A 428,189-nucleotide genomic window follows, 5' to 3' on the forward strand; every position below is an offset into this window, starting at 1 on the left:
GGTTGATAGGCCAGATATGGAAGCCCGGTAACGGGTGGAGTTGACTGGTACTAATAGGCCGAGGGCTTGTCCTCAGTTGCTCGCGTCCACTGTGTTTGTTCTGAAGTAACGAACTCGCCTTGTCGGCTGGAGTTCAACTTCATAGTGTTTCGGTGGTCATAGCGTTAGGGAAACGCCCGGTTACATTTCGAACCCGGAAGCTAAGCCTTTCAGCGCCGATGGTACTGCAGGGGGGACCCTGTGGGAGAGTAGGACGCCGCCGAACAAACTTTGAGGGAAAGCCCCGCACCGTATGGTGCGGGGCTTTTCTGCGTTTCGGGGCCGGTTCCGCCGGACGTCCTTCCTCGGACGCCCTTTAGGCTCGGGCTCATGCGATACGACCTGGTCATCTTCGACAACGACGGTGTGCTCGTCGACAGTGAGCCGATCTCCAACACGATCCTGGCCGGCTACCTCACCGAACTCGGGCACCCGACGACGTACGAGGAGTCCATCCGGGACTACATGGGATCCGCGATGCACCGGGTGCACGACCTCGTCGCGGAGCGGACCGGGCAGCCGCTGCCCGCGGATTTCGACAGCACCTTCCATGCGCGGGTCTTCGCCGCGTTCGAGCAGGAGCTGACGCCCATCGCCGGAGTACCGGAACTGCTGGCGGAACTGGCCGCGGCCGGCACCCCGTACTGCGTCGCGTCCTCCGGCAGCCACGAGCGGATCCGGGTCGGGCACCGGAAGACCGGGCTCGACCGGTGGTTCACCGACGAGCGCATCTTCAGCTCGGAGGACGTGGGCCGCGGCAAGCCGGCGCCCGACCTCTTCCTGTACGCCGCGGAGAAGATGGGCGTCGCCCCCGAGCGCTGTGCGGTCGTGGAGGACAGCCCGCTGGGCGTGCGTGCGGCGCGCGCGGCCGGCATGGACGTGTACGGCTTCACGGCCATGACCCCGGCCGAGCGGCTGTCGGACGCCACCGCCCTCTTCAGTGCGATGGACGGGCTTCCGGATCTTCTTGTGTGATTCATCTACCCATCGGTAGCGGGGAGTTCTACGCTGACCCGCCATGACCGCCGTTTCCGGGTTCAGCCCTGAGCCCCGCCTCCGGCGCGGCCGGGCCGCGCTCGCCCTGAGCTTCTTCGCCCAGGGCGCGGTCTTCGCGCTGCTCGTGACGCGGATCCCCGCGATCCAGGACCGGTACGGCATCTCCGACGGCCTGCTGCCCGCCTTCCTCGCCGCCGTGCCGATCCTGGCCGGCGTGGGCAGCGTGGCCACGGAACACCTGGTGAAACGGGTCAGGCCGGGGCTCGTCCTGCGGTGCGTGCAGCCGGTGGTCTGTCTGGCGCTCGTCGCCGTGGGGGCAGGCAGCGGCCTCGCCCAGGTGGCCGTCGCCATGGCGGTCTTCGGGCTGGCGGTCGGGGCGCTGGACGCCGCGATGAACATGCTGGGGGTGAGCCTGCAGCGCGCCTACGGGCGCAGCATCATGCTCGGCTTCCACGCGGCGTACAGCCTCGGCGGCATCGTGGGCGCCTCGCTGGCCTGGGCCGGCGCGCACTGGGAGCTGCCGCTGGCGGCGCTGTACGGGCCGGCCGCCGCGGTCGCGGTGCCGGCGGTGCTGATCGCCGGGCGCTGGTACGTGGACCAGGAGCGGCGCCCGGCGCACGCCGCGGGTACCGCCTCTACCTCCCTCTCCCTGCGGTTCCTTCTTCCCCTCTGCCTGGTCATGGCGTTCGCGTACATCGGGGACTCGACGGTCTCCAACTGGAGCGCGAAGTATCTGCAGGACGTCCTGGGCAGCTCGGAGCAGCTGGCGACGGTCCCGTACAACGTGTACATGGTCACCACGCTGCTGGGGCGGAGCGTGGGGGACCTGGGCGTGCGGCGGTTCGGGCCGGTGGCGGTGGTGCGCGCGGGCGCGGTGGTGGCCGCCGCCGGGTTCGCGGTCGTGGCGGTGGCTCCCGGCGCGTGGCCCGGCATGGCCGGCTTCACGCTGCTGGGGTTCGGGCTGAGCGTGATCGTGCCGCAGACGTTCGCGGCGGCCGGGCGCCAGGCGTACGAGGCGCACGGGGCGGCGCGCGGTCCGGAAGCGTCGGACGCGGCCGTCGCGCGACTCAATATCTTCAACTATGTGGGCTTTCTGATCGGTTCGCCGCTGGTGGGAGCGGTGGGGGACGCCTGGAGTTACCGCGGAGCAATGCTGATCCCGATGGTGCTCGTGCTGGTGACGCTGGTGTACGCCCCTTCCTTCGGCGGCGGGCGCGCCCGATACGGTGGCGGACATGAGCGGCCGCGCACAGCTGATGTGGGACGAGGCAGTAACGGGCTATGACTTCGGGCCCGGCCATCCGATGGACCCGGTACGGCTCGCACTGACGATGCGGCTGGTGGAGGCGTACGGCCTCCATCGCGCTCCGGTGCAGGTGGCGGCCGCGAAGGCGGCGGGCCTGTCCACGCTGCGGCTGGTGCACCGCCAGGACTACATCGAGGCCGTGCAGCGGGCCTCGGCCGACCCCAAGTCCGCCGACCCGGCGTACGGGCTCGGTACCGAGGACGACCCGGCGTTCGCGGGCATGCACGAGGCCTCGGCGCTGATCGCGGGGCAGTCGGTGGGCGCGGCGGAAGCGGTGTGGCGCGGGGACGCGCTGCACGCGGTGAACTTCGCCGGCGGGCTGCACCACGCGATGCCGGGCGGCGCGGCCGGATTCTGCATCTACAACGACGCGGCGCTGGCGGTCGCGCGACTGCTGGAGCTGGGCGCGCGCCGGGTGGTGTACGTGGATGTGGACGTGCACCACGGGGACGGCGTGCAGGCCGCGTTCTGGGAGGATCCCCGGGTCCTGACGATCTCGCTCCACGAGCATCCGCGCACCCTCTTCCCGCAGACCGGCTGGCCGGAGGAGACCGGTGCCGAGGGCGCCGAGGGCAGCGCGGCGAACGTGGCGCTGCCGGCCGGTACGGGTGACGAGGGCTGGCTGCGCGCTTTCCACGCCGTGGTGCCGGAGCTGGTGGCCGGTTTCCGGCCGGACGTGATCGTCACGCAGCACGGCGCCGACACGCACTTCGAGGACCCGCTGGCGCACCTGGCGGTGAGCGTGGACGCGCAGCGCACGGTGGCCGAGACCTGTCACCGGCTCGCGCACGAGCACTGCGAAGGCCGCTGGATCGCGCTCGGGGGCGGTGGGTACGCGGTGGTCGACGTGGTGCCGCGTACGTGGACGCACCTGGTCGCGATCGCGGCCGGGCAGCCGCTGGAGCCGAGGACGGACATCCCGGAGGAGTGGCAGCACGAGGTGTACCGGCTGACGCGGCAGCCGGGGCCGCGGCGGATGACGGACGGGCGGGATCCGGTGTTCCGGGAGTTCGCGGACAGCGGGTACGACCCGGCGGACCGGCTGGACCAGGCGATCCTGGCCACGCGCCGGGCGGTCTTCCCGGCGCACGGACTGCTGCCGTAGAGGCGGAGCGGGTCGGCCCACTTACGTACGCTTCGCGCCGCTCATCCCCCTCGAACGTGTGATTACCCATCAGTCAGGGCATGGGGTGGGAGTCCGGCGGCCAGCATGGGCGGCGTGTCGAGCACTGGCGCGCTGCGGGCGCATCTGGTCGGAGCACGGCTCGCGGGGATGATCGCGACCTCGCGGGAGAAGAGTCTGAACCGCTACCGCCTCTTTGCGGCGGGGGACCCGCGAGCGCTGATCGGGCTGGAGCCCGAAGGGGAGTGGTCCGTCGATGATCTGCTCGGGCTCATGGAAGCGCGATGCGGGGTTTCGGCCGATCCTGCGCATATTTCTGGCACAGATGTCATCGATCCGGACCGGACCGTGGCCGCGCTCGATGCGTTCGCCGACCGGCTCGGAGAAGCGGCCGGCAGCCGCTCGCCGGTACTGATCGGCACCGGCCATCCGGACCGTCTCACCGGCTTCTACAGCGGTCTCGCAGACGCTTTGTCGGCGGCTGGGTGCCCCGTCCTCACCCCTGCGTACGGCACAAGTATCGACATAATGACCCGCTTTGGGGTACGCACGTACAACCTTGGCTACGTACGAGGAGTCGCGCGGATGCGCGAACCGGGCGTGCGGGAGGGCCTCGGGGAGCCGGGAGTCCACACGCACTCCCCCCTCCCGGTTCGTAGTGCCCTTGGTGCTGCCGCAGACGCCGCCGGACCCCTTCCCGAGCTCGTGATCGGGGACCACGGATGGGTCTGCGGAGCAGGTCAGCTGGGCTTTGAGGCCATCGGCCTGGCGGATACGGACGATCCGGCACTGTTCGTCGGGCAGGCGGAGGGGCGGGTGTCCGTCGTAGTTCCGCTTGATGACGCTGTGCGGTCTGATTACTACCGACCGCTTACTCGCTATGTACTCAATCGAGCGTGTCTGTCACAGTAGGCGGCCGATGGCTACTCCTCTTCCCCACTCGCATCACCCGCCCCTAACCTGGGGAGTGAGCGCATAGCGACGAAGAGTCACCGGAGGGGAAGCCGGTGCCCGTCATGTGCGGAAGGACCAGGTGTGTCATGGCTGCAGACCAGAGGCCTCTGAATGAGGTCGTGTTCCTTACTGTGGCGGAAGTTGCCACAGTGATGCGAGTGTCGAAGATGACCGTGTACCGCTTGGTGCACAGCGGTCATCTGCCCGCGATCCGAGTGGGGAGGTCGTTCCGGGTGCCGGAGCAGGCGGTCCACGACTACCTCCGCGAGTCCTACGTGGGGGTGGAATCGGCCTGACGGGGGGCCTGACAGGCCCTTTCGGGGCCCGGTGAGGCCGTACGGAGGTCACGGAGACCCTCGGATTACGCCGTACGCTCGGCGCCAGGTAGGCTGGCCCGATGTAGGTAGTGTGGGCTCGGACGCCCCGCACCGAGTGATTCGAAGTGAGCGAGGGTAGTCGTGGGCTCTGTTATCAAGAAGCGGCGCAAGCGGATGGCCAAGAAGAAGCACCGCAAGCTGCTCAAGCGCACGCGTGTTCAGCGTCGCAACAAGAAGTAAGCGAAGCTGATCGCGACTCCGCAGCCCCCCACCGCACGGTGGGGGGCTGCGGTGCGTTCGGGGGCCGGCGAGTTGGGGGGCACGGTCGCCCGGAAGCGGGGTACCCGGCCCGGGCACGTGAGCGGCAGCCGGGGGCGGGGCGGCCGGGTGACGGGCTTGGCGAGGGCTCGGGTGACGGAGTTGTGCACAGGACCGGACCAGGCCGAAAGTCGCTCGGGGTTGTCCACAGGTCATCACAGCGCAACACCGACCGGATAGCGTGGGCCGCCACATCTCGGCACGTGCGGGGGCGGGCGGGGGACGATGGTGGGAAGGAAGGGCTGATCTTGGGCAAGGTCGTGCTCGTCACGGGAGTCGCACGTCAGCTGGGCGGCCGCTACGTCCGCCGGCTCCAGCGTGATCCCGACGTCGACCGGGTGATCGGCGTGGACGCCGTGCCGCCCGAGCACCACCTCGGTGGCGCGGAGTTCCTCAAAGCCGACATCAGACATCCGGCCATCGCCAAGGTCCTTGCCGAGACCGGCGTGGACACCGTCGTGCACATGGACATTCACGGGACACCGCTCGGTTCCCGCGGCAGCCGCTCGTCGGTCAAGGAGACCAACGTCATCGGCACGATGCAGCTGCTCGGCGCCTGTCAGAAGGCACCGCACGTCAAGCGGCTGGTCGTGAAGTCCTCCACGAGCGTGTACGGCTCCGCGCCCCGAGACCCCGCGGTCTTCACCGAGACCACCGGCGCCAAGTCGCTGCCCAGCGGCGGCTTCGCGAAGGACGTCATGGAGGTGGAGGGGTACGTACGCGGCTTCGCCCGCAGGCGCCCCGACGTCGCGGTCTGCGTGCTGCGGTTCGCCAACATCCTCGGGCCGTGCGCTGACTCCCCGCTCGCCGAGTACTTCTCGCTGCCCGTGCTGCCCACCGTCCTCGGATACGACCCGCGGCTGCAGTTCGTGCATGAGGAAGACGCGATCGAGGCGCTGCGCCTCGCGACCGCCGAGCCCCGCAGGGGCACGCTCAACAGCGGCACGTTCAACATCGCGGGCGACGGCGTGCTGCTGCTCTCGCAGTGCTCGCGGCGGCTGGGCCGGCCCACGCTGCCGCTGCTGCTGCCGACGGTCACCTGGGCGGGCTCGATGCTGCGCTCGCTCGGCATCACCGACTTCTCGCCGGAGCAGATCCGGATGCTCACGCACGGCCGGGTCGTCAGGACGACCCAGATGCGCGAGACACTGGGGTTCGACCCGGCGTACACCACGGCCGAGACCTTCGCGGAGTTCGTCCGCAGCCGCGGGCCCGGCCTGCTGCCGCCCGAGACCGTCTCCCGTACCGTCGACCGGCTCGCCGCGCTGCTGCCCGCAGCCAGTGCCCAGACCCAGTGAGGAGTTCACCCACGATGGCGGACGCCAAGGTCATTCCGTTCGGCGACGAGCCGCGCTCGCGGAGAAGGACCAAGCGGTCGGGGAGCGCGGGGCGGAACGGCGCGCTGGCGCCCGTACCGCCGCCGCGTCAGGAGGACCCGGAGGCCGCGGCCCCGCGGGAGGCCCCCGAGGAGCGGGGCGCGTCCTGGGAGCAGCGGATCGCCGGCGGGCTCAGCTTCCTGCGCAGACGACTCACCGGTGAGTACGAGGTCGACGACTTCGGGTACGACGAGGAACTCACCGACCAGGTCATGATGTCCGTGCTGCGGCCCCTGTACGACAAGTACTTCCGGGTCGAGGTCAAGGGCATCGAGAACATCCCCGACAAGGGCGGGGCGCTGATCGTCGCCAACCACTCCGGGACGCTGCCGCTGGACGGCCTGATGCTCCAGGTCGCGGTGCACGACCAGCACCCGGCGGGGCGCCATCTGCGGCTGCTGGCGGCCGACCTGGTGTTCATGCTGCCGGTGGTCAACGAGCTGGCGCGGAAGGCCGGCCACACCCTGGCCTGCACCGAGGACGCCGAGCGGCTGCTGGAGCGCGGCGAGGTGGTCGGCGTGATGCCGGAGGGCTTCAAGGGAGTCGGCAAGCCCTTCTCCGACCGGTACCGCCTGCAGCGCTTCGGGCGCGGCGGCTTCGTGTCGACGGCGCTGAAGTCCGGGGTGCCGATCGTGCCGTGCTCCATCGTGGGCGCGGAGGAGATCTACCCGATGATCGGGAATGCCCGGACGCTGGCCCGGCTGCTCGGCTTCCCGTACTTCCCGATCACGCCGACGTTCCCCTGGCTGGGGCCGCTGGGCGCAGTACCGCTGCCGACGAAGTGGACCATCCAGTTCGGCGAGCCGATCCCGACGGACGGCTATCCGGCCGAGGCGGCGGACGACCCGATGCTGATGTTCAACCTCACGGACCAGGTTCGCGAAACGATTCAGCACACCCTCTACAAGCTGCTGGTGCAACGGCGTTCGGTGTTCTTCTGACGCCCTCGCCCGGGCGGTGACGCGCCCGCCCGGACTGTGACGTGTGTGCCGGGGGTGCCCCGTGTTCCGGCCGGGCACCCCCGGGACAGACTTGGATCATGTCCAACACCCAGTACGTGAAGCTCGGATCCACCGGCCTGGACGTCTCCCGCCTCTGCCTCGGCTGCATGACCTACGGCGTGCCCGACCGCGGCCCGCACCCCTGGACCCTCGACGAGGAGCAGTCCCGCCCGCTCGTCTGGCAGGCCGTCGAGGCCGGGATCAACTTCTTCGACACCGCCAACGTCTACTCCGACGGCACCAGCGAGGAGATCGTCGGCAGGGCGCTCGCCGACTTCGCCCGGCGCGACGAGATCGTGCTGGCCACGAAGGTCAACGGCCGGATGCGGCCGGGCCCCAACGGCGCCGGGCTGTCCCGCAAGGCGATCATGACCGAGATCGACAACAGCCTGCGCCGGCTCGGCACCGACTACGTCGACCTCTACCAGATCCACCGCTGGGACCCCCGCACTCCGATCGAGGAGACGATGGAGGCCCTGCACGACGTGGTGAAGGCCGGCAAGGCCCGCCACATCGGCGCCAGCTCGATGTACGCGTGGCAGTTCGCCAAGGCCCAGTACACCGCCGAGCGGAACGGCTGGACCCGCTTCGCCACCATGCAGAACCACTACAACCTCCTCTACCGCGAGGAGGAGCGCGAGATGCTGCCGCTCTGCGCGGACCAGGGCGTGGGCGTCCTGCCCTGGAGCCCGCTGGCCCGCGGCCGGCTGACCCGGGACTGGGACACCACCAGCAACCGCGCGCAGACCGATGAGTTCGGCAAGACGCTGTACCAGGAGGGCGACCGGAAGATCGTCGAGGCGGTCGGTGCCATCGCCGCGGAGCGCGGTGTGCCGCGGGCGCGGGTGGCGCTCGCCTGGCTGCTGCACCAGGAGCAGGTGACCGCGCCGATCGTGGGCGCGTCGAAGGCGGGACACCTCGACGACGCGCTGGCCGCGCTGGAGCTGAAGCTCACCGCCGACGAGATCGAGCGGCTCGAAGGGCCGTACACGGCACGGCCGGTCAGCGGCCACTGAGAAGGGCCGCGCGGGGCAGGCGCGCGCGGGACGTACGGGCGCGGCCCTGCACCCGGTCCGTACGCCATGGCCGGGGGCCGCGCCCCTGCGCATGCGACGGCGCCGGACGTTCTTCTGGAGGGAAGGACCGGAAGAACACCCGGCGCCGCCGGGCCGCGGGCGGCGCGCTGCGCTCGCTGCGCGCCGCTACTCGTCCCGGCCGTCGACGCCGAGCCCCGGGAGCAGGTCCGGGAGCAGCGGCGGGATGGTGACATCCGGCTCGGCGGGCTCGTCGCTCTCGCGCTCACCCTTCGAGGGGGACGGGCTGTCCTGCTCCGGCGGGTCGAGCAGCCCGCCGGTGTTGCCGCCGAGCAGACCGTCGTCCTTCGAGGAGGACGACGAGGACGGCTCGGGCGAGGGCGAGTCGTGCTTCTCGCCGCCCGCCGACGGGCTGCCGGAGCGGGACGGCGTCGTCGACTGGTCCTGGTCCGTGGCGCCCGAGGCGGACGGGGTGCCGCGCCCGGTGCCCTCGTCGGCCTTCTTCGGCAGGAGCGGGCGCAGCGGCCCGACCTCCTCGTCTATGGCGTCGAAGACCGAGCTGACCTCGTGGGAGACGTCGGCGAGCTGGACCGGCAGCCGGTCGCGCAGCTGCACCCAGCCCTCGCGGTGCGAGGAGGTGAAGGAGTCCAGCGCCTGGATGGCGCCGAGCGAGCCGTCCCGCTCGTACGCGCCGTGCAGCAGCCGGTGGGCCGTGCCCGCGTCCTGGGTGACGCCCGAGAGGGACCTGCGTACCTCGTGGAGCGTCTCGTGCTCCAGCGGACCGGACTTCAGGCGCTCCACCAGCCGCCGGGCCTCGTGCATCCGGCTGGACGCCTGGTCGAGGTAGAGCCGGCCGCGGTCGGAGTCGTCCTCGGCCATGCCGAGCTTGAGGTCCTCCATGCCGCGCTTGAGGCCGTAGAGCGAATCGCCCGGCAGCGCGTCGGAACTGGCGGCGGCCACCCCGCTGAACGCGCCGGCCGCCACGCCGACCGTGAGCCCGCCGGCGGCGAGCCTCCGGGACAGCCGGGACCGTGGGCGCAGCCGCCCGAGTGACTTGGCGGCGCGGTGCGCGCCTCGCACGCCGCGCTGCTGGGGCACCTTCGCGCCGTCGGAGGGTGCGCCGCCTTCGGCGAAAGCGGCCTCCATCGCGGCGATGAGCTGTGCGCGTTGAATCGTGCGCGCTTCCGGGTCCATGGTCGGCTTGGGGAGCTCCCCCAGACCGCCGGCGACTGCCAGCAGCCGTGCCGTCTCGGGCTCAGCCGGCTCCGGCCCCGGTGTGTCGATCTGCTCATCGGCCGCGCCCCGGAGGTCCTGATCCTCCAGAGCCTGGGCGAAGGCGTTAGCCCGCCGGTGCGCCGATACGTTCGCGATCACGGGCGGCACCTCCTCTCATCATCCCGCTCGACTCCCCGGACTGGCTTGACGATCCAGCAGGGCCGGAAGGCTGCACACCCTGCACGCAACCACTCGATCGAGTGAGCGGCTGCGGGCATGGCATGTCCGCAGGGAGCCTGCATTCCGCACAACGAGCGGCGAGGTACTCGGGTTACGCCCTCACGATGATGTGACGGACCGGTACCGTGCGATGGCTGAAAGTGATGGCCTGGTCAAGGCTTGGCGGCACAATGGGAGTGCCGTGCGGGACGGATGTTCGGGCCGGGGGACGGCCGTTCGGGGGGTGAGGGGGACGAACGGGGACACGGAAGGGTGGGGGATGCTCAGCGTGCGTCGTCCGGCAGCAGGCGCGCGAGCGTCCGGACCGCGCGGTACTGGAGGGTCTTGATCGCTCCTTCGTTCTTGCCCATGACGCGGGCGGTCTCGGCGACCGACAGCCCCTGGAGGAACCGGAGCGTGACGCATTCCTGCTGTTGGGGGTTGAGTTTGCGGACGGCTTCGAGGAGGGCGGCATTGGACAGGGATTCGAGGACCGAGTCCTCGGGACTGCGCTCGACCTCGTTGGCGTCGAGCATCTCGCCCGTGGTCACCTCCAGACGGAAGCGCGAGGACTTGAAGTGGTCGGCGACGAGGTTGCGCGCGATGGTCACCAGCCAGGCTCCGAAGTCGCGGCCCTGCCAGGTGAAGGTGCCGATCCGGCGCAGGGCGCGCAGGAACGTCTCGCTGGTCAGGTCCTCGGCGGTCGCCCGGCCGCCGACGCGGTAGTAGATGTAGCGGTAAACCGTGTCGGCGTACTGGTCGTAGAGCCGGCCGAACGCGTCGGCCTCGCCCGCCTGGGCGCGCTCGACGAGGTCCATCATGCGACGGCTGTCGCTGTCGGCGGGGCGCCGGGCGGTGGTCGTGCCGCCGCGGCGGGTACGGCTGGTTGCGGACCTGGCGCCGACGGCGGTCCTGGCGTCCGCCAGGGCGTAGCAGGCGCTGGCGGGTCCGGCGGCAGGGGCTGGTGTGGCGAGGGCGGGGACGGCGTACGCGGTGGGGACAAAACTGCGCAGGTGGTCGACGAGCGTCGTACGCAGCGTAGCCAGGCCCGAGGCGTCAACCCCGACGTGTGGGTACACGGGACTCCCAGAGGCAGAGCTTCCATCACGTGCAGTGCGGGACCGTTCACCCGCGGTAGGGGCTTATGGGTTCCGGTTTGCGTCTGAGGAGAATAACGCTTCGTACAGGCAGCGCTACACCCAGTTGCTCAAATCGTCGATTCAGTCTGGTCTGTTACGTATTTCTGTTCGTTCAAGTATCGGATGTTGAACAGAAATTGATCAGAAAGTGTCGTGATCTGGCTGGTTGTAGGGCGTGTTGTGGCGCCGCGGGCGTCGCGCGGGTGCGTGGGGACCGGTGGGGTATGAAGAAGGTTTGCCCTGCACACAGCGGTACGCGTGTTCGTACGGGGCGCGCGGAGGCACCCTCAGGGGTGGCGCGGCGAAGGCCAGCGCGAAAAAAGTGACACGCGCCGTCCATCTGATCATCGACGGGCGACGCGCCCCCGGGCGTTTCGGTGACGGTGTGTAACGTCCATCCCCGCGCTGGAAGTTGGGCGGGCTTCCGGTTATAGGGCTCCGGTTGTGGAGCCCGCCCGGAGTGCGGGAGCTACCGGCGTCGGCGCTGCAGGGCCACCGCGGCCGCCGCGCCGCCCGCCACCGCGCCCACGCCGGCCGCCGCCGGAATGCCGATCTTGGCGGCCTTGCGGCCGGTGCGGTAGTCGCGCAGCCGCCAGCCGTGCTCGCGCGCGTGCTTGCGCAGCCGGGTGTCGGGGTTGATCGCGTACGGGTGGCCGACGAGCGAGAGCATCGGGATGTCGTTGGCGGAGTCGCTGTACGCGGCGCAGCGCTGGAGGTCCAGGCCCTCGGCCATGGCGAGCGCCCGCACCGCCTCGGCCTTAGCGGGGCCGTGCAGCGGTTCGCCGACGAGCTTGCCCGTGTAGACCCCGCCGACCGACTCGGCGACCGTGCCGAGCGCGCCGGTCAGGCCGAGCCGGCGGGCGATGATCGTGGCGGTCTCCACGGGGGCCGCGGTGACCAGCCACACCTTCTGGCCCGCGTCCAGATGGGCCTGGGCGAGCGCCCGGGTGCCGGGCCAGACCCGCTCGGCCATGTACTCGTCGTAGATCTCCTCGCCTATGGTCATCAGCTCGGAGACGCGGTGGCCCTGGACGATGGAGAGCGCGCTGTTGCGTACGTCCTCCATGTGCTCGGGGTTCTCCGAGCCGGCCAGCCGGAAGTACGCCTGCTGCCACACGAAGCGGGCGAGGTCGCGCTTGTGGAAGAAGTGCCGCTTGTAGAGGCCACGGCCGAAGTGGTAGATCGCGGCGCCCTGCATGACGGTGTTGTCCAGGTCGAAGAAGGCGGCGGCCTTGTCGTCGCCGACGACCGGGAAATCCGGCTCGGCGTCCTCGGCTTCGCTGTCGGCGGTCGCCGCGGCGGCCTCCGCCGCGGCCTGTGCCTCGGCCTCCAGGGAGCTCTTGCGGGCGGCCTCGGCCGCCGCCTCGCCGGCCAGCACGCTGCGTGCGGTGGCGGGGCGCCGGTGGCGGGTGAACCATCCCGTGACGAGGGACGGAATGCCCGTGATGAGGGACGCGCTGATGGGGCTCCTGCCGGGGCGGTGCTCGGGCGACGGGTGGGCCATACCGCGAGCATAGCCAGTTTGTTCGGTGCCCCTGGTTACGCACGCATGTCAGGCAGGCGCGGGGCTGCCGACGGTCGCGTTACGGCCACGCCGGGTATCCGCCGAGGGGGCGTGCGCGAACGGGCTCTCTGCGCCGCTTGTGCTCCCGCGCGCCGCGCGCGTACGCCCGTGCACCACGCCCCGCGCTTCCGTACGCCCCGCACGCACGCCCTTCAAGCGCCCGGCTCGGGTCCACCGGCAGGCGCCCGGCTTCAGGCCCCCAGGGCCTTGCGCAGCCGCTGCGGGTCCACGCGCCAGAAGTCGTGCTGTGCGCCGTCGACGAGGATGACCGGAATCTGCTCCCAGTATTTGCGGTACAGCTCCTCGTCCTCCGTGATGTCCTTCTTCTCCCAGGCGGCGCCGGTCTCCGCGCAGATCGTCTCGATCACTTGCTGGGCGTCGTCGCAGAGGTGGCAGCCGGGCTTGCCGATGAGCGTGACCGTCCGGTCGGCGGGGTTCTTGCGCTGGGTGCGGCGGAGAAGCGGGGCCATGTGCTCATTGTGCCTGGGCAGCGCCTTCCGCGTCGGTTTCCGGCGGCGGTATGACGGCCGTCACGAGCCTTCGGGCAGCGCGTTGGTTTCCCGTACCATCGATGGTCGATTTGTAGGTGTACGGGGGTAAAACAGCAAGGAGAGGCGCGGCGTGTTCCCGTTCACGGTCCTGCGTTATCCACGCGAAGAGTGTGAACGGAGTGGCGCAGGATGTGGTTCCGCGAATTGCCGCAATAAGTGCGTGACACCGGTCACGTTGACGGGACAAAGCGGACACCATCTTTGTGCACGCGTTCACAAAGACATAGCCTGCTATCGACAGGGCGGTCTTGAGACATTTGGCCGTCCAAAGCCCCGCTCTACCCGCAGGAGCACCGTGGCAACTGGCCGAACTCACCGACCGGCGACCCGAAGCCGAGGGATCCCCGAGGCCACCGTCGCCCGGCTTCCGCTGTATCTGCGTGCACTGACCGCGCTCTCGGAGCGTTCGGTCCCCACGGTCTCGTCCGAGGAGCTGGCCGCCGCGGCGGGGGTCAATTCCGCCAAGCTGCGGAAGGACTTCTCGTACCTGGGCTCGTACGGCACGCGTGGTGTGGGCTACGACGTGGAGTACCTCGTCTACCAGATCTCCCGGGAGCTCGGCCTCACGCAGGACTGGCCGGTTGTGATCGTCGGTATCGGTAACCTCGGCGCCGCGCTCGCCAACTACGGCGGCTTCGCCTCCCGCGGCTTCCGTGTCGCGGCCCTGATCGACGCCGACCCGGCCATGGCCGGCAAGCCCGTCGCGGGCATCGCCGTCCAGCACACGGACGAGCTCGAAAAGATCATTGATGACAACGGCGTCTCGATCGGCGTGATCGCGACTCCCGCGGGCGCGGCGCAGCAGGTCTGCGACCGCCTCGTGGCCGCCGGCGTCACCTCCATCCTGAACTTCGCGCCGACCGTGCTCTCCGTCCCCGAAGGGGTCGACGTGCGCAAGGTCGACCTCTCCATAGAGCTGCAGATCCTCGCCTTCCACGAGCAGCGCAAGGCCGGCGAGGAGGCCAGCAGCCAGGACGCCGCGCAGCCCGCCACGACACCGGTGCGCCCGGCGCCCGCCGACGACTCCGACCGCAAGGGACCCGACGGGGACGTACCCGCCGTGATGCCGGCATGAGCGAGCGCAGCATGGGGGTCCCCCCGGTCGGAGACTGGGGGAGAATCATCGAAAGGTGCGTCACAGGCGCAGGCTGTGCCTCGCGAAGCGAGGTGCAAGCATGAGCCTTCTTGTTGTCGGCCTTTCGCACCGCAGTGCGCCGGTCAGCATCCTGGAGAGGGCCGCGCTCGCGCCCGACTCCCGCGGCAAGCTGCTGCAGGACGTCGTGTCGGCCGAGCCGGCCGCCGAGTCGGCCGTGCTCTCCACCTGCAACCGCATCGAGCTCTACGCCGACGTGGACAAGTTCCACGCCGGTGTGGCCGAGCTGTCCACGCTGCTCGCCCAGCACAGCGGCGTCAGCCTCGACGAGCTCACGCCGTACCTCTACGTCCACTACGAGGACCGCGCCGTCCACCACCTGCTGTCGGTGGCCTGCGGCCTGGACTCCATGGTCGTCGGCGAGGGCCAGATCCTCGGCCAGATCAAGGACGCGCTCGCCCTCGCGCAGGACCAGCACACCGCCGGGCGGCTGCTGAACGACCTGTTCCAGCAGGCGCTGCGGGTCGGCAAGCGCGCGCACAGCGAGACCGGCATCGACAAGGCCGGCCAGTCCCTGGTCACCTTCGGCCTGGAGCAGCTCGCGGGCGCGGCCGGCGGTCACGAAGCGCACTGCATCCTGGTCGACGACGCCGTCCCCGACGCCACGGCCCCGCTCGGCACTCCGGGCGTGGACGCCTGGGCCCGCGGCAAGCGGGCCCTGGTCATCGGTGCGGGTTCGATGTCCTCGCTCGCGGCCGCCACCCTCGCGCGGGCCGGCGTCACCGAGCTGGCCGTCGCCAACCGCACCCTGGACCGGGCCGTACGGCTCACCGCCCTGCTCGAAGAGCAATATGGACACGGCCTCACCGAGCCGGGCAGCCCCGGCCGGGCCAACGGCCTTGTCGCGCGCGCCGTCCCGATGTCCGAGGTGCAGGCCGAGCTGGCCGCGGCGGACATCGCGATCTCGTGTACGGGGGCGACCGGACTCGTCCTCACCGGCGAGGCGGTCGCGGCGGCCGCCGAGGGCCGCGAGGACCGGGAACTGGCCCTGCTCGACCTGGCGATGCCGCGCGACATCGACGGCGCGGCCCACCGGATCGAGGGCGTGCACCTCGTCGACATCGAATCCCTGGCCGACGCGTCCGCCGACGCTCCCATGGCGTCCGATGTGGACCAGGTGCGCGGCATCGTCTCGGAGGAGGTCGCGGCCTTCGGCGCGGCCCAGCGCGCCGCGACGATCACCCCGACCGTGGTCGCCCTGCGCACCATGGCCGCCGACGTGGTCGCTGCCGAGATCGCGCGGCTGGACGGCCGCCTGCCCGACCTGGACGACAAGCAGCGCGCGGAGATCACCCAGACCGTCCGCCGGGTCGTCGACAAGCTTCTGCACGCGCCCACCGTGCGGGTCAAGCAGCTCGCCAGCGAGCCCGGCGGCGCCGGGTACGCCGACGCGCTGAGCAAGCTCTTCGACCTCGACCCCCAGACGGTCGCCGCCGTCAGCCGGGCCGACACGCGCGCGGACAGGCACGACACAGCACGGGAGCAGCGCTCATGAACGACCAGGCATTGCGACTCGGGACACGGCGCAGCAAGCTCGCCATGGCCCAGTCCGGACACGTCGCCGAGGCGGTGCGCCAGGTCACCGGGCGCCCCGTCGAGCTGGTGGAGATCACCACGTACGGCGATGTCTCGCGCGAGCAGTTGGCGCAGATCGGCGGTACCGGCGTCTTCGTCTCGGCCCTGCGCGACGCGCTGCTCAGCGGCGAGATCGACTTCGCCGTCCACTCGCTGAAGGACCTGCCGACCGCGCAGCCCGCCGAGCTGACGCTGGCTGCGATACCGGTCCGCGAGGACCCCCGGGACGCGCTGATCGCCCGCGACGGCCTGACGTTCGAGGAGCTGCCCGACGGGGCGCGGGTCGGTACCGGCTCGCCGCGCCGCATGGCGCAGCTGAACGCCTGGGCCCGGTCGCTGGGCCGGCGCATCGAGACCGTACCGATCCGCGGGAACATCGACACCCGTATCGGTTACGTCGAGAAGGGAGAGCTCGACGCGGTCGTACTGGCCGCCGCCGGGCTCAACCGGATCGGCCGCATCGGCGAGGCGACGGAGCTCCTCTCGCCGGACGCAGTTTTGCCTGCCCCCGGTCAGGGGGCGCTTGCGGTGGAGTGTGCTGCCACAAACGAGCATCTCGCCGCCCGGCTCGCAGAGCTCGACGACCCGGTGACCCGGGCCGCCGTGACCGCCGAGCGTTCCCTGCTCGCCGCTCTGGAGGCCGGCTGCTCCGCACCTGTGGGTGCGCTGGCCGATCTCCAGGACGGCGACCGGGCTGTCACCGAATTGCGCCTGCGTGGTGTCGTCGGCACGACCGACGGCAGCGCGCTGGTGCAACTGTCCACCACCGGACACGTACCCACCTCCCGCGACGACGTTTCCGTACCGGCGACCATGGGCCGTGAGCTCGCCGCCGAGATGCTCGCCAAGGGTGCTGCCGGTCTTATGGGGGAGCGAGCACTTTGAACCCCACCGCCCCGAACCACCCCGCCGCCGGCCAGGTCACCTTCCTCGGTGCCGGGCCGGGAGATCCCGGTCTGCTCACGCTGCGCGCCGTGGAGGCGCTGTCCCACGCGGACGTGCTGATTGCGGACCCGCAGGTGCTCGACGTCGTCCGCACGCATGCCCGTGCGAACGTGGACACACCGATGCAGGCCTCAGCTGACGAGGCGTCAATCCCCGCCGACGTCCCCACGCTTCGGGACACGACCAATCTTGTCATGGGGGCCGCGCGCACCGGCAAGCGGGTCGTGCGTGCCGTGTCCGGAGACCCCGGCCTGGACGCCGATGTGGCCGAGGAGATGCTGGCCTGCGCCTCCGAAGGCATCGGCTTCGAGGTCGTGCCGGGCGTCGCCGCCGCGGTCGGCGTGCCCGCGTACGCCGGCGTGCCGCTGCGTGACGCGCAGGGCACCGACGTCCGCTTCGTGGACGCCCGTACCGCCGACGACCGCTGCTGGTCCGAGGTCGGCACGAGCGACGCGACCGTGGTCGTCTCCACCACCCTCGACTCGGTGGCCGCGGCCGCCGGTGAGCTGGTCTCGGCGGGCCGGAAGCCCGACACGCCGCTGACCGTCACCATCGCCGGTACGACCACCCGCCAGCGCACCTGGACCGCCACCCTCGGCACCATCGCGCAGACGCTCAAGGCCGCCAAGGTGCTGCCGTCGCCGGACGGCGGCCAGCCGGTCATAGCCGTGGTCGGCGAGCGCAGCTCCGCCGCCCGGCGGGACCAGCTCTCCTGGTTCGAGTCCAAGCCGCTGTTCGGCTGGAAGGTGCTCGTACCGCGGACCAAGGAGCAGGCGGCCTCGCTCTCCGACCAGCTCGTCTCGTACGGTGCCGTACCCCACGAGGTGCCGACGATCGCCGTCGAGCCGCCGCGTACGCCCCAGCAGATGGAGCGCGCGGTCAAGGGCCTGGTCACCGGCCGCTACGAGTGGATCGCCTTCACCTCCGTCAACGCCGTGAAGGCCGTCCGCGAGAAGTTCGAGGAGTACGGCCTGGACGCGCGCGCCTTCGCGGGCATCAAGGTCGCGGCCGTCGGTGAGCAGACCGCCAAGGCGCTCGTCGCCTTCGGCGTGAAGCCGGACCTGGTCCCCTCCGGGGAGCAGTCGGCCGCCGGCCTCCTGGAGGACTGGCCGCCCTACGACCCGGTCTTCGACCCGATCGACCGCGTCTTCCTGCCGCGCGCCGACATCGCCACGGAGACCCTGGTCGCCGGGCTGATCGAGCTGGGCTGGGAGGTCGACGACGTCACCGCCTACCGGACGGTGCGCGCGTCGCCGCCGCCGGCCACCACCCGCGAGGCCATCAAGGGCGGCGGCTTCGACGCGGTACTTTTCACCTCGTCTTCGACGGTGCGGAACCTCGTCGGCATCGCGGGCAAGCCGCACAACGTGACCGTGATCGCCTGTATCGGCCCGGCCACCGCCAAGACCGCCGAGGAGCACGGGCTGCGCGTGGACGTGATGTCGCCCGAGCCCTCGGTGCACAAGTTGGCCGAAGCGCTCGCGGACTTCGGAGCGGCGCGGCGTGCTGCCGCGGTCGAGAACGGTGACCCGGTCACCCGTCCCAGCGAGCGCCGGCCCGGATCGCGTAGGAGGGCCCGCAGTTGAGCACCACGTACGGACGATTCCCCGGAGCACGGCCGCGTCGGCTGCGCACCACGCCGGCCATGCGCCGCATGGTGGCCGAGACCCGGCTCCACCCGGCCGACCTGATCCTCCCCGCGTTCGTCCGCGAGGGGATCTCCGAGCCGGTGCCGATCGGCTCGATGCCGGGCGTTGTCCAGCACACCCGTGACACCCTGCGGAAGGCCGCCGTCGACGCGGTCTCCGCGGGCGTCTCCGGGATCATGCTCTTCGGCGTCCCGGAGGAGTCGAAGAAGGACGCGAACGGCACGGTCGGCACGGACCCGGACGGCATCCTCCAGGTCGCCCTCCGCGACGTGCGGGAGGAGGTCGGCGACGATCTCGTCATCATGTCCGACCTCTGCCTGGACGAGTTCACCGACCACGGCCACTGCGGTGTCCTCACGCCGGACGGCCGGGTCGACAACGACGCCACGCTGGAGCGGTACGCGGAGATGGCCCGGGTCCAGGCCGAGGCGGGCGCCCACACGGTCGCGCCCAGCGGCATGATGGACGGCCAGGTCCGCGTGATCCGTGAGGCGCTGGACGGCATCGGCCACCAGGACGTCTCGATCCTGGCGTACACGGCGAAGTACGCCTCCGCGTTCTACGGCCCGTTCCGCGAGGCGGTCGGCTCGTCGCTCAAGGGCGACCGCAAGACCTACCAGCAGGACGGCGCGAACGCCCGTGAGGCGCTGCGCGAGCTGGCCCTCGACCTCGAAGAGGGCGCCGACATGGTCATGGTCAAGCCGGCCATGCCGTACCTGGACATCCTGCGGGATGTCGCGGAGTCGGTGGACGTGCCGGTCGCCGCGTACCAGATCTCCGGGGAGTACGCGATGATCGAGGCCGCCGCCGAGAAGGGCTGGATCGACCGTGACGCGGCGATCCTGGAGGCCCTGACCGGCATCAAGCGGGCCGGTGCGCAGAACATCCTGACGTACTGGGCGACGGAGGTCGCACGCCGCCTCTGACGGCTGCGCCGCCGGTCTTCCGGCTTTCCGGGCCCCTGCTGCCGTGACGGTGGCGGGGGCCCGGCTGCCGTTCGCGTACGGGTACGTGTCACCGGCCCGCCGCGGTGGCGAAGTGCGCGTCGATCGAGGAGATCCGCCCCTGCCCGTCGAAGCGGATGCTCACCGGCGTGCCGTCGGGCAGGACGACGGAGAACCCGTCCTCCGTCCGCTGGAGCTCCACGCCGTGGCGGCCGAAGTACCCGGTGACCACCTGGCTCTCCGCGCCCCCGAAGATGCCCGCGCCCGTCATCAGGATGCGGGGCAGCTTGACCGGGTCGGGCGAGGCCCGCGGCACCTGCGGATCGTTCGGTACGAAGTACACCCGCGCCTCCGGGCTGGCCTGCGCGCCGATGTACCCCGGCGCGCCCAGCACGCTCATCGCGCCGAAGGCGAGCGTCTCCGCCGCCATACGGGGGTCCGGCGCGCCGGACAGGTTCACGAGGTCGCTGGTGAACTCGGGGATCTGCTGCTCGTGCCCGAACCGCCGCACGGCGTGCGCGGCCCCGGCGACGGGCTTGTTCCCGAACCCCGGATTCGCCCACCCCCACAGCCACGACCCGTCTCTGACGTCCCACGTCCCGAGCACGGATATCTGCAGTTCCTGCCGTCCCTGGCGATAGGAACACTGATCGAGATCGGCGCTCCAGTCCCCTTCGGGCAGAAATGCGTTGAACGTTTCGAGCTGTTCCGCACCCCAAGCGGCATAAGGCTGAACCGTCCGGACAAAAGCCTCACTGAATGCTGAGCTGTTCATCCCCCGACCCTACGAAGGCCGCTGGCGCGGCGAGAGATCCGGGGCGACGGTGAGGGGCGTTTGCGCGCCTAGGCCGGGTATTCGCGCGTCGCGGCGAATGCGGTGAAATTTGCCCACGTGGCGGGAGTGACGGACAGGTGGGGCCCGTCGGAGTCCTTGGAGTCCCGGATGCGGACGGCGGTGGGCTGTACGGCGATCTCGACGCAGGTGCTGCCGGCCTCGCTGCCGCTGTAACTGGACTTGAACCACGACAGCCCCGGGTTCATCGCTGCTCCCGGGCGAACGCGGTGAAGTCTGCCCAAGTGCCCGAGGCGACGACCAGATGGGGCCCGTCGGTGTTTTTGGAGTCGCGAATGTGGACGGTGGCGGGCTGTACGGCGATCTCGACGCAGGTGCTGCCGCCTTCTTCGCCGCTGTAGCTGGACTTGAACCACTTCAGTGCGGCACTCATCGCTCTCCTAGCAGCCGGTCCAACAAGCCTTTGGTTTCTGCGGGGTTGAGGGCTTGCGTCCGCAGCATCGCATACTTCATTGCCAGTCTGCTCACGTCGTCCGGGGCGGAGATGAACTGGCTGCCACGGTGGGTGTCGGTGTAAGCGAGAAGCTGGTGGTCCTGGGTTTCCAGCAGCACGAAGGGGCCGCTGAGCCCGGCGTGCGTAGTCTGGCCGAAGGGCATGATCTGGAGCGATACGCCAGGCAGGCCGGCGCAAACGCGTAGCTGCTGCAGCTGTTCCGCGTACACCTCGTCGCCGCCGAGTCGGTCCATCAAGGCCGCCTGGGAAACGATGAAGTGCGCGGTGAGCGGGATTTCGCGACGAAGGATCGCCTGCCGCTCGATTCTTGCCGCGACCAGCTCTGCGATTTCCTGATCGGAGTACATCGGCAGCCGGGTGCGGAACACCGCGCGAGCATAGTTCTCGGTCTGGAGCAGGCCGGGGACGACTAGAACGTCGTACGAGTAGTGCGTGAAGCAGGCCCGCTCGTTGTCGACGAACTCGGCGCCCCACACCGGGTATTTCTCCGCTTCCGGCATGTACTCCACCGACACCGCCAGCACGCCTCTCGTGCCCAGTTCCAAATCCAGGCGTTCGGCCAGGTCCCCCTTCAGCGGGCGTCTGCCCTGCTCGATCGAGGCGATGGTCTCCTCGCCGATGTTCAGGCGGTCGGCCAGCTCCCGCTGGGTGTACCCAGCAAGGCGGCGGAACAGGGCCAGTTGGGCGCCGACGAGGCGTTGTGAGGACGCGTTCTTCCGGGGCTGCATGGTGACCCACTCCCACCATTTTCCGCGTCCTATCCGCGCCGTACCCGTACAGCGAATCTGTACGGGTACGGCGAGTGCCGCGGTCCGGACGCGCCACGCACGATGCGTACCGTGAGCGAACACGAGTGGTTGCGGGAGCGGTGCTACGCGCGGGCGCGCAGGTCCGTGCCGGAGGCGCGGGCATTTGCCGCGCGCGCCTTCGCGGAGTGGGGGCTCGGGCCCCGTACGGACGACGCGTTGCTGTGCGTGAGCGAGCTGGCGACCAACGCGCTGCGGCACGGCGTACCCCCGGGGCGGGCGTTCCGGCTCCGGCTGTACCAGTACGCCGACGACGGCGGCACCGTACGGATCGAGGTGCACGACTCCGGGCCGGGATGGCCACGTACCCCGTCACCGCCGCCCGGCGCGGACGCGGAGCGGGGCCGAGGGCTGCTGCTCGTCGCGGCGCTCGCCGACAAGTGGGGCGTCTACGAACGGGATCCCGGAAAGGTCGTCTGGGGCGAGTTCGCGGCGCACGAGAGTTAGCCTCGGTGGGATGCGGCGAGGCCTTCAGCCAAAGGTCTCAATGCCCTGATCAGCGTCAGTCTCGTGATCTACGCTGAACTCCCGTGCGGTACACGGCGGGAGGGGGAATGGTGTGAACGGCGGCGATCCCGGTACGGGTGGCAACGACGCCAGGGCCATTGGCCAGGGGCGGGTCTACCAGGCGTCCGGCGACCAGCACATCATCGAGCACCATCACCATGGCTCCGAGGGCGGCCCGGCCGGTGGCGCCGATGGGGCCGGTGGGGCGTGGTCCGGTCTGGACTCCGTCCGCTGGCCTTCCGTGGGCCGCGCCCCCGCGGTCCTGCGAGACCGCACCGACCTGATGGGCCGCCTCCGCGCCGGCGTCGCGCCGGGCGCGGGCGGCCAGGTGTACGTCCTGCACGGCCTCGGCGGCTGCGGGAAGACGGCCGTCGCGTACACCCTCTTCCAGCACGCGACGTCCGAGGCCGACCGCCTCGGGCTGTGGGTGAACGCCTCGGACACCGCGTCCTTACGGACAGGCATGCTGGCGGTGGCGGCCGACCGCGGTGCGGGTGACGGCGAACTGACCGCGGCCCGCAGCGGTCTACGGGCCGCGGCCGACCTGGTCTGGGACCACCTGGACCGCTCCGACCGCCCTTGGCTCCTGGTCCTGGACAACGCCGATGACCCTGCGGTCCTCCGTGATGGGGGCTGGCTCCGCACCAGCCCCCGCGGCACGGTCCTGGTGACCACCCGCCAGGCGGCCCGCCACTGGTGGCCCGGCGCGGAGCTATTGCAGGTCGGTGTGCTTCCCCGGGAGGACGCGGCTCAGGTCCTGTGCGACCTGGCCCCGGAGGCCGGCACGGTGGAGGAGGCCGCCGATGTCGCCGAGCGCCTGGGCCGCTTGCCTTTGGCCCTCACCCTCGCCGGCGGATTCCTCGCCCACCAACTCATCGATCCGTGGACGATGGCCCAGTACGGCGCCAACCTGGACGGTGGCCAGGGGCTGGACCCCATAGAACTCCTTGACCAGGGCGCGCTGACCGCCGGCGGCAGCGATGCCCGGCACCTGGTGAGCAGCACCTGGCAGTTCTCCCTGAACGCCCTCACCGCCCAGGGCCTCCCGGAATCCGTCACCCTCCTCCGCCTAGTCTCGTGTTGGTCGGGTGACCCACTGCCGCTGTCACTCCTCTCCGGCCTCTCCACCGGTGACGACTTCCCGGAGCGGCGCGTAGAGGCGGCCCTGCGAGGCCTTCTCGATCAGTCCTTGACGGAGATAGTCCCGGGCGGAGTGCGGTGCCTCCGTACCCACGGGGTGCTTTTGGACAGCGTGTGGCGGAGCACGCCGACGGAACAACGCGATTCACTGGCCACGACAGCGGCCCAACAGTTACTGGCAGCCCTCCCGGAGGTCCCTCATCGCGGCGACCGCGATCCCCGTACGAACCTCTTGGCGCCGCATGCCGTGGCGCTGCTGCGTCGGGTGGCGGAGGGGCCGGAAGCCGGCCGCCCAGCAGTTGAGGCCGCCGTCGAGGCCGCGCTGCGAGTGGTGATCGCGTTGCACCGGGGTGGGGACTACGCCCCTGCACTGACAGTGGCGGAAACTGCCGTCGAACTCGGAGAGCGACAGCTGGGCGCAGAACACCCGGCACTGTTGAGACTGCGCGAACGCGTGGGGCGGGCTCTGTACCGCCTCGGTCGGTTCGACGAGGCCGAAACGAATTACCGCCAGGGTCTCGCCGCCTGTGAGCGTGCACTTGGTTCCGACGCCCTAGCTACCTTGACGTGTTGCGAGGGACTGGCTCGCCTTTTGATGGCCGTCTACGACTCGTCGGCAGAGGCTGTTGGGCTTGTGCGGCGTGTCGTGGCGGGACGAACGTCAGTACTGGGGCCCGCCCACCCACTATCGCTGCTCGCGCGGGCCTACCTCCTAGAGGCTCCCAAAGGGCAGGAACTGGTCGAAGAGCTTCCGGCTGGACAGGACTTGATCGAGGAATGCCGTCGCGAACTCGGGCCGGAACACCCGATCACTCTGATCGCGCAGCAGAACTACGCTTACGCTCTGGTCGGCCTCGGCATGGTCGCCGAGGCGTTGCCCATGGTCCGGGAAACAGTTGCGGCATACGCAGAAAAGTTCGGCCCAGAGCATCCGGTTACGTTGACCGCGCGGACACTTCTCGGGCGGACACTCGCTGCTCTCGACGAGCGCACGGAGGCCGTCGAGCATGCCGAAGCCGTCGTGAACGGCCGGACGAGAGTCCTCGGGCCGGAACACCCGTGGACCGTGGCGGCCAAGCAACGGCTGGACCGATTCCGGGCCGACTGAGCAGGAGTGTTCCCCCGGCGGCCGTGGACGAAGCGCTGAGCGAGTACCGCGGTGAGGTGCTGGCAGATCATTAGCTGCCTGTTAGTGAGACGCCAACGTGATCTTCGAAGCTGATTGTCGTCCGGGAGAGACGAGCGAACCAGCTACGGGAGAAGCCGATGAACACCGCCACCACCAACCGTTTCCGCGGCCGCGCCGGCCGTCGCCTTGCCGCCGCCGTTGCTGTTGCCGCGGCGTTGGGTCTGGGGGTCACGGCCTGCGGGCAGGGGGACGATGCGGCGGCGGGTACCACCGGCTCCTCGGCCTCGGCCCAGCACGACGGAGGCTCCGCCAACAAGGGCAGCTCCGGCAGCGCGGCCGACATCGGCAGCAAGACGGCGCCCGAGGGGGGCGGCCTGGCCAACGCGGGAAACCATAAGATCGTCGAAGGCAAGCTGGAGTACATGGCTCCCGGCAAGCTGATCGTCAAGCGCCAGGACGGCGGCATGGACCAGGCGTTCTTCGTGGCCAACGCGACCAAGATCCTCGGTGCGGCCTCGATCTGCTCCGATGACCCCGATGGCGGCGTGACCATCGGCGACGACGGTTACGGCACCTCGGAGTGCACCGTGGAGCAGCTGGAGAAGGCCGCCAAGACCGAGGCCGTCACAGTCCGCGTCACTATGAGCACGAAGTCCGGTGCTGCCGAGACGGTCGAGGAGAAGTACCACCCGTAAGCCCCGCACGCCGGGCGCGTACGGAAGCAGGGAAGCCCTGCCGGACATGGTCCCGGCAGGGCTTCCCTGCGACTCCGCGCCAGTGGCGGCGGCTCAGGTGCTCAGAGCCGCTCGGGCGTCCGGATGCCCAGGAGGGACATGCCGCGGTGCAGCGTGCGGGCCGTGATGTCGCAGAGGAAGAGGCGGTTCTCGATCTGCTCGGTGGTGTCGGCCTTCAGGACCGGGCACTGGTCGTAGAAGGTCGTGTAGAGGGAGGCGAGCTGGTAGAGGTACGCCGTCAGCTTGTGCGGCGCGTACTCCTTGGCCGCCTCCGCGACCAGGTCGCCGAACGCGTCCAGGTGGAGGCCCAGCGCCCGCTCCGCCGGGGCCAGTTCGAGCTCCGGGTGCGGCACGGGGCCGGTCTCGCCCGCCTTGCGGAGGATGGACTTGATGCGGGCGTGCGCGTACTGGATGTACACGGATGTGTCGCCGTTCAGCGACACCATCTGGTCCAGGTCGAACTTGTAGTCGCGGTTGGCGGACGTGGAGAGGTCCGCGTACTTCACCGCGCCGATGCCGACCTGGGCGCCGCGCTCCTGGATCTCCTCCTCGGTGAGGTCGCGCGCCTTCTCGCGCACCACCTCGGCGGCGCGCTGCGCCGCCTCGTCGAGCAGGTCCTCCAGGCGGACGGTCTCGCCCGCACGCGTCTTGAACGGCTTGCCGTCCGCGCCGAGCACCGTGCCGTAGCCCATGTTGTGGGCCGTGACCTCGTCGTTCAGCCAGCCCATCCGGCGGGCCGTCTCGAAGACCATCTTGAAGTGCAGCGACTGGCGCACGTCCACGACGTACAGCAGGGTCGTCGCCTTCAGGCCGAGGGCGCGGTCGCGGATCGCGGAGAGGTCGGACGCCGCGTAGCCGAAGCCGCCGTCCGCCTTCTGCACGATCAGCGGGACCGGCTGGTCGTCCTTGCCCTTGATGTCGTCGAAGAAGACGACGAGGGCGCCCTCGGAGCGCACCGCGACGCCGGACTCCTCCAGCAGCCGGGCCGTCTCGGCCATCATGTCGTTGTACGCGGACTCGCCGACGATCTCGTCGTCCCGGATCTCCATGTCCAGCTTCTCGAAGACCGAGTAGAAGTAGACCTTCGACTCGTCCACGAACCGCTGCCAGAGCTCCAGGGTCTCCTTGTCGCCGGACTGGAGGGCCACGACCCGCTTCCGGGCCCGCTCCTTGAACTCCTCGTCCGCGTCGAAGACCTCACGCGACGCCTTGTAGACCCGGTTCAGGTTGCTCATCGCCTGCTCGCCGTCGACGTCGGCGGCCGGGGCCAGCTGGTCGGGGTTCTCGATCAGGTACTGGATGAGCATGCCGAACTGGGTGCCCCAGTCGCCGATGTGGTGGCGGCCGATCGTCTTCTCGCCCGTGAAGTCCAGCATGTGGCGCAGCGCGTCACCGATCACGGCGGACCGCAGGTGGCCGACGTGCATCTCCTTGGCGACGTTCGGCTGGGCGTAGTCGATCACCGTCGTGCCGGGGTTCGCCGCGTACGGCACGCCCAGCCGGTCGTCGTCGGCGCGCGCCGCCAGCGTCTTCACGATCGCCTCGTCGGTGATCGTGATGTTGAGGAAGCCGGGGCCGGAGACCTCGATGTCCTTGATCAGCTCGGGGGCCTCGATGCCCGCCACGACCTTGGACGCCAGCTCGCGCGGGTTGCCCTTGAGCTTCTTCGCGAGCGCCAGCATGCCGTTGGCCTGGAAATCGGCCCGGTCGCTACGTCGCAGCAGCGGGTCCGCGGCGCCGGCCTCCGGCAGGGCTGCCGAGAGGGCGTCGGAGACGCGCTGGTTGACCGTTGCGGCGAGAGAAGGGACCGAAGCCATGGAATGCTGCCGTTCCGTCGGAGGGGAGAGGTGGTCGGGGTTTGCCGCCAGTATTTCACGGCGGGGTCGGCAGCCCTTCCGGGTTTTTGCCGCCGCCGGGCCCCGGGCGCCGGGGGCATTGATCACGGGGGCGTCTGGGACAATGGAACGGCCAGGTGTGCGGCCTGGGCGGGCCCGCTGCCGGATCACGCACCGGCGCGGTACGACCGCCGGGGTGCCGGACCGGGCTCACGACCGTAAGCGACCACGTGATCCACCATGTGGTCGAGCGAACGCGCGAAGCAGAAAAGGAAGGGCCGACCGTGGCTCAGAGCACCGAGACAACCGACTGGGTCTCCCGTTACGCGGATGAGGTCATCACCGAGTCGGAGCGTCGCGCGCCTGGCAAACCGGTCGTCGTCGCTTCCGGCCTGTCCCCCTCCGGCCCGATCCACCTGGGCAACCTGCGTGAGGTCATGACCCCGCACCTGGTCGCGGATGAGGTCCGCCGCCGCGGGTACGAGGTCCGCCACGTGCTGTCCTGGGACGACTACGACCGGTACCGCAAGGTCCCGTTCGGCGTCGAGGGCGTGGACGACTCCTGGGCCGAGCACATCGGCAAGCCGCTGACCAGCGTCCCGGCCCCCAAGGGCTCCGCGTACCCGAACTGGGCGGAGCACTTCAAGGCCGCCATGGTCGACGCGCTCGCGCAGCTGGGCGTCGAGTACGACGGCATCAGCCAGACCGCGCAGTACACCTCGGGCGTCTACCGCGAGCAGGTCCTGCACGCGATGAAGCACCGCGGTGACATCGACGCGATCCTCGCCCAGTACCGCACGAAGAAGGCGCCGGCGAAGAAGTCGCAGAAGCCGGTCGACGAGGCCGAGCTGGAGGCCGCCGAGGGCTCCGGCGCGGCCGGTGAGGACGACGGCAGCGGCGGCGGCGCGGGCTACTTCCCGTACAAGCCGTACTGCACGGTCTGCGGCAAGGACTTCACCACCGTCACCGCCTACGACGACGCCACGACCGCCCTCACCTACACCTGCACCTGCGGGCACGGCGAGACGGTGCTGCTGAGCGAGTTCAACGGCGGCAAGCTGGTCTGGAAGGTCGACTGGCCCATGCGCTGGGCCTACGAGGGCGTGATCTTCGAGCCGAGCGGTGTCGACCACTCGTCTCCGGGGTCGTCGTTCCAGGTCGGCGGGCAGATCGTCGGGATCTTCGACGGCAAGCAGCCGATCGGCCCCATGTACGCCTTCGTGGGGATCTCGGGCATGGCGAAGATGTCGTCGTCCAAGGGCGGCGTGCCCACCCCGGCCGACGCCCTGGAGATCATGGAGCCGCAGCTGCTGCGCTGGCTGTACGCGCGGCGCCGCCCGAACCAGTCGTTCAAGATCGCCTTCGACCAGGAGATCCAGCGGCTGTACGACGAGTGGGACCGGCTGGACGCCAAGGTCGCCGACGGCTCCGTGCTGCCGGCCGACGCGGCGGCGTACGCCCGTGCCGTCGGGACGGCGGCGGGCGAACTGCCGAAGACGCCGCGCCCGCTCCCGTACCGCACGCTCGCCTCGGTCGCCGACATCACCGCCGGGCACGACGAGCAGACCCTGCGCATCCTCAGCGAGCTGGACCCGGAGAACCCGGTCGGCTCGCTGGACGAGGTCCGGCCCCGGCTGGACCGCGCCGAGCAGTGGATCACCAGCCAGGTCCCGGCCGACCAGCGGACCATCGTCCGCGAGGAGCCGGACACCGACCTGCTGGGCTCGTTGGACGACCAGGCGAAGGAATCGCTGCGGCTGCTGCTGGACGGCCTGGACACGCACTGGTCGCTCGACGGGCTGACGCACCTGGTCTACGGCGTGCCGAAGGTCCAGGCGGGCTTCTCCGCCGACGCCACCGCGAAGGAACTGCCGCCGGAGATCAAGACCGCCCAGCGGACCTTCTTCGCGCTGCTGTACCGCCTGCTGGTCAGCCGGGAGACCGGCCCGCGGCTGCCCACGCTGCTGCTCGCCGTGGGCGCGGACCGGGTGCGTACGCTGCTCGGCGCGTAGCCGTCGCGCGCCCGCCCTCGCGGAGGGCGCGCGGCTGCGACTTTCGGCGGATGCCGTGCACGACGGGCTCGGCCCCGGGAACGATGTTTCCCGGGGCCGTTTCCGTGACCGTGGACACATGAAGGGTTATCCGAAGGCTTTCCTCGGGCTCGTCGGCTGGCTCGCCCTCATCCAGGGCGCGATGGGCCTCGGCGGGCGGTTCTTCACCGACTCCGAGTGGGGCCTGCTGCACCGCTGGGTCGACACTCCCCCGCTGTGGGCGTACGCGACGATGCTGATCGTGGGCGGCGCGGTCGTGTGGTGGAGCGAGGCGGACCGCAAGAAGACGAGCGGGGCCGGGGCGAAGACCTGAGCCGTCCGGTCAGGCGATGTGCTCGGCCGGTCAGGCGATGTGCTCGGTCTCCATCTCCTGGCGGAAGCGGCCGCGGAAGTCGCGCACGTACGTCCGCAGATAGTTCTCGCTGAGCGGGCCGACGCCGTCCCTGCCGGTGACGCCGTAGTTGTTGAGCAGGTAGCGGGCGAACTGGTGCGGGTCCGGGAAGTCGTTCTTCTCGGCCACGTACGAGCGGAACGCCACGTAGAACTGCTCATCGCGGGAGAGGCCGTCGGGCAGCGACTCCATGGGCGGCTCGGGGACGTACTCCGGCTCGAAGCCCGGCTCGAACTGAGGCTGGTACTCCGGCTGGTACTCCGGCCCGGGTTCGGCTGCCATCCGTTGCTCGGGGACCGGGACCGGCGCGCCCGCGTTGCCGAGAGGCCGGCTGCGGCCGGGACCGACGGGGACGGTGATCCGGTCGGCGGTCCCGTCGGGGGCGGGGAGAGGCTCCTGGTGGGCGGGGGCGGGCTCGCTCGGAGCGGGAGCGGTCCCGCTCGGGGCGGGCGCGGGCGCCTCGGCCTGCTGGACCGGCCCGGCTGCTTGGAGCGACTCGGCTACCTGGACCGGCTCGGCCGGCTCGACCTGCGTCGGGTGCTCCCGCGGTGCGGCGTCGAGCCCCGCCGGGTCGAGCGCCGCCGCATCGCGCCCTGCCGCGTCGCGCCCCGCCGTCTCGCGACCCGCCGGGTCGAGTTCGGCGCGGCGCACCGGGTTCTGCGGCTCGCGTGCCGGTTCGAGCCCCGCCGCCGCGAGCCCCGCCGGGACCGTCTCGGCCAGCGGCACCCCGTACCGGGCCAGCCGCAGCGGCATCATCGCCTCCACGGGCGCCTTCCGCCGCCACGCGCGCCCGTACCGGGACCGCAGCCGCGCCTGGTACACCAGCCGGTCCTGCTCCAGTTTGATCACCTGCTCGTAGGAGCGCAGCTCCCAGAGCTTCATCCGGCGCCACAGCCGGAACGTCGAGGCGGGTGCCAGCAGCCAGCGGGAGAGCCGGACGCCCTCCATGTGCTTGTCGGCGGTGAGATCGGCGATCCGCCCGACCGCGTGCCGGGCCGCCTCGACCGCGACGACGAAGAGCACGGGGATCACCGCGTGCATCCCGACGCCGAGCGGGTCGGGCCAGGCCGCCGCGCCGTTGAAGGCGATCGTCGCGGCCGTCAGCAGCCAGGCGGTCTGCCGCAGCAGCGGGAACGGGATGCGGATCCAGGTCAGCAGCAGGTCGAGGGCGAGGAGAACGACGATCCCCGCATCGATGCCGATGGGGAAGACGTAGGAGAAGGCGCCGAAGCCCTTCTGTTCGGCCAGGGCACGGACCGCCGCGTACGAGCCGGCGAAGCCGATCGCGGCGATCACGAGCGCGCCCGCGACGACGACACCGATGAGTATTCGGTGCGTACGGCTCATCCGCATCGCGGCCACCCGCGATCCCTCCCCGCACTCGGCTGACTGGCGCGCCTAGCCTGGCACACCTCGCAGGCCGAGGGCGGGGAGGGCCTCAGGCGTTACCCGAGTGGTACGGCGGAGCCGGGGCCCATGGGGCGGGTATGCCCTACTTGTTCGCCTGGGCGATCGCGTTGACGGCCTGCTTCGCGGCCTCCTGCGAGTCCTTCACCATCTCGTCGCCGTCCGGCGCCTTGGCACCGGCCAGGCCCGCGCCGTTGAAGTTGATGGTGACCACGGCGTTGGCGGTACGGGCGACGAGCGTCTGGTTCTTGAAGTCGTTGCCGTCCTTCTTCAGGTCGTACGTGACCATGGTCGCCTGGTCGCCGATGCCCTCGGCGTTCTCGCTCTTGACGTTCTTGGCGTCCTTGGTGGTCTTGGCCGCGTCGACCTGCTTGTTGAAGAAGCCGTTGGCGCGCTTGTCACCGGAGCCCAGGGCCGGGTCGGAGTCGTAGCGCTGCAGGTTGACCGCGAGCCAGCGGAACTGGGTGCCGTTGATGCCGCCCTTGCCCTGCCGCTCCTCACTGCTCCAGGTGCAGGTGCCGTGCGCGGCGGTGTCGCTGCTCTTGCCCTCCTCGCCGCTCTCGTCCTTCACGGCGGGCAGCATCTTCTTGACGCGGTCCTTGGTGATGGCCTTGCAGGGGTCGGGGAGCTTCTTGAACTTGCCCGGCGCCACCTTCGGCGAGGAGCTCGGGGCCGCCGACTTCGAGGCGTCGCCGCCCGAGTCCTTGCCGGAGTCGTCGGAGCAGCCGGCGACGAGCATCACCGGTACGGCTGCGCAGGCGAGGTAGCTGGCGAGTCGCTTGGCTGAACGGTGCATGGTTCCTTCGCTTCATCGTCGTGCGAGCGGCCGTTCCGCGCGCAGGGCCCAGGTGGCCCCTGGGTCGCACGGTACGCGGCGGCCGGGCGCCGGTGGCCGATTCACGTCGTTACTCGCCGACGGTAACCGGTCGCAGCGACCGGTACCGCTCATCCGGTCCAGTGCGCGGCGAGCTCCGCGGCCAGCTTCTGGGCCTTTTCCTGCAGCTCACGACGGTCGGGGAGGACCGAGGTGTCGGTGGACCACTGGTCGTACTCAATGGTGACGATCACATTCGACGACCGGAAAACGACCGTGATGTCGCGGTGTACGCCGGAATCCGCCGTGACCAGCGCATCATCCAGGAAGGCGGCGTCGCCCAGGTCGTCGAGCGGGCGCGGCGCGAGGCTCGCGGCCGTGTCGGGGGACTCGTCGGAACCGGAAGAATCGGACGGGTCGCCTTCGCCCGTCCGGGTGTCGGACGGCTGCGTGGCGTCGCCGGAGCCCTTGCCGGGCGTCCTGCCGGCGGTCTCGTCGTCGCCCTTCTGGCGCGCCGACGGGCTGCCCGACGGGTCGGCGGCGGCGCCCTTGCCGCCGGAGGGGCGGTCGCCGCGCTCGTCAGCGGCCCCGGCTCCGGACCCGGACGACTGCGTGCCCTTCCCGGTCTCCCCGCCCTGCGTGCCGCTCTGCTTCTCGTCCTGCTCCCCGTCCTGTTTGCCGTTGGAGCCCTTCTCGCTCCCGGCCGAGCCCTTCTCGCTGCCGGTCGGGGTCGGGGTCCGGACCGGCGGGGTCTTCGCGGCGTCGCTGGGGATGTGGGCCGCCAGCTCCTTCTTCGCGTACAGCTCCTGGGCCTTGTCGTCGTCGCTGGCGGACCCGTCGTACGACACGACGCGCTGCAGGTCGACGGTGAGGTGGCGGCTGCCCTCGGACGTCTCGCGCTTCCAGCGGCAGCCGACCCGGCGGTCGGTGTCGAAGGTGATGTCGGCCTGGCCGCGGTAGACCTTGTCGGCCTCGGCGGACGTCTCCGAAGCGCCGTCGGTGGGCAGCAGGCTGCGCAGCGTGCTCCGGCCGGGCAGTCCGCAGGGCTCGGGCAGCGAGTCGAACCTGCCCGGTTCGGCGACCGGCGCCGACGAGGTGCTGTCGCCGCTCTTGGAGTCGTCGGCCCCCGCATCGGCGTCGGAGCCGCCGGAGCAGCTGGTGAGGAGGGTGGCCAGCGCCACGGCCGCCGCTACCGCGGCCCCTCGTACGGACGACCTTCGCTGCACCGTCACCGGCTCCTTCCGTACGAAATCCGGTTGCCGCCCAACGGCGGCTGATGGACACAATGTCTACCGCACGCATCGCCGCGCATGCCGGTCCGCCGTCGTTGATCGGGTGCTTTGTCCGCGATTTGCGTTTCTCTCTTTATTTGCGTTTTCTATCGTTTCGGGGGAATGAGGAAGTCATGTCGTACGTGGAAGTGCCTGGTGCGCAGGTACCCATCCGCATGTGGACGGACCCGGCCACGGTCGAGGGCGCCGCGCTGCAGCAGCTGCGCAATGTCGCGACCCTGCCGTGGATCAAGGGCCTCGCCGTGATGCCCGACGTGCACTACGGCAAGGGCGCCACGGTCGGCTCGGTCATCGCGATGCACGGCGCGGTCTGCCCGGCGGCGGTCGGCGTCGACATCGGCTGCGGAATGTCCGCGGTCAAGACCTCCCTCACGGCGAACGACCTGCCCGGCGACCTCTCCCGCCTGCGCTCGAAGATCGAGCAGGCCATTCCGGTGGGGCGCGGGATGCACGACGACGCGGTGGACCCGTCCCGCCTGCACGGCTACGCCACGGCCGGCTGGGACGACTTCTGGACCCGCTTCGACGGCATCGCCGACGCGGTCAAGTTCCGTCAGGACCGGGCGACGAAGCAGATGGGGACGCTCGGTTCGGGCAACCACTTCATCGAGTTCTGCCTGGACGAGAGCGACTCCGTCTGGCTGATGCTGCACTCCGGCTCCCGGAACATCGGCAAGGAGCTCGCCGACTTCCACATCGGCGAGGCCCAGAAGCTGCCGCACAACCAGGGCCTGGTCGACCGCGACCTCGCCGTCTTCATCGCGGACACCCCGCAGATGGCGGCGTACCGCAACGACCTGTTCTGGGCGCAGGAGTACGCCAAGCACAACCGCGCGATCATGATGGCGCTCTTCCAGGACGTCGTCCGCAAGGAGTTCAAGAAGGCCCGCCCGACCTTCGACCCGGTGATCTCCTGCCACCACAACTACGTGGCGGAGGAGCGGTACGAGGGGATGGATCTGCTGGTGACGCGGAAGGGGGCGATCCGGGCCGGGAGCGGGGACTACGGGATCATCCCGGGCTCGATGGGCACCGGCTCGTACATCGTGAAGGGACTCGGCAACGAGAAGTCCTTCAACTCCGCTTCGCACGGCGCCGGTCGGAAGATGAGCCGCAACGCCGCGAAGAAGCGTTTCTCCACGAAGGACCTGGAGGAGCAGACGCGGGGCGTGGAGTGCCGCAAGGACTCCGGTGTCGTGGACGAGATCCCCGGCGCGTACAAGCCCATCGAGAAGGTCATCGACCAGCAGCGCGACCTGGTCCAGGTCGTCGCCAAGCTCAAGCAGGTCATCTGCGTGAAGGGCTGAAGTCCAGGACCTCACGTACATGACGTTCCCTGTCAGTGGCAGCGTGATCTTCCAGCGTCTCAGTGTCCTCCCTCATACGAGCGGAGGACACTGAGCGTTTGTCGTGCCGCGTGGGGGGGCCGCGCGAAACTGCTTCCACTTGCTCACGCATCGTTCGGCGGTGCTGCGGCGCCGGTACCGGGCCTAGGGCTCCCAGGCTTTCCGCCGTGTGCATGGCTGGGCACAGGGCTCGCCGTTCCCTGCACGCATCGGTCTCATGACGTCATATCCGATCGCTTTCCCCTTCGCCGTCACGCCGCGTGGCGGGAGCCGTCAGGCTGTCCTGCATTTCCTGGTGGTTGGTGGTTTGAGGCTGAGAGGGCGATGTGACCGAGCGGAGCCAGCTTGCGGGGAGTCTGCCTGCGGAATCGACGGAACTGATCGGGCGGCGGACCGAGCTGGTGGAGATCCGTCGGCTGCTCGCGGAGGCGCGGCTGGTGACGCTGACGGGGGTCGGTGGGGTGGGCAAGACACGTATGGCGCTGCGGGCCGCTCACGAGGTGCAGCCGTTCTTCCGGGACGGGGCGTGGTGGGTGGAGCTTTCCCCGTTGCGGCACGGTGCCGTGCTGGCGCACGCCATCGCGGAGGCGCTGCCGCTGGCGGATCAGACGACGCGCCCGATGATCGATGTGCTGGTGGAGTATCTGGCCGACCGCGAGCTGCTGTTGGTGCTGGACACTTGTGAGCATCTGGTGGACGTGTGCGCGTTGGCGGCCGAGGCGATGCTGAGAGGGGCGCCGGGTCTGCGGATCCTGGTGACAAGCCGCTGCCAGCTCGACATGGTCGGGGAGCGGCTGCTGACCGTCGCGCCGTTGCCCGTGTCCGAAGACAGCGAGGACGAAGACACCGGTGAGGCGGGTGCGGTCGCCCTGTTGGCCGCCCGTGCGGCCGAAGTAATACCGGGCTTCACCGTCACCGACAGCAACCGGCCGGACTTGGTACGTCTGTGCCGGCGCCTGGACGGTCTGCCGCTCGCCATCGAGCTGGCCGCCGCCCGGCTGCGCGAGCTGTCCATGGCTGAACTGACCGAACGCCTGGAGGACCGTTACGCGGTCCTCGGCACCACTGACCACGTGGTGAGCGATGCCGAACCGCCCTGGCACCAGGCGCTGCGTACCGCGATCGGCTGGAGTCACGAACTGTGCACCCCGGCAGAACGGCTGATCTGGGCACGGCTGTCGGTCTTCGCAGGTGGTTTCGACGCCGAGACGGCCCGGCAGGTGTGCACCGACACCCACCTGTCGGAGGACGAGATCCCGGGTCTCCTGGCTTCGCTGGCCGACAAGTCCATCCTGAACCGGCAGCCGACAGGGGGCGGCGAGCGCTACCGGATGCTCGACACCATCCGCGAATACGGTGCCGGATGGCTGCGCGGCCTCGGCGAGGAGGACGTACTGCGCCGTCGGCATGTCGTCCACTACGCGTCGCGGCTGCGTCATTTCGCCGACCGCTTTCTCACCTCCGAGCAGGTGCCGCTGTACCGGGGCTCGGTGCCCGAGCGCGAGAACCTGCGCGCCGCCCTCGGTTATGCCCTTGACGGCGGCGGTGACAGCGCGGTGGCGTTTACGGCGGTGATGTGGTCGTACTGGACATGTGCCGGGCAGCCCCGCGAGGCGGGCCACTGGATGGATCTGGCGCTCGCGCGCGCCCCGGAGCCGTCCGCTGACCGGTTCGCGACCCTGGCGTGGAGTTGCACCTACGCGACGTACCGGGGTGAACACGCGGTGGCGCAGCGGTTCGCGGACGAGGCGCAGGAGGTGGCCGACCGGCTCGGCGACCTCCGTCTGGCCGGATATGCCGCCATGAGCCGCGGGATGGCCCTGGCCTACGGCGGCGAGACCGACACGGGCCTGGACCTGCTGTGCCGGGCGACCGGTATCTTCCGCGACGTCGGCGACGCCGTGGGCATGCGCTGGGTCGCATTTCGCCGCGGCCTCACCCACACCATCGCCGGCAACCTCGGCGCCGGACTCGCCGACTTCGCCGAGGCGCTCGACCTGCTCGGCGAGGGCAGCGAGGAGAGTTACCTCACGGCGTTCACTCTCATCTCCATGGGCATCGCCCACGTTCTCTCCGGGGATATCCCCGCCGCCGACCGGGCCGGGCGTCGCGCCCTTGAGTTGCAGTTCGCGCGCGATGACCTGCTCGGCTCAGCGGCCTCCCTCAGCCTGCTGGCCTGGGTCTCCGCACAGGACGGCCGGCATCCCCGCGCGGCCTGGCTGTTCGGCGCGGCCGGCGCGGTGTGGGCACTGGCGGGCGCGACGCCCTTCGTCGGCAACCCGAAGCTGGGAGCCCTGCACGCCCGGTTCGCGGCCGCCGCCCGGCAGGCGCTCGGCGACCATCGCTACGAGTCGCTGCACCACCAAGGCGCGAAACGGTCGCGATCGACCGCCGTGCAATTCGCCGTGAGCAACTGCGACGAGCCTCCTGCCGCCCGCGGCGAGGCTGCTGCGGCCTGGGCAGGCGCCGACGCGCTCACGCGCCGCGAGCGGGAGGTCGCCGCGCTGGTCGCGGCGGGCCTAACGGACCGCGAGATCGCCAAGCAGCTGGCCACCTCCAAGCGCACTGCCGCCGCTCACGTCGAGCACATCCTCGCCAAGCTGGGCCTTTTCTCCCGCTCCGAGGTCGCCGCGTGGCTGCGCGGAGAACGGGGCGAGCCGCGCCCTACGTAGGCGCTGCTCGGCGGGAACACCACCGTGACGTGCGACAACTCCACCGCGGACAACCATCGATCAAGGGGGCTTGGGGAAAGTGTGGAGTCCTTGGGGCGCTGCCACCACAACTACGTCGCCGAGGAGCGGTACGAGAGTGGACACAGCCCGTACCGCCGGGACCGGGCCAGTACGGAGTGGTGACGTCCGACAGCCAGTCCCGCAGCTCCTGGGCCTCCGTCCCCCGGAAGGCAGTGACGATCATGTGGTCGTCGGCCATCGTGTACGCCTGGGTGTCCTCCAGCGGGAACGGCGGCGTGAACCGCGTGTGGTGGTGCCGTACCCGGCCGAAGCCCCACTCGGCGGCCTGCTGCTCGATGACCTCCGGCTCCTTGTAGGCGAGTTGCGCCGCCCTGGCCATCGCGTAAGCGCGCTGCAGGCTGTATTCCGTGGAGCGGTGATCGAAGACGGGTGCAGGCATGGGCTGCTCCTTCGGTGACGCCGTCCGCTCGGCGGTTCGCCACGGCAGGCGGATGCGGCAGGCCGATATGGCAGGCAGTGTGGTGTCGCCGCTGTGCCGCGTACAGAAGGGTCCCGGCCGAACCGCGGGATGCTCCTCGGTGTCCGGTGGCGGGCCTGCTGCGGATGCAGCGCGTGGGCGCGGCCGGCCTTCACCTGTTCTTTCTGGTGCGTTGCCGGTTCATGCGGATGCGGATCGTGGTGCCCTGCGGGGTGGTGCGCATGTCGGCGGCGTCGCTGAGCCGGCGGATGATCCACAGGCCGCGGCCGTCGAGGCCGGCGGTGCTGGGCGGCAGGTAGCCGGCCAGGGCGGTGTTCAGCGTGCCGTGCGGGTCGGTCACCTCGCAGTAGATCTCGCCCGGCGTGGTCCAGATGCGGCAGCGGCCGAGGCCGGCGCCGTGGCGCACGGCGTTGGCGGCGGCCTCGTCCACGCACACCAGCAGGCTGTTGATCCGGTCGGCGGAGAGCCCTGCCCGGCGCGCCAGCCGGGCGGTGAAGTCCCGCAGTTCGGCGACCTGCTTCGGACCGTCGAAGCGGAACTGCCGTGCGTCCCGGGGCGGGGCGGGCAGCGGCACGCTGTCGCAGGCCGCGCTGAAGTCCTCCGGCGCGACGTGCGCGGGGTTGGGCCGGTGCTCCCCGCCGGTGGTCAGTGTGGGGTGGGTGAGCTGCGCGGTGTGCAGGAGCGCGGTCGGCAGCGCGCGGGTGTCGTACGGGCACAGATGCCAGGCGCCGGTCGAGGCGAGGGCCGGCGTGAGCAGCGCCTCGTACCGGGTCCATTCGCGGACCTGGGCGGACGAGAGGCCCGCCCAGGGCGTCTCGCCCAGGACCCGGGAGCGGCCACGGGCGGCGCGGGCCCTGTCATGGAAGTCGAGCAACGCCTGCGCGGGGGTGCGGTACCAGGCGAGGGCGAAGGTGGCCTCGTCGGCCCGCGCGGCCAGCTGTCGTCGCAGGAGGGCGGTGTTGTGCGGGGTGGTGGCGATGAACACCGGCTCTCGGGCATCCAGGCCGTCGCGGGCGAAGGGGACCGCGGCGGCCAGGAACTGTTCGTCGTTGCCGTAGAGCAGCAGGTGGTGCGCGTGGCGGGCTGGGCCCGGCCCCGCGGACGCACGTGACTCAGTCATCGCAGTCTTCCTCCAGGAGAGTCAGGGGAAGCTCGGGCCGGGTCCAGCCGCAGGCGGCCAGCATCTGCCCGATGATCGGTGTCCTGGTGCAGAGGATCAGGCGCCGGCCGGGTGCCAGCAGTTCGGCGTAGGACACCAGCGCGTACAGGGAGGCGAAGCTGAAGAACGTCACCCTGCACAGATCGATAGTGACCCTGTCGGGGGCTCCGTCGAGGGCGAGCAGGTGCGTGAGGAAGGCGTGCTGATTGGTCAGGTCGACCTGGCCCGACAGGCGGAGGCCCGGCGGGGAGGCGGTACGCCAGATTCGCAGTTGTTTGTCGGCGTAGGCGGGCGGCCGCACTGGGGGCCTCTTCCCTGCGCACACCGCGACGCTTCCCGAGGCGGGCCTGAACCGCGGCTGCCCGGCCCGGAGACCGGGGATGCCCCACGGTGCGGCGGCGGTAGGTAGCGGCCGATCACACGGGACCGGAGGAACGTCCGCCGGCGGCATGGCGCTTCTCCTGTCCGAGGCCGCCGAATGCCCGCAGCAGAAAGGCGCTCGATACCGGTGGAGGCATCCACGGATTTTCTCCGGGGCTACGCCGGTCCGCCGCGTCAAAGCGGGCACCGGAGGTGCACATTCCGTACCGTCCGGCACCACGTCACCGCTGGTCGCTTCCCGCCCCCGCTTCCCGCCCCTGAGTGAGGGGAAGGGCCCGCCGGCCGGGTCAGTCGTCCTGCGCGTCGGCGGGCGGGGTGTCGTTCCGGAGGTCGGCCACCGCCCGGCGGACGCGCTCCGCGCGGCGCCGGGCCTCGTCGGCCCGACGCGACGAGGCCGGGCCGAGCCGTTCGTACTCATCGGCCAAGGCGTCCTGGGCAGCGCCGAGCGCGGCGGCCGCCTCCGCGAACAGAGCCCCCAGGCGACCCACCCTGGCTTCCAGATCCTCGTGCGGGGCGGGCCCCTGAGTGGCCCGGAACGCTTCCGAGGCGGCGATCTCCCGCTCGACGGAGCGCTGTTCCCGTTCGTCGCGCGCGTCGGCGCGGTGCAGCGCGGCCTCACTGCGGTCCAGCCGGTCATGGCTGGCTTCCATCAGCCCCCGGGCCCGCATGATCGCCTCGTGCGAGCGCTGCCGTGGGCTGGGGGCCGACCCTCCCGTCGCACGGGCCCGCCGGTCCATCCGGTCCTCCCACGCAGCGAGCCGCTTCTCCCGCGCGTCCGCGTCGGCCTCCCGCGCGTCCGCGTCGGCCTCCCGCGCGTCCGCGGAGGCCTCCCGCGCGTCGGCCACGCGCTCGCGGTCGTCGGCCTTGCGCTCTCGCTTGTCGGCCCTGTTCTCGCGGTTGTCCGCCCTGCGCTCGCGCTCGCCGGCCGCCCGGTCCTGGCCGACGGCGGTGTCCCGCTCATCCGCACGGTGCGCGGGGTCGGCTGTGTCGTGCTCCTTGCCCGGCCGATCCCTACTCATAGTGGCAGTATGCCCGGCTGCCTCCGGGGGGGCCACACAATGTGACGGCCGAGAGGCGGCATGTGCCCCCGGCAGGGTGACGGTGTGCGGCGGGGCCCGCCCCCGGGCTGTGAAGGTTCAGCTTGTCCCGCCACCTTTCCGGACGGGACAAGCCTGACCGAGCGCCGGCCCCGGGTGCCCGCCCTCGACTTGAGCGGCAGGTACCCGCGAGCCGCTCTTCCACGCCCGCCGGGTGTCAGAAGAAGGTCGCGGCCCGGCCGCCGGTCACGGCAGCGGCCGCGGGCCGCCGGTCCTCAGCGCAGCTCCTGGATGCGGATCTGGTTGCCCGCGGGGTCGCGGAAGGCGCAGTCGCGGACCCCGTACGGCTGCTCGGTCGGCTCCTGGATCACCTCGGCGTCGCCGGCCTGGAGCCGCTCGAAGGTGCCGTCGAGGTCCTTGGTGGCGAGCATGATCCAGCCGTAGGTGCCCTTGGCCATCATCTCGGCGATCGTGCGGCGTTCGTCGTCGGTGATGCCGGGGTCGGCGGCGGGCGGCGCCAGGAGGATGCACGTGCCGGACCCGCCAGGAGGGCCGACCGTGATCCAGCGCATCGTGCCGGTGCCGACGTCGCTGCGGACCTCGAAGCCGAGGACGTCGCGGTAGAAGGCGAGGGAGGCGTCCGGGTCGTCGTGCGGAAGGACGCTGGTGTGAAGGGTGATGTCCATGTCTGTCACGCTAGCTACCGGTCCGTGGCGCCGCTTCTCGATTCCTGACCGGTCTGGTCACCTGTTTCGCCACGCACGCCGGCAGCTCCGCCGACCCGTCGGCCGCCAGGCGCCGGTACTCGCTGGGCGGCATGCCGACCAGCTCCTTGAAGCGGGTGCTGAAGGTGCCCAGCGACGAGCAGCCGACCGCGAAGCAGACCTCGGTGACGCCGAGGTCGCCGCGGCGCAGTAGTGCCATCGCGCGCTCGACCCGCCGCGTCATCAGATAGCTGTACGGCGACTCGCCGTAGGCCAGCCGGAACTGGCGGCTCAGGTGCCCCGCGGACATGTGCACGCCGCGCGCGAGCGCCTCGACGTCCAGCGGCTGCGCGTACTCCCGGTCGATCCGGTCGCGGACGCGGCGCAGCCGTGCGAGCTCGCGCAGATGCTGTGCCGCGGCGGGTCTGCTGGTCACGTGCACGATCGTGCCACGTCCCGCCGGAGTTCACCGGCGTCCGGCCGATCCGGAGGGCAGGGGTGCCGCCGGTACGGGAAGGCGGTTCGCTCTGCTCCGTACCGTGGACACGGCTCCGTCCGGCGGCGTATTTCCGGAAGGCGAGGGGCTCGCGGCAAGCGGAGCGGTGGCATCCTGAAAGCGTTCCTGTCCTGCCGCGGTTGCCGATTCCGCCGTGAGCGACAGGGGATCCGGCCGAGACCCCGCCCGCCGAGAACCACTCGTGCCATGGAGTCGGCCATGCCCACTGAACCCACGGAGCACGCCGGGGGACCCACCGCGCGTGAGGAAGAGCTCGCCGCCGCGTTCGTCGAACTCGCCGACACGCTGGTCGCGGACTTCGACATCATGGATTTTCTGCACCTCCTCACCGAGCGGGCGGTCGCCCTGCTGCCGGTGGATGCCGCCGGCGTCGTGCTGCTCGACGCCCGCGGCCGGCTGGTCGACGCCTCCGCCTCCGACGAACGGACGCGGCAGCTGGAGCTGGCGCAGATCGAGTGGGAGGAGGGCCCGTGCCGGGACTGCACCCGCACCGGCAGCGCGGTCCCGTACACGCTGCTGGACGCCCCCGAGGCCCGGGCCCGCTGGCCGCGGTTCACCGGCTGGGCGCTGGCGCGGGGGTTCGCCGGGGTGGCCGGCATGCCCCTGCGGCTGCGGGAGCGGAGCGTCGGCGCCCTGAACGTCTTCCGCTGCTGTCGCGAGGCCCCGAGCAGGACCGAACTGCGGCTGGGGCAGGCCCTGGCCGATGTGGCCACCATCGGCATCCTTCAGTACCGGACGCTGCGCGATCAGAGCCTGGTCGACGAGCGGCTGGAGGACGCCCTGGGCAGCCGCGTCGTCATCGAGCAGGCGAAAGGGGTGCTCGCGGAACGCCTGCACGTGAGCCTGGACGAGTCCTTCGAGCGCCTCCGCGCGCGTGCGCGCGACCGGCGGGTGCCGCTGACCGACCTCGCCCGAGCGGTGATCGACGGCCGCGCGGACGTCGCCGAGCCGGCTGATCCGTCACCACCCGGTTCCTGAATGCGCCGCTTCCGCACTCCTGATGCGGAGATCCGATGCCGATGAGCCCGGAGGACCCGGTCAGCCCCGAGATGGCGGCCGTCCTCGCCATGTTCGCCCCCGCCGCGCCGGGCCTGGCCCAGGTGCCGGCGGACCGGTGCGCCGAGACGCTAGGGCTCACCGGTGTCACCGTCTCGGCCCTGACCCGGGGCCGGAGCCTGGAGCTGATCTGGCACGCACCGGCCGACACCCTCGGGGCCGCCCTGGAGGACCTCCAGTACACCCTGGGCGAAGGGCCGTCGCTGGAGTGCGCCCACCACAACCGGGCCGTCCTCGAACCGGACCTCGCCCGCACGCCCGAGACCCGCTGGCCGGTGTTCCTGCCCGACGCGCTGCACGTGGGGGCCGGTGCCTTCTTCGCGTTCTCGCTGCGGATCGGCGCCATCCAGCTGGGCGTCTTCGCCGGTTACCGGACCCGCCCGGGGGCGCTCGGCCCCCAGCAGTACCGCGACGCGCTGGCCTTTACGGACTCGGCGACGTATCTGCTCCTGGGCGGCGTGCCCGCCGCCGGGGGCCGGCGCGACCCGCTGGCCGACCTCGCCGCGCTGCACCGCGCCGAGGTCCACCAGGCCACCGGGATGCTCTCCGTGCGCCTCCGGATCTCCCTGGACGAGGCGCTGCTGGCGATCCGTACCGAGGCGTTCAGCAGCGGCCGGCCCCTCCTGGAGGTGGCCCGCGATGTCATCGCCCGCCGGGAGACCCCGGACGTGCCGTCCGCCGACTGATACCCGGGCGGGACGGCGAGAGGGCCGGACCCCGGGTGGGATCCGGCCCTCTCGGACGTGGCGGGTGTGCGGTCAGACCGCCGGCTGGGCTTCCGGCTGTCCCGGGGACTGCACGGGGCCGGCCGGCAGGCCCGCCTTGTACAGGGCGTCCCAGGTCGTCGGGGAGACCACGCCGTCGGGGGCGAGGCCGTGGTCGGCCTGGAAGTGGGCCACGGCCGCCAGGGTGTTGGCGTCGAAGGTGCCGTTGAGGTTGTTCCAGCCCAGGTACTGGCGGTTGGCCAGCAGGCACTGGATCTGGGAGACCTGGTCGCCGGCCTCGCCGAGGGCCACGGCGCCGCGGTTCTCGGAGAAGGCGCACGCCGCCGGGCCGTGCACGACGTTGTCGCCCATGGCGGCGGAGGCGGGCGTGGCGAGCAGGCCGGTGGTCAACAGGCCCGCGCCCGCGGCCAGGACGGCCGCGCGCTTGAGGGCCCTGCCGGGCCTGCGGAAACGGGGGGTGGGGATACGGAAAGTGCTCACGCGGGTCCCGTGCCCCGCGGGTGGAAAATCATGTGGCGTGATCGTTGTGGATCTTGTGAAGGTCCGTCGCCGGTGGTGTGCCCTACGCGTCCACGGGGTACCAGCGCAGCTCGACGGTGTTGCCGTCCGGATCGCGCACGTAGAGGGACTCGGCCGTGCCGCGGGCGCCGAAGCGCTTGCCGGGGCCGTCGACGACGGTGAACACGCCGGAGTCGACGACCTGCTGCCAGTCCAGCGGCGCGACGACCAGGCAGAGGTGGTCGACGTTGGCGCGGGCCGGAGCGCCGTCCTCGCCGGCGGCGTCCGGGGCCGACACCAGGTCGATGATGGTCGTCGGGCTCACCCGTACCGAGGGGAACGGCACCTCGCCGGCCCGCCATTCGTCCACCCGGACCGGTTCGAGGCCCAGCGGCCCGCAGTAGAAGTCCAGCGCGCGTTCGACGTCGGCGACGTTGAGGACCAGGTGGTCGAAGGCGGTGACGGTCACGGGAGCGGGGACGGCGCGCATGGTGGCTCCTTCGCTGGGATGCGGACACCGGGACCGTATCCGCGGGCCGGCGGACCGCACATCGGCCGTTCGGCCTCCGTGCCGGACGGGCGGCCCGGGACGATGGTCCTAGGACCCGGGCATACGTCAGGCCTCGCGGTGGACCTTGGTGTTGGAGGCCTGCGCGCGGGGGCGGACGACGAGGAGGTCGATGTTGACGTGGGCGGGCCGGGTGACCGCCCACGCGATCGTGTCGGCCACGTCGTCCGCGGTCAGCGGCTCGGCGACGCCCTCGTACACCTTGGCGGCCTTCGCCTCGTCGCCGCGGAAGCGGGTGAGCGCGAACTCGTCGGTGCGGACCATGCCGGGCGCCACCTCGATGACGCGTACGGGCTGCCCGCACAGCTCCAGGCGGAGCGTCTCGGCGAGGACGTGCGCGCCGTGCTTGGCGGCCACGTAACCGCCGCCGCCCTCGTACGTGCCGTGGCCCGCGGTGGAGGAGAGGACCACGACCGTGCCGTCGCCGGAGGCGGTCAGCGCGGGCAGCAGCGCCTGGGTCACGTTCAGCACACCGAGGACGTTGACCTCGTACATCGTGCGCCAGTCGGCCGGGTCGGCGGTGGCCACCGGGTCGGTGCCGAGCGCGCCGCCCGCGTTGTCGACCAGGACGTCGCAGCGGTCCAGGGAGGCCGCGAAGGCGTCGACGGCGGCGCGGTCGGTGACGTCCAGGGCGTACGCCTCGGCGTGCGGCAGCTCGGCGGCCAGCGCTTCGAGGCGGTCCTTGCGGCGCGCGACGAGGATCACGCGGTATCCGGCCTCGGCGAGCTTCCGGGCGGTCGCGGCACCGATGCCGCTGCTCGCTCCGGTGACTACGGCGGTACGGGCGGCGGTCATACGTGCTCCTCGGCGTACGGACGTACGGGTGTACGAGTGGGCGGTACGCGATCAGAATATGCGCAGCCGGCCCGGGGCCGGGGAGGTCCGCCGGGCCGTCACCGCCCCCGCGGCGCGTACATGATCAGGGCCATGCCGGCCAGGCAGACCAGGGCGCCGGTGAGGTCCCAGCGGTCGGGCCGGTAGCCGTCCGCGACCATGCCCCAGACCAGCGACCCGGCGACGAAGACACCGCCGTACGCGGCCAGGATGCGGCCGAAGTCGGCGTCCGGCTGGAGCGTGGCGACGAACCCGTACGCGCCCAGGGCCAGTACGCCGGCGCCCGCCCACACCCAGCCGCGGTGCTCCCGCACGCCCTGCCAGACCAGCCAGGCGCCGCCGATCTCCAGGAACGCGGCGAGGACGAAGAGCACGGCGGAGCGGAAGATCGACATACCGGCAGCGTATGCGGGCCGCCCGGACCGGCACCGCCGCGGCGCCGGCCCTGGCGCTCACCCCCGGGCCGGTGCCGCCGCGGCCGGCTGCTGCTCGGCCGGGCCCGTCCAGCGCAGCAGGGCCGCCGCCAGGGCGTCCGCGCGGGCCGCGCGGTCCATGGTGTCCGTGGCCCAGGCGATGTAGCCGTCGGGGCGGACGAGCAGCGCGGTGCGCCGGTGGCCGCGCCACGTGCCGTGCGCGAGGCGGGTCTCGTCCCGGCCGCCCAGCTCCGGCGTCTCGTACGCCGGGGTGATGAGCACGAAGCGGTTGCCGCGCAGCACTTCGTAGAGGCGGCTGCCGTCGGCGAGCCGGATGTCGGGCGCGCGCCGGCCGGTGAGCGGGTGGTCGCCGCGGCCGCGCCGGTAGGCGATGCCGATGCCGGAGACCTGCGCGACGGCGCGGCGCGTCACCGGCGGCAGCCGCTTGACGACCTGGCCCACCAGCACGGCGGCGGCGCGCTGCGCGCGGGTCTGGAGCAGGGCGAAGCGGATGAGCGCGCCGCTGGAGCGCAGGACCGCGCGGCCCACCGGGTGGCGTTCGGCGTGGTACGTGTCCAGCAGCTCGTCCGTGGCCCGGCCGCGCAGCACCGCGATCAGCTTCCAGCTGAGGTTGGCGGCGTCCTGGAGGCCGGTGTTCATGCCCTGGCCGCCGGCCGGGGAGTGGACGTGGGCCGCGTCGCCCGCGAGGAAGGCCCGGCCGACGCGGTACTCGGGTACCTGCCGTTCGTCGCTGTGGAAGCGGGACATCCAGCGGGCCTCCTGGAGGCCGTAGTCGGTGCCGTGCGCGAGCCGGGTCAGCTCGCGGACCTCGGCCAGGTCCACCGGCGCGCGGTCGTCGGTCTGCCGGTGGCGGTGCCAGGCGATCACCCGGAACCAGCCGTCACCGAACCCCGCGACGAGCGCGAAGGCGTCGCCGTCCGCCTTGGCGACGAGCGGCTCGGCCGGCGGCTCGGCGAGCCGTACGTCGGCGAGCACGACCGACCGGATGACGGCCTTGCCGGGGAACGGCAGGCCGAGTGCCCGCCGCACGCCGCTGTGCACGCCGTCGGTGCCGGCCAGGTAGGACGCGCGGTACTCGCCGGTGGCGCCGTCCGTGGTGCGGACCGTGGCCGTGACGCTGTCCGCGTCCTGGCGGACCGCCGTGACCTCGTTGCCGTACGCGAAGGTCACGCCGGCCTTGCGGGCCCGCTCCTCCAGCACCCGCTCGACCTCGAACTGCGGTGTGACCAGGACGTACGGGTAGCGCGTGGGCAGCCCGGTCGGGTCCATCCGTACGTCGCCGAAGAGCTGGAGCGAGGTCACCGGATGCCCGGTGGCGATCACGTCATCGGCCAGGCCGCGGGAGTCGAACTGCTCCAGGGTGCGGGCGTGCACGACCAGGGAGCGGGTGAGGTTGCTGATCCCCGGGGCGCGGCGCTCCAGCAGGGTGACGTCGAGGCCGGCCTCGGCGAGGTCGCCGGCGAGCAGCAGGCCGGTGGGGCCGGCGCCGACGACAAGGACGTCGGAGGTGGGGTGCGGGGCTGTGGTGCGGGTCGTGGTGCCGGATTCGCGGGACATGGCCGCCTCCTGTGCCAACGGTCGTTGGTCAACGCTTGTTGGCAACGTACGACTGCAGCCCTGGCGTGTCAACAGCTGTTGGCCTACGCTTGTTGACATGGCTGACATCGAGCCCTCAGCGCGGCCCCGCCGCTCCGATGCGACCCGGGCGGCGATCCTCACCGCGGCGCGCGACCGCTTCGCCGCCGAGGGGTACGAACGCGCGACCATCCGGGCCATCGCCCGGGACGCCGCCATCGACCCGTCCATGGTCATGCGCTACTACGGCAACAAGGAGGGGCTGTTCCTCGCCGCCACCGAGATCGACCTGCGGATGCCGGACCTGTCCGCGGTGGACCGCTCCGAGCTGGGGGAGCGGCTGGTACGCCACTTCCTGGCCGTCTGGGAGAGCGACGAGCGGCTGACCGGGATGGTGCGGGTCGGCGTCACGGTGGACGCGGGCGCCGAGCGCCTGCGGTCGATCTTCCGGGACCAGCTGGGGCCGGTGATCGCGGCGGTCTGCCCGGTGCCGGACGAGGCGCCGGTCCGGGCCGTGCTGATCGGCTCGCAGATCGTGGGCATGGCGCTGGCCCGCTATGTCGTACGGGTCCCGCCCGCCGTCGGGCTCGGCCACGACGAGGTCGTCGCCTGGCTGGCGCCGACGGTGCAGCGGTACCTGACGGCGGAGCGGCCCTGAGGGCGGGCCGCATCCGTCGCGGCGCCGGGCGTGCTCACGGCAGCGGGGTGCGACCCGCGGCGGCGCCGGGCGTGCTCACAGCGGGGTGGCCGCCTGGAGGACGAGGAAGAGCGCGACCGTGGCGTTGACGGAGGAGAGGGCCGAGGCGAGGGTGCCGGCCGCCGCGACGAGGGTGGCCAGCCCGGCGGGGGTGAGCGCCGGAGGCAGGCTGCGGGCCGGCGGCCCGGGGCCGAGCAGTGCGGCCACCCGCCGCGGCACGGGGCCCGGCGCGGCGAACGACGCCAGCCCCGCGAGCGGGGAGCCGCCGGTGACCAGGGCGGCCTTGCCCACCGCGCGGGCCGTGGCCCGGCGGTCGCCGACCGCACGCGCCGCCTCCTCGTCCGCCCAGCGTTCGGTGCAGAACTCCGTCGCCGTACGCAGCGGCAGCAGGAACGGATTGGCCCGCGCCGCGAGCTGCACGGCCAGCAGATAACGGTGGTGACGTCCCGTCAGGTGCGCCCGCTCGTGCGCGAACAGGGCCCGCCGCTCGCGCGAGTCCAGCAGCGCCAGCATCGCCGTGGAGACCACGATCCGGCCGCGACCGGAACGCCGGGCCGGCAGCGCGTACGCGTACGCCGCGGTGTCCGGCAGCACCGCCACCGGCGAGCCGGGCAGTCCCGCCAGCGCGCGGGCAGCGCGGCGGCGTACGCGCAGATGGCGCCGGAGCGTGCGGCCGCCCGCCACGGCCACCGCGAGCAGCGCCGGGATCGCGGCCTTCCCCGCGACCTCGTCGTACGGGACGGCGGCGCGGACCTCCGGGTCGGACCAGCCGTCGGGCAGCGGGTTGCCGGGGAGCTGGGCGGTGCCGACGACCATGATCAGGGCGAGGCAGAGCGTGCTGCACACGGCCAGCACGGCGGCGACCCCGGCCAGCAGCCGGGTGGCGCTGCGGGGGTGCAGATGCTGCTCGGCCAGGCGCGCGACCGGCCAGGCGGTGAGGGGGAGGACCAGGGGCAGGAAGACGAACACGCCCACGGGTCAGCCCTCCGGCGTCTGTTCCGGCGCGCCGGTCCCGCCGGGCCCCGCGGGAGCGTCCGACGCCTCGTGGAGCAGGCCGCGCAGCAGGCGCTCGTCGTCGGGGGAGAGGGCCGTGACGAAGCTGGCCAGTACCGCTTCCCGGTCGGTCTCCCCGTCCAGCACCCGGCGCATGCGCAGCGCGGCGAGCCCGGCCTCGTCGGACGCGGCCTGCCACACGAAGGCGCGGCCCAGCCGCTCGCGGGTGACCGCCCCCTTGGCCAGCAGCCGGGAGAGGATGGTCATGACGGTGGTGTAGGCGAGGTCGCCGTCGAGACGTTCCTGCACCCAGGCCGCCGTCGCCGGGCCCGAGGACAGCCGCAGCACCGACAGGACCTGGGCCTCCAGCTCGCCCTGGCCGCGCCGGCGTCCGCGGGGGTCGCGCTCGTGCCGTCCCTCGCCCGCTCGCCTGCCCGCTCCGCGGTCCACTCCGCCGTCTCCCTCCGCCGCCCGCCCGCACGTGTGCTCGTACGTCCGTGGGGCGGCCATCGTACTGAGGGAAGCCCGCCGCGTACGCCCGGACCGCGCGCCTTGTTTCTACAGTGCTGTAGATTCAACGGTCAGGGCACGGGGTGAGAAGCGGGGGAAGTGATGGCGCGGTTACCGGGGGAAGGGCTGCGGGCACGGGACGCGGCGGACGTGGAACGGCTGGTGGACCGGGCGCTGAGCACCGGTGAGATCGCGCGGGCAGTGCGGGCGGACCGCACCGGAGAGCTCGGCAGGCGGCTGCGGACCGGCGCGCTCGCCGAGGCCGCCCTGCTCGCGGAGGCGGCCGCGCCGGAGTACCGGACCTACCTCGGCCTCCGCGAGGGCACCGCAGGAGATGCCGCGGGTGGCACCGCCGACGGCACGGCCGGTGGCGGCGCGGGCGGCGCCGGGAGCGGGGCCGGTGCGGGCGGTGCCGGGAAGTGGCGCGGGCTGCTGCCCCTGCTCGGTGTGCTGGTGCCGAGCCTGGCCGCCGTGGCGTCCGCCGTCTTCTTCCTGCTGGGCTACCTGCTGCGGCCGGCCGCTTCGCAACGGGCGCTCGCGGACGCCCTGATCACCGCCGGGCAGGTCTCCGTGGTGCTCACCGCGGCGTCCCTGGCCTGTGGCGTCGCCGGGCTCCTCGGCACCGCGGCCCGGCACCGGGCGTCCGGCGCCGACGCGCCCGGCGAGCGGCTGCGGCGGGCGCGCGAGGCCTGGCAACTGGCGCTGCTGGAGCGCGGGATCGTGCCGCACCTGGAGCGGCAGCTCAGGTCCGGCCCGCCGACCGCACCCGCCCGGGAGACCGGCTCCCGGACCCGGCCCGGCTACAGCAGCCCGGACTTCGCGGCGCCCGACTACGCGAGCGGGCGGTATGCGAGCGGGGATTACGCCAGCGGCGACTACGCGAGCCCGGATTACGCGGGGCCCGACTTCAGCGGGCCCGATTCCGGGCCGCGGCACTGACCAGTACGCTCGTGATGCCCTCCGTGCGGAGGGGGAAAAGAGGACCGGGGATGTTCGGGATCAGTGAGATCGCACTGCTCCTCATCGTTGTCATCGTGCTGCTCGCGGCCAAGCGGCTGCCCGACCTCGTACGGTCCGCCGGCAAGGCGACCCGCATCCTGAAGAGCGAGACCCGGGCGATGAAGGACGGCGTCCACCCGGACGACGACGGCCCGCCGCCGCGCACGATCCGCGCCCGGCCCGGCGACGTCATCGGCTCCCGCACGGACGACGAGGCGCCCCGTACGACCGGCGAGCCGGGCGCCCGCAGCTGACCGCCGCGGGCCGCGCCCGGCCGTCCGTCACAGGTCGAACTCGGCCGGCGGGATGTCCAGCGCGAAGCAGACGTCGCGCACGACGGCCTGCTCGGTCTTGTCGAAGTCACCGTCGGCGCCGCCGATGACGATGCCGATCTGGATGACGGCCCGGCCCTCGGTCGGCTTCTTCTTCACCTTGCCGATCTCCTGCATGACGCTCACCTTGCCGAAGTCGAAGTCGGCGATGAGCTTGTCGAGGTAGCCGTCGAAGCGGCGCTGGAGGTCGTCCGCCGCGAAGTTCTGCAGCACCTCGTTCGACATGATCAGCTGCGCCACCCGGCGGCGCTCGGACGGGTCGACGGTGCCGTCCGCCGCGGCCACCAGCGCACACATCGCCATGCTCGCGTCCCGGAAGGCGCCGCTCTTCAGGTCGTTCTTCTTCGCGACCAGCTGAGTCTGCATCGTCTGCGCGGAATCCTTGATCCGGTCCCACAGAGCCATGTGAATCTCCTCGTCATCCCTCGTCCGTTGCGCACGGCTGCGCAGAGCTGAAATCTACACGGGTGTAGAAGTTGACGGCATGGGCCGCCCCGGAGGGCCGGCGGTCCCCCGCCCCGAAGTCCGGAGCGGCGGTGTCCGTCGTGATGCTCAACGTGCTTGTGGGGCGAAAGGTGCCCGGGGGCGAGGAGCCTTCCGGAGCCCTCCCGGTCAGCGCCGCGGGGCCGCGGAGCCGTCCGGGCCGTCGCCGCCGAGCCGCAGGCGGCCCTCGACCACGTCGTGCGCGACATCGCTCAGTACCCGGCGGTGGGCGCGGGCATGACCGCGCAGCAGCGCGAAGGCAGCGTCCATGGAGAGCCCGCAGCTGTTGGCGAGCACCCCCTTGGCCTGCTCGATGATCACGCGGCTCACCAGCGCGTGCTCCAGCTGGCCGGTCAGCGCCCGGCTCTCCTGCAGCTCATGGCCGCGTATCAGCGCCAACGCGGTGAAGTCCGCCAGCGACTGGGCGAGCGCCCCGGTCTCCTCGGACATGGGGGCGTCCGCCGGGGAGCCGAGCAGGACCAGCGCACCCAGCGGCCGCTCACGGGACCGCAGCGGAAAGGCGGCGACCCGGGTGTACCCCAGCTCCAGCGCGCGCGGGGTGTACCGCGGCCAACGCCGCCTGGCCGCCTCGCTGTCCAGTGCCACGTCGAGGAGCGCCCGGCCGCTGCGGCGGGCCTCCGTGCCGGGGCCCTCGGACCACTTCACGGCCTCACGCTTCAGCAGCTGTGCACCGTCCTCGGAGCCGGCGATGTGCGGCTCGGCGCGCGCGTCCACGGTGGCGACCGTGCCGACCGCGTGCACACCGAGGAGGTCCGGGCCGCACCGTACGAGTGTGGCCAGCAACTCAGGGGCCTCCAAGGGCGTGCCCGCGCTTCCTCCGGACAATTCCACGAACACGTCGGCGATCTGCTGTGCCGGTGTCGTCATGACGCCCCCTTCAGGCGAGTCGCAGCGTTCTGCGAACTTTGCGCCATCCTTGCCCCTCAGGCAAGACGGAACTCCCCGCTCACGATCCGCTCCGCCATCACGTTGACGGGTATCCCGTCCGCGTAGGCCCTTGCCTTGATCAGCGCGAGGGCGTCCTTGACGGGACAGCGTTCCTGTACGGACACCATCCCCGCGGCCTGGTGCACGGCGTCCCGGTGGTCCGTCCCGCCGTAGAACTCCGGGTCGGCGTCCGGGCCGATGAGCATCGACCGCACCAGCGCCTCGGTGAGGTCGGCGACGGCCGTGGTCGTGGCGGTGCCGGGCCGGGGGTCGAAGACCGCCAGCGAGCCCAGGCACCCGCCGGGCGTCTTCAAGGGTACGGCGATCACCTCGCCGAAGCCGAGCGCCGTGACGGCCGGGCCGTAAACGGGCCAGAACCGCTCAAGGGACCGGCCCGCCGCGGAGATCCGGCGGCGGCCGGCCGCCGCGTCCGTGCCCGGCCCCTCGCCCAGGACGTACTCCAGGTCCTGGGCGGCGCGGGACCCCTCGTCGGAGGCGGCCACGGCGAGCTGGCTCTGGTCGGACCCGACCAGGGTGAGGGCGGCGCTGTCGGTGCCGCAGGCGTCCGCGACCACGCTCATGAAGAGCGGCTGGGTGTCCTGCGGGCCGGACCGGGCCATCAGCCGGCGGGCGAACTTCTCCTGGAGACGCGCCGAGGAACGGTGGCGGTTGGCCGTCCGGCGGTGGCTGTCGGCCAGTTCGGCGTGGCGTACCTGGCCGCTCTCCAGGAAGAGCCGTTCGTACTGCTCGGCGAACGCCTCAGCGCGCGCGGCGCTTTGCAGCGCCCTGGTCATGCGCCGCCAGGCGATCGCTGAGTCTCCCGACGGGCTGCCGGTGTCCATGGCGACAGCGTACGCCGTTCCGCGCGTCAAACGGCCGGATCGGGACTCTGTTCTTCCATCAACAGGACGACGCCGCCGTTGTATCCGTCGAAGGGGGAGCACACGACGGTGCAGTCGATGGACCGGCCGATGCGGTTCACGGCGGGCAGCTCGACGGGGCCGGTGCGGTACCCGGTCTGCAGGCACTTCTGGACCGCGTTCCGCAGCTGTTCCGCCGGCAGCCCGAAGTCGAGGGAGAAGAACTCCCTGTCCTCGACCTCGTCGGGGCGCAGCCCCCACAGCTCGGCGGCGCCGCGGTTCCAGCTCTTGACCCGCGCCTCGCTGTCCAGCACCACCACTCCGGCGGCGACGCTGGTCAGGACGCCTTCGAGGAAGGCGCGGGCCTCGTCGAGCTCCGCGGTGCGGATGCGCATCTCCTCATTCATGGTCTCCAGTTCCTCGTTGCCCGACTGGAGTTCTTCGTTGGTGGTCTCCAGTTCCTCGTTGGTGGACTGGAGTTCTTCGTTGGTGGTCTCCAGCTCCTCGATGCTCGACTGGAGTTCCTCGTTGGTGGTCTCCAGTTCCTCGTTGGTGGACTGGAGTTCTTCGTAGGCGGTCTCCAGCTCCTCGCGCACCCGCTTGACCTCGGACTTCAGCTGTGTGGAGACGGTGACGTCGGTGAAGGTGATGTGTGTGGCGGTGGGCAGGCCGTTGGGGGTGACCAGCGGCTGGATCAGGATGTCGAAGAACTGCGTCTCCTCGCCGACCCGGCGCTCGGCACTGTTGACGCGCAGCGTCCGCCGTTCGTGGACGGCCTGCTCGATCAGGGAGCGCAGCTCGACCGGGCGGTAGGAGATCTCCAGGTCCTGGAAGGGGCGGCCGATGTCGTTGGTGGTGAGCGCGAACTGCGCCCGCGCGTGGCTGTTGATCATTACGACGGTGCCGGCGAGGTCGACGGCGAGCGAGGAGGCCGGGGTCGCGTCCAGGATGAGGTCGCGCAGCTGGCGGTTGCGGGCGAGCGAGTTCAGCTCCTGGCCCGAGGCCGTCCCGATCCGCAGCGGTGTCGGCGAGTACGGCAGCCCCGTGTCGCCCGGCCGGCGCCGGAAGACCCGCTGCCGCATGCTCAGCACTTCGAACCGGTCGGCGTCGTTGAGCAGCATCTCGGCCTTGCCGAGGAAGAGGAAGCCGCCCTCCTTGAGAGCGAAGTGGAAGCGGTCGACGATCTGGGTCTGCGCCTCGACGTTGAAGTACATCAGCGTGTTGCGGCACACCAGCAGGCTCAGCCGGGAGATGGGGGCGTCGCGGGTGATGTCGTGCCGGCCGAAGATCACTCGGCGGCGCAGGTCGGAGCGGAGGCTGAACTGCGTGCCGTTCTCGACGAAGTACTTGTCGCGCAGCTCCGGCGACAGCGACTCCAGGGCCTTCGCCGGATACAGGCCGGCGCGCGCGTCCCGCAGCGCCTCCTCGTCGACGTCGGTCGCGTAGATCTTGACGCGTTCCAGGGCCTCGTCCACCCCCAGCGTCTCGGCGAGCATGATCGCGAGCGAGTACGCCTCCTCGCCGGTGGAGCAGCCCGCGCTCCACACCCGGATCTCGTCGCCGGGAGTGGCCTGGGACACCAGATCGGGCAGCACCTCGCGCTGGAGGTACGTCCAGGCGTCCGCGTCGCGGAAGAAGGAGGTGACGTTGATCAGGATGGTGTTGAAGAGGGCGTTGAATTCCTCGGCGCTGGTCTCCAGCATGTCCCGGTAGTCGGCGTAGGAGCCCACTTCCACGTCCGTCATCCGCTTGCGGATGCGCCGGGTCAGGGAAGACCGCTTGTACCCCGTGAAGTCAAAACCGCGCGCGTCTCTCAGGAAGGTGAGCAGCCCTTCCAGCTCCTCGTCGGTCTCCACTTCGCGCGTCTCGCCCATCACTGCCTCTTGACCTCGACCAAGCCACGGACCACCGTGGCGATTTCCTCCAGAGGTAGCACGAAATCCACCGCACCCGTTCCCACGGCCGCCTCCGGCATTCCGCTGAATTCTGCCGTGCCCGGGTCCTCACAGATGACGGTGCCACCGCACGACTTCACCGCGTCCACGCCCATGGCGCCGTCCCGGCCGGTGCCGGTCAGCACGCAGGCGATGGCGCGCGCGCCGTAGGCACCGGCCACCGACTCGAAGAGGAGGTCGGCCGAGGGCCGTACGAAGTGGACCATGCTGCTGCGGGAGAGCGACAGGACGCCGTCGGCGTTCACGAGGAGGTGGTGGTCGGGCGGGGCCACGTAGACGATGCCCGGCCGAATGCGCTCGTCGTCCTCCGCGAGCTTGACCTCGAGGCGCGTACGGCGGTTCAGCACCCCGGCGATGACGGTGCTGTGCCGGGGGTCGAGGTGCTGGACGACGAGCACGGGTACCGGCAGCTCGGCGTCCAGCTGTTCCACGAGGGTGGACAGGGCGTGGATGCCGCCGGCCGAGGAGGCGACCGCCACGACGGCGAAGTGGTCCGCTGCGGTCTCTTCTGCGGTCACACCAGTGAGCCTAATCCCGGGAGGCGGCGGTGGCGAGGAGCGAACGGCCTTCGTGTGCGGCCCGGACGGGGATCGCGCCGTCCGCGCCGTACCGTGCGGGCGGCGTGCGCGGTCCGTCCGTCAGGGCCACACCAGGCAGTACGCCTGATGTCCGGCCTCGTGCAGGCGGTGCGAGAAGTCCTGCCATTCGTGGAGGAGCCGGTAGACGGCGAAGGCGTCGCGCGGGCCGCCGCGGTCGGGGACCGTGGACCATATGAAGGCGGCGGCGCCCACCGACTCCTCGCCGACGCCGCGCAGCGGGTCGACGACCGTCATGGGGAGCTTGACCACGGCGTAGTCGGGGTGCAGGACGACCAGTTCCAGCGGGGGGACCTTGGAGAGGGGTATGCCCTCGATGCCGGTCAGCACCATCGCCGCCATGGTCTCCGGCTTGATCTTGGTGAACATCCCGCCCATGCCGAGCTCGTCGCCGCCCAGCTCCTCGGGGCGCATCGAGATGGGCACCCGGGCCGCCGTGGCGCCGTCGGGAGCGCCGAAGTACTTGTAGGTCACCCCCATGCGCCCGCCTCTGCCGCTGGTCCCGCTGTTGTTCTCCGCGCCGCTGGTAGGGGCGCCGCTCTGCTCCGCACGGTCCTGCTCGCCGCTGTACTCCGCTCGGCGGTGGCGGCCACGCCGGGCGCGCTCCGGGCCCCGGTCATCGGTCCCTTCGCCCAGTTCGCCACCGCGATGCATATCTCCACCCGACCACTCGCAGCCTCAGCCGCGCAACCCGATCATCGTCTCAGAGACCTCCCCCGTCACCGGCGTGTGAAACGCCCGGCCGCGCGCCCCCGTGCGCCTCTGAGACCATTGCTTGCGTGACTCACTCGTACGATGCCCCAGTTTCGCAGACGCTCTTCGACCGCGCGGCCGTCGTGACGCCCGGCGGCGTGAACTCTCCCGTGCGCGCGTTCGGCGCCGTGGGCGGTACGCCCCGGTTCATGGTGTCCGGTACCGGTCCGTACCTCACGGACGCCGACGGCCGTGAGTACGTCGACCTCGTGTGCTCGTGGGGGCCGATGATCCTCGGTCATTCGCACCCCCAGGTCGTCCGGGCCGTCCAGGACGCCGTCGCGCACGGCCTGTCGTTCGGTACGCCCGGTGCCGGTGAGGTCGAACTCGCCGAGGAGATCGTGGCCCGCATCGAGCCGGTCGAGCAGGTGCGCCTGGTCTCCTCCGGCACCGAGGCGACCATGTCGGCGATCCGGCTGGCCCGCGGCTTCACCGGCCGCCCCAAGGTGATCAAGTTCGCCGGCTGCTACCACGGGCACGTCGACGCGCTGCTGGCCGCGGCCGGCTCCGGCGTGGCGACCTTCGGGCTGCCCGACACGCCGGGCGTCACCGGCGCGCAGGCCGGCGACACGATCGTGCTCCCGTACAACGACATCGAGGCCGTGCGCGCCGCGTTCGCCGCGCACGAGGGCCAGATCGCCTGTGTGATCACCGAGGCGTCGGCCGGCAACATGGGCGTGGTCCCGCCGCTGCCCGGCTTCAACCAGGGCCTGAAGGACCTCTGCTCCGCCAACGGCGCGCTCTACATCTCCGACGAGGTCATGACCGGCTTCCGGGTGAGCAAGGCCGGCTGGTACGGCATCGACGGCGTGCGTCCGGACCTGATGACCTTCGGCAAGGTCATGGGCGGCGGCTTCCCGGCCGCGGCGTTCGGCGGCCGCGCCGACGTGATGGCCCACCTCGCCCCGGCCGGCCCGGTCTACCAGGCGGGCACCCTCTCCGGTAACCCGGTCGCCACCGCCGCCGGCGTCACGCAGCTGCGGCTGCTGGACGACGCCGCGTACGAGAAGGTCGACGCGGTCTCCGCCGAGCTGCGCGGGCTGGTCTCCGAGGCGCTGTCCAAGGAGGGCGTGGCGCACCGCGTGCAGGTCGCGGGCAACATGTTCTCGGTCTTCTTCTCCGACGTGGACGTCACCGACTACGAGAAGGCCAAGGCGCAGGAGTCCTTCCGCTACACGCCCTTCTTCCACTCGATGCTCTCCCAGGGCGTCTACCTCCCGCCGTCCGCCTTCGAGTCGTGGTTCGTCTCCACCGCCCACGACGCGCAGGCCGTCGAGCGGATCGCGGCGGCGCTGCCGGCCGCCGCCCGGGCCGCCGCCGAGGCCACCGCATGAGCGGCACGACCGGCGGCAAGGGCGGCGGCGACGAGATCACCGTCGTCCACCTGATGCGCCACGGCGAGGTGCACAACCCCGACGGCGTCCTCTACGGGCGGCGCCCCGGGTACCACCTCTCCGAGCTGGGCCGGCAGATGGCCGACCGGGTCGCCGAGCACCTCGCGGACCGCGACATCACGCATGTCGTCGCCTCCCCGCTGGAGCGGGCGCAGGAGACGGCCGCGCCGATCGGCAAGGCGCACGGGCTGGACGTCGACAGCGACCCGCGGCTCATCGAGGCCGGGAACATCTTCGAGGGCAAGACCTTCGGGGTCGGCGACGGCGCGCTCAAGCGGCCGGGCAACTGGAGGTACCTCACCAACCCGTTCCGGCCCTCCTGGGGCGAGCCGTACATCGAGCAGGTCGTACGGATGATGGCGGCGCTCGGCACGGCCCGGGACGCGGCCCGCGGCCACGAGGCGGTCGCGGTCAGCCACCAGCTGCCGATCTGGATCGTGCGCAGCTTCGCCGAGCGGCGCCGGCTGTGGCACGACCCGCGCAAGCGGCAGTGCACCCTCGCCTCGCTGACGTCCTTCACCTTCCACGGCGACCGGATCGTCTCGGTCGGCTACACCGAGCCCGCGCTCGACCTGGTGCCGGAGCATCTGCGCGCCGGGGCCCAGCCACGGTTCGGCAAGGGCTCCGTGAAGGGACAGGCCAAGGCCGCCGGCGCCTGAGCCCGGCCCCTGCGGCGGTACGTACGGACAGTTCTCCGTACGTACCGCCGTAGATATATGCGATTACCCCGGAACCCCGGAACCCGCTCCGCCCTCTTACCCGATGTCCGTATTTACGGGCGTTGAGTACGGCGAATCACGGCAAATGCGGACGGGAACGGTATGAGCGCGATCAGTCGGCGGAACCTGCTGGGCATCGGAGCGGGGGCGGCCGCCGCGATCGGACTCGCGGGCTGCGGCACCGAACGGCCCGGCGACGCCGCCAGGAAGAAGACCGTCCAGGCCCGCCCGAAGCCGATAGGCGACGGCTCCACCGCCGAGACCGGACCCCAGCCGCACCAGCCCCCGAAGCCCGAGCCGCTGGAGCCGGGGCAGACCCCGCCGCAGTTCGTTGTCTTCTCCTGGGACGGCGCCGGCGAGGTCGGCAACGGACTCTTCCCGCGCTTCCGCCGCCTCGCCGAGGACCACGGCGCGAAGATGACCTTCTTCCTCTCCGGCCTGTACTGCCTCCCGGAGTCCAAGAAGTCCCTGTACCGCCCGCCGAACAACCCGGTCGGCGCCTCCGACATCGGCTACCTCACCGACGCGCACATCAAGGAGACGCTGCGCAACGTCCGGGCCGCCTGGCTGGAGGGCCACGAGATAGGCACCCACTTCAACGGCCACTTCTGCGCCGGCTCCGGCTCGGTCGCCCGCTGGACGCCCGCGCAGTGGCGCTCCGAGATCGACCAGGCCGTCGACTTCGTCACGAAGTGGCGCACCCACACCGGCTTCACCGACGTCGAGCCGCTGCCCTTCGACTACAAGAAGGAGCTCGTCGGCGGCCGCACCCCCTGCCTGCTCGGCCAGGACAACCTGCTGCCCACCGCCCGCGGCCTCGGCTGGCGCTACGACGCCAGCTCGCCCGGCGGCCGCCAGACCTGGCCCACGAAGAAGCGTGGCATCTGGGATTTCCCGCTCCAGCAGATACCGTTCCCGGGCCACTCCTTCGAGGTCCTCTCGATGGACTACAACATGCTCGCGAATCAGTCCCGCAACTCCACCCGGGCCCCCAGCGCGAACTACCCCGGCTGGCGCCGGCAGGCCGCGGGCGCCTACATATCCGGCTTCCAGCGCGCCTACGAGTCCAACCGCGCCCCCTTCTTCATCGGCAACCACTTCGAGGAGTGGAACGGCGGGATCTACATGGACGCCGTCGAGGAGGCGCTGAAGCACATCGCGGACGACGGCCACCGGGACGTGCGGCTGGTGTCCTTCAAGCAGTTCACCGACTGGCTGGACGTCCAGGACCCGAAGGTGCTGGCCCGGCTCCAGCGGCTGGGCGTCGGCGAACAGCCGGCCGGCGGCTGGCGGCGGTACCTCACCGGGGCCTGAACCGCGCCGACGAGGGGGGTGCGGAAGATCCACAAAAGGCCCATGCGAAACTTTTCACATGAGTGCCTGCCGCGTCCCCCGCCGCGTCACCCGCCGCCGCCTGCTCCTGCCGGCCGCCGGCGCCGCGGCCGCCGCCGTGCTGCTCAGCGCCTGCGGATCAGGGGGTACCTCAGGCGGCTCGGAGCAGACCAAGTTCGTCCAGGGCAAGGGCGGCGTCGACACCGTCAAGCCGGCGGACCGGCAGCCGGCGCCCGACATCTCCGGCGAGTCCACCGAGGGCAAGCAGCTCGACGCCGCCGACTACAAGGGCAAGGTCGTCGTCCTCAACATCTGGGGATCATGGTGCGCGCCCTGCATCGCCGAGGCCCCGAACTTCGCCAAGGTCGCCAACGAGACCAAGGACAAGGGCGTGCAGTTCCTCGGGATCAACACCCGGGACTCCAAGAAGACCCAGGCGGTGAGCTTCGAGGAGCAGCACAGGATCCCGTACCCCAGCCTGTACGACCCGATGGGCAAGCTCATGCTGCGCTTCCCCAAGGGCAGCCTGAACCCGCAGGCCATCCCCAGCACCATCGCGATCGACCGCAAGGGCCGGATCGCGGCCCGCGCGCTCACCCCGCTCAGCGAGAGCGAGCTGCGCAAGATGATCGACCCGCTGATCGCGGAGAAGTGATCCCGTGAGCGTGCTCGCCGTAGCCGGCACCGCACCGAACCACACGGTGCTCACCGGTGCCCTGCTGGTCGCCCTGCCGGTCGCCCTCCTCGGCGGCCTGGTGTCCTTCTTCTCGCCGTGCGTGCTGCCGCTCGTACCCGGCTACATGTCGTACGTCACCGGCGTCACCGGCACCGACCTCGGTGAGGCCCGGCGCGGCCGGATGCTCACCGGCGCCTCCCTCTTCGTCCTCGGCTTCACCGTCGTCTTCGTCTCCGGCGGTGCCCTCTTCGGGTACTTCGGACAGACGCTCCAGGACTACAAGGACGTCATCTCGCGGGTGCTCGGCGCCCTGACCATCCTGCTCGGCCTCACCTTCATGGGAGTGCTGGGCCGCTTCGGGCAGCGCGAGTTCCGGATGCTGCACAAGCGGCCCGCGATGGGGCTGGTGGGCGCGCCCGTGCTCGGCGTGCTCTTCGGCGTCGGCTGGACGCCGTGCCTGGGCCCCACCCTGACCGCCGTGAACGCCCTGTCGTTCAACGAGGCCAGCGCGGGCCGCGGCGCGCTGCTGACCATCGCGTACTGCATCGGCCTCGGCCTGCCCTTCATCCTGGTCGCCCTGGCCTTCCGCAAGGCGCTCGGCGCGTTCGGCTGGGTCAAGCGCCACTATGTGTGGGTGATGCGGACCGGTGGCGGCCTGCTCGTCGTCATCGGCGTCCTGCTCGTCACAGGAATCTGGGACAGCATGATGTCCGCACTGCAGAGCTGGACCACAGGCTTCACCGTTGGGATCTGATCGATGACCGCCAAGACCGAGAACCGCGAGTCCGAGCCCGAACTGGGCGCGGCCGGGTCCCAGCTCTCCACCGCGCCCAAGGAAGAGATCAGCCTGCCGTCCCTCGGGCCGCTCGGCTGGGCCCGCTGGTTCTGGCGCCAGCTGACCTCGATGCGGGTGGCGCTGATCCTGCTGTTCCTGCTCTCGCTCGGCGCCGTCCCCGGCTCGCTGATCCCGCAGACCAGCATCAACCCGGTCAAGGTCGACGAGTTCAAGAAGCAGCACGACGTGCTCGGGCCGCTGTACGACAAGCTCGGGATGTTCCACGTCTACAGCTCGGTGTGGTTCTCCGCGATCTACCTGCTGCTGTTCATCTCGCTGATCGGCTGCATCATCCCGCGGACCTGGCAGTTCGTCGGCCAGCTGCGCGGCCGCCCGCCGGGCGCCCCGCGCCGCCTGACCCGGCTCCCCGCGTACGCCACCTGGCGCACCACCGCCGAGCCCGAGCAGGTCCTCGACGCCGCCAGGCGGACGCTCAAGAAGCGCCGCTTCCGTACCCAGATCGTGGGCACCGCGGTCGCCTCCGAGAAGGGTTACCTCCGCGAGGCCGGCAACCTGGTCTTCCACATCGCGCTGATCGTGATGCTGGTCGCCTTCGCCGTCGGCAACCTGTGGAAGTCCGAGGGCGGCAAGCTGATCGCCGAGGGCGACGGCTTCTCCAACAGCCTGACCCAGTTCGACGACTTCAAGTCCGGGTCGTTCTTCGACACCGACGACCTGGCGCCGTTCGGCTTCCAGCTCGACAAGTTCGTCGCCACGTACGAGCGCGGCGGACCGCAGAACGGCACCCCGCGCGTCTTCCGTGCCGACGTCACCTACTTCGACGGCGCCGACGGCAAGGAGCGCAAGACCTCGATCAAGGTCAACGAGCCGCTGGACATCGGCGGCGACCGGGTCTACCTGCTCTCGCACGGCTACGCCCCCGAGGTCACCGTCAAGGACGGCACCGGCAAGGTGGTCTACGAGGGCGCGGTCCCCTTCCTCCCGCAGGACCAGAAGAACTTCACCTCCAGCGGCGTGGTGAAGGTCCCCGGGGCCAAGACCAAGGACGGCAAGCGGAACCAGCTGGGCTTCCAGGGCTTCTTCGTCCCGACCTTCGGCGGCAAGGGCTCGGGCTCGATGTTCTCGGTCTTCCCGGCGCTGGACAATCCCCGGCTGACCCTCACCGCGTACCACGGTGACCTGGGCGTGGACTCCGGTCTGCCGCAGAACGTGTACCAGCTGGAGACCAAGAACCTGAAGCAGTACAAGCAGGACGGCCGGGCGGTCGCCCAGATGATGGCGCCGGGCCAGACGATGAAGCTGCCGAACGGTGACGGCAGCATCAAGTTCGACGGCGTCAAGCAGTGGGCCAGCTTCACCATCTCCCACCAGCCCGGCAACGAGATCGCGCTGGGCGGCGCCGTCGCGGCCCTGCTGGGCCTGGCCGGCTCGCTGTTCATCCAGCGCCGCCGGGTGTGGGTCCGTGCCGAGCCGGGTCCCGACGGCGTCACCGTCGTGGAGATCGCCGGGCTCGGCCGCAGCGAGTCCCCGAAGCTCCCCGAGGAGCTGGCCGATCTCGCGTACGCCCTCCAGCCGGAAGCGCCGCAGGCCCCCGAGCCCGCGGCCGAGGCCCCCGACCCCGAAGCAGAAGACTCCGCGGAGCCGTCCGACTCCGCCGGCAACGCTGATCCCTCCGAAGGAGCGCGCGCGTGAACCTCGCGGCCGCGGCCAACGAGAACCTGGCCAGTACCAGCAACACGCTGATCTATTCGGCGATGGCGATCTACACCCTGGCGTTCCTCGCGCACATGGCGGAATGGGTGTTCGGCAGCCGCAGCAAGGTGGCCCGTACGGCCGCCGCGCTCACCGCGGAGAAATCGGCGACGCCCGCCGTGACGGTGCAGGCCAAGGACCGGTCCGGCGGCACCGCCGTCCTGGACCGCCCCAAGGTCGTCACCCGCTCCGCGGCCGGCAGCCGGGACGTGCCCGACGGCCCCGGCGCGCACGGCGGCACCGAGAAGGGCGACCTGTACGGCCGGATCGCCATCTCGCTGACCACCCTCGCGTGGCTGATCCACGTGGGCGGCGTGATCTCCCGCGCCCTGTCGGTGGAGCGTGCCCCCTGGGGCAACATGTACGAGTTCTCCACCACCTTCGCCGCGGTCGCGGTGGCCGTGTACCTGATCCTGCTGGTCGCCAAGAAGAACGTCCGCTGGATCGGCCTGCCGCTGATCACCACGGTCCTGCTGGACCTCGGCCTCGCCGTCTCGGTCCTCTACACCGCCAGCGACCAGCTCGTCCCGGCGCTGCACTCGTACTGGCTGTGGATCCACGTCAGCTGCGCGATCATCTCCGGCGCGGTCCTCTACATGGGCGCGGTCGCCACGCTCCTGTACCTCTTCCGCGACCGGTACGAGGCCAAGCTCGCGGACCCCGCCGGCAAGCAGCCCGGCGCCTTCGCCAAGTCCGTGCTGGAGCGGCTGCCCGCGGCCGCCTCGCTGGACAAGTTCGCGTACCGCATCAACGCGACCGTCTTCCCGCTGTGGACCTTCACGATCATCGCGGGCGCGATCTGGGCCGAGGCAGCCTGGGGCCGCTACTGGGGCTGGGACCCCAAGGAGGTCTGGTCCTTCATCACCTGGGTCGCCTACGCCTGCTACCTGCACGCCCGCGCCACCGCCGGCTGGAAGGGCCGCAAGGCCGCCTACCTGGCCCTGATCGCCTTCGCCTGCTACCTCTTCAACTACTACGGCGTGAACATCTTCGTCACGGGTCTGCACTCGTACGCGGGGGTCTGACCGGCGGGTTCTGCTACCGGGACCGTGCGCGCTCCGGCGCCGCACGGTCCCGGTCCGCGTTTCGGGGGACCGGCCGGTGTCAGCGGGTCAGCGTGACGGTGGCGGTGGCGGTCGCCGCGGTGTGGTCACCGTCGCCCCGGTACGTGACGGTGTAGACCGCCTCGCCCGTGCCCTTGGGCCGGTCGGTGACGGCGAAGGTGCCGTCGGCGGCCACGGCGGCCTCGCCCAGGGACACCCGCTTCCCGCCGGGGCCCGCGCGCGTCACCCCGACCGTCGTGCCCTCGGGGAGGGCCAGCCGTGCGGTGAGCGTGCCCGACACGGTCAGCTGCTTATTGGGGGCCGAGGTGCCGGGAGCGGTGACCGTGAGGGACGGGACGGCCTTGGTGGCGTCCGTGAACACCTTGAGGGCGTAGGCCGCCTCGCCGTTGTCCGTGCCCTCCGTGACGGCGAAGAGCCGGTCGCCCTCGGGCGCCCAGGCCAGCCCGGCGGATCGCAGGTCGGGCGTGCCGGTGCCGCGGAAGTCGTACGTGCGGTACGCGGTCCCCCGGTCGGGCTTGAAGAGGGACAGCGCCGGATACCAGCTGGAGATGCCGGCCGCGACGGTGCCGTCCGGGGCGACGGCCACGGAGTTCGGGTAGGTGTTCGTGGCATAGCGGCCGTCCGCCGACAGGTCCTCCAGCCGGAACACCTGGTGGTAGTACGGGGAGCCGCTGGCCGTGACGACGTGCTCGCCGTCCGGGGTGATCGCCATGTCCTGCATGTTGGAGGTGGACCCGCCGGGGTCCCGGACCGAGGCCTGCTGCCGCGGGGTGCCGGAGGAGACGTCGTACACCGTGAGGGTCGCGGGGCTCGACCCCTCGACGGTCGCGACGATCCTGCCGGGCGCCGCGGGAGAGGAGACCAGGGTCGGCGCGGAGTAGAAGGGGCCGTACCCCACCTGCTTCAGCGAGACGACCGGCTCGGGGCCGGACAGGTCGAGGGAGCCGACGTCGCCGAAGGAGTCGGCGGCGTCGTACCCGAACCACACCGTGTCGCCGGTGACGGCCGGGCTCAGCGGGCGGTTGCCGGCGCCGAGACGGTAGCGGGCCTTCTCCGTCAGCGTGCCGGTGTCGACGGCGGAGATCGCGTCACCGTTCGGCAGGGCGACGTAGAGGGTGCCGGAGTCCTCGGACAGCGCGAGCCCGGCGGCGCCCGGCTCGCCCTCGATCCGCTTGACGAGCTTGCCGTCGTAGTCGGTCACCACGACGGCGCTGCCGGCCGGATCGCTGAGGAACACGCGGTCGTGGACGCCGTCCACGACGATGTCCCCGTGGCCCCCGGTGAGCGGCAGCGGAGCGGTGGAGTCGGCCGCCGCGGCGGCCCCGGCTCCTAAGAGGGAAGTGGCACCCACCACGGCCGCGAGGGCCGCGGCTCCGACGAGTCTTCGTATGCGCACGCTTCTTCATCCTCACTCTGGACGCGTTCGATCGACGGCCGGAGGGCCCGGCCGCGAGGAGGGCGAATGGGGGGACGGGCCCGCGTCGCCGTTACCGGGAGCGGGTCCGCTGCGCCGGTCAAAGATTAAGCGAGGTGACTGACGGACGGCGTGGATTCCGGTGCCGGGTACGGGAGTTCGTGCGGCAGCAGGGCCCGCGCCGCCGGCAGGTCACCGTCCTGTACGAGTGCGTGGACCCGGTGGGCGAGCGGGGTGACGTCGGTGATGGACGTGATCCACTCGTCCGCGTAGCTGCGGGCTGCGTCGGCGGAGAGGCCGAGCTGGAGGGAGCGGTGGGGGAGGGGGCGCAGGTGGAGGTCGCGTTCCGGGTCCCATTGGATGCGGACGGGGGAGTCGCGCAGTGCCCGCTTCCAGGCGGTGCGGTCGGCGTGCTCGGCCGGGTCGTAGTGCGAGAGGCAGGCCCGCTCCAGCGCCCGGTCGAAGCCGGTCCGGTCGATCTCCACGGCCAGTACGCACTCCTGGCCGGGCTTGGTGGCCCAGCCGCAGCGGTACATCATCCACAGGAACGACGGCTTGATCCACGTCATCCGGTCCCGCTTCCACGCGGCGGGGAAGCGCCCGGTGCGGGCGGCCGGGACGCCGAGCGCGGGGTCGTAGGCCTGGTAGACGGTGACGGTGGTGTCGGTGTAAGCGGCCCTGATCTGCCGGGGCGGCGGGGTCTGACGGTCGTTCATGAGGGATCAGCGTGCGCCATGCCGTCGCGGGGTGCCATCGATTTTCCCGTGGCTTCGAGGCCGTCGGGGCTCCGCTGCTGTCGCGGTCGGCCGGCGGCTCAGCGGCGTTTGCGGTGGCCGGGTTCCTGGCGGGGCGGGGACTGGTCCGCGCCCGGGAGGACGGGCTTGGGCAGGGTCGCGACCTGCTTCCTGGCCGCCGTCAGCCGGGCGGCGGTGTCCCGCGGCAGCCGCGGCGCACGTGCGGGTGTGAAGCCGAAGGCCGAGGTCAGGTCGCCGAAGGTAGCGCGGCGCCAGTCGGAGATGTTCGGTTCCTCGACGCCGGTGAAGCGCTCCAGGAACTGCAGGACGGAGGTGTGGTCGAAGGGCTCGCCCGCGGCCCAGCCGCCCACCGTCCACGGCGAGACGATCAGGCACGGGACGCGGAAGCCGGCGCCGAGGGGCAGCCCGTCGACGAACTCGTCCGCGGTCCCGGCAGGCGCCACCGGCGGCGGTACGTGGTCGAAGAGCCCGTCGTTCTCGTCGTAGTTCATGATGAACGCGGTCTTCCGCCACACCTTCGGGTTGGCGGCGACGGCCTCGACCGTCCGCGCGACGAAGGCGGCACCGGCGGCCGGCAGGAAGTCCGGGTGCTCCGACTCCGCCGCCGTCGGGATGATCCAGGAGACGGCCGGCAGCCGGTCGTTCCGGGCGTCGTCCTCGAAGGTGCCGGCGGGCCGCGGCCGCAGCCCGTGCTCGTACAGCGGGTCCCCGGGCCGGGCGTCCCGGAAGGTCTTGAAGTGCTCCAGCAGGTTGCAGCCGTAGTCGTCGTCCTGCTGGTAGACCCGCCAGCTCACCCCGGCCGCCTCCAGCCGCTCGGCGTAGGAGGTCCAGCGGTACGGCCGCGGGGCGGCGTTGCGCACGACCGGGCCGCCCCGGGCGCCGCCGGGGTCGATGGTGCCGGTCATCCAGTACAGCCGGTTCGGCCAGGTCGGCCCCAGCACCGAGCAGAAGTAGTGGTCGCAGAGGGTGAACGCCTCGGCGAGGGCGAAGTGGAAGGGGATGTCGGCGCGGGTGTGGTAGCCCATCACGTACGGGCCGTTCCGGCCGTCCGCCTTGCGGTGCGCGGGCAGCCAGCGGTCCATGCGGCCGCCGTGCCACGCCTCGTGCTGCACGGACCGGACGTGGCTGGTGGAGGGGATCGCCTGGGCGCTGGAGCTGCGGGTGTCCAGGTGGAAGGGCAGCAGGTAGCCGTCCGGGTTGGCCTCGTCCGGCTGGTGGAAGACCGAGCGCCCCGTGGACAGGGTGAGCGCGTCCGGGTCCGCGAAGCCGCGTACGCCCCGCAGCGTCCCGAAGTAATGGTCGAACGAACGGTTCTCCTGCATCAGCAGCACGACGTGCTCGATGTCGGCCGGCGAGCCGTACCGGGGCGGCCCGGCAGCGGCCGCCTTCCGCACGCTCGGCGGCAGCACCGACAGCGCGGCGGCGCCGCCCAGCGCACCCGCGGCGGAGCCGAGCAGCCTGCGCCGGGTCATGTGCCGGGGGCAACCTCCGGACCGGGACCGTCCACCGAAGTCGATCATCGTGGGCAGCCTAGGGCGGGGGCGCCGTTTCCTGACGGAGGCTCAGGGAAAGGTCACGCGGGCAGCGGCAGCGGGCAGGGCAGTAGGGCGGGGCAGCGGGCAGAAGGCAGTTGAGGGGCGGGGCAGCGGGGCGCGGTCAGTCCTCGCCGATGTCCTCGTGCCACAGCTCGGGCCGCTCGGCGATGAAGTCGCGCATCATCGCGACGCACTCCGGATCGTCCAGCACCACGATCTCCACGCCGTGCTCGGCCAGCCAGTCGTGGCCGCCGTGGAAGGTCTCCGCCTCGCCCACCACCACCCGGGAGATCCCGAACTGGCGCACCAGCCCGCTGCAGTACCAGCAGGGCGAGAGCGTGGTGACCATGGTCGTGCCCTTGTACGCCCGCCCGTCTCCCGCCACCACCCCTGATGGAGAGCGCTGCGCGCTCCAGCTACTCGGCCGTCCCGCGGCCTTGAACGCCGCGGTCTCCGCGTGCACCGACGGGTCGCCGTCCTGCACCCGGCGGTTGTGGCCGCGGCCGAGCAGGGCCCCGTCCGCGCCGTACAGCGCCGCGCCGATCGGGATGCCGCCCGAGGCGAGCCCGGCCCGGGCCTCGGCCACGGCGGTGGCCAGCATCGCGGACGCGTCGGGCGCGCCGGGCGCCTCGTGGCCGCTCATTCGTCCCGCTCCCCGGACTCGCGCCGGTCCCGGGCCTCGCGGGACTCCCCGGATTCCGGCTGCTCGCCGGTCTCGCGGCGGCGCAGCTCCTCCTCACGGCGCTTCAGGTCCGCCTCCCAGTCCTTGAGCAGCGCCTCGTCCTCGTCCCGCCGCTGCGGCCGCTCCTGCGTACCCAGCTTCTCCAGGAACTCGGGATTGTCGTCCGGCGCGACCCAGCCGCCCCGGCCGCCGCGCCGCGGGCCGCCTTCCTGGGCGGCGAGCGCGGCCCGGTCCTTCCCGGCGATCAGCCAGGAGACCGAACCGACCAGCGGAAAGAGCAGCACGAGGATCGCCCAGAGTGGTTTGGGCATGTGACGCACATGCTTCTCATCGGTGGTGACGCAGTCGATGAACGCATAGATGCTCAGTGCCAGCGGCACCAGGATCATCAGCACCCGCAGCATGTGTCGCTCCCCCTGGGAGTGGCCGGGCGGGCCGGTGAGCGCGGCCCCAGTGACCAGTCCAGGGTAGTGCGTACCGGATACTGGGATGCATGGCTTATGACGATCTTCGCTCGTTCCTGCGGGCGCTCGACCGCGAAGGCGACCTGAAGCGCATCAAGGCCGAGGTCGACCCGTACCTGGAAGTGGGGGAGATCGTCGACCGGGTGCAGAAGGCCGGCGGCCCCGCGCTCCTCTTCGAGAACGTCAAGGGCTCGGCGATGCCGCTGGCCATGAACGTCTACGGCACCGACCGCCGGCTGCTGAAGGCGCTCGGGCTGAAGTCCTACGACGAGATCAGCGGCAAGATCGGCGGACTGCTCAAGCCGGAGCTGCCGCAGGGCTTCGTCGGCGTCCGCGACGCCTTCGGGAAGCTCGCGAACATGACGCACGTCCCGCCGCGCAAGGTGAAGGCCGACGACGCGCCCGTGCAGGAGGTCGTCCTCCAGGGCGACGAGGTGGACCTGGACCGGCTGCCGGCCCTGTTCACCTGGCCCGAGGACGGCGGCTCGTTCTTCAACCTGGGCCTGACCCACACCAAGCACCCCGAGACCGGCGTCCGCAACCTCGGCCTGTACCGCCTCCAGCGCCACGACAAGCGCACCATCGGCATGCACTGGCAGATCCACAAGGACAGCCGGAACCACTACCAGGTCGCCGCCAAGCGGGGCGAGAAGCTGCCGGTCGCGATCGCCTTCGGCTGCCCGCCGGCCGTGACGTACGCCTCGACCGCGCCGCTGCCCGGTGACATTGACGAGTACCTCTTCGCGGGCTTCGTGCAGGGCAAGCGGATCGAGATGGTCGACTGCAAGACCGTGCCGCTCCAGGTCCCGGCCAACGCCGAGGTCGTCATCGAGGGCTGGCTGGAGCCGGGCGAGACGCTGCCCGAGGGCCCCTTCGGGGACCACACCGGCTTCTACACGCCGCAGGAGGAGTTCCCGGCGCTGAAGATCGACTGCGTGACGATGCGCAAGCGTCCGCTGCTGCAGTCGATCGTGGTCGGCCGGCCGCCGACGGAGGACGGGCCGCTGGGCCGGGCCACGGAGCGGTTCTTCCTCCCGCTGCTCAAGATCATCATTCCGGACATCGTGGACTACCATCTGCCGGAGTCCGGGGGCTTCCACAACTGTGCGATCGTCTCGATCGACAAGAAGTACCCCAAGCACGCGCAGAAGGTCATGCACGCCATCTGGGGCGCGCACATGATGTCCCTCACCAAGCTGATCGTGGTGGTGGACTCCGACTGCGACGTGCACAACTACCACGAGGTCGCCTGGCGGGCGCTGGGCAACACCGACTACGCCCGCGACCTGACCGTCGTCGAAGGCCCGGTCGACCACCTGGACCACGCCTCGTACCAGCAGTTCTGGGGCGGCAAGGCCGGCATCGACGCGACCGCGAAGTGGCCCGAGGAGGGGTACACGCGGGACGGCGGCTGGCCGGAGATGGTCGATTCGGACCCCGCGACCGCGGAGAAGGTGTCCCGCCGATGGAAGGAGTACGGCCTCTGAGGCCGGCCGGTAGCCACGTATGAGTGCAGATTCAGCAACCTCGGACCTCGTCGGGCCGGAGCCCGCGCCGCCCGGCAAGATCAAGGCGTTCCTGCGCCTCGTCATGATCGAGCACTCGGTCTTCGCGCTGCCCTTCGCCTACATCGCCGCCTTCACCGCGATGTACCAGCAGGACCGGAGCATCCACTGGTGGCCGCTGCTGCTGGTGACCGTCTGCATGGTCGGCCTGCGGACCTTCGCGATGGCCGCGAACCGCATCATCGACCGCGAGATCGACGCCCGTAACCCGCGCACCGCGAGCCGCGAGCTGGTCACCGGAGCGGTGTCCGTCCGCTCCGCCTGGACCGGCGCGCTGGTCGCCGTCGTCGTCTTCCTGGGCGCCGCCGCGCTGCTCAACCCGCTGTGCCTGGCGCTGGCGCCGGTCGCGGTGGTCCCGATGGTGGTCTATCCGTACGGCAAGCGGTTCACGAACTTCCCGCACGCCATCCTGGGCCTGGCCCAGGCCATCGGGCCGATCGGCGCCTGGCTCGCGATCACCGGCAGCTGGTCGTGGGACGCGGTGATCCTCGGTCTCGCGGTGGGCATCTGGATCGGCGGCTTCGACCTGATCTTCGCCTGCCAGGACGTGCGCGCCGACCGGGCGCACGGCGTGAAGTCGGTACCGGCCCGCTTCGGCATCCCCGCCGCGCTGCACGGCGCCCGGGCCTGCCACGCCGTCACGATGGCGCTGCTGGTCTGGTACGCGCTGGCCACCGGCGCCGGGGTGTTCTTCTGGGTCGGCCTGGTGATCGTCGCGGGCGCTTTCCTGTACGAGCACACGATCGTCCGGCCGCACGACCTGTCGCGCCTGAACCGGGCGTTCTTCAGCGTCAACGGCTTCATCGGCATGGCGCTGTTCGTCTGCGCGCTGCTCGACCTGGTCGTACGGGGGCTGACGTCCTGACCGCGGGGCTCACGCCCTGACCACGAGGCCGACGCCCCTGCGGGGCGAGCACGGCAGAGGGGCCGGTACCCGGGTGGGTACCGGCCCCTCTGTGCGTCGCGCGGGCCGTGCCCGGCGCCCGCGTGCGGGCTCAGTTCTTGACGAAGCGCCAGGCCACGAGCTTGGGGTAGGACCACAGCTGCCCGCTGTTGGCCTTCACCGTGCCGATGATCCCGTAGACCAGCGTGGTGATCCAGTACCCGCCGAAGATCACGAGGTAGGCGATCAGGGGGATGAAGAAGACCGCGCCGGGGTCGCCCGTGCCGGAGTCGGCGGTCACGGCGCCGCCGACCACGACGGCGAAGTACAGCACCGCGGTGATCACCGACATGATCGCCTGGGTGATGCCGTAGTTCATGCCCTGGGCGGTGTGGTGGCGGATGTACGGGTCGTGCTCGTTCTGGCCGTTGCCGCGGATGGAGAGCGGGGCGATCCAGCCGCAGAGCATGCCGATGCAGCACATGCCCGTGCCGACGAAGACGGTGAGCACCGCGCCGAGGTGCGCCCACATCGCGGGGGAGGTCGAGGGGCGCTGCGGGGCGTAGCCGTACCCGGGCTGGCCGCCCCAGCCGGGGCCGCCGGGCGCGCCGTACGGCTGCTGCTCCCCGCCGGGGACGTACGCGCCGTACTGCTGGCCACCGTACTGCTGACCGCCCTGCTGCGGGTAGCCGTACTGCGGGCCGCCGGGTGCGCCGTACTGCTGGCCGTACCCGGGCGCGGCACCGGGCGCGCCACCCTGCGGCTGCTGCGGCGGGGACTGCTGGCCGTACGGCTGGCCACCCTGCGGGGACTGCTGACCCTGCGGGGACTGCTGGCCGCCCTGCGGGGGCTGCTGCGGCTGCCCGCCCTGCTGCGGCTGTCCCTCGGCCGGCGGTTCGGACGCGGACTTGTCGAATTCGACCATGGGCTGATCCCCCCGATGACGTAACTCTCGCGCGCGAGGCGCTGGACACGGGCGGCGTGCGTCGTAGGACCGGCGCGTCCGCCTGCAGGCGAGACTACGGGACGCCGCCGGGCGAGCGGAGGGCCGGAGTCCGGACCCGGAAGACATAGGCGGCCAGCACGCCGCCGGCGAGTCCGAAGAGGTGCGCCTGCCAGCTGATGCCGTCGGCGGCCGGGAGCGCGCCCCACAGGAGCGAGCCGTAGAGCACCGCGACGAGCAGGCCGATGGCGATGTCCAGGGCCTTGCGCTCGATGAAGCCGCGCACGACGAGGTAGCCGAAGAGTCCGAAGATCACGCCGGAGACGCCCGCGGTGTTGCTCCCCGGTGGCGATATCAGCCAGACGCCCAAGCCGCTGACGACGGCGATGAGCAGCGCGACGCCGGCCAGTCTGCGGACCCCGGAGCGGAGCCCGGCCAGGAAGCCGAGCACGAGCAGCGGGAGGGTGTTGGCCATCAGATGGGCGAAGCCGAAGTGGACGGCGGTCGCGGGGACCACGTCGATCAGCTCGCTCAGCTCGCGCGGCCGGATGCCGAAGGTGTCCAGGGCGTGCCCGCTCGCGACGTCCACCACCTCCAGGACCCACAGCAGTCCGGCCCAGGCCAGCACCAGCAGCGCGGCGGGCTTGGCGCGTGCTCCCATGTCGGCCCTCCTCACCTGTGCACCGGGGTGTGCGCCGAGTCCGTGCGGCCGGCGTGGCCGCACGAGCTCACAAGCAACAACGGCTGTGACGGTGCTTCTGGTTCCGCCGGATAGGCTCGGTGCCGTGGAGCCGCCGCACAACGTCACCAGTCAGCACGCCGGCACCGGCCGCAGGCCGTGGGTCGTCGGGGTCTCCGGCGCGTCCGGGACCCCGTACGCCGCGTCGGTGGTGCGCGGGCTGCTGGCCGCCGGGGAGGCCGTGGACCTGGTGGTGAGCCGCGCCTCGCGGCTGACGCTGCTGGACGAGACCGGGATCTCCTTCCGGGACGCGCACTGGCGCACGGACCTGCGCGAGTGGCTGGCGCGGGGCGCCGACGGCAAGCCGGACACCTTTCCGGTCACCGAGGCCGACCTGGCGGACGTACGGCACTGGCCGGCCGGTGACCTGGCGGCGGGCCCGTCGTCGGGCTCGTACCCGGCCAAGGGCATGCTGATCGTGCCGGCCAGCACGGCGTGCGTGGCCGGGGTGGCGCTGGGGCTGTCGAAGGACCTGCTGCAGCGGACGGCGAGCGTGACGCTGAAGGAGCGCAGGAAGCTGGTCGTCGCGGTGCGCGAGACGCCGCTGAACGGGCAGACCCTCAAGCACCTGGTCGCCCTGGACGAGGCGGGCGCCGTGGTGCTGCCGGCCTCGCCCGCGTTCTACGCGGGGGCGACGCACATCCAGGACCTGGTGGACTTCGTGGCCGGCCGGGCGCTGGACGCGGCGGAGGTGCCGCACGGCCTGTACCGGCGCTGGGAGGGCGAGCTCGGCGGCGCGTCGCGCGGCGCCGGGGACGGTGGCGGGGCCACGCGCGACGAGGGCGGCGAAGCGAGCCGCCCGAGCAGAAATCGGTGATCGAACTCCGTTTGTTACCTGGGATTGCAGGCTAAATCGCCCTGCATGCCTTAGATTTCGTAATCAGTAGTGGCAGTGCGGAAAGATTGAAAGGTCGGGGACGCAATGGACGCGGTGGACAGGCAGCTCATTCAGGCACTGCGCGAGAACGGCAGGGCCTCGTACGCGGAGCTCGGCCGGCTCGTGGGTCTTTCCGGCCCCAGCGTCACGGACCGCATCAACCGGCTGGAGTCGGCCGGCGTGATCACCGGCTATCGCGCCACCGTCGACGCCGCCTCGCTGGGCCTGGGCGTCACGGCCCTGGTCGGCATCTCGCTGACGGACGCCACCGACCACGAGGAGCTCGCCCACCGGCTGCGCGACCTCGCCGAGATCGAGGACTGCTGGTTCATCGCGGGCGACGACTCGTACATGCTCAAGGTGCGGGTCGGCGACGTGGACGGCCTGGAGCGGACCATCCGCCGGCTGTCCGGCACGAAGGGCGTGTCCCGGACGCGCACCACCGTCGTGCTCTCCACCAAGTGGGAGAACCGCGTCGGGGAGCTTCCCGAGGAGGTCTAGCGGCCCGTTGCGGCCGCACACGGGGGCGCCGCCCGGGCGAGAACCGGGGGAGTAAGGTCGATGAGGCTTGTTATTCGGCAGAACAATGGAGGCGGACCGGAATGGACGCTGGGCTCAAGCGCGAGCTGGAGGAGAAGGTCCATGCCGGTGAGCGGCTGACCCGTGAGGACGGCATCGCCCTCTACGAGTCCGACGACCTGGCATGGCTCGGCGGGCTCGCGCACGAGGTGCGTACCCGTATGAACGGCGACCTGGTGCACTTCAACGTCAACCGTCACCTCAACATGACGAACGTGTGCACCGCCTCCTGCGCGTACTGCTCCTTCCAGCGCAAGCCGGGTGAGAAGGACGCCTACACGATGCGCATCGAGGAGGCCGTCCGCCTGGCCAAGGCCATGGAGAACGAGAACCTCACCGAGCTGCACATCGTCAACGGCCTGCACCCGAATCTGCCCTGGCGTTACTACCCCCGCTCCCTGAAGGCCCTCAAGGAGGCGCTGCCCGACGTCGGGCTGAAGGCCTTCACCGCGACCGAGATCCACCACTTCGAGTCGATCTCGGGCCTGGACGCCTCGGACATCCTCGACGAGCTGATCGACGCGGGCCTGGAGTCGCTGACCGGCGGCGGCGCCGAGATCTTCGACTGGGAGGTCCGGCAGCACATCGTGGACCACCGCACCCACTGGGAGGACTGGTCGCGGATCCACCGCCTGGCGCACCAGAAGGGCCTCAAGACGCCCTCCACGATGCTGTACGGGCACATCGAGGAGCCGCGCCACCGCGTCGACCACGTACTGCGCCTGCGTGAGCTGCAGGACGAGACCGGCGGCTTCCAGGTCTTCATCCCGCTGCGCTACCAGCACGACTTCGTGGACATGCAGGACGGCAAGATCCGCAACAAGCTCCAGGCGCGCACCACGATGGCCACCGGCGCCGAGGCGCTGAAGACCTTCGCGGTCTCCCGGCTGCTCTTCGACAACGTGCCGCACGTGAAGTGCTTCTGGGTCATGCACGGCCTGCAGACCACGCAGCTCGCGCTCCAGCACGGCGCGGACGACATGGACGGCTCGGTCGTCGAGTACAAGATCACGCACGACGCCGACAACTACGGCACGCCGAACAAGCTCACCCGTGAGGACCTGCTGGACCTCATCACGGACGCGGGCTTCACGCCGGTCGAGCGCAACACCCGGTACGAGATCATCCGCGAGTACCCGGGCCCGGACGCGAACCGCCGTGAGGCGCCGCAGCCGATGCGGGTGTGACGGAACGCGCTTTCCGGTCGCCGGAGTGACGGATTAGGGTCCAGGTCATGAGCGTGCGCTTCGACCTGGACCCTTCTGTCACCCCTGAACTGCGTGACGGGATCTGCACGCTGTGGGCCGATGTCTCCAACGCCGGCGGGGCGGTCGGCTTCGTGCCGCCCGTCACCCGCGAGGACATCCGACCCGAGCTGATCAAGCACCTGGCCGCGATGGCCGAGGGCCGGGCCCGGCTGGTCGTCGGCCGGGACGCGGCGGGCACCCCGCTGGCCACCGCCTTCGTGTACGCGAACACCCACCGGCTCATGAAGCACTGGCTGTGGGTCTACAGCGTGATGGTGCACCCCTCGCTCCAGGGGCAGGGCGTGGGGCGCGACCTGATGGCGGCCGTCGAGGACGCCGCGCGGGACGCCGAGGCGATACGCGGCCTCCGGCTCACCTGCCGCGGCGGCACCGGAGCCGACCGCTTCTACGCCTCCTGCGGGTACAAGGAGGTCGGCCGGGTCCCCGACGCGATCAAGGTCACCGACGACGACTACCGCGACGACATCACGATGTGGCGCGAAGTGGCCTGACGCCCCCGATGCCGGGGGCGCGAAAGATCGCCCGGGGCGCTGTGCTTGACTGGATGCAGACCCTTTCGGTTGTCGTTGAGAAGAAGGTCCGACCGTGAGCAGCCAGAAGCACGCCGCACTCCTGTACACCGCTTCCCGCGTGGGCATCTTCGTCGTGTGCTTCGCGGTCGTCTGGGCCCTCGCGTACTTCCGCGTCATCCCGCTGGCCGTGGGCGCCTCGAACACCGTCTGGATGCTGCTGCTCGCCATCGTGATCTCCGCGCCGCTCAGCTTCGTGCTGCTGCGCAAGCAGCGGGACGCCATGTCCCAGCAGATCGTGGCCAAGGTGGACCGCCAGAAGGCCCGGCTCGCCGCCAACCGCAGTCAGGAGGACGGCGTCTGAGGATGCCGCCCGGCCGGCCCCGCGGCCTGTAAGACAGCTCACACACCGTTCACGCCCGCCCGTGGAGTTTCCGCTCCACGGGCGGGCTTTGACGTTTACCGTCCGGCCCGGGGCCCACGGGTGCCAAAGATTTTCTTTGAGTACCCCAAAGTTCAAGTGTTAACGTAATGGACATGAAGACAGCAGTAGCGCACCAGTTCCCCATGAGCCTCACGCTCGTGGCGCGCCTGCACGTCGATCTTTGCCGCTGTGTGTCCGCGGCCTGTTGCCGCCGCTGACGTCCCCGCGACGCCCAGCCCAGCGGCCGGAGATCCCGCAAACGGACCTCCTGGCGCTCCACGCCCTCTTCCCGAAGCCTGTACGCACCCGGAGTGTGCCCGTTGTCCACGTCTTCCGAGACCTCTCCCAAGACCTCCCGCATACCGAGAGTCCCCTTCTGGGCGCAGATCCTGCTGGGTCTCGTCCTCGGTGTGCTCCTCGGCTGGATCGCCAAGAGCGGCGACATCGGCTGGCTGGTCACCACCCTCGGCAAGATCGGTGAGCTCTTCGTCCAGCTGCTGAAGCTGGCCGTGGCTCCGCTGGTCTTCTTCGCCATCGTGGTGTCGATCACCAACCTGCGGCAGGTCAACAACGCCGCCCGGCTCGCCACCCGCACCCTGCTGTGGTTCATGGTCACCTCGCTGATCGCGGTCGCGATCGGCATGGCCATCGGCCTGGTCACCAACCCCGGCGCCGGCACCGGCCTCACGCCCGCCGACGGCTCCAAGCCCGACCACGCCGGCACCTGGATCGACTTCCTGACCGGGATCATCCCGACCGACATCATCACGCCCTTCACCGAGCTGCAGGTCCTGCAGATCGTGTTCATGGCCGCCGTCGTCGGCATCGCCGCGCTCCAGCTGGGCGAGAAGGCGGAGCCAGTCCTCAAGCTCAGCCGCTCGGCGCTGGAGCTGCTGCAGAAGGCCCTGTGGTGGGTCATCCGGCTGGCCCCGCTGGGCACCGTCGGCCTCATCGGCAACGCGATCGCCACGTACGGCTGGAACCTCATCGGCAAGTACGCGACCTTCACCGTCGACATCTACGTCGGCTGCGCGCTGGTGATGTTCGGCGTCTACCCGCTGCTGCTCGCCACGGTCGCCAAGGTCAACCCGCTGCAGTTCTTCCGCGGCGCCTGGCCCGCGATCCAGCTGGCCTTCGTGTCCCGCTCCTCGGTCGGCACGATGCCGGTCACCCAGAAGGTCACCGAGCGCCTCGGCGTCCCGAGGGAGTACGCGTCCTTCGCCGTGCCCTTCGGCTCGACCACCAAGATGGACGGCTGCGCCTCCATCTACCCGGCGCTCGCCGCGATCTTCATCGCGCAGATCTTCGACGTGCACCTCGGCATCGCCGACTACGTCCTGATCGCGTTCGTCTCGGTCATCGGTTCGGCCGCCACCGCCGGCCTCACCGGCGCCACGGTCATGCTGACCCTGACGCTGTCCACGCTCGGCCTGCCGCTGGCCGGTGTCGGTCTCCTCATGGCGATCGACCCGATCCTGGACATGATGCGTACCGCCACCAATGTGGCCGGCCAGGTCGTCGTCCCGATCCTGGTCTCCGCCAAGGAGAAGATCCTGGACCGCGACGCGTACGACCGCGCCACCAGCACCGGCCTCGGCGAGGACACCGCGACGGCCGCGGCCGCCGAAGAGGCGGAGCAGAAGGTCACCGTCCCGGCGCCTGCCGCCGGCTGACCCCCTCGGGCCCACCCGGCCCCTCCCGTACGGGCACAGCGCCCCGGAGCCTCCTCGGCTCCGGGGCGTCCGTGCGTCAGGAGGCCGTACGCACGTGACGGGTGTGCTCCAGCACCGCGTCGGCCAGCGGCCCCAGCACCTCCCGGGGCAGCGCGTGCCCCATCCCCGGGATCTCCACGGTCCGGGTGGTGCCGCGACCGATGACCTGCGCCAGGTGCTCCGCGTGCGCCGGCGGGAACACCGGCTCGGCGCTCGCGCGCACGACCAGCGTGGGCACCTCCGTCCCGGCCAGCTCCGCCGTCCGCAGCATCCCCGAGTCGTCGGCGCGGGCGTGCGCGCTGTTGGTGTCGTACCGCCCCGTGTGTGCGATGATCCGCTGCTCCAGCGCGCGGAAGTACGCCGCGTCGAACGGGAGGGAGCCGCCGCTGAGCAGCCGCCAGTGCGCGACCCGCCGGTCCAGCTCGGCCTCCGCGCCGTGGTCCTCGACGGGCTGTGCCCATGCCGCCAGGATCTCCGGCGCGATGCCCGGCAGCTCCGCGACCGGCACCCGGGTGCCGTCCGCCCGTACGTGTTCCGTCGTACTGAGCGCGCACGTCCCGATCAGCGTCGCGCTGAGCAGCCGCTCCGGACGGTCGGCGATCAGCAGCTGCGCGAGCATCCCGCCCAGCGACATCCCGACGACGTGGGCCCGGGCCACGCCCAGCCCGTCGAGCACGCCGATCGCGTCCTCGGCCAGGTCGGTGATCCGGTACGGCCGCTCGTCGAAGGCCCAAGGGGACCGGCCGGTGTCGCGGTGGTCGTAGCGGATGACCCGGTGGCGGGCGGCGAGCGCGTCGACCAACTCGTCGGGCCAGCCCAGCCCGGACGCCTGCGCGCCCATGATCAGCAGCAGCGGTGGCGCGTCCGCCGAACCACGCTCCTCGACCCACAGCCGCACACCGGGTGCCACCTCCACGTACTGTCCGCCGTCCATGTCGGCCCCCTCCCTCTCCCCGCGAGACGCGACGTCTCGCGAACCGAACCGTATCGTCTCGCGTGCCCACCCGCCACGTCAACGCAATATCGCCCGCGAAGGACGGACCCCGTGCGGGCGGATCCGTAAACTTACTTAGCGGTAAGAGGGCGGGGCGGAAGGACGTTCGGTGTGGGTGACGTGAAAAGCAAGCGCGTGCCGCGGGCGGTGCGCGAGCAGCAGATGATGGACGCGGCCGTGCTGACCTTCGCGCGACGCGGCTACCGCGCCGCCTCCATGGACGAGATCGCCGAGGTCGCCGGCGTCTCCAAGCCGCTGGTCTACCTCTATCTGAACTCCAAGGAAGAGCTGTTCAGCGCGGTCATCCGGCGCGAGGCAGCGGCCCTGGTCGCCGCCGTACGGGCCGCCGTTGAGGCCGGTGCGCCGGCCGATCGGCAGCTGTGGAGCGGCGTACAGGGCTTCTTCGCGCACACCGCCGAGCACCCGGAAGGCTGGGCGGTACTGCACCAGCAGGCCCGCACGCACGGCGAGCCGTTCGCCCTCGAAGTGGCCGCGATGCGGACCGAGATCACCGAGTTCGTCACCGGCCTGATCGGCGCCGCCGCGCGGGAGGCGGGCTGCGACGAGAACCTGGCGGAACGCGAGGTCTCCGGCCTCTCCCACGCCCTCGTCGGCGCCGCCGAATCCCTCGCCGAATGGGCCAACGCCCGCCCCGCCGACTCCCGCCCCACCGCCAGGGAAACCGCCGCCACCCTCATGAACTTCGCCTGGACCGGCCTGGGCCCCCTGATGTCGGGAGTCCGGTGGTCACCGGGCGGGTGAGCCGTTCCGGACTCAGCTCCTGATCTCCGCCTCACCCGTCAGGTGCAGGCGGGCCTCGTGGGGCGGGCCTGCGCGGAGTTCGAAGGTGGGGCCTGTCGCGGCGTAGGTCACTGTTGTCGGGAGGAGTACCGGGGCGCGGAACTCCGAGGTGATGCGTACGGCGTGGGCGTCCTCGGGGACGGCCTCGGCTGCGCAGCGGGCGAAGGTCCACATGCCGTGGGCGATGGCGCGGGGGAAGCCGAGCGGGCGGGCCGTCAGCGGGTGCAGGTGGATGGGGTTGTAGTCGCCGGAGACGGCGGCGTGGCGGCGGCCGAGGTCACCGGCCAGCCGCCACTCGGCACGGGGCGGCAGCGGGGCGGTGGGTGAAGGGGCGGCCGGTGAAGGAGCGGTCGGTGAGGGAGTGGGGTGCGCGGACGGTGCTTCTGTGCGGTGGCGGGCCAGGTAGGTGCTGTGGTCCTCCCAGAGGAGCTCGCCGTCGCGGCGGGCCTCCGTGACCATGACGGCCTCGGTGCCCCGTCGGTGCGGGCGGAGTTCCGCTGCGTACACCGTCAGGTCCAGGGGTTCGTCGGCCGGGAGCGGTGCGTGCTGGACGATCTCGATCGTGGTGTGGACCAGGCCGAGCATCGGGAGCGGGAAGGCGCGGGCGCTCATCAGCCGCGCCGCCAGCGGGAAGCCGAGGATGTGCGGGTAGGTGACCGGCAGTACGGGGGCGTGCGCGGCGAAGCCGCAGACCTCGGCGTACGCGGCGGTACGCGCGGGGTCGGCCCGTACGCCGGGCAGGGTGAGCCGTACGGCCGGCAGCGGCGCGTCCGGGCGTGGCCGCTTGCCGATCCCGGTCAGTACCCCTTTGCCCAGCGCCGGCATCAGGCGCGGGGCGCGCGTCAGGGTCAGGTCCAGGTCCGTGCCCGTGTTCATGTCCGTCATCACGCCCCCAGCAGGCTCTGTCCGCAGACCCGTACGACCTGGCCGTTGACGCCGCCCGAGGCCGGGTCCGCGAGCCAGGCGATGGTCTCGGCGACGTCGGCCGGCAGGCCGCCCTGCCCGAGGGAGTTCATCCGGCGGCCGGCCTCCCGGATGAAGAGGGGGACGGCCGCGGTCATCTTTGTTTCGATGAAGCCGGGGGCGACCGCGTTGACGGTGACGCCGTGCTCGGCCGCCGCCCGCGGGGCCAGGGAGCGGACCAGGCCGATGATGCCGGCCTTGCTGGCCGCGTAGTTCGTCTGGCCGGTGTTCCCCGCGATCCCGGCGATCGAAGCGGTGGCGACGATCCGCCCCGTGCCGCGCCGCAGCGTGCCCGCGGCCAGCAGCTGGTCGGTCGTGCGGAGCACCGCGGCGAGGTTGACGTCCAGCACTGCGTCCCAGCGGTCGGCCGCCATGTTGGCCAGCCGCCGGTCGCGGGTGATGCCCGCGTTGTGGACGAGGACGTCCAGGCCGTCGGGCAGGGCCGCGGCGATCCGCTCGCCCGCGTCCGCCGCGGTGATGTCCAGCGCGAGGGCCTGCCCGCCCAGCCGCTCGGCGACCGCCCGTACGTCCGCCTCGGCCTGCGGCACGTCCAGGCAGACCACCCGCGCGCCGTACCGGGCCAGCGTCTCCGCGACCGCCTTGCCGATCCCGCGCGCGGCACCGGTCACCAGCGCCGTACGCCCGTCCAGTGGCCGGTCCCGGTCCTCGGGTTCGACGATCGCTTCGGCGGCCTCGATGCCGATGACCTGCCCGCTGACGTACGCGGAGCGCGGGGAGAGGAGGAAGCGGAGGGTGGACCCGGCCGCCTCGGCGGCGTCCGGGGCCAGGCGCAGCAGCTGGGCCGTGCGGCCGCGGCCCGCCTCCTTGCCCAGCGACCGTACGAACCCTTCGAGGGCCTGCTGCGCGGCGGCCTGGTGGTGGTCCGCCGGGTCGGGCGCCGAGCCGAGGACGATCAGCCGGGCGTCGTCCGTCAGCGACCGCATCACCGGGTGCAGCCCGTCGTACACCTCGCGCAGGGTGGCCACGTCCGCAGCGCCGGTGGCGTCGACGACGACGGCCGCGTAGCGCGCCCCCTCCTCGCGGGAGGTGTGCACGGGCAGTCCGGTGCGGGCCAGTACGGCCGCGGGGTCGGCCGTGCTCTTCCCGGCCGTGACGTGCAGGAGCGGGCCCTCCAGTACCGGCCGCTCCGCGCTCCAGCGGTGCAGCGGGGCCGGCTGCGGCAGCCCCAGCCGCCGGGTCACGAAGCGGCCCGGGCCGGATTGCGTGAAACGAAGGTAGCGATCGGGCATTGGCCGGCTCCTGGTTCTCGCGTAAATTTACTTCCGAGTAAGGTTACTCAAGGGTCAGGAGCTGGTCGAGGATGAGTACGCAGGAGAACACCGCGGGCATCCGGCGGGTCGCGGTGATCGGCGGCAGCCGCATCCCCTTCGCCCGCTCGGACGGCCCGTACGCCACCGCCTCCAACCAGGAGCTGCTGACCGCGGCGCTGGACGGCCTGGTCGGCCGGTTCGACCTGGAGGGCGAGCGGATCGGCGAGGTCGTCGCGGGTGCGGTGCTCAAGCACAGCCGCGACTTCAATCTCGCCCGCGAGACCGTGCTCGGCTCCGGGCTGGACCCGCGCACCCCCGCGTACGACATCCAGCAGGCGTGCGGCACCGGCCTCCAGGCCGTGATCGCCGCCGCCAACAAGATCGCCCTCGGCCAGCTCGACAGCGCGATAGCCGCCGGCTCCGACACCGCCAGCGACGCCCCGCTCGGCGTCAACGAAGAGCTGCGCAGGATCCTGCTCGCCACCCGCCGCGCGAAGTCGGCCGGTGCCCGCCTCAAGGAGCTGTCCCGCGTCCGGCCGCGCCACCTCGTCCCCGAGATCCCGCGCAACGCCGAGCCGCGCACCGGCCTCTCCATGGGCGAGCACGCGGCCCGTACGGCCAGGAAGTGGGGCATTCAGCGCGAGGACCAGGACGCGCTGGCGGCCACCAGCCACCAGCGGCTGGCCGCCGCGTACGACAGCGGCCTGCTCAAGGAACTCGTCGTGCCCTTCCGCGGCCTGGACCGGGACCAGAACCTCCGGCCGGACTCGACCGCGGAGAAGCTCGCCCGGCTCAAGCCGGTCTTCGGCGTCCGGGACGGCGACGCGACCATGACAGCGGGCAACTCCACCCCGCTGACGGACGGCGCGGCGACCGTGCTGCTGGCGAGCGAGGAGTGGGCGAGCGCGCGCGGCCTCAAGCCGCTGGCCTACCTCACCGCGTACGAGACGGCGGCGGTGGACTTCGTGGACGGCGACGACGGGCTGCTGATGGCGCCCGGGTACGCCGTGCCGCGGATGCTGGAGCGGGCCGGGCTCGGCATCGAGGACTTCGACCTGGTCGAGATCCACGAGGCGTTCGCCTCCCAGGTGCTGGCCACCCTCGCCGCCTGGGAGAAGCAGGGGCTGGCCCCCGTGGACCGCGACCGGCTCAACGTCGCCGGGTCCTCGCTCGCCACCGGCCACCCCTTCGCCGCGACCGGCGCCCGTATCGTCGCCACCCTCGCCGAGCTGCTGGCCACGCGTGAGCCCGCCGCCGAGGGCACCCCCGTACGCGGCCTGATCTCGATCTGCGCCGCGGGCGGCCTGGGCGTCACGGCGATCCTCGAACGCGCCTGACGGCCGCACCGGCCGGCCGCGGTACCCCGAAGCGCCGGCCCCCCGACGCACCACCGCAGCAGCGCCGCACCGCAGCACCCCAGCACCACGGAAGTTCCGCCGGACAGTCCAGGGCGCCCCGCCCCCTCGGGGCGCCCGCCCGCCTGAGGAGCCGCTCGTGTCCCGCCAGGAAGCCGCACCACCCACGAATCCCGTACTGATACCGCCGCACAGGACCGTCGAGGACGGCACCGTGCGCGAGGTCTCCGTCCCCCCGCTCGCCCCCGCCGTCCGTACCGGCTCCCTCGGCGACATCCCCTTCGACAACGCCGCCGAGGCCCCCACCGAGGCGGTCCTCGGCCGCAAGCAGCACGACGGCAGCTGGCGCGACGTGACCGCCGCCGAGTTCGCCGAGCAGGTGCTGGCCCTCGCCAAGGGCCTGATCGCGCACGGCCTGCGCCCCGGCGACCGCCTCGCCATCATGGCCAGGACCAGCTACGAGTGGACCCTGCTCGACTTCGCGTCCTGGGCGGCCGGCCTGGTCACCGTGCCCCTGTACCCGACCTCCTCGGCCCACCAGGCCCAGTGGATCCTGCACGACTCCGGCGCCCGGGCCTGCGTCGTGGAGCACGTCGAGCAGACCCGCATGATCAGCGGCGTACGCGGCGAACTCCCCGCCCTCGACCACCTCTGGCAGCTCGACGCCGGAGCCGTCTCGCACCTCACCTCGGCCGGCCGCGACCTGCTCCCCGACGAGGTGACCAAGCGCCGCGCCGGCCGCGGCCCGGCCGACCCCGCCACGCTGATCTACACCTCCGGCACCACCGGGCGCCCCAAGGGCTGCGTCCTGACGCACGGCAACTTCTTCGCCGAGGTCGACAACTCCATCGAGCTGCTGCACCCGGTCTTCCGGTCGGTCAGCAAGGACCCCGCCTCGACCCTGCTCTTCCTGCCGCTCTCGCACGTCTTCGGCCGGATGGTCGCGGTCGGCTGTCTGCGGGCGCGGGTGAAGCTCGGCCACGCGCCCAGCATCCAGACCGAGGACCTGCTCGCCGATCTGGCCGGCTTCCGCCCGACGTTCCTGCTGGCCATCCCGTACGTGCTGGAGAAGGTCTACAACACCGGCCGGGCCACCGCCGAGAAGATGGGCCGCGCTTCCTCCTTCGACCGCGCGGCACGCATCGCCCGCGCGTACGGCCAGGCCGTCGAGGCCGCCGAGCACGGCACCGGCGCCGGCCCCGGGATCGGCCTGAAGGCGGCGCGCGGCCTGTACGACCCGCTGGTCTACCGCCGCATACGGGCGGCGCTCGGCGGCCGGGTCCGGTACGCGATCTGCGGTGGCTCCCCGCTCGGCCGGCGGCTGGCCTCCTTCTACGAGGGCGCCGGCATCCAGGTCTTCGAGGGCTACGGCCTGACGGAGACCACCGCTGCCGCCACCGTCACCCCGCCGCTCAAGCCGCGTCTGGGCACCGTGGGCTGGCCGCTGCCCGGCAGCGCGGTCCGCATCGCCGACGACGGGGAGGTGCTGCTGCGCGGCGGACAGGTCTTCACCGGGTACTGGGACGCGGCGAGCGGGACCGCCGTGCCGGCCGTCGACGCGCAGGCGTGGTTCGCCACCGGCGATCTCGGCGCGCTGGACGCGGACGGGTATCTGTCCATCACCGGCCGCAAGAAGGAGATCATCGTGACCTCCGGCGGCAAGAACGTCGCGCCCGCGCCCCTGGAGGACCGGATGCGTGCGCATCCGCTGGTCGGCCAGTGCCTGGTGGTGGGGGAGAACCGCCCGTACGTCGCCGCGCTGATCACCCTGGAGCCGGACGGACTGGCGCACTGGCGACGGATGCAGAAGAAGCAGGACGTGCCCCTGGCGGAGCTGGTCCGCGACGAACGGCTCCTCGCCGATCTGCAGCGCGCGGTGGACGACGCCAATCGGCTGGTGTCCCGTGCCGAGTCCGTCCGGCGCTTCGCCGTGCTGCCCGGTGACTTCACCGAGGAGGCCGGCCACCTCACTCCTTCGTTGAAACTGAAGCGAGTGGCCATTGCACGGGACTATGCGAAAGACATCGAGGCGCTGTACGAAAGTAGTTGAGCGCGGAACCGACCCCCGCCCGTCGTACGTCCAACCGGGCGCGTCAGACTGGAGTCCCGTGTCGCCTCTGTGGGGGAGGCGGCGCGGGGCTCCACCCTTTGTGCCCTTTTTGTCGGGCCGGTCGACCCCGGTCGACCCCCGCCGGAGCGGTCCGGGTGCCGGGAAAGGTGCCGGAAAAGGCAGGAGCCCCGCTCGCCGCCGAAGCGGCGGAGCAGGGCTCCTTGGGTACTGCTACTTACGGCCGCGACCGGCCGACCCGGGCAACTAGGCCGGGGTGACGTTCTCCGCCTGCGGGCCCTTCGGGCCCTGGGTGACGTCGAAGGTCACGGTCTGGTTCTCCTCCAGGGAGCGGAAGCCAGACGCGTTGATCGCGGAGTAGTGGACGAAGACATCGGGGCCGCCGCCGTCCTGGGCGATGAAGCCGAAGCCCTTCTCGGCGTTGAACCACTTGACGGTTCCGGTAGCCATAAGCCCTCCTTGGGCCAAAGGGTTGCCCTGCTCCAGAACCTGCAAAGAAGTCTGAAAACTACAAATGCCTGCGGGTCACATGATCCGCAGGCTCTGTACTGCAAGGGAAACCAAACTGCAACTTGCGCTGAGCCTAGCACGGTGCGCTGAGAAGGCGGAAGAGCCAAAGATCACGTTTATCGCCGTGCCGGGGTTCCGGCCACTCCTGGAGCGGCTCATCCGAAGCGCCGGGAACCGCTGCGGATGCGCGCGTATGGCGGGTGCACGCCATACGGAGGCCCCCGCCGCCTTGTGACGCGTTCCGCGGGTCTAGCCTCCACATGTGGACAATTCAACCGTAGGAGACGCACCCGCACCGACCGCCGGCCACCGCCGGACCCGGCCGCGGGTGGGCCACATCCAGTTTCTGAACTGCCTGCCCCTCTATTGGGGCCTGGCCCGTACGGGCACCCTGCTCGATCTGGAGCTCACCAAGGACACCCCCGACCAGCTGAACGACAAGCTGGTCGCGGGCGAGCTGGACATGGGTCCGATCACCCTCGTCGAGTTCCTCAAGCACGCCGACCAGCTGGTCGCCTTCCCCGACATCGCGGTGGGCTGCGACGGTCCGGTGATGTCCTGCGTGATCGTCTCGCAGAAGCCGCTGGAGCAGCTGGACGGCGCCCGGGTCGCGCTCGGCTCGACCTCGCGGACCTCCGTACGGCTGGCGCAGCTGCTGCTCGCGGAGAAGGTCGGCGTCACGCCGGAGTACTACACCTGCCCGCCCGACCTGGGCGTGATGATGCAGGAGGCGGACGCGGCCGTCCTCATCGGCGACGCCGCGCTGCGCGCCAACCTGCACGAGGCGCCCCGGCTCGGCCTGGAGGTCCACGACCTCGGCCGGATGTGGAAGGACTGGACCGGCCTGCCGTTCGTCTTCGCGGTATGGGCGGCCCGGCGCGACTACCTGGAGCGCGAGCCGGTCGTCGTGCAGAAGGTGCACGAGGCGTTCCTGGCCTCCCGCGACCTGTCCCTGGAGGAGGTCGGCAAGGTCGCCGAGCAGGCGGCCCGCTGGGAGCACTTCGACGAGGACGTCCTCGCGAAGTACTTCACCACGCTGGACTTCCGCTTCGGCCCCGACCAGCTGCGCGGCGTCACCGAATTCGCCCGCCGCACGGGCCCGACCACCGGCTTCCCCGCGGACGTCCGGGTGGACCTGCTGGACGTGTGATCCGTCACCGGGCCGCGCGGGCCCGGTGGCCGGGCCGCTCGGTCCGGGATGCGGGGGCCGGTCGCCGGTGGGCGGCGCCGGCCCCTCGCATTTTTCATGCCCTATACACCTTTCTGCTGTTCTTCTCTCCCCGCGCCCTCTTCCTTCCGGCCCTTCCGATCCCGTCCTTCCGGCCCTTCCGATCCCGTCCTTCCGGCCCCTTCCGATCCCGCTTCCCGGCTCTCCCGCCGCCGGGAATTCTTCGTGAACTCTGCGCGAACGACACGGCGGCATTTCCCGGAATGGGTGACGCCCGGAATTGAGGGCCGATTTTCCGGTGGCCGTTCGCCCCGCCGGCGGCCGGAAAACATCCCCGCATTCCGGGCGGCCCGGTGCCGGCCCACCCCATTCCTCCGGTGGCCGGATCGCCGCCGTCCTAAGCTGAGGCGAACGGGTGGGATGCGAGGGGGAGGCGGGGGTCCATGCAGCCGCTGGCGGCGGAGGATCCGGCGGAGATCGGCACGTACAAGCTGCTCGCCCGGCTCGGCGCGGGCGGCATGGGCCGGGTCTACCTGGGGCGCAGCCCCGGCGGCCGGACGGTCGCGGTGAAGGCCGTCCACCCGCAGTTCGCGGCCGACGACGAGTTCCGGGCCCGGTTCCGGCGCGAGGTGGCATCCGCGCGCCGCGTCGGCGGCACCTGGACCGCGCCCGTCCTGGACGCCGACGCCGAAGCGGCCGTCCCCTGGGTCGCCACCGCGTACGTCGCGGCCCCCGCGCTGGACGCCGCCGTCGCCGGCCACGGCCCGCTGCCCGAGCACTCCGTACGGGTCCTGGGCGCCGGCCTGGCCGAGGCACTGGCCGCCGTGCACGGCCTGGGCCTGGTCCACCGGGACGTGAAGCCGTCCAACGTGCTGCTCACGCTGGACGGCCCGCTGCTCATCGACTTCGGGATCGCCCGCGCCACGGACGGCACCTCCTCGCTCACCGCCACCGGCGTCTCGGTCGGCTCGCCCGGCTACATGGCGCCGGAGCAGATCCTCGGCGACGGCGTCACCGCCGCCTCGGACGTCTTCTCGCTGGGCGCGGTCCTGGCGTACGCGGCGACCGGCGAGAGCCCGTTCCCCGGGGACAGCTCGGCCGCGCTGCTCTACAAGGTCGTGCACGAGGAGCCGCGGCTCGGCCCCGAGCTGACCGGCGACCTGCGCGCGCTGGTCTCGGACTGCCTGCTCAAGCGGGCCGGCGACCGGCCGTCGCCCGTCGCGCTGGCCCGGCGGCTGGCGGGGGAGCAGGGCGCGGCGGCCCTGGCGCGCGCGGGATGGCTGCCGCCGCGGGTGGTCGAACAGGTCAGCCGCCGCGCCGTCGAGGTACTGAACCTGGAGGCGGAGAACCGGGACGGCCCGCCGCCGGCCCCCGCCGCTCCCGTCGCCGGCTTCGGCCCGCCGGACCCCTCGTACGCGGCCGGCCCGCCGTACGCCGCCGGTCCCGCGTACGGCCCCGGGGCGTCCGGCGGGCCCGCCTCCGGGCCCGTGCCGTTCGACTCCCGGGCCGTGGTCCCGCCGCGCCCGGAGTGGCCGGCGCCCGCGGCCGGCGGTCCCGCAGCGGGCACCGGCTCCGCCCCCGCGCGTCCGTCCGGCGGGAAGGAACGCCGGCTCTCGCTGACCGGCATGGTCGGCGGCCGGGTGCGGCCCCGCCGGCTGAGCTGCACGCTGGTGCTGTCCGTCGCCGGGGCGCTGGCCGCCGCGACCACCGCCGCCTTCGTCTTCCAGCTGCTGCCGGGCGGCGGCGGGAAGGGCGGCGGGGACCAGGCCGGGCCGCCGCCCGCCGCGACCCCGTCCGGACCGGCGGGCGCCGTGTCCGAGGAGTTCCTCGGCACCTGGACCGGCACCGTCCGGCAGGACGACGGCTCGCCCAACGGCTCGGTCCTGGTGACCGTCGGCAAGGGGGCCGTGGGCGAGAAGGTGGCGAAGCTGACGTACGACGTGATGATCGCGAAGTGCCGCGCCAGCGGTGAGCTGCGCGCGGCCACCGCCCGCCGGCTCACTCTCAAGGAGACGGCGGACGCCGACGCGGGCGCGCTGTGCACGGGGCAGACCGCGACCGTCACCCTCACCCGGGACGGCGACGGCCTCGCCTACGCCTCCGACGACGAGCGCGGCGGCCGCCCGACCGCCCGCCTCTCCCGGGTCGGCTGACGCCCGGCCGGTGCGTACCGGACGAACCGGCCGACCGCCAACGGCCCCGTCGGACCCCTGGCGTACGCTGGATCGGGCGTGACGCATGCCCGCTCAAGAACCTCGAAGGGACGCCCGGTGACCGAGAACGCCGACCTCCAGTCCGTACTCGACCGCGCCGCGGAAGGCGGGCGGATCACCCCCGAGGAAGCCGTCGAGCTGTACCGGGACGCTCCGCTGCACGCCCTCGGCAAGGCCGCCGACGCCGTGCGACGCCGTCGCTACGCCGGCACGGAGCACATCGCGACGTACATCATCGAGCGGAACATCAACTACACGAACTCGTGCGTGACGGCGTGCAAGTTCTGCGCCTTCTTCGCCGCGCCGAAGAGCCCCGACGTGTGGACGCGGGACCTCGACGACATCCTGCGCCGCTGCGCGGAGACCGTGGAGCTGGGCGGCACCCAGATCATGTTCCAGGGCGGCCACCACCCGGACTACGGCGTCGAGTACTACGAAGAGCACTTCGCGGCGATCAAGAAGGCGTACCCGCAGCTGGTCATCCACTCCCTCGGCGCCTCCGAGGTCGAGCACATGGCCCGCATCTCCAAGGTCTCCACCAAGGAGGCCATCCAGCGCATCCACGCCGCCGGTCTCGACTCCTTCGCGGGCGCCGGCGCCGAGCTGCTCCCGGCCCGCCCCCGCAAGGCCATCGCCCCGCTGAAGGAGTCCGGCGAGCGCTGGCTGGAGATCATGGAGGAGGCCCACAACCTGGGCGTCGAGTCCACCTCCACCATGCTCATGGGCACGGGCGAGACCAACGCCGAGCGCATCGAGCACCTCCGCATGATCCGTGACGTACAGGACCGGACGGGCGGCTTCCGCGCGTTCATCCCGTACACCTACCAGCCGCAGAACAACGCGCTGAAGGGCCGCACCCAGGCCACGATCTTCGAGTACCTGCGGATGATCGCGATCGCCCGGATCTTCCTCGACAACGTCGCCCACATCCAGGGCTCCTGGCTGACCACGGGCAAGGAGGTCGGCCAGCTGTCGCTGCACTACGGCGCCGACGACCTCGGCTCGATCATGCTGGAGGAGAACGTCGTCTCCTCGGCCGGCGCCAAGCACCGCTCCAACCGCCAGGAGATCATCGACCTGATCCGCAAGGCGGGCCGCGTCCCGGCGCAGCGCGCCACGACGTACGAGCACCTCGTCGTCCACGACGACCCCGCGAACGACCCGGTCGACGACCGCGTCACCTCGCACATCTCCTCCACCGCCCTGGACGGCGGCACGGCCCACCCCGAGCTGAAGCTCGTCGAGGCGAACTGACGAGGTCCTCGCCGCCGTGCTGACGATCCACCGGGTGACCGGAGTACGCCGCACCGAGGACGGTGCCGTCGCCGCCGGGCACGCGGTGGTCGTCGAGGGTGCCCGCATCGCCGCCATCGGCCCGTACGACGAGCTGGCCGTCGAGTACGGCGACCGGGCCCGCGTACGGGAATGGGACGGCGTGCTGACCCCCGGCCGCCACGAGCCGGACGGCGCCGCGTACCTGGAGGCGGCGTACCACCCCGACCCGCGCGAGGCCGCCGAACTGGGCACGGAACCCCTGACGGGCGCGGCACTGTCCGCCCTCGACATGTCCGAAACCCGCTGGGGCGGCAGCGCCCGCCGCGGCCTCCAACGCCTCCTGTCCACCGGCACGACGTCCCTCACGGGCCCCTTCACCCGCCCCTCGGTCCGCACGGCCGTCACCCGCTCCGGCCTCCGCGACCGCCCGGCCGCCCTGACCCCGGGCGCCCCGGCCGACTTCGCGGTCATGGCGGAGGACGGCACCTGCCTGGCCACTGTCCTGGGCGGCCGCCTCGTTTTCCGACGGCGCTGACATCCCGCCCCACCCCTTTGAGTGACGGTACGGTCATATACGGGACCGCGACTCGCACCCGCGTCCACACTCGCGTCCATGGGAGCAGTGATGAGCACTGACCGGATGGAGAAGGCCACCCCTGAGACCTGGATGTTCCCGCCCATGGGGGGCTGGACCGTCGAGCAGGTCGAAGACCTGGACCTTCCCTTCGACTGGGAACTCATGGACGGAGCGATCGTGCCTCGGGGACATACCGTGTTCTGGCATGACTTGGTGAGGGACGAGCTGCGCGACCGTCTGAAGGGGGCCAGGACCGAGACGCACGCGGTCAATGTGGAGCGTTGTGTTCAGCTCGACGGACGAAGCGCGCCCAAGCCGGATGTCGTCGTCTTCGAGAAGCGAGGCCTCGGAATCGATATGAGGTGCACCCCGGCCACACACGTGAAACTTGTGGTCGAGGTGGTATCGGATGGTTCGCGCCTCCAGGATCGGGTCAGTAAGCCTGCTCTCTACGCCGAGGCCGGACTACCATTTTTCTGGCGAGTGGAGCGGGGCGAGGACGGCATCCCTGTGGTGCACGAGTTCTGGCTCAGCAGAGCCTCGGGCGAGTACGTCCCGGCCCCTGAGCACCCGGTGCACACCGGCAAGCTGGAAACCGACCGCCCCTTCCCGATCACTATCGACCTCGCGAGCCTGGTCGACTTCTGAGCGCCCTCCGGGCAGCCTGCCGCACCCCGTGGTGAACAATGGCTTTCGTGACCCGAGCATCCCTGGACAAGCAGCCGCACGAAGTCGCCTCGATGTTCGACGACGTGGCGGAACGGTACGACCTGACCAATGACGTGCTGTCCCTCGGGCAGGCGCGGCTGTGGCGCAAGGCGGTGGACAAGGCCGTGGGGGCGCGCCCCGCCGAGCGGGTGCTCGATCTCGCGGCCGGTACGGGCACCTCGTCCGTGCCGTTCGCCCGCACCGGCGCGTACGTCGTGCCGTGCGACTTCTCCACCGGGATGCTCCGCGAGGGCAAGAAGCGGCAGCCGTGGCTGCCCTTCACCGCCGGTGACGCGATGAAGCTGCCCTTCGCGGACGGCGTGTTCGACGCCGTCACGATCTCCTTCGGGCTGCGGAACGTCCAGGACACCGACGCCGCGCTGGCCGAGCTGTACCGCGTGACCAAGCCCGGCGGCCGGGTCGTCATCTGCGAGTTCAGCCACCCGACGTGGGCGCCCTTCCGGACCGTCTACACCGAGTACCTGATGCGCGCGCTGCCGCCGGTCGCGACCGCGGTCAGCTCCAACCCCGACGCGTACGTCTACCTCGCCGACTCCATCCGCGCCTGGCCCGACCAGCCCGCGCTGGCCGCCCGGCTGCAGCGCGCCGGCTGGTCGAAGGTCGCCTGGCGCAACCTCACGGGCGGCATCGTCGCGCTGCACCGGGGGACGAAGCCGGCGGTCTGACGGCGGATGCCGGCAGCCGCGCCCGGCGGCCGGCATCCGCCGTGGGTCAGAGGTCCAGGCGGTGGCAGAGGCCCGTCACCTTGGAGACCGGGGAGATGAACGTTTCGGCCTGCCGCATGCCGAGGCGCCGGGTCACCGCGATCGAGCGGGCGTTGCGCGCGTCCACCATCGCCACGACATGCCGTACCCCGGCCGCCCGTACCTCCGTCAGGGCGAGCCGGGCGGCGGCGGTGGCGTAGCCCTTGCCCCAGTACTTGCGGCCCAGCCGCCAGCCGATCTCTGTCTCGCCGACCGGGCCCCACTCCGTGCTCGGCCACGGCTGCGCGCCGGTGAAGCCGATCACCGCGCCGTCCGCCGGGTCGAGCATCGTGTAGAAGCAGTAGCCGCGTTCGGCGTGGTGGCGGCGCTGGCGCGCAGTCAGCTCCTCGTAGACCGACAGTTCGGCGGACGCGCCGCCATGGAACTCCATGACCTCCGGGTCGTCGAACACCCCGTGCCAGTTCCACGCGTCCTCCTCGGTGGGGACGCGCAGTTCGACAGGGGGAAGGGGCGGAAGCGGCTTCTGCATGGGCCAACCCTTCGGATTCGGATCACATCGGCCTGCATAGACTGCACGGGTCCAGTGCCGGTCGGCACCCAGATATCGAGTTCCGGGAGATTACGCCGTGACCGACGTGACCGAGGCCGACGCGCCCACCCAGGCGCGCTCCGAGCACACCGCCGATGTGATCGTCGTGGGGGCCGGTCCGGCCGGCTCGGCGACCGCGTACCACCTCGCCAAGTCGGGCCTGGACGTCCTCCTGCTGGAGAAGACGGCCTTCCCGCGCGAGAAGGTCTGCGGCGACGGGCTCACCCCGCGCGCCACCAAGCAGCTCGTGTCGATGGGCATCGACATCTCCGAAGAGGCCGGCTGGCTGCGCAACAAGGGCCTGCGGATCATCGGCGGCGGCGTGCGGCTGCAGCTGGACTGGCCGGACCTCGCCTCGTACCCGAACTACGGACTCGTCCGTAAGCGCGACGACTTCGACGAGCAGCTGGCCCGGCAGGCGCAGAAGGCCGGCGCCCGGCTGTACGAGCGCTGCAACGTCGGCGCCCCGATCATCAACGACCTCACCGGCCGCATCGAGGGCGTGACCGCCAAGCTCGGCGAGGAGAAGACCCCGGTCTCCTTCCACGCCCCGCTCGTGGTCGCCGCGGACGGCAACTCCACCCGGCTGTCGCTGGCCATGGGCCTGCACCGGCGCGAGGACCGCCCGATGGGCGTCGCGGTCCGTACGTACTTCGAGTCGCCGCGCCACGACGACGACTATCTGGAGTCCTGGCTGGAGCTGTGGGACCGCAGCGGCCCGCAGGACCGCCTGCTGCCCGGCTACGGCTGGATCTTCGGCATGGGCGACGGCACCTCCAACGTGGGCCTCGGCGTGCTGAACACCTCCAGCTCCTTCAAGGAGCTGGACTGGCGCGAGATCCTCAAGGCCTGGTGCGCCTCGATGCCGGAGGACTGGGGCTACACCCCGGACAACATGACGGGCCCGATCCGCGGCGCCGCGCTCCCCATGGCCTTCAACCGGCAGCCGCACTACACCAAGGGCCTGCTGCTCGTCGGTGACGCGGGCGGTCTGGTGAACCCGTTCAACGGCGAGGGCATCGCGTACGCCATGGAGTCCGGCCAGATCGCCGCCGACGTCATCGTGCAGGCGCACGCGCGCGCCACGTATGCGCAGCGCGAGCTGGCCCTCCAGCGGTACCCGAAGGTCCTCAAGGACACCTACGGCGGCTACTACTCCCTCGGCCGCGCCTTCGTGAAGCTCATCGGCAACCCCAAGGTGATGAAGATGGCCACCCAGCGCGGTCTGACCCACCCGATGCTGATGAAGTTCACCCTGAAGATGCTGGCCAACCTGACGGACCCCACCGGCGGCGACGCCATGGACCGCATCATCAACGGCCTGAGCAAGGTCGCCCCGAAGGCCTGACACCGGGCGCACCCCGCCCGACCTGCCGCCATCGGCTCCGCCGGTGGCGGCTTCGGCCTGTTCGCCTCCGTCGCCCTTCGCCTCCGCGCCCCTCCGCTCCGGGGCGCGCGGGGCGTACTCGCATCGAATGTTTGACCGAACGTGCGCCTTGACACGCCAAGTTGGCGAATTGCGCCTGCTGTCTTCGCGCCGTGCCTGCGGTCAGGCTGGTGGCACGGAAAGTCCCGAGCTGACCACGGAGCGTGAACCATGGGGATGCCGAGGGCATGGCGCCGGATGCTGAGGGGGGAGCCATGAGTGACGGCCGGGAGGGCGACGAACGGGGCGAGGCCATCGAGCGCACCGAACCGGCGGCACCGCCGGCGGACGCGAAGGGCGTGCCGGACCGGAAGGCGGAGCTGCGTGCGAGGGTGCGCGAGGCCAACCGGCAGAGCAGGCTCCGGCCGAGGTGAGGGATCCTGGAGGGACAGCAGCCGCCGTCCGGCACGTCCGAAGGGATCCGACATGTCCGCCGCACCCGTCAACGGACCCGATGCCGCCGGCGGTGCCGGCGCGGGCGGCGCCACCGGCGGACCGCTCTCCGTCGACCGGGCGCTGGACGTGCTCGACGCGGTGGCCGGGTCGGCGGGGCCGGTGACGGCCAAGGCACTGGCCCGCCGGCTGGGCTGTTCGCTGTCCACGGTCTACAACCTGCTGGCGCCGCTGACCGCGCGCGGCCATCTGACGCGCACGGGCGGCGGCTACGCGCTGGGCCCCCGGGTGCCCGCACTGCACCGGGCCTTCCAGCGGCAGACCGGCATCGAGGACGGCGCGCGCGAGCTGCTGCTCGGCGTACGGCGCGCCACGGGCACGCACGCGTACCTCAGCGCGGTGGGGCGCGGCCGGATCGCGGTCGTCGACAGCACGCTCCCGGTGTCGGCGGCCGGCGGTCCGTTCGCGGTGGGGCCCGACCACGGCGCGCACGCCACCGCGCACGGCAAGGTCCTGCTCGCCGCCCTGAAGCGGCCCGCGCGCCGCCGCTATGTCGCCGCGCACGGCCTGCCCCGGCTGACGGACCGTACGATCACCTCGCCCGAGCGCTTCGAGGCGGAGCTGGCGCGGGTGCGCCGGGACGGGATCGCCGTGTCGGTGGGGGAGACCGACCCGGCACACACCTGCCTCGCCGTACGCCTCCCGGGCGAGGGCCCCGACGGCTCCGTCCGCGCGCTGTCGGTGTCCCTGCCGACCGCCGACTACCCCGCGCGCCGGGGCGAGCTGGCGTCCGTGCTGCTTCGCGCGGCGGCCGGGGCCTGAGCGGCCGCACCGGTACGGGACGCGCGCCGGGCGGCGGGTTTTCCGGCATCGGTGGAAACGCGGCCGCGCCGGCTCGCGGCGGCGCCGCCTCCGGCGCACAGTGGTCGCATGATTTTCATCGCTGTGAAGTTCACCGTCCGGCCGGAGAAGAGCGACGAGTGGCTGTCGCTGACCGAGCCCTTCACGCTCGCCACCCGCGCGGAGCCGGGCAACATCTTCTTCGAGTGGTCCCGGAGCGTCGAGAACCCGCACCAGTTCGTGCTGCTGGAGGCGTTCGCCGGCCAGGAGGCGGGCGCCGCGCACGTGCAGTCCGACCACTTCAAGGACGCCATCGAGCTGATGTCCGGCCTCGTCGCGAGCACCCCGGAGATCATCAACGTCGAGACCGAGGGCACCGGCTGGGGCGAGATGGCCGAGGTCACGCCGCGCGCGTAGTGGCGCAAATCCGGCCGTAAGGTGCGGAGTACGGCGAAAGGGCCGTCGTTCCCGAGCGGGGGAACGACGGCCCTTCCGCCGTGTGTGCGGCCCTGGGAGGAGCCTGTGAGCCCGGAGGCCTCTAGCGGACGCGGACGGCGCCCGTCGGCTGGTCGTAGCTCATGTCGCGCTGCACGACGCCGGTGCTGGAGTTCTGCGCGCCGATGAACTGGCCGCCGCCGATGTAGACCCCGACGTGGTACGCGCTGCCCGCGCTGCCCCAGTAGAGGATGTCGCCCACCTGGAGGTTGTCCAGGCCCACCTGGGTGCCGGCGGTCGACTGGTCCTGGGAGACGCGCGGCAGGTCGATGCCGATCTGCCGGAACGCGGCCTGGGTGAGGCCGGAGCAGTCGTACGCGGACGGGCCGGTCGCGCCGCTCACGTACGCCTTGCCGACCTGGGCCTTGAGGAAGCTCACCAGGGACTCGGTGGAGCCGCTGAGCGAGCCGGTGTCCACCGAGGCGGAGGCGGACAGGAGGGGGCCACGGTCCGCGGAGCGCGAAGCGCGGGCCTGCTCGGCCTCCTTGGCCTTGCGGGCCGCGGCGGCCTTCTTCTCCGCCTCGGCCTTGCGCTTGGCCTCGACGGCCTTGTCCTTGGCCTTCTGGGCGGCCTTGTCGGCCTTGGAGAAGACCGAGTCCTGCGCTGCCTGCAGCTCGTACTGGTCCGCAACCTGCTGGGTGGTGTCCGCGGTCTTCGCCACGGACGTCGCGAGGTCAGCGGTGATGGTCGGCAGCTCCTGGGTCTCGGAGGCCGGCTTCTCAGCGGTGGCGTTCGCGGGGACGGCGGTACCGGTCACCGCCAGCGTGAGGATGCCACCGGTGAACCCTGCGCGCACGGCCCGCGAGGTCGCGGAACGGCGGGGCTTCCGGTGGCTGGGTATGAGTGCGTTCGGGGACATGGCACCACGGCTATCAGGCCCCACAGGTTGCTGCCAACAAAGGTGGTGTGCACCACTTTTGACGCGTACACGGTGAACAAAACGGGCCAATCGGCCAGCCGCGAGTCGGCCCGAGGCGTGTCCGAATTTCGTGATCATGTTCCTGCGCACGGCATTTACCGCTCGATGCGCGTCAGCACGGCACTTACCACCTTCGCAACCGACTCGCCAATGCTTCCCGGGCGTCAAGGTTTTAGAGATGTGAAACGCGTGGGATAGCTCACTCCTGAGTGACCGTTATGTCCTCGTGATGCGCGCTCGTGAAGGGATGCACGTTCCGACGATCACGACGAGGTCACGACTGGGTCACGCGGACGGGTGGGCGAGCGCTATCAGTTGACGGTGTCCAGCGCCAATTTGCTTGCGCTGCGTCACTCTTGATAGTGCAGCTACCTCCCTGACCAGCGGCAACCGCTGATTTTGTCACGTGAAGTGATCACTCGGACGCTTCCGGTGCGAAGATCACCGCTCATCCGACTTCATGATCCTTCGTCAGGTGGTGGAGATCACAAAGTCGTTGTCGCACCCCGTGTCGCAGATCACAGACTCGCGGGCATAAGATGCAGGCGGCCAGGGCTTGTGAACTGCCTCACATGGGCGCGATCTCTGTCGCGTCCCGTCGAGGAGTGAACGGGCCCCCGGCCGGACCGCCAACCAGTCATCGTCGACTGAAGGGAGCGAGGACGGTGAACGCCTATGCGCCCATCCTCGTACTGGGAGCCCTCGGGGCAGGCTTTGCGATCTTCTCCGTCGTCATGGCCACGCTCGTCGGACCCAGGCGCTACAACCGGGCCAAGCTCGAGGCGTACGAGTGCGGGATCGAGCCGACCCCACAGCCTTCAGGCGGCGGTCGCTTTCCGATCAAGTACTACCTGACGGCGATGCTCTTCATCGTCTTCGACATCGAGATCGTCTTCCTCTACCCCTGGGCCGTCACCTTCGACGCCCTGGGGCTGTTCGGGCTCGTCGAGATGCTGCTCTTCGCGCTCACCGTCTTCGTCGCCTACGCCTATGTCTGGCGCCGCGGCGGCCTGGAATGGGACTAGGGGTCACCCAATGGGACTTGAAGAGAAGCTGCCCAGCGGCTTTCTGCTGAGCACCGTCGAACAGGCCGCGGGATGGGTGCGCAAGTCATCGGTCTTCCCGGCCACCTTCGGGCTCGCGTGCTGCGCCATCGAGATGATGACCACCGGAGCCGGCCGCTACGACCTGGCCCGCTTCGGCATGGAGGTCTTCCGCGGCTCCCCGCGCCAGGCCGACCTGATGATCGTGGCCGGCCGGGTCAGCCAGAAGATGGCGCCCGTCCTCCGCCAGGTCTACGACCAGATGCCGAACCCGAAGTGGGTCATCTCCATGGGCGTGTGCGCCTCGTCGGGCGGCATGTTCAACAACTACGCCATCGTGCAGGGCGTCGACCACGTCGTCCCGGTCGACATCTACCTCCCGGGCTGCCCGCCGCGTCCGGAGATGCTCATGGACGCCATCCTCAAGCTCCACGAGAAGATCCAGGGCTCCAAGCTCGGGGTCAACGCCGAGGAAGCGGCCCGCGAGGCGGAGGAGGCGGCGCTCAAGGCACTCCCGACGATCGAGATGAAGGGGCTGCTGCGGTGAGCGACCCGAAAAACGGCGCGAAGGACGGTACGGGGCCCAACGGGGTCAACCCGGACAAGGACCTCAACGCGCAGAACCTCCCCGGCCAGCGCGGCGACCACGGCGAGGTCATCGGCGTCCGCCGCGGCATGTTCGGCGCGAACAACGGCGGCGACACCTCCGGCTACGGCGGCCTCGTACGGACCGTACGGCTGCCCGGCGCCGCCTCCCGGCCGTACGGGGGGTGGTTCGACGAGGTCGCGGACGAGCTCGAAGGCGCGCTGGACGAGCAGGGCCTGGTCCCCGAGAACGTCATCGAGAAGACCGTCGTCGACCGCGACGAGCTGACCTTCCACATCGCCCGCGAATTCCTGCCGACCGTCGCGAAGACCCTCCGCGACGACCCGGCCCTCCGCTTCGAGCTGTGCACCGGCGTCAGCGCCGTGCACTTCCCCGGCGACAAGGGCCGCGAGCTGCACGCCGTCTACCACCTGCGGTCGATCACCCACACCCGGCTGATCCGGCTGGAGGTCTCCGCGCCCGACGCCGACCCGCACATCCCGTCGGTCGTGAGCGTCTACCCGACCAACGACTGGCACGAGCGCGAGGTCTACGACTTCTTCGGGCTGATCTTCGACGGACACCCGGCGCTCACCCGGATCATGATGCCGGACGACTGGCAGGGCTTCCCGCAGCGCAAGGACTACCCGCTCGGCGGCATCCCCGTCGAGTACAAGGGCGCCCAGATCCCGGCTCCCGACCAGCGGAGGTCGTACACCTGATGTCCACTTCCCACGCGACTCCCCGTGAGACCACGGAAGGCACCGTCTACACGGTCACCGGCGGCGACTGGGACGAGGTCGTCGAGGCCGCGGCCAAGGCGGACGACGAGCGCATCGTCGTCAACATGGGCCCGCAGCACCCCTCCACGCACGGCGTGCTCCGGCTCATCCTGGAGATCGACGGCGAGACCGTCACCGAGGCCCGCTGCGGCATCGGCTACCTCCACACCGGCATCGAGAAGAACCTCGAATACCGCACGTGGACCCAGGGCACGACCTTCGTCACGCGGATGGACTACCTGACGCCGTTCTTCAACGAGACGGCGTACTGCCTGGCCGTGGAGAAGCTGCTCGGCATCACCGACGACATCCCGGACCGGGCGTCGGTCATCCGCGTGATGCTCATGGAGCTGAACCGGCTCTCCTCCCACCTGGTGTGCATCGCCACCGGCGGCATGGAGCTCGGCGCCACCACGATAATGATCTACGGCTTCCGCGACCGCGAACTGGTCCTGGACATCTACGAGCTGATCACCGGCCTGCGCATGAACCACGCGTACGTCCGGCCCGGCGGCCTCGCCCAGGACCTGCCGCCCGGCACCGTCGACCAGGTACGCGCCTTCGTGAAGAAGATGCGCAAGAACCTCCCGGAGTACGACAAGCTCGCCACCGGCAGCCCGGTCTTCAAGGGCCGGATGGAGGGCATCGGCTACCTGGACCTCGCCGGCTGCCTGGCCACCGGCGCCACCGGCCCGGTCCTGCGCTCCGCCGGCCTCCCGCACGACCTGCGCAAGACCGACCCGTACTGCGGCTACGAGACCTACGACTTCGAGGTCCCGACCACCGACACCTGCGACTCCTACGGCCGCTTCCTGCTCCGTCTGGAGGAGATGCGCCAGTCGCTGCGGATCATCGAGCAGTGCCTGGACCGGCTGGAGCCCGGCCCGGTCATGGTCGGGGACAAGAAGATCGCCTGGCCCGCGCAGCTCGCGCTCGGTCCGGACGGCCTCGGCAACTCCCTGGACCACATCAAGAAGATCATGGGCACCTCCATGGAGGCCCTGATCCACCACTTCAAGCTGGTGACGGAGGGCTTCCGGGTCCCGCCCGGCCAGGCCTACGCGGCCGTGGAGTCGCCCAAGGGCGAGCTGGGCGTGCACGCGGTCAGCGACGGCGGCACCCGCCCGTACCGCGTCCACTTCCGCGACCCCTCCTTCACCAACCTGCAGGCCATGGCGGCCATGTGCGAAGGCGGCCAGGTCGCCGACGTCATCGTCGCCGTCGCGTCCATCGACCCCGTGATGGGAGGCGTCGACCGGTGACAGACGTCAGTTTGGGGATGCCGCAGCTCCCCGCCCCCGATTACCCGGCCGATGTACGGGCCCGGCTCGAAGCGGAGGCGAAGGAGGTGATCGCCCGCTACCCCGGCTCGCGCTCGGCCCTGCTGCCGCTGCTGCACCTCGTCCAGTCCGAGGAAGGCCACGTCACGCGGACGGGCATCCGCTTCTGTGCCGAGCTGCTGGACCTCACCACCGCCGAGGTCACGGCCGTCTCGACCTTCTACACGATGTACCGCCGCAAGCCGAGCGGCGACTACCAGGTCGGGGTCTGCACCAACACGCTCTGCGCCGTCATGGGCGGCGACGCCATCTTCGACGAGCTGAAGGCGCACCTGGGCGTCGGCAACAACGAGACCACCGCCGACGGCAAGGTCACCCTCGAACACATCGAGTGCAACGCCGCCTGCGACTACGCGCCCGTCGTGATGGTCAACTGGGAGTTCTTCGACAACCAGACGCCGGAGAGCGCGAAGCAGCTGGTCGACGACCTGCGGGACGGACGGCCCGTCGCCCCGACCCGCGGCGCGCCCCTGTGCACGTACAAGGACACGGCGCGCATCCTCGCCGGCTTCCCCGACCGGCGGGAGGGCGCGGTCGAGGCGACCGGCGGCGCCGGGCACGCCTCGCTCGTCGGGCTCCGGCTGGCCAGGGGCGAGGAACTGCCGAGCGGCACGGACCACGTCGTCGCACCCCGCGACGGCGACCGCCCGACGGACGAGGCGCCTTCCGGGCGCGCTCCCGGCGAAGCCCCGGCGACCCACCCGAGCTCGCACGACGCACCGCAGCACACTTCGGCCTCCGACCCCCAGCACCCCGCTGGCCCGGCTGCTGAGGAGGGGGAGTGATGACCGTGTCCACGGAATACGGGGGCGCCTCCCGGCCGGAGGCCGGGGGAGAGACCAGCCCCGAGAAGCTGCTCGCACCCGTCCTGTCGGCCTTCTGGGACCAGCCCAACTCCTGGACCCTGGAGACCTACCGCCGGCACGAGGGCTACGAGGGCGCGCGCAAGGCGCTCGCGATGGCCCCGGACGACGTCATCGCGTACGTGAAGGACGCGGGGCTGCGCGGCCGCGGCGGCGCGGGCTTCCCCACCGGCATGAAGTGGCAGTTCATCCCGCAGGGCGACGGCAAGCCGCACTATCTTGTTGTCAACGCCGACGAGTCGGAGCCCGGGACCTGCAAGGACATCCCGCTCCTCTTCGCGAACCCGCATTCCCTCATCGAGGGGATCATCATTGCCTGTCACGCGATCCGGTCGCATCACGCGTTCATCTACCTGCGCGGGGAGACCGTCCCTGTCCTGCGGCGGCTGCACGAGGCCGTACGGGAGGCCTACGCGGCGGGCTACCTCGGCAAGGACGCCCTCGGCGCCGGTCTGGACCTCGAACTCACCGTGCACGCGGGCGCGGGCGCGTACATCTGCGGCGAGGAGACCGCGCTGCTGGACTCCCTGGAGGGCCGTCGCGGACAGCCCCGGCTGCGTCCCCCCTTCCCCGCCGTGGCCGGCCTCTACGCCTGCCCCACTGTCGTGAACAACGTCGAGTCCATCGCGTCGGTTCCCGCCATCATGAACCGGGGCAAGGAGTGGTTCCGCTCCATGGGCAGCGAGAAGTCCCCGGGCTTCACGCTCTACTCGCTGAGCGGCCACGTCGCCAACCCCGGTCAGTACGAAGCCCCGTTGGGGATCACGCTGCGCCAGCTCCTCGACATGAGCGGCGGCATGCGCCCCGGCCACCGGCTGAAGTTCTGGACACCGGGAGGTTCGTCCACGCCGATGTTCACCGACGAGCACCTGGACGTCGCGCTGGACTACGAAGGCGTCGGCGCGGCCGGCTCGATGCTCGGCACCAAGGCCCTGCAGTGCTTCGACGAGACGACGTGTGTCGTACGGGCCGTGACGCGGTGGACCGAGTTTTATGCGCATGAATCGTGCGGTAAGTGCACGCCGTGCCGCGAGGGCACGTACTGGCTCGTCCAGCTGCTCCGTGACATCGAGGCCGGCAAGGGCCGCATGGAGGACCTCGACAAGCTCAACGACATCGCCGACAACATCAACGGCAAGTCCTTCTGCGCCCTCGGCGACGGCGCCGCCTCGCCGATCTTCTCCTCGCTCAAGTACTTCCGCGCGGAGTACGAGCAGCACGTCACGGGCAAGGGCTGCCCCTTCGACCCGGCCAAGTCGACCGCTTGGGCCGACAAGCACCTGGAGGTGAACGGATGACAGTGACCACCACTGGGTCCAATAGCGGCTCCGCCGCGGGTCCCTCCGGGGGCGGCGAGGCGGCGGTCCCGCCCGAAGACCTCGTCTCGCTGACCATCGACGGCATCGAGATCAGCGTGCCCAAGGGCACCCTGGTCATCCGGGCCGCCGAAATGCTCGGCATCGAGATCCCGCGCTTCTGCGACCACCCGCTGCTGGACCCGGCGGGCGCCTGCCGCCAGTGCATCGTGGAGGTCGAGGGCCAGCGCAAGCCCATGGCGTCCTGCACGATCACCTGCACCGACGGCATGGTCGTGAAGTCCCAGCTCACCTCGCCGGTCGCCGACAAGGCCCAGCGCGGCGTGATGGAGCTGCTGCTCATCAACCACCCGCTGGACTGCCCGGTCTGCGACAAGGGCGGCGAGTGCCCGCTGCAGAACCAGGCCATGTCCGCCGGACAGGCCGACTCGCGTTTCGAGGGCAAGAAGCGCACCTACGAGAAGCCGGTGCCGATCTCCCAGCAGGTGCTGCTGGACCGCGAGCGCTGCGTCCTGTGCGCCCGCTGCACCCGTTTCTCCAACCAGGTCGCCGGCGACCCGATGATCGAGCTGATCGAGCGCGGCGCGCTCCAGCAGGTCGGCACGGGGGAGGGCGACCCGTTCGAGTCGTACTTCTCCGGCAACACCATCCAGATCTGCCCGGTCGGCGCGCTGACCTCGGCGGCGTACCGCTTCCGTTCCCGCCCCTTCGACCTGGTCTCCTCGCCGTCCGTGTGCGAGCACTGCGCGGGCGGCTGCGCGACGCGTACGGACCACCGGCGCGGCAAGGTCATGCGGCGGCTCGCGGCCGACGACCCCGAGGTCAACGAGGAGTGGATGTGCGACAAGGGGCGGTTCGCCTTCCGGTACGGGCAGCTGCCCGACCGGCTGGAGACGCCGCTCGTCCGGGACGCCGACTCGGGTGAACTGACCCCGGCGAGCTGGCCCGAGGCGCTGGAGGCCGCGGCGCGCGGGCTCGCCGCCGCACGCGGCCGGGCCGGGGTGCTGACCGGCGGCCGGCTCACCGTCGAGGACTCCTACGCGTACGCCAAGTTCGCCCGGACCGTCCTGGACACCGACGACATCGACTTCCGGGCCCGGGTGCACAGCTCCGAGGAGGCCGGCTTCCTCGCCGCACACGTGGCGGGCCACGGCCGCGACCTCGATGGGCAGGGAATCACCTACCGCTCCCTGGAGGCGGCGCCGGCCGTCCTGCTGGCCGGCATCGAGGCCGAGGAGGAGGCGCCCGGCGTCTTCCTGAGGCTGCGCAAGGCGCACCGCAAGAACGGCCAGCGGACCTTCGGGCTCGCTTCGTACGCCACCCGCGGCCTCATCAAGGCGGGCGGCACGCTGCTGCCGGCCGCCCCCGGCACGGAGACGGAGTGGCTGGACGCGCTGGCGGGCGGGGTCGGACTCGAAGGCGAGGGGCAGGCGGCTGCCGCGGCGCTGCGGGCCGAGGGCGCGGTGATCGTCGTCGGTGAGCGGCTGGCCGCCGTACCGGGGGCGCTCACCGCCGCCGTACGCGCCGCCTCGGCCACCGGCGCGCGGCTCGTGTGGATCCCGCGCCGGGCCGGCGAGCGGGGCGCCGTCGAGGCGGGCGCGCTGCCCGGGCTGCTGCCCGGCGGCCGGCCCGGCACGGACCCGCGCGCCCGCGACGAGGTCGCCCGCGCCTGGGGCGTCGCCGCGCTGCCGCACCGGCTCGGCCGGGACACCGGGCAGATCCTGGAGGCCGCGGCCACCGGAGAGCTGAACGCCCTGGTGGTGGCCGGCGTCGGGGTCGAGGACCTGCCCGACCCGCGGCGCGCCGTCGAGGCGCTGGAGGCGGTCGGCTTCCTGGTCAGCCTGGAGCAGCGGCCCGGTGAGGTCACCCGCCGGGCCGATGTGGTGCTGCCGGTCGCGGCCGTGGTGGAGAAGGCGGGCACGTTCCTCAACTGGGAGGGGCGGGCACGGCCCTTCGAGGCCGCGCTCAAGCCGGACCAGATGACGCGCCGCCACCTGCTCCCCGATGCGCGGGTGCTGCACATGCTCGCGGACGCGATGTCCGCCGTGGACGAGGCGGTGCCGGGCCTGGCGCTGCCGGACGTACGTGCCGTACGCGCGGAGCTGGACCGGCTCGGCGGCTGGGACGGGCCGCGCGCCACCGCCGACGCGCTCGCCGGTACCGAGACGCGGGCGCTGCCCCGGCCCGGCGCGGGCGAGGCGGTGCTCGCCGGTCACCGGCTGCTGCTGGACCTCGGGCGGCTGCAGGAGGGCGACGCGGCGCTGGCCGGCACCCGGCACGCCGCGGTGGCCCGGATGTCCGCCGCCACCGCCGCCGAGGCGGGCCTCAAGGACGGCGCGGAGGTCCTGGTCACGGGGCCGCACGGCGCGGTGGCGTTCCCCCTCCAGGTCAGCGAGATGCCCGACCGGGTGGTGTGGCTGCCGCTCAACTCCCAGGGGGGCGGCGTCCCGCACGACACGGGAGCGAACCCCGGTGACCTGGTGACGGTCGCCGCGATGACCGCGGGCCCGGCGGCCCCGGCGGACGGCACGGAGGTGGCGGAATGATGAACCTCGCCGCGGAACAGCTGGCGCTCGGCGCGGACCGCATCGCGCTGGCCGCCGAGGACCTGAGCGTCTTCGGGCGCGACCCGTGGTGGCTGGTGGTCATCAAGGCGGTCTTCTGCTTCGCGTTCCTGATGCTGACCGTGCTCTTCTCGATTGTCTGGGAGCGCAAGGTCGTCGCCTGGATGCAGCTGCGCATCGGGCCCAACCGGCACGGTCCCTGGGGCATGCTCCAGTCCCTCGCGGACGGCATCAAGCTGATGCTGAAAGAGGACCTGGTCGTCAAGCGGGCCGACAAGGCGGTGTACATCCTCGCCCCGATCGTCGCGGCCATCCCGGCGTTCATGGCGTTCGCGGTCATTCCGTTCGGCCCGGCCGACAACGAGATCTCGATCTTCGGTCACCGTACGCCGATGCAGCTGACCGACCTGCCGATCGGCGTCCTCTACATCCTGGCCACGGCCTCGGTCGGCATCTACGGCATCGTGCTCGCCGGCTGGTCCTCGGGCTCGACGTACCCGCTGCTCGGCGGGCTCCGCTCGTGCGCCCAGATGATCAGCTACGAGATCGCGATGGGCATGGCCTTCGCGTCGGTGTTCCTCTACTCCGGCTCGATGTCCACCTCGGCGATCGTCGACGGGCAGCACAGCACCTGGTACGTCGCGCTGCTGCCGGTCTCCTTCCTGATCTACATCGTCGCGATGGTCGGCGAGACCAACCGTGCGCCGTTCGACATGCCGGAGTCCGAGGGCGACCTGGTCGGCGGCTTCAACACGGAGTACTCCTCCATCAAGTTCGCGATGTTCATGCTCGCCGAGTACGTCAACATGGTCACCGTCTCGGCGGTCGCGATCACCCTCTTCCTCGGCGGCTGGCGCGCCCCCTGGCCGATCAGCACCTTCTGGGAGGGCGCGAACCACGGCTGGTGGCCGCTGCTCTGGTTCACCCTCAAGGTCCAGTTGCTGCTCTTCTTCTTCATCTGGCTGCGCGGCACGCTGCCACGCGTCCGCTACGACCAGTTCATGAAGCTGGGCTGGAAGGTCCTCATCCCGGTCTCCATGGTCTGGCTGATGCTGGTCGCGACCGTGCGGGCGCTGCGCAACGAGGGCTATGACTTCCAGCGGATCGTGCTGTACGTCGGCGGTGCCGCGGTCGCCCTGCTGCTGATCTCCCTCGTCGTGGACTTCTTCCGCAAGGGCGAGAAGGCCGAAGAGGCGCCGGCCGAGGAGCCGTTCGACGCGATGGCGGGCGGCTTCCCCGTACCACCGCTGCCCGGCCAGACCCTGCCGCCCGTGCCGCGCCGGCGCCCGCGCCACCAAGATCGCGAGCTGATTGTCAGTGGCGGAGTGAATACTGACAGTGACGAAAACGGGAAGGGGGACAACGGTGTCTGATTTCCAGAATCCGGTGGCCGGCTTCGGCGTGACCTTCAAGGCCATGTTCAAGAAGCGGCTCACCGAGCAGTACCCGGAGGAGAAGAAGCCGACCGCGCCTCGTTTCCACGGCCGGCACCAGCTCAACCGCCATCCGGACGGCCTGGAGAAGTGCGTGGGCTGCGAGCTGTGCGCCTGGGCATGTCCGGCCGACGCGATCTATGTGGAGGGCGCGGACAACACCGACGAGGAGCGGTACTCGCCCGGTGAGCGGTACGGCCGCGTCTACCAGATCAACTATCTCCGCTGCATCCTCTGCGGCCTGTGCGTCGAGGCGTGCCCCACCCGGGCGCTCACGATGACGAACGAGTACGAGCTCGCCGACCGCAGCCGCGAGTCCCTGATCTACACCAAGGAAGAGCTGCTCGCGGGCCTCGACGAGAACATGGTCGACTCCCCGCACGCGATCTTCCCCGGGATGACGGAGAAGGACTACTACAACGGCCTGGTGACCGAGGCAGCGCCGGGCACGGAGCGGCAGGTCGCGGTCAGCAAGGGCGAGTGCCCGGCGGGACTCCCCGAGACCCCCGCGCCCACCGCCGAACGCCCGGCGGGGACGGGGGTGGAGGCATGAGCCCCTCGGTCCTGGCCGCGGCCTCCGCCACCTCCACCGGCGAGGCGGTGCAGTTCTGGATCCTCGGCACGGTGGCCGTGATCGGCGCGCTGGCCACGGTCCTGATGAAGCGGGCGGTGCACAGCGCACTCTCGCTCGCCGGCACCATGATCATCCTGGCGGTCTTCTACCTCGCCAACGGCGCGTACTTCCTCGGCATCGTCCAGGTCGTCGTCTACACCGGCGCGATCATGATGCTCTTCCTCTTCGTCGTCATGCTGGTCGGCGTGACCGCGGCGGACTCCCTCAAGGAGACGCTCAAGGGCCAGCGCTGGCTGGCGGCCGGCGCCGGGCTCGGCTTCGGCATCCTGCTGATCGCCGGCCTCGGCAACGCCTCGGTGAAGCACTTCAACGGCCTGGCCGAGGCCAACGCCGGCGGCAACGTCCAGGGCCTGGCCGCCCTGATCTTCACCAAGTACGTGTTCGCCTTCGAGATCACCGGTGCGCTGCTGATCACCGCCGCGGTCGGCGCGATGGTGCTCACCCACAAGGAGCGCACCGAGCGGGCCAAGACCCAGCGCGAGCAGGCCGAGCGCCGCGTACGCGAAGGCACTCAAGTCACGCCGCTGCCGGCCCCGGGTGTGTACGCCCGGCACAACGCGGTCGACGTGCCCGGTCTGCTGCCCGACGGCACCCCCTCCGAGCTCACCGTCAATCCGACCCTGCGCAAGCGGGGCCAGATCCGGGACGTGTCGGGGGAGTCGCTGGCCGAACTGGCGGCGCTGGAGCAGCGCTCGGCGGAGTGGTTGGAGCGCGGCGAGACCGACCGGCGCGGCGAGCAGGCGCGGGAGCGCGGCGAGGAGGCCACGCGATGAATCCGATCAACTACCTCTACCTGGCTGCGCTGCTCTTCACCATCGGTGCGGCTGGGGTGCTGATCAGGCGGAACGCCATCGTGCTCTTCATGTGCGTGGAGCTGATGCTGAACGCCTGCAACCTCGCCTTCGTGGCCTTCTCGCGGCTGCACGGAAATCTGGACGGCCAGATCATCGCGTTCTTCACGATGGTCGTCGCGGCGGCCGAGGTCGTGGTCGGCTTGGCGATCATCGTCACGATCTTCCGCACCCGCCATACGGCCTCGGTCGACGACGCCAGCCTGATGAAGCTGTAAGGGGTCGCACTCGTGGAATCTCTGATCGCGCTGCTCGTCGGGGCACCACTGGTCGGTGCGGCCGTGCTGCTCTGCGGCGGCAAACGCCTGGACCGTGCGGGCCACTGGCTCGGCACCCTGCTCGCGGTGGTGTCGTTCGTCATCGGCCTGGTGCTGTTCACCGACATGCTGGGCAGGGGCGCCGAGGACCGTGCGCTGCACCAGCACCTCTTCAGCTGGATCCCGGTGGGCGGCTTCCAGGCCGACATCGCCTTCCAGCTCGACCAGTTGTCGATGACGTTCGTCCTGCTGATCACCGGTGTCGGATCGCTGATCCACATCTACTCGATCGGCTACATGGAGCACGACGAGCGGCGCCGCCGCTTCTTCGGCTATCTGAACCTCTTCCTCGCGGCGATGCTGCTGCTCGTCCTCGCCGACAACTACCTCCTGCTGTACGTCGGCTGGGAGGGCGTGGGCCTCGTCTCGTACCTGCTCATCGGGTTCTGGCAGCACAAGCCGAGCGCGGCGACGGCGGCCAAGAAGGCCTTCCTGGTCAACCGGGTCGGCGACATGGGCCTGTCCATCGCCATCATGCTGATGTTCACCACTTTCGGGACGTTCGCGTTCGGCCCCGTGCTGGGCGCGGCGAGCGAGACCAGCGAAGGCGTGCTCACCGCCATCGGGCTGATGCTGCTGCTGGCCGCCTGCGGCAAGTCGGCCCAGGTGCCGCTCCAGTCCTGGCTGGGTGACGCGATGGAGGGCCCGACCCCGGTCTCGGCCCTGATCCACGCCGCCACGATGGTCACCGCGGGGGTCTACCTGATCACCCGCTCCGGGGCGGTCTTCGACGCGGCGCCGGACGCGCAGACCGCCGTGGTCGCGGTCGGCGCGGTGACGCTCCTCTTCGGTGCGATCGTCGGTTGCGCGAAGGACGACATCAAGAAGGCGCTCGCGGGCTCGACCATGTCGCAGATCGGGTACATGATCCTCGCGGCCGGGCTCGGTCCGATCGGGTACGCCTTCGCGATCATGCACCTGGTCACCCACGGCTTCTTCAAGGCGGGCCTCTTCCTCGGCGCCGGTTCCGTGATGCACGGGATGAACGACGAGGTGGACATGCGCCGCTACGGCGGCCTGCGGAAACACATGCCGGTCACCTTCGTCACCTTCGGCCTCGGGTACCTGGCGATCATCGGCTTCCCGGGCCTGTCCGGCTTCTTCTCCAAGGACAAGATCATCGAAGCGGCGTTCGCCAGCGGCGGCACCCAGGGCTGGATCCTGGGCGCGGCCACCCTGCTGGGCGCCGGGATCACCGCGTTCTACATGACGCGCGTGATGCTGATGACGTTCTTCGGCGAGGAGCGCTGGCGCAAGGCGCCCACCCCCTCGCCCGAGGAGCCGAGCGCGGAGCCCGCCGCCGCGACCGAGGGCGAGTACACCCCGCCGCATCCGCACGAGTCGCCGAAGTCCATGACGACCCCCATGATCGTGTTGGCCTTCGGATCGGTCTTCGCGGGCGGTCTGTTCAGCATCAACGAGGCGTTCGTGCACTGGCTGGAGCCGGTCACCTCCTTCGAGCACGGCCACCCCCCGATCGGGGCGGCGGCCGTGACCGGGTCGACGATCGTGGTGCTGCTGATCGGCGTCGGCCTCGCCTGGCTGCAGTACGGCCGCAAGCCCGTTCCGGCCGTGGCGCCGCGCGGCTCGTTCCTCACCCGCGCCGCCCGGCGCGACCTGCTCCAGGACGACTTCAACCACGTCGTCCTGGTCCGCGGCGGCGAGGAGCTGACCCGGGCGCTGGTCCGGATCGACGACACCGTCGTCGACGGCGCGGTCAACGGCACCGCGGTGTCGGTAGGCGGCCTCTCCGGCCGGCTGCGCCGCCTGCAGACCGGTTACGTCCGCTCCTACGCCCTCCAGATGCTGGGCGGTGCCGCGGTGCTGGTCTTCGCGACCCTGTTGATGAGGGGTGTCTGAGTCATGTCGTTTCCCCTGCTGACGGCCGCCGCGGCGGTGCCGGCGATCGGCGCCGTCGCCACGGCCGCGGTGCCCGCCGCGAAGCGCACCGCCGCCAAGTGGCTGGCGCTGCTCTTCTCGCTGGCCACGCTGGCGCTGGCGCTGGTGATCGCGGTCCGCTTCGACCCCGGCGCCAAGGGCCCGTTCCAGCTCACCGAGTCCCACGCCTGGATCGCCGACTTCGGCGTCCGGTACGAACTGGGCGTGGACGGCATCGCGGTGGCGCTGATCGCGCTGACCGCCCTGCTGATCCCGTTCGTGATCCTCGCGGGCTGGCACGACGCCGACGCCCTGGAGGCGGACAATTCAAATCGGCGCTGGCGGCCCACCCAGGGCTTCTTCGCGCTGATCCTCGCCGTCGAGGCGATGGTGGTGATCTCCTTCGAGGCCACCGACGTGTTCGTCTTCTACATCTTCTTCGAAGCCATGCTCATCCCGATGTACTTCCTCATCGGCGGCTTCGGGGACCGGGCCGACGGCCGGGGCGCGACGGAGAGCGCGAGCCGCCGCTCGTCCGCCGCGGTGAAGTTCCTGCTGTACAACCTCGCCGGCGGTCTGATCATGCTGGCCGCGGTGATCGGCCTGTACGCCGTCACCGCCGACCAGCTGGGCACCGGCACCTTCTCGCTCCAGCAGATCGTCCAGGCCCGCGCGGCCGGCGACCTGACCATGGGCGCGGGCACGGAGCGGCTGCTCTTCCTCGGCTTCTTCTTCGCCTTCGCGGTGAAGGCGCCGCTGTGGCCGCTGCACACCTGGCTGCCGGGCGCCATGGGCGAGTCCACCGCGCCGGTCGCCGTGCTGATCACCGCGGTGGTCGACAAGGTCGGCACCTTCGCGATGCTCCGCTTCTGCCTCCAGCTCTTCCCCGAGGCCAGCAAGTGGGCCACGCCGGTGGTCCTGGTGCTGGCGCTGATCAGCATCCTGTACGGCGCGCTGCTCGCGGTCGCCCAGAAGGACATCAAGCGCCTGGTCGCGTACGCGTCCATCTCGCACTTCGGCTTCATCATCCTCGGCGTCTTCGCGATGACCAGCCAGGGCCAGAGCGGCGCGACGCTCTACATGGTCAACCACGGCATCTCCACCGCCGCGCTGATGCTGGTGGCCGGCTTCCTGATCACCCGCCGCGGCTCCCGCCTCATCGCGGACTACGGCGGCGTGCAGAAGGTGGCGCCGGTGCTGGCCGGCACCTTCCTGATCGGCGGTCTCGCCACTCTCTCGCTGCCCGGCCTCGCGCCGTTCGTCAGTGAGTTCCTGGTCCTGGTCGGCACGTTCAGCCGGTACCCGGTCATCGGCATCATCGCCACGGTGGGCATCGTGCTGGCCGCGCTGTACGTCCTCGTGCTGTACCAGCGCACGATGACCGGGCCGGTCAAGGCGGAGGTCCGGGCCATGCCCGACCTCAAGGCCCGCGAGCTGGTGGTGGTGGCGCCGCTGATCGCGCTGCTGCTCTTCCTCGGCGTCTACCCGAAGCCGCTGACCAATCTGGTGAACCCCGCGGTGGACCACACCCTGTCCGTCGTGGACCAGCAGGACCCCAAGCCCGACGTCCGGGTCAACGCCGTGCCGAACGAGCCCGGCACCGATCGAGATGCGGAGGCCGCGAAGTGACATCCGTGGCAGCGGTCCACAGTCTGTGGACGATGGCGGACGGGGCGGCCGGCTCCCCCTTCGCCCCCGACGGCCCGGGCCGGATCCCCGCGCCGCACATCGAGTACGCCCAGCTGGCGCCCACCCTCATCGTGCTCGGCGCGGCGGTGCTCGCCGTGCTGGTCGAGGCGTTCTGGCCGCGCCGCGGCCGGTACTACGCGCAGGTGCTGCTCTCCGTCGTCGCGCTGGCCGCCGCGTTCGCCGCGGTGATCGGCCTCGCGGCGGGCGGCTTCGGCACGACGAAAGCGCACATCGCCGCGATGGGCGCGCTCGCGGTGGACGGCCCGGCGCTCTTCCTCCAGGGCACGATCCTGCTGGTCTCGCTGATCGCCGTCTTCACCTTCGCCGAGCGCCGGCTGGACCCTGCGGCGCACGGCCGCCCGGTGGACTCCTTCGCACCCCAGGGCGCCGCGGTGCCCGGCGGCGAGGCCGAGAAGGCGGCGGTCAAGGCCGGGTTCACCACCACCGAGGTCTTCCCGCTGGCCCTCTTCGCGATCGGCGGCATGCTGGTCTTCCCGGCGGCCAACGACCTGCTGACGCTCTTCGTCGCGCTGGAGGTCTTCTCCCTCCCGCTCTACATCCTCTGCGCGCTCGCCCGCCGCCAGCGGCTCCTCTCGCAGGAGTCGGCGGTGAAGTACTTCCTGCTCGGCGCCTTCTCCTCGGCGTTCCTGCTGTTCGGCGTCGCGCTGCTGTACGGCTACGCCGGCACGGTCACGTACGCGGGCATCGCCGATGTGGTGAGCGACGGCGCCAAGCAGATCGACCCGGCGCTCGCCGACACCATGGGCAATGACGCGCTGCTGCTGATCGGCGGCGCGCTGGTGGTCATGGGCCTGCTGTTCAAGGTCGGTGCGGTCCCGTTCCACATGTGGACGCCGGACGTGTACCAGGGCGCGCCCACCCCCGTGACCGGCTTCATGGCGGCCGCGACCAAGGTCGCCGCGTTCGGCGCGCTGCTGCGCCTGCTGTACGTCGCGCTGCCGGGCCTGCGCTGGGACTGGCGTCCTGTCATGTGGGGCGTGGCGATCCTGACGATGCTGGCCGGCGCGGTCATCGCGGTCACCCAGACCGATGTGAAGCGGCTGCTGGCGTACTCCTCCATCGCGCACGCCGGGTTCATCCTGGCCGGCGTGATCGCCACCAGCGAGGACGGCATCTCCTCGGTGCTCTTCTACCTCCTCGCGTACTCCTTCGTGACGCTCGGCGCGTTCGCGGTGGTCACGCTGGTGCGGGACGCGGGCGGCGAGGCGACCCAGCTGGCGAAGTGGGCGGGGCTGGGGCGGCGTTCGCCGCTGGTGGCCGCGGTCTTCGCGGTGTTCCTGCTGGCCTTCGCCGGTATCCCGCTGACCTCCGGGTTCGCGGGCAAGTTCGCGGTGTTCAAGGCGGCGGCGGAGGGCGGCGCCGGCTGGCTGGTCGTGATCGGTGTGCTCTCGTCCGCGATCGCCGCGTTCTTCTACATCCGGGTGATCGTCCTGATGTTCTTCAACGAGCCGAAGGCCGACGGTCCGACGGTGGCGGTGCCCAGCCCGCTGACCATGACGGCCATCGCGGCCGGCGTGGTGGTGACCCTCGTCCTGGGGCTCGCGCCGCAGTACTTCCTCGACCTGGCGGGGCAGGCGGGCGTGTTCGTCCGCTGACCCCGGGGCCAGGTGCCCGTACGTACGCCGCTGCCCGGCACTCCGCGAGGAGGCCGGGCAGCGGCGTACGTATGCGGGACGGCCGAGTACGTCAGGCTTCCTGCTGGAAGCCGTCGAGTGACGAGGGATCGATGGACGGGAGGTCCGTCGTGCCCTCGGTGCGGGAGAAGACGTCCTCCTTGCCGGAGGCCCAGGTAATGGTGAGCTTCTTGCCCCGGAGGCTCTTCACCGTGCCCGCGGCGTGCTCGCTGTCGTCGTCGGTGCACTTGAAGGCGAGCTTGATCGGCGTGCCGTCGACGACCTTGCCGCCGCAGGACTTCTTGCCGATGAGCACGGCCCTGTCCTTCGAGACGGAGAGGATCAGCAGGCCCTTGTCGGCGTGGAGCGCGTCGGTGGTCCAGCCGCCCTCCAGGGCGGCCAGGGTGACCTTGCCGCCCCCGCCGCCCTCTTCGCCGGGCGTCGGGCCGGCCGACGAGGCGGACGGCGACGGCGAACCCTTCTCGCCACCGCCGGTGTCGCTGCCGCCGCCGCAGCCGGCGAGCAGGAGCGTGGCCGCGGCTGCCGCGGCGGCGAACGCAATGCCCTTGCGCACGATGTTCTCCTCGGGGAAGACGGTCAGTTGGCGGCGGTCGGCAGGTCGGGCTTCGGGATCTCCACCTTGCCCTTGGCCTTCTGGTATTCCTCGTTGAGGCCGTACTTCCAGTCGACGGAGAGCGTGTTGCCGATCCGCCGCACCTCGCCCATCGAGCGGGTGTCGTCGCCGTTGTTGCACTTCAGCGCCAGCATGGTGGTGCCCATGTCCTTGACCTTGCCCTGGCAGACGGTCTTGCCCGCGGCCAGGGTCGCGGACTCGCCGATGATGGCGAGGGTGACGGGCCCGTGCGCGCCCTCGGTCTGCCAGGCGCCGTCGATGCCGCCGGCGGCCTTGTCCCCGCCGCCCGTCGACGCCGACTCCGACGGGCTCGGCCTGCTCTCGTTGCCGCCCCCGCTGCTGCCGCAGCCACTGAGCAACAGCGCGGCGATGGCGGCCGCCCCGGCGATCTGCGCTGGCTTGCGCACGTACGTCTCCTCCGTTGTGGGACAGGTTTCGAGAGGCTAGCAGTCACGCGCATGACAACCGTCCCGATGACCCCGGAGGACACCTTCCGTCCGTCGGGTCGCACGCGCCCGTTTCGTACCGGCCTTCCGAGACGTACATAAAGTGTTGGCAATGTCCTGAAATGGATTGGCGAACGCCCCAGGAGGGTCCTAGCGTCCTTTCGGGGCGCGGCCGGGGTGGGGCTGTGGCCGTAGGGGGGACACGTGGCTCATGCCAGCACACGGTTCACGGTCGACCGGACCGTGCCCGGGCTGATTGTGAAAATTGGTGACTATCCGCTGCACCACGGCGGGGTGGGGGCGATCCGCAGCCTGGGACGGCTGGGCGTGCCCATGTACGCGATCACGGAGGACAGATACACGCCCGCCGCGGCGTCGCGGTACCTCCACGGGCGGTTCGTCTGGCCGACCACCGGACGTGAGGACCCGGAGCGGCTGGTCGACGGCCTGCTGCGGATCGGCCGCCGGATCGGCCGGCCGACGGTCCTCGTACCGACCGACGAGGAGGCCGCGGTACTGATCGCCGAGCACGCCGACGTGCTGGGCGACCGCTTCCTCTTCCCGCGCACGCCGCCCGGGCTCTCCCGCAGAGTGGCCAGCAAGCAGGGCCTGCACGAACTGTGCACCGAACACGGCATCCCGTCCCCCCGGGCGGCCTTCCCGCAGACGCAGGCGGACATCGAGGACTTCGCCGAGCACGCCTGCTTCCCGGTCGTCGCCAAGAACCGCGAGGCGTTCCAGCGCCGCAGCCGGCCCGCGGTGAACGGCACGACACGCATCGCGGACGCGGCGCACCTCCGGCATCTCGCCAAGGGCTGGGGCCCGCGCCCCGGCGTGATCCTCCAGGAGTACCTCCCGCGCGAGGAGGCCGAGGACTGGGTCGTGCACGCGTACTTCGACGCGGACAGCGCGGCGTCGGCGATGTTCACCGGGGTGAAGGTCCGTTCCTGGCCGCCGCACGCCGGCATGACCGCCTGCGCGTACGTCGTGCACAACCCCGAACTGGCCGACATGACCGCGCAGTTCATCAAGCGCATCGGCTTCAGCGGCATCATCGACCTGGACTGGCGCTACGACCGGCGGGACCGCCGCTACAAGCTGCTGGACTTCAACCCGCGGATGGGCGCGCAGTTCCGGCTCTTCGAGAACGAGGCCGGGGTGGACGTGGTCCGCGCCCAGCACCTGGACCTGACCGGGCGCGCGGTCCCGGAGGCCGAACAGCGCGACGGGCACCGCTTCGTCGTGGAGAACATCGACCTGCCCGCCTGGCTGGCCTACCGCCGCAGCGGCTACACCACGCCGCACGTCCCGGCCCGGCCGGCGAGCACGGAGCTGGCCTGGCTGGCCGCCGACGACATGAAGCCGTTCTTCACCATGCTCGCGCGGTTCGTCCGCCCGGGGGCCAAGCACCTCTGGCAGCTGTGGCGCGGCCGGGCGGGCCGGCACCACGACCGCTGACGCCCGCACGGTGCCCCGTACCGCTCCGCGCCATCCGCCGTTTTGACCCCGCGCACGGCTCCGGGCAGCGCGGCCCAGGGCCGTGTCCGGCACGCAGTACGCAGCACGACGATCAGCAGCACCCTGGGGAGGGAAACCCGAGTGAACACTCCGGTAGCAGTCATCGGCGCAGGCCCCTTCGGCCTGTCCACCGCCGCTCATCTCCGCGCGCGCGGCATACCCGTCCGCACCTTCGGCCGCCCGATGGTGAGCTGGAGCGACCACATGCCGGCCGGCATGCTCCTCAAGTCCACGCCGGCGGCGTCGAGCATCGACACCCCGCAGCCCGGCCACACCCTCGTCGACTACTGCGCGGCCGCGGGGGAGCGGCGGTACGAGTCGGACTGGGACATCATCCCGGTGGAGACCTTCGTCCGGTACGGGCAGTGGTTCCAGCAGCGGCTGGTGCCGGACCTGGAAGAGGTCCGGGTGGTCTCCGTCGACCGGCAGCACGACGGCTTCGAGCTGAAGCTGGACAGCGGCGAGCAGTTCCGCGCCCGCGCCGTGGTCGTGGCCACCGGGCTCACCGGCTTCGCGCACGTGCCCGCCGAACTGGCCGATGCCGCACCGGACGGGCCGTCCCCCACCGGGCCCGTCTCGCACAGCTCCCAGCACGCCGACCTGTCCGGGTTCGCCGGCCGGGAGGTCGTGGTCGTGGGGGCCGGGCAGTCGGCGCTGGAGAGCGCGGTGCTGCTCGCGGACGCCGGGGCTTCGGTACGGGTGGTGGCCCGGGGCCGGCAGGCGGTCGGCTTCGGCGCGCCGCCGGACCGGCAGCCCAAGCTGCGCCCCGAGACGCCGTTCGGCAACGCCTGGTCGCTGTACGCCTTCTCGTACCACGCGGGCGGCTTCCGCTACCTGCCCGCGCCGTCGCGGCAGTTCCTGGTCAAGCGGGTGCTGGGGCCGCTGGGCGCGTGGTGGCTGCGGGACCGGTTCGTGGGCCGCGTGCAGGTGACGGCGGGGCGCCGGATCGCCCGGGCCAGGGTCGAGGGCGGCCGCACGGTGCTGTCGTTGCGGGGCGACGACGGGTACGACGGCGAGCTGTCCGCCGACCATGTGCTGGCGGCCACCGGCTACCGGGTGGACCTGGGCGCGCTGGACTTCCTCGGCCAGGGGCTGCGGACCGAGCTGGCGGTGGGCGCGGGCGGGCCGCGGCTGGGCGCCGGGTTCGAGTCGTCGGTACCGGGGCTGTACTTCACGGGGCTGCCGGCGGCGGCCAGCTACGGCCCGGTGATGCGGTTCGTGTGCGGCACGGAGTTCGCCTCGCCGCGGTTGGCCAGGGCCATCGCTCAGACGCGCGGCTGACGCGAGAGCCGGGCCCCGTACGGCATCGACTGCCGTACGGGGCCCGCCCGTTCTCCGGTGCTCAGACCGCCGTGCGCGGGATGCGGCGCTCCCAGCTGCGGCGGAAGATCTCCTCCTCGCCGTCCCGGCACACGACCTCGTTCACCGTCACGAAGTCGCCGCCGTCCGTGGTGATCTCCGAGCGGGTCTCGATGCGGGCGTCCCAGCCCAGGTCGGGCCGGTGCAGCCGGATCGACCAGTCCGAGCGGGTCGCCGCGCTCTCCGGGTCGGCGCTGTCGATGCGGTACGTCTCCAGCGCGTCCTCGGTGAACTCCAGCCCGTCCGGATAGATCCGGGTGCCGCCGTACCGGGGGTCGACCTCCAGCGTCCAGGTGCCGGCCGCGACGTCCCGGATCACCTTGCGCTCGGGGCGCTGGTCACCGCCGCCGGGGAAGACCACGCCCAGCGGCTCGGACTGCTCCGGCTCCGCGAAGGTGATCTCCGGCTCGTCGGCCCGGGGCGTACGGACCGGCAGCTCGACGGAGCTGGCTGCCGGGTCGACCGTCCAGCCGGCCTCGCTGCCCGCGTGCGGCCAGACCCACGGCCAGTACGCGGAGGAGAGCGCGACGCGGATGCGGTGCCCGGCGGGGAAGGCGTGCCCGATGCCGTTCAGCTCGAACGTCACGTCCTCGGTCGTGCCCGGCATCCACTCGACGGCCCGGTCCCGGCCGTGCCGGGTGAGCAGGTTGAGCACCCCGCGGGTGACCAGCGTCGAGGAGCCGTCGGGCGCCACGTCGCAGATGCGGGCGATGACCTGGCCGCGCGGCACCTCGGACGTCAGGCGCAGGGTGACCCGGGGGCGGCCCAGGATCTCCACCCGCTCGGTCAGCTCCGGCAGGTCGAAGCAGACCGAGCGGCCGTCCTCCTCGCGCTGGTCCGGCGGCAGGTCCGCGTCGTTGCCGAACGGGAAGTAGCGGCCCGCGTCGACGCCGGTGTGCTGGGGCGAGCGGACGAGCAGCGGCCGGTCGCCGGGCAGCGTGTGCGCGGTCGGAGTGACGTGCGGGGAGGGCCAGGCGGGGTCGGCGACCCAGCGGCCCGGCAGCTCGTCGTAGACGGTGGCCGGGGGGTGCGACTCGCTGATCCAGGAACGCAGCAGCGGGTCGTCCTCGACACCGGTGTCCTCGCCCTTGAGCCAGTGGTCCCACCAGCGCAGGGTCTCCTGGAGGAAGCCGATCGCGGGGCCCGGCGGCAGGCCGCGGTCCGGGTACTGGTGCGACCAGGGCCCGATGAGGCCGCGTACGGGCGCGTCGAGGTGTTCGATCAGCCGCAGCACGGTGTCGCGGTACGGGTCGTGCCAGCCGCCGACGGCGAGCACCGCCGCCTTGATCGCGGAGTAGTCCTCGCAGGCGCTGCCGTGCTGCCAGTAGGCGTCCCGGGACTGGTGGCCGAGCCAGGTGTGGAGGAACGGGTCGACCGCTTCGAGGCGGTCGGTCCACTGCCTGCGCCAGCCGTCGCCGACCTGCGCGGGGTCCGGCGGCCGGGAGACGAAGGCGAGCATCGTGGCCGCCCAGGCGTGCATGTCGACGGCGAGCAGCGAGCCGCCGATGTAGTGCACGTCGTTGTCGAAGCGGTCGTCCGCCGAGCAGACCGTGACGATCGCCTTCAGCGCCTCGGGTGCGCGGGCCGCGAGCTGGAGGCTGTTGAAGCCGCCCCAGGAGATCCCGAACATGCCGACCTTGCCGGAGCACCAGGGCTGCGCGGCCAGCCACTCGATGACGGCGATGCCGTCGGACAGCTCGGTCTCGGAGTACTCGTCGGTCGGCAGCCCCTCGGAGTTGCCGTGCCCGCGGACGTCCACGCGGACCGAGGCGTAGCCGTGGCCCGCGTAGTAGGGGTGGCGCTGCGCGTCGCGCGGCGCGGTCCAGTCGCTGAGCCGGTAGGGCAGGTATTCGAGGAGGGCCGGCACGGGCTCCGTGCCGTACGGGCGCCAGACACGGGCGTAGAGCTGGGTGCCGTCCGGGAGGGGGATACGGACGTCCTCCTGGAACGTCCGGTGCGGGAAGTCGGTCCGGATGTGCATGGGGGCAGGTCCAATGAGCGTTAGTGGACGGGGTGCATGGTGCGGCGCAGCCACGGCCCTGCGGCGATCACCGCGAGGCCCACGACGACCGCGAAGGCGCCGTTGAGGCCGAAGTACAGCTCGTCGGAGATCTCACCGAAGAACTTCACGGCCTGTGCCTGGATGCCGTTGGCCAGGGCGAGCGAGAGGAACCACAGGGCCATCGTCTGGCTGGCGAAGGCGGCGGGCGCGAGCTTGGTCGTCGCGGACATGCCGGTGGTCTCCAGCAGGATGTCGCCGAGGCCGAGCAGCACGAAGGAGATCAGGATCCACCAGGCGGCCATCTTCCAGTCGCCGGTGCGCCCGTGCGTGGCGGGGACCATGACGAGGAAGGACAGCCCGCCCAGGATCACGCCGTACGCGATCTTGTGCGAGGCGTGCGGCTGGCGCCTGCCGAGCTTGACCCAGACGGCCGCGACGACCGGCGCGAGCAGCACCTCGGCGCCGCCGAGCACCGAGTTGTACCAGGTGGAGGGGAACTCCCAGCCGAGGATCTCGGTGTCGGCATGGTTCGCGGCCAGCAGCGTCATCGTCGAGTACGACTGGAAGAGGACGAAGTTGAAGACCACGGAGGCGGCGAAGAGCACCAGGTAGGGGCGGAGCCGGCCGCGCTCCTCGGTGCTGACCCGGGGGCTGCGGAACATCACCACGAAGTAGGCGACGGGCGCGAGCACCGAGATCACCGTCAGGACGTCCACGGTGCGGTCCATGGTGAGCCAGCCGGCCAGGGCCAGGCCCGTGGCGACGGCGGCGACCAGCACGCAGCCGCCGGCGATCAGCCAGGTCGCGCGGCGCATCGCCGACTGCGGGAGGGCGAACTCCGCGCTGTGCTTGCGGCCCGCGAGCCCCTTGCGGCCCGCGATGTACTGGACCAGGCCCAGCGTCATGCCGACTGCGGCGGCCGAGAAGCCCCAGTGCCAGCCCTGCTTCTGACCCAGCCAGCCGATGATCAGCGGGGCGAGGAAGGCACCGATGTTGATGCCCATGTAGTACAGCGCGAAGCCGGCGTCCCGGCGCTCGTCCTCGGTGGCGTAGAGCTTGCCGACCATGGTCGAGACGTTCGGCTTCAGCAGGCCCGTACCGGCGATGATCAGTCCCAGACCCACCCAGGTCATGGCGGCCGTGGGCACCGCCATGGAGTAGTGGCCGCAGGCGATGAGGGCGCCGCCCCACAGGACCGCGCGGTAGGAGCCGAGCATCCGGTCCGCGAGCCAGCCGCCGGCGACCGAGACGAGGTAGACCAGGGTGCCGTAGGCGGCGGTGACCGAGGCGGCGGTGTTCTCGGCCATGCCCAGTCCGCCGTGCGCGACCGTGTCGGCGAAGTACAGGACCAGGATGGCCTGCATGCCGAGGAAGGAGAACCGCTCCCAGACCTCCAGGCCCGAAAGGGTCAGCAGGCCTCGTGGGTGGCCGAGGAAGGAACGGTCGTCGCGAGGGTGCGGTGGTCCGGACACGGGTGTGGCTCCTGGGGCTGGCGGGCGATTAACTTGCTTCTGCTCTCCGTTCCTCCGCGGACAAAACCCACAACCTTGGGTGATCAAGAACATACCGGGCCCGGGGCCGCGCGGCCCGTCGGCCGCGGGGACCATGGAGACGGGCGGGCGCTCACGGTGATCGAACTGGGACCGGATACGCTGGCCAATGGTGGAGACAGCGACAGATCGACAATCAGTTTGATCGTCAGCAGACAGGAGTAACCCTCGTGACCGTCGTCGGGCCCTTCGGGCTGAGCGTGCGGGACCAGGCTCTTGAGGCCGATGTCCAGGCCGGGTTGGCGGCTGTCGAGGAGGGCCTGCTGGAGGCCACCAAGAGCGACGTGCCGTTCATCACCGATGCCGCGCAGCATCTCGTCCGCGCAGGTGGCAAGCGCTTCCGGCCGCTGCTGGGAATGCTCGCCGCGCAGTTCGGCGACCCGCACGCCCCGGGCGTGGTGCCCTCGGCCGTGGTCGTGGAGCTGACGCACCTCGCGACGCTGTACCACGACGACGTCATGGACGAGGCCGCCGTGCGCCGCGGTGTGCCCAGCGCCAACGCCCGCTGGGACAACTCCGTCGCGGTCCTCACCGGCGACTTCCTCTTCGCGCGCGCCTCGCACATGCTGGCGGACCTGGGCCCGGAGGCGGTCCGCATCCAGGCCGAGGCGTTCGAACGGCTGGTGACCGGCCAGATCCTGGAGACCGCGGGACCGCGCGACGGCCGCGACCCGGTCGACCACTACCTCGACGTCCTCGCCGGCAAGACCGGTTCGCTGATCGCCGTCGCCTGCCGCTTCGGCGCGATGATGGCCGGCTCCGCGGAGTCCACGGTCAACATCCTCACGCAGTACGGCGAGCGGCTGGGCACCGCCTTCCAGCTCGCCGACGACGTGCTGGACATCGCCAGTGACTCCCACGAGTCCGGCAAGACCCCCGGCACCGACCTGCGCGAGGGCATCCCGACGCTGCCGGTCCTGCACCTCCGGGCGCTCGCCGCCTCGGACCGGGCGACCGACGCCGACCGCGCGCTGGCCGCCCTGCTGGAGGAGGACCTCACCGACGACGCCCGGCACGCCGAGGCGCTGGCCGGACTGCGCGCCCACCCCGCCCTGGAGCAGGCCCGCCGCGACACCGTCCGGTACGCGCAGGAGGCCCGCGCGACGCTGGTGCCGCTGCCGGAGTGCCCGGCCAAGACGGCGCTCCAGGAGCTGTGCGACGCGGTGGTGCACCGGGCGGGCTGAGCCCGGCGGCCGGCCTCCCCTCTTCTCAGGGGTGGTCTCATCCTTCAGCAGTACACCGTTCCAGCCCCGGGGCTGACGCTTTGTGTTGGCGGATTTGGTGGCATTGACACCACCACGCCACGGCGGAGCGGGCCACAATGAGCCCGAGGTGTGGACGAGTGCATCGGGACGGGACCGCCGCCTACGACGGAGGTAGAGCACATGCCACGGAACGAACCGACACGGATCACCGGCGAATGGGACGACGGAGGGGACCGGCCGCGGCGGAGCAAGGTCGTCCGCTACGGCGTTCCGGTCGCGGTGGCGGGGGTGGCGGCGGCGACGATCGGGCTGGTCCCGGCGTTCGCCGGATCCCCCGACCTGCCGGAGATATCCGTTCAGGACCTCATCGCCAAGGCAGCGGCGTCGGACGTGCAGCAGCTGTCCGGCACCGTACGGATCAGCACCGACCTCGGCCTGCCGGAGCTGCCCGGCGGGATGAGCGCCGGTGCGTTCGGCGGCGCGGGAGGGGACGAGGACGGCAAAGCCGCCGACCCCAGGGACAAGCTGATGGAGCTGGCCTCCGGTACGCACACGCTGCGGGTGGCCGCCGACGGCGCCGACCGGCAGCGGGTGTCGCTCCTCGACAAGGCCGCCGAGTACAGCCTGGTCCGCAACGGCGACAAGGTATGGGCGTACGACAGCGGCAGCAACACCGCCTTCCGCGCCACCGGCCCGAAGGCCGAGAAGCACGCGGCGCCGCGGTCGATGGGGGACATGACCCCGCAGAAGCTCGCCGAGCAGGCGCTCGCGGCGGCCGGTGACACCACGTCGGTCACCGTCGACGGCACCGCCAAGGTCGCCGGCCGGGACGCCTACCAGCTGCTGATCAAGCCCAAGCAGTCCGGCTCGACCGTCGGCTCGATCCGCGTCGCGGTCGACGCGCAGAACGGCGTACCGCTGCGCTTCACGCTGGCCCCGAAGAGCGGCGGCGCACCGGTCGTCGAGGCGGGCTTCACCTCCGTGGACTTCGCCAAGCCCGAGGCGGGCACGTTCGCGTTCAAGCCGCCCAAGGACGCGAAGGTCATCGACGGCGACGAGGTCCGTACGCAGCACGACCGCAAGGCCGAGGGCCGTCCGAACAAGCTTCCCGGCGGCCTGCCGCACGGTCTGGGCGAGGCGGGCGGCCGGGACTCCGGCGGCATGGACGTCATCGGCCACGGCTGGACCGCGATCGCGAAGATCGACAGCGGCGGCAAGGGCCAGGGCGAGAAGGCGGCCCCCGGGGGCAAGCCGGGCGCGGCCGGCGACGCCGCCAAGTTCCTGGACTCGATGGGCGAGAAGGTGACCGGTTCGTTCGGCTCCGGGCACGTCTTCAGCACCCGCCTGGTGAACGCCCTGATGACGGACGACGGCACGGTCTACGTCGGCGCCGTCGACCGGCAGACCCTGGTCAAGGCGGCGAACGCGGCGAAGTGACCGCGGTGGTGGCACCCGGCCGCCACCCGGTGATCCCGGCGGACGGCCGGGGGCGCGCCCGCACTTCGTGCGCGGCGGCGCCCCCGGCCCCGGATCGCAGTGGGGGAGTGCATGGCGCCACCGTCGTCGGACGGGGACCGTGGAGCGGCACCGGAGGCCGGCCCGGATCGGGAGGCCTGCTCGGAACGGGAGGCCTGCTCGGAACCGGAGGGCGGCGGGGCCGGTCCGCCCGTCATCGAGACGCGCGGGCTGACCAAGACGTACGGGAGCGGGCGGCCGGCCGTCGAGGGACTCGATCTGTCCGTACCGCCCGGCAGCATCTTCGGCTTCCTCGGCCCCAACGGCTCCGGCAAGACCACCACCATCCGCATGCTGATGGGGCTCGTCCGGCCGACGGCGGGCAGCGCCCGGCTGCTCGGCGAGCCGATGCCGGCGGCCGCGCGGCGGGTGCTGCCCAGGGTCGGCGCGCTCATCGAGGGCCCGGCCCTCTACGGCTTCCTCACCGGCCGGGCCAATCTGCTGCGGTACGACGCCGCCGACCCGACGGCCGACCCCCGCACCCGTTCGGCGCGGGTGGCCGCGGCCCTGGAGCGGGTCGGTCTGGCCGCCGCGGCCGGCAAGCGGGCCCGCGCGTACTCGCTCGGCATGAAGCAGCGGCTCGGGCTCGCCGCCGCCCTGCTCCAGCCCCGCGAGCTGCTGATCCTGGACGAGCCGACCAACGGCCTGGACCCGCAGGGCATGCGCGAGATCCGCGGCCTGGTGCGCGAACTGGCCGCCGACGGCACGACCGTCTTCCTCTCCTCCCACCTCCTGGACGAGATCGAGCAGGTCTGCACGCACGCCGCGGTGATGTCCCGCGGCCGGCTGATCACCCAGGGCACGGTCGCCGGACTCGCGGCCGGGGCGCGCGGCCGGCTGGCCGTCACCACCCCGGACACCGCGGACGCCGTACGGGTCCTCAAGGAGCAGGGCCTCTCCGACCTCGTGGTCACCGGGGGCCGGGTGACCGGGGAGCTGCCGCCGGGGCCCGGCGGGGAGGAGCCGGATCCGGCCGAACTGAACGCCGCGCTCGTCGCGGCCGGGGTACGCGTCCGCGGCTTCGGGACCGAACGCGCCTCACTGGAGGACGTCTTCGTGGCACTGACGGGGGAGGGCTTCGATGTCGCGGGGTGACACGGCGGTGCGGGGGAAGGGGCGTGGCCGGGCGCGTACGCCGGATCGGGCGGCGGACGGGACGGCGGGCCGGGCGGCGGTCGGGGACCGGGGCGTGCCCGGTGTGCGTGCCCCGCGCCCGCTGTGGTCGCTCGGCCTGCTGCGCAACGAGCTCGGTACGACGTTCCGGCGGCGCCGCACGCTGATGCTGCTCGCCGTACTGGCCTGCGTACCGGTCCTGGTCGGGATCGCGGTACGGGTCCAGACCGCGGACGGCGGACGGGGCGGCCCGGCCTTCATCTCGCTGGTGACCAACAACGGCCTCTTCCTGGTCTTCACCTCGCTCGCGGCCACCCTCCCGGTGTTCCTGCCGATGGCGCTGGCGGTGGTCGCCGGGGACGCGGTCGCGGGCGAGGCCGGCGCCGGGACGCTGCGGTACCTGCTGGTCGCGCCGGCCGGGCGGACCCGCCTGCTGCTCGTCAAGTACGTCACCGCGCTGGTGTTCTCGCTGGCCGCGACCCTGGTGGTGGCGGCCTCCGCGCTGGCCGTCGGCGCGCTGCTGTTCCCGCTGGGGGAGGTCACGCTGCTGTCCGGTACGGCCGTGCCGTTCGCCGAGGGCCTGCTGCGGGCGCTCGCCGTCGCGGGCACGGTCGCGCTGTCGCTGACCGGGGTGGCGGCGCTGGGCCTGTTCGTCTCCACGCTCACCGGGAGCGGGATCGCGGCGATGGCGACGACGGTGGGGCTGGTGATCACCGTGCAGATCCTGGACACCCTCCCCCAGCTGGCGCCCGTACAGCCCTACCTCTTCCCGCACTACTGGCTGAGCTTCGCCGACCTGCTGCGCGACCCGGTCTACTGGGACGACATCCGCACCAACCTGGGCCTCCAGGCGGTCTACGTACTGATCTTCGGCTCGGCGGCGTGGGCCCGCTTCACCGCGCGGGACGTGACGGCCTGAGGGGGAGTCGGCGAGGGGCGTGGCCCCTGGCCCTGGCGCCTGGCCCCTGGCCGGTTACGGCTTGGCGGGGGACGGGGACGGGGACGGTTCGGTGGCGGCCGCCTCCGCCACGGCCTCCGGTCCGGCGCCCTCCGCCACCGCTTCGGCGGCCGAGGCGCGGGCGGTGGCCAGCGCGGCCCGGGACGAGCGGGCCGTGCGCAGCGCGTCCCAGGTCAGGACGGCCAGGGCCAGCCACACCAGGGCGAAGCCCGCCCAGCGCTCGGGCGGCATGGTCTCGTGGAAGACGGTGAGGCCCAGCACGAACTGGAAGGTCGGCGCGAGGTACTGGAGCATGCCGAGCACCGACAGCGGCAGCCGGACCGCGGCCATGCCGAAGGCGATCAGCGGCAGCGCGGTGGCGAGGCCGCTGCCCGCGAGCAGCAAGGCCTGGCCGATGCCGCCGCTGACGAGGCCGGACTCGCCGCGCACGCCGAGCAGCACGAGGCAGGCCAGCGCGGGCAGGAACTGGATCGCCGTCTCCGTGCTGAACCCCTCGATCCCGCCGAGCTTGATCCCCTTCTTCACCAGGCTGTACGTGGCGAAGGAGAACGCGAGCGCGAGCGCGATCCACGGCACCCGGCCGTACGCGATGGCCATGATCAAAACCGCCAGTGTGCCGACGCCCACCGCGGTCCACTGCAGCGGGCGCAGCCGCTCCCGCAGGAAGAGCACGCCGAAGGCGATGCTGACCAGCGGGTTGATGAAGTAGCCGAGGGACGCCTCCAGCACGTGGCCGGTGTTGACCGCCCAGATGTAGAGGTACCAGTTGACCGAGATGACGGCGGCCGCGATCACGATCAGGCCGAGCCGCTTCGGTTGCCGCAGCAGCGGGCGTATCCACGACCAGCGGCGCAGCGCGGCCAGCATGACGAGGACCACCGGCAGCGACCAGGCCATGCGGCTGGCCAGGATCTCCGTGGCGGAGGCGGCGGACAGCAGGTGCCAGTAGAGGGGGAGGAAGCCCCACAGGCCGTACGCGACGAAGCCGTAGGCCAGGCCGGTGCGCTGGTCGGACTGAGCGGACAAGGGTTCCTCCTGGACGGGACGGACGCGGTACGGCGCGGCTCTCCGAAAGGTAGCGCCGCTCGCCCCGCCTGTCATGCCCGTATCTCAAATACGGTCGTTACAGATCCGGATCCGGGCAGGGACGGACGGCGAGGGGCGGGACGGCGAGGGGCGGACGGCCAGGGTGGGCGCGGGGACACGTACGGTTGGGCCTCGGCCACACGCGGCCGCCCCCCGGCACGCGGCCGCCCCCTCCGGCCACACGCGGCGGCCCCCGGCCATACGCACCGCTGCCCGGGACCGGTACGCGTACCGGTCCCGGGCAGCCGGGAGAAGGCGGCGGCCGTGGCCGCCCCGTGGGACGTCAGCCGACGACCGTCCAGGTGTCGTTGCCGGCGAGCAGGGTGGCGAGGTCTCCCTTGCCCTTCTGCTCGATGGCGGCGTCCAGCTGGTCGCTCATCTCCGTGTCGTAGACGGGCCGGTCCACGCTGCGCAGCACGCCGATGGGCGTGTGGTGCAGGGTGTCCGCGTCGGCGAGCCGCGAGAGGGCGAAGGCCGTGGTGGGGGAGGGGTTGTGCGCGTCGTGCACCAGCACGCCCGCCGTGCCCTCCTGGGTGACGTCGACGACCCGCAGGTCGCCCGTGGCCGGGTCCCGCACGACGCCCTTGGAGCCCAGGCCGTCCTCGGCAGGGGAACCGAACCGGATCGGCTGCCCGTGCTCCAGCCGGATCACGGCCTCCTGCGCCTGCTCCTTGTCCTTCAGCGCCTCGAACGCGCCGTCGTTGAAGATGTTGCAGTTCTGGTAGATCTCCACCAGCGCCGTGCCCGGGTGTTCCGCGGCCTGGCGGAGCACCGAGGTGAGGTGCTTGCGGTCGGAGTCGACGGTGCGCGCGACGAAGGACGCCTCGGCGCCGATCGCCAGCGAGATCGGGTTGAAGGGCGCGTCCAGCGACCCCATCGGCGTCGACTTGGTGATCTTGCCGACCTCGGAGGTGGGCGAGTACTGCCCCTTGGTCAGCCCGTAGATCCGGTTGTTGAACAGCAGGATCTTGAGGTTGACGTTCCGCCGCAGGGCGTGGATGAGGTGGTTGCCGCCGATGGAGAGCGCGTCGCCGTCACCGGTGACCACCCACACCGACAGGTCGCGCCGGGACGAGGCGAGGCCCGTGGCGATGGCCGGGGCACGGCCGTGGATGGAGTGCACCCCGTAGGTGTTCATGTAGTACGGGAAGCGGGAGGAACAGCCGATGCCGGAGACGAAGACGATGTTCTCCTTCGCCAGCCCGAGCTCGGGCATGAAGCCCTGCACGGCGGCGAGGATGGCGTAGTCGCCACAGCCGGGGCACCAGCGCACTTCCTGATCGGACTTGAAGTCCTTCATGGACTGCTTGGCCTCGGCCTTGGGCACCAGGGAAAGCGCCTCGATCTGCGCCGCACCCTCCGCGATCGTCTCAGTCATTGATGGCCTCCTTCGGGCCCTGCTTCATTACCTCTTGGAGGTGGGCGGCGAGCTGCTCCGCCTTGAACGGCATCCCGCTCACCTGGGTGTGCGACTGGGCGTCCACGAGGAACTTCGCCCGCAGCAGCGTGGCGAGCTGGCCCAGGTTCATCTCGGGGACGACCACCTTGTCGTAACGCCCCAGCACCGCACCGAGATTCCCCGGGAAGGGGTTGAGGTGACGCAGGTGGGCCTGGGCGATCTCGCCGCCGGCGCGGCGCACCCGGCGTACGGCCGCGGTGATCGGCCCGTACGTCGAACCCCAGCCGATGACCAGGGTGTCGGCGGTGCCCGAGGGGTCGTCGACCTCCAGGTCGGGCACCTCGATGCCGTCGATCTTGGCCTGCCGGGTGCGGACCATGAAGTCGTGGTTGGCCGGGTCGTAGGAGATGTTGCCCGTACCGTCCTGCTTCTCGATGCCGCCGATGCGGTGCTCCAGGCCCGGAGTGCCCGGCACAGCCCACGGCCGGGCCATGGTCTGCGGGTCGCGCTTGTACGGCCAGAAGACCTCGGTGCCGTCCGCCAGCTCGTGGTTGGGCGAGGTGGCGAACTGCACGCGCAGGTCGGGCAGTTCGTCGACCTCCGGGATGCGCCACGGCTCGGAACCGTTGGCCAGGTAGCCGTCGGAGAGCAGGAAGACCGGCGTGCGGTACGTCAGCGCGATGCGGGCCGCGTCCAGCGTCGCGTCGAAGCAGTCCGCCGGGGTGCGCGGCGCCACGATCGGCACCGGCGCCTCGCCGTTGCGCCCGTACATCGCCTGGAGCAGGTCGGCCTGCTCGGTCTTGGTCGGCAGGCCCGTCGACGGCCCGCCGCGCTGGATGTCCACGATCAGCAGCGGCAGTTCGAGGGAGACGGCCAGGCCGATCGTCTCCGACTTCAGTGCCACACCCGGGCCCGAGGTGGTCGTCACGGCCAGCGCGCCGCCGAACGCCGCGCCCAGCGCCGCGCCGATGCCCGCGATCTCGTCCTCCGCCTGGAACGTCCGCACACCGAAGTTCTTGTGCTTGGACAGCTCGTGCAGGATGTCGGAGGCCGGGGTGATGGGGTACGAGCCGAGGTAGAGCGGCAGGTCCGCCTGGCGGCCCGCGGCGACCAGGCCGTAGGACAGCGCGAGGTTGCCGGAGATGTTGCGGTACGTACCCGTCGGGAACGCCTTCGTCGCCGGCGCGACCTCGTAGGAGACCGCGAAGTCCTCCGTGGTCTCACCGAAGTTCCAGCCCGCCCGGAACGCGGTGACGTTGGCCTCCGCGATCTCCGGCTTCTTGGCGAACTTCTGCCGCAGGAACGCCTCGGTGCTCTCCGTCGGGCGGTGGTACATCCACGACAGCAGGCCGAGCGCGAACATGTTCTTGGAGCGCTCGGCCTCCTTCCGGGAGAGGCCGAAGTCCTTGAGCGCCTCGATGGTCAGCGTCGTGAGCGGCACCGGGTGGACGTTCCACGCCTCCAGCGAGCCGTCCTCCAGCGGGCTGGTGGTGTAACCGACCTTCGCCATCGGGCGCTTGGTGAACTCGTCGGTGTTCACGATGATGTCCGCGCCGCGTGGCACGTCCGCGAGGTTGGCCTTCAGCGCCGCGGGGTTCATCGCGACCAGGACGTTGGGCGCGTCACCGGGCGTGAGGATGTCGTGGTCGGCGAAGTGCAGCTGGAAGCTGGAGACGCCGGGCAGCGTGCCGGCGGGGGCGCGGATCTCCGCGGGGAAGTTCGGCAGCGTGGACAGGTCGTTGCCGAACGAGGCCGTCTCGGAGGTGAACCGGTCACCCGTGAGCTGCATGCCGTCACCGGAGTCGCCCGCGAACCGGATGATGACCCGGTCCAGCCGGCGGACCTCCTTGCCGGCGCCGTTCTCCGTCGCGGGGGCGTGCGACCGCTCTCCCGCGAGTGCACCGTCGGTCTTGTCGGCTGGGCTACTGACCTGGCTGGTCACTGCTTCGGACCTCCCTCGGGGCCTTGGGTGTCCCCGCCGTGGGCAGGGCATCCGGGACGCATCGTGCGGACCTGTCGTCCCACGGCCATCGTACGTCTGTAAGGGTCGCCTTCCTGGAGGCGATCACATGGTGGACGTGAAAATGAGACGCCGTGCTCGCATCGTGGACGCGCGAGCGAGGTGCCGCTCTGTCGTACTTCGTCATGAATTATCCGCCCCCCGCGGCTTCTTCTGTAGACGCTCCGTGCTTCAACGCTGGTTCAGCGCTCCGTACTCCGTGTCGGAGTGACGCCCCCCGCACCGGCGCCATTGACTGACAGGGTGTCAGGCGATCAGGAATTGAGGTAGGTGAGTACCGCAAGCACACGGCGGTGATCCCCGTCACTCGGGGCCAGGCCGAGCTTGAGAAAGATGTTGCTGACGTGCTTCTCCACCGCGCCGTCGCTCACCACCAGCTGCCGGGCTATCGCGGAGTTCGTCCGCCCCTCGGCCATCAGTCCCAGCACCTCACGCTCCCGCGGCGTGAGACCGGCCAGTACGTCCTGCTTACGGCTGCGGCCCAGCAACTGGGCGACGACCTCGGGGTCGAGGGCCGTGCCGCCCTCCGCCACCCGCACCACCGCGTCGACGAACTCACGCACTTCTGCTACCCGGTCCTTGAGCAGATAGCCGATGCCCCGGCTCGAACCGGCCAGCAGCTCCGTCGCGTACTGCTCCTCGACGTACTGCGACAGCACCAGTACTCCCAGGTCGGGGTGGTCCCGACGGAGCCGGATCGCGGCGCGCACGCCCTCGTCCGTATGTGTCGGTGGCATACGGACGTCCGCAACGACCACGTCCGGCGACTCCCCGCCGTCCGCCAGCTCCCCGATGACCTTGATCAACGCATCGGCGTCCCCCACCCCCGCGACGACCTCGTGCCCCCGGTCCGTCAGCAGCCGCGTCAGCCCTTCTCTCAGCAGCACCGAGTCCTCGGCGATGACCACCCGCACGCTGTTCTCCACGATCTCGGCTCCCCCACCCCGTTCTGGTTCGACGTGCTTCAGCATCCCAGGATTCGGACGTGTGCGTCGGATCACCGTGCGGGTTGTGGATAACTCGGAATGGCCGGTTGTGGACGGCCGCGTGAGCGGGCGAAAAGCCGTACGATCACCGGCCCGCGGGCACGGTACGCCGAACGGCGGAGGCGGGTGTTCCCCCTCCGCCGCGCGAGGCGCTCCCGCCCCGGCCGGCCGACTTCCCCCGGGTGTCAGTCGCGCCAGGGCAGCTCCGCCGTGACCGCCGTCGGCCCGCCCGCCGGCGAGTCGACGACCAGCAGCCCGTCCACCGCGTCCAGCCGCTCGGCCAGTCCCGCCAGACCGCTGCCGGATCCGGTGTGCGCGCCGCCCCGGCCGTCGTCGGAGACCAGCACCATCAGCCGGTTCTCGGTCCGCCACACGTCGACCGACGCGCTGCCCGCGGCCGCGTGCTTGGAGACGTTCTGCAGCAGCTCGGAGACCGTGAAGTACGCGATGCCCTCGATCGCAGCGGCGGGCCGCGCCGCCAGGTCCACGCTCACCTCCACCGGCACGGTGCAGCGCGCGGCGAGCGCCGAGAGCGCCGGGCCCAGGCCGCGGTCGGTGAGGATCGCCGGGTGGATGCCGCGGGCCAGGTCGCGCAACTCCTGCAGCGCGATCTTCACCTCGCCGTGCGCCTCGTCCACCATGCGGGCCGCCGCCTCCGGATCCTCCTGCAACTTCTCCTTGGCCAGCCCCAGGTCCATGGCCAGGGCCACGAGGCGGGCCTGCGCGCCGTCGTGCAGGTCGCGTTCGATGCGCCGCAGGTCGGCCGCCGCGGTCTCGGACACCGCCGTACGGTCCGACTCCAGCTCCGTGACCCGGTCGGCCAGCCGCGAGGGGCCGAGCAGCCCGTGCACCAGCAGCCGGTCCACCTGGCTCAGGCCGCGCACCGTCCCGCCCCAGACCAGGACGAGGAGCAGTCCGACGACGCTGGTCACGGCGATCTCGCCGGGGGTGTCCAGGTAGGCGCCGTGCGTCCCGTCGCCGTAGAGCTGGATGCCGTCCTGGCCGAGGTACATCGGGAAGGCCCAGCGCCACAGCGGGTACGTGAGGAGGCTCCAGCCGGCCGTCCACAGCGTCACCGCGACGGAGAACGCGAAGACGGCCCACGGGAAGTGCAGCAGGCAGTAGAGGAAGTGCCGCCAGGACACCCCGCTCTTGAGGACGCCGCCCACCCGGCTCATGAGACCCGGCCGGGCGGTCCGCACGGGCTCCGGGGCGCGGACGTCCAGCCCGAGCAGGGCCCGCGCCCGTATCCGCTCCACGGCGCCGAGACCGCGGCAGCCGACGAGGCCGGCGGCCAGCACCGGTATCCCGAGGAAGGTGATCAGCAGCCCCGCGCCGAGCGAGAACATCGTGACCGCGTAGCTGAACATCACGACGGCGACCGGCAGGCTGAGCAGCAGGTACAGGAACTCCCGCCAGGTACGGCCGGAGAAGGGCGCGCGCAGTACGAAGGGGATGCGGCGCGTGCCGTGCCCTTCGGGGGCGTGCGGTGCCCGGGGTGTCGGGCCGTATGCGGTGTCCATGGCGTCTCGTCCCGTCCGTTCTGCCGGTATGCAGTGTTTGTGGTCGCCCCCGGGTGCCGGGTGGCGGGCGCTTCGGTGGTCGCGTACGTCCACCTTGTCCGTTCCGGGGCGGAGGGGACATGGAGCCGGTCGGCGTCTTGAACCTCGGGTTTTCCCCACCCCGCGCTACAGGCGGTCTTCAGGGCGCGCTGCGCCACGGCAGTTCGGCCGTGACCTGCGTCGGCCCGCCCGCCGGCGAGTCGAGGACGAACAGCCCGTCCACCGAGCCGAGCCGGTCGGCCAGGCCGGCCAGCCCGCTGCCCGCGGCCGGCCGCGCCCCGCCGCGCCCGTCGTCGCGCACCTGGAGCAGCAGCCGGTCCCCGGACCGCCACACCTCCACGGAGGCGCTGCGCGCGGCCGCGTGCTTGGAGACGTTCTGCAGCAGCTCGGAGACGGTGAAGTACGCGATGCCCTCGATGGCCGGCGCGGGCCGCGCCCCGATGTCCACCGTGACGGTGACCGGCACCGTGCAGCGCGTCGCGAGTGCCGACAGGGCCGGCCCGAGGCCGCGGTCGGTGAGGATCGCCGGGTGGATGCCGCGGGCCAGGTCGCGCAGCTCCTGAAGGGCCAGCTTCACCTCGCCGTGGGCCTCGTCCACCATGCGGGCCGCCGCGTCCGGGTCCTCCAGCAGCTTCTCCTTGGCCAGCCCGAGGCCCATGGCCAGTGCCACGAGGCGGGCCTGCGCACCGTCGTGCAGGTCGCGTTCGATGCGCCGCAGGTCGGCAGCCGCGGTGTCCACGACCGCGCCCCGCCCCGACTCCAGCTCCGCGATCCGCCGCTCCAGCTCGTCGGAGGGCGACAGCAGCCCCCGTACCAGCGCCCGGTCCACGTTCGACAGCCAGCGCGCCAGCCACGGCAGCGCCGGCCAGGCCACGAAGAGCGACACGAAGGTCAGCGTGAAGGTGAGGACGCCCCAGGGCAGCCGCACGAAGGCGTGCAGCGCGTGCCGCCAGCCGACCGGGTCCTTCAGATGCGCCCACAGCCAGGGGAAGAAGCCCGGCTCCCGGACGAGCGGCGGGCTCGGCCGGCCGACGCGCACCCCGAGGAGCACGCGGGCCCTGGCCCGCTCCAGCCTCCCGTACTGCCGGCAGCCCAGCAGCACCAGTACGAGCAGCGGCAGCCCGATGACCGTGACCGACATCCCCACGCTCGCCACGAGGCAGCCGACCAGCAGCCCGAAGGCCACCACCGCCACCGGCAGGTTGCACAGCAGATGCGCGACCTCCCGCCAGGTGGCGGCACTCAGGGCCGCGCGGGGCGGGGGCGGGGCCGGGGCCACGCCGTCGTCAACGCAGGCGTCGGCGTGCGTACCGGGGTCGGAGGTCACCGTCATGCCGGTCAGCTTGCCGGGCCGCGCGGCCCGGTGCCATGGGGTGGATAGGTGGGGCGAAGTGGGGATATCCCCACCTTCCCGCAGATGGGACTGCTCGGCTGGAGCCGCGCAGGGCCTAGACTCCCGTGCGTACAGATCGTCGAAAAATTTCGGCGAAAGCGGTTGCAGAGGGGTGGCCGGGCGCCTACGGGGCGTAAAAGGCGGCCCGCTGCACACGAGCAGTCAGGGAGCGAGGGGCGGACGTGCCGGACACGACCGTACGCACCATCAGCGCCGCGGACTACTTCCAGGGCTATTCGGCCGTCGGGCTCATCGCCGTGATCGGTGTGCTCTTCGTGGCCGTGGCCTTCGGGGCGGGCCGGCTGATGCGTCCAGTGGTGCCCACACCCGAGAAGCTGCTCACGTACGAGTGCGGCGTGGACCCCGTGGGGGAGGGCTGGGCGCACACCCAGGTCCGCTACTACGTCTACGCGTTCCTGTACGTCATCTTCGCCGTCGACTCGATCTTCCTTTTCCCCTGGGCGACGGTCTACGCCGCCCCTGGTTTCGGCGGCATCACGCTGGTGGAGATGTTCATCTTCCTCGGCTTCCTCGCCGTCGGCCTGCTCTACGCATGGAAGAAGGGCGTCCTGGAATGGACGTGACCCCCGCCTCCGCGGCCAACGGAGCCTCGCCGGGCCCCGAGCTCCTGCCCGAGCCGCGCCGCCTCGGCCCGCTGGCCCGTCTGGCCCCCGAACCGATGAAGGTGGTCCTGAACTGGGGCCGCCGCTACAGCCTGTGGGTCTTCAACTTCGGGCTCGCCTGCTGCGCGATCGAGTTCATCGCCGCCTCCATGGCGCGCCACGACTTCATCCGGCTCGGCGTGATCCCGTTCGCGCCCGGCCCGCGCCAGGCCGACCTGATGGTCGTGTCCGGCACCGTCACGGACAAGATGGCGCCCGCGGTGAAGCGGCTGTACGAGCAGATGCCCGAGCCGAAGTACGTGATCTCCTTCGGGGCCTGCTCCAACTGCGGCGGCCCGTACTGGGACTCGTACTCCGTCACCAAGGGCGTCGACCAGATCATCCCGGTGGACGTGTACGTACCGGGCTGCCCGCCGCGCCCCGAAGCGCTGCTCCAGGGCATCCTCAAGCTCCAGGAGAAGATCGCCCGCGAGTCGCTGGGCGAGCGCTACGGCCACGGCGGCAAGGCCGGTAAGGCCGGCAAGCGCGCCGGCCGGGCGTCCACCGATGCGCTGCGCAGCGGCCTGGTCGCCCCGCCGGCGCCGCCCGCCGGGACGGACCGGCCGTCGGCCGCACAGCCGGACGCCGGGCAGTCCGACGCCGCGCAGCCGGACGCCGGGCGACAGACCACCGAGCAGCCGCCGTCCGAGCAGACCGGGGAGGACACCCGATGACGGCCCAGCCGCCAGAGCCGGGCACGCCCGAGGAGCCGACGGGCGCGGCACCTGAGGGTGCGTCGGGCACGGCCTCCGAGAAGGCGAAGGACGCCGCACCCGAGAAGGCGACGGGCGCGGCCCCCGAAGGGGCGTCCGCCGAGGCAGCGGAGAACACCGAAGCGCCCGAGGGCGCCGAGACTGCCGAGGCCCCGCCCGCTCCTCCCGCGCCTCCCGTGGGGTGGCTGCCGGAGCCGGCCGAGCGGATCTTCGGTGCCGGGGCCACGGCCGAGGAGGCGTACGGCCTGCTCACCGTCGACGTACCGGCGGCCGCCTGGACCGGCGCGCTGACCGCCGCCCGGGACGCCCTGGGCTGCACGTACTTCGACTGGCTGAGCGCCGTCGACGAGCCCGGCACCGGCTTCCGCGTCTGCGCGCACGTCGCCGACGTGTCCCGCCCCGGCGGGGCCCGACGGCTCCTCGTACGGACGACCGTGCCGCACGAGAAGGCCGTACTGCCCACGGCGATCGACGTGTACGCCGGCGCGGGCTGGCACGAGCGCGAGACGCACGAGATGTTCGGCGTGGAGTTCGCCGGCCACCCGGGCCTCACGCCGCTGCTGCTGCCCGAGAACTTCGAAGGCCACCCGCTGCGCAAGGACTTCGTGCTCGCCGCGCGGGTCGCCAAGGCGTGGCCGGGTGCCAAGGAGCCGGGCGAGTCCGAGCACGGCGGCCCCAAGCGCCGCCAGATGCTGCCGCCGGGCGTCCCCGACCCGAACGAGTGGGGCCCGCTCAAGGGCCAGCTGCCGCCCGTTCCGGCGCGTCCGGCACGCGGGGCCGCCCGCGGCGCCCGAGCGGCCGGCGGTGCCGGTGCCGCGGGGCGTGCCGGGGCCGGCCGGGCGGCCGGTGCGGGCCGGGAGGCGGCGGCCGGTGCGGCCGGCGAGCGTCCGGCCCGCCGGACGCGCAGCGCGAGCGCCGGTTCGGCGAGCCAGCAGGCCGCGGCGGCCACCGAGAAGCCCGAGTCCAAGGGCGTCGAGCCGCCGAAGGACACGGAGGCCCCGAAGGCCGCCGAGGCCGCCAAGGAAGCGGCGGCCGACCCGGCCCGTACGTCGGAGACCGGTGCACCTGAGGCCGGTGCGCCGGAGACCGGTACGGCGGCGTCCGCCCCGCGGACCGCCCCGCGGACCGCTCCGCGCTCCTCGGACGCACCGTGGCACCATGCGCGTCCCGCGTTCGAGGCGAAGAGCCCGGGGGCCGAGTCCTCGGGGGCGGAATCCTCCGAGCCGGAGCCTCCCGAGGCGCAGCCCGCCAAGGAGTCCTCCGAGACCGAGGCCCCCAAGAAGGACGCCCCCGAGGGCGAGGACGCCCCCGAGGGCGAGGACGCCCCCAAGGACGAGACAGGAGGCGGCACCCCATGAGTGACACGCTCGCGATCGTGCTCCGCGTGCTCGCCGTCTTCGTGGTCTTCCTCGTCTTCCCGCTGGTCATCGGGCAGACCGAACACAAGGTCATGGCGCACATGCAGGGCCGTCTCGGCCCGATGTACGCCGGTGGCTTCCACGGGTGGGCGCAGCTGGTCGCCGACGGCGTGAAGTTCGCGCAGAAGGAAGACATCGTCCCGACGGGCGCCGACCGCAGGATCTTCCAGCTCGCGCCCGCCATCGCCCTGCTGCCGTATCTCCTCGTACTGATCGCCATCCCGGTCGGCCCGGGCAACGCGGTCGGACAGGCGCTCGACGCAGGCGTCTTCTTCGTGCTCGCGGTGATGGGCGTCGGCGTTCTCGGCTCCCTCATGGCGGGCTGGGCGTCGGCGAACAAGTTCTCGCTGCTCGGCGGTCTCCGTACGGCCGCGCAGCTGCTGGCGTACGAGCTGCCGATGCTGCTCGCCGCCGCGTCCGTCGCGATGGCCGCGGGCACGCTGTCGCTCCCCGGCATCCTCGACGCCTTCCACTGGTGGTGGGTGCCGTGGCAGATCGTCGGCGGCCTGGTGTTCTTCACGGCCGGGCTCGCGGAGCTGCAGCGCCCGCCGTTCGACATGCCGGTGGCCGACTCGGAGATCATCTTCGGCGCGTACACCGAGTACACCGGGCTCCGCTTCGCGCTCTTCCTGCTCGCGGAGTACGCCGGCATCGTCGTGCTCTGCGCGCTGACCGCGGTCCTCTTCCTGGGCGGCTGGCACGGTCCCTTCGGCGCCGACGGGCTCGGCTGGCTCTGGATGCTGCTGAAGACCGTCGTCCTGGCCTTCGGCGTCATCTGGCTCCGGGTCAGCTACCCGCGTCTGCGCGAGGACCAGCTGCAGAAGCTCGCCTGGACCTGCCTCATCCCGCTCGCTCTCGCCCAGATCGCCCTCACCGGCGTCATCAAGGTGGTGATCTCGTAATGGGCATCCCCGGCTCCGGCCTCGCCAAGGGCCTCGCCGTGACCCTCCGGACCATGACCAAGCGCACGGTCACCGAGCAGTACCCGGACGTCCAGCCCGAGCTGGCGCCCCGTACCCGTGGTGTCATCGGGCTGTTCGAGGAGAACTGCACGGTCTGCATGCTGTGCGCCCGTGAGTGCCCGGACTGGTGCATCTACATCGACTCCCACAAGGAGACGGTGCCGCCGGCCGCCCCCGGGGGCCGCGAGCGCAGCCGTAACGTGCTCGACCGCTTCGCCATCGACTTCTCGCTGTGCATGTACTGCGGGATCTGCATCGAGGTGTGTCCGTTCGACGCCCTCTTCTGGTCGCCGGAGTTCGAGTACGCCGAGACCGACATCCACGAACTGACCCACGAGCGCGACAAGCTGCGCGAGTGGATGTGGACGGTGCCCGAGCCGCCCGCGCTCGACCCGGGCGCGGAGCAGCCCAAGGAGATCACCGCCGCGCAGAAGGCCGCCGACAAGCTGGCCGCGCAGCAGGCCAAGGAGGCCGAGGAGGCCCGGCAGGCCGCCGAGCAGGCCGGCGGAGCCGGCCCGGCCGAGGGGGAGGAAGCGTGACGCTCGCCGCCGCAAGCCACGGTTTCCTGACGCCCAGCGGAGTGGAGATCGCGTTCCTCCTCGTCGGCCTGGTCACGCTCGGCGCGGCCGTGGTCACCGTCACCACCAAGCAGCTGGTGCACGCCGCCCTATGGCTGGTGGTCGCCCTCGGCGGGATCGCCGTGGAGTACCTCCTGCTCACCGCGGAGTTCATCGCGTGGGTGCAGGTGCTCATCTACGTCGGTTCCGTGGTCGTCCTCCTCCTCTTCGGACTGATGCTGACCAGGGCGCCCATCGGCCGTTCCCCGGACGCCGACTCCGGCAACCGCTGGGCCGCGCTCCTGGTGGCCGTGGCCTCCGCCGCGGTCCTCGTCTGGGTCGTCGTCGACGCCTTCCGGGCGTCCTGGATCGACCTCGACGCCGTCCAGGGCTCCACCGAGGTCTCCGGGCGCAGCCTCTTCCAGCACTGGGTGCTGCCCTTCGAGGCGCTGTCCGTGCTCCTGCTGGCCGCCCTCGTCGGCGCGATCGTCCTGTCCCGCAAGGACGGGACGGACACGCCGGACGGCCGGTCCGTACCGGGCGCCGCCGCGGCCACCGTGCCCGACACCGCACGCCGAGAGGGACAGCGCTGATGCATCTCGCCTACCCCGCCGTCCTCGCCGTCCTCCTGTTCTGCGTCGGCCTCTACGGCGTCCTCGCCCGGCGCAACGCGATCCTGGTCCTGATGTCCGTCGAGCTGATGCTCAACGCCGTCAACCTCAACCTCGTCGCCTTCGACGTCTGGCTGCGCGACGCCCTGCACGCCGGCCAGGCGCTCACCCTCTTCACGATCGCCGTCGCCGCCGCCGAGATCGGCATCGGCCTCGCGATCGTCCTGCTCGTGTACCGCAACCGCGGCAGCTCCGACGTCGACCGGCTCACCGACCTCGCCGAGCGCCCCGCCGGAGACACCGCGGACGAGCCTGCGCACCACCCGTCCGACCAGCAGGCGGAGGCCGCCGCGTGACGACCACGACCACCGCCGTCCTCGTCCCCCTTCTGCCGTTCCTCGGCGCCGCCTTCGGCCTCCTCCTGGGACGGCGCGCGCCCGGTTTCGTGCGGCCGCTGGCCGTCCTGCCGACCCTCGCCGCGGCCGTGCTGGCCGTCGTCGTGGCCGTACGGCAGGGCGGGGGAGCGGCCGTCGACGCGGCGACGGAGCTGACCCCGACCGGCTCGGTCCCCATCGAGCTGGCCCTGCACATCGACGGCTTCGCCGCTCTGGTGGCGGTGCTCGTCGGTGTCGTCGCCACGTGCGTGCACGTCTACTCCACCGGCTATCTGCGCGACGACCCGCGCTACGCGTCCTACGCCGCGCTGGTCTCCCTCTTCACCTCCGCGATGCTGCTCGTCGTCTACTCCGGCGACCTGATGGTGCTGCTGGTCGGCTGGGAGATCATGGGCATCTGCTCGTACTTCCTCGTCGGCCACTACTGGGAGACCGAGGCCGCCCGGTCCGCCTCCCTCAAGGCCTTCCTGGTCACCAAGCTCGGCGACGTCCCCTTCCTCTTCGGCCTCTTCGCGCTGGCCGCGGACGCCGGCACCTTCCGCATCACCGGCATCCTGAACGCCGTCGCCGGCGGCGAGCTGCACCACCCGACGCTGGTCGCGCTGCTGCTGCTCGCCGGTGTCGCGGGCAAGTCCGCGCAGTTCCCGCTGCACACCTGGCTGCCCGACGCGATGGCCGGCCCCACGCCGGTCTCCGCGCTGATCCACGCCGCCACGATGGTCGCGGCCGGTGTCTACTTCATCGCCCGGCTCCTCCCGGTCTTCGCGGCGTCCGCCGCCGCGCTGGTCGTGCTCGCCGTGATGGCCGCCGTGACCATGGTCGGCTCGGCGCTCGCGGCCCTGGCCCAGGACGACATCAAGCGCGTCCTCGCGTACTCCACGGTCGGCCAGCTCGGCTACATGACCGGCGCGCTGGCCGTCGGCGACCGCGGCGCGGCCGTCTTCCACCTCCTCTCGCACGGCGCCTTCAAGGCACTGCTCTTCTTGGGCGCCGGCGTGATCATCCACGCGGCCGGCACCAACTCGCTCGCCGCCATGTCGCGGATGCGCGGCCTGTCCAAGCGCATCCCCGACGCCTTCTGGACGGTGACCGTGGCGCTGCTCGCGCTCGCCGCGATCCCGCCCTTCGCGGGCTTCTTCTCCAAGGAGGCCGTTCTCGGCGCGGCCGAGCACGCCGCCGTCGGCGAGGCCCACCTCGCGTTCGGCGGTGCCGCCCAGGACCACCTCGGCTCCGTACCGACCGCCGCCGGCTGGACCGTCCTGATCGCCGGTCTGCTCACCGCCCTCCTCACGGCCGCCTACGCGACCCGCTTCTGGCTGCTCGCCTTCTTCGGCCGCGGCCCGCAGGAGGCCCCCGACCACGGGAAGCAGCCGCTGGTCATGAACGCCGTGCTGTGGGTGCTCTTCATTCCCACCGCCGCGTTCGGCATCGCCGCGCCCGTCCTCCCCGACTGGTTCGACGGCAACGAACTGACGCCGACCCTGGTCACCTCCGTCCTCGGCACCGGCCTCGCGCTGGCCGGCGCGCTGATCATGTACGGCGCCTGGCGGCACACGACCGCGGTCGCCGCCCGCGCACCCCTTGGCGCGGTCGCGGTGGACCCGGACGCCGCCCCCGCGGTCTCCGAGGAGGAGGCCATCGCCACGCACGCCGCGGCGTACGGCGACAACGCCGGAGCGCCGGACCCGGCCGACCCGGGCCGTCTCCTGCTCGGCCCGCTGCACGCCTCCGCCACCCGCGGCTTCCACCTCGACGCCGTCTACACCGCGCTCTTCGTCCGGCCCGTACGTGCCGCCGCCCGGCTCGTCCGCTTCCTCGACCGCGAGGTCGTCGACACGTACGTGCACGGCGCCGGCACCGGAGCCCGCTGGCTGGGCACGGCCGTCCGCCGGGCGCAGACCGGCAACGTGCAGACCTACCTCGGCGCGCTGCTCGCGGGCTCACTCGTGCTGGCCGTCGCCGCCGTCCTCGTCGCTACGGGCACGGGAGCCTGACACTGATGAATCACACCGTCATGCAGATCCTTCTCGCGGGCGTCGTCGTGCTCCCGCTGATCGGCGCGCTCGCGGCGCTGCTCCCCGCCCCGCCCGGCCTGAAGGGACGCAACCCGGACCAGGCCGTGCTGCGGCACGGCGTGACCGTCACCGGTGTCGTGCTGGCCGCGTCCGTCGCGCTCGCGGCCGGCTTCGACCACGGCGACCCCGCCCGCATGCAGGCTCAGACGGATATCGGCTGGATCCCGGCGCTGGGCATCCGTATCCACCTCGGCATCGACGGCATCTCGCTCCCCCTCCTGGTCCTGACCGCGCTGCTGACCTTCCTCTGCGCGCTCTACAGCTACTTCAAGATGCCGGCGGGCCCGTCCCCCAAGGCATTCGTCGCGCTGATCCTCGTGCTGGAGTCCGGCACCCTGGCGACCTTCGCCGTGCTGGACCTGATGCTCTTCTTCCTCGCCTTCGAGATGGTCCTCATCCCGATGTACTTCCTGATCAACCGCTGGGGCGGCGAGAACAGGACGTACGCGGCGTGGAAATTCATCCTCTACACGCTGCTCGGCTCCGTCGTGATGCTGCTGGGCCTCCTCCTCATCGGCCTGAAGTCCGGCACTTTCGACATGGTGGCACTCGCCACTGACAACGGCCCGAAGTCCCAGCTCAGCCACACCGTTCAGCTGCTCGCGGTGCTCGCGATCGGCATCGGCCTGGCGGTCAAGGCGCCGATGTGGCCGCTGCACAGCTGGCTGCCCGACGCCCACACCGCGGCGCCCACCGTCGGCTCGGTCCTGCTGGCCGGCGTCCTGCTGAAGATGGGCACGTACGGGTTCGTGCGCATCGCCCTGCCGATCGTGCCGGACGGCATGCACACCTTCGCGCCGTACCTCGCCGCCTTCGCCGCGATCGGGATCATCTACGGCTCGCTCGCCTGCCTGGCGCTGGCCCGCCGAGGCGCGAAGGGCGACCTCAAGCGCCTGATCGCGTACAGCTCGGTCGGCCACATGGGCTTCGTACTGCTCGGCATCGCCTCCATGACGCCCACCGGCATCAACGGCGCGCTCTTCGCCAACATCGCCCACGGCCTCATCACCGGCCTGCTCTTCTTCCTGGTCGGCGCGCTCAAGGACCGGTACGGGACCACCGACCTGGACCGGCTCGCGGGCCGCACCGGCGCCGCGCTCTACGGCCGCGCGCCCCGCTTCGGCGGCCTGCTCGCCTTCGCCGCGATCGCCTCGCTCGGCCTGCCCGGCCTGGCCGGCTTCTGGGGCGAGATGCTCGCGATGTTCGGCGCGTTCAAGCCCGCCGCGGGCCTCAGCCGCCCCGCCTTCCTGACCTTCATGGTCCTGGCGGGCATCGGCACCCTGCTCACCGCCGCGTACCTCCTGATCGTCGTCCGCCGGGTCTGCATGGGCAGCAAGGAGACCGCCGAGCAGGACGCGCCGGCCGCCGCCAGCGGCGAGGGCGCGACCGCCGGGGTGGCCCCCGGCCCGGCCGCCTCGACCACCGTCGCCACGGCCCCCACCGCAGTCAAGGAGCGGGCCCCCGCCGTCCCCGACGTCGCCCCCTACGAGTACGTGGCCTGGACCCCACTGGTCGCCCTCACCGTCCTCGCCGGTCTCTGGCCCGCGGCCCTGCTGGGCCTCACCGACCCGGCCGTGCAGAACCTCCTCGGAGGCGGTAGCTGATGATGACTGTCCTCGCCGCGGGCGCCGGGAGCGCAGCAGCCGACGGCACCGCCGCGCAGGCCGCGGGCGGTGTCGCGAGCCTCGTCCAGTCCGTCGACTGGCTCGCCATCGCCCCGCCGACCCTCGCCGCCCTCTTCGCGCTGATCGTGCTCGTCACCGATCTCTTCCTCCCCGAGCGCCGCAAGCCGGTCCTCGGCTGGATCAGCATCGCGGGGCTGGTCCTGGCCGGGCTGTCCCTGCTGCCGCTCCTCAGGGGCGACCGCACCACCTTCTGCCTGACCGCGCGCCCCGAGGTGTGCAGCTACGCCGCCGACCACTTCGCCGTGGTCGTCCAGCTGCTCGTCCTGGGCGGCGCGCTGCTCACCGCCCTGCTGTCGATCAATCCGATCAAGGACCAGAAGCTGCCCGGCGGCGAGTTCTGGTTCCTGCTGCTGTCCTCCGCGGCCGGCGCGGCCCTGCTCCCGGCCTCCCGGGACCTCGCCACGCTGGTCATCGCGCTCGAAGTGGCCTCGCTGCCCGCCTTCGCCCTCGTGGGCATCCGGCGCGGCGACAAGCTCTCCTCCGAGGCGGCGCTGAAGTTCTTCCTCTCCTCGGTCACCGCCACCGCGGTCATGCTGCTCGGCGTCAGCTTCGTGTACGCCGCCACCGGCAGCCTGCACCTGGCTCAGGTCGCCGAGGCCCTCACGCACCCGGACCCGCAGCTCGACATCCTGGCCAAGGCCGGCGTCGCCCTCACCCTCGTGGGCTTCGCCTTCAAGACCGCCGCCGCGCCCTTCCACTTCTGGGTGCCCGACACGTACGTGGGCGCGCCGCTCCCCGTGGCCGCGTACCTCTCCGTGGTCGGCAAGGCCGTCGGCTTCTCCGGCCTGATCGTCGTCACCGTCGAGGCGTTCCCCTCGTACGGCGACGTCTGGGGCCCCGTGCTCGCCGTACTGGCCGCGCTCACCATGACGGTCGGCAACGTCGCCGCGCTGCGCCAGCGCCCCGACCGTGCGCACAGCGCCGTACGCCTGCTCGCCTGGTCCTCCGTGGGCCAGGCCGGGTACCTGCTGGTGCCGATCGCGTCCGCCGCGTACGCCGACGACGCCGCACACGCCGTCGGCTCCACGGTGGCGTACGCCCTGATGTACGCGGCGGTGAACCTCGGGGCCTTCGCGGTGGCCGCCCTCGTGGCCCGTACGCACCCGGGGAACCGCATCGCCGACTACCGGGGCCTGTACGCCTCGCGCCCCCTGTACGCGCTCGCCCTCGGCTTCTTCCTGCTGTGCCTGGCGGGTCTGCCGCCGGGCATCATCGGCCTGTTCGCCAAGGTCACGGTCTTCTCCGCGGCCGTCGACGCGGGCCTGGCCTGGCTGGCCGTCGTGATGGCCGTGAACGTCGTGATCGCGCTCTACTACTACCTGCAGTGGACCGCGGTCCTCTTCCGCGCGCCGGAGGCCGCCCCCGAGGGCGCGGCCGCGCCCGCCGCCCGGCCGCGCATCCCGGCCGCGCTGGCCACCGCGGTCGGCCTCACCGCGCTCGTCGGCATCGTGCTCTCCGGGGCGCCGCAGCTCGTGCTGCGCTTCGCCTCCGGGGCACTGCTCTAGCGCCCCGAGGAGGCGCACCCGAACGGACGAACGCCCCTTCCAGGGGGCGCAGGGAACCACGCTCCGCCGTCTGGCGTTGACCAGAAACGGAGGGTCCACTGAAAAGTGGACACGTAATCGCAAAGGGTTCCCCTGCCGCACCACCTGGAGGGCGTACCGTGCACCGCCGGCACAACGGGCTCAGGACCGCGGTTCTCCTCGGAGGACTGTCCGCGCTCATCATCGTCATCGGCAGTATGCTCGGCCGTACGGGCCTGGTCGTCGCCGTCCTCGTCGCGCTGGGCACCAACGCGTACGCGTACTGGAACAGCGACAAGCTCGCCCTGCGCGCCATGCGGGCCCGCCCGGTCAGCGAATTCCAGGCGCCCCAGCTCTACCGCATGGTCCGCGAGCTCTCCACGGCCGCCCGCCAGCCCATGCCGCGCCTGTACATCTCGCCCACCCAGGCCCCCAACGCCTTCGCCACCGGGCGCAACCCGCGCAACGCCGCGGTCTGCTGCACCGAGGGCATCCTGCAGCTGCTGGACGAGCGCGAGCTGCGCGGCGTCATCGGGCACGAGCTCAGCCACGTCTACAACCGCGACATCCTGATCTCCTCGGTCGCGGGCGCGCTCGCCTCAGTGGTGATGTTCCTGGTGAACTTCGCCTGGCTGATCCCGATCGGCAGGTCGGACGACGACGAGGGCCCCGGGCTGTTCGGCATGCTGCTGATCATGATCCTCGGGCCGGTCGCCGCCTCCCTCATCCAACTGGCCGTCAGCCGCTCCCGGGAGTACGAGGCGGACGCCTCCGGAGCCCGGCTGACCGGTGACCCGCTCGCCCTGGCCTCGGCCCTGCGGAAGCTGGAGTACGGCACCCAGCAGCTCCCGCTGCCGCCCGAGCCGCGGCTGGAAACGGCGAGCCACATGATGATCGCCAACCCGTTCCGGGCCGGTGAGGGGCTCTCCCGGCTCTTCTCGACACACCCGCCCATGCGGGAGCGCATCAGCCGTCTGGAGGAACTGGCAGGGTACCGACCGTGAAAACCATCCTGAATGTCATCTGGCTCGTCCTCTCCGGCTTCTGGCTGTTCCTCGGGTACGCCCTGGCCGGCATGATCATGTGCATCCTGATCGTCACGATCCCCTGGGGCATAGCCTCCTTCCGGATCGGCGTGTACGCCCTCTGGCCGTTCGGCCGCACCACGGTCGACCGGCGCGACGCGGGCGCGGCCTCCTGCCTGGGCAACGGCATCTGGCTGCTGCTCGCGGGCTGGTGGCTGGCGATCGGGCACATCGTCACGGGCGTCGCCCTGTGCGTCACGATCATCGGCATCCCGTTCGGCATCGCCAACTTCAAGCTGATCCCGGTCTCGCTGATGCCCCTGGGCCGCGAGATCGTCCCCACGGACCAGCCCTTCGCGGCACGCTGAGGCGGCCCGGACGGCCCGCGGCGGGCCCCGTGCCCCCGCCCGGCCGCCCGTGCCCGCGTACGCCGACGGGGCGGCCCGCAGTGTGCGGTGCCGCCCCGTCCGGTGTGTCCGTGGCCCGTGGGCGCAGCGCCTACCGGTAGTTCACGAACTGGATGGCGAAGTCCAGGTCCTTGCCCTTCAGGAGCTGCTGGACGGACTGGAGGTCGTCGCGGCTCTTGGAGGAGACGCGCAGCTCGTCACCCTGGACCTGGGCCTTGACGCCCTTGGGGCCCTCATCGCGGATGATCTTGGCGACCTTCTTCGCGTTGTCCTGGGAGATGCCCTCCTCGATCGAAGCGAAGATCTTGTACTCCTTGCCGGAGGCCTGCGGCTCGCCCGCGTCCAGGGCCTTCAGCGAGATCCCGCGCTTGACCAGCTTGGACTGGAAGATGTCGAGGACAGCCTTCACCCGCTCCTCGGCGTTGGCACGCATCTCGATCTTCTCGCCGGACCACTCGATCGACGCGCCCACGCCCTTGAAGTCGTAGCGCTGCGAGATCTCCTTGGCGGCCTGGTTGAGGGCGTTGTCGACCTCCTGCCGCTCGACCTTCGAGACGATGTCGAAACTGGAGTCGGCCATGTTGAGTTGGCTCCTCGTGGGTAGATCCGTCAGGGACGCGGCCCGTCCCGGACCGCCCCGCAAGCCTAGCCACCCGCGCCGCGGCCCCGGTCATGATCAGGGCGCGCGGAACCGAGTGGCGGACCACCCCCCGCCATCAGGTATGGTTTACGTCGTTGCCACGGAGCACCGCCCAGGCGGGACTCCCGGCAGCAATCCCAGGCGGTGTGCCCGAGCGGCCAAAGGGAGCAGACTGTAAATCTGCCGGCTCAGCCTTCCCAGGTTCGAATCCTGGCGCCGCCACAGGAGAGCGAAAGGCCCCCACGAGAGTGGGGGCCTTTGGCGTTTCCGCCGCACAGTGCGGCGGTGGGCCCCGGCGGCTGCCCGCCGAAGGCCCGGTGCTCAGTCAGTCCGGGCCGCGTTCCGTACCGCGTCCTCGACCGGGGTGTCGCCGCCGATCAGCTCCAGCGTCCGGCCGCTCGTCCCCGGCTCCTGCAGCAGGGCCGCCAGCACCGCCGCCACGTCGTCCCGGGTGACGTCGTCCCGGCCCGTGGACTCGGCCAGCCGCACCGATCCGGTGCCCGGGTCGTCCGTCAGCCGGCCCGGCCGCAGAATCGTCCAGTCCAGGGCCGTCCTGGCCCGTACGTCCGCGTCCGCCGCGCCCTTCGCGCGCAGGTAGGCGGCGAACACCGGGTCCGTGCCCTCCGGCGGCTCGCGGTCCGCGCCCATGGCCGAGATCACCACGAACCGCCGTACGCCGACGGCCTCCGCCGCGTTCGCGAAGAGCTTGGCGGCGTCCCGGTCCACGGTCTCCTTGCGGTCCTCACCGCTGCCGGGGCCCGCGCCCGCGGCGAAGACCGCGGCGTCCGCGCCGTCCAGGTGCCGCGCGACCTCGTCGGCCGACGCCTTCTCCAGGTCGCACACGACCGGTTCGGCGCCCGCGGCCAGCAGATCCCCGGCCTGCTCGGGCCGCCGGATGATGCCCGCGACCTCGTCCCCGCGCGCGGCGAGCAGGCGCTCCAGCCGCAGCGCGATCTGACCATGTCCTCCTGCGATGACAATGCGCATGATCCCGACCGTACGCCCGCACGCGGCGGACCGGGCGCCGAAGCCCCGCACACGCCGTCGGGCGCGCGCGTTCCACGCCATCCGGCGCACAGCGCGCCCGCGGGACGTGGCCGAACACCCCTCGGACACCCGGGGCCCGCCGGGTGCTCCGCACGCCCCGTACGGCCGCTCAGCGCTGCGACTGGCGCGGCAGCTCCAGCGCCACCGTCGCCTCGGAGTCGCAGTACTCGCGGACCGCGCTCGTCCGGGCCACCACCCGCCCCCGGTGCACCACGATCCGGCTGTACGCCAGGGACAGCGCGGCCGCGACGCTGTTCCCGCGCAGGGCCAGCAGCTCGGCCGGGAAGCCCGCCTCCACACGCACCTCCGGGAGGCCCAGCGTCTCCCGCGCCGCCGCGCTCACCGCCTCGTACGCCTCCTCGGGGGTCGCCTCGCCGCGCGCCGCGAGCAGGTACGCGGCCTCCAGCGGGTCGCCCCGGCCGACCGGGTTCGCCGCGTCCCGGAGGGCGCCGCTGCCCGCCGTGACCCGCACTCCGGCCGCCCGCAGCAGCCGTACCGGCGCCGGGCCCGTCACCTGCGAGGACGGCCGCCCCAGGCCCGCGCAGTCGCCCTGCGGCAGGCAGACGACCGTGACCCCGGCCGCCGCCAGCTGCTCGGCGGCGCGCGCCGCCACCCGCCACGGCATCCGGCCCAGCCCCGCGCACGGCCCGATGGCCACGCCGGGCCGCAGCCCGCCGGCCATCGCGGCAAGCCGCCCCAGCCGGGCCGGGTCGTCGCCGTCGGTGTGCAGGTCCACGGCGCAGCCGTGCTCGGCGGCCAGCTCCAGGACCGTCTCCGCGTAGCCCGCCGGGTCGGGGTCCAGGTCGGGGCAGCCGCCGACGACCGTGGCGCCCATCTTCACCGCGTCCCGCAGCATCGCCAGCCCGTCCGCGCCCGCGGCACCGGTCAGCAGCCGCGGCACGGCCACGGCGGTCAGGTCGGCGAGGTCGTGCAGCGTCCGGCGGGCCTGGAGGACGGCCTCCAGCGACCGCAGCCCGGAGACATCACCGATCCGTACGTGTGTCCGCAGCGCCGTTGCGCCGTGCCCGAGGTGCAGCAGCGCCGACTCCGTGGTGCGGCGCTGCACGTCGTCCGGGGCGTCGGAGGCGGGCCCGGAGCAGTCGGCGGTCAGCGCCGTGTCGCAGTGCGCGTGCGGCTCGGCCGGGGCCGGCAGCAGCAGATAGCCGTGCAGGTCGATGCGGTGCCCCCGGGCGTCGAGCCGACCCGCTGTGCCGACCGCCTCGATGCGCCCGCCGCCGAGCCGGACGTCCACCGTCCGGCCGTCGGCCAGCCGGGCGCCGCACAGCGTCAGGGAGTTCGCCTCGGGCCGCTCGGACCGGCCGGCCCCGTGCGGCTTCCCCGGATTCGGCTGCTGACTGCTGTCGGCCATCGCGCTCCTAGGGCCTCTCGTCCGGATCATGCCGGGCTCGCGAGCCCTGGCACCGCACCTCGCCGCGTTGTCGTCGGTTGCCATGGCTCCGCCATGGCGCCCTCCTCCGCCTTGCGCTGCACGGCACCAGGCCCCGCTCTCTGATCCAGCCTGATCCAAACGAAAGACCCTAGGGGTGCAAGATCACGCAGCGTGGTCCGAGCCTAGGGCGCGGTACGGGCGCGTTCGAGCAGGCGCGGAATAGTCGTACCGGTGTGGTGCACGTGGCAGTTGGGGCGACGGGCCGATTCGGATTTCACGTTTGGCTGTCGGCCGTGTAATGTCTTCATCGCTCGCCCCAATAGCTCAGTCGGCAGAGCGTCTCCATGGTAAGGAGAAGGTCTACGGTTCGATTCCGTATTGGGGCTCTGGTGTGTGAGGTACTCACCTTCGGGTGAGTCCCACTCGCATCACAGCGGTGTAGCTCAGTCGGTAGAGCAAGCGGCTCATAATCGCTGTGTCACCGGTTCAAGTCCGGTCACCGCTACACACAGTAGCCGATTGTGGGGTCGGTCCTCCGATCGGCTACTCTTCATGCGTTAATCCGTCCATCTTGTTCGTCAAGGAGCACTCACGTGGCTGCCACCGACGTCCGCCCGAAGATCACGCTGGCCTGCGTGGAGTGCAAGGAGCGGAACTACATCACCAAGAAGAACCGGCGTAACAACCCGGACCGTCTTGAGATGAAGAAGCACTGCCCGCGTTGCAACTCGCACACTGCGCACCGCGAGACGCGATAACAAAGGCGCTGTACTGAAGCAGTAACCATGAGGCCGTCCCCACACGGGGGCGGCCTCGTGGCGTTGGAGCCTGCGTCACACCCCAGGAGGTTGCGAGCCATGGCGCTCGACCAGTCCTTTGTCGGACGGACGTATCCGCCCACCACTCCGTACGAAGTGGGCCGCGAGAAGATCCGGGAATTCGCCGAGGCGATCGGGGACACCAACCCGGTCTACACGGACACCGAAGCCGCCAAGGCGCTCGGTCACCCCGATGTGATCGCTCCGCCGACTTTTGTGTTCGCCATCACTTTCCGAGCCGCAGGCCAGGTGATCGAGGACCCGCAGCTGGGCCTGGATTACAGCCGGGTGGTGCACGGCGATCAGAAGTTCTCGTACACCCGTCCGGTGCGCTCCGGTGACCGGCTGACCGTCACCTCCACCATCGAGACGATCAAGTCCCTCGCGGGCAACGACATTCTCGACGTCCGCGGCGAGGTGTACGACGAGGCCGGCGAGCACGTGGTGACGGCCGTCACCAAGCTGGTGGCCCGCGCGGCCGACGAGGAGGCCTGACAGCGATGACGGCGAAGATCTCTTACGACGACGTCGAGGTCGGCACGGAACTGCCCGCGCAGACCTTCCCCGTGACGCGCGCCACGCTCGTCCGGTACGCGGGCGCGTCCGGCGACTTCAACCCGATCCACTGGAACGAGAAGTTCGCCAAGGAGGTGGGCCTGCCGGACGTCATCGCGCACGGCATGTTCACCATGGCCGAGGCGGCCCGGGTGATCACGGACTGGGCGGGCGACCCGGCGGCGGTGGCCGAGTACGGCGTGCGCTTCACCAAGCCGGTGGTCGTGCCCAACGACGACCGGGGCGCGGTGATCGAGGTCTCCGGGAAGGTCGCGGCGAAGCTCGACGACGACGCGCGGACGGTACGGGTCGACCTGACGGCCACCAGCGCCGGGCAGAAGGTGCTGGGGATGTCGCGCGCTGTCGTGCGGCTCGCCTGAGACGCCGGGTGCGCAGGGGGCGCTCCCGGCCCGGTGCCGGGGGCGCTTCCGTGCGCTGAGGGCACCGCTAGAGAGGTGCACGCGCAACCAACGGCATACCCTTGCGGGGTGCAGGAACTTCACGACGCCCCCCTCGCCCCCCTGACCACCTTCCGGCTCGGCGGGCCCGCCGCGCGGCTCGTCACGGCCACGACCGACGACGAGGTGATCGCGGCCGTCCGCGAGGCCGACGCGAGCGGCACCCCGCTGCTGCTCGTCGGCGGCGGCTCCAACCTCGTCATCGGTGACAAGGGTTTCGAGGGCACCGCGCTGCGCATCGCGACCCGCGGCTTCGCGCTGGACGGCACCGAACTGACCCTCGCGGCCGGTGAGAACTGGTCCGAGGCCGTGGCCCGCACGGTCGAGGCGGGGCTGGCGGGCGTCGAGTGCCTGGCCGGCATCCCCGGTTCGGCGGGCGCCACGCCGATCCAGAACGTGGGTGCGTACGGCCAGGAAGTGTCGTCCACCATCACCGAAGTGATCGCTTTCGACCGCCAGGCGGACGAGACGGTGACACTGACGAACGCCGAGTGCGACTTCTCGTACCGGCACAGCCGCTTCAAGGAGCACCCCGAGCGGTACGTCGTGCTGCGCGTCCGCTTCGCCCTGGAGAACGCCGACGGCCTGTCCGCGCCCATCAAGTACCCCGAGACCGCCCGCGTGCTGGGCGTCGAGGCGGGGGACCGGGTGCCCGCGGCGACCGCCCGCGAGACCGTGCTCAAGCTGCGCGCGGGCAAGGGCATGGTCCTGGACCCCGAGGACCACGACACCTGGTCGGCGGGTTCCTTCTTCACCAACCCGATCCTCACGGCCGACGAGTACCGGGAGTTCGTCGCCAAGGTGCACGCGCGGCTCGGCGACGACGTCATGCCGCCCGCCTTCCCCACCGGGGACGGGCGGACGAAGACCTCGGCCGCCTGGGTGATCGACAAGGCCGGCTTCACCAAGGGGTACGGCGACGGTCCGGCCCGGATCTCCACGAAGCACACGCTCGCGCTCACCAACAGGGGAGCGGCGACGACGGAGGACCTGCTCGCCCTGGCGCGCGAGGTGCGCGACGGCGTGCGCGCGGCCTTCGGGGTGACCCTGGTCAACGAGCCCGTGATGGTGGGCGTCGGGCTCTGAGGCGCGCGGGGCGCGGCGCCCAGCAGGCCACGCCCACGCTCTGCTAGTAGGCCACGCCCACGCCCTGCTTCACGGTCGCCGCGTCCGTGGCCATCGCGAGCATCGCGTGCGCCACGTCGGCGCGGGAGATCGTCCGGCCGCTGCGCGGCGTCCCGCCGACGGCCGTGCGGTACGTACCGGTCGCGGGCCCGTCGGTCAGCTTCGGCGGGCGCACGGCCGTCCAGTCCGTCGTGGAGCGGGCCAGCTCCGCCTCCATCGCGGTGAGGTCGGTGTAGATGTCCTTCAGGACCGTGCCGATCACCGCCCGCACCGCCCGGTCCAGGAACGGCTCGCCCGCCGGCACTGGACCCACGGGCGCCGCGCTCACCACCAGGAGGCGCCGTACCTGCTCCGCCTCCATGGCGCGCAGGACGGGCACGGTCACCCGGGTGGCGGTCCCCGCCTCCTTACGGGTGCGCGCGCCCAGCCCCGAGAGCACCGCGTCCCGCCCCGCCACCGCCGGGCGCAGCGCCTCCGGGTTCGCGAGCTCGGCCCGCACCACCTCCAGGCCCGGCCCCGAGGCCGTCAGCCGCGCGGGATCACGTACCACCGCCGTCACCTCGTGGCCCGCCGCGAGGCCCTGCTTGACGATCTCCTGTCCGATACCGCCGGTCGCGCCGAAGACCGTGAGCCGGAGCGCCATGATGTCCGCACCTCCCAGAGAAGGGTGAGCTAAGGGTGAGTGAGTGCCCACTCACCCTTAGGGTGAGTGAATGCCCACCCAGAAGTCAACGCCGGTACGGATCCTCGACGCGGCTCACGAACTGCTGCGCACCACCGGCCTCGCGCGGGCCACGACCAAGGAGATCGCGCGCGGCGCCGGCTGCTCCGAAGCCGCGCTCTACAAGCACTTCGCGAACAAGGAGGAGATCTTCGTACGGGTGCTCAAGGAGCGGCTGCCGAGCGTCGGCCCGCTGTTGGAGGAGCTCACCGCGGACCCGGGGGAGCGCACCGTGGAGGAGTGCCTGACGGCCGTCGCCCGCCGGGCCGTGGACCTGTACGCGCAGACCCTGCCGATCGCCGGCTCGCTCTTCGCCGAGCCCGCGCTGCTCCGGCGGCACCGGGAAGGGCTGGCGGAGCTGGGCACCGGGCCGCAGGAACCGCGCGACCAGCTCGCCCGCTATCTGCGCCGCGAACGGGACCGCGGCCGCATCCGCGCCGACGCCGACCCCGAGGCCGCCGCCGCGCTGCTGCTCGGCGCCTGCTTCCAGCACGTCTTCTTCACGGCCTTCGCGGCGCCGGACGCCGGGCAGGGCGGGGGAGCGGACGACTTCGCCGCGCGGCTGGCCCGTACGGTCCTCACGGGCATCGGCTGAGCCCTCTCGGAGCCCGCGCCGCTCAGCCCGCCAGCCAGGCGTCGATGTCCGCCACCAGCCGCCGCTGCTCGTCCAGCGGCGCGCGGGAGCCGCGTACCGACTGCCGGGCCAGCTCGGCCAGTTCGGCGTCCGAGAAGCCGTGGTGCTCGCGGGCGATCTCGTACTGCGCCGCCAGCCGGGATCCAAAGAGCAGCGGGTCGTCCGCGCCCAGCGCCATCGGCACCCCGGCGTCGAACAGCGTCCGCAGGGGCACGTCCTCGGGCTTCTCGTACACGCCCAGTGCCACGTTCGAGGCCGGGCACACCTCGCAGGTCACCCCGGAGTCCGCCAGCCGCCCGATCAGGCGCGGGTCCTCGGCGGCCCGTACGCCGTGCCCGACCCGGCCGGCGTGCAGGTCGTCCAGGCAGTCCCGGACGCTCGCGGGGCCCGACAGCTCGCCGCCGTGCGGGGCGGCGAGCAGCCCGCCGTCCCGGGCGATCGCGAACGCCCGGTCGAAGTCGCGTGCGAAACCCCGCCGTTCGTCGTTGGAGAGGCCGAAACCCACCACCCCGTGGTCGGCGTAGCGCACCGCCAAGCGGGCCAGCGTACGGGCGTCCAGCGGGTGCTTCATGCGGTTCGCGGCGACCAGGACGCGCATGCCGAGCCCGGTCTCGCGGGAGGCGGCGGCCACCGCGTCGAGGATGATCTCCAGCGCCGGGATCAGCCCGCCCAGCCGCGGTGCGTACGAGGTCGGGTCGACCTGGATCTCCAGCCAGCGGGAGCCGTCCCGGACGTCCTCCTCGGCCGCCTCGCGCACCAGCCGCTGGATGTCCTCGGGCGTTCTCAGGCAGGACCGCGCGATGTCGTAGAGCCGCTGGAATCTGAACCAGCCCCGCTCGTCGGTCGCCCGCAGCTTCGGCGGCTCGCCGCCGCTCAGCGCCTCCGGCAGGTGGACGCCGTACTTGTCGGCGAGCTCCAGCAGGGTCGAGGACCGCATCGAGCCGGTGAAGTGCAGATGCAGATGGGCCTTGGGCAGCAGACGGAGATCTCGGGCACGCTCCATTCCAGGATCTTGCCGCACACAACCGCCGATCCGGTAGGCCCCTTCCCGAACGGAGGGTTCCGCGAACAGACGAACGACGGATCCCGGACAACTTCCGGGACCCGCCGCCTCACGCGTCACATACGGATTTCCGTAGGTGGTCACCCACGGAAATCCGTATGGGGTGTCACTTCGCCTCGGCCAGCAGCTTCTGGATGCGCGACACGCCCTCGACGAGGTCCTCGTCGCCCAGCGCGTACGAGAGGCGCAGGTAGCCCGGCGTACCGAAGGCCTCGCCCGGGACGACCGCGACCTCGGCCTCCTCCAGGATGACCTCGGCCAGCTCCACGGAGGTCTCCGGACGCCTGCCGCGGATCTCCTTGCCGAGCAGGCCCTTCACCGACGGGTACGCGTAGAACGCGCCCTCCGGCTCGGGGCACACGATGCCGTCGATCTCGTTCAGCATCTGCACGATCTTCTTGCGGCGGCGGTCGAAGGCGACCTTCATCTCGTCGACGGCCTTGAGGTCGCCGGAGACGGCCGCGATGGCGGCGGCCTGTGCGACGTTGGAGACGTTCGACGTGGCGTGCGACTGCAGGTTGGTCGCGGCCTTGATGACGTCCTTGGGGCCGATGACCCAGCCCACCCGCCAGCCGGTCATCGCGTACGTCTTCGCCACGCCGTTGACGACGACGCACTTGTCGCGCAGCTCCGGCACCACGACGGGCAGCGAGGAGAACTCCGCGTCGCCGTAGACGAGGTGCTCGTAGATCTCGTCCGTCATGACCCACAGGCCGTGCTCGGCGGCCCAGCGGCCGATCGCCTCGACCTGCTCGCGGCTGTAGACCGCGCCGGTCGGGTTGGACGGCGACACGAAGAGCACGACCTTGGTGTTCTCCGTGCGGGCCGCCTCCAGCTGCTCCACGCTCACGCGGTAGCCGGTGGTCTCGTCGGCCACGACCGGGACCGGGACACCGCCCGCGAGCTGGATCGACTCGGGGTAGGTGGTCCAGTACGGGGCCGGGACGATGACCTCGTCGCCCGGGTCGAGGATCGCCGCGAACGCCTCGTAGATGGCCTGCTTGCCACCGTTGGTCACCAGGATGTTGGCGGCCTCGACCTCGTACCCCGAGTCGCGCAGCGTCTTCGCGGCGATAGCGGACTTCAGCTCCGGGAGGCCGCCGGCCGGCGTGTAGCGGTGGAACTTGGGGTTGCGGCAGGCCTCGACCGCGGCCTCGACGATGTAGTCCGGGGTCGGGAAGTCGGGCTCACCGGCGCCGAAGCCGATCACCGGGCGCCCGGCGGCCTTGAGGGCCTTGGCCTTGGCGTCCACGGCCAGCGTGGCGGACTCGGAGATCGCGCCGACACGGGCCGACACGCGACGCTCGGTAGGGGACTGTGCGGGAGGAGTAGCAGCACTCATACCTGCATCGTCCCAGACCGGCCGGGTGCCCGGCACAGGGGTTTGTCCCGGCCGTCCCGGAGGTTCCCGTTCGACGCCCGGCCGCTGACCACGTACACTCGACCACCGTTGGCTCCCGACGGGTCGTCATCGGCCGCGCACACACTGCGCCGGTCGCATGCTGTAGGTTGGGGGAACCACAAAGGGTCGTAGCTCAATTGGTAGAGCACTGGTCTCCAAAACCAGCGGTTGGGGGTTCAAGTCCCTCCGGCCCTGCTACACGCACTTGATTCACCAGGGTGCGTGCACGCGTACGTAAGGCAATGCACCGCCGTGCGGGCTCTACCGGGCGCGGCACGGCCACGACCCGGATTCAGGTGAGGACGAGTGACGGACGCCCTGGGCTCCATCGACATGCCTGAGCGTGGTCGCTCCGATGACGACGCCACCGAGTCCAAGAAGAAGCCCCGCCGCGGCGGCAAGCGCGGCAAGAAGGGCCCTCTCGCCCGGCTCGCACTGTTCTACCGCCAGATCATCGCGGAGCTCCGCAAGGTTGTCTGGCCGACGCGAAATCAGCTTTCGACGTACACCACCGTGGTGATCGTCTTCGTAGTCATCGTCATCGGTCTCGTAACCGTGATTGACTTGGGAATCAAAGAAGTCGTCGATTACGTCTTCGCCTGATCCCGCGATGGGCGCCTGAAGCGGGCGCCCGTTCGCATGTTCAACCCCTTGAAGCCAGGAAGAAGCAGCCACAGTGTCTGACCCGAACCTGAACGAGCCCGCCGAGCCCGTCGCGGCGGCAGCGGCCGACGTCGACGCGGCGGCCACGGCCGAGGTCGAGGGCGACGACACCCCGCAGGAGATCGTCGAGGGCGCCGACGCCGTCGACGAGCTCGACGCGGAGGACGCTGCCGCCGGCGAGCCCGCCGAAGAAGCGGCGGTGCACGTCGAGGACGAGGCCGAGGCCACCGAAGAGGTCGCCGAGGACGCAGAGGACGAGGAGCCCGTCGACCCGATCGCTGCGCTCCGCGACGAGCTGCGCGGTCTGCCCGGCGAGTGGTACGTCATCCACACCTACGCGGGCTACGAGAAGCGCGTGAAGGCCAACCTGGAGCAGCGCGCCGTCTCGCTCAACGTCGAGGACTTCATCTACCAGGCCGAGGTCCCCGAAGAAGAGATCGTCCAGATCAAGAACGGCGAGCGGAAGAACGTCCGTCAGAACAAGCTCCCGGGCTACGTGCTCGTGCGCATGGACCTGACGAACGAGTCCTGGGGCGTCGTCCGCAACACCCCGGGTGTCACCGGCTTCGTGGGCAACGCCTACGACCCGTACCCGCTCACGCTCGACGAGATCGTCAAGATGCTCGCCCCGGAGGCCGAGGAGAAGGCCGCCAAGGAGGCCGCCGAGGCCGAGGGCAAGCCGGCGCCGCAGCGCAAGGTCGAGGTCCAGGTGCTGGACTTCGAGGTGGGCGACTCGGTCACCGTCACCGACGGCCCGTTCGCCACGCTGCAGGCCACGATCAACGAGATCAACGCCGACTCGAAGAAGGTCAAGGGTCTCGTCGAGATCTTCGGCCGCGAGACCCCGGTCGAGCTGAGCTTCGACCAGATCCAGAAGAACTGACACCTTCTGGAACACGCACTTCCGAGCAGGTCAGGCGGGTCCTCGCGACCGGCCTGACCTGCTCGGTTTTTAGCCGCACCTCTATACCCGTTATCGTTGTGCGGTATGCCTCCATCCGGATGACCGGGTGGCGGCGAAACACCTCTCACATGCCGTGCGAGCCGAAGGGCGCGCCGGTGTCGAAGGGGAGAGCGCGCGGAGGGGCCGAGGCACGAGGGCCCGAGCACGGTCGACCGTCGACACCGGATTTGAGCGCCCGGAGGCGAGCGCGGGAAAACAGGACCCGGAGAGAGCATGCCTCCCAAGAAGAAGAAGGTCACGGGGCTCATCAAGCTCCAGATCCAGGCCGGTGCGGCCAACCCGGCTCCGCCGGTCGGCCCCGCGCTGGGTCAGCACGGCGTCAACATCATGGAGTTCTGCAAGGCCTACAACGCCGCGACCGAGTCGCAGCGCGGTTGGGTCGTGCCGGTGGAGATCACGGTCTACGAGGACCGCTCCTTCACCTTCATCACGAAGACCCCGCCGGCCGCCAAGATGATCCTGAAGGCCGCGGGCGTGGAGAAGGGCTCCGGCGAGCCCCACAAGACCAAGGTCGCCAAGGTCACCGAGGCGCAGATCCGCGAGATCGCGCAGACCAAGATGGAAGACCTGAACGCCAACGACCTGGACGCCGCGTCGAAGATCATCGCGGGTACCGCCCGGTCCATGGGCATCACGGTCGAGGGCTGACCGAGCCTCGTAGCACCAACGTGGCAGGGCCAGGCGCTGGCCCGGACCACGACTCCACCTGCCAGGCGGCACGAGCCGCATGGCGTAACTGCATTCAGGAGCAGCAGTGAAGCGCAGCAAGACTCTTCGCAACGCGGACGCGAAGATCGACCGGGAGCGTCTGTACGCCCCGCTCGAGGCCGTCCGTCTCGCCAAGGACACCTCGTCCGCCAAGTTCGACGCGACCGTCGAGGTTGCCATGCGTCTGGGTGTCGACCCGCGCAAGGCCGACCAGATGGTCCGTGGCACCGTGAACCTCCCGCACGGCACCGGTAAGACCGCCCGGGTCCTGGTCTTCGCGACCGGCGACCGTGCTGCGGCCGCGGAAGCCGCCGGCGCCGACATCGTCGGCGCGGACGAGCTCATCGACGAGGTCTCCAAGGGCCGCCTGGACTTCGACGCCGTCGTCGCCACCCCGGACCTCATGGGCAAGGTCGGCCGCCTCGGCCGCGTGCTCGGTCCCCGTGGTCTGATGCCGAACCCGAAGACCGGCACCGTCACCCCGGATGTCGCCAAGGCTGTCACCGACATCAAGGGCGGCAAGATCGAGTTCCGCGTGGACAAGCACGCGAACCTCCACTTCATCATCGGCAAGGTGTCCTTCGACGACACCAAGCTGGTGGAGAACTACGCCGCGGCGCTCGAGGAGATCAACCGCCTCAAGCCGTCCGCCGCCAAGGGCCGCTACATCAAGAAGGCCACCATCACCACCACGATGGGCCCCGGCGTTCCGCTGGACGCCAACCGCACCCGCAACCTCCTCGTCGAGGAGGACCCGGCCGCCGTCTGAGCCTGACGACAGCCGCGCGTACTGCGTGAGCCGGGCCCCGCACCTGTTCCTCAGGTGTGGGGCCCGGCCCCTTTGTACGGCGCCTGAGCGGCCCGTACGGGGCTCCGGGGCCGGCCGTGGCCCCGGGGAGCGGCCCGCGGGGATACGGCCGTACGGAGGTGATTTGCCTGCACGCGAGTGGTTCGCGTACCGTAACGGAGAAGCCAAAGACCGCTGGTTGTCTCTGTGCGCCCATCCGGGTGTGCGGTGGCCGAAGGATCCGCTAGCTGCGGACGGCCTGCGCAGGTGACGCTGGAAAGAATTCCCGGATACGTATGTCTCCGGTCGAGTCTGCCCCGTGCGCCTGCGCCGGGGCGTTTGTTTTGCCCAGCCCCTTCTGCGCGGTCCTCATCACCCGGAAGGAGGCCGAGGCTCATGGCAAGTCCTGACAAGGTCGATGCTGTCGAGGAGATCACGGACAAGTTCCGTAACTCCAACGCCGCTGTCGTCACTGCGTACACCGGACTTTCTGTTGCGCAGCTCAAGCAGCTGCGTCGTTCGCTCGGTGACAACGCTCAGTACCGTGTGGTGAAGAACACGCTGACCAAGATCGCGGCCCAGGAGGCCGGGATCTCCGTGCTGGACGAGCACCTTGTGGGCTCGACGGCCGTCGCCTTCGTCACCGGTGACCCGGTCGAGGCGGCGAAGGGTCTTCGTGACTTCGCCAAGGAGAACCAGAACCTCGTCATCAAGGGCGGTGTCTTCGAGGGGAAGGCACTCTCCGCTGACGACATCAAGAAGCTTGCGGACCTCGAGTCCCGCGAGGTTCTGCTCGCCAAGCTGGCGGGCGCCATGAAGGGATCCATGGCCAAGGCCGCGGCGACCTTCCAGGCCCCGCTCACGAAGTTCGCCCGCACCGCGGACGCGCTTCGCAGCAAGGCCGAGCAGGGCGGTGCCGAGTAATTCGGCTCGCACATTGGCATCCCCTGCCCAGGCAGCACGCCTGAGCGCGGGGAGGCCACAGCGGGCCAGACGTACGCCCGCCGACATGTACATCCGGCACCAGCCGATTTAGTGGAAGGACCGCCACCATGGCGAAGCTCAGCCAGGAAGACCTGCTCGCGCAGTTCGAGGAGATGACCCTCATCGAGCTCTCCGAGTTCGTGAAGGCCTTCGAGGAGAAGTTCGACGTCGAGGCTGCCGCCCCGGTCGCCGTTGCCGCCGCCGGTGCCCCGGGCGCCCCGGCCGCCGAGGCCGCTGAGGAGCAGGACGAGTTCGACGTCATCCTCACCGGTGCGGGCGACAAGAAGATCCAGGTCATTAAGGTCGTGCGTGAGCTGACCTCCCTGGGTCTGAAGGAGGCCAAGGACCTCGTCGACGGCACCCCGAAGCCGGTCCTCGAGAAGGTCGCCAAGGACGCCGCGGACAAGGCCAAGGAGGCCCTCGAGGGCGCCGGCGCCTCCGTCGAGGTCAAGTGACCTCTGTCAGTCGCTGACTGAACACCTCCGGGACCCCGGTCTCACCGGGTCCCGTGCCAAGGGCGATCACCCATGCGGGTGGTCGCCCTTCGGCGTTCCGATGTCCTTGCCGGGTTGCCGCGCACTCCCGTGCGAGTATGGTGATCTTCGTTGTCCGGCCCATGTGTCCCGTGACGATCTCGCAGGGGTGGGGGGCCTTGACGAACAGCACGCGGCGCGCAATTCTCAGGGACGCGACGTCGGAAGCGATCCGGAGTCCGAGGCATGGATCGCCGACGAAGAGGGCAGTATCGATGTGCGCCCAGGGGCGCACGGTATGCAACAGGCGCTGAGCGTGAAGAACTACAACGAGGGGTATCCCTCTTAGAGGGAGTCACCTTCCGGAGGAGAGATTGGGTGCAGAGCCGGTCTCCGAAAACCCGGGCTGGACATCAGTGTGCCGAGTGGCTACACTGACCCTTTGCGCTGCCTGTTAGCTGCTCCCTGCCCGTCACCAGGGGCATACCCACATCTCAGCACTGCGGTTCAGACATCCCTGACCAGGGATTTCTAGGCCGTTGAGCGGACGTGGGACCGGTACGCGCGTAGTGAGTCCGAGCCCTCGGAAGGACCCCCTCTTGGCCGCCTCGCGCAACGCCTCGACTGCCAATACGAACAACGGCGACAGCACCGCCCCGCTGCGCATCTCTTTTGCGAAGATCAAGGAGCCCCTCGGGGTTCCGAACCTCCTTGCGCTGCAGACCGAAAGCTTCGACTGGCTGCTCGGCAACGCCGCATGGAAGGGTCGCGTCGAGGCTGCGCTGGAGTCCGGTCAGGACGTCCCCACCAAGTCCGGTCTGGAAGAGATCTTCGAAGAGATCTCCCCGATCGAGGACTTCTCCGGGTCGATGTCGCTGACGTTCCGCGACCACCGCTTCGAGCCCCCGAAGAACAGCATCGACGAGTGCAAGGAGCGCGACTTCACGTACGCGGCTCCGCTCTTCGTCACCGCCGAGTTCACCAACAACGAGACCGGCGAGATCAAGTCCCAGACGGTCTTCATGGGCGACTTCCCGCTCATGACCAACAAGGGCACCTTCTGCATCAACGGCACCGAGCGTGTCGTCGTCTCGCAGCTGGTCCGCTCGCCGGGCGTCTACTTCGACAGCCAGATCGACAAGACGTCCGACAAGGACATCTTCTCCGCCAAGATCATCCCGTCCCGGGGTGCCTGGCTGGAGATGGAGATCGACAAGCGCGACATGGTCGGTGTCCGCATCGACCGCAAGCGCAAGCAGTCGGTCACCGTTCTGCTCAAGGCCCTCGGTTGGACGACCGAGCAGATCCTTGAGGAGTTCGGCGAGTACGAGTCCATGCGCGCCACCCTGGAGAAGGACCACACCCAGGGCCAGGACGACGCGCTGCTCGACATCTACCGCAAGCTGCGCCCGGGCGAGCCGCCGACGCGTGAGGCCGCGCAGACGCTGCTGGAGAACCTCTACTTCAACCCGAAGCGCTACGACCTCGCGAAGGTCGGCCGCTACAAGGTCAACAAGAAGCTGGGCGGGGACGAGCCGCTCGACGCCGGTGTGCTGACCACCGACGACATCATCGCCACGATCAAGTACCTCGTGAAGCTGCACGCCGGCGAGACCGAGACGATCGGCGAGAACGGCACGGAGATCGTCGTCGAGACCGACGACATCGACCACTTCGGCAACCGCCGCCTGCGCAACGTCGGCGAGCTGATCCAGAACCAGGTCCGTACGGGTCTCGCCCGTATGGAGCGCGTCGTGCGTGAGCGCATGACCACCCAGGACGTCGAGGCGATCACGCCGCAGACCCTGATCAACATCCGGCCGGTCGTCGCCTCCATCAAGGAGTTCTTCGGCACCAGCCAGCTGTCCCAGTTCATGGACCAGACCAACCCGCTGTCGGGTCTGACCCACAAGCGCCGTCTGTCGGCGCTGGGCCCGGGTGGTCTCTCCCGTGAGCGGGCCGGCCTGGACGTCCGTGACGTGCACCCGTCGCACTACGGCCGCATGTGCCCGATCGAGACCCCTGAGGGTCCCAACATTGGTCTGATCGGTTCGCTCGCCTCGTACGGCCGGGTGAACGTCTTCGGCTTCATCGAGACCCCGTACCGCCGGGTCGTCGACGGCCAGGTCACCGAAGAGGTCAAGTACCTCACGGCCGATGAGGAAGACCGCTTCATCATCGCCCAGGCGAACGCGCCGCTGACCGAGGACATGCGCTTCGCCGAGCAGCGTGTACTGGTCCGCCGTCGTGGCGGCGAGGCCGACCTCGTCACCGTCGACGAGGTGGACTTCATGGACGTCTCGCCGCGCCAGATGGTGTCGGCCGCGACCGCCATGATTCCGTTCCTCGAGCACGACGACGCCAACCGCGCGCTCATGGGCTCGAACATGATGCGCCAGGCCGTGCCGCTCATCAAGGCCGAGGCCCCGCTGGTCGGTACCGGCATGGAGTACCGCTGCGCGGTCGACGCCGGTGACGTCATCAAGGCCGAGAAGGACGGTGTGGTCCAGGAGGTCTCCGCGGACTACATCACCGTCGCCAACGACGACGGCACGTACACCACGTACCGCGTCGCCAAGTTCACCCGCTCCAACCAGGGCACCTCCTTCAACCAGAAGGTCGTCGTGGACGAGGGCGCGCGGGTCATCGAGGGCCAGGTCCTCGCCGACGGTCCGTCCACGGACGAAGGCGAGATGGCGCTCGGCAAGAACCTGCTCGTGGCGTTCATGCCGTGGGAGGGTCACAACTACGAGGACGCGATCATCCTGTCGCAGCGCCTCGTGCAGGACGACGTCCTCTCCTCGATCCACATCGAGGAGCACGAGGTCGACGCCCGTGACACCAAGCTGGGCCCCGAGGAGATCACCCGGGACATCCCGAACGTCTCCGAGGAGGTCCTCGCCGACCTCGACGAGCGCGGCATCATCCGCATCGGTGCCGAGGTCGTCGCCGGCGACATCCTGGTCGGTAAGGTCACCCCGAAGGGTGAGACCGAGCTGACCCCGGAGGAGCGCCTGCTCCGCGCGATCTTCGGTGAGAAGGCCCGTGAGGTCCGCGACACCTCGCTGAAGGTGCCGCACGGTGAGACCGGCAAGGTCATCGGCGTGCGCGTCTTCGACCGCGAGGAGGGCGACGAGCTGCCCCCGGGCGTGAACCAGCTGGTCCGCGTCTACGTCGCGCAGAAGCGCAAGATCACCGACGGTGACAAGCTCGCCGGCCGTCACGGCAACAAGGGCGTCATCTCGAAGATCCTGCCGGTCGAGGACATGCCGTTCCTGGAGGACGGCACCCCGGTCGACATCATCCTCAACCCGCTGGGTGTCCCGTCCCGAATGAACCCGGGACAGGTCCTGGAGATCCACCTCGGCTGGCTCGCCAGCCAGGGCTGGAAGGTCGAGGGTGCCGAGGAGTGGCAGCAGCGTCTGCAGTCCATCGGTGCCGACGACGTCGCGCCGCGGACCAACGTCGCCACGCCGGTCTTCGACGGTGCCCGCCAGGACGAGCTGCAGGGTCTCTTCGACTCCACGCTGCCGAACCGCGACGGCGAGCGCATGGTCAAGAGCTCCGGCAAGGCGCAGCTCTTCGACGGCCGCTCCGGCGAGCCGTTCCCGGACCCGATCTCGGTCGGGTACATGTACATCCTCAAGCTCCACCACCTGGTCGACGACAAGCTCCACGCCCGCTCGACCGGTCCGTACTCGATGATCACCCAGCAGCCGCTGGGTGGTAAGGCCCAGTTCGGTGGCCAGCGCTTCGGTGAGATGGAGGTGTGGGCGCTGGAGGCGTACGGCGCCGCTTACGCCCTCCAGGAGCTGCTGACGATCAAGTCCGACGACGTGACCGGCCGCGTGAAGGTCTACGAGGCCATCGTCAAGGGCGAGAACATCCCCGAGCCCGGCATTCCCGAGTCCTTCAAGGTGCTCATCAAGGAAATGCAGTCGCTGTGCCTGAACGTGGAGGTGCTGTCCTCGGACGGCATGTCCATCGAGATGCGCGACACCGACGAGGACGTCTTCCGCGCGGCGGAAGAGCTCGGTATCGACCTGTCCCGGCGCGAGCCGAGCAGCGTCGAAGAGGTCTGACGGGTCTGGCCGGGACCTCCCCGCGAGGTCCCGGCCCCACCCCGGACCCCCTCAGACCATGATTGAGACTCGACCCTGAAAGAGGGATTGACGACAGTGCTCGACGTCAACTTCTTCGACGAGCTGCGGATCGGCCTTGCCACCGCTGACGACATCCGTCAGTGGTCCCACGGCGAGGTCAAGAAGCCGGAGACCATCAACTACCGCACCCTCAAGCCCGAGAAGGACGGCCTCTTCTGCGAGAAGATCTTCGGCCCCACCCGGGACTGGGAGTGCTACTGCGGTAAGTACAAGCGCGTCCGTTTCAAGGGCATCATCTGCGAGCGCTGTGGCGTGGAGGTCACCCGCGCCAAGGTGCGCCGTGAGCGGATGGGCCACATCGAGCTGGCCGCCCCCGTCACGCACATCTGGTACTTCAAGGGCGTGCCGAGCCGGCTGGGCTACCTGCTGGACCTCGCCCCCAAGGACCTCGAGAAGGTCATCTACTTCGCCGCCTACATGATCACGTGGGTGGACGAGGAGCGCCGTACGCGCGACCTGCCCTCGCTGGAGGCCCACGTCTCCGTCGAGCGCCAGCAGATCGAGCAGCGCCGCGACGCGGACCTCGAGGCCCGCGCCAAGAAGCTGGAGACCGACCTCGCCGAGCTGGAGGCCGAGGGCGCCAAGGCCGACGTGCGCCGCAAGGTGCGCGAGGGTGCCGAGCGTGAGATGAAGCAGCTGCGCGACCGTGCGCAGCGCGAGATCGACCGCCTGGACGAGGTCTGGAACCGCTTCAAGAACCTCAAGGTCCAGGACCTGGAGGGCGACGAGCTCCTCTACCGCGAGCTGCGTGACCGCTTCGGCACGTACTTCGACGGCTCCATGGGTGCCGCTTCGCTGCAGAAGCGCCTGGAGACCTTCGACCTGGAGGAGGAGGCCGAGCGCCTCCGCGAGATCATCCGTACCGGCAAGGGCCAGAAGAAGACCCGTGCGCTCAAGCGCCTGAAGGTCGTCTCCGCGTTCCTGCAGACCAGCAACAGCCCCAAGGGCATGGTGCTCGACTGCATCCCGGTCATCCCGCCGGACCTGCGTCCGATGGTGCAGCTGGACGGTGGCCGCTTCGCGACCTCCGACCTGAACGACCTGTACCGCCGTGTGATCAACCGCAACAACCGCCTCAAGCGTCTCCTCGACCTCGGTGCCCCCGAGATCATCGTGAACAACGAGAAGCGGATGCTGCAGGAGGCCGTCGACGCGCTGTTCGACAACGGCCGCCGCGGTCGCCCGGTCACCGGTCCCGGTAACCGCCCGCTGAAGTCCCTCAGCGACATGCTGAAGGGTAAGCAGGGCCGTTTCCGTCAGAACCTGCTCGGTAAGCGTGTGGACTACTCCGCGCGTTCCGTCATCGTCGTCGGCCCGCAGCTGAAGCTGCACCAGTGCGGTCTGCCGAAGGCCATGGCGCTGGAGCTCTTCAAGCCGTTCGTGATGAAGCGCCTGGTCGACCTGAACCACGCGCAGAACATCAAGTCGGCGAAGCGGATGGTCGAGCGCGGCCGCACGGTCGTGTACGACGTCCTCGAAGAGGTCATCGCCGAGCACCCGGTTCTGCTGAACCGTGCGCCCACCCTGCACCGCCTCGGCATCCAGGCCTTCGAGCCGCAGCTGGTCGAGGGCAAGGCCATTCAGATTCACCCGCTCGTCTGCACCGCGTTCAACGCGGACTTCGACGGTGACCAGATGGCCGTGCACCTGCCGCTGTCCGCTGAGGCGCAGGCCGAGGCCCGCATCCTGATGCTGTCCTCGAACAACATCCTCAAGCCGGCCGACGGCCGTCCGGTCACCATGCCGACCCAGGACATGGTGCTGGGCCTGTTCTTCCTCACCACCGACGAGGAGGAGCGCAAGGTCATCGGTGAGGGCCGGGCCTTCGGTTCGGTCGCCGAGGCGATCATGGCGTTCGACGCCAAGGAGCTGTCGCTCCAGGCGAAGGTCGACATCCGCTTCCCGATCGGCACGGTTCCGCCCCGCGGCTGGACCCCGCCGGCGCCGGAGGAGGGCGAGCCCGAGTGGCAGCCCGGTGACAGCTTCCGCCTGCGGACGACCCTGGGCCGCGCGCTCTTCAACGAGCTGCTGCCCGAGGACTACCCGTTCGTCGACTACTCGGTGGGCAAGAAGCAGCTCTCCGCGATCGTCAACGACCTGGCCGAGCGGTACCCGAAGGTCATCGTCGCGGCGACCCTGGACAACCTGAAGGCGGCCGGTTTCCACTGGGCCACCCGCTCCGGTGTCACCGTCGCCGTCTCCGACATCGTCGTGCCGGAGGCCAAGAAGGAGATCGTCGCGGGCTACGAGGCCCAGGACGAGAAGGTCCAGAAGCAGTACGAGCGCGGTCTGATCACCAAGGACGAGCGCACGCAGGAACTGATCAACATCTGGACCAAGGCGACCAACGAGGTCGCCGAGGCGATGAACGAGAACTTCCCCAAGACGAACCCCATCTTCATGATGGTTGACTCGGGTGCCCGAGGAAACATGATGCAGATGCGGCAGATCGCCGGTATGCGTGGTCTGGTGTCGAACGCGAAGAACGAGACCATCCCGCGACCCATTAAGGCGTCGTTCCGCGAGGGTCTCTCCGTGCTGGAGTACTTCATTTCCACGCACGGTGCCCGTAAGGGTCTCGCCGACACCGCCCTCCGTACCGCCGACTCGGGTTACCTCACCCGTCGTCTCGTGGACGTCTCCCAGGACGTCATCATCCGCGAGGAGGACTGCGGCACCGAGCGCGGCCTCAAGCTGCGGATCGCCGGCAAGGACGCCACCGGCGTGCTGCGCAAGGCGGAAGACGTCGAGTCCTCCGTGTACGCGCGGATGCTCGCCGAGGACGTCGTGGTGGACGGCAAGGTCATCGCGTCGGCCAACGTGGACCTCGGTGACGTGCTCATCGACCAGCTGGTCGCGCACGGCGTCGAGGAGGTCAAGACCCGCTCGGTCCTGACCTGTGAGTCCGCGGTCGGCACCTGTGCCTTCTGCTACGGCCGTTCGCTGGCCACCGGCAAGCTGGTCGACATCGGTGAGGCGGTCGGCATCATCGCCGCCCAGTCCATCGGTGAGCCCGGCACCCAGCTGACGATGCGTACCTTCCACACCGGTGGTGTGGCGGGTGACGACATCACCCTGGGTCTGCCGCGAGTCGTCGAGCTCTTCGAGGCCCGTACGCCCAAGGGTGTCGCCCCGATCTCCGAGGCCGCCGGCCGCGTGCGGATCGAGGAGACCGAGAAGACCAAGAAGGTCATCGTCACGCCGGACGACGGCAGCGACGAGACGTCCTACGGCGTCTCCAAGCGTGCCCGTCTGCTGGTCGGCGAGGGCGACCACGTCACGGTCGGCCAGCCGCTGACCGTCGGTGCGATCAACCCGCACGACGTGCTGCGCATCCTCGGCCAGCGTGCGGTCCAGGTCCACCTGGTCGGCGAGGTCCAGAAGGTCTACAACAGCCAGGGCGTGGCGATCCACGACAAGCACATCGAGATCATCATCCGGCAGATGCTGCGCCGCGTGACGATCATCGAGTCCGGCGACGCGGAGCTGCTGCCGGGCGAGCTGGTGGAGCGCTCGAAGTTCGAGGGCGAGAACCGTCGCGTCGTGGCGGAGGGTGGCCACCCGGCCTCCGGCCGTCCGCAGCTGATGGGTATCACCAAGGCCTCGCTGGCGACGGAGTCCTGGCTGTCGGCCGCCTCCTTCCAGGAGACGACCCGAGTCCTGACGGATGCGGCGATCAACGCCAAGTCCGACAGCCTCATCGGCCTCAAGGAGAACGTCATCATCGGTAAGCTCATCCCGGCCGGTACGGGCCTGTCCCGCTACCGCAACATCCGGGTCGAGCCGACCGAGGAGGCCAAGGCCGCGATGTACTCGGCCGTCGGCTACGACGACATCGACTACTCGCCGTTCGGCACCGGCTCCGGCCAGGCCGTCCCGCTGGAGGACTACGACTACGGTCCGTACAACCAGTAAGCGGTGGCCGGCGGCGGCCGGCACGCGAGGCACAACATAAAAGCGCAGCCACAGGGCGGTCATCCTCATGTCGGGTGACCGCCCTGCGGTGTCTGGGGGATGATGGGACGGTCAGCGCTCCGGCCTGGGGGAGGTCATAGAGGTGGCGTTCGAACCATGGCAGGGTGGCCCGCCGGCCCACCCGCCTCGTCAGGTGCCCGCCATGCGTGCCTCGCACGCGGACCGGGAGCGGGCGGTCGATGTGCTGAAGGCGGGGTTCGCCGAGGGGCGGCTCTCCAAGGACGAGTACGAGCAGCGGGTCGCCCGCGCGTACCAGTCCGTGACCTATTCGGACCTGCAGTTACTGGTGGGGGACCTGCCGCAGGGGCCGGTCCCGCAGCCGATGGTGCTGCCACCGCCGATGGTCCCGCCGACGTTCCTCCCGCTGCCACCGCCGCAACGGACCAATCCGTCCGCGGCCGGTGCCATGATCTGCGGCCTGCTCACCCCGCTGACCTGGGGTGTCACCGCCGTCCCCGCGGTGATCCTGGGACACAAGGCGCGTACGGAGATCCGCCGCAGCGGGGAGCGGGGCGACGGCATGGCCCTGACCGGCGTGGTGCTCGGCTGGCTGGCGATCGGGGGCTGGTGTCTGGTGATGCTGGTCACGTTGCTGGCCCTGCTGCCGAAGACCTGAGGGGACGGCGGGCCGGCCGACGGGCCCGCCGCATCGGGGCCGAGGGCGTTCTTCCGTATGCCGCACCGGCCCACTACGGTGGCGGCAGCGCCGAAGGAGTCCGGCGTGTCCTACGCGTGTGCATTTGTTTTGACCGCAGCCCATGCGGTAGGTACGCTCTGACCTTGTGCCTGGGGTGTCCCTGGCCTGCCGTGCGCGCATCTCCCCAGCCTTCGGGCGGGCGGTGCCGGTGCGTACGAAGCCGGGTCTCGACACCGTAATCCGCCGCTCCTCGTTCCAGCGAGGAAGTCTGCGGTATTCGACACACCCGACCTCGTGGGTCGGCGAAGTTCCAGGTTAGCTTTACCGAGACTGGCACACAGAAACCGGAGAAACGGTGCCTACGATCCAGCAGCTGGTCCGCAAGGGCCGGCAGGACAAGGTCGAGAAGAACAAGACGCCCGCACTTGAGGGTTCGCCCCAGCGCCGCGGCGTCTGCACGCGTGTTTTCACCACCACCCCGAAGAAGCCGAACTCGGCCCTGCGTAAGGTCGCGCGTGTGCGTCTGACCAGCGGCATCGAGGTCACCGCTTACATTCCGGGTGAGGGCCACAACCTGCAGGAGCACTCGATCGTGCTCGTGCGTGGCGGTCGTGTGAAGGACCTGCCGGGTGTTCGGTACAAGATCATCCGCGGCTCCCTCGACACGCAGGGCGTCAAGAACCGCAAGCAGGCTCGCAGCCGCTACGGCGCCAAGAAGGAGAAGTAAGAATGCCTCGTAAGGGCCCCGCCCCGAAGCGCCCGGTCATCATCGACCCGGTCTACAACTCTCCTCTGGTGACCTCCCTCATCAACAAGGTGCTGCTGAACGGAAAGCGCTCCACCGCCGAGCGCATCGTTTACGGCGCCATGGAGGGCCTGCGCGAGAAGACCGGCAACGACCCGGTCATCACGCTGAAGCGCGCGCTGGAGAACATCAAGCCGACCCTCGAGGTCAAGTCCCGCCGTGTCGGTGGCGCGACCTACCAGGTTCCGGTCGAGGTCAAGCCGGGTCGCGCGTCGACCCTGGCGCTGCGCTGGCTCGTGGGTTACTCCCGCGCCCGCCGCGAGAAGACCATGACCGAGCGCCTCATGAACGAGCTGCTGGACGCCTCGAACGGCCTCGGCGCTTCGGTCAAGAAGCGCGAGGACACGCACAAGATGGCCGAGTCCAACAAGGCCTTCGCGCACTACCGCTGGTAGTCGCTACCCACATCGAGACCGAGAGAAGACGAAAGCCTTATGGCTACCACTTCACTTGACCTGGCCAAGGTCCGCAACATCGGGATCATGGCCCACATCGACGCGGGCAAGACGACGACCACCGAGCGGATCCTGTTCTACACCGGTGTTTCGTACAAGATCGGTGAGGTCCACGACGGCGCTGCCACCATGGACTGGATGGAGCAGGAGCAGGAGCGTGGCATCACGATCACCTCTGCTGCCACCACCTGTCACTGGCCGCTGGAGAACGTCGACCACACCATCAACATCATCGACACCCCGGGGCACGTCGACTTCACCGTCGAGGTGGAGCGGTCCCTGCGCGTGCTCGACGGTGCCGTGACGGTGTTCGACGGCGTTGCCGGCGTTGAGCCCCAGTCCGAGACGGTGTGGCGTCAGGCGGACCGCTACGGCGTTCCGCGTATCTGCTTCGTCAACAAGCTCGACCGCACCGGCGCCGAGTTCCACCGCTGCGTCGACATGATCACGGAGCGCCTCGGCGCGACCCCGATCGTGATGCAGCTGCCGATCGGCACCGAGGCGGACTTCAAGGGCGTCGTCGACCTCGTCACCATGAAGGCCCTGCTGTGGTCCGCCGAGGCCGCCAAGGGCGAGATGTACGACACCGTCGACATCCCGGACACCCACATCGAGGCTGCCGAGGAATGGCGCGGCAAGCTCCTCGAGACGGTCGCCGAGAACGACGAAGAGCTGATGGAGCTGTACCTGGAGGGCCAGGAGCCCACCGTGGAGCAGCTGTACGCGGCGATCCGCCGTATCACCATCAGCGCCGGCAAGGCGGAGAACACCACCGTCACGCCCGTGTTCTGTGGCACCGCCTTCAAGAACAAGGGTGTCCAGCCGCTGCTGGACGCGGTCGTGCGTTACCTGCCGTCGCCGCTGGACGTCGAGGCGATCGAGGGCCACGCGGTCAACGACCCCGACGAGGTCATCAAGCGCCGCCCCTCCGAGGAGGAGCCGCTCGCCGCTCTTGCGTTCAAGATCGCGAGCGACCCGCACCTCGGCAAGCTCACCTTCATCCGGGTCTACTCGGGTCGCCTGGAGTCCGGCACGCAGGTGCTGAACTCCGTCAAGGGCAAGAAGGAGCGCATCGGCAAGATCTACCGCATGCACGCGAACAAGCGTGAGGAGATCGAGTCGGTGGGCGCCGGTGACATCGTCGCCGTCATGGGTCTGAAGCAGACCACCACCGGTGAGACGCTGTGCGACTCCTCCAACCAGGTGATCCTGGAGTCGATGGAGTTCCCGGCCCCGGTCATCCAGGTCGCCATTGAGCCCAAGTCCAAGGGCGACCAGGAGAAGCTGGGTGTCGCCATCCAGCGCCTCGCCGAGGAGGACCCGAGCTTCCAGGTCCACACCGACGAGGAGACCGGCCAGACCATCATCGCGGGTATGGGCGAGCTGCACCTCGACGTGCTGGTCGACCGTATGAAGCGTGAGTTCCGGGTCGAGGCCAACGTCGGCAAGCCGCAGGTCGCGTACCGCGAGACCCTGCGCAAGCCCGTCGAGCGTCTCGACTACACGCACAAGAAGCAGACTGGTGGTTCCGGCCAGTTCGCGAAGGTGCAGATCGCGATCGCGCCCCTCGAGGGCGACGGTTACGAGTTCGAGAACAAGGTCACCGGTGGCCGCATCCCGCGGGAGTACATCCCGTCTGTGGACGCGGGCTGCCAGGAGGCCATGGAGTTCGGTGTGCTCGCCGGCTACCCGCTGACGGGTGTCCGCGTCACGCTCCTCGACGGTGCCTTCCACGAGGTCGACTCCTCCGAGATGGCGTTCAAGATCGCCGGTTCGATGGCCTTCAAGGAGGCCGCGCGCAAGGCCTCCCCGGCCCTGCTCGAGCCGATGATGAAGGTCGAGGTCACCACGCCCGAGGACTACATGGGCGACGTGATCGGCGACATCAACTCCCGCCGTGGACAGATTCAGTCCATGGAGGACCGCCACGGTGCCAAGCTCGTCACGGGCCTGGTTCCGCTCTCGGAGATGTTCGGCTACGTCGGAGACCTCCGCAGCAAGACGTCGGGTCGCGCGAGCTACTCGATGCAGTTCGACTCCTACGCCGAGGTTCCCCGGAACGTCGCCGAGGAGATCATCGCGAAGGCCAAGGGCGAGTAAGACCCGTCTCGTCAGAGTCGGACCCCGACACGCTTTAGGCTTGACACCGACTGACGGGGCAATCCCCGCCATCCGTGAGGATTGCCCCCGTCAGCCGGCACCCCAGCAAAGATCACCTGGCGCCGATGAGTAAGGCGTACAGAACCACTCCACAGGAGGACCCCAGTGGCGAAGGCGAAGTTCGAGCGGACTAAGCCGCACGTCAACATCGGCACCATCGGTCACATCGACCACGGTAAGACGACCCTCACGGCCGCCATTACCAAGGTGCTGCACGACGCGTTCCCGGACCTGAACGAGGCCTCGGCCTTCGAGAACATCGACAAGGCGCCGGAAGAGCGCCAGCGTGGTATCACCATCTCCATCGCGCACGTCGAGTACCAGACGGAGAACCGTCACTACGCCCACGTCGACTGCCCGGGTCACGCGGACTACATCAAGAACATGATCACCGGTGCCGCCCAGATGGACGGCGCGATCCTCGTGGTCGCCGCGACCGACGGTCCGATGCCGCAGACCAAGGAGCACGTGCTCCTGGCCCGCCAGGTCGGCGTTCCCTACATCGTTGTCGCCCTGAACAAGGCCGACATGGTGGACGACGAGGAGATCCTGGAGCTCGTCGAGCTCGAGGTCCGTGAGCTCCTCTCCGAGTACGAGTTCCCGGGCGACGACGTTCCGGTCGTCAAGGTCTCGGCGCTCAAGGCGCTCGAGGGCGACAAGGAGTGGGGCGACTCCGTCCTCAAGCTCATGGCCGCCGTCGACGAGGCGATCCCGGAGCCGGAGCGCGACACCGACAAGCCGTTCCTGATGCCGATCGAGGACGTCTTCACGATCACCGGTCGCGGTACGGTCGTCACCGGCCGTATCGAGCGTGGTGTCCTGAAGGTCAACGAGACCGTCGACATCATCGGCATCAAGACCGAGAAGACCACCACCACGGTCACCGGCATCGAGATGTTCCGGAAGCTGCTGGACGAGGGTCAGGCCGGTGAGAACGTCGGTCTGCTGCTTCGCGGTATCAAGCGCGAGGACGTCGAGCGCGGCCAGGTCATCATCAAGCCCGGTTCGGTCACGCCGCACACCGAGTTCGAGGCCCAGGCCTACATCCTGTCGAAGGACGAGGGTGGCCGCCACACCCCGTTCTTCAACAACTACCGCCCGCAGTTCTACTTCCGTACCACGGACGTGACCGGCGTCGTGACCCTCCCCGAGGGCACCGAGATGGTCATGCCGGGCGACAACACCTCCATGTCCGTCCAGCTGATCCAGCCGGTCGCCATGGAGGAGGGCCTGAAGTTCGCCATCCGTGAGGGTGGCCGGACCGTCGGCGCCGGCCAGGTCACCAAGATCGTCAAGTAAGACCTCTTACTGACGATCGGGGAGACCCGGCGCTCCTGGCGAGCGAGGGCCCCGCACACCTTCGGGTGTGCGGGGCCCTTTGTCGTGCTTACGGGTCGCCTGCGGCGTGCCTGGGTGCGGCGCGGCGGAGCCGCGCGACCGGCTACGGATATCGCGGGAGGTCCTGCGTCGGGATGATCCACTCCCCGATCGCGACGTCTTCGCCGTAGACGAAGTCCTTGCGCACCGAGTAGCGGGGCCCGAGAGGTGTGTCGTGGATGCCGGACAACACGGCTCCGGATGCGCTGCGGGGGTCGAAGAGCGCGTAGACGGGAATTCCGAGCAGGGGGTAATCCCGCATCTTGCCCACCCAGTCGTTGTCAGGGTTGGAGCGGGAGACCACTTCGACGGCGGCGACGAGGGCGCGCGGGTCGAAGGAGCCCTCGACCTCCATGTCCTCCTCCGCGATGACCATGATGTCCGGGTGACGCATAATGCCCTGCGTCTCGCCCTCAACGTCGGGCGTCCCCGTGTGAGCGACGAGCTCCTCCGGCATCACCTTTTCGAGGCGTTTCCGGACCCGCAGCACCGTCAGCTCGTGGGGTCCGACGGGTGCCAGCATGTCGTGGACGATCCCTTCCTTCGTGATCTCGAACTTGCCGGGAAGGGTGTCGTCCATCGACTGGATGAAGTCCCTCATGGCCCGGTACAGAAGGGCGTCCCGCTGTGCGTCGTCCGGGGCGATGGTCATGGCATCCGCTCCTCGTCTCGGTCGGCACGTGCGCCGGCGGCTCGGCCGTGCCGCTGCCGGGGACATCGCCTTCATGCTAGCGACGGAAGGGCGGGCCCCCGTGGTTCCGTTACCAACGGACGAAGGCACCCTTCCCTCGGCGGAGGTGGACTGACCGGCGAGTATGCCGCCGGACGTGTACGGGGTGGCGCCCAGCGCGTGCGCGAGGACCGCCAGTAGGAGGCCGAGGGGTGGAAGGCGGCTGAGCGGCCTGTGCCCGGGGGTCTCGTGCGAGGAAGCGGCCATGGGGCGAACGTAGGTGTGTCATGCGATGGCTGAACGTTCCGCTGGCATATGACCGCTCATTCGAGTGGTGGGGCCGGGCCAAAGGAGCAAGTAGACCGTTAGTGAGGTATTAGCCGATCATCAGCGACGGTCGGCAGGCTGGTGCGTGCCAGTTGAGGAGCGGGACTGCACTACCGGGCGCACCCGCAGGGGAGAAGGAGCTGATGACCATGCGTGGTCTGCGTACCGTCGTGACCGCCGCCGCCGTTGCCGTCATGGCCGCGGGAGGGCTCGCGGGAGCCGCTGCCGCCGCGCAGGCGAGCGACGCCGGCGCGGGGGCCTGCCAGCCGGGCACGCTGAAGGTGACGACCACCGACGCCGGCCAGAGCCAGGTCGGCATGAACCACGCCGGCACCTACCTGAAGGTGAAGAACACCGGCGACGAGACCTGCGCGATCAAGGGCTACGCCGGACTGGCGCTGGAGGGTGCGGGGCACAAGGCACTCAACACCGAGGTGCGCCACGGTGACACCTACTTCGCCAAGGACCCGGGCGCCCACACCGTCACGCTCAAGCCCGGCGGCGTCGCCTACGCGGACCTGGTCTGGACGCACACCGGCGCCGACCCGGCCCCCGCCAAGTACCTCCAGGTCTCCCCGACGGGCAGCAACTCCCACGGCGTCGTCCCGCTGGAGGACGACGTGGACAACGGCACCCTGAGCCTGACCGCCTGGTCCGCAGAGCTGCCCACGGCCGGCTGACGCCCGCCGGGAGCCGCCTGGCACCCCCGAGCCGTGCCCCCGGCCGCGCACCCCCACGCGCGACCGGGGGCATCGTCATGCGCGCAGGGCGATGAGGCGGACATCACCCGGTACCGGAGCGGCCGGGCGCCCTAGCATGGCGGAGTCGGCGCGCACCTCGTATTGGGGGCGCGACCTGTCTCACACGGGAGTGACGCCATGTTGCGCACCATGTTCAAGTCCAAGATTCATCGGGCCACCGTGACCCAGGCCGATCTGCACTACGTAGGGTCCGTGACGGTCGACGCGGAGCTGATGGAGGCCGCCGATCTGCTGGCCGGCGAGCTGGTCCACATCGTCGACATCACGAACGGCGCGCGGCTGGAGACGTACGTGATCGAGGGGGAGCGGGGGAGCGGGGTCATCGGGATCAATGGCGCGGCCGCGCATCTCGTCCACCCCGGTGACCTGGTGATTCTCATCAGTTACGGGCAGTTCGAGGATGCCGAGGCGCGGGGGCTGAAGCCGAGCGTCGTGCACGTGGATGCGGACAACCGGATTGTCGCGGTGGGGGCCGATGCCTCCGCGCCGGTGCCGGGGAGTGGGCAGGAGCGGAGTCCGCAGGCGGTCGTTCCGGTCGGCTGAGGGAGGGGCGCGGGGTCCGTCCGGAGGTGATCGGGCGGGCCCGAGGATTCGCGCGGTGTGGCGTGGGGTACTCTCTCCCCTTCGGTTGGCCAGCCGTGTGCCCCATATGGCACACTAGCCAAGTTGCTCGGTTGAGTGCCGATGCTGCGCGCCTCCCGCCGGGAGGACCGGAAGCGAGTCCCAGGTATTCGTCATCCCTTCTCAGGGGTGGAAGTACGGGAATCTTCCGGGAAGCTCAGCGGGGTGCCTCAGCCAGGCGCTCGGTGGGTGTCCATGACCCCACGTCCTCCTTCTCGAAGGATCTCCCCTGCGGAGATATGCGGGAAGGGATGCGACACGCCCGACCGCGTGGGTCGGACGGACCGCAGGATGTGGCGGACGAGGACGTGAACGCACCGGGTCCCAGAGCGTTACGAGACAAAGGACTACTAAGTAGCCATGGCGGGACAGAAGATCCGCATCCGGCTCAAGGCCTACGACCACGAGGTCATCGACAGCTCGGCGAAGAAGATCGTCGAGACGGTGACCCGCACTGGTGCGTCGGTCGCGGGCCCGGTGCCGCTGCCCACTGAAAAGAACGTGTACTGCGTCATCAAGTCGCCGCACAAGTACAAGGACTCGCGCGAGCACTTCGAGATGCGCACGCACAAGCGCCTGATCGACATTCTCGACCCGACGCCGAAGACCGTTGACTCCCTGATGCGACTCGACCTTCCGGCCGGCGTCGACATCGAGATCAAGCTCTGAGGGCCGGTGAGCTGAGAATGACTAAGCAGATCAAGGGCCTCCTGGGCGAGAAGCTCGGCATGACCCAGGTCTGGGACGACAACAACCGTGTTGTCCCGGTCACCGTGGTCAAGGCCGGTCCCTGTGTCGTCACCCAGGTGCGCACCGCAGACCAGGACGGTTACGACTCCGTCCAGATCGCCTTCGGCGAGATCGACCCGCGCAAGGTGAACAAGCCCCTCAAGGGCCACTTCGCCAAGGCCGACGTCACCCCCCGCCGTCACCTCGTCGAGGTCCGTACCGCCGACGCCGGCGAGTACTCCCTCGGCCAGGAGATCAATGCCGAGGTCTTCGACGCCGGCATCAAGGTGGACGTGACCGGCAAGACCAAGGGCAAGGGCACCGCCGGTGTCATGAAGCGCCATGGCTTCGCCGGTGGCAAGGCTTCGCACGGTGCGCACCGCATCCACCGCAAGCCGGGCTCCATCGGTGGCTGCGCCACCCCGGGCCGCGTGTTCAAGGGCATGCGGATGGCCGGCCGTATGGGCAATGAGCGGGTCACCACCCAGAACCTGACCGTCCACGCCGTTGACGCGGAGAAGGGTCTGCTGCTCATCAAGGGCGCAGTTCCTGGTCCGAACGGCGGCCTCGTCCTGGTCCGTACCGCGGCCAAGGGGGCCTGAGGTAACCGATGAGCACCATTGACATCCTTTCGCCGGCAGGCGACAAGGCCGGGACCGTCGAGCTCCCCGCGGAGATCTTCGACGCGAAGGTCAGCGTTCCGCTGATCCACCAGGTCGTCGTCGCACAGCTGGCCGCTGCCCGCCAGGGCACGCACAAGACCAAGACCCGTGGCGAGGTCCGCGGCGGTGGCAAGAAGCCGTACCGCCAGAAGGGCACCGGCCGCGCGCGTCAGGGTTCGACCCGTGCGCCGCAGTTCGCCGGTGGTGGCGTCGTCCACGGCCCCGTGCCGCGTGACTACTCGCAGCGGACCCCGAAGAAGATGAAGGCCGCCGCCCTGCGCGGTGCCCTCACCGACCGGGCCCGCAACTCCCGTGTCCACGTCGTTTCCGGCGTGGTCGAGGGTGCGACCTCCACCAAGGCCGCCAAGACGCTGTTCGGCAAGATCTCGGAGCGCAAGAACCTGCTCCTGGTCGCCGAGCGTTCCGACGAGGCCGCGTGGCTGTCCGCCCGCAACCTGCCCCAGGTTCACATCCTGGAGCCGGGCCAGCTGAACACGTACGACGTGCTCGTCTCCGACGACGTGGTCTTCACCAAGGCCGCTCTCGAGTCCTTCGTGTCTGGCCCCAAGGCCGTTGAGACCGAAGGGAGCGACGCCTGATGAGTGAGGCCGTCGTCACCAGCAAGACCTTCACGGACCCCCGTGACGTGCTGAAGAAGCCCGTCGTGTCCGAGAAGAGCTACGCGCTGCTGGACGAGAACAAGTACACGTTCATCGTCGACCCGCGTGCCAACAAGACCCAGATCAAGCAGGCCGTCGAGGCGGTCTTCTCGGTCAAGGTCACCGGGGTGAACACGATCAACCGGCAGGGCAAGCGCAAGCGCACCCGCACCGGTTTCGGCAAGCGCGCTGACACCAAGCGCGCCATCGTGACCCTCGCCGAGGGCGACCGCATCGACATCTTCGGCGGTCCGACCGCCTAACGGCGGTCTGGATCGTCCGGAATCGGACGAGGACTGAGAAATGGGTATCCGCAAGTACAAGCCGACGACCCCGGGCCGTCGTGGCTCCAGCGTCGCCGACTTTGTCGAGATCACGCGGTCCACGCCGGAGAAGTCGCTGGTTCGCCCGCTGCACAGCAAGGGCGGCCGTAACAACGCCGGTCGTGTGACCGTTCGCCACCAGGGCGGTGGCCACAAGCGCGCCTACCGAGTGATCGACTTCCGTCGTCACGACAAGGACGGCGTGCCGGCCAAGGTCGCGCACATCGAGTACGACCCCAACCGCACCGCGCGCATCGCGCTCCTGCACTACGCGGACGGCGAGAAGCGCTACATCCTGGCGCCCCGCGGTCTGTCGCAGGGTGACCGGATTGAGAACGGCCCCGGCGCCGACATCAAGCCCGGCAACAACCTGGCGCTGCGCAACATCCCGGTCGGTACGACGCTCCACGCCATCGAGCTGCGGCCCGGCGGCGGCGCGAAGTTCGCCCGCTCCGCGGGTGCCTCCGTGCAGCTGCTGGCGAAGGAGGGCCAGATGGCCCACCTGCGCATGCCGTCCGGTGAGATCCGCCTGGTCGACGTTCGCTGCCGCGCCACTGTCGGCGAGGTCGGCAACGCCGAGCAGTCGAACATCAACTGGGGCAAGGCCGGCCGCATGCGCTGGAAGGGCGTCCGCCCGACCGTGCGTGGTGTCGTGATGAACCCCGTCGACCACCCGCACGGTGGTGGTGAGGGCAAGACCTCCGGTGGTCGCCACCCGGTCTCGCCGTGGGGTCAGAAGGAGGGTCGTACGCGTTCGCCGAAGAAGGCTTCGAACAAGTACATCGTCCGCCGCCGCAAGACGAACAAGAAGCGCTAGGAGCGGGTTTAGATGCCGCGCAGTCTCAAGAAGGGGCCCTTCGTCGACGACCACCTGATCAAGAAGGTGGATGTCCAGAACGAAGCCGGCACCAAGAACGTCATCAAGACCTGGTCCCGTCGCTCCATGATCGTGCCGGCCATGCTTGGCCACACGCTGGCGGTGCACAACGGCAAGACCCACGTCCCGGTGTTCGTCACCGAGTCGATGGTCGGCCACAAGCTCGGCGAGTTTGCGCCGACCCGCACCTTCCGCGGCCACGAGAAGGACGACCGCAAGTCGCGTCGTCGCTGATCTGCGGAAGAGCGAAGACTATGACTGACACCGAAGGGACAACCATGGAAGCCAGGGCCCAGGCGCGCTACGTGCGTGTCACGCCCATGAAGGCCCGCCGCGTGGTGGACCTTGTCCGTGGCATGGATGCCACGGAGGCTCAGGCGGTCCTGCGTTTCGCCCCGCAGGCCGCGAGCGTGCCGGTGGGCAAGGTGCTGGACAGCGCCATTGCCAACGCCGCGCACAACTACGACCACACGGACGCCAACTCGCTGTTCATCAGCGAGGCGTACGTCGACGAGGGCCCGACCCTGAAGCGCTTCCGTCCGCGCGCCCAGGGCCGTGCCTACCGGATCCGCAAGCGGACCAGCCACATCACCGTGGTCGTCAGCAGCAAGGAAGGAACCCGGTAATGGGCCAGAAGGTAAACCCGCACGGGTTCCGGCTCGGCATCACCACGGACTTCAAGAGCCGCTGGTACGCCGACAAGCTGTACAAGGACTACGTCAAGGAAGACGTCGCCATTCGTCGCATGATGACGAAGGGCATGGAGCGCGCCGGTATCTCGAAGGTGGAGATCGAGCGCACCCGTGAGCGCGTCCGCGTTGACATCCACACCGCCCGTCCGGGCATCGTCATCGGCCGCCGCGGCGCCGAGGCCGACCGCATCCGCGGTGAGCTGGAGAAGCTCACCGGCAAGCAGGTCCAGCTGAACATTCTCGAGGTCAAGAACCCCGAGACTGACGCTCAGCTGGTCGCGCAGGCCGTCGCGGAGCAGCTGTCCTCGCGTGTCTCCTTCCGTCGCGCCATGCGTAAGAGCATGCAGTCGACGATGAAGGCCGGCGCCAAGGGCATCAAGATCCAGTGCGGCGGTCGTCTCGGCGGCGCCGAGATGTCCCGCTCGGAGTTCTACCGCGAGGGCCGTGTGCCCCTGCACACGCTCCGTGCGAACGTCGACTACGGCTTCTTCGAGGCCCGTACGACCTTCGGCCGCATCGGCGTGAAGGTCTGGATCTACAAGGGCGACGTCAAGAACATCGCCGAGGTTCGCGCGGAGAACGCCGCTGCCCGTGCGGGTAACCGCCCGGCCCGCGGTGGCAACGACCGCCCGCGTCGCGGTGGCGAGCGCGGTGGTCGCGGCCGCAAGCCGCAGCAGCAGAACGCCGCTGCCGAGGCCCCCAAGGCCGAGGCCGCTGCCGCTGCTCCGGCTGAGAGCACCGGAACGGAGGCCTGACCGACATGCTGATCCCTCGCAGGGTCAAGCACCGCAAGCAGCACCACCCCAAGCGCCATGGCATGGCCAAGGGTGGTACCGAGCTCGCTTTCGGTGAGTACGGTATCCAGGCCCTGACCGGGGCCTACGTGACGAACCGGCAGATCGAGTCCGCTCGTATCGCCATGACCCGTCACATCAAGCGTGGCGGCAAGGTGTGGATCAACATCTACCCCGACCGTCCGCTGACGAAGAAGCCTGCCGAGACCCGCATGGGTTCCGGTAAGGGTTCTCCGGAGTGGTGGGTCGCGAACGTCAAGCCCGGCCGGGTGATGTTCGAGCTGTCCTTCCCGAACGAAAAGGTTGCCAAGGAGGCGCTGACCCGCGCCGCCCACAAGCTTCCGATGAAGTGCCGCATCGTGCGGCGCGAGGCAGGTGAGTCGTGATGGCGGCCGGTACCAAGGCGACCGAGCTGCGCGAGCTGAACAACGAGGACCTCGTTGCGAAGCTTCGTGAGGCCAAGGAGGAGCTGTTCAACCTCCGCTTCCAGGCGGCGACCGGACAGCTTGAGAACCACGGCCGGCTGAAGGCCGTCCGCAAGGACATCGCCCGGATCTACACCCTGATGCGTGAGCGCGAGCTCGGCATCGAGACGGTGGAGAGCGCCTGATGAGCGAGACGAATGTGACTGAGAAGAAGCAGGAGCGCGGCTTCCGCAAGACCCGTGAGGGTCTGGTCGTCAGCGACAAGATGGACAAGACCGTCGTCGTCGCCGTCGAGGACCGCGTCAAGCACGCGCTGTACGGCAAGGTCATCCGTCGTACCAACAAGCTCAAGGCGCACGACGAGCAGAACGCCGCGGGTGTCGGCGACCGTGTCCTCCTCATGGAGACCCGGCCGCAGTCCGCGACGAAGCGCTGGCGCGTCGTCGAGATCCTCGAGAAGGCCAAGTAATTCCCCGTAGGGAATTGCGAAGGCAAGCACATCCCCCCGAGGGGGATTCCCTCGGAAAAGTTCCGCCAGGCTCGGCAGGGACGCCCCAGTAGGAGCGTCCCTGCCGGGAACCGGCAGACGATCAGGAGATAGACGTGATCCAGCAGGAGTCTCGGCTGCGCGTCGCCGACAACACGGGTGCGAAGGAAATTCTCACCATCCGTGTTCTCGGTGGCTCGGGCCGACGCTACGCGGGCATCGGTGACGTCATCGTCGCCACCGTGAAGGATGCGATCCCCGGTGGCAACGTGAAGAAGGGTGACGTCGTCAAGGCGGTCATCGTGCGCACCGTGAAGGAGCGCCGCCGTCCCGACGGTTCGTACATCCGCTTCGACGAGAACGCGGCCGTCATCCTCAAGAACGATGGCGACCCCCGCGGCACCCGTATCTTCGGCCCCGTGGGCCGTGAGCTGCGCGAGAAGAAGTTCATGAAGATCATCTCGCTCGCGCCGGAGGTGCTGTAACCGATGAAGATCAAGAAGGGCGACCTGGTCCAGGTCATCACCGGTAAGGACAAGGGCAAGCAGGGCAAGGTCATTCAGGCCTTCCCCCGCGAGGACCGTGTCCTGGTCGAGGGTGTCAACCGGGTCAAGAAGCACACCAAGGCCGGCCAGACCGCTCGGGGTTCGAAGACCGGCGGCATCGTGACGACCGAGGCCCCGATCCACGTGAGCAACGTTCAGCTCGTGGTGGAGAAGGACGGCAACAAGGTCGTCACCCGCGTCGGGTACCGCTTCGACGACGAGGGCAACAAGATCCGCGTTGCCAAGCGGACCGGTGAGGACATCTGATGACTGCCACCACCAACGCACCGCGCCTCAAGCAGCGCTACCGCGAAGAGATCGCCGGGAAGCTGAAGGACGAGTTCTCGTACGAGAACGTCATGCAGATCCCCGGCCTGACCAAGATCGTGGTCAACATGGGTGTGGGCGACGCCGCCCGCGACTCCAAGCTGATCGAGGGCGCCATCCGCGACCTCACCACGATCACCGGCCAGAAGCCGGCCGTGACCAAGGCCCGTAAGTCCATCGCGCAGTTCAAGCTGCGTGAGGGCCAGCCGATCGGTGCCCACGTCACCCTCCGCGGTGACCGCATGTGGGAGTTCCTGGACCGCCTGCTGTCGCTCGCGCTGCCGCGCATCCGCGACTTCCGTGGTCTGTCGCCGAAGCAGTTCGACGGCCGCGGCAACTACACCTTCGGTCTCACGGAGCAGGTCATGTTCCACGAGATCGACCAGGACAAGATCGACCGCACCCGGGGTATGGACATCACCGTGGTCACCACGGCGACCAACGACGACGAGGGCCGTGCCCTTCTGCGTCACCTCGGCTTCCCGTTCAAGGAGGCGTGAGCGAGATGGCGAAGAAGGCTCTGATTGCCAAGGCTGCTCGTAAGCCGAAGTTCGGTGTGCGCGCGTACACCCGCTGCCAGCGCTGCGGCCGTCCGCACTCCGTCTACCGCAAGTTCGGCCTCTGCCGCGTGTGCCTTCGTGAGATGGCTCACCGTGGCGAGCTGCCGGGCGTGACCAAGAGCTCCTGGTAAATCCCCACTTGGGATTTTCCGGAGACTCTCGGTAAGCAGCCGGACGGCGGGGCCCACCCCTTCATCACCTAGAGTGGAAGGGTTGGGCGCCCGCCGCCCGAGACCGACCGCGGACCTCGTGTCCGCTCAAAGTCGCTTACTACGCCGTAGGTCCCCGTGCCGCACCCGTCCCGCCAAGGAGTGGGGAGAGGGATGGCGCATATAGGAAACCCCGGCGAGAGAGGCCGAAGGCCAATTCATGACCATGACTGACCCCATCGCAGACATGCTGACCCGTCTGCGGAACGCGAACTCGGCGTACCACGACACCGTCGTGATGCCGCACAGCAAGATCAAGTCGCACATCGCGGAGATCCTCCAGCAGGAGGGCTACATCACCGGCTGGAAGGTCGAGGACGCCGAGGTCGGCAAGAACCTCGTCCTCGAGCTGAAGTTCGGCCCGAACCGCGAGCGCTCGATCGCCGGCATCAAGCGGATTTCGAAGCCGGGCCTGCGGGTCTACGCAAAGTCCACCAACCTGCCGAAGGTCCTCGGCGGCCTGGGCGTGGCGATCATCTCCACGTCCCACGGTCTCCTGACCGGTCAGCAGGCCAGCAAGAAGGGTGTAGGCGGAGAAGTTCTCGCCTACGTCTGGTAACCAGGGAACGGAGGAATAGCTAATGTCGCGTATTGGCAAGCTGCCCATCCAGGTTCCCGCTGGTGTGGACGTCACCATCGACGGCCGGACGGTCTCCGTGAAGGGCCCCAAGGGTTCCCTTCAGCACACCGTCGCCGCGCCGATCGATGTCGCCAAGGGTGAGGACGGCGCCATCGCCGTCACCCGCCCGAACGACGAGCGTCAGAACAAGGCCCTGCACGGCCTGTCCCGCACGCTGGTGGCGAACATGATCACCGGCGTGACCCAGGGCTACAGCAAGGCGCTCGAGATCAGCGGTGTGGGTTACCGCGTCCAGGCGAAGGGCTCCAACCTGGAGTTCTCGCTGGGCTACAGCCACCCGATCCTGGTCGAGGCCCCCGAGGGGATCTCGTTCAAGGTCGAGTCCCCGACCAAGCTCAGCGTCGAGGGCATCGACAAGCAGAAGGTCGGCGAGGTCGCCGCGAACATCCGCAAGCTGCGCAAGCCCGACCCGTACAAGGCCAAGGGCGTCAAGTACGCCGGCGAGGTCATCCGCCGCAAGGTCGGAAAGGCTGGTAAGTAAGCCATGGCATACGGTGTGAAGATCGCGAAGGGCGACGCCTACAAGCGCGCCGCCGCTAAGCGTCGCCACATCCGCATCCGCAAGCGGATTTCGGGTACCCCGGAGCGTCCTCGTCTGGTCGTGACGCGCTCCAACCGTGGCATCACTGCGCAGGTCATCGACGACATCAAGGGCCACACCGTGGCCTCGGCGTCGAGCCTGGACGCGTCGATCCGCGGTGGCGAGGGCGACAAGAGCGCCCAGGCGAAGCAGGTCGGCGCCCTGGTCGCCGAGCGTGCCAAGGCTGCCGGTGTCGAGGCCGTCGTGTTCGACCGTGGTGGCAAGCAGTACGCAGGGCGGATTGCCGCTCTGGCCGACGCCGCCCGCGAAGCCGGGCTGAAGTTCTGAGCCCCGGTTCCGTAGCTAGCGGACGTAACAGAGAGAGGTAATTCCAATGGCTGGACCCCAGCGCCGCGGTGGCGGCGCCGGTGGCGGCGAGCGGCGGGACCGTAAGGACCGGCGGGACGGCGGCGCAGCTGCCGAGAAGACCGCCTACGTCGAGCGTGTTGTCGCCATCAACCGTGTCGCCAAGGTTGTGAAGGGTGGTCGTCGCTTCAGCTTCACCGCGCTGGTCGTGGTGGGCGACGGTGACGGCACCGTGGGTGTCGGTTACGGCAAGGCCAAGGAGGTGCCGGCCGCCATCGCCAAGGGTGTTGAGGAGGCCAAGAAGCACTTCTTCAAGGTCCCCCGTATCGCCGGCACCATCCCGCACCCCATCCAGGGCGAGAAGGCCGCGGGCGTCGTCCTGCTCAAGCCTGCTTCCCCCGGTACCGGTGTGATCGCCGGTGGCCCGGTGCGCGCCGTGCTCGAGTGCGCCGGCATCCACGACGTGCTGAGCAAGTCGCTCGGTTCGTCGAACCCGATCAACATCGTGCACGCCACGGTGACGGCGCTCCAGGGCCTCAAGCGGCCCGAGGAGATCGCTGCCCGTCGTGGTCTGCCGCTGGAGGACGTTGCTCCCGCCGCTCTGCTGCGGGCGCGTGCCGGGGTGAACGCGTGATGCGCATCAAGATCACCCAGACGAAGTCCATCATCGGCAGCAAGCAGAACCACCGTGACACGCTCCGTTCGCTCGGCCTCAAGCGGCTGAACGACAGCGTCGAGCGGGAGGCCCGTCCCGAGGTCGTCGGCATGGTGCACACCGTGCGTCACCTCGTGAAGGTCGAGGAGGTCTGACATGGCGGAGAACAACCCGCTGAAGGTCCACAACCTCCGTCCTGCCCCGGGTGCCAAGACCGCCAAGACCCGTGTGGGTCGTGGTGAGGCGTCCAAGGGTAAGACCGCTGGTCGTGGTACCAAGGGCACGAAGGCCCGTTACCAGGTTCCGGAGCGCTTCGAGGGTGGGCAGATGCCCCTCCACATGCGCCTCCCGAAGCTGAAGGGCTTCAAGAACCCCGCCCACAAGCAGTTCCAGGTCGTGAACCTGGAGAAGCTGGCCGCGCTCTACCCGCAGGGTGGCGAGGTCACGGTGGCCGACCTGGTCGCCAAGGGCGCGGTGCGGAACAACGAGCTCGTCAAGGTCCTGGGCCAGGGCGAGATCTCCGTGGCGCTGCAGGTGACGGTCGACGCCGTCTCCGGCTCCGCCAAGGAGAAGATTGCCGCCGCTGGCGGCAGCGTCACCGAGCTGCTCTGACGCGGCTCGCACGCGAGTGAATCAACTGACCGGGGATGCCCACGAATTGGGGCATCCCCGGTTGGTCGTTCCAAGGGGGGCATGGTCGCCGGTAAGGTGGCGTGCACTATTGCTGTACTTTCGCCGGGGACTGCCGCGTCGGGTACCTGATGTGGCGGGCCGCGGAGAATACGCCGCGTGGCCGGGGGCCACGCGGTTTTCGGCCGCTCAGTATTCGTAGATCCTCAAGACCGTCACCTCTCGCCCACGAGGCGGGGGGCGCAGGAGGCACCGTGCTCACCGCGTTCGCCCGAGCGTTCAAGACGCCCGACCTGCGCAAGAAGCTGCTGTTCACGCTGGGCATCGTGCTGGTGTATCGGCTCGGGGCGCACGTACCGGTTCCGGGAGTCAACTACTCCAATGTCGAAGCCTGCATGAAGCAGGCCGGCTCCGGTAGTGGGCTTTTCGGTCTGGTGAACATGTTCAGCGGCGGTGCGCTGCTCAAGATCACACTCTTCGCGCTGGGGATCATGCCGTACATCACGGCAAGCATCATCCTTCAGCTGCTCACCGTGGTGATCCCACGGCTGGAGGCCCTGAAGAAGGAGGGCCAGTCCGGGCAGGCGAAGATCACGCAGTACACCCGGTACCTGACCGTGGCGCTGGCCATCCTTCAGGGCACCGGCCTCGTGGCCACCGCCCGCAGTGGCTCGCTGTTCAGCACCTGCACCCTGCGCAACGAGATCATTCCGGACCCCGCGATCTTCACGACCATCACGATGGTCATCTGCATGACCGCCGGCACCGGCGTCGTCATGTGGCTGGGTGAGCTCATCACCGACCGCGGTATCGGCAACGGCATGTCGATCCTGATGTTCATCTCGATCGCCTCCGGCTTCCCGGCCGCGCTGTGGCAGATCAAGGTGTCCGGCAAGCTCGCCGACGGCTGGATCGAGTTCGGCTCCGTGATCGCGATCGGACTCGTCATGATCGCGCTGGTTGTCTTCGTGGAGCAGGCTCAGCGCCGTATTCCGGTGCAGTACGCCAAGCGGATGATCGGTCGTCGTTCCTACGGCGGAACGTCCACCTATATCCCGCTCAAGGTGAACCAGGCAGGTGTGATTCCTGTCATTTTCGCGTCGTCACTGCTCTACATCCCGGCGCTGATCGCGCAGTTCAGCGGCTCCAAGGCGGGCTGGGCGACGTGGCTTCAGACACATTTCCAGCGTGGAGATGGCCCGGTTTACATCGTTACGTACTTCCTGCTGATCGTGTTCTTCGCCTTCTTCTACGTCGCCATCTCCTTCAACCCCGAAGAAGTTGCCGACAACATGAAGAAGTATGGTGGCTTCATCCCGGGTATCCGGGCTGGTCGCCCGACGGCCGAGTACCTCAGCTACGTGCTCAACCGGATCACGTGGCCGGGCTCGCTGTATCTGGGTCTCATCGCACTGGTGCCGACCGTGGCGTTGGTGCTCTTCAACGCGGACCAGAACTTCCCGTTCGGCGGGACGAGCATCCTGATCATCGTGGGTGTGGGTCTGGAGACCGTGAAGCAGATCGAGAGCCAGCTTCAGCAGCGTAACTACGAAGGGTTCCTCCGCTGATGCGAATCGTCCTCGTCGGTCCTCCTGGGGCAGGCAAGGGTACGCAGGCTGCGTACCTCGCCGAGAACCTCGCCATCCCGCACATCTCCACGGGTGACCTGTTCCGCGCCAACATCAGCCAGGGCACCGAGCTCGGCAAGGCGGCCAAGGCCTACATGGACGCGGGCAACCTGGTGCCGGACGAGGTCACGATCGGCATGGCCAAGGACCGCATGGAGCAGCCCGACGCGACGGACGGCTTCCTGCTGGACGGTTTCCCGCGCAACCTCGCGCAGGCCAAGGCGCTGGACGGGATCCTGGAGGACGCCGGCCTGAAGCTGGACGCGGTGCTGGACCTGGAGGTCCCGGAGGACGAGGTCGTCAAGCGGATCTCCGGCCGCCGGATGTGCCGCAAGGACGGCAAGCACATCTTCCACGTCGAGTACAGCCCGTCGAAGACGGACGGCAGCTGCGACATCTGCGGCGGCGAGCTGTACCAGCGCGAGGACGACCGCGAGGAGACCGTGCGCAAGCGGCTGGAGGTCTACCACACGGAGACCGAGCCGATCATCGACTACTACAAGGCGCAGGACCTCGTGGTGACCATCCCGGCGCTCGGGAAGGTCGACGAGGTCACGCAGCGGGCCATGGGCGCGCTGGAGCGCGACGCCGCGTAGGCGGTACGCACCGGCTCTTCGATACGGCCGCGGCACCCGGCAGGGGCGCCGCGGCCGTATCGTGTACGGGAGCGGCTTTTCGTGGCCGCCCGCAATGAAGAAACGTTCGAGTCGTCGGTTCAGGAAGGCGTCAGCTCAATGCTGGAGATCAAGACCCCCGAGCAGATCGCGAAGATGCGCGAGGCGGGGCTGGTCGTCGCCGCTATCCACGCCGCCACCCGCGAGGTGGCCGTGCCCGGAGCCACCACCAAGGACCTGGACGACGCGGCACGCAAGGTACTCGCCGAGCACGGCGCGAAGTCGAACTTCCTCGGGTACGGCGGCTTCCCCGCGACGATCTGCACGTCGGTGAACGACGTGGTCGTGCACGGCATCCCGTCCGCCGACACCGTGCTCCAGGACGGCGACATCATCTCCATCGACTGCGGCGCCATCGTCGACGGCTGGCACGGCGACGCCGCGTACACCGCCTTCGTGGGCTCCGGTCACTCCGCGGAGCTGGTCGAGCTCAGCCGGGTGACCGAGGAGTCGATGTGGGCCGGCATCGCCGCGGTCCGCAAGGGCAACCGCCTGGTCGACATCTCCAAGGCCATCGAGGGCTACATCAAGCGCCAGCCGCGCCCCTCCACCGGCAAGTACGGCATCGTCGAGGACTACGGCGGCCACGGCATCGGGTCCCAGATGCACATGGACCCGCACCTGCTGAACTACGTCGACCGCAAGCGCGGCCGCGGCCCCAAGCTGGTCCCCGGCTTCTGCATCGCCATCGAGCCGATGGTCAACCTCGGCACCGCGAAGACCCACGTCCTCGAGGACGACTGGACCGTGAAGTCGAACGACGGCGGCTGGTCCTCGCACTGGGAGCACTCGGTCGCGCTGACCGAGGAAGGCCCGCTGGTCCTGACGGCTCCGGACGGCGGCAAGGCCAAGCTGGCCGAGCTGGGCATCGAGACCGCTCCCGACCCCCTGGCGTAACTCCGGAGCCACTGGAGTAACGATCTCCATGGCTGGGCAATAATCGTGGATTCGTCTTTTCGGGTGCGCTGACGTAGACTGACGCGTCGGCTCTCGTGCATCTGCATGCCTGCGTCCCCGGACGCGGGAATCGGGTGATTCTGACGAGAGCTGATCAAGGTAGCCGATTCGAAGGGCGAAGCGTGGCCAAGAAGCAAGGTGCCATCGAGATCGAGGGCACCGTGATCGAGTCCCTCCCGAACGCGATGTTCAAGGTGGAGCTTCAGAACGGTCACCAGGTCCTCGCGCACATCAGTGGCAAGATGCGGATGCACTACATCCGTATCCTCCCGGATGACCGGGTCGTCGTGGAGCTTTCTCCGTACGACCTGACGCGTGGGCGGATCGTCTACCGCTACAAGTAGATCTTGCCCGCGCCCCGCTCCCGTGGGGCAAGGCACTGACCCGGAGAACCTCACATCCCATGAAGGTCAAGCCGAGCGTCAAGAAGATCTGCGACAAGTGCAAGGTGATCCGCCGCCACGGCCGGGTCATGGTCATCTGCGACAACCTGCGCCACAAGCAGCGCCAGGGCTGACGCACGCCGACCTGCATTTCGCAGTTCTTCGCGCGACGCAAGCGATACGTACATACGCAGAGCCCGTCCGGCCGTAATGGCCGACGACACCTCCGGCGGGGGCCGGAGACCTGGGCCGTACCACTGCTCCGGCAAGCGAGCGGTCGGCGGTCAGGAATGACTCTGCGGAAGACCCCCGATTCAACACAGGAGCCATTCGATGGCACGCGTTTCAGGTGTTGACATCCCGCGCGAAAAGCGTGTGGAGGTCGCCCTCACCTACGTCTTCGGCATCGGCCGCACGCTGGCGAAGCAGACCCTCGCCGCTGCCGGTGTCGACCCGAACACCCGCGTTCGTGACCTTCCCGAAGAGGACCTGGTCAAGATCCGCGAGTACGTGGACGCCAACCTCCAGACCGAGGGTGACCTCCGTCGCGAGATCCAGGCCGACATCCGCCGCAAGGTCGAGATCGGCTGCTACCAGGGCCTGCGCCACCGTCGTGGCCTGCCCGTCCACGGTCAGCGCACCAGCACGAACGCTCGTACCCGCAAGGGCCCGCGTCGCGCGATCGCCGGCAAGAAGAAGCCGGGCAAGAAGTAGTCCTCAGCGGACGCTTATCAGCGGTCTTCGCTGTAGGACCGACCACCTCCACGGGAGTAATTCATGCCTCCGAAGGGCCGTACGGCCGGCGCCAAGAAGGTGCGCCGCAAGGAGAAGAAGAACGTCGCCCACGGGCACGCTCACATCAAGAGCACGTTCAACAACACGATCGTTTCGATCACCGACCCCACCGGCAACGTGATTTCCTGGGCTTCGGCCGGTCACGTGGGCTTCAAGGGTTCGCGCAAGTCCACCCCGTTCGCCGCGCAGATGGCCGCCGAGTCGGCCGCGCGTCGCGCGCAGGAGCACGGCATGCGCAAGGTCGACGTCTTCGTCAAGGGTCCCGGCTCCGGCCGTGAGACCGCGATCCGCTCCCTCCAGGCCACCGGCCTCGAGGTGGGTTCGATCCAGGACGTCACCCCGACCCCGCACAACGGCTGCCGCCCGCCGAAGCGCCGCCGCGTCTGACCCGCTGAAGTAGTAGGAGACAACTAGACAATGGCGCGTTACACCGGGGCCGACTGCAAGCGTTGCCGTCGGGAGAAGCAGAAGCTCTTCCTCAAGGGGAGCAAGTGCGAGAGCGCAAAGTGCCCGATCGAGATCCGTCCTTACCCCCCGGGTGAGCACGGTCGCGGGCGCACCAAGGACAGCGAGTACCTGCTGCAGCTGCGGGAGAAGCAGAAGTGCAGCCGTATCTACGGTGTTCTTGAGAAGCAGTTCCTTGGGTACTACAAGGAGGCGAACCAGAAGACCGGCAAGACCGGTGAGAACCTGCTTCGCATCCTTGAGACCCGACTGGACAACGTGGTCTACCGCGCGGGCTTCGCGAAGTCCCGTGACCACGCCCGTCAGCTGGTCCGTCACGGCCACATCAACGTGAACGGCCGCAAGACCGACATCCCGTCGGCTCGCGTCTCCGTGAACGACATCATCGAGGTCCGCGAGGGCTCTCGGAACCTGACCCCCTTCCAGGTGGCGCAGGCCGAGGCCGGCGAGAAGACCGTCCCGGCGTGGCTGGAGGCGATCCCCTCGAAGCTCCGGATCCTCGTGCACTCCCTGCCCGAGCGCCCGGTGATCGACACCCAGGTGCAGGAGCAGCTGATCGTCGAGCTCTACTCCAAGTAGTAGGGATCTGCGGTCGCGGGCGGTACGGGCTCTTTCGGGCCGTACCGCCCGTACCCTTGTAGTGACTGGCATCAAATAGCGGGTGCCAAGACTGGAGGCAACACCTCATGCTGATCGCTCAGCGTCCTTCGTTGACCGAAGAGGTCGTCGACGAGTACCGCTCCCGGTTCGTGATCGAGCCGCTGGAGCCGGGCTTCGGTTACACCCTCGGCAACTCCCTGCGTCGTACGCTCCTCTCCTCGATTCCGGGTGCGGCGGTCACGTCCATCCGCATCGACGGTGTCCTGCACGAGTTCACCACCGTGCCGGGCGTCAAGGAGGACGTCACCGACCTCATCCTCAACATCAAGCAGCTGGTCGTCTCCTCGGAGCACGACGAGCCGGTCGTGATGTACCTGCGCAAGCAGGGCCCCGGCCTGGTGACCGCTGCCGACATCGCGCCCCCGGCCGGTGTCGAGGTCCACAACCCGGACCTGGTCCTCGCCACGCTGAACGGCAAGGGCAAGCTGGAGATGGAGCTGACCGTCGAGCGCGGTCGCGGCTACGTCTCCGCCGTGCAGAACAAGCAGGTGGGCCAGGAGATCGGCCGTATCCCGGTCGACTCCATCTACAGCCCCGTGCTGAAGGTCACCTACAAGGTCGAGGCGACCCGTGTCGAGCAGCGCACCGACTTCGACAAGCTGATCGTCGACGTCGAGACCAAGCAGGCCATGCGCCCGCGCGACGCCATGGCGTCCGCCGGTAAGACCCTGGTCGAGCTGTTCGGTCTGGCGCGCGAGCTCAACATCGACGCCGAGGGCATCGACATGGGCCCGTCGCCCACGGACGCCGCCCTGGCCGCCGACCTGGCGCTGCCGATCGAGGAGCTGGAGCTCACCGTTCGGTCGTACAACTGCCTCAAGCGCGAGGGCATCCACTCCGTGGGTGAGCTCGTCGCCCGCTCCGAGGCCGACCTGCTCGACATCCGCAACTTCGGTGCGAAGTCGATCGACGAGGTCAAGGCGAAGCTGGCCGGCATGGGCCTGGCCCTGAAGGACTCGCCCCCCGGCTTCGACCCGACCGCCGCCGCGGACGCCTTCGGCGCCGACGACGACGCGGACGCGGGTTTCGTCGAGACCGAGCAGTACTGACAGCTCGGGCTTGACGGTCTGATTTTGCTGCGGGCCGGCTGCGGCCGGTCGCGCAGTTCCCCGCGCCCCTTACGGGGTGCGGGGTCTCCGACGGGCGACCGCCCGCTCGGATACTGACCCCGGTACCTGATACGGCTGGGGCAGACACAGAGGAGAAACACCATGCCGCGTCCCGCCAAGGGAGCCCGTCTGGGCGGCAGCGCCGCGCACGAGCGTCTTCTGCTCGCGAACCTCGCGAAGTCGCTGTTCGAGCACGGCCGCATCACCACGACCGAGGCCAAGGCCCGCCGCCTGCGCCCCGTCGCGGAGAAGCTGATCACCAAGGCGAAGAAGGGCGACATCCACAACCGTCGCCTGGTGCTCGCGACGATCACGGACAAGAGCGTCGTCCACACGCTCTTCACCGAGATCGCCCCGCGCTACACCGAGCGCCCGGGTGGCTACACCCGCATCACCAAGATCGGCAACCGTCGTGGCGACAACGCCCCGATGGCCGTCATCGAGCTGGTCGAGGGCGAGATCGCCAAGAAGGCCACCGTCGACGAGGCCGAGGCCGCGACCAAGCGCGCGGTGAAGGAGGCCGACGAGGCCGCCAAGGCCGAGGAGACCAAGGACGAGGCCGCCGAGGCCCCGGCCGAGGAGTCCAAGGACGCCTGAGCCTGATCCAGGCCGCTGAACGGGCCCGTTCCCCGCTGGGGGAGCGGGCCCGTTCCGCTTGAGAGGATGGTCGCGTGAGCGATGAGGTGGAGCCCGGGTTCGTCCGGGTGCGGCTGGATCTTTCCTACGACGGCAAGGACTTCTCCGGCTGGGCGAAGCAGCGGGAGCGGCGGACGGTCCAGGGGGAGATCGAGGACGCGCTGCGCACCGTGATGCGGGCGTCGGAGACGTACGAGCTGACCGTGGCGGGGCGGACCGACGCGGGCGTGCACGCCCGGGGGCAGGTGGCCCAGGTGGACCTGCCGCAGGAGCTGTGGGCCGAGCACGGCGACAAGCTGCGCCGGCGGCTCGCCGGGCGGCTGCCGAAGGACGTACGGATCTGGCGGGTGAGCGAGGCGCCGGCCGGCTTCAACGCGCGGTTCTCGGCGATCTGGCGCCGGTACGCGTACCGGGTCACCGACCACCCCGGCGGCGTCGACCCGCTGCTGCGCGGGCACGTGCTCTGGCACGACTGGGACCTGGACGTCGCGGCGATGAACGAGGCGTCGCTGCCGCTGCTGGGCGAGCACGACTTCGCGGCGTACTGCAAGCGGCGCGAGGGCGCCACGACCATCCGTACGCTCCAGGAGCTGAGCTGGGAGCGCGGCGCTGACGGGATCATCACGGCGACCGTGAAGGCGGACGCCTTCTGCCACAACATGGTGCGCTCGCTGGTGGGCGCGCTGCTGTTCGTCGGGGACGGGCACCGGCCCGTGGAGTGGCCGGGGAAGGTGCTGGCTGCCGGGGTGCGGGACTCGGCGGTGCACGTCGTACGGCCGCACGGGCTGACCCTGGAAGAGGTCGGCTACCCGGCGGACGAGCTGCTGGCCGCCCGCAACAAGGAAGCGCGGAACAAGCGGACGCTGCCGGGCGCGGGCTGCTGCTGAGCACGGTGGCGGGGCCGTGCGCGGTGGCGGGGCCGTGTGCGGGGGCGGGGCCGTGTGCCCCGCCCGCCGCGGCCTGCGTCAGTTCTGGAGTTGCTTCTTCGCCGCCGCGTCGGCCTGGTCGCGGCCGCGCTGCATGACCCGGTTCCAGGCGTACGCGGCGCCGTCCCGGCTCGCCTGCAGGGCCTTGGTCTCGCTGGTGACGACGGGCTTGCCGTTGAGGTAGCCGGCGATCGTGAAGTACGCGTACCGGCCGGCCGAGTTCGCCGAGGTCCGGCAGTCGGTGCCCTGGCAGAACGGGGCGACCTTGCCGCCGGCGAGCGCCGCGAGGTTGGGCTTGTACTCCTCCTTCACCGCGGCCGCCGCTGCCTTGGTGTCGAACCGGGCGATGCCCACGGTCACCGCCACGCCGTCCTTGGAGAACGTGGCGCGCAGCAGCTTCTCGCAGCCGTGCTTCTTCAGGACCGCGCCGAGGCCGCCCTGGGCCACGCTCGCGCAGCTGTCGGTGCTGCTGGTGGTGGCCTTCGGGTAGACGCGGTCGCCGGCCTTCAGCTGCTTGTCGGGGAAGAGCGAGGCGGCGGTGAGCGGCGCGGTGTCCTTCTTGCTGTCGGTGATGTAGTCCATCGGGTCCGGCGGGGGCGGGACCGTGACGTCGGAGAAGGTGGGCTTCGGGTCGTCCGGCTCGTCGGGGAGCTTCTCCGGTGAGGGGAGCGAGGACGGCTTGCCGTTGTCGTTGCCGGCGATCACGGCGGTGGCGACGATGCCGGCCACCGCCAGGGTGGCCACGGCGCCGCCGCCGATCAGGAGCCAGCGTCTGCGCTTGCCGCGTGCTTCGCTCTGTTCCGCCAGTGCGGCCCAGTCCGGAGTGGACGACGGACCGGATCCCCCGGGGCCGAACGGCCCCCCTTCCCCAAAGCTCATGGCGCGCATCCTAATGCGCACAGGTCACAGAAGGACTTCGGCCGCCGGACGGGCGGGCTCGGGGAAACCCGTTTGTTCCGTGTGGTGTCCCGGGCCGAGAATTCCCCGTATGGGACATGTGGAGGCGGGACATCTGGAGTACTACCTGCCGGACGGGCGGGTGCTGCTGGCCGACGTCTCCTTCCGGGTGGGCGAGGGCGCCACGGTCGCGCTGGTCGGGGCGAACGGCGCGGGCAAGACGACGCTGCTGAAGCTGATCGCGGGGGAGCTGCAGCCGCACGGCGGCGCGGTGACGGTCACCGGCGGGCTGGGGGTGATGCCGCAGTTCGTGGGCTCGGTGCGGGACGAGCGGACCGTGCGGGACCTGCTGGTGTCGGTGGCGCCGCCGCGGCTGCGGACGGCCGCGAAGGCCGTGGACGAGGCCGAGCACGCCGTCATGACGGTGGACGACGAGGCCGCGCAGATGGCGTACGCGCAGGCGCTGAGCGACTGGGCCGAGGCCCGTGGGTACGAGGCCGAGACGGTCTGGGACATGTGCACGATGGCCGCGCTCGGGGTGCCGTACGAGAAGGCGCAGTGGCGGCAGGTGCGCACGCTCAGCGGGGGCGAGCAGAAGCGGCTCGTGCTGGAGTCGCTGCTGCGCGGCCCGGAGGAGGTGCTGCTGCTGGACGAGCCGGACAACTATCTGGACGTGCCCGGCAAGCGCTGGCTGGAGGAGCGGCTGCGGGAGACCCAGAAGACGGTCCTGTTCGTCAGCCACGACCGGGAGCTGCTGGCCCGTTCCGCCGAGAAGATCGTCAGCGTCGAGCCGGGCCCGGCGGGCAGTGACGTCTGGGTGCACGGCGGCGGCTTCGGCACGTACCACGAGGCCCGCAAGGAGCGCTTCGCGCGCTTCGAGGAGCTGCGGCGGCGCTGGGACGAGAAGCACGTGCAGCTGAAGCAGCTGGTCCACACGCTGAAGAACAAGGCGGCCTACAACGACGGCCTGGCCTCGCGCTATCAGGCCGCCCAGACGCGGCTGCGGAAGTTCGAGGAGGCGGGGCCGCCGCAGGAGCCGCCGCGCGAGCAGGAGATCACCATGCGGCTGCGCGGCGGCCGCACCGGCGTACGGGCCGTGACCTGCGCGAACCTCGAACTGACCGGCCTGATGAAGCCCTTCTCCCTGGAGGTCTTCTACGGCGAGCGGGTCGCGGTGCTGGGCTCGAACGGCTCCGGCAAGTCGCACTTCCTGCGGCTGCTCGCCGGTGACGACGTGGCGCACACCGGCGCGTGGAAGCTGGGCGCCCGCGTGGTCCCCGGCCACTTCGCGCAAACGCACGCGCACCCGGAGCTGGAGGGCCCCACCCTCCTGGACATCCTCTGGACCGAGCACGCCAAGGACCGCGGCAGGGCGATGAGCGCGCTGCGCCGGTACGAGCTGGAGCGCCAGGCCGAGCAGCGCTTCGACCGCCTCTCCGGCGGCCAGCAGGCGCGCTTCCAGATCCTCCTCCTGGAGCTGGCCGGCACGACGGCGCTGCTGTTGGACGAGCCGACGGACAACCTCGACCTGGAGAGCGCCGAGGCGCTGCAGGAGGGGTTGGAGGCGTACGAGGGGACGGTGCTGGCGGTGACGCATGACCGGTGGTTCGCGCGTTCCTTCGACCGGTATCTGGTCTTCGGCTCGGACGGCCGGGTCCGGGAGACGTCGGAGCCGGTGTGGGAGGACTGGGGGTCCCTCCCTGCTCCTTAAGAGCTTGGGGGAGTGTCGAGCGGGAGCGGTGACGGGCGGCTTCTAGGGTGGCCGCATGGCAGCGGACACAGCGGGGCAAAGCGGGCAGTCACCCAGGGTGGCGTGGCTGCTGCGGCCCGCTCCCTGGCCGCTGCGGGCCGTCGCCGCGGGGCTGACGGCCGTGGTGGTCGTGGCGACCGTACGGCGCGGCGGTCACCTCGGCATGGACAACGCCTTCGCGGTGAAGGCGGCGCGGGCGCTGCTGGACGGCGGCGCGCCGTATGCCGACAAGCGGTTCCTCTACCTGCCGGGGGCGGTGCTCGCGGCGGTGCCCGAGGCGCTGCTGCCCGAGCGGTGGCTGCCGTGGCTGGTGCCGGCGGCCGGGGTCTGCCTCGTACTGCTGGGCTGGTTCCTGAGCCTGCGGATCTTCGGCGTACGGGCCGACAGCCGGCTCGCGGTGCTGGTCGTGGCCGCGCTGCCGTTCTTCCAGCCGTTCCGCAACCTCGTCACGCTCGGCAACTGGACGCTCGCCTCGGTCGTGGCACTGCCGCTCGCGCTGCTGCTGGCCCGCCGCACGCGGTGGGCGGCAGCGGGCGCGGTGATCGGGTGCGCGCTGGCCCTGAAGCCGATGCTGCTGCCGGTCCTGCTGCTGTTCGTCTTCGCCCGGCGGTGGGGCGCGGTGGCCGTCGCGGTCGCCGTGCCGCTGGTCGTGTCCCTGGCGGCGGCGCTGGTGATGCCGCGGCCCGGGATGTTTCTCACGAGCACGCTGCCCTTCCTGCTGCGCGGCCAGGACGCCTTCGCGCGGCCGTACGACGCTTCGCTCGGCGCGGTCCTGACCAGGCTCGGGGTGCCGCCGGCGGCGGCCTACGGGCTGGCGGTGGCGGCGGCCGCCGCGGGCGTGGTCTGCGCGTACCTGCGCTGGCGGCGCGGGGACGACGGGCCGCTCCGGCTCGTCGAGACGGCGGCGATGCTGCTGCTCGCGGCCTTCCTGGTGTCCCGGCCGTCCTTCGACCACTATCTGCTGGTGGTGCTGGGGCCCCTGCTGGCCTCCGCCGTGGTGCCCGGCGCCGTGCCCCGTACGGTGTGGTTCTGGGCCGCTCTCGTGCCGCAGGTCGCCGGGCTGGACTGGCCGTATCTGGAGGACGTCAGGCGGCGGGCCTTCAAGGACGCGGCGATGCTGTGGACGCTCGCCGCGGTGGTCGCCTGCGCCTGTCTGCGCCGCCCGGGGCGGAGTGGCGGGGACCGGACCCCCGTACCGGGCGCGTTTTGACCCGCCTGGGGGAGGCCCGGTATTCTGCCTGTTTGTTATGCGTATTGGCTTGCTCTATCTCACGTGAGGGGCCCTTACGCCGGTCCACCGGACCGATGACCGACGGCAGGCGATGGGTTGCGTCACCCGGAGCCGCCACTCCCGGCTCGTCGTCCGAAGTGGCCCAGTACAGGTCCCAATCACTTAGAAGCGAAGGCTAAAACGTGCGTACGTTCAGCCCCAAGCCCGGCGATGTCCAGCGCCAGTGGCACATCATTGACGCGCAGGACGTTGTCCTGGGCCGTCTGGCATCTCAGGCCGCGTCCCTCCTGCGGGGCAAGCACAAGCCGGTCTACGCCCCTCACGTCGACACCGGTGACTTCGTCGTCATCATCAACGCCGACAAGGTGCACCTGTCCGGCAACAAGCGCGAGCAGAAGATGGCCTACCGCCACTCCGGCTTCCCGGGTGGTCTGCGCTCCGTCCGTTACGACGAGCTGCTCGACAAGAACCCCGAGAAGGCTGTCGAGAAGGCCATCAAGGGCATGCTCCCCAAGAACACCCTGGGCCGTCAGATGCTCTCGAAGCTGAAGGTCTACGCGGGCGCCGAGCACCCGCACGCTGCTCAGCAGCCGGTCCCGTTCGAGATCACCCAGGTCGCGCAGTAAGTCCGGCCACACCCCCTAAGACGAAGAGAATCTGAGGAGCATCGTGGCTGAGACCACCGCCGAGACCCCGCTCGAGGTCGAGGAGTACACCACCGAGACCGAGGCGCCGCTGGAGGGTGAGTACACCTCCGAGTCGCTCGCCTCCCGCTTCGGTGACCCCCAGCCGGCCGCCGGCCTGGGCCGTCGCAAGAACGCCATTGCCCGCGTCCGGATCATCCCGGGCACCGGCCAGTGGAAGATCAACGGCCGCACCCTCGAGGGTTACTTCCCGAACAAGGTGCACCAGCAGGAAGTCAACGAGCCCTTCAAGGTGCTCGAGCTGGACAACCGCTACGACGTTGTCGCCCGCATCTCCGGCGGCGGCATCTCCGGCCAGGCCGGCGCGCTGCGCCTGGGCGTGGCCCGTGCGCTGAACGAGGCGGACGTCGAGAACAACCGCGGCCCGCTGAAGAAGGCCGGCTTCCTGAGCCGCGACGACCGTGCGGTCGAGCGCAAGAAGGCCGGTCTCAAGAAGGCCCGCAAGGCGCCGCAGTACAGCAAGCGCTAATTGCCGCTTGCTGCGATGCGCAGCTGCTTGGAACGCCCCGGTGGCACTTCTCGTGCCGCCGGGGCGTTCGGCTATCCGGGACCAGATAGGCGTATACCTGTACAGAACGGTCATAACGGTCTGGTCCAAGCGAAATGACTCGGAGGACACCAGTGGGACGACTCTTCGGCACGGACGGGGTACGCGGTGTCGCCAATGCGGACCTGACGGCGGAGCTGGCGCTCGGGCTGTCGGTTGCTGCGGCGCATGTTCTGGCGGAAGCCGGGACCTTTGAAGATCACCGGCCGGTGGCCGTGGTCGGGCGCGATCCGCGGGCGTCGGGGGAGTTCCTGGAGTCCGCCGTGGTGGCGGGGCTGGCCAGCGCGGGCGTGGACGTGCTGCGGGTGGGCGTGCTGCCGACCCCGGCGGTGGCGTACCTCACCGGCGCGCTCGGCGCGGACCTGGGCGTGATGCTCTCCGCCAGCCACAACCCGATGCCCGACAACGGCATCAAGTTCTTCGCGCGCGGCGGGCACAAGCTCGCCGACGAGCTGGAGGACCGGATCGAGAGCATGTACCGCGGCCACGCCTCCGGTGAGCCGTGGGACCGGCCGACCGGCGCGGGCGTGGGCCGGGTCAAGGACTACGCCGAGGGCTTCGACAACTACGTCGCGCACCTGGTCGGCGTGCTCCCGAACCGCCTGGACGGCCTCAAGGTCGTCATCGACGGGGCGCACGGCGCCGCGGCGCGGGTCTCCCCGGAGGCCTTCGCGCGGGCGGGCGCCGACGTCATCACGATCGGCACCGACCCCGACGGCCTGAACATCAACGACGGCTGCGGCTCCACCCACCTGGACAAGCTGCGGGCCGCGGTGGTCGAGCACGGTGCCGACCTGGGTGTCGCGCACGACGGCGACGCGGACCGCTGCCTGGCCGTGGACCACGAGGGCAACGAGGTCGACGGCGACCAGATCCTCGCCGTGCTGGCGCTGGGCATGCGGGACGCCGGCACGCTGCGGCAGAACACCGTCGTCGCCACCGTCATGTCCAACCTGGGCTTCAAGCTGGCGCTGGAGCGGGAGGGCATCGAGCTGGCGCGCACCGCGGTCGGCGACCGGTACGTCCTGGAGGAGATGAAGGCCCAGGGGTTCGCGCTGGGCGGCGAGCAGTCCGGGCACGTCATCGTGCTGGACCACGCCACGACCGGGGACGGCACGCTGACCGGCCTGATGCTGGCGGCGCGGGTCGCCGCGACCGGCCGCTCGCTGGCCGAGCTGGCGGGCGTGATGGAGCGGCTGCCGCAGGTCCTGATCAACGTTCCGGACGTGGACAAGTCCCGGGTGACGACCTCCGCCGAGCTGTCGGCCGCGGTGACCGACGCGGAGCGGGAGCTGGGCGCGACCGGCCGGGTGCTGCTGCGTTCCTCCGGTACGGAGCCGCTGGTCCGGGTCATGGTCGAGGCGGCCGACCTGGAGCAGGCGCGCGCGGTGGCGGGGCGGCTGGCCGACGTGGTGAAGTCGGCGCTGGGCTGACGCCCGGCCGCGGGACTCAGGCCTTCGGCGCGGTACGCCGGCGCTGCCGGGACCAGAAGTACTTCTGGGTGAGCAGCGTCAGCGTTCCGGCGAGGACGATGCCGGCGAGGTTGACGAGCAGCTGGCCGCTGGAGCCCCAGGTCTGCGCGTAGTCGTCGTAGATGAAGGCCACCGCGGCGTTGGCTGCGGCCGGCACCGTGGTCACCGAGATCGCGACGCCGACCAGGGCGCCGGACTTGGCCGACGTGAGGGAGAGCGTGCCGGCGATGCCCGCCAGGAAGGCGACCACGAAGGACAGCAGGTCGGGCTGCCAGATGAACGACGTGTTGGGGCGCTCGGCGTCCACGTCGTAGGAGTGGAACAGCCCGACTGCCTCCATGAACCAGCTGAATCCCGCCGTCAGCACCATCGCGAGGGCGAACCCGGCGAGCAGTGCCACCAGCGAGCGCCACGCGAGCCGCGGCGCCCGCTGCACCACCGCCGTACAGATCCCGGCCAGCGGGCCGAACTCCGGGCCGACCGCCATCGCGCCGACGATGAGGATGGCGTTGTCCAGCACGACACCGCACGCCGCGAGCATCATGGCGATCGTCAGGAACGCGAGGTAGGTGACGGTCAGCGTCGATTCCTCGTGGGTCGCCTCGCTCAGCTGTTCCCACAGCACGGCGTCCGCGCCCTCGCCCGGCGCGTCCTCCTCGGCCCGGACGGCGCTCTTGGAGAGCGACAGGTCGATGTCCTCGACGGCGATCGACCCGCACTCGTCGATGCCGCGCTCGCGCAGCGCCGCCAGGACCTCGTCACCGGCCTCCCGGGCGACGTCGCAGGTGATCACGGAGCCCGCCGGGTCCCGGGCGACTCCGGCGAGGACGACCAGGTGGGTGGTGCCGACCGTCCGTTCCAGGAGGCCGGCCACCTCGTCGGTGCGGTCGGCCGGGACGATCAGGCGCAGGTGCAGCACGGCGGCATTCCTCGGGGGCGTCAGAGTTTGCGCAGCGAGAGCCGCTGCACCTTGTGGTCCGGTCCCTTGCGGAGCACGAGGTTCGCGCGCCCGCGGGTCGGGGCCACATTCTGCTCCAGGTTCGGCTTGTTGATGGTGCGCCAGTTGAGGCGGGCGTAGTCGAGCGCCTCCTCCTCCGACACCTGCGCGTACTTGCGGAAGTACGAGAAGGGGTTCTGGAAGGCGGTCTCGCGCAGCTTGCGGAACCGTCCCAGGTACCACTGCTCGATGTCCTCGGTACGGGCGTCCACGTACACCGAGAAGTCGAAGAAGTCGGCGAGGCCGAGCCGGGTGCGGCCGTCCTTGCCGGGCAGCGCGGGCTGGAGGACGTTCAGGCCCTCGACGATGAGGATGTCCGGGCGGTGCACGGTCAGCCGCTCGCCGGGGACGATGTCGTAGATGAGGTGGGAGTAGACCGGTGCGGTGACCTCGGCCTTGCCGGACTTCACGTCGGCCACGAAGCGGGTCAGGGCGCGCCGGTCGTAGGACTCGGGGAAGCCCTTCCGGGACATCAGGCCGCGCCGGTGCAGCTCGGCGTTGGGCAGCAGGAAGCCGTCGGTGGTCACCAGCTCCACCCGCGGGTGGTCGGGCCAGCGGGCCAGCAGCGCCTGGAGCAGGCGCGCGGTGGTGGACTTGCCGACCGCGACGCTGCCGGCGACGCCGATCACGAACGGCGTGCCCTCCTGGGCGCCGTGCCCCTCCCGGTCCCCGAGGAAGGTGTTCAGGGCGCCGCGGAGGCTGCTGGTGGCCCCGAAGTAGAGGTTCAGCAGCCGGGAGAGCGGCAGGTAGACGTCGCGCACCTCGTCCAGGTCGATGACGTCGCCCAGGCCACGCAACCGTTCGACCTCATCCGCCGTCAAGGGGAGCGGGGTCTTCTCGCGCAGGGCACTCCACTCCGCGCGGGTCATGTCGACGTACGGCGTGGCGTCGGCGCGGCGTCGTTGCTGCGGCTGCTCTGTCGTCATGGGCACGTCGCCCATTGTCCGCAGCCGACCGCCGCGGCTCATCCCGGGGGGTGGCGGAATACCGCATGTCTATACCAATCAGGCAATTCCCGGTACCGTCCGTCGCGGGGGAACGCGTCTATCACTGCGTCGCGAGGAATGGGGGGTGGGCACAGTGACACGCCTGCTCGATTACGTACGGCAGCGGCAGAAGAGAACCGTTGTCGAAGAGGTGCGAGTGCCGGCGCAGGGCGGCGGCCACGCCGGTCTGGTGCACAGCGAACTGGCCGCCGAACTGCCCGACGAGGACCTGGGGGAGGAGCTGGCGGACTGCCTGGTCCTGTACGAGATGGGCAGCAAGCCGCGCTGCGAAGAGGTGGAGTTCCTCGAACTGGTCCAGGAGGCCATCGACCGGATCGAGGAAGGTCAATGACCCGGACGGCCCCCGGTCGGTGACCCGTACGGCACCGGGGCAATGATCCGCGCGCGCCGTAGGCTGCCTCCATGTGCGGAATCGTGGGATACGTGGGCGGCCAGTCGGCCCTTGACGTCGTACTGGCCGGACTGAAGCGGCTGGAGTACCGCGGCTACGACTCGGCGGGCGTCGCGGTGCTCGCCGACGGCGGCCTGGCGGCGGCGAAGAAGGCCGGCAAGCTCGCCAACCTGGAGAAGGAACTGGCCGTGCGCCCGCTGCCGGCCGGCAACACGGGCGTCGGGCACACCCGGTGGGCCACGCACGGCGGGCCCACCGACGCCAACGCCCATCCTCACCTGGACAACGCCGGACGGGTCTCGGTGGTGCACAACGGCATCATCGAGAACTTCGCCGCGCTGCGCGCCGAACTGACCGACCGCGGCCACGAACTGGCCTCCGAGACGGACACCGAGGTGACCGCCCACCTGCTGGCCGAGGCCTTCTCCTCGTGCGGTGACCTCGCCGAGGCGATGCGGCAGGTCTGCCGCCGGCTGGAGGGCGCGTTCACCCTCGTGGCCGTGCACGCCGACGCGCCGGACGTGGTGGTCGGCGCCCGCCGGAACTCCCCGCTGGTCGTCGGTCTCGGCGAGGACGAGGCGTTCCTCGCCTCCGACGTGGCCGCCTTCATCGCGCACACCCGCGAGGCCGTCGAACTGGGCCAGGACCAGGTCGTCGAGGTCCGCCGGGACGGCGTCCAGGTCACCGACTTCGACGGCCGCCCGGCCGAGGTGCGCCCGTACCACGTCGACTGGGACGCCTCGGCCGCCGAGAAGGGCGGCTACGACTACTTCATGCTCAAGGAGATCGCCGAGCAGCCCAAGGCCGTCGCGGACACCCTCCTCGGGCGGATCGGCACGGACGGGCGGCTGTCGCTGGACGAGGTGCGCATCCCGGACGGGGTGCTGCGGGAGGCGCAGAAGGTCGTCATCGTGGCGTGCGGCACGGCCTTCCACGCGGGGCTCATCGCCAAGTACGCCATCGAGCACTGGACGCGCATTCCGTGCGAGGTGGAGCTGGCGAGCGAGTTCCGCTACCGCGACCCGATCCTGGACCACCGCACGCTGGTCGTCGCGATCTCCCAGTCCGGCGAGACCATGGACACCCTGATGGCGCTGCGGCACGCCCGCGAGCAGGGCGCGAAGGTCCTCGCCATCTGCAACACCAACGGCTCGACCATCCCGCGCGAGTCCGACGCCGTGCTTTACACGCACGCCGGGCCCGAGGTCGCCGTCGCCTCCACGAAGGCGTTCCTCACCCAGCTCGTCGCCTGCTACCTGGTCGCGCTGTACCTGGGTCAGGTGCGCGGCACGAAGTGGGGCGACGAGATCCAGGCCGTGGTGAAGGAGCTGGCCGAGATCGGCACCCAGGTGGACGAGGTGCTCGGCACGATGGAGCCGGTACGGGAGCTGGCCCGCGGTCTCGCGGACAAGAACACCGTCCTCTTCCTCGGCCGCCACGTGGGCCACCCCGTCGCCCTGGAGGGCGCGCTGAAGCTCAAGGAGCTGGCGTACATGCACGCCGAGGGCTTCGCGGCGGGCGAGCTGAAGCACGGGCCGATCGCGCTGATCGAGGAGGACCTGCCGGTGGTGGTGATCGTGCCGTCGCCGCGCGGCCGCTCCGTGCTGCACGACAAGATCGTCTCCAACATCCAGGAGATCCGGGCCCGCGGCGCCCGCACCATCGTCATCGCCGAGGAGGGCGACGAGACGGTCGTGCCGTACGCCGACCACCTCGTCCGCATCCCGGTGACGCCGACCCTGCTCCAGCCGCTGGTGGCCACCGTGCCGCTGCAGGTCTTCGCCTGCGAGCTGGCCACCGCCCGCGGCAACGAGGTCGACCAGCCGCGCAACCTCGCCAAGTCGGTGACCGTCGAATGATCATCGGGGTCGGCATCGACGTCGCCGAGATCGACCGGTTCGCCGCCGCGCTGGAGCGCACGCCCCAGATGCTGGACCGGCTCTTCGTCGACAGCGAGCGGTACCTGCCCGGCGGCGAGCCGCGCGGCGTCGCCTCCCTCGCGGCCCGGTTCGCCGCGAAGGAGGCGCTGGCCAAGGCGCTGGGCGCGCCGCGCGGGCTGCACTGGACGGACGCGGAGGTGTACGTCGAGGACAGCGGACAGCCGCGCCTGCGGGTGCGGGGCACGGTCGCGGCGGCCGCGCAGGAGCGGGGCGTGCAGTCCTGGCACATTTCGCTCAGCCATGACGCGGGGGTGGCTTCGGCTGTGGTGATCGCGGAGGGCTGACGCGCACGGGGGACGCGGCCGCCCCGCGTCCCCCGTCCGGCGCCTCAGTCCGTCAGCGAGTGCCAGGCCCCCGGCAGCGCGTCCGCCACGTCGCAGGCCGTCAGCGGGACGGTCTCCGCGGCCGCCTGCCGGGCCGCCAGCCCGTGCAGGTACGCGCCCGCCGACGCCGCGTCCAGGGGTGTCAGCCCCGTGGCCAGCAGGGAACCGGACAGGCCCGAGAGGACGTCACCGCTGCCCGCCGTGGCCAGCCAGCCCGTGCCGGTCGGGTTGACGCGGACGGCCCCGCCGTCGGGGCCGGCGATCAGCGTCGAGGAGCCCTTGAGCAGCACCGTCGCGCCGTACCTGGCGGCCAGCTCGCGTACCGCGTGCAGCCGCGCCGACTCCACCTCCTCGCGCGCCGCGCCGAGCAGCGCGGCCGCCTCGCCCGCGTGCGGGGTGAGCAGCGTCGGCGCCGAACGGGCCCGCAGCCGCGCCGGGTCCAGGCCGTGCAGCCCGTCCGCGTCGACCAGCACCGGCACGTCGGAGTCCAGGACGTCCGCCATGGCCTCCTCGTTGTCGCCCAGGCCCGGCCCGATCACCCACGCCTGTACCCGTCCCGCCTTCGAGGGCGGGCCCGTGTGCACCAGCGTCTCCGGGTGCGCCGCGATCACCGCGTCAGCGCCGGGGCCTACGTACCGGACCGCGCCCGCGCCACCGCGCAGCGCGCCCGACACCGAGAGCACCGCGGCGCCCGGATAGCGCGCGGAGCCCGCCACGACGCCCACCACGCCGCGCCGGTACTTGTCGCTGTCCGCCGAGGGGACGGGCAGCAGCTCCGCCACGTCCGCGTGCTGGAGCGCCTCGACGTCCGGGTCCGGCAGCTCCAGGCCGATGTCCACCAGCCGCAGCGCGCCCACGTACGCGCGCGCCGGGTCGATCAGCAGCCCCGGCTTGTACGCGCCGAACGTCACCGTCGCGTCCGCCCGTACCGCAGCGCCGTCGACCTCGCCGGTGTCCGCGTCCACCCCGCTCGGCAGGTCCACCGCCAGGACGGTCGCGGAGCGCGCCGCGTCGGCCAGTTCCGCCGCCTCCGGGCGCAGCCCGCCCTTGCCGCCGATGCCCACGATGCCGTCCACGACGAGGTCGGCGCGGCCGATGTCGGCACGCGGGTCGGCCGACACCCGGCCGCCCGCGGCCCGGAGGGCCGCCAGACCGCCCTGGTGCGCCCGCTCCGGGGACAGCAGCACCGCGCGCACCCCGGCGCCCCTGCGGGCCAGCCGGGCACCCGCGTACAGGGCGTCACCGCCGTTGTCGCCGCTGCCCACCAGCAGCACCACCCGCGATCCGTACACCCGTCCCAGGAGGTCCGCGCAGGCCACCGCCAGGCCCGCGGCGGCCCGCTGCATCAGGGCCCCGTCCGGCAGCCGCGCCATCAGGTCCCGCTCCGCCGCCCGCACCTTCTCCACGCTGTAAGCAGTCCGCATGCCCCCAGTCTCACCCGGCGGGCGGCGGCCACGCCCGCCCGGCCCGGCGCGCCCGGCCCGTACCGTCGGCGCCTCCGGCGCGGCCCGCTCGCCCGGCACCTCCGCCCGGCCGAAAAACCCGCTCGCCAGGGCGAACCTGCGCCCCTCCGCGGGGCGCGGAGCCCCCGCCACGGCACACCTGATCGTATGAACCGATACTTCTCCACCCTGCTGGCCGGTGCCACGGGCACGGCCACGCTGCTGGGTCTCGTGGTCGCCCCCGGGGCCGCCGCCGACCCCGGGCCGCAGAAGCCGCACGTCTACACCGTGTCCGAGCTGGTCCCCGGTGTCCCCAACTCCGCGCAGCCGAAGGACACGCCCGACCAGACGTACGAGTCGAAGCCGTCGGCCCACGGCAAGAAGCCCGGGAAGAAGCCGGGGAAGAAGCCCGGCAAGCACACGGGCAAGCCCGGCAAGCACACGGGGAAACCGGGCAAGCACACCGCCAAGCCCGGGAAGCCGGCGGCCGGCAGGCCGGGTGCGCAGGAGGCCGCCGGCTCCCGCGCTGAGAACGCCCCGGTCGTGGAGTACGTGCCGCGTACCGAGGTCCTGCGCGCCCCGGAGAGCGCCAAGGCCGAGCCGGCGGAGCCCGCGTGCACCACCGCCACCGGTCCCTTCCAGAAGCAGGTGGAGCGGTACCTGAAGCTGAAGGCGGACGGCAAGCAGTCACCGGCGGACTGCAAGGCCATCGCCGCGCTCCAGAAGAAGGAGAACATCAGCCCGGCCAACGGCTTCGCCGGCCCGGCCACCTGGGGCACCATCCGGCTCCTGGAGGCCAAGGCGGACCCGAACAAGGAGGGCCGCTGCCCGGTGCCCCGGATGCGCAAGAAGGGCGAGCACTGGGCGCCGCGGGTGGCCTGCGTCGACCTGCCGCGCCAGATCATGTGGGTGCAGAACCACGACAAGGTGATCTTCGGCCCGGTGGCGATCCGCAGCGGGCGGGCCGGCTACCCCACCCGTCCCGGCAAGCACAAGGTCTACCTGCGCAACCGCCACCACCACTCGACGATCTACAACTCGCCGATGCCGCACTCCCAGTTCTTCGACGGCGGCCAGGCGTTCCACGGGATCTCCGGCAACATCTACAGCCCGCCCGGCTCGTACGGCTGCGTGAACATGCGGCGACCGCACGCGGCCAAGCTGTGGAACATCCTCAGGAAGGGCGACGACGTCTTCGTCTGGGGCCGCAAACCGGCCGAGTGACCCGGCATCAGGCGCCCGAAAGCACCTCATCGCGGCGGTCGGAAGGGCTCCGCCCGCCGCACCTGAGACACTGATGACGATGAACGAGAGAGCACTGCGCGCCCGCGCCACCATCGACCTCGACGCACTGAGGTCGAACGTGCGTGCCCTGAAGGCGCGCGCTCCGCGTGCGCAGCTGATGGCCGTGGTCAAGTCCGACGGGTACGGGCACGGCGCGGTGCGGTGCGCCGCGGCGGCCCGCGAGGCCGGCGCCGAGTGGCTGGGCACGGCCCTCCCCGAGGAGGCCTTCGCGCTGCGCGAGGCGGGCGACACCGGCCGCCTCATGGCGTGGCTGTGGACGCCCGGCGGCCCGTGGCGCAAGGCCGTACTGCTCGACATCGACGTCTCGGTGAGCGGGCTGTGGGCGCTGCACGAGGTGCGCCACGCGGCGCACGCCGCCGGCCGCCCGGCCCGCGTCCAGCTGAAGATCGACACCGGCCTGGGCCGCAACGGCTGCCCGCCCGCCGACTGGGCGGAGCTGACCGAGGCCGCCCGCGCCGCCGAGGCCGAGGGCCTCGTCCGGGTCACCGGCGTCTGGTCGCACTTCGCCTGCGCCGACGAGCCGGGACACCCCTCGGTCGACGCCCAGCTCGCCGTCTTCCGCGACGCGCTCGCCACCGCGGAGGCGGCCGGCCTGCGGCCCGAGGTCCGGCACATCTGCAACACCCCGGGCCTGCTCACCCGCCCCGACGCGCACTTCGACCTCGTCCGCGCCGGGATCGGCATCTACGGCATCTCGCCCAGCCCGGAGGTCGGCACGCCCGCCGACTTCGGGCTGCGCCCCGTGATGACGCTGTCCGCCTCCCTGGCGTCGGTCAAGCACGTACCGGGCGGCCACGGCGTCTCGTACGGCCACCACTACACGACCCCCGGGGACACCACGCTCGCGCTGGTCCCGCTGGGCTACGCCGACGGCATCCCGCGGCACGCCTCCGGCACCGGCCCGGTGCTGATCGCCGGCAAGCGGCGGACGATCGCCGGCCGGGTCGCCATGGACCAGTTCGTCGTCGACCTCGGCGGGGACACCGCCGCCGCGGGGGACGAGGCGGTGCTCTTCGGGCCGGGGGACCGCGGCGAACCGACCGCCGAGGACTGGGCACAGGCCATCGGAACCATCGGCTACGAGATCGTCACCCGCATCGGAAGCCGGGTGCCACGCGTCTATGTCCCCGAGCACGGGAATGTCCCGGAGGACGAGGGAACGGGGGACGGGACATGAGCGAGAGCACGCAAGGCGTCCCGGGCGTGGCCGGGGCCGCCGCCGAGGCCGCGGGCGGCTGGGCCCGCGCCGGCCGGCACGCGGGCATCGCCGGCGCCGCGATCGGCGTCGTCGCGGCCGGCGCCGCCGCGGGGGTGGCGCTGGAGCGGCTGACGGTCGGCCGGGGCGTGCGCCGCAAGGCGCGGACGGCGCTGGACTCGGCGGGCCCGTACGGCACCCTGCGCGGCACGCCGGGCAGGGCGTACGCCGAGGACGGCACCGAGCTGTACTACGAGATCGACGAGCCGGACGAGCGCCCGGACGGTGAGGCGCAGAAGGCCCGCCGCAAGCGCCTGCTGGGGGCCTTGGGGCGACGCTCCGCGGCCCCCACCGTCGTCTTCAGCCACGGTTACTGCCTCAGCCAGGACGCCTGGCACTTCCAGCGCGCCGCGCTCCGCGGCAACGTCCGTACGGTCCACTGGGACCAGCGCAGCCACGGACGCTCCACCCGCGGGCACGCCCAGATCGAGGGCACCGAACCGGTCACCATCGACATGCTGGGCCGGGACCTGAAGGCGGTGCTGGACGCCGCCGTGCCGGAGGGCCCGATCGTGCTGATCGGGCACTCCATGGGCGGCATGACGGTGATGGCGCTGGCCGACCAGTACCCGGAGTACGTCGCCGAGCGCGTCGTGGGCGTCGGCCTGATCGGCACGTCGGCCGGGCGGCTCAGCGAGGTCGCCTTCGGACTGCCGTCGCTGGGCGTGAAGGCGTTCCACCGCTTCGCTCCCGGGGTGCTGAAGGCGCTGGGCGCGCAGAGCGAGCTGGTCGAGAAGGGCCGGCGGGCCACGGCCGACCTCTTCGCCGGGCTGGTGAAGCGGTACTCCTTCGGCGCGCCCAAGGACGTCGACCCGGGCGTCGCGCGCTTCGCCGAGCGGCTGATCGAGGCGACGCCGATCGACGTGGTGGCGGAGTTCTTCCCGGCGTTCGCCGTGCACGACAAGACGGCGGCGCTGGCGGCCTACGACGGCGTACCGGCGCTCGTACTGGCCGGCGACCGTGACCTGATCACGCCGCCCGAGCACAGCCGCACGATCGGCGATCTGCTCCCGGCGGCGGAACTGGTCTGCGTACCGGACGCCGGTCACCTGGTCATGCTGGAACACCCCGACCTGGTCAACGACCGCCTGACGGCCCTGGTCGCACGCGCGGTGTCGGAATCCCGCGCCCGGCGGCCGGCCCGGGCCTGACGCCCGGGCCGGGAGGGGGCTGCCGCCCCGGGCTGGGAGGGGGCTGCCGCCGCCGTGGCGCGCGGTGTCCGTCCGGCCTCGTACCATCGGCGGCATGAGCACCACCGACGCCATCACGCAGGTAACCGTCAAGTCTCCGGACCGGATGCAGGAGTTGGGCCGCCGGCTCGCGGGCCTGCTGCGGCCGGGCGATCTGGTGCTGCTGAGCGGGGAGCTCGGCGCGGGCAAGACGACGCTGACCCGGGGCCTCGGTGAGGGCCTGGGCGTACGCGGCGCCGTCACCTCGCCGACGTTCGTCATCGCCCGCGTGCACCCCTCGCTGCACGTGGGGCCGCCCCTGGTGCACGTCGACGCGTACCGGCTCGGCGGCGGCCTGGACGAGATGGAGGACCTGGACCTGGACGTCTCGCTGCCGGAGTCCGTGGTCGTCGTGGAGTGGGGCGAGGGCAAGGTCGAGGAGCTGTCCGAGGACCGGCTGCACGTCACGATCGCGCGCACGGTGGGCGCCGCGGCGGCCGTGGCGGAGGACGAGGACGACGTCCGCGAGGTGACGGTCACCGGCGTCGGCGAACGCTGGGCGGGCAGCGACCTGAGCGTGCTCCAGGAACTCTGAGAGGCGGGCGCGGCCCCTTCCGGGCCGCCGTTTCCGGGGCGGTGGGCTCCGTAGTTTCCGACAAGCCGTCGGCAAGATGTTGCGTCGGCGGTACCGGGCGTGGTCACATGGAGGGAGAGAGCCGGTTAGGTCTACCTAACTATGCCCGCTCGCCCCAGGATCCCCGGGAGGCATCCATGTCGGCCCACCAGTCCCTCGCCGCGGCGGCCCGTCGCGACGACAGTGAACCGTCTCCGTTCCGGCGCGAGGACGGCCCCCGGCCGACGATGAACGAACTCCTGGCGTCCTGTGCGGCCGCCAGCGCGGTCTCCACGCCCCCGGAAGCCCCCGAGGCCCCGCCCACCGCCGAAACCCGCCCCAAGCCCGCCCCTGAGGCCCCTCACCTGCCGAACAGCGACCGCGACGCGGCGTAGCCACCGGGCGCGGCAGGGAGCCCTGCCCGGCCGCGCGCACAGGCCGTCCACTCGCCCGCACAGGCCGTCCACTCGCCGCCACGGCACCCTGTAGCCCGTACGGGGGATTGATCAGCCCGCGCGGGCCCCCTGCGCCGATCGGGTGCCCCGACGCCTTTCCGGCGGCCCCGAAAGCCCCCGCCAGCCGTCGAAAGCCCGCATGCGCCCCCCGCAGCCTGCATGCGCCACCCCACTCCTTGGGTAACCCCCGGGTGGGGGGATGCGGGGCTGCGCTTCGGGGCGCGAGAGGCGATCGAAGACGGTCTGCCGCGAGCGGTATCGGACGAGCCGTGGACAGTACCGGGCGGGCCCGAGGCAGCCGTGAACAGGCCGCCGGCAGCGGTGAGCCAGCCTCCTGCCGCCGCCCGGACGCTACGAAACGACGACGACCTTCGTGCCGATCGTGGCGAACTTCCACATGGCCGTGCCGTCGGCGCGCTTTTCGCGGACGCCGCCCGTCTTCTTCTGCTGGGCGTCCGGCTGCGGCATCGAGCCGTCGACCGCCGCGCTGAAGCCGACCACCACGTTGTCGACCGTCGCGAACCGAACGACGTTCTCGATCGGGATTCCGTCGGAACCGGTCACGCTCGCCGAGCGCGTGGTCACCGAGTACGCCCCGGGCGCCGGGCTGACCTTGCTCGGTACGACCTCGTACGTGTGCAGGACCTGCTCCTTCGGGCCGATCAGCCACACTCGCCGGTCGTCCAGCGCGTACACCACGCGCTTGCCCGAACCGGAATGCGCGGGCACCGCGGTCTCGCGCTTCTCCTTCTCCTCCGCCGACTCCTTCGGCTTCTGGTCGGCCGAGGGCGCCGGCGAGACCGAGCCGCCCTTGGCCGAGCGCACCGGCTTCAGCGGGTCGGAGGCGTCGGCCGAGGCCTGGAAGCCCAGGAAACCGACCGCGGCCAGTGCCACCACGGTGAGAGCCGTCACGATCGAGCTGCTCCTAGCGGCCACCGCCGTGCCACCTTTCCGTACGGATCCGTACGCGTCCGAGGTCCGAAGGCCGGCACACGGCGTGCCGGAGTCCCAGCACGCAGCGTACCGGCGAGCGCAGCACCCGGCAGGGCGGCGTCCGCCGCGCCGTAGTCTTGAGGGCGTGCTGCTGCTTGCCCTTGACACCGCAACCCCCGCCGTTTCCGCCGCGCTGCTCAGCTGCGCCCCCGACACCGGCGGCGGCCCGGCCGCTCCCCGCGTGCTCGCCGAGGCGCGCGAGGTGGACGCCCGCCGCCACGGCGAACTGCTGCTGCCCGCCGTCGACCGGGTGCTCGACGAGGCCGGCGTGAAGCTCGACGCGGTCACCGACATCGTCGTGGGCGTCGGCCCCGGCCCCTACACCGGGCTGCGCGTCGGCCTGGTCACCGCCGCCACCTTCGGCGCGGCCCTGGACGTGCCCGTGCACGGCCTGTGCTCGCTGGACGGCATCGCGTACGCCTCCGGGATCGAGGAGCCCTTCGTCGTGGCGACGGACGCGCGCCGCAAGGAGGTCTACTGGGCCCGGTACGCGGACTTCCGTACGCGGACCACGGAGCCCGCCGTCGACCGCCCGGCCGACATCGCCGAGCAGGTCGCCGGGGTGCCGGCGGTGGGCGCGGGCGCGGTGCTGTACGACGGCACCTTCGACGGCCTGCGCGCCGACGGGCCCGAGCACCAGTCGGCGGCGGCCCTCGGGGCGCTCGCCGCCGAGAAGCTGGCCCGCGGCGAGACGCTGCTGCCCCCGCAGCCGCTGTACCTGCGCCGGCCGGACGCGCAGGTCCCGGCCAACTACAAGGTGGTCACCCCCAAGTGACCGCCCACGCCGACCAGCCCGCCGCCACCGCGCCCGCCGCCGTGCTGCGCGAGATGCGCTGGTGGGACATCGAGCCGGTACTGGCGCTGGAGGAGGAGCTGTTCCCCGAGGACGCCTGGTCCCGGGGGATGTTCTGGTCCGAGCTGGCGCACTCCCGCGGGCGCGGCGCGAACCGCCACTACACCGTCGCCGAGCAGGACGGCCGGCTCGTCGGCTACGGCGGGCTCGCCGCCGTCGACGGCACCGGCGACGTCCAGACCATCGCCACGGCCCGCGACCAGTGGGGCTCCGGGCTCGGCGCACGGCTGCTGACCGACCTGCTCACCGCCGCCAACACCTTCGAGTGCCACGAAGTGCTGCTCGAAGTGCGCGTCGACAACCTCCGCGCCCAGCGGCTGTACGAACGCTTCGGCTTCGAGCCCATCGGCTTCCGCCGCGGCTACTACCAGCCGGGCAACGTCGACGCCCTGGTCATGCGCTACACCTCCGAATCCCTCGTACAAGGAACACCGATCAATGGCTGACGAACCGCTCGTCCTCGGCATCGAGACCTCCTGCGACGAAACCGGTGTCGGCATCGTCCGCGGGCACACCCTGCTGGCCGACGCGATCGCCTCCAGCGTCGACGAACACGCCCGCTACGGCGGCGTCGTCCCCGAGGTCGCCTCGCGCGCCCACCTGGAGGCGATGGTCCCCACCATCCAGCGCGCCCTGAAGGACGCCGGGGTCGCCGCCTCCGACCTGGACGGCATCGCGGTGACGGCCGGCCCGGGCCTGGCCGGAGCGCTGCTCGTCGGCACCTCGGCGGCCAAGGCGTACGCGTACGCCCTCGGCAAGCCGCTGTACGGCGTCAACCACCTCGCCTCGCACATCTGCGTCGACCAGCTCGAACACGGCGCGCTGCCCGAGCCGACGATGGCGCTGCTGGTCTCCGGCGGCCACTCCTCGCTGCTGCTCGCGCCGGACATCACCTCCGACGTGCGGCCGCTCGGCTCGACGATCGACGATGCGGCGGGCGAGGCGTTCGACAAGGTCGCACGAGTGCTGAACCTCGGCTTCCCGGGCGGCCCGGTCATCGACCGCATGGCCCGCGAGGGCGACCCGGAGGCGATCGCGTTCCCGCGCGGCCTGACCGGTTCGCGCGACCCGAAGTACGACTTCTCCTTCTCCGGCCTGAAGACCGCCGTGGCCCGCTGGATCGAGGCCAAGCGCGCGGCCGGCGAGGAGGTCCCGGTGGCCGACGTCTCGGCGTCCTTCCAGGAGGCCGTCGTGGACGTGCTGACGCGGAAGGCCGTACGGGCCTGCAAGGACCACGGCGTGGAGCACCTGATGATCGGCGGTGGCGTGGCGGCCAACTCGCGGCTGCGCGCGATGGCGGAGCGGCGCTGCGAGGACGCGGGCATCACGCTGCGCGTGCCGCGCCCGAAGCTGTGCACGGACAACGGCGCGATGGTCGCGGCCCTCGGCGCCGAGATGGTCGCGCGGAACCGGCCGCACTCCGCCTGGGAGCTGTCCGCCGACTCCTCCCTGCCGGTCACCGAGCCCCACGTGCCGGCCCCGGGCCACCAGCACCGGCACGGCGTCCCGCACTCCCACCACGGGCACGGGCACGGCCATGACCACGACCACGTGCACGAGGTCAGCAAGGACAACCTGTACTCGTGATCAGCCGCCGGCCGGCCGCGGCGCGGGCTGCCCGACGAGCATCGTCGGGGCGCCCGCGACGCGGGTGAGCAGGACCGTGGCCGCGTTCGGGCCGCGGAGCCGCACCTTGCGGCGGATCTCCTCCGGCTCGACGGCGGAGCCGCGCTTCTTGACCGTCAGCACGCCGATCTCGCGTTCACGAAGGAGTGACTTGAGCTTCTTCAGGTTGAACGGCAGCTCGTCGGTGATCTCGTAGGCGGCGGCGTACGGGGTGGCGCGCAGCTCGTCGGCGGTGATGTACGCGATGGTCTCGTCGATCAGTCCGCCGTCCAGCTCGGCGGCGGCCTCGGCGACCAGGTGGGCGCGGATGACGGCGCCGTCCGGCTCGTAGAGGTAGCGGCCCACGGGGCGCACGGGCGGGTCGGGGAGCGGCGCCGTGGTGCTGAGCGAGGCGCCCGAGGGCAGCAGGGTGGCGCGTACGGAGCCGGGCTCCGTGCCGAACCAGAGGACCGCTTCCTTCACGTCGCCGCCGTCCGAGATCCACTCCGCCGCGGCGTCCTCGGGGATCGCCTCGTGCGGGATGCCGGGCGCGATCTTCAGCGCGGCGCGCGGGGCCTTGCGCGCGGCCTCGATGGCCCAGGAGAGCGGCGGGGAGTACGCCTCGGGGTCGAAGATCCGCCCGCCCGTCGCCCGGCCACCGCCCCTCATCGACGCGCTGCGCGCGGCCCCTGCCCCCTTGCCCCCTCTGCGCGCCGGGTCCACGAAGACCGCGTCGTACGGGCTCGTGTCGATCTCCGTGACGTCCGCGCAGCGCACCTCGATCAGGTCGGCCAGGCCCAGCGCCTCGGCGTTCGCCCGCGCGACCTCCGCCGTCAGCGGGTCGTGGTCCACCGCGAGCACCTTGATCCCGGCCCGCGCGCACGCGATCGCGTCGCCGCCGATGCCGCTGCACAGATCGGCGACGGACCGTACGCCGAGCGCGGCCAGGCGCGCCGCGCGGTGCACGGCGACGGTGCGGCGGGTGGACTGCTCGACGCCGTTCGGGGTGAAGAACATCCGGTACGCGTCCTCGGCGCCGAACTTCGCGACCGCGCGCTGCCGCAGCCCGGCCTGCCCGAGGGCCGCGGACACCAGCTCGGCGGGGTGCTCGCGGCGCAGCCTGGTGGCGGTGGCGAGCTCCTGGGCGGGGTCGTGGTCGCGGAGGCCGGCCAGCAGGGCCCGGCCCTCGTCGCTGAGCAGCGCGGAGAAGGCGTCGAGAGGGTTCACCCGCCCCATTCTGGGGCAGGTCACAGGCCGCGCGGCGGCCGGGCCGACGCGGGTTCCGGGGCGCCCCGGGGAATCTTTCCGCCACGACATGAGCGCCGCATTGGCACTCCGCTTGACCGAGTGCTAACCGCGTCATAGTCTCGGCGCTGGCACTCCCCGTTGGAGAGTGCCAAACAGCGAGCCGACCGGGCGCACGCCCGGAGAGCGAGCAAAAGCTACGCGCGACGGGCAGGTCCGGCACCCGCGACGACGGATCCACCTGGTCGCCACCTCAGACAGTTAACCCCGTGAGATCTCCGAAGGGGGAGGTCGGATCGTGACGACCGCCAGCTCCAAGGTTGCCATCAAGCCGCTCGAGGACCGCATTGTGGTCCAGCCGCTCGACGCCGAGCAGACCACGGCTTCGGGCCTGGTCATTCCGGACACCGCCAAGGAGAAGCCCCAGGAGGGCGTCGTCCTGGCCGTGGGCCCGGGCCGCTTCGAGGACGGCAACCGTCTTCCGCTCGACGTTTCCGTCGGCGACGTCGTGCTCTACAGCAAGTACGGCGGCACCGAGGTGAAGTACAACGGCGAGGAGTACCTCGTCCTCTCGGCTCGCGACGTTCTCGCGATCGTCGAGAAGTAAGCCGGGACCTGGGATTTCCCAGGCCGACGCTTCACCCCAGCTGTTCTGACCTGCGCCCCTGGTTCCCGCGTCTCACCACCCGGGGCAGGGGCGCAGTTCGTTGAGAGTACGACTAAGGACACGTAACTCATGGCGAAGATTCTGAAGTTCGACGAGGACGCCCGTCGCGCCCTCGAGCGCGGCGTCAACAAGCTTGCCGACACCGTCAAGGTGACGATCGGCCCCAAGGGCCGCAACGTCGTCATCGACAAGAAGTTCGGCGCCCCGACCATCACCAACGACGGTGTCACCATCGCCCGCGAGGTCGAGGTCGACGACCCGTACGAGAACCTCGGCGCCCAGCTGGTGAAGGAGGTGGCGACCAAGACCAACGACATCGCTGGTGACGGCACCACCACCGCCACCGTCCTGGCCCAGGCGCTGGTCCGTGAGGGTCTGCGCAACGTCGCCGCCGGTGCCTCCCCCGCCGCCCTGAAGAAGGGCATCGACGCCGCCGTCAAGGCCGTGTCCGACGACCTGCTCTCGACGGCCCGCCCGATCGACGAGAAGTCCGACATCGCCGCCGTCGCCGGCCTGTCCGCCCAGGACAAGCAGGTCGGCGAGCTCATCGCCGAGGCGATGGACAAGGTCGGCAAGGACGGTGTCATCACCGTCGAGGAGTCCAACACCTTCGGCCTGGAGCTCGACTTCACCGAGGGCATGGCCTTCGACAAGGGCTACCTCTCCCCGTACATGGTCACCGACCAGGAGCGGATGGAGGCCGTCCTCGAGGACCCGTACATCCTCATCCACCAGGGCAAGATCGGTTCGATCCAGGACCTGCTGCCGCTGCTGGAGAAGGTCATCCAGGCCGGCTCCTCCAAGCCGCTGCTGATCATCGCCGAGGACGTCGAGGGCGAGGCCCTGTCGACCCTGGTCGTGAACAAGATCCGTGGCACCTTCAACGCCGTCGCGGTGAAGGCCCCCGGCTTCGGCGACCGCCGCAAGGCGATGCTCGGCGACATGGCCACCCTCACCGGTGCGACCGTCATCGCCGAGGAGGTCGGCCTCAAGCTCGACCAGGCCGGTCTGGACGTGCTGGGCACCGCCCGCCGCGTGACCGTGACCAAGGACGACACCACCATCGTCGACGGTGGCGGCAACTCCGAGGACGTCGCGGGCCGCGTCAACCAGATCAAGGCCGAGATCGAGTCCACCGACTCGGACTGGGACCGCGAGAAGCTCCAGGAGCGCCTCGCCAAGCTCGCCGGTGGCGTCTGCGTCATCCGCGTGGGTGCGGCCACCGAGGTCGAGCTCAAGGAGAAGAAGCACCGTCTGGAGGACGCCATCTCCGCGACCCGCGCCGCGGTCGAGGAGGGCATCGTCTCCGGTGGTGGCTCCGCTCTGGTCCACGCCGTCAAGGTGCTCGAGGGCAACCTCGGCAAGGAGGGCGACGAGGCCACCGGTGTCGCCGTCGTCCGCCGCGCCGCCGTCGAGCCGCTGCGCTGGATCGCCGAGAACGCCGGTCTCGAGGGCTACGTCATCACCTCCAAGGTGGCCGAGCTCGACAAGGGCAACGGCTTCAACGCCGCCACCGGTGAGTACGGCGACCTGGTGAAGGCCGGCGTCATCGACCCGGTCAAGGTCACCCGCTCCGCCCTGGAGAACGCCGCCTCCATCGCCTCCCTGCTGCTCACGACCGAGACCCTGGTCGTCGAGAAGCCGGCCGAGGAGGAGCCCGAGGCCGGTCACGGCCACGGTCACTCGCACTGAGTGAGCCCCTCTTTGCGGCTAAACCTCCCCCAGCTACCGCTGGGAGGTACCCCCAGCCGCTCTCGCGGACCTGGTAACTCGCCGCGGGGGTAACTCGAGCGGTGGTTGCGGTACGAATGGGCCCGGCATCTCCCAGAGAGGTGCCGGGCCCGTCGTCTTTCGATCGCGTGCGGGCTACTGCGGCCCGTACTTGCGGCCCGTGCGGGAGGTGACGCCGCCCAGGAGGTTGCGCGGGGCGAGCTTCACCACGCCCATCAGGGCCTTGTACCGGGGGTCGGGGATGGACAGCGAACGGCCCCTGGCCAGGTCCTTCATCGCGGCGTCGACCAGGTTGTCGGCGTCCAGCCACATCCAGCCGGGGATGTTGTCCGTGCCCATGCCCGCGCGCTCGTGGAACTCGGTACGGACGAAGCCCGGGCACAGCGCCATCAGCCGCACGCCGCTCCCCGCCAGGTCGCGCGCCGCGCCCTGGGTGAACTGCACGACCCACGCCTTGCTCGCGCCGTAGGTCCCGCGCGGGACGAAGGCCGCGACCGAGGCGACGTTCACCACCCCGCCGCGCCGCCGCTCGCGCATCCCCTTCACCGCAGCCGACGTCAGCCGCAGCACCGCCTCGCAGTGCACCTTCAGCATCGTCAGCTCGTCGGCCATGGGCACTTCGAGGAACTCGCCCTTGTTGCCGAAGCCCGCGTTGTTCACGAGCAGGTCCACCGGGTGCTTCCGGTCGTCCAGCCGTTCCTCGACGGCCGTGATGCCCTCCTCCGTCGCCAGGTCGGCCACCAGCACCCCGACCTCGACGCCGTGCCGGTCGTGCAGTTCGGCCGCATGATTGCGCAGCTTCTCTTCGTTACGGGCCACCAGCACCAGGTTGTGTCCGTCGGCCGCCAGCCGGCGTGCGAACGCCGCTCCGATGCCCGCCGTCGCTCCCGTGACCAATGCAGTCGTCATAAGAGAACGCTATCGGCCCGGAGCCGCCCCGCCCGCCGGGGCGGCGAGTCGCCAGGCGCTGTGTGCGGTAAGGGGCCTGGGTGCCGGGACCGATGCCATTCGGTCCATTGACGGTGGGTTTCGCGCCGAACGTCCGCCCGGAATGCCTGCCTCCTGCGGGCTTCGGTCGCTCCAAAGCGGTGACCGAATATTCCGACTGCGCCCCAAGTAGTGCTTATGCTTGAGGAATGATCGAGGCCCGTCATCTCCGTGTGCTGCGCGCCGTCGCGCGGACCGGCTCCTTCTCCGCCGCCGCACGGGAGCTCGGCTGCACCCAGCCCGCCGTCTCCCAGCAGATAAAGGCGCTGGAACAGTCGGCGGGCACGCCGCTGATCGTCCGCACCGGCCGTGAAATGCGTCTCACGGAAGCGGGCGAGGCCCTCGTACGGCACGCCGCCGGCATCCTCGCCGGGCTCACCGCCGCCGAGGAGGAGGTCGCCGCGATCGCCGGGCTGCGGGCCGGGCGGGTGCGGCTGGTGTCCTTCCCCTCGGGCAGCTCCACTCTGGTGCCGACCGCGCTCGCCGCGATGCGGTCAGCGCACCCCGGTACGGCGGTGTCGCTGGACGAGGCGGAGCCGCCGCGCTCCATCGAGATGCTGCGCGGCGGGGACTGCGAGATCGCGCTGGCCTTCCGCTACCCCGAAGTGCCGGGCGCCGACCCGGCCGCCGAGTCCGAATGGGACGACCTGGTGGTCCGCCGGGTGCTCACCGACCGGCTGGTGGGACTCGTGCCCGAGCAGCACCGGTTCGCGGGCGTCGGCCGGGCCGGCTTCGCCGAACTGGCCGAGGAGCCGTGGATCGCGGGCTGCCCGCGCTGCCGCCGGCACCTGGTCTCGGTGTGCGAGAACGCCGGTTTCACGCCGCGCATCGACTTCGCCACCGACGACTATCCGGCCGTGATCGGCCTGGTCGGCGCAGGGCTGGGCGTCGCCGCGCTCCCGGAGCTGGCGCTGTCCTCGGTACGGCCCAAGGGCGCGCGCACGATCCTGCTGGAGCCGGTCGTGCAGCGCGAGATCGTGGCCCTCACCCTCCCGGACCTGGCCCAGGTCCCGGCGGTGACGGCGATGCTCGACCAGCTGGCGGCCGCGGGCCGCCGCTGACCGTCCCGTACCGCTCTCCCGGCGGTACGGGAGGCCGCACCGCCGTCGGCGGACGCGGTGGAGAAACGTTTCGTCTGTTCGGGTGTCGTCCCCGGCGTCAGCCGCCGGACATCGTCGCGTGCCCCGGGCCGCCCGCCGGCACCAGGCGGTGGCGGGCCCGGCCCATCAGCTCTTCCCTCTCGTCCTCGGTCAGTCCTCCCCAGACGCCGTAGGGCTCGCGAACGGCCAGCGCATGCGCCGCGCACTCGGCGCGTACCGGGCAGCGCATGCAGACCTCTTTCGCCGACGTCTCACGCGCGCTGCGGGCCGCACCGCGCTCGCCCTCGGGGTGGAAGAAGAGCGAACTGTCCACGCCGCGGCAGGCGGCGAGCAGTTGCCAGTCCCAGAGGTCTGCGTTCGGGCCCGGAAGGCGGGAGAAATCTGCCATTGCTAGTCCCCTCGAAGCGTGGCGGTATCGGGCTCCTGGTCAAGACCGTACATCTACCTTCTAAGTAGATGTAAATATGACTCTTCTCGAATCTTGCCCCAGAACCAAGAAACACGGAAGAAAAGTCACCAAACAGGGCAAAGCAGACTGCTTACAGAAAGTGGGGCACCAAGGGGCGCGGGTCTTGCTGCTGCGTGTCCGGCCCCTCACATAGAGTGTCGAAAACGGCTCCTCAGCCCGTAACTCTTTCGGGTGACCGTCGTTGAGAGTGCGGAAGCGGTTGACAGAGGGACTCCCCGGGCAGGTGTCCGAGGCCGTCAATCGCACAGGTGACGATACGTACCAGCCTGGAGGCACAACGTGACGCGCATCAGCTGCGGAGGACGGCCATGACTTCCGTCCTCGTCTGCGACGACTCCCCGCTTGCCCGAGAGGCGCTCCGTCGGGCGGTTGCGACCGTCCCCGGCGTCGAGCGCGTGACGACCGCGGCCAACGGCGAGGAAGTGCTCCGCCGCTGGGGTGCCGATCGCTCGGACCTGATTCTGATGGACGTACGCATGCCCGGCCTCGGCGGTGTCGAGACCGTGCGCCGGCTGCTGTCCGCCGATCCGGGCGCCCGGATCATCATGCTCACCGTCGCGGAGGACCTCGACGGAGTGGCGCTCGCCGTCGCCGCCGGCGCCCGCGGCTATCTGCACAAGGACGCCTCGCGCGCCGAGCTGCGCGCGACCGTCACCCAGGCGCTCGCCGACCCGACCTGGCGCCTCGCCCCGCGCCGGCTGCGGTCCGCCGAGATGGGTGCGGCCCCGACGCTCACCGCGCGGGAGATCCAGGTGCTGGAGGGCATGAGCCACGGGCGGTCCAATGCCGAGATCGGGCGCGAGCTGTTCCTCTCCGAGGACACGGTCAAGACGCACGCCCGACGGCTCTTCAAGAAGCTCGGCGCCTCCGACCGGGCGCACGCCGTGGCGCTCGGCTTCCGCTGGGGCCTGGTCCGCTGAGCCGTCCGCCGCATGAGGGCACAGCGGGGCCGCGGCGCGCGCCGTCCTGACGGGGTGGCGCGTGCCACGGCCCCGCTGTGCCGCCGTCCGGCGCCGAAACCTCACGCGATGCCGCATGCTTGAGGTGTGACTCCTCCCCGGCTCCAGGGCCGGGGCTTCTCACTCGGCCAGAAGAGACCTCATGACGGACATGCCCCTGACGGTGCCGCGCGGCACCGGTGAACGCCGTGGGCGACGTCTCGGGTCCGGCATGGGCAACACCCGAAAGGGGGAGGCGTGGGACGTGAGTGCTGGCACACCGACGCATAACACTTCGGTGCACAACTACGGGGGCGATGCCGCGAACCGTGCGGCGTCAAGGCACCATGGACCGATGCGCGAGGACGGGACCCAGGAGATCGGCGGGCTCGTCGCACGTGCCGTCGAGGGGGACCGGCAGGCGACGCACGACCTCCTCGCGCACGTGCACCCGCTCGCCCTGCGCTACTGCCGTACGCGGCTCTCCAGGCTGCCCGGTGACGCGCGGCACTTCGTCGAGGACCTCGCGCAGGAGGTCTGCGTGGCGGTGCTCTGCGCGCTGCCGCGTTACCGCGACACCGGGAAGCCCTTCGAGGCGTTCGTCTTCGCCATCGCCGGTCACAAGGTCGCCGATCTGCAGCGGGCCGCGATGCGCGGACCCGGCAGCACGGCCGTGCCCTCGGACGAGATGCCGGAGCAGCCGGACGACTCGCTCGGGCCCGAGGAGCGGGCGCTGCTCAGCAGTGACGCGGAGTGGGCCAAGAAGCTGCTGGCCAGCCTGCCGGAGAACCAGCGGGAGCTGGTCCTGCTGCGGGTGGCGGTCGGGCTGACGGCGGAGGAGACCGGGCAGATGCTGGGGATGTCGCCGGGTGCCGTACGGGTCGCGCAGCACCGCGCGCTCAGCCGGCTCCGGGCGCTCGCCGAACAGTAGGCGCCGCCGCTCCGCGTACGGAGCGGGGCGGCCTCGGCGCGCCCTGATCCGTACGTGTGAAGGTACAAAAAATGCGGGTGATCTTGCTCGTGGAATGAGCCACCGGTCATTCCCGTTAGCATGGACATCCGCACTGATCAAGGCCATTGGGAAGGTGTCATGACCAACGTCGACGGAGTGCCCGGAAAATTCGCGACACTCGGGCTGACCTACGACGATGTGCTGCTGCTGCCGGGCTCCTCGGACATGGCGCCCGACCAGATCGACACCTCCTCGTACATCTCGAAGAACGTCCGCGTGAACGTCCCGCTGCTGTCCGCGGCGATGGACAAGGTCACCGAGGCCCGGATGGCGATCGCCATGGCCCGTCAGGGCGGCGTCGGCGTGCTGCACCGCAACCTCTCCATCGAGGAGCAGGCCAACCACGTCGACCTGGTCAAGCGCTCCGAGTCCGGCATGGTCACGGACCCGATCACGGTGCACCCGGACGCGACCCTGGCCGAGGCCGACGACCTCTGCGCGCGCTTCCGCATCAGCGGCGTGCCGGTGACCGACCCGGCGGGCAAGCTGCTCGGCATCGTGACCAACCGCGACATGGCCTTCGAGACCGACCGCGGCCGCCAGGTCCGTGACGTCATGACGCCGATGCCGCTGGTCACGGGCAAGGTCGGGATCTCCGGCGTGGACGCCATGGAGCTGCTGCGCCGCCACAAGATCGAGAAGCTGCCGCTGGTCGACGACTCGGGCGTCCTCAAGGGCCTCATCACGGTCAAGGACTTCGTGAAGGCCGAGCAGTACCCGAACGCCGCCAAGGACTCCGGGGGCCGGCTGCTGGTCGGTGCCGCGGTCGGCGTCGCCGGTGATTCGTACGAGCGGGCCCAGGCGCTGATCGAGTCCGGCGTGGACTTCATCGTCGTGGACACCGCGCACGGCCACTCCCGGCTGGTCGGCGACATGGTCGCCAAGATCAAGTCGAACTCCTCCGTCGACGTGGTCGGCGGCAACGTCGCCACCCGTGACGGCGCCCAGGCGCTGATCGACGCCGGCGTGGACGGCATCAAGGTCGGCGTCGGCCCCGGCTCCATCTGCACCACCCGCGTGGTCGCCGGCATCGGCGTCCCGCAGGTCACCGCGATCTACGAGGCCTCGCTCGCCGCGAAGGAGGCCGGTGTCCCGGTCATCGGCGACGGCGGCCTGCAGTACAGCGGTGACATCGCGAAGGCCCTGGTCGCGGGCGCCGACACGGTCATGCTGGGCTCGCTCCTCGCCGGCTGCGAGGAGTCCCCGGGCGAGCTGATGTTCATCAACGGCAAGCAGTTCAAGTCCTACCGGGGCATGGGCTCGCTCGGCGCGATGCAGACCCGCGGCGACCGCAAGTCCTTCTCCAAGGACCGGTACTTCCAGGAGGGCGTCGCCTCCGACGAGAAGCTGGTGCCCGAGGGCATCGAGGGCCAGGTGCCCTACCGCGGCCCGCTCTCCTCGGTCGTCCACCAGCTCGCCGGCGGCCTGCGCCAGTCGATGTTCTACGTCGGCGGCCGCACGGTCCCGGAGCTCCAGGAGCGGGGCCGCTTCGTGCGGATCACCTCGGCCGGCCTCAAGGAGAGCCACCCGCACGACATCCAGATGACGGTCGAGGCACCGAACTACAACGCCCGCTGAGCGGGTAGGCCCGGTTCCGGGCCACACGGCTTGAGGGGGAGCCCGCGGACGCCCGTCCGCGGGCTCCTCAGCGTGTCGGGGATACTGGAACGGCAGACACAGAGGAAAGGCCACACAGTGACTGAGATCGAGATCGGGCGCGGCAAGCGCGGCCGCCGGGCGTACGCCTTCGACGACATCGCCGTCGTACCGAGTCGGCGCACCCGCGACCCGAAGGAGGTCTCGATCGCCTGGCAGATCGACGCCTACCGGTTCGAGCTGCCGTTCCTGGCCGCGCCGATGGACTCCGTGGTCTCCCCGGAGACCGCCATCCGCATCGGTGAGCTGGGCGGCCTGGGCGTTCTCAACCTGGAAGGCCTGTGGACCCGGTACGAGGACCCGGAGCCGCTGCTCGCGGAGATCGCGGAGCTGGACGAGGCCGCCGCGACCCGCCGCCTCCAGGAGATCTACGCGGCGCCGATCAAGGAAGAGCTGATCGGCCAGCGCATCAAGGAGGTGCGCGACTCCGGTGTGGTCACCGCCGCCGCGCTCTCCCCGCAGCGCACCGCCCAGTTCTCCAAGGCCGTCGTGGACGCGGGCGTGGACATCTTCGTGATCCGCGGCACCACCGTCTCGGCCGAGCACGTCTCCAGCGCCGCCGAGCCGCTGAACCTGAAGCAGTTCATCTACGAGCTGGACGTCCCGGTCATCGTCGGCGGCTGCGCGACCTACACCGCCGCGCTGCACCTGATGCGTACCGGCGCGGCCGGCGTGCTGGTGGGCTTCGGCGGCGGCGCCGCGCACACCACCCGTAACGTCCTGGGCATCCAGGTCCCGATGGCCACCGCCGTCGCGGACGTCGCGGCCGCGCGCCGTGACTACATGGACGAGTCCGGCGGCCGGTACGTGCACGTGATCGCCGACGGCGGCGTGGGCTGGTCCGGCGACCTGCCCAAGGCCATCGCCTGCGGCGCGGACTCCGTGATGATGGGCTCCCCGCTGGCCCGCGCCACCGACGCGCCCGGCCGCGGCCACCACTGGGGCATGGAGGCCGTCCACGAGGACGTGCCGCGCGGCAAGCGCATGGACCTCGGTGCGGTCGGCACGACCGAGGAGGTGCTGCTCGGCCCGTCGCACACTCCGGACGGTTCGATGAACTTCTTCGGTGCGCTGCGCCGTGCGATGGCCACGACCGGCTACTCCGACCTGAAGGAGTTCCAGCGGGTCGAGGTCACGGTGACCGCCTGATACGCGCAGCTTCACCAGAGGGGTCCGGCCGCTGCGGCCGGACCCCTCTCGCATGCCCGCGGGCGTTCAGAGCCGGTACGCAGCCCCCGTGGGCGTGGCTCCCCGTGTGTCCAGCAGCAGCTGCGCCTTGACCGCCAGGCCCTGGAGGTCGTACGTGCGGTGGTGCTGGAGGAGCAGGGTGAGGTCGGCGCCGGAGGCGGCGTCGTAGAGGGAGTCCGCGCGGGGTACGGGGCGGCCGAGGACGCGCCACTGGGGGACGTGCGGGTCGTGGTACGTCAGGTGGGCGCCCAGCTCCAGCAGCCGGGCGGCGATCTCGCTTGCCGGTGAGCCCTCCTGGTCGGCGATGTCGGGCTTGTAGGTGACGCCGAGGAGCAGGATGCGGGCGCCGCGCGCCGATTTGCCGTGCTCGTTGAGGAGGGTGGCGCAGCGCTGGATGACGTACCGGGGCATCCGCCCGTTGACCTCCTGGGCGAGTTCGACCATGCGGAGCGGGTGGCCGCCGGACGTGCGGCCCCGGCCGGCGAGGTGGTGGGGGTCGACGGGGGCCGCGTGGCCGCCGACGCCGGGTCCGGGGCGGAAGGCCTGGAAGCCGAAGGGCTTGGTCTCGGCGCAGCGGATGACGTCCCAGAGGTCCACGTCGATGTCGTGGCAGAGGACGGCCATCTCGTTCATCAGGGCGATGTTGACGTGCCGGTAGTTGGTCTCCAGGAGGCCGGCGGTCTCGGCTTCCTTGGGCCCGCGGGCGCGGACGACCTTGTCGGTGAGCCGGCCGTAGAAGGCGGCGGCGGCCTCGGTGCAGGCGGGGGTGAGGCCGCCGATGACCTTCGGGGTGTTGGCGTGCCCGTAGCGGCGGTTGCCGGGGTCGTACCGGGCGGGGGAGCAGGCGAGGTGGAAGTCGCGCCCCGCGGTGAGGCCGGAGCCCGCTTCGAGGAGCGGGCGGAGGAATTCCTCGGTGGTACCGGGGTACCCCGCCGACTCAAGGATCACCGTGGTGTGGGGGCGCAGATGTGCGGCGAGGGTGCGGGCGGCGTCGGCCACCGCGCGCAGGTCCAGTGCGCGGTCCTCGCCGAGCGGGGTCGGGGCGCAGATGACCGCCGTACGGACCCGGCCGAGCGCGGCGGGGTCGGTGGTGGTGCGGAAGCCGGCGGTGAGCAGCCGGCGCACTTCGGTGGGGGAGAGCGGGCCGTCGGCGCCGAGCGCCGCGGCCGTGTGCGGTTCGGGGGCGTATCCGATGGTGCCGAGGCCGGCGGCGACGGCGGCCTGGGCGAGGGGGAGGCCGATGTGGCCGAGTCCGATGACGGCGAGGTCTGCGGGCATGCTGCTGGCCGTCCTTCCCGAGCGATTCCAGGTGACGCATAAGTAGACTAAGCCGACATTTGACCCAGACTGGGGATTGGCGGATCAAGGGTGCGGAGTGGCGTCTTCCCACCCAGTCAGCGCGCGGAGGGTGGCTGGCCCCGCCGCCTCCGGACAGAATCGACTACGGGGTGTGGCAGCGATCACAGCACCGACCGAAGCGGGAGGCAGTGGTGAGGACAGCGACACTGGGACCGGCCGAGCGCGCCGGAGCACTGGCACGGATGGCGGAACGCGAGCTGGACGTGCTGGTCATCGGCGGCGGAGTCGTCGGCGCGGGCACCGCTCTGGACGCGGTGACACGCGGACTGTCCACCGGCCTGGTCGAGGCGCGGGACTGGGCCTCGGGCACGTCATCGCGCTCCAGCAAGCTGATCCACGGAGGGTTGCGCTATCTGGAGATGCTGGACTTCGCGCTGGTACGTGAGGCGCTGAAGGAACGCGGGCTGCTGCTGGAGCGGATCGCGCCGCATCTGGTGAAGCCGGTGCCGTTCCTCTATCCGCTCCAGCACAAGGGCTGGGAGCGCTGGTACGCCGGGACCGGCGTGGCGATGTACGACGCGATGTCGCTCTCCTCCGGGCACGGCCGCGGGCTGCCGGCCCACCGCCATCTCACCCGCTCCGGCGCGCTGCGGGTGGCGCCCTGCCTGAAGAAGGACGCGCTGGTCGGCGCGTTGCAGTACTACGACGCCCAGATGGACGACGCCCGGTACGTCGCCACCATCGTGCGCACCGCGTCCGCCTACGGCGCCGCGGTCGCCAACCGGGCCCGGGTCATCGGCTTCCTCCGCGAGGGCGAGCGGGTGGTCGGCGCGCGGGTACAGGACGTGGAGGCCGGCGGCGAGTACGAGGTGCGCGCCCGGCAGATCGTCAACGCCACGGGCGTGTGGACCGACGACACCCAGGGGCTGATCAACGAGCGCGGCCAGTTCCACGTCCGCGCCTCCAAGGGCATCCACCTGGTCGTGCCGAAGGACCGCATCCACTCCACCACCGGGCTGATCCTGCGCACGGAGAAGAGCGTGCTGTTCGTCATCCCCTGGGGACGGCACTGGATCGTGGGCACCACCGACACCGACTGGGACCTGGACAAGGCGCACCCGGCCGCCTCCAGCGCCGACATCGACTACCTCCTGGAGCATGTGAACGCGGTCCTCGCGACCCCGTTGACCAGGGACGACGTCGAGGGCGTCTACGCGGGCCTGCGGCCGCTGCTGGCGGGCGAGTCGGACGCGACGAGCAAGCTGTCCCGCGAGCACACCGTCGCGCACCCCGTACCGGGCCTGGTCGTGGTCGCGGGCGGCAAGTACACGACGTACCGGGTCATGGCCAAGGACGCGGTGGACGAGGCGGTGCACGGGTTGGACCAGAGGGTCGCGGACTGCGTCACCGAGGACGTCCCGCTGGTCGGCGCGGAGGGGTACAAGGCGCTGTGGAACGCGCGGGCGCACATCGCGGCGCGCACCGGCCTGCACGTCGCCCGCATAGAGCACCTGCTGAACCGCTACGGCTCGCTCGCCGAGGAGGTGCTGGCGCTGATCACCGAGGACCCGTCGCTCGGCGCGCCGCTGGCCGCCGCCGACGACTACCTCCGCGCCGAGGTCGTCTACGCCTGCACCCACGAGGGCGCCCGGCACCTGGACGACGTGCTGACCCGGCGCACCCGGATCTCCATCGAGACCTTCGACCGGGGCACCCGCAGCGCGCGCGAGGTCGCCGAGCTGATGGCGCCGGCGCTGGGCTGGGACCAGGACCAGGTCGACCGGGAGATCGAGCACTACGAGAAGCGCGTCGAGGCCGAGCGCGAGTCCCAGCGGCAGCCGGACGACCTGACGGCGGACGCGGCCCGGCTCGGCGCGCCGGACATCGTGCCGCGCTGAGCGAGCGCCGGGCGCGGCGCCCGGTGGTGGGTGACCACCGCGGGGCGCCGCGCCCGGCGTGCGGACGTCACGCGCGCGGGCGTGAGGTGCGCGGACGTCAGGTGCGCGGGCAGAACTCCGCCGTCAGCAGGTCGTGGATGCGCCGGGGCGTGTCCGGCTGATCCGTGTTCAGCCGGAAGGTCAGCACGTGCTGCCCGCCCGGGGTGGCCGCCGTCTGCGCGTACGAACCGTTGATGTCGCCGTCGTGGCCCCAGACCGTGACGCCGCACGGCAGCCGCGTGCCGTACAGGCCCAGCCCGTACACCCCGTCCGTGTCCGCCTCGTCCCGCATCTGGGCGAGCTGACGGGGCGGCAGCAGCCGGCCGCCGAGCAGCGACGCGAAGAAACGATTCAGGTCGCCGAGTGTCGTGACCAGCTCGCCCGCCGCGCCCGCCCGGCTGGGATCCAGCGCCGTACTGTCCACCCGCTCCGCCCCCACCTGGGAGTAGCCGCGCCCGTACGGCCGCGGCAGGCGCGGGTCGGTCCCGGGGAAGGACGTGCCCGACAGGCCCAGCGGGGCGATGATCCGCTGCTGCGCCTCCGCGGCGTACGTGTGCCCGGTGACCGCCTCGATGATCTGCCCCAGTACGAGGTAGTTGGTGTTGGAGTAGGCGTACCGCGCGCCGGGCGCCTCCGCCGGGGCGTGCGACAGCGCGATCCGGAGCAGCTCGTCCGAGGTGTACGTGTCGTAGCGGTGTGCGCTGAAACCGGCGCCCCGCAGCTCCGCCGACAGCTCCGGGTCGACCGTGTAGTTGTACAGGCCGCTGGTGTGGTCCAGCAGTTCGCGGACGGTGATGCCGCGCGGGTCCGTGGCGCCGGGCGCGAGACCGGGCAGCAGCCGGCCGACGGTGTCGTCCAGGGAGAGCCGGTGCTCGGCGGTCAGCTGGAGCACGACCGTGGCGATGAAGGTCTTGGTCAGGCTGCCGGCGCGGAAGTGGTCGGCGGAGGTGATGCGCCGGTCGGTCCGCACGTCCGACACGCCCGCCGCGGTGAACCGCGAGGCGTGCCGGTGTCCGTCACGGGTCGTCAGCGCGGCGGCCCCCGGCGCCTCGCCCGCGGCCAGCGCGCGGACCGCCCGGGCCGTTGCGGGCTTCGGCGGCCGCGCCGTGTGCCGCGGCTCGGCCGGCGGCCCGGGCGTGTGCCGGGTACGGGGCGGCGTGGCCCGGCCGGGAGCGGATTCCTTCGGGCTGGGGCGCGGCGTACGGGCCACGGGCGGCTGCGCGGCCGCGTCGGGGCCCGGCCGTGCCCCGGCGGGGGACCGCGCGCCGGGCGCATCCGGCGCCGCGGAGTGCGCCGGGGCACGGTGGTGGGCGGCACATCCGGCCACGAGAAGCACGCCGAAGGCAGCCGTCAGCGCTGCCGCGCGGCTAAAATTCACGGATCGCAAGGTCAATCGGGACTCCCGGTCGTCGGGCCCATCATGACGGGTGCCCAGCGCAAACTCCTGCTGGACCCGGGCCTTCCCCACCGCCACGGATGAGGGAGAATGAAGGCTCTGCCAGGGTGGGTTGTCCGAGTTGGGGCAGTTTGGTGTTGAGGTTGCCAACTCGGCTGGATTGCAGAGGGGATTCAGTGGGCGACGAGGACGCCAAGAGCGCCAAGGACGGCGAGCCGGGCCGGCTGCTCGCCGGCCGTTACCGGCTGGCCGATGTCCTCGGCCGGGGCGGCATGGGGACGGTCTGGCGGGCGCGGGACGAGGTCCTCGGTCGCACGGTCGCGGTCAAGGAGCTGCGCTTCCCGGGCGGGGTCGAGGAGGACGAGAAGCGCCGCCTGATCACCCGTACGCTGCGCGAGGCGAAGGCGATCGCCAGGATCCGCAACAACGGCGCGGTCACGGTCTACGACGTGGTCGACGAGGACGACCGCCCCTGGATCGTCATGGAGCTGGTCGAGGGCCGCTCGCTCGCCGAGGTCATCCGCGACGACGGTGCCCTCACCCCGCGCCGCGCCGCCGAGGTCGGACTCGCCGTCCTCGACGTGCTGTGCGCCGCGCACCGCGAGGGCATCCTGCACCGCGACGTGAAGCCGTCCAACGTCCTGATCGCCGAGGACGGCCGGGTCGTGCTCACCGACTTCGGCATCGCCCAGGTCGAGGGAGACCCCTCGGTCACCTCCACCGGCATGCTCGTCGGCGCGCCCTCGTACATCGCGCCGGAGCGCGCCCGTGGCCAGAAGCCCGGCCCGCCGTCCGACCTGTGGTCGCTGGGCGGACTGCTGTACGCCTGCGTCGAGGGCGTGCCCCCGTACGACAAGGGTTCGGCGATCGCCACCCTGACCGCGGTGATGACCGAGCCGGTGGACCCGCCGAAGAACGCCGGCGGGCTCGAAGAGGTCATCTACGGGCTGCTGGTGAAGGACCCGGCGCAGCGGCTGTCGGACGAGGCCGCCCGCGCGCTGCTGACGGACGCCGTCAACGCGCCCGAGGACACCGGCCCCAAGCCGCCCGAGAAGCCCGCCGAGGCGACGCGCATGATGGCGCTGCCGCCGAAGCCCGCGGCGCCGCCGAGACCCGCCGCCGCGTCCGCGGGCGCGGCCGCCGAGCCGGCCAGGGAGCGGATGCGCGGCGCCCTGAAGTCGGTGCGCAACGCCGCGACGGCCGCCGCCGCGACCCGTTCCGAGCCGGCGTCCGGTGGGGCGCCTGCGTCCGGCCGCGCGCCGGCGGGTGTCGGCCGGGCCTCGCTGACCGATGTCGTACCGAAGCGCACGCTCGTCATCGTCGCGGTGGTCGCCGTCCTCGCGGTGCTCGGCACGGTGCTCGCCTTCGCGCTGAGCGGCGGGGACGGCACGGGCAACAAGGGCGCGTCCGAGGGCAAGAAGAGCACCGACGCGGCCCCCGCGTCCTCCGACGAGCCGAAGAACGACGGCAAGGCGAGCCCGGAGACCGGCAGCGCCTCGCCGGACGGGTCGGCGAGCAGCAAGCCGACGGGCGACGAGGACGAGCCGGACGAGGACGAGCCCGACGAGAACGAGAGCGACGGCAAGGACGTCCCGGCGGGCTTCGAGAACGTCTCCAACGGCCGGTTCCACTTCTCGATGGCGATGCCGAAGGGGTGGAAGCAGACCGCCACGGCGGGCCAGGGCTCGGGAGCCATATACAGCGCGTCCGGCGGGTTCCCGCGCATTCAGGTCGATTACAACCCCAAGCCGACGGACGACGCGGCGGCGGCCTGGCGGAGCCTGGAGCCCGCGGTGCGCGGCAGCAGCTCCGGCTACCACCTCATCGGCATCAAGAAGGTTGACTGGCGGGACTACCCGACCGTCGCCGACTGGTCGTTCACCCGTGAGCAGCACGGTCAGAAGGTGCGCGTGCTGAACCGCGGCTTCAAGGCCGACGGCGACCACGGCTACGCCATCATGCTCTCCTGCAAGGCGGGCACCTGGTCGGACAAGCAGTGCCGGCAGCTCCGGGAGACCGCCTTCCGCACCTTCGAGGTGAAGGACTGATCCCTCCTGTGAGGGACTGACCCTTCCGTTTCGCATGTGACGCCGGTCCGCACCCGCCCCCATGGCAGAAAGCTGCCGGGGCGGGTGAGGACTGTTGCGCCGAGCGGTCCCCAGGCGCACCCGGGACACGTATCGTGGCACCGCATAGACCGTAGGCAGCCGTAAATCGGCAGTATTGCGACCGGAACTGACCACGGACCGCTCCGCCGGGGGGTAAGAACGGTCCGTCAGGCGGCCGCGGGATCGCGCGCACTGGGGAGGCGTCGTGGACGAGTACGCGGGGCGAGTGCTCGCCGAGCGCTACCGCCTTCCGGTGCCGCCGCCGGACGCGCCCGAACCGTCCCTGGTCCGCGCGCTGGACACGCACAGCGGGCAGGAGGTGCTGGTCCGTCAGGTCCCGCTCCCCGAGGTCGTGGACGCGGAGCTGGTCGACGAGTACGACGCGGACGGCGGGTACGGCCGGGCGTACGGCGACGGGGGCGGCAGCCGGGGGCGGCGTACCGGGCCGGGCGCGGGCGCCAGGTACGGCGCGGGCTCGCGGGCCGACCGCGATCCGTCCGACCCCGTGGTGCGGCGCGCCCTGGAGGCAGCGACGGCCGCCGCGCGCCTCCCCGACCACCCCCGGCTCGACCAGGTCTTCGACGTCTTCGCGCAGGACGGCAGCCTGTGGATCGTCAGCGAACGGATCCCCGCGCGGCCGCTGTCCACGCTGCTCGCCGAGCGCACGCTGTCCCCGCACCGCGCGGCGGAGATCGCCGCCGACGTCCTCACCGCCCTGCGCGCCCTGCACGCGGACGGCTGGACGCACCGCAACATCACCCCGCGCACGGTCCTGGTCTGCGACGACGGCCGCGTCGTCCTCACCGGCCTGGCCGCCGGCGCCGCGGAAGAAGCCCTGTGCGGCTACGACCCGGTGCCGCGCGAGTCGCCCCCGGGCCGGTCGGCCCCGCAGGAGTGGGCCCCGCCCCCGGGCGCCGTCCACCCGGGGGTCGTACGGGAGTGGCGCGCGGGGGGCGGCGGAGGCGCGGGTGCGGGCTCGGGTGCTTCCGGGGGCGCCGGAGCGTCCGAAGGCGCGGGCGTGAGCGCCGGTGCTTCCGGGGGCGCGGGCGCTTCCGGGGTGCCGGGGCCGCGGGTGTCGGCGGCGGAAGGGGCGGGACGCGGTGGGGTGACGCGGTCCGTGCCGGAGGCGGGGCAGCAGCCGGGGCGTGAGCCGGGCCGTGGGGCCGAGGACGACCCGCGGCGGGCGCGGGCCGGGGCGATCGCCGCCTACCGGGCCGGGGCCAGGGCCGCGGCCGCACGTACCGCGCACGACGCGCACGCGGCGTACCGGCCCGACCGGGGCGGCGCCGCGCCCGAAGGAGGCCGCCCGCACGACCAGGATCCGGAACAGGGCGGGAGCCGAAAGGACGCGCAGGGAAACCGTTCCGCCGCCCCGCAGGGTGCGCCCACCGCTCCGCCGGGAGCCGCGGCAGCCCCGCCGGGTGCGCTTCCGCCGGGTCCCCCCGGTGTACCGCAGCGCCGGCCGGGCCCGCCGGGACAGCCTGCCGCGCCGCAGGGCCGTCCCGCGGGGGCTCCGCCCGTGCCCCCGCAGTTGCCGCCCGGACCGCCGGGAGTGCCGCAACCGGGGCAGCCGGGCGGTGGTCAGCGGGGCGGCGACCAGCGGCAGGGGAACGGGACGCCGCCCGCCGCGCGGCAGCCGGCCCCGCCCGGCAGCGCCACGTACGGCGGCGGCCTGCCGGGCCCGATGGGCCGATCCCAGGGCGGTACGCACGCACCGTCTCCGGGGGCGGCCACGCCGGGCAGGGGCCCTGCGGGCCCGCGTCCGCCGCGCCCGGGTGGGTACTCCGGCGCGAACACCGGTGGGTACGCCGGTGCCGGCTCCGGGAGCGGGCTGGCGGCCGAGCGGGCGCGGCAGGCGCGGATCACCATGGTCGGCGCGGTCACCGAACGCTGGGCGCCCGAACAGGCGGGCCCCGTGCACGCCAACTGGCAGCTCGCGCCGCCCGTCGGGCCGGCCACCGACCTCTGGGCGCTCGGCGCCCTGCTCTTCCGCAGCGTGCAGGGCCACGCCCCGTACCCGGAGGACAGCGCCGCCGAACTGGTCCAGCTGGTGTGCTCACGCGCGCCCGCGCATGCCGAGGAGTGCGGCGCGCTGCGCCCGGTCGTGGAGTCGCTGCTGCGCCAGGACCCGGCCGACCGGCCGGACTTCGAGGAGCTGCGCGGCTGGCTCAGCTCACTGGTCCGTACGGCCCCGGAGCCGGACGCCGGCCACGCCGTGGTGACCGTGCCGGCGCTCGGGCCGAGCGGCGATCCGCGCCGGCTGCCGATCGTCCGGCGCCGCGGCGAGCTCGTACGCCGTGGCCGGCACAAGAAGCCGCGTCCGGGCCGGGAGCGCCCGCACAAGCCCACGGCCCGCGCGGCCCGGCCCGCGCCGCCGCCTCCCGTGCGCTCCGCCCCCGCGTCCCCGCCGCCCCCGCCGCACCACTACGAGGGCTTCCGCGAGCACGACGGCGTTCGTGAGCACGACGGCTTCCGTGACCACGAAGGCTTCCGTGACCACGACAGCTCTCGCGCGCCCGACCGCGGGCGGCAGCGGGAGCCGCAGCCGGGCCGGGACCGGGCGCCCCGCGGCGGCCCCCGGCGGCTGGGCATGCTGCTGCTCGGCCTCGTCCTGCTGCTGGTCGTCGGGGCGGTGCTGATCGCCGTGCTGTTCCTGCCCGGTTCCGGCTCGGACGCGGGCGCCTCGGGGGGCGCGCGGAGCGCCGGCCCCAGTGGCGCAGCGACCGGCGCGCCCGCGCCCGACCCGGCGCGGTCGCAGCCGGAGGGCACGGACTCCGGGAGCAGCCACTCGCAGACCACGGCCCCGGCGGGCCTCGCCGACGGCTTCGAGATGCGCGACGACCCCGAGGGCTTCCGGGTCGCCGTGCACAAGGGCTGGCAGCGGCAGGCCAAGAACGGCAAGGGCCAGGTGCGGTACACCAAGGGCGACTTCGAGCTGATCGTGGTGCCCGGCCGGGACACCGCGAAGCGGTTCGGCTCCGACCCGATGGCGTACCAGCAGGACAAGGAGGCGGAGCTGGCGCCGTTCCGGGACGCGAGCTGGACCTCGACCTCGGGGCTGCGGCGTACCGACGTCGGCCGCACGGCCATGGCCGAGGGCACGTTCACCTGGGGCGAGGACAGCAACGCCGCGACGTACGCGCGCAATCTGGCGCTGCTGGACGGCGGCCGCTACCACCTCGTGCTGGTCATCGGCCCGGACCGCGACCGGGCCGAGGTGGACCGCTTCTACGAGCAGGCGTCCACGTCCTTCCGTCCCTGAGAGTCCTGCGCCTCGGGCTGCCCCTGAGGCGCGGAGCCTCCGCAGCCCGAGGGCGCCCCAGCCCCTGGCACCGCGCCCGGCACCGCGCCCCCGCCCGGTGCCCCGCCCGCGCCCGGCGTGAAGCGGGCGCGCAGCTCGCCCTTGAGCACCTTGCGCAACGTCGCGCCCCGGGGGAGCGCGTCCACCACCTCGACCCGTTCGGGCACCTTGTGCGGGGCGAGTCCGCGCCCCCGTAGCCACGCGCCCAGCGTCTCCGATGTCATCGCCCCGGCGTCGTCCCGCTGTTCGACGACCGCGCACACCAGCTCTCCGCGCTCGGCGTCCGGCAGTCCGATGACGGCCGCGTCCCGCACGGCCGGATGGCGCTGGAGCAGGTCCTCGATCTCGCGTGCCGAGACGTTCTCGCCCTTGCGGATGATGATGTCCTTCAGCCGCCCGGTGACGACCAGGTGCCCTTCGGGGGTGAGGTGCCCGAGGTCCCCGGTGGGCAGGAACCCGTCGGCGTCGAAGGGGTCGGGTTCGCCGAGGTACCCCTGGCACACGGCAGGGCCCCGCAGCCGGATCTCCCCGTCGGGCCCGACGCGGATCTCCATGCCGGCCGGCGGGCGGCCGTCGGTCGTGGCGAGGTGCGCGTCGCTGTCCAGCGGGTCGCCCATCGTCACCATCGGGGCCTCGGTCAGCGCGTACCCGTGGGTGAGGGCGCATCCCAGCTCGCGGACGACGTCGTCGTACAGCCCGGGTGGTTTGGGCGCGCCGCCGCCCGCCAACAGGCGCAGCGCGGGGAGCAGCGGCCCGGCCGCGGACCGCTGCCGCTGCGCGTCGAGGAAGAGCTGGTAGAACGCGGTGGAGCCGCCGGCGACGGTGACGCCGTGCCGGCGGTACGCGGCGAGCGCTTCGGGGAGCGCGAAGTGTTCGAAGAGGACGGCCGGGATGCCGTACCGGAGCAGCATCACGGTGTAGTCGGGGCCCGCGACATGCGCGTACGGGAACGCCATCGAGCCGACGTCGCGGGCGGTGAGGCGCAGCGCGCGCCCGAGGTCGGTGCCGGCCGTGAGCAGCGCGCGGTCGCAGTGGAGTACGCCCTTCGGGCCCGCTGTGGTGCCGGAGGTCCAGTAGATCCAGCGGGTCTCGCCGGGGTCGGCGGGCGGTGGCGGCAGCCGGCCGGGGTCGCCGTCGGGCAGCGCCGCGTACACGTCGAGGACGGTGAGCGGGCCGGGCAGCCGCTCGGCGGCGCGCCGGGCCACGGCGGTGTGGTCGACGCCGCGCCGGGTGCCCGGCGAGAGGAAGAACTCCGCGCCGGTGCGGCGCAGTACGTGGGCGACCTCGCGGTCCCGGTAGAGCGGCACGACCGGGCTCTGCACCGCGCCGATCCGGGCCAGCGCGAGGGTGACCAGGACCGTCTCGATGCGGGTCGGGAGCTGCCAGACGACTCGGCTGCCAGGGCGTACGCCCCGCGCGTACAGCCCGGCCGCGACCCTTTCCGCGCGGGCGTGCAGCGCGCCGAAGGTGAGGCGTACGTCGTCCTCGGGGGCACCGGCCGCCTGGATGAGCGCGGTGGCTTCCGGGCTCCGTCGGGCGCGGTAGGCGACCAGGTCCCACAGTGTCTCGCCGGCCATACGCCCTCCCGCACGGTAACTGACGACCCATCAGATCCACCCGGGAGCGTAGGGGCCTGTGCCTTGTCGGTCCAGGGGGTCGGGGCTAGCCTGCATCCGACAGTCATCTGACGGTCCATCAGAAAAGGACAGGGGACTGCGATGGAGCTACCGCGCATCATCAGCGTCGACGACCACGTCATCGAACCCGCGCACCTCTTCGGGACCTGGCTGCCGAAGAAGTACCGGGACCGCGGGCCCAGGCCGCTGACCGCGGGCATCGGCGAGCTGGAGTACGTGGGCGGCAAGTACGTCATCACCATGGACCCCGAGGGGCCGCCCACCGACTGGTGGATCTACGAGGACCTGAAGTTCCCGTACAAGCGCAACATCGCCGCCGTCGGCTTCGACCGCGACGACATGACCCTGGAGGGCATCACCCGCGCCGAGATGCGCCCCGGCTGCTGGGACCCGGCCGAGCGGCTGAAGGACATGGACCTCAACCACGTCGAGGCGTCCCTCTGCTTCCCGACCTTCCCCCGCTTCTGCGGTCAGACCTTCGCGGAGGCGCACGACAAGGAGGTCGCGCTGGCCTGCGTGCGGGCGTACAACGACTGGATGGTCGAGGAGTGGTGCGGCGACAGCGGTGGCCGGCTGATCCCGCTGTGCATCATCCCGCTCTGGGACATCGACCTGGCCGTCGCCGAGATCCGCCGCAACGCCGCGCGCGGGGTACGGGCCGTGACCTTCAGCGAGATCCCCACCCACCTCGGCCTGCCGTCCATCCACAGCGGCTACTGGGACCCCTTCTTCGCCGTCTGCGAGGAGACCGGCACGGTCGTCAACATGCACATCGGGTCCAGCTCCCAGATGCCCGCCGCCTCGCCCGACGCGCCGCCCGCCGTCCAGGCCTCGCTGTCCTTCAACAACGCGATGGCCTCGATGATGGACTTCCTCTTCAGTGGCGTCCTGGTGAGGTTCCCCCGGCTGAAGCTCGCCTACAGCGAGGGCCAGATGGGCTGGATCCCGTACGCGCTGGAACGGGCCGACGACGTGTGGGAGGAGCACCGGGCCTGGGGCGGAGTGCGCGACCTGATCCCCGAACCGCCCTCCACCTACTACTACCGGCAGATCTTCTGCTGCTTCTTCCGCGACAAGCACGGCGTCGCCTCGCTGGACGCGGTCGGCCGGGACAACGCGACGTTCGAGACGGACTACCCGCACGTGGACTCGACCTTCCCGCACACGAAGGAGGTCGCGCTCGACCACGTGAAGGGGCTGGACGACGAGACCACGTACAAGCTGATGCGGGGGAACGCCATCCGGATGCTGGACCTGGACCTGGACCTCGACCGGGCCCGCTGATGGACCTCACGTACACGGCCGAGGAGGAGGACTTCCGGGCCCGGCTGCGGGAGTGGCTGTCCGAGGTGCTGCCGAAGCTGCCCCCGAAGCCCGCGGCGACCGACTGGCCCGGCCGCCGCGCCTACGACACGGCCTGGCAGCGGATGCTGTACGACGCCGGGTACGCGGGGCTGCACTGGCCCGCCGACGCCGGCGGGCGGGGCGCGACGCCCACCCAGCACCTGATCTTCCTGGAGGAGACCGAACGCGCGGGCGCGCCGTACGTGGGGGCGAACTTCGTCGGTCTGCTGCATGCCGGGCCCACCCTCGCCGCCGAGGGCACGGCGGAGCAGCGCGCCCGCTGGCTGCCGCCGATCCTGCGCGGCGAGGAGATCTGGTGCCAGGGCTTCAGCGAGCCGGAGGCCGGGTCCGACCTGGCCGCGCTGCGCACGAAGGCGGTGCGGGACGGCGACTCCTACGTGGTCAGCGGCAGCAAGATCTGGACCTCGCACGCCGAGGTCGCCGACTGGTGCGAGTTGCTGGTCCGCACCGACCCCGAAGCGCCCCGGCACCGCGGCATCAGCTGGCTCGCGATGCCCATGGACGCGCCCGGCATCACCGTGCGCCCGCTGCGCACGCTCGCCGGGTCGGCGGAGTTCGCGGAGGTCTTCCTCGACGAGGTGCGGGTGCCGGTCGCCAACCGGGTGGGGGCCGAGAACGACGGCTGGCGGGTGACGATGGTGACCCTCTCCTTCGAGCGCGGCACCGCCTTCGTGGGCGAGGTGGTGGCCTGCCGTCGGGTGCTGGCCGCGCTGGCCCGTAAGGCGCGCGAGAACGGCCGCTGGGACGACGCGGTGCTGCGGCGCAGGCTGGGGCGGCTGGCGGCGGAGTTCGCCGCGCTGTGGCGGCTCACGCAGTGGAACGTCAGCGAGGCCGTGCGGGCCACCGGCGGCGGCCGGGCGAAACCGGGGGGCCGGGGCGGCGGCGGAGGTGTGCCCGGCACCGGCGGCTCCGTCTTCAAGCTGCGGTTCTCGCACGCGCGCCAGGAGCTGTACGACGCGGCCGCCGAGGTGCTGGGCGCCGGGGCGCTCGACGCGGACCAGGAGTGGGTCGCCGACCGGCTCTCGTCCCTCTCGTACACGATCGCGGCCGGCACCTCGCAGATCCAGCGGAACATCGTCGCCGAGCGCATCCTCGGCCTCCCGAAGGGACGCTGACCGTGGACTTCCACCTCTCCGACGATCAACGGGCGCTGCGCGCGGGCGTGCGGGAGCTGCTGGCCGGGCGGTTCCCCCCGGAGCGGCTGCGGGCGGCGGTCGACGCGTACGAGGCGGGCGGCGCCGGGCCCGTGCTGGACCGCGGCCTGTGGCGCGAGCTGGCCGGCGCGGGCTTCTTCTCGCTGCTGCTGCCCGAGGCGGCGGGCGGCGCCGGGCTCGGGCCGCAGGAAGCGGTACTGGTCATGGAGGAGGCCGGGCGGGCGCTGCTGCCGGGACCGCTGGTGGCGGGGGTGCTGCTGGCGGGCGCCGTGGACGGGGCAGCGGCCGGCGAGCGGATCGCGGGGCTGTGCGACGCGACGGCGGCGCCGGTGCTGTGGGAGTATCCGGCCGACTGCGACGAGGTGATCGTGGTGGGCGCCGACGCCGCCCACCGGTACGCGGCCGGGGAGCTGCGGACCGCGGCGGTGCGCTCGGTCGACCCGCTCACGCCCCTCGCCCGGGTCCTCGGCCGCCCGCCCGGTGTGCCGTACGCGGTGGACGTCCCCCGGCTCCGCCGCGACGCCGCGCTGCTGACCGCCGCGCAGCAGCTGGGCGGCGCCGTACGCGCACTGGAGGCGGCGGTGGCGTACGCGGGGCAGCGGGAGCAGTTCGGGGCGCCGATCGGCTCCTTCCAGGCGGTCAAGCACCTGTGCGCGGAGATGCTGGTACGGGTGGAGATCGCCCGGAGTGCCGTCTATGCGGCATCCGTCACCGGGGGCCCGGCCGAGGTGGCGGGCGCGAAGCTGCTCGCCGACGAGGCCGCCACGGGCAATGCCCGGGACTGTCTCCAGGTGCACGGCGGGACGGGATTCACCTGGGAGGCGGACGTACATCTCGCACTGAAGCGCGCATGGCTCCGCGCGGAGGCGTGGCAGACGGCGGCGGACGGGGCGGAGCTGCTGGCCGGGGCGCTGGCCGACGGGCATATCGCTCTGTGACCGATGTTGGGAGGAATGTCGGACTCCGCACGCATGAGCGGTCACACAGCGTCGATATCGGGTTGTGTCCTTCGCGTGACTCGTTACGCGGGGGAGTCGGCATGACGCTCGGGTACGCTCGCTCGGGTGCGAGTGGTTCTGAGGCGCAACCGGCCCGGCGTTGCCTGTGAGGCACCTTCGGGGCGCGGGATGCGTGCCGCTGGCACCGGGCGGGGGCCCGCGAAACCCCCGCGTTCGACTCCCCGCACTGCGCGTCGCACAGTATGCAGCACGCATACTCCCTTCCGCTGGAATATGCCTGAAGCGCTTGTTGGGGTGACTGAACGTCAACCATGCTGTGCTTCGCCGGGGTCACGCACCGTGATCCCGTGGAGGCGCGAGGCGATGTTTCCGCCGGTTCGGATGGTGTGAGCGGTGCAGGTGCTTCAGGTGCAGTTGGAAGTGCGGCCCGACCCCGCTGAGGTGGGTCGGGCCCGCAGGTGGGCCCGGTCGAGGCTGGCCGGGTCCGGCATAGGGGCCGACGAGCCGCTTGCGGAGACGCTGATCCTGCTGGTCTCCGAGCTCGTCACCAACGCCGTGGTGCATGCCGGCTCGCCCGCCGAGCTGCGGCTGTGCTTCTCCGGGACAGGACCCGTCGTCGGAACCGTACGGCTGGAAGTGGTGGACGGCAGCGCCCGCCCGCCGCGGCAGCGCCGCGCGGACGGCGACGACACCAACGGCCGGGGGCTGGAGCTGGTCGACGGCCTGGCCGACCGCTGGGGCTGGCAGCCCGAGGGGGTCGGCAAGCGCATCTGGTGCGAGGTGGACCGCGGCCGTTCGCTGCTGAGGGGGACCGGCGCGGAGCCCGCTGCGATGGGAGCGTTCGAGCAGCAGTGCGCCGTCACAAACCGGGTGTAACGGAAAAAGTCCAGACCAGGTGTTGACGTGTCGTGGCAGCTTGATCACGCTTGGGGTCAGCGATTCGCCGTGAGGGGACGCCGAGGGTACGGGGGAGGCGCCCCCTTGGCGAGTGCGGGTCGCGCCCGGAGCCGGGTGGCGGTCCGCGGTGCCGCGCTCGGGGTGCGCATGAGCGCACCGCCACCTCGGCCGGGCGCCCCGCGGGGAGCCCCGCGGCCCGGCGCCCGCTACAGCACCGCAACGGGTGCGACCGGCGCCCCCGCGCCCCCGGTGAACGGCTCGGCCACCGCCGAGAGCAGGAACGTGTGCCGCCCCTCGGTCGCGCAGGCCGCCGACAGTTCCTCCAGGTTCCAGTTCTGGCCCTGCAGCATCCCCATCTCGACCAGGTGCAGCGCGTGCACGGGCATCCACAGGTTCTCGATCTCCGGCGGGAAGATCTCGAAGGTGAGGGTGTCCGTGGCGACCGCGGCGACGTCGCGGGCGTGGAACCACTCCGGGGTGCGGACCGACAGCCCCGGTGAGGGGAACGCGTACCCCTGCTTGTCGCCCGCCAGGTAGCGCCGTATCTGCCCGGTGCGTACGAGCACCACGTCGCCCGCGCGTACGGTCGTGCCGGCCAGTTCCTCCGCTGCTGCCAGGTCCTCCGGGGTGACGGCGTGCGCGCCGTCCAGCGGGCGGTCGCCGCCACCGTCCCGTACGCGCGCCACGTCCAGCAGCACCCCGCGGGACACGACCGGTGGCACCTTCTCGATGCCGAGCGCGGTGGCGCCCGCGTGGGCGGTGACGGCGGTGGCCGGGCGGCCGTTGTAGAGCCGCCCCGAGTGCGAGACATGGGTGAGGCCGTCCCAGTGGGTGGCCGCCTGCAGGCCCATGGTCACCACGTCGTCGCTGGTCGCGACCGTGTCGGGGCCGAACATCTCGTGGTTGACCGCGACCATCGTGTGCAGCGGGTTGACCCGCCCCGGGATGGCGCCGGTCTGCACGCCGTCCTGCTGGAGCGGCAGTGCGAGCGGGATGCGCAAGCCGCTGACGACGCTCGCGGCGGCGGCGCGCACCACGTCGGCGGTGATCAGGTTCAGGGTGCCCTGCTCGTCGTCCGGGCCCCATCGCCCCCAGTTGTTCACCCGTCCGGCGATGTCGTGGAACTCCTGGGGCAGGGGCATGGGCCCTCCTCGGGTGATTCGACCGTGGGGCTTGTCTTCGTACCGCGTCTGCTCAAAAATCTAACGGTCCGTCAGAAACTGCGGGAAGGGGCGCGGCATGGGGAACTTCTTGACCGGCAAGGTGGTGGCCGTCACCGGTGCCGGCCGCGGCATCGGGCGGGCGGTGGCCCTGGCGGCCGCCGCCGAGGGCGCCAAGGTGATCGTCAACGACTACGGCGTCTCGATGGACGGCAGCGAACCCAGCAGCGACGTCGCCACCGGGGTGGTGAAGGAGATCGAGGCGGCCGGCGGCGAGGCCGTCGCGGTCGTTGACGACGTGGCCACGATGGACGGCGGGCAGCGCATCGTCGACACGGCCCTCGCCCGGTACGGACGCATCGACGGCGTGGTGTGCGTGGCCGGCATCCTGCGCGAACGGATGCTCTTCAACATGTCCGAGGCGGAGTGGGACCCGGTGCTCGCCACCCACCTCAAGGGGACGTTCACCGTCTTCCGGGCCGCCGCCGCGGTGATGCGCCGCCAGAAGGCCGGCACCCTCATCGGCTTCACCAGCGGGAACCACCAGGGCAGCGTCTCCCAGGCCAACTACTCAGCGGCCAAGGGCGGGATCATCTCCCTCGTGCGCAGCGCGGCGCTGGGTCTGCACAAGTACGGCGTGAGCGCGAACGCGGTGGCGCCCGTCGCGCGCACCCGGATGTCCGCCGGCGTCCCCATGGAGCTCACGGAGATCGGCGAACCCGAGGACGTCGCGGCCCTGGTCGTCTACCTGTTGAGCGACCGCGCCAAGGAGGAGCGGATCACCGGGCAGGTGTACACGGTCGCCGGGCCGAAGATCGCGGTCTGGGCCCAGCCCCGGGAGCTGCGCGCCGGGTACGCCGACGCTCCCTGGACCCCGGAGAAGATCGCCGACTTCCTCCCGGGGACGGTCGGGACCGACCCCATGCCGATGCTGGCACGCCTGGAGGAGATGGCAGCGGCGGCATCGGCCGGGGACCGGCCCAATGCCTAGCGGGGGCCGGGCGGTCCCGGTGGGGGAGAGGCGGCTCTCGTGCGCGGTGTGATCTTCGACGGGAAGGCGCCGCAGGTCGTCACGGACCTGGAGGTGCGCGATCCGGGCCCGGGTGAGGTGCTGGTCGGCATCCGTGCGGCGGGGCTGTGCCACAGCGACGTGTCGGTGGTCGACGGGACGATCCCCTTCCCGGTGCCGGTCGTGCTGGGCCACGAGGGCGCCGGGGTCGTCGAGGCCGTGGGGGACGGGGTGTCGCATGTGGCGCCGGGTGACCATGTCGCGCTGTCCACGCTCGCCAACTGCGGGACGTGCGCGGAGTGCGACCGGGGCCGGCCGACGATGTGCCGGCAGGCGATCGGCAGACCCGGCAGGCCGTTCCGCCGCGGTGACGCCCGGCTCTTCAACTTCGCCTCGAACTCCGCCTTCGCCGAACGCACGGTCGTCAGCGCCGTCCAGGCGGTGAAGATCCCCGATGACCTCCCGATGGCCTCCGCCGCGCTCCTGGGGTGCGGCGTACTGACCGGGGTCGGGGCCGTGCTCAACCGCGCCCGGGTGGACCACGGCGAGTCGGTGGTGGTCCTCGGGGCGGGCGGCATCGGCCTGAACGTCCTGCAGGGTGCCCGCATCGCGGGCGCGACGACCATCGTGGCGGTCGACGCGAACCCGGCGAAGGAGGCGGCGGCCCGGCAGTTCGGCGCGACGCATTTCGTGGACGCCTCGGCCGAGCCGGACACCGTCGCGGCGGTACGCGCCGTCCTGCCGGCGGGGGCCGACCACACCTTCGAGTGCGTGGGCAGCACGCGGCTGATCCGGCAGGCGGTCGACCTGCTCGACCGGCACGGCCAGGCGGTCCTGCTGGGCGTCCCGCCGGCCGACGCGGAGGCCTCGTTCCTGGTGTCCTCGATGTACCTGGACAAGTCGATCCTGGGCTGCCGGTACGGCTCCTCCCGGCCGCAGCGGGACATCGCGCGCTACGCCGCGCTGTACCGGGCGGGGCGGCTGCTGCTGGACGAGCTGGTGACCCGGACGTACCCCGTGGAGGACTTCGCCGAGGCGGTGGCGGACGCGGAGGCGGGGCGGGTGGCGCGCGGGGTGCTGCTGTTCTGACCTGGTGATGGCCCGATCCTGAGGGATCGTGGCCATCAGGCCACTCGCCGGGCGCCGGCCGCTGCCGGAAGCTGATCGGGTGACGCAGACTCCAGAGCTCCGAGAAGCCCCGGCGGCGGTACCACCCGCCCGGCGGCGCAGGCCGCACCGCGCCTGGTCCGTCGCCGCGGTCACCTTCCTCGCCCTCGTCGGCGCCGCCGGCTTCGCCTCGCTCCCGGGCCTGCTGATCGAGCCGCTGCACGAGGAGTTCCGGTGGTCGCGCGGCACCATCGGGTTCGCGGTCTCGGTCAACCTCGCCCTGTACGGGCTCACCGCGCCGTTCGCCGCCGCGCTGATGGACCGCTTCGGCATCCGCCGGGTCGTCGCCGCCGCGCTCGTGGTGATCGCGGCCGGTGCCGGGCTCACCGTAGGGATGACCGCCTCCTGGCAACTGATCCTCTACTGGGGCGTCCTGGTCGGCCTGGGCAGCGGTTCCATGGCGCTGGCCTTCGCCGCGACCGTCACCGGCCGCTGGTTCGTCGCGCGGCGCGGCCTGGTCACCGGCATCCTCACCGCCGGAGGCGCCTCCGGGCAGCTCGTCTTCCTGCCGCTGCTGTCCTGGATCGTGGAGAGCCACGGCTGGCGCCCCGCGGCCGTCACGGTCACGCTGACCGCCCTGGCCGTCGTACCGCTGGTCTGGCTGCTGCTCCGCGACCACCCCGCGGACGTGGGCCTGGCGCCGTACGGCGCACGCGAGTTCGTGCCCCGGCCCGAGCCCCGGCGAGGCGCCGCCAGGCGTGCGCTGAAGGCGCTCGCCGACGCCGCGCGCACCGGCCCCTTCTGGCTGCTCGCCGGCACCTTCGCGATCTGCGGCGCCACCACGAACGGCCTGGTCAAGACGCACTTCGTGCCCGCGGCCCACGACCACGGCATGCCGATGACGCTGGCCGCCTCGCTGCTCGCGGTCATCGGGGTCTTCGACATCCTCGGGACGATCGCCTCCGGCTGGTTCACCGACCGCTTCGACAGCCGCCGGCTCCTCGCCGCCTACTACGGGCTGCGCGGCGTCTCCCTGATGTTCCTGCCGATGCTGCTCTCGGACGCCGTGCACCCGCCGATGCTCTTCTTCATCGTCTTCTACGGGCTGGACTGGGTCGCGACCGTGCCGCCCACGATTGCGCTCTGCCGCGAGCACTACGGGGAGGACGCCGCGATCGTCTTCGGGTGGGTCCTGGCCTCCCACCAAGTGGGCGCGGCGCTCATCGCCTTCGTGGGCGGGCTGGCGCGCGACGCCCTGGGGACGTACGACCCGGTCTGGTACGCCTCCGGAGCGCTGTGCGCCCTGGCCGTACTGATGGCGCTGGTGATCCGGCGCCGGGTCAGTCCCGCAACGGCCTGAACTCCCCGAACCCGCCCCGGTGGAAGAGCAGCGGCCCCGTGGCGGCCGCGGCGTCGTCCGTGCCGAGCGCGTCCACCCTCCCCACGACGACGAGGTGGTCGCCGCCGGTGTGAACGGCCTGCACCGTGCAGTCGATCCACGCCGGTACGCCCGCCAGCAGCGGCGATCCGCTCACCGGCGCGGGGGTGTGCCGGGCCCCGGCGAACTTGTCGGCGCCGCTTACCGCGAAGGCGCGGCACAGCGCACCCTGGTCGGCGCCGAGGATGTTCACGCAGAAGACGCCGGCCCGGGCGATCCGCGGCCAGGTTGTCGAGGTGCGCGCCACCATGAAGGCCACCAGCGGCGGATCCAGGGACAGCGAGGCGAACGACTGGCAGGCGAAGCCGGCGGGCGCGGGCGCCGCCGCGTCGCCGGGCGCCGTGACGATCGTGACGCCGCTCGCGAAGTGGCCGAGCACGCGCCGGAATTCGGCTCCGTCGACCGGGGCCCGCTCGTCCTCGCGCACGGCCCGCAGAACGGGCCTGGCGGCCGCTCCCGGGCCGCCGGGCGGGGCGTCGGGCCCGGGTGTCGCGGGGGCCGAGGTGGCGGCGCCCACCGCGCGCAGATAGCGCACCGCCGTGGCCGCCATGCCGGCATGACCCATCATGCTGCGCTCCCTTCCTCCCTCCCCATTGAAGCTGACGGCCCGTCAGATAGAAAGTGCCGGGGCGTGCGGGTCTGGGCGGGCTGCGCGGGCGGCGCCCGGTGGCGGATCAGCGGCGAACCGAATGATTGTCGGTATTCGGCCGGTTGGCGGCGGATCATGCCGGGTATCTCCCTCACGGCCGGACCCGTATCGGATTCGGGAGAGTTCCAACCTCATGGCCGATGCGATGCCGTCGTCACCCTTTCCGTCGCCGTCCTTCGACGACGTCTTCAGCGGACTGCTTCCGCGGCTCTACCGGCGCGCCGTGCTGCTGGCAGGGTCCCGGCAGGCGGCGGAGGACATCGTGCACGAGACCTACCTGAAGCTCGCCGCGCGCCCGTACCGCTTCCTGGCCCACCCCGAGCCGTACGCCCGCGCCTTCACCGCCCTGCTGAGCGTGGCCCGGGAGACGCACCGCCGGGAGCGGCGGCAGGCGCTGATCGGTGAGGGCGGACCGGACGACGGGCCCGGCAGCGGCGCGCTCATGCGCGAGCTGCCCGGCGCCGGCTGGGACGGCAGGCGCGAGCGCCGGCAGGCGGAACTGGAGGCGGTACGGCTGCTGAGCCGGCTCACGCACCGCCAGGCCGGCCTGGTCATCCTCGTCGACCTGGACGGCTACACCCTCGGGAAGGCCGCCAGGATCATGAAGGTGCAGCGGTGCACGGCGGTCCGGCACCGAAGGCGCGCCCTGGAGCGGTTACGGGAGTACCTCGCCGCTTCGCCCTACGACCTCGCGGGGAGGTGAGCACACGTGGCGCGGAACGACACGGGCAACACGCACGTGGACCCGGGGAACGGCCCAGTGGACCCGGGGGGCGGACCCACGGGGCCGGGCGGAGGCCGGGGCGGAATCGGCGGCGGTTCCGTGGGCGGCCCGCGCGGCGGCCCCGACGGCGGGCAGCGGAACCACCGGACCGGCTACCGGAACGGCCGGGGGCGGCGAGCTGCTGAAACGATATTGCGCGAGCGTCTGCGCGCCGCCGACGAGGAAATCCAGCCACCTCCCGGGCTGTGGACCCGCATCGCCGAGTCCGCGCCCGCCCCGGGAGCCCCGCGCAACCCCCTGTCGTACCTGCGCAGGCGGCCGCAGTTGATGACCATGCTGTTCGTCGTGGCGGCACTGGCGCTGGCCTTCGGGGTGTGGCGGATGGTGGGTACGAGTGGCGAGCGCCCCGCGCCTCCGGGGCCCGGCACGGGGCTGGAAGTCACCGTCTACAACAGCGAACCGACGTGCGAGAAGGCCCGCACCGACCGGTGCGCGGTCCGCCTGGCGCGGGACCCGCACCAGGCGTACTCGGCGCCCGGCAACGTGGCGGGCCGGGTCTGGAACAAGGACCGGCTGGCCACGGAGTGCGTCATCACCGACGGTCGCCTCGTGCGGGACAGGACCGGCGCGATCGCCAACCGCTGGTACCGGGTGACGTCCGTGGAGGGCGCCGAGGGCTGGCTGCCGGCCGTCCACACCCGCGACGTCCACCAGGTACCGCTCTGCCCCAGCGAGCAGACGTAGCCACGGAGGCGCCGTGGTGCGCCGTCGCGGAGACGGTCGCGGCGGCGCACCACGAAGGCGGGGTCAGCGGCCCCGGTACTCGGGCGGGCGGCGCGCCACGAAGGCCGCCACCCCCTCCTGCGCGTCCGCCGTCGTCATGTTGATCTCCTGAGCGGCGGCCTCGGCGGCGAAGGCCGCGCCGCGGTCGGCCTCCAGCGAGCCGTTGACCAGCTGCTTGGTCAGGGCGAGGGCACGCGTCGGGCCCGCCGCCAGCCGGTCCGCCCAGGCGCCTGCCGTCTTCGCCAGATCGCCGTCCGGTACGACCCTGTTGACCAGGCCGATCCGCTCCGCCTCGGCGGCCGGTACCGCGTCGCCGAAGAACATCAGCTCCTTCGCCCGCTGCGGCCCGACCAGCCGGGGCAGCAGGTACGCGCCCCCGCCGTCCGGCACCAGCCCCCGGCGCGCGAACACCTCGATGAACACCGCCGATTCGGCCGCGAGCACCAGGTCGCAGGCGAGCGCCAGATGCGCGCCGAGGCCGGCGGCGGTGCCGTTCACCGCCGCGACCACCGGCTTCTCGCAGTCCATGACCGCGGCGATCAGACGCTGGGCACCCTGCCGGATCAGCCGCGCGACATCGCCCGCGGCCCGCTCCGCGGCACCGGAGCCGCCCGGTGCGGCACCGGCGTCCGGTTTGGGGCCGCGGAGGTCGGCGCCCGCGCAGAACGCCCGGCCGGTGGCGGTCAGCACCATGGCGCGCACGGCCGGGTCGGCGGAGGCGTCCGCGAGTTGCGCGATGATGCGTTCCCGCTGGTCGGCGGTGACGGCGTGCAGCGCCTGCGGCCGGTTGAGGGTGATCCACAGCACGCCGTTGTCAGTGGTGCGGAGTATCAAGGAATCGGAGGAATCAGAGGGATCGGAGGTCCCGCCGGGACCGTCGGGGGAGGTCGTCATGGTCGGGCAGCTCCAGCTTCGGATGCGGTCGCGGGCGGGTTCACGGTGGCGTACGTGGGCTGCGGCCGGGCGGCGTTCAGTGGCAGACCGCGAGGGCGTCGAGGGCCACGGCGCCCTGCCCCTTCGGCAGCACGACCAGGGGATTGATGTCCAGCTCGGCCAGCCCGTCGCCCAGCTCCAGCGCCATCCGCTGGACCCGCAGCATGACCTCGACCAGCGCGTCGGTGTCCGCCGGCGCCGCCCCCCTGACCCCGTCCAGCAGCGCGCCGCCCCGCAGCCGGCCGAGCGCCGCGCGCGCCTGATCCTCGCCGAAGGGCGGCACCGCGACCGCCGTGTCCCGCAGGACCTCGACGAGCACCCCGCCCAGCCCGACGGTCACGGTCGGCCCGAAGAGGGGGTCGGGTGTCACGCCGACCACCATCTCCAGCCCCGGCTCGACCATCTGGCAGACCAGCACGCCGTCCAGCGGCAGGTCGTCGTAGCGCGCGATGTCCGTCAGCTCGCGGTAGGCGTCCCGGACCTGACTGGCCGAGGTCAGCCCGATCTTCACCAGCCCCAGCTCGCTCTTGTGCGCCAGCCGCGGGCCGGAGGCCTTCATGACGACGGGGTAGCCGATCTGGGCCGCCGCCCGGACCGCCCCCGCCGCGCTGGTCACCAGCTGCTCGCGGGGCACGCGGATGCCGTAGGCGCGCAGCAGCTGCTTCCCGGCGTGCTCGCTGAGCTGCTCGCCCGGGCGCAGCAGCGCCTGCGCCTTGCGCGCGGAGGGCGAGGGGGTGCGCGGCGCGTCCTCGAAGGGGGAGCGGTAGGAGGCGGTGAAGCGGTGGTGCTCCAGGTGGGCGCGGACGGCCGTGATGCAGTTCGCGAAGGTGCGGAAGGTGGCCACCCGCGAGGAGCCGAGCAGGGTCTTCCGGTAGGCGTCCTCGGTGCCGACGGGCGAGCCCCAGACCACGCACACCAGCTTGTCCGTCTGCTCCGCCGCGTCCACCAGGTCCTGCGCGAGCTTGTCGCTCATCGGCGGGAAGGGGCCGGTGATCGGGCAGATCAGCACGCCGACGGACGGGTCGGCGAGGATCGCGTCGATGATCTTCCGGCCGCGCCGGTCACCGACCGGGTGGCCGCCGTTGTCGATCGGGTTGGCGACGCCGAGGTAGTCCGGGATCCACTGGTGCAGCTCCCGCTGCTTCTTCTCGCCGAGCGTGGGCAGCCGCAGCCCCGCCGCGGTCGCCAGGTCGGCGAAGTGCGCGCCGGTGCCGCCCGATATCGAATAGACGGCGACGCCCTCGGCGGCCGGCGGCCTGGCCCTGGCGAGCAGCGCCGCGGTGTCCTGCAGCTCGTCCAGGCCGTCCACGCGGACCACGCCGAACTGCCGCATCGCCGCGTCCACCACCTCGTCGGCGCCGGTGAGCTTGCCGGTGTGCGAGGCGGCGGTACGGGCGCCGGTCTCGGTGCGGCCGACCTTCACGGCGACGACCGGCACCTTGTTGCGGGCCGCGTGGTCGGCGGCGAGCAGGAAGCTGCGGCCGTCCTTGAGCCCTTCCACGTAGGCGGCGATGGCGCCGACCTCGGGACGGGAGGCGAAGTAGGAGAGGAAGTCCGCGGTCTCCAGGTCGGCCTCGTTGCCGGTGGGGGCCCAGTGGGAGAGGCGGATGCCGAGTTCCTGGAGGGCGAAGACGGGGCGGCCCTGGTGTCCGGACTGGGTGATCAGCGCGATCGCCGGGCCGTCCAGGTCGTCGCGGAACGTCTCGAACGCGTTGAGGTTGGTGTTCGGGCCGAGCAGCCGGATTCCCGACCGGGCGACGGCCGCGGCCAGCCGTTCCTGGGCGGCCGCGCCGTCCGCGCCGGTCTCCGCGAAGCCGGAGGCGAAGGCGACCGCGAACTTCACCCCGCTGCCCGCCAGTTCCTCGACGACCGGTAGCGGATCGGCGACCAGCAGCACGGCGAGATCGACCTGCTCCGGCAGGTCGGAGACGGAGGCGTGACAGGGCAGACCGAAGACGGCGGCGCGGCCCGGGTTGACCGGGTGCAGCCGGGCGCCGACCCGCTCGGCCCAGTCGACCAGCCGGCGGGTGATGCCGGTGTGCGGCCGCCCCTCGCTGTCCGAGGCGCCGACGACGGCGACGGACTCGGGCCGGAAGAAGCGGTCCAGGTCCGGTACGGCCGCGGCGAGCGGGCGCCCGCTCACGTCCGGGTCGCCGGTGCCGCCCCGGCCGCCGACGCCCGTGCCGGCCCCGGGGCCGGCGCCCGGGCCCGCCGTCCCGTGCACGGCCCGCGGCGTCGTGCCGTCGCAGGCCACGACCCGGGCGGGCCGCGAGTGCGTGGTGAGGGTGCCATGAGTGGATCCCAGCATCGCTTCGCCGCTCCCGTCTGACCGCCGTTACGTATCTGACGCTCAGTCAGGTTACATAACTGACGGCCAGTCAGGAATGCCTCGCGCAACCCGTACTCAGGAGCGCATCTCCCGTGGCGCCCCCTCTTGCGCACCTCCCCCCTCTCCGCTGAACTGTCACCTCCAGCCCGATCTGACGAACCGTCAGGCACGGTTCGCCGGTCGGAGTCGACGTGCGGGAGGTGCGATGCAGACGATCTGGCTCGGCGGCCCCGAATGGCTCGCCGTGCTCCGTATCGGCCTGGGCCTGTGGTGGCTGGAGAGCTGGCGCCACAAGGACAAGAAGGCCTGGTTCGAGCGGGGTACGGGCATCGCGTGGGCCGCCGACGTGGCGGCGAAGCACCGCTGGCCCGCCGTGCGGCGCGGCTTCGACGTGGTCGTACGGCCCCGCCCGAAGGTGATGGCACACGTCGTCGTCCACGCCGAACTCGCGCTCGGGGCCGGGCTCGTCCTCGGCTTCCTCACGCCGGTCGCGCTGGTCGCCGGGCTGCTGCTCAACCTGCTCTACCTCGTACTGATGATCCACGACTGGGCCGAGCAGGGGCAGAACTCGATGATGGCCCTCATCTCGCTCGTCGCGTTCGGCGCGATGAGCTGGCAGACCTGGTCGCTCGACGCCGCGATGGGACTCTTCCGATGACCGGTACCGCACCCCGGTACGACCTGCCCGAGACCGATGCCTTCACCCGGCCGTACTGGGACGCGGCGGCGGACGGGCGGCTGCTGATCCGCCGCTGCCGGGCCCCCGGCTGCGGCGTGGCCCACCACTACCCCCGGGAGTTCTGCCCGCGCTGCTGGGGCGAGGACGTGGTCTGGGAGGAGGCGAGCGGCCGCGCCACGCTCTACACCTGGTCCGTGGTGCACCGGAACGACCTGCCGCCGTTCGGCGGCCGCGTGCCGTACACCGCCGCCGTCGTGGACCTCGCCGAAGGGCCGCGGATGATGACCGAGGTCGTGGACTGCCCCGAGGCGGAGCTGCGCATCAGGATGGCGCTGCGGGTCCACTTCCGCACCGAGGGCGAGGACGGGCCCGCGGTCGCGGTCTTCCGGGCGGCGGACCGGTAGCCGGTGGCCGCGGCCGTCGGCCGGGTGGCCGGCCCCGGCCATTGATCGCCGGTTCCGGCGGCTCCGGCGGATATTCGGTGGCACCGCGCCCCGGGCGGCGGGACCCTGGGCGGATGCGGATCAGAGAAGCCACCACCGAGGACTGGGACGCCGTCTGGCCGTTCTTCCACGCGATCGTGGCCGCCGGGGAGACGTACACCTACCCGCGCGACCTCGACAAGGAGGCGGGCCGCGGGCTGTGGATGCTCGCCCCGCCGGGCCGCACGGTCGTGGCGGTCGACGAGGACGGCACGGTCCTGGGGTCGGCCAAGATGAACCCCAACCACATGGGCGCGGCCTCCCACATCGCCGGCGCGAGCTTCATGGTCGACCCGGCGCACGGCGGCAAGGGCGTCGGCCGGGCCCTGGGTGAGTACGCGCTCCGCTGGGCCCGCGCCGAGGGCTACCGCGCGATGCAGTTCAACGCCGTCGTGGAGAGCAACACGGGGGCCGTGGCGCTGTGGCGGTCACTGGGCTTCGAGATCATGACGACCCTGCCGGAGGGCTTCCTGCATCCGACGAAGGGGTACGTCGGGCTGCACATCATGTACCAGCGTTTCTGAGCCCACCGCTGCCCCGACGGGGCCCGCCGGCCGGCGGGGTCACGGCCGGTCCGGCTCCGCCCGGCCGGTCAACGGCGTCACGGCCACAGCAGTTCCCGCTGCCACCCGTCGTCCGACCGCCGGTAGCGCAGCCGTACGTGGCGGCGGCGGTCGTCGCCCTGGAAGAACTCCACCTCCTCGGGGCGCAGCACGTACGCCGTCCAGCTGGGCACGTCGGCGTCCGGCTCGCGCTGCGCCCGTTCCCAGGACTCCGTCGAGGCCCGCTCCAGCTCGGCATACGAGTCCAGGACCTCGCTCTGCCGCCCCACGAGTGCTGCGGCCAGCGCGCCGGGGGAGCGGCGGTGCAGGTCGGCCGCGCTCTCCTCGGGGGTGCCCGCGACGACCTGCCCGGTGACCCGTACCTGGCGCGCGACGAGCGGCCAGTAGAAGCACAGGGCGGCGCGCGGGCGGGCGGCCAGCTCGCGGCCCTTGCGGCTGCCGCGGTGCGAGGCGAAGTGCCAGCCGTCCGCGTCGGCGTCGTGCAGCATCACGATCCGGGCGGACGGGTCGCCCGCCGCGTCCGCGGTGGCCAGCGTCATCGTGTGCGGCTCCGGGACGCCCGCGGCGGCCGCCTCGCCCAGCCACTGCCGGAACAGCGGAAGCGGCGCCTCGGGGGCCGCGTCCGGATCGAACTCCGGCAGCTCGCCGGTCCAGACCCGCAGGCCGCGCAGCAGGTCACGGAAGGCGTGGGCCTCGGGGGTTTCGTCCGTGGTGGTCATGCCGGGCAGCGTACGACGGGGAGCCGCCCGCGTCCCTCGTGGCCCCACCGGCAATTCGGTTGCGGCGGCCCGTCCCGGCGGCCGAGGGTGGTGCCATGACTGCGATCGAGACCGGGGCGGCCGTCGCCGTGCCCGCGCCCGCCCGGCTCGGGGCCGTCCGGCTCGCCGGCGGACGACGGCTGGCCTGGGCGGAGTGGGGGCCCGAGGACGGTGTGCCGGTGCTGCTGTGTCCCGGTGCCGCCACCTCCCGGCGGCTCGGTTTCGGCGCGGAGGCGGTGGACGGGCTGGGCGTACGGCTGATCTCCGTGGACCGCCCGGGGCTGGGCGCTTCCGACCCGTCGCCCGGGCGCACGCTCACCGGCTGGGCGGAGGACGTACGGGAGTTCGCGGCGCTGCGCGGGCTCGCCGGGCTGCGCGGCGTCGGCTTCTCGCAGGGCGCGCCGTTCGCGCTGGCGTGCGCGGCGGCGGGCGTGCTGACCCGGCTCGCGGTGGTCTCCGGTACGGACGAGCTGGCCGCGCCCGCCTTCGACCGGCTGCTGCCGGAGGAGGTGCGGTATCTGATCGAGCGGGCCGCGGTGGATCCGGCGGCCGCCGAGCGGTCGTTCGCCGGGTTCGGCAGCCCGAAGACGCTGTACGAGCTGGTCGTGGCGGGCAGCGGCGAGCGGGACCGGGCGCTCCTGGAGCAGCCCGCGTTCGCCGCGGCCTTCCAGGAGGCGATGGCCGAGGGCTTTGCCCAGGGCCCGGCCGGGTATGCCCGGGACACGCTGCTCACCATGAGCCACTGGCCGTTCGACCCGGCGGTGGTCCGGGTGCCGGTGGACCTCTGGTACGGCGCGCTGGACGCCGCGCCCACCCACTCGCCGGACCACGGCGCCCGGCTCGCCGGCCGGATACCCGGCGCGCGGCGCCACGCGATCCCGGACACGGGCGGCACGCTCCTGTGGACGCACGCCGCCCCGGTCCTCCGGGCGCTGCTCGACGGGTGACACCACGGGTCGGGCGCCGGCGAACTTCGTGCACCGTACGGGCCGGACGCCGGCGGTCCTCGCGCACCGTACGGGCCGGGTGCTAGCCGACCTCGTGCGCCGTCCGGCGGTAGGTGGAGCGCCGGTCGTCGATGTCGGCCCAGCGGTCGCCGTACACCGTCTCGGTGATCCCCGGCTCGCGCAGGAACTGGTGCGGGAAGCCGAGGGGCACCGCGCTCGCCTCGTCCAGCCGGGCCACCGCGTCGGCGTCCAGCCGCACGTCGGCCGCGGCGAGGTTGTCCCGGAGCTGGCTCTCCTTCGTGGCGCCGACGATCGGGATGATGTTGCCGGGGCGCTGCCGCAGCCAGGCCAGCGCGACCTGCGCGGGGCTCCAGCCGCCCTGCTCGGCGATGTCCAGGACCGCGGAGACGACCGCTTCCTCGTTGTGGTCGGTGCGGTTGTCCCGGTCGTGGGTGTTCAGGCGGCCGGACTCGCCGCGGCGGTACTTGCCCGTGAGCTTGCCGGCGGCCAGCGGTGCCCAGGCGAGGACGGCCAGGTCGAAGGCGCGGGCCTGCGGGAGCAGTTCGCGCTCCGGCGTGCGCTCCAGCAGGTTGTAGCGCAGCTGCGAACCGGCGAAGGCGGTCCAGCCGCGCAGCTCGGCGAGGGTGTTGGCCTGCGCGATCTCCCAGGCTGGCCAGTCGGAGACCCCGACGTACAGGACCTTGCCGGCCCGCACGACGTCGTCCAGCGCCCGCATGACCTCCTCGACGGGCGTGAAGTTGTCGCGCGCGTGTACCCACAGGATGTCCAGGCGGTCGGTCCGCAGCCGCTCCAGGCTCGCCTCGACCGACTGGACGAGGTTCTTGCGGTGGCTGCCGCCCGCGTTGACATCGCCCTTGCGGGTGGCGCAGGTGTACTTGCTCGCCAGCACGAACCGGTCCCGGCGGCCGGCGAGCAGACCGCCGACGATACGTTCGGCGCTGCCGTCCGTGTAGTTGTTCGCGGTGTCGAGGAAGTTGCCGCCCGCGTCGGCGTACGTGTCGAGGAGGCGGCGGATGGTGTCCTCGGTGGCGCCCCAGCCCCACTCCTCGCCGAACGTCATGGTGCCCAGGCTCAGTTCGCTCACCCGGAGACCGGTCCTGCCGAACAGTGTGTAGCGCATCGCTCCCCCTCGGGTCGGGTCGTGGACCGGACGCTACGAGCTGGAGCGTGCTCCAACGCAACCCCGGCCCACGGCCCGGCGGCCCCGGAGCCGGACCCTCGCACCACCCGTCAGTCGGCCCCGAGCACCACCGTCCCCGAGGAGCAGAACCAGCCGCCGGTGCCCGAGGCGACCGCGAGCCGTGGCGGACGCCCGCCGGCCCGCCGTACCTGGCGGCCGTCGCCGGCCTCGCCGCGCAGCTGCCGTACGGCTTCCACCAGCAGGAACAGTCCGCGCATCCCGGGGTGGCAGGCGGCCAGCCCGCCGCCGTCGGTGTTCGTCGGCAGCGCGCCGTCCCGGAGCAGCCGCCCCTTCTCCACGAACGCGCCGCCCTCGCCCTTCGGGCAGAAGCCGAGGTCCTCCAGCGTCACCAGCGTCATGTAGGTGAACGCGTCGTAGATCTGCGCGACCTCGATCTCCGCCGGCCGGACGCCCGCCCGTTCGAAGGCCAGCCGCCCCGAGACGGCCGCCGGGGAGACGGTGAAGTCGTCCCATTCCGACATCGCGCTGTGCGAGACGGCGGTGCCCGAGCCGAGGATCCACACCGGCGGCCGGGCCAGGTCCGGTACCCGGTCCTCGGCCACGAGCAGGACGGCGCAGCCGCCGTCGGAGCGGATGCAGCAGTGCAGCTTGGTGAAGGGGTCGGCGATCATCGGGCCGGACAGCACGTCGTCGGTGGTGAGGGGGTCCCGGTACATGGCGTCCGGGTTGGCCGCGGCGTTGGCGCGCGCCTGCACGGCGACCTCGGCGAGCTGTTCCAGCGTCGTGCCGTACTGGTGCATGTGCCGGCGTGCGGCCATCGCGTACTTGGCGATCAGGGTGTGGCCGTAGGGCGCTTCGAACTGCAGCGGACCGCGGGCCCCGAAGGAGAGGTCGGCGGTGCGGCGCCGCGCCTTGAGGTCGGCGCGGGCGGTCGACCCGTAGACCAGCAGTACCGCGTCGGCGTGCCCGGCGGCGATCGCGTCGGCGGCGTGCGCGGCCATGACCTCCCACGTGGCGCCGCCGACGGACGTCGAGTCGACCCACGTGGGGCGGAGGCCGAGGTACTCCGCGACCTCGATGGGGGCGAGCGTGCCGAGCCCGGCCGAGGCGAACCCGTCGACGGCCGAGCGGTCCAGCCCGGAGTCGGCCAGCGCGCGGCGGGCGGCCTGGGCGTGCAGGGCGTAGGGGGTGGCGTCGTCGACCCGGCCGCAGTCGGCCAGCGCCACTCCGGCGACGGCGACCTTGCGGGTACGTGCGGGAGTCCCGGTCCCTGGAGTCATGAATCTGACGGTACATCAGGTAAGGGCGGCCGGGCAGGGCGCTGCACGAGGCAGGGGGGCGGCGTGCGGGGCCGGGGGAGAGGGCGGTGCACGAGGCAGGCGGCTCGGCGCGCGAGGCCGGGCCGGGGGGTGCACGGGGCTGGGAAAGTGTGCGGTCACTCCCTACGATGACGGCCCGTCAGGTCTGACGGGTGTCACCGTACGGCCGGGAGGAGCCCGCCGATGGATGCCGCGTTCACCGAGGAGCAGGACGAGGACCGCCGCAGCGCCCTGCGCGCACTGCTGCGGAACCACCACGGCCAGGACGGACCAGGGGCCGCCGGGGAGGGGCCACGGGACCACGACGAGGAGCTGTGGCGGACCCTCGCCGGGCGGCTCGGGCTGCCGGGCCTCGTGCTGCCGACCGCGTACGGCGGCGCCGGCCGCGGGGCCACCGCACTGGCCCTCGCCTGCGAGGAGGCCGGCCGCGCGCTGCTGCCCTCGCCCCTGCTGCCCACCGCCGCGCTGGCCGCGCCGCTGCTCCACGCGCTCGGCAGCGAGGCGCAGCGCAGCGAACTGCTGCCCGCCCTCGCGGCGGGCGAGCTGACCGGCACGCTGGCCGTACCGGGCGCACGGCCGGCCACCGCGCTCGCGCTCACCGGGCCCAACACGGGCGACTGGGCGGGCGGCGGCCGCGCCGGCGGCATCCAGGCCAGGGCCGACGGCCGCGGCGGATGGCGCCTCTACGGGGAGGCCGATCAGGTGCTCCACGGGTACGGCGCCGACGTGCTGCTGGTGGCCGCGCGTGCCGGGGCGTACGCACGCGGCCGCACGCTGCTCTTCGTCGTACGTGCCGGCGTACCGGGACTGCGGCGGACCCGGTCGGCCGCGCTCGACGAGACCCGGCCGCAGGCCCGACTCGAACTGCGGGACGTGTCCGCCGCGTTGCTGGGCGAGGACGAGGAGGGTGCGGCCGTGCCCGCCGCGCTGGCCGCCGCGGGGGCGACGGCGGCCGCCGCGCTGGCCGCCGAGGCCGTGGGCGCCGCCGACGCCGCGCTGGCCAGCGCCGCCGCGCACGTCCGGCCCGGCACCGGCGACCCCGCGGTGCGGCACCGGCTCGCCGACCTGTACGCCGCGGTGCGGTCCGCGCGCGCGGCGGCGTACTGCGCCGCCTGGGAGGCGGACGCCGGACGCGGCGCCCCCGGGGAGTGCGGCCTCGCCCCGGCGCAGGCGCTGGAGACGCTGCGTGCCGTGGCGGGCGAGGCCGTCCAGCTGCACGGCGGTACGGGCTCCCCTGAAGAGCGCGCGGCGCAGCGGTACGCCCGGCGCGCGGCCGGCGACGAGCTGCTGTTCGGCCCGGCGCACCGGCTGCGCGCGCACGCCGCCGCCATGTGCGGCCTGTTCGCGGAGCGCCGTACGGGAGCGGCGGTACCGGCCTGATGGGGGCGGCGGGAGAACGACAGGCTTCGTCGCACGGTCGCTTCGCTCCCCCCTCCTCAGCCTTTTCGGCGGAGGCGCGCCCTTCCGCTCGCTCGCGGCTCAAGCACCCGGACGCCGGGATCAGTTGGCGGGGGCGCGACATCCCGGTCCGTGCCGTGCCGCTGACCGGACCGGGGCGGGACGCCGCCCGGCGGGCGGTGCTGGCCTTCTGGCCGCCGTACGCCGCTTACCAGTCACGGGTGACGCGCGAGATCCGGCTGTTCCCGCCCGTCCGGCGCTGATTCCGTACGGGCCGCCTACGCACCCCGTACGGCGTACGGACGTGTCCCCGCGGCCGGGTACGGGATCGGCTGCGCACTCGGTACCGCGCGCGGATACGCATCGGGCACCGTCCGGCTCTCGGGAGAGTCCGGGCGGTGCCCGATGTGGTGTGCAGATATGGCAGGACGAAGGGCGGACCGGCGAGGACGCGTCGGCAGCACGGCGTGCCGAGGCCGTCGTCGCCTCGTACCGGGGGCGGCGGTCGCACGCCGCGCCCCGGTTACTTGGCGGGCTTCTTGCCCGTGACGCCGAGGTGGACGAGCAGCGCGAGGTTCGGCTTGAGCTCGGCCTGCTTGACGCCCCAGCTGGTGAAGCCCTTCTGGTGGCCGGCGACCGCGGCGAGCATGGCGACCAGCGAGCCGGCCATCGCCGCCGGGCTGACGTCCTTGTCCACCTTGTTCTTGGCCTGGAGCTCCTTGATGGAGTCCGTAAGGGAGTTGGTGACGGCGTTCAGGATCTTCATGCGGATCTTGTAGAACCGCTTGTCGCCCTCCGCCGCGCCGAGATCGACGACGCGCAGGATGGCGTCGTGCTTGCGCCAGAAGGAGAGGAAGCCGTCGACCAGTTCCTCGGCCGTCTGGCGGCCGGACTTGCCGACCCAGGAGCGCCCGGCGACCAGTTCGGTCAGGTTCGCGCCCTCCTTGGCCATCTCCTCGGCGATCTCGAGGACGGCACCCTCGACATCGGGGAAGTACTGGTAGAACGTCGCGGGCGAGGTGCCCGCCTTGCGTGCGACGTCGATGACCTTGACGTCCCGGTACGGGGACGAACTGAGCATCTCGCTGAGGCAGTCGAGCAGCTTCTGCCGGGTCGCCTGCCCGCGGCGGCCGGCGACTCTGCCGTCGACGGTTCGAACTTGTCCTGTCATGCCGTCAGCTTACCGAGGGGTGATCGGAGCGCGATTTGGCTGCCTGCAAATGGGGATGGGGCGCAACGGGCCCCGAAGAGGCTTCTGCCGCCTGACTTCGGGGCCGCGAATCCGGTCCGGCCGCTTTGGCCTGAACAAGTGAATCGTCTTATCAACAGCCTGTGGACAATCTCGGTGGACAACCTCCCGGGGGTATCGCCGGAGGCCGCATCCGGGGGCGGGCGCGGAGATCCCGGGCTAATTTGTCCGTATGACGGCTTTTGTGGATGGCGCGCCCTGCTGGGCGGACGCGATGCTGCCCGACCTGGAAGCGGGCAAGCGCTTCTACGGTGAGCTGTTCGGCTGGTCCTTCGTGGGCAGCGATCCCGACTTCGGCAGCTACGCCACCGCGCTGCTCGACGGGCGGAAGGCCGCGGGGCTGATGCCCAAGAGGGACGGCCGGATGCCCACCGTGTGGGGCGTCTACTTCGCGTCCTCCGACCTCGCCGCCACCGTGGCCGGGGTCCGGGAGGCGGGCGGCCAGGTGATCACGGGTGTCACGCCGGTCGGCGACCTGGGCGCGATGATGCTGGGCGTCGACCCCGGGGGAGCGGTCTTCGGCGCCTGGCAGGCCGGCCGGCACGAGGGCTTCGAGGTGCAGGCCGAGCCCGGCTCCTACGTATGGATGGGCCTCAGTACGCGGGCCCCCGAGGCGGTGGACGTCTTCTACGGGGAGGTCTTCGGCTTCGAGGGCGTGACCGACGACCCGGGGGCCACCGCGACGTTCCTGCCGTGGCGGGTCGCGGGGCAGAAGCGCGAGATCGGCTGCCGGATCGTGCTGGACGCGCGGGCGCCGGCCGAGCTGCCCGCGCACTTCACCGTCTTCTTCCTGGCGGAGGAGATGGAGACGGCCGTGCGGACGGTGGTCCGGCAGGGCGGCAAGGTCCTCAGCGAGCCCCAGGGGACGCCCAGCGGCCCCCTCGCCCTGGTGGTCGACAATCAGGGCGCGGCCTTCGGGCTGATGGCCCCGAAGTAGCCGACGGCCCTGAAGTGCCTGACGGCCCCGAAGCGGACGCGGTCGTCGGGGTGCTCTCGCGTCCCGTCTCACTCGCCACACCCGCCTCCTCCGCCTCAGAAGTGTGAACGTTTGCTTGACGACCCACGGCGCATAACCCACCAAGGCGGTGCAAAGAGTCACTCCTCTTGCCAAGTAGGCGTGCCCGTCCGGCAATTAGTTCGTGGTCATGGCCCCCGAACGGCTTTCGGCACAGCAGAATTGGGGTCAGAGGCAGCTCCCGTTGCCGGGCCGCGGGCGGCGCGGTCCGGCAACGGGTCCGCAGGCTCCGCGGAAACCGTTGAGCGAGCGGGACGAACCGTACGTACGGGGAAGTGAATGGCGACGACGGACGGCACACCGGTGCACGGACCGGAGCCCGGGGACATCAGGCCGGGGCGTACGGCCGTGACCTCGGCCACCCGGTGGTCACCGGACATATGTGCGGCCGGCGTGTGAACCGGACCCGGCGGGCTCCCGCACTGGGGTGTAACGGCAGGTAACGACCCCTGTGCGTACCGCTCGGCGGGACACGGGACACGGCGGGAAGCCCCCGGGTTCGCAACCGTCGGCTTCGCCAGGAAGAATCAGCATGCGTACGGCCGAATCGGCCAGGCGGTGAGACGCTGCTCGGGGCAGTGGCTCTCGGCGGCTCTTGGCTTTTGAGAGTCTCTTTGACGCCCCACGGGGAGGTGGCAGGCAAGTGGTGGAGCAGCTGACGCAGCACGATCCCCGGCGGATCGGCCCGTTCGAGGTGCTCGGCCGTCTCGGTGCCGGCGGTATGGGGCTGGTGTATCTCGCGCGCTCGGCGTCCGGCCGGCGGGTGGCGATCAAGACGGTCCGTACCGAGCTCGCCGAGGACCAGCTGTTCCGGGTCCGCTTCACGCGTGAGGTCGAGGCGGCGCGGGCGGTCAGCGGCTTCTACACCGCGGCGGTGGTCGACGCCGATCCGCGCGCGGCGGTGCCCTGGCTGGCGACCGCGTACGTCCCTGCCCCGTCGCTGGAAGAAATAGTCAATGAGTGCGGGCCGCTGCCGGCCCAGGCGGTGCGCTGGCTGGCGGCCGGCGTCGCCGAGGCCCTGCAGTCCATCCACGGCGCGGGGCTGGTCCACCGCGACCTGAAGCCGTCGAACGTGCTGGTCGTGGAGGACGGTCCCCGAGTGATCGACTTCGGTATCGCCAGCGGGGTGTCGAACACCCGCCTGACGATGACGAACGTCGCCGTCGGCACGCCCGCGTACATGTCACCCGAACAGGCGCGCGACTCGCGCAGTGTCACGGGTGCCAGCGACATCTTCTCGCTCGGCTCCACCCTGGTCTTCGCCGCCACCGGACACGCGCCCTTCCACGGCGCCAACCCGGTCGAGACGGTCTTCATGCTGCTGCGCGAGGGGCCGGACCTCGAAGGGCTGCCCGACGAGCTGCGGCCGCTGATCGAGTCCACCATGCAGATGGCCGCCGAGCACCGCCCCAGCCCCGCCGACCTGCAGTCCCAGCTGGCGCCGCATCTGTTCGGTTCCGGTACCGACGACAGCGGTACGGCCTCGGCCTGGCTCCCCGGGAACGCCGTGGGCCTCATCGAGAGCCGGCGCGGCGGCCGGGTCGCCGCCGCGCGGCAGGCCGCCCAGCGGGCCGCCGCCTCCTCGGGGCGCGGCGCCCGCGGCGCGTACTCCGAGCAGGAGCGGCCGCCCGTCGCCCCGCCCGCGCAGCCGCCGGCACCGCCCGCCTCCCGGCCGGCCCCGCAGCGCCAGGAGAGCGCGCCGATGCCCGCGGCCACGGGCGACCCCGGCTGGGCCGCTTCCGCGGCGGTCGGGCCGGGCGCACGCCGGATCGGCGACCCGCGCGGCGGCGCGCCGCTCGCGCAGGCGGCGCCCACCGGCCCGGTCGCGCCCGCCGCACCGCTGCCCCCGGAGGTGGAGGGCCCGGACGGCTCCCTGCGGATCGGCGGCTCCGTCGCCCCGATAGGGCCCGGCCCCCGGGCGGACGGACCGGCCCCGCAGGCGCAGCCCGGAGGGGCGACCAACTGGGTGCGGCCGCCGGCCGGCGTGCAGGCCCCGTCCGGACCCGCCGGACCGCCGCCCGCGGTGCCTCCGCAGACACCGGGCCCGCAGGCCGGTCACGGCGCGCCCGCGCCCGCCCGACCGGGCGACCCCGCGGCGCAGGGCGGCCCCGGCCGCTGGCGTCCTTGGCGGTTCCGCATGTCGAACGACGTGTGGGGCACCCCGGTCGTCTCCGGCGATCTGCTGTACGTCACGTCCTTCGAGGTGCACGCGCTGGACGTGGCCAGCGGGCGGCGTCAGTTCAAGACCCGCGAGGTCGCCTGGGCGATGGCCGTCTCGGACGGCCGGATCCACGCCTCGGACGGCCCGAGCCTGTACGCCCTGGACGCCACCGACGGCTCCGAGCTGTGGCGGCTGAACACCGAGGGCTGGGTCTACAGCCTGGGCGTGGACCGCGGCACGGTCGTCACCGGCACCCGCGGCGGCGGCGTGCAGGCCTGGGAGGCGGCCAACGGCGAGCTGCTGTGGGAGATCGGCGGCGCGCAGACCGACTTCGAGACCGCCGAGTCCGGCCCGGTCGTGCACGAGGGCACGGTCTACGTGTGGGCGGACGCGCGGCTGAAGGCGCTGGAGGCCCGTACGGGCGCCGAACGCTGGTCGTACCCCGTGGGGGACGCGGCGTCCTGCGGCGGGGTGCCGGTGCGCCTCCTGACCGCTCCGGACGGGGTGGCCTACGTCGTGGCCGGCACCCGCGTCCTGGCCATCGACATCCACCGCGGCGACGTCCGCTGGCACTTCGAGGCGCCCGCGGTGTTCCTGTCGCCGCCCGCCTACGCCCCCGGACCCGCCGTCACCGGCGGCGGGATCTACCTCGCCGACTACCTCGGCACCGTCTACGCGCTGGACGCCAACGACGGCCGGGACCGCTGGCGGATCGCCACCGAGGCGCGCCAGTCCACCGAGCCGGTGCTGGTCGCCGACGGCGCGGTGCACCTGGGCAGCGGCAACGCGCTGTACACGCTGGACGCGGTGACGGGCACGCCCCGCTGGCGCTTCCAGGCGGGCGGCGAGGTCATCGGCGCGCCCGTGGCGGCGGACGGCCGGGTGCACTTCGGGTCCGCCGACTCCTGCCTGTACACACTGGACGCGATGGGCGGCCAGCTGCGCTGGAAGCTGGCGACCGGCGGTGAGATCACCGGTACCCCGGTGGCCGCGGCGGGCGTCGTCTACGCCTGCAGCAAGGACCGCTGCGTGTACGCGCTCGACGCGGCCAAGGGGACCGGACAGGCACGGCGCTCCTAGGGAGCGCCGCCGCGCTTCTCGGGGCCTCGGGGCTCAGCGCTCCTCGGGCGGGCGGTCGCGGCCCTGCTGTCCCTGGTCGCCCGGGATGCGTGGCAGCCGCTGCGTGGGCCCGGCGGGCTCGTCCCGGTAGGGGCCGTCCGGCGGCGGCCCGTCGGGGCGGGGCTCCTGCGGCACGGCCCGCGGCGTACCGGCCGGCGGCGTCGTGCCGTCGTGCGTCGGCGGCCACGGCTCCCGGTGGGCGCCGCCGAGCGGTCCCGGCCCTCCGTAGGGCACGTCCGGGTGTCCCGTGTGCGGCCCCGGGCCCGGCGGCTCCCCGTAGGGCGGCTCCCCGTAGGCATAGGGGCCGCCTTGCGGCTCGCCTTCATAGGGAGGGGGCGCGCCGCCCTCGTACGGAGCGGCGGCGCCGTACGGAGCGGGCGCGCCGCCCTCGTAGGCGTACCGGCCCTCGGGCTCCCCGTAGGGTGCCGGTTCGTAGTCCCGCTCGTCCCTCATCCGGCGTCTGCGGGCGCGTACGCCGCGGCGGCCGCTCATCATGACGGCGCCCAGCAACAGCAGGATGCCGCCGCCCACGGCCGCGGCCACGCCGACGCCCAGCCCCCTGCCCCCGCTTCCGGCGGTGAGGCTGCCGGCGGCCTGGCCCTGCCGCACCATCCACAGGACGGTGAAGCCCAGGACGACCAGACCGGCGAGCGTGACGAGCAGGCGCGACCTCAGAAGGACGCCGAGCAGCGTGAGCACGGCCCCGGCCAGCATCGGCAGCACGAGCGAGCGCATGACGTCCGCGCCGGTGCCGGTGATGCCGTTGAAGAGGTCGGCGACGCGGAAGTCCTCGCCGTGACGGCCGTCGTACCAAGGACGGAAGGGGCTCCATACGGCGGCCGCCGCTCCGATGAGGGCGATCAGGGAGCCGATGACGTTGCGAATCACCAGCATCGCCTCGTTTCGCTTCGCTGATGTCCTCCACCGCCGACGCTACGCCGTGCCGCCGGGCCCCGCCACGGCAATGCGGCGGCTGTATCGTGACGTGCGCTCGTCAAGCACTCGGGGGATTTCATGGCACGCCGTCATCTGCGGCTCACGGCCGTCGTGGCCGTCGTTCTCGTCACGCTCACCGGCTTCCGGCCGCACGGTCACGGGAGCAGCGGTGGCGGCGGAGGCTGCAGTGCGCACTCCAGCAGCAGCGGTTCCCACAGCAGCGGCCACCACTACGACGATGACGACGACGATGACTACTCGGGCAGCGGGGGCTCGGACAGCGGCCCGAGCACTGACGCGACGCCGCAGGGCACTGTCGTGGAGTGCGCCTCGGAGCACCCGAAGGCGAAGCGGCCGGGCGCGAAGGTCCGGCTGACGGGCAACGACCCCTACGCCGACGTGACGATCACGGTGGAGTTCCGCGGCGCGGACGGCTCCGTGGTGGACACCGGCGAGCGGACGGTCGACCCCGCCCTGGACAACGAGGACGACCTGGCCGGGGACCCGGTATTCCGCATCCCCATGACCCACCCCGACCGGGCCGGCAAGGTCACACGCTGTCAGGTGCGCAGCGTCGTCTGACCCCGCGGCGGATCACCGCACCCGAGGGGCCGCCCCCTTCTCCCGCTCTCCGAAGAGCCCGGCCTGCCGCTCCGGTGGCAGGTTGCCGAGGGCGATCAGTTGCGGGGCGTGCGCCAGCGCCCGCTCGCGGGTCGCCTCCTTGGCCGCCCAGAGGGCCCGTACGGTCCCCTGCACGGCCTCGGTGGGCTGTGCCGCGATGGTCTCGGCCACCCGCAGCGCGGCCGGCACTGCCTCGCCCGGCGGCGTCAGCTCCGACACCAGCCCCACCTCGTGGGCGCGGCGCGCGCCGAGCCGCTCGGCGGCGCCCGTCAGCGCGAGCCGGGCGATCTCCCCGTACGGCATCCGCTGCGCCATGAGCACCGATTCGTACGCGCTGACCATGCCGTACGTCGTGTGCGGGTCGAAGAACGTCGAGGTGTCCGACGCCACGACGAACTCGCACTCGCCCAGCAGGTAGAAGGCGCCGCCGCAGGCCATGCCGTCGACCGCGGCGATCACCGGTTTCCACAGGTCGGCCGCCTTGGGGCCGATGCGGAGCAGCGGGTCGTCGAGGGAGTAGGGGGACGGCGGCTGCGGCACACTGACCGAGCGGTCGATGCCCGTGCAGAAGGCCCGGCCGCCGGCGCCGGTCACCACCGCGGCGCGTACGGTGCCGTCGAAGCGGAAGGCGCGCCAGGCGTCCGCCAGTTCGCCGGCGGTCTCCAGGTCGATGGCGTTGTGGCGGTCGGGCCGGTCGAGGGTGACCAGCGCGACGCCCGCGCCGGCCCGGGTGTCGATACGTACGGTCACGGGCGCTCCAGCAGCCAGCGCGGCACGGTCACGCCGTCCGCCATTTCGTGGAAGGTCACCTTCACCGCCGCGCCGATGCGCAGCCGTTCCGGGGGAACGGAATCCAGCGCGGCGCCGGGGGCGCCGACGAGGTTGCCGACCAGCCGGATGCGGGGCGCCTCGGCCAGTTCGACGACGATCGCGTGGTACGGGGCCATGGCCGCGTACGCGGGCAGCAGTGGTGGGTGCGGCCGGACGTAGGACCAGATCCGGCCGCGGCCGCTCATCCGCCGCCACTCGCTCGCGAAGGACTGGCAGCGCGGGCAGCAGGGGCGGGGCGGGAAGCGCAGTTCGCCGCAGTCGGCGCAGGCCTGGACGCGCAGTTCGCCGCGTGCCGCGTACTCCCAGAACGGTGCTCCGTCCTCGTCGGGGACGGGGAGCAGGAAGCCGTCGGCGGTGAGGGGCTCCCCGGCGGGGGAGGTGGGTGCGGTGGCGGCGGGCTCGGCCGCGGGTTCGGCCGCTGCGGGGGAGTTGTCCACAGGCCGGGCGGGCGGGGTGCGGCTGTCGGCGGCCGGTGTCACACTCGGCTTCATGAACGTCACAGTGGGTCAACTCCTCAGCAGGAGAGCGGAAGTCGGGACGCATTCGCCGGCGGTGACCAGGCAGGTCGCGGCGTCGGGCACCTGCGCGGTGCTGGTGCCGCGCAGCTGCTTGACCCCCTCGGTGATCAGGTTGAAGCCGTGGACGTACCCCTCGGAGAGGCCGCCGCCGCCGGTGTTCAGAGGGAGCCGGCCGCCGATCTCCAGGGCGCCGCCCTCGGTGAAGGCCGCGCCCTCGCCGCGCCCGCAGAAGCCGTAGCCCTCCAGGGAGAGGGGGACGAGGGGGGTGAAGGCGTCGTAGATCTGGGCGACGTCCACGTCCTGCGGGCCGAAGTCGGCGGACTTCCACAGGTGGCGTGCCGCGGTCCAGGCGGGCCCGGTGAGCGGGTCGTCGTTCCAGTAGTTGACCATGCCGTGGTGCTGGGCGGGCAGGCCCTGAGCGGCGGCGTGGACGTAGACGGGGGCGGACCGGCAGTCGCGGGCGCGCTCGGCGGAGACCAGGACGCAGGCCAGCGCCCCGTCGGTCTCCAGGCAGTTGTCGAAGAGGCAGAGCGGCTCACTGATCCAGCGGGAGGTCATGTACATCTCGCGGGTCAGCGGGCGTTCGTACATGACGGCCGCGGGGTTCTGGTTGGCGCGGTTGCGGCAGGCCAGCGCGACGTTGAAGAGGTGGTCGCGGGTGGCTCCGTACTGGTGCATGTAGCGACGGGCGAGCATCCCGATCTCGTCGGCCGGGCGGAGCAGGCCGAAGGGGCGGGTCCATTGAGCGGGGGTGGGGAGTTGAGCGGCCGTGTTCTTCCAGGGGCGGGGCCCGGAGCCGCGTTTGCGCGAGCGCCAGGCGACGCCGACGGTGGCCTGGCCGGTCGCGATGGCGGCGGCCAGATGGGTCACGGTGGCGCAGGAACCGCCGCCGCCGTAGCCGACCTTGGAGAAGAAGGTGATGTCACCGGCGCCGATGGCCTTGGCGACCTCGACCTCGTCGGTCTCCTCCATCGTGTAGGAGGCGAAGGCGTCGACCTCGGAGGGCGCGATGCCGGCGTCGGCGAGGGCCGCGGTGATCGCGCGACAGGCCAGTGTCTTCTCGGACTCGGGGAGTTGCTTGGCGAACGGCGTCTGGCCGATGCCGACGATCGCCGTAGCGTCCTTGAGGGCCGTCCCCATCGTCACCTCCGTGCTCGGTCGTCCGTACTGACAGCCGAGGAGGCTACCGCTAATCTGACGGGTAGTCAGCTAACTGGCACAGGGATCTCCCGGCCGGTACGCGCCGCACGGCCCCCGGGCGGACTCCCGGACACCGCGTACGGCCCGCTCCGCCGCCGGGGGAGAGAGGCAGGCGCGATGCCCGGCGACGTGCAGCGGCAGCGGGACGACGAGGGCGCCGAGAGCGGCAGTGGCGTCGAGGCCGTCAAGGGCCTGGTGGACGCCGGCCCGTGGGAGGCGGGCTCCGGGGCGGACGAGGTGGCGGATCCGCGTGCCGATGTGGAGTTCGGGACGCTTCCGCGGCTGGTGCGGGCGGCGGCAGCGCGGTACGGCGCACGCGAGGCGGTCGCCGAGGGGCGGACCCGTGTCTCGTACGCCGAGCTGGGCATGCGGGTGGAGCGCGCGGCCGCGGCCTGCGTCGCCGCCGGGGTCGCGCCCGGCGACCGGGTGGCGGTGTGGGCGCCGAACACCACGGACTGGATCGTCTCCGCGCTCGGCGCCGTCTCGGCGGGCGCGGTCCTGGTACCGGTCAACACCCGCTTCAAGGGCGCCGAGGCCGCGGACGTCCTGCGCCGCACCCGCGCCCGGTTGCTCTTCGTCACCGGCACCTTCCTCGGCACCTCGTACGTCGCCTCGCTGCGCCGGGCCACCGCGGCAGGCCCGGGTGACGGTCCGCTGCCGGGGCTGCCTGACCTGCGGGACGTGGTGGTGCTGGCCGACGACGCACCCGTCGGGCTGCGCACCTGGCGGGAGTTCCTGGCCGGCGGTGAGCGGGTGCCGGCCGCGGCCGTACGGGAGCGCGCGGATGCCGTGCCGCCCGAGGCGCCCTCGGACATCGTGTTCACCTCGGGCACCACGGGCCGCCCCAAGGGCGCCGTGATCACCCACGCCCAGACGCTGCGTGCGTACGGCGTCTGGAGCGAGCTGGCGGGACTGCGCGAGGGGGACCGCTACCTCGTCGTCAACCCGTTCTTCCACACCTTCGGCTACAAGGCGGGCGTCCTCGCCTGCCTGCTGCGGGGCGCGACGATCGTGCCGCAGCCGGTCTTCAGCGCCGACACCGCGCTCGCCAACGTCGCCGCCGAGCGCATCACCGTCCTGCCGGGCCCGCCCTCCCTCCACCGGCAGCTGCTGGACCATCCCGCGCGCGGGCGGCACGACCTCTCGACACTGCGGCTGGTGGTGACGGGCGCGGCGGTGGTGCCGCTGGAGCTGGTCGAGCAGCTGCGCGGCGAGCTGGGCGTCGCCACCGTCCTGACCGCGTACGGCCTGTCGGAGAGTACGGGCGTGGTGACGATGTGCCGGCGTGGCGACCCGCCGGGGATCGTCGCCGGCACGTCGGGCCGGGCGATACCGGGCACCGAGGTCGCGGTGGTCGACGCGAAGGGGCAACCGGTGGCACCGGGCCGGCCCGGCGAGGTACGGGTGCGCGGCTACCACGTCATGACGGGCTACTTCGAGGACCCGGAGGGCACCGCCCGCGCCGTCACGCCCGACGGCTGGCTGCGCACGGGCGACGTGGGCGTCCTGGACGAGGCGGGCAATCTCCGGATCACCGACCGGATCAAGGACATGTTCATCGTCGGCGGGTTCAACGCCTACCCGGCCGAGATCGAGCAGCTGCTGCTCCGTCACCCGGACGTCGCCGACGCCGCCGTGATCGGGATACCCGACGCCCGGCTGGGCGAGGTCGGCCGGGCGTACGTGGTGCGGCGCCCCGGCGCGACGGTGACGGGGGACGAACTGATCGTCTGGTCGCGCCGGGAGATGGCCAACTACAAGGTCCCGAGGGAGGTGAGCTTCCTGCCCGAACTGCCGCGCAACGCGAGCGGCAAGGTCCTCAAGGAACGACTCCGCCGCACACCGGCGGCCGCGGCCGACCGGGCCACCGACGGAACGGTGACCCGTGATCGGCAGGTCAGCGGCTGAGACGGACCGGCCACCGGCTGCGGCGGTCCGGTCAGCGGCTGAGCGGCCGGTCAGCGGCCGAGGCGCACCGGGAGGGACTGGAGGCCGTTGCCGATGAAGGAGCCGGTGGCCCGCAGCTCTTCGGGGGACACCGCCAGCTCCAGGTCCGGGAAGCGCTCGAAGAGCGCGGGCAGGGCGGCGCGTGCCTCCATCCGGGCCAGCGGGGCGCCCAGGCAGTAGTGCACCCCGTGGCCGAAGGCGAGGTGCTCGCGGTCGGCGCGGCTCAGCTCGAAGGCGTCCGCGTCCGGCCCGTGCCGCTCGGGGTCCCGGCCTGCCGCAGCGTAGGCGGCGAGGATCGGGTCGCCCTGCCGGATGACCGTGCCGTCCGGCAGCGGGATGTCCTCGACGGCGTACCGCAGCGGCAGGTTGGCGATGCTGGGCGCCCAGCGCAGCGTCTCCTCGATGACGTCGTCCCAGCCGGCCCGCCCCTCGGCCAGCAGGGCGCGCTGCTCGGAGTGGACGAGCAGGGCGTGGACGGCGTTGCCGATGAGGTTGACGGTGGTCTCGTAGCCCGCGCCGATCACCAGCAGGAGGGTGTCGAGCAGTTCCCGCTCCTCCAGGCGGGAGCCGTCGTCGTCGCGGGTGGAGACCAGCACGCTGGTCATGTCGTCACCGGGCTCGCGCCGCTTCAGCGCGATCAGGTCGCCCAGCACGGCGGCGATCTTCGCGGCGGTGGCGGAGGCCTGCTCCGACGTCGCGGAGGTGTCCATGACCTCGTCGATGACCGAGCCGACCTCGACCCGGGACTCCTCGGGAATGCCGAAGAGTTCGCAGATCATCCGCATCGGAAGGGGGAGCGCGTAGGAGGAGATGAGATCGACCGGCTCGCCGGCGGGGACCGCCTCCAGGTCGGCCAGCAGCTCCTTGGTGATCCGCTCGACGCGCGGGGCCATGGCCTCGGTGCGCCGTCCGGTGAAGGCGGGCGCCACCAGCTTGCGGAGCCGGCGGTGGTCGGTGCCGTAGGCGGTGAACATGTTGGTCACCCCGACCCAGGACTGCAGCCAGCTGTCGTGGTGTTCGCCGTTGCGCCAGGCCGGCCAGTGCTGCCGCGGGTCCTTGCTGACCCGGTCGTCGGCGAGCAGCCGCTTGAGCAGGCCGTGCCCGCCCACCGACCAGGCCTGGATGCCGCCGGGCAGCTCGATGAGCGCCGCCGGACCTATCGCGCGGAGGCGGGCGGCCTCTCCGGGGAGGTCGGTGCCTGCCGGGTCGATGGCGACGGGCTGCTGTCCCATGGGGTAGCTCCTGCCTGATCGGGGGTGAGGGGGGTGAAGCGGGCCGGGAGCGCGGCCAGTGCGCGGTGGAACGCGCCGACCCGCCACTCCAGCTGCTCGAACGGCACCGTGAGTTCGATGTCGGAGAGCCAGGCGGTGAGCCGCTCGATCGCGGTGGTCGCGATGAGCAGCGCGGTGGGGCGTACGGGGCAGGCGTGCGGCCCGGCGGCCCAGGACAGGTGCGCGCCGCCGCCCGCGCGGGGCTGCTCCAGCGGCGTGGTGCCGAACTGCGCGTTGGCCGCGGCGTACGAGACCAGGGTGAGCTGGTTCGCGCGGATCCAGGTGCCGTGGAAGAAGACGTCCCGGCGTGGGTAGTGCGCGGAGTAGTTGCCGAGCGGCGGGTCGTTCCACAGCACGTCGTTGATGGCGTCGCGGGCGGTCAGCGCGCCGCCGGACAGGGTGCCGTAGTACCGGTCGTCGGACAGCATGCGGGCGAGCGCGTTGCCGATGAGGTTGGTGGTCGGCTCGTGCCCGGCGCCCATGGTGATGACGATCTGGTGGATCAGTTCCTCGTCGGTGAGCCCGGCGGGGTGGTCCATGAACCAGGAGGTGAGGTCGGGGCCGCGGCGCTCCTTCTTGGCGGCCACCAGCTCCATGATGTAGCCCGTGAAGTTCTCGTTGGCCTTCGCGGCCTGCTCGGGCGTGGCTCCGTCCAGCATGTCGGCGAGCGCGGAGATCAGCCGGTCGCTGTAGGAGTCGGGGAGCCCGAAGACCCGGTTGAAGATCATCAGGGGCAGGCTGCGCGCGTACTGGGAGATCAGGTCGACCCGGCCCTCGGTGCCGAACCGGCTGATCAGCTGGTCCGCCGCGCCGCGCACGTAGGAGCGCAGCTCGTGCGGCTCGATCAGCGCGAAGCTGTCGGTGATCACCTTGCGGTAGCGGTCGTGCGCCTCGCCGTCGCTGAAGAACACGTTGGGCCGCCAGGCGAGCATCGGCATGACCTGCGAGTCCGCCGGCACGGTCGGCATCCAGGGCCGGGAGTCCTTGGACCAGGTGGCCTCGTCGTTGAGCAGCTCCAGCGCGGCGCGGTAGTCGGTGACCAGCATCGCGGGCACGCCCGGCGCGATCTCGACCTGCGCGACCGGCCCCTGCCGCCGCAGCAGCTCGTAGATGCCGTGCGGATCGGCCGCGAAGTCCGGGTCGTACAGCCGCACGATGTCCTGCGCGGGGTCGTAGGGCGCGGCGTGGGACGCCTGGGGCGGGAACGGGGCTGTTGTGCCGCCGTACTCCGGGCCGCCGTGCGCCGGACCGCCGCCGTGTGCCGGGCCGCCCCCGTGCGCGGGGCAGCCGGGGGGCGGCTCGGCTCCGCCGGGAGCGGCGTTCTCGGGCGGCAGCGCGCCGGTCCCGTACGCGGGCGGCGGCGCACCGGTCCCGTACGCGGGCGGCGGGGCACCCGTCCCGTACGCGTGGTTCTCGGGCGGCAGGGCCCCGGGCTCGTGGGGGGAGGTCATGCGGTGTCTCCGGGCGTGTGGTCCAGGACGTGCCCGACCAGGGCGATCAGTGCGTCGAGGGACTGGTCGCGGTCGCGCGCGTCGCACACCACCAGCGGGGTGTCGTCGTGCAGGTCGAGGTGGTCGCGCAGGGTTTCGACGGGGTGCGCCGGCGCGTCGGGGAAGGCGTTGACCGCCACCGCGTACCGCAGCCCGGCCTCCTCGATGATGTCCATGACCTCGAAGGAGTCGGCCAGTCGGCGGGTGTCGGCCAGGACCAGCGCGCCGACCGCGCCGCGCGCGATGTCCTGCCACAGCGGCCGGAACCGCTTCTGGCCCGGCGTGCCGAAGAGGTACAGCACCAGGTCGCCGGCGAGCGTGATCCGCCCGAAGTCGATGGCGACGGTGGTCGTGGTCTTGTCGCGCACCCCGGCCAGGTTGTCGACGAACGCGCCGGTCTGCGTCATCACCTCTTCGGTGTGCAGCGGCGGGGTCTCCGACAGGGCCCGGATGAACGTGGTCTTGCCGACGCCGAAGGGGCCGGCGACCAGCAGCTTCACCAGGGTCTGGTCGGTGCCGGACAGGTACATGGCGCCCTCGGCGGCGCCGTCGGTGCCGCCCGCTGCGCTAGGACTTGAGAGTGCGGAGTCCATCGAGGACCCTCTCCAGAATCTGCCGGTCGATCTGTTCGGCTTCGGGGATGGGGGAACGGGCGTGCAGGTGCCCGGCGTCGACGAGGTCGGCCACCAGCACCTTCACGACGCTGACCGGCAGCCGCAGGTGCGAGGCGGTCTCGGCGAGGGTCAGCGCGCCGGGCCGCAGCAGAGCCAGGAGGCGGAGCGCTTCGGGGCGCAGCTCGGCGGGCGCGGTGACGGTAGCGCCGTACAGGACGGTGAGCCGGTCCAGGGTGTTGCGGCTGGGGCGGGCGCGGCCGCCGGTCGCCAGATAGGCCGGTACGAGACGCCGGTTGCTCTGGCGGGGCGTCATGCGGACGAGCCCGTCTCCCGCGGCGGCGAGCTCATCGCCTTCGCGCCGAGCGTGGCGACCTGCACCTGCATCTGGTGCGAGACGACGCCCATGTTGACGTCGGGCGCGGCGAAGACCGCGAGGCAGGTGTTCTCGCCGGCCGGGATGGCGAGCACCCAGCCCTCCTCGGACTCCACGACGGTCTGCCGCAGCTTGGCGTCGTCCTGGCCGGTGAACGCGGCGGTGACGGCGCGGCCCGCGCCCTGGAGCGCCGACATCATGGCGGCCACGCCCTCGGCCGCCTCGCGGGCGAGGCCGGGCGAGGAACCTTCGATGAAGCCGTCGCCGGAGATGACGGCCGCGTGCAGGACGTGCGGCAGTTCCAGCAGCGGCGCCAGCACCCAGGACTGGTCCTGCGTGACGCGGCGGCGGACGGGGGTGCTCATGCTCGGTCGTTCCCTTCGGGGCGCGGAATGCGGTTGTCGGCTTCGGCCCGCCCGGAGAGGGTGCCGCGCTGCAGGGCGGCCCAGCGCGTGGCGGACTCCTGGGGGCTGCGCTCGGCGACGGGTTCCGTGCGGGGGAGAGCGGGTTCGGGTTGGGCGGAGGGCCGGCGGCGCCGGCGGCGCGGCAGTCCGGTCGCCGGGTCGGTCGCGGACTCCGGCGCGGCAGCGGGCTCGTGCTCGGGCGTACGAGCGGGCGCGGGGTCCGGCGTACGGACGTCCAGGGACTCCGGCGCACGTGCAGGCTCGGCCTCCGGCGCGCGCTCGGGGGTAACGGCGCCCGTATCGGCGGGCGTATGTGTGGGCGTGCGCTCCATGGCAGCCTCCGGGGCGCGTGCGGACATGTGCTCTCCCGCGGTCACCGGAGTGGCGCCCGCTGTGGGTGCCGTGAGCGGTGCGGCCTGCGGCGGTGTCAGCGGCGTCGAGTGCGCCCGCATCATCTGCGGCGGCAGCGGCGCCATCACCGACATCGGCTGGGTGTCCTGGTTCATCAGCGTCAGCAGCGGGTCGCCCGGGATGTACACGACCGCCCGCACGCCGCCGTACGGCGAGGACTCGACGTGCACCGTGAAGCCGTACTGCCGCACCAGCTGTCCCACGGCCGCGAAGCCGGACCGCGGCGGGTCGCCCAGCTCCGTGAGCAGCACCCGCTCCCCGCCGCCCAGCAGGCGCATGGCGTGCTCGACCTCGTCGCGGTGCATGCCGATGCCGTAGTCGTCGACGATGACGGAGGCGCCGCGGTTGCCCTGCTGGAGCGTGACGGCGACGGGCAGTTCGTGGTGGGAGTGGTGCAGCGCGTTGGCCAGCAGCTCGGTGAGGGCGACGGCGACCGGCTCGACGGCGCGGGCGACCACGCCGACCGGGTCCCGCAGCAGGTTGCTGACCTGGATGCGTTCGTAGCCGCGCAGCCGCGACATGGAGCCGACCACGAGGTCGGCGAGGTGCGAGTCGTCGCGGGTCAGCCCCGGCCAGGCACCGCAGACCACGCCGGTGGTCTGCACCCGGCGCAGCGCCTGCTCGTTGAGGAAGTCCGCCTGCAGCAGGTCCTGGGCGACGGCCTGGTCGTCGTACCGGTGCTGCATCTCCTGGAGGAGCGTCTGGAGCCGGTACAGCAGCGCCTGGATGGTGGTGGTGGCGCCGCGCATCGCGGCCTGCGCCGCCTCGTCCACCCGGGCCCGCTCCTTGGTGACCGCCTGCGAGAGCTGCTCCAGGGCCCCGGTGAGCGCCTGGTCCAGGTCGGTGCCCGTGAAGCGCGGGTCGTTCAGGCCGCGGACCTTGACGTGCGGGTGGGCGAGGGCGGTGGCGAGGTCGGGCAGCCGGGCCTCGGCGAGGTGCCGGATCTCGGCTTCGGTGGCGCGGAGTTGCGCGGCGATCTCGGTGTGGCCGCGCTCGGCGGCGGAGGCGCGGGCCTCGGCCGTGGCCAGGTGCCGGCGCAGGGCCTGGCTGCGCTGCCGGCCACGGACCAGGAAGAAGATCATCACCACCGCGGCGGCCGTGCCTGCGGTCAGGCACCAGAGCAGTGTCGCCGGTATGGAAGTCATCGGGTTCCTCGTGTGGGGGGCGGCTTGACGACGGTGTACGAACACCTGATCGCCGCCGCGATGTTACCCACCAAGTGACCTTTCGCACGGGGAAGTGGGAAAGCGGCATTCCGTGTGGACAAGATCACTCCGTTTTACCGGCGGTCACGTCGGAAACACCCGGAATGTCAACTTCCAATTGTGAAGCTGCCCTGGTCGGTAACGGGTTCGTCCGCGTACCGCTCCCGCAGGACGTTCTTCAGTACCTTGCCCAGCGGGCCGCCGCGCGGCAGCGCATCCGTGACCTCCAACTGCTCCGGCAGCTTCTGCGTCATCAGCCCCGACCGCCGCAGATGGTCCGTCAGCAGTTCCAGGGTCAGCGGCGGTCCGCCCGGGTCCGCGAGCGTGACCACCGCGCACACCCGCTCCCCGCGCTCCCGGTCCGGCAGCCCGACGACCGCCGCCTCCGCCACCGCCGGATGGCCGTGCACCAGGTCCTCGATCTCCTGGGCCGAGATGTTCTCGCCCTTGCGGATGATGATGTCCTTCAGCCGCCCGGTCAGCACGAGATGGCCGTCCGCGCGCAGGAACCCCAGGTCGCCGGTGTGGAACCAGCCGTCGGCGTCGAACGAGGCGGCCGTCAGCGCCGGATCCGTGTACCCCTGGAAGAGCATCGGCCCCTTGAGCGTCACCTCCCCGGTCTCCCCGCCGGGCAGCGCCCGGCCGTCCGGCCCGGCGATCCGCACCTCGGCGCCCGGCACCGGCCGCCCCACCGTCCGCGCCAGCTGCTCGTCGCTGTCGTGCGGCGTACCCATCGTGATCATCGGGCACTCCGTCATCCCGTACCCGTGCAGCACCGCGCAGCCCAGCTCGCGGCCGGCCGCGGCGTACAGCTCCGGAGGCAGTGGCGCGCCCCCGCCCGAGAGCACCCGTAGCGACGGGATCAGCTTCGCGTCGCCCTCCCGCCGCCGCGACTCGTCCAGGAACGCCTGGTAGAAGGCGGTGCTGCCGCCCGCCATGGTGACGCCGAGGCGCGCGTACGCATCGGCCGCCGCGCCCGGCGCGAACGTCTCCAGCACCACCGCCGGGAATCCGCTGACCAGCATGGCGACGACGTAGTCGGGCCCCGCGATGTGCGCGTACGGGAAGGCGATCGACCCGATGTCCGAGGCCGACATCCCGATCGCGGCCGCCAGTCCGGCGCCGCCCGCGATCAGTGAGGCGTCGGTGTGCCGTACGCCCTTCGGCGCCGCCGTCGTCCCCGAGGTGTAGTAGATCCAGGAGGCGGGCTCCGGCGCGTCCGCCCGCTGCCGGACGCCGCCCGGCGGGAACTCCGGCAGGCCGGCCGGGTCGCCCTCGGGCAGCCCCGCCGCGTCGCCCACGACGACGGTCCGCGTCCCCTCCGGCGCCGCCCGCCGGGCCAGCGCCGCGAAGTCGACGTCCCGCCACACCCCCGGCACCAGGAAGAACTCCGTGCCGGACTCGGCCAGTACGAAGCCGACCTCGCGCTCCCGGTGCAGATGAATGACCGGTATCTGCACGGCCCCCAGCCGGGCCAGCGCGAGCGAGGCGAGCACCGTGCTGATCCGGGTCGGGAGCTGCCACGCCACCCGCGTGCCCGTGCCGATGCCCAGCTCCCGGAAGCCGGCCGCGGCGCGGAGCGCCCGCTCCCGCGCCTCCCCGAAGGTGACGGTCCGCCCGTCCGCCTCGTAGAACATCACCGCGTCGGCCGACGCGGCGGCCCGCCGCTCGACCAGTTCCCAGAGCGTACGTATCGGAGCGGAGTCCTGCACGGCGCGCCTCCCGGCAAGGGTCGGGACGGAACGGATGTGGCGCGACTGTAGCAGCAGAACTGACGGGTCGTCAGGTAGTCGTCAGGTAGTGCGTCTCAAGGCAGTACGTCTCCCTTGAACGGCCGTGCCGTCCCCCGAGCGGCCGTTCCGCCCGCGGACATGCCGCAGGGACCGGCTACGACGGCATCCCCTCCTTGCCGTCGGAGCCGGCCCCTGCGATCCCCCGGGTTGTGGTTCAGCGGGCCGTACGCGAGATCAGTGCTCCAGCTTCGGCTCGGCGATCGGCCGGTGGCTGTCCTGCGGTGCCATCGTGCCGTCCGCCGCGACCGGGCGCGGTGCGTCCTGCGCCGCCAGCACCTCGTCACCGATGATCGGCCGGTGGCTGTCGGCCATCGTGGCGACCTCTTCGCCGATGATGGGCCGGTGGCTGTCGAGCGGCTTGATGACGTCCTTGTCGCCTGTGCGCGGAACCTTCTTCTCGGTGCTCACAGTGATCAACTCCTGTGTGTGGGCGCTTGCGGTCCACCGGCCCGGCGACTCCCCCGTGGGTCGCCGGACGGGTGAACCAAGGGCCGAACACCATACGGTGGGGCCTCGATACCGAGCCGCTTGCCCCCCGAGGCGGCGGATCGGTACGTAGAAGAGTGACGCGCGGCGATGAACGATCGATAAACGGCGGCGATTACGTCGCCGAACTGGGGTGATGCCCGGTCAGGCGACGGCGGCCGGGGAGAGCAGCTGCTGCACCTGCGTGCTCTCCGCCGCGCCGAGCCGCTCGTACACGCTCAGCGCCTCCTGCCAGCACACCCGGGCCCGGCCGGTGTGCCCGACCTGGCTCAGCGCCCGCCCCAGCGTGGTCAGTGCGTTGGCGCGCCAGAGCTCGCCGCCGACGCCGCGCAGCGCGGTCAGGGCCTGCTCGGCGTGGTTGGCGGCGCGGGCCGGCCGCTGGGCCGCCAGGTCGACCTCGGCCAGCCGGAAGTACGTCATGCCCTCCCAGAAGGGCTGCCGGCTGTCCTGGAAGATGGTCAGCGCGGCGTTGAGCTGCTGCGCCGCGTCGTCCAGATGCCCGGCGGCGGTGAAGGCGAGCGCCAGCGCGTACATGCCGTTGGCCAGCCGCCGGGTGGCGCCGATTCTGTGGTAGATCGCGACGCCTTCCTCGGCCAGCTCGATGGCGCTCTCCACCCGCCCGGTGTCGAGGTGGACGCGCGAGAGGTTGCACAGCGCGCTGGCCTCGGACTGCTGGTTGCGGTCGTCGCGGAAGGCCACCAGCGCCTGGCTGAGGTACGCCTCGGCGTCGTCGTGCCGGCCCAGGGCGCCCGCGATGATGCCGCGGTCGTTGGGCGCGTACGAGGAGGAGATCGGGTCGTCCGTCGCGAGCCCGAGGAGCATCGCCGACTTGGCGTGGTCGTCGGCGTCGTCCAGCCGCCCGGCCAGCGTGCGGATGTAGGCGAGCGAGGTGTGGATACGGGCCTCGGCGTGCTGGTCGCCGAGGGCCCGGGCGGCGGCGAGGACGGTCATGTTGGCCTGGTCGTGCTGGCGCGCGTCGGCACCGGACTCGGCCAGGTCCTTGGTGAGCAGCAGCAGGTCGGCGGCGCGGCGTACCGTGTCGGCGCCGGTGGACTGCTGCGCGCAGGCCAGCAGGCAGCCCGCCTCGCTGAACAGCCATTCCAGGGCCACCGCGCGGTCCTCGAAGGCCAGTCCGGGGTAGCGGGTGCTCTCCATGTGGTCCACGAGCCGGTCGCCGGGGCGCTCCAGCGCGTACATGCGGGCCGCCGAGGCCAGGTAGAAGTCCAGCAGGCGGGAGAGGGCCGCGGCGCGCTCGGACGGCGGGTGCTCGTCACGCTCGGCACATGCACGCGCGTAGAGGCGGACCAGGTCGTGGAAGCGGTAGCGGCCGGGGGCAGCGGATTCGAGGAGCGAGGCGTCGACCAGGGACTCGATGAGCTCCTCGGCGGCGTCGACGTCCATGTCCAGCACGGCCGCCGCGGCGGCCAGCGAGATGTCGGGGCCGTCGGCCAGCCCCAGCAGCCGGAACGCGCGGGCCTGCACCGGCTCCAGCTGCCCGTACCCCAGCTCGAAGGTGGCCTTGACGGCCAGGTCGCCGGCGCGCAGCTCGTCCAGGCGGCGGCGCTCGTCGGCGAGCTTGCGGGCCAGTACGGAGACGGTCCAGGTGCGGCGGGAGGCGAGCCGGGAGGCGGCGATGCGGATGGCCAGCGGCAGGAAGCCGCAGGCGCCCACGACGTCCATGGCGGCCTTGCGTTCGGCGCCGACCCGCTCCTCGCCGACGATGCGGGTGAAGAGCGTCAGCGCTTCCTCGGGGCTCATCACGTCGAGGTCGATGAGGTGCGCGCCGGCCAGGTCGATCATGCGGGCGCGGCTGGTGATCAGCGCGGCGCAGCCCTCCGTACCGGGCAGCAGCGGCCGTACCTGGGCGGAGTCCCGCGCGTTGTCCAGCAGCGCCAGCACGCGGCGCCCGGCGAGCGTGGAGCGGTACAGCGCGGCCCGTTCCTCCAGGCCGTCGGGGATGGAGGAGTCCGGGGTGCCGAGCGCGCGCAGGAACGCGCCGAGCACGGCCTCCGGCTCGGCGGGGGTGTGGCCGGCGCCCTGGAGGTCGACGTAGAGCTGGCCGTCGGGGAAGTGCTCGCGCGCGGCGTGCGCGACGTGGACGGCGAGGGTGGTCTTGCCGACGCCGCCGATGCCGGTGAGCGCGGAGACCGCCATGACGCTGCCCTCGGCGGTGGCGAGCTGGGCGCCCAGCTCCGCGACGAAGGGGACGCGCCCGGTGAAGTCCGCGACGGTGGCCGGGAGCTGTTGGGGGCGCAGGACGGCGGGGCTCGCGCCGGTGTGCTCCTCCGGGGGCGGGCTCGGCGCCTCCAGGCCCGCGTCGGCGCGCAGGATGCGCTGGTGCAGTTCGGCGAGGGAGGCGCAGGGGTCGACGCCCAGCTCGGTGTCGAGCAGACGGCGGGTATCGGCATAGACGGCCAGCGCCTCGGCCTGCCGTCCAGAGCGGTACAGCGCGAGCATGAGGAGTTCGCGGAGCCGTTCGCGCAGCGGGTGGGCGGCGGTGAGCGCGGTCAGCTCGGACACCGCCTCGGCGTGGCTGCCCAGCTCCAGGTCGAGGTCGAGGCGGGCCTCGGTGAGGGAGAGCCGCCACTCCTCCAGGCGGGTGCGCTGGTTCTCCGCGTACGGCCCGGGCACGCTCGCGAGCGGTTCGCCGTCCCACAGGGCGAGGGCGGACACCAGCAGGTCACGGGCGCGGCAGCGGTCGCCGCTCGCGCGGGCCTTCTCGGCCTCGGCCGCGAAGGCCTCGGCGCGGTCCAGGTCGAGGTCGTGGGCGCCCGGCGGGTCGGACTGGAGGGCGTAGCCGCCGGACTCGCTCACCAGCGCGTCGGCGTCGTCGCCCAGCGCCTTCCGGAGTCGGGAGGCGTAGGTCCGCAGCGCCGCGAGGGCCGCGTGCGGGGGCTCGTCGCCCCAGATGGCGTCGACCAGTTCGGCCGCGGTGGCGGTGCGTCCGCCGCGCAGCAGCAGGGCGGCGAGCAGGGCACGCTGCTGCGGGGTGCCGGCCGCGAGCGGCGTACCGCCCCGCCAGGCCCGTACGGGACCGAGCACGGTGAAGCGGAGCTGCTGCCCCTGCCCCGGACTCTCGTCCATGGTCTCCCCCTGCCTGTGCATCTCGTTCGCATCGGCCAGTCTGCCTTGTCGGCGGCCCCTGCGTCAGTAGGGGTCAGGTCTGTGCACAATCCCTCCTCTTGTGATCCACCGGGGCGGCAGGCTGCCGGGGCCGGGCGCCGGGCCGCTCCCCGGAGGGGAATCGTCCGCTTCCCACTAGCTGACGGTTCGTCAGATCAGCGCTACCGTGAGGCGCATGGCGATGCACACGGAGACCCCGGAAACCTTCCCGAGGATCATCTCGGTGGACGACCACACGGTGGAGCCCCCGCACGTCTGGCGGGACCGGCTGCCCTCGAAGTACCACGACACCGGCCCGCGCATCGTGCGCGCGCCCCTGAAGGAAATGACCTTCGTCGGCGGCAAGTTCGCCCCGAAGATGGGCGCGCCGGGCGACGACGGGCCGCTCGCCGACTGGTGGGTGTACGAGGACCTGCACCGCCCCCTCACCCGCCTGGACACCGCGGTCGGCTACTCCCGGGACGAGATCAGGCTGGAGGGGATCACCTACGAACAGATGCGCCCCGGTTCGTACAGCGTGCCGGAGCGGCTGGCGGACATGGACGTCAACCACGTCCAGTCGGCGCTGTGCTTCCCCACCTTCCCGCGCTTCTGCGGCCAGACGTTCACCGAGGCGTCCGACCGCGAGCTGGGGCTCCTCGGGGTACGCGCCTACAACGACTGGATGGTGGAGGAGTGGTGCGGCCCCGAGGCGCAGGGCCGGCTCATACCGCTCGCCCTCATCCCCCTGTGGGACGCCGAACTCGCCGCCCAGGAGGTGCGGCGCAACGCGGCCCGCGGGGTGCGCGCCGTCTGCTTCAGCGAGATCCCGCCGCACCTGGGCCTGCCCAGCATCCACACCGACTACTGGGACCCCTTCCTGCGGGCCTGCGACGAGACCGGCACGGTCGTCGCCATGCACATCGGCTCGTCGTCGAGGATGCCCTCCACCTCGGCCGACGCGCCGCCCGCCGTCGGCTCCACGATCACCTTCGCCAACTGCTGCTTCTCGATGACCGACTGGCTCATGAGCGGCAAGTTCGAGCGCTTCCCGCACCTGCGGATCATGTACGCGGAGGGGCAGATCGGCTGGATCCCCTACATCCTGGAGCGCGCCGACGTGGTCTGGGAGGAGAACCGCGCCTGGGGCGGGGTCGCCGACAAGGTCCTCCGGCCGCCCTCCGAGCTCTTCGCCGAGCACGTCTACGGCTGCTTCTTCGACGACGCCTTCGGCCTGAAGAACCTCGACGCGATCGGCGTCGGCAACGTCCTGTACGAGACGGACTACCCGCACTCCGACTCCACCTGGCCCAAGTCCAAGGAGGTCGGTGAGGCCCAGATGGGGCACCTGGCCCCGGACGTCGTCGAGCGCATCGTCCGCGGCAACGCCATCGAGCTGCTGGGCCTGACGCCGGACGGCCGCTGGCCGGGGCCGGGGGCCCGGTGACCGCCCCGGCGGCGGCTCCCGGGCAGGTCTGGCGGCCGCCCGAGGGCCGCCTGGTGTACGGCATGCAGCTGCCCGTGCAGTCGCAGAGCACGCTCTACACCGAGGCGTGGGAGGCGGCCGCGGGCCCCGCCGACCTGGTGGAGATCGCCAGGACCGCCGACCGGCACGGCTTCGCCTACATCGCCTGCTGCGAGCACGTGGCGATCCCGCGCCGGCTGGCCGGGGCGATGAGCACCGTGTGGTACGACCCGGTGGCCACCTTGGCGCACCTCGCCGCCGTGACCGAGCACGTACGGCTGCTGAGCCATGTGGCGGTGGTCGGGCTGCGGCACCCGCTGCTCACGGCGAAGCAGTACGCCACGCTCGACCGGCTCTCGGGCGGACGGCTGATCCTCGGGGTCGGCGCCGGGCACGTGCGGGAGGAGTTCGAGGCGCTGGGGGTGGACTTCGAGGGCCGGGGGGCCGTGCTGGACGAGACGGTCGATGCCTTGAAAACGGCCCTGGGGCCCGAGGAGTTCCCGGAGTTCGCGGGGGAGCGGTTCGCGTTCGAGGGGCTGGGGCAGGCGCCGCGGCCGGTCCAGACGCCGCGCCCCCCGCTGTGGGTCGGCGGTTCCTCCCCGGCCGCGGTCCGCCGGGCCGCCGAGCGGGGCGACGGCTGGCTGCCGCAGGGCGACCGCAGGGACCGGCTGCCGGGACAGATCGCGAAGCTGGCCGCGCTCCGCGAGCGGGCCGGCGTGTCCGACCCGGTGGTGATCGGCGCCATCGCCGAGCCCGTGTACGTGGGCGAGCCCGCCTGGGACACCGGCAAGTGGACGCTGACCGGGCCGCCGGAACGTATCGCCGCCTCGCTGCGGGAGTACGGCGCGCTCGGGGTGCACCAGATCCAGCTCCGTTTCCGCAGCCGGAGCCGCGACGAGCTGACCGACCAGATGGCGGCCTTCGGGGCGGACGTGGCCCCGCTGCTCGCCGGCTGACCCCACCGAGGAGTGCAGGCATGGGCAAGCTCGACGGGCGGGTCGTCGTGATCACCGGCGCCGCGCGCGGACAGGGCGAGCAGGAGGCGCGGCTGTTCGCCGCCGAGGGCGCCCGGGTCGTCCTCGCGGACGTGCTGGACGAACAGGGCCGCGCGCTCGCGAAGGAGCTGGGCGAGGACACCGCGCGCTACGTGCATCTGGACGTGTCCCGCGAGGACGACTGGACGGCCGCCGTCGCCACCGCCAAGGACGCCTTCGGCGCGATCGACGGGCTGGTCAACAACGCCGGGATCCTCCGTTTCAACGAGCTCACCAGGACGCCCCTGGCGGAGTTCCAGGAGATCGTCCAGGTCAACCAGACCGGCTGCTTCCTGGGCATCCGTACCGTCGCGCCGGAGATCGGGGCGGCCGGCGGCGGCACGATCGTCAACACCTCGTCCTGCACGGGTCTCACCGGCATGGCGCTGGTCGGCGCCTACGCCGCGAGCAAGCACGCCGTCCTCGGGCTGACCCGGGTCGCCGCGCTGGAGCTGGCGCCCCGCGGGATCCGGGTGAACGCGGTGTGCCCGGGGGCCGTGGACACCCCGATGACCAATCCGGCCGTGTTCGACCCGGCGGCGGACCCGGACTCCGGCCGGCAGGCGATGGACGAGCTGTACCGGAAGCTCGTGCCGCTGGGCCGGGCCGGGCGGCCCGAGGAGGTGGCCAGGCTGGCGCTGTTCCTGTCCTGCGCCGACTCCTCGTACATCACCGGGCAGCCGTTCGTCGTCGACGGCGGCTGGCTGGCGGGCGTGGGGCTCTTCTGAGGCCTGTCACTGACGGCCCGTCAGGTATTGACCGGACCGGTCGCCGGTGGAACAGTCGACGCAATAAATCTGACGGAGCGTCAGAAAAACGAGGAGGGTGGACCCCTTGGAATTCGGGCTCTTTGTACAGGGATACGTTCCGGCGGCGCGCGCGGCGGCCGACCCGGAGGCGGAGCACAAGGCACTGATCGAGGAGACCGAGTACGTCATCCAGGCGGACCGGTCCGGCTTCAAGTACGCCTGGGCCTCCGAGCACCACTTCCTGGAGGAGTACTCCCACCTCTCCGCCAACGACGTCTTCCTCGGCTACCTCGCACACGCCACCGAACGCATCCACCTCGGCTCCGGCATCTTCAACCCGCTCGCCCCGGTCAACCACCCCGTCAAGGTCGCCGAGAAGGTCGCCATGCTCGACCACCTCTCCGGCGGCCGCTTCGAGTTCGGCTCCGGCCGCGGCGCGGGCAGCCACGAGATCCTGGGCTTCATGCCGGGCGTCACCGACATGAACCACACCAAGGAACTCTGGGAGGAGACCATCGCGGAGTTCCCCAAGATGTGGCTCCAGGACGAGTACGTCGGCTTCAAGGGGAAGCACTGGGAACTCCCGCCGCGCAAGGTCCTGCCCAAGCCGTACGGCAAGGGCCACCCGCCCATGTGGTACGCCGCCGGCTCCCCCTCCTCGTACGCCATGGCCGCCAAGAAGGGCCTCGGCGTCCTCGGCTTCAGCGTCCAGAAGGTCTCCGACATGGAATGGGTCCTGGAGTCCTACAAGTCCGCGATCCAGGAGGCCGAACCCGTCGGCGCCTTCGTCAACGACAACGTCATGGTCACCTCCACCGCGATCTGCGCCGAGACCCACCAGAAGGCCGTCGAGATCGCCGTCAACGGCGGCCTGAACTACCTCCAGTCGCTGCTCTTCCGCTACCACGACACCTTCCCGCGGCCCGCGGGCATCCCCGAGTGGCCCGAACTCCTCCCCGACTACACCGAGGAGATCATCGAGCTGCTGATCGCCGAGGAACTGATGATCTGCGGCGACCCGGACGAGGTGCTGCGCCAGTGCAAGCGCTGGGAACAGGCCGGCGCCGACCAGCTCTCCTTCGGCCTGCCCGTCGGCGTCTCCCGCGAGGACACCCTCACCACCATCAAGCTGCTCGGCGAACACGTCATCCCGAAGATCGACACCGACCCCGTGCACCGCACCACCCGCTTCCGCCGGGCGGCCGGCTGACCCGCCCCTGCCCGAGAGGAGGACCGGCACCATGCTCGACCACCTGATCAAGGGCGCCACCGTCGTCGACGGCACCGGAACCCCCGCGTACCCGGCCGACCTCGGCATCCGCGACGGCAGGATCGCCGTACTCGCCGAACCCGGCACGGTCGCCGAACCCGCCCGCACCAGCGAGGACGCCACAGGACTCGTCCTCGCCCCCGGCTTCGTCGACCCCCACACCCACTACGACGCGCAGCTCTTCTGGGACCCCTACGCCACCCCCTCCATGCACCACGGCGTCACCACGGTCGTCGGCGGCAACTGCGGCTTCACCCTCGCCCCGCTGCACCCCGACCGACCCGAGGACGCCGACTACACCCGGCGCATGATGAGCAAGGTCGAAGGCATGTCCCTCGTCGCCCTCGAACAGGGCGCCCCCTGGAACTGGCACACCTTCGGCGACTACCTCGACGCCCTCGAAGGCCGGACCGCCGTCAACGCCGGCTTCATGGTCGGCCACTGCGCACTGCGCCGCCACGTCATGGGCGCCGACGCCGTCGGCGGACAGCCCACCCCCGGGCAGCTGGAGAAGATGCTGCGCCTCTTCCACGAGGCCATGGACGCGGGCGCCTGGGGCCTGTCCACCACCCAGTCCTCCTCGCACTCCGACGGCGACGGCGAACCCGTCGCCTCCCGGCACGCCGGCCCCGACGAACTCCTCGCCCTCTCCCGCGCCGTCGCCGACCACGAAGGCACCCAGATCGAAGCCATCGTCGCCGGCTGCCTGGACCAGTTCAGCGACGCCGAGATCGACCTCTTCGTGGCCATGTCGGCAGCCGCCGGACGCCCCCTGAACTGGAACGTCCTCACCATCGACGCCGCGGTACCGGAACGGGTCCCGCGCCAGCTCCTCGCCAGCGAACGGGCCCGGAAGGAAGGCGGCCGCATCGTCGCCCTCACCATGCCCATCCTCACGCCGATGAACATGTCCCTCGGCACCTTCTGCGCCCTCAACCTCATCCCCGGCTGGGGCGAGATCCTCGGCCTGCCCGTACCCGAACGCGTCGCGAAACTGCGCGACCCCGCCGTACGCGAGGACATGCTGCGCCGGGCGCAGAGCAAGGAAGCCGGCGTCTTCCGGCGGCTCGCCCACTTCGACCGGTACGTCATCGGCGACACCTACTCACCCGCCAACGAAGGCCTCACCGGCCGCGTCGTCCGCGATATCGCCGCCGAACGCGGCATCGACCCCTTCCACTGCCTCGTCGAGATCTGCGCCGCCGACGACCTCCGCACCGTCCTGTGGCCCATGCCCACCGACAACGACCCGGACAGCTGGGAACTGCGCCGCCAGACCTGGGAACACGAGGACGTCCTGCTCGGCGGCTCCGACGCGGGCGCCCACCTGGACCGGATGTGCGGAGCCCCCTACACCACCCGCTTCCTCGGCGACTGCCTGCGCGGACGCCGGCTCGTCGGCCTCGAACGCGCCGTGCAGATGCTCACCGACGCCCCCGCACGCCTCTTCGGACTGCGCGACCGCGGCCGCATCGCCGAGGGGTACCACGCGGACCTCGTCCTCTTCGACCCCGCACGCATCGACGCGGGGCCCGCCACGCTCGTCCACGACCTGCCCGGCGACAGCCCCCGGCTCGACTCCCGCGCGCGGGGCGTGGTGAGCGTACGCGTCAACGGCGTGCAGACCCTGCGCGACGACGAACTGACCGGCGCCGTACCGGGCACCGTGCTGCGCTCCGGACGGGACACGGAGACGGTGAGCACCCGGTGACGGACGGCGAGCGGCTGTACATCGGGGGCCGCTGGGTGGCACCGGACCACGGCCACTACGAGGTGACCGACCCGGCGACCGAAGAGGTCGTCGGCCACGCCCCCGAAGCGAGCCGGGACCAGGTGTACGCGGCGGCCGCCGCCGCCCGCGAGGCGTTTGACGGCTGGTCGCGCACCGCCCCCGAGGAACGCGCCCGGATCCTGGCCCGCACCGCGGAGATCATCCGGGACCGGGCCGGACCGTACGCCGAACTGGCCCGCGCGGAATCCGGCGCGACCACCGCCACCGCGCGGGGCATGCAGGTCGCGGTGGGCGCCGCCCGGTTCGAGCGGTACGCCCGGGGCGCACTGGAACCGGTGGAGGAACCCCTTCCCCCGCAGGTCAACCCGGCCGGACCGATGGGGAAGGCGGCCGTCCTCGGCGCCCTCGCAGTCCGCCGCCCGGTCGGCGTCGTCACCTGCATCACCTCCTACAACAACCCCTGGGCCAACCCGGCGGGCAAGATCGCCCCGGCCCTCGCCATGGGCAACACCGTCCTCGTCAAACCCGCTCCCCAGGATCCGCTGTCGGTCTTCCGGATGGCCGAGGCGCTGGCGGAGGCCGGGGCGCCACCGGGCGTGGTGAACGTGGTGACCGGTTCGCGCCCCGAAGCGGGCGAGGCAGCGGTGGCCGCGCCGGACGTCGACATGGTCAGCTTCACCGGCAGCACGGCGGTCGGCCGGGCCATCGCCGAGGAGTGCGGCCGCGGCATGAAACGCCAGCTCATGGAGCTGGGCGGCAAGGGCGCCGCACTCGTCTTCGACGACGCCGACCTGCCGGCGGCCGTGGCCGGCATCGGCACCACCTTCTCCTTCTACAGCGGCCAGATCTGCACCGCGCCCACCCGGGTACTCGCCCAGCGGGGCGTGTACGAGCGGCTCGTCGAGGGGCTCGCCCGGTACGCCGGGGCCCTGAAGGTGGGCGACCCGAGGGAGCGGGACACGGTCGTCGGCCCGGTCATCTCCGCCGCCCACCGCGACCGCGTCGAGTCGTACGTCGAACTCGGCCGCAAGGAGGGCGCCCGGCTCGTCGCGGGCGGCGAGCGCCCGGCGCGGGACCGCGGCTGGTACGTCGCCCCCACCCTCTTCGCGGACTGCGCTCCGGGGATGCGGATCGTCCGGGAGGAGATCTTCGGCCCGGTCGTGGCGGTGCTGCCCTTCGACGACGAGGAGGAGGCCGTCGCGCTCGCCGGCGACAGCGACTACGGGCTGATCGACTACGTCTGGTCCGGCGATGTCGCGCGGGCCTTCCGGGTGGCCCGCCGGCTGCGGGCGGGCGGGGTCGGCATCAACACCGTCGGCCGCAACATGGAGGCCCCGTTCGGCGGCTTCAAGCAGAGCGGCGTGGGCCGCGACGTCGGCTCCTACGCGCTGCGTGCGTACAGCGAACTGCAGTCGCTCGTCTGGCCGGGGTGACCCGTCCGGCCGGGGTGACTCGACAGGCGGGGGCGATGGGGAACGGACAGGCGCCGCGAGGTCGCTCGCGGCGCCTGGAGGCGGCCCGGAGTCCGAATAACGGACACCGACGGGAAAATTTTGAACCCCTACAAAACGGACATGGCTGCGGTTCCCGTAATCCGATTCTCAACTAATGGACCTTGCTGTTGCTTGGCGGAGTGTGTTGCTGGCCTTCTATGTGGCGGCCGCTGCGCTCAATTCACCTTCACAAGGAAGGTATAGGCCCCGGAGTTCGATCATCCGGATACGAATACAGCAGCGCTTAACGTCCTGTTCATGGTTCAGGTAGACCCTCGGCCACCGGCCGGAGACACGGTAACGAGCGTCAATGGCGACGCATCGGGCGAAACCCGCAGCAAGGGCCTCAGCGGCAACTCCGTCGGCCTACTGGGCAGCGCCGTCATCGGCGTGTCCACCGTCGGGCCCGTCTACTGCCTGACCTCCACCCTCGGCCCCACCGTGGGCGAGGTCGGCCTCCAGATGCCCGCGGTCTTCCTCGCGGGCTTCCTGCCGATGCTGCTGGTCGCCTTCGCGTACCGAGAGCTGAACAAGGCCGTCCCCGACTGCGGCACCTCCTTCACCTGGACGGTGAAGGCCTTCGGGCCCCGCGTCGGCTGGATGTGCGGCTGGGGCCTCGTGATCGCGACGATCATCGTGCTGTCGAACCTCGCCGGCGTCGCCACCTCGTTCTTCTATCTCCTCCTCGGCCAGCTCACCGGCAGCGACTCCATCGCCGCCCTGGACGGCAACAAACCCGTCCACGTCCTGACCTGCCTCGCCTTCGTCGCCATCGCCACCGCCATCAGCTACCGCGGCGTGACCACCACCAAGGGCATCCAGTACGCACTGGTCGGACTGCAGCTCGCCGTCCTGGTCGTGTTCGTCGCCATGGCCGTCGGCAAGGCGAGGGCCGGTGACTTCACCGGCTCCATCGACTTCCACTGGTCCTGGCTGAACCCCTTCGAGGTCAAGTCGTTCGCGTCCTTCACCGCCGGACTCTCCCTCTCGATCTTCATGTTCTGGGGCTGGGACACCTGCCTCACCGTGAACGAGGAGACCTCCGGCAGCGAGAAGACCCCCGGCCGCGCCGCCATGCTCGCCATGGTCGTCCTCATCGGCTCCTACCTGACCACCGCGGTGGCCGCGCAGATGTTCTCCGGCGTCGGCACCAAGGGCCTCGGCCTGGGCAACCCCGACACCTCGGACAACGTCTTCGCGACCCTCGCCGGACCGGTCATGGGCTCCGCCCTCGGCGTGCTGCTCTTCGTCGCCGTACTCGCCTCGGCCGCCGCCTCGCTGCAGACCACCTTCATCCCGGTCGCCCGCACGGTCCTGGCGATGTCCACGTACGAGGCGCTGCCGGCCTCCTTCGCCCGCATCCACCCGCGGTTCCAGTCCCCGGGCCGGGCCACCATCGCGGCCGGCGTCGCCACCGGCGTCTTCTACGCCGTGATGACCTTCCTCAGCGAGAACGTCCTCGTCGACACGATCTACGCGCTCGGCCTCATGATCTGCTTCTACTACGCGATCACGGCCTTCGCCTGCGCCTGGTACTTCCGCTCCGACCTGCGGAACTCCGTCCGCGACCTGATCTTCAAGGGCGTCTTCCCGGCCCTCGGCGGACTGCTGCTGACCGGCGTCTTCGTGAAGACCCTCGTCGACATCTGGGACCCGGCCTACGGCACCGGCAGCTCGGTCCTCGGCGTCGGCTCGGTCTTCGTCATCGGCGTCGGCCTCCTCGTACTCGGCCTGGTCCTCATGCTCGTCATGCAGCGCCGCAGCCCGGCCTTCTTCCGCGGCGAGGTCCTGACCCGGAACACTCCGGCGCTGGTGGTGGAGGACTGAGGGGGGAGGGCTGAGGGGCGAGGGCTGCTGAGGTGGGAGGGGGGAGGGGCTCCACGTAGCTGTACGTTTCCCTTCTCTCTCCCCCCGGGGGGGGCCTCCCCCCCCCGCCCCCACCCCACCCCCTCCTCCCCTCCCCGCCGCTCAAGGACAGCCCCCTCAAGGACAGCTCTCCGCGTCCCCCGCCCCGCCCCCGTCCCGCCCCTCAAGCCCGACCCGCCCCCCTCACCCCCGTCCCACGAACACAGGGTTGGTCAGGGCTGCCATCGGGCCCGGGAGGCCCGGAGTCGTCGCCGGGTGGCGGACCTCGGCGCGTATGTAGGCGGCGTTGTCGGCCGTGGTCCGCCAGACGACCGTGCCGGAACCGGACTCGGGCAGCGGTTCGGAGTACCGCAGGCCCTGGTCGGTGACGTACGAGACCGTGCAGCCTGGGGCGCCGCTCACCTCCAGCCGGGCGGTCACCGAGGACGTACCGGCCACCCGCAGCCGCTCGCCGATGCCGGCGTGCTCTCCGCGCTCCCCGGTGACGGTGAAGGAGAGGCCGATCTTCGCGGACTCGGCGATCCAGACGCGGCCCGCCCGTATGCCCGCCTGGATGGCCTGCCGGGAGAGGTCGTCGGCGAGGACGACGGTCTGCGGGAGGCCCACCACGTCCGGGTCGCGGTGGGCGTCGCTGTGGCCGACCGCGGGGAGCCACGCGCCGCGCCCCTGGGCGTGGGCGACCAGCGTGTTGTCCCACTCCGCGAGCGTGATCTCGTCGTCCGCGGTGTACGGGCCGTTCCACACCTCCACCGCGTCGGCCTCGTTCAGCCCGAACTTCCAGTTGCAGCCGATGCAGGTGGCGTGCGGGTGCGCGGGGATGACCAGGCCGCCCGCCCGGCGGGCGGCGCGTGCGAACTTCCCGAAGGCGTTGTCCCGGGCGCGGTACCGCCAGTCCACGAAGACGCCGGGGTCGGTGCCCATGGCGACCACGTGGCCGTTGCGCGTGGTGATCTCCTCGCCGGTGAGGATGAGGAGGTCGTCGCCCCACAGCCCCTCCCACGCGCCGTGGGCGGACGTGGTGTTGTGCTCGGTGGTGGTGAGGAAGTCCAGGCCTGCCGCTCTGGCGAGGGCGGCGATCTCCGCCGGGGTGCGTCTGCCGTCGGAGTGGATGCTGTGGAGGTGGTTGTCGCCGCGGTACCAGGCCCGGCCGCGGCCCTTGGCGCGCTCGGGCGGGTACACCGGCTTCGGCGTCTCGCCGGCCGCGCCGTACCGCAGAGTCACGGTGATCTCGTAGTCCATGCCCTGGGGCGCGACGGTGTAGGGGCCGAGGGCGATGTGCCAGGTGCCGGGTCGGACCGGGCCGGGGAGGTAGCCGGGCGTCGCGGCGTCGGCGCGGAGGAAGAACTCCGTGCGCGCCCCGCCGGACCAGCCGCGGAAGCCGGCGCCGCCCAGGTCCGTGCCGCGCTGGTCGAAGATGCCGATGTCGCAGGCGTTGCCGTTGGTGCCCGCGGGGACGGTCGGCTTGTCGTACCGGTACGACACGGCGATCTCGCGGACGCCGCGCGGGACTTCCACCGGGACGTACACGAAATCGGGCGCGCCCGTCGGGAGATGGCCGGAGACGATCCGGGTCTCCTCGGCCGGTCCGTCGTCCCCGGCGGATCCGTCCGTGCACGTCTCGGCGCCTGCGAAGTTCACGGGGCCGAGCGTAAGTGCTCCGGTGGCGCCCGCGACGGCACCGAGTCTCAGGATGTCGCGCCGGTCCATCGCAGCTCCTCCGTCGGTTCTTCCGGGTCTCTCCCGCGTCGTGTGAAAACTGTTGTACGCGGGTGTGACACAGACGGAAAGGCCTGTGGATAACCCGGCGAAGGTGCGGCAACATGCGCTCACCACCTTCCTGAACAGGACGGCCGACGCGGAGGCGACACCATGCGGATCGCGACCACGATCTTCCTGACCGACGAGACCATCCGGCCGGTGCGGCTGGCCGGCGAGCTGGAGCAGCGCGGGTTCGCCGGGCTGTATCTGCCCGAGCACACGCACATCCCGGCCTCCCGGGACACCCCGGCGCCGATGGGTGAGCCGCTGCCGCGCGAGTACGGCCGTACCCTCGACCCGTTCGTCGCGCTGGGCCAGGCGGCGGCCGTCACCGAGCGGCTGGCGCTGGGCACGGGCATCACGCTGGTCGCCCAGCACGACCCGATCGATCTGGCGAAGCAGGTGGCGACGCTGGACTTCCTCTCCGGCGGTCGGTTCACGCTGGGCGTCGGCTTCGGCTGGAACGTGGAGGAGGCCGCGGATCACGGCGTGGAGTGGTCGTCGCGGCGGGCGCTCGCCCAGGACCGGATCGCACTGATGCGGGCGCTGTGGGCTGACGAACCGACGGCGTACGACGGGACGTTCGGGTCGGTGCGGGCGAGCCACGCGTATCCCAAGCCGGTGAAGGGCGCGCCGCGCATCCTGGTCGGCGGCGCGGCGGGGCCGAAGCTGTTCGCGCAGATCGCGGAGTACGCGGACGGCTGGCTGCCGATCGGCGGCGGGGGGCTTACCGAGGCGGTGCCGGAGCTGCGCCGGGTGTGGACGGAGGCCGGCCGGGAGGGGGAGCCGGTGGTCGTCCCGTACGCGGTGCGGCCTTCGGCGGGGAAGCTGGCGCACTTTCAGGAGCTGGGCGTGGACGAGGTGGTGGTGCAGTTGCCGCCGGCGGGCGAGGGTGAGGTGCTGCGGACGCTCGACGCGTACGCGGAGCACCTGTGAGGCGGGTGGGGTGGGCCGCCGGGGAGGCGCGCGCGGTGCGGTGCCGGTGAGGTGCGTGCGGCGCGGGGTGGCCCGGCGCCTGCCCGGACGGCACCCGGAGGGAACCTCCGGCTGAGGTGATCATTAGCACACAAAACGGCCTCGACGGCCCGCCGGTCGCCCCGTCACCCGCTCGTATCCTCGGAGAATGACTTCCAGCCCGCAGGGACCCGAGCAGCCACCGCAGGGGGCCGAGCAGCCTCCGCAGGGAAACCGGCGCCCCGCGCCGACCGCGAACGCCATGCGCCGGGCGCTGAAGCGCGCACGGGACGGCGTGGCGCTGGACGTGACCGAGGCGGCCGTACTCCTCCAGGCGCGCGGCGACGACCTGGACGATCTGTGCGCCTCCGCCTCCCGGGTGCGGGACGCGGGGCTGGACGCCGCGGGCCGCCCCGGCGTCATCACGTACTCCAAGAGCGTCTTCATCCCGCTCACCCGTCTGTGCCGCGACAAGTGCCACTACTGCACCTTCGCCACCGTGCCCGGCAAGCTGCGCCGCGAGGGGCACGGAATGTTCATGTCCCCGGACGAGGTCCTGGACATCGCCCGCCGCGGTGCCGAAATGGGCTGCAAGGAAGCCCTGATCACCCTCGGGGACAAGCCGGAGGACCGCTGGCCCGAGGCGCGCGAGTGGCTGGAGGCCGAAGGGTACGACGACACGCTCGCCTACGTGCGGGCGATGGCGATCCGAATCCTGGAGGAGACCGGGCTGCTGCCCCATCTGAACCCGGGCGTCATGTCCTGGACGGACTTCCAGCGGCTCAAGCCGGTCGCGCCCTCGATGGGCATGATGCTGGAGACCACGTCGGAGCGGCTGTGGAGCGAGCCCGGCAATCCGCACTACGGCTCGCCCGACAAGGAGCCCGCGGTGCGGCTGCGCGTCCTGGAGGACGCCGGGCGCAGCTCCGTGCCCTTCACCAGCGGCCTGCTGATCGGCATCGGGGAGACGTACGAGGAGCGCGCGGACTCGCTGTTCGCGCTGCGCCGGGTCTCCCGGGCGTACCACGGCGTCCAGGAGCTGATCATCCAGAACTTCCGCGCCAAGCCGGACACCGCGATGCGCGGCATGCCGGACGCGGAGCTGGACGAGTTGGTCGCCACCGTGGCGGTCGCGCGGCACATCATGGGCCCGTCGGGGTGCCTCCAGGCGCCGCCGAACCTCGTGGACGCGGAGTACGGGCGGCTCATCGGGGCCGGCATCGACGACTGGGGCGGTGTCTCGCCGCTCACCCCGGACCACGTCAACCCCGAGCGCCCCTGGCCCCAGATCGAGGAGCTGGCCGCGCGCTCCGCGGAGAGCGGCTTCGAGCTGAAGGAACGTCTCGCCGTCTACCCGGAGTTCGTGCTGCGCGGCGAGCCCTGGCTGGACCCGCGGCTGGTGCCGCACGTACGGGCGCTCGCCGACCCGGAGACGGGCCTCGCGCGTGAGGACGCGGTGGTCGAGGGGCACCCCTGGCAGGAGCCGGACGAGGAGTTCTCGCTGCACGGCTCGGGCCGTACGGACCTGCACCGCACCATCGACACCGAGGGCCGCACCGGTGACCGCCGGAACGACTTCGACGAGGTGTACGGCGACTGGGAGGCGCTCCGCGAGGCCGCGGCGCCCGGCATGGTGCCGCAGCGCATCGACACCGACGTACGGGCCGCACTGAAGCAGGCGGCCGAGGACCCCACGAAGCTCGGCGACGACGAGGCGCTGGCCCTCTTGCACGCCGACGGGCCGGCCCTGGACGCGCTCTGCGGCATCGCCGACGACCTGCGCAGGGACACCGTGGGCGACGACGTCACGTACATCGTCACGCGCAACATCAACTTCACCAACGTCTGCTACACCGGCTGCCGGTTCTGTGCCTTCGCGCAGCGCCGTACGGACGCCGACGCGTACACGCTCTCCCTGGACCAGGTCGCCGACCGCGCCCAGCAGGCGTGGGAGGTGGGCGCGACCGAGGTGTGCATGCAGGGCGGCATCCACCCCGACCTGCCCGGCACCGCGTACTTCGACATCGCGCGGGCGGTGAAGGAGCGCGTCCCGGGGATGCACGTCCACGCGTACTCGCCCATGGAGGTCGTCAACGGCGCGACGCGTACGGGGATGTCCATCCGGGAGTGGCTGACCGCCGCCAAGGAGGCGGGGCTCGACTCGATCCCCGGTACGGCCGCCGAGATCCTCGACGACGAGGTGCGCTGGGTGCTGACCAAGGGCAAGCTGCCCACGGCCACCTGGATCGAGGTCGTCAAGACCGCCCACGAACTGGGTCTTCGCTCGTCCTCGACGATGATGTACGGGCACGTGGACCAGCCCCGGCACTGGCTCGGCCACCTCCGGCTGCTGGCCGACATCCAGCGCTCGGCACGGGAGAAGGGCGTCGAGGGCTTCACGGAGTTCGTGACGCTGCCCTTCATCCACACCAACGCGCCGGTCTACCTGGCGGGCATCGCCCGCCCGGGGCCCACCTCGCGCGACAACCGTGCGGTGACCGCGATGGCGCGCCTGCTGCTGCACCCGTACATCCCCAACATCCAGACCAGCTGGGTCAAGCTCGGTACCCAGGGCGCGGCCGAAATGCTGCGCTCGGGCGCCAACGACCTGGGCGGCACGCTGATGGAGGAGACGATCTCCCGGATGGCCGGGTCCAGTTACGGCTCCTACCGCTCGGTGCGCGACCTGGTCGCCATCGCCGAGGAGGCGGGGCGTCCGGCCCGCGCCCGGACGACCACGTACGGGCCCGTGCCGGAGGAGCGCCAGGAGGCGGCCAGGCGCTCCGACGGGCATCTGCCGGAGCTGCTGCCGGTGCTGGAGTAGCGGCGACGGGCCGCCCGGCCACCACCGGGCGGCCCGGCTCAGCCCTCGCCGCCGTGCTCCGTCTCGTGCTGGAGGATGCACTGCTGCCAGCGGGCCAGGGCCTCGGCCCGGTCGCCGCCGGCGTCCTCGGCCGCGCTGATGAGCGCGTCGGCCGCCATCGCCGCGAGCCGTACGGCGATGTGGCAGGTGTCGCGCTGGGGGAGCGGCCGCAGCAGCTCCACCGCCCCCTCGCTGTCTCCGGCCAGCGCGCACGCGACGACGGCCATGGTCGTGCGGTCCCACTCGTACTCGGACATGGACGGAGCATGCCCACAGCGGGGGCGGAGGATGACTGCTGTGCCCATATTGCACAGGTGAACGGAAAGTTCCGTTAACGATCAAAAGCCGCCTGATGGGTACCTCTTCGCATTCCCTTCCTGCCCGCTGATGGCTGAATCTTTGTCTATTACAGTGCCCTGCGTCAGACGGGCGTCAAAGGGCGCCGGGCGCGGCCGCACGGTCCGGGAGGGCGCAGTGCCGGGAGGGACACAGTGAGCGCGAACGCCATCTGGGGCCGCGCCGAGCAGCAGGACTTCCGCAGCCGGGTACGCGGCTGCCTCCTGGGCGGAGCGATCGGCGACGCCCTCGGGGCCGGCGCGGCGGGAGCCTCCCTGGACGCCCTCCGCCAGGCGCACGGCGCCGAGGGACTGACCGACTACGTGGCCGTCTTCGAACACCGCGGCGCCGTCACGGACGCCACCCAGCTCACCCTCTTCACCGTCGACGGCCTCATACGGGCTCAGGTACGCCGCGACACCGGCGCCTGGCACCCGCCCACCGACCTGTACCGCGCGTACCGCCGCTGGGCCGTCACGCAGCACGACTGGGGCCCGGACGAGCGCCGCTCGGACGACGGCTGGCTGGCCCGCGAGGAGTGGCTGTACGCCCGCCGCGACCCGGACCGCGACTGCCTCACCGGCCTCGGCGACCAGACCATGGGCACCTTGGACACGCCCCGCAACCCGCAGGCCGACGGCGGCGCCGCGGTGATGCGCTCGGCACCCTTCGGGCTGCTGGTCGGCTGGGAACCCCAGCTGGTCTTCCAGCTCGCCGTGGAGTGCGCGGCGCAGACCCACGGCCACCCCACCGGCTATCTGGCGGCCGGCGCGTACGCCGTGGTCGTCCACTCCCTCGCCCGCGGCGAGGACCTCGACAGCGCCGTCCAGAAGGCGCTGGCGCACCTCGCGACCCGCCCCGGCCACGAGGACACCACCGACGCGCTCAAGCGGGCGCTGGGCGCCGTGCGGCAGGGCATGCCCACCGCCGCCCGGGTCGAGTCGCTCGGCGAAGCCGGGCACGCCGGCAGCGCCCTGGCCATCGCCGTGTACTGCGCGCTGGTCGCCGAGGACATCCGGCACGGGCTGCTCCTCGCCGTCAATCACGGCGGCCCCTCCGACATCACCGGGGCGCTCTGCGGCAACCTGCTCGGCACGCTGCACGGCGAGACGGCGCTGCCGCCGGTCTGGCTGGTCGAACTGGAGGGCCGCGCCACCGTCCTCCAGCTCGCCGACGACTTCGCCATGGAGATGACCCAGGGCCCCGCCCTCCACGGCCCCGCCAACTCGGCCCCGGGCTGGCTGACGCGCTACCCGAGGGCGTAGCCCGGCGCCCGCTTCACCGGCCGTGCGCGGGTCCGGCATACAGGACCGGCGCGGGGCCCCTCCTACAGGATCTGCGCCAGGCGCTCCCGTAGGACGGGCCCCGACGGCCGTATCGGGGCCGGCGTCACGCAGCCCCCCGACGGCGTCACACAGGCTTCTCCTGCCCCTGCGGAGCGCCCTGCTCGGGGAGGGGCAGGGCCGCGGCGCCCTCGGGGCCGTCGCCGTCCCCGTCGGAGTTGATCCGGGCCAGTACCGCGTCCCGCTCCGGGGTGTCCTCCGGCTTCACCAGCCCGATCAGCGCGAACAGCACGAGCGAGACGGCGACCGGCGAGACGATCTGGATCTGCAGCGAGACGCCCGTGATCCCGTAGTTCGTCAGCCAGAAGGCGAACAGGCCCGCCGCCCAGGACGTGAGCGCCGCGACCGGCCCCGACCTGCGGAAGACCGGCAGCATGCCCAGCAGGAACGGGATCGAGATGGGCCCGACCAGGCCGGCCACCCACTTGATCACGACGGAGATGATGCCGGCGAAGGCCGGCGAGTCGACCTGCGTCGCGATCGCCATCGACAGGCCGAGGAAGGCCAGCGTCGACAGCCGCGCGGCGACCAGGCCCGCCCGGTGCGACCAGGCCCGGGCCTTCGCCGAGACGGCCGGCGCGATGTCCCGGGTGAACACCGCCGCGATGGCGTTGGCATCCGAGGAGCACATCGCCATCGTGTGCGAGAAGAAGCCCACGATGACCAGCCCCAGCAGCCCGTGCGGCAGCAGATGCTCGGTCAGCAGCGCGTACGAGTCCGACGCGTCCGGCTTCTGGGCCTTGACCAGCAGCGGCGCGACCCACATCGGGAAGAACAGCACCGCCGGCCAGACGAACCACAGCGCGGCCGACAGCAGAGCCGAGCGCCGCGCTTCATGGGCGCTGCCGGTGGCCATGTAGCGCTGCGCCTGGTTCCACATGCCGCCGCTGTACTCGAAGGTCTTGATGAACAGGTACGCGAGCAGGAAGGTCAGCGTGTACGGCCCCACGGTCGGTCGGGTGTGGGTGTCCGGCAGGTCGCCCCACACGGTCCACAGGGCGCTGACGCCGCCGAGTTCGGCCAGCACGGTCACCAGCATGGCCACGCCCGCCAGCAGCTGGATGACGAACTGGCCCAGTTCGGTGAGCGCGTCCGCCCACAGCCCGCCGACCGTGCAGTAGACGGCCGTGACGGCGCCGGTGATCAGGATGCCCTGGTTGAGCGACACCCCGGTGAACACGGACAGCAGGGTCGCGATCGCGGCCCACTTCGCGCCCACGTCCACGATCTTCAGCAGCACACCGGACCAGGCGAGCGCCTGCTGGGTGGGCAGGTTGTAGCGGGACTTGAGGTATTCGAGCGGCGAGGCGACGTGCAGCCGGGAACGCAGCCTGTTGAGCCGGCCGGCGAACAGCCTGGCCCCGATGGCGATGCCGATCGCGATGGGGAAGGACCAGGTGACGTACGAGGTGATGCCGTACTGGTAGGCGATGCCCGCGTACCCGGTGAACATCACGGCGCTGTACCCGGACATGTGGTGCGAGATGCCGGACAGCCACCACGGCATCCGGCCGCCCGCGGTGAAGAAGTCGCTCACGTCGTCGACGCGTTTGTGCGACCACACGCCGATGCCGACCATGACGCCGAAGTATCCGATGAGCACAGCCCAGTCGAGACCGTTCATGCCCCCTCCAAGGGGTCCGCCTTGTGAACGTGCAAGAACGCAACAGCACTTCGCCTCGGCGGCGCCCCCGTGCGGGAGTGGGGACTTCCGGGATTGAACCGTCGGTACGGGACCTGGTCAAGAGGGTTCGTAGGTCACGGATGTGAACCCGGGTCACCTAACCGAACGATTTTACTCTCTCTTGACCACACGCCTCGTTGTCGTGCGCGCGACGACGACCGCACCATGAGCGGACACTTCGCCAGGCTCCGCGCATGCGGCGGCACCACACGGGAGCGGGATCCCGTGCGGTGCGGAGAGGAGGTTGTTCGTACGGGGCGCCCTTGGGGCGCCCGGCCGGTCCGGCGCGCCCCGAAGCGCGTCACCGCATCAGCTCACCCGCGTTCACCAGCAGCGACTGGCCCGTGATGGCCCGCGCCCGGTCGGACGCGAGGAAGACCGCCGCCTCGGCCACATCGCCGTCCGTGGCCGGCTCCGGCAGTGCCATGCGCTCCGCGAGCCGGTCCCGCACCGCCGCCTCCGGCATCCCTTCGGCCGTCGCGGTCATCCGTACGTACGCCTCGACCGGCGGGCCCCACATCCAGCCCGGCTGCACGGTGTTCACCCGGATCCGGTCCGGGCCCAGTTCCCGCGCCAGCGAGTACATCGCGGAGACCAGTGCCCCCTTGGACGCCGCGTACGCCGCCTGCCGCACCTGCGAGGGCGCCGCCACCGACGACTGGGTGCCGATCATCACGACCGAGCCGCCGCCGCGCGCCCGCATCGACGGCAGGCAGGCCCGCGTCATCCGCAGCGTCCCGAACAGGTTGACGTCCACCACCCGCTGCCACTCGTCGAAGTCCGCGTCGCCCAGCCCGCCGAAGTGCCCGTCCAGCGCGGCCACGTGGACCACCGCGTCCACCCCGCCGAACCGTTCCTCCGCGAGCCCCGCAAGGGCCGTGCACTGCGCCTCGTCCCCGATGTCGGTCACCCGCCAGGCCGTCCACCCGCCCGCCGGATCGATGCGCTCGGCGCACGCCGCGAGCCGCTCCTCCGTACGCGCGCCCAGCACGACGGAGGCCCCGTCCCGTACGCAGGCCTCCGCGACCCGGAACCCCAGCCCCGGCCCCACGCCCGACACGATCACGGTCTTGCCCTGCAGGAGCATGCGAATCCCCTCCGGTCCCGTGCTGACGGGTCGTCAGCGTAGGACCGGAGGGGACCGTCACGGAAGGGTGCTGCCAGTGGCACCCGCCCCGGCGCCGCCCGGTGCGTATCACCAGAACATGGCCGCACACGGCGCTACCGGAGTCACCTCAGCGGAGCGCCGCGCCCAGCCGCCGCAGCCCCTCCCGGATCTCCTCCGGGGAGTGCGTCACGAAGGACAGCCGCATGGCACCCGCGTCGGCAGGGCCGGCGAAGAACGGCGCCCCGGGCACGTACGCCACGTCGTGCTCGACCACCGACGGCAGCAGCTCCGTCGCGTCGTACCCGGCGGGCAGCTGCGCCCAGACGAACATCCCGCCCGCCGGCCGGTTCCAGCGCGACCCCTCAGGCAGCGCGTCCGCCAGCCCCGCCAGCAGCGCGTCCCGCCGCTCCCGGTAGGCGCCGCACACCCGCTCCAGGTGCCCGGCCAGGTCCGCGTGGGTCAGGTAGTGCGCCGTCGCCGCCTGGTCGACCGTGGACGTGTGCAGGTCCGCCGCCTGCTTGGCGATCACACAGGCGCGCCGCAGCGCGGCCGGCGCCCGCAGCCAGCCCAGCCGCAGCCCGGGCGCCAGGATCTTGGAGAACGACCCGAGCAGCGCCGTACGGTCCTCGGCCCCCGGGAACGTCGCCACCCACGGCACCGCCTCGCCCTCGAAGCGCAGCTCCCCGTACGGGTCGTCCTCCACGATCCACATGCCGCGGCGCGCGGCGACCGCACCGATCGCGGTCCGGCGCTCGGCGGGCAACGTGCGCCCCGACGGATTCTGGAACGTCGGCACGGTGTAGAGCAGCTTCGGCCGCTCCCGGGCCACGATCTCGTCCAGCGCCTCGGGGATCAGCCCGTCGTCGTCGCAGGGCACGGGCACGACCCGGGCGCCCGCGAACGAGAAGATCTGCAGAGCCGCGAGGTAGCACGGGTCCTCGACCACGACCGTGTCGCCCGGCTCCAGCAGCCCGGTCGACAGCAGGGTGAGGCCCTGCTGCGAGCCGGTGGTGATCAGTACGTCGTCGGCGTCCGTGGGCAGACCGCGCCCGGTGGCCCGCTCGGCGACGATCCCGCGCAGCGCCGGGTCGCCCTCGGTGGTGGAGTACTGGAGCACCTGCCGCGGCCGGTCGGCCAGCACCCGCCCGAAGGCCTCGGCCATGCCGGCCGCGTCGAACAGCTCCGGCGCGGGCAGCCCGCCGGCGAACGAGATCACCTCGGGCCGTGCGGTCAGCGCCAGGATCTCCCGTACGGGCGAGGCCCCCGTCCGCGACGCCCGCCCGGCCAGCCCGGGAACGGGCGCCGCGGCGGCGAGGGTGGATGCGGTGGCGGTTTCCGGCATGACGGCAGACTCCATTCACTCGTCCCGCGCCAACGTCGTTAACAGACGTTAGCTGCAGAGGGCACGGAGCTTATGCGGGTATCCGCCCGGCGTGCACGGCTTTCCACATCCTGGGCGCCCGCGGGCGGCGCCCCCCCCCGCCCGCTCCGGTGCCGACGCGCCCCTCCCCATCTGACGCTGTGTCAGCTACACCTGTGCCCATGACCGAAGACACCAGGAGCGGAACGTACGGGGAACTGGCCGCCGTCGGGCCGTACGGAGTGCGCCCCGGGCACGCGCTGATCACCATGGTCGAGCCGCACCCCGGCCAGGAGCACGCCTACAACCGCTGGTACGAGGACGACCACTTCATCGCCGGCGCGATGGCCATGCCGTGGATCTTCGCGGGACGCCGCTGGGTCGCCACCCGCGACCTGCAACTCCTGCGCTACCCGGACCCGTCGGCGGTGGCCCGGCCGGTCACGGCCGGCTGTTACCTGTCCACGTACTGGCTCACCGAGGGCCGCTACGACGACCACATGCGCTGGACGGTGGCCATCAACCGCCGCCTCAACAGCGACGACCGGGTCCACCAGGCCCGTACCCACGTCTTCACGGCCTTCCAGGACCACGAGGCGACCGTGTACCGGGACGGCGCCGCCGGGCCGCGCGACTTCCACGCCCTGGACCACCCGTACGCCGGGCTGGTCCTCCAGGTGATCGACGCGGCAAAGCCCGGCCGGCGGGCCGAACTGCTGGAGTGGCTGCGGACGCGGCAGCTGCCGGCCCGGCTCGCGGGCTCACGGACGGCGCTCGTCACGGTCTTCCGGCCGACGCCGCTGCCGGCCGACCGGATGGCGTACGTGGCGCAGGTGGCGGGCGTGGACACCCGGCTGACGCTGCTGTGGTTCCTGGAGGCGGACCCGCGGGACTGCTGGGCGCACACCTTCGAGGGGCTGGACACCGAAGTGGCGGCGTCCGGGCTGGGGAGGGTGGAGCTGGTCGCGCCCTTCATCCCGACCGTGCCGGGGACGGACCGCTACGTGGATCAGCTGCGCTGACGGGCGGGGCGCTCGCACGGGGGCGGGCCGGTGGGGGAAAGGGCCGAGCCCCCTCGGCCGGGACGGCGATCCAGTCGAGAGGGCTCGTTGCGGTGGTGCGGTGTGGTGCGGTGCAGCGATGAAATTGTGTGTGGTGCGGTCGTGCTGTGGTGCAGTGATGCGCTTATGGAGTTGTGCGGTGGTGGAACGGTACGGGGAGGTGCTGAGGGGCAGTACGCGTGTGCAGGACGCGGACTTCTGAGAGGTGAGACGACGGCCCGCTCAGGCCAGGTCGTACGTACCGGCGCCGACCTCGGCCACGAACGTGCTCCAGGCGGCGCTGTCGAACGTCAGGCGAGGACCGTCGGGGTCCTTGGAGTCGCGCACCGCGATGGACTGGACGGCCGGCACGGCGATCTCGACGCAGGCTCCGTTGCCACCGGAGTACGAGGACTTCTGCCAGGAAAATGCGGAATTGGGCTGAATGGCCATGTTCACTCCGACTCACTCTGGGTTGCCGCGACTTGGCGCGGATTCGGTATGCATGACGCTACGCGCCAACATCACCGACGCCAGAGGTGTGTCACCCATTCGTATGGCATATTCCTTGATCTCTTTTCAGGGAAAGTGGAGCGGGTGTACCTTGCCCCACTTCCCTTCCGAAGTCCGCCTTACGGCTTTCCGCAGCCCGTCGCCCAGCCGTCCAGCAAGCGCCTTCCGGCCAGGTGACAGCGCTGGGGGCAGCCCCGCGAGGGCGTCCTTCGGGGCCGTCGGGAGGTCCGGCTCAATCCGTGCTGTCGGCGTGCTGCTTGGCGGCCTCGGCGATGAACTCCCGGCTCTGGTCGGCATTGAGGGCCTGCGCCCGCAGGTGCTCGTACATGATCGTGTACTTGTGCACGTCGTTGGTCTTCTCCAGGTACAGGTCGCTCGTGACGCCCTCGATGTAGACCACGCTGGAGTCGGCCGCGTCGTCGAACTCCAGGATCGAGAACGTGCCGGACATCCCGGCGTGCGCCCCGGTGTCGTACGGCAGCACCTGCACCGTCACGTGCGGCAGCCTGCTCATCTCCACGAGGTGTTCCAGCTGCTCGCGCATGATGAGGTGGCTGCCGACGACGCGGCGCAGCGCACTCTCGTCCAGCACGACCCACAGCCGCAGCGGGCTGTGCGGTTCGCTCACCCGCTCCTGGCGCCGCATGCGCACCTGGATGCGCTTCTCCAGCTGGTCCGGCGCCAGTTCCGGAACGGTGCCGGGGATCACGGACTCCGCGTAACCGGGCGTCTGCAGCAGCCCGGGCACGAGCAGCGACTCGTACACGCGCAGCGAGGCCGCCTCCGTCTCCAGACCGATGTAGACGCTGTACGGGATGTCGCCGAAGGCGTGCCACCAGCCCTGCTGGCGGGAGTCCTTCGCCATCTGCATCAGCGAATCGACGATGCGGTGATCCTCGACTTCGTACACGCCGCAGAGATCGCGGACGTCGCGCTGGCTGATGCTGCGACGCCCGTTCTCCAGCCTGCTGATCTTCGATTGCGAGACCAGCAGCCGCTCCGCGACCTCCTCCGCGGTCATGCCCTTGAGCTCCCGGAGCCTGCGCAGCTCCTGGCCCAACCGGCGACGCCTGACGGTCGGATTCACATTGGACGCCACGGGACGTGCACCTCCGGCTCCGGACTGCTGTTTTTTCCTGTTCAGCAGATTGCCACCACCGGTCGGCGCCGCGCTGGGAAATGGCCGGACAAGGTAGGTGCGGGTATGAGAGGCGCTACGGGATGCGGTGGGCCGGACCCCGCCACTGCGACGTACGGGCGGATACCGGGAGCGCGTACGGACGCGTCGCGGCGCCCGGTGAGCGGTACGCGAATCCGTACGCGGCGTGGGACCCGCCTGCGCGGGCGTGCGGCCCGTCCAGGGGCGCTCGGGCCCCGCCCGGGCGCCGGGCTCCGGAACGGCCCCGTCCGGCCCTCTCCGGCCCTCTCCGGTCCTGTCTCGCCCTCTCCGGTCCCGTTCCGGTCCGGCCCGGTCCCGTCCGGCCCCGGACATGCACGCGGGGTGGCGGGCCTGCCGTCGTCCGGAACGGCAGGCCCGCCACCCCGCGCTTGCTGCGGCTCCCGAACGGGACCTGGGGACGGTGCTGTCGGTGCTGGTGTCGGTACGGATGTCGGTACTGGTGCTGCGGTGTCGTGCCGGGTACTGCGTCGCCGGCTGTTCCGCCGCCGGGTACTCCGCGGGTACTCCGCGTCGGCGGGCGGTTCGTCGCCGGGCGCTGCGTTGCCGATGGTGTCGGTGTGGGTGAGGGGTGCTGCGTGGTCGCTGCCGCGGACGGGGGTTCCCGCTCGGGCGGCCGTCGCGCGCTGCTGCCGCGTGATCACCGCTCGTGCCGGTGCCGCCCTGGGGTCGGCGGCGTCCTGCCGATGTCCGTCCTGCTGCTGTCCGTCCTGCGACCTGCGCCTGAACGCGTCCGGCCGGCCCGTCCGTCCGGGCCCGTCGTACGGATCCTGCGCTGCCGAGTCCTGTCCGTCCTGATCCTGCTCGTCCGGCTAACGGGCGCCGACGCGGGCCATGCTGCCCCGCCGCGGCTGCACCGGAACGCCGCCCGGCGTCCCGTCCGTCGCCCGGGCTGCGGGCTGCCGGCCGCCGGCTCCGGGGGCGGGCCCCGCTGCCGGTGCGCGCCTCGGCTGCGCCGCGACGCCGTTCTGCACGTCCATGACGGCGTGTGCGACCAGTCCGCCCATGGGGTCGTGCCGGATGAGGTCCCGGAGGCGGGAGCGCGACGAGCGCCCTTCGTTCCCGGGGTAGAGATGCTTGCCGAGACCGACCGCGTGGGCCAGTGCGGCGAGCGCCGCGGTCCGCGGGTCCGGGGGTACGCCGGTGCGGATCGCGTTGTCCAGCCGGGCCCTGATTTCCCGGCTGATGGCCGTGTCCGTCGCCTGGTAGCGAGTCGTCGGCAGCACCCCGCACATCTGACCCGCCACGGCATGCACCATGCCGCACCGCTCCAGATGCGTGAGGTAGGTCTGGCGCAGCCCCAGCCGGGGCCCGCCGATCCAGTGGACCGCGCGTACCGGGCTGCCGCGGCGTCGCAGCAACTCGAGTGCGGAGTCCAGTGTCGGATCTCCAGTCGGCCGTGGAAGTACCACGGCGATACGATCCCCGTCAGGGGCTATCCGTCCTGCCAGAGCCAGCTCCACTAGCTGGGCCCCGGCCAGACCGAGGTCGAGCGACTGCGGCTGCGCTGTGGTTCCCGTGGCCGGGTCCAAAGCGAGCAGCAGAAGCTCCTCCGGAATTGTTCTGCGGCTCCTGCCCATCCATGCCTCCCCGCGTGGATGAATGACAGGGTGACCCCTCTCACATTCATCTGTCGAGAGTGCGTGGGTGTTTCGGTAGGGAACCGGTAGGTATGTCGTTCTCGTCTACTGCGTGGGTGACAGCCTCCGAGAGCAGGACGCGGGCCCGGGACCGCGCGGCGGCGCAGCCGCGCTTCTCGCACACAGGACACTTGGCAACACTGGGCACAGCAGCAGCGCGACATACGAAGGAGACACCGGTGGCGGGCGAGTCCCCCGACAAGTCGGAGCAGAAGCAGTCGTCGGGGGAGACGGCGGGGAGCGAACGCGATCCGCGGCTCGCGGTCTTCCGCGATGCACCGACGGATACGGAGACGGAGACGTCGGCGGAGCCGGATTCGGTTGCACCGGACACGGACCGGGACGGCGCGGAGCCGGAGACCCCGAAGGCGGCGGATTCGGAGGCCCCGAAGGAGGGCGCCCCGAAGGCCGGCAAGGCGGATGCCCCGAAGGCGGATGACGCGAAGGCGGGCGCCTCGGAGGCGAGCGGGTCGGATGCCCCGAAGGCGGGTGCTTCGACGGCGGACGACGCGACGTCGGGTGGCAGGAAGGCCGGCGGTGGGAAGGCCGCCGGCACGAAGGCCGCAGGCGGGAAGCGGGACGCGGGGGCGTCGGACGCCGAGGAGTCGGACGCGGAGAGCCCGGATTCGAGGGAGCCGGAGGGCGCGGCTTCGGGGGAGCCGGGCGCGGAGAAGGCGGGTTCCGAGGGGGCTGACGCCGAGCAGGGCGCGCCCGAGAAGGGCGATGCCCGGCTCAAGGCGGCGGTGGCCGCCTGGGTGGCGGGCAAGGGCGCCCAGGAGGACGAGGCGGGCGCGGAGGGCGCGGAGAAGGCGGAGGCGCGCGACGGCGCCTCTGAAGGCCCCTCCGGCGCCGGGAAGGCCCCTGCGGGCGATGCCGCCGGGGCCGCTGACGCCGAGGCCGACGACGCGGCGAAGGACCGCGAGGGCGCGGTGAAGGGCGGCGAGGACGCCGAGTCCGGGCTGCCCGTACGGAAGCCGGGCGCCAAGGGCAAGCAGGGCGCCGACCAGGCGGACCAGCCGACGGCGGTTTTCGGCACGCTGGCCCCGAAGTCGCCCCCGGCCGACGAGGCGACCCGAGTGTTTGCTGCCGTGAATCCGAAGGGTGCCAAGAAGGGCGCCGACAAGGACGCCCCGAAGGGCGCCGAGGACGCCGAGGGCGGCAAGGGCACGAAGGACGCCAAGAAGGACGCCGAGGCCCGTAAGGCGACGGCGGCGGCCATCCCGAAGCGCTCCGACGCCGCGAAGAAGACCGCGGCCGGCACCCCGGAGGCGGACAAGGGCGAAGGCAAGTCCGAGGCCGAGGGCGGGGCCAAGAAGGCCGACGCCCCCAAGGACGCCAAGCCTGCCGCCGAGCCGGAGTCCGACGGCAAGTCCACCACCTCCCCGGAGAAGCCGGCGGCTGACAAGAAGTCGACCGACGACAAGAAGGCAGCCGAAGCCGATAAGCAGTCGACCGACAAGAAGTCGACCGAAGCCGACAAGAGCAAGAAGCCGGCCGAAGCCGACAAGAACGCCGACGCCGATGCCGCCAAGGGCGAAAAGGGCGAGAAGAAGGCCGCCGAGCGGGACTCGGAGCGGACCAGCCAGTTCGTCGCGCTGAAGTCGACGGACGAGCGGCCGGTCAAGCCGCCGAAGCCCGTGGCCAAGCCCACCGGCAAGTCCGGCGCCGCCACGGACGCTCCCAAGACCAAGGCCCCTGCGGACACTGCCAAGGCCCCGGCGGACGCCGCCAAGTCGCCGGGCGACCCGGCCGCGACCGCCGCGATGCCGGCCGCCGTGTCCCCGGCCGGCCCCCAGCCGCCGGCCGCCCCGTCGTCGTCCGCCGCCCCCGAAGCGGGCCCCGGCGCGCTGCCCGAGTCCGAGCGTACGAAGCAGCAGCCGCTGCCCCCGCTCGACCTGCTGGCGCAGCTCACCAACACTCCGCCGCCGCCGGAGACCCCGATCCGCACGATCGTGCGGCGGTTCAAGATCTGGACCCCGCTGGCCCTGCTGCTCCTGCTCGTCTTCGTGATCGTGCAGGCCGTGCGCCCGCTCCCCGACCCGGGCCTCACCCTGACCGCGGACGCCACGTACTCCTTCGACGGCAGCAAGCCGTCGATGCCCTGGCCGTCCGAGGGCCAGGCGTACGTCGATGTCTCCGGGCTCGGCCCGATCGGCTCGTACGGCGATCAGAAGCCGGTGCCGATCGGCAGCGTCGCCAAGACGATGACCGCGTACATCATCATGCGCGACCACCCGCTGAAGCCCGGTAAGCCGGGGAAGAAGATCCGGATCGACAAGCAGGCCGAGGAGGACGGCAAGAAGGGCGCCGGGCACGGCGACGAGTCGGTGCTCGACACCGTCAAGGAGGGCGACACGATCACACAGAAGGACGCGCTGTCCGCTGTCATGATCCCGTCCGCGAACAACATCGCCCGCCTGCTGGCCCGTTGGGACGCCGGTTCCCAGGAGGCGTTCGTCAAGAAGATGAACGCCACCGCCAAGGAACTCGGCATGAAGAACACCACCTACACCGACCCCAGCGGTCTGATCGAGACCACCGTCAGCACCGCCGAGGACCAGGTGAAGCTGGGCAAGAAGGCGATGGAGATGCCGGCGCTGGTCGACATCACCAAGCTGCCGTCGTGGACGGACCCGTCCGGCAAGCAGTGGCGCAACTACAACACCCTGCCGCCGTACAACAACGCGATCGGCCTCAAGACCGGCTCCACCTCGAAGGCGGGCGGCAACCTCCTCTTCGCGGGCCGTCAGCAGGTCGGTGACACGACGCAGCTGATCGTCGGCGCGGTGCTCGGTCAGCACCGAACGCCGATCATCGACACCGCCAACGCCGTCAGCAAGGGCCTGCTCACCACGACGCAGGACGCGCTGGAGGACCGTACGGTCCTGAAGAAGGGCGATGTCGTCGGCGTGGTCGACGACGGCCTCGGCGGTACCACGCCGGTCGTGGTGACCGAGGACGTCAAGGCGGTCGGCTGGAACGGCCTGACGGTGAAGCTGGGGCTGTCGGACAACGGAAAGACCATCCCGCACGAGGCGAAGGCGGGTACGAAGGTCGGCGTCCTGACGGCGGGCAGCGGGCCCGGCCAGGTGAAGGTGCCCGTGGAACTCCAGAAGGGCCTGACCGAACCGACCTTCGGTGCCAAGCTCACCCGCGTGAGCTGACGGGTCGGAACCGGCCGGGAGGGGCCGCTCGCACCGGATGCGAGCGGCCCCTCCCGTGTTCGGAGACGTTCGGAGAGGTTCGGAGACCTTCGGGACGTTCGGCGGAACAGGGGCGATTCATCCCGGTACGGCAGCCGGGCGGTAATGTGAAGCGGCGCTGCAGGGCCCAAAGGTCGCTCCCTGGCTCGTAGGCCCGTGGCGCGAGCCCCGGTTCCCTCACTCAGGTCGCCAAGGCCGCCAAGGCCACCAAGGTCACTCAGGAGTCCGTCATAGGTACCGCGTTGAACGCCCGGCCGGCCGCGGGCCTCCCGCGTGCCGAAGCGGCGCCCTGGGTGAGGATCGTGGCGGCTCCGTGTGCGCTGGCGCTCGCGCTCGGCCTGTGGGGCATCCGCCGCGGGGGCAGCATCTGGCGGGACGAGGTCGTCACGTACGACATGGCGCACCGCAGCCTCCCCGACCTGTGGCACACGCTGCAGCACGTCGACGCCGTACACGGCCTCTACTACCTCTTCATGCATGGCCTGTTCGCCGTGTTCGGCGGCGGTGTGACGACCCTGCGGCTGCCGTCCGCGCTGGCGATGACCGCGGCGGCGGCCGGGGTCGCGCTCCTGGGGGCGCGGGTGGCCGGACGTCGCGCCGGCATCGCGGCGGGGCTGGTCTTCCCGGTGCTGCCGCTGGTCCAGGAGTACGGGCAGGAAGGCCGGTCGTACGCGCTGGTCTGCGCGCTGGTCACGTGGTCCACGTACCTCCTCGTCCGCGCCCTCGACGCGAGCGCTGCCGTGGGGCCCGTCGCGCCCTCGTGGCTCGGGCTGTTCCGCGTGCCCGGGGCCGCGCGGCGCCGGTGGGCGGGGTACGCGGTCGTGACGCTCGTCGCCTGTCTGCTGCACGAGTTCGCGGTGCTGGTGCTCGCGGCACACGGCGTGACGGTCGTTCTGGCCGGCGTACCGAGTGCCGCGCGCGCCGCGGTCCGCCGCACCTGGCTCGTCGCCGCCGGCGTGGTGGTCGTCGGGCTGGCGCCGCCGGCGCTGTTCAGCGCGGGCCAGTCGGCTCAGCTCAGCTGGATCCTGTGGCCCGACCCCGTGCAGCTGCTGACCTTCGCGGTGCTGGCGGTCGTGGGCGTCCTCTGCGCGCGCGTACCGGTACGGACCCGGGGGCCGGTCCGGCTGCGGCCCCTCGCCGTACCGCTGCTGATCGTCCCGCAGGCCGCGCTGATGCTGCTCTCGCACCTCAAGCCGGTGTACGTCGACCGCTACGTCCTCTACTACGTGATCGGCTTCGCCCTCCTGGCAGGCGCCGCCCTGGACCGTGCGCTACGGCCGCTGAGGGGCGGCGGCGCGGATGGTGGCGCGGGCGATGGCGCGGGCAACGACGTGGGGTGCGCCGCGGGCGGCGGCGCAGGGGGCGGATCGGAGGCCGCCCGGGGGGCGGCGGTGCGGGTGCGTCGGCGGACGGTGTGGGCGCTGGTGGCCGTACTGGCGGGACTGCTGCCCGTCTCCGTCCATCTGCGCGACCCCGAGAGCCGCAAGGACGACGCCACCGCCGTGGTCCGGGCCGTGCGGGAGGTGGCGAAGCCCGGCGACGGGCTGCTCTTCATGCCGGCCCGGCGGCGGGTGTGGACGCTGTCCGAACCGGAGCGGTTCCGCGGCCTGACCGACCTGGCGCTGTCCCGGTCACCGGCGGCCTCCGGATCCCTGTACGGCACGGAGGTGTCCGCCGACCGCATCGAGGCCCGGATGCGCGCCGACGAGCGCATCGTCGTGCTCGGCGACCCCCGTGGCGAGCCGGAGGACGAGGACTCCCGGGAGAACACCAAGCGCACGGTCCTCCGCGACGCATTTGAGCGCTGCGCCAGCCGCGACGTCACCGGCGCCCGCGTCTCCGTCTACGCCCGCCCGGGCCACTGCAACGACTGAAGCCCCCGGCCCGCCTCATCGACGCGCCGCCTCATCGACGCGCCGGTTCCTCCAGGGCGGCCCCTCTAGGGGCGGCTCACCCAAGAGCGACCGACTCACCTGAGGGCGGCCTACAAGCGTGACTCATCCATAGGCGCCCTCACGGTCCTCTTCCGCCGGCGGCTCTTCCATGTCCCAGTCCCAGTCGGCCTCCGGGGCGGCGGGCCGCCCGGCGCCCGCAGCAGCCGTACCTGAGGAAGCCGCCCCCGGACCGTTGCCGCCCCGTCCACCACCGCCCCGTCCACCACCGGCCTGTCCACCACCGGCCCGGGCGCCGCCTGCTCGTCCGCTGTCGGATGCCCCCTCGGAGTTCGCCCTCTCGGAGCTCGCCCCCGTGGGGCTCGCCGCCCCCGTAGCGCTCGGCCCGTCGGCCAGCACCTCCAGGATGGCCTCGCCGTACTTCGCGAGCTTGTTCTCGCCGACGCCGTTGACCGTGCCCAGCTCGGCGACGGTGGACGGCCGGGCCGTGGCGATCTCGCGGAGCGTGGCGTCGTGGAAGATCACGTACGCCGGGACGCCCTGCTCCTTGGCCGTCTGCCCGCGCCAGGCCCGCAGCGACTCGAAGACCGGCACCAACTCCGCCGGCAGGTCCACCGGCGCCCGCTTGCCCTTCGCGGTCTTCGTCCGCGCCGCGCGCGCGGGCCTCTCCGGCTCCCTCCGCATCGGGACCTGGCGCTCGCCGCGCAGCACCTCGCCGCTGGTCCCGGTGAGTACCAGCGTGCCGTAGTCACCCTCGACGGCCAGCAGCTGCTGCGCCAGCAACTGCCGTACAACACCTCGCCAGTCCGCCTCCCGCAGGTCGGCGCCGATCCCGAACACGCTGAGCGCGTCATGGTCGAACTGGATGACCTTGGCGGTCTTGCGCCCCATCAGGATGTCGACGATCTGGCCCGTGCCGAACTTCTGCCCGCGCTCGCGCTGCAGCCGGACGATCGTCGACAGCAGCTTCTGGGCGGGCACTGTGCCGTCCCAGCTCTGCGGCGGGGCCAGGCAGGTGTCGCAGTTGCCGCACGGCTTGCTCTCCTGGCCGAAGTAGGCGAGCAGCCGCACCCGCCGGCACTCCACCGTCTCGCACAGCGCGAGCATCGCGTCGAGGTGGGACGCCAGCCGCCGCCGGTGCGCCTCGTCGCCCTCGGAGCCGTCGATCATCTTCCGTTGCTGGACCACGTCCTGCAGGCCGTAGGCCAGCCAGGCCGTGGACGGCAGGCCGTCCCGCCCGGCGCGGCCGGTCTCCTGGTAGTACCCCTCCACCGACTTGGGCAGGTCCAGGTGCGCCACGAAGCGCACGTCCGGCTTGTCGATGCCCATGCCGAACGCGATCGTCGCGACGACCACGAGGCCGTCCTCGCGGAGGAAGCGGGACTGGTGGCGCGCGCGGACCTGCGCGTCCAGCCCGGCGTGGTACGGCACCGCGTCGATGCCGTTCTGCACCAGGAACTGGGCGGTCTTCTCCACCGAGGCGCGGGAGAGGCAGTACACGATGCCGGCGTCCCCGGGGTGCTCCGTGCGCAACAGCTCCAGCAGCTGCTTCTTCGGCTCGCTCTTGGCCGCGATGCGGTACTGGATGTTGGGCCGGTCGAAGCTGGCCACGAAGTGCCGGGCCTGCTCCATGCGCAGCCGCGAGGTGATCTCGGTGTGGGTGGCCTCGGTGGCCGTGGCGGTGAGCGCGATCCGCGGCACGTCGGGCCAGCGCTCGTGGAGCATCGACAGGGCGAGGTAGTCGGGGCGGAAGTCGTGGCCCCACTGGGCGACGCAGTGCGCCTCGTCGATGGCGAAGAGGGAGATCTTCCCGCGCTCCAGCAGGCCGAGGGTCTGCTCCACGCGCAGCCGCTCCGGCGCGAGGTAGAGGAGGTCCAGCTCGCCGGCGAGGAACTCCGCCTCGACCAGGCGGCGCTCCTCCAGGTCCTGCGTGGAATTGAGGAACCCGGCGCGGACGCCGACCGCCCGCAGCGCGTCGACCTGGTCCTGCATCAGCGCGATCAGCGGAGAGATGACGACGCCCGTGCCGGGGCGCACGAGCGAGGGGATCTGGTAGCAGAGCGACTTGCCGCCGCCGGTCGGCATGAGCACGACCGCGTCACCGCCGCCGATGACATGATCGACGATCTCCTGCTGGCTGCCGCGGAACGCGTCGTAGCCGAAGACCCGGTGCAGGACCTCCAGCGCCTCACCGCCCGGCGCCCCACCGGTCCGCGCACCCTCGCCTCCGCCCGGGCCGGCGCCTGCGCCCGCGACCCCCGGAGCTTCGTCCAGTCCACCGTCCACGTCGTTCATGTCTGGCAGCTTACGAGCCATGACCACCCCGCCGCTGAGCCTGTGGATAACTCCCGCCGAGCACACCGGCCGTTGGCCAAAGCCTCGTGAGCGAGGTCATAACAGCGAGGACAAACCGGCCCCGCCGACGCGCCCCGGACGAAACGAGGCCAGCGCACGTCACGGTCACGGAACGCGGCCGCCCGACTCACACGCGGTGGCATCCACACAGGGCGGCGGGGTCAGTGCCGCGGGTGGCGTACCCCGCCGCCCGGTGTGTCCGCGGGGTCAGTGCCGCGGGTGGCGGGTGGCCCACTTGCGGTGGATCACCGTGTAGACGGTCAGGAGGCCGAAGGTCGACAGTTGCAGGAGGCCCGAGAGGCCGGTGGCCGCGTCGACCGGGAGCAGGTAGATCATCGGGAGCCTGACGACGGCCTCGGCCAGCATGCCGATGCCCCAGACGCAGGTCATGACTGTGAGGGTGCGCCGGAACGCCGGTTCGGTGGTCCAGCGTCGTTCCAGGTCGGCGAGCGCGCGCGGTGTGCGTCCCTGGGTGCGCCGTACGACCGCGTAGATCATCGGGCGCCCGGCCACCGCCGTGCCGAGGAAGATCAGCCCGGCCAGGCCGGTCGGCACCGAGTCCTTGGCCAGGACGAAGCGCGCGTCACCGCTCACGAAGGACAGCAGCAGACCGATGCCCCACACGGAGAGCATGAACGCCGCGAACACATCGAAGCGGCGGGGGAGGACCGCCACGTAGACGACGCGGAGCGCGGCGGCGACCGTGGCGCCCAGCATCGAGGGGTACACGCCGACGCCGCACGCCCGCAGGAGGTAGTACACGGCGATCGACAGGCCGATGTCCCAGAAGAGCGTGGAGAACATGTCCCCGAGGCCGCTCCACCACCGCTCGCCCCCTCGTGCGGCGGTCGCGGTCTCCTCCGTGCCAGGGCTCTCGGATACCCCCGCTGCCGTGTTCGGATCCATGGTCTTCGCCCCCGTGTGCATTGTTCCGGCTCCTCGCTGCCTGTCGTGGTGAAGGGATGTAAGGGATGCGCTCATCGTCCGGCTTCGTTTCCGGGGCCGGCTTCGTGCCCGTTTCCGGCCTCGTCCGCGTCGCTGTGCCTGTGCCCGTCCGCGTCGCCGTGCCCGTCGTCGGCGATCCAGGAGCCGTGGAAGCCCGCGGGGACCGCGCGGGGCAGCCGGATCGAGGCGACCGGGGGCGCGGTGACGTTGGTGGCGTCCAGGACGAGCAGCTCGGAGCCGGTACCCGTGCGGTCGGTGACGATCGACAGGAGCCAGCCCTCGTCCTCGGCGCGTGCGTCCCGGGCCGGGACGAACACCGCCTCACCGACCGCTCGGTCCGGGCCGACGTCGTGCGTGTGCCGCTCCCCGGTGGTCACGTCGTAGCGCACCACCGCGCCGCTCGGCGCGTCTGCGGCCAGGTACAGGTACCGGTGGGCGCGCCCCACGTGCCCGGCGTGCAGCGTCGGGAACTCGACCGAGAGGTCGTCCAGCGCAGCCTCGCTGACCGCCCCGGTTGCCGGGTCGAGCGTCCACCGGTAGAGCACCGATCCCGCCGCCCCGGAGGCGGTCGGCAGACCTGTCCCGGAGGCAGGGGGCGCCTGGCCGGCGCTCTCGCCGTCGATCGCTGCCCACAGGCTGTTGAACGTGGCGCGGTCGTACCGCACGGCGTCCAGCACGATCCGCCCCGCCGCGTCCTCCCGGGCGTTGCCGACGTGGAACACGTAGCAGGGCTCGATGTCGAACCACCGCACCGGAGCTTCGCCGGACCGCTCCATCACGCCCAGCCGGGCGCCGTACGCGTCGTTCCAGCGCATCGGCATGCCCTTGCCGCGCAGCGCCGCGTCGAAGGTGACGGGCAGGTCGAGCCAGATCACGTACCGCTCGGTGAGCGCGAAGTCGTGCATCATCGTCGGCGCCGGAACGTCGATCACACGGCTGTGTTCCAGCTCCCCGGCGGCCGACATCCGGTGGTACGTGACATACGGGGGCGTCGGCGCGTACCCGAAGAAGTGCAGCTCTCCGGTGGCCGGGTCCTCCTTCGGGTGCGCCGTCATGGCGGTGCGCAGCCGGCCCCCGAAGTCCTCCGGCCCGACCGTGTCGAGGTCGGGCGTCACCCGGTGCGGCAGGCCGCTCTCGCACAGGGCGAGCAGCCGGCCGCCGTGCTCGATGACGTGCGTGTTGGCCGGGTTGTTCGCCAGGTCGCGAGTGCCGTCGGGGCGGGTGGCCGGGATGCCGGCGAGGTGGGTCGTGCGCACCCAGCGGTTCCGGTACCACTCGGCGCGGCCGTCGGCGATCCGTATGCCGTGCAGCATTCCGTGCCCGAGGAACCAGTGCCCGCCGCCCCTCCCGGGGAGCGGGTTCGGGCCGTTACGGAGGTAGCGGCCGCGCAGTTCCGGGGGCAGCGTGCCGCTGACCGGAAGGTCGTACGCGTCGATCTCGTCCGGTACGGGTGCGAGGTGGCCCGAGAGGGTCAGCGGCCGGGCCTCCGCCCCCGAGGGTGCGCGCTCCGCCCCGTCTCCGGCGGTGCCGGATATCCGTGTCGTCCTGTCGGTCATCGCGTCGTCCATCCCCCTGGGCAGTCCCTCCGTGCGCGTGCCATCCGTGGCCGTCGTCGCCTTCTGGCGCGTACCGCCGGATGGCGCTGCCTGCGCTCAACTTCGACATGTAGAAAGTGACACGTTGGCTGGCACGTGTCAACTTCTACATGTCGTTGAGCTAGGATGATCGAGGCAAGGAGAAGGGCGGAGAGACGCGATGTCGCTGCGGTACGCACTGCTGGGGCTGCTGGCCGATGAGGCGGGCAGCGGGTACGAGCTGACCAAGAAGTTCGAGCGGAGCCTGGACCGCTATGCCTGGCACGCCAAGCACAACCAGGTCTACCAAGAGCTCAACCGGCTGGCCGCCGACGGTCTCGCCGAGGTCGTCGAGGAGGGCGCGCGCGGCCGCAAGACGTACGCGATCACCGAGGCGGGCCGTGCGGACCTGCGGCAGTGGCTGCTGAACCCGCCCCGCACCCCCGTGGTCCGCAACGAGTTCGTGCTGCGGCTCTTCCTCCTCTTCGCGCTCGACCCGAAGGAGGCGCGCAGCGTGCTCGCGGACTACGCCGCGGCGGCCCAGCGCGACCTCGACGCCCTGACCGCGCTGGTCGAGTCCACGGGCGCCGATGTGCACGACGGCGTCCTGCCCGACCCGCTCGCCTTTGGGCACCTGGCCGCCGGCTTCGGCCTCCACATGCTCCCCGCGTCCCGTGACTGGGCCCGGTGGGCCATCACGCAGATCGACAATCAGGAGGGCGAAGGCGAGGGCGGTACGCAGGAGGGCGGCGGCGCGGCGGACGAGGCGCCCGGCGCCTGAGCCTCGACGTCGTCGCCCGGCGCCCGGCGCCCGAGCGTCAACATCGGTCGCTTTCTGCCCTGTTAAGGGGTAATGGCTGCCACATGCATGTAGGTCACGGTCAACCTGTGTTGTCGGATGGAGGATGAGGCCTTTCGTGCCGTCGCCGTCCAGCGCAAGAGGTGCCGGTCATGGCAGTCACCGTCAATGAGATCGATCTCCCGCTGATCTTCTGCCCGCTGGAGGCCGCCAGGCACCCGCGCGCCCACCTCGTCGACGAACGGGCCAAGGAGTGGATCCGGCGCAGCCCCATGTGCGCGGCCGACGAGGAGCGGGCCTGGACCGTCGCCACCCGCAGCACCGAATTCTTCGCCCGGTTCGCCCCCGATGCCGCCACCGACGACCGCCTGCTCTGGACGTCGCTGTGGGTGTACTGGGGCTTCGCCTTCGACGACAACCGTTGCGACAGCGGCCCGTTCAGCACCCGGCCCGCCCGTTCAGCGCCCTCGCGGGCCGCGTCCAGCGCGCCCTGGAGGCTCCCACGGCCCGGGACGAGGGCGAGGGCTTCGTGCCGGCCCTTCAGGAGATCGGCGCCGCCTTCAGGTCCCTCGGCAGCCCGCTCCAGGTACGGCGCTTCATCGCCGCCCACCGGGCCTGGCTCTCCGGCGTGACCTGGCAGGTCGGCAACGCCGCGCTCGGCCGCATGCCGGACCTGGACGAGTACCCCGCGATGCGGGTGCTGGCGGCGGGCGGTGAGCCGACGTTCGCCATGCTGGAGATCGCCACCGGCCACGAGGTGCCCGCGCAGGACATGGAGCGGCCGACCGTCCGCGCACTCACCGAGATGGCCATCATGGTCGCCGCGCTGGACAACGACCGCCACTCCCTGTGCAAGGAGCTGGTCCGGGGGCAGACCGACCAGAACGTCTACAGCGTGCTGATGCACCACCAGGGGCTGTCGCTCCACGAAGCCGTCACCACCGCCACGCGTCTTCGGGACCGGGTGCCGCTGCGCTTCATGGAGGTGCACGACAAGGTGCGCCCGGGGGCCGGACTGGAGCTGGCCACCCACTTGCAGGGACTGCGGTACGGCATCAGGGGCAACGCGGAGTGGGGCCTCCGGGTGCCGCGGTACCTGAGCCTGGGACACGTCCCGGACCCGATGGACGACGCTCCCCTGGAGTGGGCCGAGAAGCCGGCGGACGACGACCGCTCGGCGCCACGCGGACTGCCGACGGTGGCGTGGTGGTAGGACGACGCGCTGCTGGGGCTGTGAGGGCGTACGGGATGGGTCTGTGAGGGCGTACGGAGGCCTGTGAACGGGCCGGGGCGCCCGGACCCGGGCCGGGGGCTGGAGGGGGACTGGAGGCGCTTCTGGTGGCTGCCGCGCCTAGCGGCGCGACGCGAGCAGGACCGTCCACCACGGCCCCTCCCGGCCGCTGCCGGTGACGCCCACGCCGGCGTGCTCGTACGCGCACGTGAGCAGGGTCCGGCGGTGCCCGGGGCTGCGCATCCACTCCCGTACGACCGTGGCCGCGTCCGGCTGCCCCTGGGCCAGGTCCTCGCCGACGCGGCTCCAGCGGTACCCCGCTGCCGCGAGCCGACCGCCCGGCCGGCGCCCGCCCGGGCCGCTGTGCGTGAGGGTCTCCGTGCGGGCCATGTGCGCGCTCTGCCGCTGCGCCGCCCGCGCCAGCGCGGGGTGCTCGCGCACCGGGCGGCAGCCGGCCTGCGCGCGCCGGTCGTTGACGAGCCGCAGGACGGCCGACGACGAACGGCCGCGGTCCGGAAGGGACATGCGGTCCGCGGTTTCCGCTTGCCCGGTGCGGCCCGCGGTGCCGGCCGGGTACGGAGCGGCGCCTGCCGGGTACGGAAAGGACGCACCGGCGGCCGCCGGTGCGGTCATTGCCAGCAACAGCACCGCGAGGGGCAGTACCCGTTCGCGCCGCGAGGTGTTTCCTCGCCTTTCCGGCCGCCCGACCATTCGCTGCCGCTCCCGCCCGTACGCGTTACCGTCGTATTCGCCTCACAGCCTCACTCGTCGGCGCGGAATTCGCCACCGGACACACGCGGAAACAGTCGGTGGGTGGATTTCTGTGCTTTCACGAAAAGCGATTTTCGGGTGTCGGGTCATCGGCCCGGTGCGCTCTCCTCCTTCGAGGGAAGAAACGCGGAAACGTGAGGAACCCCATGAATGGTGTCGTCGCCACTAATAGAGTTCCGGTGTCCGGCAGATATCCTCCGTTTCCCCTCCAAGGGGAATTCATATCGTTCCTGCGACGTGCCGCGGCCGCATCCGTGATCGCTGCCGCCCTCGCGACGTGTGGCGCCGCTCCGTCCGCGCTGGCCGCCTCGCCCGCGTCTGCGTCGATGTCCGCCGACCCCTACGACGAGGGCCCCGGCGGCCGCCCGATCCAGATGGGCCCGTTCACGTTCCCGGCGCAGGGCCAGGTCAACGGCGGGTTCGGCTGGAACACCTCGGGCGGCGGCTACTGAGGGACCGCAGTCCGCAGTGGCACAACGCGGTGAGGTGGGCCCGGCACTCGTGCCGGGCCCACCTCGCTGTCGTAGGGCGCAGTCGCCGCTGCTGTTCGGGGGCAGCCCTCGCTGTCGTACGGGGCAGCGCTGAGCGGTCGCCTGCCCAGGGGCGCGCCGCGCTCACCGCTTGAGCGTGGCCGCGCCGGCCAGCAGGACGACGATCACGCACCCCAGGATCAGCAGCGCGTCCCGTACGAAGATGCCGGTCACCCCGTCGTGGGTGGCGGCCTCGCCGGCGGCCTGCACCGCGTACGTCATCGGCATCACCTTCGCCAGCGCCGCCAGCCCGTCGCTCATCTCCTCGCGCGGTACGAAGAGGCCGCACACGAGGAACTGCGGCAGCACCCCGGCCGGCAGGAACTGCACCGCCTGGCGCTCGTTGCGCGCGAAGGCGCTGACCAACAGGCCCAGCGCCAGCCCGAGGAGTGCGCCCAGCATCGCGATGATCATGAGCAGATGCGGCGGGCCCTTGATGTCCAGCCCCAGCGGCCCCACGGCGAGCAGCGTCGCCAGCACGGCCTGGAGCAGCGCCAGGAATCCGAAGGCCAGGCTGTAGCCGAGCACGATGTCCAGCCGCTGCGCCGGCATGGTGAGCAGCCGCTCGGCGGTGCCCGAAGTGCGCTTCCGCAGCGTCGAGACCGAGGCGACCAGGTACATCACGATGAGCGGGAAGATCCCGAAGACCTGCGGGCCGATGCGCTCGAAGGCGCCGTCCGCGTCATCGAACATCAGCTTGACGATCACCATCAGCATGCAGGGGGTCGCCAGCATGAGCGCGACGCTGCCGCGGTCGCGGACGATCTGCTGCAGCACCCGCTGCGCGGTGGCGAGGGTGATGCTCACGGTGAGCGGCACGGCGCGGACGGTGCGGACCGCTCGGGCCACGGTTCCCGGCCGGATCTCGGTTGTCACGTTATCGACCTCGGCACCCCGATGCGAAGAATGATGCGTGGGGGTCGGGCAGCATGGAGCTGTTGAACAGCGGCCCCGTTGGCGCCGGTACGGCCTCGGGGGCGGCTCCGGATACGGGTCCCGCGGGATCCGGTACCGAAGACACGCGGGCGCGTGAAGAGTTCACTTGCCACGTATCCACCTAACCCCGCCGGACTGGGGTATTCGCCCGCGGCTTGCCCGCTCCCGGCAAGATCACTGGAGCAGCGTACGAACTCCCGTTCCATAGACCGGATCCGCCTAACCGATGCCTCAACCACCCATAGCACCCAAGCCGGTTGCCAAAACGCTTCCGCCGCCCACACGCCGAAGGTCCCGACCGAACCGGTCGGGACCTTCGCGCTGGTGCCCCCGGCAGGATTCGAACCTGCGACACCCGCTTTAGGAGAGCGGTGCTCTATCCCCTGAGCTACGGAGGCGGGCGGTCAGTGGTGGTGCGGTGCGCCCCGGACGTGGGTCGCGGCGGGCGGTGTACGCACCATCGGCTGGCCGTGAACAGGGTAGCGGATGGGGTCGCGCCCGGTCTCGCCGCTGGGTGGTCGGGGGTTTCTCCCGTTCCCGTGGCGGCGTGGCGCGGCCCCGTGGAGAGCCCGGGTCACACGGGGAAGTTCCAGCTGACCGTGCCGTCGACGGTGACGATGGCGGCCAGGACGACGAGGTCCGCGGCGCCGAGGGCCATGCCGAGGAGGGCGCGGCCGCGCCGGCCGGTGCCCCGGTGGAGGGCCACGGCGCCCAGGACCAGGGACAGCGGGCCGAGGACGAGGTTCATGACCAGCAGGCCGACGAGGCCGAGAATGAAGGAGGCCACGGCCATGCCGTCGGCCTGGGTCCCCTTGCGGCGGGCGCCGGACGAGGCGTCGGCCGTGGCGGCGTCGGTGGCCGTCGCGGTGTCGGTCTTCGCTGTGTCGGTCGTGGTGGTGTCCGTGATCGAGGTGGTGGTGCCGGACTCGGGGCCGGTCTTGTCGGCGTCGGTGCGGGTCTCTGCGGACTCGGTGCCGGCGCGGTGGATGAGGGTGGTCATCGACGGGCCTCCTTCGCGCGGTGCTCGCGGACGGCGAAGATCAGCAGCCAGGCGGCGATCGCCGCGGCCGCGGTGAGCGTCGCGGCGAGCGGGAGGTGTGCCGCGGTGCCCACGAGCACTCCCAGGAGGAGCAAGGCTGCGACAAGGAAGATCATTTCTGGCCCTTCCGGGTGAGGTGAGTGGCCTTGATCGTTCGGTTGGGTGAACAGTTGGTGTCACACTTGTTCACTGACTCACCAGTCTAGCGCGCCCCGGGGTGGATCGCGTCGGAGAACGGATGTTTACTGAATGGCATGAGTCACACCACCGGCGTCCGCCAGGCCCAGAAGCAGAAGACCCGACAGGCGCTCCTCGACGCCGGGCTGCGGCTGCTGGCCGATCAGAGCCTCAGCAGCATCGGGCTGCGCGAGGTGACGCGGATGGTGGGGGTGGCCCCCGCGGCGTTCTACCGGCACTTCCGGGACATCCCCGACCTGGGAGTCGCGCTGGTCGAGGAGTCGCTCGGCAGCCTGCACGACGTCGTCCGCGCGATCCTCGCCGAGCAGCCGGACGCCGAGGAGCGGATCGACCGTACGGTCGCGGTCGTCGAACGGTTCGTCCGGGAGAACCCCGCGCACATCCGCTTCATCGCGCGGGAGCGGCACGGCGGCGTACGGGCGGTGCGCCGGGCCATAGCCGCCGAACTGGCCCGGTTCGCCGCCGAGGTGGCGTCAGCGCTGCGGGCGCAGCCGGTGTCGGACGGCTGGAGCGACGACGATCTGCTGATGCTCGCCGAGATGTACGTCGACCACCTCGTGATGACCGCTTCGGCGATCCTGGATGCCGCGGACGACGGCGACACGGCCGCCTGCGACCGGCTCGCCGAACGGGCCCGCAGGCAGCTGCGGCTCATCAGTCTGGGGCGACGGCACTGGCGGGATTGAGCCCCGCGTGAGACCGCCTGGGGCTGAGCCTCTCCAGGGCTGAGCCCCTCCTGGGGCTGGGTCCCCTGGGGCTGAGCCTCCTAGGGGGCGTCAAGGCCGGGCCTACAAGGGCGGTGATGCCTACGCCCCCGCCCAAAAGAGGTCAGCCGCGTCCGGGTGTCGTGATTCGCACCCGGAAGGTGTCCGATGCGTTGTCGGTTCCGTCCGCAGGCCGGCCCTCCTGGAGGACCTCGACGGAGATGCCGTCGGCGCGGAAGGTCTGGCCGGGGCGGTACGTGGCGTCCGTCAGGCCCGCGCGGACGTTCGGGTCCTTGCGGTAGCAGCCGGCGCTCTTCGGGGTGGCGTCGGAGACGCGGTCCGGGCCCTTGCCCGACGGGATGTCGGTGGCCACGCGGTAGACCAGGACGCCGGGCCGGCACGCCGTCGGGTCGAGCGGGCCGGCGCGGCGTGCCTCGACGACGTAGGCGCGGTGCCGGGAGACCGGGACGACGGCGAGCTTCGTCCCGCCGGGGGTGGCGGCCGCGGTGAGCCGGTGGGTGGTGACCGAGCCGGGGCGGTGCACGCAGTCCACCTGGCTCGGTGCCAGCCAGCCCAGCTTCCACTTGTGCCAGCCCAGGAAGTCGTTCTCGGGGCCCCAGTCCACGTCCATCGGGTCCCAGTGGCCCACCGGGTGCGGGTCGGCGCGCCCGTCCGTGAAGTACAGGTCGGGCAGGCCGAAGGAGTGCGCGTTCTCGTGATTGAGGACCCGGTACGCGCTCGGCCCGGTCTGCCGGCTCCAGATGAACGACACGTTCCTGAGCTGCGTTCCGTCGCCCGTCTTCAGGCCCAGCGGGCCGCCGCTGAAGGTGACGGACCAGACGTTCTCGGTCGCCGGCGGGCCCGCCTCCGGCGTGACCAGCACGTTCACCAGGTCGTACGCGCGGAAGTCCACTTGGCGGTCGACGGCCCGCACGATTTCCTTGGCCAGCGCGTAGTAGCCGTTGTTCGAAGCGGGGCTGAAGGAGGTGCCGCGCCCGATGCGGTACGAGGCGAGCGGGCGGGACATCCGGATCCACTTCAGGACGGGGCTCGAGCGGTAGTCGAGCCTGCCGTAGGAGCTGCCGCGGAAGAAGCGGGGGACGGCGGGGAAGAACTCGCCGTAGCGCTTGCGGGGGCTGATCCCGGCGCGTACGTCGGGGAAGTCGATGAGCACCGTGAGGGCCCGTACGCGGCCGGTGGCGCGGACGAAACCGGGCGGGGTGGTCGCCGCCTCGGACACCCCGGTCGCGGAACCGGGGAGGGCGCAGCGGCCGGTGGGAAGGGCCGCGGCGGCGCCCCGGGGGCCTCGGGGAGGGGCCGGGCGGGTGGCGGCTCCGGGAGAGTGCGGCTCGTCCGCGCGGTCGTCGGGGCTTCGGGGCCGGCCGTCAGGGGCTCTTCGTGTGCCGTCCCCGTCGCCGTCCTCGTGCCGTGCGTCGCCCCGCTCCCGTAGGGCCGCGCCGCGCCGCGCCTCCGGGGGCGGTGAAGCGGCGGGCCGGCCGTCGCCGTGCCGGTCGGCGCCACCGGGGCGCCCCGTCGTGTCGAGGGCCGGCACGACCAGCGCGACCGCGACGGCCGTGGCGGCGAGCAGGGCGGACGGTATCTGCCTCATGTGCTCACCCTGGGGCGGCGAGCGGACGCCTGCCCGCCGGGTTACGTCATCCGGTGCCGGCGGGCGTTCCCGGTGGTGCGCACGTGTGGGACGGGTCACACTCGATGCGGGAAATAACCGGGGACGCCGTCCCCGTTTAACCAGTCGTCCGCACGAAGCGGGGACCCGCTCCCCGTTTTCGTCCGCGGGCCTGCGTGCCGCAGCACCTCAAGGCGATCCGCGCAGCACCTCAAGACGACGCCGTACGCCGTACCCGAAAGGAGTGAGCCGACGTGACCACCGCCTCCACCGATGCCACGAAGACGTCCCAGCCCCGTCTGCGGGCCGACGCGCAGCGCAACCGGGAGCGGATCGTGGCGGCCGCTCGCGAGATCATGGTCGAGCACGGGGCCGACGTCCCGCTCGACGAGGTCGCGCGCCGGGCCGGCGTCGGCAATGCCACCCTCTACCGGCACTTCCCGGACCGCGCCGACCTGATCCACCACGTCACGCTCTCCGTCATGGACCGCACGGCGGACCGTGCGGAGCGCGCGCTCGCGGCGGAGGGCGACGCGTTCCAGGCGCTCCGGACCTTCGTGCACGCCGCCGTCGAGGAGCGCATCGGAGCGCTCTGTCCGCTCCTCTCCGACGGCGTCGACAAGGACCACCCCGACCTGCTCGCCGCGCGGGACCGCCTGGAGGGGGCCGTCGAGGCCCTCATGGGCGCCGCGCGCGAGAGCGGCCTCCTGCGCGCCGACATCGCCGTCGGTGACCTGATGGTCGCGATCACCCAGCTCACGCGGCCGTTGCCGGGCAACCGCTGCGCCGACTTCGACAGGTTCGTACACCGCCACCTTCAGCTGTTCCTGGACGGCCTGATGGCTCCGGCGAGGTCCGAACTGCCCGGCTCGGCGGCCACCTTGGACGACCTCCGGCAGCAATGCCGGCGGTGACGAAGGCCGTCCGCTCCCCGCTCCGCAAGGCCGGTCACCGGTGACCCGGCACCAGTAGGCGGCACCCCCGAGGTGCACGCCGCTCTCACAGCTCACGCAACACCCTTTTCACGCCACGCCGTTGTGCGGCAGCGGCACACGACCCCTTTCTTCCTTCTTCGCACCCTAGGTGGACCCACCCATGTCCAAAACCGTCCAGAACGTGGACCCGAGGCGCTGGAAAGCGCTCATATTCATCGCCCTCGCCCAGCTCATGGTCGTGCTCGACGCGACGATCGTGAACATCGCGCTGCCCTCCGCCCAGGCGGACCTCGGGATCTCCGACGGCAACCGGCAGTGGGTCATCACCGCGTACGCCCTCGCCTTCGGCGGACTGCTGCTCTTCGGGGGCCGCATCGCCGACCTGTGGGGCCGCCGCCGCACCTTCGTCATCGGCCTCGTCGGCTTCGCGCTCGCCTCCGCGCTCGGCGGCGCGGCGGGCAGCACCGCGATGCTGCTCGGTGCGCGTGCCCTGCAGGGCGTGTTCGGCGCGCTGCTGGCGCCGGCCGCGCTGTCGCTGCTCGCGGTGACCTTCACCGAGGCGCGCGAGCGGGCCAAGGCGTTCGGCATCTTCGGCGCCATCGCCGGTGGCGGCGGCGCCGTCGGCCTGATCCTCGGCGGCGTGCTGACCGAGTACCTGGACTGGCGCTGGACGTTCTTCGTGAACATCCCGTTCGCCGTGGTCGCGGCGGCCGGCGCGCTGCTGGTCATCCGGGAGCCCGCCGAGGGCCGCAACCCTTCCCGGCTCGACGTCCCCGGTGTCCTCCTGGCCACCGCCGGGCTGGTCTCGCTGGTCTACGGCTTCACGCGCGCCGAGTCCGACGGCTGGAGTTCCGGCGCGACCATCGGCCTCTTCGTGGCGGCCGGCGTGCTGCTGGTGGCCTTCGCGGTCGTGGAGTCGCGGGTGAAGTCCCCGCTGCTGCCGCTGCGGGTGGTCACCGACCGCAACCGCGGGGGCGTCTACGCCTCCCTCGGCCTCGCCGTGATCGGCATGTTCGGTCTCTTCCTCTTCCTGACCTACTACCTGCAGGTCGTGAAGGGATACACACCGGTCACGACCGGTCTGGCCTTCCTTCCGATGATCGCGGGCATGATCACCGGCTCGACGCAGATCGGCGCGCGGCTGATGACCCGGGTTCGGCCGCGGCTGCTGATGGCCCCCGGCTTCCTGTTCGCCGCGCTCGGCATGCTGGCCCTGACCCGGATCGACCTCGACACGTCCTACCCGGCGCTGATCCTCCCCGCGTTCCTGCTGCTCGGCCTCGGCATGGGTACCGCCTTCATGCCGGCCATGTCGCTCGCCACGCACGGTGTGCGGCCGCAGGACGCCGGTGTCGCCTCGGCGATGGTCAACACCTCGCAGCAGGTGGGCGGCGCGATCGGTACGGCCCTGCTGAACACGATCGCGGCCGGCGCGACCACGGCGTACGCGACCGCCCACGCGGCCGGTGTGCGCTCCGCCGACGTCCTCCGGCTCCAGTCGATGGTGCACGGCTACACGACCGCCATCTGGTGGGCGGCGGGCATCCTGGTCCTCGCCTCGGCCATCGCGTTCGTCTTCGTCAACACCGGGCGGCCCGGGGCCGGTACGCCGGCCGCGAGCTCGGCGGACGGCGTGGACGCCGCCGAGGAGGTTCCGGTGCCTGTACTGGCCCACTGAGGCAGTGCTGAAGAAGCAGACGTGAAGAAGGGGCGCCCCTCGGGGCGCCCCTTTCGCTGTGCGTGGTGCGTGCTTCGGTACGCGGCGTGCGCTGCGCCTTCGGGGGCGAAGTTCAGCGCAGCCAGGGGAGGTCGGCGTTCAGCGCAGCCAGGGGAGGTCGGCGCCGTGCGGCTGCAGACCGTCCGCCACGGAGCGGCAGATCTCGGCGAGCTGGCGTACCTGCTCGGGGGAGAGCCGGTCGAACAGCGCGGCCCGTACGGTCGCCACATGGCCGGGGGCGGCCTCCTGGAGGACCTTCAGGCCCTCGTCCGTGAGGACGGCGTTCTGGCCGCGCTTGTCCGACGGGCAGTTCTCCCGCCGGACCCAGCCGTTCTTCTCCAGGCGGGCGATGGCGTGCGAGAGCCGGGACCGGGTGATCTTGGCGTTCTGGGCCAGCTCGGTCATCCGCAGCCGCCGGCGCGGGGCCCGGGAGAGCTGGACGAGCAGGCCGTAGTAGACGTGCGGCAAACCGGCGTCGCGCTGCAGCTGACGGTCGAGGTGATCTTCCAGGAGGATGGTGGCGTGCAGGTACGACTGCCAGGCGTACTGCTCCTCGTCGTTGAGCCAGCGCGGCTCACCCGCCATGTCGTTGCTCATACCATCCACTGTCTCATTGCTCCCGCACTTCTTGAAGATTTAACAAGAGTGAGCGGGGGCGGGAAGCGTGGCAAAACGCGCCCTTCGGGGCCCGTGGGGACGGTTCTCCGGAGGGCCGCGGGGGCGGCTCTCCGGAGCCGGAAAACTCAGCCTTTCGGGGCCCCGGGACCTCAGCTCTCCGAAGGAATCAGCGTGACCGCCTGATCCGCCGCCCGCAGGGCTTCGGGGAGACCGGTGGCGGCGGCCACGTCCAGTGCGGTGTCCGTCAGTTTGATCGCGTGCGCGTCACCGTGCGCGGCCGCCCGCTCGAAGGCGTCGGCCGGCGCGTCGGGCCGGGGAGGGGCCGGAACCTCGGTCGAGGCGCTCTGCGGGCGGCCGGTGCGGCGGGGCGCGTAGGCCGCCGTCACCGCCGCGCTCGCGGCCCAGGCGGCGTGCAGACTCGGGACCCACAGGTGCTCGGGCAGCGCCGGGAGCGTCCGCAGGACGGCGTTCGGGGCGGTCGCCGCGTGCACCAGCATCACCGGCTCGGCGGCCGCGTCCACCGCGTACCGGACGGTGGCCGCCGCGACGACCTCGGCGAGCAGCGCCCGCGCGTCCGCCGGCCCGGCCGCGGGGCGCAGCGCCGCCGCGGCGGCGGGCCAGCCCGGCGTCTCCGCCAGCTGGGCCAGCCGCTGCCGGATGCCGCCCTCCTGCTCCGGCACCGGCGGTACGTCCCACAGCGCGGTCTCCGGGCCGTCCTGGCCCGCGGGGGCCGGTACGTCGCCGAGGGGGAGGTGGCGCGCCGCCCAATAGCCGAGCGCGTGGGCCAGCTCCGCCACGCGCGGCTCCTCCTCGCCGTCCTCGGTGAGCGTGCGGACGGCGTGCCCGACCCGGATGACCGGGTGCGTGGCGGCGCCCGCGATGCCCGGGAGCAGCCGCGGCCACCACTCGGCGAGCACCTCGCGCCACGGACGGCCGTCGAGCTGGCGGCCCATGTAGGCGGTCCAGTCGGTGACCCGGCGCGGGTCGCCCAGCGCCTCCCGCCAGTTCGTGTCGGTGACGGCGTTGTCGGCGCGCGGACGGTCCTCCAGCCGCTCCTCGTAGGCGTCGAGCCAGCGGTGCACGGAGCCGGCCCGGCCGTGCCGGACCAGCGCCTCGACCGCCATCGGGCCGTGGTTGCTGAGGTACCCGTGGAACTCCGGGCCGCGTGCGTGCAGCCGCTCCAGGGCCTCGTCGAGAGTGCCGTCGGTGGGGTGCGCGGAACCGCTTGTGGTGTCCATGTGCCGAGGCTAGGGAGGTGGAGGAGCGGGCGTAACGGACCACGGTCCCGATGCCCCTCGAACGGCCGCCCTACGTCGGCCGCCCTATGCCGCGGGGCGTACGCCTTCGTGGGGCGGGGCCGGCGCGGCACGAGGAATAGCCCCGCGACGGCCCTTCGTTGAGCACTGGTACGAGGTCGTACGGGGCGCACGCCGGCCCCTCCACCGCACATCGACGCCCCAGGAGGCGCAGCGATGCCGCTCACCGTGGAAGAACGTGACCAGTTGCTCGCCGAGCCGCACGTCGCCGTGCTGGCAGTGGACTCCGGAAGCGCACGCGCGCCGCTGGCCGTGCCGGTCTGGTACAGCTACCGCCCCGGCGGCGACTTCCTGATCTTCACCGGCCGGTCGTCGCGCAAGGCACGGCTCATCGAGGCGGCGGGGCGCTTCTCGCTGGCCGTGCAGCGCATCGCGCCGACGTACCGGTACGTCACGGCGGAGGGGCCGGCCCGGCTGGCGACGGTCACCCCCGAGGAGGTCAAGGAGGTGGCCGAGCGGTACGTGCCGCCGGAGCGGGTCGAGGACTACGTCCGGCAGGCGCTCTCGGAGGGGCCCGAGGCCGTCGCCGTCCGCCTCACGCCGGAGCACTGGGTCTCGGCGGACGCCGGGCCGGCCTGACGGCGTACCGCCCCCCCTGGAGACCTCGGCCGGCCGCCGGGCCGTCCCGAGATCACTCGGATCATGTGGATCGGCCGGATCATCCCGACACCCGGATCAGCCGCATCACTCCGACACCCGGATCAGCCGCGAAATACCCGACAGAAGGCGTCGGGTATGGCCTTCAGGGTGGAGCCATGACGAATACGGCGCACGAGGCGCGGCGCGCGCAGGAGCAGAAGAAGGCGGAACAGAAGAAGGCGGTCGGCTGGCCGGAGTTCGCGGCGGCGGAGCCCGCACTCGCGGAGTGGACCGAGCGGCGGTTCGGTGCGTACGCGCACCACGTGCTCGCGACCCTGCGGGCGGACGGCTCCCCGAGGCTGACCGGCCTGGAGGCCGACTTCCGCGGCGGCGAACTGTGGCTCGGCATGATGCCGGGCTCCTGGAAGGCGCGGGACCTGCGGCGCGATCCGCGGTTCGCGCTGCACGCCAATCCGGGACCGGGCGCGGACGGGGCGGGCGGGGACGTGCGGATCGCGGGGCGGGCGGTGGAGGTCGGGGACGCCGAGGCGCTCGCGCGGTACGCGGCGGAGGTGGAGCTGCCGCTGCCCTTCCACCTCTTCCGGGCGGAGCTCACCGAGGTGGTGCGCACGCATGTCGAGGACCCGCACATCGTGCTGGAGACCTGGCGCCCGGGCTGTCCTGTGCGGACCGTCCGGCGCGGGAACGACGACGCCCCGCCGGCCGTGGACTGAACGCGGTCCGAGGGCCGGCGGGGCGGGGCGCACGAGGGGCGGGGCTACCGCCGGTCCCCCGGGGAGCCGTGGGTGCGGAAGAGGTACATGGCGACGACGAACATGATCACGCCGAAGACCGCGCCCACACCGGAGGCCCTCAATGTCGTCGATGTCCCCGCCAGGCTGTAGAGGAAGCCCATCGTGGCCCCGAAGAGCACGCCGTACGCCAGCGCCCGCGCTTCGGTGATCATGCGGGACTGGCTGTGCATCAGGGCCAGCCCGAGGCCCGCGGTCACCACGGTGGCGATCAGGCCGAGCAGGAAGGCGTGGACGGCGCTCGATCCGGTGCTGTGGTCGAGCAGCCCCGCGTAGATGCCGTAGGCGACGCCGCCCACGAGGGGCACGCCGGTGGAGGCGGCCAGGTGGTGCCCGCGCGGGGCGGCGGCCGTGGTGGCTGTGGTGCGGGTGCGAGCGTGCGTCTGCATGACGGCTCCTCTCTCTCGCCCTCCTACCAGGAGGCACCCGGCCGTGGCCCCCGTCAACCGGAACAGCCGGGCCCGGGGCCGAGCGCCCCTTCAGACCCACGGGCACGACGGGGGGCACGACGGGCAAGGCCTCTCAGCGCCCGCCGAGCTCCTTCTCGTACCAGGCGACGTCCCAGTAGCGGCCGAATTTGTAGCCCACCTCGCCGTACGTGCCGACGTGGCGGAAGCCGAAGCGGGCGTGCAGGGCCGCCGAGCCGGGGTTGGGGAGCGCGATGCCCGCGTACGCGCGGTGCACGTCCTCGCCCTCCAGGGCCTCGAAGAGCGCCTTGTAGAGCAGTGTGCCGATGCCCCGGCCGGTCGCCTCGGGGGCGAGGTAGACCGTGGCCTCGACGGAGGTGCGGTACGCGGGCTTCGGGCGGAAGGGGCTGGTGGTCGCGTACCCGAGGAGCCGGCCCGGTCCCTCCGGCGCGGCCTCCCGGGCAACCAGAAGGCGGTGAGGACCGTCTTGGGGGTGGGAGAGCAGCCAAGGACGGCGCTCTTCGGGGGTGAACGGCTCGGTGTCGAATGTGATCGCCGTCTCACGGACGTAGTGATTGTAGAGGTCCGTGAGGGCGTCCAGGTCGGCCTCGACGCCCGGTCTGACCTGCACTTCCCCGCATCCTGACATGCTCTGGTCTCCCTCGGTGGGAACGCAGGGTACTGCATGATCAGAAAAATGAGGGGTTGTCGTGGGAATTCTGTCCGGTTTCCAGCCGTTGTTTCCATCAGACGGGGGCACCCGGCCCGCAGACAGCAGGGATCAGGTGTCCCGGCCGCCACCATCCCGCGACCGACTCATCGCAGAGGGAGCACTCGCATGGCAACCCGTGCCGTCGCCCGTCGTCAGCCCACCAAGAGCGGTGCTGACGGGGCAAACAGCGTTCGCGCCGTAGGCGGGGAGATCGCCGACCGCGACCTGGTCGGCATGTACCTCGACGAGATCGCGCGCACACCGCTGCTCGACGCCGCCAGAGAGGTCGAGCTGTCACAGACGATCGAGGCGGGTGTCTACGCCCGGCAGATCCTGGACGGCGAGGTGAGCGACGGGAACGCCGCCGGCGCGACGCCCGAGGAGCTGCAGGCACTGGTCGACGAGGCCGAGAAGGCCAAGGACGTCTTCATCCGTTCCAACCTCCGCCTGGTCGTAGCGGTCGCCCGCCGCTACCCGCGCAGTGGTCTGCCGCTGCTGGACCTGATCCAGGAGGGGAACGCCGGCCTGGTCCGCGCGGTCGAGAAGTTCGACTACGCCAAGGGCTTCAAGTTCTCCACGTACGCGACGTGGTGGATCCGTCAGGCGATCACGCGGTCCATCGCGGACCAGTCCCGTACGATCCGGCTGCCCGTCCACCTGGTCGAGGAGCTGGGCCGGATCCGGCGTGTGCAGCGCGAGTTCAACCGCGAGCACGGCCGCGACCCGGAGCACGCGGAGATCGCCGCGGAGCTGGGCGCCAAGACGGAGCGGGTCAGCGACGTCCTGGACTGGGCCCGCGACCCCGTCAGCCTGAACATGTCCGTGGACGACGAGGGCGAGACGCAGTTCGGCGACCTGCTGGAGGACACCTCGGCGGCCTCGCCCGAGCAGTCCGTGCTCACGCTGCTGCGCAGCGAGGAGCTGGAGGACCTGATCGACCGCCTCGACGGCCGCACCGCCTCGATCATCAAGGCGCGGTACGGCATAGAGGACGGCCGCGAGCGGACCCTGACCGAGGTCGGCAAGCAGCACGGCCTGACCCGCGAGCGGATCCGCCAGATAGAGAAGCACGCGCTGCTGGAGCTGAAGCGCATGGCGCACGACACCGGCTTCGACGCCGCGGCGTAATCACGGCGTGACGCGGTAACGCTCCTCCCGTCTACGCCTGCCACGACGGGACCCCACGGCGGGTCCCCGACATAAAACCGGGACCTCGGTAGCGGGTCCCCCCTGTACGAGCCCCGGCGCCCTCCCCCGAGCGCCGGGGCTCTTTGCTGCCCGCGGCAGGCCGGCCCGGAACCTGGTGCACGGCCCCGGCCGCGTCCCCGGCCCGCCCGGCGGCCGCCCGAGCCCCGCTCGCCCGCGCCCCGTCTCGCCCGCCCGTAGGGCACCCCCGTAATCCCCGTCGTGCCCGTTTGTGTCTGTCTCATGCCCGAGTCTGTTTACTTTGCGGAAATCCAGTCGTAGTCTGCGAGGGAAACCACACGTTCGGGCAACGGACGGACAGAAACGGAACGGACCCAGGTCGCATGTACGCAGCGGAACGCCAGCAGGAGATCCTGCGCCTCGCCCGGGACAGCGGGCGGGTCGACGTCCTCTCCCTCGCCGAGGAATTCCAGGTCACCGCCGAGACCGTACGGCGCGACCTGAAGGCGCTGGACCGCGCCGGACTGGTCCGCCGGGTGCACGGCGGGGCGATACCGGCGGGCCGGCTGGACTTCGAGCCCGACCTCGCCGAGCGCGACACCGTCGCCGCCGACGAGAAGGACCGCATCGCCCGGGCCGCGCTCGCCGAGCTGCCCGACGACGGCAGCGTGATCCTGGACGCCGGCACCACCGCGGCCCGGCTGGCCGGCGAGTTCCCACTGGAGTCCGACGTCACCGTGGTCACCCACGGCCTGCCGGTCGCCGCCCGGCTCGCCGACCACCCCGGGCTCACCCTGCACCTCGTGGGCGGCCGCATCCGGCACCGTACGCGGGCCGCCGTCGACGACTGGGCGCTGCGCGCCTACCGCGAGATCAACGCCGACGTCCTCTTCCTCGCGACCAACGGCTTCTCGCTGGAGGGCGGCCTGACCACGCCCGACCTCGCCGAGGCCGCCGTCAAGCGCGCGGTGATCGCCGCCGCCCGGCGGGTCGTGCTGATCGCCGACTCGTCCAAGTTCGGGCAGCAGCACTTCGCCCGCTTCGGCGACCTCTCCGACGTCGACCTCCTGATCACCGACACCGGGCTCAGCCCCGAGAACGCCCTCGCCATCGAGCGCGCGGGCACGGAAGTAGTACGCGCATGATCCTCACCGTCACCCCCAACCCCAGCCTGGACCGCACGTACGAGGTGCCCGCTCTGGAGCGCGGCGCCGTGCTGCGGGCCGGCGCCGACCGGGTCGACCCCGGCGGCAAGGGCGTCAACGTCTCCCGGGCGGTCGCGGCCGCCGGGCACGAGACGCTCGCCGTGCTGCCGGTCGGCGGCCCGGCCGGGCAGGCGCTGGCCGACCTGCTGGTGGCCGAGGGCATAGAGGTCGCGCCGGTCGCGGTGGCCGGGGCCACCCGCTCCAACATCGCGGTCGCCGAGCCCGACGGCACCCTCACCAAGATCAATGCGGCCGGCCCCGAGCTGTCGCCGGCCGAGTCCGAAGCGCTGCTGGAGGCCGTACGGGAGCGCTCGGCGGGTGCCGCCTGGATCGCCTGCTGCGGCAGCCTGCCGCGCGGGCTGGCCCCCGAGTGGTACGCCGACCTGGTCGCCCGCGCGCACCGGGCCGGGGCCCGGATCGCCCTGGACACCTCGGGCCCGTCGCTGACGGCCGCCCTGCGCGCCCGCCCCGACGTGGTGAAGCCCAACGCCGAGGAGCTGGCGCAGGCCGTCGGCCGCCCGCTCGCCACGATCGGCGACGCGGTCAAGGCGGCCGAGGAACTGCGCGCGCTGGGCGCCGGCGCGGTGCTCGCGTCGCTCGGCGCCGACGGGCAGCTGCTGGTCGACGCCACCGGCACCTACTACGGCACCGCCGAGGTGGATGCCGTACGCAGCAACGTCGGCGCCGGGGACGCCTCGCTGGCCGGGTTCCTCGCGGCCGGCGGGGCGGGTACGCGTGCGCTGGCCGAGGCGGTGGCGCATGGTGCGGCGGCGGTGCAGCTGCCGGGCAGTGTCATGCCGGCGCCGGGTGATCTGCGGCCGTCCGACGTGACCGTCACGGACACCGTGCCGATGGATCGGCCGTTGACGGAGGCCGTGTCATGAACGGATCTGTGCGTCGGGGTCGCCCGCCGTTCGTTCGTCCTCAATCGCCGGACGGGCCTGATTTCGCCTGGACAGGCTGGATTTGCCGGATTCTGAAGGGAGCCCGCGATGAGTGAGCTGATCACCGCGGACCTGGTCGATCTCGACCTGTCCGCCGACACCAAGGAAGCGGCCGCCAGGTCGCTGGCCGAACGGATGGTGGCGGCCGGTCGCGTCACCGACCTGGAGGGATTCCTCGCGGACGTCGCCGCGCGCGAGGCCCAGATGCCCACAGGGCTGGACGGCGGCATCGGCATCCCGCACTGCCGCAGCGCCCATGTCACCGAGCCGACGCTGGCCTTCGGGCGCAGCGCCGCCGGCATCGACTTCGGCGCGGCGGACGGCCCGGCCGACCTGATCTTCCTGATAGCCGCCCCGACAGGTGGCGACGCCGACCACCTGTCGATCCTCTCGACGCTGGCCCGGCACCTGATGGACGCGGAGTTCACCGGCGCGCTGCGGTCGGTGGACGACCCGGCGCGGGCGGCCGCGCTGGTACGGGGAGACGAGCCGGAGGCCGCGGACGCGGAGACGGAGACCGAGGCCGCGGACGCGGCAGAGCCGGCGGCCGAGGCCCCGCAGCCCGAGGCGGCACCGGCGGCCCCCGCCCCGGCAGCCACCGCACCGGAAGAGCCCGCAGCGGAGGCCCCCGCGCAGCCCGCCGAAGCCCCCTTCCGGATCGTCGCCGTCACCTCCTGTCCCACCGGCATCGCGCACACCTACATGGCCGCCGAGTCGCTGACGAAGGCGGCGGAGACGGCCGGCGTGGAGCTGGTCGTGGAGACGCAGGGGTCGGCCGGGTTCACCCGTCTCGACCCGGCGGTGATCGCGGCCGCGGACGGCGTGATCTTCGCGCACGACGTGGAGGTACGGGACCGGGGCCGGTTCGCCGGCAAGCCGGTCGTCGACGTCGGCGTGAAGGCCGGCATCAACCGCCCCGCCGAACTGATCGCCGAAGTACGGGAGAAGGCGGCGCGCGGCGAGGTCGGTACGCCGGCCGCGCACTCCGACGCACCGATGGACCGCGACGCCGAGGAGCACGACGGCTTCGGCACCCGGCTGCGCAAGTGGCTCATGACCGGCGTCAGTTACATGGTGCCGTTCGTCGCCGCGGGCGGCCTGCTGATGGCCCTCGCGTTCGCGATCGGCGGCTACCAGATCAACAAGGCGCCGTCCGTCGCCGAGCACTTCGTCTGGACCGAGACCGGCAGCTGGGCCGCGCTGCTCTTCCAGATCGGCAACGTGGCCTTCACCTTCCTCGTGCCCGTACTGGCCGGATTCATCGCGTACGGCATGGCCGACCGGCCGGGGCTGGTGCCCGGCTTCGTCGGCGGCTCGATCGCGCTGACCATCGACGCGGGCTTCCTCGGCGGCCTGATCGCCGGTCTGCTCGCGGGCGCGGTGGTGATGGCGATCCAGCGGGTCCGGGTGCCCGCGCCGCTGCGCGGCATCATGCCGGTGGTGGTGATCCCGCTGATCTCCTCGGCGGTGGTCGGGTTCCTGATGTTCCTGGTCATCGGCAAGCCGATCGCCGCGCTCCAGAAGGCGCTGACCGACTGGCTGTCCGGCCTGACCGGCGCCAACGCGATCATCCTGGGCGTGATCCTCGGCCTGATGATGTGCTTCGACCTCGGCGGCCCGCTGAACAAGGTCGCGTACGCCTTCGCGGTCGGCGGCCTGGCCAACCCCAACGACGGCAGCCTGAAGGTGATGGCCGCGGTGATGGCGGCCGGCATGGTCCCGCCGCTGGCGATGGCGCTGGCGACGACCGTGCGCGGCAAGCTGTTCACCAAGGCCGAGCGGGAGAACGGCAAGGCCGCCTGGGTGCTGGGCGCCTCCTTCATCACCGAGGGCGCGATCCCGTTCGCGGCGGGCGACCCGCTGCGCGTCATCCCCGCCTCGATGGCGGGCGGCGCGGTGACCGGCGCGCTGTCGATGGCCTTCGGCTGCACCCTGCGCGCCCCGCACGGCGGCGCCTTCGTGGTCCCGCTGATCGGCCAGCCGCTGCTGTACCTGGTGGCGATCGTGGCCGGAGTGGCCGTCAGCACGGCCCTGGTGGTCGTCCTGAAGGGGCTGCGGAAGACCGGTACGAAGGAGCCGGAGGCGCCCACCGCCGAGGACGCGCAGCCGGCCGTGGAGAGCCGGCAGGAGCCGGTCGCGGCCTGACCCGTCCGCGGCCGTGGGCGGCCCGGCGCTCCGACGCGCGGCACGGCGCTCCCGCCGGCACCCGCCCCCGAAAACCCACCACCCCGCTGCCAGTGCCCGGCAGCGGGGTGGTGTTCTTGTGCGCGGTGGGTACGAGCGGTCAGCTCGCGCTGCCGGCCTTCCACTGGTCCCACGACATGTTCCAGCCGTTGAGGCCGTTGTCGGGCTTGACCGTCTCGTCCTTGGAGTTCTTCACGACGACCACGTCACCGATGAGCGAGTTGTCGAAGAACCACTTGCCGGGGGTGTCGCCGTTGGCGCCCTTGGCGTCCCGCAGGCCCACGCAGCCGTGGCTGGTGCCCGCCTGGCCGAAGATCGAGGGCGAGCCCCAGTAGTTGCCGTGGATGAACGTGCCGGACGCGGACAGCCGCATGGCGTGCGGCACGTCCTTGATGTCGTACTCGCCCTTGCCGTCCTTCTTGGTGAAGCCGACCGTGGAGCCGTCCATCCGGGTCTCCTTGAACTTCTCCGAGATCACCATCTGACCGTTGTAGGTCGGGTTCTCGGGGCTGCCGCCGGAGATCGGGATCTTCTTGAGGGTCTTGCCGTCCCGCTCGACCGTCATGGTCTGGGTGTTCATGTCGACGGTGGAGACCTGCGAGCGGCCGACGGTGAAGGTGACCGTCTTGTCCTGGACGCCGGTGACGCCGTTGGCGCCCTCCACGCCGTCCAGGTCGATCTTCATCGTGACCTTGGAGCCGGCCTTCCAGTAGTCCTGCGGGCGGAAGTCCAGGCGCTGGTTGCCGAACCAGTGGCCGACGACCTCCTGGCCGCTGCTGGACGTCACCGTGATGTGCGACTGCACGGCCTTCTGGTCGGTGATGGCCTTGTCGAAGTTGAAGGAGACCGGCATGCCCACGCCGACGGTCTTGCCGTCGTCCGGGGTGAAGGTGCCGATGAAGCTGTTGGCGGGCGAGACCGTGGTGAACGTAGAGTTCTCGGTCGCGGCGCGGCCCTCGGAGTCCTTGGCCTTCGCGGCGAGCTGGTACTTGGTACCGCGCTCCAGCTGTGCGTCCGGCTTCCAGCTCGCGCCGTCGCCGGATATGGAACCGTCGATCTTCTCGCCGGTGTCGGTCCTGGTGAGCGTCACCTCGGTCAGCTTGCCGCCGCTGACCTTGACGTTGGTGCCGTTGATGCTGGCTCCGTTGGAGCCGTCCTTCGCCGAGACCTTGATCTTGGCGTTCGAAGCGTCCTTGGCTGCCGCGGCGTCGGCCCCGGCCTGTCCGTCCTTGTTCCCGGCTCCGGTGGCGTCGCCACCGCAGGCGGTCATGGCCAGTGCGCCGGCCGCGAGCAGTGCGGCCGCCGCGAGGCCGCGCCGCAGCGAGCGCGCGGAGCGCGAATTGCGGGGCTGTGCGGGCGCGGCGTTGTCCGGCGTTGTCACGAGCTGCTCCAGGCAAGAGTGTTGGTCCACTGTTCTTAAACAGCGACTGTGAGCCGTTTTGGTTGCAGCTCTCCATATGTTGTGACCGATGTCACACGTGTGGGGGAAGTGGCTGGTCGGAAGGTCCGGCCAGCCACTCGCGGAGCTGCGTACCGTGTTCGTCCAGCCGCGGCGGCGCGGTGGGTTCGGCCACCGGCGTACGGGAGAGCCGCAGCGGGCTGCGTACCTGCGGTACCCGGTCGGCGCCGACCGGAACGACAGGATCAAGCCCCAGATCCGACGCGAACTCGACCGCCTCGCTCAGGGTGTTGACGGGCCCGCACGGCACCGATACGGCGCTCAGCCGCTCGGTCCAGCCCCGCGGGGTGTCCGTGGCCAGCCGCGCCTCCAGCTCCTTGACCAGCTCCGAACGGTGCACCACCCGGTCCGGGTTGGTCGCGAAGCGCGGGTCGTCCGCCAGCTCCGGGGTGCCGAGCGCCGTGGCCAGCGCCCGGAACTGCCGGTCGTTGCCCACCGCGACCGCCAGCAGCCCGTCGCGGCAGGCCAGTGTCTCGTACGGCGCGATGCTCGGGTGCCGGTTGCCCATCGGGCCGGGGTCGCGGCCGGTGGCCAGGTGTCCCGACGCCTGGTTGACCAGCGAACCCAGCAGCGAGGACAGCAGGTTCACCTCGACGTGCTGGCCCTCGCCCGTACGATCCCGGTGGCGCAGCGCCGCCAGGATCGCGGTCGTGGCGTCCTTCGCGGTCAGTACGTCCACCAGCGCCACGCCGGCCTTCAGGGGCGGCCCGCCGGGTTCGCCCGTGATGCTCATCAGGCCGCCGACCGCCTGCACCACGAAGTCGTAGCCGGGCAGGCGGGCGCCCTCGCCCGAGCCGAAGCCGGTGATCGAGCAGTGCACCAGGCCCGGGTTGGCGGCGAGTGAGGACGCCGGGTCCAGGCCGTACTTGGCCAGCGCGCCGGGCCGGAAGTTCTCGATGAGGACGTCGGCCCTGGCCGTCAGTTCGCGGGCGGCCTCGGCGTCGTCCGGAGCGGAGAGGTCCAGGGCGAGGCCGTACTTGGAGCGGTTGGCGGCGTCGAAGTACGCGGCGGTGCCGTCGGCCGCGAACGGCGGGCCCCAGGACCGGGTGTCGTCGCCGGCGCCGGGCCGTTCCACCTTCACCACCCGGGCGCCCAGGTCGGCCAGGGTCGCGGCGGCCAGCGGCCCCGCCAGCACCCGGCTGAAGTCGGCGACGAGCACCCCGTCGAGCGGCTTCGGCAGGTCCGTACGATCCACGCGCACTCCTCCGTCGGGTTTTCGGCTTGTCCGGTGGTCCAGTTGTCGGGTGGGCCGGTTGTCCGGCTTTCCGTACGGCTGGGCCGGTTGTCGTATCGAGTGAGTGGTGCGCCGCCATGCTCGCGGACGATCTTGGCCGGGCGGAACCCGCCGATGCGTCCAACGCGCCCCGCCGGACTCCACCGTGCAGGAGTGGTGCGGACATACCGGTGAAACAGGCGGAATTCGGAGTGCCGCGCCGTGGCCCGCCGGATCATTGCGGAGGCGGCGCGGAACCGTGGCCGGATTCGTGCGGTGGCACCGGCGTTTCTTGAGGGGGGCACACCTGATGCGGTGGGATGAGGGATGGTTGTGGCGTGATGCGGGAAGGACCCTGAGTGATGCGGGAAGGTCCGGTAGTGATGGGAGATGCATCACTTCGGGGCCTAAGTCCTATAAAAACCTGTCATAAGTACCGAGGCGTGGTGTCTACTGATCCGCGTCAGCCGCCGGGGCCCAGCGCGCCGGCGCCGCGCCCGTACGTCATGGAGGACCGGATGCTCCCCTCCGTCTCGACCCTGCAGCAGATCGGCCTGGCCGTCCTGTTGCTCGCGACGCTCGCCTGGGCCGTCGGACTGGTCAGAACCGTACGCAGGGACCGCCCCGCGCCCCAGCCGCCGGGCACGGCGCAGCGGCTGCTGAAGGCCGTACCGCGGCAGGTCGTCCCGCCGTCGGAGAGCGTCGAGCTGACCGCGGCCGAGCGCGAGGCATTCGCCGGACTGGTGCGTGAGCTGACCCGACGTCACTGAGTCGGCCCCGCGAAGCCGCTGCCGGCCGAGCGGCCGTCAGCCGACCGGGCCGAGCTTGAGCAGCGCCAGTGATGCCAGCATCTGTACCGCCACCGAGCACACCGCGCGCAGCGTCGGCAGGTGGTGCTGGCCACGGATGAGCAGCACCGCCAGCGCGCAGCCGAAGCCCCAGGTCGTCAGCGCCACCGCCTGGGCGACGGGATGGTGCTCGGGGAGGACGAACGCCAGCAGCAGCCGCGGCAGATCCGTCACCCAGAACACCACGACGAACAGGCTGACCGTCGGACGGAGCCGGCCGTTGCCGCCGAGCGTGCGGGCCATGGCGTGCGTGACCAGCCCCAGTCCGAGGCTGGCGACCAGCACGCCCGCCTCGGTGACGCCGGCGAGCTGCCACACCACCTCGCGCGGCCCGGTCCGCCACTGCGACCGGAACGACCCCGAGGCCAGCAGTCCGAGCGCGCCGCCGAGCAGTGTCAGGAGCACGGCCGCGCTGCAGGCACCGCGGTCGCGCGCCTCGTCCAGCACCTCCACGGGGCGGTACCACAGCCCCAGGACCAGCCGGTGCCACCACAACCGGCGCCGGGTGGCGGGCTGCTCCGCGGGGGCCGGCTGGACGAGTGTGGGCGGCGGTATGGACATAAGGCCGTTTCTACCACCGGGATTCGCGCGGCGATCCGGCGGGAGCGGTGGGTGCGGCGCGGCGGCTCCCGGCTACTCGGCGCGGCGGCTCCCGGCTGCTGGGCGCTGTGAGCGTCGGAGGCAGGCCTGAGGGGGCGTGAGGACCCGGCGCCACGAGGGGACCTGAAAGGCGCTCAGCGCCCTCAGGGCGCCCCGTACAGATCGTCGTACGAGGGGAAGACCCCGCCCGGCCCGTCGACGCTCTCCGCGGCCAGTACGGCCTTCACGACGGCGCGGGTCAGCATGTCGGCGCCGGCGGCCAGGATCTCGTTGACCGCGCCGGCCTCCGCGTGCACGGTGAACGCGGGGTCGGCCGCCGCGCTCTCCGGCACCACCGGCCGGTCGCCGGTGGCCAGCGCGAAGACCGTGTCGCCGTCCGAGAGCAGGTGGACCGGGCGCACGGCGCGGGCCAGCCCGTCGTGGGCGGTGCCCGCAAGCTTCTGCGCCTGGGCGCGGGTGAGGGCGGCGTCCGTGGCGACGACGGCGAGGGTGGTGTTCAGGGGCGGGCGCGCCGACGCCGCCGAGCGGGCCGCCGACTCCGCGCGGGCCGCGGCCAGCCGCCGCACCGCCGCCGTGTGGTTCTCGGGCGCCGGGGGCCGAGTCTCGCCCTCGTACAGCCGCCCGTAGAGCATCCCGGTCACCGGGTCGACCGGCGAGCCGGCGGCGTTGGCCACCGCCAGTACCGCCACCGTCACCCCGGAGGGCAGGACGACGCTCGCCGTGCCGACGCCGCCCTTCAGCCCGCCGGCCACCGCGCCCGTCCCCGCGCCCACGTTGCCCTGCGGTACCGCGGCGCCCGGAGCGGCACGGTGCGCCGCCTCGACGGCCGCACGGCCGAGCGCCGCGTCCGGGCGGGCCCGCCAGTCGCCGCCCCGTCCGAGGTCGAAGAGCGCCGCGGCCGGTACGACCGGCACCACCTGCGCGGGCTCCGGCCCCACCTGGAAGCCCCGTCCGTGGTCCTCCAGCCAGGCCGCCACGCCCGATGCCGCGTCCAGCCCGAAGGCGCTGCCGCCGGTCAGGACGACGGCGTCCACGCGCTGCACCAGATTGCGCGGGTCCAGCGCGTCGGTCTCCCGGGTGCCGGGCCCGCCGCCCCGGACGTCGACGGCGGCGACCGCGCCGCCTTCGGGGGCGAGGACGACGGTCGTGCCGGAGAGGTGCCCGTCCTCGGTGCGCTGCGCGTGCCCGACCCGGAGGCCCGGTACGTCCGTCAGCGCGTCACGGGGGCCGTGCGGGGTGCGGGACGGGGCGCCGGGTGCGTCAGCCATGCGTCATGCGTACCACGGGGCGCGCGGCACGGGGCAGGCCGCGCCGGGCAGGGCTCAGCGGCCCGAGGGGCCCATCACGATGACCGGGTGCTTGGCCGGGTCCAGCGTGCGCAGCAGCTCGCGCATCTTGTCGGCCTTGAGGCTGACGCAGCCCTGGGTCGGGCCGTCGTGGTCGACGTGCAGCCAGACGCCGCCGCCCTTGGCCGCGCCCTCGGGGCGCCGCGTGTCCAGCGGCGAGGAGCCCGCGACGCGGTTGTAGTCGATCGCGATCACGTAGTCGAACGAGCCGGCCAGCGGCTCGCCCTCCACGCCGGACCCGTTGGCCACGAAGGAGGAGTTGTGGTCGTACGGCAGCTTCGTGCCGCGCGGCGGAGCCAGCTTGCCGCCCGCGTCGCTGAGCGTGAACACGCCCTCGGGGGAGCGCAGATCGCCGTAGTGGTGGTCCTTCGTCCAGCCCTTGGCGGCGTTGTGCGCCGGCCAGGCGTCGCCGGCGGACCACTTCTCGGAGTCCTTGGCGCGGGTGTAGAGCGTGACGGTGGAGTCGTGGGAGTCGGTGTCCTCGCCCGTGACGACCAGGACCTGCTGGGACTTGGCCGGAATGCGGTCCCGCATCGACGCGTCGAGCCCGGGGATGTGGCCCGGCTCGGAACGGACGGGGGAGCCCTGCTTGAGCCCGGTCGGCCGCTGCTTCGACGACGTGCCGGCGGTGGGGCTGTCCTGTGCCGTGACGGAGGTCCCGTCGGCGCGGTGATCGTCCCCCGAGGCGGGCCAGGCGCACAGCGCGGTGCCCACCAGCACCACCACGGCCGCACCACCGGCGGCCTTGCCGCGTCGGGACAGGCGTATTCGCTCACTGGGCTGGGCGTGCCGGCCTGCCATGGTGTGACAACTCCTCGCGCGACGGCGCTTGCTGGGCATAAAAAGGGGCAATACGTACCCTACCCTTCCCGGGGCGCGCTCAGTCTCCCCGGGCCCTTGCTTCCACCTGATCCGCACATCATGCCCTGAGGCGCTCGATGCCCGCGGGACGCGGACATCCCCCGGCGTGCGGCGGACAGTTGGCGCGCGTACTGTACGGCGGCTCCGGCGGTCGCTGCCTCCCGGACACCGGGGGATGACCGGATCCGGCCCCCGGGAAGCCCCGCTACCGGCTCCGGGTGAGCCACGGCTGCGTGTGGGGCACCATGGACAGGGGGGAGCGCGGAGAAGCGGCAGGAGCGAGGACGTGACCGACACACCCATGCCCGCACCCCGGTCCGAGGGGCCGGCGGGCGTCCCCCCGGAGGACCGTGCGGACATCGCGGGCCGCCCGGACCTCGACCGGCTGCTGCGCCGCTTCTACACCGCCGCCTTCGCCGACCCGCTGATCGGCCCGCACTTCACCGAGGTCGCGGGCACCGACCTGGCCGCCCACCTGCCGGTGATCACCGACTTCTGGGAGCGGGCGCTGTTCCGCACCGCCGACCACCGCCGCGATGTCTTCGGGGTGCACGCCGGACTGCACCGCGCCCGGCCGCTGACCGCCGCGCACTTCGGGCGCTGGGTCCAGCTGTGGCGGGCCACCGTGGACGGCCTGCACGCCGGGCCGCGCGCCGAGCGCGCCAAGAACCAGGGCGAGCGGCTGGCGGTCTCGATGCTGCGCGGCCTGTACGGGCGGGCCGCGGACACCGGCGGCGGCCCCGGCGGCTTCATACCGCTGGCCGCCCTGCGGCTGCAGGGACCGGGGGCGGCCGTACCGGGCGGGGCCGTACCGGGAGCGGCGACGCCGTAAAGGGTTCGGTGTTGCCGTGATCCGGGCCGGACGGTGGGCGTGACCGCGAGGGCCGGCCGGTCAGGGCCGCGGGGCGCTTGCCGCGTCGCCCGTCCCGCCCGTCGCCCGGGGCACCGTCCGCGCCGCCGGCACCGATTCCACGATCGAGGGGAACACGGGCGTGGACAGCACGCGCGTCAGCCGGAAGTCCGCCGCCGACAGCAGCGTGGCGTACTCCTCGGCGGTCCGCTCCCTGCCCTCGACGACCGCCATCATCGCCACGTCCATCGCCTTCCCGTAGTGCGGCGCGTTGCCCGGCGGCAGTACGGAGTCCACGATCAGCAGCCGGCCGCGCGCCGGCACCGCGTCCCGGACCCGCCGCAGGATGTCCACGCACGCCGCGTCCGACCAGTCGTGCAGCACGTGCTTGAGCACGTACACATCGCCGCCCTCCGGCACGGACGCGAAGAAGTCGCCCGTCTCGGCGCGCCAGCGGCCCGCCAGCTCCGGCACGTCCAGCACGTGCCGGGCGATCGCCGGCGCCTGGTCGTGGAGGACTCCGGAGACCGTGGGGTGCAACTCCAGGACGGCACGCAGCAGCCCGCCCCGCCCGCCCCCGACGTCGACCACCGTGCTGCCCTCGGGGAACGGGTAGCTCTCCGCGACCGGCCCGTCCACGGGGCCGGACAGGGACGCCATCCCCGTGTCGAACAGCTCCCGCGTCCCGGGATCGGCGGCCAGGAACTCGAAGAGCGGCGCCCCGAAGATCCGGTCGAAGGACGGCCCGGCGGTCCGTACCGTCTCCGCCAGCGCCGCCGAGGACCGCCGGAACGTCTCGTCGGTCATCATCAGCACCGCGTCCCGCAGCGAGTGCGGCACATCGGAACGGAGCGGCCGCGCGCCCGGCGTCAGATGGAAAGCCCCGGTCGCGTCCTCGCGGAAGACGTCCCGGGTGGCGAGATAGCGCAGCAGGCGCCGCAGGTGGGGAGCGTGCGTACCGGTGGCCTCGGCGAGCTGCTCGACCGTACGCGGCCCCTCCGCGAGGTGGTCGGCGACGCGGTACTGCACGGCGGTGCGCAGCGCGGCGGAGAACAGATGCCCCAGCGCGTGCTCGATCAGAAAGGCGACCGGGTCCTCCGGCACCCTGCCGTCGGCGGGGTTCGCCGGACGGCCGGCGAGCGGGGCCGTGGGCGGGGCCATGGGCCGCTCCGTGGACCGGCCGGCTGAAGATGTGGTCAACGTCCGCCTCCCGTCACTCACATGAACCGTGCTGAGTCGTCCCGTATCGAGGGTCCACCGTGGCAGCGCCGGGCCCGCCTGTCACCGGCGCCTCCCGAACACCCCGCGAACTCCGGCCACCCACGGCCTTCCACGGCCTCGTCACCGCGGGTCCCGGCAGGTGACCCGCGGCACCCTCCGGACGCGCGGCGTCCGCTGTCCCGGTATGGCCCTTCCGTGATCGAATACGGCACATGAGCGATCGCGCGCGAGAGATGGTCCTGGCCCCGCTCGACGCCCGCATGGCGGACCTCGAAGCCCTCTACGAAGATCTCCACCGGCACCCGGAACTGTCCTTCCAGGAGACCCGCACCGCCGCCGAGGTCGCCCGGCGCCTGAAGGCCGACGGCTTCGACGTGCTCACCGGCATCGGCCGGACCGGCGTGGTGGGCGTCCTGCGCAACGGCGACGGGCCGACGGTCCTGCTGCGCGCCGACATGGACGCGCTCCCCGTGACCGAGCAGACCGGCCTGCCGTACGCCTCCACCCACGACGGCGTCATGCACGCCTGCGGCCATGACGTCCATGTCACCTGCCTGATCGGCGCCGCGGGGCTGCTCGCCGCCGGACGCGACCACTGGTCCGGCACCCTCGTCGCGCTCTTCCAGCCCGCCGAGGAGGACGGCGGCGGCGCCCAGAAGATGATCGACGACGGCCTCTACGACAGGGTCCCGGTGCCGGACGTGGTCTACGCCCAGCACGTCGCGCCACTGGGCGCGGGCCTGATCGCGTACCACGACGGCGCCTGCATGGCCGCCGCCGACAGCCTGCGGATCACCTTCCACGGCACCGGCGGCCACGGCTCCCGCCCCGAGACCACCGTCGACCCGATCCTGATGGCCGCCGCCTTCGTGCAGCGCGTGCAGTCCGTCGTCGCCCGCGAGACCGCGACGCGGGAGCAGGCCGTCGTCACCGTCGGCTCCTTCCACGCGGGCGACGCCCCGAACGTCATCCCCGACCACGCCACCGTCCAGCTCAGCATCCGTACCTTCGACGAGGAGGTGCGCGCCCGCGTGCTGGCCGCCGTCGACCGCATCGCCCGCGCCGAGGCCGCGGCGTCCGGTGCGGCGCGCGCCCCGGAGACCGAGACCATCGCCGGTTTCCCCGTCACCCGCAACGACTCCGAGGCGCTGCGCGAAGTCAACGCGGCCTTCGCCGGGCTCTTCGGCGAGCAGGCGCTGTTCCCGTACGACCCGGCCTCCGGCAGCGAGGACGCGGGCGTGCTCGCGACCGCCGCGGACGCCCCGCTGTACTACTGGTGGCTCGGCGGCTGGGACCCGGAAGCCTTCCGCAAGGCCCTGGAGGCCGGCCGGATCTCCCAGGACATCCCGTCCAACCACTCCGCACGGTTCGCCCCCGTCCAGCAGCCCACCCTGACGATGGGCACCCGCGCCCTGGTGGCGGCCGCCCTGACCGGGCTGGGGAGGGAAGCGGCGGGGGGCTGAGGCGGGGGCTCGCCGTGGGCCGGTGACGGCGTTCCGGTGGGGGCGTTGACCTTGCCCTTGGGGCAGAGCCCAGCCTCGGTCGTGGAAGGCGGTCGGACGGTCGGGCGGCCGAGCGGGCCAAGGCCCTGTACGGCTACGACCAGGGCCAGGGCCAGGGCCAGGACCAGGGCCACGGCTGTGGCTATGGCTGCGGCTGCGGCGAGGCACGGGGGAGGGGCGACGGATGATGGCGGACGGTCTGCTGACGATCGGGGCGTTCGCACGGGCCTCCCGGCTGTCCCCGAAGGCGCTGCGGCTCTACGACGAGCTGGGCCTGCTGCGCCCGGCCCGCGTCGACCCGTTCAACGGCTACCGCTTCTACGCCCGGGACCAGCTCGAACGGGCCCGCCTGGTGGCGTGGCTGCGCCGCCTGGGCATGCCGCTGGCCCGCATCCGGACGGTGTGCGACCTGGCCCCCGCCGAGGCCGCCGCGGAGATCGCGGCGTACTGGACGGGCGTCGAGGCGGACACCGCGGCCCGACGTGACCTGGCCGCCTTCCTCATCGACCAACTGCGAGGAAGGGACCCGGCCATGACCCACGGGACGATCACCGGCATCCGCTACGCGGCCCTGTCGGACACCGGACTGGTACGCGAGGGCAACCAGGACACGGCGTACGCGGACAGCCGCCTGCTCGCGGTCGCCGACGGCTTCGGCGCGCACGGCGCGGCGGCCGGCACCGCCGCCATCGAGGCACTGCGCAGCCTCGGCGATGCCCCGGCTCCGCAGCCCGGCGACATCCTCAACACCCTCAGCGAGGCGGTCGAGCGCGCCCACCGTGCCGTCGCGGAGCACAGCGCGGACGAGGACAGCGGCACCACCCTCACCGCGATGCTGCGGACCGGCTCCCGGCTGGCGCTGGTGCACGTCGGCGACTCCCGCGCCTACCTCTTCCGCGACGGCGGCTTCTTCCGCATCACGCACGACCACACCCTCGTCCAGTCCCTCGTCGACGAGGGCCGCCTCACCCCGGAGGAGGTGTCCGCGCACCCGCAGCGGTCCCTGCTGCTGCGGGCGCTGAACGGCCGGGACGGCGAGGTCCCCGTCGCGGACCTGAAGCTGCACGACGCCCGGCCCGGGGACCGCTACCTCCTCTGCTCGGACGGTCTGTACGGCGTGGTCCGGGACGCCGACCTGCGCGGCGTCCTGGCCTCCGGGGGCACGCCCGAACAGGCCGTGCGCGACCTGATCGGGCTCGCCCGTGCGGCCGGGGCCCCGGACAACGTCAGCTGCGTCGTCGCGGACACGCTCCCGGCCGCGGACCTGCGGACGGAGGGCGGCGAGGTCAGGCCAGGCCCTTGAGCATCCCGTGCCAGTAGAACTGCGGCAGTCCGTACCGCTTGAGGAACCACATGTCCGTCCGCTCCTTCGTCGTGTCGAGGAACGGCACCGAGGGAGCGGGCTTCAGCTCGTAGTCGAACTCCGCCAGCAGCATCTTGTGGCGCGCGGTGACCAGCGGGCAGGACGTGTACCCGTCGTACCGGGCCCGGAGCGGCCGGCCGCGCAGCGAGTCCCGGAGGTTGGCGACCAGCACCGGGGCCTGCTTGCGTACCGCCGCGCCGGTCTTGGACGTCGGGAGGTTCGCCACGTCCCCGAGCGCGAACACCTCGGGGTGGTCCGGGTGCTGCAGCGTCGCCGGATCGGCCTTCACGTAACCGAAGGGCGAGTCCGGGTCGGCCAGCGGTCCGCCGGCTATCCACTCAGGGGCCGCCTGCGGCGGCACGGCGTGCAGCAGGTCGTAGGAGATCGTCTCCTTGTCGCCCGTCGCGTGGTTCACGATCACGGCCTCGCGCGCCGCGCCGTCCACGGACACCATCTCCGACCGCAGTCGTACCTCGATGCCGTACCGCAGGGCCACGTCCTCCAGCACCCGGCCGAACTCCGGCACCTTGAACATCGCCGTCTCGGGCAGCACGAGCACGACCCGTATCCGGTCCAGCACGCCGCGCTTGCGCCAGTGGTCGGCCGCCAGGTACGCGATCTTCTGCGGCGCGCCGCCGCACTTCACCGGCCCGGCCGGCATCGTGAACACCGCCGTGCCGCTCTTCATGCCGCGGATCAGCTCCCACGTGAGCGGCGCCAGCTCCGGGACGTAGTTGCTGCTCACGCCGTCGTGGCCGAGGGCCTGCGCGAGGCCGGGCACGCCGTCGGGGTCCAGCCGCAGCCCCGGCGCGAGGACCAGCCGGTCGTACGAGACGGTCCGGCCCGAGGCCGTGCCGACCGTACGGGTCGCCGGATCGACGGACACCGCCGACTCCCGCAGCCAGTGCACGCCGGCGGGCATGACCTCGGCCTCGGTGCGTAACGACGCCCGCAGCGGCGCCTGGCCGCCGCCGACCAGCGTCCACAGCGGCTGGTACCAGTGCGTGCCGGAGGGCTCCAGCACCGCCACGTCCGGCGCTCCGGCCCGCCGCAGCCGTGCGGCCACGGTGATGCCGGCGGTGCCGCCACCGACGATGACGATGCCGTGGTGGATCCGGGAGCGGTCCTCGGACGGAGACCCGGACGGGGACGAGCTCCCGTGCGGGTGGTGGGGTGAGGTGGACATCTGCGCCTCCTGAGTCGGTGAGCGGTGTGCACCGCCGGACCGGGACCGGAAGCCCGCCCGGCGGGTTGCCCACAGGCTCTCAGGGGCAGGGTGGGAGGGCGAGGCCACACCAGGACGCTCCGCGGCGGTGCGGAGCACCGATGCCGCGGGGCTCTGCAATGTCGATGGCCGGGGCATCCATCGCACGTTCAATGAACGTTGATCCACGGCCGCCACGCTGGGCACATGTTGCGCCGCGTACCCTCCGAGCCCGCTGATCCGGGCCTCGCTCCGCAAGCGATGAAGGCCGCCCTGAGCTGGACCGGTGAGCCGGGCCGCTTCGACGAGCTGACCCACGAGCAGCTCATCGACCAGTCCGTACGGGCCGCCGCCGCCCTGGCCCGCTCCGGCGTCCGCACCGGCGACCGGGTGGCCGTCCATCTGCCCCTGGTCCCCGAATCGGTCATCGTCACGCTGGCGTGCGGCCGGATCGACGCGGTGCGCAGCACCCTGCCGGTGTCGATGCGGGCCCCCGAACTCGCCGAGCGGCTCAGGAGCTCCGGGGCGAAGGTCGTGATCACCGCGGACGCCGGCTTCTGGGACGGCGCCGTGCGCCCGGTGAAGCCCGTGCTGGACCGGGCCCTGGCGCGCGGTGGCACGGACGTACGGACGGTGCTGGTCGTGAGCCGCTGCCCGCGCCCCGTCGCCTGGCAGCCGGGCCGCGACCGCTGGTGGCACGAGGCCCTCACGGCCGACTGAACCGGTCGTACCCTGGAGGGGTGAGTGAGACAGCGGACGCCGCAACCGAGAACGAGGGCCGCCCGAGCGCGGGGGAGAGCCGGCCGGGGGCTGCCGCGTTGATCTTCGATGATCCGCTGGACCAGCAGTCGTCCGACGACACGGACCGGGGCTGGGGCGAGCGTCCCCGGCCGGGTGGCGGAAGCGCCGCCGACCTGGCGCGCTTCCTGGACGAGAAGCCGCCCCATCACCTCTGACGGCTCCGCCGAGCCGTGACGGCGGCTCTCCGGACCGCCGCTTCCGCGGCTGCCCGGAGAGCCGGCTCCGTGGCGTGGAACGGCCGTACGCGTCAGTTCTGCGACTTCTCCGTGGAGACGGGGCCGGAGGCGGGCCCGGGGATCGCGCCGGCGCCCGTGGCGGGCTCCGAGCCGTTCCGCTGGCTGACCAGCGCGTCGCGGATCTGCACCAGCAGCTCGACCTCGGTCGGGTCCACCGGGCCCTCCTCGACCGGCTTCTTGGCGTCCTGGCGCGCCTTCCACTTGTTCATCGGAAGGATCATGAGGAAGTAGACGACCGCGGCGGTGATCAGGAACGTCAGCGCGGCGCTGAGCACCGAGCCCCAGAGGATGTAGATCCCGTCGGTGAACTCGCCGGTCTTCGGGTCCGGGCTGCACGTGGCGCTCAGGCAGGTCTTGTAGTGGTCCAGGTTCTGCGACCCGAGCGCACCGATGATCGGGTTGATGACGCCCTTGACCACAGCGTTCACGATGTTGGTGAACGCGGCTCCGACCACGACGGCAACCGCAAGCTCGACCACGTTGCCGCGCAGCAGGAATTCCTTGAATCCCTGCAGGACGCCGCTCTTCTCGTCGCTCACCAGACAGCCTCTTTCCACACGTACTACGGACGCCGAGCCCGTCCGGGGCATCGGCACAACTTACGAAACGGCAGGACACGGCCGACCGGGCGGACACAACGGACCGGCGGATGGACGGTGCGTGAGTACGGTTCAGCATGGCGTTACCGCCGTACGGGGCGAAATCGCCACATTGCGACATCGCGTGGCTGCCCCACCGTTCTTCACAGTTTTGCTTGCCATGTGCGTATCGGCCAGTAGAACGGAATGGCTGAAACCGCCCTCGGCGCGGGTTTCGCCGGCCGGTGAGGTGATCGCCAGAGTGGCCGCGATGGCCGTCAGGCCAGCGAAAACGGCGTACCGCCGGGTTTTCGGCAGGGGTGCTCGCCGGCGTCGCGCACCGCCGATGCGGAATGGCTCGAAGTGTGGAACCTCACACAACGGGGGTGTGGGGAGAGGGGGGTTGGTGTATGGGGAAGGCGTCATTTCGGTCACCGCCGGAGAAAGGGGATCGCGCGTCCGGCGTCGGTGCGCCGGGCCGTCGGACGGGATCACCCTGACCGAAATCGGCGGAGGCCGTCGGAGCCTGTGGACGGGCGGAGCGGCTACCCGCCGGTTGTGGACATCCCCGTCACCCGCGAGGGTGGGCGCCGTGCCGTCAGGGCAGCTCGATGCCCAGTTCCCGGTCGCCGTGGGCGGTGCCGCAGTCGCAGTCGCGCGACGTGGCCGCGGGCAGTGCGGCCACCGCGTCGAAGAGGACCTCGCGCAGCCGGCCGATGTTCTCGGCAAAGACCCGCAGTACGTCGTCGTGGGAGACGCCGGCACCGGCCTCGGCGCCCGCGTCCAGGTCCGTGACCAGGGTCAGCGAGGTGTAGCAGAGGCCCAGTTCGCGGGCCAGGACCGCTTCGGGGTGGCCCGTCATGCCGACGACCGACCAGCCCTGCGCGGCGTGCCAGCGGGACTCCGCGCGCGTCGAGAAGCGCGGGCCCTCGATGACCACGAGCGTGCCGCCGTCGACCGGCTCCCAGCCGCGCCCGCGCGCCGCGTCGGTGGCGACCCGACGACCGGCCGGGCAGTACGGGTCGGCGAAGGCGGTGTGCACCACGTTCGGGATGCTGCCGTCCGGCAGCGGCACCCCGTCGAAGTACGTCTGCGTACGGGTCTTCGTGCGGTCCACGATCTGGTCCGGTACGAGGAGCGTGCCGGGCCCGAACTCCGGGCGCAGGCCGCCGACCGCGCACGGGCCCAGGACCTGGCGGACGCCGGCCGCGCGCAGCGCCCACAGGTTGGCGCGGTAGTTGATGCGGTGCGGCGGGAGGTGGTGGCCGCGGCCGTGCCGGGGCAGGAAGGCGACCTGCCGGCCGGCGATCTCCCCGAGGAAGAGCGAGTCGCTGGGCGGTCCGTACGGGGTCTCGACCGTGACCTCGGTCACCTCGTCGAGGAAGGAGTAGAAGCCCGAACCGCCGATAACGCCGATCTCCGCGTCCGCCATGCCGGGCAGACTACCGCCCCGCGTACCGGAATCGGCCGTGTCCGGCGGAATGCCGAGGACCCCGCCGTCGGGCGACGGCGGGGTCCTCGGGGAGAGCTGTCAGGCGGCGGAGCTGCTGCTCGACGTGGTCGAGGAGGAGCTGCTGCCGGAGGTGGTCGAGGAGGAGCTCGACGACTTGCTGTCGGAGCCGCTCGACGAGGAGGACGAACTCGACGTCGAGGCCGACGCCGGGCTGCTGCTCGAAGAGGAGCCGCGGCTGTCGTTCCGGTAGAAGCCGGAGCCCTTGAAGACGATGCCGACCGCCGAGAAGACCTTCTTCAGACGGCCCTGGCAGTTCGGGCACTCGGTGAGTGCGTCGTCGGTGAACTTCTGGACGGCCTCAAGGCCCTCGCCGCACTCGGTGCACTGGTACTGGTAGGTCGGCACTAGTCTTCCTCCTGGCACTCTCACTCAATGAGTGCTAACGACGATCCATAGTGCAGTATTCCGGCGCGTCAGTCCACTGTGACCGGCACACGGTGACCGACTCCACGCGCCGCGACCCGTCCCTTACCGGGCGGAACCAGGCGTCCGCGCAGCCCCGCGAGCACCAGAAAGGCCAGCGCCGTACCGGCCAGCGGCACGAAGAAACCGGCGCTGGGCCCGAAGCGGTCCGCGAGCTGCCCCGCGGTCGTGGCGGCCGCCGCCTGTCCCAGCGCCACGGCGCCGGTCAGCCAGGTGAACGCCTCCGTACGGGCCGAGGCCGGCACCAGCGACTCGACCAGCGTGTAGCCGGTGATCAGGGCCGGCGCGATGCACAGGCCGACCACCAGGCCGGTCGCGCCCAGCAGCGGTACCGCGGAGAGCGCCCACAGCGGAGTGGTGGCCAGCGCCAGCAGCCCGTAGGCGACCAGCAGTCGGCGGCGGGGGCCGGTCTTCCAGGCGATCGCGCCGCAGGCGATGCCCGCGAGCATGTTGCCCGCCGCGAAGATGCCGTACAGCACGCCGTTGATGCCCGGCTGCCCGATGGACTCCGTGAAGGCCGTCAGCGAGACCTGCATGCCGCCGAAGACCGAGCCGATGCCGAGGAAGACGGCGATGAGCACCCGCACGCCGGGCACGGAGAGGGCCGAGGCGCGCTTCTCGCCGGGCTGCCCCGTGCGGTGCGCGGCCGGCTGGCTGCGGTGCTGCGACGCGAAGAGCAGACCGCCGGCCAGCGACAGGACGGCCTCGGCGATCAGGCCGGCCGCCGGGTGGACGCTCGTGCACAGGGCGGTGGCCAGCACCGGGCCCACCACGAAGGTGAACTCGTCGGTCACGGACTCGAAGGCCGCCGCGGTCGACATCAGCGGGCTGTCGCTCAGCCGCGCCGCCCATCGTGCGCGCACCATCGGTCCCACCTGGGGCGTCGATGCGCCCGTGGGCACCGCGACGACCAGCAGCGCCCACAGGGGCGCGTGCAGCAGGGCCAGGGTGATCAGGGCCGCCACGGAGACCGAGTGCACGGCGACTCCGGGGAGCAGGACGGCGCGCTGCCCGAAGCGGTCTGCGAGCTTGCCGCTCTGCGGGGCGAACAGCGCCATGGAGATACCGGTCGCGGCGGAGACCGCGCCCGCGGTGCCGAAAGAGCCGGTGGTGTGCTGGACCAGCAGGACGATGCCGATGGTGAGCATCGCGAAGGGCTGCCGGGCCAGGAAGCCGGGCAGGACGAACGCCCAGGCTCCCGGGGTGCGCAGGAGCTGTCCGTATCCGGGGCGCTTGCCCGAGGGGTCGCCCGCAGGAGCGCTGCCGGTGGTCGCCGGCTGGTCCTGGACCGTTGATGCGTTCTGGACCGTGGATGCCACGGCCGGGCCTTTCCGCCGCCTGGTGACGCGCTCGTGAGGTCATCACGGGGAACGCGCCGAGAGCTGTCCTCTCGCGCTGGACCGAGTGATACCGGGTCCGCACCTGAGAGGTGGCTGCGTCACGCAGGGGACCGCGGCCGCCGAGCGGTCGCGCCAGCTCTGCATCAGGCAGAGTGGGTGTCGTGCATTGCCCTCACATACTACAGGCGAGACGGTGCCGCAGCCTGTGATCCCATTGGTGAGATGTGTCCCACACCTGGGAACGTCCGGGCGGTGTCCCTCCCTTGAGGGCGAGAGCCCCGGCCGCCTCGGAGGGGGCGGCCTCCGCCCTCACCTCCGGGGTGCCGACGCCCCGCTCGTCCCCAGCCAGCCCGCCAGCTTGCCGCCCTGGGAGACCGCCTGGAGGCGCCGCTCGGCGGCGTCCCGCACCGGGTCGGTGGCGACGACCAGGAGCTCGTCGCCGCGCCGCAGGACGGTCGTGGGGGACGGTACGAAGCTCGTGCCGTCCCGGACCACCAGGGTGACCGCGGAGCCGGCCGGCAGCCGCAGCTCGGCGATCTCCACGCCGTGCATCCGCGACTTGGGACCGATCGCGGTCGACAGGAGGTGGCCGCGCAGCCGCTCCAGGGGCGCGGACTCGATGCCGAGGTCGGCGGCCTCCTCCTTGTCGCCGATCCGCAGCCGCCGGGCCAGCCAGGGCAGCGTCGGTCCCTGCACGAGGGTGTAGACGACCACGAGGACGAACACGATGTTGAAGACACGTTCACTCTCGGGGACCTTGCCGACCATCGGGATCGTCGCCAGCACGATGGGTACGGCGCCGCGCAGCCCCGCCCACGAGAGCAGCGTCTGCTCGCGCCACGCCATATGGAAGGGCCGCAGGGTGAGCACCACGGAGAGCGGGCGGGCGACCAGCGTCAGTATCAGCCCGATGACGATCGCGGGCAGGATGTCGTCGCCCAGGTTGTGCGGCGTGACGAGCAGGCCGAGCAGGATGAACATGCCGATCTGGCCGAGCCAGCCCAGCCCCTCGGCGAAGCCCCGAGTGGCGGCGGAGTGCGGCAGCTTGGAGTTCCCGAGCACCATCGACGCCAGGTAGACCGCGAGGAAGCCGGAGCCGTGCGCGAGAGCACCCGCGGCGTACGCGGAGACGGCGATGGCCATGACGGCGATCGGGTACAGACCGGAGGCCGGCAGCGCCACGTGCCGCATGCCGAACGCTCCGAGCCAGCCGATCGCCAGGCCGATCGCGGCGCCGATGGCCAGCTCCAGGGCGATCTCGCCGATGAGGACGTACCAGTGCTCGACCGGGCCCGCGGTGGAGAACGCGACGACCAGGATGACCACGGGGGCGTCGTTGAAGCCCGATTCGGCCTCCAGGACGCCCGTGAGGCGGGCCGGCAGCGGCACGCTGCGCAGCACCGAGAAGACCGCCGCGGCGTCGGTGGAGGAGACCACCGCGCCGATGAGGAGCGCCTGCCGCCACTCCAGCCCGACCAGATAGTGCGCACCGGCCGCGGTGACCCCCACGCTCACCGCGACACCGAGGGTGGAGAGCAATGCGGCCTGGGGCAGGGCCGGTCTGATCTCTTTCCACTTCGTGCCGAGACCGCCTTCTGCCAGGATCACCACAAGTGCGGCATAGCCCAGGATCTGGGTCAGTTCGGCATTGCTGAAGCGGACTCCGATGCCGTCCGCCCCTATGGCGACGCCGATCCCCAAGTAGATGAGCAGGCTGGGGAGCCCGCTGCGCGAGGAGATCCGTACGGCCGCCACGGCGACGAGCAGCACGAAGGAGCAGACCAGCAGGAGTTCGTTGAGGCGGTCGACAGTCAGGGGCCGGGTCCTTCCAGGTTGCTGTCCGGGCGGAGGTCCACCCGGATTTTACTTACTATATCTAGTTACTGACCCTAACAATTTACCATTGCTTGAACATCGGGGCCGTTGGTGGTGACTCCGCGTAGGGGTCGCCGATCCGGTGCGCCTATGGTTGCTCCAGCACTCCCACCCTGCCCCTCGAAGGACAGAGATGCCCGCCAACAAGTCCGGCCCCGCTCCGAAGAAAAAGGGGCGGCGCGCCCGCCTCGTCGTCATCTTGGTCGTGCTTCTGCTCGTGGCGGGCGTCGGCTACGGGACGTTCTGGGGCGTGAGCACCGTCCGCGCCTCCTATCCGGAGACCACCGGGTCCCTGAAGATGCCGGGCCTCTCCAGCCCGGTGGACGTCATGCGGGACGGCAACGGCATCCCGCAGATCTACGCCGACACCGATGAGGACCTCTTCCGCGCCCAGGGCTACGTCCAGGCCCAGGACCGCTTCTGGGAGATGGACGTCCGGCGTCACATGACGTCCGGCCGCCTCTCCGAGATGTTCGGCAAGAGCCAGGTGAAGACCGACTCGTTCCTGCGCACCCTCGGCTGGCACGAGACCGCGCAGAAGGAGTACGACACCAAGCTGTCGGACAGCACGAAGAAGTACCTCGACGCCTACTCCGCAGGGGTCAACGCCTACCTGGAGGACCACGAAGGCTCGGCGCTGTCCCTCGAATACGCGGCGCTCGGCCTGCAGAACGACTACAAGCCGGGCAAGTGGAAGCCGGCCGACTCCGTGGCCTGGCTCAAGGCCATGGCCTGGGACCTGCGCGGCAACATGCAGGAAGAGATCGACCGCTCCCTGATGACGAGCCGCTTTTCCCAGAAGCAGATCGCCGAGCTCTACCCGTCGTACCCGTACGACCGCAACAAGCCGATCGTCCAGGGCGGCGCCGTCGACCCGGCGACCAAGGAGTTCGACCCCAAGGCCACCGCGAGCGGCACCCAGTCCGCGGCCGGTGCCGCCGGGGCCCTTCAGAGCCAGCTCTCCTCGCTCTCGAAGACGCTCGACGACGTGCCCGCGCTGCTCGGCCCGAACGGCAACGGCATCGGGTCCAACTCCTGGGTGGTCTCCGGCAAGCACACCACCACCGGCAAGCCGCTGCTGGCCAACGACCCGCACCTGGCGCCCCAGATGCCCTCGCTCTGGTACCAGATGGGCCTGCACTGCCGATCACAGAGTCCGAACTGCAACTACAACGTCTCCGGCTACACGTTCTCCGGCATGCCGGGCGTGGTCATCGGCCACAACCAGGACATCTCCTGGGGCATGACCAACCTCGGGGCCGACGTCTCCGACCTGTACCTGGAGAAGGTCAGCGAGAACGGCTACCTCTACGACGACCGTGAGGTGCCCTTCACGACCCGCAAGGAGACCATCAAGGTCGCCGGCGGCTCCGACCGGACGATCACCGTGCGGTCGACCAACAACGGGCCCGTGGTCTCCGACCGCGACGACGAGCTGGCCAAGGTCGGCAAGGACGCCCCCGTGGGCAACTCCGCGCCCGACCGCGGCGACGGCTACGCCATCTCCCTGAAGTGGACCGCGCTCAGCCCCGGCCGCTCGATGGACGCCGTGTTCGAGATGAACCGGGCGTCGGACTGGAACGGGTTCCGCAAGGCGGCGCGCAACTTCGAGGTGCCGTCGCAGAACCTGATCTACGCCGACACCAAGGGCAACATCGGCTACCAGGCGCCGGGCCGCATCCCCGTACGCGGCAAGGGCGACGGCTCGCTGCCCGCGCCGGGCTGGGACCCCGCCTACAAGTGGGACGGCTACATCCCGCAGTCCGCGCTGCCCTGGGAGCTCAACCCCAAGAGCGGCTACATCGTCACCGCCAACCAGGCCGTGATCGACCAGGACAAGTACCCGTACCTGCTCACCAGGGACTGGGGCTACGGGGCGCGCAGCCAGCGGATCGACGACCTGATCAAGTCGAAGATCAAGGACGGCGGCAAGATCTCCACGCACGACATGCAGACCATGCAGCTGGACAACAGCAGCGAGATCGCCGAACTGCTCACGCCGTACCTGCTGAAGCTCGACGTCAAGGACAAGTACGTCCGCGAGGCGCAGCAGCTCCTGGAGGGCTGGAACTACACCCAGGAGTCCGACTCGGCGGCGGCCGCGTACTTCAACGCGGTCTGGCGCAACACCCTCAAGCTGGCCTTCGGCGACAAGATGCCCAAGGAGCTGCGCGTCGAGGGCCAGTGCCTGACGGTCCACCCGGCGAACTCCACCGGCCCGGCCGACGACCTGCAGAAGTGGGTCCGCGAATGCGGTGAGCGGGCCAAGGACAACGCCCAGCCCGACGGCGGTGACCGCTGGTTCGAGGTCGTACGGAAGATCCTCAACGACCCGGACAACGACTGGTGGAAGACCGAGGACCGGCCCGGCCGCCCCGGTGACAAGAACCGCGACCAGCTCCTCGCGCACGCCATGCAGGACGCGCGCTACGAGCTGACCGCGAAGCTCGGCAAGAACATCAACACCTGGAGCTGGGGCCGCCTGCACCAGCTGACGCTGAAGAACCAGACCCTCGGTACGGACGGCCCCGGCATGTTGCAGGGCCTGTTCAACCGCGGCCCCTGGAACCTCGGCGGCGGCGAGGCGGCCGTGGACGCCACCGGCTGGAACGCGGCCGGCGGCTACCAGGTCGTCTGGGTGCCCTCGATGCGGATGGTCGTCAACCTCGCCGACCTCGACAAGTCGCGGTGGATCAACCTCACCGGCGCCTCGGGGCACGCGTACAACGCCCACTACGACGACCAGACCGGCAAATGGGTCAAGGGTGAACTGCTGCCCTGGGCCTTCTCCGAGAAGGCCGTCAAGGCAGCGGCGAAGGACACGCTGACGCTGTCCCCGTGACGCCGCCGCCGGCGCGCTGCGCCGGCCGCACGAAAACGGCCGCCGGGCCGTCCCGAGAAGATCGGGGCGGCCCGGCGGCCGTCGTTCCGGCCCTTCGCGGCCGTCGTTCTCAGGCCCCCTCGGGGGCCACCGTGAAGCGGTGCACCCCCGACGGCGTCACCGCCGCCTGCACCGGCCGGTCGTGCGCCTCGGCCGGCACCTCCGCCAGCACCTCGCCGTCGTACAGCAGCACCACCAGCGCGGGCGTGGCACCGGCGCGTTCCAGCCGCGCCAGCACCCGGTCGTAACTGCCGCCCCCGCGGCCGAGACGCAGCCCCCGCCGGTCCACCGCCAGACCCGGCAGAAGCACCGCCTCCGCCTCCGTGACGGCCTCCGGGCCCAGCCGGGGCCCCGCGGGCTCCAGCAGCCCCCGTCCGGCCTTCACGAGCCGCTCAGGGCCCTCGTACGCCGCCCAGTCCAGGTCGTTGTCGGGCAGCAGGACCGGCAGCAGCACGCGTACGCCGGTCTCCCGCAGCCGGTCGAGCAGCGCGCGGGTGGACGGCTCCCGGCCGACGGACACGTACGCCGCGACCGTCCGGGCCTCCGCCAACTCCTCGAGCTGCAGTGCCCGCTCGGACAGAACCGATCCGGTCGCCGACACGTCATCCCTAGGAAACGAGTTCCTCACTTCGATGAGGTCTTGTCGCAACGCGCGCTTTCTAGCGTCATTCGTGGTCACTGTGCGCCCTTGCTCCACTCTCATGCGCCTTTTACCGGACCATCATGAAGCGTCACATAGCTCCGGTTATCGTGTGGCGCATGACTGAATCGCGTACTCGGATCCGTAAGGCTGTCATCCCGGCGGCCGGTCTCGGCACCCGCTTCCTGCCCGCCACCAAGGCGACCCCGAAGGAAATGCTGCCGGTCGTCGACAAGCCAGCCATCCAGTACGTGGTGGAGGAAGCCGTCACCGCGGGGCTCTCCGACGTCCTGATGGTCACCGGCCGCAACAAGCGCCCGCTGGAGGACCACTTCGACCGCAACTACGAGCTCGAAGAGGCGCTGAGCCGCAAGGGCGACCAGTCGCGGCTCGCCCGCGTACAGGAGTCCAGCGACCTGGCGACGATGCACTACGTGCGCCAGGGCGACCCGCGCGGCCTGGGCCACGCGGTGCTGTGCGCCGCGCCGCACGTGGGCGACCAGCCCTTCGCCGTCCTCCTGGGCGACGACCTGATCGACCCCCGGGACCCGCTGCTGCAGCGCATGGTCGAGGTCCAGGAGGAGCACGGCGGTTCCGTCATCGCCCTCATGGAGGTCGACCCCGCCCAGATCGGCCTCTACGGATGCGCGGCGGCGACGCCCACCGGCGACGACGACGTCGTCACCGTCTCCGACCTGGTCGAGAAGCCGGACCCGGCCGACGCGCCCAGCAACCTCGCCATCATCGGCCGCTACGTGCTCGACCCCGCCGTCTTCGAGGTGCTGCGCAAGACCGAGCCGGGCCGCGGCGGAGAGATCCAGCTGACCGACGCCCTTCAGGCGCTCGCCGCCGACCCCTCGATCGGCGGCCCCGTGCACGGCGTCGTCTTCAAGGGCCGCCGCTATGACACCGGTGACCGTGGCGACTACCTGCGTGCCATTGTCAGACTGGCATGCGAACGTGAGGACCTGGGCCCGGACTTCAAGGCCTGGCTGCGCAGTTACGTCACCGAGGAGATGTAGGGCTTTGAGCGGGAGCGGCACCACCGACCGGACCAGCCACCACGACCGCGTCTGGTCGGTGGCCGACCACATGGACGACGTCCTCTCCAAGATCCGTCCGCTGGAGCCGATCGAGCTCCAGCTGCTGGACGCCCAGGGCTGCGTCCTGGTCGAGGACGTCACCGTGCCCGTCGCGCTGCCGCCCTTCGACAACAGCTCCATGGACGGCTACGCGGTGCGCGTCGCCGACGTCGCGGGGGCGACCGAGGAGTTCCCCGCCGCGCTCACCGTCGTCGGTGACGTCGCGGCCGGCAGCGGCGACCTGCCCACCGTCGGGCCCGGCGAGGCCGCCCGCATCATGACCGGCGCCCCGCTGCCCCCCGGGGCCGAGGCCGTCGTCCCCGTGGAGTGGACCGACGGCGGCACGGGCGGCGGTCCCGCCGCCACGATGCGCGCCCACAGCGCCGACCCCGCGGGCGCGAGCGGCGAGGTCCGGGTGCACCGCCCCGTGGAGTCGCGCGCCCACGTGCGCGCCCGGGGCAGCGACGTCACGGCGGGCGAGCCCGCGCTCGCCGCCGGCACGGTCCTCGGGCCGCCGCAGATCGCCCTGCTCGCCGCCATCGGCCGCGGCACCGTCAAGGTGCGGCCGCGCCCCCGCGTCGTGGTCATGGGCACCGGCAGCGAGCTGGTCCAGCCCGGCGAGCCGCTCGGTCCCGGCCAGATCCACGATTCGAACAGCTTCGCGCTGACCGCGGCCGCCCGGGACGCCGGGGCCATCGCGTACCGGGTCGGCGCGGTCGCCGACGACGCCGAGACGCTGCGCGCCGCCATCGAGGACCAGCTCATCCGCGCCGACATCGTCGTCACCAGCGGCGGCGTCAGCGTCGGCGCGTACGACGTGGTCAAGGAGACGCTGGCGGACCTCTCCGGCGAGGAGGGCAGCGTGGAGTTCCGGCGGCTCGCCATGCAGCCGGGCAAACCGCAGGGCTTTGGGCTCATCGGGCCCGACCGCACCCCGCTGCTGGCGCTCCCCGGCAATCCGGTCAGCTCCTACGTGTCCTTCGAACTGTTCGTGCGCCCCGCCATCCGCACCCTGATGGGCCTGCAGGACGTGCACCGCTTCACCGAGCGGGTCCGGTGCACCGAGGACATCACCTCCTCCCCGAAGGGCAAGCGGCAGTTCCTGCGCGGCCGCCACGACCCGGTGTCCGGCACGGTCACCCCGGTCGGCGGCGCCGGCTCGCACCTCATCAAGGCGCTCGCGCACGCCAACTGCCTGATCGCGGTCCCCGAGGACGTCACGGAGGTCGCCGCGGGCGACGAGGTGGACGTGCTCCTGCTCGGCTAGCGCGCCGGTCCGGATCGGCCGTGTCCCCGTAGCGCCCGGCTGCCGGGGTGACGGCCGCCCCCTGCGGGTACGGTGTCGTCGCACAGGCGCGGCACGGTCCGGACCGGGAGAACGATGAGCAGCGGTCAGCAACACCTCACCCACATCGACGCGGCGGGCGCGGCCCGCATGGTCGACGTATCCGAGAAGGACGTCACGGCGCGCATCGCCCGCGCCAGCGGCCGGGTCCTCGTCGCGCCGCGCGTCATCGAACTGCTGCGCGGTGAGGGTGTCCCGAAGGGCGACGCCCTCGCCACGGCCCGCATCGCGGGCATCATGGGCGCCAAGCGCACCCCCGATCTGATCCCGCTCTGTCACCCGCTCGCCGTCTCCGGCGTGAAGGTCGACCTCTCGGTGGCCGACGACGCGGTGGAGATCCTGGCCACGGTGAAGACCACCGACCGCACGGGCGTGGAGATGGAGGCGCTGACCGCCGTCACGGTCGCCGCGCTGACGGTGATCGACATGGTCAAGGCCGTCGACAAGGGCGCCGTCATCACCGACGTACGGGTGGAGGAGAAGAGCGGCGGCAAGTCGGGCGTCTGGACGCGCGAGGGCGCGGCCGGCCGTACGGAGGCGGGCGCGTGAGCGCGCACACGGACCCGGCAGGCCCGTCGCGCTCCTACCGGGCCGTGGTCGTGACGGCCTCCAACCGCGCCGCCGCCGGGGTCTACGCCGACAAGGGCGGCCCGCTGATCGCCGAGGCGCTCACCGCGCTGGGCTTCGAGGTCGAGGGTCCCCGGGTGGTCCCGGACGGCGACCCCGTGGAGGCCGCGCTGCGCGAGGCGGTCGCCGGCGGCCACGACGTGGTGATCACCACCGGCGGCACCGGCATCTCGCCGACCGACGCGACGCCGGAGGCCACCCGCCGGGTGCTCGACCACGAGGTCCCCGGCATCGCCGAGGCGATCCGCGCCGAAGGACTGGCCAAGGTGCCCACAGCGGCCCTCTCCCGGGGCCTGGCGGGCGTCGCGGGCCGCACCCTGATCGTGAACCTCCCCGGCTCCACCGGCGGCGTCCGGGACGGCCTCGCCGTACTGGAACGGCTCCTCGTGCACGCCGTCGAACAGCTTCGCGGGGGCGACCACCCGAGACCGCCCGGGAGCACGCACTGAACGCGCCCTGGCCGGTGGAGCTGGCGGACGGCGACACGGCCCTCCGCCCGATAAGGCTGCGCGACCAGCGGGCCTGGCGCGAGGTCAACCGGCGCAACCGCGACTGGCTGCGCCCGTGGGAGGCCACCATCCCGCCCGCGCCGCCCGGGGCGCCGCCGGTACAGCGGCCGACCTACCGTCAGATGGTGCGGCACCTGCGGGCGGAGGCGCACGCGGGCCGCATGCTGCCGTTCGTCGTGGAGTACCGGGGCCGGCTCGCCGGTCAGCTGACGGTCGCCGGGATCACATGGGGATCGATGTGTTCGGGCCATATCGGGTACTGGGTCGACGAAGGCGTCGCGGGGCGCGGTGTCATGCCCACCGCGGTCGCGCTCGCCGTCGACCACTGCTTCCGGACGGTCGGTCTGCACCGCATCGAGGTGTGCATTCGCCCCGAGAACGTGCCCAGCCGCCGGGTGGTGGAAAAGCTCGGCTTTCGCGAGGAGGGCCTGCGCCCCCGCTATCTGCACATCGACGGCGCCTGGCGCGACCACCTGGTTTTCGCGCTCACGGCCGAGGAAGTACCGGGCGGGCTGCTCGCGCGCTGGCACCGGGAGAAGCCCGGCACCTCAGGGACATCCCACAAATAAAATATGTGTTCGAATTAATCCATCAATTCAACACATTCGCAGTGCGTTGATCGCAACAATCACAAAAAAAGTTCGAGATATCAGCCAGATCGTGCGACACACCGGCTCAATTGGCGGATGGCCCCGCTCAAACCCCTCTACCGTGTGAGGCGTGAGCAGCAGCGGCCTCATCTACGCAGTCATCGTCGGGGCCTGGGCCGCCTACTTGGTGCCGATGTGGCTCCGTAGGCAGGACGAGCTCAATGAGGCCCGTCCCACGGAGCGCTTCAGCACCGCCATCCGGCTCCTGTCCGGGCGGGCGGCGATGGAACGCCGGTACGCCAAGGGGCAGGAAGGGCGCTCGGCCGACGATGCGAGCGGGGAACGGGACCCGGACGGCCAGGCCGAAGAGGCCGGCGTCCGGTCCGCAAGCACGCCCGTGGACGAGGACCGCCCGCCCGGCGGGCACCCCGCGGACGCCCGCGCCCCCGAGGAGCGCGAGGCGCCCACGACCGTCCAGCCCCAGGTGCCGGCGCAGCACCGCCCCTCGTCCGCCGAGCGCACGAAGCGGGCCCGGGTGCTCGCGCGCCGCCGCCGCACGATCACGGTGCTCTTCCTGGTCTTCACCGTCGGCGCGGTCGTCGCCGGCGTGGGCGGCATCACCTACCTGTGGGCGCCCGCCGTCCCGGCCGTCCTGCTGAGCGCGTACATCGTGTACCTCCGCGTACAGGAGCGCCGCCGGTTCGCCTTCACGATGGACCAGCGGCAGGCCGAGGTCGCCGCGCAACGGCTCCGGGAGGGCCGCGCCCGCCCTCCTCGGGCGGGGCTCCGTCCGGCCGGCGAGGAGAGCCCCGCCGCACCGGCCGCCCCCGTACCTGAGCCGGCGGGCCCCGAGTCCGTGCCGAGCGTGAGCCGCCGCGCCCCCGCCGAGCGGCCCGAGCAGCAGCACCGCTCGACGGGCGCCGGCGACGGCGCGGGCTGGGACCCGGTCCCGGTGCCGCTGCCCACGTACGTCACCGCTCCCGTGGCGCCACGCTCCGGCGGCCCCGTCGACCTCGGCGCCGACGACGCCTGGAGCTCCGCCCGCTCCGGCACCGCGGGCGGCACGGGACAGGCAGCGGGTGCCGGCGCCCCGGCCGGACCGGCGTCCGGTGCCGGCGTGCCGGGTGCGGGCGGCGCCGGTGCCGATCAGCGTCCCGCCGCCGGCCGGGAGCGCCCGGCCGGCGGCCGCCGCGGCCGTACTCCGCTCTTCGACCAGTACGCCGCTCCGGCCGACGAGGGGCTGGACCGCCCCCGGGCGGCGAACGAGTGAGCCGCCGTCCCTGACCAGCGCGGGAAGCGATTTCCGAGCACGGCCGGAGGGATGCTAGAGTTTCACTCGTCGCAAGGGCCTGTGGCGCAGCTGGTAGCGCACCTCGTTCGCAACGAGGGGGTCAGGGGTTCGAATCCCCTCAGGTCCACCGACACCAGAGCCCCTACCGGGAACACCGGTAGGGGCTCTGGTCGTTCTTGGGGCAATCGGTCTTGTGACGGGCGGTCGGCTGACGACGGGGCGGTCGTCGGCGGGGCGACGGGTGATCCGCCCTGAGGCCGGAGGCGCCGATGCGCGGGCCGGAGGGGGCCGGCCCGGCGCGGTCGGCCGGGATCTCGCGGGCGGCCGGTCAGGATCCCGTGCGCTGGCGGTGGTTGCCCTTGGCGTTCTGGGCGTGCCGGGCGACGACCGAGGGGGCGGGGGAGAGGTCCAGCTGGCGGACGAGCTGGTGGAAGCAGAGCAGGACCGTCACCGGCGGCAGCCCGGCCACGGTGATGCCGGCCGGCGTCGTCGGGGTGTGGGCGATGCACAGCAGCATGGCGACGGCAGCGAAGAAGATGACGACGAGCCAGGACTGCGCGGTACGGCGGCGGTAGGCGCGGGCCCGCAGGATGGAGAGGGTGGCCGCGATCCAGGGGCCGTAGATGAGCAGCGGCCACAGGTCGGCGATGTGGCGCGGGGCGACGCCGCCGGCCAGGGCGCGGAGCGAGGGGTAGGACGCCAGCGCGCCCAGGATGCTCACCGCGATGACGATCAGGGCGGTCAGCGTTACGGACGCCATGCTCAGCGCCCGCCGCCAGGACCAGTTGCGGGCGCACTTGCGGAGCAGTGACGTCTTGCGGTGCCGGGTGGGCGGCACGGCCGGAGTGGGCTGCGGGGCCGGCACGGGCTGCGGCGCCACCACGGGCTGTTCGGCCGTCTCCAGGAGCTGCGCGAGCTCGCCCTCCAACTCCTCCACCACGGCGGCGTCCCAGCCGTCGGCCGTGGTGCCGAGCACCACGTCGTCCCGGAAGAGGGGCATGCCGGCGAAGCCGGGAGCGGAGCCGAGTTCGTCGGCGGCCTGGCGCGGCAGCCGGTGCCGTCCGGAGCCGTCCTGGTATCCGCTGCCTTCCGGAAAGACGGGGGCGTCGCGGAAACCGGGACCGTCACGGAAGCCGGCGCCGTCGGGGAAACCGGCGCCGTCGGGGTGTCCGGGGCCGTCCGGGTATCCGGAACCGCTCGGGTAGGGGACCTGGGGTGTGTCGTACACGTCGGCTCTCGTGGGGTTCGATGGGGACCGGGACCGAGGCGGGGCGGCCCGGACCGCGGGACGGTTCGGGACCGGCGGGAGACCCCTACCGTCTGATGCCTGGCGGGCGTTCCGCGCGGTCCCGCGGTCCCAGGGCGGCCTCGATCCCGTCGAGGGCCGACAGCAGCACTTCCAGCAGGTCGCCGGTGTGCTCCAGCCGCACGCACTGCCCGGCACGCTCCAGGTGCACGTCCTGACCGGCGCCGGCCGGTCCGGCGACCGCTGAACTCAGCTGCCAGGCACCGAGTCGCCGCATTCGCGGAATGCTTGTCTCAGGCATACTCCGTCAACGAAGAAATCGGCGCGGAGAAACGTGGCATCCGGGTAATTCGAGTTTGATTTTACAGCCGTCGGGAATGCCTACCGGCTGATGTTTTTCTGCAATAGAAAGCCCTTGGGTAAATATGCTGAGCGGGCTCGTCCGTGAGCGGTGGGGCGTCGCCCGCAGGCGCGGGAGCCCCGCCTCGCCCGGCCCTGCCCCGCCCGTCGTCCCGGTCAGACCGCCGGGCCGCGAGCACCGCGGCGGTCGCCGAGCGTGTCGGACCGCCCCCGGGATTACCCCATTCGGCCGCCCGGCCGCGCAGATGAACGTGAAATGTATTTGAGTGCGCAGGGGGCGAGCGGGCCCTGCTCGATATACCGATTTTCGGGTGGCGGCCCGAAAATTTCGGCGGCGCGCAGCACGTTGTGCGATTCGCCGCCGGCGGCCGGCGGCGGGGCCCTCCGACGGGGATCGGCCAATCCGGTGGTCCCGGCCGGCACGCTTTCCCCATCCGTACCGATGCCGGGGCCGGTCCGCGTCGGAGGGCGGCCCGTCCGTGCCTACTTCATGTGTACGCCGCGCCGGGAGAGGTACCGGAGCGGGTTGACGTCGTTTCCGTAGCCGCGCGCGTTGCGCACCTCGAAGTGCAGGTGCGGGCCGCTGGCCCGGCCGGTCGCACCGCTGGAGCCCAGCCGCGAGCCGGCACCCACCGAGCGGCCCGGCCGGACCGAGATCTTGGAGAGGTGGCCGTACACGATGTAGTGACCGTCGCGCATGCGAACGGTGACCGCCTTGCCGTAGGCACCGGAGCGCCGCGCCAGGACCACGGTGCCGGGTCCGACCGAGCGGACCCGGGAGCCGGTCGGTACGGCGAAGTCCACGCCCGTGTGGTGGCCGGCCGCCCAGTCGCCGCGCACGCCGTACGAGGAGGAGATGTAGTACGGCGCGGTGATCGGCCGGGCCCAGCCGCCTGCGGCCTTGGCCGCCGCGGGGCCTTGAGGGACCGTCAGCACCAGCGCGGAGGCGATCGCGGTGGGCACCGTGCCGAGCAGTGTCAGTTCCTTGAGCGCTGTCATAGGGGCGACCCCACCGTTTTCCGCGGGCCGTTGCAATGTGGAAACCCGCCGCTCGGGTCAATGGCGTGGACCGATCGCTACGGCCGGACGCCGGGCGTGTCGCGGGCCCGGGAGGCGCGCGCCGTGCATAACGGGGCTCGCGCACCGGGCAGGGTGGAGGGAGGGCCGTACGCCCCGGGCCCGCCCCACGCCTCCCACCGGAGCCGCCGCATGCACGACGACCGCAGCATCGTGGAACACCGCCTCCGCCGCGTACTGGACGAACGCGTCAGGCCCGCCCTGTACAGCGCCTCTGTGCCGCTGGAGGTGGGCCGCTGGGACGCGCCGGGCGAGCCGGTGCCGGTCGCGGAGGGGCTGGCGGCGCCGTACGCGCCGGCCGCGGCCGGTGACGCGTGGGGTCCGGCCTGGGGCACCAGCTGGCTCCGGCTCACCGGGCGGGTTCCCGAGGAGTGGGCAGGGTGCGCGGTGGAGGCCGTACTGGACCTCGGCTTCGACCTGAACATGCCCGGTTTCCAGAGCGAGGGCCTGGTGTACCGCGCGAACGGCGAGGCGGTGAAGGCGCTCAACCCGCGCAACGCCTGGGTGCGGATCGGCGACCGGGTGGCGGGCGGCGAGGAGGTCGAGCTGTACGTCGAGGCCGCCGCCAATCCGGTGCTCAACGTCCAGCGGCCCACGTACGAAGGCGACCGGCTCACTTCCGGTGACGCCCCCCTCTACCGGCTGAACCGCCTGGACCTGGCCGTCTTCGAGCCGGCCGTGTGGGAGCTGATCCAGGACCTGGAGGTGCTGGGTGGGCTGATGGAGCAGCTCCCGGAGGACGACGCGCGCCGCCACGAGATCCTGCGCTCCCTCGAACGTGCCCTGGACACCCTCGACACCGACGACGTACCGGGCACCGCCGGGCGGGCCCGCGCCGAGCTGGCCGCCGCGCTCGCCGCACCGGCCCGTGCGTCGGCGCACCGCCTCAGCGCGGTCGGGCATGCCCACATCGACTCGGCCTGGCTGTGGCCGCTGCGCGAGACCGTCCGCAAGGTCGCCCGGACCTGCGCCAACATGACGGCCCTCATGGACGACCACCCGGACTTCGTGTTCGCCATGTCCCAGGCCCAGCAGCTCGCCTGGATCAAGGAACACCGGCCCGAGGTCTTCGCCCGTGTGAAGAAGAAGATCGCGTCCGGGCAGTTCGTGCCGGTCGGCGGGATGTGGGTCGAGTCGGACACCAACATGGTCGGCGGGGAGGCCATGGCCCGGCAGTTCCTGTACGGGAAGCGGTTCTTCCTGGAGGAGTTCGGGATCGAGACCGAGGAGGTCTGGCTGCCGGACTCCTTCGGGTACACCGCCGCCATGCCCCAGCTCGTGAAGCTGGCCGGGGCCAAGTGGTTCCTCACCCAGAAGATCTCCTGGAGCCAGACCAACACCTTTCCGCACCACACGTTCTGGTGGGAGGGCATCGACGGCACCCGCGTCTTCACCCACTTCCCGCCCGTGGACACGTACAACAGCGAGCTGAGCGGTGGCGAGTTGGCGCACGCGGCGCGCAACTACCGCGAGAAGGGCCGCGGCACCCGCTCCCTCGTCCCCTTCGGGCACGGCGACGGCGGGGGCGGCGCGACGCGCGAGATGCTGGCGCGTGCCGAGCGCTTCCGCGACCTGGAGGGGGCACCCCGCGTCGAGATCGAGCGCCCCGCCGCCTTCTTCGAGAAGGCGCACGAGGAGTACGCGGAAGCGGCCCCCGTATGGGTCGGCGAGCTGTACCTGGAGCTGCACCGCGGCACCTACACCTCGCAGGCGAAGACCAAGCAGGGCAACCGCTTCAGCGAGTCGCTGCTGCGCGAGGCGGAACTGTGGGCGGCGACCGCCGCGGTACGCGTGCCGGGGTACTCCTACCCGTACGACGCGCTGGAGCGGTTGTGGAAGACGGTGCTGCTCCACCAGTTCCACGACATCCTGCCCGGCTCGTCCATCGCCTGGGTGCACCGCGAGGCCCGGGAGACCTACGCCCGGGTCCACGCCGAGCTGCGGGACATCGTCGACACCGCGCAGCGGGCGCTCGCGGGCTCCGGTGCCGAGGAGATCGTGTTCAACGCGGCGCCGCACGCCCGGCGCGGCGTACCGGCCGGCGGCGCGGCCCGCGCGGCCACGGCCCACGACGCGCGGGTCACCGCTGAGGAGCGGCCGGGGGGCGGCTGGATCCTCGCCAACGGCCTGCTGCGTGCCGAGATCGACGGCAGTGGGCTGCTGGTCTCCGCATACGACCTGCGGGCCCGCCGCGAGACCCTGGCGCCCGGCCGGCCCGCGAACCTCCTCCAGCTCCACCCCGACCTGCCCAACTTCTGGGACGCCTGGGATCTCGACGCCTTCTACCGGCACCGGGTCACCGACCTGACGGACGCCGAGGAGCTGCGGCTGACCGCCGACGGGCCGGACGCGGCAACCGTCGAGGTGCGGCGCGCCTTCGGGACGTCCACGGTCACCCAGACCCTCACCCTGCGGGCCGGCGCCGCGGTCCTGGACCTGACCGCCGATGTCGACTGGCACGAGCGGGAGAAGATCCTCAAGGTCGCTTTCCCGCTGGACGTGAAGGCCGACCGGTCCGCCGCCGAGACCCAGTTCGGCCACGTCCACCGGCCCACCCACACCAACACCTCGTGGGAGACGGCCAAGTTCGAGATCTGCGCGCACCGCTGGATCCAGGTCGAGGAGCCCGGCTGGGGCGCGGCGCTGGTCAACGACTCCACGTACGGGCACGACGTCACGCGGGACGTGCGCCGCGACGGCGGCCAGACCACCACCGTCCGGCTGTCCCTGCTGCGCGCCCCGCGCTACCCGGACCCCGAGACCGACCAGGGCCGGCACCGGCTGCGGTACGCGCTGGCGCCCGGCGCCGGGACGCCGGACGCGGTGCGCGAGGGGCACCGGATCAACCTGCCGGAGCGCGCGGTGCGGGGCGCGCGGCCGGTCGAGCCGCTGGTGGGCGTGGACAACGACGCGGTGGTCGTGGAAGCGGTCAAGCTCGCCGAGGACCGCGGCGGCGACCTTGTCGTACGGCTCTACGAAGCGGCCGGCGGCCGGGCCGGAGCCACGCTCACGGCGGGCTTCCCCGTCACCGCCGCGTACGCCACCGACCTGCTGGAACGGCCGCTCGCCGACGCGCCCCCGTACACCGTGGCGGACGGCGGGCGGGTGACCCTGGCCCTGCGGCCGTTCCAGATCCTCACGCTGCGGCTCTCCCGGGGCGGCCAGGGGGCCTCTGAGACCTCCTAGGCGGTGCGGACCCGGGCCTGCGCCGACCGGCGGATGCGGCGCAGGCCCAGGTACTCCAGGTCGGCGAAGACCGCGACGATCAGCGCGCCCGCGCCGAGGAACACCCGGCCGAAGCCGGTCAGCTGGACCAGGCCGGTGCAGGACAGGACGGCGAACGCGATCCCGCACACGGCGTTCAGCGCGATCGCCGCGGCCACGAGGCGGGGCGGCAGCACCGGCATCCGGGCGAGCAGCCAGAAGGCCACGGCACCGCAGACCATGCCGCACCCGGAGACCACCGCCAGCTCGCGCGGCATCCCCAGCGGGGTGGCGGTCAGCGCGCTCTCCACCAGCATCAATACCGCGAAGGCGGCCGTGCTGAGGCTGTCGGTCCGCAGCACCGTCCGCAGCAGCCAGGACGCGTCGCGGGCGGGGCTCTCCGAGGTGCTCGGAGCGGTGCGGGACGAGGTCGAGGTGGTCATGCGGGCCTCCTTGGCCTACGGCGGTGCGTACGGGCCGTCCGTACGCACCGAACGGTGGCAAGGTGCGGGTGGGGCGGGCAATGACCTCCGAGGTCATGGACGCCGCGACCCGTCCCGCTAGGCTCACCGGCATGACCGCCCAACTCGGCGACGCGGCAGGCGTGTCCGGCCGGGCCGCCGCGTCAGCGGACCGGCCGCGGGTCGGCACGATGCTGCGCGACTGGCGGCGCCGCCGCCGGCTCAGCCAGCTCGAACTGGCCCTGCTCGCCGACAGTTCCGCCCGCCATCTGTCCTGCGTGGAGACCGGCCGGTCCCGCCCCAGCCGCGCCATGGTGCTGCGGCTCGCGGACCACCTCGACGTGCCGCTGCGGGAGCGCAACGGGCTGCTGCTCGCGGCCGGTTACGCGCCCGCCTACCGGGAGCGGGCGCTGGACGACGAGGGGCTGCGGTCCGTGCGCGGCGCCCTGGACATGATGCTGGCCGCCCACCGCCCGTACCCGGCCGTGGTCGTCGACCGCGGCTGGAACGTCGTCACCGGCAATCCCGCCATGGGCGTCCTCCTCGACGGCGTGTCCCCGGAGCTGCTCGCGCCCCCGGCCAACGTGGCCCGCCTGGCGCTGCACCCCGAAGGGCTCGCCGCCCGCTGCACCAACCTGCCCGAGGTGCGCGACCACTTCCTGGAGCGGCTGCACCGCCAGGCCGAGGCCACCGGCGACCCCGGACTGCGCGCGCTCTACGAGGAGGTGCGCGGCTACGCCCCCGAGGAGGCGACAACCGGGCCCTCCGAGGGCGGCGCGGCCCCGCACGCCCCGGAGGCCGTCGTCCCGCTGCGCTTCCGTACCCCGCACGGCGAACTGGCCCTGTTCAGCACCATGGCCGTCATCGGAGCCCCCAACGACGTCACCCTCTCCGAGCTGGCCATCGAGCTCTTCTTCCCCCTCGACGACCACACGGCGCAGGTACTGCGCGCCCTCGACGAGGCGGGCGGCTAGCCGGTCACCGGGGCGGGGACGGTGGGCACGCCCGCACGGAGGCGGTCCCGCCCCGCGGGGGGGGGGGGGCCGTCAGGTCCGGGGGAACCGGTCTTCCAGTACGGCCGCGAACAGCGCTTCCACGTCCTCGCGGTCCAGCTCCGCCGCGCGGGCCCGTTCCAGCCAGTCCGCCAGCTCGGCCCGGAGCGCCGCGTCGCCTTCGGACTCCGGCCGGGCGAGGGTACGGCTCACGAAGGTGCCCAGGCCCGGGCGCGGCTCCACCAGGCCCTCGCGCTCCAGCTCCCGGTACGCCTTGAGCGTGGTGTTCGGATTGACCTTCGTGGTGGCGGCGACCTGTGCGGCCGTCGGCAGCCGGTCGCCCTCCACGAGGGTGCCCAACCGCAGTGCCTGCCGGACCTGCTGGACGATCTGCTGGTACGTGGCCACGCCACAGCGCCGGTCGATGCGGAATTCGACCATGGTCAGCGCCTTTCGCCCGGGGATCTGCGGTGGGTGTCTCAGAGCGGCCGCCGGCGGGTCCACAGCACGGTGAACGCCACGACCAGAACGGTCAGGGCCAGGAGGACGGCCGAGCCCCGCCACTGCATCCCCGGCATCTGGTCGAAGGTGAAGTACTCGACGATCTTATGCACGATGCCCTTGTCGGCCATGCACGCGGCCTCGTTCTTGGCGTCGACGCAGGTGCCGAAGCCGAGCAGGCGGCCGTCGGAGGTGCCCAGCCACTGGTCGTGGTTGATGGCGGAGTCCGGGATCGTCGGGTAGTCGCCCTTGGCCGGGGCGGTGGCGCTGTGCGGGGCGGTCAGGCGGACCCGGAGCCAGTCCCAGACGACCGAGGTGCCGAACGAGACGACGAGCATCACGAGCATCGTGGGGACCACGCGGCGGATGAGCATGCCCACGGCGAAGCCGCAGCTGGTGAGGAACAGGGCCATGGCGACCGGCACCGGGCCCGTGATGTCGAAGACGGTCCCGCCGAGCCAGTCGCCGTAGTTCACCAGCCGGCTCGCCGGCGACCACAGGGCGGTGAAGGCGACGGAGAGCAGAGTGGAGCAGACGAGGACGACCAGCAGGGGCAGCAGTACGGTCGCGGTGATCCAGCGGGTCCGCGGGACCGACTGCGTGGTGACCAGCCGCACGGTGCCGTGCTCCTGTTCGCCCGCGATGAGCGGGGCGGCGAGGAAGACGCCGAGGAGCGCGGGCAGGGAGGAGAGCGCGTAGAGACGGTCGAACACCGGCTTGAACGCCTCGTCGAACTTCTCGGCGTAGCGCGAGTCGTTGCCGTACCGCGAGACGAAGTCCACCACCTCGGCGCGCTGGTAGAGGCAGTACGCGCAGACCACCACGGTGAGGGCGGCCAGCAGCAGGAACGCCGTGCGGTTGCGGCGCCACACCAGCCAGGTCAGACCGTGCAGCGGGCCGCCGCTCCGGGCGGTCGCGGGGGTGCCCGCGGTCTTCTTCGTACCGGTCAGCGTGCTCATGCCGCCTCCAGGCGGGTCTCGGTGCGGGCGGCGGCGGTGATCAGCGGCGGTGCGTCGGCGGCGCGGAGGTGGCCGAGCAGGACCTCTTCCAGGCCGGGCGACACGGTCTCCCACGGGCCTTCGGGCACCTCGGCCCCCGGCCCGTCACCGCGGACGAGCGCGGTGAACTGGCGTCCCGTGACGCGGTTCTCCACGACCGTGCAGGCCGCGGTCAGCGCCCGGGGCAGCGTGCCGTCCTCCGTCGCGCCCGTGACCAGGGCGTGCGCGTCGAGCAGCACGTCGGTGTCACCGGCCATCCGCAGCCGGCCGCCGGTCAGCACCAGCAGGAAGTCGCACATGTCCTCCAGCTCGGGGAGCACGTGGGAGGCCATGATCACGGTCGTGCCGTGCTCCGCGGCCTCGGCCATCAGCAGGCCGGACAGCTCGTGCCGGGCGAGCGGGTCGAGGTCGGCCATCGGCTCGTCGAGCAGCAGCAGCCGCGGACGCTTGCCGAAGGCCAGCGCGAACGCGACCCGCGTGCGCTGACCGCCGGACAGCGTGCCGACCTTGGCCGTCAGCGGGACGTCCCCGGACCGCACGATCCGCTCGGCCGCCGCCTGGTCCCAGCCGGGGTTCAGTTCGCGGCCCATCCGCAGTGTCTCGGCCACCGTGAACCGCTTGTACAGCGGCTTGTCCTGGGCCAGGAAGGAGAACCGGGTCAGCACGGCCGGATCGGTGACCGGGACGCCGAACAGTTCCAGCGTGCCGGCCGTCGGGCGCACCAGCCGGGTGGCGGCGCCGAGGAACGTGCTCTTGCCCGCGCCGTTCGGTCCGACCAGCGCGCAGATCCGGCCGGCCGGGACCCGGAACGAGACGTCCTGCAGCGCCCATCCCCGCCGGTACTTCTTGCCCAGCCCGTGTGCCTCGACCGCCCAGCCACCGGACCCGTCGTCGCCCCGCTCTGTCGGGTCGTTCATGCGCCGACCCCCCTTCCCTACTTCCACTAGTTCATTAGTGGAATGAGTATGGGAAGCGGCCCGGGCCGCTGTCAAACAAGATCTCGGGGAGGCCGGGCCGCCGCAGGTCAGGGCTGCAGGGGTTTTCCCAGGTGGCGGCTGTCTTCGTAGTACCGGTAGTGCCCGAACTTCTCGACCGGCAGATAGCCGCTGGACGCGTACAGCTCCAGCGCCTCCGGCTGCTTGATGCCCGACTCCAGCACCATGCGGGTGCGGCCCGCCGCGCGGGCGTCGTCCTCCAGCGCCGCGAGGATGCGCCGCGCCAGCCCGCGCCCGCGCGCCTCGGCCGTCACGAACATCCGCTTGATCTCGGCGTCGCCGTCCGCGTACCCGTCGTCGCCTGCGTCCTGGGTGCGCCAGCCCCCGGTGGCCAGCGGTCGGCCGTCCTCGTACGCGAGGAGGTAGGCGCCGTTCGGCGGCACGAACATCTCCGGGTCGAGCGGTGTCACGTCGGGGTCGCCGTAGCGCAGTACGTACTCCTGCTGGACGAGCTCGTCGAGCTCGACGGCGTCGGGATGGTCATAACGAACCGGACGAATCTCCATTCCTGGAATCGTACGTGCGTCCGATGGGCGAGGGGAGTGTGTCGCTCCTGGGTCGGTTATCGTGCCCGGATGCTCACCGTCACCTCAGTAAACGTGAATGGCCTGCGGGCCGCCTCGAAGAAGGGCTTCGTGCCGTGGCTGGCGGAGACCGCCGCCGACGTGGTCTGCCTCCAGGAGGTGCGTGCCGAACTCGAACAGCTGCCTGCGGAGGTGCGGGCGCCGGAGGGCTGGTTCGCCACGTACGCGCCGGCGGCGGCCAAGGGCCGGGCCGGCGTCGCGCTGCTGACCCGGCGGGAGCCGGACCGGGTGCGGGTGGGCTTCGGCTCGACCGAGTTCGACACCAGCGGCCGCTACGTCGAGGCCGACCTGTCGGGCGTCACGGTCGCCAGCCTCTACCTGCCCTCGGGCGAGGTCGGCACCGAGCGGCAGGACGAGAAGGAACGCTTCATGGCGGAGTTCCTGCCGTACCTGGCGGAGCTGAAGGCCAAGGCGGCGGCGGACGGCCGCGAGGTCGTGGTCTGCGGCGACTGGAACATCGCCCACCAGGAGGCCGACCTGAAGAACTGGAAGGCCAACCAGAAGAAGGCCGGCTTCCTCCCCGAGGAGCGCGCCTGGCTCACCCGCGTCCTGGACGAGGCCGGCTACCGGGACGTCGTCCGCGCCCTCCACCCGGACGTCGCGGGCCCGTACTCCTGGTGGTCCTACCGCGGCAAGGCCTTCGACAACGACGCGGGCTGGCGCATCGACTACCAGATGGCCACCCCGGGCCTCGCCGACCGCGCCCGCAAGGCGTACGTCGAACGCGCCGCCACCTACGACCAGCGCTGGTCCGACCACGCCCCGGTCACGGCGGTCTACGAGGTCTGAGACGGTGCGGAGCCGCCCGGGGCGAGGAGCCCCGGGCGGCTCCGCGTGCGTTCACCCGCGTGTCCGAGTGGGGCACTCCAGCGCGCCGTTTCTTTCACCCACTCATGCGTGTTAGTCGGCATCTCTCCTGTTTTCATGCTTTGTTGCGTTTTGTCGACATTGATGCCGTGGGCCGGTTCGGGTCGCGGCGACCCAGGAGAGGAAACGCACCATGCCCTACAGGATCAAGGCCGTCTCCGGCGCGCTGGCCGGAGCGGCGCTGCTGCTGGCTCAGGCGGGGACCGCTTCGGCCGTCTCCGCCGAACGGCCCGCGGCCCCGGCGAAGGGAGACTTCCGCATCGCCAGTGCCGTCGACGGCCGCTGCCTCGCCCCGCGCGCGGTCAAGGGGATGCTCGACCTGTCGCTCATCACCTGCGGCAGCCAGGGCCCGACCGACGTGTTCGGCCTGAAGCCGCACGCGGACCGGTTCCAGCTGCGGAGCGAGTCGAAGAAGGGCTGCCTCGGCACGAGCCCCGCGCGCAAGCTGATGTTCCCGTCCTGCTCGGCGAAGCACATGACGGACTGGACGTTCACCCGGCACGGCGACGGCTACCAGATCCGGAGAACCGGCACGGACCCCAGTCGCAGCCAGTTGCGCGCGCCCGTCCGCACGTACTGCCTGACCGAGGTCATCGACCGCGCGAAGGGTGACCGGGTCGCACTGAAGCCCTGCTCGGACCGGAGCCAGCGGCAGATCTGGAAGCTGAAGCCGGTGCAGCAGGCGGCAGCGTCGAAGCCGAAGCCGGACCCGGTGCAGCAGCCGGCCGGCAAGCCCGAGCCCGGCAAGCCGGAGGCCGCGAAGCCGGAAGCCGGCAAGCCGGAGCCGACGCAGCCCGAGGCCGGCAAGCCGGAGGCCACCAAGCCCCAGGCCGCCAAGCCGCAGAGCACGAAGCCGCAGGCCTCCAAGCAGCAGTCCACCAAGCCGCAGGCCGCCAAGCCGGAGGCGGCCGTGAAGCCGCAGGCGGGGCAGCACCAGGCCGCCGCCAAGCCGGAGGCGGCCAGGCCCGTGGCCGGTCAGCACCAGCATGGTCAGCACCAGAACGGCCGGCACCAGAACGGTCAGCATCAGGGCGCTCAGCACCAGGGCGGCCACCACGAGAGCGGTCAGCACCCGGCCTCCGTGCCCGCGGGGCACCCGGCAGGCGCGTAGCCGACGGCACCACGAAGGGCTGAGCCCGTTTCCGGTGCAGGTGCCGGAGGCGGGCTCAGCCGTCGTCCGGGGCCCCGCCCGCCGGGGGCGCCGGACTGTCCGACCAGGAGGCCAGCTCGGCCCCGATGGCGCGGTCCATGGCCATGGACAGCTCGGCGTCGACGATGCCCTTGGAGAGCGGACGGAGCTTGTCGATGGTCTGCGCGAGCCGGGTCAGCTCGTCGGGGCCGAGGCCGGCGCCGGACTCCACGCGGGTCAGCACGTCCTGCAGGACGTGAGTACGGATGACCTTGATGAACAGCTCGGCGAGCGCGTCGGCGTGCGCGCGCACCTGACGCCCGGCGTCCAGGACGGCGGCGAGCGGTACGCCTTCGGAGACCAGGTCCGTGGAGGCGTCCAGCAGCCGCCGGCTGATGTGCACGAACTCGTCCCCGTCGACGGCGAGGTAGCCGATGTCCAGGGACGTGGCGAGGTTGTCGGCCGTCACGTCGTCCTTGAAGTGGTCGGCCAGCTCCTCGGGGGTGAGGCGGACCGGGGTCTCCTCGGAGAACGGCGCCACCAGGGAGCCGCTGTCCAGGCCCAGCAGTTCGCCGGGGTCGCGGCCGCTCTCGAAGGCGGTGAGCAGCTGCGCGATGCCGCCGAGGTTGTGGCCGCGCTCCAGCAGCGCCGCGATCGTCCGCAGCCGGGCCAGGTGGTGTTCGTTGTACCAGGCGATCCGGCCTTCGCGGCGGGGCGGCGGGATGAGCTTGCGCTCGCGGTAGAAGCGCAGCGTACGGACCGTGATGCCGGCTTCCGCGGCCAGCTCGGACATGCGGAACTCGCGTTCCTTCGGGCCGTCCTCCGTGCCTGTGTTCGCTTCCACGGCTTCACCCTATGCCGGGTGCCCGGCGACGCCGGCAGGTGCAACCGCCGGTAACTTCCTTTCGCTCAACCCCTACCGCTCAGTACGGAGCTGTCCTACTCTCCGACTGTGCCAGTGATTACTGGCGCGGTTCGGAGCGGTCGACGGTACGGACACAGGAGGCGCGGCATGGCCGAGCGCGAGCACGAGCACGTACGGGTGGTGGTGATCGGATCGGGGTTCGGCGGCCTGGGGGCCGCCGTCCGGCTGCGCCGCCAGGGGATCACCGACTTCGTCGTCCTGGAGCGCGCCGACTCGGTCGGCGGCACCTGGCGCGACAACAGCTACCCGGGCTGCGCCTGCGACGTGCCCTCGCATCTGTACTCGTTCTCCTTCGCGCCCAACCCGGAGTGGCCGCGGAACTTCTCCGGGCAGCCGCACATCCGGGCGTACCTGGAGCGGGTCACCGACACCTTCGGGCTGCGGCCGCACCTCCGCTTCAACGCGGAGGTCACGAGCGCGCGGTGGAACACCGAGCGGCTGTACTGGGAGGTCGGGACGGCGCAGGGCACGCTCACCGCCGACATGGTGGTGTCGGCCACCGGGCCGCTCTCCGACCCGCAGATACCCGACGTTCCCGGGCTCGGCTCCTTCGAGGGCAAGGTCTTCCACTCGGCGCGCTGGGACCACGACTACGACCTGCGCGGCAAGCGGGTCGCGATGATCGGTACGGGCGCCTCGGCGATCCAGATCGTGCCCGCGATCCAGCCGACCGTGGACCGGCTGACCGTCTTCCAGCGGACGCCCCCGTGGGTCATGCCGCGCGCCGACCGGAAGATCACGCGGGCCGAGCACTGGCTGCACACCAAGGTGCCCGCCACCCGTGCGCTCCGCCGCCGGCTGCTGTGGGGCATCCGCGAGCTCCAGGTCTCCGCGTTCACCAAGCGGCCCAAGGAGCTGGGCGTGGTCCAGGCGCTGGCCAAGGCGCACATGCACCGGGCGGTCAAGGACCCCGTGCTGCGGGCCAAGCTCACGCCCGACTACACCATCGGCTGCAAGCGCATCCTGCTGTCCAACAGCTACTACCCGGCGCTTGCCGAGCCCAACGTGGACGTCGTGGCCTCCGGCCTGAAGGAGGTGCGCGGCAACACCCTGGTCGCCGCGGACGGCACCGAGACCGAGGTCGACGCGATCGTCTTCGGCACCGGCTTCCACGTCACCGACATGCCCATCGCCGCGCGGGTGACCGGCGCCCACGGCACGACGCTGGCCGAGGAGTGGAAGGACGGCATGGAGGCGCTGCGCGGCAGCAGCGCGGCCGGCTTCCCCAACTTCCTGACCATCATCGGGCCCAACACCGGCCTCGGGAACAGCTCGATGATCCTCATGATCGAGTCCCAGCTGAACTACATGGTCGACTACCTGCGCCAGCTCGACCTGCTCGGCGGCCGCATCGCCCTGGACGCCCGCCCCTCCGCGGTGCACGCCTGGTCCGCCGCCGTACAGAAGCGCATGGAGCGCACCGTCTGGAGCACCGGCGGCTGCGACAGCTGGTACCTGGACAAGAACGGCCGCAACACCACCGTCTGGCCCGGCACCACCGCCGAGTTCCGCAAGGTCACCCGCCAGGTCGACCTGGCCGAGTACGAGGTGCTGCGCGCGCCGGCGCAGCAGGACAAGTCCGCCGAGCAGACCATGGAGGCCGTCGCGTGAGCCGCCCGCCGTACGTCACCACCGGGCGCTACGCCCCGCCCGCAGCCCGCCGCGAGCTGACCGTCACCTCCGCCGACGGCTCCCGGCTGCACGCCGAGGTGCACGGCCCCGAGGACGCGCCGGCCGTGGTCCTGGCCCACGGCTGGACCTGCTCCACCGCCTTCTGGGCCCCGGTCGTCCGCGAACTGGCCGCCGAGCACAAGGTCGTCGTCTACGACCAGCGCGGACACGGCCGCAGCCCGGCGGCGGGCCCCGGCGGCTACAGCACCGACGCGCTCGCCGACGACCTCGAAGCCGTACTGGCCGCCGCGCTGGAGCCCGGCGAGAGAGCCGTACTGGCCGGGCACTCCATGGGCGGCATGACCGCGATGGCCGCGGCCCGCCGCCCCGGCATGCGCGAGCGCGCCGCCGCCGTCCTGCTGTGCAGCACCGGCGCCGCCGACCTCGCGGCGGAGGCCATGGTCATTCCGCTGCGCTCGCCCGGCGCGCGCCGCTTCGCCCACCGCGCGGTCCTCGGCTCGCGCGCTCCGCTGGGCCCCGTCACGCCGCCCGCCAAGCGCGTCCTGAAGTACGCCACGATGGGCCCGGCCGCCACGCCCGAGCAGATCGAGGCGTGCGCCCGCATCGTGCACGCCTGCCCTTCCGGGGTACGCGCCCAGTGGGGAAAGGTGCTCGCGAGCCTGGAGCTGACCGGCGAGGTGGCCCGGCTGGAGGTGCCCACCGCGATCGTGGCGGGCACCGCCGACCGGCTCACCCCGATCGTCCTCGCCCGCCGGCTGGCGTCCGTACTGCCCCACTGCCTGGGCCTGACCGAGCTGCCGGGCCTGGGCCACATGACACCCATCGAGGCGCCGGACGCGGTTGCGGACCGGATCCGCGAGCTCGTCCGGGACCACCTGACCGCGGCCGCCCCCGAGCCGGCCGCGCTCGCCCCGAAGCAGAAGACGAAGGCGCAGCGCGCCCGGGAAGCGAAGGAGAAGTCGGCATGAGCGGACGCAGGACCCTGGAGGGGCAGGTCGTCGTCGTCACCGGTGCGGCGCGCGGTGTCGGCGAGCTGCTGGCCCGCAAGCTGTCGGCGCGCGGCGCCAAGCTCGCGCTGGTCGGCCTGGAGCCGGACGAGCTGAAGAAGGTCGCGGCCTCCCTGCACGGCGAGGCGGCCCACTGGCACGCCGACGTCACCGACCACGAGGCGCTCGCCCGGATCGCGCAGGAGGTGAAGGCGCACTTCGGCAAGGTCGACGCGGTGGTGGCCAACGCGGGCGTCGCCACCGGCGGCCCGTTCGTCGACTCCGACCCGGTCGCCTGGCGGCGGGTGATCGAGGTGAACCTCATCGGCGGCGCCGTCACCGGGCGGGCCTTCCTGCCCGTCCTGATGGAGTCCCGCGGCTACTTCCTGCAGATCGCCTCGCTCGCCGCCATCACCCCGGCGCCGATGATGACCGCGTACTGCGCGTCCAAGTCGGGCGTCGAGGCGTTCGCGCACAGCCTGCGCGCCGAGGTCGGCCACAAGGGCGTCAAGGTCGGCGTCGGCTACCTGAGCTGGACCGACACCGACATGGTGCGCGGCGCCGACCAGGACGACGTGATGCGCGAGCTGCGCCAGCGGCTGCCCTGGCCGTCGAACAAGACGTACCCGCTCGGCCCGGCCGTCGACCGGATCGTGGCGGGCATCGAGCGCCGCTCCGCGCACGTCTACGGCCAGTGGTGGCTGCGCGGGATGCAGTCGATACGCGGCTACCTGCCCGGGATCATCGGCTCGGTCGGGCAGCGCGAGATGAAGCGCTTCGGCGACCGGCTGGAGGGCATGAAGATCGGGCTGGTGGGCGCGGGCGGCGCGGCGGACGAGACCGCGCGGTCCGAACGGTAGTCCGCGAGCGGGACGGGGAGCGACTCACGGAGCGTGATGTCCGAAATGCTCTTTATGTAGGCATGTGGCACCCTGGGGTGAGTTCTGTCGTCACCCCACGGGAGTACACGTCATGGGCCTCATAGACCAGTTCCGGGCCAAGCAGCGCGAGCTCGACGAGCGGGCGCGCGCGGCGGGCGAGAAAGAGGTGCCGGAACGGCCTCCGGAGGCGGCGACCCAGCCGCGCACCGCCGCCGAGGAGGGCATGGAGGCCTGAGGCCGCCGTCGGTGACAGGTGAGGGGCGCATCCGAAGCGGATGCGCCCCTCACTCGCTGCCTGTTGCCCTTGCCGCGGTCAGCCGTCGCTCCGCGGCGGCAGCGCCGGCCGCCGGTTGTCGGGGACGTCGGCCAGTCCCGGCGGGTCCGTCGCCGGGTGCCGTTCCAGCAGTTCCAGCGCCGTACGGACGGCGACGCCCAGCTGCGGGTTGCGGCCCTCGGCCCACTGGAGCGGCGAGCGCAGTGCCTGGATGTCCGCCTCCACGCCGTGGTTCTCCACGTCCCAGCCGTACGCGTCGAACCACGCGGCGTTCATCGGGACGGTGATGGACGTGCCGTCGCCGAGACGGTGCCGACCGGTCATCCCGACCACCCCGCCCCAGGTGCGCAGGCCCACCACGGGGCCGATGCCCTGGAGCTTGAAGGCCGCGATGATCATGTCGCCGTCGGAGGAGGTCATCTCGTCGGCGACCGCCACGACCGGGCCGCGCGGCGCGTTCGACACGTACGTCACCGGCTGCGCGTCCCGGGTCAGGTCCCAGCCCACGATCGTGCGGGTCAGCTTCTCGATGACCAGCTCGGAGATGTTGCCGCCCGCGTTGCCCCGTACGTCCACGATCAGCGCGGGCCGGGAGACCTCCATCCGCAGGTCGCGGTTGAACTGCGCCCAGCCGGACCCGCCCATGTCGGGGATGTGCAGATAGCCGCACCGGCCGCCGCTCAGCTCGCGGACCACCTCGCGGCGCTTGGCCACCCAGTCCTGGTAGCGCAGCGGCCGCTCGTCGATCAGCGGTACGACGGCCACCCGGCGTGCCGGGCCGTCACCTTCGGCGGGCGAGAAGGTCAGCTCGACCGTGGTGCCGCCGGCCGCGGACAGCAGCGGGAACGGGCCGGCCACCGGGTCGACCGGGCGGCCGTCGATGTGGGTGAGCGCCGAGCCCTCGCGGACGCCCGTACCGGCCAGCGGGGAGCGGGCCTTGGAGTCGGAGGAGTCGCCGGGCAGGATGCGCTTGAGGACCCAGCGGCCGTCCCGGCACACGAAGTTGGCGCCGAGCAGGCCGATCGCGCGCTGGTAGTGCGGCGGGCCTTCGTTGCGGCGGGCGCCGGTGACGTACGCGTGCGAGGTGCCCAGCTCGCCGAGCACCTCGCGGAGCAGATCGGCGAACTCGTCGGGGGAGGCGACCCGTTCGACCATCGGGCGGTACTGGTCCAGGACGCCGGCCCAGTCGATGCCGCACATGCCGGGGTCCCAGAAGTAGGCGCGGACGATCCGGCCCGCCTCGTCGAACGCCTGCCGCCACTCCGCCGCCGGGTCGACGTCGTGCAGGATGCGCCGCAGGTCCAGGAAGACCGTGGAGTCGGCGTCCGGGGTCTCGATCGCGGGCACCGACCGCAGGTCGCCCTCGTCGTTGATCACCAGGCGGGTGCCGTCGCCGCTGAGCGCGTAGGAGTCCAGCGAGCTGGTCAGCTCCGTGCGCTTGGCCTTGACCAGGTCGAAGTGTTCCAGCGTCGGCTGCCCTGAGGTGTTGTCGGGGTTGGCGAAGGTCTCGCCCAGCGCCCCGGAGATCGGCCAGCGCAGCCAGACCAGCCCGCCGCCCGCCACCGGCGCGAGCGCGGAGTACTTCGAGGCGGCGACCGGGAACGGCGTCACCCGGCTGGCCAGCCCCTCGACCTCCACCAGCACCATGCCCTCGGCCGCCGTGTCCACCGGGTCCAGGCCGCCCGCCGCCGGCCGCCCCTCGGGGGAGAGCGCGAAGGGCGAGGGCGTGGCGGAGTTCAGCGGGACCAGGTACGGGCGGCAGCCCAGCGGGAAGGACAGGTCGCCGGTGTGCACGTCGTAGACCGGGTCGAAGCCGCGCCAGGACAGGAAGGCGAGGTACCGGCCGTCGCGGGTGAAGACCGGCTGCTCGTCCTCGAAGCGCCCGTTGGTGACGTCCACGACCGTGCCGTCGCCCAGCTTGGCGATCTTGATCTTCCGCAGCGACCGGCCGATGCCCGGATGCGACCAGGTCAGCCACTTCGAATCGGGCGCGAACGCCAGGTCGCGCACCGGGCCGTTCTCCGAGCGCACCAGCTCGGTGACCTCGCCGTCGCCCTCCTCGGAGGCGTCCACCAGGAGCAGCCGCCCGTCGTTGGCGGCCACCGCCAGCCGCTCGCCGTCCGGGGACGCGACCAGTTCGTGCACCCGGCCGAGCCGGCCGGCGGCGAGCCGGCGCGGCTCGCCCGGCCCCGATGCCTTCGGCAGGTCGGCGATCTCGATGGCGTCCTCGCCCACCACGTCCGTGACGTACGCGATGCGGCCGGTGTCGCCCAGCATCTCCGGCAGCCGGACCCGCACGCCCGGGGTGTCGTGGATGGTGCGCGCCGGACCGTCGCGGTGGGTGAGCCAGTACAGGCTGCCGCGCACTCCGACCGCGCTGGCCCGGCCGGTGGGGTCCACGGCGAGGGAGGTGACGTTGGCGGCCGCCGGCACCTGGTGCGTACGGCGGCCCGTGCGCGGCCCGCCGAGCCGGACCGGCAGCCTGCGCGGCACGGCCCCCGGGCTGAGGTCCTCCACCAGCCACAGCTCGCCCGCGCACTGGTAGACGATCCGCTCGCCGTCACTGGCGGCGTGCCGGGCGTAGAAGTCCGCGTGGTCGGTGTGGCGGCGCAGGTCCGTGCCGTCGGGGAGGCAGGAGTAGACGTTGCCGACGCCCTCGTGGTCGGAGAGGAAGGCGATGCGGCCGCCCACGAACATCGGCGAGTCCAGATGGCCGTCGACCTCCGGGACGAGCTGCGTGCCGTGCAGCCACAGCCGGCCTGTAGCGCCGCCTCTGTACCGTTTCCACGACGCGGGCTCGTGCGGCGGCGTGCCGCTGAGCAGTAGCGTCTGCCGCTCGCCCGCAAGGTCGGCGACCGCGATGTTCGACACCGGGCCCCACGGCAGCCGGCCGCCCGGACTGCCGTCCGTGGGCAGGCTGTACGCCCAGGAGTAGTACGAGAACGGCTGGCCGTGCGAGGACACCGCGAGGATGTCGCCGTCCGGCGTCCAGCCGCACACCCGGGCGTCCACGCTGCCCCAGAAGGAGAGCCGCCGGGCCGGGCCGCCCTCGGCCGGGACCACGTACACCTCCGGGTCCAGGCTGCGCCACGTGGTGAAAGCGATCTCGTTGCCGTCGGGGGAGAAGCGCGGATGGCTCACCCGGGTGCGGTCCACCGTCAGCCGCCAGGCGCGGGGCGGCTCGGCGTCCTCGGGCACCACCGGGGCCACCCACAGGTCGTCCTCGGCCGCGAAGCACACCGTGTCCCCGTGGATATGGGGAAAGCGGAGGTAGGACCCGCCGGTGGAACCTCCGTCCGGCTTGACGGGCCGCAGGCGGCCACGGGCCGGTGCGGTGGCGGACTGCGTCTCCGAGGGCGGCTCGACGGCCTCCTGTGCGTCGCTCACCCGTCCATCGTTTCGGCCCGGCCAGGCCGCGGCAACTCGACTTGCGTATCTCATCCCAAGGGATGACAGGTAGTGGAGTTCTGCCCCACGGTTCCTTCCGGGCGCACGCCCACGTCCCCGTCCCGCCCGGCGGTCGTGGTGGCCGATGTCATACCGCGGCACCTCCGGCGTCCGGCTGACGGTTTTCGGACCGCCTCAGCTGCGCGGAATCGCTCGTAGTTGCCACCATTTGCCCGTGTACGGGGGAGGCGCACGGGAGTGCGGGGAGGGGTAGCGACCACTCCGGACGGGCAGTTCCGCGGTAAGAGCGCTCTTGCACATGATTTGCAGTACGACCACCATGAGTGGGTTACCGGCCACGAGCGGAGATTCCCAGCCATGCATGTCCCCGACGGATTCATCGACGCACCGGTCTCGGTGGCCACCGGCGTGGTCGCCGCTGCCGCCGTCGCGGTCAGCCTGCGCGGCGCCCGCCGCGAGCTGGGCGGCGACGGCCTCGGCGGCGAGCGCACCGCGCCGCTCGCGGGCCTGGTCGCCGCGTTCATCTTCGCCGTACAGATGCTGAACTTCCCCGTCGCCGCCGGCACCAGCGGCCACCTCCTCGGCGGGGCACTGGCGGCGATACTCGTCGGCCCCTTCACCGGGGTCCTCTGCGTCTCCGTCGTCCTCCTCATGCAGGGCGTCCTCTTCGCCGACGGCGGCCTCACCGCGCTCGGCGTCAACATCACCGACATGGCCATCGTCACCACGGTCGTCGCGTACGCCGTCTTCCGCGGCCTGGTGAAGGTCCTGCCGCGCAAGCGCCGCTCCGTCACCGTCGCGAGCTTCGTTTCGGCCCTGCTCTCCGTCCCGGCGGCGGCCCTCGCCTTCACCCTGATCTACGCGCTCGGCGGCACCGCCGACGTCTCCACGGGCAAGGTGCTGACCGCCATGGTCGGCGTGCACGTCCTCATCGGCATCGGCGAGGCCGCCATCACCGCCCTCACCGTCGGCGCGGTCATCGCCGTCCGCCCCGACCTCGTGTACGGCGCCCGCGGCCTCAGCAAGCCGCTCGAACTGAAGGTGGCCCCCGTCGCCGCCCCAGCGGCCCCGGGCGCGCCCCGCACCGAGCCCGCCGCGACCGCCCCCGCCGCCGAGCCGGCGCCCGCCGCCGCGTCCGAGGCCGCCCCCGCTGACCCGGCCGAGCCGCAGGCGCCCGCGCCGGTGCCCGCGCGCCGCTCCACCAAGCGCGTCTGGCTCGCGGGTGTCGCCGCCGCCCTGGTCTGCGCCGGCGGCATCAGCTACTACGCCTCCGCCAGCCCCGACGGCCTGGAGAAGGTCGCCCAGGACCAGGGCATCGACAAGCAGGCGAAGGACCACGCCGCCAAGGACTCCCCGCTCGCCGACTACAGCGTCAAGGACATCACCGACGCCCGGCTCTCCGGCGGCCTGGCCGGCGTGATCGGCGTCGGCGCGACCCTGGCCGTCGGCAGCGGCGTCTTCTTCGTCGTACGCCGCCGCCGGGACGCCGCTGACGAGACCCGTACCGACGGCCGCACGCCCGAGCAGGTCTGACGTGGGCGCCGGTCATGCGCACAAGCTCTACCGGGCCGGGCACTCGCCCGTGCACGCGCTCCCCGCGCACTGCAAGATCGCGGCCGTCTTCGCCTTCGTCCTGATCGTCGTCTCCACCCCGCGCGAGGCAATCTGGGCCTTCGGCCTGTACGCGGTGCTCCTCGCGGCGGTCACGGCGGCGGCCCGCGTCCCGGCCGGCTTCGTCCTCAAGCGGCTGCTCATCGAGGTCCCGTTCGTGGCCTTCGCGCTGCTGATGCCCTTCGTGGCCGAGGGCCCGCGCGTGCACGCGCTCGGCATGTCGCTCAGCGAGTCCGGCCTGTGGGGCGCGTGGAACATCCTGGCCAAGGGCACCCTCGGCGTCGCCGCCTCCGTACTCCTGGCGTCCACCACCGAACTCCGCGCGCTCCTCCTCGGCCTCCAGCGCCTGAAGATGCCGCCGCTGCTGGTCCAGATCGCGTCCTTCATGATCCGGTACGGCGACGTGATCACCGACGAGATGCGCCGGATGCGCATCGCCCGCGTCTCGCGCGGCTTCGAAGCGCGCGGCGTCCGCCACTGGGGCGTCCTCGCCAAGTCCGCCGGCGCCCTCTTCATCCGCTCCTACGAGCGCGGCGAGCGGGTCCACCTCGCGATGGTCAGCCGCGGCTACACCGGCACCATGCCGGTCACCGACGAGGTGACCGCCGGCCGCGCCCAGTGGACCTCCGCCGCCGTGCTCCCGCTCGCCGCACTCACCGTCTGCCTGCTGGGATGGACGCTATGACCCCGCACCACCACACCCCCGACGCCGCCCCCTCCCTGGAGGTCTCCGGGCTCGCGTACGCCTACCCCGACGGCCACCAGGCCCTCTTCGGCGTCGACCTGACCGTGGCCCGCGGCGAGCGGGTGGCCCTGCTCGGCCCGAACGGCGCCGGCAAGACCACCCTCGTCCTCCACCTCAACGGCATTCTCGAAGCGGGCGCCGGATCCGTCGCCGTCGCCGGCCTCCCCGTCGGCAAGCGCCACCTCGCCGAGATCCGCCGCCGCGTCGGCATCGTCTTCCAGGACCCCGACGACCAGCTGTTCATGCCCACCGTCCGCGAGGACGTCGCGTTCGGCCCGGCCGCCGCCGGGCTGCGCGGCGCGGAACTGGACGAGCGGGTCACCGAGGCGCTCGACCGCGTCGGCATGGCCGGCTTCGCCGACCGCCCGCCGCACCACCTCTCCTTCGGGCAGCGCCGCCGGGTCGCGGTCGCCACGGTCCTCGCCATGCGCCCCGAGATCCTCGTACTGGACGAGCCCTCGTCCAACCTCGACCCGGCCTCCCGCCGCGAACTCGCCGACGTGCTGCGGTCCCTGGACGTCACCGTCCTGATGGTCACGCACGATCTTCCGTACGCGCTGGAGCTGTGCCCCCGCTCGGTCGTCCTGTCCGGCGGCGTCATCGCGGCGGACGGCCGCACCCAGGACCTGCTCTGCGACGCCGAGCTGATGGCCACGCACCGGCTCGAACTGCCCTTCGGATTCGATCCCCGTTCGGTGACCGCGCCCGTGTGACGGTTCCCGTTTCCCCCTGTGACCCTCCCCACGGCCGGTGGGTTCCTGGTCATCAGCACTGATCGGCGCGTTGCACCATGGATGGGTCACAAACGCGACGGATGAGTGGGAAGCGGGAACAGTGGTGGACGTCCACGGCACGGTCGAGGCCGGCTACGAGCCGGTCCGCGATGCCTTCGCGGCGAACTTCGCGCGGCGCGGCGAGCGGGGGGCGGCCGTCGCCGCCTACCGGCACGGGCGCAAGGTCGTGGATCTGTGGGCGGGCGACCGCGACGGCACCGCCGCTCCCGAGGGTGCCGCGGACGCCGACGGTGCCGAGGGTTCCGGGACGCCCTGGGAAGAGGGCACCGCACAGGTCGTCCGGTCCGCGACCAAGGGCGTCGCCGCCGTCGTACCGCTCCTCCTCCACCAGCGCGGCCAGCTGGACCTGGACGCGCCGGTGGGCACGTACTGGCCCGAGTACAAGGCCGCGGGCAAGGAGCGCACGCTCGTCCGCCACCTGCTCTCGCACCGGGCCGGGGTGCCCGTCCTGGACACCCCGCTCACCCCCGCCGAGGCGGTGGACGGCGTCAGCGGTCCGGCCGCGGTCGCCGCGCAGGCGCCCGCGTGGGAACCGGGCACGGACCACGGCTACCACGCCCAGACGTTCAGCTGGCTCCTCGCCGAGCTGGTGCTGCGGGTCACCGGCCGTTCGATCGGCACGTTCGTGGCCGAGGAGATAGCCGGGCCGCTCGGCCTGGACCTGTGGATCGGCCTCCCCGAGGCGGAGGCGGCACGCGGCCGGGCCGGCCGGCTCGCCGAGATCACCCCGCCGCCGGCCTCCGAGGGGGCGGGCCTGAAGGTACGGCCCAAGCGGGCCGTGGCCGAGGCGTACGAGGACCCCACGTCGCCGACCCGCCGGGCCTTCGCGGCGATCACGCCGCACGCCGACGAGAACGACCCGGCCTTCCGGGCGGCCGAGCTGCCCGGCTCCAACGGCATCGCGACGGCCCGCTCGCTGGCCCGCCTGTACGCGGCGCTCATCGGCCCGGTGGACGGCCATCCGCGCCTCTTCGCCCCCGCGACGCTGACGCTGGCCCGCACGGAGGAGTCCGCGGGCCCGGACCGTACGCTCGTCGCCCCCTCCCGCTTCGGCCTCGGCTACATGCTGCACGGCCCCGCTGCCCCGCTGCTGGCCCCCGGCTCCTTCGGCCACCCCGGCCGCGGCGGCGCGCTCGCCTTCGCGGACCCGGAATCCGGTACGTCCTTCGGCTACGTCACCAACGGCATGCAGAAGAACGTCACGGCCGACCCGCGGGCCCAGGCGCTGGTACGCGCACTCCGTACGGCCGTCTGAGGACGGCCGCGGGCCCGCCCCGAACCGAGCCGCAGCGCCGCCGGCCCCCGTCCCCACCGGCCCCGTCGTGGCCTAGCTCGTGTGGAGCATCAGCCCGATGCCGACCACCATCAGGCCCGCCGCGGCGATGCGGGGCGCGCCGAACCGTTCCTTCATGAAGATGGCGCCGATCGCGGCGCCGACGATGATCGAGGACTCGCGGAGCGCCGCGATGGGCGCGAGCGGTGCGCGGGTCTGGGCCCACAGCACCAGGCCGTACGCGAACACGGACAGCACACCGCCGAGCAGCCCGCGGACCGCGAACGGGCGCAGCTCGGTGAAGAGCGCGCGGCGCCGCGTGGCCAGCGCGTACGCCGGGATCGCGATGCCCTCCAGGAGCATCAGCCAGCCGATGTAGCCCAGCGGCGTGCCGGACTCGCGGACGCCGACCCCGTCGACCGTCGTGTACGAGGCGATGGCCAGGCCCGTGGCGACGGAGGCGATGATCGCGGGCCAGTGCGGCCGCGTACCGGAGCCGCGGATGCCCCACAGCGCGACGCCGAGGAGACCGGCGGAGGCCACGGCGACGCCGGTCAGCGCCCAGGCGTCGGGCAGCTCGCCGACGAAGACGGCGGCGAGGACGGTGACCACGAGGGGCGCGGTGCCGCGCGCGATCGGGTACATCTGCCCGAAGTCGCCGAGGCGGAAGGACCGCATGAGCAGCGCCTGGTAGACGACGTGCAGCAGCGCGGAGGCGAGCAGCAGCGGCCAGGAGCCGGCGGCGGGCAGCGGGGAGACCGCGGCGAGCACCACGCCGCACACGGCGCCGCCGGTGCCGACGAGGGTGAAGGCGAGGAGCTGGTCGCGTATCCCGTGGGCGATCGCGTTCCAGCCGGCGTGGGTGACGGCCGCGGTCAGGACGGCGGCGACGACGAGCGGGGTCACGGGGTGTGCTCGCGGACGTCCACGACGCGGCCGCCCGCGTGCTCGATCAGCGACTCGGGGTCGAGCGGGAAGACGGTGTGCGGGGTGCCGGCCGCGGCCCAGACCGTGCCGTGGGCGAGCAGTCCCCGGTCGGCGAGGACGGTGGTGCGGGTGCGATGCCCGAAGGGCGGTACGCCGCCGATGGCGTACCCGGTGGTCTCGCGGACGACCGCGGCGTCCGCGCGGCCCACGTGGCCGGCGCCCAGCTCGGCACGGACCTTCTCCAGGTCCACGCGGGAGGCGCCGTCCATCAGGACGAGCACCGGCACACCGTCCGCGGCGAAGACGAGCGACTTGACGATCTCGGCGGGCTCGCAGCCGACGGCGGCCGCGGCCTGTGCCGCCGTGCGGGTCGCGTCGGGGAAGCGGCGTACCGCGACTTCCAGGCCCAGCTCGCGCAGCGCCTCGGCGAACAGGGGATGAGCGTCGGCTGAAGTACTCATGGCCCGCACGCTAGCGAAAGCTGTACGGGCCATGCGACCGGGAAAAGGGGGCGGTCCGACATGTGGACCGCCCCCTTCCGGAGAGCCGGGTGCCGCGTGCGTCAGCCCTGGTTCCAGAGCCCTGGTTTCAGCCCTGGTTGAGGATGGCGCGGACGACCGGGCCGGCGTTGTCGCCGCCGTGACCGCTGGCGGGGACGACGGCGGAGGCCGCGAGGTCGCCGTTGTAGGCGGTGAACCAGGCGTTCGGCTTCTTCTGGTTGTCGACCTCGGCCGAGCCCGTCTTGGCGCCGATGTCACCGCTGAGGCCGGACATCGCCTTGGCGCCCGTGCCGGACGTGGCGGTCAGCTTCATCAGGTACTTCAGCGCGGACGCCGTCTCCGGCTTCATGTTCCGGGAGGCCTTGGCCAGCGACCGGTGGTCGAGGTCCGGGGAGACGATGTACGGCTGGTGGAAGCTGCCGGACTGGACGGTGGCCGCGATGGAGGCGACGTTCAGCGGGTTCATGCGGACCCCGCCCTGGCCGATGAGCGAGGCGGCCATCTGCGCGTCGCTCTGCACCGGGACGTTGCCGTCGAAGCTGGGGATGCCGGTGTTCCAGGTCTGGCCGAGGCCGAAGACGTCCCGGGCCTGCTTGGTCAGGTCGTCGTCGCTGAGCTTCTTGGCCTGCGAGATGAAGGCGTTGTTGCAGGAGGCGGCGAAGCTCTGCGCGAAGGTGCCGTTCTTGATCTCGGTCTTGTTGAGGTTCTGGAACTTCCAGCCGCCGTACGTCACGTACTTCGGGCACGGGTGCGCCTTGTTCGGCGAGGTCAGGCCCTTGTCGATGAGCATCGACGAGGTGACGACCTTCATCGTGGAGCCCGGCGCGAGCGACCCCTGCGTGGCGACGTTGAAGCCCTTGGTGGGCGAGTTGGCGATGGCCAGGATCTCGCCGGTGCTGGGCTTGACCGCGACCGCCGAGGCCTTGCTCTTCCCGGCGACGGCCTTCTGCGCGGCGGCCTGCACCTTGGCGTCCAGGGTGGTCTTCAGCGTGCCGGGGGTTCCCTTGGAGAGGACCTTCAGGGTCTGGTCCGGCTTCTGCGTGGCCTTGTCGCTGCTCTTGGCGCGCTGGATGAAGAGCTCCACGCCCGGGGTGCCGCCGGCCTTGTCGCCGTACTTGGTGCGCAGGCTGTCCAGGACGCCGGCCAGCTCCGGGTTGGTCTCCTTGGAGATCTCCTTGCCGTTGCGGTCCACGGCCTTGATGGGCGGTGCCTCGCCCGCGCCCGTACGCAGCGTGTCGCCCTCGGACAGGCCGGGGTGCACGAGCGTGGGCTGCCAGCCGACCACCGGCTTGCCGGTGGACTTGTCCCGCTCGACGGTCAGCGACGTGTTGTAGGAGACGGCGGCCCGCTGCCCCTTGTACGCGATCTGCCCGGCCACCTCGTACGGCACGGTGTCACCCTTACGAGCGCCCGGCGTGAGCGTCACCTTGGTGAAATGGGCCTGCTCGCTGACGCCCTTCAGCGCGGTGGCGGCCGCCTCGGCGTCGTCGGTGTACTTCGCGGCCTTCGCCGCGTCGCCCGACTGCCAGGAGTCCAGGAAGCCGCTCGCGGCGGTCTTCACCTCCTGCGCGGACAGCGGCCCGGTCTTCACCGACTGCTCGCCGTCGCCCGACTTGCCGTCGGCCGACATGACTTCCTGCAGCGGGGCCTCGTCACCGGAACTTCCCATCAGGGTGTACCCGCCGACGCCTCCCGCGACGAGGGCGATCGCCCCGCCGATCAGCCCGTACCTCACCTCGCGGCGCATGACTTACGTTCCCCTCCCGAAGAAGCCTGGTCGTCCTTGGGACACGCACACAAGAACGTGCAGCGCACTCTATGGGACACGCGGTATGGGAGTGACCCTCGCGCATCTCGTTCCGGCATCGGTCCGGTGACACTCGGTCGATGCGGCGGTCACGGAAAAGTCACATCCGGTGCCCCTGAATCCGCCCCGCAACCGCCGCGGCCAGCAGTGCCCCCACAACGCCCCCGCCGCGCGCCCCCCAAGCCCGGTAGCCCTGCGTATCCGCCCGCAGGCGAATGAACTCCCTCACACGTCGCCGGACACCCGCCAGGCCTGTTACCGTGCCCCGCCTTCCGTGACGCCGGGGTGCAGTTCGATGCGGACGGAGTCGTCGTCCTTGATCACGTACGTCGGATCGCTGTCGCGGTCGAAGCCCGTCGGGATCAGGTAGTACCGGTCGTGGCGTTCCACGAGGAGGCGCAGCCCCGTGTAGCGGTACCGGAAGTGCTTGCCCGCCCCGAGATCCACGGGCGCGTCCAGCCCGGGCGGCCCGGTCATGCTCAGCAGCTCCGTACTGAACACCACGACGGGCACCCGCCGCGCCACCCCGGCAGCGTCGGCCTCCGCGTCCGCCTGCCCCATGCGCCCGGCCGCCAGAGCGATCAGCCACATCCCGAAGATCGCCGCGACCGCGAGCGGAACCGCCCGGTGCCGGACCGGCTTCGCCGCGCCCGGCCCCGGCGCGGCGGCCGCGGTCTGTCCCAACAGCAGCCCGCACATCACCAACAGCGGGGCCACCCAGGTGTGCGGTTGAAGAAATCGCCAGAAGAACAGCAGGGCAATTCCGAAGGCGACGAAGAAGAGATGTCCCCTCGCGAGGACGGCTCCGTACTGCCGCATGGTGCGGAGGACGACAGCGGGCACGCCCAACGTGGTCAGGAATTCCGGGAGGCGGGGAAGAAAGGCGACAAGCGCCAGCGTCGTGAGCACGGGCAGCGTCATCAGGCGCAGGCTCGTCACGGCCAATTCCAGCGCGTCGAATCCGACGGCGAACGTGTCCATGTGGAAGTAGCCGTAATACGAGGCGTTGTGCATGAGCCCCGCGTAGAGCATCAACGCGAGGAAAAGCGAACTGGCGCCCAACGCCGTATTCGCGAACTCGATGCCGCGGCCGGCGGGGGCGGGAGGGGCGGTGTCATCCGGCTCCGGCTCCGGCTCAGGATCCGGCTCCGGGGTCGCGTCGTCGGTCATCGCACTGTTCAGGGCTGCGTGGGCCCCGGCGCCGGTGTGGCCGTGTCCGGTGGGGCCGTCGGGCACTTCGTCGCCGGTGTGGAGCCCTGCTCGCAGGGGGCCGGGGCCGGGCTGGAAGGCACGGGCGGAACGATGCCGAGGGAGGGGTTCCGGCCCTCCGGGGCGGAAGGGGACTCATGCGCCGAGGAAGGGCGAACGCCCGGATCGGCCGTCCTTCCCGGCTTTCCCGGAGTCCGGTCCGGGCCGTGGCCGGGCCGCGACACCGGTGGAATGTCCGTCTCCCCACCCCCGCGCGGCGTACTGGACGGCGCCTCGGTGTCCCTGTCGCTCGGTGAGCTCGGTGAGCTTTGTGAGTCACCGGGCGGAACGGGCGGCGTCTCCACGTCTCCGCCCGGCTGACTCCCGCAGCCCGCGACACAGATGACCAGTGCGGCCGCGGAGGATGTGAGCATCCTCCTGAGGGCCTTCCGCCGCGGTGCGCGCACGACATTCCCCGTCCCCTTGTCCTGCGACTGCGTCCCAGCAAGGCACGGTGATCAGAGCGCGGCAACCTCGTCCGGGGAATGCCGCACCACAAGGGCACTGCCGACGTACCCACGGCTCGGAGAAGTGCCCACCCCCGGTACGACAGGTGCCCCGCACCCGGCTGGACAGCTGGACGGCTAGACCCAGGTGTCGAACCACATCCGGCCCTGCCAGGCGCTCTTGGGGATCGGGAGGCCCGTGTAGACCGGGTAGAAGTAGATGAAGTTCCAGACGATGAGCAGGACCAGGATGCCGGCGGCGACGATGCCTACTGCTCGGCGGCGTTCGCCGGTGAGGAGGATGCCGGGTTCCGTGGTGGGTTCGGTGGGGCGGCCGATGAGGGCGCCGAGCGTCATGGCCAGGGCCAGGCAGAGGAACGGGACGAAGACGACGGCGTAGAAGAGGAAGATCGTGCGTTCCTGGTAGAGGAACCACGGGAGGTAGCCCGCCGCGATGCCGCAGGCGATGGCGCCGGCCCGCCAGTCGCGCTTGAACAGCCAGCGGTAGAGGACGTACAGCAGCGCGAAGCAGCCGGCCCACCACAGGAGCGGGGTGCCGAGCGCGAGGACCTCGCGGGCACAGCCCTCGGCGGCCGTGCAGCCGTCCTGGCCGGCCTTGGGGTCCTCGTAGAAGTAGGAGACCGGGCGGCCCAGGACCAGCCAGCTCCAGGGGTTGGACTGGTAGGTGTGGGTCGAGGTCAGGTGGGTGTGGAACTCGTAGACCTCGTGCTGGTAGTGCCACAGGCTGCGCAGCCAGTCGGGCAGCCAGGTCCAGCCGCCGGCGCGGCCCTCGGGGCTGGTGGCCCAGTCGCGGTAGTAGCCGCCCTTGGTGACGAGCCAGCCGGTCCAGGAGGCGAGGTAGGTGGCCGCCGCGAGGACCACGGTGGAGAGGAAGGCGGGGACGACGTCGCGGCGGAGGGCCGAGCGGTACGGGTGGCGGGCGCCGGCCGTGCGGCGGGCGCCGGCGTCCCAGAGGACCGACATCAGGGCGAAGGCGGCGAGGAAGTACAGGCCGTTCCACTTGGTGGCGGCGGAGAGGCCGAGGCAGAGGCCGGCCAGCAGTCGCCAGGGGCGCCACCCGAGGCCCAGCCGGTCGCCCACCTTCTCGTCGGGGCGGGCGAGCCCGTCCTCGCCGGTCGGCAGCGCGGCGGCGAGCCGGGCGCGGGTGCGGTCCCGGTCGACCAGGAGGCAGCCGAACGCGGCCACGACCCAGAACATGACGATCAGGTCGAGGAGCGCGGTACGGCTCATGACGAAGTGCAGGCCGTCCACGGCGAGCAGCAGGCCCGCCAGGCAGCCCAGGGCGGTGGAGCGCAGCAGGCGGCGGCCGATGCGGCAGATCATCAGCACCGAGAGGGTGCCGAGCAGGGCCGTCATGAAGCGCCAGCCGAACGGGTTCATGCCGAAGGCCCACTCGCCCAGCGCGATCAGCCACTTCCCGAGCGGCGGATGGACGACGTAGGAGTGCTCGGGGCTGAGCAGGATGCGTGACGGGTCGCCGACCAGCGCGTCGTTGGCGCTCTTGGCCCAGGTCCCCTCGTAGCCGTACTGGAGCAGGGACCAGGCGTCCTTGGGGTAGTACGTCTCGTCGAATATCACCTTGTCCGGGCTGCCCAGGCGCCAGAAGCGCAGGATGCCGGCGAGGAGGGCGACGAGCAGGGGCAGGCCCCAGGCGGCGAGGCGGGCCGCGCGGGGGGAGACCTGCGGGGTGGGAAAGGGTGCGAGCAGCCGGGTGCGTACGTCCCGCTCCGCGCGTGCGGTGTAGCCGAAGCGGCGCAGCCGCCGCAGCCAGGCGGTCGGCGCCAGGACGCCGCCGTGGGGCGTCCGCGCGGCGGCCGCCGGGGGCCGGCCGCGGTCGTCGGCGCGCCGGTCGTTGGTCGCGGTGTCACTCGTCACCGGGCCATCGTAGGGAAGCGGCCTGTGAGAGGCCCGTCTCTCCGCGCGGCGGGAAGGATGCCGGCGGGCCTGAAAGGATGGGGCCGTGACTGGAACGCTCGTACTCGCAGGGACCCCCATCGGCGACACCGAGGACGCTCCGCCGCGGCTGGCCGCCGAGCTGCTCGCCGCCGACGTGATCGCGGCCGAGGACACCCGCAGGCTGCGCCGGCTGACGACCGCGCTCGGCGTGCACACCACGGGCCGGGTGGTGTCGTACTTCGAGGGGAACGAGTCGGCGCGCACCCCGGAGCTGGCCGAGGCGCTCGAAGGCGGGGCGCGGGTGCTGCTGGTCACCGACGCGGGTATGCCCTCCGTCTCCGACCCCGGCTACCGGCTGGTGGCGGCGGCCGTCGACCGCGGCGTGAAGGTGACGGCCGTACCGGGCCCCTCGGCCGTGCTCACCGCGCTGGCGGTCTCCGGACTTCCGGTGGACCGTTTCTGCTTCGAGGGCTTCCTGCCGCGGAAGGCGGGGGAGCGGACCGGGCGGCTGAAGGAGGTCGCCGCCGAGCGCCGCACGCTCGTGTACTTCGAGGCGCCGCACCGGCTCGCCGACGCGCTCGCCGCCATGGCGGAGGTCTTCGGCCCGGACCGGCGCGGTGCCGTCTGCCGCGAGCTGACGAAGACGTACGAGGAGGTGCGCCGCGGGCCGCTCGGCGAACTGGCGGAGTGGGCGGCCGAGGGTGTGCGCGGCGAGATCACGATCGTGGTGGAGGGCGCGCCCGAGCCGAGCCCCGGGGATGTGGGGCCGGAGGAGCTGGTGCGCCGGGTGCGGGTCCGTGAGGAGGCCGGCGAGCGGCGCAAGGAGGCCATCGCGGGGGTCGCGGCCGAGGCGGGGGTACCCAAGCGGGAGGTCTTCGACGCGGTCGTGGCGGCAAAGAACGCGGAGCGTGGTGACTCTCGCGCGGGTAAATGACGGGTCTGGAAGGTAAAGCGGAGGTCGGCCCTGCGAGGAGTTTTTCCTCGGCCCGCCCAAATCTGGGCCAACAGGGAGAACCTTTGCTGCATCGCAGCTCGGAAAGGCGTCCACTGGAGGTGGGACGTTCCGTCCCGAGAGCGAGAGCTTGTCCGGCGGACAAGAGGAGCTGCGATGACTGAACCTGTGGGAACCACGAGCGGGACACGCCACACGACCCGCACCGAACCCTCCGCGCACGAGGCCTACTCCTTCGCCTGCATGAAATGCGGGCACGGCTGGGAGCAGGCCTACGACATCGAGCACCACGTGGACGTGTCCGGTGAGCCGCGCGTCGTCTACTACGCCGACGGCGAGCGGGTCCCTTCGCCGCTGACCAGGCCCACCTGCCGCCAGTGCGGCGGGCACATAGTCCGGATCATGCGGGCCGGTCAGGTTTCCATGGTCTCGGCGGCCGCCGAGCGGCTCCACGCGCCGCGCAAGCCGCAGCCCGCGACCGGCCCGGCCGGCGACCCCGGCGACTCCGGTGACGGCGCGCGGGAGCGGCGCGGCCACCCTCACTGGCACCTGTCCGACCTGCTGCACCCGTTCCAGCACCGCAGGTGAGGGGCTGAGCCGCAGCGGGGGCCCGCGCCCCTCGTAGGATCGCGGCATGAGCTCCAAGGACGCACCGCCGCCGCTGCCCGAACCGCTCGGGGTCTCCGTGGCGGACTCGCACACCCACCTCGACATGCAGTCGGGCACCGTCGACGAGGCACTCACCAAGGCCGCGGCCGTCGGCGTGACGACGGTGGTCCAGGTGGGCTGCGACGTGAACGGCTCGCGCTGGGCCGCGGAGACCGCCGCCGCGTACGACGCGGTGCACGCGGCGGTGGCGCTGCATCCGAACGAGGCGCCGCGGATCGTGCTGGGGGACCCGGAGGGCTCGTCGCGGCAGGGGGCGCGGGAGCCCGGCGGTGACGCGGCGCTGGATGAAGCGCTCGCGGAGATCGACCGGCTCGCCGCGCTGCCGCACGTCCTCGGCGTCGGCGAGACCGGCCTGGACTATTTCCGCACCGGCCCGGAGGGCATGGCCGCGCAGGAGCGTTCCTTCCGTGCGCACATCGAGATCGCCAAGCGGCACGGCAAGGCGCTGGTCATCCACGACCGCGAGGCCCACGACGACGTGCTGCGGGTGCTGCGCGAGGAGGGCGCACCCGAGCGGACCGTCTTCCACTGCTACTCCGGCGATGCCGAGATGGCGAAGGTGTGCGCCGAGGCCGGCTACTTCATGTCCTTCGCCGGCAACGTGACCTTCAAGAACGCGCAGCCGCTGCGGGACGCGCTGGCCGTGGCCCCGCCGGAGCTGGTGCTCGTCGAGACCGACGCCCCGTTCCTGACGCCCGCGCCCTACCGCGGTCGGCCTAACGCGCCGTACCTCATTCCGGTCACGCTCCGGGCCATGGCCGAGGTGACGGGCATGGGCGAGGACGCGCTGGCCACGGCCATCGCGGCCAACACCGCCCGCGCTTTCGGGTACTGAGGCGGCGTCGGTAGCCACGTTCCGTAGCCGCGCGACTTTGGGGAGTGATCCCCCTCTCCGCTACATTCCGGCCCGTCAACCGGTCCCGGGCACGTGGAGCGTCGTGAGTCATTCGCAGCGATACGGATACGCCCCGTCGTACGAGCCGCCGCGGGCGTACCTGCCGGGGGACCACGAGACCCAGGACTACGGGCCGTACGGGCCGCCGGACGAGGCGCAGGTGTACGACACGTACGCGGCGGTGCGCGCGGCCCGGTCGTACGACGCGTACGAGAGCCACGCACCGTACGAGGTCCACGAGCCGTACCCGTACGCGGCCCAGCCGTACGCACCCGCCGCGCAGTCGTACGCACCGGAGCAGCCGGCCCCGGAGCCGGCCGGGCCGCAGGTGCGTACGCCGCTCCTGCCCGATCAGCAGTCGTACGACCAGGAGCCGGCCGAGCCGCCGTCGTACGACCGGGAGCCGGTCACCGGCGGCCGGGCCGACAGCCGGACGGCGGGACGTGCCGCCGCCCGGCGCGCGGCCCGCAGGAAGCGGTTCGTCGACCGCCCCGACGGGCTGCTCAGGCTGGTCCCGCAGGCGCTGGTCGTGGCGTTCCTCGCGGGCGGCACCACCGCCTTCGTCGCGCACGACAAGGCAGTCCGGCTCAGCGTCGACGGCGACCCGCGGCGGCTGCACACCTTCGCCGGGGACGTCGGCGAGCTGCTGGCCTCCGAAGGCGTGCCGGTCGGCCCGCACGACATCGTCGCGCCCGGCGCCGACACCCCGCTGACCAGCGGCGACGAGGTGGCGGTGCGCTACGGCCGGCCCGTCGTGCTCACCCTGGACGGCCACCGCCGCCGGGTGTGGACCACGGCCCGCACCGTCGAGGGCGCGCTGCGCCAGCTCGGCGTGCGCGCCGAGGGGGCCTACCTCTCCGCCTCGCGCTCGCGGCCCATCGCCCGGCACGGCATGGAGCTGGCCGTCCGCACCGAGCGCACGGTGACCTTCATGGCCGACGGCCGCGCCCGGTCGGTGCGGACCAACGCCGCCACGGTGCGTGCCGCGCTCGACCGGGCCGGTATCCGGCTGCGCGGCGAGGACACCGCCTCCGTGCCGCTCGACAGCTTCCCCCGCGAGGGCCAGACGATCTCGGTGCTGCGCGTGACCGGCTCCCGGGAGGTCCGGGACGAGGCGATCGACTTCCAGACGCAGCGCGTCGACGACCCCACGCTCTTCAAGGGCACCGAGTCGGTGGTCCAGCCCGGCCGGCCCGGGGTGCGCCGGGTCACGTACCAGCTGCGCACCGTCAACGGGGTCCGGCAGCGGCCGCGGCTGCTGCGCCAGGAGGTGCTGCGCCCGTCGCGCCCCGAGGTCGTGCACGTGGGCACCAAGGCCGCGCCCGCCGGTGTGGCCGGCGCGGACCACCTGAACTGGCAGGGGCTCGCCCAGTGCGAGACGGGCGGCAGGGCCGACGCGGTCGACGCCTCGGGCACGTACGGCGGGCTGTACCAGTTCGACCGGCCCACCTGGCACTCGCTCGGCGGGAGCGGCGCCCCGCAGGACGCGCCTCCCGAGGAGCAGACGTACCGGGCCAAGAAGCTGTACGTCAGCCGGGGGGCGAGCCCGTGGCCGGTGTGCGGCCGTAAGCTTCACGAGTGACCAACAGCAGCACCGATGAGCCCGGCCCGCTCCTGGGCCCCGCCGACATCCGCGAACTGGCCGCGACGCTCGGCGTGCGCCCCACCAAGCAGAAGGGCCAGAACTTCGTCATCGACGCCAACACCGTCCGCCGGATCGTGCGGACGGCCGACGTGCGCCCCGACGACGTGGTCGTCGAGGTCGGTCCGGGCCTCGGCTCGCTGACCCTGGCGCTGCTGGAGGCCGCGGACCGGGTCACGGCAGTGGAGATCGACGACGTGCTGGCGGCCGCGCTGCCCGCGACGGTCGAGGCGCGGCTGCCGGAGCGCGCCGACCGCTTCGCGCTCGTCCACTCCGACGCGATGAAGGTCACCGAGCTGCCGGGCCCGCCGCCCACCGCGCTCGTCGCCAACCTCCCGTACAACGTCGCGGTCCCCGTCCTCCTGCACATGATGGCGACCTTCCCGACCATCGAGCGCACCCTCGTGATGGTCCAGTCCGAGGTCGCCGACCGGCTGGCGGCCCGTCCCGGCAACAAGGTCTACGGCGTCCCGTCGGTCAAGGCGAACTGGTACGCCGAGGTCAAGCGGGCCGGCGCCATCGGCCGCAACGTTTTCTGGCCCGCGCCCAACGTCGACTCCGGGCTGGTCTCCCTCGTCCGCCGCGACAAGCCGCTGGAGACCACCGCGAGCCGGGACCAGGTCTTCGCCGCGGTGGACGCCGCCTTCGCCCAGCGCCGCAAGACGCTGCGCTCCGCGCTCGCCGGCTGGGCGGGCTCGGCCGCCGCCGCCGAGGCCGCGCTGGTCGCGGCGGGCGTCTCGCCGCAGGCCCGCGGGGAGGCGCTGACCGTCGAAGAGTTCGCCCGCATCGCCGAGCACAAGGAAGCCGCAGCCCAGTGACCGCGTCCCGTCCCGCCACCGACTTCGATTCCGCCGCCGTGACCGTCCGCGTCCCCGCGAAGGTCAACGTCCAGCTGGCCGTCGGCGCGGCGCGTGCCGACGGCTTCCACGACCTCGCCAACGTCTTCCTCGCCGTCGGCCTGTACGACGAGGTCACCGCGGCGCCCGCCGACACCCTCACCGTCACCTGCGAGGGGCCGGACGCGGACCAGGTCCCGCTGGACCGCACGAACCTCGCCGCGCGCGCCGCCGAGCTGCTGGCGGCCCGGCACGGCATCGAGCCCCGCGTCCACCTGCACATCGCCAAGGACATCCCGGTCGCGGGCGGCATGGCAGGCGGCAGCGCGGACGGCGCGGGCGCGCTGCTCGCCTGCGACGCCCTGTGGGGGACCGGCGCGAGCCGTGCCGAACTGCTCGACATCTGCGCCGAGCTGGGCAGCGACGTGCCGTTCAGCCTGGTAGGCGGGGCCGCGCTGGGCACGGGGCGCGGCGAGAAGCTGGCGCCGCTGGAGGTGGGCGGCGCCTTCCACTGGGTGTTCGCGGCCGCGGACGGCGGGCTGTCCACGCCCGCGGTCTACCGCGAGTTCGACCGGCTGACCGAGGGCAGCGACGTACCGGCGCCCGAGGCGTCCCCGGTCCTGCTGGCGGCGCTGCGCACGGGCGACACCGCGGCGCTGGCCAAGTCGCTCTCCAACGACCTCCAGCCCGCGGCGCTGTCGCTCTTCCCCTCGCTCGCCGCGACGCTGGAAGCGGGTACCGAGGCGGGCGCCCTGGCGGCCCTGGTCTCCGGCTCGGGCCCGACCACGGCCTTCCTCACCGCCGACCGCGCGACCGCGGAGCGGGTCGCCGAGGCGCTCCTGGCGTCCGGCACCTGCCGGTCGGCGCGCGTCGCCGACAGCCCGGCCCCGGGCGCGACGGTCATCGGCTGACCGCCGCGCCGGGAGCCGGCCGGCCGCGCGTCCTCAGCCCGCGGCGCGGGCGATGACCTCGGCGGCGCGGCGGCCGGCCCGGAGCACGTCCGCGTCGGTCGCCGCGACGCAGCGGTTCACGGCCGGGTCGTACGCGGTCATGATCACCCCGGCGTGGTCCGCGGGGCACTCGTCGAGCGTGCCCGGCAGCTCCCGCGCGCGCAGCGCCTCCGCCAGGTCGCGGGAGTGCTGCGCGGGCACCACGGGGTCCGTGCTGCCGTGCACCAGGTGGACGGGGACGGCCGGGGCCGCGCCCGCGGCGATCCGCTCCAGCGCGGCCGCCCCGCCGAACCGGTCCGGTATGTCGAACCGGCCCGCCACACCGACCACCGCCGAGGGCCGCCAGCCGCCGACGGCGTCCGGGTCCAGCGCGGCGCCGACCGCGGAGGTGGCGCCGGTCGACCAGCCGGCCAGCACGGTCCGCTCCGGGTCCGCGCCGTGCAGGGCCGCCCGCTCGCGCACGTACGCCAGCGACTCCAGCAGGTGCGTACGGCCCCGGTCCTCGGCGTCCGGGCGCCAGTCCGGGACGAACACGACCGCGCCCAGGGCCGCGGCCGTACGGGCCAGCGGCGCCAGGACGTCCCGCTCGTCCGGGCCGATGCCGTGCCACAGCAGGACGGCGGGGGGCGGCACCGCGGCCCCGGCCGGCCGGTACACGTCCAGGAGCTTGCCGCTCGGCCCGTAGGCAAGCCCGTGTTCGACGTCCACTTCGAGATCGACTGTCATAGCGCGACGCTAGCAAGGCCGCAGGTCGCGACGGCGGGCGGTCGGGAGCCCGCGGGGACGGCCCCGGGCCGCCGTGCGCTGCCACCACGGACGTGATGCGGGTGTGCACCGCGGGCCGGACTAGGCTGGAAGGCCGACCGATGCGAAGCGCAGGAGTGAGATGGCCGCGAACCTCGTCAATCTGGAAGCCGTCAGCAAGGCGTACGCACTGCGCTCGCTGCTCGACGGCGTTTCCCTCGGCGTCAACGAGGGAGACCGGATCGGCGTCGTCGGCCGCAACGGTGACGGCAAGACGACCCTGATCCGGATCCTCGCCCAGCTGGAGTCCCCGGACAACGGGCGCGTCACGCACGTGAACGGGCTGCGCCTGGGCGTGCTGACCCAGCACGACTCGCTCGACCCGGAGGCCACCGTCCGGCACGAGGTGATCGGCGACCTCGCCGACCACGAGTGGGCGGGCAACGCCAAGATCCGCGACGTGCTGACCGGGCTCTTCGGCGGCCTGGACCTGCCGGGCTTCCCGCAGGGCCTGGACACCGTCATCGGCCCGCTCTCCGGCGGCGAGCGGCGCCGCATCGCGCTCGCCAAGCTGCTCATCGCCGAGCAGGACCTGATCGTCCTCGACGAGCCGACCAACCACCTGGACGTCGAGGGCATCTCCTGGCTCGCGCGGCACCTCAGGGCCCGGCGCTCCGCGCTCGTCGTCGTCACCCACGACCGCTGGTTCCTGGACCAGGTCTGTACGCGCATGTGGGACGTGCAGCGCGGTGACGTGCACGAGTACGAGGGCGGCTACAGCGACTACGTGTTCGCCCGCGCCGAGCGCGAGCGGATCGCCGCCTCCGAGGAGGCCAAGCGGCAGAACCTCATGCGCAAGGAGCTGGCCTGGCTGCGGCGCGGCGCCCCGGCGCGCACGAGCAAGCCGCGCTTCCGCATCGAGGCCGCCAACGAGCTGATCGCGGACGTGCCGCCGCCGCGGGACAACGCCGAGCTGATGAAGTTCGCCAGCTCCCGGCTGGGCAAGACCGTCTTCGACCTGGAGGACGTGACCGTACAGGCCGGGCCCAAGGTGCTGCTCAAGCACCTCACCTGGCAGCTCGGCCCCGGCGACCGGGTCGGCCTGGTGGGCGTCAACGGCGCGGGCAAGACCTCACTGCTGCGGGCGCTGGCCGACGCGGCGCGCACCGAGGGCGAGGCACAGCCCGCCGGCGGGAAGATCATCGTCGGGAAGACGGTGAAGCTGGCCTACCTCTCGCAGGAGGTCGCCGAGCTGAGCCCCGCGCTGCGGGTCCTGGAGGCCGTGCAGCAGGTACGGGAGCGGGTGGACCTCGGCAAGGGCCGGGAGATGACCGCCGGGCAGCTGTGCGAGAAGTTCGGGTTCACGAAGGAGAAGCAGTGGACGCCGGTCGGCGACCTCTCCGGCGGTGAGCGGCGGCGGCTCCAGATCCTGCGGCTGCTGATGGACGAGCCGAACGTGCTCTTCCTCGACGAGCCGACCAACGACCTGGACATCGAGACGCTCACGCAGTTGGAGGACCTGCTCGACGGCTGGCCCGGCTCGCTCGTCGTCATCAGCCACGACCGGTACTTCGTCGAGCGCACCACCGACCGGGTGTTCGCGCTGCTGGGCGACGCGACGCTGCGGATGCTGCCGCGCGGCCTGGACGAGTACATCGAGCGGCGGGAGCGGATGGCGCAGGCCGCGGCGCCGGCACCGGCGGCCGCCGCGCCCAAGCAGAAGTCCGCCGCGGTGGACCGCGCGACGCAGAAGGAGCTCCAGAAGATCGAGCGGCAGCTGGACAAGATCGGTACGAAGGAGGCGAAGCTGCACGCGCAGATCGCCGAGAACGCCACCGACTTCGCCAAGGTCGCCGAACTGGACGCGCAGCTGCGGGAGCTGTCGGACGAGAAGGACGAGCTGGAGATGCGCTGGCTGGAGCTGGCGGAGGACGCGTAGCGGCCCGTGCGGCCCGGGACGGCGGCGCGCGTAACGGGTGCGTCGCGGGAGTGTCCCGGGCCGGTCTCGCCCCTTTGACGGCGGTGTACCGCACCGGTGCGGCGTCGGTGCCGAGTGGTACAAAGAACTCCCGCTCAACTGCCGTTAATTGCCGCGCCTTATGTCTGATTCACTCCATCCTGAGGGGCTTTGCCGCTCGGGGTTGCGGGGGAGGTCGATTCGGAGCCATGGGCCGGTGTGAAGAGGTAACGACCCCATGACCCAGCCGCCGCAGCCGCCACCACCGCCCGGTCAGCCGCCGTCCGGCGGCTTCGGCGCGCCCCAGGAACCTTCGTACGGCTACCCCCAGCAGCCCGGCCAGCAGCCGCCGCAGCCGCCGAACCAGTCGCCCCAGGCTCCGCCGCAGCCGCCCCAGGCCCCGGCTCAGCCGCCGCAGGCTCCCCCGCCGCCTCCGGGGCAGCCCCCGCAGGGGCCGGCCGGCGCCGCGTACGGCTACCCCCAGGCGCCGCAGGGCCCCGGCCAGCCGCCGCAGGGCCAGCCGCCGCAGGGCCCGCCGCCCGGTCCGTACGGCGCGCAGCCCGGGTACGGCTACCCGGCCCCGGGTCAGCCCGGCCAGCCCGGTCCGTACGGCAACGCCTACGCGCCCACCGCGCCCTACCCGGGCGGCCCCGTGCCTCCGCGGAGCGGCGGCGACCCGAAGCGCACCCGCATCATGATCGTCGTCGCGGCGGTCGTGGCGGTCGCGCTGATCGTGGGCGGCGGCGTGTGGTTCGCCAACAGCAAGGGCGGTGACGAGCCGGGGCCGGACGCCAAGGGCTCCAGCCAGGGCGCCGACGGCGGCGCGGAGGGCGGGGACGCCCCGGCGGCCCTCAAGGGCGGCAAGGTCGCGCTGAACCCGGAGACCAAGCCCGCGGGATCCACCGGCAAGCTGCTGTTCAACGTCCCGGTGCCGCCGCCGGAGAAGTCCGTGGTGCAGCTGAACGGCGCCTGGGCGACGGAGAAGACCTACGCCAAGGTCGGCAAGGCCGAGATCATCGGCTACGACCTGGACGCGAAGAAGCCGAAGTACAAGCTCCCCATGGACGGCATCATCTGCGGCTCCTCGCCGTACGCCACCGAGGAGGGCAAGGCCGCTGTCGTCTTCGAGGCCGGCCCGCGCAAGGGCGAGACCTCGCGGGAGCCCTGCAGCCAGATGGCGCTGCTGGACATCGACACCGGCAAGTTCGACTGGCAGAAGACGATGCCGGGCGGCCGGCAGGCCTCCAGCATCGGCATGGGTGTCACCTTCAGCGAGGGCGCGGTCGTCGCCTCCTGGCCGGGCAACGGCGAGGTCGCGTACGACATCTCCGGCAAGGAGCTGTGGCACCGGCGGGACAACGGGAACGACGCCTCGATGCAGTGCCTGGACCGGGGTATCGGCGGCGGCAAGAAGCTGGTCGCGATCGTGCGCTGCGGTGAGTACGGCTCCCAGACCACCCAGGTCCAGCAGATCGACCCGGCCACCGGCAAGCCCAAGTGGACGTACGACGCACCCAAGGGCGTGAAGAGCGCCGAGGTGGTGTCCACCAACGGTCCGGTCGTGGTCGGCATCTCCGCGGGCGAGTCCGGTATCACGGACATGGTCGTCATCGACGACTCCGGCAAGCAGCAGGCACAGATCTCCCTGCAGGACGACAAGTACAAGCCCAACTGCGGCATCACCGGCGGTGTGGAGCGCTGCGTCACCGCGACCGCGGACGACAAGTACCTCTACCTGCCGTCCAAGTCGCACGACGCGGTGGGCGGCCGCTCCTTCTCCCAGCAGAACGAGATCGTCGCCTTCGACCTGAAGACCGGCTCCGCGACCTGGAAGGTTCCCTCCGAGGTCGACCAGGAGATCGTGCCGATCCGGATGGCCGGCGACAAGCTCATCGCCTACCAGGACGGTTACAGCGACAAGGGCGGCCAGGTCGTCAGCATCGACCCGGCGGACGAGGGCAAGAAGACGGTCTTCCTCAACCTCCCGAAGGAGACCGCCGACGCGGCCCGCAGCCTGCGCCCCGGCATGACCCGCGCGGTGTACGAGCACGGCCGGCTGTTCCTGAACCAGGACATCATGTCCGGCACGAAGTACGGCCTGGGCGACGACAAGTACCTGGGCCTGGCCTTCGGCAGCTGAGCGACCCCGCAGGCCCACGGCCTGTCCCGGCGGCCCCGCCCTACGAACCGTAGGGCGGGGCCGCCGTCGTACCGGGGGTAGCGGGGGCGCCGGCGCCGGGTGGGGCGCGATCCGGCGGGTGGCCGTACCGACCTTGGACTCCTCCGGACGGAAATGATCGGCGCCGGACGGCAAGTGGCCCAGAATGGCCGGGATTTCAGCATTCCGACGGGCTTCTGCCCGGTAGGGGGCGCACGATGTCGAACAAGCGTGTAGCTTCCGGATGCAAAGGGGCCCGGCGAAGGGCCGGGGGGCTGGGATCGCCGGGGAATGGGGGGTTGCTGAATGGGCGTGCGGCTCATGGTGGTCGACGACCACCGCCTGCTCGCCGAGGCACTCGCCTCGGCACTGAAGTTGCGCGGGCACAGGGTGCTCGCGGCGGCCGCGCCGAGTGCCGGGGCGGCGGATCTGGTGGTGAGCAGAGCGCCGGAAGTGTGCCTCATGGGGACGGCAGCGCCCGCCGAGCCCGGGGTGTTCGACCCGGTGGTACGCATCAAGAAGGAGCGGCCCCAGGTGGCCGTCGTGGTGCTCGGCCCGGTGCCGAACCCGCGCGGCATCGCCGCGGCGTTCGCCGCCGGCGCCTCCGGTTACGTCCGCCACGACGAGCGGATCGAGGGCGTGGAGCGGGCGATGATGAAGGCCAGGGCGGGGGAGGCGGCGATCGCCCCGGCCCTGCTCCAGCAGGCCTTCGAGGAGCTGCTGCACCCGGCTGCCCAGCCCGACGACGAGGGCGCCCGGCTGCTGCAGATGCTGACCCCGCGCGAGGTGGAGGTGCTGGTCAGGGTCGCGGAGGGCGAGGACACCCGGCTCATCGCGGCCGGCATGGGCATCGCGCCGAGCACCGCCCGTACGCACGTGCAGCGGGTGCTGATGAAGCTGGGCGTGGGCTCGCGGCTGGAGGCGGCGGCGCTGGCGGCCCGTACGGGGCTGCTGGACCGGGCCGCGGTCAGCAACGCGAACGCGGCGGGGCCGCAGCAGGCCCCGCCGCAGTGATCGCGCGCCGGGTCAGTCCGTCGTACCGCTCGCGGCGCCGTCCGTGGCGCCGGTCTCCTCGACGGCCGGTGCCTCGGCGGGACGCAGCTTCATCCACAGCAGGAAGACCACGCCGAGGATCAGCATGCCGAGGCCGGTCCAGAGGTTGATGTTGATGTCCTGGGCCTTCTTCAGGTCCGCGTCGGACGCGGTGAGGCCGGCGATCGTGACGATCACGCCGTAGAGGACGAAGAGTCCGCCGATGATGCGGCGTACGTCGAAGAGCCGGGCCGCCGTGGCGGACTTGCGCTCCAGCTCCTCGACCTCGTGCTGGTAGTCACTCATGGTGTGTGCTCCTGTGGGCCTCAGAAGGAGAAGGGGATGTAGCAGAGGGCGGCGAGGACGACCGCGCCCCAGCCCAGCAGGGCCGGCTTGCGGTACCAGGCGTCGTCACCCTCGGCGGGCAGCTCCTCCATGCCGGGCGAGCGGGTGCCGTAGACCAGGCCGGCCAGCGACTCCGCGGACTTGGGCTTGGTCACCAGGGTGATCACGAACATCACGACCGCGCCGACGACGAAGGCGACGATCGAGGAGACGAAGTTGGCGCCCTGGTCGGAGGGGATCGCGATGATGCCCTGCTTGTAGAACCAGAAGTAGTTGACCATCGCGGCCACGGTGCCGGAGAGCAGCCCCCAGAAACCGGCGGCGGCACTGGTGCGCTTCCAGAACATGCCGATGATGAACACCACGAACAGCGGGACGTTGAAGAACGAGAACAGCGTCTGCAGGTAGTTCATGATGTTGCTGAAGCTGGAGGCGATGAACGCCGTGCCCATGCCGATCAGCACGCCGACCGCGGTGACCACCCGGCCGGTCTTCAGGTAGTACGCGTCCTCGCGGCCCTTCTTCAGGTACGCCGCCCAGATGTCGTTGGTGAAGACCGTGTTGAACGACGAGACGTTGGCGGCCATACCGGCCATGAACGCGGCGAGCAGACCGGTCACCGCGATGCCCAGCACGCCGTTCGGCAGCAGGTCGCGCATGAGGACCGGGATCGCGTCGTTGTACTGCAGGCCGTCCTTGGTCTTGCCCAGCGAGGGCTCCATGACCAGCGCGATCAGGCCGGGCACGACCACGACCAGCGGGATGAAGATCTTGGGGAAGGCGGCGATGAGCGGGGTGCGCTTGGCGGCGGAGAGGTTCTTCGCGGACAGCGCGCGCTGCACCTCGGCGAAGTTGGTGGTCCAGTAGCCGAAGCTCATCACGAAGCCGAGGCCGAGCACGATGGTCAGCCAGTTGGCGCCGAGCGGGTTGGACTCGCCGATGCCGGTGCCGCCCCAGGCGGTGAGGAAGTCACCGCCGTGGCTGTCGGTGAGGCTGCTGGTCAGGCCGTCCCAGCCGCCGACGCGCTTGAGGCCGACGATGGTCAGCGGGATCAGCGCGGCGAGGATGACGAAGAACTGCAGGACCTCGTTGTAGATCGCCGAGGACAGGCCGCCGATGGTGATGTACGCGAGGACGAAGAAGCCGGCGACGACGATCGCCACCCACTCCGGCCAGCCCAGCAGCGCCTCCAGCACGATCGCCATCGCGTAGAGGTTCACGCCCGCGATCAGCACGGACGAGACCGCGAAGATGATCGAGGACAGCAGGTGCGAGGACGGCCCGAAGCGGTGCAGCAGGAACTCCGGGACGGAGCGGACCTTCGAGCCGTAGTAGAAGGGCATCATCACCAGGCCGAGGAAGACCATGGCGGGGATGGCGCCGATCCAGTACCAGTGCACGGTGTACGCGCCGTACTGCGCGCCGTTGGCGGCCATGCCGAGGATCTCGGTGGCGCCGAGGTTGGCGGCGACGAACGCGAGGCCGGTGACCCAGGCGGGCAGTGACCGGCCGGACAGGAAGAAGTCCAGGCTGGTCTTCACGCTGCGTTTGGCGGCGAAGCCGATGCCCAGGACGACGGCGAAGTAGATCGCCAGGATGGTGTAGTCGAGCCCGTTCGTCGGGAGGCGTAGCCCTTCGGCCAACGTGATCATGGGTGCTCCGGGGGTCTGGGGGCAGCGCCCCCAGAAACTGCCGTTGGTGCGGGGCGCCCTTGCCGTGAACGCTCAGAAAGCTACGCTCGGCGCCTCGGAAACTGAACACTTTTGTTTGTTTTGTTTGTTGGATCGTGATCGAGTCATCCGATCAAGTGACGCTGCGTGCCTGGCATGCGGCGTACGGTCGATGCGTTGACGGATCTGTTGGCTCGTGGTTCATTATGTTTGTTTGTGTTTGGTCGTCGGCTCGGCGAGGAGCATCAGTGAAGAAGACGTCCACGCGGCTCGCGGACGGCCGGGAACTCATCTACTACGACTCCCGGGACGACGCCGTGCGCGACGCCGTCGACCAGCGCCCCCTCCCGCGGGTCACCACCGCCTCCGAGATCCGCCACGACCGCCTCCTCGGCGACTCGGTGGCCGTCGCCTCGCACCGCCAGGGCCGTACCTACCACCCGCCGGCCGACGAGTGCCCGCTCTGCCCCTCGCGGGACGGCCGGCTCTCGGAGATCCCCGCCGCCGACTACGACGTCGCCGTCTTCGAGAACCGCTTCCCCTCGCTCGCCGGCGGTACAGGCCGGTGCGAGGTGGTCTGCTTCACCTCCGACCACCACGCCTCCTTCGCCGACCTCACCGAGGAGCAGGCGGCGCTGGTCCTGGAGGCCTGGACGGACCGGACCGCCGAGCTCACCCAGCTGCCGGACGTCGAGCAGGTCTTCTGCTTCGAGAACCGCGGCGCCGAGATCGGCGTGACCCTCGGCCACCCGCACGGGCAGATCTACGCGTACCCCTTCGTGACCCCCCGCACCGAGCGGATGCTCGCCTCGGCCGAGGCGCACCGGGAGCGTACCGGCGGCCGCAACCTCTTCGACGACGTCGTCGCCGACGAGCTCGCCGACGGCAGCCGCGTCGTCCTGGAGGGCGAGCACTGGGTCGCCTTCGTGCCGTACGCGGCGCACTGGCCGTACGAGGTGCACCTCTACCCCCGCCGCCGCGTCCCCGACCTGCTCGCCCTCGACGAGGACGCGCGCACAGAGTTCCCACAGCTGTACCTGGAAGTCTTGCGACGGTTCGACCGGATCTTCGGAGCGGGGGAGCCGCCGACGCCGTACATCGCCGCGTGGCACCAGGCGCCGGTGCGCGCCCCGCACCGCGCGGACTTCGCACTCCATCTGGAGCTCTTCACCATCCGACGCACTCCCGGCAAGCTGAAATTTCTCGCGGGTTCCGAATCCGGCATGAATGTGTTCATCAACGATGTGCCGCCGGAAGCCGCGGCGCAGCGACTGCGAGAGGTAGCGAGCGCGTGAGCAAGAAGTACCTGGTGACCGGCGGAGCCGGTTACGTCGGCAGCGTCGTGGCGGCCCACCTGCTGGAGGCCGGCCACGAGGTCGTCGTCCTGGACGACCTGTCCACCGGCCACCGCGAGGGCGTCCCCGCGGGCGCCGAGTTCATCGAGGGCCGGGTCCAGGACGCCGGCAAGTGGCTGGACCGGTCCTTCGACGCCGTCCTGCACTTCGCCGCGTTCTCGCAGGTCGGCGAGTCCGTCGTGGACCCGGAGAAGTACTGGCGCAACAACGTCGGCGGCACCATGGACCTGCTCGCCGCGATGCGCACCGCGGGCGTGCGCACCCTGGTCTTCTCCTCCACCGCCGCGACCTACGGCGAGCCCGTGAACACCCCCATCACGGAGACCGACCCCACCGCGCCCACCTCCCCGTACGGCGCCTCGAAGCTGGCCGTCGACCACATGATCAGCGGCGAGTGCGCGGCGCACGGCCTGGCCGCGGTGTCGCTGCGGTACTTCAACGTGGCCGGCGCGTACGGCGACTGCGGCGAGCGGCACGACCCCGAGTCGCACCTCATCCCGCTCGTCCTCCAGGTCGCCCAGGGCCGCCGGGAGCACATCTCCGTCTTCGGCGACGACTACCCGACGCCGGACGGCACCTGCGTCCGCGACTACATCCACGTCGCCGACCTCGCCGACGCGCACCTCCTCGCGCTGGACGCGGCGACCGCCGGCGAGCACCTGATCTGCAACCTCGGCAACGGCAACGGCTTCTCCGTGCGCGAGGTCATCGAGACCGTCCGCAAGGTCACCGGCCACCCGGTCCCCGAGGTCGTGGCCCCGCGCCGCGGCGGCGACCCGGCGGTCCTGGTCGCCTCCGCGAAGACGGCGGCCGACCGGCTGGGGTGGCAGCCGCGCCGCGCCGACCTGTCGGGCATCGTCGCCGACGCCTGGGCGTTCGCCCAGAAGATCCAGCAGCAATAGGACGAAGGAGTCCGGGTGACAGACACGGAGCACGGCGCGCCCCGCACCGCAGCCGCCTTCCGCGAGGTGTACGGGACCGACCCGCACGGCGTGTGGGCCGCACCCGGGCGGGTCAACCTCATCGGTGAGCACACCGATTACAACGACGGCTTCGTGATGCCGCTGGCCCTGCCGCACACCACGACCGCCGCGGCGGCGCCCCGTACGGACGGCGTGCTGCGCCTGCACTCGGGCAACGTCCGGGGCGGCATCGTGGAGCTGCGTACGGAGTCGCTGCGGCCCGCAATGGACGCTTCGGCGCGCAGCGCCTCCGATTGGGGCGGTGGCGGGCGACGGGCGGGCGGTGGGTGGGCCGCGTACCCGGCCGGTGTCCTGTGGGCGATGCGGGAGGCCGGGCTGCCCGTCGGCGGCGGCGCCGACCTGCACTTCGACTCCGTCGTGCCCACCGGCGCCGGACTCTCCTCCTCCGCGGCCCTGGAGGTCGCCACAGCCCTGGCGCTGAACGACCTGTACGGCCTGGAGCTGGACGGACAGGAGCTGGCCCGGCTCGCGCAGCGGGCCGAGAACGCCTTCGTCGGCGTGCCCTGCGGGATCATGGACCAGACCGCCTCGGCGTGCTGCACCGAGGGACACGCCCTCCTGCTGGACACCCGCGACCTCACCCGCCGCCAGGTCCCCTTCGACCTCGCGGCGGCCGGACTGCGTCTGCTGGTCGTCGACACCCGCGTCCAGCACGAACTGGGGGACGGGGCCTACGCCGAACGCCGCGCCGGCTGTGAGCGGGCCGCGCGCACACTCGGCGTACGCGCCCTGCGTGATGTGGCGTACGAAGATCTCGCGCAGACGCTGGAGTCGCTGGCGGACGAGGCGGCCGTGCGGCCCCTGGTACGGCACATCGTGACCGAGAACCGGCGGGTGGAGGACGTCATGGCGCGCCTCGACGCGGGCGACCCGCGCGGCATCGGCCCGCTGCTGACCGCCGGGCACGCCTCGCTCCGCGACGACTTCGCCGTCTCCTGCGCCGAGCTGGACCTCGTGGTCGACGCCGCGAACCGGGCCGGGGCGCTGGGCGCGCGGATGACCGGCGGCGGCTTCGGCGGGTCGGCGATCGTGCTGGTGGAAGAGGTGACGGCGGACGACGTCGGCAAGGCCGTCACGGAGGCGTTCGCGGCGGCCGGGTACGCGGCGCCGCGGATCTTCCCCGCCGTGCCGAGCGCGGGGGCCCGGCGGCTGGCGTGACGGACGCGGCGGCGGGGGCACGGGCGCCCGCCGCCGCACACCCGTGATCCCCTGTCAGCCGGTATCCGCGACTGGCCGAGAGCCCCGCCGGCATCCGCCGGTAACCGGTCGGAATGAGCCGATCACCGGGTACTGGCGCCCCGTGGTGGGCCGACTGCCCCACCCTGAACACATGGGTCGGGCAGTTTTGCCAATCGGCTTCCGTTGCCGGACCCCGTACGTACGCTGAACAGAGCACCGGTGGGGGCCGGTGCCGATCAGGGGGCGAGCTGGACCCTCCCCGCCGAACGCGGCGCGGGGAGGAGGGTACGGCGCCCGGGGTGGGACAAGCGGTGCAGCACGGCGGCGGCCGTGCCGGTGCGGCGTCCCCGCCGCGGGCGCGCGTACCCATTCCTGCCCGTTCCCCGAGACAGGGGGTCCTCAGTGCAACGCATCCGGGTCTTGGTGGTCGACGACCACCGCATCTTTGCCGAGTCCCTGGCGGCCGCCCTCGCGGCCGAACAGGACGTGGACGTGGCGGCGGCCGGGAGCGGACCGGCGGCCCTGCGCAGTCTGGAGCGAGCGGCCTCCGAGGGCCGGCGCTTCGACGTCATGCTCGTCGACGCCGACCTCGGCGCGGCCGTCGCACCGCTCGCGGCGGTCCCCATGCGGCCCCAGGTGCCGCGGGACGGCGCGTCCGACGGCGCGCCCGTGGACGGCATCTCGCTGGTCACCTCGGTCCGCACCACCCATCCGATGGTCCGTGCCGTGGTGCTCGCGGAGAAGGACGACCCGCGCAGGGCCGCGGCCGCGCTCCAGGCGGGGGCCGGCGGCTGGGTCGCCAAGGACTGCTCGCTCTCCCGCCTGCTGGCCGTGATCCGCGGCGTGCTGCGGGACGAGACGCACCTCCCGCCCGCGCTCCTGACGGGCGTGCTGCGGGAGCTGACGGCGGCGCGCAAGCACCGCACCGAGAGCGAGCGGCTGGTGGAGTCGCTGACCCCGCGCGAGCGCGAGGTGCTGCGCTGCATGGTCGCGGGGCTCGGCCGCAAGGCGGTCGCGGAACGGCTGTTCCTCTCCCCGCACACGGTCCGTACGCACATGCAGAACGTGCTGGGCAAGCTCGGCGTGCACTCCACGCTCGCGGCGGTGGCGCTGGCGCGCCGGGCCGGGGTGGGGCCGGTCGAGCTGGAGCCGCCCCCGTCGTCCCCGGCCGCGCAGCCGGTGCCGACGGCGTCGGTGTCGGTGCCGTGACGGGCCCGGGGGCCGCCGGCCGCCGCGCCCGGGCCGGTACGGCCGCCGGCGGCCGGTGCGGAGGCCCGGCCGCCGGCAGACCCTGACCGTCCCGCCGCCCGGGCCCTTGCCCCCGGGCGCGGGCGCCGCTCAGGAGCCGGCCTGCGGGCCGGGCTCCGTCAGGACGGCCACGCCGCGGGCCGGCAGGGTGAGGTGATGCACGGTCGCCGCCCGCGGCGCGGCCTGCGCCAGCGCGTCGGTCATCGGCCCCGGCAGCGGCACGTCGGCCGGCTCCTGCCCGTGGTTGAGCAGGAAGAGGTACCGCTCACGGGCCCCGGAGCGCACGGCCGCCTGCACGCCGGACGGCAGCCCCGGCAGGACGGGCGTGACGCCCGCCGCCTCCCGTACGTCGTCCATCAGGGAGCGCATCAGGCCCGGGTCGGGGCGGGTCGCCACGTACCAGGCGGTGCCCCGGCCGTAGGAGTGGCGGGTGATCGCGGGCCGCAGCGCCGGGTCCTCGCCGACGAAGTCGACGACGGAGCCGGCGCCTTCGAGGACGATGTCCTCGGCCCAGAGGTCGGCGCGGCCCGAGTAGCGCCCGCGCAGCAGCAGCCGGGCGCCCTCGTCCAGCGGCCGGAACTCCTCCACCCACAGCCCCAGCAGCTCGCGGAGCGGCGCCGGATACCCGCCGGGGTGCACCCGGTCGTGCGCGTCGACGATGCCGGAGAAGAACGACACCAGCACGTGCCCGCCGCCGTGCACGTATGCGGCCAGCCGTTCGGCGTCCTCGGTGCGCAGCAGGTAGAGGTTGGGGACGACGACCAGGCGGTAGCCGGTCAGGTCCCGGTCGGGCGGGGCGATGTCGCAGGCGACGCCCGCCTCGAACAACGGGCGGTAGTGGGCCAGCGCCCGCTCGGGGGCCTCCAGCGCCGTGGAGGGCCGGGAGTCCAGCTCCAGGGCGCGCCGGCTGTCCCAGTCGGCGAGCAGCGCCACCTGCGCCTCGGAGCGGGTGCCCTCGATGCCCGGTACGGCGGCCAGCTCCCGCCCCAGCTCGGTGACCTCGCGGAAGACGCGGGTGTCGGTGCCGCCGTGCGGGACCATCGCGGAGTGGTACTTCTCGGCGCCGCCGAGCGACTGCCGCCACTGGAAGAACAGCACCGCGTCGGCGCCCTGGGCGACGGCCTGCCAGCTCCACAGCCGCATCGCGCCGGGCGGCTTGGGGCCGTTGCGGGGGCGCCAGTTGACGGCGCTGGGGGCCTGTTCGAGGAGCAGCCAGGGCTGTCCTGCGCGGGCCGAGCGCATCAGGTCGAAGTTGTAGCCGGCGCGGACGTGGTCGTCGGGGACGTGGGGGTCCTGGTAGAAGTCCAGCGCCATGACGTCCATGTCGCGGGCCCAGGAGAACGCGTCGACGGGCTTGTGGTCCGGCATGAGGTTGGTGGTGACGGGCACGTCCGGCGTGACGCGGTTCAGTACCTCCTTCTCGGCCAGGTAGCAGGCGCGCAGCGCGTCGTCGCTGAAGCGGAGGTAGTCCAGCTGCTGCGCCGGGTTGGCGGAGGTGGGCGCGGCGCGCGGCGGCAGGACCTCCTCGAAGTCGCCGTAGCCCTGTGACCAGAAGGCGGTGGACCAGGCGTCGTTGAGCGCCTCGACGGTGCCGTACCGCTCGCGCAGCCAGCGGCGGAAGTCGCGGGCCGAGACGTCGCAGTAGCACTGCCGGGTGTGGCAGCCGTACTCGTTGCCGACGTGCCACAGGGCGAGCGCGGGGTGCCCGGCGTAGCGGTGGGCGAGGCGTTCGGCGAGGCGAACGGCGTGTTCGCGGTAGACCGGGCTGGAGGGGCAGTAGTGCTGGCGGGCGCCCGGCCACCGCCGGGTGCCGTCGGCGTCCTCGGGGAGGATCTCGGGGTACCGGTGGGCGAGCCAGGGCGGCGGGGAGGCGGTCATGGTGGCCAGGCAGACCGCGACGCCGGCCTGGTCCAGGCCGTCCATGACGCGGTCGAACCAGCCGAAGTCGTAGGTGCCGGGCCGGGGTTCGACCCGGGCCCAGGAGAAGATCCCGGCGGTCACCATCGTGACGTGCGCCTGTTTCATGAGGACCAGGTCCTCGGCCCGTACGTCCTCGGGCCACTGCTCGGGGTTGTAGTCCCCGCCGTACCGGATTCCCATCGCGCGGTCCCCCCTGGGGGCTTGTCGGGTCGCGTGGTCGCTGCGGTGCTGCCGGCCGCGTGCTCGCCGTGGCCGGCCGTGGCTGGTCAGGAGGAGTTCTTCAGGACGCTCCAGCCGCCGTCGACGACGAGGCTCGCGCCGGTGACGAAGGAGGCGTCCGGGGAGAGCAGGAAGGCGATCGTGGCGGCGATCTCCTCGGGCCTGCCGAGCCGCGCGGCCGCGGTCTCGGCCGCGGTGGCCCGCCGGTCCTCCTCGGCGATGCCTTCCCAGGCCGGGGTGAGGACGGGGCCGGGCAGCACGGAGTTCACCCGTACGTCGGGGCCGTACTCGACGGCCAGCTGGCGGGCGAGACCGGTCAGGCCCGCCTTGGAGGCGGCGTACGCGGGCCGGCCCGGCAGCCCGACCAGGGCGTGCACGGAGGAGGTCAGCACCACGGCGCCCTGCCGTTCCCGCAGGTCGTCCAGGGCGGCCCGGACGCCGAGGAAGGCGCCGGTGAGGTTGACGGCGAGCTGGTGGTCCCAGTCGGCGCGCGGGGTGCGGTCGGCGGGCGCCGCGTAGTGGGTGAAGGCGTTGGAGACCAGGCCGTCGACCGGCCCGTAGCGGCCCCGGGCCGCGGCCACGGCGCGCTGCCAGGCGGCCTCGTCGGTGACGTCGCAGCGCTCGTAGGAGGCGGTGCCGCCGGCGGCGCGGATGCGGCGCGCGGTGCGCTCGCCGCGCTCGTCGTCGATGTCGAGAAGGAGGACGCGGGCGCCCTCGGCGGCCAGCCGGTCGGCGGTGGCCGCACCGATCCCGGAGGCGGCGCCGGTGACGAGGTGGGTACGGCCGTGGAACCGGTGCCCTGCGGGCGGCGCATCGCGCTCGTGGCTCATGGCCGCGATCCAAGTGGACGCGTGCCGCGTCGGGCAAGAGGGCGCCCCGTAAGGGGCGCGGGGAACTGCGCGACCGGCCGGGACGGTGCCGCGCTCGGCCACCGGGGTGGCAGTGCAGCGGCGCTGCCGGGTGCGCCACCGCGCTGGCCGAGCGCGCCCACGCGGCGGAGCCGCACATCGGCACGCCCCGCGCCCCTGATCGGGCGCTAGCCCGGAATGTTGTCGAACGGTGCCGTCAACTGCCGCAGCAGGCCCGCCAGTTCACCCCGCTCCGCGCGGGAGAGCTCGGCCAGGATCGCCCGCTCCTGGGTGAGCAGCCCGGCCAGCGACTGATCGGCGCGGTCGCGGCCTTCCGTGGTGAGCCGGACGAGGACGCCGCGTCGGTCGCTCGGGTCCGGCAGCCGTTCGACGAGACCCTTCTTGGCGAGCCGGTCGATACGATTGGTCATGGTGCCGGAAGTGACCAGGGTCTGCGTGAGCAGCTGGCCGGGGGAGAGCTGGTACGGCGAGCCGGCCCGGCGCAGCGCGGTGAGGACGTCGAACTCCCAGGGTTCGAGGCCCACCTCGGAGAAGGCCAGCCGCCGCGCGCGGTCGAGATGCCGGGCGAGCCGGCTGACGCGGCTGAGCACCTCGAGTGGTTCCACATCGAGGTCGGGGCGCTCGCGGCGCCATGCAGCGACCAGTCGGTCGACCTCGTCCTCCATGTCGATCAGTGTAGTGGTTGTGTCGACGTGAAGTCTCTTGACGTCAAGATATATTTTCCTGGACGATTGGGCAGCGTCGGCAGCAGTTCCTGCTCCACCGGCACTGGCCCGATCAGCAGAGGGGTTCGACCATGCACGACACGCACGTTGCGCCGACCTGGGACCCAACGCAGTATCTCCGCCACGCGACCCACCGCACCCGCCCGTTCCTGGACCTGCTCGCCCGCATCCCCGAGCTGCCCGCCGTGCGCCGCCCGCGCATCGCCGACCTGGGCTGCGGCCCGGGCAACGTCACGGCCCTGATAGCCGACCGATGGCCCGACGCGCACATCACCGGCTTCGACAGCTCCGCCGACATGCTGGCCAGGGCCCGGTCCTACGAGGGCCCCACGGCGGGCGGCGGGCTGCTGGACTTCGCCCCCGCCGACGCCGCCACCTGGACCCCCGGCGAACCCTTCGATCTCATCGTCTCCAACGCGGCGCTGCAGTGGGTCCCCGGCCACGCCGAGTCCTTCGGTCCCTGGATCGACACCCTCGCCCCCGGCGGCACCCTCGCCTTCCAGGTCCCCGGCAACTTCACCTCGCCCAGCCACGCCCTCCTCGGCGACCTGTGCGACACCCCTCGGTGGCGGGCCCGCCTGGGAGACCAGGGACGGCGCTTCGTGCACGTACTGGAACCGGAGGAGTACCTGAAGCGGCTGATCGACCTGGGCTGCGCGGCGGACACCTGGGAGACCACTTACGTGCAGGTCCTGCGGGGCGAGGACCCGGTGCTGGACTGGGTGAAGGGGACCGCCCTGCGTCCCGTCCTCACGGCGCTGGAGGACGACCCCGAGGCCCGCGAGGAATTCCTCGACCAGTACCGCGACCTGCTGCGCAAGGCTTATCCGGCGGGGCCGCACGGCACCGTCTTCCCCTTCCGGAGGATCTTCGCCGTGGCACGCAAGGAGATATAGCGGATGATCACCGGCCTCGACCACGTCCAGCTCGCGGCGCCGCCCGGATCGGAGGACGCGGTGTCCGCGTACTACGAGGGTGTGCTGGGGATGTCCCGGGTGCCGAAGCCGCCCGGGCTCGCCGCGCGAGGCGGAGCGTGGTTCGAGGCCGGTAGGGTCCGCCTCCATATCGGCATCGAAGAGGGCTTCCGGCCGGCGGCCAAGGCTCACCCCGGCGTCCTCGTCACGGGCATCGACGCCTTCGCCGCCCGGCTCGCAGCGCACGGCGCGGACGTCACCTGGGACGACGCCCTGCCGGGCCACCGCCGCTTCTACTCCCACGACCCGGTCGGCAACCGACTGGAATTCCTCGAACCCCTGTGCTGATGCGGCGCCCCTGAAGCCCTCTGCGCCGCTCACTCTTTCGGGTGAACTTTGGGGCGGGTGTGGCCCTCGGTCACGCCTTGCGGTGGCCTATCAGCCGCGGCTTCGGCTCCAGCCCGTCCAGGCCGTGCCAGGCGAGGTTCACCAGGTGCGCCGCCACTTCCGCTTTCTTCGGCTTGCGGACGTCCAGCCACCACTGGCCGGTCAGCGCGACCATTCCGACCAGCGCCTGCGCGTACAGCGGCGCCAGCTTCGGGTCGAAGCCCCGCGCCTTGAACTCCAGGCCCAGGATGTCCTCGACCTGCGTCGCGATGTCACTGATCAGCGAGGCGAACGTGCCCGTCGACTGGGCCACGGGGGAGTCCCGCACCAGGATGCGGAAGCCGTCGGTGTAGGACTCGATGTAGTCCAGCAGCGCGAACGCCGCCTGCTCCAGCAGCTCGCGCGGGTGCCCCGCGGTCAGGGCACCCGTCACCATGTCCAGCAGCCGCCGCATCTCCCGGTCCACGACGACCGCGTACAGCCCTTCCTTGCCGCCGAAGTGCTCGTAGACCACCGGCTTGGACACCCCGGCCTTCGCCGCGATCTCCTCCACCGACGTGCCCTCGAAGCCCCGCTCGGCGAACACCGTGCGCCCGATGTCCAGCAGCTGCTCACGGCGCTCCTTGCCCGTCATGCGGACCCGCCGCGCGCGCCGCGCGCCCGCACCGGAAGACGCCTTGTCCTTGCTGCCACTCACGCTGCTGCCATCGATCGCCACCCGACAATCATGCCTCCCCCGGCTACGACCGGGCTGCGCCCCCCGGCGCGGTCTTCTCCTGGCGGCGGGAGTCGAGCCGGGAAGCGTTCGGCCAGCGCACGTCGTACGCCCAGCCCAGCTTCTCGAACCAGCTGATCAGCCGCGCGCTGGAGTCCAGCTGCCCCTTCAGTACGCCGTGCCGCGCACAGGTCGGGTCCGCGTGGTGCAGGTTGTGCCAGGACTCACCGCAGGACAGGATCGCCAGCCACCAGACGTTGCCCGAGCGGTCCCGCGACTTGAAGGGACGCTTGCCCACCGCGTGGCAGATGGAGTTGATCGACCACGTGACGTGGTGCAGCAGCGCCACCCGCACCAGCGAGCCCCAGAAGAACGCGGTGAACGCGCCCCACCACGACATCGTCACCAGCCCGCCGACCAGCGGCGGGATCAGCAGCGAGACGGACGTCCACAGGACGAACTGGCGGGAGACCGCGCGGATCGCCGGGTCCTTGATCAGGTCCGGCGCGTACTTGTGCTGCGGCGTCTGCTCCTCGTCGAACATCCACGCCATGTGCGCCCACCACAGGCCCTTCAGCAGGGCCGGCACGGTCTCGCCGTAACGCCACGGCGAGTGCGGGTCACCCTCGGCGTCGGAGAACTTGTGGTGCCTGCGGTGGTCCGCGACCCACCGCACCAGCGGGCCCTCCACCGCGAGCGAGCCCATGATCGCCAGGGCGATGCGCAGCGGCCGCTTCGCCTTGAACGACCCGTGGGTGAAGTAGCGATGGAAACCGATCGTGATGCCGTGGCAGCCGATGAAGTACATCGCCACCAGCAGCCCCAGATCGAGCCAGCTCACGCCCCAGCCCCAGGCCAGCGGAACCGCGGCCACCAGGGCCAGGAACGGCACGGTGATGAACAGCAGCAGCGTGATCTGTTCGACGGAGCGTTTGCTGTCGCTACCCAGCGTCGCGGAGGGCAGTGGGGTATCGGCGGACTTGACGGTTTTCTCGACGACTTCGGGGCCAGCGGTCATGTGTGTCCCTCGCTGGGGTCGGAGGCAGGGCTACGGTTCCGTAACCTACGGTCTCGTAAGTATGGCAGTGCCGCCACACCGTACAAGGGTGTGACCGGCCCGACAGCCCCTCTCACAGAGCGGACGGTGTGACCGCCCGAAAAGCGGAGATCTATTCTTGAGGCGTCGGACAGCGCGGTCCGCAACCCGCCACCAGGGAGTGTCCCTACGACACTCACCAGCCCAGACGTGCTCAACACTGCAAGGAGCCGCACCTGTGAGCAGTGCCGACATCTCTCCCGACGCCGTCCAGCAGGCCCCGTTCTCCGGGGCCGCCGACACGGCGGAAGCCGGCAACGGCGCCCTGCGCGCCGACATCCGCCGCCTCGGCGATCTGCTCGGCGAGACCCTCGTACGCCAGGAGGGGCCCGAGCTCCTCGATCTGGTGGAGCGGGTACGCGCGTTGACGCGGACCGACGGCGAGGCCGCCGCCGAGCTCCTCGGTGACACCGACCTGATCACCGCTACCAAGCTCGTGCGGGCCTTCTCCACGTATTTCCACCTCGCGAACGTCACCGAGCAGGTGCACCGCGGACGCGAGCTGCGCGCCAAGCGTGCCGCCGAGGGCGGCATCCTCGCCCGCACCGCCGACATGCTCAAGGACGCCGACCCCGAGCACCTCCGCGCGACCGCGGCGCACCTCGCCGTGCGCCCCGTCTTCACGGCGCACCCCACCGAGGCCGCCCGGCGCTCCGTCCTCACCAAGCTCCGCAAGGTCGCCGAGCTGCTGGACACCACCGACGCCGGCGACCGCCGCCGCGCGGACCTCCGGCTGGCCGAGAACATCGACCTGATCTGGCAGACCGACGAGCTGCGCGTGGCGCGCCCGGAGCCCACCGACGAGGCCCGCAACGCCATCTACTACCTCGACGAGCTCGGCCGCGGTGCCGTCGGCGACGTCCTCGAAGACCTCGCCGCCGAGCTGGAGCGGGCCGGCGTCCAGCTCCCCGCCGGCACCCGCCCCCTCACCTTCGGCACCTGGATCGGCGGCGACCGCGACGGCAACCCCAACGTCACCCCCCAGGTGACCTGGGACGTCCTCATCCTCCAGCACGAGCACGGCATCACCGACGCGCTGGAGCACGTCGACGAGCTGCGCGGCGCGCTGTCGAACTCCATCCGCAACTGCGGCGCCACCGAGGAACTGCTCGCCTCCCTCCAGCAGGACCTGGACCTCCTCCCCGAGATCAGCCCCCGCTACAAGCGGCTGAACAGCGAGGAGCCCTACCGCCTCAAGGCGACCTGCATCCGGCAGAAGCTCGTCAACACCCGCGAGCGCCTGGCCAACGACACCCCGCACGTCGCCGGCCGCGACTACCTCGGCACCCGCGAGCTGACCGACGACCTCGTCCTCCTGCAGACCTCGCTGCGCGAGCACCGCGGCGGCCTCGTCGCCGACGGACGCCTGGAGCGCACGATCCGCACGATCGCCGCGTTCGGCCTCCAGCTCGCCACCATGGACGTCCGCGAGCACGCCGACGCCCACCACCACGCCCTCGGCCAGCTCTTCGACCGGCTCGGCGAGGAGTCCTGGCGGTACGTGGACATGCCGCGCGACTACCGCCGCAAGCTGCTGGCCAAGGAGCTGCGCTCGCGCCGCCCGCTGGCCCCCAGCCCCGCCCCGCTGGACGCGGCCGGCGCCAAGACGCTCGGCGTCTTCGAGACCGTCCGCGAGGCCAAGGAGACCTTCGGCCCCGAGGTCATCGAGTCGTACATCATCTCCATGTGCGCCGGCTCCGACGACGTCTTCGCCGCCGCCGTCCTGGCCCGCGAAGCCGGCCTGATCGACCTGCACGCCGGCTGGGCCAAGGTCGGCATCGTGCCGCTCCTGGAGACCACCGACGAGCTGAAGATCGCGGACAAGCTCCTCGACGAGATGCTGTCCGACCCCTCCTACCGGCGTCTCGTCGCCCTGCGCGACGACGTCCAGGAGGTCATGCTCGGCTACTCCGACTCCTCCAAGTTCGGCGGCATCACCACCTCCCAGTGGGAGATCCACCGCGCCCAGCGCCTGCTCCGCGACGTTGCCCACCGGCACGGCGTACGGCTGCGCCTCTTCCACGGCCGCGGCGGCACCGTCGGCCGCGGCGGCGGCCCCTCCCACGACGCGATCCTCGCCCAGCCCTACGGCACCCTCGAAGGCGAGATCAAGGTCACCGAGCAGGGCGAGGTCATCTCCGACAAGTACCTCGTGCCGTCCCTGGCCCGCGAGAACCTGGAACTGACCGTCGCGGCCACCCTGCAGGCCTCCGCCCTGCACACCGCGCCGCGCCAGTCCGACGAGGCGCTGGCCCGCTGGGACGCCACGATGGAGACGGTCTCCGAGGCCGCCCACGGCGCCTACCGCCGCCTGGTCGAGGACCCGGACCTCCCGGCGTACTTCTTCGCCGCCACCCCCGTCGACCAGCTCGCCGAGCTGCACCTCGGGTCCCGGCCCTCCCGCCGCCCCGACACCGGCGCCGGCCTCGACGGCCTCCGCGCCATCCCGTGGGTGTTCGGCTGGACCCAGTCCCGGCAGATCGTCCCCGGCTGGTTCGGCGTCGGCACCGGCCTGAAGGCCGCCCGCGAGGCCGGCCTGGACTCCGTCGTCGGCGAGATGCACGAGCACTGGCACTTCTTCCGCAACTTCCTGTCCAACGTCGAGATGACGCTGGCCAAGACCGACCTGCGGATCGCCCAGCACTACGTCGACACCCTCGTGCCCGACGAGCTCAAGCACGTCTTCGACGTGATCAAGGCCGAGCACGAGCTGACCGTCCAGGAAGTCCTGCGGGTGACCGGGGAGGACGAGCTGCTGGAGGCCAACCCGGTCCTCAAGCAGACCTTCCGCATCCGCGACGCCTACCTGGACCCGATCTCCTACCTCCAGGTCTCCCTCCTCGCCCGCCAGCGCGAGGCCGCCGCGCGCGGTGAGGAAGCCGACCCGGTGCTGGGGCGTGCGCTGCTCCTCACCGTGAACGGCGTGGCAGCGGGGCTGCGCAACACGGGCTGACCCGACAAACAGAGGCGGCCGGTCACGTTTCCGTACCGTTGCCGCGCGGCAGCATGACGCCGCCCACCGACGGGGCCTGCATCGCC

At 71.8% G+C, this 428,189-nt stretch carries 394 protein-coding genes, 6 tRNA genes, 2 rRNA genes and 3 pseudogenes; 256 read left to right on the forward strand and 149 right to left on the reverse strand.

Translation table 11 applies throughout. The features are described from left to right. From ABZ840_RS12820 to ABZ840_RS12870, 11 genes are all read left to right on the forward strand, one after another. Positions 1-74 (forward strand): 23S ribosomal RNA (locus tag ABZ840_RS12820); the annotation flags it as partial. Between the two features lie 74 nt (positions 75-148). After that, positions 149-265 (forward strand): 5S ribosomal RNA (gene rrf, locus ABZ840_RS12825). 104 nt (positions 266-369) lie between these two features. Beyond that, positions 370-1,014: an HAD family hydrolase gene (locus ABZ840_RS12830; RefSeq protein ID WP_361557786.1), complete on the forward strand. Its 645-nt coding sequence runs from the start codon at positions 370-372 to the stop codon at positions 1,012-1,014. 43 nt (positions 1,015-1,057) lie between these two features. After that, complete coding sequence (locus ABZ840_RS12835; RefSeq protein WP_361557789.1) at positions 1,058-2,320, forward strand: MFS transporter; 1,263 nt, start codon at positions 1,058-1,060, stop codon at positions 2,318-2,320. Then, positions 2,271-3,446, forward strand: a complete 1,176-nt coding sequence (locus tag ABZ840_RS12840) for an acetoin utilization protein AcuC (protein WP_361557792.1) — start codon at positions 2,271-2,273, stop codon at positions 3,444-3,446. The genes ABZ840_RS12835 and ABZ840_RS12840 overlap by 50 nt, the downstream gene beginning before the upstream one ends. A gap of 114 nt (positions 3,447-3,560) precedes the next feature. Then, positions 3,561-4,376 carry a phosphatase gene (locus ABZ840_RS12845; RefSeq protein ID WP_361557795.1) on the forward strand — a complete coding sequence of 272 codons (816 nt, stop codon included), beginning with the start codon at positions 3,561-3,563 and terminating at the stop codon, positions 4,374-4,376. A gap of 128 nt (positions 4,377-4,504) precedes the next feature. Further along, the gene (locus ABZ840_RS12850) at positions 4,505-4,714 is read left to right on the forward strand and encodes a helix-turn-helix domain-containing protein (protein ID WP_014144137.1); all 210 of its coding nucleotides are present in this window, start codon (positions 4,505-4,507) and stop codon (positions 4,712-4,714) included. 162 nt (positions 4,715-4,876) lie between these two features. Beyond that, complete coding sequence (locus ABZ840_RS12855) at positions 4,877-4,975, forward strand: AURKAIP1/COX24 domain-containing protein (protein WP_003948845.1); 99 nt, start codon at positions 4,877-4,879, stop codon at positions 4,973-4,975. A gap of 326 nt (positions 4,976-5,301) precedes the next feature. Next, entirely contained in the window at positions 5,302-6,351 is a 1,050-nt protein-coding gene (locus ABZ840_RS12860) for an NAD-dependent epimerase/dehydratase family protein (RefSeq protein WP_361557798.1), read from the forward strand. A 14-nt stretch (positions 6,352-6,365) separates the two neighbouring features. Further along, positions 6,366-7,370, forward strand: a complete 1,005-nt coding sequence (locus ABZ840_RS12865; protein ID WP_361557801.1) for a lysophospholipid acyltransferase family protein — start codon at positions 6,366-6,368, stop codon at positions 7,368-7,370. A 98-nt stretch (positions 7,371-7,468) separates the two neighbouring features. Next, positions 7,469-8,446, forward strand: coding sequence for an aldo/keto reductase (locus tag ABZ840_RS12870; RefSeq protein WP_361557804.1), 978 nt, complete (start codon positions 7,469-7,471; stop codon positions 8,444-8,446). Positions 8,447-8,632: 186 nt separating this feature from the next. Here the strand turns inward: ABZ840_RS12870 and ABZ840_RS12875 are convergent, their stop codons facing one another. From ABZ840_RS12875 to ABZ840_RS12890, 4 genes are all read right to left on the reverse strand, one after another. Continuing rightward, on the reverse strand, positions 8,633-9,838 hold the full coding sequence (locus ABZ840_RS12875; RefSeq protein ID WP_361557807.1) for a DUF5667 domain-containing protein: 1,206 nt from the start codon (positions 9,836-9,838) through the stop codon (positions 8,633-8,635). Positions 9,839-10,182: 344 nt separating this feature from the next. Further along, on the reverse strand, positions 10,183-10,977 hold the full coding sequence (locus tag ABZ840_RS12880; protein ID WP_361557810.1) for an ECF subfamily RNA polymerase sigma factor, BldN family: 795 nt from the start codon (positions 10,975-10,977) through the stop codon (positions 10,183-10,185). A 529-nt stretch (positions 10,978-11,506) separates the two neighbouring features. Further along, positions 11,507-12,541, reverse strand: a complete 1,035-nt coding sequence (locus tag ABZ840_RS12885) for an HAD-IB family hydrolase (protein WP_361557813.1) — start codon at positions 12,539-12,541, stop codon at positions 11,507-11,509. A gap of 251 nt (positions 12,542-12,792) precedes the next feature. Next, complete coding sequence (locus tag ABZ840_RS12890; protein WP_361557816.1) at positions 12,793-13,071, reverse strand: glutaredoxin family protein; 279 nt, start codon at positions 13,069-13,071, stop codon at positions 12,793-12,795. A gap of 376 nt (positions 13,072-13,447) precedes the next feature. Here ABZ840_RS12890 and ABZ840_RS12895 point away from each other — a divergent pair, with 376 nt between their 5' ends. The 5 genes from ABZ840_RS12895 to hemB all read left to right on the forward strand — a co-directional run bounded on the left by ABZ840_RS12895 (position 13,448) and on the right by hemB (position 19,400). Continuing rightward, the gene (locus ABZ840_RS12895; protein WP_361557818.1) at positions 13,448-14,227 is read left to right on the forward strand and encodes a redox-sensing transcriptional repressor Rex; all 780 of its coding nucleotides are present in this window, start codon (positions 13,448-13,450) and stop codon (positions 14,225-14,227) included. Between the two features lie 100 nt (positions 14,228-14,327). Then, a complete protein-coding gene (locus ABZ840_RS12900; RefSeq protein ID WP_361557821.1) occupies positions 14,328-15,800 on the forward strand; it encodes a glutamyl-tRNA reductase in 1,473 nt (490 codons plus the stop codon). Then, positions 15,797-16,765, forward strand: a complete 969-nt coding sequence (hemC, locus tag ABZ840_RS12905; RefSeq protein WP_361557824.1) for a hydroxymethylbilane synthase — start codon at positions 15,797-15,799, stop codon at positions 16,763-16,765. Before ABZ840_RS12900 ends, hemC begins: the two co-directional genes overlap by 4 nt. Then, positions 16,762-18,411: a bifunctional uroporphyrinogen-III C-methyltransferase/uroporphyrinogen-III synthase gene (locus ABZ840_RS12910; RefSeq protein WP_361557827.1), complete on the forward strand. Its 1,650-nt coding sequence runs from the start codon at positions 16,762-16,764 to the stop codon at positions 18,409-18,411. The genes hemC and ABZ840_RS12910 overlap by 4 nt, the downstream gene beginning before the upstream one ends. Then, positions 18,408-19,400 carry a porphobilinogen synthase gene (gene hemB / locus ABZ840_RS12915; RefSeq protein WP_361557830.1) on the forward strand — a complete coding sequence of 331 codons (993 nt, stop codon included), beginning with the start codon at positions 18,408-18,410 and terminating at the stop codon, positions 19,398-19,400. Before ABZ840_RS12910 ends, hemB begins: the two co-directional genes overlap by 4 nt. 88 nt (positions 19,401-19,488) lie before the next feature. On the opposite strand, the gene ABZ840_RS12920 is transcribed toward hemB, so the two are convergent. From ABZ840_RS12920 to ABZ840_RS12935, 4 genes are all read right to left on the reverse strand, one after another. Then, positions 19,489-20,193 carry a DUF6882 domain-containing protein gene (locus ABZ840_RS12920; protein ID WP_361557833.1) on the reverse strand — a complete coding sequence of 235 codons (705 nt, stop codon included), beginning with the start codon at positions 20,191-20,193 and terminating at the stop codon, positions 19,489-19,491. A 68-nt stretch (positions 20,194-20,261) separates the two neighbouring features. Then, on the reverse strand, positions 20,262-20,459 hold the full coding sequence (locus tag ABZ840_RS12925; RefSeq protein WP_361557836.1) for a DUF397 domain-containing protein: 198 nt from the start codon (positions 20,457-20,459) through the stop codon (positions 20,262-20,264). After that, complete coding sequence (locus ABZ840_RS12930; protein WP_361557839.1) at positions 20,456-20,644, reverse strand: DUF397 domain-containing protein; 189 nt, start codon at positions 20,642-20,644, stop codon at positions 20,456-20,458. Before ABZ840_RS12930 ends, ABZ840_RS12925 begins: the two co-directional genes overlap by 4 nt. Next, on the reverse strand, positions 20,641-21,453 hold the full coding sequence (locus ABZ840_RS12935) for a helix-turn-helix transcriptional regulator (RefSeq protein WP_361557842.1): 813 nt from the start codon (positions 21,451-21,453) through the stop codon (positions 20,641-20,643). The genes ABZ840_RS12930 and ABZ840_RS12935 overlap by 4 nt, the downstream gene beginning before the upstream one ends. Positions 21,454-21,564: 111 nt before the next feature. On the opposite strand from ABZ840_RS12935, the gene ABZ840_RS12940 reads away from it, so the two are divergent. From ABZ840_RS12940 to ABZ840_RS12950, 3 genes are all read left to right on the forward strand, one after another. Further along, positions 21,565-21,978: an ATP-binding protein gene (locus ABZ840_RS12940; protein WP_361557845.1), complete on the forward strand. Its 414-nt coding sequence runs from the start codon at positions 21,565-21,567 to the stop codon at positions 21,976-21,978. 343 nt (positions 21,979-22,321) lie between these two features. Next, positions 22,322-24,286 carry a tetratricopeptide repeat protein gene (locus ABZ840_RS12945; protein WP_361558781.1) on the forward strand — a complete coding sequence of 655 codons (1,965 nt, stop codon included), beginning with the start codon at positions 22,322-22,324 and terminating at the stop codon, positions 24,284-24,286. Between the two features lie 158 nt (positions 24,287-24,444). Beyond that, positions 24,445-25,002: a hypothetical protein gene (locus ABZ840_RS12950; protein WP_361557848.1), complete on the forward strand. Its 558-nt coding sequence runs from the start codon at positions 24,445-24,447 to the stop codon at positions 25,000-25,002. Positions 25,003-25,103: 101 nt separating this feature from the next. Here ABZ840_RS12950 and argS read toward each other — a convergent pair whose 3' ends face one another. Beyond that, the gene (gene argS, locus ABZ840_RS12955) at positions 25,104-26,858 is read right to left on the reverse strand and encodes an arginine--tRNA ligase (RefSeq protein ID WP_361557851.1); all 1,755 of its coding nucleotides are present in this window, start codon (positions 26,856-26,858) and stop codon (positions 25,104-25,106) included. A 302-nt stretch (positions 26,859-27,160) separates the two neighbouring features. Between argS and lysS the strand changes: the two genes are divergently transcribed. Together lysS and ABZ840_RS12965 are read left to right on the forward strand one after the other, a co-directional pair. Further along, on the forward strand, positions 27,161-28,888 hold the full coding sequence (gene lysS, locus ABZ840_RS12960) for a lysine--tRNA ligase (protein ID WP_361557854.1): 1,728 nt from the start codon (positions 27,161-27,163) through the stop codon (positions 28,886-28,888). A 118-nt stretch (positions 28,889-29,006) separates the two neighbouring features. Beyond that, positions 29,007-29,240 carry a hypothetical protein gene (locus ABZ840_RS12965; protein ID WP_361557857.1) on the forward strand — a complete coding sequence of 78 codons (234 nt, stop codon included), beginning with the start codon at positions 29,007-29,009 and terminating at the stop codon, positions 29,238-29,240. Positions 29,241-29,270: 30 nt separating this feature from the next. Here the strand turns inward: ABZ840_RS12965 and ABZ840_RS12970 are convergent, their stop codons facing one another. From ABZ840_RS12970 to ABZ840_RS12980, 3 genes are all read right to left on the reverse strand, one after another. Next, complete coding sequence (locus tag ABZ840_RS12970) at positions 29,271-30,665, reverse strand: DUF2637 domain-containing protein (protein ID WP_361558784.1); 1,395 nt, start codon at positions 30,663-30,665, stop codon at positions 29,271-29,273. Positions 30,666-30,810: 145 nt separating this feature from the next. After that, on the reverse strand, positions 30,811-31,521 hold the full coding sequence (locus ABZ840_RS12975) for a DUF3558 family protein (RefSeq protein WP_361557859.1): 711 nt from the start codon (positions 31,519-31,521) through the stop codon (positions 30,811-30,813). Between the two features lie 149 nt (positions 31,522-31,670). Further along, entirely contained in the window at positions 31,671-32,765 is a 1,095-nt protein-coding gene (locus ABZ840_RS12980) for a hypothetical protein (RefSeq protein ID WP_361557861.1), read from the reverse strand. 179 nt (positions 32,766-32,944) lie between these two features. On the opposite strand from ABZ840_RS12980, the gene ABZ840_RS12985 reads away from it, so the two are divergent. Together ABZ840_RS12985 and ABZ840_RS12990 are read left to right on the forward strand one after the other, a co-directional pair. Beyond that, positions 32,945-34,138 (forward strand): RtcB family protein, encoded by a 1,194-nt coding sequence (locus ABZ840_RS12985; protein ID WP_361557864.1) that lies wholly within the window; start codon positions 32,945-32,947, stop codon positions 34,136-34,138. A 365-nt stretch (positions 34,139-34,503) separates the two neighbouring features. Next, a complete protein-coding gene (locus ABZ840_RS12990; protein ID WP_361557867.1) occupies positions 34,504-36,849 on the forward strand; it encodes a LuxR C-terminal-related transcriptional regulator in 2,346 nt (781 codons plus the stop codon). A 136-nt stretch (positions 36,850-36,985) separates the two neighbouring features. Here ABZ840_RS12990 and ABZ840_RS12995 read toward each other — a convergent pair. The 6 genes and pseudogenes from ABZ840_RS12995 to ABZ840_RS13020 all read right to left on the reverse strand — a co-directional run. Beyond that, positions 36,986-37,309, reverse strand: a pseudogene (locus ABZ840_RS12995) (lipase family protein); the annotation flags it as partial. A 190-nt stretch (positions 37,310-37,499) separates the two neighbouring features. After that, positions 37,500-38,468 carry a sensor histidine kinase gene (locus tag ABZ840_RS13000; protein ID WP_361557870.1) on the reverse strand — a complete coding sequence of 323 codons (969 nt, stop codon included), beginning with the start codon at positions 38,466-38,468 and terminating at the stop codon, positions 37,500-37,502. Next, a complete protein-coding gene (locus tag ABZ840_RS13005; RefSeq protein WP_361557873.1) occupies positions 38,461-38,808 on the reverse strand; it encodes an STAS domain-containing protein in 348 nt (115 codons plus the stop codon). Before ABZ840_RS13005 ends, ABZ840_RS13000 begins: the two co-directional genes overlap by 8 nt. A 367-nt stretch (positions 38,809-39,175) precedes the next feature. Further along, positions 39,176-39,907 (reverse strand): hypothetical protein, encoded by a 732-nt coding sequence (locus ABZ840_RS13010; RefSeq protein WP_361557876.1) that lies wholly within the window; start codon positions 39,905-39,907, stop codon positions 39,176-39,178. Positions 39,908-40,200: 293 nt separating this feature from the next. After that, positions 40,201-40,611: a VOC family protein gene (locus ABZ840_RS13015; RefSeq protein WP_361557879.1), complete on the reverse strand. Its 411-nt coding sequence runs from the start codon at positions 40,609-40,611 to the stop codon at positions 40,201-40,203. 10 nt (positions 40,612-40,621) lie between these two features. Next, positions 40,622-41,065, reverse strand: coding sequence for a helix-turn-helix transcriptional regulator (locus ABZ840_RS13020; protein WP_361557880.1), 444 nt, complete (start codon positions 41,063-41,065; stop codon positions 40,622-40,624). A 279-nt stretch (positions 41,066-41,344) separates the two neighbouring features. Here ABZ840_RS13020 and ABZ840_RS13025 point away from each other — a divergent pair, with 279 nt between their 5' ends. Further along, positions 41,345-42,124, forward strand: coding sequence for a GAF and ANTAR domain-containing protein (locus ABZ840_RS13025; RefSeq protein WP_361557882.1), 780 nt, complete (start codon positions 41,345-41,347; stop codon positions 42,122-42,124). 35 nt (positions 42,125-42,159) lie between these two features. After that, a complete protein-coding gene (locus ABZ840_RS13030; RefSeq protein WP_361557885.1) occupies positions 42,160-42,888 on the forward strand; it encodes an ANTAR domain-containing protein in 729 nt (242 codons plus the stop codon). Between the two features lie 72 nt (positions 42,889-42,960). Here the strand turns inward: ABZ840_RS13030 and ABZ840_RS13035 are convergent, their stop codons facing one another. The 5 genes from ABZ840_RS13035 to ABZ840_RS13055 all read right to left on the reverse strand — a co-directional run bounded on the left by ABZ840_RS13035 (position 42,961) and on the right by ABZ840_RS13055 (position 46,818). Then, the gene (locus tag ABZ840_RS13035) at positions 42,961-43,407 is read right to left on the reverse strand and encodes a peptidoglycan-binding domain-containing protein (protein ID WP_361557888.1); all 447 of its coding nucleotides are present in this window, start codon (positions 43,405-43,407) and stop codon (positions 42,961-42,963) included. An 82-nt stretch (positions 43,408-43,489) separates the two neighbouring features. After that, positions 43,490-43,894, reverse strand: coding sequence for a VOC family protein (locus ABZ840_RS13040; RefSeq protein ID WP_361558787.1), 405 nt, complete (start codon positions 43,892-43,894; stop codon positions 43,490-43,492). A gap of 147 nt (positions 43,895-44,041) precedes the next feature. Beyond that, positions 44,042-44,788 carry an SDR family oxidoreductase gene (locus ABZ840_RS13045; protein WP_361557891.1) on the reverse strand — a complete coding sequence of 249 codons (747 nt, stop codon included), beginning with the start codon at positions 44,786-44,788 and terminating at the stop codon, positions 44,042-44,044. A gap of 98 nt (positions 44,789-44,886) precedes the next feature. Beyond that, a complete protein-coding gene (locus ABZ840_RS13050; protein WP_361557894.1) occupies positions 44,887-45,222 on the reverse strand; it encodes a YnfA family protein in 336 nt (111 codons plus the stop codon). A gap of 57 nt (positions 45,223-45,279) precedes the next feature. Beyond that, positions 45,280-46,818, reverse strand: a complete 1,539-nt coding sequence (locus tag ABZ840_RS13055) for an FAD-dependent oxidoreductase (RefSeq protein ID WP_361557897.1) — start codon at positions 46,816-46,818, stop codon at positions 45,280-45,282. 97 nt (positions 46,819-46,915) lie between these two features. On the opposite strand from ABZ840_RS13055, the gene ABZ840_RS13060 reads away from it, so the two are divergent. Further along, complete coding sequence (locus ABZ840_RS13060) at positions 46,916-47,494, forward strand: TetR family transcriptional regulator (RefSeq protein WP_361557899.1); 579 nt, start codon at positions 46,916-46,918, stop codon at positions 47,492-47,494. Between the two features lie 75 nt (positions 47,495-47,569). Here the strand turns inward: ABZ840_RS13060 and ABZ840_RS13065 are convergent, their stop codons facing one another. Together ABZ840_RS13065 and ABZ840_RS13070 are read right to left on the reverse strand one after the other, a co-directional pair. Further along, complete coding sequence (locus ABZ840_RS13065) at positions 47,570-48,508, reverse strand: M56 family metallopeptidase (RefSeq protein ID WP_361557902.1); 939 nt, start codon at positions 48,506-48,508, stop codon at positions 47,570-47,572. A gap of 3 nt (positions 48,509-48,511) precedes the next feature. After that, on the reverse strand, positions 48,512-48,976 hold the full coding sequence (locus tag ABZ840_RS13070) for a BlaI/MecI/CopY family transcriptional regulator (RefSeq protein ID WP_361557904.1): 465 nt from the start codon (positions 48,974-48,976) through the stop codon (positions 48,512-48,514). A 162-nt stretch (positions 48,977-49,138) separates the two neighbouring features. Between ABZ840_RS13070 and ABZ840_RS13075 the strand changes: the two genes are divergently transcribed. After that, a complete protein-coding gene (locus tag ABZ840_RS13075) occupies positions 49,139-49,975 on the forward strand; it encodes a hypothetical protein (RefSeq protein ID WP_361557907.1) in 837 nt (278 codons plus the stop codon). A gap of 50 nt (positions 49,976-50,025) precedes the next feature. Continuing rightward, positions 50,026-50,289 carry a twin-arginine translocase TatA/TatE family subunit gene (locus ABZ840_RS13080; protein ID WP_361557909.1) on the forward strand — a complete coding sequence of 88 codons (264 nt, stop codon included), beginning with the start codon at positions 50,026-50,028 and terminating at the stop codon, positions 50,287-50,289. A 27-nt stretch (positions 50,290-50,316) separates the two neighbouring features. Here ABZ840_RS13080 and ABZ840_RS13085 read toward each other — a convergent pair whose 3' ends face one another. From ABZ840_RS13085 to ABZ840_RS13110, 6 genes are all read right to left on the reverse strand, one after another. Further along, on the reverse strand, positions 50,317-50,772 hold the full coding sequence (locus ABZ840_RS13085) for a TerB family tellurite resistance protein (RefSeq protein WP_361557912.1): 456 nt from the start codon (positions 50,770-50,772) through the stop codon (positions 50,317-50,319). Positions 50,773-50,979: 207 nt separating this feature from the next. After that, positions 50,980-51,738 (reverse strand): ANTAR domain-containing protein, encoded by a 759-nt coding sequence (locus tag ABZ840_RS13090; RefSeq protein ID WP_361557915.1) that lies wholly within the window; start codon positions 51,736-51,738, stop codon positions 50,980-50,982. Between the two features lie 56 nt (positions 51,739-51,794). Then, on the reverse strand, positions 51,795-52,640 hold the full coding sequence (locus tag ABZ840_RS13095) for a GAF domain-containing protein (RefSeq protein ID WP_361557918.1): 846 nt from the start codon (positions 52,638-52,640) through the stop codon (positions 51,795-51,797). 26 nt (positions 52,641-52,666) lie between these two features. Then, the gene (locus ABZ840_RS13100; RefSeq protein ID WP_361557921.1) at positions 52,667-54,532 is read right to left on the reverse strand and encodes a CheR family methyltransferase; all 1,866 of its coding nucleotides are present in this window, start codon (positions 54,530-54,532) and stop codon (positions 52,667-52,669) included. Further along, positions 54,532-55,131, reverse strand: a complete 600-nt coding sequence (locus ABZ840_RS13105) for a chemotaxis protein CheB (protein ID WP_361557924.1) — start codon at positions 55,129-55,131, stop codon at positions 54,532-54,534. The genes ABZ840_RS13100 and ABZ840_RS13105 overlap by 1 nt, the downstream gene beginning before the upstream one ends. Positions 55,132-55,251: 120 nt before the next feature. After that, complete coding sequence (locus tag ABZ840_RS13110) at positions 55,252-55,863, reverse strand: hypothetical protein (RefSeq protein ID WP_361557927.1); 612 nt, start codon at positions 55,861-55,863, stop codon at positions 55,252-55,254. Positions 55,864-55,988: 125 nt separating this feature from the next. Between ABZ840_RS13110 and hemL the strand changes: the two genes are divergently transcribed. The 7 genes from hemL to ccsB all read left to right on the forward strand — a co-directional run bounded on the left by hemL (position 55,989) and on the right by ccsB (position 63,656). After that, on the forward strand, positions 55,989-57,296 hold the full coding sequence (gene hemL, locus ABZ840_RS13115) for a glutamate-1-semialdehyde 2,1-aminomutase (protein WP_361557930.1): 1,308 nt from the start codon (positions 55,989-55,991) through the stop codon (positions 57,294-57,296). Further along, the gene (locus tag ABZ840_RS13120) at positions 57,293-58,015 is read left to right on the forward strand and encodes a histidine phosphatase family protein (protein WP_361557933.1); all 723 of its coding nucleotides are present in this window, start codon (positions 57,293-57,295) and stop codon (positions 58,013-58,015) included. Before hemL ends, ABZ840_RS13120 begins: the two co-directional genes overlap by 4 nt. 162 nt (positions 58,016-58,177) lie before the next feature. Beyond that, complete coding sequence (locus ABZ840_RS13125; protein WP_361557935.1) at positions 58,178-59,389, forward strand: hypothetical protein; 1,212 nt, start codon at positions 58,178-58,180, stop codon at positions 59,387-59,389. Positions 59,390-59,447: 58 nt separating this feature from the next. Continuing rightward, positions 59,448-60,062 carry a TlpA disulfide reductase family protein gene (locus ABZ840_RS13130; RefSeq protein ID WP_361557938.1) on the forward strand — a complete coding sequence of 205 codons (615 nt, stop codon included), beginning with the start codon at positions 59,448-59,450 and terminating at the stop codon, positions 60,060-60,062. A gap of 10 nt (positions 60,063-60,072) precedes the next feature. Beyond that, positions 60,073-60,837 (forward strand): cytochrome c biogenesis protein CcdA, encoded by a 765-nt coding sequence (locus tag ABZ840_RS13135; RefSeq protein ID WP_361558790.1) that lies wholly within the window; start codon positions 60,073-60,075, stop codon positions 60,835-60,837. Between the two features lie 3 nt (positions 60,838-60,840). Continuing rightward, the gene (locus ABZ840_RS13140; protein ID WP_361557941.1) at positions 60,841-62,571 is read left to right on the forward strand and encodes a cytochrome c biogenesis protein ResB; all 1,731 of its coding nucleotides are present in this window, start codon (positions 60,841-60,843) and stop codon (positions 62,569-62,571) included. After that, positions 62,568-63,656 (forward strand): c-type cytochrome biogenesis protein CcsB, encoded by a 1,089-nt coding sequence (gene ccsB / locus ABZ840_RS13145; RefSeq protein WP_361557945.1) that lies wholly within the window; start codon positions 62,568-62,570, stop codon positions 63,654-63,656. Before ABZ840_RS13140 ends, ccsB begins: the two co-directional genes overlap by 4 nt. A gap of 79 nt (positions 63,657-63,735) precedes the next feature. Here ccsB and ABZ840_RS13150 read toward each other — a convergent pair whose 3' ends face one another. From ABZ840_RS13150 to ABZ840_RS13170, 5 genes are all read right to left on the reverse strand, one after another. Continuing rightward, positions 63,736-64,953: a hypothetical protein gene (locus ABZ840_RS13150; RefSeq protein ID WP_361557948.1), complete on the reverse strand. Its 1,218-nt coding sequence runs from the start codon at positions 64,951-64,953 to the stop codon at positions 63,736-63,738. Positions 64,954-65,216: 263 nt separating this feature from the next. Next, on the reverse strand, positions 65,217-65,825 hold the full coding sequence (locus ABZ840_RS13155; protein WP_361557951.1) for a DUF4291 domain-containing protein: 609 nt from the start codon (positions 65,823-65,825) through the stop codon (positions 65,217-65,219). A gap of 98 nt (positions 65,826-65,923) precedes the next feature. After that, the gene (locus tag ABZ840_RS13160) at positions 65,924-67,336 is read right to left on the reverse strand and encodes an alkaline phosphatase family protein (RefSeq protein ID WP_361557953.1); all 1,413 of its coding nucleotides are present in this window, start codon (positions 67,334-67,336) and stop codon (positions 65,924-65,926) included. 184 nt (positions 67,337-67,520) lie between these two features. Further along, complete coding sequence (locus ABZ840_RS13165; protein ID WP_361557956.1) at positions 67,521-68,042, reverse strand: nucleoside deaminase; 522 nt, start codon at positions 68,040-68,042, stop codon at positions 67,521-67,523. Beyond that, positions 68,039-68,485, reverse strand: a complete 447-nt coding sequence (locus ABZ840_RS13170; protein WP_361557959.1) for a PLD nuclease N-terminal domain-containing protein — start codon at positions 68,483-68,485, stop codon at positions 68,039-68,041. Before ABZ840_RS13170 ends, ABZ840_RS13165 begins: the two co-directional genes overlap by 4 nt. A gap of 89 nt (positions 68,486-68,574) precedes the next feature. On the opposite strand from ABZ840_RS13170, the gene ABZ840_RS13175 reads away from it, so the two are divergent. Together ABZ840_RS13175 and mqnP are read left to right on the forward strand one after the other, a co-directional pair. Continuing rightward, complete coding sequence (locus tag ABZ840_RS13175; protein WP_361557962.1) at positions 68,575-70,032, forward strand: menaquinone biosynthesis decarboxylase; 1,458 nt, start codon at positions 68,575-68,577, stop codon at positions 70,030-70,032. A 19-nt stretch (positions 70,033-70,051) separates the two neighbouring features. Continuing rightward, positions 70,052-70,975 (forward strand): menaquinone biosynthesis prenyltransferase MqnP, encoded by a 924-nt coding sequence (mqnP, locus tag ABZ840_RS13180; RefSeq protein ID WP_361557964.1) that lies wholly within the window; start codon positions 70,052-70,054, stop codon positions 70,973-70,975. A gap of 130 nt (positions 70,976-71,105) precedes the next feature. On the opposite strand, the gene ABZ840_RS13185 is transcribed toward mqnP, so the two are convergent. Both ABZ840_RS13185 and ABZ840_RS13190 read right to left on the reverse strand, forming a co-directional pair. Next, on the reverse strand, positions 71,106-71,918 hold the full coding sequence (locus ABZ840_RS13185; RefSeq protein ID WP_361557967.1) for a DUF4870 domain-containing protein: 813 nt from the start codon (positions 71,916-71,918) through the stop codon (positions 71,106-71,108). 94 nt (positions 71,919-72,012) lie between these two features. Further along, positions 72,013-72,597: a rhomboid family intramembrane serine protease gene (locus ABZ840_RS13190; protein WP_361557970.1), complete on the reverse strand. Its 585-nt coding sequence runs from the start codon at positions 72,595-72,597 to the stop codon at positions 72,013-72,015. A gap of 124 nt (positions 72,598-72,721) precedes the next feature. Here ABZ840_RS13190 and ABZ840_RS13195 point away from each other — a divergent pair, with 124 nt between their 5' ends. The 6 genes from ABZ840_RS13195 (at position 72,722) to ABZ840_RS13220 (ending at position 78,005) form a co-directional block, all read left to right on the forward strand. Continuing rightward, complete coding sequence (locus tag ABZ840_RS13195; protein WP_361557973.1) at positions 72,722-73,492, forward strand: UbiX family flavin prenyltransferase; 771 nt, start codon at positions 72,722-72,724, stop codon at positions 73,490-73,492. A 105-nt stretch (positions 73,493-73,597) separates the two neighbouring features. Beyond that, entirely contained in the window at positions 73,598-74,053 is a 456-nt protein-coding gene (locus ABZ840_RS13200; RefSeq protein WP_361557976.1) for an Lrp/AsnC family transcriptional regulator, read from the forward strand. Positions 74,054-74,154: 101 nt separating this feature from the next. Further along, positions 74,155-75,318, forward strand: coding sequence for an aminofutalosine synthase MqnE (gene mqnE / locus ABZ840_RS13205; protein ID WP_361557979.1), 1,164 nt, complete (start codon positions 74,155-74,157; stop codon positions 75,316-75,318). 47 nt (positions 75,319-75,365) lie between these two features. Further along, complete coding sequence (locus tag ABZ840_RS13210; protein ID WP_361557982.1) at positions 75,366-75,890, forward strand: GNAT family N-acetyltransferase; 525 nt, start codon at positions 75,366-75,368, stop codon at positions 75,888-75,890. Between the two features lie 94 nt (positions 75,891-75,984). After that, on the forward strand, positions 75,985-76,272 hold the full coding sequence (locus tag ABZ840_RS13215; protein ID WP_361557985.1) for a DUF4229 domain-containing protein: 288 nt from the start codon (positions 75,985-75,987) through the stop codon (positions 76,270-76,272). Between the two features lie 380 nt (positions 76,273-76,652). Further along, positions 76,653-78,005, forward strand: coding sequence for a dicarboxylate/amino acid:cation symporter (locus ABZ840_RS13220; protein WP_361557988.1), 1,353 nt, complete (start codon positions 76,653-76,655; stop codon positions 78,003-78,005). Between the two features lie 76 nt (positions 78,006-78,081). On the opposite strand, the gene ABZ840_RS13225 is transcribed toward ABZ840_RS13220, so the two are convergent. Beyond that, complete coding sequence (locus tag ABZ840_RS13225) at positions 78,082-78,978, reverse strand: alpha/beta hydrolase (protein ID WP_361557991.1); 897 nt, start codon at positions 78,976-78,978, stop codon at positions 78,082-78,084. A 171-nt stretch (positions 78,979-79,149) separates the two neighbouring features. Between ABZ840_RS13225 and ABZ840_RS13230 the strand changes: the two genes are divergently transcribed. Then, positions 79,150-79,800: a TetR/AcrR family transcriptional regulator gene (locus ABZ840_RS13230; protein WP_361557994.1), complete on the forward strand. Its 651-nt coding sequence runs from the start codon at positions 79,150-79,152 to the stop codon at positions 79,798-79,800. Positions 79,801-79,812: 12 nt separating this feature from the next. Here the strand turns inward: ABZ840_RS13230 and ABZ840_RS13235 are convergent, their stop codons facing one another. Continuing rightward, positions 79,813-80,715, reverse strand: a complete 903-nt coding sequence (locus ABZ840_RS13235) for a MaoC/PaaZ C-terminal domain-containing protein (RefSeq protein WP_361557997.1) — start codon at positions 80,713-80,715, stop codon at positions 79,813-79,815. An 8-nt stretch (positions 80,716-80,723) separates the two neighbouring features. Then, a complete protein-coding gene (locus ABZ840_RS13240; protein WP_361558000.1) occupies positions 80,724-82,052 on the reverse strand; it encodes a 3-oxoacyl-ACP reductase in 1,329 nt (442 codons plus the stop codon). 71 nt (positions 82,053-82,123) lie between these two features. Between ABZ840_RS13240 and ABZ840_RS13245 the strand changes: the two genes are divergently transcribed. Both ABZ840_RS13245 and ABZ840_RS13250 read left to right on the forward strand, forming a co-directional pair. Next, entirely contained in the window at positions 82,124-83,410 is a 1,287-nt protein-coding gene (locus ABZ840_RS13245) for an acetyl-CoA C-acetyltransferase (RefSeq protein WP_361558003.1), read from the forward strand. 196 nt (positions 83,411-83,606) lie between these two features. Further along, entirely contained in the window at positions 83,607-85,478 is a 1,872-nt protein-coding gene (locus tag ABZ840_RS13250) for an AMP-dependent synthetase/ligase (RefSeq protein ID WP_361558793.1), read from the forward strand. 264 nt (positions 85,479-85,742) lie between these two features. On the opposite strand, the gene ABZ840_RS13255 is transcribed toward ABZ840_RS13250, so the two are convergent. Beyond that, a complete protein-coding gene (locus tag ABZ840_RS13255) occupies positions 85,743-85,946 on the reverse strand; it encodes a cold-shock protein (protein ID WP_030620150.1) in 204 nt (67 codons plus the stop codon). Between the two features lie 322 nt (positions 85,947-86,268). On the opposite strand from ABZ840_RS13255, the gene ABZ840_RS13260 reads away from it, so the two are divergent. The 6 genes from ABZ840_RS13260 (at position 86,269) to ABZ840_RS13285 (ending at position 92,633) form a co-directional block, all read left to right on the forward strand. Continuing rightward, positions 86,269-87,156 carry a menaquinone biosynthesis protein gene (locus ABZ840_RS13260; RefSeq protein WP_361558006.1) on the forward strand — a complete coding sequence of 296 codons (888 nt, stop codon included), beginning with the start codon at positions 86,269-86,271 and terminating at the stop codon, positions 87,154-87,156. 461 nt (positions 87,157-87,617) lie between these two features. Beyond that, positions 87,618-89,327, forward strand: coding sequence for a serine/threonine-protein kinase (locus tag ABZ840_RS13265; RefSeq protein ID WP_361558009.1), 1,710 nt, complete (start codon positions 87,618-87,620; stop codon positions 89,325-89,327). A gap of 117 nt (positions 89,328-89,444) precedes the next feature. Further along, the gene (mqnC, locus tag ABZ840_RS13270; protein ID WP_361558012.1) at positions 89,445-90,641 is read left to right on the forward strand and encodes a cyclic dehypoxanthinyl futalosine synthase; all 1,197 of its coding nucleotides are present in this window, start codon (positions 89,445-89,447) and stop codon (positions 90,639-90,641) included. Positions 90,642-90,657: 16 nt separating this feature from the next. Further along, on the forward strand, positions 90,658-91,197 hold the full coding sequence (locus ABZ840_RS13275; protein ID WP_361558015.1) for a hypothetical protein: 540 nt from the start codon (positions 90,658-90,660) through the stop codon (positions 91,195-91,197). 90 nt (positions 91,198-91,287) lie between these two features. Next, positions 91,288-91,887, forward strand: a complete 600-nt coding sequence (locus ABZ840_RS13280; RefSeq protein ID WP_361558018.1) for a Uma2 family endonuclease — start codon at positions 91,288-91,290, stop codon at positions 91,885-91,887. 47 nt (positions 91,888-91,934) lie between these two features. Beyond that, positions 91,935-92,633, forward strand: coding sequence for a demethylmenaquinone methyltransferase (locus ABZ840_RS13285; protein ID WP_361558021.1), 699 nt, complete (start codon positions 91,935-91,937; stop codon positions 92,631-92,633). A 46-nt stretch (positions 92,634-92,679) separates the two neighbouring features. Here ABZ840_RS13285 and ABZ840_RS13290 read toward each other — a convergent pair whose 3' ends face one another. Beyond that, complete coding sequence (locus ABZ840_RS13290; protein WP_361558024.1) at positions 92,680-93,201, reverse strand: GNAT family N-acetyltransferase; 522 nt, start codon at positions 93,199-93,201, stop codon at positions 92,680-92,682. Positions 93,202-93,295: 94 nt separating this feature from the next. On the opposite strand from ABZ840_RS13290, the pseudogene ABZ840_RS13295 reads away from it, so the two are divergent. From ABZ840_RS13295 to ABZ840_RS13310, 4 genes and pseudogenes are all read left to right on the forward strand, one after another. Next, positions 93,296-94,609: pseudogene (locus ABZ840_RS13295) on the forward strand (geranylgeranyl reductase family protein); the annotation flags it as partial. Positions 94,610-94,902: 293 nt separating this feature from the next. After that, entirely contained in the window at positions 94,903-95,061 is a 159-nt protein-coding gene (locus tag ABZ840_RS13300) for a hypothetical protein (protein ID WP_361558027.1), read from the forward strand. A gap of 52 nt (positions 95,062-95,113) precedes the next feature. Then, positions 95,114-95,902: an IclR family transcriptional regulator C-terminal domain-containing protein gene (locus ABZ840_RS13305; RefSeq protein WP_361558030.1), complete on the forward strand. Its 789-nt coding sequence runs from the start codon at positions 95,114-95,116 to the stop codon at positions 95,900-95,902. A 108-nt stretch (positions 95,903-96,010) separates the two neighbouring features. After that, positions 96,011-96,337, forward strand: coding sequence for a putative quinol monooxygenase (locus tag ABZ840_RS13310; protein WP_361558033.1), 327 nt, complete (start codon positions 96,011-96,013; stop codon positions 96,335-96,337). Positions 96,338-96,458: 121 nt separating this feature from the next. Here ABZ840_RS13310 and ABZ840_RS13315 read toward each other — a convergent pair whose 3' ends face one another. Beyond that, complete coding sequence (locus ABZ840_RS13315; RefSeq protein ID WP_361558036.1) at positions 96,459-97,274, reverse strand: NlpC/P60 family protein; 816 nt, start codon at positions 97,272-97,274, stop codon at positions 96,459-96,461. Between the two features lie 725 nt (positions 97,275-97,999). On the opposite strand from ABZ840_RS13315, the gene ABZ840_RS13320 reads away from it, so the two are divergent. From ABZ840_RS13320 to nuoN, 14 genes are read left to right on the forward strand one after another with little or no spacing between them, the layout of a single operon-like run. Then, the gene (locus tag ABZ840_RS13320) at positions 98,000-98,359 is read left to right on the forward strand and encodes an NADH-quinone oxidoreductase subunit A (protein ID WP_030262580.1); all 360 of its coding nucleotides are present in this window, start codon (positions 98,000-98,002) and stop codon (positions 98,357-98,359) included. A 10-nt stretch (positions 98,360-98,369) separates the two neighbouring features. Further along, a complete protein-coding gene (locus ABZ840_RS13325; protein WP_361558040.1) occupies positions 98,370-98,924 on the forward strand; it encodes an NADH-quinone oxidoreductase subunit B family protein in 555 nt (184 codons plus the stop codon). Next, entirely contained in the window at positions 98,921-99,685 is a 765-nt protein-coding gene (locus ABZ840_RS13330; RefSeq protein WP_361558043.1) for an NADH-quinone oxidoreductase subunit C, read from the forward strand. The genes ABZ840_RS13325 and ABZ840_RS13330 overlap by 4 nt, the downstream gene beginning before the upstream one ends. After that, the gene (locus ABZ840_RS13335; RefSeq protein ID WP_361558046.1) at positions 99,685-101,007 is read left to right on the forward strand and encodes an NADH-quinone oxidoreductase subunit D; all 1,323 of its coding nucleotides are present in this window, start codon (positions 99,685-99,687) and stop codon (positions 101,005-101,007) included. Before ABZ840_RS13330 ends, ABZ840_RS13335 begins: the two co-directional genes overlap by 1 nt. 17 nt (positions 101,008-101,024) lie before the next feature. After that, complete coding sequence (gene nuoE / locus ABZ840_RS13340) at positions 101,025-101,870, forward strand: NADH-quinone oxidoreductase subunit NuoE (protein WP_361558796.1); 846 nt, start codon at positions 101,025-101,027, stop codon at positions 101,868-101,870. After that, positions 101,870-103,246, forward strand: coding sequence for an NADH-quinone oxidoreductase subunit NuoF (nuoF, locus tag ABZ840_RS13345; RefSeq protein WP_361558049.1), 1,377 nt, complete (start codon positions 101,870-101,872; stop codon positions 103,244-103,246). The genes nuoE and nuoF overlap by 1 nt, the downstream gene beginning before the upstream one ends. Beyond that, positions 103,243-105,810 (forward strand): NADH-quinone oxidoreductase subunit G, encoded by a 2,568-nt coding sequence (locus tag ABZ840_RS13350; protein ID WP_361558053.1) that lies wholly within the window; start codon positions 103,243-103,245, stop codon positions 105,808-105,810. The genes nuoF and ABZ840_RS13350 overlap by 4 nt, the downstream gene beginning before the upstream one ends. Then, positions 105,810-107,201, forward strand: coding sequence for an NADH-quinone oxidoreductase subunit NuoH (nuoH, locus tag ABZ840_RS13355; protein WP_361558799.1), 1,392 nt, complete (start codon positions 105,810-105,812; stop codon positions 107,199-107,201). The genes ABZ840_RS13350 and nuoH overlap by 1 nt, the downstream gene beginning before the upstream one ends. Continuing rightward, positions 107,194-107,814 carry an NADH-quinone oxidoreductase subunit NuoI gene (gene nuoI / locus ABZ840_RS13360; protein ID WP_361558056.1) on the forward strand — a complete coding sequence of 207 codons (621 nt, stop codon included), beginning with the start codon at positions 107,194-107,196 and terminating at the stop codon, positions 107,812-107,814. Before nuoH ends, nuoI begins: the two co-directional genes overlap by 8 nt. Beyond that, on the forward strand, positions 107,811-108,668 hold the full coding sequence (locus ABZ840_RS13365; RefSeq protein ID WP_361558059.1) for an NADH-quinone oxidoreductase subunit J: 858 nt from the start codon (positions 107,811-107,813) through the stop codon (positions 108,666-108,668). Before nuoI ends, ABZ840_RS13365 begins: the two co-directional genes overlap by 4 nt. Next, complete coding sequence (gene nuoK, locus ABZ840_RS13370) at positions 108,665-108,964, forward strand: NADH-quinone oxidoreductase subunit NuoK (RefSeq protein ID WP_030262617.1); 300 nt, start codon at positions 108,665-108,667, stop codon at positions 108,962-108,964. Before ABZ840_RS13365 ends, nuoK (ABZ840_RS13370) begins: the two co-directional genes overlap by 4 nt. Before the next feature lie 12 nt (positions 108,965-108,976). Next, a complete protein-coding gene (gene nuoL / locus ABZ840_RS13375; RefSeq protein ID WP_361558062.1) occupies positions 108,977-110,923 on the forward strand; it encodes an NADH-quinone oxidoreductase subunit L in 1,947 nt (648 codons plus the stop codon). Positions 110,924-110,926: 3 nt separating this feature from the next. Next, the gene (locus tag ABZ840_RS13380) at positions 110,927-112,570 is read left to right on the forward strand and encodes an NADH-quinone oxidoreductase subunit M (RefSeq protein ID WP_361558065.1); all 1,644 of its coding nucleotides are present in this window, start codon (positions 110,927-110,929) and stop codon (positions 112,568-112,570) included. Between the two features lie 32 nt (positions 112,571-112,602). Beyond that, on the forward strand, positions 112,603-114,246 hold the full coding sequence (gene nuoN, locus ABZ840_RS13385) for an NADH-quinone oxidoreductase subunit NuoN (RefSeq protein ID WP_361558802.1): 1,644 nt from the start codon (positions 112,603-112,605) through the stop codon (positions 114,244-114,246). 91 nt (positions 114,247-114,337) lie between these two features. On the opposite strand, the gene ABZ840_RS13390 is transcribed toward nuoN, so the two are convergent. Then, positions 114,338-114,838, reverse strand: coding sequence for a hypothetical protein (locus ABZ840_RS13390; RefSeq protein ID WP_361558068.1), 501 nt, complete (start codon positions 114,836-114,838; stop codon positions 114,338-114,340). Between the two features lie 23 nt (positions 114,839-114,861). Then, positions 114,862-115,305 carry a hypothetical protein gene (locus tag ABZ840_RS13395; RefSeq protein WP_361558071.1) on the reverse strand — a complete coding sequence of 148 codons (444 nt, stop codon included), beginning with the start codon at positions 115,303-115,305 and terminating at the stop codon, positions 114,862-114,864. A 243-nt stretch (positions 115,306-115,548) separates the two neighbouring features. On the opposite strand from ABZ840_RS13395, the gene ABZ840_RS13400 reads away from it, so the two are divergent. Together ABZ840_RS13400 and ABZ840_RS13405 are read left to right on the forward strand one after the other, a co-directional pair. Continuing rightward, on the forward strand, positions 115,549-116,802 hold the full coding sequence (locus tag ABZ840_RS13400) for an ATP-grasp domain-containing protein (RefSeq protein ID WP_361558074.1): 1,254 nt from the start codon (positions 115,549-115,551) through the stop codon (positions 116,800-116,802). 141 nt (positions 116,803-116,943) lie between these two features. Further along, entirely contained in the window at positions 116,944-118,143 is a 1,200-nt protein-coding gene (locus ABZ840_RS13405; RefSeq protein ID WP_361558077.1) for an NAD(P)-binding domain-containing protein, read from the forward strand. 61 nt (positions 118,144-118,204) lie between these two features. On the opposite strand, the gene ABZ840_RS13410 is transcribed toward ABZ840_RS13405, so the two are convergent. Next, positions 118,205-120,202: a CocE/NonD family hydrolase gene (locus ABZ840_RS13410; RefSeq protein WP_361558080.1), complete on the reverse strand. Its 1,998-nt coding sequence runs from the start codon at positions 120,200-120,202 to the stop codon at positions 118,205-118,207. 20 nt (positions 120,203-120,222) lie between these two features. Further along, entirely contained in the window at positions 120,223-121,695 is a 1,473-nt protein-coding gene (locus ABZ840_RS13415) for a peptide MFS transporter (RefSeq protein WP_361558083.1), read from the reverse strand. A 248-nt stretch (positions 121,696-121,943) separates the two neighbouring features. On the opposite strand from ABZ840_RS13415, the gene ABZ840_RS13420 reads away from it, so the two are divergent. From ABZ840_RS13420 to ABZ840_RS13435, 4 genes are all read left to right on the forward strand, one after another. Further along, positions 121,944-122,957 carry a polyprenyl synthetase family protein gene (locus ABZ840_RS13420; protein ID WP_361558086.1) on the forward strand — a complete coding sequence of 338 codons (1,014 nt, stop codon included), beginning with the start codon at positions 121,944-121,946 and terminating at the stop codon, positions 122,955-122,957. A 201-nt stretch (positions 122,958-123,158) separates the two neighbouring features. Beyond that, positions 123,159-124,415, forward strand: a complete 1,257-nt coding sequence (locus ABZ840_RS13425; RefSeq protein WP_361558089.1) for a sigma-E factor regulatory protein RseB domain-containing protein — start codon at positions 123,159-123,161, stop codon at positions 124,413-124,415. A 111-nt stretch (positions 124,416-124,526) separates the two neighbouring features. Next, positions 124,527-125,588 (forward strand): ABC transporter ATP-binding protein, encoded by a 1,062-nt coding sequence (locus ABZ840_RS13430; RefSeq protein WP_361558092.1) that lies wholly within the window; start codon positions 124,527-124,529, stop codon positions 125,586-125,588. Beyond that, entirely contained in the window at positions 125,575-126,525 is a 951-nt protein-coding gene (locus ABZ840_RS13435) for an ABC transporter permease (protein WP_361558095.1), read from the forward strand. Before ABZ840_RS13430 ends, ABZ840_RS13435 begins: the two co-directional genes overlap by 14 nt. A gap of 54 nt (positions 126,526-126,579) precedes the next feature. Here ABZ840_RS13435 and rarD read toward each other — a convergent pair whose 3' ends face one another. From rarD to ABZ840_RS13465, 6 genes are all read right to left on the reverse strand, one after another. Next, on the reverse strand, positions 126,580-127,590 hold the full coding sequence (gene rarD / locus ABZ840_RS13440) for an EamA family transporter RarD (RefSeq protein WP_361558098.1): 1,011 nt from the start codon (positions 127,588-127,590) through the stop codon (positions 126,580-126,582). 343 nt (positions 127,591-127,933) lie between these two features. Continuing rightward, entirely contained in the window at positions 127,934-129,028 is a 1,095-nt protein-coding gene (locus tag ABZ840_RS13445; RefSeq protein WP_361558101.1) for a 2-oxoacid:ferredoxin oxidoreductase subunit beta, read from the reverse strand. After that, entirely contained in the window at positions 129,021-130,991 is a 1,971-nt protein-coding gene (locus tag ABZ840_RS13450) for a 2-oxoacid:acceptor oxidoreductase subunit alpha (RefSeq protein WP_361558104.1), read from the reverse strand. Before ABZ840_RS13450 ends, ABZ840_RS13445 begins: the two co-directional genes overlap by 8 nt. Positions 130,992-131,323: 332 nt before the next feature. Further along, positions 131,324-131,983: a response regulator transcription factor gene (locus tag ABZ840_RS13455; protein WP_361558805.1), complete on the reverse strand. Its 660-nt coding sequence runs from the start codon at positions 131,981-131,983 to the stop codon at positions 131,324-131,326. Between the two features lie 257 nt (positions 131,984-132,240). Further along, positions 132,241-133,578 (reverse strand): sensor domain-containing protein, encoded by a 1,338-nt coding sequence (locus tag ABZ840_RS13460; protein WP_361558107.1) that lies wholly within the window; start codon positions 133,576-133,578, stop codon positions 132,241-132,243. Between the two features lie 178 nt (positions 133,579-133,756). Further along, the gene (locus ABZ840_RS13465; protein WP_361558110.1) at positions 133,757-134,950 is read right to left on the reverse strand and encodes a sensor domain-containing protein; all 1,194 of its coding nucleotides are present in this window, start codon (positions 134,948-134,950) and stop codon (positions 133,757-133,759) included. 242 nt (positions 134,951-135,192) lie between these two features. On the opposite strand from ABZ840_RS13465, the gene ABZ840_RS13470 reads away from it, so the two are divergent. From ABZ840_RS13470 to ABZ840_RS13525, 12 genes are all read left to right on the forward strand, one after another. Beyond that, complete coding sequence (locus ABZ840_RS13470) at positions 135,193-135,594, forward strand: NADH-quinone oxidoreductase subunit A (RefSeq protein ID WP_052864802.1); 402 nt, start codon at positions 135,193-135,195, stop codon at positions 135,592-135,594. Continuing rightward, positions 135,585-136,346, forward strand: a complete 762-nt coding sequence (locus ABZ840_RS13475) for an NADH-quinone oxidoreductase subunit B family protein (protein WP_361558114.1) — start codon at positions 135,585-135,587, stop codon at positions 136,344-136,346. Before ABZ840_RS13470 ends, ABZ840_RS13475 begins: the two co-directional genes overlap by 10 nt. After that, entirely contained in the window at positions 136,343-137,743 is a 1,401-nt protein-coding gene (locus ABZ840_RS13480; protein ID WP_361558117.1) for an NADH-quinone oxidoreductase subunit C, read from the forward strand. The genes ABZ840_RS13475 and ABZ840_RS13480 overlap by 4 nt, the downstream gene beginning before the upstream one ends. Beyond that, positions 137,740-138,705, forward strand: a complete 966-nt coding sequence (locus tag ABZ840_RS13485) for a complex I subunit 1 family protein (protein ID WP_361558120.1) — start codon at positions 137,740-137,742, stop codon at positions 138,703-138,705. The genes ABZ840_RS13480 and ABZ840_RS13485 overlap by 4 nt, the downstream gene beginning before the upstream one ends. Beyond that, positions 138,705-139,304 (forward strand): NADH-quinone oxidoreductase subunit I, encoded by a 600-nt coding sequence (locus tag ABZ840_RS13490; protein ID WP_361558123.1) that lies wholly within the window; start codon positions 138,705-138,707, stop codon positions 139,302-139,304. The genes ABZ840_RS13485 and ABZ840_RS13490 overlap by 1 nt, the downstream gene beginning before the upstream one ends. Beyond that, the gene (locus ABZ840_RS13495; RefSeq protein WP_361558126.1) at positions 139,301-139,915 is read left to right on the forward strand and encodes an NADH-quinone oxidoreductase subunit J; all 615 of its coding nucleotides are present in this window, start codon (positions 139,301-139,303) and stop codon (positions 139,913-139,915) included. Before ABZ840_RS13490 ends, ABZ840_RS13495 begins: the two co-directional genes overlap by 4 nt. Next, entirely contained in the window at positions 139,915-140,289 is a 375-nt protein-coding gene (gene nuoK / locus ABZ840_RS13500; RefSeq protein WP_361558129.1) for an NADH-quinone oxidoreductase subunit NuoK, read from the forward strand. The genes ABZ840_RS13495 and nuoK (ABZ840_RS13500) overlap by 1 nt, the downstream gene beginning before the upstream one ends. Beyond that, positions 140,286-142,322: an NADH-quinone oxidoreductase subunit L gene (locus tag ABZ840_RS13505; protein WP_361558132.1), complete on the forward strand. Its 2,037-nt coding sequence runs from the start codon at positions 140,286-140,288 to the stop codon at positions 142,320-142,322. The genes nuoK (ABZ840_RS13500) and ABZ840_RS13505 overlap by 4 nt, the downstream gene beginning before the upstream one ends. Positions 142,323-142,327: 5 nt before the next feature. Beyond that, positions 142,328-144,007: an NADH-quinone oxidoreductase subunit M gene (locus tag ABZ840_RS13510; protein ID WP_361558135.1), complete on the forward strand. Its 1,680-nt coding sequence runs from the start codon at positions 142,328-142,330 to the stop codon at positions 144,005-144,007. 2 nt (positions 144,008-144,009) lie between these two features. Then, positions 144,010-145,593, forward strand: a complete 1,584-nt coding sequence (locus tag ABZ840_RS13515) for an NADH-quinone oxidoreductase subunit N (protein ID WP_361558808.1) — start codon at positions 144,010-144,012, stop codon at positions 145,591-145,593. Between the two features lie 158 nt (positions 145,594-145,751). Next, positions 145,752-146,615, forward strand: coding sequence for a zinc metalloprotease HtpX (gene htpX / locus ABZ840_RS13520; protein WP_361558138.1), 864 nt, complete (start codon positions 145,752-145,754; stop codon positions 146,613-146,615). Further along, positions 146,612-147,004 (forward strand): YccF domain-containing protein, encoded by a 393-nt coding sequence (locus tag ABZ840_RS13525; protein ID WP_361558141.1) that lies wholly within the window; start codon positions 146,612-146,614, stop codon positions 147,002-147,004. The genes htpX and ABZ840_RS13525 overlap by 4 nt, the downstream gene beginning before the upstream one ends. Before the next feature lie 130 nt (positions 147,005-147,134). Here the strand turns inward: ABZ840_RS13525 and ABZ840_RS13530 are convergent, their stop codons facing one another. Then, positions 147,135-147,623 carry a YajQ family cyclic di-GMP-binding protein gene (locus ABZ840_RS13530; RefSeq protein ID WP_227046462.1) on the reverse strand — a complete coding sequence of 163 codons (489 nt, stop codon included), beginning with the start codon at positions 147,621-147,623 and terminating at the stop codon, positions 147,135-147,137. 200 nt (positions 147,624-147,823) lie between these two features. Between ABZ840_RS13530 and ABZ840_RS13535 the strand changes: the two genes are divergently transcribed. Then, positions 147,824-147,905 (forward strand) — tRNA-Tyr (locus tag ABZ840_RS13535). A 99-nt stretch (positions 147,906-148,004) separates the two neighbouring features. On the opposite strand, the gene ABZ840_RS13540 is transcribed toward ABZ840_RS13535, so the two are convergent. Then, positions 148,005-148,670, reverse strand: a complete 666-nt coding sequence (locus ABZ840_RS13540) for an SDR family oxidoreductase (RefSeq protein ID WP_361558145.1) — start codon at positions 148,668-148,670, stop codon at positions 148,005-148,007. Positions 148,671-148,839: 169 nt separating this feature from the next. Further along, complete coding sequence (locus tag ABZ840_RS13545) at positions 148,840-150,099, reverse strand: amidohydrolase family protein (protein ID WP_361558148.1); 1,260 nt, start codon at positions 150,097-150,099, stop codon at positions 148,840-148,842. A 334-nt stretch (positions 150,100-150,433) separates the two neighbouring features. Here ABZ840_RS13545 and ABZ840_RS13550 point away from each other — a divergent pair. The 6 genes from ABZ840_RS13550 to ABZ840_RS13575 all read left to right on the forward strand — a co-directional run bounded on the left by ABZ840_RS13550 (position 150,434) and on the right by ABZ840_RS13575 (position 153,037). Further along, a tRNA-Thr gene (locus ABZ840_RS13550) sits at positions 150,434-150,506 on the forward strand. Between the two features lie 46 nt (positions 150,507-150,552). Next, positions 150,553-150,625 (forward strand) — tRNA-Met (locus ABZ840_RS13555). A gap of 88 nt (positions 150,626-150,713) precedes the next feature. Further along, the gene (gene rpmG / locus ABZ840_RS13560; RefSeq protein WP_003956487.1) at positions 150,714-150,878 is read left to right on the forward strand and encodes a 50S ribosomal protein L33; all 165 of its coding nucleotides are present in this window, start codon (positions 150,714-150,716) and stop codon (positions 150,876-150,878) included. Positions 150,879-150,977: 99 nt separating this feature from the next. After that, positions 150,978-151,433: a MaoC family dehydratase N-terminal domain-containing protein gene (locus ABZ840_RS13565; protein WP_361558151.1), complete on the forward strand. Its 456-nt coding sequence runs from the start codon at positions 150,978-150,980 to the stop codon at positions 151,431-151,433. Between the two features lie 5 nt (positions 151,434-151,438). Beyond that, positions 151,439-151,873 carry a MaoC family dehydratase gene (locus tag ABZ840_RS13570; RefSeq protein ID WP_361558154.1) on the forward strand — a complete coding sequence of 145 codons (435 nt, stop codon included), beginning with the start codon at positions 151,439-151,441 and terminating at the stop codon, positions 151,871-151,873. Positions 151,874-151,981: 108 nt separating this feature from the next. Further along, positions 151,982-153,037: a UDP-N-acetylmuramate dehydrogenase gene (locus ABZ840_RS13575; protein WP_361558157.1), complete on the forward strand. Its 1,056-nt coding sequence runs from the start codon at positions 151,982-151,984 to the stop codon at positions 153,035-153,037. Between the two features lie 43 nt (positions 153,038-153,080). On the opposite strand, the gene ABZ840_RS13580 is transcribed toward ABZ840_RS13575, so the two are convergent. Beyond that, the gene (locus tag ABZ840_RS13580) at positions 153,081-153,719 is read right to left on the reverse strand and encodes an SDR family oxidoreductase (RefSeq protein WP_361558160.1); all 639 of its coding nucleotides are present in this window, start codon (positions 153,717-153,719) and stop codon (positions 153,081-153,083) included. A 70-nt stretch (positions 153,720-153,789) separates the two neighbouring features. Here ABZ840_RS13580 and ABZ840_RS13585 point away from each other — a divergent pair, with 70 nt between their 5' ends. Continuing rightward, positions 153,790-154,392: a helix-turn-helix domain-containing protein gene (locus ABZ840_RS13585; protein WP_361558163.1), complete on the forward strand. Its 603-nt coding sequence runs from the start codon at positions 153,790-153,792 to the stop codon at positions 154,390-154,392. A 22-nt stretch (positions 154,393-154,414) separates the two neighbouring features. Here the strand turns inward: ABZ840_RS13585 and ABZ840_RS13590 are convergent, their stop codons facing one another. Beyond that, a complete protein-coding gene (locus ABZ840_RS13590; RefSeq protein WP_361558166.1) occupies positions 154,415-155,434 on the reverse strand; it encodes an adenosine deaminase in 1,020 nt (339 codons plus the stop codon). Between the two features lie 166 nt (positions 155,435-155,600). After that, complete coding sequence (locus ABZ840_RS13595; protein ID WP_361558169.1) at positions 155,601-156,836, reverse strand: pyridoxal phosphate-dependent aminotransferase; 1,236 nt, start codon at positions 156,834-156,836, stop codon at positions 155,601-155,603. Positions 156,837-157,018: 182 nt separating this feature from the next. Here ABZ840_RS13595 and ABZ840_RS13600 point away from each other — a divergent pair. From ABZ840_RS13600 to tuf, 14 genes are all read left to right on the forward strand, one after another. Next, positions 157,019-157,091, forward strand: a tRNA-Trp gene (locus ABZ840_RS13600). A gap of 111 nt (positions 157,092-157,202) precedes the next feature. Further along, positions 157,203-157,499, forward strand: coding sequence for a preprotein translocase subunit SecE (gene secE / locus ABZ840_RS13605; RefSeq protein WP_030619976.1), 297 nt, complete (start codon positions 157,203-157,205; stop codon positions 157,497-157,499). A gap of 73 nt (positions 157,500-157,572) precedes the next feature. Continuing rightward, complete coding sequence (nusG, locus tag ABZ840_RS13610) at positions 157,573-158,442, forward strand: transcription termination/antitermination protein NusG (RefSeq protein ID WP_361558173.1); 870 nt, start codon at positions 157,573-157,575, stop codon at positions 158,440-158,442. A 294-nt stretch (positions 158,443-158,736) separates the two neighbouring features. After that, positions 158,737-159,171 (forward strand): 50S ribosomal protein L11, encoded by a 435-nt coding sequence (gene rplK, locus ABZ840_RS13615; RefSeq protein ID WP_156726493.1) that lies wholly within the window; start codon positions 158,737-158,739, stop codon positions 159,169-159,171. Positions 159,172-159,277: 106 nt separating this feature from the next. Beyond that, positions 159,278-160,000 (forward strand): 50S ribosomal protein L1, encoded by a 723-nt coding sequence (rplA, locus tag ABZ840_RS13620; RefSeq protein WP_031050924.1) that lies wholly within the window; start codon positions 159,278-159,280, stop codon positions 159,998-160,000. Positions 160,001-160,414: 414 nt separating this feature from the next. Next, the gene (rplJ, locus tag ABZ840_RS13625) at positions 160,415-160,942 is read left to right on the forward strand and encodes a 50S ribosomal protein L10 (RefSeq protein ID WP_361558178.1); all 528 of its coding nucleotides are present in this window, start codon (positions 160,415-160,417) and stop codon (positions 160,940-160,942) included. A 128-nt stretch (positions 160,943-161,070) separates the two neighbouring features. Further along, positions 161,071-161,457, forward strand: a complete 387-nt coding sequence (rplL, locus tag ABZ840_RS13630) for a 50S ribosomal protein L7/L12 (protein ID WP_030262775.1) — start codon at positions 161,071-161,073, stop codon at positions 161,455-161,457. Positions 161,458-162,074: 617 nt separating this feature from the next. Continuing rightward, a complete protein-coding gene (gene rpoB / locus ABZ840_RS13635) occupies positions 162,075-165,557 on the forward strand; it encodes a DNA-directed RNA polymerase subunit beta (protein ID WP_361558181.1) in 3,483 nt (1,160 codons plus the stop codon). A gap of 96 nt (positions 165,558-165,653) precedes the next feature. Beyond that, positions 165,654-169,553 (forward strand): DNA-directed RNA polymerase subunit beta', encoded by a 3,900-nt coding sequence (locus ABZ840_RS13640; protein WP_361558811.1) that lies wholly within the window; start codon positions 165,654-165,656, stop codon positions 169,551-169,553. Between the two features lie 202 nt (positions 169,554-169,755). Then, entirely contained in the window at positions 169,756-170,229 is a 474-nt protein-coding gene (locus ABZ840_RS13645) for a DUF1707 and DUF4190 domain-containing protein (RefSeq protein ID WP_361558184.1), read from the forward strand. Between the two features lie 376 nt (positions 170,230-170,605). Further along, entirely contained in the window at positions 170,606-170,977 is a 372-nt protein-coding gene (gene rpsL / locus ABZ840_RS13650; protein WP_003948652.1) for a 30S ribosomal protein S12, read from the forward strand. A 2-nt stretch (positions 170,978-170,979) separates the two neighbouring features. After that, positions 170,980-171,450 carry a 30S ribosomal protein S7 gene (gene rpsG, locus ABZ840_RS13655; protein WP_030262788.1) on the forward strand — a complete coding sequence of 157 codons (471 nt, stop codon included), beginning with the start codon at positions 170,980-170,982 and terminating at the stop codon, positions 171,448-171,450. 39 nt (positions 171,451-171,489) lie between these two features. Continuing rightward, positions 171,490-173,610, forward strand: coding sequence for an elongation factor G (gene fusA / locus ABZ840_RS13660; RefSeq protein WP_361558187.1), 2,121 nt, complete (start codon positions 171,490-171,492; stop codon positions 173,608-173,610). 165 nt (positions 173,611-173,775) lie between these two features. After that, a complete protein-coding gene (gene tuf, locus ABZ840_RS13665) occupies positions 173,776-174,969 on the forward strand; it encodes an elongation factor Tu (protein ID WP_361558190.1) in 1,194 nt (397 codons plus the stop codon). Between the two features lie 142 nt (positions 174,970-175,111). On the opposite strand, the gene ABZ840_RS13670 is transcribed toward tuf, so the two are convergent. Next, positions 175,112-175,699: a Uma2 family endonuclease gene (locus tag ABZ840_RS13670; protein WP_361558193.1), complete on the reverse strand. Its 588-nt coding sequence runs from the start codon at positions 175,697-175,699 to the stop codon at positions 175,112-175,114. Between the two features lie 494 nt (positions 175,700-176,193). On the opposite strand from ABZ840_RS13670, the gene ABZ840_RS13675 reads away from it, so the two are divergent. From ABZ840_RS13675 to truA, 34 genes are all read left to right on the forward strand, one after another. Further along, positions 176,194-176,724 carry a DUF4232 domain-containing protein gene (locus ABZ840_RS13675; protein WP_361558196.1) on the forward strand — a complete coding sequence of 177 codons (531 nt, stop codon included), beginning with the start codon at positions 176,194-176,196 and terminating at the stop codon, positions 176,722-176,724. Positions 176,725-176,922: 198 nt separating this feature from the next. After that, positions 176,923-177,348: an aspartate 1-decarboxylase gene (gene panD, locus ABZ840_RS13680; protein ID WP_361558199.1), complete on the forward strand. Its 426-nt coding sequence runs from the start codon at positions 176,923-176,925 to the stop codon at positions 177,346-177,348. A 438-nt stretch (positions 177,349-177,786) separates the two neighbouring features. Then, positions 177,787-178,095 carry a 30S ribosomal protein S10 gene (gene rpsJ, locus ABZ840_RS13685; protein ID WP_003948644.1) on the forward strand — a complete coding sequence of 103 codons (309 nt, stop codon included), beginning with the start codon at positions 177,787-177,789 and terminating at the stop codon, positions 178,093-178,095. Positions 178,096-178,112: 17 nt separating this feature from the next. Next, complete coding sequence (gene rplC / locus ABZ840_RS13690) at positions 178,113-178,757, forward strand: 50S ribosomal protein L3 (RefSeq protein ID WP_361558202.1); 645 nt, start codon at positions 178,113-178,115, stop codon at positions 178,755-178,757. Positions 178,758-178,765: 8 nt separating this feature from the next. Next, a complete protein-coding gene (rplD, locus tag ABZ840_RS13695; protein WP_361558205.1) occupies positions 178,766-179,416 on the forward strand; it encodes a 50S ribosomal protein L4 in 651 nt (216 codons plus the stop codon). After that, positions 179,416-179,739, forward strand: a complete 324-nt coding sequence (rplW, locus tag ABZ840_RS13700) for a 50S ribosomal protein L23 (RefSeq protein ID WP_361558208.1) — start codon at positions 179,416-179,418, stop codon at positions 179,737-179,739. Before rplD ends, rplW begins: the two co-directional genes overlap by 1 nt. A 40-nt stretch (positions 179,740-179,779) precedes the next feature. Continuing rightward, a complete protein-coding gene (gene rplB, locus ABZ840_RS13705) occupies positions 179,780-180,616 on the forward strand; it encodes a 50S ribosomal protein L2 (RefSeq protein WP_361558211.1) in 837 nt (278 codons plus the stop codon). Positions 180,617-180,628: 12 nt separating this feature from the next. Beyond that, complete coding sequence (gene rpsS, locus ABZ840_RS13710) at positions 180,629-180,910, forward strand: 30S ribosomal protein S19 (RefSeq protein WP_030262810.1); 282 nt, start codon at positions 180,629-180,631, stop codon at positions 180,908-180,910. A gap of 44 nt (positions 180,911-180,954) precedes the next feature. Beyond that, positions 180,955-181,302, forward strand: coding sequence for a 50S ribosomal protein L22 (gene rplV, locus ABZ840_RS13715; RefSeq protein ID WP_361558215.1), 348 nt, complete (start codon positions 180,955-180,957; stop codon positions 181,300-181,302). Next, a complete protein-coding gene (rpsC, locus tag ABZ840_RS13720) occupies positions 181,302-182,123 on the forward strand; it encodes a 30S ribosomal protein S3 (RefSeq protein ID WP_361558218.1) in 822 nt (273 codons plus the stop codon). Before rplV ends, rpsC begins: the two co-directional genes overlap by 1 nt. 5 nt (positions 182,124-182,128) lie before the next feature. Beyond that, positions 182,129-182,548, forward strand: coding sequence for a 50S ribosomal protein L16 (gene rplP, locus ABZ840_RS13725; protein ID WP_052864765.1), 420 nt, complete (start codon positions 182,129-182,131; stop codon positions 182,546-182,548). After that, a complete protein-coding gene (rpmC, locus tag ABZ840_RS13730) occupies positions 182,548-182,772 on the forward strand; it encodes a 50S ribosomal protein L29 (RefSeq protein ID WP_004950453.1) in 225 nt (74 codons plus the stop codon). The genes rplP and rpmC overlap by 1 nt, the downstream gene beginning before the upstream one ends. After that, complete coding sequence (rpsQ, locus tag ABZ840_RS13735; RefSeq protein ID WP_030619920.1) at positions 182,772-183,056, forward strand: 30S ribosomal protein S17; 285 nt, start codon at positions 182,772-182,774, stop codon at positions 183,054-183,056. The genes rpmC and rpsQ overlap by 1 nt, the downstream gene beginning before the upstream one ends. Positions 183,057-183,190: 134 nt before the next feature. Continuing rightward, complete coding sequence (gene rplN / locus ABZ840_RS13740; RefSeq protein ID WP_003974257.1) at positions 183,191-183,559, forward strand: 50S ribosomal protein L14; 369 nt, start codon at positions 183,191-183,193, stop codon at positions 183,557-183,559. Between the two features lie 3 nt (positions 183,560-183,562). Further along, the gene (gene rplX / locus ABZ840_RS13745; RefSeq protein ID WP_030062892.1) at positions 183,563-183,886 is read left to right on the forward strand and encodes a 50S ribosomal protein L24; all 324 of its coding nucleotides are present in this window, start codon (positions 183,563-183,565) and stop codon (positions 183,884-183,886) included. Then, positions 183,886-184,446 (forward strand): 50S ribosomal protein L5, encoded by a 561-nt coding sequence (rplE, locus tag ABZ840_RS13750; RefSeq protein WP_030262823.1) that lies wholly within the window; start codon positions 183,886-183,888, stop codon positions 184,444-184,446. Before rplX ends, rplE begins: the two co-directional genes overlap by 1 nt. A gap of 5 nt (positions 184,447-184,451) precedes the next feature. Beyond that, positions 184,452-184,637: a type Z 30S ribosomal protein S14 gene (locus tag ABZ840_RS13755; RefSeq protein WP_003956452.1), complete on the forward strand. Its 186-nt coding sequence runs from the start codon at positions 184,452-184,454 to the stop codon at positions 184,635-184,637. Between the two features lie 238 nt (positions 184,638-184,875). Then, positions 184,876-185,274, forward strand: a complete 399-nt coding sequence (gene rpsH / locus ABZ840_RS13760; RefSeq protein ID WP_260639342.1) for a 30S ribosomal protein S8 — start codon at positions 184,876-184,878, stop codon at positions 185,272-185,274. A gap of 22 nt (positions 185,275-185,296) precedes the next feature. After that, positions 185,297-185,836: a 50S ribosomal protein L6 gene (gene rplF, locus ABZ840_RS13765; protein WP_361558225.1), complete on the forward strand. Its 540-nt coding sequence runs from the start codon at positions 185,297-185,299 to the stop codon at positions 185,834-185,836. Positions 185,837-185,839: 3 nt separating this feature from the next. Next, on the forward strand, positions 185,840-186,223 hold the full coding sequence (gene rplR / locus ABZ840_RS13770) for a 50S ribosomal protein L18 (protein WP_361558228.1): 384 nt from the start codon (positions 185,840-185,842) through the stop codon (positions 186,221-186,223). A 46-nt stretch (positions 186,224-186,269) separates the two neighbouring features. Continuing rightward, a complete protein-coding gene (rpsE, locus tag ABZ840_RS13775) occupies positions 186,270-186,875 on the forward strand; it encodes a 30S ribosomal protein S5 (RefSeq protein WP_361558231.1) in 606 nt (201 codons plus the stop codon). Next, positions 186,872-187,051 carry a 50S ribosomal protein L30 gene (gene rpmD / locus ABZ840_RS13780; protein WP_361558234.1) on the forward strand — a complete coding sequence of 60 codons (180 nt, stop codon included), beginning with the start codon at positions 186,872-186,874 and terminating at the stop codon, positions 187,049-187,051. The genes rpsE and rpmD overlap by 4 nt, the downstream gene beginning before the upstream one ends. Position 187,052: 1 nt before the next feature. Further along, on the forward strand, positions 187,053-187,508 hold the full coding sequence (gene rplO, locus ABZ840_RS13785) for a 50S ribosomal protein L15 (RefSeq protein ID WP_346092392.1): 456 nt from the start codon (positions 187,053-187,055) through the stop codon (positions 187,506-187,508). A 272-nt stretch (positions 187,509-187,780) separates the two neighbouring features. Next, the gene (gene secY / locus ABZ840_RS13790) at positions 187,781-189,094 is read left to right on the forward strand and encodes a preprotein translocase subunit SecY (RefSeq protein ID WP_361558238.1); all 1,314 of its coding nucleotides are present in this window, start codon (positions 187,781-187,783) and stop codon (positions 189,092-189,094) included. Further along, complete coding sequence (locus ABZ840_RS13795) at positions 189,094-189,750, forward strand: adenylate kinase (RefSeq protein ID WP_361558241.1); 657 nt, start codon at positions 189,094-189,096, stop codon at positions 189,748-189,750. The genes secY and ABZ840_RS13795 overlap by 1 nt, the downstream gene beginning before the upstream one ends. 138 nt (positions 189,751-189,888) lie before the next feature. Beyond that, entirely contained in the window at positions 189,889-190,725 is an 837-nt protein-coding gene (map, locus tag ABZ840_RS13800) for a type I methionyl aminopeptidase (protein ID WP_361558244.1), read from the forward strand. A gap of 182 nt (positions 190,726-190,907) precedes the next feature. Beyond that, a complete protein-coding gene (infA, locus tag ABZ840_RS13805; RefSeq protein WP_030262853.1) occupies positions 190,908-191,129 on the forward strand; it encodes a translation initiation factor IF-1 in 222 nt (73 codons plus the stop codon). A gap of 59 nt (positions 191,130-191,188) precedes the next feature. Continuing rightward, complete coding sequence (gene rpmJ / locus ABZ840_RS13810) at positions 191,189-191,302, forward strand: 50S ribosomal protein L36 (RefSeq protein ID WP_003956441.1); 114 nt, start codon at positions 191,189-191,191, stop codon at positions 191,300-191,302. Positions 191,303-191,501: 199 nt separating this feature from the next. Continuing rightward, entirely contained in the window at positions 191,502-191,882 is a 381-nt protein-coding gene (gene rpsM / locus ABZ840_RS13815; RefSeq protein WP_030262856.1) for a 30S ribosomal protein S13, read from the forward strand. 63 nt (positions 191,883-191,945) lie between these two features. Next, entirely contained in the window at positions 191,946-192,350 is a 405-nt protein-coding gene (rpsK, locus tag ABZ840_RS13820) for a 30S ribosomal protein S11 (RefSeq protein ID WP_004571845.1), read from the forward strand. A gap of 30 nt (positions 192,351-192,380) precedes the next feature. Then, the gene (gene rpsD / locus ABZ840_RS13825; protein WP_361558249.1) at positions 192,381-193,007 is read left to right on the forward strand and encodes a 30S ribosomal protein S4; all 627 of its coding nucleotides are present in this window, start codon (positions 192,381-192,383) and stop codon (positions 193,005-193,007) included. A 107-nt stretch (positions 193,008-193,114) separates the two neighbouring features. Continuing rightward, a complete protein-coding gene (locus ABZ840_RS13830) occupies positions 193,115-194,137 on the forward strand; it encodes a DNA-directed RNA polymerase subunit alpha (protein WP_003956430.1) in 1,023 nt (340 codons plus the stop codon). 162 nt (positions 194,138-194,299) lie between these two features. After that, positions 194,300-194,794, forward strand: a complete 495-nt coding sequence (gene rplQ / locus ABZ840_RS13835; protein WP_361558252.1) for a 50S ribosomal protein L17 — start codon at positions 194,300-194,302, stop codon at positions 194,792-194,794. Between the two features lie 74 nt (positions 194,795-194,868). Beyond that, positions 194,869-195,720: a tRNA pseudouridine(38-40) synthase TruA gene (gene truA / locus ABZ840_RS13840; protein WP_361558255.1), complete on the forward strand. Its 852-nt coding sequence runs from the start codon at positions 194,869-194,871 to the stop codon at positions 195,718-195,720. A 78-nt stretch (positions 195,721-195,798) separates the two neighbouring features. Here the strand turns inward: truA and ABZ840_RS13845 are convergent, their stop codons facing one another. After that, a complete protein-coding gene (locus ABZ840_RS13845; protein WP_361558258.1) occupies positions 195,799-196,638 on the reverse strand; it encodes a hypothetical protein in 840 nt (279 codons plus the stop codon). Positions 196,639-196,747: 109 nt separating this feature from the next. Here ABZ840_RS13845 and ABZ840_RS13850 point away from each other — a divergent pair, with 109 nt between their 5' ends. From ABZ840_RS13850 to glmM, 5 genes are all read left to right on the forward strand, one after another. Beyond that, complete coding sequence (locus tag ABZ840_RS13850) at positions 196,748-198,367, forward strand: ATP-binding cassette domain-containing protein (protein WP_361558261.1); 1,620 nt, start codon at positions 196,748-196,750, stop codon at positions 198,365-198,367. A 55-nt stretch (positions 198,368-198,422) separates the two neighbouring features. After that, positions 198,423-199,616: a glycosyltransferase 87 family protein gene (locus ABZ840_RS13855; protein ID WP_361558265.1), complete on the forward strand. Its 1,194-nt coding sequence runs from the start codon at positions 198,423-198,425 to the stop codon at positions 199,614-199,616. A 203-nt stretch (positions 199,617-199,819) separates the two neighbouring features. Further along, entirely contained in the window at positions 199,820-200,263 is a 444-nt protein-coding gene (rplM, locus tag ABZ840_RS13860; RefSeq protein ID WP_346092403.1) for a 50S ribosomal protein L13, read from the forward strand. Positions 200,264-200,306: 43 nt separating this feature from the next. Next, positions 200,307-200,810 carry a 30S ribosomal protein S9 gene (gene rpsI / locus ABZ840_RS13865; RefSeq protein ID WP_361558269.1) on the forward strand — a complete coding sequence of 168 codons (504 nt, stop codon included), beginning with the start codon at positions 200,307-200,309 and terminating at the stop codon, positions 200,808-200,810. Positions 200,811-200,962: 152 nt separating this feature from the next. Continuing rightward, complete coding sequence (gene glmM, locus ABZ840_RS13870; protein WP_361558272.1) at positions 200,963-202,321, forward strand: phosphoglucosamine mutase; 1,359 nt, start codon at positions 200,963-200,965, stop codon at positions 202,319-202,321. Positions 202,322-202,337: 16 nt separating this feature from the next. On the opposite strand, the gene ABZ840_RS13875 is transcribed toward glmM, so the two are convergent. Beyond that, entirely contained in the window at positions 202,338-203,279 is a 942-nt protein-coding gene (locus tag ABZ840_RS13875; protein ID WP_361558275.1) for a DUF389 domain-containing protein, read from the reverse strand. Between the two features lie 20 nt (positions 203,280-203,299). Further along, positions 203,300-204,289, reverse strand: a complete 990-nt coding sequence (gene coaA, locus ABZ840_RS13880; RefSeq protein ID WP_361558278.1) for a type I pantothenate kinase — start codon at positions 204,287-204,289, stop codon at positions 203,300-203,302. Positions 204,290-204,494: 205 nt separating this feature from the next. On the opposite strand from coaA, the gene ABZ840_RS13885 reads away from it, so the two are divergent. The 3 genes from ABZ840_RS13885 (at position 204,495) to ABZ840_RS13895 (ending at position 206,979) form a co-directional block, all read left to right on the forward strand. Next, a complete protein-coding gene (locus ABZ840_RS13885; protein WP_361558814.1) occupies positions 204,495-204,695 on the forward strand; it encodes a hypothetical protein in 201 nt (66 codons plus the stop codon). A 71-nt stretch (positions 204,696-204,766) separates the two neighbouring features. Further along, positions 204,767-206,614: a glutamine--fructose-6-phosphate transaminase (isomerizing) gene (glmS, locus tag ABZ840_RS13890; protein ID WP_361558281.1), complete on the forward strand. Its 1,848-nt coding sequence runs from the start codon at positions 204,767-204,769 to the stop codon at positions 206,612-206,614. After that, a complete protein-coding gene (locus ABZ840_RS13895; RefSeq protein WP_361558284.1) occupies positions 206,611-206,979 on the forward strand; it encodes a holo-ACP synthase in 369 nt (122 codons plus the stop codon). Before glmS ends, ABZ840_RS13895 begins: the two co-directional genes overlap by 4 nt. A gap of 44 nt (positions 206,980-207,023) precedes the next feature. Here ABZ840_RS13895 and ABZ840_RS13900 read toward each other — a convergent pair whose 3' ends face one another. Further along, positions 207,024-208,442: an NAD(P)H-hydrate dehydratase gene (locus tag ABZ840_RS13900; protein WP_361558287.1), complete on the reverse strand. Its 1,419-nt coding sequence runs from the start codon at positions 208,440-208,442 to the stop codon at positions 207,024-207,026. Positions 208,443-208,628: 186 nt separating this feature from the next. On the opposite strand from ABZ840_RS13900, the gene ABZ840_RS13905 reads away from it, so the two are divergent. The 5 genes from ABZ840_RS13905 (at position 208,629) to ABZ840_RS13925 (ending at position 213,197) form a co-directional block, all read left to right on the forward strand. Next, positions 208,629-209,684, forward strand: a complete 1,056-nt coding sequence (locus ABZ840_RS13905; protein ID WP_361558290.1) for a L,D-transpeptidase — start codon at positions 208,629-208,631, stop codon at positions 209,682-209,684. Between the two features lie 79 nt (positions 209,685-209,763). Next, positions 209,764-210,942 (forward strand): alanine racemase, encoded by a 1,179-nt coding sequence (gene alr, locus ABZ840_RS13910; protein WP_361558293.1) that lies wholly within the window; start codon positions 209,764-209,766, stop codon positions 210,940-210,942. Next, the gene (locus ABZ840_RS13915; RefSeq protein ID WP_361558296.1) at positions 210,939-212,171 is read left to right on the forward strand and encodes an alpha/beta hydrolase; all 1,233 of its coding nucleotides are present in this window, start codon (positions 210,939-210,941) and stop codon (positions 212,169-212,171) included. Before alr ends, ABZ840_RS13915 begins: the two co-directional genes overlap by 4 nt. A 94-nt stretch (positions 212,172-212,265) precedes the next feature. Next, positions 212,266-212,784 carry a tRNA (adenosine(37)-N6)-threonylcarbamoyltransferase complex ATPase subunit type 1 TsaE gene (tsaE, locus tag ABZ840_RS13920; RefSeq protein WP_361558299.1) on the forward strand — a complete coding sequence of 173 codons (519 nt, stop codon included), beginning with the start codon at positions 212,266-212,268 and terminating at the stop codon, positions 212,782-212,784. 176 nt (positions 212,785-212,960) lie between these two features. Next, on the forward strand, positions 212,961-213,197 hold the full coding sequence (locus ABZ840_RS13925) for a hypothetical protein (RefSeq protein WP_361558302.1): 237 nt from the start codon (positions 212,961-212,963) through the stop codon (positions 213,195-213,197). Positions 213,198-213,608: 411 nt separating this feature from the next. On the opposite strand, the gene ABZ840_RS13930 is transcribed toward ABZ840_RS13925, so the two are convergent. Further along, entirely contained in the window at positions 213,609-214,169 is a 561-nt protein-coding gene (locus ABZ840_RS13930; RefSeq protein WP_361558305.1) for a hypothetical protein, read from the reverse strand. Between the two features lie 166 nt (positions 214,170-214,335). On the opposite strand from ABZ840_RS13930, the gene tsaB reads away from it, so the two are divergent. From tsaB to tsaD, 3 genes are read left to right on the forward strand one after another with little or no spacing between them, the layout of a single operon-like run. Continuing rightward, the gene (gene tsaB / locus ABZ840_RS13935) at positions 214,336-215,025 is read left to right on the forward strand and encodes a tRNA (adenosine(37)-N6)-threonylcarbamoyltransferase complex dimerization subunit type 1 TsaB (RefSeq protein WP_361558308.1); all 690 of its coding nucleotides are present in this window, start codon (positions 214,336-214,338) and stop codon (positions 215,023-215,025) included. A 53-nt stretch (positions 215,026-215,078) separates the two neighbouring features. Beyond that, complete coding sequence (gene rimI, locus ABZ840_RS13940) at positions 215,079-215,549, forward strand: ribosomal protein S18-alanine N-acetyltransferase (RefSeq protein ID WP_361558817.1); 471 nt, start codon at positions 215,079-215,081, stop codon at positions 215,547-215,549. Beyond that, a complete protein-coding gene (gene tsaD / locus ABZ840_RS13945; protein ID WP_361558311.1) occupies positions 215,542-216,690 on the forward strand; it encodes a tRNA (adenosine(37)-N6)-threonylcarbamoyltransferase complex transferase subunit TsaD in 1,149 nt (382 codons plus the stop codon). The genes rimI and tsaD overlap by 8 nt, the downstream gene beginning before the upstream one ends. On the opposite strand, the gene ABZ840_RS13950 is transcribed toward tsaD, so the two are convergent. Beyond that, entirely contained in the window at positions 216,691-217,944 is a 1,254-nt protein-coding gene (locus ABZ840_RS13950; RefSeq protein WP_361558314.1) for an SAM-dependent methyltransferase, read from the reverse strand. A 307-nt stretch (positions 217,945-218,251) separates the two neighbouring features. Between ABZ840_RS13950 and groES the strand changes: the two genes are divergently transcribed. Further along, positions 218,252-218,560: a co-chaperone GroES gene (gene groES, locus ABZ840_RS13955; RefSeq protein WP_019329594.1), complete on the forward strand. Its 309-nt coding sequence runs from the start codon at positions 218,252-218,254 to the stop codon at positions 218,558-218,560. Positions 218,561-218,689: 129 nt separating this feature from the next. Beyond that, a complete protein-coding gene (gene groL / locus ABZ840_RS13960) occupies positions 218,690-220,312 on the forward strand; it encodes a chaperonin GroEL (RefSeq protein WP_361558318.1) in 1,623 nt (540 codons plus the stop codon). 174 nt (positions 220,313-220,486) lie between these two features. On the opposite strand, the gene ABZ840_RS13965 is transcribed toward groL, so the two are convergent. Next, entirely contained in the window at positions 220,487-221,260 is a 774-nt protein-coding gene (locus ABZ840_RS13965) for an SDR family oxidoreductase (protein ID WP_361558321.1), read from the reverse strand. A 227-nt stretch (positions 221,261-221,487) separates the two neighbouring features. On the opposite strand from ABZ840_RS13965, the gene ABZ840_RS13970 reads away from it, so the two are divergent. Then, positions 221,488-222,399, forward strand: a complete 912-nt coding sequence (locus ABZ840_RS13970) for a LysR family transcriptional regulator (RefSeq protein ID WP_361558324.1) — start codon at positions 221,488-221,490, stop codon at positions 222,397-222,399. 97 nt (positions 222,400-222,496) lie between these two features. On the opposite strand, the gene ABZ840_RS13975 is transcribed toward ABZ840_RS13970, so the two are convergent. Next, positions 222,497-222,826, reverse strand: coding sequence for a WhiB family transcriptional regulator (locus ABZ840_RS13975; RefSeq protein ID WP_361558327.1), 330 nt, complete (start codon positions 222,824-222,826; stop codon positions 222,497-222,499). 389 nt (positions 222,827-223,215) lie between these two features. On the opposite strand from ABZ840_RS13975, the gene ABZ840_RS13980 reads away from it, so the two are divergent. The 4 genes from ABZ840_RS13980 to ABZ840_RS13995 all read left to right on the forward strand — a co-directional run bounded on the left by ABZ840_RS13980 (position 223,216) and on the right by ABZ840_RS13995 (position 227,662). Then, the gene (locus tag ABZ840_RS13980; RefSeq protein WP_003948568.1) at positions 223,216-223,827 is read left to right on the forward strand and encodes a response regulator transcription factor; all 612 of its coding nucleotides are present in this window, start codon (positions 223,216-223,218) and stop codon (positions 223,825-223,827) included. A gap of 373 nt (positions 223,828-224,200) precedes the next feature. Continuing rightward, positions 224,201-224,776 (forward strand): sigma-70 family RNA polymerase sigma factor, encoded by a 576-nt coding sequence (locus ABZ840_RS13985; RefSeq protein ID WP_030262963.1) that lies wholly within the window; start codon positions 224,201-224,203, stop codon positions 224,774-224,776. 159 nt (positions 224,777-224,935) lie between these two features. Continuing rightward, the gene (guaB, locus tag ABZ840_RS13990; protein ID WP_361558331.1) at positions 224,936-226,435 is read left to right on the forward strand and encodes an IMP dehydrogenase; all 1,500 of its coding nucleotides are present in this window, start codon (positions 224,936-224,938) and stop codon (positions 226,433-226,435) included. A gap of 117 nt (positions 226,436-226,552) precedes the next feature. Then, positions 226,553-227,662 (forward strand): GuaB3 family IMP dehydrogenase-related protein, encoded by a 1,110-nt coding sequence (locus ABZ840_RS13995; protein WP_361558334.1) that lies wholly within the window; start codon positions 226,553-226,555, stop codon positions 227,660-227,662. Positions 227,663-227,728: 66 nt separating this feature from the next. Here ABZ840_RS13995 and ABZ840_RS14000 read toward each other — a convergent pair whose 3' ends face one another. Further along, positions 227,729-228,979, reverse strand: a complete 1,251-nt coding sequence (locus ABZ840_RS14000; protein WP_361558337.1) for a nucleotide sugar dehydrogenase — start codon at positions 228,977-228,979, stop codon at positions 227,729-227,731. Between the two features lie 212 nt (positions 228,980-229,191). Between ABZ840_RS14000 and ABZ840_RS14005 the strand changes: the two genes are divergently transcribed. Beyond that, entirely contained in the window at positions 229,192-230,898 is a 1,707-nt protein-coding gene (locus tag ABZ840_RS14005; RefSeq protein ID WP_361558340.1) for a glycerol-3-phosphate dehydrogenase/oxidase, read from the forward strand. Positions 230,899-230,995: 97 nt separating this feature from the next. Here ABZ840_RS14005 and ABZ840_RS14010 read toward each other — a convergent pair whose 3' ends face one another. Continuing rightward, positions 230,996-232,315 carry a serine hydrolase gene (locus ABZ840_RS14010; protein WP_361558343.1) on the reverse strand — a complete coding sequence of 440 codons (1,320 nt, stop codon included), beginning with the start codon at positions 232,313-232,315 and terminating at the stop codon, positions 230,996-230,998. 98 nt (positions 232,316-232,413) lie between these two features. Here ABZ840_RS14010 and ABZ840_RS14015 point away from each other — a divergent pair, with 98 nt between their 5' ends. Both ABZ840_RS14015 and ABZ840_RS14020 read left to right on the forward strand, forming a co-directional pair. Beyond that, positions 232,414-234,381 carry a serine/threonine-protein kinase gene (locus ABZ840_RS14015; protein WP_361558346.1) on the forward strand — a complete coding sequence of 656 codons (1,968 nt, stop codon included), beginning with the start codon at positions 232,414-232,416 and terminating at the stop codon, positions 234,379-234,381. 265 nt (positions 234,382-234,646) lie between these two features. Then, on the forward strand, positions 234,647-237,703 hold the full coding sequence (locus ABZ840_RS14020; protein WP_361558349.1) for a serine/threonine protein kinase: 3,057 nt from the start codon (positions 234,647-234,649) through the stop codon (positions 237,701-237,703). Here ABZ840_RS14020 and ABZ840_RS14025 read toward each other — a convergent pair. Beyond that, a complete protein-coding gene (locus tag ABZ840_RS14025; RefSeq protein ID WP_361558352.1) occupies positions 237,670-239,319 on the reverse strand; it encodes an AMP-binding protein in 1,650 nt (549 codons plus the stop codon). The two genes, ABZ840_RS14020 and ABZ840_RS14025, sit on opposite strands and share 34 nt — an antisense overlap. A gap of 141 nt (positions 239,320-239,460) precedes the next feature. Between ABZ840_RS14025 and ABZ840_RS14030 the strand changes: the two genes are divergently transcribed. From ABZ840_RS14030 to ABZ840_RS14045, 4 genes are all read left to right on the forward strand, one after another. After that, the gene (locus ABZ840_RS14030; RefSeq protein WP_361558355.1) at positions 239,461-240,663 is read left to right on the forward strand and encodes an amidohydrolase family protein; all 1,203 of its coding nucleotides are present in this window, start codon (positions 239,461-239,463) and stop codon (positions 240,661-240,663) included. Beyond that, complete coding sequence (locus tag ABZ840_RS14035) at positions 240,663-241,859, forward strand: acyl-CoA dehydrogenase family protein (RefSeq protein WP_361558358.1); 1,197 nt, start codon at positions 240,663-240,665, stop codon at positions 241,857-241,859. Before ABZ840_RS14030 ends, ABZ840_RS14035 begins: the two co-directional genes overlap by 1 nt. 2 nt (positions 241,860-241,861) lie before the next feature. Continuing rightward, positions 241,862-242,836 carry an acyl-CoA dehydrogenase family protein gene (locus ABZ840_RS14040; protein ID WP_361558361.1) on the forward strand — a complete coding sequence of 325 codons (975 nt, stop codon included), beginning with the start codon at positions 241,862-241,864 and terminating at the stop codon, positions 242,834-242,836. A 414-nt stretch (positions 242,837-243,250) separates the two neighbouring features. Then, positions 243,251-243,733, forward strand: a complete 483-nt coding sequence (locus ABZ840_RS14045) for an ATP-binding protein (protein WP_361558364.1) — start codon at positions 243,251-243,253, stop codon at positions 243,731-243,733. A 227-nt stretch (positions 243,734-243,960) separates the two neighbouring features. Here ABZ840_RS14045 and ABZ840_RS14050 read toward each other — a convergent pair whose 3' ends face one another. Continuing rightward, positions 243,961-244,896 carry a cyclase family protein gene (locus ABZ840_RS14050; RefSeq protein ID WP_361558367.1) on the reverse strand — a complete coding sequence of 312 codons (936 nt, stop codon included), beginning with the start codon at positions 244,894-244,896 and terminating at the stop codon, positions 243,961-243,963. Positions 244,897-244,993: 97 nt separating this feature from the next. Here ABZ840_RS14050 and ABZ840_RS14055 point away from each other — a divergent pair, with 97 nt between their 5' ends. The 3 genes from ABZ840_RS14055 to ABZ840_RS14065 all read left to right on the forward strand — a co-directional run bounded on the left by ABZ840_RS14055 (position 244,994) and on the right by ABZ840_RS14065 (position 248,390). Then, positions 244,994-245,905, forward strand: a complete 912-nt coding sequence (locus ABZ840_RS14055; RefSeq protein ID WP_361558370.1) for an SDR family oxidoreductase — start codon at positions 244,994-244,996, stop codon at positions 245,903-245,905. Positions 245,906-245,944: 39 nt separating this feature from the next. Beyond that, positions 245,945-247,012: a Zn-dependent alcohol dehydrogenase gene (locus ABZ840_RS14060; RefSeq protein WP_361558373.1), complete on the forward strand. Its 1,068-nt coding sequence runs from the start codon at positions 245,945-245,947 to the stop codon at positions 247,010-247,012. Between the two features lie 79 nt (positions 247,013-247,091). Further along, a complete protein-coding gene (locus ABZ840_RS14065) occupies positions 247,092-248,390 on the forward strand; it encodes an MFS transporter (protein ID WP_361558376.1) in 1,299 nt (432 codons plus the stop codon). On the opposite strand, the gene ABZ840_RS14070 is transcribed toward ABZ840_RS14065, so the two are convergent. Then, on the reverse strand, positions 248,371-249,033 hold the full coding sequence (locus ABZ840_RS14070; protein ID WP_361558820.1) for a flavin reductase family protein: 663 nt from the start codon (positions 249,031-249,033) through the stop codon (positions 248,371-248,373). The genes ABZ840_RS14065 and ABZ840_RS14070 overlap by 20 nt on opposite strands. 229 nt (positions 249,034-249,262) lie before the next feature. On the opposite strand from ABZ840_RS14070, the gene ABZ840_RS14075 reads away from it, so the two are divergent. Then, positions 249,263-249,820, forward strand: a complete 558-nt coding sequence (locus ABZ840_RS14075) for an RNA polymerase sigma factor (protein ID WP_361558379.1) — start codon at positions 249,263-249,265, stop codon at positions 249,818-249,820. Between the two features lie 213 nt (positions 249,821-250,033). Further along, complete coding sequence (locus ABZ840_RS14080; RefSeq protein ID WP_361558382.1) at positions 250,034-250,585, forward strand: hypothetical protein; 552 nt, start codon at positions 250,034-250,036, stop codon at positions 250,583-250,585. Between the two features lie 63 nt (positions 250,586-250,648). On the opposite strand, the gene ABZ840_RS14085 is transcribed toward ABZ840_RS14080, so the two are convergent. Together ABZ840_RS14085 and ABZ840_RS14090 are read right to left on the reverse strand one after the other, a co-directional pair. Further along, positions 250,649-251,518, reverse strand: coding sequence for an enoyl-CoA hydratase-related protein (locus ABZ840_RS14085; protein WP_361558385.1), 870 nt, complete (start codon positions 251,516-251,518; stop codon positions 250,649-250,651). Between the two features lie 76 nt (positions 251,519-251,594). After that, positions 251,595-253,865 (reverse strand): acetate--CoA ligase family protein, encoded by a 2,271-nt coding sequence (locus ABZ840_RS14090; protein ID WP_361558388.1) that lies wholly within the window; start codon positions 253,863-253,865, stop codon positions 251,595-251,597. Positions 253,866-254,091: 226 nt separating this feature from the next. Between ABZ840_RS14090 and ABZ840_RS14095 the strand changes: the two genes are divergently transcribed. From ABZ840_RS14095 to ABZ840_RS14105, 3 genes are all read left to right on the forward strand, one after another. Continuing rightward, on the forward strand, positions 254,092-254,544 hold the full coding sequence (locus ABZ840_RS14095; protein WP_361558391.1) for a DoxX family protein: 453 nt from the start codon (positions 254,092-254,094) through the stop codon (positions 254,542-254,544). Continuing rightward, positions 254,541-254,969: an OB-fold domain-containing protein gene (locus tag ABZ840_RS14100; RefSeq protein WP_361558394.1), complete on the forward strand. Its 429-nt coding sequence runs from the start codon at positions 254,541-254,543 to the stop codon at positions 254,967-254,969. Before ABZ840_RS14095 ends, ABZ840_RS14100 begins: the two co-directional genes overlap by 4 nt. A 113-nt stretch (positions 254,970-255,082) precedes the next feature. After that, the gene (locus ABZ840_RS14105; RefSeq protein WP_361558397.1) at positions 255,083-255,571 is read left to right on the forward strand and encodes a GNAT family N-acetyltransferase; all 489 of its coding nucleotides are present in this window, start codon (positions 255,083-255,085) and stop codon (positions 255,569-255,571) included. A 77-nt stretch (positions 255,572-255,648) separates the two neighbouring features. On the opposite strand, the gene ABZ840_RS14110 is transcribed toward ABZ840_RS14105, so the two are convergent. Continuing rightward, positions 255,649-256,329 (reverse strand): pyridoxal 5'-phosphate synthase, encoded by a 681-nt coding sequence (locus ABZ840_RS14110; RefSeq protein WP_361558400.1) that lies wholly within the window; start codon positions 256,327-256,329, stop codon positions 255,649-255,651. Between the two features lie 95 nt (positions 256,330-256,424). Between ABZ840_RS14110 and ABZ840_RS14115 the strand changes: the two genes are divergently transcribed. Continuing rightward, a complete protein-coding gene (locus ABZ840_RS14115; protein WP_361558403.1) occupies positions 256,425-257,315 on the forward strand; it encodes an alpha/beta hydrolase in 891 nt (296 codons plus the stop codon). A gap of 82 nt (positions 257,316-257,397) precedes the next feature. On the opposite strand, the gene ABZ840_RS14120 is transcribed toward ABZ840_RS14115, so the two are convergent. Continuing rightward, complete coding sequence (locus ABZ840_RS14120; protein WP_361558406.1) at positions 257,398-258,456, reverse strand: aldo/keto reductase; 1,059 nt, start codon at positions 258,454-258,456, stop codon at positions 257,398-257,400. Positions 258,457-258,566: 110 nt separating this feature from the next. Next, positions 258,567-259,757: an acetyl-CoA acetyltransferase gene (locus tag ABZ840_RS14125; protein WP_361558409.1), complete on the reverse strand. Its 1,191-nt coding sequence runs from the start codon at positions 259,755-259,757 to the stop codon at positions 258,567-258,569. 222 nt (positions 259,758-259,979) lie between these two features. Here ABZ840_RS14125 and ABZ840_RS14130 point away from each other — a divergent pair, with 222 nt between their 5' ends. Together ABZ840_RS14130 and ABZ840_RS14135 are read left to right on the forward strand one after the other, a co-directional pair. Beyond that, on the forward strand, positions 259,980-261,176 hold the full coding sequence (locus tag ABZ840_RS14130; RefSeq protein ID WP_361558412.1) for an acyl-CoA dehydrogenase family protein: 1,197 nt from the start codon (positions 259,980-259,982) through the stop codon (positions 261,174-261,176). Positions 261,177-261,268: 92 nt separating this feature from the next. Continuing rightward, positions 261,269-261,457 (forward strand): annotated as a pseudogene (locus ABZ840_RS14135) (nitroreductase/quinone reductase family protein); the annotation flags it as partial. Positions 261,458-261,717: 260 nt separating this feature from the next. Here ABZ840_RS14135 and ABZ840_RS14140 read toward each other — a convergent pair. After that, the gene (locus ABZ840_RS14140; protein ID WP_361558415.1) at positions 261,718-262,365 is read right to left on the reverse strand and encodes a TetR family transcriptional regulator; all 648 of its coding nucleotides are present in this window, start codon (positions 262,363-262,365) and stop codon (positions 261,718-261,720) included. A gap of 250 nt (positions 262,366-262,615) precedes the next feature. Between ABZ840_RS14140 and ABZ840_RS14145 the strand changes: the two genes are divergently transcribed. Next, positions 262,616-263,380 (forward strand): VOC family protein, encoded by a 765-nt coding sequence (locus ABZ840_RS14145; protein ID WP_361558418.1) that lies wholly within the window; start codon positions 262,616-262,618, stop codon positions 263,378-263,380. A 721-nt stretch (positions 263,381-264,101) separates the two neighbouring features. After that, on the forward strand, positions 264,102-266,699 hold the full coding sequence (locus ABZ840_RS14150; RefSeq protein WP_361558421.1) for a PQQ-binding-like beta-propeller repeat protein: 2,598 nt from the start codon (positions 264,102-264,104) through the stop codon (positions 266,697-266,699). A 33-nt stretch (positions 266,700-266,732) separates the two neighbouring features. Here the strand turns inward: ABZ840_RS14150 and ABZ840_RS14155 are convergent, their stop codons facing one another. Next, positions 266,733-267,632 carry a hypothetical protein gene (locus ABZ840_RS14155; protein ID WP_361558424.1) on the reverse strand — a complete coding sequence of 300 codons (900 nt, stop codon included), beginning with the start codon at positions 267,630-267,632 and terminating at the stop codon, positions 266,733-266,735. 120 nt (positions 267,633-267,752) lie between these two features. Between ABZ840_RS14155 and ABZ840_RS14160 the strand changes: the two genes are divergently transcribed. Further along, on the forward strand, positions 267,753-268,256 hold the full coding sequence (locus tag ABZ840_RS14160; protein WP_361558427.1) for a hypothetical protein: 504 nt from the start codon (positions 267,753-267,755) through the stop codon (positions 268,254-268,256). 12 nt (positions 268,257-268,268) lie between these two features. Here ABZ840_RS14160 and ABZ840_RS14165 read toward each other — a convergent pair whose 3' ends face one another. The 3 genes from ABZ840_RS14165 to ABZ840_RS14175 form a co-directional block, all read right to left on the reverse strand. Further along, complete coding sequence (locus ABZ840_RS14165; RefSeq protein ID WP_361558430.1) at positions 268,269-269,045, reverse strand: enoyl-CoA hydratase/isomerase family protein; 777 nt, start codon at positions 269,043-269,045, stop codon at positions 268,269-268,271. Then, the gene (locus ABZ840_RS14170; protein WP_361558823.1) at positions 269,042-269,467 is read right to left on the reverse strand and encodes an OB-fold domain-containing protein; all 426 of its coding nucleotides are present in this window, start codon (positions 269,465-269,467) and stop codon (positions 269,042-269,044) included. Before ABZ840_RS14170 ends, ABZ840_RS14165 begins: the two co-directional genes overlap by 4 nt. A gap of 165 nt (positions 269,468-269,632) precedes the next feature. Beyond that, on the reverse strand, positions 269,633-270,784 hold the full coding sequence (locus tag ABZ840_RS14175; protein WP_361558433.1) for a lipid-transfer protein: 1,152 nt from the start codon (positions 270,782-270,784) through the stop codon (positions 269,633-269,635). A gap of 177 nt (positions 270,785-270,961) precedes the next feature. On the opposite strand from ABZ840_RS14175, the gene ABZ840_RS14180 reads away from it, so the two are divergent. Beyond that, positions 270,962-272,752: a FadD3 family acyl-CoA ligase gene (locus tag ABZ840_RS14180; protein ID WP_361558436.1), complete on the forward strand. Its 1,791-nt coding sequence runs from the start codon at positions 270,962-270,964 to the stop codon at positions 272,750-272,752. A 50-nt stretch (positions 272,753-272,802) separates the two neighbouring features. On the opposite strand, the gene ABZ840_RS14185 is transcribed toward ABZ840_RS14180, so the two are convergent. The 9 genes from ABZ840_RS14185 to ABZ840_RS14225 form a co-directional block, all read right to left on the reverse strand. Continuing rightward, a complete protein-coding gene (locus tag ABZ840_RS14185; protein WP_361558439.1) occupies positions 272,803-274,023 on the reverse strand; it encodes a cytochrome P450 in 1,221 nt (406 codons plus the stop codon). Next, positions 273,948-275,513: a cytochrome P450 gene (locus ABZ840_RS14190; RefSeq protein WP_361558442.1), complete on the reverse strand. Its 1,566-nt coding sequence runs from the start codon at positions 275,511-275,513 to the stop codon at positions 273,948-273,950. The genes ABZ840_RS14185 and ABZ840_RS14190 overlap by 76 nt, the downstream gene beginning before the upstream one ends. Further along, positions 275,510-276,082 (reverse strand): ATP/GTP-binding protein, encoded by a 573-nt coding sequence (locus ABZ840_RS14195; protein ID WP_052864697.1) that lies wholly within the window; start codon positions 276,080-276,082, stop codon positions 275,510-275,512. The genes ABZ840_RS14190 and ABZ840_RS14195 overlap by 4 nt, the downstream gene beginning before the upstream one ends. Before the next feature lie 37 nt (positions 276,083-276,119). Beyond that, a complete protein-coding gene (locus ABZ840_RS14200) occupies positions 276,120-276,479 on the reverse strand; it encodes a DUF742 domain-containing protein (protein ID WP_361558445.1) in 360 nt (119 codons plus the stop codon). After that, entirely contained in the window at positions 276,476-276,904 is a 429-nt protein-coding gene (locus tag ABZ840_RS14205; RefSeq protein ID WP_361558448.1) for a roadblock/LC7 domain-containing protein, read from the reverse strand. Before ABZ840_RS14205 ends, ABZ840_RS14200 begins: the two co-directional genes overlap by 4 nt. Further along, positions 276,901-278,499 carry an ATP-binding protein gene (locus ABZ840_RS14210; RefSeq protein WP_361558451.1) on the reverse strand — a complete coding sequence of 533 codons (1,599 nt, stop codon included), beginning with the start codon at positions 278,497-278,499 and terminating at the stop codon, positions 276,901-276,903. The genes ABZ840_RS14205 and ABZ840_RS14210 overlap by 4 nt, the downstream gene beginning before the upstream one ends. A gap of 167 nt (positions 278,500-278,666) precedes the next feature. Further along, positions 278,667-280,271: an AMP-binding protein gene (locus tag ABZ840_RS14215; RefSeq protein ID WP_361558454.1), complete on the reverse strand. Its 1,605-nt coding sequence runs from the start codon at positions 280,269-280,271 to the stop codon at positions 278,667-278,669. Positions 280,272-280,526: 255 nt separating this feature from the next. Then, positions 280,527-280,760 (reverse strand): hypothetical protein, encoded by a 234-nt coding sequence (locus ABZ840_RS14220; protein ID WP_361558457.1) that lies wholly within the window; start codon positions 280,758-280,760, stop codon positions 280,527-280,529. 222 nt (positions 280,761-280,982) lie between these two features. After that, entirely contained in the window at positions 280,983-283,922 is a 2,940-nt protein-coding gene (locus ABZ840_RS14225) for a BTAD domain-containing putative transcriptional regulator (protein ID WP_361558460.1), read from the reverse strand. Positions 283,923-284,142: 220 nt separating this feature from the next. On the opposite strand from ABZ840_RS14225, the gene ABZ840_RS14230 reads away from it, so the two are divergent. The 7 genes from ABZ840_RS14230 to ABZ840_RS14260 all read left to right on the forward strand — a co-directional run bounded on the left by ABZ840_RS14230 (position 284,143) and on the right by ABZ840_RS14260 (position 293,510). Beyond that, a complete protein-coding gene (locus ABZ840_RS14230; RefSeq protein WP_361558827.1) occupies positions 284,143-285,387 on the forward strand; it encodes an amidohydrolase family protein in 1,245 nt (414 codons plus the stop codon). Between the two features lie 62 nt (positions 285,388-285,449). After that, positions 285,450-286,361, forward strand: a complete 912-nt coding sequence (locus ABZ840_RS14235) for a TIGR03619 family F420-dependent LLM class oxidoreductase (RefSeq protein WP_361558830.1) — start codon at positions 285,450-285,452, stop codon at positions 286,359-286,361. A 20-nt stretch (positions 286,362-286,381) separates the two neighbouring features. Further along, a complete protein-coding gene (locus ABZ840_RS14240; RefSeq protein ID WP_361558463.1) occupies positions 286,382-287,167 on the forward strand; it encodes a glucose 1-dehydrogenase in 786 nt (261 codons plus the stop codon). Between the two features lie 106 nt (positions 287,168-287,273). Next, a complete protein-coding gene (locus ABZ840_RS14245) occupies positions 287,274-288,398 on the forward strand; it encodes an LLM class flavin-dependent oxidoreductase (protein WP_361558466.1) in 1,125 nt (374 codons plus the stop codon). A gap of 31 nt (positions 288,399-288,429) precedes the next feature. Continuing rightward, positions 288,430-290,169 (forward strand): D-aminoacylase, encoded by a 1,740-nt coding sequence (locus ABZ840_RS14250; protein ID WP_361558469.1) that lies wholly within the window; start codon positions 288,430-288,432, stop codon positions 290,167-290,169. Then, positions 290,166-291,623 carry an aldehyde dehydrogenase family protein gene (locus ABZ840_RS14255; protein ID WP_361558472.1) on the forward strand — a complete coding sequence of 486 codons (1,458 nt, stop codon included), beginning with the start codon at positions 290,166-290,168 and terminating at the stop codon, positions 291,621-291,623. The genes ABZ840_RS14250 and ABZ840_RS14255 overlap by 4 nt, the downstream gene beginning before the upstream one ends. 318 nt (positions 291,624-291,941) lie before the next feature. Beyond that, positions 291,942-293,510 carry an APC family permease gene (locus ABZ840_RS14260; protein WP_361558475.1) on the forward strand — a complete coding sequence of 523 codons (1,569 nt, stop codon included), beginning with the start codon at positions 291,942-291,944 and terminating at the stop codon, positions 293,508-293,510. Positions 293,511-293,732: 222 nt separating this feature from the next. Here ABZ840_RS14260 and ABZ840_RS14265 read toward each other — a convergent pair whose 3' ends face one another. Beyond that, a complete protein-coding gene (locus tag ABZ840_RS14265) occupies positions 293,733-295,256 on the reverse strand; it encodes a CehA/McbA family metallohydrolase (protein WP_361558477.1) in 1,524 nt (507 codons plus the stop codon). A gap of 162 nt (positions 295,257-295,418) precedes the next feature. Between ABZ840_RS14265 and ABZ840_RS14270 the strand changes: the two genes are divergently transcribed. Together ABZ840_RS14270 and ABZ840_RS14275 are read left to right on the forward strand one after the other, a co-directional pair. Further along, entirely contained in the window at positions 295,419-296,243 is an 825-nt protein-coding gene (locus tag ABZ840_RS14270) for an LLM class F420-dependent oxidoreductase (protein ID WP_361558480.1), read from the forward strand. A gap of 187 nt (positions 296,244-296,430) precedes the next feature. Then, positions 296,431-299,085, forward strand: a complete 2,655-nt coding sequence (locus tag ABZ840_RS14275; protein ID WP_361558483.1) for a bifunctional FO biosynthesis protein CofGH — start codon at positions 296,431-296,433, stop codon at positions 299,083-299,085. A gap of 38 nt (positions 299,086-299,123) precedes the next feature. Here ABZ840_RS14275 and ABZ840_RS14280 read toward each other — a convergent pair whose 3' ends face one another. Continuing rightward, on the reverse strand, positions 299,124-299,381 hold the full coding sequence (locus tag ABZ840_RS14280) for a hypothetical protein (protein WP_361558486.1): 258 nt from the start codon (positions 299,379-299,381) through the stop codon (positions 299,124-299,126). Positions 299,382-299,615: 234 nt separating this feature from the next. On the opposite strand from ABZ840_RS14280, the gene ABZ840_RS14285 reads away from it, so the two are divergent. Further along, complete coding sequence (locus ABZ840_RS14285; protein ID WP_361558489.1) at positions 299,616-300,725, forward strand: ADP-ribosylglycohydrolase family protein; 1,110 nt, start codon at positions 299,616-299,618, stop codon at positions 300,723-300,725. Between the two features lie 145 nt (positions 300,726-300,870). Here the strand turns inward: ABZ840_RS14285 and ABZ840_RS14290 are convergent, their stop codons facing one another. The 3 genes from ABZ840_RS14290 to ABZ840_RS14300 form a co-directional block, all read right to left on the reverse strand. Then, positions 300,871-302,427 carry a sodium:solute symporter family protein gene (locus tag ABZ840_RS14290; protein ID WP_361558491.1) on the reverse strand — a complete coding sequence of 519 codons (1,557 nt, stop codon included), beginning with the start codon at positions 302,425-302,427 and terminating at the stop codon, positions 300,871-300,873. A gap of 361 nt (positions 302,428-302,788) precedes the next feature. Further along, complete coding sequence (locus ABZ840_RS14295) at positions 302,789-303,574, reverse strand: SDR family oxidoreductase (RefSeq protein ID WP_361558494.1); 786 nt, start codon at positions 303,572-303,574, stop codon at positions 302,789-302,791. A gap of 148 nt (positions 303,575-303,722) precedes the next feature. Continuing rightward, positions 303,723-304,937: a PLP-dependent aminotransferase family protein gene (locus tag ABZ840_RS14300; protein ID WP_361558497.1), complete on the reverse strand. Its 1,215-nt coding sequence runs from the start codon at positions 304,935-304,937 to the stop codon at positions 303,723-303,725. Positions 304,938-305,137: 200 nt separating this feature from the next. Here ABZ840_RS14300 and ABZ840_RS14305 point away from each other — a divergent pair, with 200 nt between their 5' ends. Further along, entirely contained in the window at positions 305,138-305,977 is an 840-nt protein-coding gene (locus tag ABZ840_RS14305) for a hypothetical protein (protein WP_361558500.1), read from the forward strand. Positions 305,978-306,238: 261 nt separating this feature from the next. Here ABZ840_RS14305 and ABZ840_RS14310 read toward each other — a convergent pair whose 3' ends face one another. The 3 genes from ABZ840_RS14310 to ABZ840_RS14320 all read right to left on the reverse strand — a co-directional run bounded on the left by ABZ840_RS14310 (position 306,239) and on the right by ABZ840_RS14320 (position 309,265). Continuing rightward, on the reverse strand, positions 306,239-306,448 hold the full coding sequence (locus ABZ840_RS14310) for a DUF397 domain-containing protein (RefSeq protein ID WP_361558503.1): 210 nt from the start codon (positions 306,446-306,448) through the stop codon (positions 306,239-306,241). A gap of 292 nt (positions 306,449-306,740) precedes the next feature. Next, entirely contained in the window at positions 306,741-307,607 is an 867-nt protein-coding gene (locus tag ABZ840_RS14315) for a helix-turn-helix transcriptional regulator (protein WP_361558506.1), read from the reverse strand. 890 nt (positions 307,608-308,497) lie between these two features. After that, a complete protein-coding gene (locus tag ABZ840_RS14320) occupies positions 308,498-309,265 on the reverse strand; it encodes a GPP34 family phosphoprotein (RefSeq protein ID WP_361558509.1) in 768 nt (255 codons plus the stop codon). Positions 309,266-309,504: 239 nt separating this feature from the next. Here ABZ840_RS14320 and ABZ840_RS14325 point away from each other — a divergent pair, with 239 nt between their 5' ends. After that, positions 309,505-312,489 (forward strand): hypothetical protein, encoded by a 2,985-nt coding sequence (locus ABZ840_RS14325; protein WP_361558512.1) that lies wholly within the window; start codon positions 309,505-309,507, stop codon positions 312,487-312,489. Between the two features lie 341 nt (positions 312,490-312,830). Continuing rightward, the gene (locus ABZ840_RS14330) at positions 312,831-314,402 is read left to right on the forward strand and encodes a glycosyltransferase family 39 protein (protein WP_361558515.1); all 1,572 of its coding nucleotides are present in this window, start codon (positions 312,831-312,833) and stop codon (positions 314,400-314,402) included. 123 nt (positions 314,403-314,525) lie between these two features. Here the strand turns inward: ABZ840_RS14330 and recQ are convergent, their stop codons facing one another. The 3 genes from recQ to ABZ840_RS14345 all read right to left on the reverse strand — a co-directional run bounded on the left by recQ (position 314,526) and on the right by ABZ840_RS14345 (position 319,276). Beyond that, complete coding sequence (gene recQ / locus ABZ840_RS14335) at positions 314,526-316,715, reverse strand: DNA helicase RecQ (RefSeq protein WP_361558518.1); 2,190 nt, start codon at positions 316,713-316,715, stop codon at positions 314,526-314,528. 267 nt (positions 316,716-316,982) lie between these two features. Then, the gene (locus ABZ840_RS14340) at positions 316,983-317,702 is read right to left on the reverse strand and encodes a VC0807 family protein (protein WP_361558521.1); all 720 of its coding nucleotides are present in this window, start codon (positions 317,700-317,702) and stop codon (positions 316,983-316,985) included. A 50-nt stretch (positions 317,703-317,752) separates the two neighbouring features. Then, positions 317,753-319,276 carry a carotenoid oxygenase family protein gene (locus ABZ840_RS14345; RefSeq protein ID WP_361558524.1) on the reverse strand — a complete coding sequence of 508 codons (1,524 nt, stop codon included), beginning with the start codon at positions 319,274-319,276 and terminating at the stop codon, positions 317,753-317,755. 199 nt (positions 319,277-319,475) lie between these two features. Between ABZ840_RS14345 and ABZ840_RS14350 the strand changes: the two genes are divergently transcribed. Both ABZ840_RS14350 and ABZ840_RS14355 read left to right on the forward strand, forming a co-directional pair. After that, a complete protein-coding gene (locus ABZ840_RS14350; RefSeq protein WP_361558527.1) occupies positions 319,476-320,075 on the forward strand; it encodes a PadR family transcriptional regulator in 600 nt (199 codons plus the stop codon). A gap of 439 nt (positions 320,076-320,514) precedes the next feature. Next, positions 320,515-321,306, forward strand: coding sequence for a terpene synthase family protein (locus ABZ840_RS14355; protein ID WP_361558530.1), 792 nt, complete (start codon positions 320,515-320,517; stop codon positions 321,304-321,306). Between the two features lie 138 nt (positions 321,307-321,444). Here ABZ840_RS14355 and ABZ840_RS14360 read toward each other — a convergent pair whose 3' ends face one another. Beyond that, complete coding sequence (locus ABZ840_RS14360; RefSeq protein WP_361558533.1) at positions 321,445-321,849, reverse strand: CAP domain-containing protein; 405 nt, start codon at positions 321,847-321,849, stop codon at positions 321,445-321,447. 572 nt (positions 321,850-322,421) lie between these two features. Between ABZ840_RS14360 and ABZ840_RS14365 the strand changes: the two genes are divergently transcribed. Next, positions 322,422-322,547, forward strand: a complete 126-nt coding sequence (locus ABZ840_RS14365; RefSeq protein WP_361558536.1) for a hypothetical protein — start codon at positions 322,422-322,424, stop codon at positions 322,545-322,547. A 162-nt stretch (positions 322,548-322,709) separates the two neighbouring features. On the opposite strand, the gene ABZ840_RS14370 is transcribed toward ABZ840_RS14365, so the two are convergent. The 3 genes from ABZ840_RS14370 to ABZ840_RS14380 form a co-directional block, all read right to left on the reverse strand. After that, positions 322,710-323,501 (reverse strand): ABC transporter permease, encoded by a 792-nt coding sequence (locus tag ABZ840_RS14370; RefSeq protein ID WP_361558539.1) that lies wholly within the window; start codon positions 323,499-323,501, stop codon positions 322,710-322,712. Positions 323,502-323,883: 382 nt separating this feature from the next. Next, positions 323,884-323,959 (reverse strand) — tRNA-Arg (locus ABZ840_RS14375). Positions 323,960-324,135: 176 nt separating this feature from the next. Continuing rightward, entirely contained in the window at positions 324,136-324,468 is a 333-nt protein-coding gene (locus tag ABZ840_RS14380) for a hypothetical protein (RefSeq protein ID WP_361558833.1), read from the reverse strand. 386 nt (positions 324,469-324,854) lie between these two features. Here ABZ840_RS14380 and ABZ840_RS14385 point away from each other — a divergent pair, with 386 nt between their 5' ends. Further along, on the forward strand, positions 324,855-325,484 hold the full coding sequence (locus tag ABZ840_RS14385; protein WP_361558542.1) for a TetR family transcriptional regulator: 630 nt from the start codon (positions 324,855-324,857) through the stop codon (positions 325,482-325,484). A gap of 142 nt (positions 325,485-325,626) precedes the next feature. Here the strand turns inward: ABZ840_RS14385 and ABZ840_RS14390 are convergent, their stop codons facing one another. After that, entirely contained in the window at positions 325,627-327,111 is a 1,485-nt protein-coding gene (locus tag ABZ840_RS14390; RefSeq protein ID WP_361558545.1) for a M6 family metalloprotease domain-containing protein, read from the reverse strand. A gap of 272 nt (positions 327,112-327,383) precedes the next feature. Between ABZ840_RS14390 and ABZ840_RS14395 the strand changes: the two genes are divergently transcribed. Together ABZ840_RS14395 and ABZ840_RS14400 are read left to right on the forward strand one after the other, a co-directional pair. Continuing rightward, positions 327,384-328,043 (forward strand): helix-turn-helix domain-containing protein, encoded by a 660-nt coding sequence (locus ABZ840_RS14395; RefSeq protein ID WP_361558548.1) that lies wholly within the window; start codon positions 327,384-327,386, stop codon positions 328,041-328,043. Between the two features lie 181 nt (positions 328,044-328,224). Then, positions 328,225-329,742: an MFS transporter gene (locus ABZ840_RS14400; RefSeq protein WP_361558551.1), complete on the forward strand. Its 1,518-nt coding sequence runs from the start codon at positions 328,225-328,227 to the stop codon at positions 329,740-329,742. 138 nt (positions 329,743-329,880) lie between these two features. Here the strand turns inward: ABZ840_RS14400 and ABZ840_RS14405 are convergent, their stop codons facing one another. Together ABZ840_RS14405 and ABZ840_RS14410 are read right to left on the reverse strand one after the other, a co-directional pair. After that, positions 329,881-330,378, reverse strand: a complete 498-nt coding sequence (locus tag ABZ840_RS14405) for a MarR family transcriptional regulator (protein ID WP_361558554.1) — start codon at positions 330,376-330,378, stop codon at positions 329,881-329,883. A 170-nt stretch (positions 330,379-330,548) separates the two neighbouring features. Continuing rightward, on the reverse strand, positions 330,549-331,637 hold the full coding sequence (locus ABZ840_RS14410) for a questin oxidase family protein (RefSeq protein WP_361558557.1): 1,089 nt from the start codon (positions 331,635-331,637) through the stop codon (positions 330,549-330,551). A gap of 234 nt (positions 331,638-331,871) precedes the next feature. Between ABZ840_RS14410 and ABZ840_RS14415 the strand changes: the two genes are divergently transcribed. Then, positions 331,872-332,294, forward strand: coding sequence for a pyridoxamine 5'-phosphate oxidase family protein (locus tag ABZ840_RS14415; RefSeq protein ID WP_361558560.1), 423 nt, complete (start codon positions 331,872-331,874; stop codon positions 332,292-332,294). A 176-nt stretch (positions 332,295-332,470) separates the two neighbouring features. Beyond that, entirely contained in the window at positions 332,471-333,028 is a 558-nt protein-coding gene (locus tag ABZ840_RS14420) for a pyridoxamine 5'-phosphate oxidase family protein (RefSeq protein WP_361558563.1), read from the forward strand. Between the two features lie 44 nt (positions 333,029-333,072). Here the strand turns inward: ABZ840_RS14420 and ABZ840_RS14425 are convergent, their stop codons facing one another. Together ABZ840_RS14425 and ABZ840_RS14430 are read right to left on the reverse strand one after the other, a co-directional pair. Then, positions 333,073-333,495, reverse strand: a complete 423-nt coding sequence (locus ABZ840_RS14425; protein WP_361558566.1) for a hypothetical protein — start codon at positions 333,493-333,495, stop codon at positions 333,073-333,075. A gap of 133 nt (positions 333,496-333,628) precedes the next feature. Further along, the gene (locus tag ABZ840_RS14430) at positions 333,629-334,162 is read right to left on the reverse strand and encodes an N-acetyltransferase family protein (RefSeq protein WP_361558567.1); all 534 of its coding nucleotides are present in this window, start codon (positions 334,160-334,162) and stop codon (positions 333,629-333,631) included. Between the two features lie 189 nt (positions 334,163-334,351). Between ABZ840_RS14430 and ABZ840_RS14435 the strand changes: the two genes are divergently transcribed. The 4 genes from ABZ840_RS14435 (at position 334,352) to ABZ840_RS14450 (ending at position 339,665) form a co-directional block, all read left to right on the forward strand. Then, on the forward strand, positions 334,352-335,353 hold the full coding sequence (locus ABZ840_RS14435; RefSeq protein ID WP_361558571.1) for a sigma-70 family RNA polymerase sigma factor: 1,002 nt from the start codon (positions 334,352-334,354) through the stop codon (positions 335,351-335,353). Between the two features lie 401 nt (positions 335,354-335,754). Beyond that, positions 335,755-336,516, forward strand: coding sequence for a DeoR/GlpR family DNA-binding transcription regulator (locus ABZ840_RS14440; RefSeq protein WP_361558574.1), 762 nt, complete (start codon positions 335,755-335,757; stop codon positions 336,514-336,516). After that, positions 336,513-337,460 carry a 1-phosphofructokinase gene (pfkB, locus tag ABZ840_RS14445; protein ID WP_361558577.1) on the forward strand — a complete coding sequence of 316 codons (948 nt, stop codon included), beginning with the start codon at positions 336,513-336,515 and terminating at the stop codon, positions 337,458-337,460. Before ABZ840_RS14440 ends, pfkB begins: the two co-directional genes overlap by 4 nt. A 108-nt stretch (positions 337,461-337,568) precedes the next feature. Beyond that, positions 337,569-339,665 (forward strand): fructose-specific PTS transporter subunit EIIC, encoded by a 2,097-nt coding sequence (locus tag ABZ840_RS14450; protein ID WP_361558580.1) that lies wholly within the window; start codon positions 337,569-337,571, stop codon positions 339,663-339,665. Between the two features lie 139 nt (positions 339,666-339,804). Here ABZ840_RS14450 and ABZ840_RS14455 read toward each other — a convergent pair whose 3' ends face one another. Together ABZ840_RS14455 and ABZ840_RS14460 are read right to left on the reverse strand one after the other, a co-directional pair. Further along, complete coding sequence (locus ABZ840_RS14455; protein ID WP_361558836.1) at positions 339,805-341,097, reverse strand: Ig-like domain-containing protein; 1,293 nt, start codon at positions 341,095-341,097, stop codon at positions 339,805-339,807. A gap of 79 nt (positions 341,098-341,176) precedes the next feature. Next, positions 341,177-342,358, reverse strand: a complete 1,182-nt coding sequence (locus ABZ840_RS14460; RefSeq protein ID WP_361558583.1) for a CoA transferase — start codon at positions 342,356-342,358, stop codon at positions 341,177-341,179. A 464-nt stretch (positions 342,359-342,822) separates the two neighbouring features. Between ABZ840_RS14460 and ABZ840_RS14465 the strand changes: the two genes are divergently transcribed. Further along, positions 342,823-343,146, forward strand: a complete 324-nt coding sequence (locus ABZ840_RS14465; RefSeq protein WP_361558586.1) for a hypothetical protein — start codon at positions 342,823-342,825, stop codon at positions 343,144-343,146. 36 nt (positions 343,147-343,182) lie between these two features. Here the strand turns inward: ABZ840_RS14465 and ABZ840_RS14470 are convergent, their stop codons facing one another. From ABZ840_RS14470 to ABZ840_RS14480, 3 genes are all read right to left on the reverse strand, one after another. Next, on the reverse strand, positions 343,183-343,785 hold the full coding sequence (locus ABZ840_RS14470; protein ID WP_361558589.1) for a YIP1 family protein: 603 nt from the start codon (positions 343,783-343,785) through the stop codon (positions 343,183-343,185). Positions 343,786-343,967: 182 nt separating this feature from the next. After that, positions 343,968-345,092, reverse strand: a complete 1,125-nt coding sequence (locus ABZ840_RS14475) for a P1 family peptidase (protein WP_361558592.1) — start codon at positions 345,090-345,092, stop codon at positions 343,968-343,970. 54 nt (positions 345,093-345,146) lie between these two features. Further along, positions 345,147-345,971, reverse strand: coding sequence for a L,D-transpeptidase family protein (locus ABZ840_RS14480; protein WP_361558595.1), 825 nt, complete (start codon positions 345,969-345,971; stop codon positions 345,147-345,149). Positions 345,972-346,317: 346 nt separating this feature from the next. Here ABZ840_RS14480 and ABZ840_RS14485 point away from each other — a divergent pair, with 346 nt between their 5' ends. Beyond that, positions 346,318-346,863, forward strand: coding sequence for a group III truncated hemoglobin (locus ABZ840_RS14485; RefSeq protein WP_361558598.1), 546 nt, complete (start codon positions 346,318-346,320; stop codon positions 346,861-346,863). 60 nt (positions 346,864-346,923) lie between these two features. On the opposite strand, the gene ABZ840_RS14490 is transcribed toward ABZ840_RS14485, so the two are convergent. Further along, on the reverse strand, positions 346,924-348,042 hold the full coding sequence (locus tag ABZ840_RS14490) for a methyltransferase (protein ID WP_361558601.1): 1,119 nt from the start codon (positions 348,040-348,042) through the stop codon (positions 346,924-346,926). A gap of 272 nt (positions 348,043-348,314) precedes the next feature. On the opposite strand from ABZ840_RS14490, the gene ABZ840_RS14495 reads away from it, so the two are divergent. Next, on the forward strand, positions 348,315-349,565 hold the full coding sequence (locus ABZ840_RS14495) for an amidohydrolase (RefSeq protein WP_361558604.1): 1,251 nt from the start codon (positions 348,315-348,317) through the stop codon (positions 349,563-349,565). 226 nt (positions 349,566-349,791) lie between these two features. Beyond that, positions 349,792-350,907: a MerR family transcriptional regulator gene (locus tag ABZ840_RS14500; protein WP_361558839.1), complete on the forward strand. Its 1,116-nt coding sequence runs from the start codon at positions 349,792-349,794 to the stop codon at positions 350,905-350,907. Here the strand turns inward: ABZ840_RS14500 and ABZ840_RS14505 are convergent. Then, on the reverse strand, positions 350,891-352,153 hold the full coding sequence (locus ABZ840_RS14505) for an FAD/NAD(P)-binding oxidoreductase (protein ID WP_361558606.1): 1,263 nt from the start codon (positions 352,151-352,153) through the stop codon (positions 350,891-350,893). The genes ABZ840_RS14500 and ABZ840_RS14505 overlap by 17 nt on opposite strands. A 225-nt stretch (positions 352,154-352,378) precedes the next feature. On the opposite strand from ABZ840_RS14505, the gene ABZ840_RS14510 reads away from it, so the two are divergent. Together ABZ840_RS14510 and ABZ840_RS14515 are read left to right on the forward strand one after the other, a co-directional pair. Further along, complete coding sequence (locus tag ABZ840_RS14510) at positions 352,379-352,891, forward strand: AMP-binding protein (protein WP_361558609.1); 513 nt, start codon at positions 352,379-352,381, stop codon at positions 352,889-352,891. A gap of 20 nt (positions 352,892-352,911) precedes the next feature. After that, complete coding sequence (locus ABZ840_RS14515; protein WP_361558612.1) at positions 352,912-353,127, forward strand: hypothetical protein; 216 nt, start codon at positions 352,912-352,914, stop codon at positions 353,125-353,127. A 92-nt stretch (positions 353,128-353,219) separates the two neighbouring features. Here the strand turns inward: ABZ840_RS14515 and mscL are convergent, their stop codons facing one another. From mscL to ABZ840_RS14540, 5 genes are all read right to left on the reverse strand, one after another. Then, positions 353,220-353,747 carry a large conductance mechanosensitive channel protein MscL gene (mscL, locus tag ABZ840_RS14520; protein WP_361558615.1) on the reverse strand — a complete coding sequence of 176 codons (528 nt, stop codon included), beginning with the start codon at positions 353,745-353,747 and terminating at the stop codon, positions 353,220-353,222. A 637-nt stretch (positions 353,748-354,384) separates the two neighbouring features. Beyond that, on the reverse strand, positions 354,385-355,218 hold the full coding sequence (locus tag ABZ840_RS14525; protein ID WP_361558618.1) for an S-methyl-5'-thioadenosine phosphorylase: 834 nt from the start codon (positions 355,216-355,218) through the stop codon (positions 354,385-354,387). A 99-nt stretch (positions 355,219-355,317) separates the two neighbouring features. Beyond that, entirely contained in the window at positions 355,318-355,644 is a 327-nt protein-coding gene (locus ABZ840_RS14530) for an FmdB family zinc ribbon protein (protein WP_361558621.1), read from the reverse strand. A 68-nt stretch (positions 355,645-355,712) separates the two neighbouring features. Beyond that, positions 355,713-356,933: an MFS transporter gene (locus ABZ840_RS14535; protein ID WP_361558842.1), complete on the reverse strand. Its 1,221-nt coding sequence runs from the start codon at positions 356,931-356,933 to the stop codon at positions 355,713-355,715. Positions 356,934-357,371: 438 nt separating this feature from the next. Then, on the reverse strand, positions 357,372-358,877 hold the full coding sequence (locus ABZ840_RS14540; RefSeq protein WP_361558845.1) for a potassium/proton antiporter: 1,506 nt from the start codon (positions 358,875-358,877) through the stop codon (positions 357,372-357,374). A 193-nt stretch (positions 358,878-359,070) separates the two neighbouring features. On the opposite strand from ABZ840_RS14540, the gene ABZ840_RS14545 reads away from it, so the two are divergent. Beyond that, positions 359,071-361,779 carry a penicillin acylase family protein gene (locus ABZ840_RS14545; RefSeq protein WP_361558624.1) on the forward strand — a complete coding sequence of 903 codons (2,709 nt, stop codon included), beginning with the start codon at positions 359,071-359,073 and terminating at the stop codon, positions 361,777-361,779. A gap of 109 nt (positions 361,780-361,888) precedes the next feature. Here the strand turns inward: ABZ840_RS14545 and ABZ840_RS14550 are convergent, their stop codons facing one another. Beyond that, positions 361,889-362,521, reverse strand: a complete 633-nt coding sequence (locus ABZ840_RS14550; protein WP_361558627.1) for a 5-formyltetrahydrofolate cyclo-ligase — start codon at positions 362,519-362,521, stop codon at positions 361,889-361,891. Between the two features lie 56 nt (positions 362,522-362,577). On the opposite strand from ABZ840_RS14550, the gene galU reads away from it, so the two are divergent. From galU to ABZ840_RS14585, 7 genes are all read left to right on the forward strand, one after another. Then, complete coding sequence (gene galU / locus ABZ840_RS14555) at positions 362,578-363,480, forward strand: UTP--glucose-1-phosphate uridylyltransferase GalU (protein ID WP_361558630.1); 903 nt, start codon at positions 362,578-362,580, stop codon at positions 363,478-363,480. Positions 363,481-363,484: 4 nt separating this feature from the next. Continuing rightward, the gene (gene glp / locus ABZ840_RS14560) at positions 363,485-364,807 is read left to right on the forward strand and encodes a gephyrin-like molybdotransferase Glp (protein ID WP_361558633.1); all 1,323 of its coding nucleotides are present in this window, start codon (positions 363,485-363,487) and stop codon (positions 364,805-364,807) included. Between the two features lie 114 nt (positions 364,808-364,921). Further along, on the forward strand, positions 364,922-365,434 hold the full coding sequence (gene moaC / locus ABZ840_RS14565; RefSeq protein WP_361558636.1) for a cyclic pyranopterin monophosphate synthase MoaC: 513 nt from the start codon (positions 364,922-364,924) through the stop codon (positions 365,432-365,434). Beyond that, positions 365,431-365,961, forward strand: coding sequence for a MogA/MoaB family molybdenum cofactor biosynthesis protein (locus ABZ840_RS14570; protein WP_361558639.1), 531 nt, complete (start codon positions 365,431-365,433; stop codon positions 365,959-365,961). Before moaC ends, ABZ840_RS14570 begins: the two co-directional genes overlap by 4 nt. Next, a complete protein-coding gene (locus tag ABZ840_RS14575) occupies positions 365,958-366,590 on the forward strand; it encodes a GNAT family protein (protein ID WP_361558848.1) in 633 nt (210 codons plus the stop codon). The genes ABZ840_RS14570 and ABZ840_RS14575 overlap by 4 nt, the downstream gene beginning before the upstream one ends. Before the next feature lie 151 nt (positions 366,591-366,741). Continuing rightward, on the forward strand, positions 366,742-367,881 hold the full coding sequence (glpR, locus tag ABZ840_RS14580) for a gephyrin-like molybdotransferase receptor GlpR (RefSeq protein WP_361558642.1): 1,140 nt from the start codon (positions 366,742-366,744) through the stop codon (positions 367,879-367,881). A gap of 75 nt (positions 367,882-367,956) precedes the next feature. Then, positions 367,957-368,029 (forward strand) — tRNA-Ala (locus ABZ840_RS14585). A 201-nt stretch (positions 368,030-368,230) separates the two neighbouring features. Here the strand turns inward: ABZ840_RS14585 and ABZ840_RS14590 are convergent. The 3 genes from ABZ840_RS14590 to ABZ840_RS14600 form a co-directional block, all read right to left on the reverse strand. Next, positions 368,231-369,130, reverse strand: a complete 900-nt coding sequence (locus ABZ840_RS14590) for a DUF2637 domain-containing protein (RefSeq protein ID WP_361558645.1) — start codon at positions 369,128-369,130, stop codon at positions 368,231-368,233. A gap of 85 nt (positions 369,131-369,215) precedes the next feature. Next, positions 369,216-369,425 (reverse strand): hypothetical protein, encoded by a 210-nt coding sequence (locus tag ABZ840_RS14595; RefSeq protein WP_361558648.1) that lies wholly within the window; start codon positions 369,423-369,425, stop codon positions 369,216-369,218. A 566-nt stretch (positions 369,426-369,991) separates the two neighbouring features. After that, positions 369,992-370,507 (reverse strand): M23 family metallopeptidase, encoded by a 516-nt coding sequence (locus ABZ840_RS14600; RefSeq protein WP_361558651.1) that lies wholly within the window; start codon positions 370,505-370,507, stop codon positions 369,992-369,994. Positions 370,508-370,717: 210 nt separating this feature from the next. Here ABZ840_RS14600 and ABZ840_RS14605 point away from each other — a divergent pair, with 210 nt between their 5' ends. After that, entirely contained in the window at positions 370,718-373,771 is a 3,054-nt protein-coding gene (locus tag ABZ840_RS14605; RefSeq protein ID WP_361558654.1) for a glycoside hydrolase family 38 C-terminal domain-containing protein, read from the forward strand. Here ABZ840_RS14605 and ABZ840_RS14610 read toward each other — a convergent pair. Further along, complete coding sequence (locus ABZ840_RS14610) at positions 373,768-374,232, reverse strand: hypothetical protein (RefSeq protein ID WP_361558657.1); 465 nt, start codon at positions 374,230-374,232, stop codon at positions 373,768-373,770. The two genes, ABZ840_RS14605 and ABZ840_RS14610, sit on opposite strands and share 4 nt — an antisense overlap. 131 nt (positions 374,233-374,363) lie before the next feature. On the opposite strand from ABZ840_RS14610, the gene ABZ840_RS14615 reads away from it, so the two are divergent. Then, on the forward strand, positions 374,364-375,224 hold the full coding sequence (locus ABZ840_RS14615; protein WP_361558660.1) for a helix-turn-helix transcriptional regulator: 861 nt from the start codon (positions 374,364-374,366) through the stop codon (positions 375,222-375,224). A gap of 72 nt (positions 375,225-375,296) precedes the next feature. On the opposite strand, the gene ABZ840_RS14620 is transcribed toward ABZ840_RS14615, so the two are convergent. From ABZ840_RS14620 to ABZ840_RS14635, 4 genes are all read right to left on the reverse strand, one after another. Continuing rightward, complete coding sequence (locus ABZ840_RS14620) at positions 375,297-375,683, reverse strand: GntR family transcriptional regulator (RefSeq protein ID WP_361558663.1); 387 nt, start codon at positions 375,681-375,683, stop codon at positions 375,297-375,299. Positions 375,684-375,721: 38 nt separating this feature from the next. Then, positions 375,722-376,702: an ABC transporter permease gene (locus ABZ840_RS14625; RefSeq protein WP_361558666.1), complete on the reverse strand. Its 981-nt coding sequence runs from the start codon at positions 376,700-376,702 to the stop codon at positions 375,722-375,724. Continuing rightward, entirely contained in the window at positions 376,699-377,658 is a 960-nt protein-coding gene (locus ABZ840_RS14630) for an ABC transporter ATP-binding protein (protein ID WP_361558669.1), read from the reverse strand. The genes ABZ840_RS14625 and ABZ840_RS14630 overlap by 4 nt, the downstream gene beginning before the upstream one ends. Before the next feature lie 107 nt (positions 377,659-377,765). Continuing rightward, positions 377,766-378,242: a GNAT family N-acetyltransferase gene (locus ABZ840_RS14635; protein WP_361558672.1), complete on the reverse strand. Its 477-nt coding sequence runs from the start codon at positions 378,240-378,242 to the stop codon at positions 377,766-377,768. A 69-nt stretch (positions 378,243-378,311) separates the two neighbouring features. Between ABZ840_RS14635 and ABZ840_RS14640 the strand changes: the two genes are divergently transcribed. Together ABZ840_RS14640 and ABZ840_RS14645 are read left to right on the forward strand one after the other, a co-directional pair. Next, positions 378,312-379,109 carry an exodeoxyribonuclease III gene (locus ABZ840_RS14640; protein ID WP_361558675.1) on the forward strand — a complete coding sequence of 266 codons (798 nt, stop codon included), beginning with the start codon at positions 378,312-378,314 and terminating at the stop codon, positions 379,107-379,109. A gap of 211 nt (positions 379,110-379,320) precedes the next feature. Beyond that, positions 379,321-380,298, forward strand: coding sequence for a hypothetical protein (locus tag ABZ840_RS14645; RefSeq protein ID WP_361558678.1), 978 nt, complete (start codon positions 379,321-379,323; stop codon positions 380,296-380,298). 55 nt (positions 380,299-380,353) lie between these two features. On the opposite strand, the gene ABZ840_RS14650 is transcribed toward ABZ840_RS14645, so the two are convergent. After that, complete coding sequence (locus ABZ840_RS14650) at positions 380,354-381,109, reverse strand: MerR family transcriptional regulator (protein ID WP_361558851.1); 756 nt, start codon at positions 381,107-381,109, stop codon at positions 380,354-380,356. 219 nt (positions 381,110-381,328) lie between these two features. Here ABZ840_RS14650 and ABZ840_RS14655 point away from each other — a divergent pair, with 219 nt between their 5' ends. The 4 genes from ABZ840_RS14655 to ABZ840_RS14670 all read left to right on the forward strand — a co-directional run bounded on the left by ABZ840_RS14655 (position 381,329) and on the right by ABZ840_RS14670 (position 384,975). After that, positions 381,329-382,852, forward strand: a complete 1,524-nt coding sequence (locus ABZ840_RS14655; protein ID WP_361558681.1) for an NAD(P)/FAD-dependent oxidoreductase — start codon at positions 381,329-381,331, stop codon at positions 382,850-382,852. Next, the gene (locus ABZ840_RS14660; RefSeq protein ID WP_361558683.1) at positions 382,849-383,841 is read left to right on the forward strand and encodes an alpha/beta fold hydrolase; all 993 of its coding nucleotides are present in this window, start codon (positions 382,849-382,851) and stop codon (positions 383,839-383,841) included. Before ABZ840_RS14655 ends, ABZ840_RS14660 begins: the two co-directional genes overlap by 4 nt. Next, positions 383,838-384,719 (forward strand): SDR family oxidoreductase, encoded by an 882-nt coding sequence (locus ABZ840_RS14665; RefSeq protein ID WP_361558686.1) that lies wholly within the window; start codon positions 383,838-383,840, stop codon positions 384,717-384,719. The genes ABZ840_RS14660 and ABZ840_RS14665 overlap by 4 nt, the downstream gene beginning before the upstream one ends. Positions 384,720-384,831: 112 nt before the next feature. Beyond that, entirely contained in the window at positions 384,832-384,975 is a 144-nt protein-coding gene (locus tag ABZ840_RS14670; protein ID WP_361558689.1) for a hypothetical protein, read from the forward strand. Between the two features lie 78 nt (positions 384,976-385,053). On the opposite strand, the gene ABZ840_RS14675 is transcribed toward ABZ840_RS14670, so the two are convergent. Beyond that, complete coding sequence (locus ABZ840_RS14675; protein ID WP_361558854.1) at positions 385,054-388,329, reverse strand: S41 family peptidase; 3,276 nt, start codon at positions 388,327-388,329, stop codon at positions 385,054-385,056. 450 nt (positions 388,330-388,779) lie between these two features. On the opposite strand from ABZ840_RS14675, the gene ABZ840_RS14680 reads away from it, so the two are divergent. From ABZ840_RS14680 to ABZ840_RS14695, 4 genes are all read left to right on the forward strand, one after another. Then, complete coding sequence (locus ABZ840_RS14680) at positions 388,780-389,955, forward strand: energy-coupling factor ABC transporter permease (RefSeq protein WP_361558692.1); 1,176 nt, start codon at positions 388,780-388,782, stop codon at positions 389,953-389,955. A 1-nt stretch (position 389,956) separates the two neighbouring features. Continuing rightward, complete coding sequence (gene cbiQ, locus ABZ840_RS14685) at positions 389,957-390,718, forward strand: cobalt ECF transporter T component CbiQ (RefSeq protein ID WP_361558695.1); 762 nt, start codon at positions 389,957-389,959, stop codon at positions 390,716-390,718. Next, the gene (locus tag ABZ840_RS14690; protein WP_361558698.1) at positions 390,706-391,491 is read left to right on the forward strand and encodes an ABC transporter ATP-binding protein; all 786 of its coding nucleotides are present in this window, start codon (positions 390,706-390,708) and stop codon (positions 391,489-391,491) included. The genes cbiQ and ABZ840_RS14690 overlap by 13 nt, the downstream gene beginning before the upstream one ends. 121 nt (positions 391,492-391,612) lie before the next feature. After that, on the forward strand, positions 391,613-392,827 hold the full coding sequence (locus tag ABZ840_RS14695) for a serine hydrolase domain-containing protein (RefSeq protein ID WP_361558701.1): 1,215 nt from the start codon (positions 391,613-391,615) through the stop codon (positions 392,825-392,827). A 72-nt stretch (positions 392,828-392,899) separates the two neighbouring features. Here ABZ840_RS14695 and ABZ840_RS14700 read toward each other — a convergent pair whose 3' ends face one another. The 5 genes from ABZ840_RS14700 to ABZ840_RS14720 form a co-directional block, all read right to left on the reverse strand. Then, positions 392,900-393,751, reverse strand: a complete 852-nt coding sequence (locus ABZ840_RS14700) for an EamA family transporter (protein ID WP_361558704.1) — start codon at positions 393,749-393,751, stop codon at positions 392,900-392,902. Next, positions 393,748-394,233 carry a YbaK/EbsC family protein gene (locus ABZ840_RS14705; RefSeq protein WP_361558707.1) on the reverse strand — a complete coding sequence of 162 codons (486 nt, stop codon included), beginning with the start codon at positions 394,231-394,233 and terminating at the stop codon, positions 393,748-393,750. Before ABZ840_RS14705 ends, ABZ840_RS14700 begins: the two co-directional genes overlap by 4 nt. 127 nt (positions 394,234-394,360) lie before the next feature. Beyond that, entirely contained in the window at positions 394,361-396,019 is a 1,659-nt protein-coding gene (locus ABZ840_RS14710) for a penicillin-binding transpeptidase domain-containing protein (protein WP_361558710.1), read from the reverse strand. 315 nt (positions 396,020-396,334) lie between these two features. Beyond that, a complete protein-coding gene (locus tag ABZ840_RS14715) occupies positions 396,335-397,249 on the reverse strand; it encodes a hypothetical protein (RefSeq protein ID WP_361558713.1) in 915 nt (304 codons plus the stop codon). A gap of 662 nt (positions 397,250-397,911) precedes the next feature. Further along, entirely contained in the window at positions 397,912-399,579 is a 1,668-nt protein-coding gene (locus ABZ840_RS14720) for a phospholipid carrier-dependent glycosyltransferase (RefSeq protein ID WP_361558857.1), read from the reverse strand. Positions 399,580-399,754: 175 nt separating this feature from the next. On the opposite strand from ABZ840_RS14720, the gene rsmI reads away from it, so the two are divergent. The 6 genes from rsmI to ABZ840_RS14750 all read left to right on the forward strand — a co-directional run bounded on the left by rsmI (position 399,755) and on the right by ABZ840_RS14750 (position 405,595). After that, on the forward strand, positions 399,755-400,624 hold the full coding sequence (gene rsmI, locus ABZ840_RS14725; RefSeq protein WP_361558719.1) for a 16S rRNA (cytidine(1402)-2'-O)-methyltransferase: 870 nt from the start codon (positions 399,755-399,757) through the stop codon (positions 400,622-400,624). A 174-nt stretch (positions 400,625-400,798) separates the two neighbouring features. Continuing rightward, complete coding sequence (locus ABZ840_RS14730) at positions 400,799-401,230, forward strand: hypothetical protein (protein WP_361558722.1); 432 nt, start codon at positions 400,799-400,801, stop codon at positions 401,228-401,230. A gap of 46 nt (positions 401,231-401,276) precedes the next feature. Beyond that, the gene (locus tag ABZ840_RS14735; RefSeq protein ID WP_361558725.1) at positions 401,277-402,146 is read left to right on the forward strand and encodes a TatD family hydrolase; all 870 of its coding nucleotides are present in this window, start codon (positions 401,277-401,279) and stop codon (positions 402,144-402,146) included. Positions 402,147-402,249: 103 nt separating this feature from the next. Then, positions 402,250-403,788, forward strand: coding sequence for a ubiquitin-like domain-containing protein (locus tag ABZ840_RS14740; protein ID WP_361558728.1), 1,539 nt, complete (start codon positions 402,250-402,252; stop codon positions 403,786-403,788). Beyond that, positions 403,785-404,666 carry a 16S rRNA (adenine(1518)-N(6)/adenine(1519)-N(6))-dimethyltransferase RsmA gene (gene rsmA, locus ABZ840_RS14745; protein WP_361558731.1) on the forward strand — a complete coding sequence of 294 codons (882 nt, stop codon included), beginning with the start codon at positions 403,785-403,787 and terminating at the stop codon, positions 404,664-404,666. Before ABZ840_RS14740 ends, rsmA begins: the two co-directional genes overlap by 4 nt. Then, a complete protein-coding gene (locus ABZ840_RS14750; protein WP_361558734.1) occupies positions 404,663-405,595 on the forward strand; it encodes a 4-(cytidine 5'-diphospho)-2-C-methyl-D-erythritol kinase in 933 nt (310 codons plus the stop codon). Before rsmA ends, ABZ840_RS14750 begins: the two co-directional genes overlap by 4 nt. 33 nt (positions 405,596-405,628) lie before the next feature. Here ABZ840_RS14750 and ABZ840_RS14755 read toward each other — a convergent pair whose 3' ends face one another. Next, positions 405,629-406,360, reverse strand: a complete 732-nt coding sequence (locus ABZ840_RS14755) for an alpha/beta hydrolase (protein ID WP_361558737.1) — start codon at positions 406,358-406,360, stop codon at positions 405,629-405,631. Positions 406,361-406,520: 160 nt separating this feature from the next. Between ABZ840_RS14755 and ABZ840_RS14760 the strand changes: the two genes are divergently transcribed. From ABZ840_RS14760 to ABZ840_RS14770, 3 genes are all read left to right on the forward strand, one after another. After that, positions 406,521-408,317, forward strand: coding sequence for an ABC-F family ATP-binding cassette domain-containing protein (locus ABZ840_RS14760; RefSeq protein WP_361558740.1), 1,797 nt, complete (start codon positions 406,521-406,523; stop codon positions 408,315-408,317). A 256-nt stretch (positions 408,318-408,573) separates the two neighbouring features. After that, complete coding sequence (locus ABZ840_RS14765; RefSeq protein WP_361558743.1) at positions 408,574-410,475, forward strand: PQQ-binding-like beta-propeller repeat protein; 1,902 nt, start codon at positions 408,574-408,576, stop codon at positions 410,473-410,475. Between the two features lie 324 nt (positions 410,476-410,799). Then, on the forward strand, positions 410,800-411,507 hold the full coding sequence (locus ABZ840_RS14770; RefSeq protein ID WP_346098096.1) for a response regulator transcription factor: 708 nt from the start codon (positions 410,800-410,802) through the stop codon (positions 411,505-411,507). A gap of 12 nt (positions 411,508-411,519) precedes the next feature. On the opposite strand, the gene ABZ840_RS14775 is transcribed toward ABZ840_RS14770, so the two are convergent. Both ABZ840_RS14775 and ABZ840_RS14780 read right to left on the reverse strand, forming a co-directional pair. Next, the gene (locus ABZ840_RS14775) at positions 411,520-411,831 is read right to left on the reverse strand and encodes a hypothetical protein (RefSeq protein ID WP_361558747.1); all 312 of its coding nucleotides are present in this window, start codon (positions 411,829-411,831) and stop codon (positions 411,520-411,522) included. Between the two features lie 20 nt (positions 411,832-411,851). Then, positions 411,852-413,522, reverse strand: a complete 1,671-nt coding sequence (locus ABZ840_RS14780) for a sodium:solute symporter family protein (protein ID WP_361558750.1) — start codon at positions 413,520-413,522, stop codon at positions 411,852-411,854. A gap of 266 nt (positions 413,523-413,788) precedes the next feature. Here ABZ840_RS14780 and galT point away from each other — a divergent pair, with 266 nt between their 5' ends. The 4 genes from galT (at position 413,789) to ABZ840_RS14800 (ending at position 418,266) form a co-directional block, all read left to right on the forward strand. Then, positions 413,789-414,835 (forward strand): galactose-1-phosphate uridylyltransferase, encoded by a 1,047-nt coding sequence (galT, locus tag ABZ840_RS14785; RefSeq protein ID WP_361558753.1) that lies wholly within the window; start codon positions 413,789-413,791, stop codon positions 414,833-414,835. Continuing rightward, complete coding sequence (gene galE, locus ABZ840_RS14790) at positions 414,832-415,797, forward strand: UDP-glucose 4-epimerase GalE (RefSeq protein ID WP_361558756.1); 966 nt, start codon at positions 414,832-414,834, stop codon at positions 415,795-415,797. Before galT ends, galE begins: the two co-directional genes overlap by 4 nt. A 15-nt stretch (positions 415,798-415,812) precedes the next feature. Next, positions 415,813-417,036 carry a galactokinase gene (galK, locus tag ABZ840_RS14795; protein WP_361558759.1) on the forward strand — a complete coding sequence of 408 codons (1,224 nt, stop codon included), beginning with the start codon at positions 415,813-415,815 and terminating at the stop codon, positions 417,034-417,036. 423 nt (positions 417,037-417,459) lie between these two features. Further along, positions 417,460-418,266, forward strand: coding sequence for a response regulator transcription factor (locus ABZ840_RS14800; RefSeq protein ID WP_361558762.1), 807 nt, complete (start codon positions 417,460-417,462; stop codon positions 418,264-418,266). 129 nt (positions 418,267-418,395) lie between these two features. Here the strand turns inward: ABZ840_RS14800 and ABZ840_RS14805 are convergent, their stop codons facing one another. From ABZ840_RS14805 to tamR, 3 genes are all read right to left on the reverse strand, one after another. Next, positions 418,396-420,405, reverse strand: a complete 2,010-nt coding sequence (locus ABZ840_RS14805; RefSeq protein ID WP_361558765.1) for a beta-galactosidase — start codon at positions 420,403-420,405, stop codon at positions 418,396-418,398. 86 nt (positions 420,406-420,491) lie between these two features. Further along, positions 420,492-421,274 carry an SDR family NAD(P)-dependent oxidoreductase gene (locus tag ABZ840_RS14810; RefSeq protein ID WP_361558768.1) on the reverse strand — a complete coding sequence of 261 codons (783 nt, stop codon included), beginning with the start codon at positions 421,272-421,274 and terminating at the stop codon, positions 420,492-420,494. A gap of 206 nt (positions 421,275-421,480) precedes the next feature. Further along, a complete protein-coding gene (gene tamR, locus ABZ840_RS14815) occupies positions 421,481-421,978 on the reverse strand; it encodes a MarR family transcriptional regulator TamR (protein ID WP_052864600.1) in 498 nt (165 codons plus the stop codon). Between the two features lie 131 nt (positions 421,979-422,109). Between tamR and ABZ840_RS14820 the strand changes: the two genes are divergently transcribed. Further along, a complete protein-coding gene (locus ABZ840_RS14820) occupies positions 422,110-422,934 on the forward strand; it encodes a trans-aconitate 2-methyltransferase (protein ID WP_361558771.1) in 825 nt (274 codons plus the stop codon). Between the two features lie 3 nt (positions 422,935-422,937). Continuing rightward, positions 422,938-423,300: a glyoxalase gene (locus ABZ840_RS14825; RefSeq protein ID WP_361558774.1), complete on the forward strand. Its 363-nt coding sequence runs from the start codon at positions 422,938-422,940 to the stop codon at positions 423,298-423,300. Positions 423,301-423,370: 70 nt separating this feature from the next. Here ABZ840_RS14825 and ABZ840_RS14830 read toward each other — a convergent pair whose 3' ends face one another. Beyond that, on the reverse strand, positions 423,371-424,057 hold the full coding sequence (locus ABZ840_RS14830) for a TetR/AcrR family transcriptional regulator (RefSeq protein WP_030617371.1): 687 nt from the start codon (positions 424,055-424,057) through the stop codon (positions 423,371-423,373). Positions 424,058-424,079: 22 nt separating this feature from the next. Next, entirely contained in the window at positions 424,080-425,072 is a 993-nt protein-coding gene (locus tag ABZ840_RS14835) for a fatty acid desaturase (protein WP_361558778.1), read from the reverse strand. A 343-nt stretch (positions 425,073-425,415) separates the two neighbouring features. Here ABZ840_RS14835 and ppc point away from each other — a divergent pair, with 343 nt between their 5' ends. After that, the gene (gene ppc / locus ABZ840_RS14840; RefSeq protein WP_361558860.1) at positions 425,416-428,103 is read left to right on the forward strand and encodes a phosphoenolpyruvate carboxylase; all 2,688 of its coding nucleotides are present in this window, start codon (positions 425,416-425,418) and stop codon (positions 428,101-428,103) included. Positions 428,104-428,189: the final 86 nt, after the last annotated feature.

The organism is Streptomyces sp. NPDC047117 (genome assembly GCF_040643545.1).
Classification (GTDB): Bacteria; Actinomycetota; Actinomycetes; order Streptomycetales; family Streptomycetaceae; genus Streptomyces.

Coding starts and splice junctions, on each gene's coding strand:
- ABZ840_RS12830 (WP_361557786.1), top strand. CDS start 370: ATGCGATACGACCTGGTCATCTTCGACAACGACGGTGTGCTCGTCGAC.
- ABZ840_RS12835 (WP_361557789.1), top strand. CDS start 1,058: ATGACCGCCGTTTCCGGGTTCAGCCCTGAGCCCCGCCTCCGGCGCGGC.
- ABZ840_RS12840 (WP_361557792.1), top strand. CDS start 2,271: ATGAGCGGCCGCGCACAGCTGATGTGGGACGAGGCAGTAACGGGCTAT.
- ABZ840_RS12850 (WP_014144137.1), top strand. CDS start 4,505: ATGGCTGCAGACCAGAGGCCTCTGAATGAGGTCGTGTTCCTTACTGTG.
- ABZ840_RS12865 (WP_361557801.1), top strand. CDS start 6,366: ATGGCGGACGCCAAGGTCATTCCGTTCGGCGACGAGCCGCGCTCGCGG.
- ABZ840_RS12870 (WP_361557804.1), top strand. CDS start 7,469: ATGTCCAACACCCAGTACGTGAAGCTCGGATCCACCGGCCTGGACGTC.
- ABZ840_RS12885 (WP_361557813.1), bottom strand. CDS start 12,541: ATGGCCCACCCGTCGCCCGAGCACCGCCCCGGCAGGAGCCCCATCAGC.
- ABZ840_RS12890 (WP_361557816.1), bottom strand. CDS start 13,071: ATGGCCCCGCTTCTCCGCCGCACCCAGCGCAAGAACCCCGCCGACCGG.
- ABZ840_RS12900 (WP_361557821.1), top strand. CDS start 14,328: ATGAGCCTTCTTGTTGTCGGCCTTTCGCACCGCAGTGCGCCGGTCAGC.
- hemC (WP_361557824.1), top strand. CDS start 15,797: ATGAACGACCAGGCATTGCGACTCGGGACACGGCGCAGCAAGCTCGCC.
- ABZ840_RS12920 (WP_361557833.1), bottom strand. CDS start 20,193: ATGAACAGCTCAGCATTCAGTGAGGCTTTTGTCCGGACGGTTCAGCCT.
- ABZ840_RS12925 (WP_361557836.1), bottom strand. CDS start 20,459: ATGAACCCGGGGCTGTCGTGGTTCAAGTCCAGTTACAGCGGCAGCGAG.
- ABZ840_RS12930 (WP_361557839.1), bottom strand. CDS start 20,644: ATGAGTGCCGCACTGAAGTGGTTCAAGTCCAGCTACAGCGGCGAAGAA.
- ABZ840_RS12935 (WP_361557842.1), bottom strand. CDS start 21,453: ATGCAGCCCCGGAAGAACGCGTCCTCACAACGCCTCGTCGGCGCCCAA.
- ABZ840_RS12945 (WP_361558781.1), top strand. CDS start 22,322: ATGGGCCGCCTCCGCGCCGGCGTCGCGCCGGGCGCGGGCGGCCAGGTG.
- ABZ840_RS12950 (WP_361557848.1), top strand. CDS start 24,445: ATGAACACCGCCACCACCAACCGTTTCCGCGGCCGCGCCGGCCGTCGC.
- argS (WP_361557851.1), bottom strand. CDS start 26,858: ATGGCTTCGGTCCCTTCTCTCGCCGCAACGGTCAACCAGCGCGTCTCC.
- ABZ840_RS12965 (WP_361557857.1), top strand. CDS start 29,007: ATGAAGGGTTATCCGAAGGCTTTCCTCGGGCTCGTCGGCTGGCTCGCC.
- ABZ840_RS12970 (WP_361558784.1), bottom strand. CDS start 30,665: ATGAGCCGTACGCACCGAATACTCATCGGTGTCGTCGTCGCGGGCGCG.
- ABZ840_RS12975 (WP_361557859.1), bottom strand. CDS start 31,521: ATGCACCGTTCAGCCAAGCGACTCGCCAGCTACCTCGCCTGCGCAGCC.
- ABZ840_RS12985 (WP_361557864.1), top strand. CDS start 32,945: ATGTCGTACGTGGAAGTGCCTGGTGCGCAGGTACCCATCCGCATGTGG.
- ABZ840_RS13000 (WP_361557870.1), bottom strand. CDS start 38,468: ATGACTGAGTCACGTGCGTCCGCGGGGCCGGGCCCAGCCCGCCACGCG.
- ABZ840_RS13010 (WP_361557876.1), bottom strand. CDS start 39,907: ATGAGTAGGGATCGGCCGGGCAAGGAGCACGACACAGCCGACCCCGCG.
- ABZ840_RS13015 (WP_361557879.1), bottom strand. CDS start 40,611: ATGGACATCACCCTTCACACCAGCGTCCTTCCGCACGACGACCCGGAC.
- ABZ840_RS13025 (WP_361557882.1), top strand. CDS start 41,345: ATGCCCACTGAACCCACGGAGCACGCCGGGGGACCCACCGCGCGTGAG.
- ABZ840_RS13030 (WP_361557885.1), top strand. CDS start 42,160: ATGCCGATGAGCCCGGAGGACCCGGTCAGCCCCGAGATGGCGGCCGTC.
- ABZ840_RS13045 (WP_361557891.1), bottom strand. CDS start 44,788: ATGACCGCCGCCCGTACCGCCGTAGTCACCGGAGCGAGCAGCGGCATC.
- ABZ840_RS13050 (WP_361557894.1), bottom strand. CDS start 45,222: ATGTCGATCTTCCGCTCCGCCGTGCTCTTCGTCCTCGCCGCGTTCCTG.
- ABZ840_RS13055 (WP_361557897.1), bottom strand. CDS start 46,818: ATGTCCCGCGAATCCGGCACCACGACCCGCACCACAGCCCCGCACCCC.
- ABZ840_RS13060 (WP_361557899.1), top strand. CDS start 46,916: ATGGCTGACATCGAGCCCTCAGCGCGGCCCCGCCGCTCCGATGCGACC.
- ABZ840_RS13075 (WP_361557907.1), top strand. CDS start 49,139: ATGGCGCGGTTACCGGGGGAAGGGCTGCGGGCACGGGACGCGGCGGAC.
- ABZ840_RS13080 (WP_361557909.1), top strand. CDS start 50,026: ATGTTCGGGATCAGTGAGATCGCACTGCTCCTCATCGTTGTCATCGTG.
- ABZ840_RS13085 (WP_361557912.1), bottom strand. CDS start 50,772: ATGGCTCTGTGGGACCGGATCAAGGATTCCGCGCAGACGATGCAGACT.
- ABZ840_RS13090 (WP_361557915.1), bottom strand. CDS start 51,738: ATGACGACACCGGCACAGCAGATCGCCGACGTGTTCGTGGAATTGTCC.
- ABZ840_RS13095 (WP_361557918.1), bottom strand. CDS start 52,640: ATGGACACCGGCAGCCCGTCGGGAGACTCAGCGATCGCCTGGCGGCGC.
- ABZ840_RS13100 (WP_361557921.1), bottom strand. CDS start 54,532: ATGGGCGAGACGCGCGAAGTGGAGACCGACGAGGAGCTGGAAGGGCTG.
- ABZ840_RS13110 (WP_361557927.1), bottom strand. CDS start 55,863: ATGCATCGCGGTGGCGAACTGGGCGAAGGGACCGATGACCGGGGCCCG.
- ABZ840_RS13120 (WP_361557933.1), top strand. CDS start 57,293: ATGAGCGGCACGACCGGCGGCAAGGGCGGCGGCGACGAGATCACCGTC.
- ABZ840_RS13125 (WP_361557935.1), top strand. CDS start 58,178: ATGAGCGCGATCAGTCGGCGGAACCTGCTGGGCATCGGAGCGGGGGCG.
- ABZ840_RS13130 (WP_361557938.1), top strand. CDS start 59,448: ATGAGTGCCTGCCGCGTCCCCCGCCGCGTCACCCGCCGCCGCCTGCTC.
- ABZ840_RS13140 (WP_361557941.1), top strand. CDS start 60,841: ATGACCGCCAAGACCGAGAACCGCGAGTCCGAGCCCGAACTGGGCGCG.
- ABZ840_RS13155 (WP_361557951.1), bottom strand. CDS start 65,825: ATGAACGACCGTCAGACCCCGCCGCCCCGGCAGATCAGGGCCGCTTAC.
- ABZ840_RS13160 (WP_361557953.1), bottom strand. CDS start 67,336: ATGACCCGGCGCAGGCTGCTCGGCTCCGCCGCGGGTGCGCTGGGCGGC.
- ABZ840_RS13165 (WP_361557956.1), bottom strand. CDS start 68,042: ATGAGCGGCCACGAGGCGCCCGGCGCGCCCGACGCGTCCGCGATGCTG.
- ABZ840_RS13170 (WP_361557959.1), bottom strand. CDS start 68,485: ATGCTGCGGGTGCTGATGATCCTGGTGCCGCTGGCACTGAGCATCTAT.
- ABZ840_RS13175 (WP_361557962.1), top strand. CDS start 68,575: ATGGCTTATGACGATCTTCGCTCGTTCCTGCGGGCGCTCGACCGCGAA.
- mqnP (WP_361557964.1), top strand. CDS start 70,052: ATGAGTGCAGATTCAGCAACCTCGGACCTCGTCGGGCCGGAGCCCGCG.
- ABZ840_RS13185 (WP_361557967.1), bottom strand. CDS start 71,918: ATGGTCGAATTCGACAAGTCCGCGTCCGAACCGCCGGCCGAGGGACAG.
- ABZ840_RS13190 (WP_361557970.1), bottom strand. CDS start 72,597: ATGGGAGCACGCGCCAAGCCCGCCGCGCTGCTGGTGCTGGCCTGGGCC.
- ABZ840_RS13200 (WP_361557976.1), top strand. CDS start 73,598: ATGGACGCGGTGGACAGGCAGCTCATTCAGGCACTGCGCGAGAACGGC.
- mqnE (WP_361557979.1), top strand. CDS start 74,155: ATGGACGCTGGGCTCAAGCGCGAGCTGGAGGAGAAGGTCCATGCCGGT.
- ABZ840_RS13210 (WP_361557982.1), top strand. CDS start 75,366: ATGAGCGTGCGCTTCGACCTGGACCCTTCTGTCACCCCTGAACTGCGT.
- ABZ840_RS13225 (WP_361557991.1), bottom strand. CDS start 78,978: ATGGACGGCGGACAGTACGTGGAGGTGGCACCCGGTGTGCGGCTGTGG.
- ABZ840_RS13235 (WP_361557997.1), bottom strand. CDS start 80,715: ATGAACACGGGCACGGACCTGGACCTGACCCTGACGCGCGCCCCGCGC.
- ABZ840_RS13240 (WP_361558000.1), bottom strand. CDS start 82,052: ATGCCCGATCGCTACCTTCGTTTCACGCAATCCGGCCCGGGCCGCTTC.
- ABZ840_RS13245 (WP_361558003.1), top strand. CDS start 82,124: ATGAGTACGCAGGAGAACACCGCGGGCATCCGGCGGGTCGCGGTGATC.
- ABZ840_RS13255 (WP_030620150.1), bottom strand. CDS start 85,946: ATGGCTACCGGAACCGTCAAGTGGTTCAACGCCGAGAAGGGCTTCGGC.
- ABZ840_RS13265 (WP_361558009.1), top strand. CDS start 87,618: ATGCAGCCGCTGGCGGCGGAGGATCCGGCGGAGATCGGCACGTACAAG.
- ABZ840_RS13280 (WP_361558018.1), top strand. CDS start 91,288: ATGAGCACTGACCGGATGGAGAAGGCCACCCCTGAGACCTGGATGTTC.
- ABZ840_RS13290 (WP_361558024.1), bottom strand. CDS start 93,201: ATGCAGAAGCCGCTTCCGCCCCTTCCCCCTGTCGAACTGCGCGTCCCC.
- ABZ840_RS13300 (WP_361558027.1), top strand. CDS start 94,903: ATGAGTGACGGCCGGGAGGGCGACGAACGGGGCGAGGCCATCGAGCGC.
- ABZ840_RS13305 (WP_361558030.1), top strand. CDS start 95,114: ATGTCCGCCGCACCCGTCAACGGACCCGATGCCGCCGGCGGTGCCGGC.
- ABZ840_RS13310 (WP_361558033.1), top strand. CDS start 96,011: ATGATTTTCATCGCTGTGAAGTTCACCGTCCGGCCGGAGAAGAGCGAC.
- ABZ840_RS13315 (WP_361558036.1), bottom strand. CDS start 97,274: ATGTCCCCGAACGCACTCATACCCAGCCACCGGAAGCCCCGCCGTTCC.
- ABZ840_RS13325 (WP_361558040.1), top strand. CDS start 98,370: ATGGGACTTGAAGAGAAGCTGCCCAGCGGCTTTCTGCTGAGCACCGTC.
- ABZ840_RS13335 (WP_361558046.1), top strand. CDS start 99,685: ATGTCCACTTCCCACGCGACTCCCCGTGAGACCACGGAAGGCACCGTC.
- nuoE (WP_361558796.1), top strand. CDS start 101,025: ATGCCGCAGCTCCCCGCCCCCGATTACCCGGCCGATGTACGGGCCCGG.
- nuoF (WP_361558049.1), top strand. CDS start 101,870: ATGACCGTGTCCACGGAATACGGGGGCGCCTCCCGGCCGGAGGCCGGG.
- ABZ840_RS13350 (WP_361558053.1), top strand. CDS start 103,243: ATGACAGTGACCACCACTGGGTCCAATAGCGGCTCCGCCGCGGGTCCC.
- nuoH (WP_361558799.1), top strand. CDS start 105,810: ATGAACCTCGCCGCGGAACAGCTGGCGCTCGGCGCGGACCGCATCGCG.
- ABZ840_RS13365 (WP_361558059.1), top strand. CDS start 107,811: ATGAGCCCCTCGGTCCTGGCCGCGGCCTCCGCCACCTCCACCGGCGAG.
- nuoK (WP_030262617.1), top strand. CDS start 108,665: ATGAATCCGATCAACTACCTCTACCTGGCTGCGCTGCTCTTCACCATC.
- ABZ840_RS13380 (WP_361558065.1), top strand. CDS start 110,927: ATGTCGTTTCCCCTGCTGACGGCCGCCGCGGCGGTGCCGGCGATCGGC.
- nuoN (WP_361558802.1), top strand. CDS start 112,603: ATGGCGGACGGGGCGGCCGGCTCCCCCTTCGCCCCCGACGGCCCGGGC.
- ABZ840_RS13410 (WP_361558080.1), bottom strand. CDS start 120,202: ATGCACATCCGGACCGACTTCCCGCACCGGACGTTCCAGGAGGACGTC.
- ABZ840_RS13425 (WP_361558089.1), top strand. CDS start 123,159: ATGCCACGGAACGAACCGACACGGATCACCGGCGAATGGGACGACGGA.
- ABZ840_RS13430 (WP_361558092.1), top strand. CDS start 124,527: ATGGCGCCACCGTCGTCGGACGGGGACCGTGGAGCGGCACCGGAGGCC.
- ABZ840_RS13435 (WP_361558095.1), top strand. CDS start 125,575: ATGTCGCGGGGTGACACGGCGGTGCGGGGGAAGGGGCGTGGCCGGGCG.
- ABZ840_RS13445 (WP_361558101.1), bottom strand. CDS start 129,028: ATGACTGAGACGATCGCGGAGGGTGCGGCGCAGATCGAGGCGCTTTCC.
- ABZ840_RS13460 (WP_361558107.1), bottom strand. CDS start 133,578: ATGGACACCGCATACGGCCCGACACCCCGGGCACCGCACGCCCCCGAA.
- ABZ840_RS13465 (WP_361558110.1), bottom strand. CDS start 134,950: ATGACGGTGACCTCCGACCCCGGTACGCACGCCGACGCCTGCGTTGAC.
- ABZ840_RS13475 (WP_361558114.1), top strand. CDS start 135,585: ATGGACGTGACCCCCGCCTCCGCGGCCAACGGAGCCTCGCCGGGCCCC.
- ABZ840_RS13480 (WP_361558117.1), top strand. CDS start 136,343: ATGACGGCCCAGCCGCCAGAGCCGGGCACGCCCGAGGAGCCGACGGGC.
- ABZ840_RS13485 (WP_361558120.1), top strand. CDS start 137,740: ATGAGTGACACGCTCGCGATCGTGCTCCGCGTGCTCGCCGTCTTCGTG.
- ABZ840_RS13490 (WP_361558123.1), top strand. CDS start 138,705: ATGGGCATCCCCGGCTCCGGCCTCGCCAAGGGCCTCGCCGTGACCCTC.
- nuoK (WP_361558129.1), top strand. CDS start 139,915: ATGCATCTCGCCTACCCCGCCGTCCTCGCCGTCCTCCTGTTCTGCGTC.
- ABZ840_RS13510 (WP_361558135.1), top strand. CDS start 142,328: ATGAATCACACCGTCATGCAGATCCTTCTCGCGGGCGTCGTCGTGCTC.
- ABZ840_RS13515 (WP_361558808.1), top strand. CDS start 144,010: ATGACTGTCCTCGCCGCGGGCGCCGGGAGCGCAGCAGCCGACGGCACC.
- ABZ840_RS13530 (WP_227046462.1), bottom strand. CDS start 147,623: ATGGCCGACTCCAGTTTCGACATCGTCTCGAAGGTCGAGCGGCAGGAG.
- ABZ840_RS13540 (WP_361558145.1), bottom strand. CDS start 148,670: ATGCGCATTGTCATCGCAGGAGGACATGGTCAGATCGCGCTGCGGCTG.
- ABZ840_RS13545 (WP_361558148.1), bottom strand. CDS start 150,099: ATGGCCGACAGCAGTCAGCAGCCGAATCCGGGGAAGCCGCACGGGGCC.
- ABZ840_RS13565 (WP_361558151.1), top strand. CDS start 150,978: ATGGCGCTCGACCAGTCCTTTGTCGGACGGACGTATCCGCCCACCACT.
- ABZ840_RS13570 (WP_361558154.1), top strand. CDS start 151,439: ATGACGGCGAAGATCTCTTACGACGACGTCGAGGTCGGCACGGAACTG.
- ABZ840_RS13580 (WP_361558160.1), bottom strand. CDS start 153,719: ATGGCGCTCCGGCTCACGGTCTTCGGCGCGACCGGCGGTATCGGACAG.
- ABZ840_RS13585 (WP_361558163.1), top strand. CDS start 153,790: ATGCCCACCCAGAAGTCAACGCCGGTACGGATCCTCGACGCGGCTCAC.
- ABZ840_RS13590 (WP_361558166.1), bottom strand. CDS start 155,434: ATGGAGCGTGCCCGAGATCTCCGTCTGCTGCCCAAGGCCCATCTGCAT.
- ABZ840_RS13595 (WP_361558169.1), bottom strand. CDS start 156,836: ATGAGTGCTGCTACTCCTCCCGCACAGTCCCCTACCGAGCGTCGCGTG.
- rplK (WP_156726493.1), top strand. CDS start 158,737: ATGCCTCCCAAGAAGAAGAAGGTCACGGGGCTCATCAAGCTCCAGATC.
- rplJ (WP_361558178.1), top strand. CDS start 160,415: ATGGCAAGTCCTGACAAGGTCGATGCTGTCGAGGAGATCACGGACAAG.
- rplL (WP_030262775.1), top strand. CDS start 161,071: ATGGCGAAGCTCAGCCAGGAAGACCTGCTCGCGCAGTTCGAGGAGATG.
- ABZ840_RS13645 (WP_361558184.1), top strand. CDS start 169,756: ATGCGTGCCTCGCACGCGGACCGGGAGCGGGCGGTCGATGTGCTGAAG.
- rpsG (WP_030262788.1), top strand. CDS start 170,980: ATGCCTCGTAAGGGCCCCGCCCCGAAGCGCCCGGTCATCATCGACCCG.
- fusA (WP_361558187.1), top strand. CDS start 171,490: ATGGCTACCACTTCACTTGACCTGGCCAAGGTCCGCAACATCGGGATC.
- ABZ840_RS13670 (WP_361558193.1), bottom strand. CDS start 175,699: ATGACCATCGCCCCGGACGACGCACAGCGGGACGCCCTTCTGTACCGG.
- ABZ840_RS13675 (WP_361558196.1), top strand. CDS start 176,194: ATGCGTGGTCTGCGTACCGTCGTGACCGCCGCCGCCGTTGCCGTCATG.
- panD (WP_361558199.1), top strand. CDS start 176,923: ATGTTGCGCACCATGTTCAAGTCCAAGATTCATCGGGCCACCGTGACC.
- rpsJ (WP_003948644.1), top strand. CDS start 177,787: ATGGCGGGACAGAAGATCCGCATCCGGCTCAAGGCCTACGACCACGAG.
- rplC (WP_361558202.1), top strand. CDS start 178,113: ATGACTAAGCAGATCAAGGGCCTCCTGGGCGAGAAGCTCGGCATGACC.
- rplD (WP_361558205.1), top strand. CDS start 178,766: ATGAGCACCATTGACATCCTTTCGCCGGCAGGCGACAAGGCCGGGACC.
- rplW (WP_361558208.1), top strand. CDS start 179,416: ATGAGTGAGGCCGTCGTCACCAGCAAGACCTTCACGGACCCCCGTGAC.
- rplB (WP_361558211.1), top strand. CDS start 179,780: ATGGGTATCCGCAAGTACAAGCCGACGACCCCGGGCCGTCGTGGCTCC.
- rpsS (WP_030262810.1), top strand. CDS start 180,629: ATGCCGCGCAGTCTCAAGAAGGGGCCCTTCGTCGACGACCACCTGATC.
- rplV (WP_361558215.1), top strand. CDS start 180,955: ATGGAAGCCAGGGCCCAGGCGCGCTACGTGCGTGTCACGCCCATGAAG.
- rpsC (WP_361558218.1), top strand. CDS start 181,302: ATGGGCCAGAAGGTAAACCCGCACGGGTTCCGGCTCGGCATCACCACG.
- rplP (WP_052864765.1), top strand. CDS start 182,129: ATGCTGATCCCTCGCAGGGTCAAGCACCGCAAGCAGCACCACCCCAAG.
- rpmC (WP_004950453.1), top strand. CDS start 182,548: ATGGCGGCCGGTACCAAGGCGACCGAGCTGCGCGAGCTGAACAACGAG.
- rpsQ (WP_030619920.1), top strand. CDS start 182,772: ATGAGCGAGACGAATGTGACTGAGAAGAAGCAGGAGCGCGGCTTCCGC.
- rplX (WP_030062892.1), top strand. CDS start 183,563: ATGAAGATCAAGAAGGGCGACCTGGTCCAGGTCATCACCGGTAAGGAC.
- rplE (WP_030262823.1), top strand. CDS start 183,886: ATGACTGCCACCACCAACGCACCGCGCCTCAAGCAGCGCTACCGCGAA.
- ABZ840_RS13755 (WP_003956452.1), top strand. CDS start 184,452: ATGGCGAAGAAGGCTCTGATTGCCAAGGCTGCTCGTAAGCCGAAGTTC.
- rpsH (WP_260639342.1), top strand. CDS start 184,876: ATGACCATGACTGACCCCATCGCAGACATGCTGACCCGTCTGCGGAAC.
- rplF (WP_361558225.1), top strand. CDS start 185,297: ATGTCGCGTATTGGCAAGCTGCCCATCCAGGTTCCCGCTGGTGTGGAC.
- rplR (WP_361558228.1), top strand. CDS start 185,840: ATGGCATACGGTGTGAAGATCGCGAAGGGCGACGCCTACAAGCGCGCC.
- rpsE (WP_361558231.1), top strand. CDS start 186,270: ATGGCTGGACCCCAGCGCCGCGGTGGCGGCGCCGGTGGCGGCGAGCGG.
- rplO (WP_346092392.1), top strand. CDS start 187,053: ATGGCGGAGAACAACCCGCTGAAGGTCCACAACCTCCGTCCTGCCCCG.
- ABZ840_RS13795 (WP_361558241.1), top strand. CDS start 189,094: ATGCGAATCGTCCTCGTCGGTCCTCCTGGGGCAGGCAAGGGTACGCAG.
- map (WP_361558244.1), top strand. CDS start 189,889: ATGCTGGAGATCAAGACCCCCGAGCAGATCGCGAAGATGCGCGAGGCG.
- rpmJ (WP_003956441.1), top strand. CDS start 191,189: ATGAAGGTCAAGCCGAGCGTCAAGAAGATCTGCGACAAGTGCAAGGTG.
- rpsM (WP_030262856.1), top strand. CDS start 191,502: ATGGCACGCGTTTCAGGTGTTGACATCCCGCGCGAAAAGCGTGTGGAG.
- rpsK (WP_004571845.1), top strand. CDS start 191,946: ATGCCTCCGAAGGGCCGTACGGCCGGCGCCAAGAAGGTGCGCCGCAAG.
- rpsD (WP_361558249.1), top strand. CDS start 192,381: ATGGCGCGTTACACCGGGGCCGACTGCAAGCGTTGCCGTCGGGAGAAG.
- ABZ840_RS13830 (WP_003956430.1), top strand. CDS start 193,115: ATGCTGATCGCTCAGCGTCCTTCGTTGACCGAAGAGGTCGTCGACGAG.
- rplQ (WP_361558252.1), top strand. CDS start 194,300: ATGCCGCGTCCCGCCAAGGGAGCCCGTCTGGGCGGCAGCGCCGCGCAC.
- ABZ840_RS13845 (WP_361558258.1), bottom strand. CDS start 196,638: ATGAGCTTTGGGGAAGGGGGGCCGTTCGGCCCCGGGGGATCCGGTCCG.
- ABZ840_RS13850 (WP_361558261.1), top strand. CDS start 196,748: ATGGGACATGTGGAGGCGGGACATCTGGAGTACTACCTGCCGGACGGG.
- ABZ840_RS13855 (WP_361558265.1), top strand. CDS start 198,423: ATGGCAGCGGACACAGCGGGGCAAAGCGGGCAGTCACCCAGGGTGGCG.
- glmS (WP_361558281.1), top strand. CDS start 204,767: ATGTGCGGAATCGTGGGATACGTGGGCGGCCAGTCGGCCCTTGACGTC.
- ABZ840_RS13895 (WP_361558284.1), top strand. CDS start 206,611: ATGATCATCGGGGTCGGCATCGACGTCGCCGAGATCGACCGGTTCGCC.
- ABZ840_RS13900 (WP_361558287.1), bottom strand. CDS start 208,442: ATGCGGACTGCTTACAGCGTGGAGAAGGTGCGGGCGGCGGAGCGGGAC.
- ABZ840_RS13905 (WP_361558290.1), top strand. CDS start 208,629: ATGAACCGATACTTCTCCACCCTGCTGGCCGGTGCCACGGGCACGGCC.
- alr (WP_361558293.1), top strand. CDS start 209,764: ATGAACGAGAGAGCACTGCGCGCCCGCGCCACCATCGACCTCGACGCA.
- ABZ840_RS13915 (WP_361558296.1), top strand. CDS start 210,939: ATGAGCGAGAGCACGCAAGGCGTCCCGGGCGTGGCCGGGGCCGCCGCC.
- tsaE (WP_361558299.1), top strand. CDS start 212,266: ATGAGCACCACCGACGCCATCACGCAGGTAACCGTCAAGTCTCCGGAC.
- ABZ840_RS13925 (WP_361558302.1), top strand. CDS start 212,961: ATGTCGGCCCACCAGTCCCTCGCCGCGGCGGCCCGTCGCGACGACAGT.
- rimI (WP_361558817.1), top strand. CDS start 215,079: ATGCGCTGGTGGGACATCGAGCCGGTACTGGCGCTGGAGGAGGAGCTG.
- tsaD (WP_361558311.1), top strand. CDS start 215,542: ATGGCTGACGAACCGCTCGTCCTCGGCATCGAGACCTCCTGCGACGAA.
- ABZ840_RS13950 (WP_361558314.1), bottom strand. CDS start 217,944: ATGGGGCGGGTGAACCCTCTCGACGCCTTCTCCGCGCTGCTCAGCGAC.
- groL (WP_361558318.1), top strand. CDS start 218,690: ATGGCGAAGATTCTGAAGTTCGACGAGGACGCCCGTCGCGCCCTCGAG.
- ABZ840_RS13965 (WP_361558321.1), bottom strand. CDS start 221,260: ATGACGACTGCATTGGTCACGGGAGCGACGGCGGGCATCGGAGCGGCG.
- ABZ840_RS13970 (WP_361558324.1), top strand. CDS start 221,488: ATGATCGAGGCCCGTCATCTCCGTGTGCTGCGCGCCGTCGCGCGGACC.
- ABZ840_RS13975 (WP_361558327.1), bottom strand. CDS start 222,826: ATGGCAGATTTCTCCCGCCTTCCGGGCCCGAACGCAGACCTCTGGGAC.
- ABZ840_RS13980 (WP_003948568.1), top strand. CDS start 223,216: ATGACTTCCGTCCTCGTCTGCGACGACTCCCCGCTTGCCCGAGAGGCG.
- ABZ840_RS13985 (WP_030262963.1), top strand. CDS start 224,201: ATGCGCGAGGACGGGACCCAGGAGATCGGCGGGCTCGTCGCACGTGCC.
- guaB (WP_361558331.1), top strand. CDS start 224,936: ATGACCAACGTCGACGGAGTGCCCGGAAAATTCGCGACACTCGGGCTG.
- ABZ840_RS14000 (WP_361558337.1), bottom strand. CDS start 228,979: ATGCCCGCAGACCTCGCCGTCATCGGACTCGGCCACATCGGCCTCCCC.
- ABZ840_RS14015 (WP_361558346.1), top strand. CDS start 232,414: ATGAGGGAGAATGAAGGCTCTGCCAGGGTGGGTTGTCCGAGTTGGGGC.
- ABZ840_RS14025 (WP_361558352.1), bottom strand. CDS start 239,319: ATGGCCGGCGAGACACTGTGGGACCTGGTCGCCTACCGCGCCCGACGG.
- ABZ840_RS14030 (WP_361558355.1), top strand. CDS start 239,461: ATGGAGCTACCGCGCATCATCAGCGTCGACGACCACGTCATCGAACCC.
- ABZ840_RS14035 (WP_361558358.1), top strand. CDS start 240,663: ATGGACCTCACGTACACGGCCGAGGAGGAGGACTTCCGGGCCCGGCTG.
- ABZ840_RS14050 (WP_361558367.1), bottom strand. CDS start 244,896: ATGCCCCTGCCCCAGGAGTTCCACGACATCGCCGGACGGGTGAACAAC.
- ABZ840_RS14055 (WP_361558370.1), top strand. CDS start 244,994: ATGGGGAACTTCTTGACCGGCAAGGTGGTGGCCGTCACCGGTGCCGGC.
- ABZ840_RS14070 (WP_361558820.1), bottom strand. CDS start 249,033: ATGGGTCATGCCGGCATGGCGGCCACGGCGGTGCGCTATCTGCGCGCG.
- ABZ840_RS14075 (WP_361558379.1), top strand. CDS start 249,263: ATGCCGTCGTCACCCTTTCCGTCGCCGTCCTTCGACGACGTCTTCAGC.
- ABZ840_RS14085 (WP_361558385.1), bottom strand. CDS start 251,518: ATGACGACCTCCCCCGACGGTCCCGGCGGGACCTCCGATCCCTCTGAT.
- ABZ840_RS14090 (WP_361558388.1), bottom strand. CDS start 253,865: ATGCTGGGATCCACTCATGGCACCCTCACCACGCACTCGCGGCCCGCC.
- ABZ840_RS14095 (WP_361558391.1), top strand. CDS start 254,092: ATGCAGACGATCTGGCTCGGCGGCCCCGAATGGCTCGCCGTGCTCCGT.
- ABZ840_RS14100 (WP_361558394.1), top strand. CDS start 254,541: ATGACCGGTACCGCACCCCGGTACGACCTGCCCGAGACCGATGCCTTC.
- ABZ840_RS14105 (WP_361558397.1), top strand. CDS start 255,083: ATGCGGATCAGAGAAGCCACCACCGAGGACTGGGACGCCGTCTGGCCG.
- ABZ840_RS14110 (WP_361558400.1), bottom strand. CDS start 256,329: ATGACCACCACGGACGAAACCCCCGAGGCCCACGCCTTCCGTGACCTG.
- ABZ840_RS14115 (WP_361558403.1), top strand. CDS start 256,425: ATGACTGCGATCGAGACCGGGGCGGCCGTCGCCGTGCCCGCGCCCGCC.
- ABZ840_RS14120 (WP_361558406.1), bottom strand. CDS start 258,456: ATGCGCTACACACTGTTCGGCAGGACCGGTCTCCGGGTGAGCGAACTG.
- ABZ840_RS14125 (WP_361558409.1), bottom strand. CDS start 259,757: ATGACTCCAGGGACCGGGACTCCCGCACGTACCCGCAAGGTCGCCGTC.
- ABZ840_RS14130 (WP_361558412.1), top strand. CDS start 259,980: ATGGATGCCGCGTTCACCGAGGAGCAGGACGAGGACCGCCGCAGCGCC.
- ABZ840_RS14140 (WP_361558415.1), bottom strand. CDS start 262,365: ATGACAGGACAAGTTCGAACCGTCGACGGCAGAGTCGCCGGCCGCCGC.
- ABZ840_RS14145 (WP_361558418.1), top strand. CDS start 262,616: ATGACGGCTTTTGTGGATGGCGCGCCCTGCTGGGCGGACGCGATGCTG.
- ABZ840_RS14155 (WP_361558424.1), bottom strand. CDS start 267,632: ATGCTGGTGATTCGCAACGTCATCGGCTCCCTGATCGCCCTCATCGGA.
- ABZ840_RS14160 (WP_361558427.1), top strand. CDS start 267,753: ATGGCACGCCGTCATCTGCGGCTCACGGCCGTCGTGGCCGTCGTTCTC.
- ABZ840_RS14175 (WP_361558433.1), bottom strand. CDS start 270,784: ATGGGGACGGCCCTCAAGGACGCTACGGCGATCGTCGGCATCGGCCAG.
- ABZ840_RS14180 (WP_361558436.1), top strand. CDS start 270,962: ATGCCCGGCGACGTGCAGCGGCAGCGGGACGACGAGGGCGCCGAGAGC.
- ABZ840_RS14185 (WP_361558439.1), bottom strand. CDS start 274,023: ATGGGACAGCAGCCCGTCGCCATCGACCCGGCAGGCACCGACCTCCCC.
- ABZ840_RS14190 (WP_361558442.1), bottom strand. CDS start 275,513: ATGACCTCCCCCCACGAGCCCGGGGCCCTGCCGCCCGAGAACCACGCG.
- ABZ840_RS14195 (WP_052864697.1), bottom strand. CDS start 276,082: ATGTACCTGTCCGGCACCGACCAGACCCTGGTGAAGCTGCTGGTCGCC.
- ABZ840_RS14200 (WP_361558445.1), bottom strand. CDS start 276,479: ATGACGCCCCGCCAGAGCAACCGGCGTCTCGTACCGGCCTATCTGGCG.
- ABZ840_RS14205 (WP_361558448.1), bottom strand. CDS start 276,904: ATGAGCACCCCCGTCCGCCGCCGCGTCACGCAGGACCAGTCCTGGGTG.
- ABZ840_RS14210 (WP_361558451.1), bottom strand. CDS start 278,499: ATGACTTCCATACCGGCGACACTGCTCTGGTGCCTGACCGCAGGCACG.
- ABZ840_RS14225 (WP_361558460.1), bottom strand. CDS start 283,922: ATGGACGAGAGTCCGGGGCAGGGGCAGCAGCTCCGCTTCACCGTGCTC.
- ABZ840_RS14230 (WP_361558827.1), top strand. CDS start 284,143: ATGCACACGGAGACCCCGGAAACCTTCCCGAGGATCATCTCGGTGGAC.
- ABZ840_RS14235 (WP_361558830.1), top strand. CDS start 285,450: ATGCAGCTGCCCGTGCAGTCGCAGAGCACGCTCTACACCGAGGCGTGG.
- ABZ840_RS14240 (WP_361558463.1), top strand. CDS start 286,382: ATGGGCAAGCTCGACGGGCGGGTCGTCGTGATCACCGGCGCCGCGCGC.
- ABZ840_RS14250 (WP_361558469.1), top strand. CDS start 288,430: ATGCTCGACCACCTGATCAAGGGCGCCACCGTCGTCGACGGCACCGGA.
- ABZ840_RS14260 (WP_361558475.1), top strand. CDS start 291,942: ATGGTTCAGGTAGACCCTCGGCCACCGGCCGGAGACACGGTAACGAGC.
- ABZ840_RS14265 (WP_361558477.1), bottom strand. CDS start 295,256: ATGGACCGGCGCGACATCCTGAGACTCGGTGCCGTCGCGGGCGCCACC.
- ABZ840_RS14270 (WP_361558480.1), top strand. CDS start 295,419: ATGCGGATCGCGACCACGATCTTCCTGACCGACGAGACCATCCGGCCG.
- ABZ840_RS14275 (WP_361558483.1), top strand. CDS start 296,431: ATGACTTCCAGCCCGCAGGGACCCGAGCAGCCACCGCAGGGGGCCGAG.
- ABZ840_RS14280 (WP_361558486.1), bottom strand. CDS start 299,381: ATGTCCGAGTACGAGTGGGACCGCACGACCATGGCCGTCGTCGCGTGC.
- ABZ840_RS14290 (WP_361558491.1), bottom strand. CDS start 302,427: ATGAACGGTCTCGACTGGGCTGTGCTCATCGGATACTTCGGCGTCATG.
- ABZ840_RS14295 (WP_361558494.1), bottom strand. CDS start 303,574: ATGCTCCTGCAGGGCAAGACCGTGATCGTGTCGGGCGTGGGGCCGGGG.
- ABZ840_RS14300 (WP_361558497.1), bottom strand. CDS start 304,937: ATGCCGGAAACCGCCACCGCATCCACCCTCGCCGCCGCGGCGCCCGTT.
- ABZ840_RS14305 (WP_361558500.1), top strand. CDS start 305,138: ATGACCGAAGACACCAGGAGCGGAACGTACGGGGAACTGGCCGCCGTC.
- ABZ840_RS14310 (WP_361558503.1), bottom strand. CDS start 306,448: ATGGCCATTCAGCCCAATTCCGCATTTTCCTGGCAGAAGTCCTCGTAC.
- ABZ840_RS14320 (WP_361558509.1), bottom strand. CDS start 309,265: ATGGGCAGGAGCCGCAGAACAATTCCGGAGGAGCTTCTGCTGCTCGCT.
- recQ (WP_361558518.1), bottom strand. CDS start 316,715: ATGAACGACGTGGACGGTGGACTGGACGAAGCTCCGGGGGTCGCGGGC.
- ABZ840_RS14340 (WP_361558521.1), bottom strand. CDS start 317,702: ATGCACACGGGGGCGAAGACCATGGATCCGAACACGGCAGCGGGGGTA.
- ABZ840_RS14345 (WP_361558524.1), bottom strand. CDS start 319,276: ATGACCGACAGGACGACACGGATATCCGGCACCGCCGGAGACGGGGCG.
- ABZ840_RS14350 (WP_361558527.1), top strand. CDS start 319,476: ATGTCGCTGCGGTACGCACTGCTGGGGCTGCTGGCCGATGAGGCGGGC.
- ABZ840_RS14360 (WP_361558533.1), bottom strand. CDS start 321,849: ATGTCCCTTCCGGACCGCGGCCGTTCGTCGTCGGCCGTCCTGCGGCTC.
- ABZ840_RS14365 (WP_361558536.1), top strand. CDS start 322,422: ATGTCCGCCGACCCCTACGACGAGGGCCCCGGCGGCCGCCCGATCCAG.
- ABZ840_RS14385 (WP_361558542.1), top strand. CDS start 324,855: ATGAGTCACACCACCGGCGTCCGCCAGGCCCAGAAGCAGAAGACCCGA.
- ABZ840_RS14390 (WP_361558545.1), bottom strand. CDS start 327,111: ATGAGGCAGATACCGTCCGCCCTGCTCGCCGCCACGGCCGTCGCGGTC.
- ABZ840_RS14400 (WP_361558551.1), top strand. CDS start 328,225: ATGTCCAAAACCGTCCAGAACGTGGACCCGAGGCGCTGGAAAGCGCTC.
- ABZ840_RS14405 (WP_361558554.1), bottom strand. CDS start 330,378: ATGAGCAACGACATGGCGGGTGAGCCGCGCTGGCTCAACGACGAGGAG.
- ABZ840_RS14410 (WP_361558557.1), bottom strand. CDS start 331,637: ATGGACACCACAAGCGGTTCCGCGCACCCCACCGACGGCACTCTCGAC.
- ABZ840_RS14415 (WP_361558560.1), top strand. CDS start 331,872: ATGCCGCTCACCGTGGAAGAACGTGACCAGTTGCTCGCCGAGCCGCAC.
- ABZ840_RS14420 (WP_361558563.1), top strand. CDS start 332,471: ATGACGAATACGGCGCACGAGGCGCGGCGCGCGCAGGAGCAGAAGAAG.
- ABZ840_RS14425 (WP_361558566.1), bottom strand. CDS start 333,495: ATGCAGACGCACGCTCGCACCCGCACCACAGCCACCACGGCCGCCGCC.
- ABZ840_RS14430 (WP_361558567.1), bottom strand. CDS start 334,162: ATGTCAGGATGCGGGGAAGTGCAGGTCAGACCGGGCGTCGAGGCCGAC.
- ABZ840_RS14435 (WP_361558571.1), top strand. CDS start 334,352: ATGGCAACCCGTGCCGTCGCCCGTCGTCAGCCCACCAAGAGCGGTGCT.
- ABZ840_RS14440 (WP_361558574.1), top strand. CDS start 335,755: ATGTACGCAGCGGAACGCCAGCAGGAGATCCTGCGCCTCGCCCGGGAC.
- pfkB (WP_361558577.1), top strand. CDS start 336,513: ATGATCCTCACCGTCACCCCCAACCCCAGCCTGGACCGCACGTACGAG.
- ABZ840_RS14450 (WP_361558580.1), top strand. CDS start 337,569: ATGAGTGAGCTGATCACCGCGGACCTGGTCGATCTCGACCTGTCCGCC.
- ABZ840_RS14470 (WP_361558589.1), bottom strand. CDS start 343,785: ATGTCCATACCGCCGCCCACACTCGTCCAGCCGGCCCCCGCGGAGCAG.
- ABZ840_RS14475 (WP_361558592.1), bottom strand. CDS start 345,092: ATGGCTGACGCACCCGGCGCCCCGTCCCGCACCCCGCACGGCCCCCGT.
- ABZ840_RS14480 (WP_361558595.1), bottom strand. CDS start 345,971: ATGGCAGGCCGGCACGCCCAGCCCAGTGAGCGAATACGCCTGTCCCGA.
- ABZ840_RS14490 (WP_361558601.1), bottom strand. CDS start 348,042: ATGGCCCCGCCCACGGCCCCGCTCGCCGGCCGTCCGGCGAACCCCGCC.
- ABZ840_RS14495 (WP_361558604.1), top strand. CDS start 348,315: ATGAGCGATCGCGCGCGAGAGATGGTCCTGGCCCCGCTCGACGCCCGC.
- ABZ840_RS14500 (WP_361558839.1), top strand. CDS start 349,792: ATGGCGGACGGTCTGCTGACGATCGGGGCGTTCGCACGGGCCTCCCGG.
- ABZ840_RS14505 (WP_361558606.1), bottom strand. CDS start 352,153: ATGTCCACCTCACCCCACCACCCGCACGGGAGCTCGTCCCCGTCCGGG.
- ABZ840_RS14510 (WP_361558609.1), top strand. CDS start 352,379: ATGTTGCGCCGCGTACCCTCCGAGCCCGCTGATCCGGGCCTCGCTCCG.
- ABZ840_RS14525 (WP_361558618.1), bottom strand. CDS start 355,218: ATGGCGGACGCGGAGATCGGCGTTATCGGCGGTTCGGGCTTCTACTCC.
- ABZ840_RS14545 (WP_361558624.1), top strand. CDS start 359,071: ATGCCCGCCAACAAGTCCGGCCCCGCTCCGAAGAAAAAGGGGCGGCGC.
- ABZ840_RS14550 (WP_361558627.1), bottom strand. CDS start 362,521: ATGAGAGTGGAGCAAGGGCGCACAGTGACCACGAATGACGCTAGAAAG.
- galU (WP_361558630.1), top strand. CDS start 362,578: ATGACTGAATCGCGTACTCGGATCCGTAAGGCTGTCATCCCGGCGGCC.
- moaC (WP_361558636.1), top strand. CDS start 364,922: ATGAGCAGCGGTCAGCAACACCTCACCCACATCGACGCGGCGGGCGCG.
- ABZ840_RS14595 (WP_361558648.1), bottom strand. CDS start 369,425: ATGCGGCGACTCGGTGCCTGGCAGCTGAGTTCAGCGGTCGCCGGACCG.
- ABZ840_RS14600 (WP_361558651.1), bottom strand. CDS start 370,507: ATGACAGCGCTCAAGGAACTGACACTGCTCGGCACGGTGCCCACCGCG.
- ABZ840_RS14605 (WP_361558654.1), top strand. CDS start 370,718: ATGCACGACGACCGCAGCATCGTGGAACACCGCCTCCGCCGCGTACTG.
- ABZ840_RS14610 (WP_361558657.1), bottom strand. CDS start 374,232: ATGACCACCTCGACCTCGTCCCGCACCGCTCCGAGCACCTCGGAGAGC.
- ABZ840_RS14615 (WP_361558660.1), top strand. CDS start 374,364: ATGACCGCCCAACTCGGCGACGCGGCAGGCGTGTCCGGCCGGGCCGCC.
- ABZ840_RS14620 (WP_361558663.1), bottom strand. CDS start 375,683: ATGGTCGAATTCCGCATCGACCGGCGCTGTGGCGTGGCCACGTACCAG.
- ABZ840_RS14625 (WP_361558666.1), bottom strand. CDS start 376,702: ATGAGCACGCTGACCGGTACGAAGAAGACCGCGGGCACCCCCGCGACC.
- ABZ840_RS14630 (WP_361558669.1), bottom strand. CDS start 377,658: ATGAACGACCCGACAGAGCGGGGCGACGACGGGTCCGGTGGCTGGGCG.
- ABZ840_RS14635 (WP_361558672.1), bottom strand. CDS start 378,242: ATGGAGATTCGTCCGGTTCGTTATGACCATCCCGACGCCGTCGAGCTC.
- ABZ840_RS14640 (WP_361558675.1), top strand. CDS start 378,312: ATGCTCACCGTCACCTCAGTAAACGTGAATGGCCTGCGGGCCGCCTCG.
- ABZ840_RS14645 (WP_361558678.1), top strand. CDS start 379,321: ATGCCCTACAGGATCAAGGCCGTCTCCGGCGCGCTGGCCGGAGCGGCG.
- ABZ840_RS14650 (WP_361558851.1), bottom strand. CDS start 381,109: ATGTCCGAGCTGGCCGCGGAAGCCGGCATCACGGTCCGTACGCTGCGC.
- ABZ840_RS14655 (WP_361558681.1), top strand. CDS start 381,329: ATGGCCGAGCGCGAGCACGAGCACGTACGGGTGGTGGTGATCGGATCG.
- ABZ840_RS14665 (WP_361558686.1), top strand. CDS start 383,838: ATGAGCGGACGCAGGACCCTGGAGGGGCAGGTCGTCGTCGTCACCGGT.
- ABZ840_RS14670 (WP_361558689.1), top strand. CDS start 384,832: ATGGGCCTCATAGACCAGTTCCGGGCCAAGCAGCGCGAGCTCGACGAG.
- ABZ840_RS14680 (WP_361558692.1), top strand. CDS start 388,780: ATGCATGTCCCCGACGGATTCATCGACGCACCGGTCTCGGTGGCCACC.
- ABZ840_RS14690 (WP_361558698.1), top strand. CDS start 390,706: ATGGACGCTATGACCCCGCACCACCACACCCCCGACGCCGCCCCCTCC.
- ABZ840_RS14705 (WP_361558707.1), bottom strand. CDS start 394,233: ATGAGTACTTCAGCCGACGCTCATCCCCTGTTCGCCGAGGCGCTGCGC.
- ABZ840_RS14710 (WP_361558710.1), bottom strand. CDS start 396,019: ATGCGCCGCGAGGTGAGGTACGGGCTGATCGGCGGGGCGATCGCCCTC.
- ABZ840_RS14715 (WP_361558713.1), bottom strand. CDS start 397,249: ATGACCGACGACGCGACCCCGGAGCCGGATCCTGAGCCGGAGCCGGAG.
- ABZ840_RS14730 (WP_361558722.1), top strand. CDS start 400,799: ATGACTGAACCTGTGGGAACCACGAGCGGGACACGCCACACGACCCGC.
- ABZ840_RS14735 (WP_361558725.1), top strand. CDS start 401,277: ATGAGCTCCAAGGACGCACCGCCGCCGCTGCCCGAACCGCTCGGGGTC.
- ABZ840_RS14755 (WP_361558737.1), bottom strand. CDS start 406,360: ATGACAGTCGATCTCGAAGTGGACGTCGAACACGGGCTTGCCTACGGG.
- ABZ840_RS14760 (WP_361558740.1), top strand. CDS start 406,521: ATGGCCGCGAACCTCGTCAATCTGGAAGCCGTCAGCAAGGCGTACGCA.
- ABZ840_RS14765 (WP_361558743.1), top strand. CDS start 408,574: ATGACCCAGCCGCCGCAGCCGCCACCACCGCCCGGTCAGCCGCCGTCC.
- ABZ840_RS14770 (WP_346098096.1), top strand. CDS start 410,800: ATGGGCGTGCGGCTCATGGTGGTCGACGACCACCGCCTGCTCGCCGAG.
- ABZ840_RS14775 (WP_361558747.1), bottom strand. CDS start 411,831: ATGAGTGACTACCAGCACGAGGTCGAGGAGCTGGAGCGCAAGTCCGCC.
- ABZ840_RS14780 (WP_361558750.1), bottom strand. CDS start 413,522: ATGATCACGTTGGCCGAAGGGCTACGCCTCCCGACGAACGGGCTCGAC.
- ABZ840_RS14805 (WP_361558765.1), bottom strand. CDS start 420,405: ATGGGAATCCGGTACGGCGGGGACTACAACCCCGAGCAGTGGCCCGAG.
- ABZ840_RS14810 (WP_361558768.1), bottom strand. CDS start 421,274: ATGAGCCACGAGCGCGATGCGCCGCCCGCAGGGCACCGGTTCCACGGC.
- tamR (WP_052864600.1), bottom strand. CDS start 421,978: ATGGAGGACGAGGTCGACCGACTGGTCGCTGCATGGCGCCGCGAGCGC.
- ABZ840_RS14820 (WP_361558771.1), top strand. CDS start 422,110: ATGCACGACACGCACGTTGCGCCGACCTGGGACCCAACGCAGTATCTC.
- ABZ840_RS14825 (WP_361558774.1), top strand. CDS start 422,938: ATGATCACCGGCCTCGACCACGTCCAGCTCGCGGCGCCGCCCGGATCG.
- ABZ840_RS14835 (WP_361558778.1), bottom strand. CDS start 425,072: ATGACCGCTGGCCCCGAAGTCGTCGAGAAAACCGTCAAGTCCGCCGAT.